Source organism: Larsenimonas suaedae, from assembly GCF_023712105.1.
Classification (GTDB): domain Bacteria; phylum Pseudomonadota; class Gammaproteobacteria; order Pseudomonadales; family Halomonadaceae; genus Larsenimonas; species Larsenimonas suaedae.
Window position 1 is genome coordinate 742,278 of sequence record NZ_JAMLJI010000001.1, and the last position, 461,373, is coordinate 1,203,650.

Annotated in this window: 392 protein-coding genes, 16 tRNA genes and 3 pseudogenes (2 of these 411 running past the window's edge); 155 read left to right on the forward strand and 256 right to left on the reverse strand. The window is 58.6% G+C overall.

Annotation, left to right across the window (positions count from 1 at the left end; all coding sequences use genetic code 11):
• The 3 genes from NAT49_RS03565 to NAT49_RS03575 all read right to left on the reverse strand — a co-directional run.
• Positions 1-33, reverse strand: the start of a protein-coding gene (locus NAT49_RS03565) for an arabinose ABC transporter substrate-binding protein (protein WP_251591931.1). 900 nt of this gene lie to the left of the window's left edge; only the first 33 of its 933 coding nucleotides appear in the window; its start codon is at positions 31-33; the stop codon falls past the left edge of the window.
• Positions 34-409: 376 nt separating this feature from the next.
• Positions 410-1,111, reverse strand: coding sequence for a DnaA regulatory inactivator Hda (gene hda / locus NAT49_RS03570; RefSeq protein WP_251591933.1), 702 nt, complete (start codon positions 1,109-1,111; stop codon positions 410-412).
• 1 nt (position 1,112) lies between these two features.
• Positions 1,113-2,186, reverse strand: coding sequence for an AI-2E family transporter (locus NAT49_RS03575; RefSeq protein WP_251590355.1), 1,074 nt, complete (start codon positions 2,184-2,186; stop codon positions 1,113-1,115).
• Positions 2,187-2,351: 165 nt separating this feature from the next.
• Here NAT49_RS03575 and purM point away from each other — a divergent pair, with 165 nt between their 5' ends.
• Together purM and purN are read left to right on the forward strand one after the other, a co-directional pair.
• Positions 2,352-3,413: a phosphoribosylformylglycinamidine cyclo-ligase gene (gene purM / locus NAT49_RS03580; protein WP_251590356.1), complete on the forward strand. Its 1,062-nt coding sequence runs from the start codon at positions 2,352-2,354 to the stop codon at positions 3,411-3,413.
• On the forward strand, positions 3,410-4,120 hold the full coding sequence (purN, locus tag NAT49_RS03585; RefSeq protein ID WP_251590357.1) for a phosphoribosylglycinamide formyltransferase: 711 nt from the start codon (positions 3,410-3,412) through the stop codon (positions 4,118-4,120). The genes purM and purN overlap by 4 nt, the downstream gene beginning before the upstream one ends.
• 129 nt (positions 4,121-4,249) lie before the next feature.
• Here the strand turns inward: purN and NAT49_RS03590 are convergent, their stop codons facing one another.
• Together NAT49_RS03590 and NAT49_RS03595 are read right to left on the reverse strand one after the other, a co-directional pair.
• Positions 4,250-7,429, reverse strand: coding sequence for an efflux RND transporter permease subunit (locus NAT49_RS03590; RefSeq protein ID WP_251590358.1), 3,180 nt, complete (start codon positions 7,427-7,429; stop codon positions 4,250-4,252).
• A gap of 12 nt (positions 7,430-7,441) precedes the next feature.
• A complete protein-coding gene (locus tag NAT49_RS03595; RefSeq protein ID WP_251590359.1) occupies positions 7,442-8,725 on the reverse strand; it encodes an efflux RND transporter periplasmic adaptor subunit in 1,284 nt (427 codons plus the stop codon).
• A gap of 121 nt (positions 8,726-8,846) precedes the next feature.
• Here NAT49_RS03595 and NAT49_RS03600 point away from each other — a divergent pair, with 121 nt between their 5' ends.
• On the forward strand, positions 8,847-9,458 hold the full coding sequence (locus NAT49_RS03600) for a TetR family transcriptional regulator (RefSeq protein ID WP_251590360.1): 612 nt from the start codon (positions 8,847-8,849) through the stop codon (positions 9,456-9,458).
• A gap of 70 nt (positions 9,459-9,528) precedes the next feature.
• Here NAT49_RS03600 and NAT49_RS03605 read toward each other — a convergent pair whose 3' ends face one another.
• Together NAT49_RS03605 and NAT49_RS03610 are read right to left on the reverse strand one after the other, a co-directional pair.
• Positions 9,529-10,359: a helix-turn-helix domain-containing protein gene (locus NAT49_RS03605; protein WP_251590362.1), complete on the reverse strand. Its 831-nt coding sequence runs from the start codon at positions 10,357-10,359 to the stop codon at positions 9,529-9,531.
• 548 nt (positions 10,360-10,907) lie between these two features.
• On the reverse strand, positions 10,908-11,624 hold the full coding sequence (locus NAT49_RS03610) for an RNA polymerase sigma factor FliA (RefSeq protein WP_251590363.1): 717 nt from the start codon (positions 11,622-11,624) through the stop codon (positions 10,908-10,910).
• 307 nt (positions 11,625-11,931) lie between these two features.
• On the opposite strand from NAT49_RS03610, the gene NAT49_RS03615 reads away from it, so the two are divergent.
• The 5 genes from NAT49_RS03615 to NAT49_RS03635 all read left to right on the forward strand — a co-directional run bounded on the left by NAT49_RS03615 (position 11,932) and on the right by NAT49_RS03635 (position 18,222).
• Entirely contained in the window at positions 11,932-12,798 is an 867-nt protein-coding gene (locus tag NAT49_RS03615; RefSeq protein WP_251590364.1) for a flagellin N-terminal helical domain-containing protein, read from the forward strand.
• Positions 12,799-13,023: 225 nt separating this feature from the next.
• Positions 13,024-13,890: a flagellin N-terminal helical domain-containing protein gene (locus NAT49_RS03620; RefSeq protein WP_251590365.1), complete on the forward strand. Its 867-nt coding sequence runs from the start codon at positions 13,024-13,026 to the stop codon at positions 13,888-13,890.
• A 236-nt stretch (positions 13,891-14,126) separates the two neighbouring features.
• On the forward strand, positions 14,127-14,993 hold the full coding sequence (locus NAT49_RS03625) for a flagellin N-terminal helical domain-containing protein (protein ID WP_251590364.1): 867 nt from the start codon (positions 14,127-14,129) through the stop codon (positions 14,991-14,993).
• 163 nt (positions 14,994-15,156) lie between these two features.
• Positions 15,157-17,715: an O-linked N-acetylglucosamine transferase, SPINDLY family protein gene (locus tag NAT49_RS03630; RefSeq protein ID WP_251590366.1), complete on the forward strand. Its 2,559-nt coding sequence runs from the start codon at positions 15,157-15,159 to the stop codon at positions 17,713-17,715.
• Between the two features lie 147 nt (positions 17,716-17,862).
• Positions 17,863-18,222: a flagellar protein FlaG gene (locus NAT49_RS03635; RefSeq protein ID WP_251590367.1), complete on the forward strand. Its 360-nt coding sequence runs from the start codon at positions 17,863-17,865 to the stop codon at positions 18,220-18,222.
• Positions 18,223-18,271: 49 nt separating this feature from the next.
• Here NAT49_RS03635 and fliE read toward each other — a convergent pair whose 3' ends face one another.
• Positions 18,272-18,610 carry a flagellar hook-basal body complex protein FliE gene (gene fliE, locus NAT49_RS03640; protein WP_251590372.1) on the reverse strand — a complete coding sequence of 113 codons (339 nt, stop codon included), beginning with the start codon at positions 18,608-18,610 and terminating at the stop codon, positions 18,272-18,274.
• 262 nt (positions 18,611-18,872) lie between these two features.
• Here fliE and fliF point away from each other — a divergent pair, with 262 nt between their 5' ends.
• The 13 genes from fliF to fliR all read left to right on the forward strand — a co-directional run bounded on the left by fliF (position 18,873) and on the right by fliR (position 30,127).
• Positions 18,873-20,555 carry a flagellar basal-body MS-ring/collar protein FliF gene (fliF, locus tag NAT49_RS03645; RefSeq protein ID WP_251590373.1) on the forward strand — a complete coding sequence of 561 codons (1,683 nt, stop codon included), beginning with the start codon at positions 18,873-18,875 and terminating at the stop codon, positions 20,553-20,555.
• Positions 20,545-21,552, forward strand: coding sequence for a flagellar motor switch protein FliG (fliG, locus tag NAT49_RS03650; RefSeq protein ID WP_251590374.1), 1,008 nt, complete (start codon positions 20,545-20,547; stop codon positions 21,550-21,552). The genes fliF and fliG overlap by 11 nt, the downstream gene beginning before the upstream one ends.
• Positions 21,545-22,237 (forward strand): flagellar assembly protein FliH, encoded by a 693-nt coding sequence (locus tag NAT49_RS03655; protein WP_251590375.1) that lies wholly within the window; start codon positions 21,545-21,547, stop codon positions 22,235-22,237. The genes fliG and NAT49_RS03655 overlap by 8 nt, the downstream gene beginning before the upstream one ends.
• Positions 22,237-23,598 carry a flagellar protein export ATPase FliI gene (fliI, locus tag NAT49_RS03660; RefSeq protein WP_251590379.1) on the forward strand — a complete coding sequence of 454 codons (1,362 nt, stop codon included), beginning with the start codon at positions 22,237-22,239 and terminating at the stop codon, positions 23,596-23,598. Before NAT49_RS03655 ends, fliI begins: the two co-directional genes overlap by 1 nt.
• A gap of 21 nt (positions 23,599-23,619) precedes the next feature.
• Positions 23,620-24,063 carry a flagellar export protein FliJ gene (gene fliJ / locus NAT49_RS03665; protein WP_251590380.1) on the forward strand — a complete coding sequence of 148 codons (444 nt, stop codon included), beginning with the start codon at positions 23,620-23,622 and terminating at the stop codon, positions 24,061-24,063.
• Positions 24,064-24,080: 17 nt separating this feature from the next.
• Positions 24,081-25,535 carry a flagellar hook-length control protein FliK gene (locus NAT49_RS03670; protein ID WP_251590381.1) on the forward strand — a complete coding sequence of 485 codons (1,455 nt, stop codon included), beginning with the start codon at positions 24,081-24,083 and terminating at the stop codon, positions 25,533-25,535.
• Positions 25,536-25,749: 214 nt separating this feature from the next.
• Entirely contained in the window at positions 25,750-26,250 is a 501-nt protein-coding gene (gene fliL, locus NAT49_RS03675) for a flagellar basal body-associated protein FliL (protein ID WP_251590383.1), read from the forward strand.
• Positions 26,251-26,268: 18 nt separating this feature from the next.
• Positions 26,269-27,279 carry a flagellar motor switch protein FliM gene (fliM, locus tag NAT49_RS03680; protein ID WP_251590386.1) on the forward strand — a complete coding sequence of 337 codons (1,011 nt, stop codon included), beginning with the start codon at positions 26,269-26,271 and terminating at the stop codon, positions 27,277-27,279.
• Positions 27,272-27,838 carry a flagellar motor switch protein FliN gene (gene fliN, locus NAT49_RS03685; protein ID WP_251590387.1) on the forward strand — a complete coding sequence of 189 codons (567 nt, stop codon included), beginning with the start codon at positions 27,272-27,274 and terminating at the stop codon, positions 27,836-27,838. The genes fliM and fliN overlap by 8 nt, the downstream gene beginning before the upstream one ends.
• Entirely contained in the window at positions 27,838-28,314 is a 477-nt protein-coding gene (gene fliO / locus NAT49_RS03690; protein ID WP_251590388.1) for a flagellar biosynthetic protein FliO, read from the forward strand. Before fliN ends, fliO begins: the two co-directional genes overlap by 1 nt.
• On the forward strand, positions 28,311-29,051 hold the full coding sequence (gene fliP / locus NAT49_RS03695; protein ID WP_251590393.1) for a flagellar type III secretion system pore protein FliP: 741 nt from the start codon (positions 28,311-28,313) through the stop codon (positions 29,049-29,051). The genes fliO and fliP overlap by 4 nt, the downstream gene beginning before the upstream one ends.
• Before the next feature lie 10 nt (positions 29,052-29,061).
• Positions 29,062-29,334 (forward strand): flagellar biosynthesis protein FliQ, encoded by a 273-nt coding sequence (gene fliQ, locus NAT49_RS03700; protein ID WP_251590395.1) that lies wholly within the window; start codon positions 29,062-29,064, stop codon positions 29,332-29,334.
• A gap of 4 nt (positions 29,335-29,338) precedes the next feature.
• A complete protein-coding gene (gene fliR / locus NAT49_RS03705) occupies positions 29,339-30,127 on the forward strand; it encodes a flagellar biosynthetic protein FliR (protein WP_251590396.1) in 789 nt (262 codons plus the stop codon).
• Between the two features lie 133 nt (positions 30,128-30,260).
• On the opposite strand, the gene flgL is transcribed toward fliR, so the two are convergent.
• From flgL to flgB, 11 genes are all read right to left on the reverse strand, one after another.
• Positions 30,261-31,478, reverse strand: coding sequence for a flagellar hook-associated protein FlgL (flgL, locus tag NAT49_RS03710; protein ID WP_251590397.1), 1,218 nt, complete (start codon positions 31,476-31,478; stop codon positions 30,261-30,263).
• Positions 31,479-31,483: 5 nt separating this feature from the next.
• Positions 31,484-33,142, reverse strand: coding sequence for a flagellar hook-associated protein FlgK (flgK, locus tag NAT49_RS03715; protein WP_251590398.1), 1,659 nt, complete (start codon positions 33,140-33,142; stop codon positions 31,484-31,486).
• A gap of 95 nt (positions 33,143-33,237) precedes the next feature.
• Positions 33,238-34,311 carry a flagellar assembly peptidoglycan hydrolase FlgJ gene (flgJ, locus tag NAT49_RS03720; protein WP_251590404.1) on the reverse strand — a complete coding sequence of 358 codons (1,074 nt, stop codon included), beginning with the start codon at positions 34,309-34,311 and terminating at the stop codon, positions 33,238-33,240.
• Positions 34,312-34,319: 8 nt separating this feature from the next.
• Entirely contained in the window at positions 34,320-35,435 is a 1,116-nt protein-coding gene (locus NAT49_RS03725) for a flagellar basal body P-ring protein FlgI (RefSeq protein ID WP_374708780.1), read from the reverse strand.
• A gap of 15 nt (positions 35,436-35,450) precedes the next feature.
• On the reverse strand, positions 35,451-36,146 hold the full coding sequence (locus NAT49_RS03730; RefSeq protein WP_251590407.1) for a flagellar basal body L-ring protein FlgH: 696 nt from the start codon (positions 36,144-36,146) through the stop codon (positions 35,451-35,453).
• An 18-nt stretch (positions 36,147-36,164) separates the two neighbouring features.
• The gene (gene flgG, locus NAT49_RS03735; RefSeq protein WP_251590409.1) at positions 36,165-36,947 is read right to left on the reverse strand and encodes a flagellar basal-body rod protein FlgG; all 783 of its coding nucleotides are present in this window, start codon (positions 36,945-36,947) and stop codon (positions 36,165-36,167) included.
• Positions 36,948-36,960: 13 nt separating this feature from the next.
• Positions 36,961-37,749, reverse strand: coding sequence for a flagellar basal body rod protein FlgF (locus tag NAT49_RS03740; RefSeq protein ID WP_251590411.1), 789 nt, complete (start codon positions 37,747-37,749; stop codon positions 36,961-36,963).
• 22 nt (positions 37,750-37,771) lie between these two features.
• Positions 37,772-39,019, reverse strand: a complete 1,248-nt coding sequence (flgE, locus tag NAT49_RS03745; protein ID WP_251590418.1) for a flagellar hook protein FlgE — start codon at positions 39,017-39,019, stop codon at positions 37,772-37,774.
• A 74-nt stretch (positions 39,020-39,093) separates the two neighbouring features.
• The gene (locus tag NAT49_RS03750) at positions 39,094-39,780 is read right to left on the reverse strand and encodes a flagellar hook assembly protein FlgD (protein ID WP_251590420.1); all 687 of its coding nucleotides are present in this window, start codon (positions 39,778-39,780) and stop codon (positions 39,094-39,096) included.
• 12 nt (positions 39,781-39,792) lie between these two features.
• A complete protein-coding gene (gene flgC / locus NAT49_RS03755; RefSeq protein WP_251590422.1) occupies positions 39,793-40,197 on the reverse strand; it encodes a flagellar basal body rod protein FlgC in 405 nt (134 codons plus the stop codon).
• 3 nt (positions 40,198-40,200) lie between these two features.
• A complete protein-coding gene (gene flgB / locus NAT49_RS03760) occupies positions 40,201-40,623 on the reverse strand; it encodes a flagellar basal body rod protein FlgB (RefSeq protein ID WP_251590429.1) in 423 nt (140 codons plus the stop codon).
• 169 nt (positions 40,624-40,792) lie between these two features.
• Between flgB and flgA the strand changes: the two genes are divergently transcribed.
• From flgA to NAT49_RS03775, 3 genes are all read left to right on the forward strand, one after another.
• Positions 40,793-41,554, forward strand: coding sequence for a flagellar basal body P-ring formation chaperone FlgA (gene flgA, locus NAT49_RS03765; protein WP_251590438.1), 762 nt, complete (start codon positions 40,793-40,795; stop codon positions 41,552-41,554).
• Between the two features lie 156 nt (positions 41,555-41,710).
• Positions 41,711-41,986: a flagellar biosynthesis anti-sigma factor FlgM gene (gene flgM / locus NAT49_RS03770; RefSeq protein ID WP_251590447.1), complete on the forward strand. Its 276-nt coding sequence runs from the start codon at positions 41,711-41,713 to the stop codon at positions 41,984-41,986.
• A gap of 3 nt (positions 41,987-41,989) precedes the next feature.
• A complete protein-coding gene (locus NAT49_RS03775) occupies positions 41,990-42,484 on the forward strand; it encodes a flagella synthesis protein FlgN (protein ID WP_251590449.1) in 495 nt (164 codons plus the stop codon).
• 18 nt (positions 42,485-42,502) lie between these two features.
• Here NAT49_RS03775 and NAT49_RS03780 read toward each other — a convergent pair whose 3' ends face one another.
• The 15 genes from NAT49_RS03780 to motA form a co-directional block, all read right to left on the reverse strand.
• Positions 42,503-42,958 (reverse strand): flagellar protein FlhE, encoded by a 456-nt coding sequence (locus NAT49_RS03780; RefSeq protein WP_251590451.1) that lies wholly within the window; start codon positions 42,956-42,958, stop codon positions 42,503-42,505.
• Between the two features lie 4 nt (positions 42,959-42,962).
• Entirely contained in the window at positions 42,963-45,185 is a 2,223-nt protein-coding gene (gene flhF, locus NAT49_RS03785) for a flagellar biosynthesis GTPase FlhF (protein ID WP_251590459.1), read from the reverse strand.
• A complete protein-coding gene (gene flhA, locus NAT49_RS03790) occupies positions 45,182-47,287 on the reverse strand; it encodes a flagellar biosynthesis protein FlhA (protein WP_251590461.1) in 2,106 nt (701 codons plus the stop codon). Before flhA ends, flhF begins: the two co-directional genes overlap by 4 nt.
• Positions 47,284-48,435, reverse strand: a complete 1,152-nt coding sequence (gene flhB, locus NAT49_RS03795) for a flagellar biosynthesis protein FlhB (protein ID WP_251590463.1) — start codon at positions 48,433-48,435, stop codon at positions 47,284-47,286. The genes flhA and flhB overlap by 4 nt, the downstream gene beginning before the upstream one ends.
• Positions 48,436-48,582: 147 nt before the next feature.
• Complete coding sequence (cheZ, locus tag NAT49_RS03800) at positions 48,583-49,239, reverse strand: protein phosphatase CheZ (RefSeq protein WP_251590465.1); 657 nt, start codon at positions 49,237-49,239, stop codon at positions 48,583-48,585.
• 28 nt (positions 49,240-49,267) lie between these two features.
• Positions 49,268-49,657, reverse strand: coding sequence for a chemotaxis response regulator CheY (gene cheY / locus NAT49_RS03805; protein ID WP_251590467.1), 390 nt, complete (start codon positions 49,655-49,657; stop codon positions 49,268-49,270).
• Positions 49,658-49,699: 42 nt separating this feature from the next.
• Positions 49,700-50,716: a protein-glutamate methylesterase/protein-glutamine glutaminase gene (locus NAT49_RS03810; protein WP_379860107.1), complete on the reverse strand. Its 1,017-nt coding sequence runs from the start codon at positions 50,714-50,716 to the stop codon at positions 49,700-49,702.
• A gap of 50 nt (positions 50,717-50,766) precedes the next feature.
• Positions 50,767-51,453, reverse strand: coding sequence for a chemoreceptor glutamine deamidase CheD (gene cheD, locus NAT49_RS03815; RefSeq protein WP_251590471.1), 687 nt, complete (start codon positions 51,451-51,453; stop codon positions 50,767-50,769).
• 5 nt (positions 51,454-51,458) lie between these two features.
• Positions 51,459-52,271: a CheR family methyltransferase gene (locus NAT49_RS03820; RefSeq protein WP_251591935.1), complete on the reverse strand. Its 813-nt coding sequence runs from the start codon at positions 52,269-52,271 to the stop codon at positions 51,459-51,461.
• A gap of 66 nt (positions 52,272-52,337) precedes the next feature.
• A complete protein-coding gene (locus NAT49_RS03825) occupies positions 52,338-54,137 on the reverse strand; it encodes a methyl-accepting chemotaxis protein (protein ID WP_251590472.1) in 1,800 nt (599 codons plus the stop codon).
• Between the two features lie 139 nt (positions 54,138-54,276).
• Positions 54,277-54,753, reverse strand: a complete 477-nt coding sequence (locus NAT49_RS03830; RefSeq protein WP_251590474.1) for a chemotaxis protein CheW — start codon at positions 54,751-54,753, stop codon at positions 54,277-54,279.
• Positions 54,754-54,781: 28 nt separating this feature from the next.
• Complete coding sequence (cheA, locus tag NAT49_RS03835) at positions 54,782-56,812, reverse strand: chemotaxis protein CheA (protein WP_251591937.1); 2,031 nt, start codon at positions 56,810-56,812, stop codon at positions 54,782-54,784.
• Between the two features lie 50 nt (positions 56,813-56,862).
• Positions 56,863-57,228 (reverse strand): response regulator, encoded by a 366-nt coding sequence (locus NAT49_RS03840; protein ID WP_251590476.1) that lies wholly within the window; start codon positions 57,226-57,228, stop codon positions 56,863-56,865.
• Between the two features lie 70 nt (positions 57,229-57,298).
• On the reverse strand, positions 57,299-58,198 hold the full coding sequence (gene motB / locus NAT49_RS03845; protein WP_251590478.1) for a flagellar motor protein MotB: 900 nt from the start codon (positions 58,196-58,198) through the stop codon (positions 57,299-57,301).
• 9 nt (positions 58,199-58,207) lie between these two features.
• A complete protein-coding gene (motA, locus tag NAT49_RS03850) occupies positions 58,208-59,077 on the reverse strand; it encodes a flagellar motor stator protein MotA (RefSeq protein WP_251590480.1) in 870 nt (289 codons plus the stop codon).
• Positions 59,078-59,479: 402 nt separating this feature from the next.
• On the opposite strand from motA, the gene NAT49_RS03855 reads away from it, so the two are divergent.
• Positions 59,480-59,803, forward strand: coding sequence for a hypothetical protein (locus tag NAT49_RS03855; protein WP_251590482.1), 324 nt, complete (start codon positions 59,480-59,482; stop codon positions 59,801-59,803).
• On the opposite strand, the gene NAT49_RS03860 is transcribed toward NAT49_RS03855, so the two are convergent.
• The gene (locus NAT49_RS03860; protein ID WP_251590484.1) at positions 59,794-60,309 is read right to left on the reverse strand and encodes a hypothetical protein; all 516 of its coding nucleotides are present in this window, start codon (positions 60,307-60,309) and stop codon (positions 59,794-59,796) included. The two genes, NAT49_RS03855 and NAT49_RS03860, sit on opposite strands and share 10 nt — an antisense overlap.
• Positions 60,310-60,811: 502 nt before the next feature.
• Here NAT49_RS03860 and NAT49_RS03865 point away from each other — a divergent pair.
• Positions 60,812-61,306: a hypothetical protein gene (locus tag NAT49_RS03865; protein ID WP_251590486.1), complete on the forward strand. Its 495-nt coding sequence runs from the start codon at positions 60,812-60,814 to the stop codon at positions 61,304-61,306.
• A gap of 119 nt (positions 61,307-61,425) precedes the next feature.
• The gene (locus tag NAT49_RS03870; RefSeq protein WP_251590496.1) at positions 61,426-62,040 is read left to right on the forward strand and encodes a CBS domain-containing protein; all 615 of its coding nucleotides are present in this window, start codon (positions 61,426-61,428) and stop codon (positions 62,038-62,040) included.
• Positions 62,041-62,125: 85 nt separating this feature from the next.
• Here NAT49_RS03870 and NAT49_RS03875 read toward each other — a convergent pair whose 3' ends face one another.
• From NAT49_RS03875 to NAT49_RS03885, 3 genes are read right to left on the reverse strand one after another with little or no spacing between them, the layout of a single operon-like run.
• Positions 62,126-63,085, reverse strand: a complete 960-nt coding sequence (locus NAT49_RS03875; protein ID WP_251590498.1) for a 5-oxoprolinase subunit C family protein — start codon at positions 63,083-63,085, stop codon at positions 62,126-62,128.
• Entirely contained in the window at positions 63,078-63,794 is a 717-nt protein-coding gene (gene pxpB, locus NAT49_RS03880; RefSeq protein ID WP_251590506.1) for a 5-oxoprolinase subunit PxpB, read from the reverse strand. The genes NAT49_RS03875 and pxpB overlap by 8 nt, the downstream gene beginning before the upstream one ends.
• Complete coding sequence (locus tag NAT49_RS03885) at positions 63,791-64,546, reverse strand: 5-oxoprolinase subunit PxpA (RefSeq protein ID WP_251590508.1); 756 nt, start codon at positions 64,544-64,546, stop codon at positions 63,791-63,793. The genes pxpB and NAT49_RS03885 overlap by 4 nt, the downstream gene beginning before the upstream one ends.
• Positions 64,547-64,713: 167 nt before the next feature.
• Here NAT49_RS03885 and NAT49_RS03890 point away from each other — a divergent pair, with 167 nt between their 5' ends.
• The 9 genes from NAT49_RS03890 to NAT49_RS03930 all read left to right on the forward strand — a co-directional run bounded on the left by NAT49_RS03890 (position 64,714) and on the right by NAT49_RS03930 (position 72,212).
• The gene (locus NAT49_RS03890; protein WP_251590510.1) at positions 64,714-65,745 is read left to right on the forward strand and encodes a TRAP transporter substrate-binding protein; all 1,032 of its coding nucleotides are present in this window, start codon (positions 64,714-64,716) and stop codon (positions 65,743-65,745) included.
• Positions 65,746-65,756: 11 nt separating this feature from the next.
• Entirely contained in the window at positions 65,757-66,320 is a 564-nt protein-coding gene (locus tag NAT49_RS03895) for a TRAP transporter small permease (RefSeq protein WP_251590512.1), read from the forward strand.
• Positions 66,321-66,405: 85 nt separating this feature from the next.
• Positions 66,406-67,704 (forward strand): TRAP transporter large permease, encoded by a 1,299-nt coding sequence (locus NAT49_RS03900; RefSeq protein WP_251590514.1) that lies wholly within the window; start codon positions 66,406-66,408, stop codon positions 67,702-67,704.
• A 17-nt stretch (positions 67,705-67,721) separates the two neighbouring features.
• A complete protein-coding gene (locus NAT49_RS03905) occupies positions 67,722-68,231 on the forward strand; it encodes a winged helix DNA-binding protein (protein ID WP_251590516.1) in 510 nt (169 codons plus the stop codon).
• A 122-nt stretch (positions 68,232-68,353) separates the two neighbouring features.
• Positions 68,354-69,031 carry a 7-cyano-7-deazaguanine synthase QueC gene (queC, locus tag NAT49_RS03910; RefSeq protein WP_251590524.1) on the forward strand — a complete coding sequence of 226 codons (678 nt, stop codon included), beginning with the start codon at positions 68,354-68,356 and terminating at the stop codon, positions 69,029-69,031.
• Complete coding sequence (gene queE, locus NAT49_RS03915; RefSeq protein ID WP_251590526.1) at positions 69,024-69,662, forward strand: 7-carboxy-7-deazaguanine synthase; 639 nt, start codon at positions 69,024-69,026, stop codon at positions 69,660-69,662. Before queC ends, queE begins: the two co-directional genes overlap by 8 nt.
• Entirely contained in the window at positions 69,662-70,507 is an 846-nt protein-coding gene (locus tag NAT49_RS03920) for a 6-pyruvoyl trahydropterin synthase family protein (protein ID WP_251590528.1), read from the forward strand. The genes queE and NAT49_RS03920 overlap by 1 nt, the downstream gene beginning before the upstream one ends.
• Positions 70,508-70,582: 75 nt before the next feature.
• Positions 70,583-71,935 (forward strand): mechanosensitive ion channel family protein, encoded by a 1,353-nt coding sequence (locus NAT49_RS03925; protein WP_251590535.1) that lies wholly within the window; start codon positions 70,583-70,585, stop codon positions 71,933-71,935.
• A gap of 13 nt (positions 71,936-71,948) precedes the next feature.
• Complete coding sequence (locus NAT49_RS03930; protein ID WP_251590537.1) at positions 71,949-72,212, forward strand: YkgJ family cysteine cluster protein; 264 nt, start codon at positions 71,949-71,951, stop codon at positions 72,210-72,212.
• 29 nt (positions 72,213-72,241) lie between these two features.
• Here NAT49_RS03930 and NAT49_RS03935 read toward each other — a convergent pair whose 3' ends face one another.
• From NAT49_RS03935 to NAT49_RS03980, 10 genes are all read right to left on the reverse strand, one after another.
• The gene (locus NAT49_RS03935) at positions 72,242-73,246 is read right to left on the reverse strand and encodes an NADP-dependent oxidoreductase (protein WP_251590538.1); all 1,005 of its coding nucleotides are present in this window, start codon (positions 73,244-73,246) and stop codon (positions 72,242-72,244) included.
• Between the two features lie 88 nt (positions 73,247-73,334).
• Complete coding sequence (locus NAT49_RS03940) at positions 73,335-75,167, reverse strand: SurA N-terminal domain-containing protein (protein ID WP_251590540.1); 1,833 nt, start codon at positions 75,165-75,167, stop codon at positions 73,335-73,337.
• 151 nt (positions 75,168-75,318) lie between these two features.
• Positions 75,319-75,591, reverse strand: coding sequence for a nucleoid-associated protein HU-beta (gene hupB, locus NAT49_RS03945; RefSeq protein ID WP_251590542.1), 273 nt, complete (start codon positions 75,589-75,591; stop codon positions 75,319-75,321).
• 169 nt (positions 75,592-75,760) lie between these two features.
• Positions 75,761-78,175 carry an endopeptidase La gene (gene lon / locus NAT49_RS03950; protein WP_251590550.1) on the reverse strand — a complete coding sequence of 805 codons (2,415 nt, stop codon included), beginning with the start codon at positions 78,173-78,175 and terminating at the stop codon, positions 75,761-75,763.
• Between the two features lie 145 nt (positions 78,176-78,320).
• Positions 78,321-79,601, reverse strand: coding sequence for an ATP-dependent Clp protease ATP-binding subunit ClpX (gene clpX, locus NAT49_RS03955; protein ID WP_251590552.1), 1,281 nt, complete (start codon positions 79,599-79,601; stop codon positions 78,321-78,323).
• 75 nt (positions 79,602-79,676) lie between these two features.
• A complete protein-coding gene (gene clpP / locus NAT49_RS03960; RefSeq protein ID WP_251590553.1) occupies positions 79,677-80,297 on the reverse strand; it encodes an ATP-dependent Clp endopeptidase proteolytic subunit ClpP in 621 nt (206 codons plus the stop codon).
• Between the two features lie 84 nt (positions 80,298-80,381).
• Positions 80,382-81,737 (reverse strand): trigger factor, encoded by a 1,356-nt coding sequence (gene tig / locus NAT49_RS03965; RefSeq protein WP_251590561.1) that lies wholly within the window; start codon positions 81,735-81,737, stop codon positions 80,382-80,384.
• 223 nt (positions 81,738-81,960) lie between these two features.
• Positions 81,961-82,035 (reverse strand) — tRNA-His (locus NAT49_RS03970).
• A 36-nt stretch (positions 82,036-82,071) separates the two neighbouring features.
• Positions 82,072-82,148: transfer RNA gene (locus NAT49_RS03975), tRNA-Arg, on the reverse strand.
• Between the two features lie 64 nt (positions 82,149-82,212).
• A tRNA-Pro gene (locus NAT49_RS03980) sits at positions 82,213-82,289 on the reverse strand.
• Between the two features lie 170 nt (positions 82,290-82,459).
• On the opposite strand from NAT49_RS03980, the gene folD reads away from it, so the two are divergent.
• The gene (gene folD, locus NAT49_RS03985) at positions 82,460-83,317 is read left to right on the forward strand and encodes a bifunctional methylenetetrahydrofolate dehydrogenase/methenyltetrahydrofolate cyclohydrolase FolD (RefSeq protein ID WP_251590563.1); all 858 of its coding nucleotides are present in this window, start codon (positions 82,460-82,462) and stop codon (positions 83,315-83,317) included.
• Positions 83,318-83,424: 107 nt separating this feature from the next.
• On the opposite strand, the gene cysS is transcribed toward folD, so the two are convergent.
• Both cysS and NAT49_RS03995 read right to left on the reverse strand, forming a co-directional pair.
• Positions 83,425-84,807, reverse strand: a complete 1,383-nt coding sequence (gene cysS, locus NAT49_RS03990; protein WP_251590565.1) for a cysteine--tRNA ligase — start codon at positions 84,805-84,807, stop codon at positions 83,425-83,427.
• 9 nt (positions 84,808-84,816) lie between these two features.
• Positions 84,817-86,493 carry a glutamine--tRNA ligase/YqeY domain fusion protein gene (locus tag NAT49_RS03995; protein WP_251590567.1) on the reverse strand — a complete coding sequence of 559 codons (1,677 nt, stop codon included), beginning with the start codon at positions 86,491-86,493 and terminating at the stop codon, positions 84,817-84,819.
• Positions 86,494-86,625: 132 nt separating this feature from the next.
• Between NAT49_RS03995 and NAT49_RS04000 the strand changes: the two genes are divergently transcribed.
• A complete protein-coding gene (locus NAT49_RS04000) occupies positions 86,626-87,120 on the forward strand; it encodes a peptidylprolyl isomerase (protein ID WP_251590569.1) in 495 nt (164 codons plus the stop codon).
• 80 nt (positions 87,121-87,200) lie between these two features.
• Complete coding sequence (locus NAT49_RS04005; protein WP_251590571.1) at positions 87,201-87,947, forward strand: UDP-2,3-diacylglucosamine diphosphatase; 747 nt, start codon at positions 87,201-87,203, stop codon at positions 87,945-87,947.
• A gap of 47 nt (positions 87,948-87,994) precedes the next feature.
• Here NAT49_RS04005 and NAT49_RS04010 read toward each other — a convergent pair whose 3' ends face one another.
• Positions 87,995-91,888, reverse strand: coding sequence for an ATP-binding protein (locus tag NAT49_RS04010; protein ID WP_251590573.1), 3,894 nt, complete (start codon positions 91,886-91,888; stop codon positions 87,995-87,997).
• Between the two features lie 35 nt (positions 91,889-91,923).
• Positions 91,924-92,541 (reverse strand): MiaE family protein, encoded by a 618-nt coding sequence (locus NAT49_RS04015; protein WP_251590575.1) that lies wholly within the window; start codon positions 92,539-92,541, stop codon positions 91,924-91,926.
• A gap of 284 nt (positions 92,542-92,825) precedes the next feature.
• Between NAT49_RS04015 and acnB the strand changes: the two genes are divergently transcribed.
• On the forward strand, positions 92,826-95,429 hold the full coding sequence (acnB, locus tag NAT49_RS04020; protein ID WP_251590582.1) for a bifunctional aconitate hydratase 2/2-methylisocitrate dehydratase: 2,604 nt from the start codon (positions 92,826-92,828) through the stop codon (positions 95,427-95,429).
• Between the two features lie 211 nt (positions 95,430-95,640).
• On the forward strand, positions 95,641-96,249 hold the full coding sequence (locus tag NAT49_RS04025) for an outer membrane beta-barrel protein (RefSeq protein WP_251590584.1): 609 nt from the start codon (positions 95,641-95,643) through the stop codon (positions 96,247-96,249).
• A 43-nt stretch (positions 96,250-96,292) separates the two neighbouring features.
• Here NAT49_RS04025 and NAT49_RS04030 read toward each other — a convergent pair whose 3' ends face one another.
• Positions 96,293-97,675 (reverse strand): hypothetical protein, encoded by a 1,383-nt coding sequence (locus NAT49_RS04030; RefSeq protein ID WP_251590592.1) that lies wholly within the window; start codon positions 97,673-97,675, stop codon positions 96,293-96,295.
• An 87-nt stretch (positions 97,676-97,762) separates the two neighbouring features.
• On the opposite strand from NAT49_RS04030, the gene NAT49_RS04035 reads away from it, so the two are divergent.
• Positions 97,763-98,128 carry a nucleoside-diphosphate sugar epimerase/dehydratase gene (locus NAT49_RS04035; protein ID WP_251590594.1) on the forward strand — a complete coding sequence of 122 codons (366 nt, stop codon included), beginning with the start codon at positions 97,763-97,765 and terminating at the stop codon, positions 98,126-98,128.
• A gap of 55 nt (positions 98,129-98,183) precedes the next feature.
• Here NAT49_RS04035 and sucD read toward each other — a convergent pair whose 3' ends face one another.
• From sucD to sdhC, 9 genes are all read right to left on the reverse strand, one after another.
• Entirely contained in the window at positions 98,184-99,056 is an 873-nt protein-coding gene (gene sucD / locus NAT49_RS04040) for a succinate--CoA ligase subunit alpha (RefSeq protein ID WP_251590595.1), read from the reverse strand.
• Positions 99,056-100,222 (reverse strand): ADP-forming succinate--CoA ligase subunit beta, encoded by a 1,167-nt coding sequence (gene sucC / locus NAT49_RS04045; RefSeq protein WP_251590598.1) that lies wholly within the window; start codon positions 100,220-100,222, stop codon positions 99,056-99,058. Before sucC ends, sucD begins: the two co-directional genes overlap by 1 nt.
• Before the next feature lie 116 nt (positions 100,223-100,338).
• The gene (gene lpdA, locus NAT49_RS04050; RefSeq protein ID WP_251590600.1) at positions 100,339-101,778 is read right to left on the reverse strand and encodes a dihydrolipoyl dehydrogenase; all 1,440 of its coding nucleotides are present in this window, start codon (positions 101,776-101,778) and stop codon (positions 100,339-100,341) included.
• Positions 101,779-101,846: 68 nt separating this feature from the next.
• Positions 101,847-103,451, reverse strand: a complete 1,605-nt coding sequence (odhB, locus tag NAT49_RS04055) for a 2-oxoglutarate dehydrogenase complex dihydrolipoyllysine-residue succinyltransferase (RefSeq protein WP_251590602.1) — start codon at positions 103,449-103,451, stop codon at positions 101,847-101,849.
• 43 nt (positions 103,452-103,494) lie between these two features.
• Positions 103,495-106,332 (reverse strand): 2-oxoglutarate dehydrogenase E1 component, encoded by a 2,838-nt coding sequence (locus NAT49_RS04060; protein ID WP_251590604.1) that lies wholly within the window; start codon positions 106,330-106,332, stop codon positions 103,495-103,497.
• 213 nt (positions 106,333-106,545) lie between these two features.
• Positions 106,546-107,256 carry a succinate dehydrogenase iron-sulfur subunit gene (locus NAT49_RS04065; protein WP_251590605.1) on the reverse strand — a complete coding sequence of 237 codons (711 nt, stop codon included), beginning with the start codon at positions 107,254-107,256 and terminating at the stop codon, positions 106,546-106,548.
• Positions 107,257-107,270: 14 nt separating this feature from the next.
• Positions 107,271-109,049, reverse strand: coding sequence for a succinate dehydrogenase flavoprotein subunit (gene sdhA, locus NAT49_RS04070; protein ID WP_251590615.1), 1,779 nt, complete (start codon positions 109,047-109,049; stop codon positions 107,271-107,273).
• A gap of 3 nt (positions 109,050-109,052) precedes the next feature.
• Positions 109,053-109,400, reverse strand: coding sequence for a succinate dehydrogenase, hydrophobic membrane anchor protein (gene sdhD, locus NAT49_RS04075; protein WP_251590623.1), 348 nt, complete (start codon positions 109,398-109,400; stop codon positions 109,053-109,055).
• A complete protein-coding gene (gene sdhC / locus NAT49_RS04080) occupies positions 109,394-109,825 on the reverse strand; it encodes a succinate dehydrogenase, cytochrome b556 subunit (protein WP_374708781.1) in 432 nt (143 codons plus the stop codon). The genes sdhD and sdhC overlap by 7 nt, the downstream gene beginning before the upstream one ends.
• A 371-nt stretch (positions 109,826-110,196) precedes the next feature.
• Between sdhC and gltA the strand changes: the two genes are divergently transcribed.
• A complete protein-coding gene (gene gltA / locus NAT49_RS04085; RefSeq protein WP_251590627.1) occupies positions 110,197-111,480 on the forward strand; it encodes a citrate synthase in 1,284 nt (427 codons plus the stop codon).
• Positions 111,481-111,811: 331 nt separating this feature from the next.
• Here the strand turns inward: gltA and NAT49_RS04090 are convergent.
• From NAT49_RS04090 to gltX, 3 genes are all read right to left on the reverse strand, one after another.
• Positions 111,812-111,887: transfer RNA gene (locus NAT49_RS04090), tRNA-Glu, on the reverse strand.
• Between the two features lie 6 nt (positions 111,888-111,893).
• A tRNA-Ala gene (locus NAT49_RS04095) sits at positions 111,894-111,969 on the reverse strand.
• Positions 111,970-112,069: 100 nt separating this feature from the next.
• Complete coding sequence (gltX, locus tag NAT49_RS04100; RefSeq protein WP_251590629.1) at positions 112,070-113,557, reverse strand: glutamate--tRNA ligase; 1,488 nt, start codon at positions 113,555-113,557, stop codon at positions 112,070-112,072.
• Positions 113,558-113,697: 140 nt separating this feature from the next.
• Here gltX and cydD point away from each other — a divergent pair, with 140 nt between their 5' ends.
• The 3 genes from cydD (at position 113,698) to NAT49_RS04115 (ending at position 118,047) form a co-directional block, all read left to right on the forward strand.
• The gene (gene cydD / locus NAT49_RS04105; RefSeq protein ID WP_251590637.1) at positions 113,698-115,476 is read left to right on the forward strand and encodes a thiol reductant ABC exporter subunit CydD; all 1,779 of its coding nucleotides are present in this window, start codon (positions 113,698-113,700) and stop codon (positions 115,474-115,476) included.
• Positions 115,473-117,227 (forward strand): thiol reductant ABC exporter subunit CydC, encoded by a 1,755-nt coding sequence (cydC, locus tag NAT49_RS04110; protein ID WP_251590646.1) that lies wholly within the window; start codon positions 115,473-115,475, stop codon positions 117,225-117,227. Before cydD ends, cydC begins: the two co-directional genes overlap by 4 nt.
• A gap of 88 nt (positions 117,228-117,315) precedes the next feature.
• Complete coding sequence (locus tag NAT49_RS04115; protein ID WP_251590653.1) at positions 117,316-118,047, forward strand: SDR family NAD(P)-dependent oxidoreductase; 732 nt, start codon at positions 117,316-117,318, stop codon at positions 118,045-118,047.
• A gap of 14 nt (positions 118,048-118,061) precedes the next feature.
• On the opposite strand, the gene NAT49_RS04120 is transcribed toward NAT49_RS04115, so the two are convergent.
• Entirely contained in the window at positions 118,062-119,039 is a 978-nt protein-coding gene (locus NAT49_RS04120) for a quinone oxidoreductase family protein (protein ID WP_251590655.1), read from the reverse strand.
• Positions 119,040-119,351: 312 nt separating this feature from the next.
• On the opposite strand from NAT49_RS04120, the gene NAT49_RS04125 reads away from it, so the two are divergent.
• Positions 119,352-119,972 carry a helix-turn-helix domain-containing protein gene (locus NAT49_RS04125; protein WP_251590657.1) on the forward strand — a complete coding sequence of 207 codons (621 nt, stop codon included), beginning with the start codon at positions 119,352-119,354 and terminating at the stop codon, positions 119,970-119,972.
• A 79-nt stretch (positions 119,973-120,051) separates the two neighbouring features.
• On the opposite strand, the gene NAT49_RS04130 is transcribed toward NAT49_RS04125, so the two are convergent.
• The 3 genes from NAT49_RS04130 to NAT49_RS04140 form a co-directional block, all read right to left on the reverse strand.
• A complete protein-coding gene (locus NAT49_RS04130) occupies positions 120,052-121,353 on the reverse strand; it encodes a carbohydrate porin (protein ID WP_251590665.1) in 1,302 nt (433 codons plus the stop codon).
• A 113-nt stretch (positions 121,354-121,466) separates the two neighbouring features.
• A complete protein-coding gene (dusA, locus tag NAT49_RS04135) occupies positions 121,467-122,570 on the reverse strand; it encodes a tRNA dihydrouridine(20/20a) synthase DusA (RefSeq protein ID WP_374708782.1) in 1,104 nt (367 codons plus the stop codon).
• A 197-nt stretch (positions 122,571-122,767) separates the two neighbouring features.
• Positions 122,768-123,517, reverse strand: a complete 750-nt coding sequence (locus NAT49_RS04140; RefSeq protein ID WP_251590675.1) for a CDP-alcohol phosphatidyltransferase family protein — start codon at positions 123,515-123,517, stop codon at positions 122,768-122,770.
• A 269-nt stretch (positions 123,518-123,786) separates the two neighbouring features.
• Between NAT49_RS04140 and NAT49_RS04145 the strand changes: the two genes are divergently transcribed.
• The 5 genes from NAT49_RS04145 to NAT49_RS04165 are packed head-to-tail and all read left to right on the forward strand — an operon-like array spanning position 123,787 to position 128,084.
• Positions 123,787-124,803, forward strand: a complete 1,017-nt coding sequence (locus NAT49_RS04145; RefSeq protein WP_251590677.1) for a zinc-dependent alcohol dehydrogenase — start codon at positions 123,787-123,789, stop codon at positions 124,801-124,803.
• On the forward strand, positions 124,791-125,204 hold the full coding sequence (locus NAT49_RS04150) for a 6-pyruvoyl trahydropterin synthase family protein (RefSeq protein WP_251590679.1): 414 nt from the start codon (positions 124,791-124,793) through the stop codon (positions 125,202-125,204). The genes NAT49_RS04145 and NAT49_RS04150 overlap by 13 nt, the downstream gene beginning before the upstream one ends.
• Positions 125,204-126,253 (forward strand): glycosyltransferase family 4 protein, encoded by a 1,050-nt coding sequence (locus NAT49_RS04155; RefSeq protein ID WP_251590681.1) that lies wholly within the window; start codon positions 125,204-125,206, stop codon positions 126,251-126,253. Before NAT49_RS04150 ends, NAT49_RS04155 begins: the two co-directional genes overlap by 1 nt.
• Positions 126,250-127,137: a class I SAM-dependent methyltransferase gene (locus tag NAT49_RS04160; RefSeq protein ID WP_251590683.1), complete on the forward strand. Its 888-nt coding sequence runs from the start codon at positions 126,250-126,252 to the stop codon at positions 127,135-127,137. The genes NAT49_RS04155 and NAT49_RS04160 overlap by 4 nt, the downstream gene beginning before the upstream one ends.
• Positions 127,137-128,084, forward strand: coding sequence for a lysylphosphatidylglycerol synthase transmembrane domain-containing protein (locus tag NAT49_RS04165; protein ID WP_285835993.1), 948 nt, complete (start codon positions 127,137-127,139; stop codon positions 128,082-128,084). Before NAT49_RS04160 ends, NAT49_RS04165 begins: the two co-directional genes overlap by 1 nt.
• Here NAT49_RS04165 and NAT49_RS04170 read toward each other — a convergent pair.
• Positions 128,018-128,860 carry a RibD family protein gene (locus NAT49_RS04170; protein WP_251590687.1) on the reverse strand — a complete coding sequence of 281 codons (843 nt, stop codon included), beginning with the start codon at positions 128,858-128,860 and terminating at the stop codon, positions 128,018-128,020. The genes NAT49_RS04165 and NAT49_RS04170 overlap by 67 nt on opposite strands.
• Positions 128,861-129,024: 164 nt before the next feature.
• Between NAT49_RS04170 and NAT49_RS04175 the strand changes: the two genes are divergently transcribed.
• Both NAT49_RS04175 and NAT49_RS04180 read left to right on the forward strand, forming a co-directional pair.
• Positions 129,025-129,321, forward strand: a complete 297-nt coding sequence (locus tag NAT49_RS04175) for a hypothetical protein (protein ID WP_251590689.1) — start codon at positions 129,025-129,027, stop codon at positions 129,319-129,321.
• Positions 129,318-129,899, forward strand: a complete 582-nt coding sequence (locus NAT49_RS04180; protein WP_251590690.1) for a 3TM-type holin — start codon at positions 129,318-129,320, stop codon at positions 129,897-129,899. Before NAT49_RS04175 ends, NAT49_RS04180 begins: the two co-directional genes overlap by 4 nt.
• Positions 129,900-129,938: 39 nt before the next feature.
• On the opposite strand, the gene recD is transcribed toward NAT49_RS04180, so the two are convergent.
• Complete coding sequence (gene recD / locus NAT49_RS04185; protein WP_251590692.1) at positions 129,939-131,906, reverse strand: exodeoxyribonuclease V subunit alpha; 1,968 nt, start codon at positions 131,904-131,906, stop codon at positions 129,939-129,941.
• Positions 131,890-135,591 (reverse strand): exodeoxyribonuclease V subunit beta, encoded by a 3,702-nt coding sequence (gene recB, locus NAT49_RS04190; protein WP_251590706.1) that lies wholly within the window; start codon positions 135,589-135,591, stop codon positions 131,890-131,892. Before recB ends, recD begins: the two co-directional genes overlap by 17 nt.
• A gap of 109 nt (positions 135,592-135,700) precedes the next feature.
• On the opposite strand from recB, the gene NAT49_RS04195 reads away from it, so the two are divergent.
• Positions 135,701-136,765: a C45 family autoproteolytic acyltransferase/hydrolase gene (locus NAT49_RS04195; RefSeq protein ID WP_251590708.1), complete on the forward strand. Its 1,065-nt coding sequence runs from the start codon at positions 135,701-135,703 to the stop codon at positions 136,763-136,765.
• Here the strand turns inward: NAT49_RS04195 and NAT49_RS04200 are convergent.
• From NAT49_RS04200 to recC, 4 genes are all read right to left on the reverse strand, one after another.
• Positions 136,759-137,358 carry a nucleotidyltransferase family protein gene (locus NAT49_RS04200; RefSeq protein WP_251590710.1) on the reverse strand — a complete coding sequence of 200 codons (600 nt, stop codon included), beginning with the start codon at positions 137,356-137,358 and terminating at the stop codon, positions 136,759-136,761. The two genes, NAT49_RS04195 and NAT49_RS04200, sit on opposite strands and share 7 nt — an antisense overlap.
• Positions 137,355-138,356 carry an XdhC family protein gene (locus NAT49_RS04205; protein WP_251590712.1) on the reverse strand — a complete coding sequence of 334 codons (1,002 nt, stop codon included), beginning with the start codon at positions 138,354-138,356 and terminating at the stop codon, positions 137,355-137,357. Before NAT49_RS04205 ends, NAT49_RS04200 begins: the two co-directional genes overlap by 4 nt.
• A gap of 154 nt (positions 138,357-138,510) precedes the next feature.
• Complete coding sequence (locus NAT49_RS04210; protein ID WP_251590714.1) at positions 138,511-139,080, reverse strand: UbiX family flavin prenyltransferase; 570 nt, start codon at positions 139,078-139,080, stop codon at positions 138,511-138,513.
• Between the two features lie 28 nt (positions 139,081-139,108).
• Complete coding sequence (gene recC, locus NAT49_RS04215; RefSeq protein WP_251590722.1) at positions 139,109-142,570, reverse strand: exodeoxyribonuclease V subunit gamma; 3,462 nt, start codon at positions 142,568-142,570, stop codon at positions 139,109-139,111.
• A 286-nt stretch (positions 142,571-142,856) separates the two neighbouring features.
• Here recC and fucP point away from each other — a divergent pair, with 286 nt between their 5' ends.
• Positions 142,857-144,158 carry an L-fucose:H+ symporter permease gene (gene fucP / locus NAT49_RS04220; RefSeq protein ID WP_251590728.1) on the forward strand — a complete coding sequence of 434 codons (1,302 nt, stop codon included), beginning with the start codon at positions 142,857-142,859 and terminating at the stop codon, positions 144,156-144,158.
• A 61-nt stretch (positions 144,159-144,219) separates the two neighbouring features.
• Here fucP and NAT49_RS04225 read toward each other — a convergent pair whose 3' ends face one another.
• On the reverse strand, positions 144,220-145,536 hold the full coding sequence (locus NAT49_RS04225) for an MFS transporter (RefSeq protein WP_251590730.1): 1,317 nt from the start codon (positions 145,534-145,536) through the stop codon (positions 144,220-144,222).
• A gap of 215 nt (positions 145,537-145,751) precedes the next feature.
• On the opposite strand from NAT49_RS04225, the gene NAT49_RS04230 reads away from it, so the two are divergent.
• A complete protein-coding gene (locus tag NAT49_RS04230) occupies positions 145,752-146,621 on the forward strand; it encodes an aldo/keto reductase (RefSeq protein ID WP_251590731.1) in 870 nt (289 codons plus the stop codon).
• A 176-nt stretch (positions 146,622-146,797) separates the two neighbouring features.
• Positions 146,798-147,013, forward strand: coding sequence for a hypothetical protein (locus NAT49_RS04235; protein WP_251590734.1), 216 nt, complete (start codon positions 146,798-146,800; stop codon positions 147,011-147,013).
• Between the two features lie 6 nt (positions 147,014-147,019).
• Here NAT49_RS04235 and NAT49_RS04240 read toward each other — a convergent pair whose 3' ends face one another.
• The 3 genes from NAT49_RS04240 to NAT49_RS04250 all read right to left on the reverse strand — a co-directional run bounded on the left by NAT49_RS04240 (position 147,020) and on the right by NAT49_RS04250 (position 149,941).
• Positions 147,020-147,577, reverse strand: coding sequence for a DUF1415 domain-containing protein (locus NAT49_RS04240; RefSeq protein ID WP_251590736.1), 558 nt, complete (start codon positions 147,575-147,577; stop codon positions 147,020-147,022).
• Positions 147,578-147,608: 31 nt separating this feature from the next.
• Entirely contained in the window at positions 147,609-148,178 is a 570-nt protein-coding gene (locus NAT49_RS04245; RefSeq protein WP_251590737.1) for a histidine phosphatase family protein, read from the reverse strand.
• Between the two features lie 134 nt (positions 148,179-148,312).
• Positions 148,313-149,941 carry an OpgD/OpgG family glucan biosynthesis protein gene (locus NAT49_RS04250; protein WP_251590739.1) on the reverse strand — a complete coding sequence of 543 codons (1,629 nt, stop codon included), beginning with the start codon at positions 149,939-149,941 and terminating at the stop codon, positions 148,313-148,315.
• Positions 149,942-150,276: 335 nt separating this feature from the next.
• Here NAT49_RS04250 and NAT49_RS04255 point away from each other — a divergent pair, with 335 nt between their 5' ends.
• The 5 genes from NAT49_RS04255 to NAT49_RS04275 all read left to right on the forward strand — a co-directional run bounded on the left by NAT49_RS04255 (position 150,277) and on the right by NAT49_RS04275 (position 157,869).
• Positions 150,277-151,248: a phosphate acetyltransferase gene (locus tag NAT49_RS04255; protein ID WP_251590741.1), complete on the forward strand. Its 972-nt coding sequence runs from the start codon at positions 150,277-150,279 to the stop codon at positions 151,246-151,248.
• Positions 151,245-152,450 carry an acetate/propionate family kinase gene (locus NAT49_RS04260; protein ID WP_251590743.1) on the forward strand — a complete coding sequence of 402 codons (1,206 nt, stop codon included), beginning with the start codon at positions 151,245-151,247 and terminating at the stop codon, positions 152,448-152,450. The genes NAT49_RS04255 and NAT49_RS04260 overlap by 4 nt, the downstream gene beginning before the upstream one ends.
• Before the next feature lie 46 nt (positions 152,451-152,496).
• Complete coding sequence (gene fabI, locus NAT49_RS04265; RefSeq protein ID WP_251590745.1) at positions 152,497-153,300, forward strand: enoyl-ACP reductase FabI; 804 nt, start codon at positions 152,497-152,499, stop codon at positions 153,298-153,300.
• 85 nt (positions 153,301-153,385) lie between these two features.
• On the forward strand, positions 153,386-154,600 hold the full coding sequence (locus NAT49_RS04270) for an exonuclease SbcCD subunit D C-terminal domain-containing protein (protein ID WP_251590747.1): 1,215 nt from the start codon (positions 153,386-153,388) through the stop codon (positions 154,598-154,600).
• Positions 154,597-157,869: an AAA family ATPase gene (locus tag NAT49_RS04275; RefSeq protein WP_251590749.1), complete on the forward strand. Its 3,273-nt coding sequence runs from the start codon at positions 154,597-154,599 to the stop codon at positions 157,867-157,869. Before NAT49_RS04270 ends, NAT49_RS04275 begins: the two co-directional genes overlap by 4 nt.
• Positions 157,870-157,930: 61 nt before the next feature.
• On the opposite strand, the gene NAT49_RS04280 is transcribed toward NAT49_RS04275, so the two are convergent.
• The 5 genes from NAT49_RS04280 to NAT49_RS04300 all read right to left on the reverse strand — a co-directional run bounded on the left by NAT49_RS04280 (position 157,931) and on the right by NAT49_RS04300 (position 162,793).
• On the reverse strand, positions 157,931-158,482 hold the full coding sequence (locus NAT49_RS04280) for a hypothetical protein (protein WP_251590751.1): 552 nt from the start codon (positions 158,480-158,482) through the stop codon (positions 157,931-157,933).
• 33 nt (positions 158,483-158,515) lie between these two features.
• Positions 158,516-158,929, reverse strand: a complete 414-nt coding sequence (locus NAT49_RS04285) for a PaaI family thioesterase (protein WP_251590753.1) — start codon at positions 158,927-158,929, stop codon at positions 158,516-158,518.
• The gene (locus tag NAT49_RS04290) at positions 158,926-159,990 is read right to left on the reverse strand and encodes a lactonase family protein (RefSeq protein WP_251590756.1); all 1,065 of its coding nucleotides are present in this window, start codon (positions 159,988-159,990) and stop codon (positions 158,926-158,928) included. Before NAT49_RS04290 ends, NAT49_RS04285 begins: the two co-directional genes overlap by 4 nt.
• A gap of 36 nt (positions 159,991-160,026) precedes the next feature.
• Positions 160,027-160,755: a deoxyribonuclease V gene (nfi, locus tag NAT49_RS04295; protein ID WP_251590758.1), complete on the reverse strand. Its 729-nt coding sequence runs from the start codon at positions 160,753-160,755 to the stop codon at positions 160,027-160,029.
• 319 nt (positions 160,756-161,074) lie between these two features.
• A complete protein-coding gene (locus NAT49_RS04300; RefSeq protein ID WP_251590764.1) occupies positions 161,075-162,793 on the reverse strand; it encodes a DEAD/DEAH box helicase in 1,719 nt (572 codons plus the stop codon).
• 367 nt (positions 162,794-163,160) lie between these two features.
• On the opposite strand from NAT49_RS04300, the gene NAT49_RS04305 reads away from it, so the two are divergent.
• The gene (locus NAT49_RS04305) at positions 163,161-163,622 is read left to right on the forward strand and encodes a YaiI/YqxD family protein (RefSeq protein WP_251590766.1); all 462 of its coding nucleotides are present in this window, start codon (positions 163,161-163,163) and stop codon (positions 163,620-163,622) included.
• Here NAT49_RS04305 and NAT49_RS04310 read toward each other — a convergent pair.
• A complete protein-coding gene (locus tag NAT49_RS04310) occupies positions 163,612-164,610 on the reverse strand; it encodes a glutathione S-transferase family protein (protein ID WP_251590768.1) in 999 nt (332 codons plus the stop codon). The genes NAT49_RS04305 and NAT49_RS04310 overlap by 11 nt on opposite strands.
• A 14-nt stretch (positions 164,611-164,624) precedes the next feature.
• Entirely contained in the window at positions 164,625-165,533 is a 909-nt protein-coding gene (locus NAT49_RS04315) for a LysR family transcriptional regulator (RefSeq protein ID WP_251590769.1), read from the reverse strand.
• Positions 165,534-165,932: 399 nt separating this feature from the next.
• Between NAT49_RS04315 and NAT49_RS04320 the strand changes: the two genes are divergently transcribed.
• Positions 165,933-167,414: a peptidoglycan DD-metalloendopeptidase family protein gene (locus NAT49_RS04320; RefSeq protein ID WP_251590771.1), complete on the forward strand. Its 1,482-nt coding sequence runs from the start codon at positions 165,933-165,935 to the stop codon at positions 167,412-167,414.
• Between the two features lie 69 nt (positions 167,415-167,483).
• On the opposite strand, the gene NAT49_RS04325 is transcribed toward NAT49_RS04320, so the two are convergent.
• From NAT49_RS04325 to NAT49_RS04335, 3 genes are all read right to left on the reverse strand, one after another.
• Entirely contained in the window at positions 167,484-168,953 is a 1,470-nt protein-coding gene (locus NAT49_RS04325; protein ID WP_251590773.1) for an efflux transporter outer membrane subunit, read from the reverse strand.
• A gap of 240 nt (positions 168,954-169,193) precedes the next feature.
• Entirely contained in the window at positions 169,194-169,415 is a 222-nt protein-coding gene (locus NAT49_RS04330) for a hypothetical protein (protein ID WP_251590780.1), read from the reverse strand.
• A gap of 94 nt (positions 169,416-169,509) precedes the next feature.
• Positions 169,510-169,956, reverse strand: coding sequence for a copper resistance protein NlpE N-terminal domain-containing protein (locus tag NAT49_RS04335; protein ID WP_251590782.1), 447 nt, complete (start codon positions 169,954-169,956; stop codon positions 169,510-169,512).
• Positions 169,957-170,075: 119 nt separating this feature from the next.
• Between NAT49_RS04335 and NAT49_RS04340 the strand changes: the two genes are divergently transcribed.
• Complete coding sequence (locus tag NAT49_RS04340; protein ID WP_251590783.1) at positions 170,076-170,519, forward strand: hypothetical protein; 444 nt, start codon at positions 170,076-170,078, stop codon at positions 170,517-170,519.
• Between the two features lie 32 nt (positions 170,520-170,551).
• Here the strand turns inward: NAT49_RS04340 and NAT49_RS04345 are convergent, their stop codons facing one another.
• The 5 genes from NAT49_RS04345 to NAT49_RS04365 form a co-directional block, all read right to left on the reverse strand.
• Entirely contained in the window at positions 170,552-171,121 is a 570-nt protein-coding gene (locus tag NAT49_RS04345; RefSeq protein ID WP_251590785.1) for a TetR/AcrR family transcriptional regulator, read from the reverse strand.
• A gap of 658 nt (positions 171,122-171,779) precedes the next feature.
• A complete protein-coding gene (locus tag NAT49_RS04350; protein ID WP_251590787.1) occupies positions 171,780-173,900 on the reverse strand; it encodes a DUF748 domain-containing protein in 2,121 nt (706 codons plus the stop codon).
• A complete protein-coding gene (locus tag NAT49_RS04355) occupies positions 173,897-174,226 on the reverse strand; it encodes a hypothetical protein (protein ID WP_251590789.1) in 330 nt (109 codons plus the stop codon). The genes NAT49_RS04350 and NAT49_RS04355 overlap by 4 nt, the downstream gene beginning before the upstream one ends.
• Before the next feature lie 61 nt (positions 174,227-174,287).
• Complete coding sequence (locus NAT49_RS04360; RefSeq protein ID WP_251590791.1) at positions 174,288-174,908, reverse strand: TetR/AcrR family transcriptional regulator; 621 nt, start codon at positions 174,906-174,908, stop codon at positions 174,288-174,290.
• An 86-nt stretch (positions 174,909-174,994) separates the two neighbouring features.
• Positions 174,995-176,734: a SulP family inorganic anion transporter gene (locus NAT49_RS04365; protein WP_251590793.1), complete on the reverse strand. Its 1,740-nt coding sequence runs from the start codon at positions 176,732-176,734 to the stop codon at positions 174,995-174,997.
• 169 nt (positions 176,735-176,903) lie between these two features.
• Here NAT49_RS04365 and NAT49_RS04370 point away from each other — a divergent pair, with 169 nt between their 5' ends.
• Positions 176,904-177,332: a LexA family protein gene (locus tag NAT49_RS04370; RefSeq protein ID WP_251590796.1), complete on the forward strand. Its 429-nt coding sequence runs from the start codon at positions 176,904-176,906 to the stop codon at positions 177,330-177,332.
• Entirely contained in the window at positions 177,329-178,597 is a 1,269-nt protein-coding gene (locus NAT49_RS04375) for a Y-family DNA polymerase (protein ID WP_251590805.1), read from the forward strand. Before NAT49_RS04370 ends, NAT49_RS04375 begins: the two co-directional genes overlap by 4 nt.
• Here the strand turns inward: NAT49_RS04375 and NAT49_RS04380 are convergent.
• Positions 178,594-178,761, reverse strand: coding sequence for a hypothetical protein (locus tag NAT49_RS04380; RefSeq protein ID WP_251590807.1), 168 nt, complete (start codon positions 178,759-178,761; stop codon positions 178,594-178,596). The genes NAT49_RS04375 and NAT49_RS04380 overlap by 4 nt on opposite strands.
• Positions 178,762-178,976: 215 nt before the next feature.
• Positions 178,977-179,657, reverse strand: a complete 681-nt coding sequence (locus NAT49_RS04385; RefSeq protein WP_251590809.1) for a hypothetical protein — start codon at positions 179,655-179,657, stop codon at positions 178,977-178,979.
• Positions 179,658-179,802: 145 nt separating this feature from the next.
• Between NAT49_RS04385 and NAT49_RS04390 the strand changes: the two genes are divergently transcribed.
• On the forward strand, positions 179,803-181,065 hold the full coding sequence (locus tag NAT49_RS04390) for a DUF445 domain-containing protein (protein ID WP_251590811.1): 1,263 nt from the start codon (positions 179,803-179,805) through the stop codon (positions 181,063-181,065).
• 20 nt (positions 181,066-181,085) lie between these two features.
• On the opposite strand, the gene NAT49_RS04395 is transcribed toward NAT49_RS04390, so the two are convergent.
• The 3 genes from NAT49_RS04395 to NAT49_RS04405 all read right to left on the reverse strand — a co-directional run bounded on the left by NAT49_RS04395 (position 181,086) and on the right by NAT49_RS04405 (position 185,861).
• Positions 181,086-181,979: an alpha/beta fold hydrolase gene (locus NAT49_RS04395; RefSeq protein WP_251590813.1), complete on the reverse strand. Its 894-nt coding sequence runs from the start codon at positions 181,977-181,979 to the stop codon at positions 181,086-181,088.
• Positions 181,980-182,138: 159 nt separating this feature from the next.
• Positions 182,139-184,373, reverse strand: coding sequence for an NADP-dependent isocitrate dehydrogenase (locus NAT49_RS04400; protein ID WP_251590814.1), 2,235 nt, complete (start codon positions 184,371-184,373; stop codon positions 182,139-182,141).
• Positions 184,374-184,826: 453 nt separating this feature from the next.
• Complete coding sequence (locus NAT49_RS04405) at positions 184,827-185,861, reverse strand: glycosyltransferase family 2 protein (RefSeq protein ID WP_251590816.1); 1,035 nt, start codon at positions 185,859-185,861, stop codon at positions 184,827-184,829.
• 415 nt (positions 185,862-186,276) lie between these two features.
• Here NAT49_RS04405 and NAT49_RS04410 point away from each other — a divergent pair, with 415 nt between their 5' ends.
• The 3 genes from NAT49_RS04410 (at position 186,277) to NAT49_RS04420 (ending at position 187,936) form a co-directional block, all read left to right on the forward strand.
• Positions 186,277-187,104 carry a GNAT family N-acetyltransferase gene (locus NAT49_RS04410; protein WP_251590823.1) on the forward strand — a complete coding sequence of 276 codons (828 nt, stop codon included), beginning with the start codon at positions 186,277-186,279 and terminating at the stop codon, positions 187,102-187,104.
• Positions 187,105-187,454: 350 nt separating this feature from the next.
• Complete coding sequence (locus tag NAT49_RS04415; protein ID WP_251590825.1) at positions 187,455-187,706, forward strand: hypothetical protein; 252 nt, start codon at positions 187,455-187,457, stop codon at positions 187,704-187,706.
• Positions 187,703-187,936, forward strand: coding sequence for a hypothetical protein (locus tag NAT49_RS04420; protein ID WP_251590827.1), 234 nt, complete (start codon positions 187,703-187,705; stop codon positions 187,934-187,936). The genes NAT49_RS04415 and NAT49_RS04420 overlap by 4 nt, the downstream gene beginning before the upstream one ends.
• Positions 187,937-188,038: 102 nt before the next feature.
• On the opposite strand, the gene glgX is transcribed toward NAT49_RS04420, so the two are convergent.
• From glgX to NAT49_RS04465, 9 genes are all read right to left on the reverse strand, one after another.
• Positions 188,039-190,228 carry a glycogen debranching protein GlgX gene (gene glgX / locus NAT49_RS04425; RefSeq protein WP_251590834.1) on the reverse strand — a complete coding sequence of 730 codons (2,190 nt, stop codon included), beginning with the start codon at positions 190,226-190,228 and terminating at the stop codon, positions 188,039-188,041.
• Complete coding sequence (locus tag NAT49_RS04430; protein WP_251590836.1) at positions 190,225-190,611, reverse strand: DUF2934 domain-containing protein; 387 nt, start codon at positions 190,609-190,611, stop codon at positions 190,225-190,227. The genes glgX and NAT49_RS04430 overlap by 4 nt, the downstream gene beginning before the upstream one ends.
• Before the next feature lie 56 nt (positions 190,612-190,667).
• Complete coding sequence (gene treY / locus NAT49_RS04435) at positions 190,668-193,403, reverse strand: malto-oligosyltrehalose synthase (RefSeq protein ID WP_251590846.1); 2,736 nt, start codon at positions 193,401-193,403, stop codon at positions 190,668-190,670.
• Positions 193,396-195,369, reverse strand: coding sequence for a 4-alpha-glucanotransferase (gene malQ / locus NAT49_RS04440; protein ID WP_251590847.1), 1,974 nt, complete (start codon positions 195,367-195,369; stop codon positions 193,396-193,398). Before malQ ends, treY begins: the two co-directional genes overlap by 8 nt.
• Positions 195,366-197,126 carry a malto-oligosyltrehalose trehalohydrolase gene (gene treZ, locus NAT49_RS04445; RefSeq protein WP_251590856.1) on the reverse strand — a complete coding sequence of 587 codons (1,761 nt, stop codon included), beginning with the start codon at positions 197,124-197,126 and terminating at the stop codon, positions 195,366-195,368. Before treZ ends, malQ begins: the two co-directional genes overlap by 4 nt.
• Positions 197,123-199,336 (reverse strand): 1,4-alpha-glucan branching protein GlgB, encoded by a 2,214-nt coding sequence (gene glgB / locus NAT49_RS04450; protein WP_251590864.1) that lies wholly within the window; start codon positions 199,334-199,336, stop codon positions 197,123-197,125. Before glgB ends, treZ begins: the two co-directional genes overlap by 4 nt.
• The gene (gene glgA, locus NAT49_RS04455; RefSeq protein ID WP_251590866.1) at positions 199,333-200,904 is read right to left on the reverse strand and encodes a glycogen synthase GlgA; all 1,572 of its coding nucleotides are present in this window, start codon (positions 200,902-200,904) and stop codon (positions 199,333-199,335) included. Before glgA ends, glgB begins: the two co-directional genes overlap by 4 nt.
• A 386-nt stretch (positions 200,905-201,290) precedes the next feature.
• Entirely contained in the window at positions 201,291-201,506 is a 216-nt protein-coding gene (locus NAT49_RS04460) for a hypervirulence associated TUDOR domain-containing protein (RefSeq protein WP_251590868.1), read from the reverse strand.
• 65 nt (positions 201,507-201,571) lie between these two features.
• A complete protein-coding gene (locus NAT49_RS04465) occupies positions 201,572-202,162 on the reverse strand; it encodes a LysE family translocator (protein ID WP_251590870.1) in 591 nt (196 codons plus the stop codon).
• A 135-nt stretch (positions 202,163-202,297) separates the two neighbouring features.
• On the opposite strand from NAT49_RS04465, the gene NAT49_RS04470 reads away from it, so the two are divergent.
• The 4 genes from NAT49_RS04470 (at position 202,298) to NAT49_RS04485 (ending at position 204,856) form a co-directional block, all read left to right on the forward strand.
• Positions 202,298-202,501 (forward strand): YjfB family protein, encoded by a 204-nt coding sequence (locus tag NAT49_RS04470; RefSeq protein ID WP_251590872.1) that lies wholly within the window; start codon positions 202,298-202,300, stop codon positions 202,499-202,501.
• 273 nt (positions 202,502-202,774) lie between these two features.
• Positions 202,775-203,305, forward strand: coding sequence for a TspO/MBR family protein (locus NAT49_RS04475; RefSeq protein WP_251590874.1), 531 nt, complete (start codon positions 202,775-202,777; stop codon positions 203,303-203,305).
• Positions 203,306-203,546: 241 nt separating this feature from the next.
• On the forward strand, positions 203,547-203,885 hold the full coding sequence (locus tag NAT49_RS04480; RefSeq protein WP_251590875.1) for a helix-turn-helix domain-containing protein: 339 nt from the start codon (positions 203,547-203,549) through the stop codon (positions 203,883-203,885).
• A 167-nt stretch (positions 203,886-204,052) separates the two neighbouring features.
• Positions 204,053-204,856: a 5'-nucleotidase, lipoprotein e(P4) family gene (locus tag NAT49_RS04485; protein ID WP_251590878.1), complete on the forward strand. Its 804-nt coding sequence runs from the start codon at positions 204,053-204,055 to the stop codon at positions 204,854-204,856.
• Positions 204,857-204,932: 76 nt separating this feature from the next.
• Here the strand turns inward: NAT49_RS04485 and NAT49_RS04490 are convergent, their stop codons facing one another.
• On the reverse strand, positions 204,933-205,292 hold the full coding sequence (locus NAT49_RS04490) for a hypothetical protein (protein WP_251590880.1): 360 nt from the start codon (positions 205,290-205,292) through the stop codon (positions 204,933-204,935).
• Positions 205,293-205,583: 291 nt separating this feature from the next.
• Here NAT49_RS04490 and NAT49_RS14980 point away from each other — a divergent pair, with 291 nt between their 5' ends.
• The gene (locus tag NAT49_RS14980; RefSeq protein ID WP_285835996.1) at positions 205,584-205,712 is read left to right on the forward strand and encodes a hypothetical protein; all 129 of its coding nucleotides are present in this window, start codon (positions 205,584-205,586) and stop codon (positions 205,710-205,712) included.
• Positions 205,713-205,770: 58 nt separating this feature from the next.
• On the opposite strand, the gene iolB is transcribed toward NAT49_RS14980, so the two are convergent.
• The 3 genes from iolB to NAT49_RS04505 form a co-directional block, all read right to left on the reverse strand.
• A complete protein-coding gene (iolB, locus tag NAT49_RS04495) occupies positions 205,771-206,574 on the reverse strand; it encodes a 5-deoxy-glucuronate isomerase (protein ID WP_251590894.1) in 804 nt (267 codons plus the stop codon).
• A 39-nt stretch (positions 206,575-206,613) separates the two neighbouring features.
• Positions 206,614-207,609, reverse strand: coding sequence for an inositol 2-dehydrogenase (iolG, locus tag NAT49_RS04500; protein ID WP_251590896.1), 996 nt, complete (start codon positions 207,607-207,609; stop codon positions 206,614-206,616).
• A 67-nt stretch (positions 207,610-207,676) separates the two neighbouring features.
• Positions 207,677-208,540, reverse strand: a complete 864-nt coding sequence (locus NAT49_RS04505; RefSeq protein WP_251590898.1) for a MurR/RpiR family transcriptional regulator — start codon at positions 208,538-208,540, stop codon at positions 207,677-207,679.
• A gap of 128 nt (positions 208,541-208,668) precedes the next feature.
• Here NAT49_RS04505 and NAT49_RS04510 point away from each other — a divergent pair, with 128 nt between their 5' ends.
• From NAT49_RS04510 to NAT49_RS04550, 9 genes are all read left to right on the forward strand, one after another.
• Positions 208,669-209,424 (forward strand): sugar ABC transporter substrate-binding protein, encoded by a 756-nt coding sequence (locus NAT49_RS04510; protein WP_309619129.1) that lies wholly within the window; start codon positions 208,669-208,671, stop codon positions 209,422-209,424.
• A 54-nt stretch (positions 209,425-209,478) separates the two neighbouring features.
• Entirely contained in the window at positions 209,479-210,609 is a 1,131-nt protein-coding gene (locus tag NAT49_RS04515) for an ABC transporter permease (protein WP_251590901.1), read from the forward strand.
• A gap of 1 nt (position 210,610) precedes the next feature.
• Positions 210,611-211,465, forward strand: coding sequence for an ATP-binding cassette domain-containing protein (locus tag NAT49_RS04520; protein ID WP_251590909.1), 855 nt, complete (start codon positions 210,611-210,613; stop codon positions 211,463-211,465).
• Positions 211,462-212,244 carry a TIM barrel protein gene (locus NAT49_RS04525; RefSeq protein WP_251590911.1) on the forward strand — a complete coding sequence of 261 codons (783 nt, stop codon included), beginning with the start codon at positions 211,462-211,464 and terminating at the stop codon, positions 212,242-212,244. The genes NAT49_RS04520 and NAT49_RS04525 overlap by 4 nt, the downstream gene beginning before the upstream one ends.
• A gap of 110 nt (positions 212,245-212,354) precedes the next feature.
• Complete coding sequence (locus NAT49_RS04530) at positions 212,355-214,310, forward strand: bifunctional 5-dehydro-2-deoxygluconokinase/5-dehydro-2-deoxyphosphogluconate aldolase (protein WP_251590913.1); 1,956 nt, start codon at positions 212,355-212,357, stop codon at positions 214,308-214,310.
• Positions 214,307-216,154, forward strand: a complete 1,848-nt coding sequence (gene iolD / locus NAT49_RS04535) for a 3D-(3,5/4)-trihydroxycyclohexane-1,2-dione acylhydrolase (decyclizing) (protein ID WP_251590921.1) — start codon at positions 214,307-214,309, stop codon at positions 216,152-216,154. The genes NAT49_RS04530 and iolD overlap by 4 nt, the downstream gene beginning before the upstream one ends.
• Before the next feature lie 91 nt (positions 216,155-216,245).
• Positions 216,246-217,148 carry a myo-inosose-2 dehydratase gene (iolE, locus tag NAT49_RS04540; RefSeq protein ID WP_251590923.1) on the forward strand — a complete coding sequence of 301 codons (903 nt, stop codon included), beginning with the start codon at positions 216,246-216,248 and terminating at the stop codon, positions 217,146-217,148.
• 23 nt (positions 217,149-217,171) lie between these two features.
• A complete protein-coding gene (locus NAT49_RS04545) occupies positions 217,172-218,674 on the forward strand; it encodes a CoA-acylating methylmalonate-semialdehyde dehydrogenase (RefSeq protein ID WP_251590924.1) in 1,503 nt (500 codons plus the stop codon).
• An 83-nt stretch (positions 218,675-218,757) separates the two neighbouring features.
• On the forward strand, positions 218,758-219,882 hold the full coding sequence (locus NAT49_RS04550) for a Gfo/Idh/MocA family protein (RefSeq protein ID WP_251590926.1): 1,125 nt from the start codon (positions 218,758-218,760) through the stop codon (positions 219,880-219,882).
• A 209-nt stretch (positions 219,883-220,091) separates the two neighbouring features.
• Here NAT49_RS04550 and NAT49_RS04555 read toward each other — a convergent pair whose 3' ends face one another.
• The 4 genes from NAT49_RS04555 to NAT49_RS04570 all read right to left on the reverse strand — a co-directional run bounded on the left by NAT49_RS04555 (position 220,092) and on the right by NAT49_RS04570 (position 224,345).
• The gene (locus tag NAT49_RS04555; RefSeq protein WP_251590928.1) at positions 220,092-221,540 is read right to left on the reverse strand and encodes a KAP family P-loop NTPase fold protein; all 1,449 of its coding nucleotides are present in this window, start codon (positions 221,538-221,540) and stop codon (positions 220,092-220,094) included.
• A 240-nt stretch (positions 221,541-221,780) separates the two neighbouring features.
• Positions 221,781-223,067, reverse strand: coding sequence for an McrC family protein (locus NAT49_RS04560; protein WP_251590930.1), 1,287 nt, complete (start codon positions 223,065-223,067; stop codon positions 221,781-221,783).
• Entirely contained in the window at positions 223,064-223,792 is a 729-nt protein-coding gene (locus NAT49_RS04565; protein ID WP_309619130.1) for an McrB family protein, read from the reverse strand. Before NAT49_RS04565 ends, NAT49_RS04560 begins: the two co-directional genes overlap by 4 nt.
• On the reverse strand, positions 223,752-224,345 hold the full coding sequence (locus tag NAT49_RS04570) for a hypothetical protein (RefSeq protein ID WP_251590932.1): 594 nt from the start codon (positions 224,343-224,345) through the stop codon (positions 223,752-223,754). The genes NAT49_RS04565 and NAT49_RS04570 overlap by 41 nt, the downstream gene beginning before the upstream one ends.
• A gap of 383 nt (positions 224,346-224,728) precedes the next feature.
• Here NAT49_RS04570 and NAT49_RS04575 point away from each other — a divergent pair, with 383 nt between their 5' ends.
• The 3 genes from NAT49_RS04575 to NAT49_RS04585 all read left to right on the forward strand — a co-directional run bounded on the left by NAT49_RS04575 (position 224,729) and on the right by NAT49_RS04585 (position 226,684).
• Complete coding sequence (locus tag NAT49_RS04575; protein ID WP_251590938.1) at positions 224,729-225,334, forward strand: sigma-70 family RNA polymerase sigma factor; 606 nt, start codon at positions 224,729-224,731, stop codon at positions 225,332-225,334.
• Complete coding sequence (locus NAT49_RS04580; protein WP_251590946.1) at positions 225,331-226,131, forward strand: anti-sigma factor; 801 nt, start codon at positions 225,331-225,333, stop codon at positions 226,129-226,131. Before NAT49_RS04575 ends, NAT49_RS04580 begins: the two co-directional genes overlap by 4 nt.
• Positions 226,132-226,252: 121 nt before the next feature.
• Positions 226,253-226,684, forward strand: a complete 432-nt coding sequence (locus NAT49_RS04585) for a DUF7282 domain-containing protein (RefSeq protein WP_251590948.1) — start codon at positions 226,253-226,255, stop codon at positions 226,682-226,684.
• Between the two features lie 373 nt (positions 226,685-227,057).
• Here NAT49_RS04585 and NAT49_RS04590 read toward each other — a convergent pair whose 3' ends face one another.
• The 4 genes and pseudogenes from NAT49_RS04590 to NAT49_RS04605 all read right to left on the reverse strand — a co-directional run.
• Positions 227,058-227,585 (reverse strand): hypothetical protein, encoded by a 528-nt coding sequence (locus tag NAT49_RS04590; RefSeq protein WP_251590950.1) that lies wholly within the window; start codon positions 227,583-227,585, stop codon positions 227,058-227,060.
• 741 nt (positions 227,586-228,326) lie between these two features.
• The gene (locus tag NAT49_RS04595; protein WP_309619131.1) at positions 228,327-228,791 is read right to left on the reverse strand and encodes an MOFRL family protein; all 465 of its coding nucleotides are present in this window, start codon (positions 228,789-228,791) and stop codon (positions 228,327-228,329) included.
• A gap of 171 nt (positions 228,792-228,962) precedes the next feature.
• Positions 228,963-229,454, reverse strand: a pseudogene (locus tag NAT49_RS04600) (DUF4147 domain-containing protein); the annotation flags it as partial.
• A 258-nt stretch (positions 229,455-229,712) separates the two neighbouring features.
• Positions 229,713-230,096: pseudogene (locus tag NAT49_RS04605) on the reverse strand (SLC13 family permease); the annotation flags it as partial.
• A gap of 123 nt (positions 230,097-230,219) precedes the next feature.
• Here NAT49_RS04605 and NAT49_RS15110 point away from each other — a divergent pair.
• Positions 230,220-230,369: a hypothetical protein gene (locus NAT49_RS15110; protein WP_490710556.1), complete on the forward strand. Its 150-nt coding sequence runs from the start codon at positions 230,220-230,222 to the stop codon at positions 230,367-230,369.
• A 257-nt stretch (positions 230,370-230,626) separates the two neighbouring features.
• On the opposite strand, the gene NAT49_RS04615 is transcribed toward NAT49_RS15110, so the two are convergent.
• From NAT49_RS04615 to NAT49_RS04680, 15 genes and pseudogenes are all read right to left on the reverse strand, one after another.
• Positions 230,627-232,246 (reverse strand): hypothetical protein, encoded by a 1,620-nt coding sequence (locus NAT49_RS04615; protein ID WP_490710557.1) that lies wholly within the window; start codon positions 232,244-232,246, stop codon positions 230,627-230,629.
• A gap of 351 nt (positions 232,247-232,597) precedes the next feature.
• Entirely contained in the window at positions 232,598-233,047 is a 450-nt protein-coding gene (locus NAT49_RS04620) for a hypothetical protein (protein ID WP_251590959.1), read from the reverse strand.
• Positions 233,048-233,190: 143 nt separating this feature from the next.
• Positions 233,191-234,711 carry a DUF262 domain-containing protein gene (locus tag NAT49_RS04625; protein WP_251590961.1) on the reverse strand — a complete coding sequence of 507 codons (1,521 nt, stop codon included), beginning with the start codon at positions 234,709-234,711 and terminating at the stop codon, positions 233,191-233,193.
• Positions 234,712-234,898: 187 nt separating this feature from the next.
• Positions 234,899-235,060, reverse strand: a pseudogene (locus tag NAT49_RS15065) (DUF262 domain-containing protein); the annotation flags it as partial.
• 448 nt (positions 235,061-235,508) lie between these two features.
• Entirely contained in the window at positions 235,509-241,865 is a 6,357-nt protein-coding gene (locus tag NAT49_RS04630; protein WP_251590971.1) for a DEAD/DEAH box helicase, read from the reverse strand.
• On the reverse strand, positions 241,858-245,202 hold the full coding sequence (locus NAT49_RS04635; protein ID WP_251590973.1) for an STY4851/ECs_5259 family protein: 3,345 nt from the start codon (positions 245,200-245,202) through the stop codon (positions 241,858-241,860). The genes NAT49_RS04630 and NAT49_RS04635 overlap by 8 nt, the downstream gene beginning before the upstream one ends.
• An 888-nt stretch (positions 245,203-246,090) precedes the next feature.
• On the reverse strand, positions 246,091-248,100 hold the full coding sequence (locus NAT49_RS04640; protein ID WP_251591943.1) for a type I restriction endonuclease subunit R: 2,010 nt from the start codon (positions 248,098-248,100) through the stop codon (positions 246,091-246,093).
• 497 nt (positions 248,101-248,597) lie between these two features.
• A complete protein-coding gene (locus NAT49_RS04645; protein ID WP_251590975.1) occupies positions 248,598-249,362 on the reverse strand; it encodes a M48 family metallopeptidase in 765 nt (254 codons plus the stop codon).
• The gene (locus tag NAT49_RS04650) at positions 249,362-252,640 is read right to left on the reverse strand and encodes a type I restriction endonuclease subunit R (protein WP_251590976.1); all 3,279 of its coding nucleotides are present in this window, start codon (positions 252,638-252,640) and stop codon (positions 249,362-249,364) included. Before NAT49_RS04650 ends, NAT49_RS04645 begins: the two co-directional genes overlap by 1 nt.
• Positions 252,637-254,493: a DUF262 domain-containing protein gene (locus NAT49_RS04655; RefSeq protein WP_251590978.1), complete on the reverse strand. Its 1,857-nt coding sequence runs from the start codon at positions 254,491-254,493 to the stop codon at positions 252,637-252,639. Before NAT49_RS04655 ends, NAT49_RS04650 begins: the two co-directional genes overlap by 4 nt.
• Positions 254,490-255,719: a restriction endonuclease subunit S gene (locus NAT49_RS04660; protein ID WP_251590993.1), complete on the reverse strand. Its 1,230-nt coding sequence runs from the start codon at positions 255,717-255,719 to the stop codon at positions 254,490-254,492. The genes NAT49_RS04655 and NAT49_RS04660 overlap by 4 nt, the downstream gene beginning before the upstream one ends.
• Positions 255,709-257,226, reverse strand: coding sequence for a type I restriction-modification system subunit M (locus NAT49_RS04665; protein WP_251590995.1), 1,518 nt, complete (start codon positions 257,224-257,226; stop codon positions 255,709-255,711). The genes NAT49_RS04660 and NAT49_RS04665 overlap by 11 nt, the downstream gene beginning before the upstream one ends.
• A 1-nt stretch (position 257,227) precedes the next feature.
• Positions 257,228-257,851, reverse strand: coding sequence for a restriction endonuclease subunit S domain-containing protein (locus tag NAT49_RS04670; RefSeq protein WP_251591004.1), 624 nt, complete (start codon positions 257,849-257,851; stop codon positions 257,228-257,230).
• A 473-nt stretch (positions 257,852-258,324) separates the two neighbouring features.
• Entirely contained in the window at positions 258,325-258,852 is a 528-nt protein-coding gene (locus tag NAT49_RS04675; protein WP_251591006.1) for a hypothetical protein, read from the reverse strand.
• 543 nt (positions 258,853-259,395) lie between these two features.
• Positions 259,396-259,472, reverse strand: a tRNA-Ile gene (locus NAT49_RS04680).
• Positions 259,473-259,547: 75 nt separating this feature from the next.
• Here NAT49_RS04680 and NAT49_RS04685 point away from each other — a divergent pair.
• Positions 259,548-260,117 (forward strand): hypothetical protein, encoded by a 570-nt coding sequence (locus NAT49_RS04685; RefSeq protein WP_251591008.1) that lies wholly within the window; start codon positions 259,548-259,550, stop codon positions 260,115-260,117.
• 70 nt (positions 260,118-260,187) lie between these two features.
• On the opposite strand, the gene dkgB is transcribed toward NAT49_RS04685, so the two are convergent.
• Positions 260,188-260,982 carry a 2,5-didehydrogluconate reductase DkgB gene (gene dkgB, locus NAT49_RS04690; RefSeq protein ID WP_251591010.1) on the reverse strand — a complete coding sequence of 265 codons (795 nt, stop codon included), beginning with the start codon at positions 260,980-260,982 and terminating at the stop codon, positions 260,188-260,190.
• 138 nt (positions 260,983-261,120) lie between these two features.
• Here dkgB and lpxO point away from each other — a divergent pair, with 138 nt between their 5' ends.
• The 4 genes from lpxO (at position 261,121) to NAT49_RS04710 (ending at position 266,281) form a co-directional block, all read left to right on the forward strand.
• Positions 261,121-262,014: a lipid A hydroxylase LpxO gene (gene lpxO, locus NAT49_RS04695; protein ID WP_251591018.1), complete on the forward strand. Its 894-nt coding sequence runs from the start codon at positions 261,121-261,123 to the stop codon at positions 262,012-262,014.
• Positions 262,015-262,737 carry a 4'-phosphopantetheinyl transferase family protein gene (locus NAT49_RS04700; protein WP_251591028.1) on the forward strand — a complete coding sequence of 241 codons (723 nt, stop codon included), beginning with the start codon at positions 262,015-262,017 and terminating at the stop codon, positions 262,735-262,737.
• Positions 262,738-263,034: 297 nt separating this feature from the next.
• Positions 263,035-265,320, forward strand: coding sequence for a putative bifunctional diguanylate cyclase/phosphodiesterase (locus NAT49_RS04705; protein ID WP_251591030.1), 2,286 nt, complete (start codon positions 263,035-263,037; stop codon positions 265,318-265,320).
• Positions 265,321-265,396: 76 nt separating this feature from the next.
• A complete protein-coding gene (locus tag NAT49_RS04710) occupies positions 265,397-266,281 on the forward strand; it encodes an AEC family transporter (RefSeq protein WP_251591032.1) in 885 nt (294 codons plus the stop codon).
• A gap of 79 nt (positions 266,282-266,360) precedes the next feature.
• Here the strand turns inward: NAT49_RS04710 and NAT49_RS04715 are convergent, their stop codons facing one another.
• Complete coding sequence (locus tag NAT49_RS04715) at positions 266,361-266,747, reverse strand: DUF4168 domain-containing protein (RefSeq protein ID WP_251591033.1); 387 nt, start codon at positions 266,745-266,747, stop codon at positions 266,361-266,363.
• Positions 266,748-266,953: 206 nt separating this feature from the next.
• Between NAT49_RS04715 and NAT49_RS04720 the strand changes: the two genes are divergently transcribed.
• Positions 266,954-267,559: a transglutaminase-like cysteine peptidase gene (locus tag NAT49_RS04720; RefSeq protein ID WP_251591035.1), complete on the forward strand. Its 606-nt coding sequence runs from the start codon at positions 266,954-266,956 to the stop codon at positions 267,557-267,559.
• A gap of 14 nt (positions 267,560-267,573) precedes the next feature.
• Here the strand turns inward: NAT49_RS04720 and NAT49_RS04725 are convergent, their stop codons facing one another.
• The 4 genes from NAT49_RS04725 to NAT49_RS04740 form a co-directional block, all read right to left on the reverse strand.
• On the reverse strand, positions 267,574-268,173 hold the full coding sequence (locus NAT49_RS04725) for an HNH endonuclease (RefSeq protein ID WP_251591038.1): 600 nt from the start codon (positions 268,171-268,173) through the stop codon (positions 267,574-267,576).
• A gap of 104 nt (positions 268,174-268,277) precedes the next feature.
• A complete protein-coding gene (gene mtgA, locus NAT49_RS04730; RefSeq protein WP_251591040.1) occupies positions 268,278-268,994 on the reverse strand; it encodes a monofunctional biosynthetic peptidoglycan transglycosylase in 717 nt (238 codons plus the stop codon).
• 86 nt (positions 268,995-269,080) lie between these two features.
• Positions 269,081-269,929, reverse strand: a complete 849-nt coding sequence (fghA, locus tag NAT49_RS04735; protein ID WP_251591042.1) for an S-formylglutathione hydrolase — start codon at positions 269,927-269,929, stop codon at positions 269,081-269,083.
• Between the two features lie 63 nt (positions 269,930-269,992).
• Complete coding sequence (locus NAT49_RS04740; RefSeq protein ID WP_251591044.1) at positions 269,993-271,102, reverse strand: S-(hydroxymethyl)glutathione dehydrogenase/class III alcohol dehydrogenase; 1,110 nt, start codon at positions 271,100-271,102, stop codon at positions 269,993-269,995.
• A gap of 167 nt (positions 271,103-271,269) precedes the next feature.
• Here NAT49_RS04740 and NAT49_RS04745 point away from each other — a divergent pair, with 167 nt between their 5' ends.
• Positions 271,270-272,172: a LysR family transcriptional regulator gene (locus tag NAT49_RS04745; protein ID WP_251591047.1), complete on the forward strand. Its 903-nt coding sequence runs from the start codon at positions 271,270-271,272 to the stop codon at positions 272,170-272,172.
• Here NAT49_RS04745 and NAT49_RS04750 read toward each other — a convergent pair.
• From NAT49_RS04750 to rpsU, 4 genes are all read right to left on the reverse strand, one after another.
• Positions 272,160-272,897 carry a Crp/Fnr family transcriptional regulator gene (locus NAT49_RS04750; RefSeq protein WP_251591049.1) on the reverse strand — a complete coding sequence of 246 codons (738 nt, stop codon included), beginning with the start codon at positions 272,895-272,897 and terminating at the stop codon, positions 272,160-272,162. The two genes, NAT49_RS04745 and NAT49_RS04750, sit on opposite strands and share 13 nt — an antisense overlap.
• 299 nt (positions 272,898-273,196) lie before the next feature.
• Positions 273,197-275,065, reverse strand: coding sequence for an RNA polymerase sigma factor RpoD (rpoD, locus tag NAT49_RS04755; protein ID WP_251591051.1), 1,869 nt, complete (start codon positions 275,063-275,065; stop codon positions 273,197-273,199).
• A gap of 190 nt (positions 275,066-275,255) precedes the next feature.
• Positions 275,256-277,097 carry a DNA primase gene (gene dnaG, locus NAT49_RS04760; RefSeq protein ID WP_251591052.1) on the reverse strand — a complete coding sequence of 614 codons (1,842 nt, stop codon included), beginning with the start codon at positions 277,095-277,097 and terminating at the stop codon, positions 275,256-275,258.
• A 151-nt stretch (positions 277,098-277,248) separates the two neighbouring features.
• Positions 277,249-277,464 carry a 30S ribosomal protein S21 gene (gene rpsU, locus NAT49_RS04765; RefSeq protein ID WP_227389497.1) on the reverse strand — a complete coding sequence of 72 codons (216 nt, stop codon included), beginning with the start codon at positions 277,462-277,464 and terminating at the stop codon, positions 277,249-277,251.
• A 211-nt stretch (positions 277,465-277,675) separates the two neighbouring features.
• On the opposite strand from rpsU, the gene tsaD reads away from it, so the two are divergent.
• The 3 genes from tsaD to folK are packed head-to-tail and all read left to right on the forward strand — an operon-like array spanning position 277,676 to position 279,613.
• Positions 277,676-278,716, forward strand: a complete 1,041-nt coding sequence (gene tsaD / locus NAT49_RS04770; RefSeq protein WP_251591060.1) for a tRNA (adenosine(37)-N6)-threonylcarbamoyltransferase complex transferase subunit TsaD — start codon at positions 277,676-277,678, stop codon at positions 278,714-278,716.
• Positions 278,717-278,721: 5 nt separating this feature from the next.
• Positions 278,722-279,072: a dihydroneopterin aldolase gene (gene folB / locus NAT49_RS04775; RefSeq protein WP_251591068.1), complete on the forward strand. Its 351-nt coding sequence runs from the start codon at positions 278,722-278,724 to the stop codon at positions 279,070-279,072.
• Between the two features lie 7 nt (positions 279,073-279,079).
• Positions 279,080-279,613: a 2-amino-4-hydroxy-6-hydroxymethyldihydropteridine diphosphokinase gene (gene folK / locus NAT49_RS04780; RefSeq protein ID WP_251591069.1), complete on the forward strand. Its 534-nt coding sequence runs from the start codon at positions 279,080-279,082 to the stop codon at positions 279,611-279,613.
• Here folK and NAT49_RS04785 read toward each other — a convergent pair.
• From NAT49_RS04785 to NAT49_RS04820, 8 genes are read right to left on the reverse strand one after another with little or no spacing between them, the layout of a single operon-like run.
• Positions 279,608-280,750: a tRNA nucleotidyltransferase/poly(A) polymerase-related protein gene (locus tag NAT49_RS04785; RefSeq protein WP_251591071.1), complete on the reverse strand. Its 1,143-nt coding sequence runs from the start codon at positions 280,748-280,750 to the stop codon at positions 279,608-279,610. The two genes, folK and NAT49_RS04785, sit on opposite strands and share 6 nt — an antisense overlap.
• On the reverse strand, positions 280,747-281,073 hold the full coding sequence (gene glpE, locus NAT49_RS04790) for a thiosulfate sulfurtransferase GlpE (protein ID WP_251591078.1): 327 nt from the start codon (positions 281,071-281,073) through the stop codon (positions 280,747-280,749). Before glpE ends, NAT49_RS04785 begins: the two co-directional genes overlap by 4 nt.
• Before the next feature lie 22 nt (positions 281,074-281,095).
• Entirely contained in the window at positions 281,096-281,911 is an 816-nt protein-coding gene (locus NAT49_RS04795; protein WP_251591080.1) for a symmetrical bis(5'-nucleosyl)-tetraphosphatase, read from the reverse strand.
• A gap of 15 nt (positions 281,912-281,926) precedes the next feature.
• A complete protein-coding gene (gene apaG, locus NAT49_RS04800; protein WP_251591082.1) occupies positions 281,927-282,313 on the reverse strand; it encodes a Co2+/Mg2+ efflux protein ApaG in 387 nt (128 codons plus the stop codon).
• Positions 282,297-283,115 carry a 16S rRNA (adenine(1518)-N(6)/adenine(1519)-N(6))-dimethyltransferase RsmA gene (gene rsmA / locus NAT49_RS04805; RefSeq protein WP_251591084.1) on the reverse strand — a complete coding sequence of 273 codons (819 nt, stop codon included), beginning with the start codon at positions 283,113-283,115 and terminating at the stop codon, positions 282,297-282,299. The genes apaG and rsmA overlap by 17 nt, the downstream gene beginning before the upstream one ends.
• Positions 283,112-284,137 carry a 4-hydroxythreonine-4-phosphate dehydrogenase PdxA gene (gene pdxA, locus NAT49_RS04810; RefSeq protein WP_251591945.1) on the reverse strand — a complete coding sequence of 342 codons (1,026 nt, stop codon included), beginning with the start codon at positions 284,135-284,137 and terminating at the stop codon, positions 283,112-283,114. The genes rsmA and pdxA overlap by 4 nt, the downstream gene beginning before the upstream one ends.
• Positions 284,138-284,148: 11 nt before the next feature.
• Complete coding sequence (locus NAT49_RS04815; protein ID WP_251591086.1) at positions 284,149-285,450, reverse strand: peptidylprolyl isomerase; 1,302 nt, start codon at positions 285,448-285,450, stop codon at positions 284,149-284,151.
• Positions 285,451-285,503: 53 nt separating this feature from the next.
• Positions 285,504-287,924, reverse strand: a complete 2,421-nt coding sequence (locus NAT49_RS04820; protein ID WP_251591088.1) for an LPS-assembly protein LptD — start codon at positions 287,922-287,924, stop codon at positions 285,504-285,506.
• A 121-nt stretch (positions 287,925-288,045) separates the two neighbouring features.
• On the opposite strand from NAT49_RS04820, the gene NAT49_RS04825 reads away from it, so the two are divergent.
• From NAT49_RS04825 to speD, 4 genes are all read left to right on the forward strand, one after another.
• Positions 288,046-289,050 carry an aminoglycoside phosphotransferase family protein gene (locus NAT49_RS04825; RefSeq protein ID WP_251591090.1) on the forward strand — a complete coding sequence of 335 codons (1,005 nt, stop codon included), beginning with the start codon at positions 288,046-288,048 and terminating at the stop codon, positions 289,048-289,050.
• A complete protein-coding gene (gene murU, locus NAT49_RS04830) occupies positions 289,047-289,718 on the forward strand; it encodes an N-acetylmuramate alpha-1-phosphate uridylyltransferase MurU (RefSeq protein ID WP_251591093.1) in 672 nt (223 codons plus the stop codon). The genes NAT49_RS04825 and murU overlap by 4 nt, the downstream gene beginning before the upstream one ends.
• 36 nt (positions 289,719-289,754) lie before the next feature.
• Positions 289,755-290,177, forward strand: a complete 423-nt coding sequence (locus NAT49_RS04835; protein WP_251591101.1) for an OsmC family protein — start codon at positions 289,755-289,757, stop codon at positions 290,175-290,177.
• A 142-nt stretch (positions 290,178-290,319) separates the two neighbouring features.
• Positions 290,320-291,117 carry an adenosylmethionine decarboxylase gene (gene speD / locus NAT49_RS04840; RefSeq protein WP_251591102.1) on the forward strand — a complete coding sequence of 266 codons (798 nt, stop codon included), beginning with the start codon at positions 290,320-290,322 and terminating at the stop codon, positions 291,115-291,117.
• 88 nt (positions 291,118-291,205) lie between these two features.
• Here speD and NAT49_RS04845 read toward each other — a convergent pair whose 3' ends face one another.
• From NAT49_RS04845 to purD, 4 genes are all read right to left on the reverse strand, one after another.
• A complete protein-coding gene (locus tag NAT49_RS04845; RefSeq protein ID WP_251591105.1) occupies positions 291,206-291,844 on the reverse strand; it encodes a 3-demethoxyubiquinol 3-hydroxylase in 639 nt (212 codons plus the stop codon).
• Between the two features lie 113 nt (positions 291,845-291,957).
• Entirely contained in the window at positions 291,958-292,299 is a 342-nt protein-coding gene (locus tag NAT49_RS04850; RefSeq protein WP_251591107.1) for a histidine triad nucleotide-binding protein, read from the reverse strand.
• 24 nt (positions 292,300-292,323) lie between these two features.
• Entirely contained in the window at positions 292,324-293,196 is an 873-nt protein-coding gene (locus NAT49_RS04855) for a phosphoribulokinase (protein WP_251591109.1), read from the reverse strand.
• A gap of 52 nt (positions 293,197-293,248) precedes the next feature.
• Positions 293,249-294,538, reverse strand: a complete 1,290-nt coding sequence (gene purD, locus NAT49_RS04860; protein ID WP_251591116.1) for a phosphoribosylamine--glycine ligase — start codon at positions 294,536-294,538, stop codon at positions 293,249-293,251.
• Between the two features lie 124 nt (positions 294,539-294,662).
• Between purD and NAT49_RS04865 the strand changes: the two genes are divergently transcribed.
• The gene (locus NAT49_RS04865) at positions 294,663-295,382 is read left to right on the forward strand and encodes a 16S rRNA (uracil(1498)-N(3))-methyltransferase (RefSeq protein ID WP_251591118.1); all 720 of its coding nucleotides are present in this window, start codon (positions 294,663-294,665) and stop codon (positions 295,380-295,382) included.
• A gap of 72 nt (positions 295,383-295,454) precedes the next feature.
• On the opposite strand, the gene NAT49_RS04870 is transcribed toward NAT49_RS04865, so the two are convergent.
• Positions 295,455-295,919 carry an OsmC family protein gene (locus tag NAT49_RS04870; RefSeq protein ID WP_251591120.1) on the reverse strand — a complete coding sequence of 155 codons (465 nt, stop codon included), beginning with the start codon at positions 295,917-295,919 and terminating at the stop codon, positions 295,455-295,457.
• Between the two features lie 251 nt (positions 295,920-296,170).
• On the opposite strand from NAT49_RS04870, the gene NAT49_RS04875 reads away from it, so the two are divergent.
• From NAT49_RS04875 to NAT49_RS04905, 7 genes are all read left to right on the forward strand, one after another.
• The gene (locus NAT49_RS04875; protein ID WP_251591122.1) at positions 296,171-296,335 is read left to right on the forward strand and encodes a hypothetical protein; all 165 of its coding nucleotides are present in this window, start codon (positions 296,171-296,173) and stop codon (positions 296,333-296,335) included.
• 97 nt (positions 296,336-296,432) lie between these two features.
• Positions 296,433-299,225: a monovalent cation/H+ antiporter subunit A gene (locus NAT49_RS04880; protein WP_251591128.1), complete on the forward strand. Its 2,793-nt coding sequence runs from the start codon at positions 296,433-296,435 to the stop codon at positions 299,223-299,225.
• Positions 299,225-299,572 carry a Na+/H+ antiporter subunit C gene (locus NAT49_RS04885; RefSeq protein WP_251591130.1) on the forward strand — a complete coding sequence of 116 codons (348 nt, stop codon included), beginning with the start codon at positions 299,225-299,227 and terminating at the stop codon, positions 299,570-299,572. The genes NAT49_RS04880 and NAT49_RS04885 overlap by 1 nt, the downstream gene beginning before the upstream one ends.
• Positions 299,569-301,113, forward strand: a complete 1,545-nt coding sequence (locus NAT49_RS04890; RefSeq protein ID WP_251591132.1) for a monovalent cation/H+ antiporter subunit D — start codon at positions 299,569-299,571, stop codon at positions 301,111-301,113. The genes NAT49_RS04885 and NAT49_RS04890 overlap by 4 nt, the downstream gene beginning before the upstream one ends.
• Positions 301,110-301,607, forward strand: a complete 498-nt coding sequence (locus NAT49_RS04895) for a Na+/H+ antiporter subunit E (RefSeq protein ID WP_251591134.1) — start codon at positions 301,110-301,112, stop codon at positions 301,605-301,607. Before NAT49_RS04890 ends, NAT49_RS04895 begins: the two co-directional genes overlap by 4 nt.
• Complete coding sequence (locus tag NAT49_RS04900) at positions 301,601-301,870, forward strand: K+/H+ antiporter subunit F (protein WP_251591142.1); 270 nt, start codon at positions 301,601-301,603, stop codon at positions 301,868-301,870. Before NAT49_RS04895 ends, NAT49_RS04900 begins: the two co-directional genes overlap by 7 nt.
• Positions 301,871-301,880: 10 nt before the next feature.
• Complete coding sequence (locus NAT49_RS04905; RefSeq protein WP_251591144.1) at positions 301,881-302,264, forward strand: Na+/H+ antiporter subunit G; 384 nt, start codon at positions 301,881-301,883, stop codon at positions 302,262-302,264.
• On the opposite strand, the gene hemH is transcribed toward NAT49_RS04905, so the two are convergent.
• The 12 genes from hemH to rnr all read right to left on the reverse strand — a co-directional run bounded on the left by hemH (position 302,265) and on the right by rnr (position 316,257).
• Positions 302,265-303,254, reverse strand: coding sequence for a ferrochelatase (gene hemH / locus NAT49_RS04910; protein ID WP_251591153.1), 990 nt, complete (start codon positions 303,252-303,254; stop codon positions 302,265-302,267).
• 190 nt (positions 303,255-303,444) lie between these two features.
• Positions 303,445-303,750 (reverse strand): DUF6482 family protein, encoded by a 306-nt coding sequence (locus tag NAT49_RS04915; protein WP_251591155.1) that lies wholly within the window; start codon positions 303,748-303,750, stop codon positions 303,445-303,447.
• 86 nt (positions 303,751-303,836) lie between these two features.
• A complete protein-coding gene (locus NAT49_RS04920; protein ID WP_251591156.1) occupies positions 303,837-304,829 on the reverse strand; it encodes a hypothetical protein in 993 nt (330 codons plus the stop codon).
• On the reverse strand, positions 304,807-308,721 hold the full coding sequence (locus tag NAT49_RS04925; RefSeq protein ID WP_251591165.1) for an amino acid adenylation domain-containing protein: 3,915 nt from the start codon (positions 308,719-308,721) through the stop codon (positions 304,807-304,809). Before NAT49_RS04925 ends, NAT49_RS04920 begins: the two co-directional genes overlap by 23 nt.
• Positions 308,722-308,878: 157 nt before the next feature.
• Positions 308,879-309,172, reverse strand: coding sequence for a hypothetical protein (locus tag NAT49_RS04930; RefSeq protein WP_251591167.1), 294 nt, complete (start codon positions 309,170-309,172; stop codon positions 308,879-308,881).
• Positions 309,173-309,247: 75 nt separating this feature from the next.
• The gene (gene dnaB / locus NAT49_RS04935) at positions 309,248-310,633 is read right to left on the reverse strand and encodes a replicative DNA helicase (protein WP_251591175.1); all 1,386 of its coding nucleotides are present in this window, start codon (positions 310,631-310,633) and stop codon (positions 309,248-309,250) included.
• A 151-nt stretch (positions 310,634-310,784) separates the two neighbouring features.
• Positions 310,785-311,231, reverse strand: coding sequence for a 50S ribosomal protein L9 (gene rplI / locus NAT49_RS04940; protein WP_251591177.1), 447 nt, complete (start codon positions 311,229-311,231; stop codon positions 310,785-310,787).
• A gap of 21 nt (positions 311,232-311,252) precedes the next feature.
• The gene (locus tag NAT49_RS04945) at positions 311,253-312,098 is read right to left on the reverse strand and encodes a hypothetical protein (protein WP_251591185.1); all 846 of its coding nucleotides are present in this window, start codon (positions 312,096-312,098) and stop codon (positions 311,253-311,255) included.
• A gap of 10 nt (positions 312,099-312,108) precedes the next feature.
• Positions 312,109-312,336 carry a 30S ribosomal protein S18 gene (rpsR, locus tag NAT49_RS04950; protein WP_251591192.1) on the reverse strand — a complete coding sequence of 76 codons (228 nt, stop codon included), beginning with the start codon at positions 312,334-312,336 and terminating at the stop codon, positions 312,109-312,111.
• Between the two features lie 29 nt (positions 312,337-312,365).
• On the reverse strand, positions 312,366-312,779 hold the full coding sequence (rpsF, locus tag NAT49_RS04955; protein ID WP_251591193.1) for a 30S ribosomal protein S6: 414 nt from the start codon (positions 312,777-312,779) through the stop codon (positions 312,366-312,368).
• A 164-nt stretch (positions 312,780-312,943) separates the two neighbouring features.
• Positions 312,944-313,741 (reverse strand): 23S rRNA (guanosine(2251)-2'-O)-methyltransferase RlmB, encoded by a 798-nt coding sequence (gene rlmB / locus NAT49_RS04960; RefSeq protein ID WP_251591200.1) that lies wholly within the window; start codon positions 313,739-313,741, stop codon positions 312,944-312,946.
• Positions 313,738-316,257 (reverse strand): ribonuclease R, encoded by a 2,520-nt coding sequence (gene rnr / locus NAT49_RS04965; RefSeq protein ID WP_251591209.1) that lies wholly within the window; start codon positions 316,255-316,257, stop codon positions 313,738-313,740. The genes rlmB and rnr overlap by 4 nt, the downstream gene beginning before the upstream one ends.
• A gap of 175 nt (positions 316,258-316,432) precedes the next feature.
• On the opposite strand from rnr, the gene NAT49_RS04970 reads away from it, so the two are divergent.
• Positions 316,433-316,519: transfer RNA gene (locus tag NAT49_RS04970), tRNA-Leu, on the forward strand.
• An 83-nt stretch (positions 316,520-316,602) separates the two neighbouring features.
• Positions 316,603-316,689, forward strand: a tRNA-Leu gene (locus tag NAT49_RS04975).
• Between the two features lie 259 nt (positions 316,690-316,948).
• On the opposite strand, the gene NAT49_RS04980 is transcribed toward NAT49_RS04975, so the two are convergent.
• From NAT49_RS04980 to NAT49_RS04995, 4 genes are all read right to left on the reverse strand, one after another.
• On the reverse strand, positions 316,949-317,797 hold the full coding sequence (locus NAT49_RS04980) for a DNA/RNA non-specific endonuclease (protein WP_309619124.1): 849 nt from the start codon (positions 317,795-317,797) through the stop codon (positions 316,949-316,951).
• Between the two features lie 152 nt (positions 317,798-317,949).
• Entirely contained in the window at positions 317,950-319,506 is a 1,557-nt protein-coding gene (locus tag NAT49_RS04985; RefSeq protein WP_251591211.1) for a SpoVR family protein, read from the reverse strand.
• Positions 319,507-319,514: 8 nt separating this feature from the next.
• Positions 319,515-320,798 (reverse strand): YeaH/YhbH family protein, encoded by a 1,284-nt coding sequence (locus tag NAT49_RS04990; protein ID WP_251591213.1) that lies wholly within the window; start codon positions 320,796-320,798, stop codon positions 319,515-319,517.
• A 90-nt stretch (positions 320,799-320,888) separates the two neighbouring features.
• The gene (locus NAT49_RS04995; protein WP_251591215.1) at positions 320,889-322,808 is read right to left on the reverse strand and encodes a PrkA family serine protein kinase; all 1,920 of its coding nucleotides are present in this window, start codon (positions 322,806-322,808) and stop codon (positions 320,889-320,891) included.
• 386 nt (positions 322,809-323,194) lie between these two features.
• On the opposite strand from NAT49_RS04995, the gene NAT49_RS05000 reads away from it, so the two are divergent.
• Positions 323,195-324,031 (forward strand): hypothetical protein, encoded by an 837-nt coding sequence (locus NAT49_RS05000; protein ID WP_251591217.1) that lies wholly within the window; start codon positions 323,195-323,197, stop codon positions 324,029-324,031.
• Positions 324,032-324,369: 338 nt separating this feature from the next.
• Here the strand turns inward: NAT49_RS05000 and NAT49_RS05005 are convergent.
• From NAT49_RS05005 to ttcA, 6 genes are all read right to left on the reverse strand, one after another.
• Positions 324,370-324,446 (reverse strand) — tRNA-Asp (locus NAT49_RS05005).
• Positions 324,447-324,473: 27 nt separating this feature from the next.
• Positions 324,474-324,549 (reverse strand) — tRNA-Val (locus tag NAT49_RS05010).
• A 21-nt stretch (positions 324,550-324,570) separates the two neighbouring features.
• Positions 324,571-324,647, reverse strand: a tRNA-Asp gene (locus NAT49_RS05015).
• A gap of 24 nt (positions 324,648-324,671) precedes the next feature.
• A tRNA-Asp gene (locus NAT49_RS05020) sits at positions 324,672-324,748 on the reverse strand.
• Positions 324,749-324,771: 23 nt separating this feature from the next.
• Positions 324,772-324,847, reverse strand: a tRNA-Val gene (locus tag NAT49_RS05025).
• Positions 324,848-324,969: 122 nt separating this feature from the next.
• Positions 324,970-325,908, reverse strand: coding sequence for a tRNA 2-thiocytidine(32) synthetase TtcA (gene ttcA / locus NAT49_RS05030; protein WP_251591226.1), 939 nt, complete (start codon positions 325,906-325,908; stop codon positions 324,970-324,972).
• Positions 325,909-326,111: 203 nt separating this feature from the next.
• On the opposite strand from ttcA, the gene NAT49_RS05035 reads away from it, so the two are divergent.
• A complete protein-coding gene (locus tag NAT49_RS05035) occupies positions 326,112-330,050 on the forward strand; it encodes a hybrid sensor histidine kinase/response regulator (protein ID WP_251591234.1) in 3,939 nt (1,312 codons plus the stop codon).
• An 84-nt stretch (positions 330,051-330,134) separates the two neighbouring features.
• On the opposite strand, the gene NAT49_RS05040 is transcribed toward NAT49_RS05035, so the two are convergent.
• The 3 genes from NAT49_RS05040 to NAT49_RS05050 all read right to left on the reverse strand — a co-directional run bounded on the left by NAT49_RS05040 (position 330,135) and on the right by NAT49_RS05050 (position 333,688).
• On the reverse strand, positions 330,135-330,800 hold the full coding sequence (locus NAT49_RS05040) for a response regulator (RefSeq protein WP_251591236.1): 666 nt from the start codon (positions 330,798-330,800) through the stop codon (positions 330,135-330,137).
• A gap of 269 nt (positions 330,801-331,069) precedes the next feature.
• A complete protein-coding gene (acs, locus tag NAT49_RS05045; RefSeq protein ID WP_251591238.1) occupies positions 331,070-333,013 on the reverse strand; it encodes an acetate--CoA ligase in 1,944 nt (647 codons plus the stop codon).
• A gap of 105 nt (positions 333,014-333,118) precedes the next feature.
• A complete protein-coding gene (locus tag NAT49_RS05050) occupies positions 333,119-333,688 on the reverse strand; it encodes a SprT family zinc-dependent metalloprotease (protein ID WP_251591240.1) in 570 nt (189 codons plus the stop codon).
• 81 nt (positions 333,689-333,769) lie between these two features.
• On the opposite strand from NAT49_RS05050, the gene NAT49_RS05055 reads away from it, so the two are divergent.
• Positions 333,770-334,423, forward strand: a complete 654-nt coding sequence (locus NAT49_RS05055; RefSeq protein WP_251591242.1) for a YecA/YgfB family protein — start codon at positions 333,770-333,772, stop codon at positions 334,421-334,423.
• Positions 334,424-334,432: 9 nt separating this feature from the next.
• On the opposite strand, the gene NAT49_RS05060 is transcribed toward NAT49_RS05055, so the two are convergent.
• Positions 334,433-335,560 carry a phospholipase D-like domain-containing protein gene (locus NAT49_RS05060; protein WP_251591244.1) on the reverse strand — a complete coding sequence of 376 codons (1,128 nt, stop codon included), beginning with the start codon at positions 335,558-335,560 and terminating at the stop codon, positions 334,433-334,435.
• A 97-nt stretch (positions 335,561-335,657) separates the two neighbouring features.
• Here NAT49_RS05060 and plsB point away from each other — a divergent pair, with 97 nt between their 5' ends.
• Positions 335,658-338,096, forward strand: a complete 2,439-nt coding sequence (gene plsB, locus NAT49_RS05065; protein ID WP_251591246.1) for a glycerol-3-phosphate 1-O-acyltransferase PlsB — start codon at positions 335,658-335,660, stop codon at positions 338,094-338,096.
• Between the two features lie 6 nt (positions 338,097-338,102).
• Here the strand turns inward: plsB and NAT49_RS05070 are convergent, their stop codons facing one another.
• The 7 genes from NAT49_RS05070 to ampD all read right to left on the reverse strand — a co-directional run bounded on the left by NAT49_RS05070 (position 338,103) and on the right by ampD (position 347,255).
• Complete coding sequence (locus NAT49_RS05070) at positions 338,103-338,870, reverse strand: class I SAM-dependent methyltransferase (protein WP_251591247.1); 768 nt, start codon at positions 338,868-338,870, stop codon at positions 338,103-338,105.
• Positions 338,870-339,667 (reverse strand): undecaprenyl-diphosphate phosphatase, encoded by a 798-nt coding sequence (locus NAT49_RS05075; RefSeq protein WP_251591250.1) that lies wholly within the window; start codon positions 339,665-339,667, stop codon positions 338,870-338,872. Before NAT49_RS05075 ends, NAT49_RS05070 begins: the two co-directional genes overlap by 1 nt.
• Before the next feature lie 19 nt (positions 339,668-339,686).
• Complete coding sequence (gene tsaB, locus NAT49_RS05080) at positions 339,687-340,376, reverse strand: tRNA (adenosine(37)-N6)-threonylcarbamoyltransferase complex dimerization subunit type 1 TsaB (RefSeq protein WP_251591257.1); 690 nt, start codon at positions 340,374-340,376, stop codon at positions 339,687-339,689.
• Positions 340,377-340,562: 186 nt separating this feature from the next.
• On the reverse strand, positions 340,563-341,216 hold the full coding sequence (gene adk / locus NAT49_RS05085; RefSeq protein ID WP_251591258.1) for an adenylate kinase: 654 nt from the start codon (positions 341,214-341,216) through the stop codon (positions 340,563-340,565).
• A gap of 237 nt (positions 341,217-341,453) precedes the next feature.
• On the reverse strand, positions 341,454-343,571 hold the full coding sequence (gene aceF, locus NAT49_RS05090; protein WP_251591259.1) for a pyruvate dehydrogenase complex dihydrolipoyllysine-residue acetyltransferase: 2,118 nt from the start codon (positions 343,569-343,571) through the stop codon (positions 341,454-341,456).
• Between the two features lie 65 nt (positions 343,572-343,636).
• Positions 343,637-346,315, reverse strand: a complete 2,679-nt coding sequence (gene aceE, locus NAT49_RS05095) for a pyruvate dehydrogenase (acetyl-transferring), homodimeric type (RefSeq protein ID WP_251591264.1) — start codon at positions 346,313-346,315, stop codon at positions 343,637-343,639.
• Positions 346,316-346,712: 397 nt separating this feature from the next.
• On the reverse strand, positions 346,713-347,255 hold the full coding sequence (gene ampD, locus NAT49_RS05100) for a 1,6-anhydro-N-acetylmuramyl-L-alanine amidase AmpD (RefSeq protein WP_251591266.1): 543 nt from the start codon (positions 347,253-347,255) through the stop codon (positions 346,713-346,715).
• 141 nt (positions 347,256-347,396) lie between these two features.
• On the opposite strand from ampD, the gene nadC reads away from it, so the two are divergent.
• Entirely contained in the window at positions 347,397-348,251 is an 855-nt protein-coding gene (gene nadC, locus NAT49_RS05105) for a carboxylating nicotinate-nucleotide diphosphorylase (protein ID WP_251591268.1), read from the forward strand.
• 6 nt (positions 348,252-348,257) lie between these two features.
• On the opposite strand, the gene rhtB is transcribed toward nadC, so the two are convergent.
• The 6 genes from rhtB to NAT49_RS05135 form a co-directional block, all read right to left on the reverse strand.
• Positions 348,258-348,878, reverse strand: coding sequence for a homoserine/homoserine lactone efflux protein (rhtB, locus tag NAT49_RS05110; RefSeq protein WP_251591271.1), 621 nt, complete (start codon positions 348,876-348,878; stop codon positions 348,258-348,260).
• 92 nt (positions 348,879-348,970) lie between these two features.
• The gene (locus tag NAT49_RS05115; RefSeq protein WP_251591273.1) at positions 348,971-349,468 is read right to left on the reverse strand and encodes a hypothetical protein; all 498 of its coding nucleotides are present in this window, start codon (positions 349,466-349,468) and stop codon (positions 348,971-348,973) included.
• 8 nt (positions 349,469-349,476) lie between these two features.
• Positions 349,477-349,977, reverse strand: coding sequence for a GNAT family N-acetyltransferase (locus NAT49_RS05120; RefSeq protein WP_251591275.1), 501 nt, complete (start codon positions 349,975-349,977; stop codon positions 349,477-349,479).
• On the reverse strand, positions 349,964-350,650 hold the full coding sequence (gene mtnC / locus NAT49_RS05125; RefSeq protein ID WP_251591276.1) for an acireductone synthase: 687 nt from the start codon (positions 350,648-350,650) through the stop codon (positions 349,964-349,966). The genes NAT49_RS05120 and mtnC overlap by 14 nt, the downstream gene beginning before the upstream one ends.
• Positions 350,647-351,201 carry a 1,2-dihydroxy-3-keto-5-methylthiopentene dioxygenase gene (locus NAT49_RS05130; protein WP_251591278.1) on the reverse strand — a complete coding sequence of 185 codons (555 nt, stop codon included), beginning with the start codon at positions 351,199-351,201 and terminating at the stop codon, positions 350,647-350,649. Before NAT49_RS05130 ends, mtnC begins: the two co-directional genes overlap by 4 nt.
• A complete protein-coding gene (locus NAT49_RS05135) occupies positions 351,198-351,815 on the reverse strand; it encodes a methylthioribulose 1-phosphate dehydratase (protein ID WP_251591280.1) in 618 nt (205 codons plus the stop codon). Before NAT49_RS05135 ends, NAT49_RS05130 begins: the two co-directional genes overlap by 4 nt.
• Before the next feature lie 149 nt (positions 351,816-351,964).
• On the opposite strand from NAT49_RS05135, the gene tsaA reads away from it, so the two are divergent.
• Complete coding sequence (gene tsaA / locus NAT49_RS05140; protein ID WP_251591288.1) at positions 351,965-352,690, forward strand: tRNA (N6-threonylcarbamoyladenosine(37)-N6)-methyltransferase TrmO; 726 nt, start codon at positions 351,965-351,967, stop codon at positions 352,688-352,690.
• 81 nt (positions 352,691-352,771) lie between these two features.
• On the opposite strand, the gene purC is transcribed toward tsaA, so the two are convergent.
• From purC to dapA, 4 genes are read right to left on the reverse strand one after another with little or no spacing between them, the layout of a single operon-like run.
• Positions 352,772-353,485: a phosphoribosylaminoimidazolesuccinocarboxamide synthase gene (gene purC / locus NAT49_RS05145; RefSeq protein WP_251591290.1), complete on the reverse strand. Its 714-nt coding sequence runs from the start codon at positions 353,483-353,485 to the stop codon at positions 352,772-352,774.
• A 41-nt stretch (positions 353,486-353,526) separates the two neighbouring features.
• The gene (locus NAT49_RS05150) at positions 353,527-354,312 is read right to left on the reverse strand and encodes an MBL fold metallo-hydrolase (RefSeq protein ID WP_251591292.1); all 786 of its coding nucleotides are present in this window, start codon (positions 354,310-354,312) and stop codon (positions 353,527-353,529) included.
• Positions 354,312-355,259, reverse strand: coding sequence for an NlpB/DapX family lipoprotein (bamC, locus tag NAT49_RS05155; RefSeq protein WP_251591294.1), 948 nt, complete (start codon positions 355,257-355,259; stop codon positions 354,312-354,314). The genes NAT49_RS05150 and bamC overlap by 1 nt, the downstream gene beginning before the upstream one ends.
• Entirely contained in the window at positions 355,256-356,140 is an 885-nt protein-coding gene (gene dapA / locus NAT49_RS05160; protein ID WP_251591301.1) for a 4-hydroxy-tetrahydrodipicolinate synthase, read from the reverse strand. The genes bamC and dapA overlap by 4 nt, the downstream gene beginning before the upstream one ends.
• 210 nt (positions 356,141-356,350) lie before the next feature.
• Here dapA and NAT49_RS05165 point away from each other — a divergent pair, with 210 nt between their 5' ends.
• Positions 356,351-356,821 carry a peroxiredoxin gene (locus tag NAT49_RS05165; protein WP_251591304.1) on the forward strand — a complete coding sequence of 157 codons (471 nt, stop codon included), beginning with the start codon at positions 356,351-356,353 and terminating at the stop codon, positions 356,819-356,821.
• On the opposite strand, the gene NAT49_RS05170 is transcribed toward NAT49_RS05165, so the two are convergent.
• Both NAT49_RS05170 and NAT49_RS05175 read right to left on the reverse strand, forming a co-directional pair.
• Positions 356,818-357,918 carry an AI-2E family transporter gene (locus NAT49_RS05170; RefSeq protein ID WP_251591306.1) on the reverse strand — a complete coding sequence of 367 codons (1,101 nt, stop codon included), beginning with the start codon at positions 357,916-357,918 and terminating at the stop codon, positions 356,818-356,820. The genes NAT49_RS05165 and NAT49_RS05170 overlap by 4 nt on opposite strands.
• Positions 357,918-358,157 (reverse strand): sulfurtransferase TusA family protein, encoded by a 240-nt coding sequence (locus NAT49_RS05175; RefSeq protein WP_251591308.1) that lies wholly within the window; start codon positions 358,155-358,157, stop codon positions 357,918-357,920. The genes NAT49_RS05170 and NAT49_RS05175 overlap by 1 nt, the downstream gene beginning before the upstream one ends.
• A 100-nt stretch (positions 358,158-358,257) precedes the next feature.
• Between NAT49_RS05175 and NAT49_RS05180 the strand changes: the two genes are divergently transcribed.
• Entirely contained in the window at positions 358,258-359,712 is a 1,455-nt protein-coding gene (locus tag NAT49_RS05180) for a M48 family metalloprotease (protein WP_251591315.1), read from the forward strand.
• A 95-nt stretch (positions 359,713-359,807) separates the two neighbouring features.
• On the opposite strand, the gene nadA is transcribed toward NAT49_RS05180, so the two are convergent.
• The 10 genes from nadA to radD all read right to left on the reverse strand — a co-directional run bounded on the left by nadA (position 359,808) and on the right by radD (position 367,674).
• The gene (gene nadA, locus NAT49_RS05185) at positions 359,808-360,842 is read right to left on the reverse strand and encodes a quinolinate synthase NadA (RefSeq protein ID WP_251591317.1); all 1,035 of its coding nucleotides are present in this window, start codon (positions 360,840-360,842) and stop codon (positions 359,808-359,810) included.
• A 101-nt stretch (positions 360,843-360,943) separates the two neighbouring features.
• Positions 360,944-361,261 (reverse strand): EscU/YscU/HrcU family type III secretion system export apparatus switch protein, encoded by a 318-nt coding sequence (locus NAT49_RS05190; RefSeq protein WP_251591325.1) that lies wholly within the window; start codon positions 361,259-361,261, stop codon positions 360,944-360,946.
• Positions 361,254-362,534 carry a flagellar hook-length control protein FliK gene (fliK, locus tag NAT49_RS15055; RefSeq protein ID WP_251591327.1) on the reverse strand — a complete coding sequence of 427 codons (1,281 nt, stop codon included), beginning with the start codon at positions 362,532-362,534 and terminating at the stop codon, positions 361,254-361,256. Before fliK ends, NAT49_RS05190 begins: the two co-directional genes overlap by 8 nt.
• Positions 362,535-362,757: 223 nt before the next feature.
• A tRNA-Lys gene (locus NAT49_RS05200) sits at positions 362,758-362,833 on the reverse strand.
• 30 nt (positions 362,834-362,863) lie between these two features.
• Positions 362,864-362,939, reverse strand: a tRNA-Lys gene (locus NAT49_RS05205).
• A gap of 41 nt (positions 362,940-362,980) precedes the next feature.
• A tRNA-Lys gene (locus NAT49_RS05210) sits at positions 362,981-363,056 on the reverse strand.
• A 58-nt stretch (positions 363,057-363,114) separates the two neighbouring features.
• Entirely contained in the window at positions 363,115-364,116 is a 1,002-nt protein-coding gene (rluB, locus tag NAT49_RS05215; protein WP_251591329.1) for a 23S rRNA pseudouridine(2605) synthase RluB, read from the reverse strand.
• Positions 364,106-364,912 (reverse strand): SMC-Scp complex subunit ScpB, encoded by an 807-nt coding sequence (scpB, locus tag NAT49_RS05220; RefSeq protein ID WP_251591338.1) that lies wholly within the window; start codon positions 364,910-364,912, stop codon positions 364,106-364,108. Before scpB ends, rluB begins: the two co-directional genes overlap by 11 nt.
• A complete protein-coding gene (locus NAT49_RS05225; protein ID WP_251591340.1) occupies positions 364,902-365,843 on the reverse strand; it encodes a segregation and condensation protein A in 942 nt (313 codons plus the stop codon). Before NAT49_RS05225 ends, scpB begins: the two co-directional genes overlap by 11 nt.
• Positions 365,844-365,904: 61 nt before the next feature.
• Positions 365,905-367,674: a DNA repair helicase RadD gene (gene radD, locus NAT49_RS05230; protein ID WP_251591342.1), complete on the reverse strand. Its 1,770-nt coding sequence runs from the start codon at positions 367,672-367,674 to the stop codon at positions 365,905-365,907.
• An 83-nt stretch (positions 367,675-367,757) separates the two neighbouring features.
• Here radD and NAT49_RS05235 point away from each other — a divergent pair, with 83 nt between their 5' ends.
• The 3 genes from NAT49_RS05235 (at position 367,758) to NAT49_RS05245 (ending at position 369,506) form a co-directional block, all read left to right on the forward strand.
• Positions 367,758-368,171: a hypothetical protein gene (locus NAT49_RS05235; RefSeq protein WP_251591344.1), complete on the forward strand. Its 414-nt coding sequence runs from the start codon at positions 367,758-367,760 to the stop codon at positions 368,169-368,171.
• 46 nt (positions 368,172-368,217) lie between these two features.
• On the forward strand, positions 368,218-368,520 hold the full coding sequence (locus NAT49_RS05240; RefSeq protein WP_251591346.1) for a putative quinol monooxygenase: 303 nt from the start codon (positions 368,218-368,220) through the stop codon (positions 368,518-368,520).
• A gap of 77 nt (positions 368,521-368,597) precedes the next feature.
• Positions 368,598-369,506 carry an AraC family transcriptional regulator gene (locus NAT49_RS05245; protein WP_251591348.1) on the forward strand — a complete coding sequence of 303 codons (909 nt, stop codon included), beginning with the start codon at positions 368,598-368,600 and terminating at the stop codon, positions 369,504-369,506.
• Between the two features lie 123 nt (positions 369,507-369,629).
• On the opposite strand, the gene purL is transcribed toward NAT49_RS05245, so the two are convergent.
• The gene (purL, locus tag NAT49_RS05250; RefSeq protein ID WP_251591350.1) at positions 369,630-373,526 is read right to left on the reverse strand and encodes a phosphoribosylformylglycinamidine synthase; all 3,897 of its coding nucleotides are present in this window, start codon (positions 373,524-373,526) and stop codon (positions 369,630-369,632) included.
• Positions 373,527-373,720: 194 nt separating this feature from the next.
• Between purL and mltF the strand changes: the two genes are divergently transcribed.
• Together mltF and NAT49_RS05260 are read left to right on the forward strand one after the other, a co-directional pair.
• Positions 373,721-375,184 carry a membrane-bound lytic murein transglycosylase MltF gene (mltF, locus tag NAT49_RS05255; RefSeq protein WP_251591358.1) on the forward strand — a complete coding sequence of 488 codons (1,464 nt, stop codon included), beginning with the start codon at positions 373,721-373,723 and terminating at the stop codon, positions 375,182-375,184.
• Complete coding sequence (locus tag NAT49_RS05260) at positions 375,141-377,099, forward strand: GGDEF domain-containing protein (RefSeq protein ID WP_251591360.1); 1,959 nt, start codon at positions 375,141-375,143, stop codon at positions 377,097-377,099. The genes mltF and NAT49_RS05260 overlap by 44 nt, the downstream gene beginning before the upstream one ends.
• Before the next feature lie 6 nt (positions 377,100-377,105).
• On the opposite strand, the gene tadA is transcribed toward NAT49_RS05260, so the two are convergent.
• Positions 377,106-377,564 (reverse strand): tRNA adenosine(34) deaminase TadA, encoded by a 459-nt coding sequence (gene tadA / locus NAT49_RS05265; protein ID WP_251591362.1) that lies wholly within the window; start codon positions 377,562-377,564, stop codon positions 377,106-377,108.
• Positions 377,565-377,667: 103 nt separating this feature from the next.
• On the opposite strand from tadA, the gene NAT49_RS05270 reads away from it, so the two are divergent.
• On the forward strand, positions 377,668-378,477 hold the full coding sequence (locus NAT49_RS05270; protein ID WP_251591364.1) for an acyl-CoA thioesterase: 810 nt from the start codon (positions 377,668-377,670) through the stop codon (positions 378,475-378,477).
• A 3-nt stretch (positions 378,478-378,480) separates the two neighbouring features.
• Here NAT49_RS05270 and NAT49_RS05275 read toward each other — a convergent pair whose 3' ends face one another.
• Entirely contained in the window at positions 378,481-378,921 is a 441-nt protein-coding gene (locus NAT49_RS05275; RefSeq protein ID WP_251591365.1) for a DUF4385 domain-containing protein, read from the reverse strand.
• 218 nt (positions 378,922-379,139) lie between these two features.
• Here NAT49_RS05275 and NAT49_RS05280 point away from each other — a divergent pair, with 218 nt between their 5' ends.
• The 4 genes from NAT49_RS05280 (at position 379,140) to NAT49_RS05295 (ending at position 383,854) form a co-directional block, all read left to right on the forward strand.
• On the forward strand, positions 379,140-379,868 hold the full coding sequence (locus tag NAT49_RS05280; RefSeq protein ID WP_251591367.1) for a YebC/PmpR family DNA-binding transcriptional regulator: 729 nt from the start codon (positions 379,140-379,142) through the stop codon (positions 379,866-379,868).
• A gap of 177 nt (positions 379,869-380,045) precedes the next feature.
• Positions 380,046-381,494: a flagellin N-terminal helical domain-containing protein gene (locus NAT49_RS05285; RefSeq protein WP_251591369.1), complete on the forward strand. Its 1,449-nt coding sequence runs from the start codon at positions 380,046-380,048 to the stop codon at positions 381,492-381,494.
• A 141-nt stretch (positions 381,495-381,635) separates the two neighbouring features.
• A complete protein-coding gene (locus NAT49_RS05290; protein ID WP_251591378.1) occupies positions 381,636-382,622 on the forward strand; it encodes a nucleoid-associated protein in 987 nt (328 codons plus the stop codon).
• A gap of 47 nt (positions 382,623-382,669) precedes the next feature.
• Positions 382,670-383,854, forward strand: coding sequence for an MFS transporter (locus NAT49_RS05295; protein ID WP_251591387.1), 1,185 nt, complete (start codon positions 382,670-382,672; stop codon positions 383,852-383,854).
• A gap of 74 nt (positions 383,855-383,928) precedes the next feature.
• On the opposite strand, the gene NAT49_RS05300 is transcribed toward NAT49_RS05295, so the two are convergent.
• Both NAT49_RS05300 and NAT49_RS05305 read right to left on the reverse strand, forming a co-directional pair.
• Positions 383,929-385,401: a chemotaxis protein CheW gene (locus NAT49_RS05300; protein ID WP_251591389.1), complete on the reverse strand. Its 1,473-nt coding sequence runs from the start codon at positions 385,399-385,401 to the stop codon at positions 383,929-383,931.
• A 1-nt stretch (position 385,402) separates the two neighbouring features.
• Positions 385,403-387,514 (reverse strand): methyl-accepting chemotaxis protein, encoded by a 2,112-nt coding sequence (locus NAT49_RS05305; RefSeq protein WP_251591390.1) that lies wholly within the window; start codon positions 387,512-387,514, stop codon positions 385,403-385,405.
• Between the two features lie 340 nt (positions 387,515-387,854).
• Between NAT49_RS05305 and NAT49_RS05310 the strand changes: the two genes are divergently transcribed.
• Entirely contained in the window at positions 387,855-389,579 is a 1,725-nt protein-coding gene (locus tag NAT49_RS05310; RefSeq protein ID WP_251591392.1) for a sodium:solute symporter family protein, read from the forward strand.
• Between the two features lie 94 nt (positions 389,580-389,673).
• Here the strand turns inward: NAT49_RS05310 and NAT49_RS05315 are convergent, their stop codons facing one another.
• Complete coding sequence (locus NAT49_RS05315) at positions 389,674-391,137, reverse strand: catalase (protein WP_251591394.1); 1,464 nt, start codon at positions 391,135-391,137, stop codon at positions 389,674-389,676.
• Between the two features lie 440 nt (positions 391,138-391,577).
• Between NAT49_RS05315 and NAT49_RS05320 the strand changes: the two genes are divergently transcribed.
• The 4 genes from NAT49_RS05320 to cyoD are packed head-to-tail and all read left to right on the forward strand — an operon-like array spanning position 391,578 to position 395,717.
• Positions 391,578-392,564 carry a cytochrome ubiquinol oxidase subunit II family protein gene (locus NAT49_RS05320; protein WP_251591396.1) on the forward strand — a complete coding sequence of 329 codons (987 nt, stop codon included), beginning with the start codon at positions 391,578-391,580 and terminating at the stop codon, positions 392,562-392,564.
• Positions 392,561-394,666, forward strand: coding sequence for a cbb3-type cytochrome c oxidase subunit I (locus NAT49_RS05325; RefSeq protein ID WP_251591406.1), 2,106 nt, complete (start codon positions 392,561-392,563; stop codon positions 394,664-394,666). Before NAT49_RS05320 ends, NAT49_RS05325 begins: the two co-directional genes overlap by 4 nt.
• Positions 394,663-395,298, forward strand: coding sequence for a cytochrome c oxidase subunit 3 (locus tag NAT49_RS05330; RefSeq protein WP_251591413.1), 636 nt, complete (start codon positions 394,663-394,665; stop codon positions 395,296-395,298). The genes NAT49_RS05325 and NAT49_RS05330 overlap by 4 nt, the downstream gene beginning before the upstream one ends.
• Positions 395,298-395,717: a cytochrome o ubiquinol oxidase subunit IV gene (gene cyoD, locus NAT49_RS05335; RefSeq protein ID WP_251591415.1), complete on the forward strand. Its 420-nt coding sequence runs from the start codon at positions 395,298-395,300 to the stop codon at positions 395,715-395,717. The genes NAT49_RS05330 and cyoD overlap by 1 nt, the downstream gene beginning before the upstream one ends.
• 50 nt (positions 395,718-395,767) lie before the next feature.
• On the opposite strand, the gene NAT49_RS05340 is transcribed toward cyoD, so the two are convergent.
• The 4 genes from NAT49_RS05340 to yghU form a co-directional block, all read right to left on the reverse strand.
• Positions 395,768-396,559, reverse strand: coding sequence for a PhzF family phenazine biosynthesis protein (locus NAT49_RS05340; RefSeq protein ID WP_251591418.1), 792 nt, complete (start codon positions 396,557-396,559; stop codon positions 395,768-395,770).
• A 69-nt stretch (positions 396,560-396,628) separates the two neighbouring features.
• Positions 396,629-398,071: a protoporphyrinogen oxidase gene (gene hemG, locus NAT49_RS05345; protein ID WP_251591426.1), complete on the reverse strand. Its 1,443-nt coding sequence runs from the start codon at positions 398,069-398,071 to the stop codon at positions 396,629-396,631.
• Between the two features lie 20 nt (positions 398,072-398,091).
• Positions 398,092-399,273, reverse strand: a complete 1,182-nt coding sequence (solA, locus tag NAT49_RS05350; protein WP_251591428.1) for an N-methyl-L-tryptophan oxidase — start codon at positions 399,271-399,273, stop codon at positions 398,092-398,094.
• Between the two features lie 99 nt (positions 399,274-399,372).
• Positions 399,373-400,248: a glutathione-dependent disulfide-bond oxidoreductase gene (yghU, locus tag NAT49_RS05355; RefSeq protein ID WP_251591435.1), complete on the reverse strand. Its 876-nt coding sequence runs from the start codon at positions 400,246-400,248 to the stop codon at positions 399,373-399,375.
• A 179-nt stretch (positions 400,249-400,427) separates the two neighbouring features.
• On the opposite strand from yghU, the gene NAT49_RS05360 reads away from it, so the two are divergent.
• From NAT49_RS05360 to dbpA, 3 genes are all read left to right on the forward strand, one after another.
• Positions 400,428-400,895: a DUF3237 family protein gene (locus NAT49_RS05360; protein ID WP_251591437.1), complete on the forward strand. Its 468-nt coding sequence runs from the start codon at positions 400,428-400,430 to the stop codon at positions 400,893-400,895.
• Positions 400,896-400,917: 22 nt separating this feature from the next.
• Positions 400,918-402,771, forward strand: a complete 1,854-nt coding sequence (locus tag NAT49_RS05365; protein ID WP_251591439.1) for an ABC transporter ATP-binding protein — start codon at positions 400,918-400,920, stop codon at positions 402,769-402,771.
• 78 nt (positions 402,772-402,849) lie between these two features.
• Positions 402,850-404,250, forward strand: a complete 1,401-nt coding sequence (gene dbpA, locus NAT49_RS05370; protein WP_251591441.1) for an ATP-dependent RNA helicase DbpA — start codon at positions 402,850-402,852, stop codon at positions 404,248-404,250.
• A 146-nt stretch (positions 404,251-404,396) separates the two neighbouring features.
• Here dbpA and NAT49_RS05375 read toward each other — a convergent pair whose 3' ends face one another.
• Positions 404,397-404,684: a hypothetical protein gene (locus NAT49_RS05375; RefSeq protein ID WP_251591443.1), complete on the reverse strand. Its 288-nt coding sequence runs from the start codon at positions 404,682-404,684 to the stop codon at positions 404,397-404,399.
• A 176-nt stretch (positions 404,685-404,860) separates the two neighbouring features.
• On the opposite strand from NAT49_RS05375, the gene NAT49_RS05380 reads away from it, so the two are divergent.
• Together NAT49_RS05380 and NAT49_RS05385 are read left to right on the forward strand one after the other, a co-directional pair.
• Positions 404,861-405,871 (forward strand): CNNM domain-containing protein, encoded by a 1,011-nt coding sequence (locus NAT49_RS05380; protein WP_251591454.1) that lies wholly within the window; start codon positions 404,861-404,863, stop codon positions 405,869-405,871.
• 64 nt (positions 405,872-405,935) lie between these two features.
• Positions 405,936-406,400: a nuclear transport factor 2 family protein gene (locus NAT49_RS05385; protein WP_251591455.1), complete on the forward strand. Its 465-nt coding sequence runs from the start codon at positions 405,936-405,938 to the stop codon at positions 406,398-406,400.
• A gap of 60 nt (positions 406,401-406,460) precedes the next feature.
• Here the strand turns inward: NAT49_RS05385 and NAT49_RS05390 are convergent, their stop codons facing one another.
• From NAT49_RS05390 to NAT49_RS05400, 3 genes are all read right to left on the reverse strand, one after another.
• The gene (locus tag NAT49_RS05390) at positions 406,461-407,486 is read right to left on the reverse strand and encodes an SMP-30/gluconolactonase/LRE family protein (RefSeq protein ID WP_251591457.1); all 1,026 of its coding nucleotides are present in this window, start codon (positions 407,484-407,486) and stop codon (positions 406,461-406,463) included.
• Between the two features lie 64 nt (positions 407,487-407,550).
• Complete coding sequence (locus NAT49_RS05395; protein WP_251591459.1) at positions 407,551-408,324, reverse strand: glutaredoxin family protein; 774 nt, start codon at positions 408,322-408,324, stop codon at positions 407,551-407,553.
• An 87-nt stretch (positions 408,325-408,411) separates the two neighbouring features.
• On the reverse strand, positions 408,412-409,260 hold the full coding sequence (locus tag NAT49_RS05400) for a putative RNA methyltransferase (protein ID WP_251591461.1): 849 nt from the start codon (positions 409,258-409,260) through the stop codon (positions 408,412-408,414).
• A gap of 166 nt (positions 409,261-409,426) precedes the next feature.
• Between NAT49_RS05400 and NAT49_RS05405 the strand changes: the two genes are divergently transcribed.
• Positions 409,427-409,642 carry a TIGR02450 family Trp-rich protein gene (locus NAT49_RS05405; RefSeq protein ID WP_251591462.1) on the forward strand — a complete coding sequence of 72 codons (216 nt, stop codon included), beginning with the start codon at positions 409,427-409,429 and terminating at the stop codon, positions 409,640-409,642.
• Between the two features lie 21 nt (positions 409,643-409,663).
• Here NAT49_RS05405 and NAT49_RS05410 read toward each other — a convergent pair whose 3' ends face one another.
• On the reverse strand, positions 409,664-411,355 hold the full coding sequence (locus NAT49_RS05410; RefSeq protein WP_251591464.1) for a mechanosensitive ion channel family protein: 1,692 nt from the start codon (positions 411,353-411,355) through the stop codon (positions 409,664-409,666).
• A 292-nt stretch (positions 411,356-411,647) separates the two neighbouring features.
• Here NAT49_RS05410 and NAT49_RS05415 point away from each other — a divergent pair, with 292 nt between their 5' ends.
• Positions 411,648-413,156 carry a DUF2252 domain-containing protein gene (locus tag NAT49_RS05415; protein ID WP_251591466.1) on the forward strand — a complete coding sequence of 503 codons (1,509 nt, stop codon included), beginning with the start codon at positions 411,648-411,650 and terminating at the stop codon, positions 413,154-413,156.
• A gap of 29 nt (positions 413,157-413,185) precedes the next feature.
• Here the strand turns inward: NAT49_RS05415 and NAT49_RS05420 are convergent, their stop codons facing one another.
• Positions 413,186-413,662 (reverse strand): NYN domain-containing protein, encoded by a 477-nt coding sequence (locus tag NAT49_RS05420; protein ID WP_251591468.1) that lies wholly within the window; start codon positions 413,660-413,662, stop codon positions 413,186-413,188.
• Between the two features lie 51 nt (positions 413,663-413,713).
• On the opposite strand from NAT49_RS05420, the gene NAT49_RS15115 reads away from it, so the two are divergent.
• From NAT49_RS15115 to NAT49_RS05435, 3 genes are all read left to right on the forward strand, one after another.
• On the forward strand, positions 413,714-414,085 hold the full coding sequence (locus tag NAT49_RS15115; RefSeq protein WP_465262307.1) for a sensor histidine kinase: 372 nt from the start codon (positions 413,714-413,716) through the stop codon (positions 414,083-414,085).
• A gap of 205 nt (positions 414,086-414,290) precedes the next feature.
• Complete coding sequence (locus tag NAT49_RS05430; RefSeq protein ID WP_251591479.1) at positions 414,291-416,012, forward strand: type I secretion system permease/ATPase; 1,722 nt, start codon at positions 414,291-414,293, stop codon at positions 416,010-416,012.
• Positions 416,009-417,358 carry an HlyD family type I secretion periplasmic adaptor subunit gene (locus NAT49_RS05435; protein WP_251591481.1) on the forward strand — a complete coding sequence of 450 codons (1,350 nt, stop codon included), beginning with the start codon at positions 416,009-416,011 and terminating at the stop codon, positions 417,356-417,358. Before NAT49_RS05430 ends, NAT49_RS05435 begins: the two co-directional genes overlap by 4 nt.
• Positions 417,359-417,493: 135 nt before the next feature.
• On the opposite strand, the gene NAT49_RS05440 is transcribed toward NAT49_RS05435, so the two are convergent.
• Positions 417,494-418,585, reverse strand: a complete 1,092-nt coding sequence (locus tag NAT49_RS05440; RefSeq protein WP_251591483.1) for a hypothetical protein — start codon at positions 418,583-418,585, stop codon at positions 417,494-417,496.
• A 225-nt stretch (positions 418,586-418,810) separates the two neighbouring features.
• On the opposite strand from NAT49_RS05440, the gene NAT49_RS05445 reads away from it, so the two are divergent.
• On the forward strand, positions 418,811-419,278 hold the full coding sequence (locus tag NAT49_RS05445; RefSeq protein ID WP_251591485.1) for a DUF6998 domain-containing protein: 468 nt from the start codon (positions 418,811-418,813) through the stop codon (positions 419,276-419,278).
• A gap of 32 nt (positions 419,279-419,310) precedes the next feature.
• Here the strand turns inward: NAT49_RS05445 and NAT49_RS15070 are convergent, their stop codons facing one another.
• From NAT49_RS15070 to guaB, 4 genes are all read right to left on the reverse strand, one after another.
• Complete coding sequence (locus NAT49_RS15070; RefSeq protein ID WP_374708792.1) at positions 419,311-419,556, reverse strand: glutathione binding-like protein; 246 nt, start codon at positions 419,554-419,556, stop codon at positions 419,311-419,313.
• Between the two features lie 68 nt (positions 419,557-419,624).
• A complete protein-coding gene (locus tag NAT49_RS05450; RefSeq protein WP_251591494.1) occupies positions 419,625-423,302 on the reverse strand; it encodes a hypothetical protein in 3,678 nt (1,225 codons plus the stop codon).
• Positions 423,303-423,728: 426 nt separating this feature from the next.
• Positions 423,729-425,303: a glutamine-hydrolyzing GMP synthase gene (guaA, locus tag NAT49_RS05455; RefSeq protein ID WP_251591502.1), complete on the reverse strand. Its 1,575-nt coding sequence runs from the start codon at positions 425,301-425,303 to the stop codon at positions 423,729-423,731.
• 114 nt (positions 425,304-425,417) lie between these two features.
• Positions 425,418-426,884, reverse strand: a complete 1,467-nt coding sequence (gene guaB, locus NAT49_RS05460) for an IMP dehydrogenase (RefSeq protein ID WP_251591510.1) — start codon at positions 426,882-426,884, stop codon at positions 425,418-425,420.
• A gap of 122 nt (positions 426,885-427,006) precedes the next feature.
• Between guaB and xseA the strand changes: the two genes are divergently transcribed.
• Positions 427,007-428,344 (forward strand): exodeoxyribonuclease VII large subunit, encoded by a 1,338-nt coding sequence (xseA, locus tag NAT49_RS05465; RefSeq protein WP_251591518.1) that lies wholly within the window; start codon positions 427,007-427,009, stop codon positions 428,342-428,344.
• 11 nt (positions 428,345-428,355) lie between these two features.
• Here the strand turns inward: xseA and glrR are convergent, their stop codons facing one another.
• The 6 genes from glrR to NAT49_RS05495 form a co-directional block, all read right to left on the reverse strand.
• Positions 428,356-429,732, reverse strand: a complete 1,377-nt coding sequence (glrR, locus tag NAT49_RS05470) for a two-component system response regulator GlrR (protein ID WP_251591520.1) — start codon at positions 429,730-429,732, stop codon at positions 428,356-428,358.
• A 28-nt stretch (positions 429,733-429,760) separates the two neighbouring features.
• Complete coding sequence (locus NAT49_RS05475; protein ID WP_251591522.1) at positions 429,761-430,288, reverse strand: hypothetical protein; 528 nt, start codon at positions 430,286-430,288, stop codon at positions 429,761-429,763.
• A 22-nt stretch (positions 430,289-430,310) separates the two neighbouring features.
• Positions 430,311-431,792, reverse strand: coding sequence for an ATP-binding protein (locus tag NAT49_RS05480; RefSeq protein ID WP_251591523.1), 1,482 nt, complete (start codon positions 431,790-431,792; stop codon positions 430,311-430,313).
• A 777-nt stretch (positions 431,793-432,569) separates the two neighbouring features.
• Positions 432,570-433,883 carry an amino-acid N-acetyltransferase gene (gene argA, locus NAT49_RS05485; protein WP_251591525.1) on the reverse strand — a complete coding sequence of 438 codons (1,314 nt, stop codon included), beginning with the start codon at positions 433,881-433,883 and terminating at the stop codon, positions 432,570-432,572.
• 141 nt (positions 433,884-434,024) lie between these two features.
• Positions 434,025-435,293: an inorganic phosphate transporter gene (locus tag NAT49_RS05490; RefSeq protein ID WP_251591526.1), complete on the reverse strand. Its 1,269-nt coding sequence runs from the start codon at positions 435,291-435,293 to the stop codon at positions 434,025-434,027.
• 63 nt (positions 435,294-435,356) lie between these two features.
• Positions 435,357-436,037 (reverse strand): TIGR00153 family protein, encoded by a 681-nt coding sequence (locus NAT49_RS05495; RefSeq protein ID WP_251591528.1) that lies wholly within the window; start codon positions 436,035-436,037, stop codon positions 435,357-435,359.
• A gap of 103 nt (positions 436,038-436,140) precedes the next feature.
• Here NAT49_RS05495 and NAT49_RS05500 point away from each other — a divergent pair, with 103 nt between their 5' ends.
• Positions 436,141-437,010 carry a CYTH domain-containing protein gene (locus NAT49_RS05500; RefSeq protein ID WP_251591530.1) on the forward strand — a complete coding sequence of 290 codons (870 nt, stop codon included), beginning with the start codon at positions 436,141-436,143 and terminating at the stop codon, positions 437,008-437,010.
• Positions 437,011-437,061: 51 nt separating this feature from the next.
• Here NAT49_RS05500 and NAT49_RS05505 read toward each other — a convergent pair whose 3' ends face one another.
• A complete protein-coding gene (locus tag NAT49_RS05505; RefSeq protein ID WP_251591532.1) occupies positions 437,062-439,014 on the reverse strand; it encodes an EAL domain-containing protein in 1,953 nt (650 codons plus the stop codon).
• Between the two features lie 169 nt (positions 439,015-439,183).
• On the opposite strand from NAT49_RS05505, the gene NAT49_RS05510 reads away from it, so the two are divergent.
• Complete coding sequence (locus NAT49_RS05510; RefSeq protein ID WP_251591535.1) at positions 439,184-440,059, forward strand: ion transporter; 876 nt, start codon at positions 439,184-439,186, stop codon at positions 440,057-440,059.
• Between the two features lie 70 nt (positions 440,060-440,129).
• Here the strand turns inward: NAT49_RS05510 and NAT49_RS05515 are convergent, their stop codons facing one another.
• Positions 440,130-440,750 (reverse strand): L-threonylcarbamoyladenylate synthase, encoded by a 621-nt coding sequence (locus NAT49_RS05515; RefSeq protein WP_251591549.1) that lies wholly within the window; start codon positions 440,748-440,750, stop codon positions 440,130-440,132.
• Between the two features lie 64 nt (positions 440,751-440,814).
• The gene (locus NAT49_RS05520) at positions 440,815-441,711 is read right to left on the reverse strand and encodes a PHP domain-containing protein (protein WP_251591551.1); all 897 of its coding nucleotides are present in this window, start codon (positions 441,709-441,711) and stop codon (positions 440,815-440,817) included.
• 152 nt (positions 441,712-441,863) lie between these two features.
• On the opposite strand from NAT49_RS05520, the gene NAT49_RS05525 reads away from it, so the two are divergent.
• The 3 genes from NAT49_RS05525 to mnmC all read left to right on the forward strand — a co-directional run bounded on the left by NAT49_RS05525 (position 441,864) and on the right by mnmC (position 444,853).
• Entirely contained in the window at positions 441,864-442,430 is a 567-nt protein-coding gene (locus NAT49_RS05525; RefSeq protein ID WP_251591553.1) for a septation protein A, read from the forward strand.
• Positions 442,431-442,433: 3 nt separating this feature from the next.
• Complete coding sequence (locus NAT49_RS05530) at positions 442,434-442,733, forward strand: YciI family protein (protein ID WP_251591555.1); 300 nt, start codon at positions 442,434-442,436, stop codon at positions 442,731-442,733.
• Between the two features lie 140 nt (positions 442,734-442,873).
• On the forward strand, positions 442,874-444,853 hold the full coding sequence (gene mnmC, locus NAT49_RS05535) for a bifunctional tRNA (5-methylaminomethyl-2-thiouridine)(34)-methyltransferase MnmC2/FAD-dependent 5-carboxymethylaminomethyl-2-thiouridine(34) oxidoreductase MnmC1 (RefSeq protein ID WP_251591559.1): 1,980 nt from the start codon (positions 442,874-442,876) through the stop codon (positions 444,851-444,853).
• 101 nt (positions 444,854-444,954) lie between these two features.
• Here the strand turns inward: mnmC and NAT49_RS05540 are convergent, their stop codons facing one another.
• From NAT49_RS05540 to NAT49_RS05560, 5 genes are all read right to left on the reverse strand, one after another.
• Positions 444,955-446,343, reverse strand: coding sequence for an NAD(P)(+) transhydrogenase (Re/Si-specific) subunit beta (locus NAT49_RS05540; protein WP_251591560.1), 1,389 nt, complete (start codon positions 446,341-446,343; stop codon positions 444,955-444,957).
• Complete coding sequence (locus NAT49_RS05545) at positions 446,340-446,639, reverse strand: NAD(P) transhydrogenase subunit alpha part 2 (protein WP_251591561.1); 300 nt, start codon at positions 446,637-446,639, stop codon at positions 446,340-446,342. Before NAT49_RS05545 ends, NAT49_RS05540 begins: the two co-directional genes overlap by 4 nt.
• Complete coding sequence (locus tag NAT49_RS05550) at positions 446,636-447,811, reverse strand: NAD(P) transhydrogenase subunit alpha (RefSeq protein WP_251591562.1); 1,176 nt, start codon at positions 447,809-447,811, stop codon at positions 446,636-446,638. The genes NAT49_RS05545 and NAT49_RS05550 overlap by 4 nt, the downstream gene beginning before the upstream one ends.
• A 322-nt stretch (positions 447,812-448,133) precedes the next feature.
• The gene (locus NAT49_RS05555; protein ID WP_251591563.1) at positions 448,134-448,847 is read right to left on the reverse strand and encodes a response regulator; all 714 of its coding nucleotides are present in this window, start codon (positions 448,845-448,847) and stop codon (positions 448,134-448,136) included.
• A gap of 1 nt (position 448,848) precedes the next feature.
• Entirely contained in the window at positions 448,849-450,480 is a 1,632-nt protein-coding gene (locus NAT49_RS05560; RefSeq protein ID WP_251591567.1) for an ATP-binding protein, read from the reverse strand.
• 262 nt (positions 450,481-450,742) lie between these two features.
• Here NAT49_RS05560 and NAT49_RS05565 point away from each other — a divergent pair, with 262 nt between their 5' ends.
• Entirely contained in the window at positions 450,743-452,047 is a 1,305-nt protein-coding gene (locus NAT49_RS05565; RefSeq protein WP_251591569.1) for a 2-hydroxycarboxylate transporter family protein, read from the forward strand.
• A 63-nt stretch (positions 452,048-452,110) separates the two neighbouring features.
• Here the strand turns inward: NAT49_RS05565 and NAT49_RS05570 are convergent, their stop codons facing one another.
• The 7 genes from NAT49_RS05570 to NAT49_RS05600 all read right to left on the reverse strand — a co-directional run.
• Positions 452,111-452,398: a YheU family protein gene (locus tag NAT49_RS05570; protein ID WP_251591571.1), complete on the reverse strand. Its 288-nt coding sequence runs from the start codon at positions 452,396-452,398 to the stop codon at positions 452,111-452,113.
• Complete coding sequence (ligA, locus tag NAT49_RS05575; RefSeq protein ID WP_251591580.1) at positions 452,395-454,434, reverse strand: NAD-dependent DNA ligase LigA; 2,040 nt, start codon at positions 454,432-454,434, stop codon at positions 452,395-452,397. The genes NAT49_RS05570 and ligA overlap by 4 nt, the downstream gene beginning before the upstream one ends.
• A gap of 194 nt (positions 454,435-454,628) precedes the next feature.
• Positions 454,629-455,513: a cell division protein ZipA gene (zipA, locus tag NAT49_RS05580; RefSeq protein ID WP_251591588.1), complete on the reverse strand. Its 885-nt coding sequence runs from the start codon at positions 455,511-455,513 to the stop codon at positions 454,629-454,631.
• A gap of 194 nt (positions 455,514-455,707) precedes the next feature.
• A complete protein-coding gene (gene smc / locus NAT49_RS05585; RefSeq protein WP_251591597.1) occupies positions 455,708-459,211 on the reverse strand; it encodes a chromosome segregation protein SMC in 3,504 nt (1,167 codons plus the stop codon).
• Positions 459,212-459,264: 53 nt separating this feature from the next.
• The gene (gene ccmI, locus NAT49_RS05590; protein WP_251591605.1) at positions 459,265-460,539 is read right to left on the reverse strand and encodes a c-type cytochrome biogenesis protein CcmI; all 1,275 of its coding nucleotides are present in this window, start codon (positions 460,537-460,539) and stop codon (positions 459,265-459,267) included.
• On the reverse strand, positions 460,532-461,029 hold the full coding sequence (locus NAT49_RS05595; protein ID WP_251591607.1) for a cytochrome c-type biogenesis protein: 498 nt from the start codon (positions 461,027-461,029) through the stop codon (positions 460,532-460,534). The genes ccmI and NAT49_RS05595 overlap by 8 nt, the downstream gene beginning before the upstream one ends.
• Positions 461,014-461,373, reverse strand: the 3' portion of a protein-coding gene (locus NAT49_RS05600; RefSeq protein WP_251591609.1) for a DsbE family thiol:disulfide interchange protein. The gene runs 174 nt beyond the window's last position; the window shows 360 of its 534 coding nt (coding positions 175-534); its start codon lies off the right edge, out of view — the gene reads right to left on this strand; it ends in the stop codon at positions 461,014-461,016. The genes NAT49_RS05595 and NAT49_RS05600 overlap by 16 nt, the downstream gene beginning before the upstream one ends.

The following is a 461,373-nucleotide window of genomic DNA, read 5'->3' on the forward strand; positions in this document are numbered from 1 at the left end:
CTTGACGTCGTCCTGGGCCTGGGCACTGCCCATGCAAACTCCAAGACTCAGCCCGAGCGTCAGTAAGGAAGGTTTCACAAAGCGGATCATTGGCGTTCTCCGGCCTAAAGGCTCAATTGTTGTTGGACACTGTCTCCTGCTTTGAGCCGATAGTAGAGGCCGAACCGATTACAGAGTAATAACGGTTGGACGCCAAACCGATACCTTATCTGGTATCAATAAAGCGCAGAGCCATACAGTACGGGCGTTGTCGCCCGCCCGTGAGTAAAACGCCATGAACTAAAGTTGTCTTCGACTTTCGCGAAAGTCCGCTGTCGTCAGCGGTACACGACGCACAGGCCACCCTTAAAAGGGGCAGCGGGGAGGGAAAAATAATCAGGGGGCATGCAAGCGATCAGATAAAAACGTGTTACCACCCAAGCGCTTGCTTGACGAAGGGAATGGTCAATTTGCGCTGTGCCGACAGCGAGGCCTCATCAAGACGCGCCAATGTATCGAACAGCGTTGTCAGTTGGCGCGGGCCTCGGTGGCAGAGATAACGCCCGACTTCATCGGGAAGCATCATCCCTCGGCTCCGCGCCCTGAGCTTCAATGCCTCGAGCCGCTCGTCATCGTTGAGCGGCTTGAGATGAAACGTGGTCCCCCAACTCAGACGCGAGCCGAGATCAGCCAGCTTGACCGGCAACTGACGTGGCGGCTTTTCTGCCGCGATAATCAGTCGCCGACCCGCGTCTCTCAATCGGTTGAAGCAGTGAAACAGCCCTTCCTCCCAGCGCTTGCGCCCGATCACCGTGTCCAGATCATCGATCGCGATCAGCTCGAGATGCTCGATGTCCTCGAGCATCAAGGGGGGGAAATGACCAATGTCTGAGAGCGGGAGATACAGCGTGGAAATACCCTGCTGGCTGGCCTCATGACAGGCGGCTTGAAGCAGATGACTCTTGCCGGATTCAGGCGCACCCCACAGATACAGAAACTGCTCGCCCGTCGGCGTAGGCTGGCGCACGAGCTGATCGACCAGTGTCTGGTTGCCCCCGGCCATGAAGTTGGCGAAGGTTGCATCGTCTCGCAATCCAACTCCCAGCGGGAGCTGAGCCGGCCCGGACATCATGTCAGCGCGCATCCTGATCGATCTTGGAGGAAGAGGAGTACATGGGGCTTTCTTTATACTGAGTAAACAGGTAGCGCAATACTACCATGAGCACCGCCGCGACCGGCAACGCCAGCAGCACGCCGACAAACCCGAACAACTGCCCACCGGCCATGACCGCAAAGATCACCACCACCGGATGCAGCCCGATGCGATCACCAAGCAAAAGCGGCTGGAACACCATGCCTTCAAGCAGTTGCCCAACGACGAACACCCCCCCAACGCCGAGGAGCGGCAGCCAGTCCTGAAACTGGAAAAACGCCACCAGCTCAGCAATCGCCACCCCGACAATCACACCAAGATACGGCACAATACTCGCCATACCGGCAATGATCCCGATGAGAAAGCCGAACTTGACCCCCAAAAGCGTCAGCCCGATGGCGTAAACAATGCCGAGCCCCAGCATCACCAGCAGCTGGCCGCGCATGAACGCCCCAAGCACTTCATCGCACTCACGCGCAAGCCGGGTGACGGTAGACACCCAATCGCGGGGAATCGCATCCTTGATCTTGGCCTTCATGCGATCCCAGTCCAGCAGCAGATAGAAGGTCACGACCGGAATGATCGCAAGGTTGCCGATCAAAAACGCCAGCGCGAGCCCCGAACGCGACAGCTGAGTCAAAAACTGGGCGGCAATGGAGCCGGTTTCCTTCCAGTGCCCGGTCACGATATTTCTGAGCTGATCGAAATCGGCGGAAAAATCCGACCCGGTCCAGGACTGGATCGTGGGCATGACCACCTGCTGCACCCAGTTCAAAATAGCCGGAAGCGCTTCAACGAACTGAATCAACTGCCGCCAGAGCACCGGCAATACGATGATGGTCAACCCGATGACCGTGATCGACAAGAGAGAAAACACCACCGTCACCGCCAAACGCCGGGATAGCCCACGCGCCTCGAGCCGATCCGCCAGCGGGTCGCCCAAATACGCAAGGATCGTGCCGACAAAAAACGGCATCAAGATCGGCGTCAAATGTGAAAACAACCACAGTCCGGCAATTGCCCCGCCAATCCCCCACCAAAATCGCATCGACATGCTGTCATCCTTGTTGGTCTTGCCTACCTGATGCAGGCAGTTTAATGGCTTTATCGATTCCTGCCATCACGGCCCGAGCTTCGTGCCCGCGGGCCGAGGCGATGTTATACTCGCGCTTTATTTTTGGCCGCAGGGCCCAGGTCACCGTACAGCACAGGAACATACATGACTTCACACTCCGATGCTCCCTTAAGCTACAAAGATGCCGGCGTGGATATTGACGCCGGTAATGCACTGGTCGATCGCATCAAAGGCGTTGCCAAGCGGACCCACCGCCCCGAAGTCATGGGTGGTCTGGGCGGCTTTGGCGCCTTGTGCGAACTGCCCAAGGGATATGACGAGCCGGTTCTGGTCACCGGCACCGACGGCGTGGGCACCAAGCTGCGACTGGCCATGGATCTTGGCAAGCACGACACCATCGGTATCGATCTGGTGGCCATGTGCGTCAACGACCTGGTCGTTGCCGGCGCCGAACCGCTTCAGTTCCTTGACTACTACGCGACCGGCAAGCTCGATATCGACATCGCCTCTCAGGTCGTGACCGGCATCGGCGAAGGCTGTCTGCAGGCAGGCTGCGCCCTGGTGGGCGGTGAAACGGCAGAAATGCCGGGCATGTACGAAGGCAACGATTATGATCTGGCGGGGTTCTGCGTCGGGGTAGTCGAAAAACGCAAGATTCTTGATGGTCAAAAGGTCAAGGAAGGCGATGTGGTGCTGGGCCTTGCCTCGAGCGGCCCGCACTCCAACGGCTACTCGCTGATTCGAAAGATCATCGAGCGCAGCGGCGAGTCACTGGATCAGCTCATCGACGGCGTTCCCTTGAGCGACGCACTGATGGCGCCGACACGCATCTACGTCAAGCCGCTGCTGTCCTTGATCAATGACAGCGACGTAAGCGTCCATGCGCTGTCGCACATTACCGGCGGTGGTCTGCTCGAAAACCTGCCCCGCGTTCTGCCGGAAGACGCTACCATCCATATCGACACAACACGCTGGACGCGTCCGGCCGTGTTCGATTGGCTCCAGCGTCAGGGCAACGTCGATGACCATGAAATGTACCGCGTGCTCAACTGCGGCATCGGCATGGTCGTGGTCGTGGATCAAGCCGATGCCGAGCGCGCGGCCGATCACCTCAAGGCACAGGGTGAGACCGTCTACACCCTCGGCCACATCCAGTCGCGAAGCGCCGACGAAGAACAGGTACAGCTCGCGGGGCTTGATGCATGACGTTTGAAGCCGAAACCGCCGACGCACGCAGGATCGTCGTATTGATCTCCGGCAGCGGGAGCAACCTTCAGGCACTTCTTGATGCGATGGAGCATGACGAGCTCGGGGGCAACGTCGTCGCCGTCATCAGCAACAAGCCCGACGCCTATGGCCTTGAGCGCGCCAAGGAAGCGGATGTGCTGACCGAGGTTGTGGAGCCGAGCAAGTTTCGGCATTTTCACGACGAACGCGACCGCGAGCTTTATGACGCTGAACTGATTCGCGTGATCGACCACCATCAGCCCGACCTGGTGGTGCTGGCCGGCTTCATGCGCATTCTCACCAAGAGCTTTGTGCTTCGCTACCACGGTCGGCTGATGAACATTCATCCATCATTATTGCCAGCGTACAAGGGCCTCGATACGCATGCGCGCCTCCTGGCCGATTCAGGTACCGAGCACGGTGCCAGTGTGCACTTCGTCACCGAGGAACTCGACGGCGGGCCGATCATCGTGCAGGCCGCGGTTCATGTGTTGCCGGACGACACCAAGGACACGCTGGCCGAGCGGGTGCTCAGTCGTGAGCATCTGATCTACCCCATGGCAGTACGCTGGTTTCTTGACGGCCGGCTGCAATTGAACGATTCAGGACTGACCTTGGATGGCCATGCCCTGCCGGCGTCGGGCCTTCGACTTGCCGCCGATGACGTGACCGACGACGACCTTTAAGCCGTTCGTTTTCCGCGCAATAAAAAAGCCGCCCTCCCGGGCGGCTTTTTTATTGAACGCTTGAACTTATTGACTACTGAGACATGGATCAAAACGGGCGCCGACGAATACGCCGGCGCCTTTTCTGATTTACTTCTCGCTTGTGCGGCCCTCATGAGTGTCTGATTCGGGCTGCTTGTTGAAGCGGCGCATCAAACGCTCCTGACCGCGCATGATGAAGACATAGGCTGCCGGCACGAACACGCTTGCAAGAATCGTGATCGAAATCATGCCCCCAACCACGGGCGTGCCGATATGATGTCGGCTCGCGGCGCTTGCACCTGAGGCCAGTGCCAGCGGCAGTGTGCCGCCGATGAAGGCCAGTGACGTCATGACGATCGGACGGAAACGAAGCCGGGCCGCAGTCAGGGCTGCATCGACGATGCTCTTGCCTTCATCGCGCTGCTGCTGGGCGAACTCGACGATCAGAATCGCGTTCTTGGCGGCAAGCCCCACGACCACCAGTAAGCCGATCTGCAAGTACACACTGGTGTCGAGCCCACGCATCCAGACCGCGAGCACCGAACCGATGAACGCGAACGGCACCGCCGACACAACAGCGATCGGTAGCGTCCAACGCTCGTACTGCGCCGCCAGAATCAAAAAGACCATGATCAAGCCGAACACGATCGCAAGCGTCGATGCGTTACCGGCGTTTTCCTGCTGATAGGCTTCCCCGGTCCAGCCCATGCTGTACTGATCACCAAGCGTTTCGCGCACGACATCGTTCATCACGGCAATCGCCTGGCCGGAACTGTACCCCGGCGCGGGCTGGCCCTGGAACTGCGCCGCCGGATAAACACTGAACCGGTCGACGATCGTCGGCGCATTGGTTCGCTTAAGGGTAACAAGGGTCGACAGCGGAATTCGCTCGCCGTTTCCGCCACGCACAAAGACCTTGTTCAGATCGCTTGGCGAGCGCCTGAATTTGTCATCCGACTGCAGATACACCTGGAAGTTACGGCTATTGCGCGTGAAGTAGTTCACGAACGACTGGCCGAAGGTGCTTGAAAGAGTCGTATTGAGGTCGTTGAGATCGACCCCAAGGCTTTGAGCCTTGTTCTCATCCACTGTCGCGCTGTAGGTCGGCACCGAGACATCAAGCGTGGTGAAGACCTGCGCAAGTTCTGGCCGTTTCTGGGCCGCCTGCATGATCTTGAGTGACGCCTGATAAAGCTCCTGCGGCGAATCCCCGCCGAGCGATTCGAGATACCCGTTGAAACCACCGGTCGTTGAAAGCCCGATGATCGGCGGCAGGTTGAACGCCATCACCTTGCCACCAGGCAGCGACCCACCGATCTGCATCGTTTTCTGGATCATCTGGTCGGCGGTGATATCGCGCTCGGACCAGGACTTCATCGACACGAACACCGTGGCTTTCGCGGTATTTGCCGAGCTACTCAGAATATCGAAGCCGGTGATCGAGGTGGCGTACTCAACCGCTGGCACTTCCTCGATCTTGTCGATCAGCTCCTGAACGTACTCATCGGTGCGTGCAACCGACGACCCGGCCGGCAGCGACACCGAGGCGATCATCAGGCCCTGGTCGGTTGCGGGAATCAGACCGCCTGGCAGTTTCGAGTAGATAAAAAACGACAGCGCACAGGTGCCAAGTACCAGCGCCAGCGACACCAGCACGTGGCGAATCAGGAAGTTTACGGCGCTCATGAACCAGTCGGTCAGCTTATCGAAGCCCTTGTTGAACCACTCGAAGGGCCTGTTGACCGCGCGACTCAACTTCGACTGCTTCAGGTTTTCCTTGTGCTTGATAAAAATGGCGGACATCGCCGGCGTGAACGACAGGGCAACCAGCGCCGAGATGCTGACCGAAATGGCAATCGTGATGGCGAACTGCTGATACATCTTGCCGGTGAGTCCCGTCAGGAAACCGACAGGCACGAACACGGACGCCATGATCAGGGCCGTCGCGAGCACGGGCCCGGTCACCTCCCTCATTGCCTCGAAGGCAGCCTCCTTGGACGACACCTCCGGATTGTCCTCGAGAATACGCTCGACGTTCTCGATCACGACAATCGCATCGTCCACCACGATCCCGATGGCAAGAATCATCCCGAACAACGACAGCAGGTTGATCGAAAAGTCGAGCATGTACATGCCGGCGAACGTGCCGATGACCGATACCGGCACCACCGACATGGCAACGAGTGTCGATCGCCAGTTCTGCAGGAAGATGAAGACGATCAACGCCACCAGAATCAGAGCTTCAACAAAGGTATGCAGCACCGATTCAATCGACGCATTGATAAATAGCGTCGTGTCATAGGGCACTACGTAGTCAAGGCCTGCCGGGAAACGCTGCTTGAGATCGCGCAGTGTCTGTTTGACCTCGCCAGCCACTTGAAGGGCATTGGCCCCTGGCTGCTGATAAATGGCGATTGGCGCGATGGGGTTATTATTAACCCGGCCCTGAATGCCGTAGGAGGTCGAGCCAAGCTCGACGCGCGCAACATCGCTCAAGCGAAGCGCGCCACCATCGGCCTTGGTCTTTAATAGAATGTCCTCGAACTGCTTGACCGACTTCAAGCGCCCCTGGGTCGTGATTGTATAGGTGTTCGACGTAGCACTTCGCTGGGGCTCGGCGCCAAGCTTACCGGCCGAGACAACGGTGTTCTGGGCCTGAATGGCCTGGGACACTTCGGCCGGCGTCAGATCATACTGGGAAAGCTTGTCCGGGTTGAGCCAGATACGCATGGCGAACTGCTGATTGCCCAGAACCTCGGCCTGCCCGACCCCGTTGAGCTGCTTGATCTCATCGACAATATTGATGTTGGCGTAGTTATTGAGATAGAGCGAGTCGTATTGACCGTTGGGCGAATAGAGTGCGGCAAACATCAAAATGCTGCTTGATTGCAGCTCGACGGTCACGCCCTGATTCTGCACGGCCGACGGCAGACGCGACAGCGCCCTCTGTACGCGGTTATTGACGTTGATGGTCGCGATATCGGGATCAGTCCCGATATTGAAATAGACCTTCATGCGCATCTGGCCGCTGTCCGCGCTCGATGAGCTTAGGTAGATCATGTTCTTGACGCCATTGATCTCCTCGGCAAGCGGTGCAGCCACTGTTTCCGATACGGTTTCAGCATCGGCACCCGGGAAGGACGCCGTGACCGACACCGTGACCGGCACGACCTGCGGGTACTGCTCGATAGGAAGACTTCGCATGGCCATGAAGCCGACCAGCGTAATGATGATCGACAGAACCGTTGCGAAAATCGGCCTATTTATAAAGAAGCTTGAAATATTCACGTAGGCACCCGTCTACTGGCTGTTTTTGTGTTCGGAAGCGCCACTGGAAGTATCTTTACCACTTACGCTTGTATTGCTTTCAGGCTGGGTCGTGGTCGCGCCGTTCTTGCCGGACGGGTCGGTCGGCGTATCCGACGGGTCACCGTCGAACGCTTGCGGGTCGATCTTGTCACCGGGAGACACGCTGCCGATAGAAGAAACCACCACGCGATCACCGGCCTTGAGCCCTTTCTTGATGATCATCCGGCTGCGAGCCTGCTCCCCAAGCGTCACAAACCGACTCTGAATGACATTTTTCTCATCAAGTATATAAAGCTGCGGCCCCTTAAGCCCCTCGGTCACCGCGCTTTGGGGAACAGCCAACGCATTGAAATGCTTGACGTTCATGAGCTTAACCCGCACGAACAGCCCCGGAAGAAACATCTGATCGGGGTTATCGAACACGGCACGGGCCTGAACAGTACTTGTGCCCTCGTCCACGCGAGAACCTAGAAAATCGACCTTGCCGACCAGTGAGACATCAGTGCTGTCGCTTTCATCGGCATAGGGAAACGCGAGCTGGGCCTTGATCGGCTCGCTATTGTCACGCGCCTGCTGGCGCCGGAGAGAAAAGGCCTCATCCTGCGGAATGGAAAAACGGACTTCGAGCGGATTCAGCGGCGTCACTTCCGTGAGTGTCGTACCGCTGGTGACGTAATTACCGACGTTAACGTCATTAAGCGCCACTTTGCCGTTGGTCGTGGCCTTTACCGTGGTATAGCCCAAATCAATCTGAGCGTCATCGAGCGCTGCCTTGGCCTGTGCGAGCGAGGCCTGCGCCGTACGGTAGCTGCTGAGCGCTGCATCGCGCTGCTGCTGACTGACCGAGTTCTGTTTATAAAGGCGTTCATAACGGCGGTAATCACTGCGCTCATTTTCAAGCGTCGCCCTGGCACTCTCGACGTCGGCCTTGGCCTGATCGACTGCAGCCTGATACTGCGCCGGCTCGATCACAAACAGGGTCTGCCCCTTTTCGACGGTCTCCCCGGGCGAATAGAGCTGCTTTTCGAGCACGCCGTTGACACGAGCAACGATATCAGCCGAAAGATCGCTTCGAATCTTGGCGGGGTATTCTCGATCAAGCGTCAGATCACCTGGTTGAACGGTCTCGACCTGCGCTTTCTTGGCCGTTTTCTGCTGGGCACCCTGCTGGCCCTGCTCGTCCTTGCCGTCACTGCACCCGCCGATCAGTAAGCTGGCCGCAAGCATCAGCCATAGTGGGCCTTTGGCCAGATTTCTGACGTCATGAACGCTCATGGGGCTTACTCCGGTAAAAAAAGATGGGGACACTGGTCAGTTTAGATGCATTCATGTATGTATGTAAACTGACGTAGTTGCTTTACAATCAGCGCTCGATACTTGGCAGAGGACTCAAACGATGGCGCGACGAACAAAATCCGAGGCGGAATCCACCCGTCAGGTGCTTTTGGACTCGGCAGAAACGCTATTTTACGAAAAGGGCGTTTCGCGCACATCGCTTGAACACATTGCCAAGCACGCAGGCATGACTCGGGGCGCCGTCTACTGGCACTTCGAAAACAAGAATGCGCTATTCAATGCCTTGCTCGACCGAGTCAAGATGCCCCTTAAGCAGTTGATCGAAGACCTCGAGGAATCCGAGCATTCCGGTCACCCGCTTATCGATCTCGAGCGCGCAATCAACCTGGCCTTCGAGCGCATCACTCAGCCGCGATACATGCGCACCTATACCATTCTCCTGTTTCGGTGCGAGCACACCAAGGACATCGACCCGCTCAAAAATCACAATGCCATGGTGCACGAGAGCTATGAGCACATGGTAAAGCTTTTGACTCAAGCCCAACGTGACAATCTGATTAAGGAAAGTATAGATCCTGCGTGCGCCTCGAGGCTGATTCATGTATCGCTTCAAGGGCTCGTCAACGATTGGTTACGCGATACGGCCGTATTCGACATCAAGGTCGAGGGCCGCCATATGATCAGCCTCTTGCTCTCGATGCTGAAAGCCTGATGCGCCAGCTCAAATAGCACACATAAAAAAAGCAGCCGGTCGGCTGCTTTTTCATATATTCAAAACGTCATTATTCGAGCGGAATTGACAAGGTCATGACTGGCTCACCGTTGGCGTCGCGCTTGCCATCATTATAAAGGATGCGCGAGTGATCCACCTTGATTTGCTCACCGTGGGTCAATGCCCAACCCAGCGCCATGTGCTGAAAAACGCTTTCGAACTCGTCCCAGCAGTTCAATGTCGTCTGGATCTCGCGGCCCGGTTCAACGCAAAGCCAGCGAAGCGGCAGCGGCGGATTCCAGGTTTCGCGCTTGGCCATGCGGTAACCGATATCCTTGCGAATACGGTGCTCGGGCGTGATGCGCGGATCGTCATAGACAAAGCAGACCGGCTCAAGAATGCACTCTTTGGTGCCACGCGGGCACAGATCCAGCAGGTGGCGGCGGATGCTCTCCTCACTGCCCTGCTCTTCACCGAAGGCACGCATGACCAGAAAGTAAGACGCTTCTTCCTTCTCGACGACCTGAACCGGACGGGCGTCCTTGGCGGCAACCTTGGTGGCACCCATGGTCACACGAAGCGTATCGCGGTAAGTGCGCGGCGACATGTCGAAGTGACGACGGAAAACACGACTAAACGCGGCGTGATCCTGATACCCACATTCCAAAGCAACTTCCATGATGCTTTTGCGAGTATACACAAGCAGCAGTGCCGCACGGTCAAGCCGGATCGCTGCATGGTAATCGGTCGGGGTAATTCCAAACGACTGCTTGAACTTGCGACGCAGATGAGAGGTGGACAGACCGACCTGCTTCGCGACTGCCGTCATGGGCAGCAGTTCATTGGTGTGCTCGTGAAGGATTACTTCTGTTGCCGCTACATCGAATTCTTTGCCATTCATATCGTGTTCCATCCCTTTAACGATATTTTTTTAGAATGCTTGTCGAAGGCCTGTGGCCTTTCAGGGCAGCAGCACGAAGTTCTTCGTCTTCTTTTCACCAGCCACACGCCGCATCCCGCACGCTGTATGGCTCGTGGCTAACTGCCTCAAGCTTGGGCAAAGCCTAAAGGGGGGGCATAAGTAAAGGAAGAATGAATCTAGAGATGCTTATAAAAATGGCGCTTGGGGGCGGGAACAAAAAACCAGAAGATTAAGCCGATATTATTCTTATAACTAATACCCAAAAAACAAAGGATTAGAAAAGTAATACCTTACTTTAAAGCAAAAAAATAAATCCTTTAATAAACAGCACTTTAGATAAAAAAGTAGGGAAGGTAAGCAAACCACCACATAGTCACATAAAAATACCAAAAATCACTTCAACACACTTTTTATATCAAAATGACCAATCAAGGTATTAAAAAGCGCATTTACAAGAATTGCTTTTTTACTTCTCCTTATGAAAAAAACGTCATCAAAACCCGCGTTGTACACGGGCTTCATAAACATTACGCCGGTTCATTTACCATACTGGCGCGAAGACGCGATACCGCCTGGCTGTGAAGCTGACATACTCGTGACTCGCTGACGCCCAGGATGGAACCGATTTCCTTCAGGTTAAGCTCTTCCTGGTAATAGAGTCCAAGCAACAGCTTTTCGCGCTCGGGCAAATTATCGATGGCCGATGCCAACTGCTGGCGATCGGCAAAGGCAAAGAAGGATTCCTGTGGGGTTGCCATCGACGCCACATCAGAAGATACGTGCGACGCCTCACTTTCATCGGAACTTGTATCCTCGAACGGCAGCAAGTACCCGTTGTTGGTGTCATTGAGGACCTTACGGTACTCCTCAAGGGTGATACCAAGTTCCTCGGAAATTTCGCGCTCGGTCGCAGGCCGCGCGTTTTCCTGTTCGAGTTTATGAATGGCGCGATCGATATCACGGCTGGTACGGCGCACACTTCGTGGCAGCCAGTCACGGCTTCGAAGCTCATCGATCATTGCCCCACGAATGCGCTGGGACGCGTAGGTAGAAAAAGTAGCACCCTGGCCGGAGTCGAAACGATTGTACGCATCGAGCAGCCCGACCATGCCAGCCTGGATAAGATCATCCAGCTCGACGCTTGCAGGCAGCCTGACCTGGAGCTGCAGGGCCTGACGCCGAACGAGGGGCATATATTGATCAACCAGGTTCGACGGATTCAACTTGCCTTCGGCGGTATACATAGTCGGGGTCTCTGAAAGCCTGCTCAACCGAAATTCAAGTGCGGATGACACCATCCACGCTCACCATGCAGGCCATACTACGCGCGTAACCGCCCCGCCTAATCGCCAATAAGCCCTAATGTAAGTGGCTTGATTGTCTTTTTGGTCACGCCCCGTAACACTAGATACGTTTTTATACAATATTTTATTGTGTTCGATCTAAAGCAACCATGAGCCATGTCGATAACTTCACCAGCGGCGAGAACAGCCGCATAAAAATGGCGCCACCACCGCCATCTCCATAACACAGCGTTAAGGAATCGACATCATGGCAATGGTTATCAACACCAACACCCTGTCTCTTCAGACCCAGCAGAACCTGAACAAGTCACAGTCTCAGTTGAACAGCGCGATCGAGAAGCTCTCTTCCGGTCTTCGCATCAACAGCGCCAAGGACGACGCCGCCGGTCAGGCCATCGCCAACCGCATGTCTTCCCAGATCACTGGCTTGAACCAGGCGTCACGCAACGCCAACGACGGCATCTCGCTGGCCCAGACTGCCGAAGGCTCGCTTGATCAGGTCAACGACAACCTTCAGCGCATCCGTGAGCTGACCGTTCAGGCCCAGAACGGCACCAACTCCGCAAGCGACGTCGACTCCATCCAGAAGGAAGTCAACCAGCGCCTGGAAGAGATCAACCGCGTCACCGAACAGACCACCTTCAACGGCACCGCCCTGTTCTCTCAGACAGCCGCCACCTCCTTCAGTATCCAGGTCGGCGCCAATGATGATGAAGAAATCGACATCAGTATCGGCGCGGCCACTGGCTTCAACGTATTTTCCGCAACAGGCGGGAACGACGTTACTAGTGTCAACGGTGTCACTCGCGGTGTCACAGCCCAAGGCTTTGACGTTCTGAGCTCCACTGCGCTGGCCGACCTTGACGCCCAGCTCAAGGACGTCGACAACAACCGCAGCGACCTCGGTGCCGTTCAGAACCGCTTCGAGTCCGCAATCGACAACATTAGCACCACCTCGACCAACCTGAGCTCAGCGCGCTCACGCATCGAGGACGCCGATTACGCGACCGAAGTCTCGAACATGTCCAAGGCCCAGATCCTGCAGCAGGCCGGCACCTCGGTATTGGCCCAGGCCAACCAGACCACCCAGGGCGTGCTCTCCCTGCTGCGTTAATCACGCACTGCCATCACAAGGCCGGCTTATGCCGGCCTTTTTTATTGCTGCCGCCGGCCAAGCTATAAAAAGCATCAAAAAATCGCGCCTGATTCTGTTTTTAACCTCGGTTTGCGCTAAAGCGCCCGCGTGCAAGGCCGATATCTGAAACAGCGGCGAGAAAAGCCGCACAAGAATGGCGCCACCACCGCCATCTCCATAACACAGCGTTAAGGAATCGACATCATGGCAATGGTCATCAACACCAATACCCTGTCTCTTCAGACTCAGCAAAACCTGAACAAGTCACAGTCTCAGTTGAACAGCGCGATCGAGAAGCTCTCTTCCGGTCTTCGCATCAACAGCGCCAAGGACGACGCCGCCGGTCAGGCCATCGCCAACCGCATGTCTTCCCAGATCACTGGCTTGAACCAGGCGTCGCGCAACGCCAACGATGGTATTTCACTGGCCCAGACTGCTGAAGGCTCGCTCGACCAGGTCAACGACAACCTTCAGCGCATCCGTGAGCTGACCGTTCAGGCCCAGAACGGCACCAACTCCGCAAGCGACGTCGACTCGATCCAGAAGGAAGTCAACCAGCGCCTGGAAGAGATCAACCGCGTCACCGACCAGACCACCTTCAACGGCACCGCCCTGTTCTCTCAGACAGCCACCACCTCCTTTAACATTCAGGTCGGTGCCAACGACGGTGAAAACATCAGCATCAGCATCGGTTCCGCCTCCGGCTTCAACGTGTATACCACCACGGCCGCGAACGATGTTGCCAGCGTCAACGGTGTCACTCGCGGTGTCTCGGCCAACGGCTTCGACGTCATGAGCTCCACTGCGCTGGCCGACCTTGACGCCCAGCTCAAGGACGTCGACAACAACCGCAGTGACCTCGGTGCCGTTCAGAATCGCTTCGAATCCGCGATCGACAACATCAGCACCACCTCGACCAACCTGAGCTCAGCGCGCTCACGCATCGAGGACGCCGATTACGCGACCGAGGTTTCGAACATGTCCAAGGCCCAGATCCTGCAGCAGGCCGGCACCTCGGTACTGGCACAGGCCAACCAGACCACCCAGGGCGTGCTCTCCCTGCTGCGTTAATCATGCACTGGCATCACAAGGCCGGCTTATGCCGGCCTTTTTTATGGCTGAAAGCCACGCCTCTCTAGACAAGCTATAAAGACCGCCAAAAAATCGCGCCTGATTCCGTTTTTAACCTCGGTTTGCGCTAAAGCGCCCGCGTGCAAGGCCGATATCTGAAACAGCGGCGAGAACAGTCGCATAAAAATGGCGCCACCACCGCCATCTCCATAACACAGCGTTAAGGAATCGAAATCATGGCAATGGTCATCAACACCAATACCCTGTCTCTTCAGACTCAACAAAACCTGAACAAGTCACAGTCTCAGTTGAACAGCGCGATCGAGAAGCTTTCTTCCGGTCTTCGCATCAACAGCGCCAAGGACGACGCCGCCGGTCAGGCCATCGCCAACCGCATGTCTTCCCAGATTACTGGCTTGAACCAGGCGTCACGCAACGCCAACGACGGCATCTCTCTGGCCCAGACTGCCGAAGGCTCGCTCGACCAGGTCAACGACAACCTTCAGCGCATCCGTGAGCTGACCGTTCAGGCCCAGAACGGCACCAACTCCGCAAGCGACGTCGACTCCATCCAGAAGGAAGTCAACCAGCGCCTGGAAGAGATCAACCGCGTCACCGAACAGACCACCTTCAACGGCACCGCCCTGTTCTCTCAGACAGCCGCCACCTCCTTCAGTATCCAGGTCGGCGCCAATGATGATGAAGAAATCGACATCAGTATCGGCGCGGCCACTGGCTTCAACGTATTTTCCGCAACAGGCGGGAACGACGTTACTAGTGTCAACGGTGTCACTCGCGGTGTCACAGCCCAAGGCTTTGACGTTCTGAGCTCCACTGCGCTGGCCGACCTTGACGCCCAGCTCAAGGACGTCGACAACAACCGCAGCGACCTCGGTGCCGTTCAGAACCGCTTCGAGTCCGCAATCGACAACATCAGCACCACCTCGACCAACCTGAGCTCAGCGCGCTCACGCATCGAGGACGCCGATTACGCGACCGAAGTCTCGAACATGTCCAAGGCCCAGATACTGCAGCAGGCCGGCACCTCGGTGCTGGCACAGGCCAACCAGACCACCCAGGGTGTACTCTCCCTGCTGCGTTAATCACGCACTGGCACCACAAGGCCGGCTTATGCCGGCCTTTTTTATATCTACATTCCAGCACAAAATCCCAAATTGCACGGGTAACCAGTGCCTTTCCTCGCCCTAATTCACTAAAGCTTGTCCTTATACTTCTTATATCCCTACACTTTCAAAAGGTATGAGAATGAAGACCAAGCGCCCCTCAAAACAAAAAAAGGCACGTGACCAGTACATTCCCGCCACAAGCCAAAAAGAATTTTTAGCACTTTACGATGCATGCCGATTTCAAGATGCATGCGAGCTCGCAAAAAGCCTTACAGAGAACTATCCGAAAGATGGATTTGCCTGGAAAGTTTATAGCAGCTGCCTTTTAAAGACTGGGGATCCAGATAAAGCAAAAGTAGCTGCAGAGAGGTCCATTTCACTCGCACCTAAGGACGGACATGCTTGTCACTTTTTGGCACGCGCATATCACGAACTGGGCAACCCTCAGGAAGCGATAAAATACATTGTTAAAACAATTGAGTTGGCTCCAGAATTTTCACAGGGGTATTTCAGTGCAGCCGAAATATTCTCTGAAAGCGGTGATTTCGAAAAAGCACATAAGCATATCTTAAAAGCAGAGGAACTTGGATACAGCAACAAATCATGCCGCGTTTTAAAAGCGCATATAGCAGTTAAACTTGGAAATTACTCGGAGTCTATTGGAATTATAAATGAACTTCTCGAAACGGATCCAAACAACCCCTATCTCTTGAATGACGCAGCAAACCTTTATAAAGACCTAGGGCAGCTAGAAGCGGCCGAAGAGCTTTATTTAAAGGCACTCAATGAAAAACCAGATTATCATACAGCTTACTTTAACTACATCATAGGCAAGCATTACAATCCAAATGAAACATCTGAAAATATAACTAAAACAATTAAAAATTGGAGCCATCATTTTAGTGAAAATGCAAAGCCATTTTCACATAAAAATCGTTTTGACGATAAAGGAAAGATTCGAATCGGCCTAATATCATCGGGGTTTCGACTGCACCCTGTCGGCCAAATGATAACTTCCGCCCTTGAAAAAACAACGGATGAACTGGAGTTACATGGATATTCTACGAATAACTCCAACGACTTTCTTACAAAGAGAATTGCAAACAGATGTCGTACCTGGAATTTAATAGGCAAGCTAAAACCTGATCAGCTGGCAGATAAAATACATTCAGATAAAATCGATATACTGATCGACCTATCCGGCTATGGTGATGGCAGCAGGCTAACCTGTCTTGCCTTGAAACCAGCACCAATCATAGTTAAGTGGGTAGGTGGCCTTATTAATACAACGGGCCACCCGTCTATAGATTATTTAATTAGCGACAATTACGAAACTCCAGCGGATTCAGATGATCAATATACTGAAAAATTGATCCGCATGCCTGATGATTATATTTGCTACACACCTCCAACATATGCGCCTCCAATCACCTCGCTACCGGCTCTAACAAATCGTCACGTTACATTCGGCTGCTTCAATAACCCATCCAAGATCAATGGAGAGCTTTTGGAGCAATGGGCAACGATCATGCATAGCATGCCAAATAGCCGATTATTTCTTAAAAGCATTCAATACTCGAGCAAGGAATATACTCAGGTTATTTATAATGCGATGGCAGATCTTGGTATCACTTCGGATCGGATCGACATCGAAGGTCCTTCCAAACATAGGGAGTTGCTAAACGCCTATAATCGCGTAGATATCGCACTGGACACTTGGCCCTACTCTGGTGGATTGACCACCTGTGAAGCATTCATGATGGGCGTACCTGTAGTAACCTTACCTGGTCCTACATTTGCCGGACGTCACTCTGCAACACATCTTATCAATGCAGGTATGCCCGAACTGGTTACTTCCAGCTGGGAAGAATATCGTCAGCGCGTTATTGAATTAGCAAGCGACATCACCAACCTCAGCTTGATTCGTGCATGTTTGAGGCAATTTCTTTTACAGTCGCCAGTGTGTGATGCGGAAAATTTTGGCAATAATTTCTCTAAAGCTATGCGTGCCATTTGGAAAAGACATTGTTCCGGCCTGAAACCAGAAAAACTTTCTTTTGACAATAACGGATTACCACAATTTACAACCTGTGATGGCGACATCACAATCAGTGACGACAATAAATTTGAGCTCCCTAATTCTCCGAGGATGAGTGAACTCGAACGTCAACTTTTTGAAGAAACTCTTGCCGTTACAAATAGCTATTTCGAATATGGAACAGGAGGATCGACGGTTGTTGCAGTAAACAAAGGCTTAAAAGTCTTCGGAGTTGATAGCGACATCATCTGGATCGAAGAATTAAAACAAAAACTTGGAAATAATTGCAAAATTGGACACATCGATATAGGTCCAACCAAAGAATGGGGATATCCTCAAAACAATAATAAGCAGGAGCGCTTTAAACTCTATAGCGCAAGTATTAATGAGCATAAATTTGGCTTCGATTTTATTCTTGTAGATGGCCGATTTAGAGTTGCGTGCACTCTCCAAGCAATTATTCACAGCTACAAATATAATAATGGAAGGTCTAAAATAATGATTCATGACTTTTGGAACCGCCCACAATATCATGCAGTCCTACTTTTCCTCGAACATGAAAAGACTTCTGAAACTGCCGGGCTGTTTATACCAAGAAAAGAGTTAGATATAACTAAGGTTGAAGAATTTTATGAACAATATAAAAATATAGCTGATTAACTTATAAATCCCTAAAAATAACGAAAAGGCAGACGGTAATCGATCTGCCTTTCTTAAAGTTTCTTGAGTCTCAGCCGTTACCAAAAAGAAAAGCGACAAACCTCTTCACCCGTACGTTTTTCCTATTAACGAAACGTGGTGCCCAACATGACGTCATCTTCGATTCCGCCGGCTTCTAATGCCCTCTCGCTAACTTCACCCATCATGCCTCATGATACGTCCCAGGCATCGGCCAGATCGTGGCCATCCAGTACAAGCTCTTTTCAGGAAAACAAACAAGACACTGATCAGGTGGATATTGCCCCCGATGACGTTGAAACACTCAACGGCCTGCTTGGAGGTTATGGGGTTCAATTCACGCTGAATGATGATATCGATCGTATGGTGGTGCAGTTGGTCGATAAATCGAACGGCGAGGTTATTCGTCAAATCCCCTCTGAGGAAATGGTCAATATCATTCAGCGCATGAAGGAAGGCTCGCTTCAGCTGATTCAGACAGAAGCATGAATAAAAAAAGCCCACCAGGAGGTGGGCTTTATAGCGCAAGTGGGCGGCATCACACCTGCATGCTCATGATCTCTTTGTAGGCACTCATCAATCGGTTTCGAACCTGAACGCCCATTTCAAAGGACACACTCGATTTTTGCATATCAATCATGACATCGTTAATGCCAATGCCCGGATCGCCTCGCTCGAACGCTTCTGCCTTGGCGTTGGCGGCTTGTTTCATGCCATCGATGCGATCGATCGATGATTTCAGCATACCGGCAAAACTTACGTTGTTATCACTGCCTTGATCATTGTTGAGTCCAAACGATGTTCCCTGCGCCTGAGTTGCAGTCGATTGCAACTGCTGAACCACAGACTGTAAGCTACCTGCAGACTCGATCGCCATGAGCCCTCCCAAAGATTAAGTCGTTATGTATCGATCTGGAACAAGCTTACCAATTGGGCGCCCGCCCCGATTACAATAATTAACGATCAAAAACACACCTTTTCAGTCCATAGCCTCGCCCGCCTTTAGCAATAATACCCTCGACCCAAGCCGCAACGAGCAAAAGCGCATCGTTGATACAACGTCGGCATGTATTTAGGGCATAACAACCATTTCGGGCATAACACCGCACAGCATGATTCAGGCGTAACGAGGCGCACCTATGACCAATGAAGCGACTTCAACGACGATGGGTGGGGATAAAAAACCGTCGTTGATTGAGCAGATCAAGGCAAACCCGAAGATCCCGGCGATCATTGTGGCCGCGGCGGCACTTGCCATTGTCGTTACGCTCCTGCTCTGGGCACGAAGCCCCGACTACCGCGTTCTGTTTTCGAACCTCAGCGGCCGGGATGGCGGCGAGATCGTAACGCAGCTCGAGCAAATGCAGGTCCCTTACAAGCTTTCACCCAGCGGTGAGACGATCTCCGTACCGGTAGACCAGGTCGCCCAAACGCGTCTGAATCTGGCGGGTCAGGGGCTGCCACGCGGCGGCAATGTAGGCTTTGAGCTGATGGACAATCAGTCGTTCGGCGTCAGCCAGTTTGCTGAACACGTAAACTACCAGCGCTCACTCGAAGGCGAACTGGCCCGCTCCATCGAATCGCTTGGGAGTGTTCGCACCGCCCGAGTCCACCTCGCCATTCCAAAACCGACCGTCTTTGTTCGAGACAAGAAATCACCACGCGCCTCAATCGTGGTGTCACTTTATGCCGGCCGCGTGCTTGATGCCGGCCAGGTCAATGCGATTACCCATCTGGTCTCAAGCAGTGTGACCGACATGCCTGCAAGCCAGGTCACCGTGGTGGATGAAAGCGGCAACCTTTTATCCAACTCTGCAAGCGATGGCCTGGGTGAAATGAATGACACCCAGCTTAAATACACCACCAAAATCGAAGACAAGATCCGAAGCCGAATCGAATCGATCATTGCGCCACTGGTTGGCAAGAATAACGTCAAGGCCATGGTAACGGCCGATGTCGACTTCTCGGTGGGTGAACACACTCAGGAAAAATACGGCCCCAACCAGCCTCCGAACGAGGCAGCGGTTCGTAGCCAGCAGACCAGTGAAGCCAAGCAGGTTGGAGAAGGTACGGTCGGCGGTGTGCCGGGCGCGCTGAGCAATCAGCCACCGGGCGTTGCAGCGTCTCCGATCAATGCTCAACAAGAAGGTGAAGACGGCGAGCAACAAGTCACGGCACCCCAGTCGAGCCAGCGAAACACTACGGTCAATTACGAAGTCGATCGCACGATCCGTCATGTGAAAGAAGACACCGGCCAGGTCGAACGTTTATCCGTCGCGGTCGTTGTCAACTTCCGTCCGCAGGTCGACGAGGAAGGTAACGTTACCCAGGCGGCGCTGAGCGATGAGGAAATGCAGCGCATCAATCGCCTGGTTCGTGAAGCCATGGGCTTTAGTGATGCTCGGGGCGATTCGCTCGAAGTCGTCAACTCGCAGTTCACCGAGCCCGAACGGATGCCGACGCCGCCCTGGTGGCAGAATTCCGAGCTGATCGCGCTGGCGATGACCATTGGCAAGTACCTGCTGATCGCACTTATCGCCCTCTTCCTCTGGAAGAAACTGGTCAAGCCGTACGCCGGACGCTACATGCCGCGTCAGGAGCGCGACGAAGATGGCATCTCTGTCATGGTCGGCGACGATGACGAAGAAGACGACATCGACCAGGAAATGGAAAACAAACGCCTCAAGCAGGAAGAACAGAAACGCAACCAGAAACGCGAAGAGTACAAACGCAAGCTCGAAAACACACGCACGGTCGCCAAACAGGATCCGAAACTGGTCGCAGTCATAATCAAAGGGTGGATGCATCACGATGGCCAATAATTCCCCGTTTAACGAAGAAGGGCTCGAGCGCAGCGCCATTTTGATGATGACGCTGGATGAAGATACCGCGGCCGACGTTTTCAAATACATGTCGCCCAAGGAAATTCAGCAGCTAGGGCTCGCCATGGCCGGCCTTCGCCAGGTGCCGAAAGAGCGCATTGCTGAAGTGCTTAGACAGTTCGACAGTGAGCTGGATCAACTGAGCGCAGTCGATATCAACTCCGGCGACCATATCCGGACAGTGTTGATCAAGGCACTCGGGGAAGACCGCGCCGCAAGCATTCTCGAAGATATCTTCGAGGCCAATCATGGTTCGGGCATCGATGCACTCAACCTGATGGAGCCGACGGTCGTGGCCGAGATGATTCGGGACGAGCACCCACAGATCATCGCGACCGTTATCGTTCACCTCGAGCGCCACCAGGCCGCCGATATTCTGGCGCTCTTTGACGACGCACTTCGAAACGACATCGTGCTTCGTATCGCGACCTTCAGCGGCGTACAGCCGGCGGCCCTTCAGGAGCTCACCGAAGTACTCGGCGGACTGCTTGATGGCCAGAACCTCAAACGCAGCAAGATGGGTGGCGTAAGAACGGCGGCCGAGATTCTCAACCTGATGAATTCGACTCAGGAAGAGAGCGTCATCGATACCGTGCGCAATTACAGCGATTCGCTGGCGCAGCAGATCATCGACGAAATGTTCGTGTTCGAAAACATTGCCGATCTCGACGATCGCACCATTCAGCGCATCCTGCAGGACGTCGACACCAACTCGCTGGTGGTCGCGCTCAAGGGCTCGCCGGAAGAGCTTATCAACCGGGTGCTGTCCAACATGTCCAATCGTGCGGCAGAAATGTTGCGTGAAGACATGCAGATGCGCGGGCCGCTTCGCGTGTCCGTGGTCGAGACCGAGCAGAAAAACATACTGCAGCTGATTCGCAAACTGGCCGATTCCGGAGAGATCCAGATCTCCGGCGGAGACGAAGCGTATGTCTGATTCTTCAAATGACTGGCAGCGCTGGGAAATGGGGTCGCTCGAACGCCGACGGCAACACCCCACCCAGACGGCCAAGCCACCGAAGCCAGATGCCCAGCAGCAACAGCGTCGCCGGGAGGATGCCAAGCGCCAGGCCATCTTCGAGCAGGCGAAGAAAGAAGGCTATGAAGCGGGTCTCAAAAAAGGGTTTGAGGACGGCTTCAACAAGGGCCGCGAGGAAGGTGAGCTGAAAGCTCACGCCGAATACGAAGAAATGCTTGGCGTACGACTCGAAAATACCATTTCGCCCATCGCGGTACTGGCCGAACAGTTCTCGGAAAGCATGGCAAGCCTCAATCAGGACGTCAGCCGGCAGCTTGCCGAGCTTGCGCTCGAAGCCGGTCGGCGGCTTGCCAACCGGTCACTTGAGCTCAATCCCGAGCATATTCTCGATGACATCGAGTCTTTGCTTGCCAGTGAACCCACCCTTACCGGGCGTCCTCGCCTGTTCATCCATCCGGATGATCTGGAACTGGTGCAATCCGAACTGGGTGACGTATTGAAACAGGCCGGCTGGCAGCTACTTTCCGATCACGATATCCAGCGCGGTGACTGTCGGATCGAAACCGACACCCGGGAAATCGACGCCACCCGGGCCGGACGCTGGGAGCGACTTCTTCAGGCCGTCGGCCATGGTGAACACTGATGAGTGTAGAAACCGCCCTGTTTACAAGTCACTGGCAGCGAACGCTCGAAGACGCTCGCAAGGCCGCATCGAACATCGCACCGACCCAGCAGTTTGGGCGCCTGACGCGGGCCACCGGATTGGTGCTTGAAGCCACCGGCCTTAAATTGCCGCTCGAAAGCAGCTGCCTGATTGAGCTTGAGGACGAAGGACGCACTACGGAAGCCGAAGTCGTGGGCTTTACCGGCGACAAGCTCTACCTGATGCCCTACGTCGAAACCTCCGGACTCGTACCCGGCGCGCGCGTCTGGGCGCCCAAGGTCAGTAACCACGCCAAGGGCAAACGCTTTCCAGTGGGCAAGGCGCTACTTGGCCGCATCGTCGATGCCCGCGGGCGGCCGCTCGATGGTAAACCCGCGCCCAAGGACGCCGAATATGCAGCGCTTTCGGCCCCGATGCTCAACCCACTCGAACGTGAGCCGATAAAGGAAGTGCTGGATGTAGGTGTTCGAAGCATCAACTCGCTGCTGACCATCGGGCGCGGTCAACGCCTTGGCCTTTTTGCGGGTTCAGGCGTGGGCAAAAGTGTGTTGCTTGGCATGATGGCGCGCTATACCCGCGCCGATGTCATCGTCGTCGGGCTGATCGGAGAACGCGGCCGAGAGGTCAAGGATTTCATCGAAAATATTCTGGGCGATGAAGGCATCAAACGCTCCGTGGTCGTCGCGGCGCCTGCGGACAACTCACCGCTGCTTCGTCTGCAGGGCGCAGCCTACGCGACACGGCTGGCCGAGGATTTCCGTGAAAAAGGGCTGAACGTTCTATTGATCATGGATTCGCTGACACGCTACGCCATGGCACAACGCGAAATTGCGCTTGCCATTGGCGAGCCACCGGCCACCAAGGGCTATCCGCCCTCGGTCTTTGCAAAGCTTCCGGCACTGGTTGAACGTGCCGGCAACGATGCACCGGACAAGGGATCGATTACCGCCTTCTATACCGTACTGACTGAAGGCGACGATCAGCAGGACCCCATCGCCGATGCGGCGCGCGCCATTCTCGATGGCCATATCGTGCTGTCGCGCAAGCTTGCCGAAGCCGGCCATTATCCAGCCATTGACATCGAAGCATCGATAAGTCGCGCAATGACGGCCCTTATCGATGAAACACACTTTGAACGCATCAAGTACTTTAAACAGATGATGTCACGCTATCAGCGCAATCGGGATTTGATCAGTGTGGGCGCTTACGCGCACGGCAGCGACCCATTGCTTGATAGAGCCATACAGCTTTACCCGAAACTCGAAGAGTTTCTGCAACAGCGCATGACGGAAAGCACGACGTATGGTGAAGCGGTGATGAAGCTCAATCATCTGTTTTGATGAAGGCCAAAGGAGATTGTAATGGGTAGCCATTCCTCTGCACTGGATACGCTGATCGACCTTGCGACCAATAACCGGGACAGCGCGGCGCAGCATCTGGGCAAACTTCGCCAGACCAAACAGAGCTCTCAGGAGCAGCTCGATACGCTGCTTCAATACCGCGATGAGTATCGGCAGAAACTTGATGATGCCATGAAACGCGGAATGAGCATGAACGAACTTCAAAACTATCAGCGCTTTATCGCCTCGCTCGACCAGGCCATCGCCCAACAGGAAAACGCGCTCAAGAATTGCGACCAGCGCGTCAACCAGGGCGTCAAGCATTGGCAGCAACAACAGCAGCGCCTCAACTCGTTCGACGCACTGGCAACGCGACGAAACGAAGAACGCGAACTCGTTGCCAAAAAATACGAACAGCGTCTGTCGGATGAATTCGCCAGTCGAGCTGTTTCGAGCTTCGGCTAAGCAAAAGGACCCCATCAATGAGCACATCCGTTTCCCTGCCGGGCCTTTCAACAGCCGCGCCCTCTCCCTCGGGTCGAACAACTGCCGGATCCGAGACCGACTCGGGACAGGGGTTTGAGGGTACGCTAAAGGCCGCCGCCGGAGCTCGTACCGGGTCGAGCGAACAGACTAAAACCGGTTCGCCCTCCAGTGCTCAGGCGCGCGGCGATAGCGCACCTGCATCTCAAAATCCGGCGCAGGGTGATGCGCCTGATGCGAAACAATTCGATGCGCTTTCACACAAGGCAGATAACCTACGAGCACCGCTCGGTGAACAGGCGCCCGCCACCGAACAGCCTATTGTGGCGGCGTTTGATAAAGCACCGAAAGAGCTTTCATCGGCTGCCTCAAATCAAGAACAGTGGATGACACGCCTAACGGCAGCGCGGTCACTCACATCACGGATGGCGTCCGAGCCCTTGACTGCTTCCGAGGCAAACGCAGCGCTCAAGGAGTCACTCAGTGGCGCAACAGCCTCGACCGTTGCCCTAACCAAGACAGGCTCGGACAAGACACTGCCTTCATTGGGTGGAAAACATCCTGGCGATGAACCGGCCGGGGATACGTTTGAGGACGAACCCGCAGCCAGTGGGCTGATCGCCGCATTCAATCCAGCCCAGGCTCTACCCTCTCAGACCTCTAAACCGGGCTCTGAATCCGCTCAATTCGGTAACAACGGCAAGGGCATGAGCAAGACAGCACAACTCCAGGCGCAGCAGCAAAGCGCATTTTCCGATAAGACGCTCGATGATGTTGCAAGTCGCGTGACACAACGTGATGGTCACAAAGGTGACAACGCACCTTTCTCACTCAAGGCCATGGCCCTTGGCGGCGGTGACGCAACTACAGGCGGTGCCGGCAATACAGTGACGTCGGCCTCGATCCCCTCCGCTCAACCCGCAGTGGTGCCCGGTCAGGCGCAGCCGGGTCAGCCAGCGCCGACATCAACAGGGCTTTATACCGGTGTGATGAACGCACAGGTAGGCAGTGACAACTGGAACGGCGCGCTTGGTCAACACATGATCCGAATGAGCGCTCAGGGTCAGGGCCAGGCCGAGCTTCACCTGAACCCACGGGATATGGGCCCACTGTCCATTTCGCTGAAAATGGATGATCAAGGTGCACAGGCCCATTTTTTCTCGGCCAACGCCCACGTGCGATCTGCACTTGAGACTGCACTGCCTCACCTTAAAGAAGCCATGGCCGACAGCGGCATCCAACTTGGTCAGACAAGCGTGAGCGACCAACAACAGCCTCAGCATTTCGCGTTTGGCCAATCAAACCAGGACAGTGGCACTAAAGAGGGTCGAGGGGAGACCTCCGCCTTCGGACAGGATAGGGATGACGCGCGCTCGATCACCGGTACTGCAGACGACATTCTTGCCCGGGCGCCCACCTCGTCACGCCTTGGGGGGATAGACCTGTTCGCTTGATTGCATGCTCGCATTAGCTTGCCTCCAATGCCCCCGTTTAACGGGGGCTTTTTTATTTGGAACAAGGCCATTTTTCAGGATAAGTGATTGAAAGCTCGGCAAGGACTCTAAAACGAAAAGGTAACCTGATGTAACACGTCTTTTTGGACCTTCATTCGCCTCCGCCACCGGTACTATCGGTGCTATCGAAAAGTCCGGAGTAATGGAAAATCTCATGGCAAAAGCAAAAGTAAAAACAGCGTCATCAGACGATGCGCCCAATAAAAAATCCAAGCTCTGGTTGATCGTGTTACTCAGCGTGCTCGTAACAGCAGGTGCCGCTGCAGGAGCGTACTACTTCCTTCTGGCAGATGATGCGCCGAGTGAGGAAGTCACCGAGCAGGCGCCACCGCCCCCTCCGCCCACACCGGTCTTTGTCGAGTTGAAACCGTTCACGGTCAATCTGGGCGACAACAGCGGGCGCATGCTTTATGTCGGCATTTCCCTGCGTGTTGAAAGTGCCGAGGCACAGACACACATGCTCGAGCACATGCCAGAGGTGCGCAATCGCATCCTGCTGGTGCTGACAAGCCAGGACTCGAAGGAGCTGGCAACGCTTGAGGGGAAACGCCAGCTGGCCGACACCATAAGCCAGGCATTCGATCAGCCCTTTGAAGGCGCAGGACAGCCAATTACCGTGTCTGACGTCCTGTTCACCGACTTCATCGTTCAGTAACCGACAAGGATCAGGGCCATGGCAGACGATATGTTGTCGCAGGATGAAATCGATGCCCTCTTGAAGGGGGTAAGCGGCGATGAAGAAGAGCAGTCCAGCGCAGAGGAAAGTTCGGGCAAGAAAATTCGCCCATACGACCCGGCCACGCAACAGCGCATGATTCGACGCCGGCTGCACGGGCTAGACATCATCAACGAGCGTTTTGCCCGGCGGTTTCGAATGGCCCTGTTCAACCTGATTCGTCGCTCGGCCGACATCACGGTCGGCCAGGTCAAGTATCAGCGCTATATCGATTTCACCCGTAACCTCCCGGTTCCGGCCAATATCAACATGATCGCAATCAAGCCGCTACGGGGGAACGCCTTGATCGTGTTTCCACCGAACGTGGTCTTTCTCGTGGTCGATAACCTGTTCGGCGGCGACGGCCGGTTTCTAACCAAATCCGAAGGTCGTGAGTTCACGCATACCGAACAGCGCCTGATCCAGCGCCTTTTGAACCTGGCGCTTGAAAGCTATGGCGAAGGCTGGCAGAGCATATTCCCGGTGGACCTTGAATATCAACGCTCTGAAATGCAGGTGAAATTCACCAACATCGTCAACACACCGAACGAGCTGGTCATCAATACGACGTTTCACCTGGAAGTCGGCTCGTTCGGCAGTGACTTCCACATCTGCATGCCTTACTCGATGCTCGAGCCGATCAAGGAAGAGCTTTCGGGCACCCAGCAGAACATGGAAAAGGAAGAAGAAGCATTCAGACGTTCGAAGCTCGCCGCCGAAGTGAAGCAGTCGAGTGTCGATCTGGTTGCCACCTTCGGCGAGATTCAGACCCATCTGGCCCAGGTTTCGAAAATGAAAGTGGGGGATGTATTTCCCTTTGAACTTCCTCAAAACGTGATTGCCCGCATCGATGGGGTTCCTGTCCTCGAATGCGATTACGGCTCCTCAAACGGGCAAAAAGGGCTGCGTGTCAAACGCGTAATCGACCATGTCGTTCAAGAAACTTATCGGGACTTGAAAAATGTCTGATCCAAATACTCCTGAAGATCCAAAAGAGACTCAAACGCAGTCCGAGTCGACCGACAATGCCTCAAGCGATACTCCCAAGGACGAAGGGCCCAGTGCCGAAGACATCTGGGGCGATGCGTTTGCCGAACAGGAAGCGGCCGAGGACAGCCTGAGCGAGGCCAGCGCCGAAGACATCTGGGGCGACGCCTTTGCCGAAGAGGCGGCGACCGCACCAGAGGCGACCGAAACCACACACGCCAGTGCCAGCGAGGATATCTTCAAGCCTCTGGATACCGGCGACTCGAGCGGCGGGCTGCCGCGTGAGCTCGACGTGATCATGGAAATTCCGGTCACCATGTCTGTCGAGCTGGGGCGCACGCGCCTGACCATTCGCCAGCTTCTTGATCTGGCCAAGGGTTCGGTGGTTGAACTTGATGGCCTTGCGGGCGAACCGATGGACATTCTGGTCAATGGCTATCTGATCGCCCAGGGCGAGGTAGTGGTCGTCGATGATAAATATGGTATTCGTATTACCGACATCGTCACGCCCACCGAACGTATACAAAGGCTCAATCGTTAATGACAGCGCTCAGCGAAAGCTCGGTTCAGACCGCAATCACACTAGGAAGTCATGTTACCGCCCAGGCCGCCCCGGTATTTCAGAGCGGCTCAGGCCTTGGCGGCATGGAAAGCCTTGGCAAGATGGTGCTTGGCCTTCTGGTCGTGGTTGCTCTGATCTTTGCTTGCGCGGCGCTTGTCAAACGCATGGGACCGATGCGCCAGTTTTCCGGAGCCAATCAGCAGCTCAGGGTGCTCGGCTCGCAGGCTGTCGGGCAACGGGAGCGCGTTGTCGTCATTCAAACCGAGGATGCACGACTTGTATTGGGCGTGACGAGTCAAAGCATCACGCACCTGCATACGCTGCCTCCCCTGCCTGAAGACGAAGTAGCTACTAAAGACCATGAAACAAAGACGCTTCCGACCTTCAGGGAAGCTCTGGCCCACAATCTTAAAAAAAAGATGGCCCGCACATCCTCTCAACGGGATAACTCATGACGCGTTTCTTATTTAAACTCTTGGCGCTCGGACTGATATCACCCTCAGCCTTTGCAGCGCTGCCCGCGCTGACAAGCCAGCCAATGGCCGATGGCGGCCAGGAGTGGGGCCTGAATGTTCAGCTGCTGGTGCTGCTGACGTCGCTGGCGTTTTTGCCCGCCGTGCTTTTGATGATGACTGGATTCACTCGCATCATCATCGTTTTGAGCCTGCTTAGAACCGCACTCGGTACGCAGTCGGCGCCATCGAATCAAATTCTGGTCGGTCTGGCCTTGTTTCTGACCTTTTTCGTGATGTCACCGGTGTTCAGTCAGATCTACGACGAAGCCTATGTGCCACTATCGAACAACGAAATGACCTTTCAGCAGGCCATCGAGCAAGGCGCACAGCCCATCAGGACCTTCATGATGAATCAAACGCGCGAGGCCGATCTTGCCCTGTTTGCACGCCTGGCCGATGCCCCAGACTGGCAAGGCCCTGAAGATGTGCCCATGCGTCTATTGATGCCCGCCTTCGTGACCAGCGAGCTCAAGACCGCGTTTCAGATCGGCTTTACTGTCTTCATCCCGTTTCTGGTCATCGACCTGGTCGTGGCCAGCGTGCTGATGGCGCTTGGTATGATGATGGTGCCCCCAGCCACGATTTCGCTCCCGTTCAAACTGATGCTGTTCGTTCTGGTCGATGGCTGGCAGCTATTGATGGGCTCGCTGGCTCAAAGTTTCTATCTCGGCGGATAAGGAATACACCATGACTCCCGAAACGGTAATGAGCCTGGCCTATCAAGCCATGAAACTGATGCTGATGCTCGCAGCACCCCTTCTGAGCGTAGCCTTGATCGTAGGCCTTCTCGTCAGCCTTTTTCAGGCCGCAACCCAGATCAACGAAATGACCCTGTCCTTCATTCCAAAGATCCTTGCCGTTTTCACAACGCTTGTCGTTGCAGGCTCCTGGATGATCGCAACGCTTGTCGACTTCACTCGGACACTCTTTTATAGCCTGCCGCAGTTGCTCGGCACCTGACGCCATGCTCGAGATCACCACGGCCCAGCTCAATTACTGGCTGACGGCCTTCATGTGGCCGTTCATTCGCGTATTGGCCTTCATCGCGGCGGCACCGGTCTTTCGCCACAGCAGCATGCCCCGCATTCCCCAGATTGGCATTGCGGCGCTGTTTACCATTGCGATCGTCCCCAGCCTACCGCCTCTACCAAATGTGCCTTTCATTTCCTACGCGGGCATCTGGCTGGTCGTGCAACAGATCCTGATCGGCGTGTCACTGGGATTCGTGGTTCGACTGGTGTTCTCGGCCATACAGATGGCGGCAAGCTTCATAAGCTTTCAGATGGGTCTTTCATTCGCGACCTTTTTCTCCCCCGACTCCGGCGGATCAACCATGGTGTTGGCCCGGTTTTTCGATCTGATCGCATTGATGCTTTTTCTCGCCCTGAATGGCCATCTCTACATGCTCGAAGTCCTGGCCAATACGTTCACCCTGCTGCCAATCGGGGCAACCGCTCTGAATGCCAGCGCCTGGAACACCATTGCGATGTGGGGAAGTCTTCTGTTCAGCGCGGGTCTTTTACTGGCACTGCCACTGATTACCGCGCTTTTGATTACCAACCTGGCCATGGGCATCCTGAACCGCGCCGCCCCTCAGCTGACCATCTTTTCGATCGGCTTTCCCATGACACTATTGTTCGGTGTGGTGCTCATCACCTTTCTGCTCCCTGAAATGGGCGGCATCTTCGAGCAACTTTTCAAACAGGGGCTGGACATGATGGCGGAGCTTGCCCGAACGCTCGGCGCGCCCTGACACGCCCTCATCGAAGATGACCCTACACGTCCTCAGAACACTGCCTTGGCTCTCGGATCACGCAATGTCACCTCTAAAAAAACGCCTCGCGGTGTCGGCCGCGAGGCGTTTTCATGAGCGCAAAAGCACTTGATCAAATAAGATCGAACAGCGACATCTGCTGGGTCTGGCTAAAGGTTTTCTGAGCCGCTTCCAAAGCCACCTGCTTCAATGAAAAGTCCGAGATGGCCTTGGCATAGTCAAGATCGACCAGTGATGACAGTCTGTCCTCATAGGCCAGCGCCCGGTCATCTCCGACTGCGTTTAGAACATCGATCTCATTGAGCCGCGAACCGACCGTTGAACGTACGGTCAAAACGTTATCCAGGCCATTACTCAACTGGCGGCTTGTCGCCGACAGCGCATTTTCAAGTGATGCCTTGGCCCGACCGGTGGACTGTTCGGTATTGAGCGCATCGACCGCGTTCTTGATGGCATTGATGAAGTTGTTGTCTTCACTACGTCCCCTGGCCACGCTGAACCCATCGCCATCGGCCGGCGTGCCGTCGAGCTCAAGCTTCAAGCCGCCAAACGTCAGGCTATCGCCCTCGGTATAAGGCTGAGCGGCACTGGTTGTGCTCTGGGTTGTGTTGGTCACGGTGTAGGACAGATTGCCCGCGCCGTCGTCTGTAAAATTAATCTGAAAACTGTCACCGTATTCAGCGTTGTTGGAATCGCTGACGGTCGGACCCGCGAAGGATGCGGTGCCCGTATTGCCTGCTGTTTCCTGGGTGATGTACTTCGAACTCGCCGTAACCGACCCAAAAATCTTGTCGCCGGTATCGAAGGACTTCATCTGCCGTGATGCATCGACCTTGATTGACTGCTGGTTGCTATCACCCTGATAGCTTACTCGGCCAGTGCCATCGACCTCGAACGGCTTGGTGCCGGACTGCGCACCTGCAAAGATATAGTTGCCGTTACCGTCGGTAGAATTCGAAAGCCCTACCAGCTGCTGATAGACACTCTCAAGCTGAGTTGCGATCGAGTTGCGATCGGCATCCGACAGAGACCCGTTACCGGCCTGCACGATCAGATTCTGCGCCGATTGAATCGAGGTGGTGACGTTGTCGAGCACGGTCTCTTCAAGCGACAGGTTGCGCTCGGCGGTGGTACGCGAGGAAGCGTGCTGCTCGGTCGTGGACATCGCCTGACGCGTCGTCAACGCCTGCGACGCCGCACTCGGGTCATCTGCGGCAGTCACGACCCGTCTGCCGGTCGCCATCTGCATGCCGATGTCGCTGCGCTTGGCCTGTTGATCCAGAAGTGCCGACAGGCTGTTATTAAATATGGAGGCGGAACTTAAACGCATGGCGATTACCTCATGATCCCGATCAGCTCATTGAACATGTTCTGAGCAGTGGAAATAACTTTCGCGTTGGCCGTATACATCTGCTGGAATTTCAGAAGATTGGCTGCCTCTTCTTCCAGATTGACCCCGGACACCGACTGTTGAGCGGTCGACACCTGCTCGACCACACTGTTTTGTGCGTCGCTTTTGACCTTAAGAGTCGCGGTGCGCGTTCCGACATCACTGACCAACTGAGCATACGCACCGCTGAACGAGGTGTCCCCCCCAATGCGCTTGGCGCCTTGAAGATCGGCCATCGCCTGGGCATTGGTGTTGTCACCGATGCCGTTACCCGCCCCGGCGGCGGCAAGCTTGGCCGGATCAGAAATCATCAAATCCATTTCACGCGTGGCGGACTCGAACGGTTTGACCAGAAACGCATCGCCGTCGGCGGGCGTACCCGATACCGCGATATCCAACCCATCGACCGAGATAACGGATGCGCCGTTGCTGTCAGTCGGCAGGCCGCCTGAGGCAAAGCTTGACGTTGTTCCATCGCTTTCACGGGTCACGGTGTACGTGCCAGCCTCGAACTCAACCGTGTAATTACTTGGGCGCAGTTGGTCGACGCTATCATTGAACGTGGTTGAAACCGTTGCCGTACTGGTATTATCGGCGTGAGCAAAGCTATCCGGACTACCAAGCGCGAACACGGGCTCACCCGCATTACCGCCAAGATCCTGGCCCTGCACATGCTGCTGATTAATGCTGCCGGAAAGGCTGACCGCCAGCTGACCCAGTCGCTGTTGAGCGGATTCAAGCCCGCCGTTACGAAACGCCAATAGCCCCCCCACTTTACCGCCGGTCAGCCGGTCTTCACTGATTTCGAAGTTACCGCCGGAGCCGTTGGCGATCGCGACCGTCTTGCGAGTAGGATCGCTTGAATCATCAACAAGCGACATACGGTAATTGTCATTGCCCTGCACAAGCGACTGCCCGCCTGAAACAGAGATGTTGTACTTGCCATCCTGCTCGACCACGTTGATCGAGGTCAGCTCACTGAGCTTCGACACGAACAGGTCACGTTGATCCATGAGATCGCTCGGCTCATTGCCGGTCTTGGACTGTGTAATCGTGATCTGCTTGTTAAGATTCGCGATCTGGCTGGTGTAGCTGTTGATCTGGCCGACTGCATCATTGAGCTGGCTCTCGACGCCCTGTTCCATGTCACCAAGATAGCCGGACACGGACTTGAACTGAGCCACCATGCTGCGCGCATCGCCGAGCACCGTTTCGCGCACGGCAGGGTCGGCTGGCGTATCGGCAAGCTTCTGAATGCTTGAGAAAAACGACGACATCAGCGAATCAAGGCCGGAGTCTTCATTGGCAAGCACATTGTCGATCTGGGTCATCTCGGTCAGCTCAGACGATAACGCCGACTGCTCGCTCTTGGCCTTGTTGAGCTGATTGCTCAAAAAGCCTTCGTACTGGCGAGAAATGCCTTCGAGGTTTACCCCGTTACCAAAATAGCCCGCCGGAGTTGAGGTGCCCGGCGACTGGCCGAACTGCGCGACACGCCGATTGTAGCCTTCGGTGTCGGCATTGCTGATGTTGTTGCTGGTCGTGCTGAGCGCTGCCTGTGTCGCTTTCAGCCCCGACAGACCAATGTTGATGAGATTCGCCATGTCTTTTCCCCGAAATGCGCTGCCGCAAAGGTCTTTGTTGCCATCAGATATCGGCCGGCTAATAAAGAAATAAAGCCCCGAAGGGCTTCATTAACTCAAAAAATGCGGCTTGGAACGTCATCGATCCCGTAGGCCGACTTGACCGACTCAGCCGAAGGCCCTTGAGCGAGCTGATCACCTGCATCAAAGCGCTCTGGAAGCTGACGCATGATTGAAATCAGCTTGGTGGCGTACTGAGGATCGGTCGCGTAGCCACTGTTTTGAAGTTGCCAGGCGGCGGCTTCATCGCTTTTCGCCTCGACCACGCCGTCATAACGGCTGTTCTGCGTTAGAAGACGGGCATAGTCATTGAATGATTCTTCATAGGAGCCATACACCCGGAACCCATCTCGAAGCTTTTGTGCCTGCCCATCGATGTACTCGGTGGTCATGACATTTGACGCATCCCCTTTCCAGCCAGGGGTGGCCTTGATGTTAAAAAGGTTATGACTTTGACCGCCGTCAGCGGTCTTGATCTCGTGCTTGCCCCAGCCGGTTTCGAGTGCCGCCTGGGCGACAATCAAACGGCTCGAGATACCGACCACCTGGCTTGCCCGTTCGGCAGCGCTCCCCACCTTGTCGAGAAACCGCTGCACATGGGGCGGCAGATCGGATGCCGCAATCGCTGAGGTCTGAGAGGTTTGCTCAAGACGCTTTTCCGCCTGCTCAGTGACCAGTAGCTGCGCCTTATACCAGTCGGCATTGTCGCCTGCCGCCTTGGTAGACTCATCGACACTGCCGCGGCGAAGCCATTCGTCCTTGAGCGCCACCGGTGCCCCGGTGGGTACGCCCGCCATCATCGACCGCTTGGCGTCAGGCTCGGAAGACGCGACTGGCCCCGGGTTACCCCCGAGCTGCTTGACCAGCATGTCCGCAATACCGATGCCCTCGTTGGACATGGTCTGGGCCCACTGCTGATCCATCATCGACTGATACAGGTCGCCCTGGTGACTGCTGAGCAGGCCGCTGTCCGGCACCGTGTCTCGCATGCCCTTGACCATGATGTTCAGGAGCATGGCTTCGAACTGCTGGGCGGCCTGGGTGAGCCCTTCCTGCTGATTCTGACGCGCCGAGAACTTGAGCTTTGAAACCCCTTGAACATCAAGTGCGAACTGAGAAGAAAGATCCATGCATCACCTCAAATGACATCCAGTTCAGCGTGAAGCGCTCCGGAGGTCTTCAGCGCCTGAAGAATCGACATGAGATCGGTCGGTGTCGCCCCGAGTGCATTGAGCGCGTTCACGACTTCGGAAAGCTGGGCGCTTGCATTGATGACCTGAAGCGCGCCGTCTTCTTCCTGAAGTGTGACATCGGCGTTGGGCACGACCGCCGTATCGCCACCTGCAAACGCGTTGGGCTGGGCAACGATCGGGTTGTTGTCGATCACCACCGAGAGATTGCCGTGCGCAACCGCCGCCTGGCTAAGCGTGACCGTGCCGTTCATGACCACCGAACCGGTACGCTGATTGATGACCACCTTGGGCGACGGCGCGCCCTGAGAAACATTGATGTTTTGGACCTGAGCGATAAACGCCACCTGGGCGGATTTTTCGACCGGCGAATTGAGCTCGATGGTGCGTGAATTGAGCGCTCGGGCAACGGGGCGCCCAAAATTACGGTTGATCGCGTTCATCGCATCGAGGGCGGTACTGAAATCAGCCTGCTTGAGCTCCATGGTGATGCGACCGTTGCTGCCAAGATCGAGTGGCACGCTGCGCTCGATGGTCGCGCCATCGACCACACGCCCTGCCGCCAGCTGGTTGACCGTGACGCTTGAGCCCGCGGCGGAGGCGCCCGCGCCACCGATCAGCACATTGCCTTGCGCCAGTGCGTAAACCTGACCATCGGCGCCTTTCAGCGGCGTCATGAGCAGCGTACCGCCACGAAGGCTTTTGGCGTTACCAACCGACGACACCACGATGTCCATTTTCTGGCCCGGGCTTGCAAACGGCGGAAGCTCCGCGGTCACCATGACGGCGGCCACGTTCTTGAGCTGCATGTTGGTCCCGCTTGGTACGGTAATACCGAGCTGCGACATCATGTTACGAAGCGATTGGCCGGTAAACGGGGCCTGAGTGGTCTGGTCGCCTGAATTATCAAGCCCAACCACCAGCCCATACCCCACGACCGGGTTGTCGCGAACGCCTGCGATGGTCGCGATCTCCTTGAGCGGTGCAGCGTGAACCGTGGGTGCTACCAAGGGTATGGCAGCGACCATTAGCGATACGAAAGCGAATTTTATCTTTGATATCATGGCGCTGTACCTGGCTTAGAAAGGCGATATGTTCAGGAAGAAACGCTGCAACCAGCCCATGCGCTGCGCTTCGTCGATGTAGCCATCGCCGTAGTACTCAAGACGCGCATCGGCGACCTGGGTCGATTCCACGGTGTTGGCGGTCGAAATAAAGGCCGGGTTGACCACTCCGGAAAAGCGAATGTATTCGGCGCCCTGATTGATGCCGATCTGCTTTTCACCGGCCACCTTCAAATTGCCGTTGGGCAACACATCCATGACGGTCACGGTGATCACACCCACAAACGAGTTGGCTGCACTCGCCCCACCGGAGCCTTCGAAATCGCTGCCGCCACTCATGTCCGTGTTCTGATCGGCGGTGACAAGCCCACCGGTTATACGGGGCACTGCCGTGATGCCAAGCGTCGCTGAGCCACTTCGGCTTGCGTTGGCGGCCGAGCTCTTGGTGGCGCTGACGTCTTCGTTGAGTTCGATCGTCAGGATGTCGCCCACCCCACGCGGACGCCGATCTTCAAACAGCGGCCGCACGTAATTGGCCTGATAGATCGAGCCGTTGGCCACCGGCACCGGCGCAGGCTGCGGCGGTGAGGTCGTCGGTCCCTGAACGATGTTCTGTCTGGGCACATACGCGCAGGCAGACAGCCCGATCATCAGTGCGACGGCGCTCAGGGTCTTGACCGATGCGCCTCGAAACCGCCGTGTGGCCGTCATGTTCGACTCCCCGTCTTATTAAAGCTGAGTCAGACGCTGAAGCATCTGATCGGAGGTGGAGACGGCCTTGGAGTTGATCTCATAGGCACGCTGGGTCGCGATCATGTTGACCATTTCCTCGACCACATTGACGTTCGAGGTCTCCAGATATTTCTGGTTGATCAGACCCGCGCCGTTATTGCCGGGAATATTGTCGTTCGGTGCACCAGAGGCGGTGGTTTCAGCGTACAGGTTGTTCCCCATGCTCTGAAGGCCCGCGTTATTGACGAATGTGGACAGCTGCAGCTGGCCAACCTGGTTGCTTTGACCATCGCCTGGTTGAGTGACGGAGACAATCCCGTCCTGACTTACAGAAATCGACAGCGCGTTTGGCGGAATGACGATCGCCGGCTGGACCGGGAAGCCACTGGACGTTACCAGCTGGCCGTTCTGGTCAAGCTGGAAGGAGCCATCGCGCGTATAGGCCGTGGTGCCATCGGGCATTTGTACAGAAAAGAAGCCATCGCCATTGATGGCCATGTCCTTGGCGTTGCCGGTTTCCTCGAGATTGCCCTGAGTATGCAGGCGCTCGGTCGCCACTTCCTGAACACCGGTACCGACCTGAAGCCCGCTCGGCAGGTTGGTCTGAACCGATGACATGGCGCCAGGCTGACGCGCGTTTTGATAAAGCAGGTCCTCGAACGCCACCCGAGACGCCTTGAAGCCAGTGGTGCTGACGTTGGCCAGGTTGTTCGAGACCACATCGAGTTTGGTTTGCTGGGCGTCGAGCCCGGTCTTTGCAATCCAGAGAGAGCGAATCATGCCATTACCTCGTTCAAGTCAGCGAGAGCAGCTGATTGGCGCGCTGTTCGTTGTCATCGGCGGTTTGAATCATCTTCATGTTCATCTCGAACCGGCGCGCGTTGTCGATCATCGATACCATGGCCTCGGTGGCGCTGACGTTGCTGCCTTCGAGTGCCCCGGACACAAGCCGCACCGCGTCGTTACGCGGCAGCCGTGCCGGCGCGTCGTCTTCACCATCGTTGACGTTATTACCGTTGTTGTCGGCAACGCCTGCCTTGGCGCGATAGAGACCATCATCGCCTCTTTGCATGGAATCATTGCCCGGATTAACCAGCTTCAAACGCCCTACTTCAGCCAATGTGTTGGGCTGATCCCCAAGACCCAGTGCCGAAATGGTGCCATCCGAGGCCACCGATACCTTGGCGTTCAACGGCAAAACGATCGGTCCCCCCTCACCCAGTACCGGCTTGCCATCGGCCATCAGAAGGCCGGTCGAGTCCATGCGAAGCCGGCCGTCGCGGGTATAGGCTTCACTGCCGCCGCCATCATCAACGGCCAGCCAGCCGTCACCGTCGATCGCGACGTCAAGTGACCGACCCGTTTCATTGATCATGCCGGGGCTTGCATCGAAACCCGGCGTGGTGTCGGCCACGACCGCTCGGGTCGCTAGGCCGTCCCCCTGAATGGGGACGGCGCGGAAGGCCGAAAGCTGCGCCTTGAACCCGGTCGTCGAGACATTGGCCAGATTGTTGGTGACCACACTCTGACGCTCGAGCGATTGCTGTGCGCCAGACAGCGCGGTGTAAATCATCCGATCCATTGTCTTACTCCCGAATCAACGATTAGCGCAGAGTGACCAGGGTCTGAAGCACCTGATCCTGAGTCTTGATGGTCTGGGCATTGGCCTGATAGTTACGCTGGGCAACGATCATGTTGACCAGCTGCGAAGACAGGTCGACGTTGGAATTTTCCACCGCGCCGGCCACCAGGCCACCCAGCTGACCGGTGCCCGCCTTGCCAAGCAGCGGCTGACCGGAGTCGGAGGTCTCGACCCAGCCGTTGTCACCGACCGGCTGAAGCCCTTGGGTGTTACGGAAGTTGGCAAGCGCCACCTGACCAAGCAGCTTGGTCTGGTCGTTGGAGTAGCTGGCGATCAGCGAGCCGTCGTCATCGATGGAAATACCGGTCAGCGCGCCGGAGGTGTAGCCGTCCTGACTGATATCGTTGACTGCGAAATCATCACCGAACTGAGTGGTGCCATCAAAGCTGACATCAAAATTCATCGCGGCACCACCGCCCGCAGGCGTGAAAGCGACATTCAAGTTCTGGCCGGCGGGATTTAACTGACCGTTGGAGTCGAATTGAACGGCGTTATTAGTACCCACGACATTGTCATCATTGAAGGCTGTGACAGTCCACTCATTGGGATTGGCTGAGTTCTTGGAAAAATACAGGTTGATAGGCTGTGTGTTGCCCAAAGAATCGTAAGCCGTCATCGTCGTAGTGAAATTGTACGACGCGTCATTTCCTGGATTAATGCCATTGGCGCCAGCTACTGTGGTATCCGGTGTAGAAGCCACAGAATTTGAATCCAGGTTCATGACTACGCCACCGGCTTCGGTCGCCTTGGATGGCATGTTATCGGTCGGCACTTCAAGCGCGGCCGGCTGGCCGCCAAGCGCCTGCTTGGCAGCGGCCGCGTTCTCGGCAGTCAGTACGACGCCGTTGCCCTGAGCCTGGTAGCCGGTCAGGCGCGCCCCGGTGGCGTTGGCCAGAAAGCCATCCTTGGTCAGGGTAAGCTGGCCGTTGCGCGAATAAGTGGTCTGAGCGCCGTCGTTGAAACGGAAGAAGCCGTCGCCGTTGATCGCGAGGTCGAGGTCGCGATCAGTAGTTTCGATCGAGCCGGAGCTGAAGCTCTGGGTAATGGCGGCAACCTTCGTACCAAGCCCCTTGGCGCCGGCATAGATGTCGGCAAATTCCGCCCGGCTTGATTTGTAGCCGACGGTCGCCGAGTTGGCGATGTTGTTACCAATGACGTCCAGGTTGCTGCTGGCGGCATTGATCCCGCTTACCCCTTGAGAAAATGACATGATGCGTTCCTCAGTGTTTCGTTGACGGTGTTTCGATGACCGGGCCAGAAGGCACCGGGGTCACGTCACGCGGTTTAAAGAATCTGATAGACATCACCAAGCGCGATGGCCTTGGTGCCGATATCCAACCGGGTGTCGTCCCCGATCGTGTTGACGCCCTGCACGTAGGCGTAATTCAAGGTCTTGGCCGGAAGCTGGCCTTCGCTGTTTTCTGCAGCGATGGACACGCGGTAGTTCTCACCGGAGGCGGCCTGGGTGCCATCATCCTTTTTCCCATCCCAATAGAAGGACTGAGTACCGGCACTGATTGCGCCCATATCGTAGGTTCGAACCACATTGCCCACGTTGTCCTTGATGGTGACGGTCACATCGCTTGCGGGCTTATCTAGCGCCACACCGAACGGCGTGATCACGCCCTCCTTGCCCACCTTGATGTCATTGCCCTCGACCATCACGCCCTTGCCTGCAAGCGCTGAGGCTTGCAGCTGCTGGGTCTTGCTGATCTGACCGGTGATAGCGCTCAGGGTGGTATTGAGATCCTGGATGCCGCTGACCGTGTTGATCTGGGCGATCTGTGAGGTCATTTCCGAGTTTTCCATCGGATTGAGCGGATCCTGGTTCTGCATCTGCGTGATCAAGAGCGTTAAAAACTGATCGGTCATCTCTTGGGCACTTGAGGCCGAAGACATCGCCCCGCCTGCTGCCGGGTTGACGCTTGGCGCCCCATTGATCGAACTCATTACAGAATTGCTGATGGCCATGGCGACGCTCCGTTACTCACCCATGGTGAGCGTTTTCAACATGAGGGATTTGTTGGTGTTGAGAACTTCCACGTTGGCCTGATAGGACTTCGACGCCGAAATCATATTGACCATCTCTGCTGACGGGTCGACGTTGGGCATGCGGACATAGCCCTGGTCGTCGGCCATCGGATTCTTGGGGTCGAACATCATGCGAAACGGGGAATCATCCTCGATGACCTCCGACACACGAACGCCGCCAGTGGCTTGGCCAGGCGCTGCGTCGAGCTGAAACTTCACGTGCTTGGCTCGGTACGGCTCGCCGTCCGGGCCTGCGACGCTGTCGGCGTTGGCAAGGTTACTGGCGGTGACGTTCATTCGCTGCGACTGCGCTGTCAGTGCCGACCCCGCGATGTTAAAAACGTTAAACATGCTCATCGGTTATCGCTCCGGTTGCATGGCTGATTTCAGCCCCTTGATCTTGTTCGAAAGTATCTGAAGGTCGGATTGGTAATGAACCGAGTTTTCCGCAAAGTTCACGCGCTCCATATCCATATCAACCGTATTCCCATCCAGGCTTGGCTGTGCGGGTATCCGATACTTGAGCGAAGACGTGGCAGAGAAGGCATCCCCTTGGCCGGCGATATGCCCCTGCGCGGTGCGAGCCATCTCGAGCCCACCCGAGCCTCCAGCACCCTTATGGGACACGGCCTGATTGAGCGCGTCCTTGAAATCGAAATCGCGGGCCTTGTAACCGGGGGTGTCTGCGTTGGCAATGTTGGCCGATAGAACTTCCTGACGTTCGGCGCGCAGATTGAGCGCTTGCTGGAAGTAATTCAGCGACTGATTCAGCTTATCGATCATCGCGATTTACCCATCGAGTAATGCGAAAGTTTGGTTTTCCAGACGTAAGCTACAGGACTTCGGTTACACCAATGCTTAAAAAAGGCAATATTTAGTACGTCATTTCACGTCATGTTACACTTTGAAACCTTCCTAGAATGCCTCCATCTGCCAAGATGGGTATACCGGCATGAAGACAACTCTGATAACCAGGTTTGAATCGCTCGGCGCAAAGCGCACCGTTGTGCCTGTGCTTCTTGCACTCGTGGCCTTGCTCATGTGCATGAGCACCTACGCCAATACGGGCCGGTCAGATCAACCGCGCGAAGACACCGAAACCGACGTGCTGAAGACAACGCTTGCCCGCTTTATCGAGCAGCGCACGCCAGTGACGCCCGACCAAACTCTGCACGTGGACGTTCTAATGCCCCATGGCACACTCGGAGCGTGTCACAACCCCCAACCGTTCATGCCCAATGCGGGGGGGCGGCTTAGAAGTACGATTACGGTCGGGCTACGCTGTCCGGATAACCAGCCGGTCACCCGCTACTTTCAGGCGCGTATTCGTTTGGAAGGGAACTATTACGTTGCAAAGGCGCCGCTCGATACCGGCCATGTGATTCGAACAAGCGATTTGATCGCGCGTCGAGGCGATCTAACTGCACTGTCGAAACAGCTGGTAACTACACGCTCAGCGCTTGTCGGCCAGATTACGACGCGTCGTATCGGTTCCAGGCTTCCGATTCTCGAGAACATGGTGAAATCACCGGACCTCATCGCTCGAGGCGATGAGATCAGCGTTATCGCACAAGGCAAGGGGTTCTATCTGACCAGCTCTGGGATTGCCCTGAACTCGGCAGGCAAGGGCGATTCAGTACGTATCAAAACGGAACGTGGAACGATCATTCGAGGACAGGCGACGGCACCGCAGCGCGCGGTCGTTCGTTTCTGAGGCGGCCTCATACTTGAACTACGCAACGCCTTAAATTTGTAACACTTTGATACGAAAATACACCTCAAACCAATAAAGTGCCCCCTATTCACGTCGATAATGCCTACAGCACAGTCACAACGACTTTTAAACATTACCGAATAGAGGCTAACCAACGTGAAAATCACTACGAACTACACCGCAAACACTCAAGCTGCCGACGCGAAAGCCAACGTTCGCAAGGCCGCCGAGCCGGAAGTTGCAAAAACCGGCGCACCGGAGTCTTCTGCACGGTGGCAGCCTTCAAGTGCAGCAGACACCTCACATGACATCGATACCGCTCGAGTCGATGCCATCAAGGAAGCTATTCGTGACGGCCGCTTCGAGGTCGATGCCTCGAAAATCGCTGATGGCCTGATCTCTAGCGCCCAAGAGCTCTTATCGGAAAAATAAGCCATGACCGCGACTGTATTTGCACCTGATGCCACGCTTCGCCAAAAGGTATTGGACACCCTGGTTGGCGAATACAAGGCACTTCACGCCTTCATTGAGCTGCTTGAACGAGAGCAGGCCCTGCTCCAGAACACCGACTCGGTCGATGTAGACACGTTCAACCAGGTCGTGGAGCGCAAATCCGCCCTCTCCGAGCGCCTGGAGCGCCTTAGTGCCGCTCGTTTGGCACTGGTGGGAGAGCATGTCGGTAATACGAGCCGTCAGAGTATTGCCCGCTTCATGAGTGCGTGCGGGCTGAACCGGCAGTGGCAGGATTTTCTGAAGCAGGTCGCAAAGGCAGAACAGATCAATCGACTCAATGGCCTCAAGTTGCAGATACGCGCCGATCACAACCAGCGCGCACTGCGTGTACTGCATGAGGCGGCCGGCATGTCACTTTATGGCGCCAATGGCCAATCGCATGCTCGAGGAGGTTCAAATCTTTACAGCAAAGCCTGATTCCTGCAAACGCTCAGGTCATCGCCGCCGATAATTCACGATGACCTGAATGTCATCGATGTGTACGTCACGTCTCAAACGCCCATTGCCAGGCATCGAAAAGCGAAGTTGGAACGCCTGTGCGGCACGCTCCCCTTCGAACGCTTTGGTCTTGCCCGCCTCTTGTGTAAGCCGCTCACAACGCACCCGACTGGCACTGCACAACTCCGCCTTGAGCGCCGTCGTTGATGGGCGCGCATGAAACCGCCAGTGAACAGAAGTCACTATGGCATCACCGGGCACATGACTCGGGCCAGACGCCAACGCCTCGCTGAAAAAATGCCACTGCGACTGGGTCACGTTAAGCCCAGAGCTTTGAGCTACCCATGCGCCGGAGCCTGCACTTGCACTTGCACTTGCACTTGCACTTGCACTGCAGCAGAACATGGCCCCCGCCAGCATGCCCAATCGCCACAGGCACTGAGTACGCGCCACGGTATTATCCCGCCTCAGCCAGAGCGCACTGCCCCAGCGCATTAACCATCGCACAAAGCTTGAGGGTTGCCTTGAGCATGGCGTTGGCGCTGGGCTGGCGACCGGTTCGAGTCATTTTCAGTACTTGATCACGCATGATGCGCCCGTTATCACTGCGGTCATGCTTCAACCGCCAGGCCACCATGGAGGCTTGCGATGCTGCAAAGGCGCGCACTAACGCATCACTTGCAAAGGCCTCGCTCGCCAGTTCGTTTTCGGCACGGCGCGACAGTGGCCCATGCGCTTCAACGGTTAACGTACGCGAGATCCAAAGCGCCATGTCTTCCAGATAATTGCGTTGGTCAAGAAGCCCCTGATCAAGGCCGTAGCGACTGGTGACCCGCTCCTGGGTTACCGGGTCGACCAGCCGCGCGGCCACAAAACGTACCGACTGATCCACGCCGCCTTCCTCCACCGCGGCGTCAAGCCACCCGAGCTGAAGGCGAAGCTCCCGATCCTTGTGCAGCACCATACCGGCATCGTCGAACAGCATTTCATTGGCAAGTGCTGCCATGGTCATGCGCTCACCGCCGTGTTCGATTTTCATGTTGCCGCGCACCATGGCACGCCAGCTGACTCCGAACTGGGCCAGGGCCTCACGGGTGGTGTGATCCGGCAACTGGGTAAAGTGATGTCGAAGTGCTGCCTCGGGCACCTGTTCCGACAGCCAGACCGCTCGGCCAATCATGGACACCGGGAGCCCCTTGACGGGAAGAAAGGTCGCCACAGGCAGCGCATCGAATTCAGAGAACAACAGGGCAGGTTTTGCACTGCCATTGGCCTTTTTCTGCCAGAACACATCAAGCCGGCCAAAACCCGCCTCCGAGTGCTTGAGCGCACCGATCTGCTGTCCCGGGTCGGTCAATGCCTGTGCGCCATCCCTCGAGCCCCAAAGGCGCTCAAGAGTTCGAAACCCGCCGACCTCATCGCGCAGATAATGCACGCAGGCATTGAGTCGGCGCCCTTCTCTTAGTACCTGCCCCGCCCATTGGTCAGGCACCGACACCTCGGTTGCACCCACCTGGGCCTGAAAGAGTTCACTTGGCATGCTGAACGCGGTTTCCGGCCGCGGCGTCATCACAAGCTTTGCAAGCCCCTGAGCGCGCTGCCAGATCAAATGCTCGGTGATGTTCTGGCCATTGGTCAGACACAGCACATTCAAATGATGGCGAGCGGCGACATCGATGGCGCTGCTGATGTGGAGAGCCTCGTCAGTCTTTGAAAGTATACAGTCCGCCACGCGCCCGCCCGGCAGTTCGGTGATGGCCTTGTGATAGACCTGAGCCACGTCGTCGAGCGTGTCGCCATGGCGCGTGCTATCAAGGACCAGCACCGGCCGGAGGCGCTGATCGTTCAACGGCAGCATGGCAAGCTGTTCGCTGACACGCTCATCGCGCTGACCCACGCCCACGGTGTCGATCAGGATGAGCCGCTTGTTCGAAAGACGCCCTACCATCTCGGCGAGTTCTTCACGAGAGCGGGCGGCGTACGCCTCGACCCCGAACAGCTTGCCGTAGGTCAGAAGCTGCTCGCGACCTCCCACACGGTGCGTGTCGGTTGTGATCAACGCGATACTTTCCTTGCTGCCTCGCATCGAAAACCGTGCAGCAAGCTTGGCGACCGTCGTGGTCTTGCCAACCCCGGTCGGGCCGACCAGGGCGAAGATGCCTCCTCGCGTCAGCCATTCATCGTGCTCGCTGACCGACAGAAGCTGTGACAGCCCATCCTCGAGGCGTGCATCGACACTCTCGAAGGCTTGATTGGCGGTCTGCTGCCAAAGCGTTCGACACAGCGTTTCGCTCAAGCCGTGCTGGATACCGGCACGAACGAACGTGTCTTCTGGTGAAATGACGGCCTTGGCAGTGCGCCCTGAGCGTGCCGAAGGCTCTGCGCTGGACAACACGGCTTTCATCGACTGCATCTCACTGAGCAGCGACGCCATCATCGTCTGGGTACTGTCCGATGCGCCGGTCTCCAGTGTCGGCGCGGGCAATGATGGCGGAACGTCTGCGGCCACGGTCTTTGGCTTGGAGACCGTATCGATGTCGTCATAATCGAGCAGCGCCACCACTTCGACCCCGCCATCGATATTGCGACTGGAAAGAATCATGGCTTCATTACCAAGCTCCGCCCTCAGCCGTTTCATGGCCTCTCGATGGGTCGGTGCAAAGAACTGGCGTGTGTTCATTGAGCGCGGCCTCCAATCATGATCTCGATACGCACGGTACGGTCATCGGGAATTTCCGCCTGAGACAGCACGATGAGCTGCTTGACCTGGCGGCGCAAGAAACGTGACATGAGCGATCTCAGGTTGTGCTGAACCACCAGAACCGGGGGTAGCCCCTGCGCCTCGAAGCGGTTGACGGCGTCGGTTACCTGAGTGATCAGCGTGTCGGCAAGGCCCGGCTCGAGCCCGCCATTATTGCCAAGGGCCTGGGTCATCATTTGTTCAAGCTGACCATCAAGCCCGATGACTCGAATCGGGTTATCGCTTTCAAAGTAGTGCTGAGTGATTGCACGCCCAAGCGCGACACGGATTGCGGCCACCAGCTCGCCCGGATCCTTGGTATGCGCCGTATGCTCTGCAAGCGTGTCCATGATGGTTCGAAGATCGCGAATCGGGACGTTTTCATCCAGAAGCATTTGAAGAATGCGCTGGAAGGTGCTGACGGTGATGGACTTGGGAATCACGTCCTCGACCAGCGATGCATCTTCCTGCTTGAGCCGGTCGACCAGTTTCTGGACTTCCTGACGCCCCAGCATCTCGCTCGCATGCTCGCTCATCAGATGATTCAAATGGGTGGCGATGACGGTACTGGCATCCACCACCGTATAGCCAAGCATTTGCGCCTGATCGCGTTGCCCCTCGTTGATCCAGGTGGCCGGCAGGCCAAAGGCAGGGTCAGTGGTCTTGCGACCTTCGAGCTGGCCGGTTGCTTCGCCGGGATTGATGGCAAGCCACTGCCCCGGATAGGATTCTCCGCGACCGATCTCGACCCCCTTCATGGTGATCTGATAGGCCTGCGGCTGAAACTTGAGGTTGTCACGAATGTGCACCACCGGCGGCAGAAATCCGATTTCCTGGGCGTACTTCTTGCGCACACTCTTGATGCGTTTGAGCAGCTCACCGTCCTGCTGGGAGTCCACCAGCGAGATCAGCCGATGACCGACCTCAAGCCCGAGCGGATCAACCATTTGAACGTCATCCCAACTGGCTTCATTGGCATCGATTCCGGCCGAGGCCGCACTTTGAGCCTTGCGCTCTTTGATCGCCTCGCTGGCCTTGGCGGTTTTTTCCTGCTGCGTGAGCCACCAGCCAATCCCACCGAGCAGCGCTGTGAACAGCAGAAACACCAGATTCGGCATGCCGGGAACGAGCCCAAGTAACCCCATAACGCCTGCTGCCAGAAACATGACGCGCGGATTTGCAAACAGCTGGCCGATGAGCTGCTGGCCCACATCCTGCTCGGTATTGACCCGTGAAACCGTAACACCGGCGGCGGTTGAAATGACCAGTGCGGGGATCTGGGCCACCAGACCATCACCGATAGTCAATAGCGTATAGGTCCGTGCAGCCGTGCTCATGTCAAGCCCGTGCTGGGCAACCCCCACGACCAGTCCACCAATGATGTTGATAACCATGATCAGAATGCCGGCCACGGCGTCACCGCGAACAAACTTGCTCGCACCGTCCATGGATCCGAAGAAATCGGATTCCTGAGAAATCTCGGAGCGTCGGGCCTTGGCCGTTTCTTCATCGATCAGACCGGCATTTAGATCAGCATCGATGGCCATCTGCTTGCCCGGCATGGCATCGAGCGTGAAGCGCGCGCCGACTTCCGCGATTCGCCCCGCCCCCTTGGTGATAACCATGAAATTGATCACGACCAGAATCACGAAGACGACCAGACCGACCGCGAAGTTGCCACCGATCAGGAACTCACCGAAGGCCTGAATGACTTCACCAGCCGCGTCGCCGCCCTCGTGGCCGTTCATCAGAACCACCCGCGTCGAGGCCACGTTCAGAGACAATCGCAAGAGCGTCGAAAACAGCAGAACCGCCGGAAACGCCGCGAACTCAAGCGGTTTGGTGGTGAACATGCTGACCAGAAGTACCATGATCGCCAGCGCGATGTTGAACGTGAACAGCAGATCCAGGATGAAAGGCGGCAGGGGCAGAATCATCATCGACAAGATCATGATGATCAGAACCGGCCCAGCCAGGAACTTGAGCTGAGAGGAATTCTGCAGGCCCGTGCGGCTCAAGAACGTATTGAAGACGTTGTTCATCGGTCAGTACTCACAGTGGCCGGAGAAATATCCATCTCGGCGGGAACAGGAAGTTCGGTCGGTGTATCGGGGTGATCGCCACCCTCCTGGTGATACCGTTTCAGCTGATAGACCCACGCCAGGACCTCGGCGACCGCTGAATAAAGCGGCCCCGGGATTTCCTGATCGAGATCCACGTGCGCATGAAGCGCACGGGCAAGCGGCGGCGCCTCGAGTTGAGGCACATGATGTTCGTTACCGAGCGCCTTGATCTTCTGCGCGATGTGATCGGTGCCCTTGGCAATCACTCTGGGCGCGCCCATGTCGTCGGTGTATTTGAGCGCCACTGCAAAATGCGTCGGGTTGGTCACGATCACATCGGCCTCCGGCACTTTGCTCATCATGCGGTTTCGCGCCATCGCCTGTTGCTGTTGACGAATGCGCGCCTTGATCTGCGGGTCGCCCTCGGATTCCTTGTGTTCTTTCTTGATTTCATCAAGGCTCATGCGAAGCTTTTTATTGTGCGACCAGATCTGGTACGGCACATCGATCCCTACCACCACCACGAAACCGGCAACGATTACGGTGCAGCACAGAAGTATCAGCGTGAGTGAGTGAGAAATTCCCTGACGGGTCGACTCATTGGCAAGCCCGAGCAGTTCACCCAGAAACAGGTAAATGAACCCGGCGGCGGTCACGCCGATCAAAAGCGCCTTGGCAATACCCTTGGTGAGCTCGATCAGCGCCTGGGTCGAGAAGATGCGCTTGATCCCCTTGATAGGGTCGAGTTTTTTAAGGTCGGGTGTCAGTGATTTTGTTGCAAACAACCACCCGCCAAGCAGTGCCGGCGCGATTATCGCCATGATGGTCAGCACCACCATCAAGGGCGCCACACCAAGCACCGCAGCCTCCAGCACCATGGCGATATGAATGAATAGACGAGACGTATCGAAAGCTTCTTCACGGCCGAAATCAAAGCCGATGCTCATGACATCGGTCATATAATCCCCGAGATAGCCGGACATGATCCAGAAGCTCGCCACACCGGCCAAAAGCATCATGAAGGTCGAAAGCTCACGCGAGCGCGCGACCTGACCGTCCTCGCGCGCCTTTTCAAGGCGCCTCGGCGTGGGGTCTTCTGTCTTTTCCTGATCGCTGTCGTCTGACATTTACGCGCCTCATTCACGTACCGCTTTGGTCGTGAATGTATTGTCGCGGGTCTTTGTCAGCACGATAGATAAAATAGCGCGCGAATCGAGAGGTTATTTCTCGATTCGCGACAAGGAAGGCAACGTGTGGCGCAAGGCGCCAGAAGGTTAAAAGCCGAGGCTGTCGAGCAGGTCGTCGACCTGAGACTGGTCGGCCACCACATCGGATTTTTCCTGTGGATTGACCTGAGGACCGTTGAGCAACGAGTTCTTGGTCTTTTCCTCGTTTTCAGAGCTAAGCTTGACCCGAGTTTCTTCGGGGATGTTGTTCAAGAGCACTTGAACGAGCTGTTGTTCGATCTCGCGGATCACATCGACCATCCGCTTGATCACCTGCCCGGTCAGATCCTGGAAATCCTGAGCCATCATGATGTCCATGAGCTGGGCGTTGGTTGCCTTGGTCTGATCCGGCACCCATTTAAGATACGCTCGTGTATCCTGTACCAGCTCCTTGGCATCGTCGAGTTCAAGGGGCGATTCGAACCACTTGGCCCATCGCTCATCGAGCTCAAGTGCGACTTCCTCGACCTTGTCCTGAAGCGGCTGAGCCACATCGATGGCATTGAGTGACCGCTCAGCCGCCTGCTCGGTCATGGTCGCGATATAGTTCAGTCGATCGCGTGCATCGGGAATCGCCTGAGCCGCTTTCTCGACTTCGCGGTCAAGGCCCAGATCGCGCATACTTTCATGCAAGACGCGCGTCAGTCGCCCGATCTGCGAAATCACATCATCATCACTTGAGGCGCTACGCTGAGTGTCAGTCATCACCCCATCCCCCTTTCAGCTATGGTGGTTACTTGCCGAGCTTCTCGAAGATCTTGTTCAGTTTCTCCTCGAGCGTCGCAGCAGTGAAAGGTTTGACGACATAGCCATTAGCACCCGCCTGAGCCGCCGCAATGATGTTTTCCTTCTTCGCCTCGGCCGTAACCATCAGGACCGGCAGGTGGGACAGTGAATCATCCGCTCGAATGCTTTTGAGCATCTCGAGACCGTCGAGGTTTGGCATATTCCAGTCGGAGACCACGAACTCGAATTCGCCAGACTTCAGCTTTTCAAGCCCCTGTGCGCCATCTTCAGCTTCTTCAACGTTGGTATAGCCAAGTTCCTTCAAAAGGTTACGGACAATTCGACGCATTGTCGGGAAGTCGTCCACAACCAGGATTTTGATGTTTTTATCGCTCATTTTGGCATCCTAATTAGCTAGTGTTTCCAGATTCATCGCGCTTTAAACGCGTAACCCCTGCCGATTGCTCCCATTGAGACAGGCCATCGCCCGTTCGCTCATCGAGGTTATGGGTACAATTTCATCGGCGGCTCCAAGAGCGATCGCCTCGCGTGGCATACCAAAGACCACGCAGGTCGCTTCATCCTGGGCCAGAGTCCGCGCCCCGGCATTTTTCATGTTCAAAAGGCCGGCAGCGCCGTCTTTTCCCATCCCCGTCAGGATGATACCAACGGCATTTTTGCCCGCATTTTTAGCCGCAGAATCAAATAAAACATCGACCGAGGGGCGATGACGGTTAACCGGCTCGCTGTATTCAAGCTCGATCACGTAGTTTGCCCCGCTGCGCGCGAGTTTCAGATGCGCATCACCGCCGGGAGCGATATAAGCATGGCCAGGAAGAACACGTTCGCCGTGCTCGGCTTCCTTGACGGTGATGGCGCACAGAGAATCCATGCGCTCGGCAAACGAACGAGTGAAGCCACCGGGCATGTGCTGCGTAATCACGACAGCCGGGCTATCAGAAGGCAACGGCATCAGAAATTCGCGAATGGCCTCGGTACCGCCGGTCGACGACCCAACGATGAACAGCTTCTCACTGGACAAAAACGGCGTCTTGACCGAGGTCGGTGGCGCGGTATTTTGCTTGTGCTGTGGCGTGAGGCGCTTCAGCCTCGCCTTGGACGCCGCGCGGATCTTGTCGGAAATGAGCGTTGTGTATTCGAGCATGCCGTTTCGAATGCCAAGCTCTGGCTTGGTCACGAAATCAACGGCTCCAAGCTCCAGCGCGCGCATGGTAACTTCCGACCCTCGGGCTGTCAGCGACGATACCATCACCACTGGCATCGGCCTTAAACGCATCAGCTTTTCGAGGAAGTCGAGCCCATCCATGCGAGGCATCTCGACATCAAGTGTCAACACATCGGGGTTGTGTTTCTTGATGAGTTCACGGGCAATCAATGGATCCGGTGCGGTGGTGACCATTTCCATGTCTGGCTGACTATTTATGATTTCAGACATCAGACTGCGAATGAGTGCAGAGTCATCGACACACAAAACTTTTATCTTGTTCAAGATTGCACTCCCCCCAGTTTTTTACTTTTCACCTGGTTTATATTGTCAAACAGCTCGATCGAAGGCGCTTTCTTCTTGCCAGAGGAGGCCAATGTTTTCGCAAGCGATTTCTCGCGGCTCTCGATCTGTGCATCCCTGGATTTAAGACGCCGAACCATGGCCTGCCCGCTTCGAGGCAGATAATTGACCCGCCGCGGAAACTTGTCCTTGAGGTCTTGCGCCACCACACGAATGCGCTCGAGCTCCAGGTACCTCAAAATGAATTCCGAGTTGCGCTCACCGATTCGGGAAACACTCATGTCACTCAGAACCGTCGCGCCGCCGAACACCTTGGCCTCCAGGCGCTCGCGCTTGGCGCCGGCGCTCAGAAGCGCATTGATCAAAACCTCCATCGCGTAGGCGCCATAGCGCATCGAGGCCGACCCCGTCTGAACCGATGGACCGCTGTCATCCGGCAGCATGAAGTGATTCATGCCCCCCACCCCTAATACCGGGTCGCGGATGCAGGCTGCAATGCATGACCCCAGTACGGTGGTCAAGAGCATGTCGTCATCGCTTACGTAGTACTCGTTAGGCAGCAGCTTGACGGCCTTCACGCTGAACTCACGATCGAAGTAGTGATGCGTGGCAAGGCTTTCGATATCAGCTGCCGCCTTGTCCCTGTGATGGCTGGTTCGTGTCATCGAAATCAACCCCGCCCTTTCTGAGCCAGTTCATATACGGTATGCCCCCGCAGCCTGAACGCCTTGGTGATGTAGCTGAAGTTTTCAGAATGCCCCGCAAACAAAAGGCCATCGGGTTTCAGGTACGTCGCAAAGCGCTCAAGAATCTTGGCTTGGGTGGGCTTATCGAAATAGATCATGACGTTACGGCAAAAGATCACATCGAAGGGGCCATCAAGCTCCCAACGAGGCGCCAGCAGATTGAGCTGTTCGAACTGGATCAGGCTGCGCAGGTTGTCCTGCGCACGCACCATACCTGCGCGAGCGCCCTTGCCCTTTTGAAAGTACTTTCTCAACTGCTCCTGACTGATCTTGCTGACCTGATTATCCGAGTAAACGCCCGCACGCGCCTTGGCAAGGGCACTGGTATCAATGTCGGTAGCAATCAGGCTCGCCGAGGCATTCATGCCCAGTGCATCTCGAAGCGTAATCGCGATCGAATAGGGCTCCTCGCCGGTCGAGGCTGCACTGCACCAGACCTTGAACTGACCTTGAGACTTTTTCTTGAGCGCGTGCTCAGACAGCAGCGGAAAATGATGCATTTCGCGAAAGAAGGAAGTCAGGTTTGTGGTCAGCGAGTTAACGAACTGCTCCCACTCCGCAGAATCCTCATCACTTTCCAGATGCGACAAATAATCACTGAAGCGCTGCAGTCCAAGCCCTCTCAGCCGCTTTGCGAGACGGCTATAGACCATTTCACGCTTGTGATCGGCCAATGCGATACCGGCCCTTTCATAAATGAGCTTTCTGATGCGATCGAAATCCCCATCGGTCAGCATCAAGTCACGAGTCTCTTTAACGGCTTGCACGGTTGGATCTCCTCCACCATCGACCGGCCCCGGGGATCAGAACGCTTCCCAGCTGTGGTCTTCTTTTGGATGCATGCCCTTGGCGGGGCGCCCCGACTGTTTGGGTGACGGCGCTGAGGTCTTGGTCACCGCCTTCGCTGCACCTGCATTACTTTTGCTGCTTTGTTTTGTTATCGGCGAGGATTGCAAACCTTTGATATGAAAAATGGACATTGCGTAATTGAGTTCATCCACCTGCTCGGACATCGACGAAGACGCCGCTACCGTTTCTTCCGCCATGGCCGCATTCTGCTGAGTGGCCTGGTCGATCGAGACCACCGCCTGGCGCATCTGCTCGAGCCCGTCACTCTGTTCTCGAGAGGCTTGAGAAATATCAGTAATCAGCTGGTTGACCTGTCTAATCGACTCGGTGATCTCACCCATGGTCTTGCCGGCTTTTTCGACCATATCCGTACCCACCTTGACCCGATCAGAGGAGGTATCGATCAGCGCGCGAATGTCTTTTGACGCACTGGCACTTCGACTTGCAAGGTTTCGCACTTCATTGGCCACCACGGCAAACCCGCGGCCCTGTTCGCCGGCTCGCGCCGCTTCGACGGACGCGTTCAAGGCAAGAAGATTGGTCTGAAATGCGATCGAATCGATGATGCCGATGATGTCGGCGATCTTCTGGGAGCTTTCGTTGATGGCCTGCATGGTTCGAACGACATCGCTGACTTCCTTGCCCCCCTGATCCACCAGCTTGCTCGACGACTCTGAGAGCGTCTTGGCATGCCCTGCGTTACCACTGTTTTGCTGTACCGTCGACATCAGCTCTTCCATACCTGCCGACGTCTGCTCCAGTGAGGCGGCCTGCGCTTCCGTGCGAGAGGAGAAATGCTGACTTGCGGTCGTTATTTCCTGAGACGCCGGCGCCATTAGAGCGCTGTTGGCCTGAACATCGTTCAATATGCTGACCAACCCCTTGCGCATGCGGCTAAGCGACTGCTGAAGCTGACCGACCTCGTCACTGCTGTTAACAGTGATGTCGCTGGTCAAATTACCCAGCCCGATCTGCTCGGAAAGCGCCAGAGCCTCATGGAGCGGCTTTACGATCTTTTGATACAAACGCCAGGCAAGCCAAGCCGATAGACCTGCAGCCCCCAACGCACATAGGAGCCCCGGCCACATGCCCTGCGAGGCAAGCGCATTGATTTGGGCAGCCAGTTCAGGACTTTGGCGCAGGACATCGGACTGACCAACGAGGGCCTTCACTTGATCAAGGGCACCCAGGCTTTGGTAGGCGATTGCACCGGAGGCGATCATGCCGGCGCCGGCCGCCGTACAGACGCCACCAAGTCGCATGGCAATCGAAGGCTTTGTAAACAGAGCGATCCAGCGAGCAGGACCTCGCGTCTTGATCTGACCGTCTTTCAGATAAACGCGCTTGCCCTGTCCTGCGTTCAGTGCCGCATAGGTCTTGGTGGCAAGCTGCTTGTCCGAATCACTGATCTTGACGCGGACCGAGGCATACCCAACCACCTTGCCCTCAACCCTGATGGGCGAGACAGTGGCATCGACCCAGTAATGATCCCCATTCTTGCATCGGTTTTTGACATAGCCCCGCCAGGTTCTTCCTGCCTTGACGGTTTTCCACAAGTTACCGAACGCGACCGGGGGCATATCCGGGTGACGTACCAGATTGTGCGGTGAGCCAATCAATTCTTCTCGGCTGTACCCACTGACCTTGATAAACGCCGGATTGGCAAAGGTAATGTAGCCTTTCAAATCGGTTTTGGAGATCAGGTAATCTTCGGTATCGAGTGGGTATTCTCTGCCGGTAACGTGAGTCGACATGTCATGTGCGCCTTTCTAAATTAGATTTGAATCGTCAAAAAAATTAACGGCGCACGGTTTTTTTTCTTTATTAGCAACAAAAAAAGCCACCGCAAGCGGTGGCTCTAAATAAAGTTTGGATTAAAAGTTCAGTGCTTGGTCACGCTGCAACTTCATCAACCAGCGCCATTTCGGTACTGCTCATCATTTTTTCGATATCCATCAGGATCAGCATACGGTCTTCGATGCTGCCAAGGCCCATGATGAATTCCGAGGAAAGCGCCGTGCCGAAATCAGGAGAATCCTTGATCTGCTCGGGCGAAAGCGTCAGTACATCCGAGACACCATCGACCACAACGCCCACAACGCGATGTCCGATATTGAGCACGATCACAACGGTCTGCTGATTGTACTGAGCTTCACCGACCGCAAACTTGATGCGCAGATCAAGGATCGGAACGATGACACCGCGCAGGTTAGTGACGCCCTTGATGAACTCGGGGGCATTGGCAATGCGTGTCACGCCGTCATACCCTCGGATCTCCTGCACTTTCAGGATGTCGATGCCGTACTCTTCCTCACCGATTCGGAAGATAAGAAACTCGTTGCCTTCCACGTCGTGCTGCTGATCCGTCATGTGATTTTCCATGGTATTGCCCCAAAAATTAGTGAACGGTTGCCGAAGAGCGGGATGACTCGCCTCGACGATCTCTGCTGATGCGCTGTAGTGCTGGCACATCGAGAATCAGCGCCACACTGCCATCTCCCATGATGGTGGCCGCGGATATACCCGGCACCTTGCGATAATTGGTTTCAAGGTTCTTGACCACGACCTGGTGCTGGCCAATCAGTTGATCGACAAGCAGTGCACAGTGTCGCCCCTCACTTTGAACGATCATGACAATGCCTTGCGTCACATCCGTTTGGGCACTGGGCACGTTGAACACCTTGTGCAACTCGACCAGCGGCAGATATTCCCCTCGGACATAAATCACCTGATCCTGGCCCGCGACCTTGTTGATCTCCTCAGTCTTGACCTGGATCGACTCCATGATCGCCCCAAGCGGCAAGATGAAGACCTCATCGCCCACCTTGACCGACATGCCGTCAAGAATGGCAAGCGTCAGGGGCAGAACGATGCGGGTCGTCGACCCCTTGCCTGCCTGGGAAAGAATATCGACGTGACCGCCCATTTGTTGAATGTTTCGCTTCACGACATCCATGCCGACGCCCCGCCCGGAAACGTCCGTGATTTCATCGGCCGTTGAGAAGCCCGGCGCGAAAATGAGCTGCCAGACGTCTTCATCACTCATGGTGTCGGAAATCTGGATGCCCGAGGATTGTGCCTTGGAGAGAATCTTTTCACGGTTGAGTCCAGCGCCGTCGTCTGAAACCTCAATCAGGATATTGCCCCCCTGATGCTGGGCAGAGAGCGTTAGTTTACCAACGCGGTGCTTACCGGCCGCTTCACGCTTATCCGGCAATTCGATGCCATGATCGAGGCAGTTACGTACAAGGTGCGTCAACGGGTCGATGATGCGCTCTATAAGCCCCTTGTCGAGCTCGGTCGATTTGCCCACCGTGACCAGTTCGATCTCCTTGCCGAGCTTGCCGGCCAAATCACGAACAAGCCGCGGGAAACGATTGAACACGTAGTCCATCGGCATCATGCGCACCGACATCACCGCTTCCTGAAGATCCCGGGCGTTGCGCTGAAGCTGGGTCATCCCGTTCAGAAGCTGACCATAGGCCACCGGATCAAGCCCTTGGGTGGTCTGCTCGAGCATCGACTGAGTAATAACAAGCTCGCCCACCAGATTGATGATCTGATCGACTTTTTCGGTAGATACACGAAGCGAGGCGTCACTGCCGTTACCAGCCTTGGCAGGTTTCTTGGGCGCAGCCGGCTTGGCGGTGGCCTTCTTGTCGTCTTCGGGTTTCTTTGCAGCGGGCTGGGCAGCACTTGCAGACGGCTGCTCCGCAACAGGCGCCGGAGCCGATTGAACAGGCTCGCTCGCCTCTGCGCCACTGGTTTCCTTGATCGAAATCTGGCCGGCATCCAGCACGAAACACAGAACCGCCTCGATATCATCGACAGGCTCCTGGGTTTCGATCGATACGGTCAACGTGCCCTCGGAGAACTCTGAGTGCTTGATGGCCCCAAACAGCGCCAGCTCCTCGGTCAGAGTATCCTTTTCGTCTTCTTCGATCTTGGTAAGCGTCAGCGTCAATACCCGAGCTGCAGCGTCTGCGCCGGCTGCAGGCTGCGCGGCAGGCTTGGGCGCAGCCACCTTGGGCGCACCGCCTTCCACACGCTCTTCGGCAATGCGCTTTAGGGTGTTACAAATACGCTCGAACGCTTCTGGATCGGGCTCTTCCTGATTGCGGTAGGCATTCAACTGATCTGTAAGCATATCTTTTGTTTCCAAGAAGATATCGATGATTTCACGATCGAGCGTAAGCTCGTTATGACGAGCCCGATCCAGAAGGTTTTCGAAAATATGGGTCGTTTCCTGAAGCACGGTGAAACCGAACGTCCCCGCACCTCCCTTGATCGAGTGGGCTGCACGAAAAATGGCGTTGAGCTGTTCGCTGTCTGGCTCATCGATATCGATATCGAGCAGCAGGTGCTCCATTTCATTGAGAAGCTCTTCCGCTTCTTCAAAGAACGTTTGGTAAAACTCGGTAATATCCATGCTCATAGTGATCTCTCGATGCCGTGATAGGGATAAGGGCCAGTCGCGACCTAGCTCATCAACTGAGCAGCAAGCTCGACCAGGCTTTCAGGGTCGAACGGCTTGGACAGCCAACCATTGGCCCCTGCATCGCGCGCAACCTGCTTGAAGTGATCCTGGGACTCGGACGTCAACACCAGAATGGGGGTGGCATCGAACTCAGACATGGCTCTCAGTTCGGCGATGAGCTTGTCCCCATCCATTTTCGGCATGTGCCAATCGGTAATGACCAGATCAAAGGTCTCGCCACTTCGTGCCTTTTCGAGTGCATCTTCTCCATCGACGGCGCTTACGACATGCCAGCCTTCTGCCTCAAGGGCCGCGACCATGATCTTTCTGATAAGCGCCGAATCATCTGCCAAAAGTATTGAATACATAGTGTTTACTTTTCTTTGAACATCATGGACACGGTGCACGCCAACACAGAGCACCCCCCGCTTACCCCTATTATCGTTCGACGCCGCCCGATTCTTTAGATGGCATCAACGGGCTTTTAAACACCGGAATACCACCGGCTTCACTCATTTCATCCAGCATCCGCCGTTCGCTGTCCTGATTGAGCATCAAGATACTGATTCGCCGGTTGATCGGTGCGTCCGGCGTGTCCGGGTCAAGACTCATCGTCGCGGCAAGTCCGATCACACGGAACAGCTTCTGACTGTCCAGACCGCCCGCCACAAGCTCGCGGCGCGCCGCATTCGCTCGGTCACTCGATAACTCCCAGTTGCTGTACGCAGCGTCCCCGGCGGCATAAGGCAAGTCGTCGGTGTGGCCTGAAATCGTAATGTGATTTGGAAGCTCGTTGAGTACGGGGGCAATCGTTCGCAGAACCTTTCGCATATAAGGCACGATATCGGCGCTTCCGATCTTGAACATGGGCCGGTTGTTGCTGTCGATGATTTGTATGCGGAGCCCGTCCGGGGTCATTTCGATCTTGAGCTGCTCTTGAAGCGCCCTGAGCGCCGGGTCCTGCTGAATCAAGCTGTCGAGCCGAAACTTGAGCTGGCGTAGCTCGGCGTCATCAAGCCTGTAGGCGTGAGGCGTGATAACGACTTTCTTGACCTCACCTTCCTGGTGGGTAACGTCATCCCCGCCTCCAGGGATCGCGCTGTTGCTGGCCGAGTTCTTGTCACCCCCAAACATCGCCACCTTAAGCGGTGTATTGAAGTATTCGCTGATGGCTTCGAGCTCGGCCTCACTTGAACCGGACAGCAACCACATCACCAGGAAGAAGGCCATCATGGCCGTCATGAAATCGGCATAGGCGATCTTCCAACTGCCATGTGCGCCGTGATCAGACTTTTTCTTCCGTTTAATGACGATTGGGCGTCGTGCGTTATGGTTCATGTCCGCTCCTTAGCCGGCCGGCTTGGACTTGACACTGCGGACGTGCTCTTCGAGTTCGCTGAATGACGGTCTCTCGGAGGCGAACAGCGCTTTACGACCAAACTCGACAGCAAGTGGCGGTGCGTAACCATTCAGGTTGGCAAGCAGCGTCACCTTGATGCACTGAAGCATCTTGACCATCTCTTCAACATGATGCTTGACCTTGTTGGCAAGCGGGGTAACGAACCCATAGGCCAACAAAATACCCAGGAAGGTTCCCACCATCGCATTGGCGATCAGGGGCCCAATCTGCTCGGGCTCGAGCCCTTCGGCACCCAGGGTATGTACTACCCCCATGACGGCCGCGACAATACCGAAGGCCGGCAGGCCATCACCTACAGCGCTGATGCTGTGCGCCGGCACTTCGGCCTCGTGTTGAAACGTCTCGATCTCATGGTCCATCAGGGATTCGATCTCGAACGGATCCATGTTGCCGCTGATCATGAGTCGCAGGTAATCAGTCAGAAACTCCATCAGAAGCGGGTCGTTAACAAGGGCGGGATATTGAGAAAAGATTGGGCTGTCTTCTGGAGCGTCGATATCCTTTTCAAGCGCCATCATGCCTTCCTGACGACCCTTGGCGAGAATCAGGTACAAAAGCCCCATCAGATCGAGAAACATCTCCTTGTTGTAATGACTGCTTTTCATCAGCTTGGGCAGGATGCGAATGGTTGCCTTGATGCCATGTCCGCTATTGGATGCGATGAACGCGCCCATTCCTGCACCAAAAATGATGACGATTTCCGCAGGTTGCCAGAGCGCGCCAAGATGTCCGCCAACCATTAGGTAGCCGCCGAAAACACACGCGACAACAGCGATATAGCCAATGATGATAAGCACGTTTTTCCCCTGCCAAGTAGTTATCTACGTTCCATAAACGGCGACGGGGGTAAAACCTTGAGCTGCGACCCTGCCCCCTCAGCAACAGCTCAAAAAGTAAAAAGTGAGGAGCGACTCACGCTGTTGGCTCACGCGGTCATCAATGGATAACGATCAAGCACACCCAGGAAGTCATGATCCAGCCAAGGCGCAGAATCTGCTTTAGGTCACAGATATGAAGACGTTTGAAAGGTGGGTCACATGCGATCAAAGAAGATGTTTAAGGTTCTTTTATAAAGGGCGATATAAAGCTCGAACTCTTTTAGCCGGTTGACTATGCTAGAGTGCGCATATTGGTTGCACGACCGATGTGCGCTACCGGACAACAACAGCGCCAATCGACTGAGACGCAGGGGAATCGACATGGTCGCATCACGCTTGGGCCCGAATGCCAAAAAAGCAGGGCTTGCGGCAACGCTTGGTTGCCTGCTGATGATGTCAGGGTGTTCCACGATGAACTGGACCAAGCCAAGTGCCGACCATCAGGATCTCGTCATGGATATGGAAGAGTGCCGCGGTCGAAAGGATGCCCTTACCAATGACAATCAGCTCGATAATGATTATGGCATCGGCCTTCACTTTTCATCTCTGACCGGCTTTGCGACCTCGTTCTACACCGAGCCGGCCGAGTATCGAATCGATAATTGCCTTAGCGCTCGCGGCTGGACCCGCTCGCCTCAATCCTGAGCGCTGGACATACGCTGCCCAGTAGAATCAAGACACTGCTGAACGCGGCCGGTAAAACTCTCAAGTTGCTTTTTGACGCCCATTGCAGGCTCGCTGGCAGACGCTTCTATACGTTGATCGTAATCGCTACCAATCCGTGGGCTCGAGAAGTAATAGTAATTCCCCTCTTCCGGCAGGTGCTGAAAATCGAGCTTGACGCGAACCGGTACGTCGCTTCCGGCCAAGGTCAGCTCACCCTCGATCTGATGTTCATCCACCACCAGTTTTTCAAGCGTGCCCCTGTCGTCTGCCAACTGATGTTTCATGCAGGCAATGGCCGCATCCTCGTTTTCAAAGCGATACGGGGCGCGAAACTTGAATGCATTGACGAATACGCCCTGCCCATCGCGCCCGACAACCGTATCGGTCGTTGCGTTCAAGTCGGAACTGATAATATGGTCGCTTGCTGCACACCCACTTAAAAGAGCAAGTGCGAGCACGCTTGTGACTGTCTTGACCTGTTTCATGCGTTTCAGACCTTCTTTTATCGGTTTCACTAAGAATAACCCCATGGCTTCGTACAGGCGATGCCATAGGGGTTTTCGATCCAACTTGCACAGAACCGTGTCCCAAAATAAGGCTTAATGAGCTCGCGTTGCTGATGACCATCCCCCATTCAACAGCGTAGCACCAAGAAGCTTCAGGCTGTGCCATCCCCACGGCTTGACTTCTTGGGGCTTTTTTATGTCCGCTACATACCTACCCCGCAGCTGCTCGCCAAGCAGCAAACGTAGTGCAGATCAATTGATGCCGACGCATCGACCCAAGACACGCACAGCGCCGCCCCTCCCGGAACAACCGCATTTGTCGAAATGCAGGTACCCTACATTAAAACCATCCGTTTCAATGAGCGAAGAAAGCATCGCTCCATGATGCCACTCAAGCACTCGTTTGGCCTCGGACTGGCATTGTCGAGTAAAGATGCGCGATGATGGCGCCCGCTTAGTTTCCCTTAAAAGGATGTGTGCGATGTCTGATCTATTCAACTCCTACCAGCAGTGGAAGCGGTTCAACCGTCAGGACAAGCTGGACCGTGAACACCAGGCCGCGATGAAAAAGGTGCTGGCCTCGGGTGCCATGGCGCGTAAGATGGTCGAGGCCTTCAAGAGCATGGCTGAGAAAGGAGCCGCTCAGGGCGCGTGCTATCGAACGATTTATCAACACCAGTCACGCGAGGGAGAGGCGTTGACTCGCGAAGGCTGGCTGTTCGTACGCCGTGTGCACGCCGAAGGCGGGTCGACCCGTGTAAGAGCGACTCTTCTGGATGCCTTCACGCTTGAAGACGGCGAGATCGAGTTCAAGGCGGAGCAGGGAAAAGGCATTACCCTTGAAATCTTTGATGAAATCAGTACCCGCGGCTCGATCAGCATGAGCTGTCGAGTCGATCGTACCGACGACCCGCGCGACACTCAGTTCATTACCTTTCTCGACATGGTCAGAGGCGATCTCAAAAATTATCTGTAAGTCGGGCTTGCGAACTTTCAGGGCTTATCTCAGTCTTAATGAACATGATGCGACACTGTGACACGCGGTCCATCTTGAAACGCCGTTCGCACAATACCTGCTGATATAAGGAAAGGGCCATGACCACAGAAACGGTATACAACTCGCTCACACTTTCCGGTCTGGAAACTGTTCGCGACATTGCCAAGCCCAAGGCGCGAACTTCAGAGGCCGCGCTCGACATGGACAGCCCGGCCATCGCCCTGCTGACCGACTTCGAGGCCAGCCGTGCCCAGACCGTGCCGTCAAGCACCAGCGCGACGCAAGCCATTGCCATCATGAAAAACAATGGCGTGCACATGCTCTTGGTCATTGATAGCGACGGCCATTTCACGGGCATTGTGGGTGCGCGTCAGCTGTTTGGCGGCCGAGCCATCACGGTTGCCATGAACCAGTACAACATCGAGCGCAGCGAAGTCACCGTGGATATGGTCAAGGTCAGCCGTAACGACCTGCATGCCCTTGATTTCAACCGCCTGGAAAAGGCAACACTTGGCGATCTGGTCAAGACGCTAAAGGAATCCGGCGACCGCCACATTCTGATCAAGGACAGCTGCGATCAAAATGGCTGCCGCATCAGGGGCGTCATCTCGGCTGCGGACATTACCCACGCCCTCGGGATTGACCTCGATCACCCGCCTGAGGCGCACAGCTTTTCGGCCATCTGTTCCGTTGTGCTCGGTCACGAGCTTTAAGAGTCACGAGCTCCAAGAGTCACACCTCTGAGAGTCACGAACGCTTCGGTCAAAACGCCTGCACCTGCAGGCGTTTTCTCATACATTACATGCGCGCCGAGTCGCCATGAGATTCAACGCCGTCAAGATGTCCAAGCCACTGCGCCCAGCGCGCCCGAGCAAGGCCAATGCCAACCGGTCGCAGATGCAGCGTATCGCCAGGGCAACATTGCCCCAGCCGCGCCAGTGAATATGGCGTAACGGCGCCAAACTTGGGGTAACCGCCAATGCTTTGACAGTCCGGCCCCAAAACGATCGGTGCGCCATCCGGCGGCACCTGAATGACACCCGGTGTCAGCCCTTCGGAAATAAGCGACGCGCATCGGCTTTCAAGACGCGGCCCCTCGAGTCGAACCCCCATGCTGTCTGCACGCGTACCCACGCACCACGGTCGATTGAACGCATCAAATAGACTTCGCCCCGAAAACGTGGCGGCTTGCAGGCCCACCACCACATCAAGCACCAACGCCTCATCGAACGACCATCTGGTCGTGTCCGGCTGGGTTCGAAGAGACGGGAACCCGGGCGCATACAACAGCGCATCGCCCACCGTCAGCTCCCCCCCCTCGCCATGAAGCCCTCCAAGCGGCTCTCGGGCCAGCGCCGTCACGCTTCCAAGTTCAGGCGTCACCTTGAACCCACCAGCGACCGCCAGATAACTTCGAAGCCCTTGAACCGGAGTATCAAACATCAGGGTCTGGCCGACCTCAACCACAAAGCAGCCGCCCGGGCTTACCGGCACGTGATCAAGCCGAGCGCCTATATCCGCTCCCGTTAACGCAACGGTCGTTGACGCCGAAAACGTCAGAGCAACCTGCCCTAGCGTGATTTCAAGCGCCGGTGCCGTATGCGCATTACCGAGCAGTGCGTTGGCAACGCGCAACGAGAGATGATCAAACCCGCCCCCCTGCCCAAGGCCCAGATGGCGCACCCCGAATCGCCCCAAATCCTGCACTCGACACCCACCTTCGAGCCGCGTGATCGAACAGCTTGCCGAATCAGTCATGTCGCGCTCCTTCAAAGGGGGTGTCATCACCGCCAAGGTTCAAGAACGTGGCGTGATCGATCGGCTTGAAGCGCACGGTATCGCCGGCTCGGTACAGTGTGTAGCCTTCGCGCTTGATATCGAAAAGGCGCGTCGGGCATCGGCCGATGATGTTCCACCCCCCCGGAAGCGCAGTCGGGTAAACCGCCGTTTGGATGCCGGCAATTCCCACACTTCCCGCCGCAACCCGTTTTCGCGGGGTCGATAACCTTGGCATGGCGATGGCCTCATCCACCGCCCCCATGAACCCGAAGCCGGGCGCAAAGCCCAGCGCGAAGACCCGATACTCGCGGGAGACATGACGCTCGATAACCTCGTCGACCGACAGCTTCGCCTTGTCCGCGATGACCTCGAGTTCGGGGCCAACGCGTGGATCAAACCAGACCGGCAGTTCATGCACCTGCCCGCTGGCCTCTGCCCGCTGGCCTGCCGCCTCGAGCGCCCGTTTTATCGCCTCTCGCACATGGGGCTCATCCGCGCGCGCATCGTCAAAATGCACCAGTACCGTCGTGTAGGACGGAGTGAGATCGATCACGGCGTCTGCGAGTTCGTCTCGGAGTTGTTCGCAAAACGCCATGATGACATCGACATGGCGGGTATCGATCTGATCGAACAGACGCACCAACAGGCAATCAAGGCCGACACGCTCGATCTCAACGTTTGCCGTCATGGCGAACCTCCTTTCAACGCGGCGTGGACTGCCTGAACCGCGGCGATCGACTCTTCATTGTCGCCGTGAACGCACAGCGTATCTGCCAAAAGCGTCAGCTCGGTTTTACCGTCATGAGCAAGAATCGGCGTTCCGTTTGCAAACGCGACGGCCTGAGCGACGATGGTGTCACGATCCTGGTGGACGGCTCCGGGCGTTTGACGGGAAACGAGATGCCCCTCGGCGTCGTAGGCCCGGTCGGCAAAGACCTCGTTCCAGACCGTAATGCCGTACTGCCTAGACAGCCGCTCGGTGGCCGAGCGATCCGACACTGAAGTCACCATTAGCGGCAGCTCAGGATCAAATGCCGCTACGGCCGCCATGATGGCCTCAAGAACGTCCGGGTTACGCATCATGTCGTGATTGAGGGCGCCGTGAGGCTTTACGTAGGAAAGCCCGATCGATTCCGCACGACAGGCGGCATACACCGCCCCCATCTGATAGAGCACCATCTGCTCGACTTCATTCGGCGTACACGCAAGCGAACGCCGGCCAAAACCGACCAGATCCGGGTAGCCCGGATGCGCGCCAACCTGGACGCCGTGGCGCGCGGCCAGGGCGACGGTCTTTCTGAGCGTGACCGGGTCCGAGGCGTGAAAACCACAGGCCACGTTGGCGCAATCGATCCAGGGCATGACCTCTTCATCCCGTCCCATCGGCCAGTGCCCAAGACGTTCCCCCATATCGCAGTTAAGCAGTAGTCTCGTTGTCATCGGCGCCCTCCTTTACGTGATTGTTATACGGCGTGAATCGCGGGTCAGCTGTCTTGACAGGTATAAAATTCGCTGCGTATCTTTTTCAAAGTTTATCGATATTTTATCTATAAATTAAAACAAAGATATCGGTGACCGTGTTTGGAATGCGTTTAACGACAACGACAATGGCGGATTCGATCATGCACTACCTGCGTACCCTCAAGACCGTATTCACCGTGGCAGGCGCGTTTGGCGTACTGAGCCTTGCGCCCGTGACATCAGCCCATGGGGCCCAATGGAACTTTGCCGAACCCTACGGCGATGCCAACTTCCATACCCAAAATGCCCGGCAGTTCGCCGAGGACGTTGCCGAGGCGACCGATGGCAAGCTCGCGGTCACCGTCCACGCCAACGGCGCGCTCATCCCGCACCCTGAAATAAAGAACGCCGTACGCCGGGGCATCGTGCCGGTGGGTGAGCTCTTTCTCTCTCGGCTTGCCAATGAAAATCCGATTTTCGAAGTCGATGCACTGCCAACGCTTGCCAACGATTACGACTCCGCCAGACGATTGTGGCAGGCCTCGAAGCCAGAGATCTCGAAGCGCTTCGAACGTCAGGGCCTGAAAGTGCTTTACAGTGTGCCCTGGCCATCCCAGGGCATCTATACGCAGTTCGAACTGACCAAGGCCAATCAACTTCAGGGCATCAAGCTTCGCTCGAACAATACGGCCACCGAGCGGCTTGCCAAGCGGCTTGGCGCCATTCCGACCCAGACCGAAGCCTCCGATATACCGACCGCCTTCAGTACCGGGCGCGTCGATGCCATGGTGACCTCGGTCTCGACGGGGGTGAATACGGCCGCGTGGGACTATGTCTCGCACTTCAACGACGCCAATCTGTGGCTGCCCAAGAACATCGTGATCATCAACCAGAAAGCCTTCGATCGTCTGGACAAGACCACTCAGCGCGCCGTGATGGACGCCGCTCAGAAGGCGGAACAGCGCGGTTGGGCGATGAGCAAGGCCGAAGCCGAGTCCGACATGACCGCACTGAAAGAGCACGGCATCAAGGTCAATACCCCCACACCTGCGCTTGAAAAGGCCCTCGAGCGGGCCGGCGCCGAACTGGTCGAGCGTTGGAAGGCGCAGACGGGCTCGGAAGGCGAGGCCGTACTCGAGCGCTACCGCCAGCTCAGCGCGCGTGACGACAACGCGTAAAGGGAGGCCTCATGCGATTTTATCTGATGCCGCTTTACCGGCTGGGGGCATGGCTTGCCGGTCTAAGCATGCTGGCCATCGTTACTCTGATCACCGCGCAGGTGCTGTCTCGTGCGCTTGACCGGCTTCTGGTTGCCGTCGGTCACGCCCCGCTTGGGTGGACCATCAGCGGCGTGTCCGAAATCGCAGGCTTTTTACTGGTAGGCGCCACCTTTCTCGGCAGCGCCTACACCTTCGCAACGAGAGGCCACATTCGCGTGACCCTGGTGACCGAGCGCCTGCCCCTTCGGATTCGCGTTCTGCTCGAGGTCGTCGCGCTGACCCTGGCCCTGGTGCTTACGGGGTACCTGGGCATCGAGCTTTGGGTCCTGCTCGAAGACAGCATCGCCTACGACGAAGTGTCCTATGGCCTGGCGGCCATTCCTCTGGTCTACCCACAGGCCGTGTTAGTGAGTGGGATTGCGCTGCTGGCCCTCGCCATCACTGAGACCCTGCTCAATACCGTGGTCCTTGGGGTCATCGACCCCCACCGCCTTGATGCGCCACTGCCCGAGCAGGATAGCGTCGTCGACTGAGGCTCATCGACCGATGCTCATCCGTGGCGTCGGTCGCTTGATCACGAACAAGTGACTGAACGAGTGACTGAAAGAGAGATCCGCTATGTTTGCGCTGATTCTGACCCTGTCCATCGCATTGGTGCTTTTGCTCGGCGGCGGGCTATGGGTGGCCTTTTCCCTGCTGGCGCTTGGGTGGATTGCCATCAGCCAGTTTACGCCCATTCCGGCCGGCTCCGTGCTTGGCTCCGACTTCTGGAGTGCAAGCTATGGCTGGGAACTGACGGCGCTGCCGATGTTCATCTGGATGGGCGAAATCCTGTTTCGCTCGGGGCTTGCCGACGATCTGTTCAAGGCGCTCGCGCCCTGGCTCAACCGCCTGCCCGGTGGGCTTCTTCACACCAATATCTTTGGCAGCGGCCTGTTCGCCGCCGTGTCCGGCTCGTCTGCCGCCACCTGCGCGACCGTTGGCAAGATGACGCTACCAGAGCTTGAACGGCGTGGCTACGATGACCGGCTCGCCATTGGCACGCTGGCAAGCTCGGCAACGCTTGGGCTGCTGATCCCGCCCTCGATCATTCTAATCGTCTACGGCATCGCGACCGAGCAATCGATCTCACGGCTCTTCATGGCCGGCATTCTGCCGGGGCTGATGCTCATGGCCCTGTTCGTTGTATACCTGATGATCTGGTCCTTGCGTCACCCTGACAAGACGCCCGTCGCCGAGGCCTCGATGCCTCTCGCGCAAAAGCTCAGGGGCAGCCTGCGTATTCTGCCGCTTCTGTTGTTGATCGTTGGCGTCATCGGCTCGATCTATGCGGGATTTGCCTCACCGACGGAAGCTGCAACGATTGGTGTTGTTCTTTCGATGATCATCGCGCGACTCAATACCGGCTTCGGCGCTCAGGCATTCAAGCACTCGCTGCTGGGTGCCGTGCGCACCGCCAGCATGATCGCGTTCATTCTGGCCGGCGCGTCCTTTCTTACCACGGCGATGGGCTTTACCCAGCTTCCAGGCCAGCTTGCCGAGTGGATCGCAACACTTGAGCTTGCCCCTTTTACGTTGCTTGCGGTGCTGACGCTCTTTTTCATTGTGCTGGGCTGCTTTCTCGATGGCATCTCAGTGGTGGTGCTTACGACGTCGATCGTCATGCCGATGGTGGAAGCTGCGGGCTTTGACTTGATCTGGTTCGGCATCTATCTGGTCATCGTGGTCGAAATGTCTCAGATCACCCCGCCGGTCGGCTTCAACCTGTTCGTGATTCAGGGCATGACCGGCCGAGACATTCTGAGCATTGCTCGAGCGACACTGCCCTTTTTCCTGCTGATGCTTCTTGGTGTTATCCTGCTCGGCCTTTTTCCAGGCATCGCATTGATGCTGCCGACCATGATGGGAAACGGATAATGAGCGATGACCCACCTGTGACCCCCCCCCTAAATCCGATCGTGTCGTCGGAACACCTTTCGCACAAGGCGCGGGAGCTGTCGGAGTTCGAATTCGGCCTGATGGTTGCAAGCCACGGCTTCAATCGCTGGGTGGCCCGCTGCATGAGTGCAACCGGTTACGGCGAGCTCAGTACGCTTGAGGTCTTGATCCTCAACAGCGTCAATCACCGCAGCCGCACGCGCCGCGTGAGCGACCTGTGCCTGGTGCTCAATATCGAGGACAGTCACACCGTCAGCTACGCGCTCAAGAAACTGGTGCGCTTTGAGCTGGTCACGGTCGAAAAGCGCGGCAAGGAAAGCCTTTACAGCATCTCCGAGCGCGGCCATGAGGCCTGCAAGCGCTACGCCCAGATTCGTGAAACCTGCCTGATCGAGTCGCTCGAGCAACTCGGCATCAGCCGCGAAGAGCTTCACCGCGCCGCCGGGCTTTTGCGCAGCCTGTCCGGGCTCTACGACCAGGCCGCGCGCGCCGCCGCCACGTTATAACTGGCACATTCGCCGCGCAGTGCGTAAACTACCGCGCGGTGATTTTTTCACCGACCACACTCTGCTTGCTTCCGGACCGGATCCCGGAGCCGATCACTCATCGGACAAAGAAATTCTCCGCCATGTCTAAGAATGCCGTCGTTATCTATTCCGGTGGAATGGATTCCTATACCGTGCTCCATCGCGCCTTGAGCGAGGGGTACACCGTACACGCACTGTCGTTTCATTACGGCCAGCGCCATGCCAAGGAGCTCGATGTCGCCGCCGACGTGTGTCAGACCCTTGGCGTTACGCACAAAATCGTCGATATCCGTGCCATTCATCAATTGATCGGCCACAGCGCGCTGACCGATGACACTCAGGCGATGCCGCGCGCCGACTACGCCGAAGACAACATGCAGGCAACGGTTGTGCCCAACCGCAACATGATCCTGCTGTCACTGGCCATCGGTCACGCCGTCAATATCGGTGCAAACGTCTGCTTTTATGGGGCCCACGGCGGCGATCACGCCATCTACCCCGACTGTCGTCCGGAATTCGTCGAGCGCATGAATGCGGTGGCCGGCATTGCCAATTACGAGCCGGTCGAGATTCGTGCGCCCTACCTGCACGCGAGCAAGGGCGAGATTCTGGCCGACGGTCTGGCGCTCGGGCTTGATTACGCCAACAGCTGGACCTGCTACCTGGGTCAGTCACTGGCCTGCGGCGAGTGCGGCAGTTGCCGCGAGCGGCTTGCGGCGTTCGCCGAGCACGGGCTGACCGACCCACTGCCTTATGCCCAGGGCGGTCTCGATGTATAGCGTCAAGGAAACCTTCTACACCCTGCAGGGTGAAGGCGCACAGGCCGGACGCCCTTCGGTGTTCTGCCGGTTCACCGGCTGCAACCTCTGGTCGGGCCGCGAGCAGGACCGCGCCACGAGCATCTGTACGTTCTGCGACACCGACTTTATCGGCACCGATGGCCAGAACGGCGGCAAGTTCAAGACCGCCCGTGACCTGGCTGACCACATCGCCGCGTTCTGGCCTTCTCCGGAAGGGACGCCGTACGTAGTGTTTACCGGCGGTGAGCCGCTATTGCAGCTCGATGCGCCGCTGATTGAGGCCATGCACGCCAAGGGCTTTGAAATTGCGGTGGAAACCAACGGCACGATCAAGGCACCCAATGGCATCGACTGGCTCTGCGTCAGCCCCAAGGGGCGCGCCGAGCTGGTTCAGGAGACCGGCCACGAACTCAAGCTGGTCTATCCCCAGCCCGAGGCACTGCCGGAACGGTTCGAGCACACACATTTCGAACACTACTACCTGCAACCGATGGACCTTTCACCGCAGGGCGAGGCTCGTTCGACACTCAAGGCCGCACTCGACTACTGCATGAAACGCCCGCGCTGGAAGCTCTCGCTTCAGACCCACAAGATGATAGGAATCGACTGATGACGCTGTTCGTCAACGCACTGACCCATTTAGACGCCTCCTACTGGGACGCAAAACGCGGCCTCGTCGGCGCCAGCTGGCATGTCGATCTAACCCTTGATGGCGAGCTCGGCGAGGACGGCATGCTGTTCGATTTCGGCGAGGTCAAACCCTGGATCAAGCGGGTCATCGACCAGGGGCCGGATCACACGCTGCTGGTGCCGACCAAGGCCCCGGGCATCGATGTCCAGGAGTGCGCAGAAGGTCTTTGCATAAAGGCCTCACTGCCCTGGCCGATGGAAGTGCGCGCCCCACGCCAGGCGTTTACCTTACTGCCCTGGACGGAGATCACACCGGAGCGGCTGGGCGAGTACATCTCCGAGCAGCTCATGAAGCGTCCGCCGCCCCGCGTTACCCGCATCGGTATTTCCCTTGCCGAGGAGCGCATCGAGGGTGCTGGCTACACTTACTCTCACGGACTCAAGCAGCACGCTGGCAACTGTCAGCGCATCGCGCATGGCCACCGCTCGCGCCTGTACGTCTGGCGCGACGGTGAACTCGATGAAGCGCTCGCCGCGCAGTGGAGCCGTGGGCTTGCCGACATCTATCTGGCCGACCAGGCCGACGTTATCTTGCCGGACGACGAGTTCTGTCGGGTGGCCTACACCTCGGCCCAAGGCAGTTTTCGCATCAAGCTGCCCCGCGAGCGCGTGATGATCATGCCGACCACCAGCACGGTCGAGAACATCGCCAAGTGGCTTGCCGAGCGCATCAGCATGCTGCATGGCGGCGATATCCGCGTGCAGGCGTTCGAAGGCATCGGCAAGGGTGCCATCGCCCAGGCAAGCCAGCCACGAGACGATTGACCCACCGCGTGCCCTGACTAAGACGTTGGTCGTGTTCTTGCCTATGCTTTGAAAAACGGCAACCAGGGTATGGGTATGATCGATACGTTCATTGAAAACGTCGGGGCACTGCCACAGTGGGCCTACGCGCTCGGGATCGCGGTACTGACCGTTGCAGCCCATGCAGGGCTTGAAGCTTTGCACTGCACGATCAAGCGGGTGTTCAACGGTCGACTCCGCCTTGTCAGTGCGGTAGCGATTGCCGTACATCCGCCGCTGGTGTGGCTGGCCTGGGTCTATGGTGTGGCGTTTTCGCTCTATTTCCTGGTGCCGTCCCGGCTCGGCTGGCACGGCCCGCTCTTGATCACGGCCAACCTGATTGCCGCGCTTTTGCTGCTGTGGCTGATCGTGCGGGTTACCCGGCGCATGGTTGCGGTCATGGACCGCTGGGCCGAGGACAGAACCACGGCGTTCGAGCGATTTCTACTGCCACTTCTGACACGAACGACGGCGGCGCTTGCCCCGGTGTTACTGCTGTTTGCGCTGCTGCCGCTGTTCATTGCCTCAGAGCGCATCGACGCTGTGCTTCATAATCTGGCAAGTCTTTTGCTGATCGCAAGCGTGGCCGGCGTCATGATTCAGGGCGTGAACATGACCGAGCGGCTATTGAGCGAACGCTACCGAATGGACGTCGAGAACAACCTCGTGGCACGTCGGGTGCATACGCAGATCACGGTGCTGCGCAAGCTGATCAATTTTTTGATCATTTTGCTGGCGCTTGCCTCGATGCTGATGATCTTCGACAAGGTCCGCCAGCTCGGCACCAGCATTCTGGCGTCGGCCGGTATTCTTGGGGTCGTGCTCGGGTTTGCCGCTCAGAAAGTGTTCGGCAACCTGATCGCGGGCATTCAGATCGCACTGACCCAACCGATCCGACTCGATGACGCCGTGGTGGTCGAAGGGGAATGGGGATGGGTCGAGGAACTGACGCTGACCTATGTCGTTATTCGTCTATGGGACTGGCGCCGACTGGTGCTGCCGATCAATTACTTCATCGATCATCCGTTTCAGAACTGGACACGCACCAGCAACGATCTGATCGGCTCGGTCATCCTCTACGCCGATTACTATCTGCCGCTTGATGAGCTGCAGGCAGAAGCCGAGCGACTGGCGCAGCTGTCACCGCGCTGGAGCGGCAAGGTCTGCAAGGTGCAACTGCTTGAGATGACCGAGAGAAACATGCAGCTTCGCGTGTTGATCAGTGCCCGCGGCGGTGCGGATACGTTCGATCTTCGCTGCGAATTGCGAGAAGGCCTGATTCGCTATATCGCCGCGCACTACCCCGATGCGCTGCCCAAGGTGCGCCTGGAAACCGGGCAACGCGCTACGGCGTCATCACCAACGCTACATGACACGATCGATGACGGCTCACCGGCCACCGATCACTAGAGAGATCTCGTCTATGGGAGATACATCAATGGCGTGTCGTATCGGCTGTGGCGCCTGCTGCATCGCGCCCTCGATAACCACACCAATTCCGGGCATGAAAGATGGCAAACCGGCCGGGGTGCGCTGTGTTCAACTGGACGAGAACAATCTGTGCCGTCTTTTCGGCCACCCTGACCGACCGGCGGTGTGCCATGCGTTCGACTTCGATATCGAAGTCTGCGGCACCGAGCGCGACGAGGCACTTGCGTTGATTAGTTGGCTTGAAGATGCGACCTGAGGCGGCGCGAGCCGCCCCGGGTCAAGACGTTACGGTGCGAGTTTCACCAGACGCTTGCCGTTGTGCGCCCCACTTTCAAACAGTGACAGGAAGGCTTTCGGAGTGGCTTCAAGCCCCTCGAACACGCTTTCCTGATACTCGATCGCGCCCTTTTGAACCAGCGGGCCGACTTCCTTGATGAAGTCGCTGTAGCCTTCCCAGTGCTCGAGCACGATAAAGCCCTGCACGCGAAGCCGCTTGGTCAACATCATGGCGATGTTGGCAGGCCCCGGCTGCTCACCGTCGTTATAGCGTGAAATCATGCCGCACACCGCGATACGCCCGAAATCGTTCATGGACGCAAGCGCGGCATCAAGCATCGGCCCACCAACATTCTCGAAGTAGACATCAATACCCTGGGGCGCTGCACGCTTGATGTCGGCGGCGATGTCCTCGGCGCTTTGATGGTGGTTGACCGCGTGCACGCCAAGCGATTCCAGCCACTGACACTTTTCCTTGGAACCGGCCGTGCCCACGACGGTACAGCCTTTTTGAACCGCAAGCTGAACGGCCAGAGAGCCAACGGCACCGCTTGCGGCCGACACCAGCACGGTGTCCTCTCCAGTCAGCCCCGCAATGGTATTGAGCCCGGTCCAGGCGGTCATGCCCGGCATGCCAAGCACACCCAGATAGGCCTGAAGCGGAACATCATAGCTTGGCAGCGGCTCGACATGATTGGCATCGACCACGGCGTGATCACGCCAGCCGGCCATGTGACGCACCTTGTCTCCGGCCTTGAAACGCTCATCGCTTGATTCGACCACCTCACCGATGGCTGCACCTTCCATGGGTGCGTTCAGTTCGAACGGGTCGATGTAGGTTTTGACGCCGTCCATACGATTGCGCATGTACGGGTCGACCGACAGCCACAGGTTCTTGAGCTTCAACTGACCGCTGGCGAGTTCGGGCAGTGAATCGGTGCGAAGCTCGAACAGGGCCTCATCCGGCACCCCCTTCGGGTGGTCGGTCACAACAAAATAGCGACTCTCAGTCATAACGCGCTCCTGATAGCGAACGTGACATAGGAAACGGCGCCCGAAGGCGCCGTTAATTAGCGTGCTAACAAGCGTAGCGCGTGTAGTGTCACTTGTCGATCTTGCCTTGCTCATGCAGTCGCTCGACCAAAGCTGATACCACAATCTGCTGGTTGACGCGCGAGGCCAGCGATCGAACGAAATCGAGGTCGTCCTGATTGCTCTCTTTACTACCGACCTTTCGCAATTCAACGATTGCCTGCTTTTGACCAACCTGATGATGCGCAAAACGCGGGCCGTTGTCCGGGCGCGGCATCTGGAAGGCGGCGTCGATCAACTCGCTCGGTACACTGTCGTCGTTACGACCCACGGCGTCGGCCTCCTGCCAGTTCAATGAAACCGAAGGCATTTGGCCAGCTTTCAAGGCACTGACGGCGCTGCTAGCCTGAGTCGCCAGCTGCGTCTGCTGCTTCTTGAGAGTCAACGTGTTTTGAATACGCTCGCGGACCTGTTCCAGCGGCAGCACCTGTTCAGGCCGGTAGTCAGCGACGCGAAGCACCAGACGGTGGTCGCCATCAAGCTCGATCACATCGCTGTTATACCCCTGGCTCACATCGTTTCGGTCCAATACATCGTTACTGAAGGCCGCCTTGATTACATCGGCGTTCCCAAGAATCGGATCATCGTTGTCCTTACCGACCCAGCCGCTTTCGTGCAGCTTGAGTTTAAGGTCTTGAGCGACGTCGCTCAGGTTGGGGGCTGAGTAACTGTCGTCCTTGAGCTTTTGCGCCTTGTCATCGAACACCGAGGCCACCTGCTCGTTTTGAAGCAATTCACGCAGCTCCGGGCGCAATGCGTCAAACGAGTCGATCTGAATCCCGGTTACCTTGATGATGTGGTAGGCGTTGTCGAGCTTGAACGGCTTTGAAACCTGGCCCTGCGAAAGCGTGCCGAGCTGCTGATCGAACGTCTGGCCGAAGATACCTTCGGTCACCACGCCAAGATCGCCCCCCTTGCTGGCGCTTCCGGGATCATCGGAATAGCGCTTGGCCAGATCGGCAAACGAGGCGCCCTCTGAGAGCTTCAACTCGATGCTCTGCGCCTGCTCACGTGCGGCGGCGTCATCCTGCTGGTCATTGATGCTGATGATAATGTCGGAGACCCGCTTGGGCGCATCGGCCTTGCGCTTATCGTAGGCCGTTTTGAGAGCGTCCTCTGTCACTGAGACATCAGAGGCCATCGCCTGCTTGTCGAGCAGAATGTAGTTCAGCTTGACCTGCTCCGGACGTGTGAACTGATCCTTGTGCTGGGTGTAGTACTTTTCGACGTCCTCGTCTGACACCTGGACGCTTTTGGAGAGTGCATCCGGGCCGATCAATGCGTAGCGAAAGCTTCGTGTCTGGTTCTGAAGTGCGGCTAACCGTTCGACTTCGCCAGGTAGAACAAAGCTGCTGGCGGCCAGCCCCTGCCGAAGCTGGGTAATCACCATGTCTTCTTCAAGCTGCGTTCTGAAGGTATTCGGAGTGTAGCCGGCACTGTTGAGGGTGCGTACAAAGCGCTCTTTGGAGAAATGGTTGTTCTGATCCTGAAATTCAGGCAGCTGCACGATCAACTGATCCACCTGAGCCTTGGTAAAGACGAGGCCGTGGTCGTTGGCGTATTGACGCATCAGGGCGCGGGTAATCAGCTGATCCAGAATCTCGCTTCTGGCCTGGTTCTCGTTATCTGGCGAAACCTGGCCCGAACGCATTTGACGCTGAAGCGTAAGCTCCACGCTTTGCTTCTTGATGGACTCGCCGTTGACGGTGGCAGCATCGTCGCTGCTCTGGGTAAAGACACTGACGATCGACTCGACCCCAAAGAACGTGAACGTGATGGCAATCAACGCCACGATAACTTTGGCAATCCAGCCCTGAGCGCGATTTCGAATATGTTGCAGCATGCAGGCCTCAAACAGTTAACGTCATGAATCGGTGGCTCATTGTACCGGGCCGTCGTGATCGGGTCGAAACCGAAAGGGCCCCTACAATAAAAAACGCACCGCGAGGCGGTGCGTTATTTCGAAGTCTCATTACCGGAGTAATTACGTTCGATCAGTTGACGGCGTCTTTCAGAGCCTTGCCAGCCTTGAAGCTGGGTACTTTTGCCGCATCGATGTTGATCGGCTGACCGGTCTGAGGGTTACGGCCAGTACGCGCAGCGCGCTCTTTCACTGAAAACGTACCGAAACCAACCAGTGCGACGGAATCGCCCTGCTTCAGTGTGTCAGTGACCGAATCGATCATCGCATCCAGTGCACGTGTGGCAGCGGCCTTCGGAATGTCCGCGGATGTTGCAATCGCATCGATCAGTTCAGATTTATTCACTCTTCACCCCTTGACTTTCAACATATCAGTAATATTCAGCGCAATGAACATGGGCGGTCAACGCCATCACAATGAACCGCAGTTTATAGCAACGTGACCGATGAGCGTCAAGCGACCATTGCCCCAGAAAGCGCGCTACGACGGGGGTTTGCCCCCCCGTTTGACAGTCTTAATGCGTATTGACTTGTGGACGATCGTCACTTTCACCGGATTCGACGAAAGTCTCATCATCTACACCCGCCGCGCTTTTGGTGAGCGCGACATCAAGTACCTCATCGATCCAGCGCATCGGCCGAATATCCAGGGCGTCCTTGATCGCATCCGGCACTTCCTTGAGATCGCGCACGTTCTCTTCGGGAATGAGTACCGTCTTGATGCCACCACGACGCGCCGCCAGCAGTTTTTCCTTCAAGCCACCAATCGGCATGACCTCGCCTCTCAGGTTGACTTCACCGGTCATGGCGACATCACACCGCACGGGGAAGCCGGTGTAGGTGGAAACAATCGCAGTCACCATACCGATACCGGCACTTGGGCCGTCCTTGGGCGTTGCACCTTCAGGTACGTGGACGTGCAGGTCCTCTTTTTCGAACCGCTCGACATCGATGCCCAGCGCCTTGGCCCGCGAGCGTACAACGGTTTGGGCCGCACTCACCGACTCTTTCATTACATCACCAAGCGAGCCGGTCTTGTGAATGCGGCCCTTGCCGGGCGTCAGTACCGATTCGATATTGAGGATCTCGCCACCGACCGATGTCCAGGCAAGCCCTGTGACGCGGCCGACCTGATCCTTGCGGTTGGCAAGCCCATAGCTGTAGCGGCGAACACCTGCGAACTCTTCCACGTCTTCAGAGGTAAGCTCGGTGGTCGACTGCGCCCCGCCCTTGACCTCTTGATCGATCCGTTTTCTGAGCACCTTACGAGCCACCTTGGCGATCTGGCGCTCGAATTCACGCACACCGGCCTCACGGGTGTAATACCGGATGAGTTCCAGAAGCGCGCCGTCATCAAGCGTCAATTCCTGACTCTTGAGACCGTTGGCCTTCAACTGCTTCGGCACCAAGTAGCGCTTGGCAATCGCGAGCTTTTCATCTTCGGTGTAACCCGGGATTCGAATAATCTCCATTCGATCCATCAGCGGGCCGGGGATGTTCATGGAGTTTGCCGTGCAAATGAACATCACATCCGACAGGTCGTAATCCAGCTCCAGATAATGGTCGCTGAATTTGTCGTTCTGCTCAGGATCGAGCACTTCAAGCAGCGCAGACGACGGGTCGCCACGATGGTCCATGCCGACCTTGTCGATCTCATCAAGCAAGAACAGCGGGTTACGAACGCCAACCTTGCTCATGCGCTGGATCAATTTACCCGGCAGCGACCCGATATAGGTGCGGCGATGGCCTCGAATCTCGGATTCATCGCGAATGCCGCCCAGAGCGAGCCGAGTGTACTTGCGATTCGTTGCCCGCGCGATCGACTGGCCAAGCGAAGTTTTACCGACACCAGGCGGGCCTACCAGACAAAGCACCGGCCCCTTGAGCTTCTTGACTCGGCGCTGTACCGCGAGGTATTCGAGGATGCGCTCCTTGACCTCATCGAGCCCGTAGTGATCCTCATCCAGAACCTCTTCGGCGTGCGCGATGTCATGACGCACCCGAGTACGTTTTTTCCAGGGCACCGACAATACCCAGTCCAGATAGGAGCGTACGACGGTGGCCTCGGCTGAAGTCGGCGCCATCATCTTGAGCTTGTTGAGCTCTTGACGCGCTTTCTCCTCAGCGTCTTTCGGCATGCCAGCCTGAGCGATCTTTTCTTCGTACTGATCGGCCTCGTTCGGCATGTTATCGAGCTCGCCCATCTCTTTCTGGATGGCCTTCATCTGCTCGTTGAGATAGTACTCGCGCTGCGACTTTTCCATCTGCTCCTTGACGCGCGAACGGATACGCTTCTCGACCTGAAGCAGATCGATCTCGGACTCGATCAGCGTCATCAGATGTTCGATGCGCTCACGAATCTTGTCGATTTCGAGCAGAGACTGCTTATCGTTGATCCCGAGAGAAAGATGCGCACTGATCGTATCGACCAGACGGCTGGGCTCTTCCATGCCTTGAAGTGACGTAAGCACCTCATTGGGAACTTTCTTCGAGAGCTTGACGTATTGCTCGAACTGATTGAGCAGTACTCTTATCAGCGATTCCTGCTCACGCTCGGTCAGCTCGATGGTTTCACGTTTGGAAACGTGAGCGACACTGTATTGGGTGTCTTCATTTTCTTCGATTCGATCGATATCAACTCGGTCACTGCCTTCGATCAGCACTTTTACCGTGCCATCGGGCAGTTTCAAAAGCTGCATGATTTCAGCGACGGTTCCGACCGAAAAAAGATCGTTTGTATCCGGGTCGTCTTCACTGGCTTCTTTCTGCGCCACCAAGACTACCTTCTTGTCCGTTTCCATTGCATGCTCGAGCGCATGAATGGATTTTTCGCGTCCCACAAAAAGAGGAATCACCATCTGTGGGTACACCACTACATCACGCAGCGGCAAAAGAGGTAGTGTTAGCGTTTGCTCCGTGTTCTGCTCCATGCAGACATACCTCGATGTTGTTGGATGGGCCGCGTTAACAGCTTATTAGAGTATATTTGGGGGCACCGGCGGCAGGATTCAACACAAGGCTATCAACAAAAAAGGGGCCCGAAGGCCCCTTTTGGTGATTACCGAACGCACGCCTTCAGCCTTCCTGACCGGCCAGACGCTTTTCCTCATCATTGGAATAAATGAGGATGGGTTCGCTTTCACCAGAGATGACCGATGCATCGATCACGACCTTGGAGACATTCTCGACCGACGGGATCTCATACATTGTGTTCAACAGCACCGCCTCAAGAATCGAGCGCAGTCCGCGAGCGCCAGCGCGGCGTTCAATGGCCTTGTGAGCCACAGCCTTGAGCGCATCCTCGCGAAAGTCGAGTTCGACGCCTTCCATTTCAAAAAGCTTGACGTACTGTCGAACCAGCGAGTTCTTGGGCTCGGTCAGAATCTGAACCAGTGCAGCTTCATCCAGCTCGTTAAGCGTTGCAATGACCGGCAAACGACCGACGAACTCAGGAATCAAACCGAACTTGACCAGATCTTCCGGCTCAACAGTGGACAGCGTCTCACCAACACCCTTGTTGGTGTCCTTGCTCTTGACCTGGGCATTGAAGCCAATGCCGCCTTTCTCTGCGCGGTCCTGAATTACTTTTTCGAGCCCTGCAAACGCGCCGCCAACAATGAAGAGAATATTGCCGGTATCGACCTGCAGGAATTCTTGCTGGGGATGCTTTCGGCCACCCTGCGGCGGGACCGACGCAGTTGTACCTTCAACCAGCTTCAAAAGTGCCTGCTGCACGCCCTCACCCGATACGTCACGGGTAATCGAGGGGTTGTCCGATTTGCGAGAGATCTTGTCGATCTCATCGATGTAGACAATGCCACGCTGCGCCTTGTCGACGTCGTAATCGCATTTCTGGAGCAACTTCTGAATGATGTTTTCAACGTCTTCGCCCACGTAACCCGCTTCGGTAAGCGTAGTGGCATCGGCGATGGTGAACGGCACATTGAGCAGGCGCGCAAGCGTCTCTGCCAAAAGCGTCTTACCGCTTCCGGTCGGGCCGATCAACAGGATGTTACTCTTGCCGAGTTCGACATCCTCATTGTTCTTGGGTGATTGAAGGCGCTTGTAATGGTTATAAACCGCCACGGAAAGCACCATCTTGGCGCGATCCTGCCCAATCACATAATCATCAAGCGTGTTACGAATTTCTTTGGGTGCGGGAAGTCGGTCTTCGCTCTGCTCGCTATCTGCTTCGAGAACCTCTTCACGAATGATGTCATTGCAGAGATCCACGCATTCATCGCAGATATAGACGGAAGGACCTGCGATCAATTTACGCACTTCGTTTTGATTTTTTCCGCAAAACGAGCAGTACAGCAGCTTACCGTTCTCGTCTTTACCTTTGCCGTCGGCCATTCGCGTACCTCTTCCAGTCGGTGGCCAGAACTGCAGGCCACCGAGCATAACTATTAATGACGTACCGCTACGCTATCAGGATGTCGGGCGTTGCTCCAGCACGGCGTCAATAAGACCGTATTCGACCGCTCTCTCGCCGTTCATGAAGTTGTCACGATCCGTGTCGCGCGCGATTGTTTCGAGGTCCTGACCTGTATGATGCGCAAGAATCTTGTTCAAGCGCTCCTTGATCGTCAGGATTTCCCGAGTATGGATCTCGATGTCAGTCGCCTGACCTTGATACCCGCCAAGTGGCTGGTGAATCATCATTCGAGAGTTGGGCAGGCAGAACCGTTTTCCAGCAGCGCCCCCTGCGAGCAGCAAGGCACCCATGCTGGCAGCCTGACCGATACATACGGTTGAAACGTTTGGCTTGATAAACTGCATGGTATCGTAGATCGACATACCCGCAGTGACTGAACCACCCGGCGAGTTGATGTAGAGGTGAATGTCCTTGTCGGGGTTTTCCGATTCCAAAAACAACAGCTGCGCAACCACAAGGTTGGCCATGTAATCTTCCACCGGCCCAACGAGGAAGATGACGCGCTCTTTCAGCAGGCGAGAATAGATATCATAAGAACGCTCACCGCGTGCGCTCTGCTCGACCACCATCGGGACCAAACCACCAGCGTTACTGATGTCGAAGTCGTTTCCCATTGCGTCCTTCCTTGTCCAGTGATTATAAACCCGGCCTTGGCCGGGTTTAATAGTACATTGACAACATCGATCCAAAGAGTCGAATTAAGCCGTTTCGCTGCTTTCTTCCTCGGCTTCTTCGCTGTCTTCAGGTGCCTGTTGCTGAGCAGCCTGAAGCGCTTCCTGATAACTCATTTCGACATCGCTAACGGTTGCTTGAGCCAGCAACTGATCAACCGCTTTCTTTTCAAGAACAGCTGATTTCACCTGATTTTTCAACTGCTCGTCGTTCATGTAATGCTCGACAAGCTGTTCCGGCTCTTCGTATTGGCCGGAATATTCACGAATGTAGTCGCGAATTTCATCGTCGGTTGCATCAATTTCGTTTGCGCTTACTACTTCTGCAAGCAAGAGCCCAACCACGACGCGGTCGCGGGCCTGTTCTTCAAAAAGCTCATCAGGCAGTTGCGAAACATCAAAATCTTCACCAAGTCCGAACTGCTGAGCGGCCTGACGCTTAACAGTCTGGCATTCCTGCTGGACAAGCGTCTTCGGAACAGTCACGTCATTGGCTTTTTTGAGGGCGGCCATGACTTGCTGCTTGACGCTGTTATCGACTGCAGTGCTCAGCTCGCGTTCCATGTTGGCACGAACATCTGCCTTGAATTCTTCAAGATCGCCGCTTTCGATACCGAATTTCTTGGTGAACTCGGCATCAACGCTCGGAAGGCTCTGCTCGGATACTTCGTGAACCGCGACCTTGAAGACCGCTTCCTTACCGGCGAGATGTTCCGCCTGATAGTCTTCCGGGAAGTTCACGGTAACTTCAGTCTCGTCACCTGCCTTGGTGCCTTCAAGCTGAGCTTCGAAACCGGGGATAAAGCTTTCGGAACCGAGCACGAGCTCGTGACCTTCGGCCTTGCCGCCCTCAAACGCTTCACCGTCAATGAAGCCTTCAAAGTCGATCTTGACCTGATCACCGTTTTGCGCCGGACGATCGACGGTTGTCCATTCGGCGTTTTGCTTGCGAAGCGTCTCGATCATTTCATCGACGTCGGCGTCAGTGATGTCAGCCTTGGGGCGCTCGACTTCGGTGCCTTCGATGCTTTTGAGCTCGATTTCCGGATAGACCTCGAACGTTGCCACGAACTCAAGATCCTTGCCGGCTTCATCAACGGTCGGCTCGATGGACGGATAACCAGCCGGATTCAATTCTTTTTCACTGAGGGCGCTGACGTAATGCTGGCGAATCAGCTCACTGACGACCTCATTGCGAACGTCCTTGCCAAAGCGCTGGCGAACAACCGACATCGGCACCTTGCCCGGACGAAACCCATTGAGCTTGGTTTTTTGAGCGGTTTCCTTCAGGCGCTCATTGACCGTCTGATCAACTTGGCTGGCCGGTACTTGTACGGTGACCCGACGTTCGATCGGAGACGTTGTTTCGACAGAAACTTGCATGAAAGATCCTCTACCCACAATGAGTGGCGTTGCCCTGAAAATGTAAAGACTGGGATTTTAAAAACCCCGACATGCGCTGGCAAGCGCGGTATGTGGTCTATTTGTAGGCGCCAGTGTTTTTTTTCAACCCCGGCGACCTAGAAAATCTTGAAAACCACGTACCAACAAAAAAACCCCAGGAAAGCACTGATGCTTTCCTGGGGTCTCTGATCACCTGTAGAAATGGGGTGGATGATGGGGATCGAACCCACGACCACCGGAGCCACAATCCGGGGCTCTACCACTGAGCTACACCCACCATATCTACATTTACCGCATTTGCTGAGCTAGCGCTTGGCACGCCCAGCAGGACTCGAACCTGCAACCTACGGCTTAGAAGGCCGTTGCTCTATCCGGTTGAGCTATAGGCGCATTCTATATATCCAAGCCTTTCCGGTCAACTAATCGTTTCAAATTAAACACTTGAATCAATTAGTGGTCGGGGTAGAGGGATTTGAACCCCCGACATCCTGCTCCCAAAGCAGGCGCGCTACCAGACTGCGCTATACCCCGATTCCGGCTCACCTGCTGGCTTCGCCCTAATGCGAGGCGCATTCTACAATAACGCCTTTTGAGGTCAAGCATTAATTTACCCCTTGAACGCATAAAGCCAATTGACTGTGGCAGGGGGCGTGCGAAAATTACGGGCTTTGAATCACACAGCGCCATGAGGACGCAACTACATGACGGCCCGATTAATCGACGGAAAAGCTATTGCTGCCCAGGTTCGAGACCATGTTACCCAACAAGTCGCTCAAAGACGCGACCGAGGTCAGCGTCTCCCCGGGCTGGCCGTCGTGCTCGTAGGTGACGATCCGGCCTCACAGGTGTATGTGGGCAAGAAACATCAAGCTTGTGAAGCTGCCGGTATTCTCTCTTATCAGCATGAGCTGCCTGAAAACGTCTCCCAGAACGAACTTGAACAACTGATCGATTCGCTGAACGCTGACAAAAGCGTCGACGGCATCCTGCTCCAGCTTCCCCTGCCGGCGCACCTGGACGCCAATCCATTACTGGAGCGCATCCGCCCCGATAAGGATGTGGACGGCTTTCATCCCTATAATCTCGGTCGCCTGGCACAGCGAATGCCCGTGCTCAGACCCTGCACCCCCAAAGGCATCATGACGCTTCTCGAGAAAAGTGATCTTGATGTTCGCGGAATGAACGCAACCGTGGTCGGCGCATCGAACATCGTCGGCAGACCTTTGGCTCTCGAGTTGCTGCTTGGCGGCTGCACCACAACCGTGTGCCATCGTTTCACGCGCGATTTGGAAGATCATGTACGGCGCGCTGAGCTTCTTGTCGTGGCCGTTGGTAAGCCGGGGCTCGTAAAAGGCGAATGGGTCAAGGAAGGCGCCATCGTGATCGATGTCGGCATCAACCGCATGGATGACGGCACGCTGACGGGCGATGTCGAGTTCGAACCCGCCTCCGAACGGGCAAGTTACATCACGCCTGTACCAGGCGGCGTAGGCCCGATGACCGTTGCCACTCTGCTTGAAAACACTCTTCAGGCCGCTGACATGCATGACGCATGCTGACAGCCCCTCCTTTCAAGACACCATGACGGCACTAAAAAACCCCCGGTATTTACCGGGGTTTTCTTTGAAGCAGGTGTTGCCGAAACGGTTGAGGCCAGAAATTACATTTATCCCTGTTCAACCACCCAGCCGGTACCCTCTCGACTGTCCTTCAAGATAATGCCCTTCTCCGCCAGCGCATCGCGAATGCGGTCGGCTTCGGCAAAATCCTTGGCCTTGCGTGCGTCGTTGCGGGCCTGGATCTGGGCCTCAATCTCATCTTCGGTAATTTCGAGCGCAGACTGCGCCCCTTTCAGAAACTCGGAGGGCGAGTAGTTCAAGAGCCCGAGCAGGCTTGCAAGACGCCGCAGCTCGGATGCCAGAGCCCCTGCCTCCCCACCGCCTTTCTTGGCCCGATTGATATCACGCGCCAGCTCAAAAAGGACCGCCATTGCCTCGGGAGTATTGAAGTCATCATCCATTGCGCGATGGAAACGCTCACTGTAGCGCGACTCCACGGCCCCGGAGCTCAAGTCGACACCATCGAGTGCGTTGTAGAGGCGCTCCAGGGAGCGCCGCGCCTCATCGAGTGCGTCCGGCGCGTAATTGATGGCGCTTCTGTAATGACTGGAGACCAGTAGATAGCGCACAACTTCGGGATCATGGACCTCTAGAACGTCGCGAATGGTGAAAAAATTGCCAAGCGACTTGGACATCTTTTCATCATTAACCCGAAGCGCACCGGCATGCATCCACACATTGGCGTAGGTTTCGCCGGTCGCGGCCTCGCTTTGAGCGATTTCGTTCTCGTGATGAGGAAAGGTCAGATCGGGGCCGCCGCCGTGAATATCGAAGTTGTTGCCAAGGCAGCACGTCGACATCGCCGAGCACTCAATGTGCCATCCAGGGCGCCCAGGCCCCCATGGCGACTCCCAGGCACTTTCTCCGGGTTTGGCTGCCTTCCAGAGTACGAAATCAAGCGGGTCGGCCTTGGCAAACTCGACTTCGACGCGCGCCCCAGACAGCATGTCGTCGATGGCGCGATTATTGAGCTTGCCGTAGCCGTCGAACTTGCGAACCCGGTAATACACGTCGCCGTTGTCGGCGGCGTAGGCATACCCCTTATCGATCAGCGTCGAGACCATAGTGATGATGTCATCGATGTGCTCGGTCGCTCTAGGCTCCCTGTTTGGCGCCAGCACGAACAGCTTGCGCTCGTCTTCGTGCATTGCATCGATCATTCGCCCCGTCAGCGCATCGATCGATTCGCCGTTTTCCTGCGCACGCGCGATGATCTTGTCATCAACATCGGTAATGTTTCGAACATAGGTGACGTCAAAGCCCTTGGCCCGCAGATAACGTGTGATGACGTCAAAGGCGACCAGCACCCGGGCATGCCCCAGATGGCAATAGTCATAGACCGTCATGCCGCACACGTACATTCGAATCTTACCAGGCTCGATCGGTGTCAACGGCGCTTTTTCACGCGTGAGTGTGTTGTAAACCTGCACCTGACCTCCTCAGCCTTTCTTCTGTGCCTTGGCCCAACCGTCTTTCAAGCTGACGGTTCGGTTGAAAACCCGTTTACCTTCGTCAAGCGCGTAGCGGTCAGCGCAGAAATACCCGACACGCTCGAACTGAAACCGGTCTTCCGCCCGCGCCTCAGCAAGCGCCGGCTCGCCAATGGCCTGGCAGACTTCCAGAGAGTCCGGGTTCAGGTGCTCGAGAAAATCGATGTCCTTGTCCTTATCCGGCGATTCAACCTGAAAGAGGTTGTCGTAATTGCGCACTTCGATCGGCACACCGTGCGTTTCACTGACCCAATGGATAACCCCTTTGACCTTACGGTCTTCCGGGTTCTTGCCAAGCGTGTCGTAATCCACACTGCAATGAAGCTCGACAACGTCACCGGCATCGTTTTTGATCACCTCATCGCAACGGATGATATAGGTGTTACGAAGCCGCACTTCCTTACCCGGTGCCAGGCGGAAGAACTTCTTGGGCGGCTCTTCCATGAAGTCGTCCTGATCGATCCAGAGCGTCTTGGTCATCGGCAGCTTGCGCATGCCCATGTCATCACGCGCGGGGTGCCCAGGCACTTCGAAAACCTCTTCGCGGTCAGCGTCCCAGTTGGTCAGCACCACCTTCAGCGGTTTCATCACGCACATGGCGCGCGGGGCGTTGTCTTCAAGGTCGCTTCGAATCGCGTGGTAAAGCATATGAATATCAACCACGCTTGCCGCACGCGCCACGCCGATCATGTCGCAGAACTTACGAATGGACGCCGGGGTGTAGCCGCGTCGGCGCATGCCGGAAATGGTTGGCATCCTGGGATCATCCCAACCATCGACGATGTTTTGATCCACCAGAAGCTTGAGCTTGCGCTTGGACGTCACGGTGTAGTTCAGGTTAAGCCGCGCAAACTCGATCTGACGCGGCGTATTCGGAACCGGCAGATTGGCGAGGAACCACTCATAAAGCGGCCGATGATCCTCGAACTCAAGCGTACAGATCGAATGCGTCACGCCTTCAAGCGCATCGGACTGTCCATGCGTGAAGTCGTAGGACGGATAGATCTTCCACGCATCGCCGGTCTGGTGGTGCCGAGCATGACGGATGCGGTAAAGGACCGGATCACGCAGGTTGATGTTGGGCGCGGCCATGTCGATCTTGGCACGAAGTGATTTCTCGCCTTCGGCGAACTCACCCTTACGCATGCGATCGAGCAGGTCGAGGTTTTCCTCGACGCTTCGCTCGCGGTGCGGGCTTGGCTTGCCGGGCTCGGTTAGCGTACCGCGGTACTCACGCATCTGCTCGGCGTTGAGATCGTCAACGTAGGCCTTGCCTTCGCGCACCAGGTGTTGCGCCCACTCGTACAGCGTATCGAAATAGTCGGATGCAAACCGCACATCACCGCCCCACTCGAAGCCAAGCCACTGAATGTCTTCCTTGATGGCATCGATATAAACCTGCTCTTCCTTTTCAGGATTGGTGTCATCGAAACGCAGGTGACAGACCCCGCCAAACTGTTCGGCCAGGCCGAAATTGAGGCAGATGGATTTGGCGTGCCCGACGTGGAGAAAGCCATTGGGCTCAGGCGGAAAACGCGTGACGATCGATGCGCCCTGCCCGGACTCGAGCTCGTCACGAAGTTGATTGCGGATAAAATTCGCAGCGCTGGCGCTTTCTTGACTCATGAGACGTCGGTCAACCTCTAAGATGATTCTGGATTCGGTGCGGTTTCCCGCGTGTCGATAAAGCCGCTATTATAGCGCGACCTTCATGCGTCACATCAAACGTGGCGCTCTACGTTTTATAAGGATAACGGCATGATTGTTCTCGAAACCAACTACGGCAACATCACTCTCAAACTGTTCAAGGACGAGGCGCCTGAAACCGCAGCCAACTTCGAGCAATACGTCAAAGATGGCTTTTACGATAACACGTTATTCCACCGCGTCATCGATGGCTTCATGGTCCAAGGCGGTGGCTTTTCTCTTGATTTCGAACAGAAGCCGACCGGCGAGCCGATCAAGAACGAAGCCAACAACGGCCTTGAAAACAAGGTCGGCCGTGTCTCCATGGCCCGCACCATGGACCCGCATTCCGCAACCGCGCAGTTTTTCGTCAATGTCTCCGACAATAGCTTCCTGAACCACACCGCGCCCACGCCTCAGGGGTGGGGCTACTGTGTGTTCGGCGAAGTCGTCGAGGGCATGGACGTGGTCAACGAAATCAAGTCAGTCAAGACCACGCGCCGCGGCCCACACGCCGATGTGCCGGCCGAAGATGTCGTGCTCAAGAAAGCCTACATCGCCGAATGATCGAGAACGCATGATGCATCAGCGGCGCGAGCACGCGCCGCTTTTTCTCATCGCATACCCACTCAGGCGTTCGAGGCACCATGACCACTACCCTGTTTATTTCCGACATTCATCTGTTCGAACAGGAACCCGAAACGGCTCAAGGGTTTCTGGATTATCTCGCCTTTCGGGCACCCGGCGCCGACGATCTCTACATTCTGGGTGATCTGTTCGAAGGCTGGATCGGTGACGACGCACAAGGCCCGTTCGAGGCGCGCATCATCGAGGCACTGCGTACCCTGAGCGAACAAGGCACTCGCGTCCACGTCATGCACGGCAACCGGGACTTTTTGCTTGGCCACGCCTTTGCCGAAGAAAGTCACAGCCACTTGATCGACGACCCCTCACTCATTGCGCTGGGCGAGACACCGGTACTCCTGATGCACGGCGATAGCCTCTGCACCCAGGATCCGGAATACATGAAATTTCGAGCGATGGCCCGCGACCCCAACTGGCAAAACGCCATCCTCGCAAAGCCACTGGAAGAGCGTCTGGCGCTTGCCAGGCAGCTTCGCCAGCAGTCCGGCGAGGCCAATTCCCGCAAGGCCGATGACATCATGGACGTCGCACCTGACGCGGTGCTCGATGTTCTTCGCGAACACAATGTTCGCACGCTGATCCACGGTCACACCCACCGCCCGGACATCCACGATGTCGATCTTGGCGATGACACCGCAAAGCGCTTCGTTTTGGGCGACTGGAAGGACAACCTTGGCTGGGAGCTGCGCCACGATGGCGAAACGCTGTCACTGAACAGCTTTTCGCTGACCGACCTCCCCCACGCCTGAGCCATTCGAGCGGGCACCGCCTCGGTGCCCTTACTCTTCGTACGTCCTCACCCCTCCCCGTTCAACTGATTAAGCCGCTGCCGGAAGCGCATCATCAACGGGGCATCACTTGCCGGAATGGTAAGAAGCGTTCGCTCGAGCCGGCCGATCACCTCATCATCGTCGTTTTTGACATACGTAAGCCAGGCGTCCTGAGCGACCAGCTCAAAATGAAGGTTGCAGTTGGCTCGGGCGAGTTCAATCGCCTCGGTCAACAATGTGCGTACCTCGTCCTGACGCTCGCCAAGCTTTGCAAGACTCCGGGCATGCACAATCAAAAGCTCCGGCAGATACAAAAGATCGCTTCGCCGGTAGAACTCGATATTGCGCTCGAACACCTTGACCGCGCGCTGAAGGTAGCCAAGCGCCTGGCAGGCCTCGATGTACCACACGACCGCCATGCAATAAAGGTTGCCGAAGGCACGCTCGGAAAGCGCCTCCAACGCCTCCTCCAAACGAATCACACCCTCGGGCTTACCCATCACGGCATCGACCCAGCCTCGAAGACACTCGGCCGCCCATCGCCAAGGGTCCAGATCCGCCGTGGAAGTGATGGCCAGGGCCTTGTCGGCACGCTCGGCCACCAGCCGTACATGCCCATGGCGACGGTACAGACAGCCACTGCCCACCAGCGCCATTACCTGAGACGGAGGATGCTTCAAGTCGGTGGCCCGGCTCATCAAGGCGTCCATGCAGAACTCCGCGTGCTCGTAATCGGCCCTAAGCGAGGCGCAGCACGCCAGCAGTACGCCGCTTTGAATCTGCGGATGAAGGGCATAGGGCACCCATTCAAGCGAAAGCCCCTGCGACATTTCACCCATCGCCTCAAACGCCTGGGTCGCCTCGATGATATTCCCCCTGAAAAAGGCCGTACTGCCTCGCCCAAGCTCGGCAAGCCGGGTATAGCGCTCGTCGCTCATGCCCTTGGCGCACTCGATCAGCAGCCTGGCCCGTGCCTGCGCTTCATCGAGCATCAAACGCTCATTCATGATAATGAGCTGGCCCCAAAGCACCGTGAAATACTGATCGTCGACTTCCTCATCCCCGGACGTAACCGTCTCTTTTGCCTCCAGAAGCGCCTGGGCCTTGGAAAAACTCTGCTCGGCGATCGATGACATACTGCCCTCAAGCTCGAAGCCGGCATGGCCGCGCACAATCAGCAAACTGATGTGGCGATCGACAACATCGGCGGTCTGCTCAATGCAATCAAGGCCGTCATCGGCCATGGCAAGTGCTGTGTGACTTGCCCCGGCCTGAACCGCGTCCCGAGCGGCGAGTTCGAAGTAGCGCGCTGCTCGGGCAAAGATGCCGCAGCGACACAGATGGTGCGCAAAATAGCCCGGATAACGGCTCAGCCAGTGCGGGCGCTCGCGCTCGATCAGCTCGACCAGAAAGGCGTGGTTGCGCTTTCGAATGTCTGGATGGCAGCCACTATAGGCCGCTTCATGAAGAAGCTGATGAGAGAACTGGTAATCAAACTCGTTGCTGTTGACGCAGCGCTCGATGATCTCCATTCGCCGCATACGCTCCAGCGCCTGCTTCAAGCGCCGGTCGGTGATATCGAGGCACTTCTGCAACAGATCACTGCTGAACTGACGACCAATGACGGACGCGACATGCGCCTCACTTCGAAACTCGTCGAGCTGATCGATCCGGCTGGACAGAAGCCCGACCAGCCCGGACGGCAGCCGCTCGATTTCCACGGGACGTCCATCGCGGCGCTCCATATAAAGACGCCGACAGATTTCCTGAAGATACAGTGGCACGCCGTCGCAGCGCTCAAGCAACTGTTGACGAACCCGTGAACCCAGGTTGAGTCGATACCGTCTGGCAAGATACTCAAGAAGACGCGCCGTGTTATTGGCGTCCAGCCGGCCAAGCACCACCTGACGATCCCAGTGCAGGCAAGCCTGCAAGGGGCTATTCATCGGCAGGCTCGCAACGATCAACAGAGGATGATGCATGGCAAGACGCGCCTGGGTATTTGCAAGGATCTTGAGCGAGGCCTCATCGATCCACTGAAGATCGTCGAGCATGATCAAAAGCGGCCGATGCTGGCAGCGATTTTCGATCATGTACTGAAGCGCAATCGTTGCAATTTCAATCGCCCGGCGCTGCTGCGCGCTGTCGGGCTCGATGCCGGGCGATCCATCAACGCCCAGCAATCGATACAGTAGCCCCACACCCTCCTCACTCCAGGAGGCCGCCTCTGGGTGTACTGATCGGATGCGGTCGAGCGCTTCACGGGTCAGCGCACCGCCAAGGCGCCAGCGAAACAGAGTGCGCAATAAACCGAAGGGCTCCTGATACGACACACGCGTATTGGACACCCAGCACACATCGATATCGCTGCTTTGCTTGAGCTGGCGGAAATGAACCATGAGCGCGCTCTTGCCCATCCCGCTTTCCCCACGCACCAACACGCTCTGACGCAGACCGATCATCGCCCTTGACAATGCATCCTCGAGCTCGCGCTCGGCCACCTCCCGGCCAAACAGATGCGGCGGCAATGGCTCGGCACTGTGGTCGCTGCTGAGCACCAGCATCTTGCGTCGAACTTCACCATTTGCGGCCCAAAGCCGCATGAAAAGACGCGGCTGAAGATCGAGCGCCGGCGGCATCTGATGGCTTGCCTCCGGCGAAATGACCAACTCGCTGCCTCGCGCCGTGCTCACAAGCTCAAGCGCGGGCTGCGTCACGGCGCCGAACGGGTCCATCATGCGCCGCTCGGGAATGAAAATGGCACGCCCGCTATGAAGGCCGGCGGCCAGATCGAACTGAGGCAACTCCGAACTGCTGCCCTGCCAGCTCGCCGCCACGACATCGGCCATCGAGCGACGGCAATGCTCGTAAAGCGCCACCAGCTCAGCCAGCTGATGCGCCGGCCCATGGGTTCCGAAGCAGGCCATGCCCAGACCACCCGCGGCCCCGGGAAGCCAGAACCCGCCCAGATGACGACACTGCTGCTCGACCCAGCGAATGAGCTGTCGCTGAGCGTCCAGGCAGTGAATCATCCACTGGCGCTCGGCGTCGGCCCGAGCCGCGTGGCTGATTCGAATGACCATCACCGAGATCTGGCGATAGTCGATGTCATCCTGTTGAAGACCGGTGGCCATCGGCCCATCTGAAGGCACGGAGGCCGGCGCCCGAAACGCATGGTCAGCGGCGCCCTCGTCATCACTTGACCACGCCCGCGCGAGCTTCAAAAGCTCCGGCGAGGGTTGCTGCCCCGAAATCGCAAGCTGTTCCAGGTAGGCGTTGTAATGCTCACGAGCCGCCTCGATGTCGCCCTGCTCGATCCGATTTGAAATCGCGCGGCGCTGAAAGACGTCATAGCGCGGAAACAGATGAACGATGCGATCGACAAGATGAGCGTCGACATTGCTCGTGGCCTTGAACACACGCTCGATGTAATGAATCACACTCAATCGACACTGCTCTCGGCGCTCCAACAGCCACCGCTGGAACTCGCCGCAGTTGTTCAGTTGAAGCCCTTCGGCCAACTCGCCGCGGTACAACGTCAAAATACACTCAAGATTGTCGACATTAGGCTCGCCGTCGAGACACGCTGTCAGCGCCATCAGATCGATCGACCACTCGGACGAAGACGACGCATTCAGCGCCAGGTTCTGCCGACTGATTTCGAGTACGGTCTCTTCCTTGCCAAGCGCCTGGCGAAGACTATGTAGCGCATGACGCAGATTCGTTCGCGCTGAACTTGCCTCGGTATCCGGCCATAGCCAACTGGCAATCAAGGACCGCGATACGGCTTTTTCGCTCAGGAGAAGAAGCATGAACAAGGCTTTTACCTTGTCGTAGCTGAATTGGGTTATCGTCTTTTCCGGCGTCTCGAGCTTGAAGCCGCCCAACACCTGAAGCGCCACGCGCGCATCCTTTGCCATCGTCCCTTCCTGCCGTGAAAAGGCGGTCATCGACGCTATGTCAATACACCGCTGTGAAACCTGAAGTGGGTATCCGTGGACTCGATCAGTTCACGCTCATGTTCTCGAAACGCGGCAATCCGCTCATCTACGTTATCGTCCGAACCGGCATAATCACGAGCCAGCCCCAGATAATCCTCGAAATGGCGCGCCTCGGACTTGAGCAGGGTTCGGTAATAGCGTGCCAGTTCGTCATCAAGGTGCGGGATGAGACTTGCAAAGCGTTCACAGGAGCGCGCCTCGATAAAGGCCCCCACGATCAGGATATCGATCAGACGCCCTGGCTCGTTCTTGCGCACATGCGCGCGAAGCCCCTCTGCGTAGCGCGACGCGCTCAAATGGCTGTAGTCGATCCCGCGTGCGGCCATCAGCCCGACCACCTGCTCGAAGTGAAGCAATTCCTCGCGGGCAAGCTGAGACATCTTGCTCAAGAGTCCCGGCTTTTCGACGTAGCGAAACAAAAGGTGCATGGCCGTTGACGCCGCCTTCTTTTCGCATTGGGCGTGATCGATCAAAAGAATCTCGTTGTGCGCCGCCGCCGCCTCAATCCAGGCTGCGGGCGTACGACAGGGCAGGAAGTCGAGCAGAACCTTGGGAACCTGATCCGAAACCATCCTTTCTTTCCTTAACAAAACGGCAGAATTAACAAACGGTCGAACTAACAACGACGGTGATAACGCGCCATTGTCGCCAGTCCGGCGCGCCACGTCGACACTTACACCGGAAAGCACCGGATGAACATCGCCTATGGCCGCGTGTGATACGCAGCCGCTCCCTTAACATTGTCGACACTTTGCCGTAAACTCTCGGGCCTCGAAGCGCGGCGGGTTACTGTGTCTTGCCCGATACCTAAACCATGCCGCGCCTTCGACACAGATAACCAACGAGGACCACCACCGTGCTTGAAGCCTATCGTCAGCATGTCGAGGAACGCGCGCTCGACGGCGTACCGCCCAAGCCGCTGAATGCGGAAATGACCAGTGAACTGGTCGAGCTACTTAAAAATCCGCCGGCCGGCGAAGAAGCCTTTCTACTTGAGTTGTTGACCGACCGCATCCCCCCGGGGGTCGATGAAGCAGCCTATGTAAAGGCCGGTTTTTTGGCAGCGATTGCCAAGGGTGAGACGCAGTCACCGCTGATCGACAAGGTTCACGCCGTCAAACTGCTTGGCACCATGCAGGGTGGGTACAACATCGCAACACTGGTCGAGCTGCTCGACGATGAGACCCTGGCCGCGGAAACCGCCGAACAGCTCAAGCACACGCTGTTGATGTTCGATGCGTTCCATGACGTTGCCGACCGAGCCAAGGCGGGCAACGCCCACGCTCAGGGCGTGATCGAATCCTGGGCCGATGCCGAATGGTTCAAGGCCAAGGCGCCGGTACCTGAAAAAGTAAGCATTGCGGTCTTCAAGGTGCCCGGCGAAACCAATACCGACGACCTGTCTCCGGCGCCTGACGCCTGGTCTCGCCCGGACATACCGCTGCACGCGAACGCGATGCTCAAGAACCCGCGCGAAGGCATCGACCCCGAAGAGCCTGGCAACAAGGGCCCGCTTTCCCAGATCGACGCCGTCAAGGCCAAGGGGTTCCCGGTGGCCTACGTCGGTGACGTCGTCGGTACCGGCTCCTCGCGCAAGTCTGCCACCAACTCGGTTCTTTGGTTCTTCGGCGACGACATTCCAAACGTTCCCAACAAGCGCGCCGGCGGCTTCTGCTTTGGCGGCAAGATCGCACCGATTTTCTTCAACACCATGGAAGACGCCGGTGCCCTGCCGATCGAAATGGACGTCTCGAACATGGCCATGGGCGACGTCATTGACGTGTATCCGTTCGAGGGCAAGGTCTGCCGTCATGACACCGACGACGTACTGTCGACGTTCGAGCTGAAAACGCGCGTCCTCCTTGATGAGGTGCGCGCCGGTGGCCGTATTCCGCTGATCATCGGTCGCGGCCTGACCCAGAAAGCGCGTGACTACCTGGGCCTTGGCCCGGCCGACGACTTCCGCGTTCCGGAACAGCCTGCCGACAATGGCAAGGGCTTTACCCTTGCGCAAAAAATGGTCGGCAAGGCCTGCGGCATGGACGGCGTTCGCCCCGGCATGTACTGCGAACCGCGCATGACCACGGTCGGATCTCAGGACACCACCGGGCCGATGACGCGTGATGAGCTCAAGGATCTGGCGTGCCTTGGCTTCCAGGCCGATCTGGTCATGCAGTCCTTCTGCCATACCGCGGCCTACCCGAAACCGATTGATGTTGAAATGCAGCACACCCTGCCTGACTTCATCATGAACCGCGGCGGTGTCTCACTGCGTCCGGGCGACGGCATCATCCACTCCTGGCTCAACCGCATGCTGCTGCCGGACACGGTCGGCACCGGCGGGGACTCTCACACACGCTTCCCGATGGGCATTTCCTTCCCGGCAGGGTCAGGCCTGGTTGCCTTCGCAGCCGCTACCGGCGTCATGCCGCTGGACATGCCGGAATCGGTACTGGTGCGCTTCAAGGGCGAACGTCAGCCCGGCATCACCCTGCGTGATCTGGTGCACGCCATTCCGCTTTACGCTATCAAGCAAGGGCTGCTTACGGTCGAGAAGTCCAACAAGCAGAACGTGTTCTCCGGGCGCGTCCTTGAAATCGAAGGCCTTGAAGACCTGACCGTCGAACAGGCGTTCGAACTGTCAGACGCCTCCGCCGAGCGCAGCGCCGCCGGGTGCACGATCACGCTTTCAGACGACAGCGTCAGCGAGTACCTGAAATCGAACATCACCCTGCTCAAGTGGATGCTCGACAGTGGCTACGGCGATGCCCGCACCATCGCGCGCCGCATCGAAGGCATGGAAGAGTGGCTTGCCAACCCGAGCCTGATGCGCGCCGACAAGGACGCGGAATACGCCGCCGTGATCGAGATCGATCTGGCCGACGTCGATCAGCCGGTTCTGTGCGCGCCGAACGACCCCGATGACGCTCGCCTTCTCTCTGATGTTGCCGGCGAGCACATCGATGAGGTCTTCATCGGCTCATGCATGACCAACATCGGCCACTTCCGAGCTGCCGGCAAGCTGCTCGAGAAGCAACCGGCCGGGTCGCTCAAGACGCGACTGTGGCTGGCGCCGCCCACCAAGATGGATCAGCACCAGCTCACCGAGGAAGGCTACTACAGCATCTATGGCCGTGCTGGTGCGCGCATGGAAATGCCGGGCTGCTCGCTGTGCATGGGTAACCAGGCCCGCGTCGCGCCGAAGTCGACGGTCGTATCGACCTCGACTCGAAACTTCCCGAACCGCCTGGGTGACGGTGCCAACGTCTATCTGGCGTCTGCCGAGCTTGCGGCAGTGGCGGCGGTCTACGGCGAGCTTCCAAGCGTTGCCCAGTACAAGGAAATCATGAGCGAGTTCGACGCCATGGCCGGCGAGATCTATCGCTACATGAACTTCCATGAGATCGAAGAGTTTCAGAAGGCGGCCTCCAATGTGATCCCGGTCACCGAAGAAGCCTGAGCCCTGACTTACACCAAAGAAAACCGCCGTTGAACGGCGGTTTTTTTATGTCCAAACGAATGATGACCTTGCTAAACGGTGTAAGCGGTGCCATTATAAAACAGTGTTCGATGTTCCTGTCTTATCGAGTGCGCTCGAGACAATGACAATACAAAGCAATGACAGGTCAACAACGCAGGACGCCCTGTATTTTATTTCAAGGAGCAACATGATGAACCGTATTGCATTGATGACAGCACCTCTTCTGATCGGCAGCGCGTTCGTGACTACGACTGCCATGGCAGCAGACACGAATACCGCGACCAGCGAAGGCATTTACTCAGGCGTCGGTGTCGGCGAGACACGCGTCCATGACGGCAATCTCCACGCGTTCTCTAACGACAATGCCGGCACCGCCAGCTTAAGCGACGATGACGACACCGCTCAGAATGCGTTTGTCGGCTACAAGTACAACCCGTACTTCTCCACCGAACTGTCCTTTACAGACCTCGGTGATATCGAAGCCCAGGGCAACGGCTCTGACGCCACCCTTAGCACCAAGGCCTATGGCCTGAGTGCCATCGGTGAAGTGCCGATCTACGGCGGCCTGAGCGGTTATGGCCGTGTCGGCTATGCATATTTCAAGACCGACGGTGACGGCAACTACGCCAATGGCGACAGCGTCGACAACGAATACGGCGGCGCGCCGATGTACGGCCTGGGCGCCAAGTATCAGTTCTCTGATGTACCGGTCTTCGTTCGTGCCGAGTACACGCGCTATCAGCTCGACAGCAACTACAAGCTCGATACCGCAATGGGTTCTGTTGGCGTTCAGTTCTAAGACCAACCGCCGATAAAAAAACGCCGCTTAACGCGGCGTTTTTTTATGCCTGCCGGTAATGATTCAAGACAAGGCGGGATGGGCCGGGAGCCGCAAGCAGACGCTTGATCGCCTGAAGTGCGCCCGGTGTTGCCCTGTCGACATGAAGCGTTGCCTCATCCGCACCGCCTTCCATAACCGGAGCGCTTCCAGCCATTGGGGCCTGCCACTTTAAAAGCGTCAGCGCCCGACCCTGGCCATGAGTGTTCCAGAACGCTTGCCATGCAGACCAGTCGAGCGCTGTCGCCTCCGGAAACACGACCCAGACTCTGACATTGCGGTCACGCGATAGCGCAAGCACGCGCGCGCGCAGCTCAGCGTCCTCACCCCCATTCGCACCAAAGCAGCGCGTTACAGTCTGTTCGTCGACCACCCCATCCAGCGCAAGCCAGTCAACGGGCAGAACAAACACGTCCCTGCGCTCAGTTAGCACATCCAGCGCCGTCAATTGCTTGATGGCAGCACGCTCCTGCTCACGCGTCAGCACCGACAACGCGGCCTGCTGGGCACATCCTCGAAGATAGAAAGACTCATCGCCCTGGGGCGAATGACTTGCCAGCTCGTCGGTACCGTTGACATGAATCGGAGCGCAATGTCGCGCCAACTCGGGTAGCTCTGAGTCGGCGCTCCCGATCACCCAAAGCTGTGTCATATACGTAAGCCACTCACGACCAGACTCGCTGTCAATGCCTGGAAAGCACACTGCGCCCGGTTGCAACCCCGCATTGGGAAGCGACAGACACAAGACACGCTCGCGCTCGGCCCAGTCGGCCACCCGATGATAGTCGGAAAGCGTAAGCTCACCGATCAACGCCACATTGCATTCCTGAGGAGCCGATCGAATCTCGAGCGCCAACGGCGTTGGGCCGGATGCCTCGAAGCTTGGCAAATGAAGCCGCTCACGATCCCATTCTGTGGTAAGCACACTTTCTGGAAGATCGAAAACGCCCGCGCCCTGCCCTGCCAATACCAAGTCCGCCCCATCTGATATCTGACACAGCCAATATGGCGTTGGTTCGATCCGGCGATATACCTGCCCCGCTGTCGCGTTTAATGCGCCCCCTTCCTCAGGTGTCACGACAACGACGAGTAACTGCCCGCTATTATTCAGGCGCGCATTCGAGGGAAAGAGCGCCTCAAAGGACGCAGGCGACAGCATGAGCGCCACAGGCACGTCAGGCCGGAGTGCATGCGTGGTTCTTGCGGCCTGAAGCGCAAGCACTGCAGGCAATCGATGGGTTGGCATATCGGTTCCGACGCCCGTCAGCTCGAGAGACTCATCGAGCCAGGTCGTGGCAACCCCCTTGACGCGTAAAAGCTGCATCAAAAGCGTTTTACCATCGAGTGAATCGCGCTCTGGCTCACTGTAGGCACAGGAATCTGACATGACAGGGGGTCCTCCGGGTAGGTGGTTAGAGTAACCAATACCCATCCGTTAAACTTGACCCAACAGCGCACAGGGAGGCCGTAGCGCATGATCAAAAGGCTACTGAATCGTTTAAAAACCGGGCCTCGTCCGGCGCACTCAACGCGTCTGCGTCTGATTATCTGCGGAAGCGATGCTGCGCACTACAGCCTGCTGAGCGCCTTGAAGGGTAGATACGACGTGGTCGCTCTGATCACGACCGATCCGTGGCAGCGCGGCACGACGCTTGAGGGTGTTCCTCTTCACTACCCAAGTGAAGTACCCGCGTTGTGGCAGCGCTTCAAGGTCGACCGGCTGGTGATCTGCACACAGGGGGATCAAAGCGTGATCGAACAGGCAACCCCGGCGCGGTCGACGCCCTTTCTATGGGCGTGGGGCAGTGAGTTGGACACAGCGTCATCTGAATCACATTAAAAAAACCCCCGACGCCTGCGCGCCGAGGGTTTTCTGAGAGCAGCTGACCTTGATCTTACCAGCCAGTCGCTTCCTTCAGGGCATCGCCGATTTCAGCCAGCGAACGGACGGTCTTGACGCCCGCTGCTTCAAGCGCTGCAAACTTTTCATCTGCAGTGCCCTTGCCGCCAGCGATGATAGCGCCCGCATGGCCCATGCGCTTGCCGGGAGGCGCAGTCACACCTGCGATGTAGGCAACGACCGGCTTGGAGACGTGCTCCTTGATGTAGGCTGCTGCATCTTCTTCTGCCGTGCCGCCGATCTCACCGATCATGACGATCGCTTCGGTCTGCTCGTCCTTTTCAAACATCTCGAGGATGTCGATGAAGTGTGAGCCCGGAATCGGGTCACCGCCGATACCGACACAGGTCGACTGACCGAAGCCATGATCGGTGGTCTGCTTGACCGCTTCGTAGGTCAGCGTGCCGGAACGAGACACGATACCGACCTTGCCAGGCTTATGGATGTGGCCCGGCATGATGCCGATCTTGGTTTGCCCCGGCGTGATCACACCCGGGCAGTTCGGGCCGATCAGGCGCACGCCGAGTTGATCGCACTTAACCTTGACCTCAAGCATATCAAGCGTCGGGATGCCTTCGGTGATGCAGACGATCAGCTTGATGCCCGCATCGGCTGCTTCAAGGATCGAGTCCTTGCAGAACGCGGCCGGCACGTAGATGACGGTCGCTTCGGCGCCAGTCTGCTCGACGGCTTCGGCGACGGTATTGAATACCGGCAGACCGAGGTGGGTCTGTCCGCCCTTACCGGGCGTCACACCACCAACCATGTTGGTGCCGTACTCGAGCGCCTGCTCGGAATGGAACGTACCCTGGCCACCAGTGAACCCCTGGCAGATGACCTTGGTGTTCTTGTCGATCAAAATACTCATTACTTGCCCTCCGCTGCTTTCACGACCTGCTGCGCAGCATCAGTCAGGCTCGTGGCCGCGATGATGTTCAATCCGCTATCGGCCAGTTTCTGTGCACCCAATTCGGCGTTGTTGCCTTCCAGGCGAACCACGACCGGCACATTGACACCAACCTGCTCGACGGCACCGATGATGCCTTCAGCGATCATGTCGCAGCGCACGATACCACCGAAGATGTTGACCAGAACCGCTTTGACGGAGTCATCGGACAGGATAATCTTGAAGGCTTCGCCAACGCGCTCTTTGGTCGCGCCACCGCCGACATCGAGGAAGTTCGCCGGCTGGCCGCCGTTGAGCTTGATGATGTCCATGGTACCCATGGCAAGACCGGCGCCATTGACCATGCAGCCGATGTTGCCATCGAGTGCCACATAGTTGAGTTCCCACTGCTGGGCATGCGCTTCGCGCTCGTCTTCCTGCGACGGATCACGCATTTCCTGCAGATCCGGATGACGGTAGAGCGCATTGCTGTCCAGACCGATCTTGGCGTCCAGACAGTGCAGGTTACCTTCATCGGTAATAACCAGCGGGTTGATCTCAAGAAGTGCCAGATCCTTGTCCTGGAACAGCTTGGCAAGCCCCAGGAAGATCTTGGTGAACTGCTTGACCTGATCCTTGTTCAAACCGAGCTTGAACGCGAGATCACGGGCCTGATACGGCTGAGCACCGGTGAGCGGATCGACTTCGGCCTTGAGAATTTTCTCGGGCGTTTCCTCGGCCACCTTCTCGATTTCAACGCCACCTTCGGTTGACGCCATGAACACGATACGACGTGTGCCACGGTCGACAACAGCGCCAAGATACAGCTCGTTGGCGATGTCGGTGCAGTTTTCTACCAGAATCTTGGCAACCGGCTGACCTTTTTCATCAGTCTGAAAGGTGACCAGGTTCTTGCCAAGCCACTGCTCCGCGAATTCCTTGGCAGCGTCCGGGGACTCGACCAGCTTGACGCCGCCGGCCTTGCCGCGGCCGCCTGCGTGGACCTGAGCCTTGACGACCCATTTGTCACCACCGATTTTCTTGCATGCCTCTGCGGCTTCTTCGGGTGTGTCAACGGCAAAGCCCTTGGACACCGGCAAACCGTAATCGGCAAACAGTTGTTTTGACTGATACTCGTGAAGATTCATCGTCTCATGCCATTGGTTGCATTGGACTCCCACGGCCGGCCAGGATCGTTCTTGCCATCGGGCCGACCACGAAAAACCGGTGACCTCGGTCACCGGCCATACGCCGGATAAGGCGCTTATTTACGCTTTTTACGATTCGCCATATGAATTGCATGACCATCGACGGCAAGCGCTGCCTCGTGAACCGTTTCGGAAAGTGTCGGGTGCGCGAAGCACGTCATTGCCAGGTCCTCGGCGCTTGAGCCGAACTCCATCGCGATAACGCCCTGTGCGATCAACTCACCCGCATGCTGCCCAAGGATATGAACGCCCAGAACACGATCGGTTTCCGCATCGGCAATCACCTTGGCCATACCCTGTGTTGCATTGTTGGCCATGGCGCGACCGCTTGCCGAGAACGGGAATGTACCGATCTTGACCTCGATACCCTGCTCCTTGGCTTCCTGCTCGTTCATGCCGACCCAAGCCACTTCGGGGAAGGTATAGATAACGCTTGGAATGGCGTCATAGTTCATCTCGGCCTTGTGGCCTGCGATGATGTCAGCCGCCATGATGCCTTCCTCGGACGCCTTGTGGGCAAGCATCGGACCACGAACCACGTCGCCGATGGCGTAGACACCATCCACGTTGGTCTTGCAGGTACCATCGACCTTGATGAACCCGCGGTCGTCAAGCTCGATGCCGGCGGCTTCATCAAGAAGGCTCTCGGTATAGGGCTTGCGGCCAACGCAGACGATCAACTTATCGAACGTCTGGGTCTTCTCACCTTCTGAATCGGTGTAGGTCACAACGACTTCGTCGTCCTTGACGTCACTGCCGGTCACTTTCGCGCCCAGCTTGATATCAAGACCTTGTTTACCGAGGATTTTCTGGGTTTCCTTGGCCAGCGTCTTGTCGACCGACGGCAGGAAATCATTCATGGCCTCAAGTACCGTAACCTCGCTGCCAAGGCGGTTCCAGACACTGCCGAGCTCAAGCCCGATCACGCCTGCCCCGATGACACCAAGACGTTTCGGCGCCTCCTGAAACTCGAGGGCACCGGCAGAATCCACGATCAGCTTATGATCGATGGGGGCCGGCGGAATATCGACCGGAATCGAGCCGGAGGCGATGATAACGTTGTCCGCCTCATAGGTCTTGGCCTCGCCATCGTTGCCGGTCACTTCGACTTTCTTGCCGTCGAGCAGTTTGCCGGTCCCTTCAAGCGCAGTCACGCCATTGGCCTTGAACAGTGAGCTGATGCCGCCGGTCAGGTTCTGAACCGTCTTTTCCTTACGCGCCATCATCTTCTTGACGTCGACCTGGACATCGCTCACTTCGATGCCGAGCTCATCGTACTCTTCCTTCGCCTCGACATACTTGTGTGATGTTTCAAGCAATGCCTTGGACGGAATGCAGCCGACATTCAGGCAGGTGCCGCCATGAACGGTCTTGCCTTCCTTGTTGACCCACTTCTCGACGCATGCTGTTTTGAGACCCAGCTGCGCGGCGTGAATTGCCGCGACGTAGCCGCCGGGACCTGCACCAATCACGATTACGTCAAATTTATCGGCCATGAGTTCTTCCCGTTGATTCCAGTACAAAAGCGGTTTCGGGCGACCCTGTCGCCCGAAACCAGTTCAGCTTACACATCCAGTAGGAAGCGCGCCGGATCTTCCAGCAGCTCCTTGATCGCCACCAAGAATTGTACGGCGTCCTTGCCATCGATCATGCGGTGATCGTAGGAAAGTGCCAGATACATCATGGGGCGGATCTCGACCTTGCCGTTAACGGCCATGGGACGCTCTTGAATCTTGTGCATACCCATGATGGCGGTCTGCGGCGGATTGAGAATCGGCGTCGACATCAACGAGCCAAAGATACCGCCGTTGGTGATGGTAAACGTACCACCCTGCATGTCTTCAATGCCGAGCTTGCCTTCGCGTCCACGCTTACCGAAATCGCCGATGTTCTTCTCGACGTCGGCAAGTTTCATGCTGTCGGTATCACGCAGGACCGGCACGACCAGACCGCGCGGCGTCGATACGGCAACACCGATGTCCTGGTAGCCGTGATAGACGATGTCGGTGCCGTCAATGGAGGCGTTAACGTCCGGGAAGCGCTTGAGTGCCTCGGTCGCGGCCTTGACGAAAAAGCCCATGAAGCCGAGTTTGACGTCGTGCGTCTTCTGGAAGACGTCCTTGTACTGCGACCGAAGGTTCATGACTTCCGTCATATCGACTTCGTTGTAGGTCGTAAGCATCGCCGCGGTTTGCTGGGCCTGAACCAGTCGCTTGGCGATGGTCTGACGCAGACGGCTCATCGGCACGCGCTTCTCCGGACGATCCCCTTCCGGGACATCGACCTGAGGTGCAGACGGTGCGTCTTTCTTGGCCGGCGTCTTGTCAGAAGACGCCGATTTTTTCGCGCTGCCTTCCTTGATGGCGCGCTGAACGTCTTCCTTCAGAACACGCCCGCCCTTGCCGGTGCCTTCGATTTTAGACACGTCCAGGTCGTTTTCAGCGGCAAGCTTGCGCGCTGAAGGTGCGAGAATCTTGTCACCGACCTGCTCGTCCTGATCGCCCTTGTCGTCGGCGCCCTTGCTGTCAGAGCCTTCTTCAGAGTCGGAACCGCTGCCGTCCGCGCCGCCTTCAACAAAGGTGGCAAGCACCTGCTCGGATTCGACCGTGTCACCCTCTTCGGCCTTCAGCTCTTTCAAGCTGCCATCTGCGGGCGCAACAACTTCGAGAACAACCTTGTCGGTTTCGATGTCGACAATCAGCTCATCGCGTTTGACGGCGTCGCCCGGTTTCTTGTGCCAGGTACCGATCGTGCCTTCCTGAACGGATTCAGGGAACGCCGGCGCTTTCACGTCGTGGGACTTGCCGCCGCCTGTCGAGGCTTTTTGCGCCTTTTCTTGCTTGTCGCTGTCTTCGGCATCAGACGCGCTGTCATCGGAGGCACTTTCATCGTCGGAGGCGTCGCTGGATGAAGCGTCGCCGCCGTCGGCATTGGGCTCACCAAGTTGACCGAGCACCTGCTCGGATTCACACGTCTCGCCTTCGTCGATCAGAATTTCCTTGATCGTGCCGTCTTCAGGCGCCACGACTTCAAGAACAACCTTGTCGGTTTCGATTTCAACGATCAGTTCATCACGCGATACCGAATCGCCCGGTTTCTTGTGCCAAGTGGCAACAGTGCCCTCGGCGACGGATTCCGGAAAACTTGGCGCTTTAATATCGGTTGCCATTGGGATTCCTTAGTTCATCTTCTCTCTAGACCCGACTCGGCCTTTATTGATTAAAGGCATCATCGACCAGCCTACGCTGCTGATCGACGTGCACGGCCATATATCCTGCTGCAGGTGCCGCTGACGCTGCACGCCCGGCAAACGACAAATCGCGTCCAAGCCCTGCACTTACCGCATCGGCCGCCTTGCGCATGTGGTGCTGGCTTTGATACCAGGCGCCCTGATTTTGCGGCTCTTCTTGACACCACACGACTTTTTCCAGATTCGGATACTGCTCAAGCTGCTTTTGCAGCGACTTCTCCGGGAACGGGTAGAGCTGTTCCACCCGCAGGATAGCCGTATCCTCACGCTCATGCTCGCTGCGATAGTTCGCCAGGTCGTAGTAGACCTTGCCCGAGCAGATTACAACGCGCTTGACGGCGTCAGCCTCGAGCTTGGCCTGGTCCGGGACGATCATCTGAAACGTACCCTCGGCCAACTCTTCAAGCGAGGACGTTGCATCCTTGTGACGCAAAAGGCTCTTCGGCGACATGATGATCAGCGGTTTACGGATACGACGCACCGTTTGCCGACGCAGCAGATGGAAGATCTGCGCGGGCGTGGTGGGCATGCACACCTGCATGTTGTGCTCGGCGCACAGCTGCAGGAAACGCTCCAGACGCGCCGAGGAGTGCTCTGGGCCCTGACCTTCATAGCCATGCGGCAGCAAAAGCGTCAGACCGCACAGGCGTGCCCACTTGGTCTCACCCGAGGAAATGAACTGATCGATCACGACCTGAGCGCCATTAGCGAAATCGCCAAACTGGGCTTCCCAGATAACCAACGCGTTCGGAGTGGTGGTGGAATAGCCGTATTCGAACGCAAGCACCGCTTCCTCGGACAGGAAGGAGTCGCGCACCGTGAACATGGGCTGGCCGTCCTTGATGTGCTGAAGCGGCGTCCACGTGTCGTTGTTCTTCTGGTTGTGAATCACGGCGTGACGGTGCGAGAACGTACCTCGGCCGGAATCCTGACCTGTCAGACGGATATCGTAGCCTTCGTCGATTAGCGTCGCGTAGGCAAGGGTTTCTGCAAAGCCCCAGTTCGCGGCAAGCGAACCGGCCGCCATCTTCTTGCGGTCTTCATAGACCTTGGCCACTTGTCGCTGCACTTCATAATCGTCCGGCGCCTCGCACATCTTGGTGGCAAGTTCCTGAAGCCGTTTCATCGGGAAGGTCGTATCCGCGAAGCCGGTCCACTTGTGGCCAAGATAAGGCGTCCAGTCGACGAACAGCTCCGTATTGGGCTTCTTGACCAGGGCGTTGGCGACGTGATTGCCCTGATCGAGCAGGTCACGGTAGTTGTCGGAAATCGCTTTGGGGTCGGATTCGCCGATCACGCCATCCTTCACAAGAAGGTCTGCGTAGATTGCGCGGCTGGTCTTGTGCGACTTGATCTTGTGATACATCTGCGGCTGCGTGGCCGAGGGCTCATCGGCCTCGTTGTGGCCGCGCCGGCGGTAGCAGACCAGATCAATGACCACGTCCTTCTTGAACTGCTGACGGTAATCGATCGCGACCTGAGTGGCATGGATCACCGCTTCAGGATCATCGCCATTCACATGAAAGATCGGCGCCTGAACCATCTTGGCAATGTCGGTGCAGTACTCGGTCGAGCGCGCATCATCAGGGCGTGAGGTGGTAAAACCGACCTGGTTGTTGATGATGAGGTGAACCGTGCCACCCGTCTTGTAGCCACGGGTCTGGGACATCTGGAAGGTTTCCATGACAACGCCCTGGCCCGCGAACGCCGCATCGCCGTGCACGACCAGCGGAAGCACCTGATCGCCGTCGAAATCCTTGCGTCGATCCTGGCGGGCACGAACAGAGCCTTCGACCACCGGCGATACGATTTCAAGGTGCGAGGGGTTGAACGCCAGTGCCAGATGCACCTCGCCCCCGGTCGTCATGACGTTGGAGCTGAAACCCTGGTGGTATTTAACGTCACCGGAGCCCTGCTCAAGCATCTTCTTGCCGTCGAATTCATCGATCAGCTCGGAGGGACTCTTGCCCAGTATATTGACCAGCAGGTTGAGGCGACCGCGGTGCGCCATACCGATAACGACTTCCTTGGTGCCGTAACTGCCGGCACGCTGGATCATCTCATCCACCAGCGGAATGAAGGATTCCCCACCCTCGAGACCGAAGCGCTTGGTGCCCGGGTACTTGCTTGCAAGATAATTTTCGAGCCCTTCAGCCGCACTCAGACGCTCGAGAATGTGCTTGCGCGCGTCTGCGCTGTAATCGGGCTTCGAGCGCACCGATTCAAACCGCTGCTGAAGCCAGCGCTTTTCTTCGGTATCAACGATGTGCATGAACTCGCAGCCGATTGAACGGCAGTACGTCTTTTCGAGTGCGTCGACAATTTCCTTGAGCGGCGCGGTGTCCTTACCCAAAAAGAAGGAGCCGGTTTGGAACTCGGTGTCCATGTCTTCCTGAGCCAACTGATGGAAGGACAGGTCAAGGTCGGGTACACGCTGATTGGATCGCAGGCCGAGCGGGTCAATATTGGCCTGTTGATGCCCCCTGAAACGAAAGGCATTGATCAACTGAAGGACGCGAACCTGCTTCTTGCTTTCACCGCCTTCATTACCGCCACTGACGGCTACCGAGCGACGCTGCTGCTTGGCGATGTTATAGAATTCATCGCGAATCGGCGACAAAGGCGTGTCGTGGTTCGGCCCGCCTTCGTATTTCGGAAGCTGATCGAAATATTGCCGCCATTCATCGGGTACCGCGGTCGGTTCACTGAGGTATTGCTCGTACAGATCTTCAACGTAATGGACGTTGCCTCCGCTCATGTGCGAAGTTCGTCGCATTAACTCCATGATACCTTCTTGCATCTTTTGATCACCCTACGCTTTTGGGGTGGTGTCGGCGCCTGGCACGGCCAGACCGCGTTGGCGTCGGCGTTCGGTTACTGAATACGGCGCTTAAGGCCGCGTTACTCTATTTCAATCGACAAAGGCCGACGCACATGGGCGTCGGCCTTTGTCTTCAAGGTTTACTGCTCGTACAGCCAATACCGGTCATGATAACAAGCACAGCGGTGCATATTAAGTCGCATTGGACAATAACATCTCACGAATCTTGCCAATGGCCCGTGTGGGGTTAAGCCCCTTCGGACATACATTGACGCAGTTCATGATACCGCGGCAGCGAAACACGCTGAACGGATCATCAAGCGACGAAAGGCGCTCTTTCGTGGCCGTATCGCGAGAGTCCGCCAGGAAACGATAGGCCTGCAAGAGACCCGCCGGGCCCACGAACTTGTCCGGATTCCACCAGAACGACGGGCACGATGTTGAGCAGCACGCACACAGAATGCACTCGTAAAGGCCATCGAGCTTGTCGCGGTCTTCCGGAGACTGCAGTCGCTCGATGGCAGGCTCTGAGGCATCGTTTTGCAGATAGGGCTGAATACGCTCGTACTGCTTATAGAACATGCTCATGTCGACCACGAGATCGCGCACGACAGGCAGGCCCGGCAGAGGACGAAGCACAAGCTTGTTGCCCTTGGTCACCTCTGAGATCGGCGTAACACAGGTCAAGCCGTTCTTGCCGTTCATGTTCACGCCATCGGAGCCACACACGCCCTCTCGGCAACTGCGACGGTACGCAAGCGTACTGTCTTGTTCCTTGATCATTTGAATCACATTCAGAACCATAAGATCACGGCCCTGAGTGTCGACCTGAAACTCCTGCATGTAAGGTGCATCGTCGGTTTCAGGATTGTAGCGATAGATGGAAACTTGCAATGTAGACATTGCGCTTCACCTCATCAATAGGTCCGTTCTTTAGGCTCGAAGGTCTCAACGCTTACCGGTGAGAAATTCACGTCACGTTTACCAAGCGTTTTATTATTCGGGTAATAGATCGAGTGCTTGAGCCAGTTTTCATCATCGCGCTTGGGATAATCTTCACGCGAATGAGCACCACGGCTTTCACGACGCTCAAGCGCGGCAATTGCCGTCGCTTCGGCGACTTCGAGCAGGTTGTCCAGCTCGAGCGCTTCGACACGCGCCGTATTGAACGTATTGGATTTATCCGGCAGGTAGGCCTTGCCGATGCGCTCACGCAGATTGGCAAGTTTCTCGACGCCGTCCTGCATGTACTCTTCCTTGCGGAATACGCCAAAGTTGTTCTGCATGACTTCCTGGAGCTCCTTGCGAAGCACCGGAATCTCTTCGCCCTCGCCCTGCTTGGAATCATTCCAGCGGTTAAGTCGCGCCATCGCATTATCGATGTCGGACTGGCTCGGCGACATGTACTCGATCCCTTCATTAAGGGCGCTTTCGATGAACATGCCGGCCGCGCGGCCAAAGACCACCAGATCCAGCAGCGAGTTACCGCCAAGGCGGTTACCACCGTGAACGGAGACACACGCCACTTCACCACAGGCGTACAGACCGTTGATAATGGTGTCGTTACCGTCTTCATCGACAGACAATGCCTGACCATGAACGTTGGTCGGGATACCGCCCATCATGTAGTGGCAGGTCGGGACAACCGGAATCGGGTCCTTGACCGGATCGACGTGGGCAAATGTCTTGGAAAGATCGACGATACCTGGCAAGCGCTTCATCAGCGTTTCCTCGCCCAGGTGATCGAGCTTCAGCATGACATGATCGCCGTTTTCACCGCAGCCACGACCTTCAAGAAGCTCCTGAACCATGGCACGGGCCACGACGTCACGCGAGGCAAGGTCCTTGGCGTTCGGTGCGTAACGCTCCATGAAGCGCTCGCCATCCTTATTGATCAGATAGCCGCCTTCACCACGACACCCTTCCGTGACCAGACACCCTGCGCCGTAAATGCCGGTCGGGTGGAACTGCCACATTTCGATGTCTTGCACCGGGAAGCCTGCACGCAGCGCCATACCGATACCATCACCGGTATTGATAAGGGCATTGGTCGTGGAGGAATAGATACGCCCGGCACCGCCGGTTGCAAGCACGGTCGCTTTCGAGTTGATCTGTACGGTTTCGCCGGTTTCGATACAAATGGCGATTACACCAACCACATCGTTAGAGGCGTTACGAATCAGGTCGACCGCATACCACTCATCCAGAAAAACGGTGTTGTTTTTCAGGTTGTTCTGATAAAGCGTATGAAGCAACGCATGTCCGGTACGGTCCGCCGCGGCGCAGGTACGGGCAGCTTGCCCCCCTTTACCGAAGTCTTTGGACTGACCACCGAAGGGACGCTGGTAGATGCGCCCGTTATCGAAGCGGGAAAACGGTAGCCCCATGTGCTCGAGCTCGAATACCGCTTTAGGACCTTCCTGACACATGTACTCGATCGCGTCCTGGTCACCGATATAATCGGAGCCCTTGACGGTGTCGTACATGTGCCACCGCCAATCGTCGTTCGGATCGGCGCTTGCGATGGCGCAGGTAATCCCGCCCTGAGCGGATACAGTGTGCGAGCGTGTCGGAAATACCTTCGACAATACAGCTGTTTTCTTGCCTGACTTGGCAAGCTCGAGGCCTGCACGAAGGCCGGAACCACCACCACCGATAATGATGGCGTCAAAACTCATACTACGCATGTTCGACATTGCTTATGCTCCCCAAAGAACTTGAACGCCCCAGATAACGAACGCAAACAGCGCCAGGATCACAGCGGTTTGCACACCCAGACGAACGCACGACTTCTTGATGTAATCCGTCGAGACGATCCAAAGGCCGATCCATGCATGGGCAGCGATCGATAGCAGTGCTAGAAGCGTAAATATTTTCATCCACGTGCGATCAAAAAGGCTCGACCAGGCCACGTAATCCAGATGGGGGTGAAACAGAAAGAAAGCCACCATAAAGATGGTATAAAGCGCGAGAATGACCGCAGACGCACGCTGGATCAGCCAGTCGGAGACCCCGGAGCGTCCCAGATTCGTAATATTGGTTACCATACCCATACCCCTGACAGAATGACCAAAACTGCGCTGATGACGATCACCAGCTGTGAGCCCCGTTGACCACCTTCGAGCGACTCACCGTAGCCAATGTCCATCAGCAGGTGACGAATGCCGGCGACCAGGTGATACCCAAGCGCAGAAAGCAGACCCCAGCACACGATCTTGGCGAGCGCATTACCTGTGATGGCGTCTTTTACCGCGTCGAACCCGGCCGGGGATGACAGCGACACATCGAATGCCCAGAACAGAAAGATCAACCCGACAAACAGGATGATTCCGGAAATGCGGTGTGTGATCGAGACAAGGGAAGGAAGGGGGAATTGTAAACTAGTCAAGTCAAGGTTAACGGGTCGCTTACCTTGTGACGGATTTTTTTTGCTGTTCACGGCGCTTTCACTCTCTCTTGCTCCTCTTAGCATCGGCCGACGCTCGGGAGCTTCAATGAATGTATCACGGAAAGAAGACTAGCCACGTCAAGGCTGCCTAGGCCTCATTGCGCGATCGAAATTATAGGCTTTTGGCTAACGTATGACAAATTGACACGCGCGCTTTACAGCACCGCATCATGCGCATGCCCACTCAACCATCCATGTTATCGGCAGGTTTCATATTTTTTTTGTGCTCTGCAGCATTTCAGGTCATCCTTGTAAGGAAAGGCCCGCGTGCCCCGCCCTTCAAACAAATTGACAATCATCGGGAGAATTCTATAGTGGGCAGGTTAAAAATGACCGGGCAAGGCATACAATCAAGAACTTACGTATTACGCATCGTATAATTATAGGAGGCCATGATGGCTGACAAGAAGGCGCAGCTGAGCATCGAAGGGCTTGATCAGCCGATCGAACTGCCTGTCTACAGCGGAACAAAGGGCCCTGACGTCATTGATGTCCGCTCACTGATCGACTCAGGCTACTTTACCTTCGACCCGGGATTTGTATCTACCGCCTCCTGCGAATCCGAAATCACCTATATCGATGGCGCCAATGGCGTTCTGCTGCACCGCGGCTATCCAATTGACCAGTTGGCCGATAACTCCAACTTCATCGAACTTTGCTACCTACTACTTAATGGCGAACTCCCGACTGAAGAGCAGTACAAGGAGTTCGACAAATGTGTGCGCAATCACACGATGGTGCACGAACAGATCGCTAACTTCTTCAAGGGCTTTCGCCGTGACGCCCACCCGATGGCCGTTCTTTGTGGCGTCATCGGCGCACTCTCGGCCTTCTATCACGACAACCTGGACATCACCGACCCCTCCAATCGTGAAGTTTCGGCAATTCGCCTGATCGCCAAGATGCCGACGCTTGCGGCAATGTGCTACAAGTACAACATCGGCCAACCCTTCATGTACCCGCGTAACGATCTGTCTTACGCAGAGAATTTCCTGTACATGATGTTCGGCAACCCCTGTGAGCCGTTTGAAGTCAACCCGGTCGCAGCCAAGGCCATGGACCGCATCTTCATGCTGCATGCCGATCATGAGCAGAACGCGTCCACATCGACGGTTAGGCTGGCAGGCTCAACCGGCGCCAACCCCTTTGCATGCATCAGCGCCGGCATCGCGGCACTTTGGGGCCCCGCTCACGGCGGTGCCAACGAAGCCGTTTTGATGATGCTTGATGAAATCGGCGATGAATCCGAGGAAAACATCCAGCGCTACGTTGATCGCGCCAAGGACAAGGACGACAGCTTCCGACTCATGGGCTTTGGCCACCGTGTCTATCGTAATTTCGATCCTCGCGCCAAGGTCATGAAAGAAACCTGCGACGAAGTGCTTGAAGAACTGGGCGTTGGAAACAATCCCAAGCTCAAGATCGCCAAACGACTCGAGCAGATCGCACTGGAAGACGAGTACTTTATCGAGCGCAAGCTCTATCCAAATGTCGATTTCTATTCAGGCATCATCCTCGAAGCCTTGGGCATCCCGACCAACATGTTCACGGTTATCTTCGCCCTGTCGCGTACGACTGGCTGGATTTCTCACTGGAACGAGATGATCACCAAAGGCGTTCGAATCGGCCGCCCTCGCCAGCTTTACAAAGGCCACACAGAGCGCGATTACCCAGAATAAAGCGGGCTCGCGCCGATCCAGGAAAGACCTAAAAAAGAAGCCGCCCCATGGGGCGGCTTCTTTTTTTAGGACCCTCGCATTTGAGGCGTCGCATATTGTCCACACTTTCTGTGGATAACCCTGTAAACAACTCGAAAACGCGCCCTCAAAACCGCCATGACAGCCGGGTTACAGACAGATTGCTCACTTTTTACCCAATAATAAGCGTATGATTTTATTGAATTTTATCTAAACAACTCACAAAAAATCGCCAAACACACTGATACGAGCAAACGCCATACCGAACGGTGGACAATTTAATGGAAACAAACGATTTATAAGGGAAAATGAGTGGCGTCCCATAGGGGGTTCGAACCCCTGTTACCGCCGTGAAAGGGCGGTGTCCTAGACCACTAGACGAATGGGACGCAAAATGGTGGAGCCTATCGGGATCGAACCGATGACCTCAACGCTGCCAGCGTTGCGCTCTCCCAGCTGAGCTAAGGCCCCACTAACGCTTGAACACAAGCTTGGTGGGATGCCCTTTCGAAACCTTCTTGCTCGAAAAGACGGGACGGATAATACCCAGGCCCCGTCTTTTCGTCAACCCTTAATTCGCGCCGAGTTCCTTGTAGCGCTTCTCGAGTACCTTGGTGCGTTTTTTGGAGGGCGCGCCCAAGAGGCTGATCGCATGACGCAAGCGCGCACGCGTGACATCAGCGCCCAGAATTACCATGGCGTCCATGACCGATGTCGAGGCCGTACTGCCCGTGATCGCCACGAACACTGGCGCCAGAAACTGCTTCATCTTGAGCTCGAAGTGCTCCGAAAGCATCTTGACCTCAGCCATGACATGCGCCTTATCCCACTCTCGCAGCGCTTCCAGGCGCCACAGCAGAAGCTGAAGCAGATCGACAACCGTCTCGCGTTCCATGTTGACGTCATCGAAACTCGCCTCCTTGAGCGCCGGATACCCTGCAAAAAAGTGCCCCGCCAGCGGCATCACATCGGAAAGCGTCTGAACCCGCGGGCGAATCTGAGGCAGAATCTGATCGATATATCCCTCATTGAACGCCCACTGGATCAAATGACGCTTCAGGTCATCGTCGGACAGATCATCACGCAGATATACCCCGTTCAGCCAGGTCAGCTTCTCAAGGTCAAATACCGGGCCGCCAAGTGAGACACGATTGACATCAAACGCGCTCATCATCTCATCGAGGGTGAACTTTTCACGCTCATCCGGCATCGACCAACCCATGCGCCCGAGATAATTGATCACCGCCTGCGGCAAAAAGCCCATCTTGCGGTAGTAATTGATCGAAGTCGGGTTCTTGCGCTTGGAAAGCTTCGACTTGTCCGGATTACGAAGCAGCGGCATGTGGCACAACACCGGCATGTCCCACCCGAAATATTCGTAAAGCAGCTTGTGCTTCGGCGCCGAATTGATCCACTCCTCACCGCGCAGCACATGTGTAATACCCATCAGATGGTCATCAACAATGTTGGCCAGATGATAGGTAGGCATGCCATCGGACTTGAGCAGGATCTGGGCATCGACCTGCGCCCAGTCAAGTTCGATGTCACCGCGCAGCATGTCATTGACGATGCATACCCCCTCGCTTGGCACCTTCATGCGCACGACATACGGCCACTGCTCGGCCTCGCGCGTATCGAACTCTTCCTGTGAGAGCAGCAGATCGTCATATTTAAGTGCAGCGAACTGACCCTGCGCCTTACGCTCATCGCGAAGGGCATCAAGCTCCTCGGACGTGCGATAGCATTTGAAGGCGTGTCCGGCATTCAATAGCTGCTCGGCGTATTGTGCGTAGATCGTGCCTCGCTCACTTTGACGATAAGGGCCGTGTGGCCCGCCCACATCCGGACCTTCGTCCCACTCGAGACCGAGCCAGCGCAGACTGTCGAGAATCATTTGCTCCGAGGATGCGGTCGAGCGGCTCTGGTCGGTATCCTCAATGCGAAGAATGAATTGACCGCCGTGCTGGCGCGCGAAACACAGATTGAACAAGGCTATATACGCTGTTCCTACATGAGGATCCCCCGTTGGGGAAGGCGCGACACGCGTTCTTACCGTCATAAACTCTCAACCGTTGCCACTTTGAATGTGAAGCCGGTCATTATACGAGAAGTCCGCATCAGGTTCGATGTGCGACAACCGGCCGCTGTCGACGAAATACCCATGTATTACACTGGGTCTTTATTGTCTGCGGAGTGGTTATGCCAAGTCCCCTGACCGCACGTCAATGGCTCTCCCGCCATGCAAAGCGCGCCACCCCCTGGCCCCAGACCGCGGTCGCCGCCGCCCTGGTGTCAACTCTCTGTCTTTTCGTTCAAGCCTGGGCAATTGCCTCGATCGCTCAGGAAATGGTGCTCGGCCACGCCGACCCACTAAAGCTCTGGCTGCCCCTTGCCGTTCTGCCGCTTGCATTTTTCGCCCGCGGGGGGCTTGCCTGGCTCAAGACAGTGGCCGGTACGCGCGCAGGCATCCATGTTCGGCAATCCATTCGCGCCGACGTATTCGAGCGCATCGGCGAACGCGGCCCCCTCTGGGCACAGCGCCAGCATAGCGCCACCCTCGGCAATCGCGTATGGGACCAGGTTGATGCGTTGCACGGCTATTACGCCGATTACCGTCCGCAGGTCATTCTGAGCGCTCTGATTCCGCTCATGATTCTGGTCGTCGTGTTTCCGCTCAACTGGGCTGCCGGGGTAATTCTATTGGTGACAGGCCCGCTCATCCCGATGAACATGGCCTTGATCGGCATGGGCGCCAAATCACGCCAAAAGGCTCAGTTTCAGGAAATGGCCCGCATGAGCCGGCATTTCTCGGACACACTGCGCGGCCTGCCGACACTCAAGCTGTTTGGGCTCGGCCGCCAGCAGGCCGGCGCCATTTACAAGGTGTCCGAGGCGTTTCGCCGCCAGACCATGCGGGTGCTGCGCCTGGCGTTTCTCTCCTCGACCGCGCTCGAATTCTTCGCCTCGGTATCGATCGCCATTCTCGCCATCTACATCGGTTTCGTTTATCTCGGAAAATTCGAGTTCGGCGGCTGGGGCCATGGCCTGGATCTTTTCACGGGGCTGTTCATCCTGATTCTGGCCCCAGAGTTCTACCAGCCACTACGAGAGCTTGGGACGCACTACCACGCCAAGGCCGAGGCCGAGGCCGCTGCCGACGACCTCATGGCGCTCTTGGCATCGGAAGAATCGGCCTCTGAAAGCGCCACCTACGCCGAGTGGACGGTTCCGGCGTCACTTGGGCTAACGCTCAAGGGCGTTTGCGCTCATTACAACGGGCACTCGCCAAACGCCATCGACACCCTCGATCTCGAACTTGCACCGAACACCACCACCGCCATCGTCGGCCCCAGCGGTGCCGGTAAATCGACTCTGCTTGCCTTGATCACTCGGGCACTGGCCCCATCGGAAGGCGCTTTGTATACCCATGACGGCCAGCCCCTCAGTGACATTTCCGTCGAGCAATGGCGCAAGGCACTCGGCTGGGTCGGCCAACGAAGCGCCCTCCTGACGGGTACACTTGCCGATAATCTGAGACTCGCCAACCCGGCCCTTAAGGATGAAGCGCTTTGGGAGGCGCTTTCGGACGTGGGTCTGGCAGCCTGGGCAACCGAATTGCCCCAGGGCCTTGCCACCCGACTCGGTGAGGGTGGGCAACCCGTCTCGGGCGGGCAGGCAAGGCGCATCGCGCTTGCCCGCGCGATACTCAGGGACGCGCCGCTGATACTTCTGGATGAGCCGACGGCAAGCCTTGACCAGCAAAGCGAGCGCGACATCATCGAGGTGCTGGCGCGACTCAAGGCCACCCGCACCCTGGTGATTCTGACGCATCGACTTGACCTTCTGAGCCTGGCCGATCAGATCGTACGGCTCGAGCGCTGCCGCGGGCGAACGTACTCATCTGCCGCTCAGTTGGCCGATGTCGCGCCCAATGACGAGCCATCAAGCGCGGCGTCGTTTCAGGGAGACACCCCATGACCGATCATCACCAGGCATCACTACGCCCCTACCTCAGCCAGATGCGCCCGTTTCTACCACTGCTGGCAGCCGGGGTCGTTTTGAACCTGATCGCGGCGCTTTCCACCATCGGGCTGATTTCCCTGTCGGGCTGGTTTCTAAGCGCCTCGGCGCTGGCCGGAGTGAGCGCGGCCACTGCCCACAGCTTCAACTACTTCCTGCCGTCTGCCGGTGTGCGCTTTTTCGCAGTCACCCGCACACTCGGCCGCTATGGCGAGCGCATCACCACCCACGAAGGCACCTTCAAGCTGCTTTCGACGCTTAGGCGGCGCCTGTTTCTTGCCATCGAGCCCCTCTCGCCGTCCGAGCTCCAAATGCGCGGCAGCAGTGAGCTACTAACCCGCCTGACCCGAGACATCGACGCCCTCGATGGCCTTTACGTTCGCGTGATTACCCCTTCGATCGTCGCCGTACTTGCCATCATGACCTGCGGCGTGGTGATGGGCATTTTTGCCCCCTGGATCGGTCTGGGCGCTGCGCTTTCGCTGCTTGTCGCCGGCACTCTTGGCCCCTGGTGGGCGCTCAAGCGCGGGGCCGGCGTGTCTAGCCGATGGCACGAGTTGGATACCACCAACCGCACGCGACTTCAGGAGCGGTTGAGCGGCATGACGGAACTGATGATTTATGGCCGCTGGCGTGATGAGGTGACCGCCTTGTTGACACGCCAGCGTGATCGGGATGCCCGTGAGCTCGAGCTTGCTCGCCTCTGGGGGCGCTCTCAGCTTTTCACCCAGGGAATCTTGGGCATTACCTTGACCGCAGTCATGGCAGGGGCGGTCTATCTGGCCCATCAAAACACACTGGACCCCACCTTGATCGCGCTGCTGGGATTGACTGTTCTGGCGGGCTTTGAAGCGATTGCCTTGCTGCCTCGAGCCTTTCAGGAACTGGGCAAGATCCGGCGCGCGGCAGGGCGCATCGATGCCGTGACAGAGGGCACCAGCACGATCGTATTCCCGGCCATCGACCATTCCCCCCCCAAGGGCCACCGACTCGTGATCGAGCACGCCTGCGTGCGCTTTACTCGAGAAACACCGGCCCTTGACGATGTATCACTGACCCTTGAAGAACGCCAACATCTTGCCTTGATCGGCCCCTCCGGCAGCGGCAAGACCAGCCTGATCAACGCGTTGACGCGATTCATCGAGCTTGATTCCGGGAACATCACGCTGGGCGGCGTTTCCATCGATGCCTTGAGCGAACCGACGCTTCGACGCCAAATGGCCGTTGCCTCACAGGATACGCACCTGTTTACCACCACCTATCGTGAGAACCTGCGTCTGGGCGCACCAAACGCCTCGGATGAGACATTCATCGAGGTATTGGACGCGCTGGACCTTGGTGAATGGCTCGCGGCGCAGCCAGACGGGCTCGACAGCTGGCCAGACGAAGGCGGCAGCTCGCTTTCCGGCGGCCAGCTTCGCCGCTTTGGCGTTGCACGGGCGTTAATCTCGAGCGCGCCGATTCTGATTCTGGATGAACCTACTGAAGGGCTCGACCAGGCAAGTGAACGGCGCGTGCTGAACGCCATCCATCACTACGCCCAGGGGCGCACGCTGATTTTGATCACGCACAAGATGACCGCGCTTTCGCAGATGGATCGTATCGCGGTGCTCGAACACGGTCGCCTGATCGAGCACGGCACGCCCCAGGCGCTTTTAAACACACCCAATAGCCGATTTCGTGCGCTGAACCAACGATTGAAACTGTGACGTCGCACGGACCGCGACTGCTTTACACTTTACGGCTGGATGAGCGCTTTGCGATCACGAGCAGACATGACTCAGGAAAGGATACCGTATGTTCTCTCACCTCCCCTCCCCGTTTAACGCCCTGATCACCGGCACAGGTGGGCTCGGCGTGGCGTTTGCCAATGCCCTGCTTGAGCGCGACTCGCTGGGTTCGTTGACCCTTGCCTCGCGCTCACCGGCCGAGGGCGTTACCGCCGATGATCGAGTGACCGAGATCACGACCGACCTCTCAAGCGAGAAAGGCCAGCGTGAACTGGCCGGCCAGCTTCCCGACCACGTACACCTCTGGCTTCATACGGTGGGCGTGCTTCACAGCGACACAATTTCGCCGGAAAAACGCCTTGAGCATCTAACGACCGATCAGCTTACCGAGAGCTTTCGAATCAATACGGCCACCTTCGGCGGCCTGCTCGGCCAACTTGCGCCAAGGATCTCGAGCCAGCCTGTGCTGATCGGGGTGTTGTCGGCGCGCATCGGGTCGATCGGTGACAACCGCCTCGGAGGCTGGTACGGCTACCGGGCAAGCAAGGCCGCACTCAACATGCTGGTCAAGACCGCCTCGATCGAGTTGGAACGCCGGAACCCGGAAGCCATCATCGTAAGCCTTCACCCTGGCACCACCGACACCGGGCTCTCGAAGCCGTTTCAAGGCCACGTACCCGATAACAAGCTCTTTACCCCAAGTTACGCCGCCGACGCACTTCTCTCGGTCCTTGCCAATCGAACGCCCGACGACAGCGGCAGTTTCTGGGACTGGAATGACACCCCGATCGAGTGGTAAGCCTTAAAAAAACGCTACGGAATGAGCAGCGTTGCCCCGGTCGTGCGGCGCTGCATCAAGGCGTCCTGCGCCTTGCCCGCCTCGGAAAGTGCAAAGCGCTGGTTGATCTGAACGTCGATAGCGCCGCGCTCGATCATGTCAAAAAGCTCAGCCGCCATCGCCTTTCGCCGAGACGGCGTATCGGCGTAGCCGCCAAGACTTGGCCGCGTCACAAAAAGTGAGCCCTTCTGATTAAGGATACCTAGATTGACGCCTTCAACGGGGCCGGAGGCGTTGCCGAAACTGACGATCAGCCCACGCCGTTTTACACAGTCAAGCGATACCGGCCAGGTATCCTTGCCGACGGAATCGTACACCACGTCGCACAGCTCATTGTCGGTCAGTGCCTTGACGCGCTCGACCACATCCTCGGTGGTGTAATTGATGATGGCATCGGCGCCCAACGATCGAGCAAGCTCGGCCTTTTCATCGGTGGATACGGTACCGATCAACCGCGCCCCGAGCGCATTGGCCCATTGACAGGCCAGTGTTCCAACCCCGCCTGCAGCAGCGTGAAACAAGATTGTATCTCCGGCCTTGACCTCATGAACCTGACGCAACAGATACTGAACGGTCATGCCTTTAAGAAGGCTCGCCGCAGCCACGTCGAACGAAATCGATTCCGGAAGCGGTATCAAAAACTCGGCCGGCAGGCAGTGCAGCTGTGAATAGGCGCCGAGGGGCCCCTGGGCGTAGGCCACTCGGTCTCCCGGTGAAAACGCTTGAACATCTTCGCCGACCGCTTCGATGATGCCAGCGGCTTCGGTACCCAGGCCCGAAGGAAACGACGACACCGGATACAGCCCTTCGCGCCCATAGATATCGATGAAATTCATGCCAATGGCCTGGTTTCTGACCAGCACCTCATTAGCGCTAGGTGTCGGAGTCGGCACCTCCACATACTCAAGCACCTCACTGCCGCCATGTTGTGAAAACCGGATACCGTGCGTCATTTGAATACTCTCCTTTGGGGTCATGTCGTTGCTTGCTCAAAAGCGTAGATCACCCAAGAGGTACTCAGGTATCAAAAATGCACAGAACGTGACTCGGCTTTAAAGAGGACCGCTCAAATAACAGTGAACTGAGGGCGCGCAAAACTCGCGTAGTGATTTGCGACATTTTTTAACGTCGTCGCCCGGTATTTTCAGTTAAGGTGCAGACTGACTGGGGAAACTCATTCTAAATTGTTAGATAAAATCCATATAAGCACACTTAGGTATTAGTACTTTATAATTGCCAGACATGAATGATAACGAGAGCTATTCATGAACAAGCTAGGCGAGCGTATACGTGATCTGCGTGAACAGGCTGGTATTAGCAAGGCAGCCCTGGCAAGACGTGTTGGCGTATCCGACGTCACGATTTCTTACTGGGAAAGCGGCGCGATCCAGCGGGTCGGTCATTCACGTTTAGGGCCATTGTCGAAAGCATTGGGCTGTAGTGTCGGGTACCTTCTTGGTGATTCCCGCATGAGCGTATCTGAGACCAAGGCGGTCTACGACGCGTCTACAAACCATGTTCCGATCTATCAACTGACACAGAACCCGGAGTGCCTTGGTGGAAAAACCGCAGCACAAACCATGATTCCGACAGGGTTATTACCGGATCATTGGAAGGCAATAAAAGGGTTTTTACTATGTACCGAACCTGACCAGAGCTTTGATTTCTTTGGGCATGGTGAGTGGCTTTTTGTCGTACCCGCCCTGCGCTTTACCGAGTCGGGCTTGTACGTTGTCGAAGAGCAGCGCCAGCTCAAGATTCGGCGCCTGCTCCTCGATGATGGTCAGTGCGATGCCGAAGACAGCCAGGGTCGACGGGAATCACTCGCGGTGCATTGTCTACCCCGCGCGCGCGTCATGGGCAGCATGACACCCATGTCGCTTTAGCGAGCCCTTTAGCCCGGTCATTACACCGACGTCTTACCCGATAATATTCACCCGGCAACAATGAGTAGACCGCATGGTGTTACAAGGTGGCTTGAACTCTCAGGCCACCGACCACTGCGTCATCCACCTCACCTAACCCGCCTGGGTGCACGATGTATTGAAGGTTGGGCTGCAGCTTCAACCAACGATTCACACTAACGCCGTAATACACTTCCGTGTTGTATTCACTGCCTTGCGCCGGAAGGTAGGCCGCATCGTCGTAGGTATAGCCCTGTTCGATATTGCTTTGTCGACGCGCATCACTGACGTCGTCGTTGACGTGTACCCAACCGATACCTACACCGACCTCGTCTCTGGGCCGCGCATCGAACGGTCCGACATAGCTGAGCGCAGCCGACAAGTACCGATCGATGGTCGAGGTTCGCTGATCGTTATATGCCCCCTGAACCGTGGCAGTCAGCCCCCGATGCGGGTCATCGTTTCGGGCCGTTAGCTGCTGCTGCGCCACGAAATAGACGCCGAACCTGCGCCCGGTCGTGCCGTCACCGTCTGCTCGATCGGCATCCGCGGTGCTGTAGTACCCGCCAAGGGCGTATTTTCCGGGCAGTTCCTGTGCAAAAAACTGTGGAGTCCAGCCTATTTCAGCCGGAATGAGAGTGCCCGTCGTACCACTGTGCTTTAGATCGAGGGCATTTCGAACGTCAAGGTTGGACGGGTTTTCATTGAAAAACCCGATCTGGGCGTACCACTGCGGCGTCATGTTGAGCCGAACGCGCGCGGCCCACTGGCTGACCGGCCAGTTATACCAGATCCCCCCGGCCCAATTGCCCGGCTGGCCGCCACCGAGCGCCAGATTTTGAAACTGGCTATCGACCGCGGCGAAATCGGCACCGACCGGAATGCGGCCCAGTTTGATATCAAGCGCATCATCGAAGTAGGTCTGTCGGTACCAGAGCTGTGTGAGTCGCGTGGTTTGACCGCGCCCCCATACTTCCTGTGTCGAGGACAGTGCGCCGGAGTCAGGATTGACCAGGCGATCACGGGTGATGTCCCGACCGTTGCGATCAGTCAGGGTCATCTGGAATTCAGCGTTTGGAATATCAAAAAGCCGCTCCAGATCAAACGCCGCGCCGAGCGTCCATTGGTCGCTGTAGCGCGCGGTTCGATCATGGTTGTAGCCGCCCGCTGCGTTCCAGGCCGATTCCGATACATAGCCCAGTGTGAAATCGATGCCCTGATCGGAAAGCGACGTGCGCGCCCCGCGCCAGTCACCCAGCATCCAGGGCGAGTCCCCATCGAACGCGGAATAGGCGCTGGCGGGCGTGACCACACATACGCTTGCCAACACGCATGCTGCGTTTCTTGCCATGGTCCAGATCATGATACTGCTCCCGCTTTTTTATAAAGGTTGTAATAACACCGTCATGATAAGCGGGCCAAAGCTGTCACCAAACTTAATTTAAAACCAAAAACTACGCCTTTAGTCTAAATCTACTAGTGGCTATCGGCCACGATACGACACGCCTGGTCGTAAACCTCAAGGCCTGCATCTGCTTTATGCGCGTTTTCAGACAGAAACCGCCTGAATGTACGCCCACCTCGGCAGCCATGAAACAGCCCCAGCAGATGGCGGGTCAGATGATTGAGTTTGACGCCATCGTCCAGCCGACGCGCCACGTACGGGCGAAACTGCTCGAGCACTGCCTGGCGCGATAGCGGCTCGATTGTTTCTCCCCAAAGTGCCTGATCGAGTCCGGCGAGCAGATACGGATTCTGGTAGGCCTCACGACCGACCATGACACTGTCGACGTGGTTTAGATGACCAGTGCAGGCCTCAAGCGTCTTGATGCCGCCGTTGATGCCAATGTGAAGCTCTGGATGCCGAGCCTTCAACCGATAGACCCGGTCATAATCCAGAGGTGGTACATCCCGGTTTTCCTTGGGAGACAGCCCCTGAAGCCAGGCCTTGCGGGCATGAACGGTAAACACCTGTGCGCCGGCGTCAGCGACGATGTCGATGAAGCGAGACAGATCTCGCTCACTGTCCTGATCGTCGATACCGATACGGCATTTTACCGTGACCGGAATAGAGACAGCCGCCTGCATGGCCGAGACGCAGCGGCCCACCAGCTCGGGGTGCGCCATCAAGCAGGCGCCGATCATGTTGTTCTGCACCCGATCGCTTGGGCACCCAACGTTCAGGTTGACCTCATCGAACCCCCACGCCTCGGCAATGCCCGCGCACTCGGCCAGGGCGCCCGGGTCACTTCCCCCAAGCTGAAGAGCCAGCGGATATTCCATTTCATCGTGCCCGATAAAGCGCTCGCGCGGAGTGCCATGCAGTAATGCGCCGGTGGTTACCATCTCGGTATAAAGAAGCGCATTACGAGTCATGAGCCGGGCAAGCACCCGGTAATCGCGGGTCGTCCACTCCATCATGGGGGCTACGGAAAACCGACGTGCTTGATCCAATGGGGTATATTGCGTTTTATCAGTCACTTGCTGGTGCCACTCACTCAATGTTCTTGCGATTCGACCCGCTCGAAATCGTTGTCGAGTCTCGGCGTTGAACGATGCCAAGGATGCGAAGACGACCATGTACTGGACGCAAGATGGAACAGCAGATCAATGTCGCCTTACGCACGGGGCGTGTGTTGGCGCGCCATTGTACGGAAGAAGGGAGACCCTGCACAGCCGGCCGCAGGCGGGCGTTATTAACGCCGATCAAGGCTCGAGAAAGAGGCAGGCCCCTCTCGAAACGACATCTCCAATCACGAGCTGATCGACTTGGTTGGTTAATGGCGGGATTGACCGGGCTGTTGCAGGAGCCAATGCGTATCGACGGCAAAGGAATAAACAAGCAGCAAAAGCGCAAGCGCGGCAAGCCATGCGCTTACCGACGCGCTTACAAGGGGGACCAGGCAGACCATGAGTGCAAGCACCTGAACCACACAGATGGCCTTGCGACGCCACGAGTCATATAACGGTTTTTTCAGTGCGGGAAGCCAAAGCGATGCCAGAATAAAGAGATAGCGCATTCCTCCGATCATCAGTACCCAGACGCCGGCCTTGTCGAGCTGTATGACCGAAAAGCTCAGTAAAAGGATGAACGCCGCATCGAGCTCCATATCAAAACGCGCGCCAAGCGGCGAGCTTTCGCCCTTGCGCCGAGCGACCCACCCATCGACGCCATCAAGGCACAGCGCAATGAGCGCCAACGCGAGAAAGCTCATAAGATGAACCTCAAGCGTTTCAGGGAACATCGCCACCCCCGTCATGAAACAGACAAGCACGGCGCGTACGCCCGTGACGGCATTGGCCCAGCCAAGATGCATCTGGTCCGTGCGTCGCAGCCCGAGCCACAATAGAAAGGCCACGACCAGATACGCCCCAAACGCGACACGCCCCACCCCGACCTCATCGATGTCGAACACCCAAAGCTCGGCGTTAAGCATATAAAGCCCTGCAAGCCCAAGAAACAGCTCGAACAGCAACCATCCAGCCCTGGAGGGTTCCGCAACGTACTTACCTGCCTTGGATGTCATGACGCCCTCCCCAAAATACGTACCACCCCTTCAGGCTCGAACGGCCCACATGATCGCGTGGATTTTTATGATCGATTATTTATACAGAGATAGTACATAACACGCTTGTCCGCATTGAACAGAGACTCACCAGCCAAAAAGAGAATCCTAATTTAAACCTGTCTTCAAAAACGCAGCTAAAACATAAGGTTAATTGACATATGGCCTAAATGAACTTAACTAAAGGAAGGACGGCGCGTTGCCTTTTTATACCCTGTGCAGGAACCATTATGACCAAACACCATGCCCAGGCTTTCTGGATCCCCCATCGTCGTCATGGCGAGCTGATTGAAGCGCCCCTGCATGGCCGGCCTGACGGGACCCTGCGGGTTAAAACCCGGTACAGCGGCATCAGTAAAGGCACCGAGGGACTTGTGTTCAACGGGCGCGTTCCTAAGAGCGAGTTCGAACGCATGCAAGCTCCCTTTCAGGAAGGCACCTTCCCTTTTCCGGTCAAATACGGCTACAGCTGCGTGGGCACGGTTATCGAAGGGCCGGCCCACTGGCTCGGCAAGACGGTCTTTGCGCTGCATCCGCATCAGGATGTGTTCGACGTACCGAGCTCGAGCGTTGTGGTCGTACCGGATAAGGTTCCAGCCGAGCGCGCGATTCTTGCAGCCAATATGGAAACGGCCCTGAATGGGTGCTGGGACGCAGCGCCACTTGCCGGCGAGCGCATTACCGTGATCGGCGCGGGCGTGGTCGGGGCCCTGGTGGCCTATCTCTGTAGCAAAGTGCCCGGCACCGACGTTGAGGTCGTTGACCCAAATAAAACGCGATGCACGCTGCTTTCTCAGTTGAACCTTCATCATGTGCTGGATCAGTCCGAGGCATCAGGAGAGCGCGACCTCATTATTCACGCCAGCGGCCGGCCTGAAGGCCTGTGCACGGCGCTTGAACTTGCCGGCATGGAAGCACGTATCATCGAAATGAGCTGGTATGGCGACACTCCCGTTGAGGTGCCGCTTGGTCAGGCATTTCATGCCAAACGCTTGACCCTTCGGTCGAGCCAGGTCGGTGCGCTTGCACCCTGCCAGAAACCTCGCTGGGATTACGGCCGGCGTCTTGCAAAAGCCCTCGAACTCTTGAACGACCCGATTCTTGACCACCTTATCAGCGGCGAAAGCCTGTTTTCCTCGCTTCCAAAGCGATATGGCGTCATCCTTGATGATGATGCAACGCTTTGTCATCGCGTCCGCTACACCGCTTCACCCAACGACGAACAAGGACTGTTATGTTCAGCTTGACCGTACGTGACCATTTCATGATCGCGCACAGCTTTCATGGTGACACCTTTGGCCCCGCACAAAAGCTTCACGGGGCAACCTATGTGGTCGACGTGACCTTCAAGCGCAAGACGCTCGACAGCGACGACCTGGTCGTGGATATCGGCCTGGCGAGTCAAACGCTCTCTAACGTGCTCGAAGAGTTCAATTTCGAACACCTAAACGAACTCGAAGAATTCAAGGGTCGCAACACCACTACAGAATTCATGGCAAAAGCTGTATTCGACCGACTTGCAAGCGCCATCGACACCGGCGCTCTGGGAGACGGCGGCAAGGGGCTTGAAGCCATGACGGTGACATTGCATGAATCGCACATCGCCTGGGCAAGTTATGACGGCGAACTGACAGGGAGCACCTCATAATGAACGACTTATACTTCTTTTCAGCCGGCTCCATCCATCAGTTGACCGGCGGGTATCTTTACAACGCGCGCGTGATGGAAACTCTGTCGCGGCACGACATCAATGTGCGGGTCATCGAAGTCGATGGCACCTTTCCGGAAGGCGACGAGACCGCGCGCGCCTCGCTCGAGCATCATCTTAACGAGCTGCCGGACGGCGCTCGCGCCGTCATGGATGGCCTGTGCATTGGTAACTTTCCAGAGTTGATCGAAACCCATCAGAACCGGTTGACGATCACGGCCATCGTGCATCTGCCTCTTGCTGATGAAACCGGGCTAACCGAAGCCATGCGCGTGCATTACAAGCATCAGGAAATTCGCACACTCGCCGCTGTCGATGACGTCATCGTGACCAGCCGCTTCATGGTCGAACGCCTGGCCAATTACAACGTGTCCCCGGACGCCATCCACGTGGTTGAGCCCGGCGTCGACCGCTTCCCGCTCGGCCAACCGGACCGGCACCCGCCGAGGCTTCTGTGTGTGGCAACGGTCACACCGCGCAAGGGGCAAGCGCTGCTGGTCGATGCACTGGCCGATCTGAAGCACCTCGAGTGGGAATGTGACCTGGTCGGCGCGCTTGATCGCGCACCTGAATACGTCGAGGACGTACGGGCCCGCATTGCCGCCCATGGCCTGGAAGACCGCGTGCACCTGCTCGGCGAGCGTCAGGGCGATGCGCTGGCGCAGTATTACAAGCGGGCTTATCTCTTCGTGCTGCCGTCGTATTTTGAAAGCTACGGCATGGTCATCAATGAAGCGATCGCTTTCGGTGTGCCGGTAGTGACCATGAAAGGCGGTGCCTTGATGGATACGCTGCCCAAGGACGCCGGAATCGTGCTGCCAACCGGGGATACCGAAGCACTGAAAACCACCCTCGGGCGACTGATCGAGGTTCCTGCCGAGCGTCAGAAGCTTACGCAGGGCGCGCTGACTGCGCGCGAGCATCTTCGCCGCTGGACAGACACGGGCTACCGCTTCATGAAAGCCCTGCACCTCGCCCAGACCGCATGACAACGCCCTATCAAATGGCCAAGGGCAGCCAGTTCGAAACGGACTGGCTTGCCCTTCGAGAGCCGGCTGACCACCATGCCCGAGATAATGGCTTGAGTGACGCACTCAAGCAGGCCCTTCCCTTCTCGCCATTGACCGTGACCGACCTGGGCGCAGGGCGTGGCAGCAACCTGCGTTTTCTGGCCCCCAAACTCACAGGCGCTCAGCACTGGCATCTGGTCGATCATGACCCGGCGCTGCTCGAGGCTGCTCGGCTCCACCCCGCACCCATTGCCGAATTGACGCTCACGACGCAAACAGCGTCTATTACTGATCCTGCCGCCGTAATCGCGTCAGATACGCATCTAGTGACGGCTTCGGCGCTGCTTGATCTGGTGTCGGATGACTGGCTTTCACGGCTGGCCGATTACATGATGCGTCACGCTCAGGTGGGCTTGTTTGCACTGAGTGTGGACGGCCACTTTTCCATCGATGCCCGGCCTGATAGCGATAATGATCACGATGTGCTCGAAGCCATGGATCAGACGATGGCACAGCTCATCAACGACCATCAGCGCCAGGAGCGCGGGCTCGGTACGGCCTGTGGCCCTGACGGCTGGTCGTGCGCTTCGCAGCATTTCGAGCGCGCAGGCTATCGAGTGACCGTGCACGATACTCCGTGGCGTATACACCGCGAAGTGGGTATATCCGCTCAGCCATTGGGTGAGCGTTTGCTTCGAGAGCGCGTGGCGGCGGCCAGGGAAATTGCCCCAAAATCGCTGCACAGTCAGCTCGAGCACTGGTATAGCCGACGCCTGACACAGTTTCAGGCCGGCCACGCCACCATTGTCGTGGGCCACAAGGATCTTTTAGTGGTCCCAGCCCCGGACAAGGCGACCGCGTAATGCGCTTGAGGGTGACGCTACTGATCGGTGTGATAGCGATCATGTTCGCTACCCTCGATTTTTCACACATCTACCACACGCTGAGCTCACCCTCCGCCGGCTGGTTGGCCGCAGGGCTTGCGCTGACTGTGCCTCAATTTCTGCTGTCAGCCTGGCGCTGGCAGCTCACCGCCCACGCCTTGAAGCTTTCCCTGCCTTTTTCGGTCGCCTTGAAAGAATACTACTTGGCTACTGTCTTGAATCAGATACTTCCGGGCGGCATCGGCGGCGACATTACACGCGCCTGGCGTCACAGCAAGGACAGTGACCAGAAGGCGCGCGCCATCCACGCCGTCATCATCGAACGTCTATCCGGCCAGCTCGCGCTCTTGACGATCGGGCTGATCACGCTGATCGCTCACCCGATACTGCTGGCCCCATTTGACCGGTTACTGCACTTGCCCGGCATCATCATCGCCCCGCTCGCCGGTAGCGCCGTGATCATTGCAGCCGGCCTTGTCTGGCACTTCCGAACGGCTGCAGGCCACTTTCTGAACAATGTGCGCTTGAGCTTATTGACCCGTGAGGTGTGGCTACAGCAGCTTGCAAGCTCGCTGATCATCGTCGGCACCTACATCGGTGTGTTTGCCTGCTGCGCGCGCGCACTCGACAGCCCGCTCGACAACGCGACCCTTATGGCATTGATTCCACCGATTCTCATGGCCATGGTCGTGCCGCTGTCGATCGGCGGCTGGGGGGTGCGAGAAAGTGCTGCCGCCGTGGTGTGGGGCATTGCCGGGTTCTCATCGAGCGAAGGCGTTGCCATTTCGATCCTTTACGGCACCCTGGTACTGGTGTCGAGCCTACCGGGTGCGGTGATCTTTCTGATGCGACGGCGGAGTCAACGCACGTCATCGAACACCAGATCGAACAAGACATCCTTGCCAAGGGCAAACGTACGGGAATAAGGCCGCAAGGCATCATCGAGCGAGATGATCTCGGGCAGCGTCATCGCTGGCCGGCCGGAACCAATCAGCATGGGTGCGACCGTGACATGAAGCCGATCAAGCGTCCTTTCGGCCACGAACCGAGAGACCGTCAGCCCACCGCCCTCGATCAATACTCGCTTGAGTCCCCGGGCGTGCAGCGCATCCAGAATCGCTCGAGTGGAGATTTTCGAGCCCTGGGCGTCCGCATCAAGCAGCAGGCAATCGACATGCGGCGGCAGGGGGTGGTCACGCTCGACACAACTCAGGTACAGCGTTGGCGCCGCCTCATCGTGAAACAGACTGCTCTGCGCCGACACCCGCGCGTTCGGATCCAGCACGACGCGAGTGGGTTGATCGCCCTCGACGTGACGCACGGTCAACCGCGGATCGTCCGCCTCGACCGTTCCCGCCCCGACCAATACCGCGTCCACCAGCGCCCGCACACGGTGCAGATGAACCAGACTTTCATGGCCGGTTACATAACGCGAGGCACCGGTGACCGTCGCGATACGGCCATCCAGGCTTTGTCCCAGCTGACCGAGGGTCATCGGATATCTGAACGAGACCAGCGGCACATACACATCACATAGATAAGTAGAGACATCATCGATCGGCGTCAGTGCACGCCATGTGCCCTCAGGCGCTATTTCAATGCGGCCAGACAGACATTCAAGCTCTAGTTGCCCCGTCCATGCGTGATGCTTGAGTGCTTTTATCGCCGACCAGAAATCACCCTTTACAGTTATTTTTGTCATTGAATTCCTAGAGTTAGACGAAGTTTAACTCAGCATAGTTCGTCGCGTTTCAGGCTGCTAGTTAAAAAAAAGGCGTCTCGAGGCGTGCTTACACCGGCCTCCAATGTAACTTTACGCAACTATTTGTGACTATTGTCTCGTCCTCACCAATCAGGAGCACAGAGATGACAACTCAGACCCAGACGTTTCCTGGATCGACCCATCTCTTCTCGGCACTGACGGTACTGATAACAGGACTTATCAGTTGGGCAGGACAGACCCTCATGGCGACGCACGACATGGCACTGCGCCACGAGGTTCAGCTCTCAATTCAAGGACGGATGTCGCCCTCAACACCGGATCAGTACCCAGAGAGTTTGTGGGTCGTATTAGCTGAACAGGAAGAACGCAATTACCGCGAACTTCTGAGCCGGATCAAACAACAACGCGACAACACATCCCTTGTGGAGGTACAACGATGAACTGGACAACCATTACCAATACCGTAGCCTCTCTCGCACCGGCGCTTGGGCAAGCACTGGCAGGCCCCGCTGGACACGTGGTCGGCCAGGCCATCGCCTCGACTCTTGGGGTAAATAACTCGCCGGACGCGGTCGAGACCGCACTGAAAACCGACCCCAAGGCCGCAGTCAAGCTTGCCGAACTTGAAACCGAGCTCAAACGAGCAACGCTTGAAGCTACTACGCGCCAGGAAGAAAATCAGCTCAAGGCTCAAACCGCACAACGGCAGGCCATCAACACCACCATGCAGGCGGAGCTTCAAAACGGCAATACCTACAAAAGCGGCTGGCGCTCCGCGATCGGCTGGACCATGGCCTTCTCGTTCGGCTGGATCAGCCTGATCCTCGGCATCTCGGTCTTTCAGGACCCAAGTCAGATCGCCAATGTCGTCGATGCCATCGTCATGCTGACGGTATCGATGGGGGCCGTGCTCGGCATCAACATTCGTCACATGAGTTCTGAACGCCTTGCCTCACTCGGCTTTCGACCAACCTCGCTCATGGACTCACTAATGACGCGCTCTCGCGGCAGTCACTGACCCCCTCTCCGGCCCGCTCACTCGAGCGGGCTTTTTTTATTACCGTTGGTCAGTCAGTTCACCAAGACGCTGCGACAGGCCCGAGGAGCGCTGTACACGGCGTGTTAAGGCGTTGAAAAACACCTCGGTATCGGCAATGCACAACGTACACATCGACCGCGCTCGAGTCAGTGCCGTATAGAGAAGCTCGCGGGTCATGATGGCCGAGTCCGAGGGGGGCATGACCACCGTTACGGTCTCGAACTCAGAGCCCTGCGATTTATGCACCGTCATGGCGAACGCCGTATCGGCGTGCGTCAGCCGGGCAGGCAGCACCGAGCGAATACGCTCGCCCTGATCCACAAAGACTCGCAGTCGTCCCTCGGCGGCCGGATCCGGCAGTGCAATACCGATGTCACCATTATAGAGCCCCAACTGGCGATCGTTTCGTGTGATCAAAACCGGGCGGCCGACGTACCAGCCGCTGCTCTGATCAATCCAGCCACGAGCCTGCAAGGCCTCGGCGATGCGCTCATTGAGGGTCTCTACCCCCCAATCTCCCTGACGAAGCGCGCACAGCATTCGATATTTTTGAAAAGCGGCCAGCACTTCGGCTGGCGACGCATTTGCCTCGATGGCCTCGAGATAGGCGCGGTACCCCTCAACGGCCAGGTAGACATGCGTACGCTCGCCCGCCTCGATCTGTGTCAGCGCGATGTCACTGAACCCTTTCGACACGACGGCCCGCGCCTGGGCGATGTCCCCTTGGTTGATCGCCCGAGCCAAATGCCCAATGCCACTGTGATCCGAGAATCGGTAGCTCTTTTGAAGCACCACCACATGATCGGCAATGCCACCTTCATGGGTTGTAACGGTCAGGTCGGCGCCGGTGGTGTGTTCGAGGTAGCGACACATCGATTCGCTGAACGCCGGGGGCCAGGCCGAGGCACAGATATCACCTAGAATCGCTCCTGCCTCGACCGAGGCCAGCTGATCGCGGTCACCCAAAAGAATCAGGCGCGCCCGAGGTTTTAACGCATCCATTAACGCCGCCATCAACTCGAGATCCACCATCGACGCTTCATCGACCAGCAGCACATCGGTTTCAAGCACATGGGTTTCATTGAACCTGAACCGACGAGTATCCGGGCGCGCACCCAAAAGGCGATGAAGCGTCATGGCCTCGCGCGGCAAATGCGCTCGAACCGCCTCCGATACCGGCAGTTTCGTCAACGCCCCCGCCATCGATTCCGTCAACCGCGCAGCCGCCTTGCCAGTGGGGGCGGCCATCTGAATCGACAGCGCCTCGCCACCCTGCGCCAATGACTGCTGCTGAAGCAGCACCAGAAGCTTGGCAACCGTTGTGGTCTTGCCGGTGCCGGGGCCGCCGGAAATCACGGCGAACCGCTGTCTAAGCGCCAGCGCGCACGCCACCTGCTGCCAATCAGTCTCATCACTGGGCGAGGCACCAAACAAGTGAGCCAGAGCCTCGCTCGATGGCGCGCCCGGTGTATCGCTCCTCATACGCACGTTGATGTGGTGCGCGATTCGACGCTCGCTGGCCCAGAACCGGCGCAGATACAGCAGACCGTGCTCGAACACCAGCGGCGCACTGCCTGACTCAGGATGCACGGCATCGACCACCGACGCGCTCGCCAACGCACGCTCGAGGCAGTCAAGACCATACCCTGCAAGCGTTTTCAAAAGCGCCGGTGCCCCCTGCTGCCCCATCGGCTCGGGCGGCAGTTTGAGCGTTTCGAACGGCCGTGCCACCAGCTCGCTCAGCACCAGGCAGATATGCCCCCGACCGGCCTGATGGCTGGTCAGTGCCGCAAGCATCAGCACCTCGGCACGGCCCTCACCGAGCTCCTGCAGAAACCGGGCAAAATGCAGATCAAGCGCACGCAGCCACCCCCACTCGTGCCACTGTTCAAGCGTGGCAAGCACCTCATCAACAGACAGTTCAGGCGACGTCGTCGACTCGTTCCATAGGTCAAACTGTGCGGGTAGGTCAAACTGTGCGGGCATCGCCACTCACCTCGTCGTTGAACAGCACATCGAGCCGCGAAAGCGCCTGGGGATCAGGCCGGCGGCACCAAAAACCGTCCGCCTCGGGAAAGGCCAACGCGCGTAGAAAGACGTAGCGCACGCCGCCGAAATGGCGCTCCGGGTCGTAATTTGGAAGGCGTGCGCGCAGCAGCCGATGCAGCGCCAGGCTATAGAGCCAGTACTGCACATCATAGCGATGATGAGCGATCGCACGCGCCATCGACGCCTCGTCATAGTCCTCGACACCCTCGCCCAGATGGTTGGATTTCCAGTCGATGATGTAATAGCGCCCATCGAACTCGGCCACCAGATCGATATAGCCCTTGAGCATGCCGTGAAGTTTTCGGTCACCAAGGGCTGGGCGACGCACGGGTAACGGATCAAGCGCACAAATGATGCGGTCGAGCTCGGCAAGCTCGACCGACGGCACCGACAGCCAGAACTCGAGCTCGGTACGCCACCGATGCATATCGATCAGCCGACCCTCGGGCACGAACGCACGCTGCCCAAGCACGGCCACAGCCGTCATCAACGGCACACGCCAGCGCGTCTCGAACCCGGACTGAGCCAGCCGCGCGTCGAGCCACTCACCGAGTGCGTCATCATGCGCGGGGGTTCCAAGCCGCGCCCAATCGACCCGGTCCAGCACATGGTGCAAAAACGTGCCCGCTCTAGGCCCACGCTCGAACGCCAGAAGCGTTCGTCCGGGCGGTGGTGGTGTCGGGGTACGCTCCTTGAGCACTTCGGTATCAAGCCCTTCGCCGATCTCTGCTGCCGGTTGCTGACCGGAACCGGCAAGCGCCATGACCCCTGAATAGGAAGTCATGAAAAACCGGCGGTCGATTGCGCCGTCAAAGATCCGCGCGCCTTGCCAATCGTGGGTCTCGCGGTCAAACCGGGGCGGCGACATCACCGCCTCGGGCGGTACGGTGCACGCAATACTTTCATTGATACTGAGTGCCTCGAGCCGGGCCTTGATCTCAGCGCCGGTCTGACCGCACTCGGCGTCGCCGGCAACCAGCCAGCCAATCGCCGCGTTTGAAAGCGTGGTGGCATCGCTTGGCAGCGAGCGCGCCTTGCGCCCCTTGTACACCGGCGCAAGCCCTACCCGGCAGGCGAACTGCGCCCGCGTCAGCCCCACATAAAGAAGCCGCACATCTTCCTCGAGTCGCGCCTGCTCGGCCTCGCATCGCTGCGCCTCATCAAGATGCCAGGCAAGCATCTTCCCGCCCTCGGCATCAAGTACCGGCACGGGCCCGTTACCCGTCGCGGCGTCACGGTAGTTGCCGATGAACGGCAGGTAGACGATCGGATACTGAAGCCCCTTGGACTTGTGCAGCGTGATCACACGCACCAGTGCATCATCGCTTTCAAGCCGTTGAACGAGGGCATCGGCATCAAGGCCTTCATCGAAGCGCCCGGAAAGCCCACGATGCATCCAGCGAAGAAGTGCCTGTTCGCCATCGAGAAACTGGCTGGCCTTCTGGGCAAGCTCTCCCAAATGCAGGAAATCGGTCAGCCGCCGTTCGCCGTCAGGCTGCGCCAATAGCCGCGCGCCCACCTCGAACTCATGCATCACCGCACGCAGCATCGGCAGAACACCCTCTCTGCGCCAGCGACGGTGATACTCATCGAAGCGCTCGATCATCGATTCCCATCCAAGCTCATCGTCGATCAGCGCCACGACGTCGCCCAGCCCATTACTCAGTAGACGCGTTCCAAGTGCGCCCTTGAGGCGCCGATCGTCTCGGGGGGACGCAACAGCCTCGAGCACCTGCAGAAGCTGAAACGCGGTATCGGACTCGAACACCGAGCGCTTCTGACTGAGATAGACACTCTTGATGCCGCCCGCCTCCAGTGCTTCACGGACGCGCTCGGCCTCAAGCCCCGTGCGCACTAAAATCGCAATATCGGCTGGCCGCACCGGGACTCGCTCGCCCGAGGCCGTGTCAAAGCCGCTGGTGCCTGCCTGCCCTCCGGCGAGCAGCGACTGAACGTCTCGCGTCAGCGCAGTCGCCATCTGGCGTTGATACTCACCGGTTCCGATGCTCTCAACGGCGCTTGGCCACCAGAACGTCAGCGCCGGCGCCACCTGATCACGATGCACAAACGTGCGCTCAAGCCCCTTGGCCGAAACCGGCTGAAAGGGAATGTCCTCATGGGAAAACGGCACCGCCCGCATCGAAAACAACTGATTCACCGCATCGACCATGGCGTGGGTCGAGCGAAAGTTTCGAACGAGGGTGTGGTGCGTCCGCGCCGAACGCCGTGCGCTCAGATACGTCGCGATGTCCGCCCCTCGAAAGCCGTAGATGGCCTGCTTCGGATCCCCGATCAAAAGTAATGCATGATCCTCGGCGGCCGGGTCCGGATAGATGGTCGAAAAGATGCGGTACTGGGTCGGGTCGGTGTCCTGGAACTCATCGATCAGCGCCACCGGAAGCTCGGTGCGAATACGCTCGGCCAATCGAGGCCCGGCCGGGCCACTCAGGGCGTTGTCGAGCTCGTTGAGCAGGTCGTCAAACGTCCACTGCGCCTGACGGCGCTTCTCAAAAAGAAGCGCCTCGCTGATCTCGTCACGCGCGTGGGCAAGCAGCGCCGGAGTAGGCTCGGTGATCGAGGAAAGCGTCTCCTGATAGCGATCCAGCCCCTCGAAAAAGGCATGCCTCGGCGGCGTCTTCTGTTTGTTGGCCGCGGCGTCAAACCGGGCCTGACCGCACCAGAAATGGCCCTTGGAATCGCGAATCGCTCGAGGTGGCGTCATCTGCGTGCCATCCTCCAGCCAGTCGGCAAGCGCAGACAGCTTGGGCTCGAGGTCGTCCTGCTTGAAGCTTCGCCCATTCACGCGCTTTTCAGAGATCGCAGCCTCGATCTCGGCGGTCATCGCCTCACGGCCGCTGACCCACATGTCGCGAAGGGCGCGCTTCTGGGCAAGGCTCTCGGTCTGGGCATCGATCACCGGCTCAAGCGCCGCGGCAACGGAGGCCGGCGCCTCGACCCGCTCACCGGCCCAGCATAAAGGCGCAGGCCGCCCACCTTGAAGCAGCGGCGACACCGCCGCCGCCAGCGCATCCGGTCCGGACCACCGCTCAAGAATAAGACGCTGAAGCGCGCCCTCAAGGGGGTAGTAACGCCGGCGCCAGTAGTCATCGACCACCTGCTGATAAAGCGGGGCGATGTCCTGCACAAGCGTCGAGGCAAAGAGGCTGCCACTATCAAACGCGTGGCGCTTGAGCATGCGCTGGCAGAACCCATGAATGGTAAAGATTGCCGCGTCGTCCATCAGCCGCGCCGCCTGATCGAGCCGCGCCGCGCCGCGACTGGCCGCCTCCGATTCGATGCTACCAAGCACCGCCTCGAGCACGGCGTCCGGCATCTTGATCCCCAAAAGCACATCACGCGCCTGCATAAGGCGTGCGCGAATTCGATCTCTCAGCTCCTGGGTCGCGGCCTCGGTAAAGGTCACCACCAGAATTTCCGGCGGCATCATCGGCCGCACGAATGCGGCCTCACCGCCATGGCCCAGAATCAGACGCACATAGAGCGCGGCCAGGGTAAAGGTCTTGCCGGTACCGGCGCTGGCCTCGATCAGCCGACGCCCGGTCAGGGGAAAGGTTGGAATATCGAGCGCCTGGGCGCCCTCATTGATCGCAGGCTGGCTCATGAAGGCTCGTTTTTACCCAAGGGTTGGTAACAGGGACTCGACGTCACACACGGATAGGCCCATGCTGAACGTCTTCGCACACCCAATGTTCAATCGAGGATTGGATTCTATGGTGACACAGATCGAAGCCCGCGGCAGCCACTGGAGCCTGGGCGAAACGCATGGCCAAATGGCCGAAGAACAGATCCGGTTGAGCCTTGCCAACTACCGGCGCATGTTCGAGGAAGTGGCGGGCATCGACTGGCGCGAGGCCCGACGCACCGCCGAGACCTTCAAGCCGGCGATCGAACAGGCAAGCCCGGAACTTTTGGAAGAAATGGCCGGCATTGCCGACGGCGCACGGGTCGATCTTCTCGATATTCTGGTACTCAATGCCCGCAGCGAAATCGTTCTGACCCACGCAGGCCGTCCCGTTCAAAGCGATGGCTGTTCGGCGCTTTATCAGCGCCACCCGGACGATGACAGCCTGTGGCTTGCCCAGAACTGGGACTGGATTCCGGATCAACGTGAAGCCCTGGTGGCGCTCACACTTCACCCCGACAACAAGCCCGCGATCCACATGATTACCGAGGCCGGCATCATCGGCAAGATCGGCATGAACGCGCTCGGGGTCGGGGTCTGCCTTAATGCGTTGCGCTCGCGCATCTGCAAGCCCAAGCTGCCGGTACACGTGATGCTGCGCCGCATTCTCGAAAGCGATGGGGTCGAACACGCCCTCGACATGGTCGATGAGATCGGCACGGCCTCACCGGCGCATTTTCTGATTGCGGATGCAGACGGCAAGGCCGCCTCGGTGGAAGTCTCGCCGATGGGCGACACCGCAATGCTGCCAAGAAAAGGCGCCCTTTTTCACACCAACCATCTGGTGTCACGCCACCTTCCCCCGGATCTTGAGGACTTTCCCAACCCGGATTCCTTCGACCGGCTCGAGCGTCTGCGCGCCCTGAGCCAGGACACTGCGCCCTCCTTCGACACCCTGTTCGAACGCTTGAGCGACGAGCACGGCGCGCCCAACAGCATCTGCCGATACGTCGATCCCGAGCGGCCGGCCGCCGAACGGATGGAGACGCTGTTCACGATTGTCATGAATCTGAAGGAGCGCAGCCTGCGCTACAGCTTCGGCCGGCCCGGCCCCGAGACCCCGCAACACACGTTTCACTTCGAGGCTCAATAGCGCCTGAGTGCGTCCGGGCGGTCGACGTCGTGGCACGCTCGTGGATCGCTCATCTCAAGACGCACCAGCACCTCAGGGTGCGCGGCGATTACGCATTTTCCGGCGTTATCCCCGGTCAGGCCCTTGAGCGCCGGCCAGAACGCGCGCCCCCACGCCACCGGATGCCCCGGAAGTCCGGCGCCATTCGAGCGTAACAGCCAGGGGCGCACGATGTTCAAGGCGCCGGCACTGGCTTCAACGCGCTCAACCACCTCCGGGGTCAGCGACGGCATGTCACCAAGGGCCACCAGAACGGCGTCCTTGTCGAGCTTGGCCTCGCTGCGTGAGAGCGCCTCAGAAAGGGTTGCGCCCATGCCCTGCTCCGATCGCGTGCAGAAGACGGGTTGAACGGTTGGAAAGCGCGCGCACAGCGCGTCAAGCCACGGCGCGCCACGGTCACTTAAGCGAAGTGCCAGATGAATGGAGCGATCGGAAAACGGGGTCAGCGACGCCTCGAGCAGCGTCTCGCTCGGGCTTATCCGTGCCAGGCGCTTGTCCGCGTCGCCGAAGCGGCGGCTGCAGCCCGCCGCCAGCAGGATGACCGGCAGCGTCACGCCGGCACACGTGCGCGGCTGACAACGTCGTTGACCTCAACGCCCCGGTGCGTTCGCAGGATGTCCGCCATCACCGCCAGCGCGATTTCCGCCGGCGCCTTGCTGCCAAGGTTCAAGCCGATCGGCATGTGAATTCGCGCAATCTGGGCGTCACTGAGCCCGCCTGAGCGCGCAAGCCGCGCCGCGCGCGTCCGCGAGGTATTGACCGAGCCCATCGCCCCGATATAGAACGCCTCGGTCTTGACCGCCTCGATCATCGAGGGATCATCAAGGCGCGGATCGTGAGTAAGCGCAACGATCGCGGTCGCACCGTGGGTCGCTCCGGAGGCGATGAACAGCGCCGGCAGCACGCTTTGAACCTCAACGCCTGGCACGTCAAAGCCCGCCCGCTTGTCGGCTCTCGGGTCACAGACGATCACTTCGAATCCCATGGTGCGGGCAAAGTGGGCGCAGTATTCCGCCACCGGCGAGATGCCGGCCAGAATCAGTCTGAGTGCGGGGCCAATGCGAACGTAGATCGTCGCGTCGTCTTCGCGCACTACCGGCGCGGGCGTGGCCTGATCAAGCGACACCCGGTAGCGCCCACCATCGAGCTGAACCTGACGAATAAGCTGCTTTTGTCCCAGAAGCGTTGCGTGCAGCACCTCGAGGTGCGTCAGCCACTCGGCGTTGGCCTCACGGCGCTCGATCATGACCCGCAGCACCCCACCACAGGGAAGCTCCAACCGCTGACTCTCCTCCTGGGTGGCGCCGTAGTCGATGCATTGCACCGTGTGAGGAAAAAGCGCGCCATCGCGGATCGACTCGATGAACGCGTCCTCGACGCACCCTCCCGACAGCGAGCCAACATAGCGCCCATCATCAAGCGCGACCAGAAGCGAACCCGGGGGCCGCGGCGATGAGCCATAGGTTGACACCACCGTACATAACCAGATGGGTTGCCCCGAGCGCGCCCAGTCAAGCGCCTGCTCGAGCACCCGCACATCCATGTGATGCATACTGACCTCCTGTCCATAGTGGACTTAAGTATAAGAGGCTCACGCCTTATCGCCACCGGCGCTGCTGTCAGCCTGCTTAAATGTTACTGCCGATGGACAAGGCCATGGCTGGCTGTCAGAGGCGTTATTGTTGGAGACGTTACTGTCAAAGGCGTTACTGCCAGCGCGTGACCGTCCCCAGATCAATATCGAACAGATCAAGCACACGCCCGAGGCTATGGTCGACCATCGCCTCGAGACTTTGAGGGCGGGCGTAGAACGCCGGTACGGGCGGTGCGATGATCACACCCATCTCGGCAAGCGAGGTCATGTTTTTCAAGTGATTGCGGTGAAGCGGAGTCTCACGCACCATCAGCACCAGCTTGCGCTGCTCCTTCATGACCACGTCAGCAGCGCGGGTCAGAAGCGTGGAGGTGGACCCGGTGGCCATGTCCGACATCGAGCGCACCGAACATGGCGCCACGATCATGCCGAGGGTCTTGAAGGACCCGCTAGAGACTGCCGCACCGATGTCCTTGGCGCTATAGCACTGATCGGCCAGTGCCTTGACCTCAGAGGCCTTCCAATCGGTTTCGTGCGCCAGAGTCACCTCGGCCGACGGGGTCATCACCAGGTGGGTTTCAATCGGTGTATCGCGCAACAACATCAAAAGGCGCACACCATAGATGGCGCCGGAGGCACCGGAGATACCGATGATCAAACGATCGGGACACGCCTGCGTCATGAACTGCTCCTTAACTGTCAGCCGCTCATTATAGCCCGCCCGAGGTGGTCTGTTCGACGCGGGTGCTCAGATCAGACCAGAACGCGCCATAAAGCGCCTCGCTCACGCGCTCGAACCCTGCATCCATCAACGCCTCGATGTTCGGCCACAGCTCATTCATGGCCGGTTCCTGACGGCGAACAGGCGCCGGGCCGTTATAGATGCCCTCCTCGTAACGTTCACGAAGCCGCTCAAGGCGCGGATCGCCCGACTTATCCTCACCGTCGCCCTCGCCCTCGCCCTCGTCAGCACCGGCCAGCGACCACCAGTGAACCCCAAGGGCGGCCACACTCGGAAGTGGCGTCTGCCAGCCTTCAGCCCAGAGTTCAAGCAGTGACTCGAGCCGGGCACGCCCTTCCTCATGCGAGGGTGGCACGCAGGTCAACACGCGATCCTCGAACACCACCCCAAGCGTAAACGGTTGGCCACACGCGCTGGCACACTGCTGCGCCACCCAAGGGCCGAACAGCCGGTGCGGCTTGCCGTACTCGACAAGGCGCCCGTCCCGCGCACGCTTGAAATGGCCGTAATGCCCGGGCAACACGTGCCAGCGCCACAGCACGCCGGCCTCATCGGTGCGAAAACCGTCCAGCCGGTCGCGAAGCGACACCGCGCCATGCAGCGTTTCATGAGTAAGGGCAAGCGTCAGCGGGCGCTCGAGGGCCACATACGACGGTTCAAGGGCCTGCCAATGCGCCCACTGCGCAGTAACCGGCGTTTCTACCGTCGTCATCCAGTGCTCGCCAAAGCCGAGTGCCGGGAGCGCGCCACGGCGCTGCCAACGGGTCATGTGCTCCGCCGCGGCGGCGCCGTCGCGGGCAAGCTCTTCCAGAAACGCCTGCTTGATCTGATGCACCTCAAGGGCATTCAGCGAAAACGGTTCGCGGTCATCATCGAGCGCTTCGGGCTCCTGAAATCCGATGCCAAGTCGCGCGCCCAGACACACCTGAAACGGCCGACGCAGCAGCCGCTCAAGCTCCGAAAGGGTCAAGGGCGTCTCGGGAAGCGCAGCCTCGGGCACCGGCACCGACGGCTCGGCAACACGAGCGTAAAGGCGCGCCCAGTGCTCATCGAACGTCCATAACCGGTCGGAACGGCCGGCGTCGAAATAGCGCCGCGAGAACGGCTGTAGAGGGTACTCGGTCAGCACCTGCTCAAGCACCGGGCCGCGCTTGGCGCTGCACCAGCCGATGTCGAGCGTGTCGATCAATTCACCGACCAGCACCGACGGCACCCGCTCGGTGTTGTCGCGCTGATCGCGCCCGACCCAGGAAAGCGTCAACCGCTCACGCGCCGAGAGCAGTGCCTCGAGAAAGAGGTAGCGGTCATCGTCGCGGCGGGAGCGGTCTCCGGCGCGCGGGCGAGCCGCCATCAGATCGAAGTCCTGCGGCAGTCGCGCCCGCGGATAGTCGCCGTCGTTCATCCCCAGAAGCACAACCTCCCGAAATGGAATGGCGCGCATCGGCATCAGGGTCGCGAAGTTGACCTTGCCGGCCAGAAAGCGCTGCGCAAGGCCGCCGGCGTCCAGTCGCTCCTGAAGCGCGTCGCGCACCACCACGTGAGAGAGATCACCATCAAACGACGCACACTGACACTCCGCCACCCACTCGGTCAGACTCTGCTGCAGCCGGTCGATGATGAACCAGTCGCTGCTGCTCTCGGGCGAGAGCGTCGCCTCGATCAACGCAACGATCACCTGCTGCCACTGCTCGGGGCCGCGCGCGCACTCAAGCAGCGCGCTCTGACGCATGAGGATCTCCAGAAGCTCCGCCAGCCGGCCGGCAAGCGCAGCGTCGATGCCGCCGACTTCATCAAAGGGTTCGATGTCTGCAAACGCCGCGCTGTCGCCATTGGCGTAGCCAAGCAGCATCCGCTTCAATCCGAACATCCAGGTATTGCCCTCAAGCGGTGGCAACCCCAGCCGCTCGCGGTGGGCGCCATCCATGCCCCAGCGTACCCCGCTGTCACGGAGCCAGCGCCCGAGCAGTTCAAGCTCGGCGTCGTCAATCGAAAAGCGCTGACGAAACGCCGGGACATCGAGCCAGTCCAGCAGCGTCGAAACACCCAGGCGCTCATTGGGCAGATCGAGCAGGGAAAGCACCAGCACCAGCAGCGGGTCGGCCTGGGTCGCCTGCTGATCGGCGATGGTGTAGGGGATGTAGTCCGAGCGCGACGGACTGATCTGGCCAAACACGGCCTCGATCAATGGCGCGTAGGCGTTGACGTCCGGCACCATGACGATCACGTCGCGGGGCTTGAGGCCGGGGCGACGCTCGAAGGCATCGAGCAGTCGATCCCGCAGAATCTCAACTTCGCGAAGCGGGGAATGCGCACTGACCAGCGCGACCGAATCGTCGTCCAGAGGCACCGGGCGCTTTTGACCGTCCACCACGTGCTCACTCGGGTGGGTGAGATCGAGAATGTCCTGTTGAAGCTGGTGCAGGAGCGGTGCCTGCTCACACTCGACGCGATCACGAAAGAGGTCCTGCTCCAGCGAAAACGGATTGTGCGCCTCGAACTCATACAACGACACCAGAAAGTCGCGCCCCTGAGTCCCCCAGCTTGCAAGCATCGGGTTCGCGCTCAAATGAAGCAGCTCGGGGTCGACCACGTCGAGCCCGGGCTTGTCGGCGTGGCGGCGCTTGGCAAGCTCACGGCCAAGCACCTCGCGGTCGGCCACCACATCGCCCCAGTAATACCGGCACGGATTGGTCATCAACAGCACCACTTCGACCACATTCGACAGCGCGTGCAGCACATCGAGCACCTGCATCGGCAGCGCCGAAATCCCGAACACGAACACGCGTCCGGGAAGCCCTGCAGGCACGGTCTCAAGCGCCCGGGCTCGGGCAAGAAAGCGCTCGTGCAGCGCTGCCCGGTGCTGGTCCCGAAGCTCCGGTTGTGCGTCCTCGAGCAGTGCCCGCCAGAGCATCGGCTGCCAGCGTTCGTCGTCTCGAAGCGTGTCAGGGGCGTCCTCGCCGGCCTGCCAGGCCGCCATCCATTCAGGCCGATAGACCAGATACTGGTCGAACAGATCCGCAAGCTGCGCCGCCAGCTGATACCGCTTGCGCTCGAGCACGTCCGGGCGCGGATAGCGCTCACCTTCAAGATAGTGCGCCAGCGGCTCGAACTCTGGGCGTGTACTCAGCGCGGGAAGAAGTCGCATCAGGCGCCAGGTCAGCGCCGGCTTGTCAAACGGGGAGCGCTCGGGAATGTCGTCGCCAAGCACCGCCCGGTAGGCACGCCAGGCAAACGAGGATGGCATGGGAAAATCGAGCGCCGCCGCAATGCCGCTGTGTTCGGCAAGGGCGTGCCGAAGCCACTGGGCCATGCCGTTGGATTGCACGATGAAGGTTTCATCGTCGAGGGGGTCGAGTGGATGGCGTTCGATGACCGACAGCGCCAGCGATTTCAGATCTTCGACGTGATTGGCGTGGATCACGGTAAACATGGCAACTCCCTTGCTTGATCGACCCATCCTAGCGAGAAAGCCGGGTCGACAACAGCCGTGGCCACCACGGAAAGACGCCCGAAGACAACTTCGACGTTAGTCTAAAAGACAGATTTGGCACATCCTATGACTGACATAGCCATGGTAAGGTTGCGCCCACGCTAAATCGTGTCAGCACCGCCTGGCGGGCCGGCACCGGCTTCATGCACTGCTCCCCGTCCACAAGGGCACTTCAAGGGCAGACGACCATACACCACGAGCACCCGCTCGGCATGAGAAATCCACGATGACATCTTCAACCCCTTCGGCCCGTTCAACCGGGCACAGCGGCTCCGAACGCACGCACAACGGCCCGTTTGCCGTCGTGACCACCGTCTTTTTCATGTGGGGCTTCATTACCTGTCTCAACGACATCCTGATCCCGCACCTGAAAGCCGTCTTCTCACTGAACTATACCCAGTCGATGCTGATTCAGTTCACCTTCTTCGGCGCCTATTTCATCATGTCGATGCCGGCAGCCAAGGTGCTGACCCGCATCGGCTACAAGAACAGCATCAGCCTCGGTCTTCTGATTGCAGGCCTTGGCGCGCTGATGTTCATTCCGGCCGCGATGGTGCCGTCCTACGGTCTGTTCCTGCTGGCGCTGTTCGTGCTGGCAAGCGGCATCACCATGCTGCAGGTCTCGGCCAACCCCTATGTGGCGCTGCTTGGTCCGGAAAAGACCTCGTCGAGCCGTCTGAATCTGGCCCAGGCCTTCAACTCGCTCGGCACCACCGTTGCCCCGCTGATCGGTGGCGCCGTGATCCTCTCCGGCGCGGTACTCGGCGCCGAGCAGATCGCTCAGATGACCGACGCCCAGGCCACCGCCTACAAGATCGAACAGGCGCAAAGCGTTCAGGTTCCCTATCTGGTGCTGGCCCTGGTGCTTGCGGTGCTCTCTGCCGTGATCTTTTTCTGGAAGCTGCCGCACTTCAAGGATCAGGCCTCCGGTGAAGATGAGAAGACCAGCTACACCTTCAAGGACGCCCTCGCCCATCGCCACGTGCTGCTCGGCATGGTTGCGCTGTTTTTGTACGTGGGCGCCGAAGTCTCCATCGGCAGCTTCATGGTCAACTACCTGGCCATGCCCAACATCGGCAACATGAGTGAATCAAGCGCGGCGCACCTGGTCACGTTCTATTGGGGGGGCGCCATGATCGGCCGGTTTGTCGGCTCGTATCTGATGCGCTACGTTCGCGCTGAACTGCTTCTGGGTGTGTTCGGCCTGATCGCCGCTGCGCTGGTTGGCACCACCATCATGACCGAAGGACACCTTGCGATGTACTCGATCGTCGCGATTGGCCTGTTCAACTCGATCATGTTCCCGACCATCTTCACCCTCGGCATCGCCAAACTCGGCCCGCTGACCGGCAAGGCCTCAAGCCTTCTGATCATGTCGATCGTCGGTGGCGCACTGATTCCGGTCCTTCAGGGAAGCCTTGCCGACACCATCGGCCTGCAGGTCGCGTTCTTCCTGCCGCTTCTGTGCTACCTGTTCATTGCCTTCTACGGCTTCAAGGGCTCCAAGGTACAGACCCCGGTCGCGTAAGTGCTCCGCCTACAAAAAACCCCGCTCATGCGGGGTTTTTTTATGCCGTTCGATCAAGCCATCAGGCGTGAGCCTGCGCCCGCCGCGTGGCCCACACGCCGATCATCACGCCAAGTACCCCGATGAAGGCGATGTAATAGACCGGCGCCAGCGGATCGACCGCCATGAAAAACGACACGCCCATGGGCGTCAGCCCGCCGAAAATCGCGTAGGCCACATTGTAGGAAAACGACAGCCCGGTAAACCGGATCGCGGCCGGAAACGAGCTGACTGCAATGCCCGGCACCACGCCGACAAGCCCGACAAAAAAGCCCGACAGCGCATAAAGCGAGAAGACGTGATCGGTGGCCTTGAGCATGCTGGAATAGAAGATGCCATAGGTGATCGCAAGGCCCAGGCTAAAAAGGGCCAGCACCTTGCCTGCCCCGAACCGGTCCGCCATGAACCCTGCCACCAGACATCCAATCATCACGAACACGATCGAGATCGTATTGGCCTCCTGCATCAGCTGCGCGTCAATGCCGGTCACCTGCTTCAGAAGCGGCGGCGTCATCAGCACCGTCACCACCACCGCCGCGGTCAACAGCCACGTTACGCCCATCGACAGCACGACAGAGCTGCCATGCTGGGTCAGGATGCGCTTGACCGGTAGTTCCTCGGACAACGTCTTGCGCGCCTGCATCTCGGCAAACACCGGCGTTTCATGCAGCCAGCGGCGTAGATACATGGTCACAAACCCCAACACGCCCCCAAGAATGAACGGCAGCCGCCAGGCCCAGTCGTTGATCTCACTTGCCGAAAAGAAGGCGTTGATCAGGGTCGCGATAATCGAGCCGAGCAGAATGCCCCCGACCAGCCCACAGGAGAGCGAGCCGCAGGCAAAGTTGATGTGCCGACGAGGGACGTGCTCGGTGACGAACACCCACGCTCCCGGCGCCTCGCCGCCGATGGCCGCGCCCTGAAGCACACGCATCAACAAAAGCAGAAGCGGCGCGGCGATGCCGATGGTCTCGTACGTGGGCAACAGCCCCATCAACAGCGTCGGCACCGCCATTAGAAAGATGCTGAACATGAACATCTTCTTTCGCCCGAGCAGGTCACCGAAATGAGCCATGATGACCCCGCCGAGCGGGCGCGCGAGATACCCCGCGGCAAAAATACCGAACGTCTGCACGTTTCTCATCCAGTCGGGCATGTCGCTTGGAAAGAACAGCGTGCCGACGACGGTCGAGAAGAAGACATAGATAACGAAATCGTAGAATTCGAGCGCGCCGCCGAGCGCCGATAGCGACAATGTCTTGGCGTCCTGGCCCGAAAGCCTGCGCCCTTCATCATGGACGGGCTCTGAATGTTCCTTGTGGGGGATATGTGTGGTCATGACTCTGTCTTTTTTTAATGGTGTACGTGCCGTGTCCTGCTGCCTCAAGCGCAGCGACGGCACTTTAGCACAGCCTGTGAACCCGCCTCGACCAAGGCAGACGTTGACAAGTCGGGCTCTGCCCCCCCTCAATGAACTATCGCGCGTGTCGATACACATCCAGTCCACCGGCATGAACGCCCGGCCCACCCAACGCGGCACCTCAAGGAGCCTGCATGACCCGACCTACCGTTTATCTGCACGATGGCACGGCCCTACCCGCATTGGGGCAAGGCACCTGGCACATGGGCGAAGGCCGCTCACCGAGAAAGGATGAAATCGCCGTATTGCAGCGCGGCCTCGAGCTTGGGCTCAAGGTGATCGATACAGCTGAAATGTATGGCAACGGTGGGTCCGAAGAAGTGGTTGGCGAAGCGCTCAAGGGCCGACGCGATCAGGCATTTCTGGTGTCAAAGATGCTGCCAGGCAACGCCGGCTACCATAATGTGCGCGATGCCTGCGAGCGAAGTCTTCGGCGCCTTCAAACCGAGACCCTCGATCTGTACCTGTTGCACTGGCGTGGGGCAGCCTCACTCGAGGAGACCATTGACTCGCTCGGCCGGCTGCGCGAGGAAGGCAAGATTCAGCGCTTTGGCGTCTCGAATTTCGATGTGAGCGACATGGCCGATCTTCAAAAAACCGCGTTCGGTCCGGAATGCACCACCAATCAAGTGCTCTACCATATGGCATCCCGGGGGATCGAATATGCCCTGATGCCCGAAATGGCGCGTCTTGGCATGCCGGTCATGGCGTATAGCCCCCTGTCTCAGGGCGGCGGCCGCCATTTCCAGCGGCTATCCAACCATCCGCTTCTGTCCGAGATCGCCAAGCACCATCACGCAAGCGTGACTCAAATTCTTCTGGCCTGGGCCATTCGCGCCGTTAACGGCGAGCACCGAGTACTGGCCATTCCCAAGACGTCGAACGAGGCACACCTCGAGGCCAACGTTGCTGCCATGGACATCACTCTAAGCCCGCAGGAGCTCGAAAACATCGACGGCGCCTTTCCCCCGCCATCCGCTAAACAGCCGCTCGATATCATCTAACGTAAAACGGCGCGCCTAGCGGGTGCGCCGCATATCAATCATCGAACTCCCTGTAACATTTAGCTACAATTAGGCCCTCTGTGTTTCCAGGCGTTACCGCACAGAAATTAGCGTGAAAAGGATGCACGCTATGCCCATCAAAAAAAGTGGCATTAATAAACGACAGGGAAACGAACATGTCCATCTCAAACGACGTTTGTCGTGTGGCCGGCCGCTCACATTCGAGCGTGCCGACTGCTGCATTTTCCGATTCGATCCAAAGCCTTCACGAGCTGCGCCAGCAAAGCCGGATCGAGCAGTGGCAAAAGCGCAAGGCGTACTTCGAACAGCACGGTCATGCGCCGGGTATCACGCTTTACACCGTCAGCAAACGCAAACGAAAGACCGGCTAACCTTTCTCAGGACGTACCGTGGCTTCGCGCCAACAGTGATTGCCAGTACGCAGTGCCAAGCGCCCGGGCGTGCGCCTGGTTGCGCTCGAAGATCGCATCGGGGTCGTCAACGGAGGCAAGCGCTGCTTCGACGCTTTCCTCGCGCAGTATGTGAAGGACCGGCCACGGGGCACGGTTGGTGAAGTTCGACGCGTCCTCGAACGCTTCGCCCTCGAACTGATACTCGGGATGAAAGCTTGCCAGCTGAAACTTGCCTTCAAGCCCCATCTTGAAGACCAGCAGGTTCGAGGCTTCGAGCCAGTCGAGGTACTCGTCAAAGTCACCGCCGCCCTCACCCAGGATCACAAGCGTGGTCTCCAGAGTATCGGATTGATCGATTCGATTCAGTTCATCCATCAGATCTGACAGCACCGTGTCCAGATCGCCTGCGTCGCTGACGCACAGGCGGACGCGGTGTGCAAGCCACTCACGCTGGGCGAAGGGGCAAAGATTCTCGCCAATCACGGCGTCTTCAACCCAGCGGCTTACCGCGTCTTGAGCGGGATGGTCGATAACAAGTGCCAATAGAAACTCCGTTGTGTTGAGCGGTAACCGATTAGACGGTCGGTTCGAACGCTTCGACGTCGCTCATCGAAGTCAGAGACCAGCCTTCACTGCCCTCACCCGGGGTGCACACCACCGGGCACACGTTCTTGACCCGGGGGCCTTCGTGCGTTCCAAGCGTTGCAAACCGGATAACGCGGAAAACGCCTGAATGTGCAACGAACAAGGGATACTCATGGTGCGCGAGCACCTCATTGATCGCGCCGATCACGCGCGTCTGGAACACATCCCAGGACTCGCCGCCCGGCAGCGATGTTGAGGTATAGGGCATCGGGTGACGGTAAGGCTTGCCTTCCAGATCGCCCCAGTCACGCTCGCGAAGCCCGTCGAAGATGTGAAATCGTCCGCCTGGAATAGCCAGGCGAGCCGTCTTACGAGCTCTGAACATCGAGCTTACGGCAATGTAGGACCAGGGGCGGTCCAAAAGCTCCTGAACGTCGCGGGCCTGCTGCTCTCCTTCCGGGGTCAGAGGCACGTCAAAGCGCCCGGCGATGATACGAGCGCGATTGTAAAAGGTTTCACCATGTCGTAGAAAAACGAACGGTTTGGTCAAAAGGCTCATATCGGTACCTGGCGTTGATCGATATATCGCACCTTGGAAAGGCGAGCGAGTGTAGCGCATCGGCGCGTAAGATGCCTATCGGCCAAGCGCGCATCCGCTTAATCGGCGGATGCGCACCAAAAGGCCTATCTCACTCAGTAAAAGCGCTGATCAGGCTTGGGTGGGACCCACTGATACAGCCAGGTTTCGCTCATGGCCTTGCCGTCTTTCGCCAGGTACATGCGAAGCGTGACCGGCTCGGTGCTGTCGCTTTCAGGCGTCCAGTCGAAAATGGCGCGGTAGGCGTCGGCCTCATCAAAGCGGAATACCTGCTCGAGATCGACCTTGCCGTGAGAAGCCTCGACCACCGGCTTGAGCTCGGCGTCTTCGGGAAGTGACATTAAATCGCCCCCCTTGAAGTTCACCGCAAATCGGCGGGCATATTCCTTGGGCGAATGATCACCCGGAATCCAGCCCTCAAGCACATTGCCCATACCGGTATAGGTCTTGTCGACCCGCGCAAGTGTCGGCGCCACCGGCGGCATCGGGCTCCAGTAAAGCGTATAGGCAAACGATAGGGACTCATTCGGCTGTACCGGTTTTTCCGGCACCCAGAACGCCACGATGTTGTCGACGTCTTCTCCCACGGTCGGCAGCTCGATCAGATTGATCGCCCCTTTCCCCCAGGCACTGGTCGGCTCGATCCAGAGGCTCGGACGGCGGCTGTACCAGGCCTGATCATCCATATAGCTTTCAAAGTCGTGATCGGTCTGAAGCAGGCCGAACCCCTTGGGGTTTTCATCGGCGAAAGCGTTGTACTGAATGTTTTGCGGGTTGTAGAGCGGCCGACAGACCCACTCGCCGTTGCCCCGCCACATCGACAAACGGTCCGAGTCGTGAATCTGGGGGTGGATCGTGTCGCGACGCTGCGCCTGGCTCGGGCCCATCAGATACATGCTCGTCATGGGCGCGATGCCGAGCCGGTCGATCGATTTACGGGGGTAGATGTACTTCTGAACCCCCATGACCACCCGCTCTTCCTGACAGTCGATGTCGAAACGGTACGCCCCGGTGGCGCTGGGTGAATCCAGCAAGGCATAGGTGATGAACCGGGTCTCGCCCGGCGCCGGGTGCACGAACCAGAACTGAGTGAAGGCAGGAAACTCTTCCTCCTTGCCATTGGCCGCGGTGTTGATGGCAAGGCCACGGGCCGACAGGCCGTACTGGTTGTTCTTGTCGATGGCGCGGAAATAGCTCGCGCCCAGAAACGACACGATGTCCTGATTATCGGCCCAGCGCGGTTTCTTGGTCACACGGAACCCGGCAAAGCCCAAATCGTTGCCTTCCAGGCTTTTGGGGTCGATCCCCACCCCTTCGTAATCGAACAGTTCCGGGCTGAAGTGGATTTCGCGCGCCTTGCGGGTATCGCGGTCGATGGTGTGCATACGGACCGGCTGATTGAAATGCATGCCGATGTGGAAGAACTGCAATCGGACATCGGCATTTGGGTCTTCAGCCCAAAGCGCCTTGGACGGCCGATAGGTAATGCGCTGATAATCGAGCGGACGCAGTTTTGCCAGCTGTTCGGGCACTTTCTGCGTCGTGTCCTGATAGGGCTTTTTCGAAAGCCCGCGGGCGTGGTTTTGCAGCCAGTTGAAGTCAAACGGCTTGCCTTCGCTATCGGTGCTGGTTGCCCCGGCGTTGGTCGCGGCAAATGCCGGCCAGCCCGGAAGACCCAATGAGGCCAGCGCCATGGACGCCTTGATGAGTGTCCGTCTCTCCATTCTTGTTTCCTTATAAACCGTCTCAGTGAAGTTCTGCCACGATGAATGCTCGACTATAGTCGCGCCTATGATGTTCGATACTGACGCGCAGTGACACTGCCGGTTCCTGAAAGAACGCCGCTTTTGCGTAATTTTTTGTTGATCTGCGTTATGGATCGGCGCGCATGTGACACTGCTCGACACTGGGCACCCCACACGTTACCAATTTCAAGCTACTCTAATATTGCGGCGCACCATTCAAGGCCATCAGGTCAAGACATCGCTTCGACCCATGAGCAAGCGCGCTGGCAACAGGTCTGCCCAACCGTGTTTCCCCGTTCAAAGGAGACCCACCGATGTCCGATGGTTTACCCTTCGTCTCTCGCCGTGCCCCCCACGCTCACTATCAGCGCCTGATCGACGCTGCGCAAGCACGGGCGCCGCTTCGATGCGCGGTAGCCCATCCCTGCGATACGGCCTCGCTGTCCGGTGTGCTCGACGCTGCCCGACAGGGGCTGATCGAGCCGATTCTAATCGGACCGATGGCCAAGCTCCATGACACCGCGCGGGCACTGGATGCCTCGCTCGAGCACATTGACTGCATTGATGTGCCCCACAGTCACGCCGCGGCAGAGCGAGCCGTCGCGCTTGTCAGTGAGGGTCAGGCACAGCTTTTAATGAAAGGCAGCCTTCATACCGATGAGTTGATGCACGCGGTGCTTGCACCTACGGTGCATTTGAGAACCGAGCGCCGGCTCAGCCATGTCTTTTTGATGGACGTGCCCAGTTACCCCGAGCCTCTGTTCATCACCGATGCCGCGATCAACATTGCCCCGGACCTGCTCACCCGCGCCGACATCGTACAAAACGCCATCGATCTGCACCTGGGCCTGTCGCTTGGGACGCCGCGCGTGGCGCTGCTGTCCGCGGTCGAAACCGTCACCCCAAAGATTCCAAGTACGCTGGACGCCGCCGCACTGTGCAAGATGGCCGAGCGCCACCAGATCGAGGGTGGCCTGCTCGATGGCCCACTGGCGCTGGATAACGCGATCAACGCCGACGCCGCTCGCCTCAAGCACCTTGATTCCCCGGTCGCCGGCCGCGCGCAGATTCTGGTCGTCCCGGATCTGGAAGCCGGCAATATGCTGGCCAAGAACCTGACCTTCCTTGCCGGGGCCGACGCCGCCGGCCTCGTGCTTGGTGCGCGCGTGCCCATTATCCTCACCAGCCGCGCCGACAGCCACAAGACGCGCCTGGCCTCCTGCGCCGCGGCAAGCCTCTACGCGCATCATCTTCAAACACGCGCGTTACCGGGAGGGCTTACATGATCGCCGACTCGTTGATACTGACGCTCAACGCAGGGTCTTCGAGCCTCAAGGTGGCAGGCTTTAATGCCGAGGATCCGGAGCTTGGCCTTTGCATCAAGGGAGCATTCACCGGCATCGGCTCGGCCCACCCTCGCCTTGTGATCACGGACCGAGACGGCACGCATCTACTCGATGCCCTCCCGCCCGTCGCCCAGAGTCAAAACCCCGAGGACGCCCAGACGCTTCTGGCTCGGGAACTGACTCCGCTTATCAGCGGGCACATCCACGCTGTCGGCCATCGGGTGGTTCATGGCGGCGACGCCTTTAACCAGCCCACGGTCGTGACCGATGCGGTGATCGAGCGTCTTGCCCGACTGACGCCACTGGCGCCACTGCATCAAGGGGCCAATCTGGCCCCGATGCGCTCGATTGCGCGGCGTCGACCGGAGCTTCTGCAGGTCGCGTGTTTCGACACCGCGTTTCATCATGGCCAGAGCGCACAGGTCCGGCGCCTGCCGATTCCGGCCTGGCTCGACGACGAGGGCGTGCACCGCTATGGCTTTCACGGGCTCTCCTACGACTACATCGCCCGCACGCTCAAAATTCGCGCCCCCGCTCTTGCCAGCGGCCGGGTGGTGGTCGCGCATCTCGGCGCCGGCGCCTCACTGTGCGCGCTGCAAAATGGCCAAAGTGTCGATACCACCATGGGCTTTACCGCGCTTGATGGCCTGCCGATGGGCACGCGTCCGGGCCGGCTCGACGCCGGCATCGTGCTCTATCTGATGCGTGAAAAGCGCATGAGTCCGGAGGCGATCGAGCACCTGCTCTACCACGACTGCGGGCTCAAGGCGCTTTCCGGAGGCCACGCCGAGGTCAGCGAACTGGAATCGCTCGCAGCCACCGACGAACGCGCTGAAGCCGCGCTTGCCTACTTTGCCTGGCGCATCGCTCAGGGTGTGGTCGAAATGGCCACCACCCTCGGCGGGCTCGATGGACTCGTGTTCACCGCAGGCATTGGTGAGCACAGTGCGTATGTGCGCAAGGCGGTGGTCGCTCATCTCGAGTGGCTCGGCCTCGCGCTCGACGACACGGCCAACGCCACGCACGCCGAGTGCATTCATCAAAGAACAAGCCGCGCAGAGATCCGGGTGATGGCCACCGACGAGGCCTGGATGATCGCCCGACACACCCAAACGCTCATGACATCACCCAGCCACTCATGATCTCACCCAACCACTCATGACATCCGCCACCAAGGAGACCGCCGCCATGACCATCAACGCCCGCTCGTTCAAGGAGCTTTCCGGCGCCATGACGCTTGAGGGCAAGCGCGGATTGATCGTGGGCATTGCCAACGACCATTCCATTGCCTGGGGCTGTGCACGCGCCTGTCACGCGCTCGGCGCGCGCCTTGCCATCACCTACCTCAACGAAAAGGCCAGGCCCCATGTCGCGCCGCTTGCCGAGGAGGTCGAAGCCGAGCACCTGCTGCCGCTCGATCTGCGCATCGACGGCCAGATCGATCACGTGTTCGAAACTCTGGAAGCGAGCTGGGGACAGCTCGATTTCGTGGTGCATTCGGTCGCCTACGCGCCGCTCGATGACCTCCGCGGCCGGCTGGTCGACTGCTCGGAAGCGGGCTTTCTCGACGCCATGGCGCTGTCATGCTACTCGTTCATCGCGCTTTGCAAGCGCGCCGAACCCCTGATGCATGACGGCGGATCACTGTTTACCATGACCTACCATGGCAGCCAGCAGGTGGTCGAAGGCTATCACGTGATGGGCCCGGTCAAGGCCGCGCTCGAGGCGGCCACGCGCTCCATGGCCGCCGAACTCGGCCCCAAGGGTATTCGGGTGCACGCACTTTCACCAGGGCCAATGCCGACCCGGGCGGCCTCGGGGTTGTCGCACTTCGACAGCCTGCTTCAGGAAGCCTCGAACCGCTCGCCGAGCCGGGAGATGGCCGATGTCGATGACGTCGGCATGACCATGGCGTATCTGGCCACCGACGCCGCGCGCATGTTGACCGGCGACGCCCTCTACGTGGATGGCGGCGTGCACCTGGTGTCCTGAAAGCGCCAACGCCACTTCGTAATGATCGACAAGGCGGGTACCATGAGGGCCCGCTTTTTTTCGGGCCGAATTCAGGACGCCGTTCATGCTGACCTTCTTGCACACCGCCGACTGGCACCTCGGCCAGAACTTTCACGGCCACGACCGCCAGGCCGAACACCGTGCCTTCCTGGACTGGCTTTTGGATATCATCGACGAGGAAGAAATCGACGCGCTCTTGATTGCCGGCGACATCTTCGACGTCGTCAATCCCTCGATCGAGGCCCAGCGATTGCTGTTCGATTTCATCACGCGCGCTCACACCCAGCGTCCCTCGATGGAGGTCGTGATGATCGGCGGCAACCACGACAGTGCCGCCCGCATCGAACTGCCCGCGCCGCTGCTCGCCGGGCTCAACACGCATGCGCTTGGCCAGCTTCATTCGCTCGACCCGGAGGACGTGAACCGGCTTCTGGTGCCGCTGACCAACGCAGACGGCGAGCGTGAAGCGCTCTGCGTCGCGCTGCCGTTTTTAAGGCCCTCGGATGTGACCGGCCGCGGGCTCTCGGACTATCAGGCCGGGATGGCGCACGCGCACCAGACCGTATTCGACCACGCAGAACAGGCTGCCCAACCGGGTGAGGCCGTGATCGCCATGGGTCATGCCCATGTCCGTGGGGCAGCAGTGTCGGAACATTCCGAGCGCCCAATCGTGCTCGGCGGCGAAGAATCGATTTCCGCGGCGCTCTACCCTGAGTTTCTTGCCTACGTGGCCCTTGGGCATCTGCACAAGCCTCAACGCGTCAATGCCAACGTGGCGATGCGCTATAGCGGCTCGCCGATCGCCCTCGACATGTCCGAGCGCCACTACCCACGTCAGGTCGTGATCGGCCACATCGATCAGGGCACGCTACGCGAGACCCGGTCACGGCCGATCCCGGATCACACCAGTTTGCACCGCATCGGACCGGCCTCCCTTTCTGAGGTGCTGTCCGAGCTTGCCGCCCTGCCCGACACTGTTGACGGCCCGCCACCCTGGCTTGACGTACACGTCGAGCTAGACGCACCGCACGTGGCACTTCGCGGTGACATCGATACCCATTTAGCCGGCAAGCCCTATCGGCTGGTAGCCATTCAGACGCGCTACCGCAGTGACGCCCAAAAGAATACCGCTCCGGCTCCGAGGCTCGAGGATCTGACGCCAGAGGCCCTCTTTACCACACACTGGGAACGCGCCTACGGCGCACCACCGGAGGAGGACGTGCTGACCGATTTCCGAGCACTGGTTCAGTCCGTCCACGACGATGAGGCCGCCTTGTGAAGCTACTGACACTGACCGTTTACAACCTCGCCTCGCTCAAGGGGCCGCACCGCATCGAGCTCGACCGCGACGTGCTGGGTGACACGGGCCTTTTTGCCATTACAGGGCCGACCGGGGCCGGCAAGAGCACCCTGCTTGATGGCCTGTGCCTGGCGCTTTTCGGCACCACGCCCCGTCTCAAGCAAGCCACACAGCAAAGCGCCAGAACGCCGGACGTGGCCGATGATGCCCTTGCCTTGAACGACCCGAGAGCGCTCCTTCGGCGAGGCGCCGCCGAGGGCTTTGCCGAGGTCGACTTCGAGGGACTCGACGGTGAGCGCTACCGCGCCCGCTGGAGCGTGCGGCGTGCGCGTAACAAACCCGACGGACGCCTTCAGGCCAGCGATCAAAGCCTGATGCGCGTCACGGATGCGACGGTGCTCACCCGACACAAGCGCGAATTTCAAAACGCCATCCATACCCGGCTCGGCTTGGGTTTCGAACAGTTCACCCGAGCGGTCTTGCTGGCGCAGTCCGAGTTCAACGCGTTTCTGACCGCCGATGACAATCAGCGCAGCGAACTGCTGGAGCGCTTGACCGACACCGACATCTACAGCCGCATCGCCATCGAGGCGTTCAACCGCACGCGCACGGCGCAGCAAACGCTGACGCAGCTTGAGCAAAGCATGGCCTCCGCCCCGCCCGCCTCCGAGGCAGAGCGCGCCGAGATCGACGCGCATGAATCCGCCGCGGCCACACACTGGCAAACGCTTACCGAGCGCAAGCAAACGCTCACGCATCAGCGCGAGCGCTGGCAGGCCCTGATGCGTGAGCACACCGCCTTGACCGACAGCAAAGCGCGTTACATCACGGCCTGCGATCATGACCGTTCACTCGACGGCAGTCGTCGGCGAAAGCATCAGCTCGAAGCGGTCGAACCGCTTAGGCGGATCATTGACCAGCGCGCTTCCACCGCCAAGGCGCTCGAGCAGGCAAGAACCCGTATCAGCGACGCCTGGTCGGAGCGCCGAGCCGCCCAGAAGGCGCTCAACGACACCACCTGCGCGCACGCAAAGCGTCAGCGTGAGCTGGAGCATCATGAACAGCACCGCGCCTCACTGGCCCCTCATCTTGAACAGGCCGATCAGATCGAACGTCAGCTCGCCTACGACCGCGAGCGCATTGCATCGCTCATTCAGGCCGAGCGCGACAACACCCAAACACTGTCAGCGCTCAAGGCGGAGCGCTCGGAGAACGAACACGAGCGCGCCCCCCTTCACGCCCGGCTGAATGCGCTGCGCGCACGTCTTCAAACACGTGACATCGATGACCCGCTTGCCCACCGACAGACGCTTCACGCCCGCATGACCGAGCTCAGGGAAACCCGCGACGAACTGGCTCACATTCTCGAGCAGGTCAAACACGCCAGCGCGGCCATAGGCGCACACGCCGAGGCCGAGGCAACACTCAACGCTCGATACAGCGCTCTTGAGGCGCAGGAAACCGAAAAAAACGCGGCCGACCGGCACCAGACATTCGCCCGCCAGCAGCTTGCCGACTGTCAGACTCGTCTTCAGCGCCAGCGCGCGCTAAGAGACGATGCGGCCATCGAGGCGCTTCGGGCCACGCTTTCAGACGACGCACCTTGCCCCGTCTGCGGTGGCCAAGATCACCCCTACCGCCATGCGCCGCCTGAGCGTATCGCCTCCGCTCAGCTTCAGGCGATGGAAGCGGAGGAGCAGCGCCAGCTCGATGAGGCCACTCATGCGGCCCATGAGGCCGAAAGCGCGGCCAGCAGCGCGCTCGCTCAGGTCACACTGGCTCGACAGGTCCATGAACAGGCTCGAGCCGAACACGACCGGGCAAGCGCTGCGCGCGATCAGGCCAGGACCGATATAGCACCGTTTTTGGCGCGCTTTGAGCAGAGCACACCCGAGGCGCTTGAAGCTTGGCTGAGTGATCGGTTAGACGAGATTGAAGCACAGGCGCATCAGACCCACACCGAACTTAACGAGATCCTGACCGATGAGCAGGCCCGCGCCCCGCTCGAGCGCCGACTCGGCGAGCTCGATACGCGCGCGGCCGTTATTGACAGCCAGATCGATGGCCTCGAGACCCAGCGCTCGACCCAGGCCAGGGAACGCGCGAAGCTCGAGCGGACCTGCGATACGTCGCAAGGCATCTTGAATAACCTACTGCAAGGGCAGGACAGCGTGCGCCAGTGGCGTAAGGCGCTCGAGCAGACAACCAGCACATTAAGAACCCAGCTCGACGACGCGCTTGCAAAAGTGCATCGCGCCGAGCAACACGTCAGACACGACACTCAGGCATGCCGTCACCAGCTGGAGCAGGCGAGCGCACTGGCCACCCAGCTCGATGAGACCGAGCATCAGATGGCGAGGTGGTACCAGACCCACGCCGACATCCCGACAGAGCAGGTAAATGAGTTACTGATGGTCGATGAGGGTGAGCTCGAGGCGTTGACCGCACGCATCGAAGCGGCCACTCATGCCCGCCTTCGCGCAGAAACTGAGCTTGCGACCGTCAAGGCGCAGTTCGAGGCTCACCTTGACGACACCCTCGCGGCACTGCCCGAGGCAACGCTTTCAGCGACACTCCATGAACGGCTCGAGCGCGACGAAGCCGCGCTTACCGCCCTTGCCCCCGAGCTCGAACGCGCACTGGCCGAACGCGATGACACTCAGGCCCGGCGACGGGAGGATGACCGCAGGCGCGACATTTATCGCACCCTCGAAAAGCAGTTGGAGACCGCCCGCTCGGAGTATCGGCGCTGGGGGCGCCTGGGCAGTGCGATCGGTTCGAGCGATGGCAAAAAATTTCGGCGCATCGCCCAGGGCTACAATCTGGACCGACTGATCGAGCAGGCCAACGCGCATTTGACCCAGTTGGCCCGGCGCTACCGCTTGGTTCGTGGCGGCAGTGACCTGGGGCTACTGGTGATCGATCAGGAGATGGCCGATGAGCAGCGCTCTGTGCATTCGCTGTCGGGCGGTGAGAGCTTTTTGATATCACTGGCGCTGGCGCTTGGCCTTTCGTCGATGGCCTCAAGCGCACTGACCATCAATACACTGTTCATCGACGAGGGCTTTGGCAGTCTCGATGCGCAGTCACTTAACCTGGTGATGGATGCGCTCGACGCCCTTCAGTCTCAAGGCAGAAAAATCGGCGTGATCTCGCATGTCCGCGATATGATCGAGCGTATTCCTCACCAGATCGAGGTTCAGCCATTGGGTGGGGGCATCAGCGACGTGCGGGTCGTTCGCCGATGAACCGTGGGACATTGCCCATAAAAAAAGCGCCTGACGGCGCTTTTTTTATACCAACGCGTGCTTACAACGCCCACCAGGCGGTCAGAATCAAAAGCAGCAGCAAGGCAACATAGATACCGACACGCGGCAGCGGCTTGAATTCCAACGCCGTGATGTTGACCAGCGACAGACGTGAATGCTTGACCAGAAACCAGATCACGCCAAGCACCACCAGCATGATGGCGAACAAAGAAAAATTGACGCCCATGAACACGGACTGCCACATCGGCAGCATGGCCTGGCCCGGGCCGTAGACGGCAAAAAGCGCACCGCCGAGTGAAAAGAGGCCGACATCGAAAGTCGTGCTCAATAGCCGTGACGCCACCACCTTGAGCGACTTCGTCAGCGGGTTTTCACGCATCATGTCACGTGCCCAGAACGCCAACACGCCGAAAAAGAGTGCCACAAGCCCCATCGCGTTCCAGTAGGTTGCCAACGGCGGCAACGTCGCATCTTCTGTAGGCTCGGTGATCACCGCGGAAAAGTGCGACTGCATCAACCACTGAACCAGTGCACCGATCACGATCCAAAGCACCACCGTGAACACCACCTCACCCAAGCTTCGTTTATTCATTCTCTTGCGCCTTCATGCGTGCATTTAGCGGCCTTATCGGCGAACCGATGGCCTTCGGAAAACCCCAGTCGCGCTTGCAAGGCAAACGCCGTTTGAATCGATAATGTCGGCATGCGTGAAAAAGACACGCCGCCCGCCGCCGGTTACCCGGCCATGCGCGTAAAGCGTATCACCGCATTTGGCTGGCGCCATGTACTGAATCGACAATGACAGAGTCACCGCCGGCATCTGATGACCTTCCTCGGTAATAAGACCACTGTAACCACTGGCCGCATCCAATAGCGAGGCCAGCATGCCACCATGAGCCCGGCCCTGAAGATTGCAGTGCTGCTCGACCACTGTAATCGACAGGCTCACGCCATCTGCCTCAAAGCGCTCGATGTCGACGCCAAGAAAGCGCAGATACGGCGTTTTAAGATCATCGATCTGCCAGAGATGCTCGCTCATGACACGCGAGCCTCAAACGCCTGAAGATAGGCGATCTGATCGCTTCGTCCGATGCATACGCTATTGCCGAAACTTCCATCGTCATGCAGCTCGATTCGCGTGATTTCGCCGCTTTGCTGGTTACCCACCAACGCTGCTGATCCGTCGGGTACAAGCGTGAAATGTCTGGGCAATTGACCGCCTGAAGGCGTGGTGGCCTTCCAGCTCAGCATGCCATCGGCATCGATCTGCAGGCAGATCAATTCGTCGAACTGGCCACGGTTCGATACATACAGAAACTGCCCGTCTGGTGAAAACTGAAGCTCGGCTGCCCCATGTTCGAGCGAGTCGTCATTCGGCGCCAGCGATGCGATCTGGCACTGAATGAGCCGATCATTTTCCACGCGGTAGCCGATGACACTGCCGTCGAGCTCGCCCACCAGATACGCAAATCGCCCCCCCGGATGAAACTTGAGATGACGTGGCCCGCAACCGGGCGGCGCAATCATTTCCGTTCGATCCCCAAGCGGCTGTTCGCGTGTCTCGTCGAAGTCAAAGCGATACAACCGATCCCGGCCCAGATCACAGGCGTACAGTGCATCGCCGTCCACGTTCAACACACACGAATGCAGATGCGGCCCGGTCTGGCGCTCAGCGTTGATCCGGGCGCCGTCACCGTCGAAGACAACGTGCTGAACGCAGTCACCGAGTGCGCCTTCGCTCGTCAAGGCGTAGACCACGATCGAGCCACCCGAGTAGTTGGAAACAACCACGAAGCGCTCGTTCGGTGTCAGCATGATATGGCAGGGGTCCTCGCCCCTGGCCTCGACCTGACCGAGAAGACGGGCCTGCCCACTGTCTGCATCCAGCTCAAACGCGCTGATGCTGCCGTCTTGACCGGGGACTTCGTTGACCGCGTACATCCGGGTACGCTCGGCATTCAGCGTAAGAAATGACGGACAGTCGGCCTCAATGAGTAACGGCGCACCGAGTGCTGTGACACCCGCATCGGTCGGGTAGCAGTAGATGCCCTCGCTGTCGCCGGTCGTATACGTACCGCCTAGTAGATAATGCGACGGCATGGATCCTCCCTGTCGTTCATGAATCATGCGCCTGTTTTACAGGATGTGCGGCTCGAGCGCCACGGTTGCCCCGGGCTTTCGGGAGGCCAGCTTATCGGCCTGTCGCGTGGGCTCAGGAAGCTTGTAGCGCGTCAGACACCCCATGACCCACTTGATCGAGGTCTCGAGCGAAATACGATGGCCCGGGGAAATATAAAGCGGCTTGACGCGCTCACGCGTTCGAAGCACCGCCCCGATGCACTCACCGCGATGGTGAAGTTCAGTCCAGCCGCCCTTGTGATCCGGCACTGCCTCGTGCTGCCCACACAGCCTGGATTTGCCGACGCCGATGGTCGGCCGCTCAAGCCAGAGCCCGAGGTGCGTGGCAATGCCCATTCGGCGCGGGTGAGCGATGCCCTGCCCGTCCACCATGAACAAATCCGGCGTACGCTCGAGCATGCTGATCGCCTCGAGCACGGCCGGCAGCTCTCGAAAGGACAGTAACCCCGGCACGTATGGCATCTGCGTTGGAATGCGCGCAATCCTGTGTTCGACAATCGAAAACTCGGGGACAGACATTACAACGATCGCGGCTCGGGTGATGTCGCCGCCCTCTTCAAAGCCGACGTCAATGCCCGCCACCAGCGTGACGGTCTCCGGCAAATCGTCCGTCTGGCTGACCCGAGACGCCAGACGCTTTTGCAACGCAACAGCGTCCCGGGGGTCAAGCGCCCATTCATGCAAGGGAGTATTGGGTAACAGAAAATGAGCCATAAGTTCGAACATCCAAAAGCGCGTAATAACCTATTAAAAAGGAGGCCGAAGCCTCCCTTTCAAGAACCACTCAAAACCTTGTTTCAAGTAGCGCGTTTTCTCTGACGCAAGGCCATCCGGGCAACGCCGCCCGTACATACGCGCCAGATTTTCCCGGATTTGGAACAGCGGTCGCCCTGGGCCTTGCATGTTCCTCATATAGAAAAACGCACGCTCAAGCGTAATTCAGCCAGCGCAGCGTGCAAGCCGGCAACCGGCGATTCAAGCCTTGAAGGCCAGATACAAAAACGCCCCGGACAATGCCGGGGCGTTTCGATCATACCTTCAGCGATCAGGACGCGTACTGACGTTCCTGGTCGTTGCGACGACGCTGAGGCTTGTCGCCACTGTCTTCGCTGATTTCAAGCGTCCGACCGCCGACACGCGCCCGGCCCATCTTGGCCAGAATCGAACTCGGGAGCCCTTGGGGCAGCTCGACGGTGCTGTGCGACTGGCGAATGTCGATGCGCCCGATACGTGCGCCTTCGATACCGCCTTCATTGGCAAGTGCGCCAACGAGCTGGCCGGGCTTGATGCCGTCCTTGTGACCGACCGACACACGATAACGCGTCATACCTTCATCAGGACGACGGTTACCACCGGCGCCACCCGCTTCGCGACGACGACGCGGTTTCTCATCACGACCACCGTCACGGCCGCGGCGCTCGTTGCCACGGTCCTTGCTCTGCTTGGGCAGTGCATGAATCGGTGATTCATCGGAACGCGCGATAGACGCCATGGCGCAGGCCAGCTCGACCGGATCGACACCCTCGGCGATCAGAGACTCGACCAGCTCGCGCTGTTGCTCGAAGCCTTTATCAAGCGTCGCTTCAACACGGGTCTTGAATCGCTTGGCACGGTGAGCGCGGATCGCCGACTCATCGGGCAGTTCCATATTCGCGATGGCCTGACCGGTCGCCTGCTCGAGCACGCGAACCTTGCGGCTTTCGCGAACGCCGGCAAAGCTGATGGCGATGCCGTCACGCCCGGCACGGCCGGTACGACCTATGCGGTGAATATAGGACTCGCTATCGTGCGGAAGATCGTAGTTGAACACGTGCGTGATGCGTGGCACGTCAAGCCCGCGGGCAGCGACGTCGGTAGCGACAAGCACGTCGACCTTGCCTCGCTTGAGGCGAGTCACGGTGCGCTCACGAAGGCTCTGATCCAGGTCACCTGACAGCGCAGCGGCAGACACGCCGCGGCTCAGAAGCTGCTCGACCAGCGTCGTACACGCCGCACGAGTACGAACGAAGACGATGGCGGCGTCGACCGGCTCGACTTCAAGAATGCGCGACAGCGCTTCAAGCTTGGCCGGACCGTCGATGCGACAAACGCGCTGTTCGATGGTGGTCGTGGCTGCCTTGGATTCGATCTGAACCTTGACCGGATCAACCAGATAACGGTTGACGATCTTTTCGATTTCATGAGGAAGCGTTGCCGAGAAGAACACGCGCTGTGCGTCCTTTGGCGTGTCCTTGACGACACGCTCGACATCGTCGATGAAGCCCATGCGAAGCATTTCGTCGGCTTCATCAAGAACCAGTGCGTTGAGGCCTTCAAGGCTCAACGACTTCCGATCCAGGTGATCGATAACACGACCCGGCGTACCGACGATGACCTGGGCACCGTTTTTAAGGCCACGGAGCTGATCGCGGTAGTCCTGACCACCGCAGAGCGCCTGAACCTTCAAGCCTTTCATGTTCTGGCCGTACAATGAGAAATTGACGGCAACCTGCTGCGCAAGCTCGCGTGTCGGTGCCAGAACGAGCACCTGAGGCTCACGCCGATTGACATCGATGCGTGAAAGAATCGGCAGCGCGAACGCGGCCGTTTTGCCTGTACCGGTCTGAGCCTGTCCCAGTACGTCACGGCCTTCAAGCACAGACGGGATGGTCTGAGACTGAATCGGGGAAGGCTGTTGGTAACCGATGGAATCGAGGGCTTCGAGAACAGCAGGCAGTAACGCCATGTCGCTGAATGTCAGCGAGGCATTGGAAGTCGAGGTCATGTCACACCTTAATGAGCCGACGCATCCGGCCGGCGGAGAAATTTAGTGCAGTGCACAAGGGCAGTCGGCCCCAGACACCACGGTCGCACGATCAAGTACAGGGCTTGCCTGTGTGTACGCAACGTGTGGCGACCAGCGCAGAACATCTGCGCCTTTCCATCTGTGCAAGGCAGCGGCTTGCGCCTTAACGCTGTCGGAGAAACGTCCCCGATTGCTCAGACAGTAAAGAGGGGGCGTATCAACTAGGATGGTAGGGTCTTACTACACATGCGAGGAACAGCTACTGTATCATACCAAAGGTTAGTTGCCTACTTTATTTAACGAACGGACAGACCGCGTCCAGCCCGCCTGATTTGGAGAGCCCCCATTGCCTTACATCTGGATTGATGCCGACGCCTGCCCCAAGGCCATCCGCGACATCGTCGTACGCGGCGCCGAGCGCACCGGCTATCACGCCTACTTCGTCGCCAATCACGCCCTGCCCCTTCCCAAGCGGCACTGTTTGACAATGATCAGCGTTCCGGGAGGCGCCGATGCCGCAGACAACGTGATCATCGAGCGGGCCGAGCAACATGATCTGGTGGTAACCTCCGACCTGCCTCTTGCCGATGCCGTAATCGCCAAGGGCGCTCAGGTCATGACCTCACGTGGCGAAGCTCTGACGACCAACAACATCAAGGCGCGGCTCAACATGCGCGATTTCATGGAAACCCTCAGGGCAAGCGGCGAGCACACCGGCGGCCCGTCTGGAATGTCCGCCGCCGATGTACGCGACTTCGCCAATGCCTTCGACAAGGTCCTGACACACTGGCGCACCTCTACTGCATGATGCCCTTGCCCGGCAACCGGGCACGGTCATGCTCACGCGTGAGCTCAAGTGCAGGCCCAAGCGGCACGATGCCATTCGGATTGACGGTCGGATGACTTTGGTAATAGTGGCGCTTGATATGATCGAAATCGACGGTGTCGGCGATTCCAGGCCACTGATAAAGCTCACGCAGGTAGTTCGATAGATTCGGGTAATCCTCGATCCGGCGGATATTGCACTTGAAGTGCCCGTGATAGACCGCATCGAACCGAATCAACGTGGTAAACAGGCGAATATCGGCCTCGGTCAGATAGGCCCCGACAAGATAGCGCTGGCGATCAAGCCGGGTTTCCAGATCATCCAGGGTCTTGAATAGAGCCGAAACATGCTTTTCATACACGGACTGCTCTGTCGCGAAGCCTGCCTTGTAGACCCCGTTGTTCACGGTGTCATACACCTGTTCATTGGCGTCATCGATCTGCGCTTGAAGCCCCGGCGGATAAAGGTTAAGCGAGTTGCCGGTCAGTTGATCGAACGCGTCGTTCAGAATCCGCATCAGCTCGGCGGATTCGTTATTGACGATGTCGCCCGCCTTTTTGTCCCAAAGCACCGGCACCGTCACTCTGCCGGTGTAATTGGGGTCGGACTTGATATAAAGCTCGCGATGAAAATCGACCCCATTGATGGCATCGCCCGTACTGCCCTGGGTTTGATCATAGCTCCAACCATTCTCACCCATGTAGGGGCTGGTCACGGAAACGCCAATCAAATCTTCAAGGCCTTTCAGCCGGTGCATGATCAAAATCCGATGCGCCCATGGACATGCAAGAGACACATAAAGGTGGTATCGGTTGGCCTCCGCCGGCCGCACCTTTCGATCATTGGGAGGAATCATGCCATCGCCCACGACCCATTGCCGGCACTGAGACTGCTCACGCACAAACTCTCCGCCGGTGCTCTCTGTGTCATACCACCGGTCTTTCCATTGACCGTCGACTAAAAGTCCCATGCCAATTCACTCCTTTAATAAATGGGGCGCGCCGAATCGCACTCGGCCTTGACTGCCTCTTTAAGGCACATGGCCAACGCGCTTGTGGCCGGCCCTGCACTGTCCATGTCACGATAGTAAAGTCGTATGGGGACTTCACGAATCCGGCCGGCCTTGAGCGGCAAGGGCTTGAGCTGCGCATGGACCGGCCCTTGATTCAGTCTGGTTTCCGACACCCAGCAAAACCCCAGCCCCTTTGAAAGCATGTCGAGCGCAGTGCTTACGTGACAGACCGTCCAGCGCTGCTCGGCCTTGAGCCAGCCGGAATCAACACTGGTTGACCGCGCTGAATCTCGTACCACGATCTGTCGGTACTGATGAAGGTCACGTAGGTCGAGTTCTCGACGCACTTGATGAAGCGGATGAGACTCGTGGGCGACCGCAATGAAGCGCACCTGCGTCAACAACTCCCCCAAAAACCCCACCGGCTCCAGGCCGCTGATCAATAGATCAACCTCGCCACGCTCGAGCCGCTCGATTCCTCCTCTCAATACGGTTTCGTACAGCTGAATGCGCGTATGAGGAAACTGTTTCGAAAAGCGGTCGAGCGCATCGGAAAGCGCGTCGGTGGGATAAATCTGATCGACGGCAATGCTCACTTCAGGCTCGAGCCCCTCTGCAAGACTTCCGGCAACGTTCTCGAGCGCATCGGCCCCTTCGAGTAACTGGCGTGCCCGACGCAAGAGCAGGCTTCCCGCTTCGCTCAGGCGCACATGGCGTCCTTCGATGTTCAAAAGGGTCACTCCAAGCTGAGCTTCCAGCTTATGTACCGCATGATTGATAGTGGAAGGGCTTTTATGGATGGCTTCGGCTGCCTTGGCAAACCCACCGTGATCAACCACAGCGGCCAACATCTGCCACTGAGCAAGCGTGATTTTGGACATGACACAACCTCGAGATGCCAGAAGCGTAAATGAGCATTTACTGGCTTCGGTAGCGGAATTGATCAGTCTAGGATAGCGCCGCTGCCCTGACCGAAAGCCCATCCCACTGTTTGGACAACGCTCCAAACAGGTCAGCGACACCGTATAAATCATACATCGTTCATCGCCGAAACGGTCGAGCCCAATAGGGAATTTCAAGATCTTTACCGCAAAAATACTGTCTTTAAAGCATTTTAAGAGCCTACGCTTGTTTCTTTTTCTAACTTTTCATAAATCGAGCCATGGGATAAGGTAGGCCAGCCTGATCGTCATACGTGGTCGTATACTGTTCACCTTTATTTACACGGGCCTCACCCTATGCTGCGAATACTGCGTTCGCTACCCCGAGCACACAAATTATTGCTGTTACCGGCAGTCACCGTTGTCACCGTGCTTGGCACGCATACCCTGGTCGCCGGGCTCGAGCATTCAGATACCGAATCAACCATTGACGTACAGCCCATCGAGCTTGCTGCCACCGAACATCCAAACCAGCCCTCTTCTCCTGCACCTCAAATGGTTACGCCCCTGCCTATGAGCGTGCCACTGTTCAGCGAGCCGGTTCGTTCAGACATTTCCACCTCGGCACTCGAATTTGCACTTAGTCTGCAAACCGACGCCGCGCAAAAAATTCTTCCCTCTGATAGTAGCTTCGCCGAACCGTTTGACCTGGAAGAAGACACATCGACGCTCGAGGGCGAAATTGCCGCCACGGAACAATACGTTCCCGAATGGCAAAGCTACACCGTTCAACCCGGTGACAGCTTTACCATCATGGCAGAGCGGAACTTCGGCCTCGGGTACGGCGATGTCATCAAGATATTGAACACTCTGCCCGACAAGAAAGTACTGACGCGACTGAGAGTCGGACACGACCTTTATTACAAGCTTGACCGGGCCGGTAATCTGATCGCGTTAAAAGTGATGAAAAACGCCCGTGAAGGGTATCTGCTCGACCGAAGCGACGCAGATCAAGACTTTACGCTTTCAAACGTTACGCAGGCCACTCAGGCCACGCAACGCATGTTCGCGGGGACGGTCGAGGGCAGCTTTGGCGCATCGGCACTTGCAACCGGTCTTTCCTCCGCTGAAGTCTCGGAGCTTACGAAAGCACTCGGCAAAAAAATCAACTTCCGAAAGGATACGCGCCAGGGTGACCGGTTCCAGGTGCTGGTCGAGTCGGAAATGATTGACGGCCGCCCGCTGGCCTCACGAATTCTTGCGGCTCGTTATGAAGGAAAACGGCTCGACCTGTCGATCGTTCGTCATGACGACACCTATTACACACCGGCCGGCAAGAGCCTTGACCCGTCGTTCGAGCGCTATCCGTTCAACGGTCATCACCGCGTAAGTTCACCGTTCAACCTGCGCCGCCACCATCCAGTAACCGGTCGAATCAGCCCGCACTACGGCACTGACTTCGCCATGAAGGTCGGCACTCCGATCGAGGCAGCTGGCGCCGGACGCGTCACCAAGGTCGTCAATCACGCACTGGCCGGGCTCTATGTCGTCATCACCCACGACAATGGCTACAAGACACGTTATCTTCACCTGTCGCGCTCTCTGGTACGACCGGGCCAACGCGTAAATATGGGTCAGAAAATCGCCTACTCAGGTAACAGCGGACGAACCACCGGCCCTCACCTGCATTATGAGGTCATCGTCAACAACCACCGCGTCAACCCGATGCGGGTCAAGTTGCCGGGCGGCACCCACCTCAAGGGCAGTGAGCTGGCCAGTTTCAAGAAACGCAGCCAGACGCTTTTGACCAAGCTGGATAACGCCGACAACTCAAAAGCCGTTGCCAAGCGAACGCGTAAAGAAAGCGATAACGAAAGCTGATTCATCAGCCGTTCTGCTCGCACAAAAAAGCCCTCATTAGGAGGGCTTTTTTGTGCGAATTCACATGACTCATCGGGTTGTCGACGCATCGCCGGTCAGACGTTTCGGTACGTCGGGCGCAGAAATCAATCCCTCGTCGTGCTCCAGATGCTCGCTATCCCCCGCAAAGCCACCGCCCAATGACTGAATCAGCTTGATCGAGGCCTGCTGCTGCTGTGAGGTCACTGTAGCAAGAGTCCGCTCGGCACTAAGAAGCTGCTGCTCGGTCGAAAGCACTTGCAGATAATCGGCGATACCGGCTTGGTAGCGCTCTTTTGAAAGCGTAAAGGCCTTCTCTGCAGCGTCCTTGGCTTGACGCGCCGCTTCAAGCTGCGCTCGATAGGACGATACGGCATTGACCGCGTCGGCTACCTGATTCAAAGCCGACAGCAGGGTCTGATTATAACGACCGACCGCCATGTCATAGTCGGCCAGCGTGCTCTCGAGATTGGCTCGAAGTTTGCCACCCTCGAAAATCGGCAATGAAATCGCCGGGCTTACGCTGCCCGCCTTGGCAGACTCACTGAACATGTAATCGCCCAGATAGGACTTGAACCCCGCCATGGCACTCAAGTTGATATTGGGAAAAAACTTGGTCTTGGCGGCTTTCACGTTCTTTGATGCAGCCTCGACGCGCCAGCGCGCGGCAACAATGTCAGGCCGACGGCCCAGAAGCTCTGCCGGCAGATGACCAGGCAACACAAGCGGAAGCTCTGTAAGGGCCTTGGGTTCTGACAGCGCAAAAGCACCGTCAGGCCCTTTACCTATGAGCTGCGCCAATGAAAGCTTGGCGCTTTGAAGCTGCTGATCGGCACTGGCAAGCGATTGTCGAGCGCTTGATACGCTCGAACGTGCCTGCAGCTGCGGCGCCTCGTTTTGAAGGCCGCCCCGCGACAGTTCCTGGTTAATGTCGGCAATGCGTTGGGTGCGCTTCAGGTTCGCCCTGGCAATCTGTCTGAGCGTATAGGCATCCTGAAGCTTGATATAGGCTTGAGCCACGTTGGTCGAAAGCGATAGAAGCGTTGCCCGATAATCGATGTTCTGCGCCCTCGCCTGGCCAAGCGCGGCTTCCCAGGCAGCCTTGTTGCCCCCCCATAGATCGACATCGTAACTGAAGTTCAAAAGCATGCCGCGCGTCGTGCTGTAAAACCCGCCAACGCCTGTAGGATCATCGACCTCAGACACCCGTGTGCGCGTTACATTGGCATTGCCATCGAGCGTTGGCAGCCGCTCGGCATTTGCAATTCCAGCCTCGGCGTTGGCCTTTCGAAGGCGCGCCCGGGCAATCTCCAGGTCGGGGCTGTTATCCAATGCCTGCTTGATCAAGGCGTCCAGCATGGGGTCATCGAACGCGCGCCACCACTTCGTCTCAGGCCATGCGGCCTTGGACAACGGCACCTTTGCCAGTGTTTTTTCCGAATGAACGCGGTCGACACTTCGAATATCGCTGTGAGACTCGATACCCGCATAATTGGCGCAGCCAGCCAACAGCGCAGCCATAGAGAACGCCACGCTCGTAGCGCCCCACTTCAGGCGTTTTCCTGCACCAGGCAATGTTTGACTCACACGTGATTCCCCACCAGATTCAAGTGACGTGCATGATACGTAAGACGTTGGGTCAACGCCAATACAAAGCGTGCTAACTTTTTAACTTCAGTGTTTAGTTTCCTGATACCTCGCCTCACGGCCACCCATAAAAAAAACCACTCCGTGAGTGGTTTTTTTAGGGAATCGGTCCGGTCAACTCTTCTTGTTGGCGGCTTCTTCGATCAATGCTTCCTTGGTGCTCTTCGGCGACTCAATCAATTCACGCTTCAAATCGCTGTAAAGCCCGCGCTGGGTATTGCATGAGGAGCAGAATACCTTGTCTTCCGGATTGTGCACCTGAGAAAGCCGGACACGATGACTGCCACATTCAGGGCAGGGAGACGGCATTCGCATTTCTTCGGAAAGGTCGTTCATGGGGGCTCCTTTTAAAAATAACTCGTCGCGAACGTCGGCGTGAGTTTAGCCCGCAAGGCGATTACCGGCCAGCCTTAGCTGGCCGGTAAAGGAATCAATCGACGCGCTTCAAGGTCAGATCCATGTTGGATTGAATCTTGGTGTAATCGCGGCTCAGGATCTGGAGGTTGCCGTTACTCAGTGGCAGCAGATTGTAGACCGTCGTCCCATCCTGTCCGGTCAACTGATAGACTACCGGATACTGGTTCGGGCCGGCGTCATTAAGGACCATGACCTGCCCCTTGGTGATCATTGGCTCGTTACCTTGTGACTTACCAAGGTAGGTGCTTTTCATGGTGAACTTGCCAGAAACGTCGTTTTCATTATCGATCATCAAACGCGTTTTGATACCCGAGCAGTCAGCACAGGGTAGAACACCGGCATAATTGCCTTCTACCTGATCGTAGGGTGAGTTTTCCTCGAGGCCACCGCTTGCACACCCAGCCAAAAGTGAAACACCCATAATTCCTGCAAGACCAAACATGCTGCGCTTGTTGGACATACCCTAAATCTCCATATTCGGGAAGTGTTCCTCCAACATAGTCGTGAAACCGAAAAGTCTCAAAGAAAAGCTTTTAACGAGTTCACCTACAATAAAATCCGCCATTTAAAGAGGTTCTCATGCGTCAATTTCTTGCCACATTACTTCTTCTGACCACAAGCGTCTGCGCCAGCGCCGCCACCCCATCTGCTGCCGGCGTCCATGACGCCCTGAACAGTTTCGTCGATAAAAATGACCTTGCCACCCGCTACCAACTGGACCGTCTCGCGGACAACACCATCGAAGCCACGGTCTGGTTCGACGGGGACTATAACTTCAATGCTGAAGAGATCGAGGCCTACAGCGATGGAATCTGCTACTCACTGATGAGCCAAGCAGTTCGCACAGGCCTTGGCCAATCAGACAAGCCGTTGTCGGTCGTCTGCCATGCACGGATAACCGACCCGTCGCATCCGGAGTCGGCAGGTGCGCCCTTGGGTACCAGCGAAAACGACGCAAAAACCGGGCTCTTTAAATTTTCTCCCGCCGACAATGATCTACTGGCTCAAAAGGCCAAGAGCTGACTGGATAAAAGCGCTCACACTCCTGCACTGGCTCAAGCGTTCAAAAATGTATTGGCAAGCGTCTTTGCGCGTGCAGGAGCTCCGCTGTCGCGCTCAATGTGCGTTTGAGATATGACGCCTTCCTTTAAGAGACAAAGCGTATCACACCACTGACTTCTGTCTGATTGAGCAACGTCCATCTCGTTTAAATAGAAATCAAGAAGAGCTCGAACTCGCCGCTTGTGCTGAGCGCAGCGAACATGAGTGGGATGGTTGGGATCGCTGTATTCTGCGGCGGTATTGACGAAAAAACAGCCACGATACTCGGGAAACGTTGATTCTTTATTAGCCTGCCAATCATCCAGCGCATCGAACAGGGCGTCACTTAACTCGGTCGGAGTGTCCGCGATGGCCAACCGCTTGGCCAACCAGTCCACGAAGGTGTTATCCCAGTAATCGACCACATCGAGCACCAGGTTCTCCTTGCTGTCGAAGTGGGTATACAGGGTTTTCTTGGCAATTCCCGAGGCCGTAAGAATCTGATTGATGCCAACGGCATGGATGCCATCGCGATAGAACTCCGTAAATGCTGTCTCGATCAGCTGTTGACGCTTACTGCTCATGAGTCATTGCCCTCGCTTTCGCGTAATACGCTTTCCGTAACCCGATATGGCGCTCAGATGAATCGGAAATGCGCCGTCCATGGCTTTGAAATTAAGCATAGTGGCTTTTGAGGGGACGCGTGGCAGCATTGTCTTACATAATCGCAAGTTTACTTATATCGCCCCGCGTTTGCTTACCGTAGGCGACATATGGATTCCAATTCAAACGACTCATCACGTAATTTAAACCCACAAAAATTCACATCCTTATCAGTCAGTTAAGTAGACAACCTCGATCACTTACGCCGATAAGCTCTATTATGTGCTGTGTTTTCCGGTTTTAAAGGGCGCCGTATATCGATTAAAATACTAGTACTTGATCTAAAAAATCTAATAAAAAAGAACTAGATGATAAACCAAGTTACTAACACTTTTACCATCGAAGTCATTCGAACTGACGAGTACGGAATTCATTTATTATGTTTACATTGATCCTATCGTTCTGGCGCAGCTACAAATGTCGCAAACTTCGCGATCATACGGAGCAGTTGAATCGTCAGGCAGCGGCACGCATTGCGGCCAAGGCCGACGGCCAGACCCCATCCTCACCATGCTGCGAGCCTGTTCGCTCAGAGTCTGCTGAAACCATTGCGGACGACGAGCGCCCTGCCTCGTTCTATCAGCGAGAGATCAGCTCAAGCGTTGTAAGCTGACTCGCACCGCCATCCCGCTCTTTTATCTGGTACGACTTCACACCGGCGTCGCTCAAAAGTGCCTTAAGCGTAGCGCGCCGGTCATCAAGCAACGCGCGTACTTGTCGATCATCAAGTGATGACCGTTCACCCCGACTGACACCAGGCGTCAACCTCACTGCAAGCTTCGAGCGCTTGGCAAGCCCGCGCGCCCAATGGGTCAATCGATCGGCCTTGGCCTCATTCAATCGATACTCCTGATGCCCGAACCGAATCTTGATCGTGCGCCCGTTCTGTTCAACCGTCGAATGGCCGATGGCTTGGTACAGCGAGGTTGGGCCACGGCCGGACGCCTTGGCCGAGCTTGAGTCCGACACCAGTGCTGACAACGCATCGAAAGGTGACGTCAGCACATCGGCAAAGGCCTTTCTCAGCGCCTGCCAGACCAGCGCACTTATATCTACCGAGGCCTCATTGGCACTCAAGGTGAACGGTACGCTCAGCGTCAGCCGACCCTGGTCATCTTCAAGCAGTGCAATGGCCGTCTTGATGGGAAACGAGGGTGGTTTGCCGACCGGTTGCCCAAGCGCCAGATCATTGAAGTAAATTGTATTGGAAGACCGTATGGTCTCGCCGTCGAGCCGATAGTGCATCGTTGCACTGACTTGGCCCTGCTTTACTTCGTACCCGCCAAACTCTCGAACATAAGGCGCGAACTCGGCCACAGGCATTGACTTGATCGAAAGCTCGACCTTGCCCGAGCGCGGCGCGTCGAACAAAGCCAGCTCGCCCTTGAGCGAAAGCGGTGACGATGAACTGACCTGCCCGGTCATCTCGACAGACAACGGCTTGGCATCACGGCTGTCGATGTCATTTAGCTGACCATGCAACTGATCGAGCGTGACCTCGAACGGCTCCTTCAGATGGCGGTCTTTCAGTTCAATGGTGCCGTCTTCCCAGCGAAGCGTCTTCAATCGAATACCGCCCTCGCGGTTTTGCTTTTGCTCCTGCTCATTGCTTGCCTGCTCGTTCTTTACCTGCTCTGTGTTGACCTGTTCACCCTCTGCGGCGCCGTCGCGCTTCTGGTCGTGATCGCTTGCCGTTTTACGCGCGGAAGGCATCAACGCACTCAGATTGAACGAGGACTGGGGTGTGATCTCCGCAAGAATCCACGGCGCGTCCAGCACCAGCGAATCCGCTGACATTTTGCTGGTCGATTGATCGAATTCGAGTCCTGACAGCCGTACCGACTTGGCTTTCACGAGCGGCGCCTGTGCGTCATCGACCAGTACCGCTGAGGCCAGTGATAAGTCTCCCGCGAGCGATAACCCCTTTTCACCGTCGATCAGATGAAGTTCCCCGTTCAACGTCCCCTGGGTAACGGTGGCGCCGGTCATGTAACTCATTGCCGTCTGGTAGGCATTGGCCGGTATTTGATCGAAATCGAGCCACAGTGACGTCGACCATGGCATGAAGCCCATCTTGCCGTGCCCGGCAAGCGTGCCACTTTCAAGACGCCCCGCTCCCTGCAGGTCGAACGGTTGCTTGCGGGCACTGTTGAACCCCTTCGCCGTGATCGATACTGAATCGAGCGCCACTCGGCTCGGTCCGGCCGGCGTGGGAAAGGTCCACGCCAGCTGGCCGTTATCCACGTTCAAGACGTCCACCTGGAAGGAAGACGCCTCACCACCACGCTCACCGTGGGCGAACAGCGTACTCAGGTTGAGCGCCCCCGAGGGCTTCGTTTCAAGCTCGAGCTGCGGCGCCTCAAGATCGACCCGCTCGATGTGAAAGCCATCGTTCCAAAGGGAGGCGTAGGTGAGATTGAAGGTCGCCACCTCGGCCGCGATGACCGGGCGGCGGTCGGCATCGCTTCCGGGAATGTGTAGCGAGTTCAGCGTCAGCGTGGCTGTCAGCGGGTTGAACCACACGCGCTCAAGCGTGACCTTGCGCTCGGTCATGGTCGAAAGCCTTGCCTCGATACTTGACTGGGCGTACTGCATGGCCAGGAAGTAACCGCCAGCGACGACAACGCCGCCCAAAAGCCAGGGAGCCAGGCGTCGTCCCCACTGTTTGGCGGCGTGAGCGTTAGTATTACGGTCGGTCATCGCGGCGACCCACCGGCTACTGGCAAAACCGTATCACGTAACAAGGCGCGTTCATCGTCGAGCGACACCGACGATACCGGTCGGTCGGCCCGGCGATACCAATAGGCCGCATTTCCATGATCGCCCTCCCACCGATGTAAATGCGCGTGTACCCAACGGATCAATCGTGAATCGGCATGTTCAACGATGTCGTGCGCTCGCTGCCAATCGCCTTGTTCGACGAAAAAGAGCGCCCTGACCACCGCCGGCCAGTGCGCAGGCGGCTCAGCCTCGGTCAGTTGCCGATCAAATTCATCGCGTGCCACCCCACCGTTTGTTTCAGCCATATACTCGCTCTTCACGCCCCCGAAATAAGCCTTCAGCGTAGACGGCTACCACCGCTCCCGCTCAGACTCGAAGCCCCAACCCACCCAGAATTACCCGAGTGACCGTCTGGATCGCACGCTCGAACTCAACGTCATCAAGCGGGTGGCGGTCATTTAAAAGTTCGATTTGATAATCGAAATCGGCGTAGTGCTGAGTGGAGGCCCAAATCATATAAAGAAGATGGGGCGGGGAGACCTGCGCGATCGCGCCACGTTCCACCCACCCTGCAATCTTGGCCTCCTTGAGCTTCGCCCACTCCACCAGGCGCGTTCTTGCCTCCTCGCTCATGAGCGGTGCCCGGTGCATCACCTCATTGGCCCAGACCTTCGACCCGTACGGGCGCGTACGGGACCGGGTCATCTTGGCACGAATGTAGGTGGTCAACACCACCTGGGGGTCGTCGTAATACTCAAAGCAAAGTGCATCCTGCTCCCAAAGGGCCAGATGCGCGGTCAACACTTCCCGGTAGAGCTGCGCCTTGGTCGAAAAGTAGTAATGAAGGTTGGATTTGGGCAGCTCGGCGCGCTCGGCGATGTCGCCCATGGTGGCGCCGGCATAGCCCTTTTCGGAGAAGATGGTCTCGGCAGCGTACAGAATCGCTGCCATGTTTTTCTGACGAATGATGCCCTTTTTGGTGTCCACGCCCTGCCCTCGTTCGAGCCTTGTTGTCGTGATACCGATGATGCCATTGCAAGGGCAGTGTTGTCTTAGCTCAGACCGTCGTCCATTTACCCCTGGTGCAGCTCTTCCCAGGCACTGTACACGCTCAGATGCACGCCCCCGCCGAGGTTATCCAGAAACGTCGTCTCTTTCAGGCGGTCCATGACCGGTCCCTTGACCTCGGCCAGATGAAAGGCAATGCCCGACTCCTTGAGGCGCTGATTGATCTCCTCGAGACTGTCGAGCGCCGAGGCATCGATCATGTTGATGGCCTGACACGCAAGCACCAGATGCTTGAGGTTCTTGACCTGGGCACAGAGAGAGTCGATTTTTTCCTCAAGAAACCGTGCGTTGGCAAAATAAAGACTTTCATCGATGCGCACGATGATCACGTTCTGATCGGTTTCGACCGCCTCGAACCGGTCGATGTTTCGAAAGTGCTCGGTTCCGGGTACGCGACCAAGCACCGCGCAATGCGGCCGGCTCGTTCGATAGAGATAGAGCATCAAAGACAGCGCAGCTCCGGTCACCAGGCCCGTTTCCACCCCCTGCCAAAGCGTGACCACGAATGTGACCAGCATCGCCATTGCATCGCCACGGTAATAGCGCCACGACCGCACAAACGTATGAACATCCAGCAGGCTCAAAATGGATACGATAATGATGGCAGACAGAACGGTCGTCGGCAGATGCGCGATGACCGGAGTAAGCGTCACGATCGCGATCAGCACCCCGACGGCTGCCATCAGGCCCGAGGCTGGCGTAGCCGCACCCGCCTCATGATTGACCACTGAACGCGACAGGCTCCCTGTCACCGGAAATCCGCCACTGGCGGCTGAGCCAAGGTTGGCCACCCCCAGCCCGACCAGCTCCTGATCCGGATCGATGCGTTCCCGGCGCTTGGTCGCCAGCGCCTGCGCGACCGACATCGCCTCGACAAACCCGATAATACTGATCAACAGCGCCGAACCGCCCAGTGACTTCGCCTGATCAAAAGAAAGATCAGGCCAGGACAGCGACGGCAGACCGGAGGCCACGGTGCCCAGCACTTCAACACCGCGCGACTCGAGCCCAAAGCCCCAGGTTGCCCACGTGGCGAGCGCCACGGTCACAATGGGCGCCAGACGCGTCAGAAATCGGGCCATGCCGGCAGACAGCTTGAGCGCCGTCAGTGCGGCCTCGAGCCACCGCCTGGCCGCCAGCAACATGACAATGCAGACAAGCCCCAGGGCAAGCGTCGTGCCATTGGTCTCGGGCAATGCCTTAAACAGCGCCGCAAGCATCGCAAACAGCGTGTCTCCCGAGGAGGAAACGCCCAACAAATGCGGCAACTGGCTAACCCCAATCATCAACGCCGAGGCCGAGATGAACCCGGCAATGACAGGATGGCTTAGAAAATTGGCAAAAAACCCGAGGCGACAGAGCCCCATGACCAATAGCATGGCCCCGGAAAGCGCCGCCAGTGCCACCACCACGACCATGTACTCGCCACTGCCTTGAGCCGCCCAGCGCGACGCGATGGAGGCCGTCATCAATGACACGACCGCCATCGGCCCGACCGAGAGCGTGGTACTGGACCCAAAAAACGTATAGAGCGCCAGCGGCAGCATACTGGCGTAAAGACCAACTACGGCAGGCACTCCCGCCAACAGCGCATAGGCAAGCGCCTGGGGGATCAGCATCAGTGTGACGATCACCGCAGCCAGTGCATCGTCACTCAGGGATCGAACGTTGTAGCCCGGAAGCCACTCGGTAATGGGCAGCAGGCGTTTTAAAACGCGTCGTCGTGCTGTTGCCGTACTCGCCATTGCTCACCCCACGTGCCAAAAAATAATAACGATATAGCGTTTAAGCCTATTTGCGAATGCACGATTTGAACACCGCCACTTCATACTTCATTCACACTATGGTCGCGCTGACGGTAAGGCGGAAAGCATTTACTGTATATATATACATATACCTATAGCGAATCGTCCCATGCACTGTCGCCTTCTGCCCGCTCACTCCACACCGATTACCTGCCCGATGATCGAACACCGCGTCCGCGCGGGCGTCTCCGGTTTCCCAAGCCCTGCACAAGATTACGCCACCGATCGACTGGATTTGAACGCGCACGTGGTACGCCACCCAGCGTCGACCTTCTATCTGGCCGTCGAGGGGGATTCGATGACCGGCGCGCGCATCCAGCCCGGCGATATTCTGGTGGTCGACCGCGCCCTGACCGCACGGCACGGACACATCGTAATCGCAGTGGTCGACGGTGAAATGACCGTAAAAACGCTCCGACTGACCGACGGTGCGCCGGGGCTTTACAGCGAAAACCGCGACTATGCGCCGATTCCTCTCATCAACCGGGATATCCAGATCTGGGGGGTGGTCACCTTCGTGATTCATGAAGCCGCATGAGCGGCCCATTCGCGCTGGTCGACTGCAACAACTTCTACGTCAGCTGTGAACGGGTGTTCGCACCGCGCCTTCACGGAGTACCGGTGGGGATCCTGTCCAACAACGACGGCTGCGTTATCGCCCGCTCCGAAGAACTCAAGCGACTCGGCGTTGCGATGGGCGTGCCCGCGCATCTCATTGCTCCGGCCTTGAAGCGGAAAATCGTTCTGTGTTCGTCGAACTATGAACTGTACGGCGATATGAGCGCCCGCGTGCTCGAGGTCATGAGAGCGCATTACAAAGGGGTTGAGCCCTACTCGATCGACGAGGCCTGGATCGATCTGACCGGTCACGCGGTAACGATCGACGAACTGAACGCACTAAGGCAATCGATTCGGCGCCTGACCGGCATCCCGGTTTCGATCGGTCTCGCCCCGACGCGAACGCTTGCCAAGCTCGCCAACCGCTACGCCAAGCGCGCAAGCAGCGGCGTGTACGTCATGCCCGCACCCAGCGACCCGGCGCATCCCGCCTTACTTCGCGCCACGCCCGTCGATCAGGTATGGGGCATCGGCACCCGGCTGGCGCTCCGACTGAAGGCCCAGGGCATACTGACGGCGCACGCGCTGAGCACAGCCGACCCACATGCCCTGCGCCGGGCCTTCAGTGTTGTGCTTGCACGCACGGCAATGGAACTTGCCGGTACTGCCTGCTTCGAGATGAACGACGCCGATTCGGATAAGCATGCCCTGATGACGTCCCGGAGTCTGAGCCGAGCCACTCAATGTCCGACCGCCCTGATGCAGGCAATCCGACAACACACCAACCGAAGCGCTGAGAAGCTCAGACAGCAAGGCTCAACGGCCAGAGCGGTCATGTTGACGATGAGCACCAGTAAACACATCGGGCCGGCTCGGCACCATGGGCGCGTCGTGATCGAACTCGAGCATCCAAGTCAGGATACGTTCATGTTTCTGCGCGCGGCGCGTCAAGGCTTCGAGGCGCTCTATCGAAAAGGGGTGCGATACCAGAAATGCGGCGTAATGCTGATGGATCTGGCGCGTACCGACCAGCAGCAACTGAGCCTTTTGGGAAATGTGTCCGGCGAAGCGACGCTAAATGACGCACTGATGAGTACCCTGGACCGCGCCAACCGGCGATTCGGGCAACGCGCCCTGACCGTGGGGTTCATCGATGGTGCCGGGCCGTGGCAGCTCAAGTGCGACCACCGCTCGAGCCGCTGCACTACCCGGTGGGACGAGCTTGCCCGGGTTCGCCGAACCTAGCTGCGCTCGTCTGAATCGTCGGGGGAATTCCTGTTGCGCCAGATGTCCCAGGCAATGCCGAATGCGATACCGACAACCGCGCCGGCCACAAGCGTACCGGACGCCAGCCAGACGATGCCGCCGATGGGAATACCCAAGAATGCACCGGGAAAGTTCTTGATCATAGGAAATCCGCTGAGTCCTGTTGGTCGAAAGAGCGCCGTGAAGGCCGGCCCTTGCACTACGCCGATATGATGACGGGAGACAGGAAGCGGGTCAAAGCCCAAAGCACATCTACTTGAGCACTGTCTTTTCTACTCCAAGAAATGCGCCCTCGAGGGCGCATTTCTTACGAAAACCTGGCCCATGAAATGGGTCAAGCGACACGTTCATAAAGAGCTCAATCGATCTCTTTCAACCACCCCTTCCATACCCGACGATGCCGGCGCTTGGCCCACTGGCGCGTGCTGCTGCTTTCAGGGGTTAGACACACAAGGCGCCCGTCGTCATCGCAGTTCATGATGAAACGGCGTGACGCGCCGATGGGGTTGGGGTTCGAACCAAAAATGCCGATGACCCGAATCTCGACGGCGCTGAATTCCTTTTGCCTGTCATCGGGCAGCCCCTTATCGTCCAGCGGCAGCTCATGGTACTCACAGGTCTGGCGCACCAGACGCTCAAAACTCCCCATCACCATATAATCGGCGTTGTCGAGCGGGCCTTGTCGCGTCCAGCGACCGTTTTCCTGCTCGTTTTTTGATTGCTGATTCTGCTGCTCGGTGTCATTGAGATCATCGGTGATGTCCAGGCAAAAGCGTTCGTCCTTTGCAATCAGACACACGATCACCGTTTCGACGAACACCGCCGACTCGCTCATGTTGCTGATCAGGCACTGCGCATTGAGATCCCGACCGAGGCCGCGATTGATGATGATTTGAGGGCGGCGCTGCGAACGGAAGCTGTGTAGAAAAAGCTGAAGATACACCCCCCAGATGATCAGCATACCGACACTGGTCAGCCCACTGAACACGGTCGCGTTGGCCGTGATCCACGCCCACAGCTCCGCCATTGAATTTGACATGCTACATCCTTGTACGTGGCATCAGCTCGGCGTTCGAAATACACTTCACGGCCTAGCGAACGCCGCAGATTACAAAGCGTAGAAGCCAGGGACCCATAACGCCTGCTTTGCCTCGATATACGCCCACCGATTTTCAAGAGCCTTCATGAGAAACCATAAACGCCTGGCCAGCATCAGCCTGGTCGCCGCCCTGCTTCTTTACAGCGCAAGCATCTACTGGGGCGATCTATTCCCGTACATGGATTATCTGACCGCGTTTGCAGAAGCCGCCCTGATCGGGGGCATGGCCGACTGGTTCGCCGTCACGGCCCTGTTTCGCCACCCGCTCGGGCTCAAGATCCCCCATACGGCCATCATCGCCCGCAACAAATCGCGTATTGGCCACAGTCTGTCGACATTCATTCGAAGCAATTTCTTGTCCAAGACCTACGTGCACTCAAGCATCAAGCAGACCGACATCGCCGAGCACTGGCTGAACTGGCTCCGTAAGCCTCACAACCAGCATGTACTTGCCAGCGCCCTGACCCGAGGTGCGACGTTCGTCCTGCGCTCACTCGATGAGCGCGGCGCCCGGGCCTTTTTTGAGGCAACGCTTACCCATTACGCCAAGCGGGTGGATCTTGCCGGCCTGTTCGGCCGAGTATTGGGGGCGTTGAAGGCAGATAACCAGCATCAGGCGCTGCTGGACGACACCTTGGATCGCGCCGCCCGCTGGCTCGAAAGCCCGGTGCATCAGCGCTGGCTCAAGCGCCAGTTGACCCAGGTCATTTTCAGGCTGATCAATCCAAAACTGTTCGGCCGTGAAATCAGCCTTAATCGGTTTGCAGGCTGGCTCGCCAACGAGCGAATCATCGAGCGGCTATCAGAGCTTCTGACCGCGGTGAGCAACGACGCGAACCATCCAGTGCGTCAGCAGCTCGATCATCAGCTGAGCCAGTTCATCGAGCGAACCCGAACCGACCCCGCACTGATTGCCCGCTTTGATCGCGTCCGCGAGGAGCTGACCGACAACCCGCATATGCAGCGCTACATCCAAACGCTCTGGACGCGATTGACCCAGAGTTGGCAGGCCGATCTGGAAAAAGACGGCGACGACAGCGCGAGCTATCGCATGGCGCGGGATTTCATCGCTCATTACACCCGGGTGCTGTCGGATGCACCGGAGGCGCGCCGCTGGATCAACGACCAGGCGCTCATCCTGCTGCCGGACCTGGTCGACAAAAACTCCGACCGTATCGACGCCTACATTCGCCGCTACATCGACCAACTCAGCAGTGACGATGTGGTCGAGCAGATCGAGAAAAACGTCGGCAACGATCTGCAATACATTCGCATCAACGGCACACTGGTCGGCGGCCTGGTCGGGCTGGCCCTGCACGCCGCGACACAACTGATCTCAAGCCTTTGAGATATAAACGCGCGAACGCATCAACTCGGCAGAGGATGCGCCTTAATAAAGGCGTCGATCGCTTGATAGACCGCCTCCGGGCACTCTTCATGCACCAGCAGCCGACCGCGCGACAAGGTGACCGACTCGACCAATGGGGTGAGGCGCTGCATGTTCTCTTTCGAGCGCGTGGGCATGTGTTCCGTCGTGAGCATGAGCGTGGGGCATGTGAGACGCTCCGCCGCCTCAAAAGCCGCGTCATTGGTCAAGAACGCATCGAAGGCGCCCGTCACGAAGCGGATCGAGCCGTGGCGGGCACCGGCGCTTTTCGGCACCTGACGCTTGCCCTCCATTCGAGCTGGGGTCAAAAACGTCGGTGATTCATAGACATGCTCGTTGATCATCTTTCGAATGCACCAGCGCCGAACGTTGAGCCAATAAAGAAGCGGTCCGATCACGGGCGCATCGAACACACGCCGTACGGTCTTGAACCAGGGTTTGACCGCGCCTTTGGCCATGGTGGGCAGCGGCCCTCGCCAGGTCGGTGCAATCAAAACCAGACGTTCACAGACTGCTGGCATGTCCTTGAGCCCGAGTAATGCAAGGCCGGCGCCATGACCGGCCGCAACAATCATGGCCGGCGTCTCTTTAAACTGTGCGAGCACCTCCTTGAGGTAGCGCACCAGTAGCGCCGCATTGCCATCAATAAACGGTTTGGGCAAATCGCCAAAGCCGGGCCAGTCGATCGACACCGTGCGGTAGTGTCCTGACAATCTGGCTTGAAGCTCGGCAAACTCATGGCGGGTCGAGACCGTCGACAACGCCGGCAATAACAAAACCAGCGGCCCTTCGCCCTGCTCGGTCCATTCAAGCGTTATTGGCAGTCCCGCGCCATGCCAGACAAACCGCGTCGTACGTGCCAGATGATGTTGCACCGTTGTCACCTCGTTTAAAATGCGTCGCATTACGCTAACGTATTCGAAACCGATTTGTCTCAGACGTTTGTGTAATCGAGGCCATAGTGACACGCGCCATAAAAAAAGCCCGCTCGAAAGCGGGCTCGGTGTACATCGATAAAACCAAAGGTCGATGGCTTAGCTGTTGGCGACTTTCTTGAGCGCTTCGTTAAGCGTCGCGCTCGGACGCATCGCATCAGAGGCCAACTGCTTGTCAGGGTGATAGTAGCCCTTGATCTCGACTGCCTTGCCCTGGGCACCGTTGAGTTCATCAACGATGGTCTGCTCTTCGGCGCGAAGCGTGGAGGCGAGCTCAGAAAACAGCGACTTGAGTTCGGCGTCGTCATCCTGAGCGGCCAGCGCTTCAGCCCAGTACAGCGCCAGGTAGAAATGGCTTCCGCGGTTGTCGAGCTCACCGGTCTTGCGCTTGGGCGACTTGTCGTTGTTCAGGAATTCGCCATTGGCGGTATCGAGCGCCTTGGCAAGCACCGTGGCCCGAGCGTTGTCGAACGTTTTGCCCAGATGCTCGAGTGAGGCCGCCAGCGCCAGAAATTCACCCAGTGAATCCCAACGCAGGTGGTTTTCCTCGACCAGCTGCTGAACGTGCTTCGGTGCACTGCCGCCTGCGCCGGTTTCGAACAGGCCACCGCCGTTCATCAGCGGCACGATCGAGAGCATCTTGGCACTGGTGCCAAGCTCCATGATCGGGAATAGATCCGTCAGGTAGTCGCGCAGCACGTTGCCGGTAACCGAGATGGTGTCTTCGCCACGACGGATGCGCTCAAGCGAGAACTGCATGGCCTCGACCGGCGGCAGGATGCGAATGTCCAGCCCACTGGTGTCGTGGTCCTTGAGGTAGGTTTCGACCTTCTGGATCAGCTGGGCATCGTGGGCACGGTTGGCGTCGAGCCAGAACACCGCAGGCGTTTCACTGTCACGAGCGCGGGTGACGGCAAGCTTGACCCAATCGCGAATCGGCGCGTCTTTCACCTGACACATGCGCCAGATGTCTTCGGCTTCGACGTCGTGTTCGAAGACGACGTCACCGTTTGATTTGACGACGCGCACGGTGCCGGCAAACGGAATCTGGAAGGTCTTGTCGTGAGAGCCGTATTCTTCGGCCTTTTGCGCCATCAGGCCCACGTTGGGCACGCTGCCCATGGTGGTCGGATCGAACGCGCCGTTTTTCTTGCAGTCGTCGATGGTGGTCTGATAGATCGTCGCGTAGCAGCGATCCGGGATGACGGCCTTGGCGTCGTGACGCTGGTCGTCGGCGCCCCACATCTTGCCGGAATCACGAATCATCGCGGGCATCGAGGCGTCGATGATCACATCGCTTGGAACGTGCAGGTTGGTGATGCCCTTGTGGGAATCGACCATCGCGATGCTCGGACGCTCCTTGTACAGCGCATCGATGTCGCCCTTGATGGCGTTCTGCTTGTCCTCGGAAAGCGACTGGATCGAGGAATACAGATCGCCTACCCCATTATTGGGGTTGAAGCCGGCCTGTTCGAGATCACCCGCGTGATCTTCAAGCACTTGCTTGTAGAATTCACTGACCACGATGCCAAACATGATCGGGTCGGAGACTTTCATCATGGTCGCTTTCAGGTGAAGCGAGAACAGCACGCCCTGCTTCTTGGCATCATCGATTTCAGCGGCGACAAAGGATCGAAGGCTCGACGCACTCATGAACGCGCCATCCACCACTTCACCGGCCAGCACCTTGACACCATCTTTCAAGGTTTCTTTGGTGCCGTCCTTGCCGACCAGCTCGATAGTGAGGCTGTCGTCGGCGTCTAACGTTGCGGACTGCTCACTGCCGTAGAAGTCGCCGTCTTCCATGTGAGCCACGTGGGATTTGGAGTCCGAGGACCACTCGCCCATGCGGTGCGGGTATTTACGAACGTAGTTCTTGACCGACTGCGGTGCACGTCGGTCCGAGTTGCCCTCACGAAGCACCGGGTTCACGGCACTGCCCTTGACGCGATCAAAGCGCGCCTTGGCGTCCTTCTCGGCGTCGGTGGCCGGCTCATCGGGATAATCGGGCAATGGATAGCCCTGCCCCTGAAGTTCCTTGATGGCCGCCTTGAGCTGAGGCATCGAGGCGCTGATGTTCGGCAACTTGATGATGTTGGCCTCAGGCGTCTTGGCAAGCTCACCGAGTTCACTGAGGTGATCGCCAATGCGCTGCTCATCGCTCAAGACATCCGGAAACTGCGCAAGAATGCGTCCTGCAAGCGAGATGTCACGCGTCTCGACCACAATCCCGGCCGGATCGGTAAAGGCATCGATGATGGGCAGCAGCGAATAGGTTGCAAGCGCTGGTGCCTCATCGGTCAGCGTATAAATGATCTTCGGCGTATCGGACATATTGGCGTTGACCTCTCTTGTCACAACGATGACTAATAATCCTGGAAAACGATGGTAAAGGCCGCAACAGCGTACGTTCCATCGACAGTGTCGACCGGGCGTAGACACGCCACATTATGTCGACAATGTTGTCACGCTGAAATGCCCCGTTCGGCAACACTTCATCGTGCCCTGAAGTATACCAGCCCGGCACTGATTGTGACCAATTCGGGCTGCTTGGTAAATTCCTGGTGATGCGCAAAACGATGCATTCTCAGCACGGGCAGACTGCCCCTCTGAAACTGTGTCGACAATCCAGCTTCAGGAGCGTTTATACGTATATCCAACGTAGTTCAAGTTTGCGTCAAACACATGGCGCTACCGAGTGACTGATAGTGCAAGGCATAATTAAAGTGTGAGGCATAAAAAAAGCCGAACCTATGTTCGGCTTTTAAATCCTGGGTCATCGGAGCGTTATACGCCCGCTTTTTTCTGCTTGAGTTTCATCATCGTAAAGACAAGGGCAAATAAAAGCAGATCCTGCTGTTTTCGAACCAGACACACCAGAAACTGAATCTTGCGGTCGTTCTGATAAGGTTCGGCCTTGCTGAGATCGACATGGCGGCGCGCTTCGCAGGCGTTCGACTTGAACTCCTTGAAGGCATCTACAGGATTGGACGGGCCATTTCGCTTGGCAATGTTCTGAGCACTATTGATCAGCGCTCGACTCCAGTGCTTGGCCAGAAAATGCTCGTCATTGATGCCTCGTTCGCGCAGAAGGCGCTCGATCCGGCCCAACCCATAAACAAAATACGAAAACTGCTTGGGATTGTAGGACGTTGTCAGAGACTCGCTTTGGCCAACCACATACCGGTAGGCATGCTCACTGCAGATGATGCCATGCTGGAGGGCGATAAAGGCGTCGAGATTGAATCGAAAATCTTCGCCAAGCGCCACGCCTTCCTCGAAAGCAATCGCATGTCGCGTCAAGAACTCGGCGGAGAACATCTTGTTGAAGACCGGGTTGAAGACGCCGGCCTCATAAAGCATCAGAAAATCATGGTCAAAATCGAATTCACCCGCAGCCAGTGTCGAGCGATTGAGCTCGTGCCCGTCTCGCTCACAGATGGTCGCATAGTTGAATACGGCAATCTCGGCCCTGGCACGCTGGGCCTTGGCAAGCACGGACATTACTTCAGAGGCAAGCAGCTGGTCGTCGGCATCACAAAAGGCGATGTAGTCGCCCTGAGCGGCCTTGATGCCCGTGTTACGAGCGACAGACACACCACCATTGGCCTGATCGATCACGCACACGTTGGATCGACTCGTCTCGAAGCGCCGACACTGTTCGAGGCTATCATCCTTCGAGCCGTCGTTGACCAGCACCACCTCGACGCCGTCTTGCGGCAACTCGGCAAGATGCTTAAACAAGGTCGCCAGAGATGCCGACGCATTATAGATCGGTACGACAATGCTCAAGTCGAAAACGCGTCGAGATTCGTTTGTCATACGCCCATCATCAGTTGGTTAAAGTCATTCAGACAAGCTTAAACAAAAGCTGTATACACCGAAAGTAGTCATGGTTCGAGCAGGCCATCCGCGCATGCTTCAGCATACTGGACCTGCACCGAAGTATCGTGACGATACGCAGAATACCTTTAAATAATGAAATATTCTTTTCTAGAAGGGCGCGAATAATATTTTATTCTTCACGCTCGTTCAATAAAGGCTCTGACAGCCGAGCCGCCATGTGACTTCATTCTTCACGACGCATCCAGCCGTTTTTTGCCCGCGCAGTTGAAAGACTTGAGCCAGACCGTGTACCACGTTGAAATATGTGTCTGCCTTCAAGATAGCCGATGGCGCCAACCACATCACATCGGCTGATCGGACGTCCGACACCCACTTTCAAAGGATACGCGCGGTGACTCATACCTCTGCGATTCAGTTCACGGCGCTGGTGCCGTCTCATCTTCAACAGGCGCAGCGCCTTTCTGCCCTGGCACAATGGGAGCATCGTCTAGAAGACTGGGAAGCCATGCTTGATCTCGCTCAGGGCATTACCGCGCTCGATGATCAGAGTAACGTTATCGGAACCGCCCTCTGGTTCGAGCACGACCATGTCACGTCGATCGGCGCGGTGCTGGTCGACCAATGCTGGCAGCGCCAGGGTATCGGCCAGACGCTGATGTCGCGCGTCATGGCCGCAGCCTCCCACTCGACGTTTTCATTGGTCGCAACGCGCCAAGGTGAGCCCCTCTACCACCGGATGGGCTTCAAGCAGGCAGGAACCGTTCGCAAGTATCAGGGCCGGGTCGATGAGCGCTTACCTTCTCCTTCTGTCGTTTCAGGGCTGCGCCGCATACGTGAGTGCGATATCCACGCAGTCGCGACCCAATGCTCGGCGACTTTTTTAAGCGCGCTTGCCCGTCAGGCAACAGACGCGGTTTTGATCGAGCGACAAGGCCATATTCACGGCACTGCGCTGTGTCGCCCTTTTGGCCGTGGGCTTCAAATTGGGCCGGTCATCGCGCAGGACGCAATTGATGCCTGGGCCATGATCGAAGCGCTCCTGGACAATGCGCGAGGCCAAATTGTACGTCTGGACATCGCGGACAAACCGGACTGGGAGACACCGCTTGCCCACTGGGGCATGTCCGGAACTCCACCCTCCCAACGACTGAGCTTCGGCCCGACACCACCCAGCACCTCCTATATACGCTTCGGTTTGACGAGTCAGGCCATAGGCTGACACCTAAAAATTTATACATCGATTGTGCAAAAGCACTTTTGAACGATCAGAATCACTCCCTAAGCCTTGATTTCAAACGAGATTCAGCTCGAAAGAAAAATTTGATCTTATATTTGTACAAGAACTTCATTTGTGTCATTGTTTAGATGCTGCGCCAAAGGAGATAGGCGAGCCGGGATTTCAGGCACATGGATCATGTGTTCTTACGTGATCCCAGCCACGCACGATGCGGGGCCAAGGCTGCACCAGGGATGGTGATGAAAGACAGGCTGGCAAAGGTTGCCCAGCACTCGGTCGAAGTGACCTAATCAGTTGCCAGGAAGGCAAACCCGTAAACAAGGAGCGTTTACATGAACTACGCAATGATGTGCCACCGCTGTGGCAGCTCACATACCAAAGCGCCGCTTAGTGAATTCGATTGGGATGAGATCGAATGCGCAGACTGCGGTGAGTTTCTAGACACGGTTGGTAACTGGGAAGCGTCCCATTCACCTTCGCTGGCATTTCAAGCCTTGAGCATGTCCAGGACGCTCAGCATGCAGATGACACGTGAAGCTCAGGCTCACGCAAGCAAAGGCGCAACAGGACGCGTTGCCCAATGATGCGGGTTGCCTTGGATATGGAATGCGATGAATGCGGGCATGATCAGTTCATGCTGCCGGTTCAGAAAAAACAGGGCGATCAAGTCACATGCGTTCAGTGCGGCAAGCCGACGTGTCATACCTCCGATCTTGAATCGGCCCTTGGTGCGTTCGCCAAGCACAATACGGTTCCTGAACCAGTGCTTGAAAGCGCAACCGATACATTGGGACGCATGCGCGAGAATGCATAACGCGCTTAAGGCATTCTTGCTTTACCTCGCAATGTCCACATAAAAAAGCCTGCTTTCAAGCAGGCTTTTTTGGTACATGGTCAGGCGCCTGGCGTGTCCGCCCTACCCCCGACGAATCAACTCCATCAATACCATCGAACGCGGCTGAACTCGGTAAGTCGAACCAAATTCGAAGTTACTGCCCTGGGCATTGCGCGCATCGGCCGTATCCAATCTGAACATCCAGAATCGACCCTGAGCGGCTTCCGGGAGCGGCCATTCGATTTCACTATCATTGCCGTTGAACAGGATAAGCAGTGTACTGTCGGAGCCTACACGTCGAATACCGGTGGGCTGTGCACGCCCATCGAGAATAACGGCCACGTTCAAGCGCGACGGGTCTTCCCATGCCTCCGGAGTCATGTCCTTACCGTCTACGGTCATCCAGCTGACATCACGAACCTGAAGCTCGTCGTTCCAGTCACCGGTCATGAACCGACTGCGCCTTAAAATCGGATAATGGCGGCGAAGTCGAATCAAATACCGAGTGAAATCCAGAAGTGATCTACCTTCCTCGGACATATTCCAGTCGACCCAGCCGATCTCGCTGTCCTGACAGTAGGCGTTGTTGTTGCCTTCCTGCGTGCGGGCGAATTCATCGCCTGCGAGAATCATCGGCGTACCTTGCGCGAACAGAAGCGTGGCCATCAGATTACGCATCTGCTTCATTCGAAGTGCGCGAATGGTCTCGTCTTCAGTAAATCCTTCAACGCCGTGATTCCAGGATCGATTATCGTCGTGCCCGTCGTTGTTGTCTTCGCCGTTGGCCTCATTGTGCTTGTCGTTGTAGGTCACCAGGTCGCGCAATGTGAAGCCATCGTGCGCGGTGATGAAGTTGACCGAGGCAAACGGTTTGCGTCCGCGGTGGTTGAACAAGTCCTCCGAGCCCATGAGCCGGGTAGCGAAATCGGGCAGGGTATTTTCATCACCGCGCCAGAACGCTCGCACCGTATCCCGGAACCGATCATTCCACTCGGCCCACCCCGGCGGAAAACCGCCCACCTGATAGCCACCCGGGCCACAATCCCAAGGCTCGGCAATCAACTTGCATTGGGACAACTGCGGATCCTGACGGCAGGAGTCCAGAAACCCGCCCCCTTCATCGAACCCATGGGGTTCACGACCAAGAATGGTTGCCAGATCGAACCGGAATCCATCGACACGCATTTCCTTGGCCCAATACCGCAAGGAGTCCGTCACCATCTGCAGTACGCGCGGATGGGAGAGATTAAGCGTGTTGCCGGTGCCGGTGTCGTTGATGTAATAGCGAGGCTCAGGCATCAGGCGGTAGTAGCTTGCGTTATCGATGCCCTTCCAGGAAAGCGTCGGCCCGAGCTCATTGCCTTCGGCGGTGTGGTTGTACACCACATCCAAAATGACCTCCAGCCCGCTTGCATGCGCGCTCGCCACCATCTGCTTGAACTCGCTGATGCTGCTGGAAGCCATGTACTTAGGATGAGGTGCGAAAAACGCGAGGGTGTTGTAGCCCCAATAGTTGTGAAGGCCCTTTTCCTGCAGATGCCGGTCATCGGCGAAGGCATGAACCGGCATAAGCTCCAGCGAACTGATGCCAAGGCGTTGAAGGTGCTCAAGGATGGCGGGATCGCACAGCCCTGAGAACGTACCTCGAACCGACTCATCGACCTCGGGGTGACGCATGGTCAACCCCTTTACATGCGCCTCATAAATGACCGTATCCTGCCACGGAACATGCACGGGCTGAGAGCGGCCCCAGGTAAAGGCGGGATCGACGACTCGACACTTGGGCATGAAGGGCGCGCTGTCGCGTTCATCAAAGCTGAGATCGCCGTCTTCATGGCCAATGGTGTAGCCATAAAGCGCATCATCCCATACCAGCTCACCGGTGATCTGCCGCGTACAAGGGTCGATCAACAGCTTGTTGGGATTGAATCGATGGCCCTTTTCCGGCTCGTACGGGCCATGCACTCGATAGCCATAGAGCTGGCCGGGCCGGGCCTCGGGCAGATAGCCATGCCAGACTTCATCGGTAAATTCCGGAAGCTCAATGCGCTCGAGCTCCTCTTCTCCGTCGTCACTGAACAGGCACAGCTCCACCTTGGTCGCATGGGCCGAAAACAGGGCAAAATTGACCCCCAGCCCGTCCCAGGTTGACCCCAGCGGATAAGGAAGCCCTTCTTCGATGCGCCTTGAATTATACCGATGCGAGCCACGCTCACTGTCGGCCACACTGCCAGGCGTTGGTGCGCCTGGATGAATCGCTGTATTTCTCATGCTCGATTACTCTTTCGACGCGTACGGCTTGCGGTCGAGCTGTCATCCGAGGGCGTCGTCTCCGAGGAAGTGTCTGACGTATCGGCCTTGGCTGCTGCCTTGCGTGGTCGAGCGGTCGCTTTCGTTTTCGAAGTGCTCTTTGGCTTGTCGGCAGTCGTTGAACTCTTGCGCCGGGTCGACTTGACCGTCGGTGGCACCTCCGCACTCTGTTCAGTCTTTTCAGGCGGCTTGCGGGTCACCGGCTCCGGTGGAACATCGGTCACGCGCTCAGCAGCCACCAGCCGGCTGGCCATTTCCCAGTGGCGCTCGGCCTGCCCATCCGGGCGACCTTCCACTTCCCACAGTCGATAGGCCAACAAACGTACTCTCAACTGATCATCCATTCGGTGATACTCCATATCGAAACCGCGCCATCAGGGCGCGGCGTCCCTATCCAGGGTTAATAGTGTTCATTGGAGGCCGTTGCCTCGCAGTAATCGACGGCCTGCTCAGCGCCATTGATGCCGGCTCGGGCCACTAAAACGGCAAAGGGCATGACCGTCAGCAGTGACGAAAGCTCAATATCATCGGTCACGACCTGGCCACCGAGCAGGTCAGTGAAGGTCATGCCCCGGTCGTGCTCGGCGAGCAGCACTCGGGTCTCGCCCCAGCGGGCGCTGTCGATTTGAAGACCCGGCGCCCCCTGAAGCAGGGTCCGCGTCGTACGTGGCGCGATCACCAACAGTCGATGACCCTCGAACTGGCGTCGAAAGGCGATCACGTGATCGGCAAGCGCACCCTGCACTGTAAGCGCCTCATAATCACCGCGGGAAAACAGCTCGGGCTGCTGGTTACGAAGCGTCAATAGTTCCTGAATCATGGCCTGCTTGATGCGAGCATCACGCCAGGTGCCAAGCAGCGTCGGCAATGGCATTGCGTCCTGACGACGGCGGCGCTCAAAGTCGACCGGGCGACGATTGTCAGGGTCGACCAGGGAAAAATCCCACCGTTCACAGCCTTGATAGGTATCGGGAATGCCCGGCATCGTGAGTTTCAAAAGCACCTGAACCAGGCCATTCAACGCCCCCGGTGCAGCGACGGACTCGACAAACGCATGAAGTCGAACGCGCGCAAGCTGGCCCGCGTCACTGCACAGCAGTGCGTTGACAAAATCACGACACCGGGCCTCATACGCCTCGTCCGGATAAAGCCAGTGCGAGCGCCGTTTGCCTTCCCGAAGCGCCTTTTGATGCCAATTGACAACGCGCTCGGCAAACGCCGACAGCCCCTCGGTGTCATCGGTACCAAGTTCCAGCGGCCAGGCCCCGACCAGAATCTGAAACACGAACCAGGCATCGACAGGATGGAGCGTTTCTCCTCCATCGAGTGCCTGAGCGGCCGTCCGGTAGGCCTCGAATTCAGCCACCGCATCCTCGCCGAATTCCGACAGTGCCGCCAGCCGCGCGCGTACGTCTTCACCCCGTTTGTGATCATGGGTGGCGGTGGTCAGAAGTGTCTCCGGCCAGTGCGCCACCGTATGACGATTGAAGGCATGAAAGGCCTCGACAGAATCGACGAATCGAGCCGCGTCGAAACCAACATCATTTCGCGAGAACAGCACAGCGTGGCGATACCCGGCGGTATCTTCCACGGCCTTGGCCGCGAGCGGCGCCGTCAACTGAGCAAAACGAAGCCGCGCCTGCCCCCAAAGCTCATCCTCGGCAAAGCTCTGCCTGGATAATCCAGCCACCAGGTACTCGAGCACGCCCTGATCCGGCGGTACCAAACGCGCACGCGCCTTGTCCTGCACACGGTTCCAAAGCGCCGACTCGTCGGCATCGCCGTAGGCGCGATAGACATCAAACTCGGTGGCCAGCGCATGAAGGGCTCGACGCAGCATCATCGGCGTAATATCCCGCGACTCGACACGCGCACGCGCGCAGCGCACAAGCGCCTGCAGCACACGGTCAAATTCGGCCGCCAGGTTCGAGGCCATCAACTCCTGACGCGCCGCAAGCACCTCATCGTGAAACCCTGCGTCAGACTCGCTCAGGGTGCTCCAAAGTGCTGTCAGCGGCGCTTCGCCGGCGGGCTCATGCTGAATGACCGATAACACGTTCATGGCGTCATAACCCGTTGTCCCCGCCACGGGCCAACTGTCGGGCAGCGTTTCCTGACCTTCGAGAATCTTTTCGACCCAGATCGGGATCAGCCCGGTGGGCGCATCCAACGGACGCCCCTGGGCGGCACGGTCAAGCCCTGCCCGTAACTGCGCACAATAGCCGCCGGGGTCGGCAAGGCCATCGATATGATCGATGCGAACGCCATCGACCAACCCGCGCTCGACCAGCTCGAACAGATAGCCATGGGTCAGCTCGAATACCCACGCGTGCTGAACCTGAACCGCACCGAGCTCGGTAATGTCGAAAAACCGGCGCCAGTTCAGCCAGTCATTGGCAGTTCGCCAGTGGGCCAACCGATAATGCTGGTCCTCTAGCAATGCATGACGCCGTTGCGCGCGATCAGGGTGCGTATTGAACGCCTCTAACGCCTCATCCAGCCGCTGTTTGCCCTCATCGGTTTCAAGCAAGGCCGTCAGTCCACCATCTTCGCCGCCATCAAGGCCCAGCTCAGCCAAAACGCGCGGCTGGTCCTCTGGGCGAAGCGGGAACACGTGCTCGAAATAGATGAACTGGAATTCGCGCTCGATCTCATCGACAGAAAGCGTCAGCGCATCCTGCTCGAGCATGTCGCCATAGGGCTCACCAAGAAAGGGAACAAGAATCCTGTTGTGAAGCGTCGGGTCGCCGCATTGCCAGTCGACGTCGAACATGTCGGCCAGACGGCTTGAACGACCGTTTCGCAAAAGCTCGAGCCAATACACGTTTTCACTGCCGCCAACGGCCAGATGGTTGGGCACGACGTCAACAACCAGGCCCATCTCTCGCGCTCGAAGCGCTGACACCAGCCGCAGAAGCGCCGCCTCCCCGCCAAGCTCTGAATCGATGCGCGTGGGATCGACACCGTCATAGCCATGGGTCGACCCGGCCCGCGAGGCCCAAATGGGTGAGGCGTAGACATGGCTGATGCCAAGGCCCTGCAGATAGTCGAGCTGGTCGATTGCGTCGTCCAGCGTGAACCCGGCGTGAAATTGAAGCCGCATCGTCGCGCGAGGCGATGTACCCGGGTCAGTCATTGAGGTGCTCCTTGGTTGCGGCACGTCGCCCCTCAAGGAAGGCCTTGAGGCGACGAATAACGCCGGGGTCACGTGCCAGTGCGTCAACGGTCAACGGCAGCCGCCGGCGCCAGTTGGGGTGCGTGTCCATCGTGCCCGGAAGATTCGGTTGCTCTTCAAGCGCCAGAATGTCTTCAAGCGGCAGGATCGCGAGCGGTCCAGGGCTTTTACCGACAAACCGGGCCGTTGCATCGAGCCAATGATCGACTGATGCCGAGGCATCAATGCCAAGCGCCTCGGCAAGGCGCACTCGATCCTCGGCGCGCTCATCGCGCGCAGAGCGAGCATCTTCGGCAGTGATCGAACCGATGGATTCCCGCCATTCGATGTCGCGGGCACTGAGCCAACCGGCCACCGTCGGCAGGTCATGGGTCGAACTCATGGCAACTGATTGCGGGGCGTAGCGGGTTGACTCAAGAAACGCGTCGCCATCACGCTCGAACCACATGACCGCCATACCCAATATGTTGCGCGCACCGAGCCGGTCTCTAAAACCGTCTTCGACCGTACCGAGGTCTTCCCCGATAACCACCGCGTCATGACGCCACGCTTCCAGCGCGACCAGCCTTAGCAGAGCCTGCTCGGGGTAGCGCACGTACGCACCGTTCAGGGGTGAGCCGTTCTCGGGGATCAGCCACAGCCGAGACAGCCCCATGATGTGGTCAATACGAAGGCCACCTGCCCAGCCAAGCGTTGCCCTAAGCATGTCGATAAAGCCTGAAAACCCGGTCTCAACCAGCCCCTGCGGTGAAAATCCAGTCACGCCCCAGCTCTGGCCGTCGGCATTGAAGGCATCCGGCGGCGACCCGACGGTCAGCCGGCCCAGCACTTCGTTTGGTCGACTCCATACCTGGCTGCCATCGGCCGCCACCCCGACCGCGATGTCCGCGATCAGGCCAATACGCATTCCAGCGTCCTGGGCGGTGGTCTGCGCCGCCATCAAACCACGTCGAGCCAGCCATTGTGCGTACAGATAACGCTCGATGCGCATGCGTTCGTCGCGCTCGAACGCCCGCACCGCCTCACTGTTGACGCTCTTGTAATCGACCGGCCAATCCTCGAACGGCCCGAACATGTCGCACAGCGCTTCAAAACAGGCGTGATCCAGAAGCGGCTTGGGTGCCTCGCTGCAAAAAGCCTCAAACTCACGCCGTTCATGGGCGCTCATGTCAAGGTGCGCACGATCAAGCAGGGTTTCAGCCCGCTTGGCAACCTGCTGATAATCGATCAGCGGCTCATCCGGGGCCTGGGTCCCAAGCGGCAGGGCATACCAGCTGTTGAGCGCCAGCCGCGATGACGGCGCGTAGGGGGAATAACGCGAGGGATCCTGCTCGAATAGGGCATGTACCGGGCTGATGGCCAGCGCATCGAGGCCGGCCTCACCCATGTCTCGAGCAAGGCTCGATAACGCATCCAGATCCCCGAGAGCGGTCGGCGCGGCGCGTCGAAGGCTGTAGAGCTGAACGCCGAGTCCGGCGAGGTGGGTGCCCTCAGAAATGCTGGGGGCCGAGGTCGGTGCCACGGCAAGGCGCACCGTTTTGCCGGCAAGCGTCAATCGGTAATACCCCGGCGTGTCGATCGGGGCCAGAAAGCCGTTATCGTCGGTCTCACCGCTGAGTTCGAACGACTCTTCTTCCGCTTCGAGGCGATAGGCAGTGCCCGGGGTTACGGCACTTGGCAGTTCGACCGGAACCGACACCTCGGTGGTAATCAATGGCGGCCACTGTTCGACGCTTTTCGGCTCGACCAGGCGCAAAAGCGCCTCGTGGCTGTAGTCGCGCTCACGCTGGGAATCGGCCGGATAGCCGAGTGCGGCCAGCACACGGCAGATCGCCTTGTCGTCGAGCGTACACTGTTCACCGTCGTTGTTTTCCCAGTGGCGTTGAATGCCGGCAAGCTCGGCAAGTGTTTCCAGAGACGCCGTCATGAGGTGTGCTCCAACCAGACCGTGCAACTGTTCGGGCTCAACGCCCCGCTCTCACCGACATCGCCGGTCTGATACAAAAGCCCTGCGCGCGTCAGCGAAAACTCGACGGCATCACGACCAAGATTGACCGCAACCGTTAGCTGGCGCCCCCCGGCCAGATGCCAGTTTGCCACGACCGCACCATCGCCCAACACTCGGGCCTCCCCGAACCGACAGTCCGCCAGGTACGGCATGATGTGTTGATGGCGCAGGGACAAGAGCGTCTTATAGCGCGCCGCCCAGTTCTCATCGGGCTGGCCGTAGGGAAACGACGCCGCAAAGGTGTCCGGCTCATTGGGGTCTGGGATCGCATTGCGAGCGGTCTTTGAGTCGAACGCGGAAAACGCTGCGAATTCAGCGCGCCGCCCTTCCCTGACCGCGTCGGCAAGCTCGCCACGGTGATCGGTAAAGAACAGAAACGGCTGACGCGCGCCGCACTCTTCCCCCATGAACAGCATTGGAATCATCGGGGTCAACAGCAGCAGCACTGTCGCCGCGTGAAGCGCCTGATCATCGGTCAGTGTGATCAAACGCTCGCCGAGTGCCCGATTGCCGATCTGGTCGTGGTTCTGAAGAAAATTGATAAACGCGGTCGGGGCCAGGTGGCCACTTGATTCACCGCGTGGAGTACCGTCGTTTGTTTTATGGCCCTGAAACACGAATCCGGATGCCAGCGCCCGAGCGAGCTTTTCGGTCGGTGCGTGGGCGTATTCGCTGTAATAGCCTTCCTGCTCACCGGTCAGGAGGTGATGAAGCACGTTATGCACATCGTCATTCCACTGCGCGGTATAGGCGCTATCAAGCAATGAGGCGTTGTTGCGCTCGTTTTCAAGCATAAGATGCAGATGCCGGCGCTCACCCACGGCGGCCTGAAGCTTTTCGCTCAGCGTATTCAGGAAGCCATCGTTGTCGATGGCGTGTACCGCATCAAAACGCAGGCCATCCAGCCGGTAGTCGTTGACCCACATCAACGCGTTTTCAATAAAAAACGTGCCTACGTTGGGGTTGTCGAAATCGATGGCGTTACCCCATGGGGTGTCGCGCCCGGTAAAAAACGAGGGCGCGAAGGCCGGCCAGACGTTGCCGTCCGGGCCGAAATGGTTATACACCACGTCAAGAAACACCATCAGCCCGAGACCGTGAGCCTCATCGATCAGCGCCTTGAAGTCATCGGGCGTGCCGTAACTCGACTCGACCGCGAACGGCAGTACGCCGTCATAGCCCCAGTTGCGTGTGCCCGGCACCGCATTGACCGGCATCAGCTCGATGGCGGTGATTCCAAGCGCCGCCCACTGGGGGAGATAGCGCCGAACACCTGAAAATCCGCCAAGTACGCCGGCATGAACCTCCAGAATAACGGTCTCGGTCCAGGGGCGCCCGTGCCACTCGGTGTTTTGCCATTGATAGGTCGCGTGATCGATAACCACGCTTGCGCCAAAGACGTCGTCATCCTGGGCCCGCGACGCGGGGTCTGGAAGCTCGCGGCCATCGGGCAACTGGAAAAGATACCGGGCGCCGGGCGTGCATTCGGCATCGACCGAGAACCAGCCCTCGCCATCGTCATGCATGGCGTGTGAGGAACATGAGGCGCCTTCTGACGGCGCAAGCTTCAATGTCAGCGCCTCGACGCCCGGCGCCCAGAGTGCAAAGCGTCTTGAGTGCCCGGTGGATTCGGGGCCAAAGCGTATCGTATCGCTTCCGTGCTGCCCATGACTCATGATGGCCAATCTCCCTGGCGCAGATACAAGGTGCTCATTGGTGGCAGCGTCAGCTGCAAGGACGCCGGCTGCCCGTGACTGGGCTCGGCGCGCGCCTGAACCCAGCCGCCATTACCGATATTGCTGCCGTTGTAGAGCTCACTGTCGCTGTTGAAGACTTCAAACCAGAGACTCGCAATGGGCACGCCGATGCGATAAGCCGGCCGCTCCACCGGAGTGAAATTGCACACCACCAATAGCGGTGCCTTGCCGGGCTCAGCCTTTCGTAGAAACGCCAGCACGCTGTTTTCGGTGTCATCACCGACAAGCCACACAAACCCGCCGGGGTCGGCGTCACGCACATGAAGGGCGGGGTCGCTTACGTAAATGCGATTCAAGTCGGCAAGCGTGCGCAGTAACCCTTTGGGCCCGGGCTCATCGAGCCGATTCCACTCAAGCTCCAGGTCGTGGTTCCACTCCTTCAACTGCCCAAGCTCTGCCCCCATGAACAGGAGCTTCTTGCCGGGATGGGCCCACATGAACGCAAGATAGGCGCGAAGACCAGCCAACTTCAAAGACTCATCGCCAGGCAGCTTGTTCAGAAGTGAGCCCTTGCCATGAACCACTTCATCGTGGGACAGCGGCAGCACGAAGTTTTCCGAAAACGCGTATTGAAGGCCAAAGGTCAGCTCGTGATGATGATGACGCCGGAAGAACGGATCGCGCTCCATGTAGCTCAGCGTGTCGTGCATCCAACCCATGTTCCACTTGAAGGTAAACCCGAGCCCACCGGTGGCGGTCGGCGCGGTCACGCCCGGCCAGGCGGTAGATTCTTCCGCAATCATCATCACGCCACTGCACCGCTCGGCGACAGTGTCATTGAGCTCACGCAGAAAATCGATGACCTCGAGATTTTCACGGCCGCCATAGCGGTTCGGTACCCATTGATCATCCTCTCGACTGTAATCGCGGTACAGCATGGAGGCCACGGCGTCCACGCGAAGTCCATCGATGTGGAACCGCTCAAGCCACTCCAGTGCGCTTGCGATCAGAAAGCCGCGCACCTCATGCCGGCCAACGTTGTAGATCAGGGTGTTCCAGTCCGGGTGAAAGCCTTCGCGCGGGTCGGCGTGCTCAAAAAGCGCCGTGCCGTCGAATTGCACCAAACCGTATTCATCCGCCGGAAAGTGCGCCGGCACCCAATCCACGATGACGCCGATGCCGGAGGCGTGACAGGCATCGATGAAGCGAGAAAGGCTTTCGGGCGAGCCCATCCGGGACATCGGTGAAAAAAGGCCGATCGGCTGATAGCCCCACGAACCCACGAACGGGTGCTCGGTGATCGGCATCAACTCGATGTGGGTAAAGCCCAAATCGGCAACCCAGGGAATCAGCCGTGAGCTCAGCTCATCCCAGTCCACGAAGCGACCGTCCTCACCGCGCTGCCAGGACAGCGGGTGCAGCTCGTAAATCGACAGCGGCGATGTGCGCATGGACCGTTTGGCACGGCGCGCCATCCAGGCGTCATCGTGCCACCGAAACGGCTCGTTGGATGCAACGATCGATACGACCTCATGGGTCGCTCCGCTTTGACGCGCCAACGGATCAAGCTTGGTTCTAACCTGATAATTGGCGTCCAGCAGCTCGAACCGGTAACGCGCCCCCGGGCGCAGATGCGGCACGAAAATGGCCCACATGCCACAGGACTCATGCTTCATCATCGGATGGCGACGGCCGTCCCACTGATTGAATTCGCCCACCAGCGACACCCGATGGGCGTTGGGCGCCCAGAGCGTGAAACGCACCCCGGCTACACCATCGATCTCGGTCTCGACCGCGCCGAACACATGGGTCAACTCGCGATGACGGCCCTCTCCAAAGAGATAGATGTCCATCTCGCCGGGCCAGGGATCAAACCGATAGGCGTCTTCGGTAATCTGCTCGATATCACCTGGCCAGAGAATCTTGAGCTGATACGGCGTGTGCTTTGGAAGACACGCTCGAAAGATGCCCTCACTCGCGTACTCGGCACAGGCAAGCCGCGTGCCAGTGTGGTCGACCAGGTCGACGCCTTCGGCACCCGGCGCCATGATGCGCACCATGATGTGGTCGCTGTGCTCGTGCGGGCCCAGCCACTCAAATGGGCGACCGTGAGCGGCCTGGGCAAGTCGGTCGAGCGCATCCTGTTCGGTTGCGGTGATCGTCGGTATGGATTGAAGCGAAGCATTCATGGCGCCACCTTACCCAGACGATGGGGCGTGTCGGCCATGAGTTGATGATAGAGGCGTCGATAAGGCGTCACGGACAGTCGCCATTGATAATAGATGGCCATGGCCGCACGGCGCATGGCGTAGAAAAGCTCGGTACAGCCATACACTCGGAAAGCCCGATCAATGGCATGCTGATAGGCGCTTTGATCCAGTTCATCGAACAGGAATCCGGTCACGCCATCGTCGATGGTGTCTGCAAGCCCGCCAGTGCGATGGGCGACCGGCAGCGCGCCGAAACGCTGGGCATACATCTGGGACAGACCGCACGGCTCGAAACGCGAGGGCATCAAAAGGAAATCGCTGCCGGCAAAAATGCAGCGTGCTTCACGCTCGCTGAAACCGATGTAGACGCCAATCGCACCGGGGAAGCGAGCCTCCAGATTGCGAAGCGCCTCCTCGATCGCCGGCTCACCACAGCCAATGACCACCAGCTGGCCGCCAGCACGCACGATGCTCTCCGCCGCCGCGATAGTGAGATCAAGCCCTTTCTGATGCACCAGCCGAGAGACCACGGCAAACAGCGGGCCGTGGCTCACGGCCAGCCGGAACATGCGGCGCACATGGTCGGTATTGGCACGCTTGCCGGCCCAGTCGTTGGTGGCGAATGCGCACGCGAGATACGCATCGGTCTTTGGATCCCAGCTGTCATCAATGCCATTGGCAATGCCGCTCAATCGACCATCGCTGTGGCACTGGGCCAATAGATTCTCCAAGCCGCAGCCAAAGGCCGGCGTAGTGATTTCCTTGGCGTAGGTTTCACTGACGGTTGTGATGTGGTCGCTGTAGATGATGCCGGATTTCATGAACGACAGACGGTCATAGAAGGTAATGCCGTGGTCGTTGATGGCGTGTTCCGGCACTCCGATGTCAGGGGCAATCGCGGGATCGAAGAGCCCCTGATATGCCAGATTGTGAATGGTATAGACACACGGCGTTTCATCGCCCTGCCAGCGCAGATACGCAGGCGCAAGCCCTGCCTGCCAGTCGTGCAGGTGCAAAAGCGCTGGATGCCAGCCTTCATCCTCGAACCGCTCATCCGCGGTCATGGCCGCCATCTGCGCCGCCGCCAGCGAAAGCCGGGCGAATCGGATGTGGTTGTCCGGCCAGTCCCGGCCTTCAGGGTCCAGATAGGGGCTACCGGGACGCTCATAAAGCTCAGGGCAGACCAGAACATATACTCTGAGCCCTTCGGGCAGATCGATCCGGCCGAGCGTGCAACCTGGAATATGACCAAGGCCCGGTAGCTCCGCAATGGTCTGAATCGGCCAGAGACTTTCGACCACTTCAGTGTAGGCAGGCATCAGTACACGCATGTCGTAATGATTCAAGAGCGCGCGCGGCAGAGCCGCTGACACATCACCAAGGCCCCCGACCTTGACGAAATCGGCAAGCTCCGAGGTCACGAAAAGAATCGGCTCGCCGCGTTCAAGGGGTACGGCGTGGAGCCCAGAGGCAGTGCGGCTGTTTACGGCTTGGGTATTGGAGTGAAAAGGCGGGGTACGTGAAATCTCAAGGGCGTTGTAAGACATGCGGCAACCTCTCTTTAGGGTTGAACCGTTTCCATAGCGAGTGCGATTCATCGATCAATAAAGTAGGCGCGATGGCACCCAGATTTCGTCAATGAACGAAGCATCCCGCTCAAGGCAAGTGCGGCCTAACCAAAAAAACACATTGTTGAATACGTGGCGAAAACAGCTCGCTACGTTAAGAATTAGTGGGCGACTTGCTTACCGTCAAAATTAAGCGCCGCTAATTTCGAAACGTTTTGTAACCTTTAACCTGCATCAATCTTCCAGACACGTTTACGACCGTTTGGCGCAAAAAAAGAGACCATCAGGTCTCTTTAATATTGAACGAACACTCAATGTTACATGAAAAGACGGCATTTACGCCCAAGGACAGCCACGGGGAAACATCACGCCTTTTCGAGTTCGCTATGAAGCTTGAGCACCCGGGAACCATCCTCCTGCCTGATCAGATACGCCGGGTTATCTTCACACCCCTTTCGGGTGACCTCACTGCCCTGAAGCGTTCGAGTGACCGTTTCCTCGAACCGCTTGGTGACCTTGCCCTTGGCCCAGTTATCGCCCCACTTCCAGGCCACCCATTCGCGCTGTTTGAATACACACATGCCTTGCCTCCCTGTCTAATGGCACCGAAAGTATCGTTCACACCAACATCGCTTGCCATGACGTGCTAAAGCCATAAAAGCGCCACGGCCACGACCAGCAGCCCACCGGAAAGACGGTTTTGGTAGCGTGCGAGACGGGGCGAAGCCCTGAGCGTCGATGCACCCAGTGACCAGCAAAGATGCGAGGCCAGATTGCAGAGCGTAATGATTACTGCCAAAGCCAGGCCGGCCCCAAGCGATTGACTCTGCTCGGCGAACACCGAATACAGGGTTACAACAATAAGAATGTTTTTTGGATTGGCCGCCTGCGCGGCAACCCCCTGCCAGAACCCCGATGCCACCGCCGGAGAAGCCTCTGCCTCATTTTGAGCAGGCGTACGAGGCGCGCGCCACATCCTGAACGCAAGCCACATCATGTAAAGGCTGCCGAGCAGCTTGATCATGTCACTTAACTGCTCGAGCCGGGAAAGAACGGCACTTGCGCCCATGGCCACCAGCACCGAATACACAAGGGGCAGTACTTGAAGGCCACCGATAAACGGCAAGGTACGCCGAAATCCCTTTGATGCAGCAACGCCTACACACAACAGATTGGCCGGCCCAGGCGAAAACGCCAGCGGCAGATTCACAAGCACCGCAGACAGCACAAAACTCACACAGCACTCCTTATTTGAGTCAACGGACAAAACGTCAAACATCCTTATCTTTGCTTCGTTGATCAAGGCTTTGGATTCTTCGCCGATACCCCGAGTGCAGCACTCAATTCACACGACCTCGTTCAGGAGGATTGAATGGACTCATCGATCAACGCCATGGTCAATGCATCCGTTGCGCTTCAGCAACACAACGCGACCCAGGATGCCCAGGCCGGTCTGCTCAAGAAGAGTCTCGACTCGCAGGCCGCAAGCGTGGACCAACTGATGGAAGCGGTTGCCCCACAGCCCCAGCTTGCAACCTCGGGTGATGTGGGCACCAACATCAACACCTACGCTTAAGTGACGCACCCCATATGCCTGCCTTCGCGGGCACATGGACCTCACGACAGAAACCGCAGCCTGTAGCTGCGGTTTTTTAATGTCCTTGAACCTGAATCCTGTCGCGCTTCTAACGCAATGGCCAGCCAATGTCGCAGGCAGGCACTCCTTGTTCGGGCAAATGGGATCCACTACCGACAAAACGCGTACATGCCGAAGTGCTTGACTACGTATAGACTGACAGACACATTCAGGAGTCGGGCCACCCCTGGCCCACCATCATTGGAGTTTGTCATGCGCGATAGCGAACATCCCATGTCGATCCCGGCCCCCTCCTCGCGTACCTTGAGCCCGGCGGGCGGTCTTCTGGCCTGGCTGGGCCTCAGTGCGTTCGCACTTCTTTTAGGCGCGGTTGCCTCGGTCGACGCCCGCAGTCTCTATGAGCAGCTCGAGCAGCCCGGATGGGCACCGCCGGGCTGGGTCTTCGGCCCGGTCTGGACCACGCTTTACGTCCTCATGGGCTTCGCGGCCTGGCGGGTATGGCGCATCGGGGGCTTTTCGGCGCGCAAGGGCATTCTGACGCTTTATCTGGTTCAGCTTGGCGTCAACATGCTCTGGAGCTGGCTGTTTTTCAGCTGGACAATGGGGCTTGCCGCGCTTGCTGACGTGGTCGTGCTGTGGATGCTGATTCTGGCTACGTTGATCGGCTTCTGGCGCGCAGACTGGCTCGCCGGCGTGCTTATGCTGCCGTATCTAGCCTGGGTGACGCTGGCAACGGCGTTGACCGCCTGGGTTTGGTCACACAACCCCTACATTCTTGGATGACCTTTCTGGCTCGCGCCGACCTATCGAGTCTGGCCGTGACTTCCAAAGCGGACTGAACGCTCTGGGTGCGCATCCTCGCGCACTCACTCGTCCTTCAAAAACATACACGTTCCTCTTTTTCGTTCAAAAAAGAGGATCCAAGGCAAGCCCTTCAAGGATTAAGCCACGATGAATTATTTTGAGCCAAATACAAAATATTCCTGTTATTATAATTGAAGAATAATTGTATGAGATTGAACGGATGCCTACCGACTACGGATACCGTCTCAAGACACTGAGGGAAAAGTTACAGATCTCCCCGGACGAGTTCGCGCGCCTGGTTGGCGTGCCCTCCAATCTCATCATCGATATAGAGCAAAAGACTCGCCCGGCCCCGGTGGAGCTCAAATCCCGCATCGCGCTTACGCTACCGGAATATTCGGTCTGGCTTGTGACTGGCGTCGCCGACCCCCGTTTCGGACAGATCGACGTTGAAGCCCCTGACGCCCCTGACGCCCCTGACGCCCCTGACGCCCCTGACGCCCCTGACGCCCCTGACGCCCAATTCAGGCGCCAATATTACCAAAACACCACCGATTGATGGCTGAACCTGGCAGCGAAGCCTCTTTAAACGCCTCTGAATCAACCGCCCCAGCTCACCGAGATTCATCTAATCCGATTGATTCATTTAGATGAGTCGCTTTTTACTTATACCCCTACCTATCGTACGTTACATGGGCCACCGACAACTAAAAATCAGGCCCTTCCATGACCACATCCAAAAAACGAATCATTCATACCGCGGCAATTGTTGCCTCCTTTCTAGCCTTGCCACTTCATGCTCACGCCAACGACGCACCGACTGACACGACGGCTGATCACGCATTGAAAAACTGCCCGGTCGCCGCCTACGCCATGAGCCTTCGCTATCAGAATTCATCCGAGATCCATGCCCTCCAGCGCCAAAGCTGGGTATTGGCCAAGCTGCGCCTGGACGAGGCGCTGGCTAACAACGACGATCCATCCAGGCTGGCCGTGGTCACTGATCTGGATGAGACGGTACTTGATAATTCAAAGCTGCTGATTCGAGACATGCAGCACTGTCACGACTACACAGGCTGGGATACCTGGAGCGCATGGGAACGCGACGGTGCGCCGACCCTCACGCCCGGCGCCAAGGAATTCCTGGACTACGCCGATCAGAAAGGCGTCGCGATCTATTACATTTCAGACCGCTTCGATGACAACAAGGGCTCGACGATCGACACGCTGAACGCTCTGGAGTTGCCTCAGGTGTCCAAGGAGAGCGTCTTACTGCTTGGCCCACCCAAGGAAGAACGCCGAGCCAAGGTTCAGGAGAATCACAAGATCGTGCTGCTGCTTGGGGACAGCCTGCCGGACATGAGCCAAGCCTTTTCAACTGATGACCTCAATGGCCGAGCCAAGGCCCTCAAGGACAACGCAGACAAGATCGGCACACTCTGGATTGCATTCCCCAACGCAACCTATGGCGCCTGGAGCGACAAACCGCTTATCGGTTGGGATAAACCGATGGACACTTCAAGTCACTAGACGCGGCCTGCCACAAAACAGGGGCGCATTGAGCGCCCCTTTTATCGTTTATGGTTCGTGCTTGGCCTCCGCTGCCTTAAAACTCTTTCGGCACATTCGCAGGCACTTCCGGCGGCTCGACCGGATCGATCTCAAGCGGCTGGGTCGGCTCGATTTCCGTCGGCGCATCCGGTTCGACCTCGGTAGGCTCGACCGGATCGACCTCCGGGGGCGCCGTCGGGTCCATGTCAGGCTCGGGCGCCTGAGGGTCGACCTCGGGCGGCGGATTGGGGTCGGTGTCCGGCATGTCGTCCGGGTCGATTTCAGGCTGCGGTTCCTGCGGCTCGATCTCGGGGCCCGGTTCGGGCGGCGCTTCCGGCGGCGATGGATCGGGGTTGATCGGCGTGGACGCTGCACACGTAGGGGCGATCGACGCTGTTGGTCTATGCGGTGTCATGGCTGTTCTCCTGGGTAGTACTTACTCGTCAAGATCCGTTTGAACCACCTTGAGCACGCGGTCGCCTCCCTCGCCGGTGCCCTGGTTTACCTTTATCAATGCCCGGCGCGCCTGAATCAGAACCATGTGTACGCATGGGCACGCCCACTGACCTCTTCATCCTAGTTCAGATTCGACGCCGCATTCACTGCAGGTCCAAACAGGCGCGAATTTGAGCGCAACTGATCAAGCGACGCATTAACATCAGGGACTAGACTGACAATCTCTTACAACATGATCGAGGTTCCAGGGATGGATCTACGTCAAGCACTGGTGATGGTACTGATCGGGCTGTGCGCGCTGGCCTACAGCCAATTCAAGAGCTTCCAGGGCAAGCGCAAGCTGCGGCAGCTGCCTGAAAAAACGATGGCGGATAATTGATCAGTCCACGCCCCGCCTGAACGAGGCGCGGGCACGTTGAACCTGAGCGCTATAACCATCACTGCCTGGCAATCCAGTCGTGGTCCGGATCGTTCTGGAACTTCCATTCCCGTGTTGGCCCGGCCATGACGTTCAGGTAGTAAAGCTCATAGCCATGGGGGGCGCCGACCGGATGATACCCCCGGGGCACCATCACACAGCAGCCGTTTTCCACCGCCATGGTCTCGTCAAGCGAGCGGTCATCGGTATAGACCCGCTGAAAGGCAAACCCCTGCGACGGATTCAGGCGGTGGTAATAGGTTTCCTCGAGCAGTGACTCCTTGGGAAGGTTGTCGACGTCGTGCTTGTGAGGCGGGTAGCTCGACCAGTTGCCCGCCGGCGTATACACCTCCACCACTAAAAGCCCGTCAGCAGGCTCCGACTCCGGCAGTATGTCCTGGATATGGCGCGTATTGGTGCCCGTGCCACGGGTACTCCGGGCAATCTGTTCGGGCGTGATCAGACGCGCCTCGTGAGTGCCATGGCCCGGCGCGCTGCACACCGCAAGTTCCATGTCGCAGGTGGCCTCAACCTGGAAACTCACGCCATCCGGCAGATACACCGCATAGGGCGGAACCCTTTCAAACACGTCCATGCGCTCGCCAATGTCTTCCCAATGCTTGTCACCGCTCGACACCGTCGCACGCCCGGTAAGCAGCACCAGGCAGTGCTCACGCGTGCCGGTATGGCTTTCGAGCGTCTGGCCTTTTGACAGAGCATGTACTCGAAAGCCGACATGCGCCCAGCCGGCGGACTCGGGCGTCACCTCAAGAATCGTTCCGTCCTCGGCGGGCGATGTCGGGCGTACCAATAGCGACGTCATTGCGTCTCTCCTTTTGATGAATCGACAGGATGCATGCGCTCAACGGATGTCATCGAGCGCCACGGAGCGATCTTCGGTCAGCGAGCGGTAGGCCGCCTCGGCGAGTCTCAGCGCTTCGAAACCATCCTCGGCGCCGGCAAGCGGTGCTCGCTGGTGTTTCCACGCCTGAACGAAATCGTCGATTTCGCGGCCATAGGCCTGGGCATAGCGTTCCAGAAAGAACCACTTCGGCGTCTCTTCCACCTGGCCCTGCTCGCTGGTAAAGCGCACCCGGGTATCGGTCTCGTTTTGCGCCTGAAGCATGCCGGCACTGCCGAAGGCTTCGATGCGCTGGTCGTAGCCGTAACTTGCTCGCCGGGAATTGTTGATGTGGCAGAGTCGGCCGCTCGCCGTTACCAAGGTAACCATGGCGGTGTCCACATCGCCGGCCTCGCCGATTGCCTTGTCGATCAAACAGCTGCCCTGCGCGTGCACGCGGACGATCGGTTCATCGAGCAGCCATCGGGCCATGTCGAAATCGTGAATCATCATGTCGCGAAACAGCCCCCCGGAAGCACTGACGTACTCGGCGGGCGGCGGCGCAGGGTCACGGCTGATGATCGTCAGCGTCTCGAGGCTGCCGATCCGGCCGGTATCGATGGCGTGCTTCAAGGCTGCGAATTGAGGGTCGTGACGGCGATTGAACCCGAGCGCACAGGTCACCGGGTTGGTCGCCAGCACCTCGAGCGCCTTCGCGGTTCGCGCGAGATCGAGTGCGATGGGCTTTTCGCACAAGATCGCCTTGCCGGCTCGGGCGGCCCGCTCAAGGTAGTCGGCGTGTGTGGGCGTACTGGAGGCGATCAGCACGGCATCGATGGTGTCGTCGTCGAAGAGAGCATCGGCGTCGACCGCCGCCGCCCCGTACTGATCCGCCAGGGCCTCGGCGGCGGCCCGGTGGTAATCGGCCACGGCCACCAGTGTGACGTCCGGGTTTCGGTCGATGGTCTGGGCATGAACCTTGCCGATGCGACCAGCGCCGATCAAAGCGATTCTCATAGCACTTTCCTCTACCAGATAAATAACGTGCGTCACACGCCTCATTGACGCCCTGTTGCCTGACGAATCAGGCGTGCTCCTGATCGCCGGCCCCGCTCGAGGGCGCCAGCGTCTTGTCCTTGCGCATGCCGAGCGCGATGGCAAGCGTCTGGGTCAAACACAGTGAGGCCGTCAGCCCCCGAAAGCTCTTGACCTCGGCCTCATGCACCACCAGCGCAACATCCGCCAGCCGCGCCATCGGGCTCAGGCTCGAATCGGTAATAACCACGATCGGAATGCCGCGCTCATGGGCCTGCTCTGCGGCCTGCCGGCTCTCCTCTGCGTACGGCGAAAAGCTGACGGCGATCAGGGCATCGTCTGAGCCGATCGCGCGCATCTGCTCGCCATACATGCCGCCCAACCCATTGACCAGAAACGCCCGCTTGTCGATGTGATGCAGCGCGTAGGTCACGTAACTCGCCACCACAAAGCTACGACGCGCGCCCAGCACATGAATGGCCTCGGCGTTTTCCAAAATATCCAGCGCCTGCTCCAGGTGCTTCGGATCAATTCGGCCCGGCAGCTGCTCCAGTGCGTCCCGATTGGCCTCGGCAAACTCCCACAAGAGCTGCGTGCTGTCCGGCGCCTCGCCGGTGGCCGTCAGTACCGCCCGAATGCGCTCGGTGTAATTGGGCAGCTCGTCGACCAGCCGTGAGCGAAACAGCTCCTGCATGTCGGAAAAGCCCTTGAAGCCGCAGCTGTTGGCAAACCGGATCAGGGTCGAGGGCGTGACCTCGGCCTCCTGCGCGAGCTTGGCAACGGTTGCAAAAGCGACCTTTTGCGGGTGATCAAGCAGAAAGCGCGCCGTCTGCTGCAAGCGGCGGCTGAGCGACGGGTAATCTTCCGTGATACGAGCTTCAAGCGCTTCGAAACTCTTGGGCGTCTCATTCATTGAACGTTCCTCGCCGGTGCAGGGCCGTGAAGGCGTGCGCCTTGCTTGCCTTCGACAGCCTAGGGGTAATGGAATAAAAATTCCATGCATACCAAAGTATAGAATATTTAGTTTGTATTCTAAATCGAATATACCGCGCGCCCTCGACGTTTGACATGGCCAAGATGCAGCAGCTGGTCGAAGCCGCCGTGGCCTCCAACCCCGACGGCCTGATCGTCTCCTTCACGGACGAAGACGCCCTCGGCCGCATCGTTCAAAAAGCCACCAACAACGGCATCCCCGTCATCACCATCAACTCAGGCGGCGACGTCGCCCGCAAGTACGGGGCACGCCTGCACGTCGGCCAGAGCGAGTACGAGGCCGGCAAACAGGCCGCGGAACGCATGCAGGAAATGGGCGTTAAAAAGGCCGTGTGCGTCAACCACGAGCAGGGCAATCAGGGCCTCGATCAGCGCTGTGACGGCTTCCTGAAAGGCTTTGACGGCAATGCCGAGCAGCTCGCAACGACCTACGACCCCACCGCGATCCGTAACGCGGTCGTGGCCTACCTCAATGAACACAAGGACGTTCGCGGCATCCTGACCCTTGGCACCCTGGCGGCCGAACCGATGCTTCAGGCCATGCGTGAACAGGGCGCCACCGACATGTTCACCCTCGCCACCTTCGATCTCTCCCCCGGCATTCTTCAAGCGCTCGAAAAGGGCGACATGGACTTTGCCATCGATCAGCAGCAATACCTTCAGGGGTACCTGCCGGTCATGTTCCTTGATCAGTACGCCAAACACGGCCTGCTGCCCGCCGGCGACGTGCCAACTGGCCCAGGCTTCGTGACCCAGGAAAATGCCGCTCAGGTCATCAAGTTGAGCCAACAAGGCATTCGTTGATCCCCTCTACCACCGCAAAGGCCCGATGCATCATCGGGCCTGGGAGCGACCCTCATGCAGTCCAATACCTCCTCCAAGCCCGCCCCTCATTCGTCGGAAAAACCCGATGAGCGCATTCAACGAGTGCCCTTCTGGAAAAAGGCGCTGAGCCGCCCGGAACTCGGGGCGCTGGCGGGCACCGTGCTTGTGCTGGCGTTCTTCATCGTCGCCGCCAGCGGCACGGGCATGTTTACCCCGGCCGGCATCGTCAATTTTCTGGAAGTGGCCGCGCAGCTCGGCATCATTGCCACCGCCGCCGCCCTTTTGATGATCGGCGGTGAATTCGACCTGTCAATCGGCTCGATGATCGGCCTCGCCGGCATCCTGATCGCCATCCCCGCCGTGGAATACGGCTGGCCGCTGTGGGCTGCCATCCTGCTGGCGTTTTCCTGCGCGGGTCTTGTGGGCTGGATCAACGGCAACCTGGTCAACAAGACCGGTCTGCCCTCCTTCATCGTGACGCTTGGCTTTCTGTTCATCCTGAGAGGCCTTGCCATCGGGATCAGCCGCCTTTTGACCGGGCGCACCCAGATCGGAGGCATTCACGAGCACATGCAGGGCGACTGGTTCGCCGCGCTGTTCTCGGGCGAGGTGGCCACCGGGCTCTTTTCCTGGATGGCCGCGCAGGGGTGGATCGCCACCAACTTCGCCGGCAACCCGCTGGTCACCGGCATTCCGGTCTCTATCGTCTGGTGGCTTGGGTTGACCGCCGTCGCCACCTGGGTGCTTTTGTGCACACCTTACGGCAACTGGATCTTTGCAAGCGGCGGGGATGCCAACGCCGCCCGCAACTCCGGCGTGCCGGTCCGTCGAGTCAAGATTTCTCTGTTCATGTTCACCGCCTTCTCGGCAACCATCTTTGCCTGCCTGCAGGTCATGGACACCGGTTCGGCCGACACCATTCGCGGGCTTTTGAAGGAACTCGAGGCAATCATCGCGGTGGTCATCGGCGGCGCCCTGCTCACCGGCGGCTACGGCTCGGCCATCGGCGCCGCGCTTGGCGCGCTGATCTTCGGTCTGGTGCAGATGGGCATCTTCTACACCGGCGTCAACACCGACTGGTTCCAGGTCTTTCTCGGCGTGATGCTGCTGGTGGCGGTGCTGTTCAACAACTTTATGCGCAAGAAGGCGATGGAGGCCAAGTGACATGAGCAAACGTACGCCAATGATCGAAATGCGCCATGTGAGCAAGCACTTCGGCAGCGTCATAGCCTTGAGCGACATCTCGATGGCCGTGTGTTCCGGCGAAGTCATGTGCCTTCTGGGCGACAACGGTGCCGGCAAGTCGACTCTTATAAAGACGCTCTCCGGCGTGCACCGCCCGACCGACGGCCAGATGCTGCTCAACGGCGAGGAAGTAAGCTTCAAGTCCCCCGCCTATGCCCTCGATGCCGGCATCGCGACCGTCTTTCAGGACCTGGCGATGATCCCGTTGATGTCGATCACCCGAAATTTCTTCATGGGCCGCGAACCCACCACCGGCTGGGGGCTGTTCAAGCGCATCGACTGGAAGCGCGCTGACCGCATCGCCATGCAGGAAATGTCGAAGATCGGCATCGATGTCCGTGACCCGAGCCAGCCCGTCGGCACCCTCTCCGGCGGCGAGCGCCAGTGCGTCGCCATCGCCCGCGCGGTCTACTTCGGCGCCAAGGTGCTGATTCTGGACGAGCCGACCTCCGCACTGGGGGTCAAGCAGGCCTCTGTCGTTCTGCGCTACATCGCCAAGGCCCGCGCCGACGGTCTGGCGGTCATCTTCATCACCCATAACGTCCACCACGCCTACCCGGTCGCCGACGCCTTTACCCTGTTGAAACGCGGCGGCAGCCTCGGCTCCTTCCGCAAGGAAGACATCAGCCGTGAGGAGGTGTTGAACATGATGGCCGGCGGCGCCGAGCTTGAAAGCCTCGACGCCGAACTGGCCGAGTTTCAACACACCGACCAGGAAGACCAGCGCAGTGCCCGCCCCGAAGCAGCCCCTCAAAATCAGGCCTCGAGCGTATGACCAAGCGCACCGACACCTGCACGTTCACGCTGGCCGTCTGCGCCGAGATGGTCTTTCTGGATCGTCCGATGGCCGAGCGCGTTCGAGCGCTCGACGCACTGGGCTTTCAGGTCGAGCTCTGGGACTGGACGCGTCATGACCTCGACGCTCTCGAGCGCACCGGCGCGACGTTTTCCTCCATGACCGGCTACATCGAGGGCACGCTTTCGGACAAGGCCGGCGCCGAGCGCCTGATCGCCTCCGCCCGTGATTCGATCACGGTGGCCAAGCGCCTCGGGGTACCCCGGCTCAACCTGCACGGCACCGGGCTCGATCAGCGCGGGCTGCCGGTAGTTCCACAGACACACGTCTCCGGAGCGATGTGGATTCAGGCGCACGACACGCTGAACCGGCTGGCCGATCTGGGCGAGGCCAATGACGTGACCTTCGTGCTCGAGAACCTGAACACCCGGGTCGACCATCCCGGCGTGCCCTTTGCCCGGGCCGAGGACGTACTTGAGCTGGTTGCAAGCGTTGATCGCCCAGGCCTTCGAATGATGCTGGATCTGTATCACGCCCAGATCGGCGAAGGGAATTTGATCGAGCTGGTGCGGCGCGCCCTGCCCTACGTCGGCGAAATTCAGGTCGCCGATGTGCCGGGGCGCTGCGAGCCCGGCAGCGGCGAAATCCACTACCCCGCCATTGCCCGGGCACTGGCTGATCTGGGGTATCAGGGCACCGTCGGCCTTGAAGGCTTTGCAACGGGTGAGACCGAGCGTGCGCTCGAGCGCTTTACGTAGGCGTTCACGCCGTGATCATTGATTGAACCAGGCGTTGCCGCGCCGACGACGTATCCATCTCGCCCGGCTCGGGCGTGAACCGCGGCGCGACCGTGACGAGGAGAGACACCATGCAAGACACGCACACCCCCGACGGACCGCTGGACTTGATCTGCCTCGGCCGCGTTGCCGTCGACCTTTACGCCGAGCAGCTCGGGAGCCGTCTGGAAGACGTCTCGAGCTTCGCCAAGTACCTCGGCGGAAGCTCCGGCAACATGGCCTACGGCACCGCCCGTCTGGGGCTTAAATCCGCCATGCTCTCGCGGGTCGGCAACGAACAGATGGGCAACTTCGTGCGCGAAGAACTCACGCGCGCCGGCGTCGATGTCAGCGCCCTCCAGACCGACCCCGAGCGCCACACCGGGCTCGTGCTTTTGGCCCTCAAGGACCGGGACAGCTTTCCGCTGCTGTTCTATCGTCGTGACTGCGCCGACATGGCGATTGACGCCGAGGCCATCGACCCGGCCTTTATCGCCCGGGCCAAGGCGCTTGCCATCACCGGCACCCACCTGTCCGATGCGACAACCGCCAGAGCCTGCCGCGTGGCGCTCGATGCGGCCGCCGAGCACGGCGTCAAGCGGGTGCTCGACATCGACTACCGCCCGGTGCTGTGGGGGCTGACCTCGCCCGGCGACGGCGAGACACGGTTTATTGCCGATGACCGGGTCACCGAGGACCTCCGCGCCTGGCTTGGCGATTTCGACCTCATCGTCGGCACTGAAGAAGAGTTTCACATCGCAGGCGGCAGCACCGACACCCTCGCGTCACTCAAGGCCGTGCGGGCGGTCAGTGACGCAACGCTTGTCTGCAAGCTCGGGGCGCTGGGCTGCGTGATTCTCGACGGCCCCATTCCCGAGCGCCTCGAGGATGGCGTGCTGGTCAAGGGGGTCAAGGTCGAGGTGCTCAACGTGCTCGGTGCCGGCGACGCCTTCATGAGCGGACTTCTAAGGGGCTGGCTTCGCGGCGAGGACTGGGAAACCAGCGCGGCCTACGCCAACGCCTGCGGAGCCATGGTGGTCTCGCGCCATGGCTGCGCCCCGGCGATGCCGACCGAGGAGGAGCTGTTTGATTACCTCGAACGCCGCGACGCCGTGCCCCGCCCAGATCAGGACGCGCGACTCAATCACCTGCACCGGGTCACCACCCGTACGCCCAAGGTCTGGCCTCAGGTCTGCGGGCTGGCCTTCGATCACCGCCGCCAGCTCACCGACATGGCCCGAGACGTTCATGCCGACCCGGCCCGCATTCCGGCGCTCAAGCAGCTTCTGATTCGCGCCGCCGAGGAAGGCGCGCGTCGTACCGACATTGCCCACCCGGCCATTCTGGTCGATGACGTCTTCGGGCAGGACGCCCTTAACGACGCCACCGGCAAGGGCTGGTGGATCGGCCGTCCGGTCGAGCTTCCGGGCTCGCGGCCGCTGCGCTTCCAGCACGGCGACGACCTGGGCAGCCAGCTGCGGCACTGGCCGCGCGAGCACATCATCAAGTGCTTGGTGTTCTACCATCCAGACGACCCTCTCGCCCTGCGCCTCGATCAGGAAGCGCACCTGCGCCAGCTTTATCAGGCGGCCTGCGTACATGACCTCGAGCTTCTGATCGAAGTCATTCCGCCCAAGGCTTATCCCATCGATGACCACACCCTGGCACGGGCGGTGAAGCGGCTTTATAACCTCGGCATCCGCCCCGACTGGTGGAAGCTGCCAACGATGCCGAACGCCGCCTGGGCCGAGGTGGGCAAGGCCATCGCCGAGCAGGACCCGCACTGCCGCGGGGTAGTGCTGCTCGGGCTCGACGCGCCGATGGCCGAGATGAAACGCGGCTTCGAGGCCGCCGCCGGGGTCGATCAGTGCAAGGGCTTCACCGTGGGCCGCACCCTCTTTGCACGCCCCAGCCGCGACTGGCTGGCCGGCCACATCGACGACGACGCATTGATCGATCAGGTCGCAGGCAACTACGCGGAATTGATCGAGGCCTGGCAACAGCTTTGCAAGGCTCAGCCCATTAAAGAAGAGGACGCTCTGTCATGAAGACCCTTCGACTGACCATGGCCCAGGCGCTGGTCAAGTATCTGGCGGCGCAGCGCATCGAGCACGACGGTGCCGAGATGCCCCTGTTCGAGGGGGTGTTCGCCATCTTCGGCCACGGCAATGTGGCCGGGCTTGGCGAGGCGCTCTACCACGTGCGAGAGGAACTGCCGACGTTTCGCGGCCACAACGAGCAGACCATGGCGCACGCCGCCATTGCGTTTGCCAAGGCCCATGGCCGACGCCGGATGATGGCGGCCACCAGCTCCATCGGCCCCGGCGCCACCAACATGGTCACCGCCGCCGGGCTTGCCCACGCCAACCGGCTGCCGATTCTGCTTCTGCCTGGCGACACCTTCGCCACTCGAGCGCCGGACCCGGTACTTCAACAGGTGGAGCACTTCGGCGACCCGTCGGTCACGGTGAACGACTGCTTTCGGCCGGTCTCGCGCTACTTCGACCGCATCACCCGTCCCGAACAGCTGCTGACCAGTCTGCCGCAGGCGCTGGCAACCCTGCTCGACCCCGAGCACTGCGGCCCGGCAACGCTTGCACTGCCGCAGGACGTTCAGACCTTCGCCTACGACTACCCGGCGCACTTTTTCAAACCGCAGGTGCATCGCCTTCGCCGCCCACAACCGGAAACACGGGAGCTCGATGATGCGATCTCGGCCCTTGCCCGCTCTGAGCGCCCGCTGATCGTCGCCGGCGGCGGCGTGCACTATGCCGGCGCGTGCGAGGCGCTTGACGCGTTCGCCCGTACCCATGGCATCCCGGTTGCCGAGACCCAGGCCGGCAAGGGCGCACTTGCCGACGACCATCCCTGCGCCGTCGGCGCGATCGGGGTGACCGGCAGCGCGGCGGCCAACCACCTGGCCGAGCAGGCGGATCTGATTCTGGCGGTGGGCACTCGCCTTCAGGACTTCACCACCGGCTCGCGGGCGCTGTTCGAGCGGGACGACCGACCGCTTGTGGCGCTGAACGTGGGCCGTATCGACAGCCTGAAACATGGCGCCCTGCCCCTGACCGCCGATGCCCGCGACGGTCTGACCCAGCTCTCGAGCGGGCTTGGCGAGTGGCGCACCGGGGAAGAGTGGCGCGACCGGATTGGACGCGTGAAGCGCGACTGGGCAGAGGTGGTCGCCCGCGTGACGGCCGATAAGGGCCGTGAGCGCCCGACCGACGCTCAGGTGATCGGCGCGGTGAACCGTCAGGCCGGCGGCGACAGCACCGTAGTGTGCGCCGCCGGCGGCCTGCCCGGCGAGCTTCACAAGCTGTGGCAGTGCAGCGGGCCCGGCAGCTACCACGTCGAATACGGCTTTTCCTGCATGGGCTACGAGATCGCCGGGGGGCTCGGGGTCAAGATGGCACGCCCCGAGCGCGAGGTGATCGTGATGGTCGGCGACGGCTCGTACCTGATGCACAACTCAGAGCTTGCCACCTCCGTCATGCTCGGCCACAAGCTCACCGTGGTGGTGCTCGACAACCGAGGCTTTGGCTGCATCAACCGTCTGCAGCAGGCCACCGGCGGGGCCGGCTTCAATAACCTCCTGGAGGATTGCCACACCGCCCCCGGCGGCGCCCCGAAAACCGACTTCGCCGCCCACGCCCGAGCGCTTGGCTGTGAGGCCGAGCACGTCAGCGGCATCGATGCCCTTGAAAAGGCCTTGACCCGCGCCCGGGCAGCCACGACCACCTACGTGATCGCGCTCGATACCGACCCACTGCCAAGCACGGCCGAAGGCGGCGCCTGGTGGGATGTGGCGGTGCCGGAGGTGTCGGAGCGCGCACCGGTGCAGCAGGCGTACCAGAACTATCTCGCGGCCAAGCGCACGCAAACCCGCTGAGGGCGCGACGTACAGGCACGAATAGCCATTTCAGCATTTCGATCACGACTCAGTGCGGCGGGCCCGGCCCGCCCATCAAAGGAGCAGACCCATGTCTAGCGTACGTTTGGGCATCAACCCCCTGACCTGGACCAACGATGACCTGCCAAGCCTTGGCAGCGAAACCCCGCTCGAGACCTGCCTCTCCGAGGGCCGCGAGGCCGGCTTCAGCGGGTTCGAGCTTGGCAACAAGTTTCCGCGCACCCCCGAGGCGCTGTCGAAGGTGCTCGACGAGCATGCGCTGGCGCTGGTCTCCGGCTGGTACTCGGGCCACGTTCTAACCCGAAGCCCCGAGGAGGAAATCGAGGCCCTTCAGGATCACCTGCACCTGCTCAAGGCGTGCGGCGCTAAGGTGATGGTGTTCTGCGACGTGACCGGCTGTGTCCACGGCGATCAGGCCCGGCCGCTGTCCCAGCGCCCTCACTTGAGCGACGAGGACTGGCAGCGCCTGACCGAGGGCCTCAACGTGGTCGGCGATTATCTGAAGGATCAGGGCGTGCATCTGGTCTACCACCACCACCTTGGCACGGCGGTCGAAAGCCAGGCCGACGTGATTCGGCTGATGGACAACACCCGAGACTCCGTGGGTCTGCTGCTGGATTTCGGGCATCTGGTGGGCGCCGGCGGCGACCCGCTCGAGATCGCCAGGCGCTACAGCGCGCGCATCAAGCACGTGCACTGCAAGGACATTCGCCGCCCGGTACTGGACGACGTTCGAAACCGCGACAAGAGCTTTCTCGATGGCGTGCTCGATGGGTTATTCACCGTACCGGGCGACGGCGACGTAGACTTTCTGCCAGCCCTCGAGCAGTTGAGCGCGTCAGGCTATTCGGGGTGGCTTGTGGTCGAGGCCGAGCAGGACCCTCAGATTGCTCACCCGCTGACCTACGCCCGGCTCGGCCACCGCAACCTGCACTCACTGGCCGAGCAGGCAGGGTTTACCGTCGATCAATAATTCAACCGTCAAAGGGCACTCTCATGACTCAGATTCATCATTACATCAATGGCGCGGCCGACGCCGGGCACAGCGAGCGCACGGCGCCCGTGTTCAACCCTGCCACCGGCGAGGAACAGGCCCGCGTAACGCTTGCCTCGGCCGAGGACACCCGAGACGCGATCGCCGCGGCCGATCAGGCGTTCGCCGCGTGGTCGGCGCTCTCACCGCTCAAGCGCGCGCGCATTCTGTTCAAGTTCAAGGCGTTGATCGAGCGCGACGCCGACGACCTCGCCCGGCTGATTTCAAGCGAGCACGGCAAGGTGTTCTCGGACGCCAAGGGCGAACTGACCCGAGGACTTGAGGTCGTCGAGTTCGCCTGCGGCATTCCCCACCTGCAAAAGGGCGAGCACTCGATGAACGTCGGCACCGGCGTCGACAGCTACTCCATGATGCAGCCGGTCGGCGTGTGCGCGGGCATTTCGCCGTTCAATTTCCCGGCGATGGTTCCGATGTGGATGTTCCCCATCGCGCTGGCCTGCGGCAACACCTTCGTCATGAAGCCTTCCGAGAAGGACCCGTCCACGCCGCTGCGCCTGGCCGAGCTGCTCACCGAGGCCGGCCTGCCCGACGGCGTGTTCAACGTGGTCAACGGCGACAAGGAAGCCGTCGATGTGCTGCTGACCGATGAGCGGGTGCAGGCGGTCAGCTTCGTTGGTTCAACCCCGATTGCCGAATACATCTACGCCACCGCATCGAATCACGGCAAGCGCGTGCAGGCCCTCGGCGGGGCCAAGAACCACATGGTGATCATGCCCGATGCCGACCTCGATCAAGCGGTGGACGCCCTGATGGGCGCCGCCTACGGCTCGGCCGGCGAGCGTTGCATGGCGATCTCGGTGGCGGTGCCGGTCGGTGAGGACACCGCCCGCCGCCTGCGCGACCGACTGATCCAAAAACTCGAAACCCTGCGGGTCGGCCCCGGTCTGGTCGACGGCCCGGACAACGACATGGGGCCCTTGATCTCGCGGGCGCATCTGGACAAGGTCAAGGACTACATCACAACCGGCGTCGAGGAAGGGGCCGAACTGGTGGTCGATGGCCGCGAAGCGCAGATCGACGGTGCGGGCAACGGCTACTTCATCGGCGGTACGCTGTTTGATCGGGTGACACCGGGCATGCGGATTCATTCGGAAGAGATCTTCGGGCCGGTGCTGGCCATCGCTCGGGCGGCGAGCTTCGATGAAGCGGTCTCGATGATCAACGACCACGAGTTCGGCAACGGCACCGCCATTTTCACCCGAGACGGCGACGCCGCCCGCCAGTTCTGCGAGCGGATTCAGGTCGGCATGGTCGGGGTCAATGTGCCCATCCCGGTGCCGATGGCCTTTCACAGCTTCGGCGGCTGGAAACGCTCCCTGTTTGGCCCGCTCCACATGCACGGAAGCGACGGTGTGCGCTTTTATACGCGCATGAAAACAGTCACTCAGCGCTGGCCCAGCGGCATTCGAGAGGAAAGCAACCACTTCACGATGCCGACGCACTGAGCGATCGGGCACTTGACCTTCCCCCCACCTCGAGCCCGGTCGCTTTCGGCCGGGCTCGAGGCGCACCTTATTGAGGCCACGCTATGGATACTCTGAACATCGGACTGATCGGCACGGGGTTCATGGGCAAGGCCCACGCCATTGCCTTCAAGGCCGCACCGACCGTGTTTTCACTGCCGGTAACGCCGGTGTGCGACCTGCTCGCCGACCTCGACGACGCCCGTGCCGCCGAGAAGGCCCGCGAACTGGGCTTCGCCCGCTCGACCGGTGACTGGCGCGCGCTGGTCACCGACCCCGCCGTGGATGTGGTCGACATCTGCGCCCCCAACTACCTGCACAAGGAGATGGCGCTGGCGGCAATCGCGGCAGGCAAGCACGTCTACGCCGAGAAGCCGCTGGCGCTGAGCGCCAGGGACGCCGGAGAGATGGTGGCGGCCGCCGAGCGGGCCGGCGTCAAGACGCTGGTCGGGTTCAACTACATTCGAAATTCCGCTACCCAGCTTGCCCGCGAGATCATCGAGCGCGGCGAACTCGGCGAGCTGGTGCATTTTCGCGGCCGCCACAACGAAGACTATCTGGCCGACCCCACCACACCTCACGACTGGCACACCCGCCGCCGCACCGCCGGTGCCGGCGCCCTGGGGGATCTCGGCTCACATATTCTCAACATGGCGGAGTACCTGACGGGCAGGCACATCACCGAGGTGTTCGGTCAGGTGCAGACGGTTATCACCCAACGGCCGGTCTCGTCTGGAAGTGCCACCCTCGAGGATGTGGAAAACGACGATCAGGCTCAGGCGCTGGTGCGCTTCGAGGGCGGGCTGATCGGGAACATAGAGACTTCGCGCATCGCGCTCGGGCGCAAGATGGGCCTGGCCTACACCGTGACCGGCACCAAGGGCACGCTGATGTTCGATCAAGAGCGCATGAGCGAGCTGAAGCTCTACACCCACGATGGCCCCGCTGGCCGCCAGGGCTTTCGCACGCTGCTGGCCGGGCCGGCGCACCCGGACTACGCCGCCTTCAGCCCCGCCCCCGGTCACGGGCTTGGCTACAACGATCAGAAGATCATCGAGGTGCGCGACATGATCACCGGCATCGCCACCGGCGCCCCGCTCTACCCGATGTTTCGCGACGCCTGGCGCATCAACCGGCTCATCGACGCCATCGAAACGTCTCACGACGAAGGCGGCTGGGTCACGGTGTAAAAAAAGCCGTGGGCCAGCGTCTGGGCCGACCTCCGGCACTGGCGGGTGGCCTAGTCGGTAGTGTTCAGTGAAGAGCTGGACGGGAGTTTATGGGCAAGGGATTATGAGAAATTCACAAGGCCGCACTTATTTACACAACGAATCATAATTCACTTGTTCTATTTTTTAGTATTACACTACAGTGCACTTTATAGATCACTACCGAACCCTTACCCAATATATCTTAACTTTTCTTCCCAACTCTCTTGTCTATGCACAAGCTCACTTTTAACTTCTTCTTTATATCTACTAAAATCCTCTCCGCAAACACTTTTATACTTGTTTATCAACGCTTCCTTACATAAATCAAAAGCAGCTTTATCTACTGTATTTCCATTAAAATCTGCATATTCTAAAAGAATTAACGCATAAAGGTATTCTACCTCTGCACTTCTATCTATATCCGTTATCTTAAAATTACTTACAACCCCACTTGGATTACCACTATACTTATTAGCACCTAGGCGAGCTAGAGTCTGCCCTTTATTAACTAGAATATTCGACTCGTACTTGTATCTTGAACAGTGTTTAATTAGCGAGTAAACACTTACTACAAGTAAGTCAAGATCGTCTTGTAGCTCATCTTTATAGACCATAAAACAAGTTGCAATATAATTGACAATATTGCTCGAAGCCCGAAGATTAAAACTAGGGAATTTGGTTGACACCCTATTCACGAGACAGCCTATAAATAGAGGGATATCTTCTTTCAAATCAAATGAAAAATAAGATTTAACATCGCCTATTCTATTGATCTCTTCATGTAGCCCCTCATATATATTCAAGGAAACACTATCCAAGTCTACTTTCTCTCTAACGTTGAAACAATTGGACTGTATCTTAAATTCAAAATCAATAAATTTGTCTAGATAAAATTTAGACTTCTCACTTTTTAATCCATATGAATTCGAGACTGTATCTAATAATTGTTCTTTATCCATGCTAAGTACAAAATGGACATTTTGTATATTGAAAACATGCTTAATTTTTTCTATTACTTCAACCGCATAGGTTGGCCTACACCTATCCAGCTCATCTATAACAATCAAAACTGCCTCAAAGCTATTAAAATACTTATGAATAATGTGATGCAGACTATTTATAGAGTCATCCTTGTTCGACAAAGACTTAATTGCATTACTTATCCATTCCTCACCAGCCGTCAATGATGCATCTTTAAATTGCTTCATAAGTGGCATATCAGAAGCACCATTGGTTAACCCAGAAACAACTAAGCCCGCTCCTCCTTTTACAAAGCTCTTAATACTTCCAGCCCAAGGTTTTAGCGCCTCGGAAGTCTCATTTATAAAATTTTCAAACTTACTTCTAGGCAAACTTTTAGCGAAGCAAGTAATTAAAGAAATCAAGGGGTCGGAGTCATAATCACTCTCAAAAGAATTGAAATATATACTTTTTAAACTGGTTCCTTCTGTTTTTTTAATCAGGCTTTTGCAAAAAACAGTTTTGCCTGTCCCCCAACTTCCATCTACGCATATAACCTTACTATTTGTTAATTCCTGACCATCAACGCTAGTTCTCTTTTCGTTAGTATCAATATTACTTACCAGTTTAAATAACGAATCTAAAACATTCTCATTATAAAGCTTTTTATCCGACATACCCAATCCTTTAGCATTAGTTATATTCAATATAAATATGCAGGACTACTCTCCATCCCTACAATACCATCGACTTATTATTTTTTTTGTTACTTGGTATCCGTGTCTGTCGGCTTAAGCTCGCGTCGCGCCCTTTCTATCTCCGGGCTTATCTGCCCCGCGTCTTCGTTTACCAGCCCCGTCGTCAGCCAAAGCGTGTATTTAGGCCACCGGTGGGTAACGGCCATCAAGGCGGCTTCTTTAAGTCATCCCTCGAGTGCCCTTGCCCGAAAACGGCAGCCCCACCGCCTCGCCGCCGATCAGTGCGGTGTTGTCGAGATCGAACGGCAGAACCCACAGCCGATGCGTTGGCGAAAACTCGAACGCCTCGAGCGCGCGGTCAAACATTGCATGGGCGGGGTAGATCAGAGCCACGTCGCCTTGGCCCTTCAAATAACGGTGGCCGTAGGCGAAGAGCTGGTAGATGTCCGATTGAGAGAGGCCGTAGTTGGTCGCGTCGTGGGCCAGGCGTTTCCATTTGGTGTCCAGCACCCAGCGGCGCGCGCCCTGCTCCACCAGCAGGTCCGGGCGAAGCTGAAAGAGGTTCCGGCCCCGGTGGCGGCAGAGCCAGGCGCCGGTGGCCTGCGTGTGCACGCGGGTGCACGGCGGCGCGGCGCGCTTTAAATGGTGGGCAACGTACTGCTCGAAAAGCTGCTCCATCGGGAACAGCAGGCTCATGCCGTGATGGTGGCCGGCCACCGCGAGCGGCAGGGTTTTATCGAGAATGAGCTGGCACCACGGGCGCACGGGCTGGTAATGCGCCATCAGACGGTCGGTGCGCCAGGCGTTTGAATCCGTTTTCACATCCCGGCTTGCCGGCACATCAGAAAGCCGGTGTCGAAGCTCCTGGGCCAACCGCCAGTTGTCACTCGAGCGGGTGGCGGTGCAGACCCGCTCCAGCGCGCATTTGAGCAGGCGGTTTTCCGGCCGGTTCGGGCTGAACCGGTCGTGGCGCAGACGAAAACGATGCGCCCTGCTCGGGGGCTGGCGCATCTGGGCGGTAACATCGAGCTGGCCGCGAAGAAACGGCTGCTCATCCTCGATGCGCTCATAGTCAAAGCGCACGCCGCGCTGCACCAGCTCATCCAGCGCCACCAGAAACCGGTGCATGACCCATTCCGACAGCGGCGCCTCGAACAGTTCAAGTTCGGCGGCGCAGACCTCGCGGGTCGAAAGCTCAAGCGAGGCCTGAATCATGCGACGAAGCAGCTTTCGACTCGGGGCCGCGTCTTCTGCGTCATGCACGTGCTTTGGGAGGATTTCGAGGCAGGTGCCGCAAGGGGTTTCAAGCACGCCGACGTAATTATCGAGCCGCAGCCAGCGCCGCCCATCGACCTGCACCAGGCTCGCCCCGCCTCGCCCGAAGGTGCTGTTGAGCTGGCACAGCCAATCGAATGCCGAGGGCGAGACCTGAGCACGATCAAGCGTGGGGGTGTCGACCGGCTCCGTGGTGATCCGGGCGTATTCCCTGACCGTGATGCGTGTCACGCCGGGCCTATCTCATTGGGGTCAGAGTGATCACTCAAGGGCGGGCGCGCCTTCAAAATACCGGCGTACGCCTCGCGTCGCTCGAACGCGCCATCGTTGAGCCGCCAGATGACACGCTGACTCGGCAGGTTCGCCGCCTCGCCAAAAAGCGTGTGAAGGTCATGTTCTGCCTGGGTCACGAAGCGGTCGGAAGCCGGCTTTCGGTGGTCGTTGAGCACCCACTGAATGCGCTGCCAGTCATCGAAGAAATACTCCTGCAACAGCGGCAGGATTTGAGTGCGAACGATCAACGCCAGCCGGCCGAGTTCCGGCGCCTCGATCAGCGGCATGAAGTAGGCGTGCCCCAGGCAGTGGTCACGATCCAGCAGCACCTCGATGCGCTGATTCAGGGTGCGAAGCATGTCACCCACATTGATGCCTGCCACGGTCACGTGATCCAGAAGCTCGGGGCGCGGGGGCATCTCCCGGAATACGAAGCGGCGCCGAAGGGCGATATCCAGCCCGGAAAGCGAGCGGTCGGCGGTGTTCATGGTGCCGATGAGATAGACGTTGCCGGGGACGCTGAAGTGCTCTTTTGAGTACGGCAGAACCACGGACAGCGCCTCCTCGGCCTCGGCCCGCTTACTCTGCTCGATCAGGGAAATAAGCTCACCGAAAATGCGCGAGACGTTGCCACGATTGATCTCATCGATGATCAGAACGAATTTTTCCCGCCGGGCGAGAATAGCTCACGCTCTGGTGAAAGGTGACACACGCCACCTGACCGCGCTCTGTCAGCGTATCGAAGCGGGCCTTCAAGGCCGCGCGGTCGTTCCGGTGCGTCTCAAAATAATCGGCGTCCAGGATGTAAAGGGCGGCCTCGATAGTGGTGTGTGTCTTGCCGGTGCCGGGCGGGCCGAACAGAATTTGATTGAGCGGTACGGGTCGATCAGACATCGAAGGCTCCTTTCGGTCATACGCTTTGGGCCAGCGCCCTGCGCGGCCCACCTGCTGTTCCTCTCGAAACGCGGCGGCGAATTCCGCACGTTCAAACCGCGCGATCAGCGCCTCATCCAGCACCTGCCAGCCGTCATCCGCGCCTGCAACGCGCTTGTTCAGCTTGAGCAGGATTTGGCTATTTCGGACATCGATGTTGGCCAACACCGACGCCGTGCCCTTCTCCAGATCATTTTTTCGCCCGACCCGAACAGGGCCCTCGTGAGCCGATGTGACGGTCCACCAATCCCAGCCCATGCGGTGGGTGGCCACCAGCAGCCGATTGAACCTCTGCCGCTGCATCGCATCCTAAAGGGCCGCGCTCAAGCGCGGTACATCCTCGAAGTAGCGCCACAGTTGCTCGGCGTCGTCCGATGGGGCCATCGTGTTCTCCTGAACCTGTCGTTTGTTGGTGGCGTTTACCGCTCCCCGACCTGGCACCCTCACCTAATGCACCCTGCGTCACGCAGCACCCTCTTCTGTCTTGCGCAAAAAAACAGACGCACTCTTTAGTGTAAGGCCCCTCAAGGAAACAACGCCCATTAAATTAGATAAAAATTAAAAAACCGCCACAGGCGGCCTTACCAGCTTGACCGAGGCAAGGCCGAGGCAGCACTCTTGCCAGACGACCATCAGCGATCAGTCGTCGTGAATGGCTCGTTGCCCCCCCGACAAGAGACTCCCGTATGCCCGATGCCTCACGGCCGTCTTCGACCCCCACTGTAGCGCCTTCGACACCTGCCTCATCTGCAGGCATTGCTCATATCTGTGATCTTCTTGATCGCGTGGCAAAGAAGGATCGCCAGGCCTTTGCTTGCCTCTATGACGCCACCTCGGCGAAACTTTACGGCACGGTGCTGCGTATCTTGCAGGACAGAGGCAGCGCCGATGATGTGCTGCAGGAAGCCTACGTAAAAATCTGGCAGCAGGCTGCGGTCTTCGACACAACGCGCGCGTCGCCCATCACCTGGATGGTGGCCATTGCCCGCCACCTGGCCATCGACGAATTACGGCGCCAACCCAGGGGCGTGCGGGAATCCGAGGACATTCTGGAACACGCACCTGACGAAGGCCTTTCTGCGCAGGAAGTGCTTCATCAGGAACAAAACGCCCGACGCCTGCATCAGTGTCTCAACACGCTTGAGGAGAATCGACAGGACATGATCCGCCTCGCGTATCTGGAAGGCTGGTCCCGGGCGGATTTGGCCACCCATTTCGACCAGCCGGTAAATACCGTCAAGACATGGTTGCACCGTGCACTTAAGCAGTTAAAGGGGTGTTTGGCATCGTGACTGAAAACGACACGCTTAACATGCTGGCCGCCGAGTACGTACTGGGCACCCTGGATGCGGATGACCGGGCAGACATCGCCAGGCGGCGTCTGCAAGAACCTGATCTGGACGCGCTGATTCTTGCCTGGGAGGCGCGCCTCGCCCCCCTGAGCGAGGAGGCTCTGCCGGTTTCACCGAGGCCCGAGCTTCGAACAGGGATCGACCAGCGTATCGATGCGCTCGAAGCCGAGGCCGCACGGCAGCAGACAGAACACTCACCGATTCACTGCTCAACGCAGCCACGACAGCCAGAATTACACCCGCCGCCCGACTCCCAGATCGAGGCGCTTCGTCGCCGGCTTGTCCGCTGGCAGTGGAGTACCGGCCTGGCCTGTGCCGCTGCCCTGGTTTTGGCCTTGATCCTTGCAAGCCCACTGGGCAACGCACCCAGCGACCCCTCGTTTGTTGCGGTATTCCAGCAAGATGACCGCCAGCCTGCGTTCATGCTATCCGTCGACCTTTCCAACAGACAGCTACACGTGCGGCCGGTCTCCGCCGAGCCGGTAGCGGGAAAGTCCTACCAGCTGTGGATCAAGGATGACGCACTCGGGCCCACGCCCCGTTCGCTGGGCGTGCTCAACGACGACCTGAGTCTGGATATCCGCACGATGAGTGAGTACGACCCGGCACTGCTCAAGCGAGCAACCTTCGGGATCAGCATCGAACCCAGCGGCGGCTCCCCCACTGGCCAACCTACAGGCCCGGCCATTCACGGCGTTCTCTACCCGACCGGCCAGCCGGAAGGCCAACACCTATAATTTTTTCAATCGGCCTGAAACCCGACGCCCCCCTCTTACGTATCTATCAACATCCTCACTTGAGTCATAAGGCTTGAATGAGGAATGACACGATAAAAAATGATGGACCAAGGAGCGAAAGATGATGAACAAGCTGATGGCAAGTGCATGTGTATCCGTTTCTCTGATCGCCGCGACCAGCCTTGCACAGGCAGGCGACCATAAAGACATGCACCCCGGTGTTTGGGCCGATGATCAGTCCGTTTCAAGCGGCACCGTGACGGCAAAGAAAGTGATGGCTGATGAAAACGGCTGGCTGGTCGTGCATCGCACCAACGAAGACATGAAACCAGGCCCCGTGGTCGGCCATGCACCGCTCAAGAAGGGTAAGAACAAAGACGTTGCCGCAATTCTGACCGAAGACGTCAAACCCGGCGATCACCTAATGCTGATGGTGCATAGCGAAGAAGGCGGCATGAAAACCGGCGTCTTCGAGTACACCCTGGGCGCGAAAGAAGACGGCCCGATCAAGATGGATGGCAAATTGGTGCAGAAAGTCATTACCGCCGAGTAACGTCCAAAGCGCTCGCGCTTGATGACGGGGCCGCCAAGCGGCCCCGTATCATTCCAGCTACCCGCAAAGATACTTCACGATACCTTCCTTGAAATGCTCGAACTGGCTAACCCTCATGAATGAGAGAAAGCGACAGTCAAATCAACTGAAAATGCCAGAGCCGTGAGAGAAATAAAAGTCACTTAATTGGAAACGACATCAAACCCATTCCAAACGAACTGCACCTACTCTTGCCCCCACCAAACCCAGAATAAAACGCAGGCATTTCCGCTGCATTCGGCCAGAAAATGACACGTACAAAATCAATGTTTAACACTATGGCGGCATCAAAAAGCCCGCTCGGGGCGGGCTTGTGCCTAGGTGCTGGGTTGGATCATTTGTCGTAGTCGGAAATGTCCTTGAAGGTTCTGGCGACGGACTCGAACTTTTCACGCTCCTGATCACGGCGAGAAGAGCCGAAAAAGAACTGGATCATGGCGGCAATCAAGGTGCCGAGCATGAAGCCAAGCACCGTATCGGCGAAACGCTGGCTGCTTTCGTCGACGCCCATGAAAGAGATCATTGATACATAGAACATGGTGAACACCGACCAGACGGACGCGAACCAGTAGATAAACTGCTTACTAAGCGTATCCTCCTGCTGAAGCTCCGCCACCTGCATCGCGCGGGCATCGGCTTTATCCGCCAATGTGTGTTTTTGAAGGTCGGCTTCGAGCTCCTTGGCTCTTAGTGCCCATTCCGGATCTTGTTCGATGGCCGCTTTTACTGATTCCGGGGTCGGGTCAGCCCCCAGAAGTGACGCAAGCGCTGTACCGATCGCGCCGCCCATGGGACCGCCAAGCGCTATGCCTAACGCTGGAGCAGTTTTGCTTACGATGCTGCCTATATCGGACCAATTCATCGTGCACCCCCTGCGTGTCGTTTGCCTACGCCTAAAAGGATGCAATGAGCCCCATTAAATTAGAATAAACTCATAGTGTATTGCATTATGTTACTCTAAGCAACAAAAACACCGAACTACGAGCCCTTATTTACCGCTTTCATCGCTACAGAGTGCTATGACCTGCTCCATCGACCTCAACTTATACGCCAGAACAGACACCGCCAGGCTAAAAATTAGGGAGCGCTCTCCAATAAGTAAGCGCCATGCTCATTCAAGACACTGCTACGCCAGCATGCCTGCCCAAGCGGGAAAGAACATGACTATGGGGCGTTCCCGTTCTCGAGCGCACACCTTTATTCGTACATGTTTGATCAACGACCGGATGAAATCAGGGGGGCGTTACAAGCTTTTCCGAGATCCGTTGCGATCAAACCGCAACCAAGTCAGAAAATGAAGGTCGAAATAGGGGCAAGAACTAGATAAGTAACTGATTCGAATGGTGGGCCCAGTAGGACTTGAACCTACGACCAAGGGATTATGAGTGCAACGAAAAGCAAAATCGGACCGCGCCTGCAATGCGGTTTACTATGTTTTTCAGTTACTTGAGGAATTCCATGCTTTACATGATGAGCATTGGCTGCGATCAATCAGCAACCAAACCGCAACCAGCTTTGTATAAAGCTAAAGCCTGCCGCTTGAAACAAGATCAAACAGGAAGAGCTTTGCCAACACTCGCCCGGTTTGATGCTTATGTGAATATCAACGTGCCGGCAGTACGAGTATGGCGCGAAAATCGTTAACGTTGGTACGAGTCGGTCCGGTCAAAATTAAATCATCAAGCGCTTCGAAAAAGCTGTAAGCGTCATTGTTATCGAGCGCCACTTCGATTGAGAGGCTAATCTCGTTTGCCCGTCCCCAGCACGACGGTGAAATAATCGCGCCAGCGTTGTCCTCGGAACCGTCGATGCCATCGGTGTCGATGGCGAGTGCATGAATGCCGCTTGCGCCCTTGAGCGCCTGAAAAAGCCCCAGTAGATACTCAACGTTGCGCCCACCGCGACCTTGGCTCTTGACTGTGACACTGGTTTCGCCGCTTGAAAGCAACAAGAGCGGATGCTTGAGGCCGTTCTGTAGGTCGGGGGCCATCTTTGCATGCCCACGCCCCAGATCGCGGGCTTCGCCTTCGAGATCGTCACCCAGTACGCGCCCATCTATCCCGAGCATATGGGCGCACTGTTGTGCCGCCTCGAGCGCATCGGCCGCTTTGGCGAGCACAAATGACTCATCGCGCTCGAACTCGACACCACTCGGTTTCGGCACGCTTGTTTCGATCGTTAAATGCTGCCGAATCCCGGGCGCAATCTCTATATCGCGAGTTTCAAGGATCTCCAGCGCCTGAGCAGGAGTCGAGTTATCAGGTAACGTTGGGCCTGAGGCGACAAGACAAGGATCATCGCCTGGCACATCCGAAATCAGATAGGTGATGACCCGCGCCGGATGTGCCGCTGCAGCAAGCCTGCCACTCTTGATAGCCGAAAGATGACGCCTGACGGTGTTAATCTCGTGAATCGGCGCTCCGCTTCGCAACAGCGACTTGTTGATTTCGCGCTTCTGATCGAGCGTGAGTGTGCCGCCGGGCAGCGACATCAGTGAAGAGCCACCGCCGGAAATCAGCGTAATCACCAGATCGTTCTCACCAAGTGGTGTAACGACGTCGAGCATCCTCTGAGCGGCTCACGCTCCCTGATCGTCCGGCATTGGATGAGAGGCTTCGAGCACATCAATATACCGACACGATTCGGCATGACCGTGACGCGTTACTACCACGCCTGATAGTAAGCATTCGGGATAACGTTCAAGCCATGCATTCTCGAGTGCGCTTCCCATGGCGGTGGCGGCCTCGCCGCCGCCGATAACTACGGTTTTTCCCAGGGGGAGCCTCCGGCAGCCATTGTGCCGTCAGCCGAGCGGGATGTACTACATCCACGGCATAACGTGAAAGTTCCAAAAGCCAGTTACGTATCTCTTCAGAACTCATCAATGAAGAAAAGTCACTGATGAGTTTTCGCCATTAGAATGAGCGCCGTAGCCAGGCGCTCGGTTGGAGACAGAATCACGATTCGGCTTGCAAACCGGATCGGTTGATTACCCCTCGGGAAAGAACGGCCAGATCATCGGGAGCAGAATGACACACACCAGATAACCAACTACCACCCGCGGCAGCCCCGCCTTGACGTAGTCATTGAACCGATAGCCACCTACACCCAGCACCATGGTATTGGCGGGCATACCGAGCGGTGTGGCAAACGCACACGAGCCGCCGATACAAATCGCCATCAGCACAGCACTTGGATCGGCATCGATACCAATTGCAATCGCGCCACCGCTCGGAGCAAGAAGTGCCGTGGTTGCCGTGTTGGACATGAACTGGGAAAGCCCCGCCGAGATCACGAACAGTACGCTCAATAAAAGCCTTGGCGACGGCGCTGAGCCGAGAAAATCGACCACGCTCTCGGCCAACATACTGCTAAGCCCGGTCTTTTATATATCGCGCTCACCAATACGCCGGCGATCAACACCGCCGTGACCGACATCGCCGCTGCCAGGGCCAGGCGCGGTGCCTCTGAAGCGACACCCCCAAAGGAGACCACCGTGGATCGCGAAAAACTGATTGCCGCGCCCGGTCTGGCGAATGACGCCATCGACGAACAGATCAACCAGAAAATTGCCGCGTTGAAGGCCGGCAGCGACGACACCGAGGCGCTGCGCAAGGTGCTCGATGCCAACGCCGTCGCGGCTTAGAAGACTAGCACCAGTTTCCGAGTTACCCTTTCGCAGTTCACCATCGAGCAGGCGCTTTATACATCGGCGCTCACGGCAGGACCTGCCACATCAATATAATTGACCGAAGTATATTCAGCGCAACATGGTGGAGCGCCTATTTGACTGGCTGAGTGAAAAGCCGGCCAGCAGTTTCAGGGCCATGGTGAGACTGGTCTGTGCATCGAGCGATGCGTGAAAGCTGACTTTTCGAACAGAATCTGATCGTAGGCGAACGATCAGGCGGTTTTTTTGCCATCGTATCCGACATCGTTCGGGGACAGGCCCGACTCCGTAGCTGTCGTAACGATATCGGCTGTATTAGCAGCAACGTCAATATCTGAAGGTAAAGCAACCTGGCAGCGTTTTTTGACAACACCCAAGACAATGGGGTTAACCATTTTGTAGGCAAACACGCGCCGATTTTGAGCGGCATGCATTTCCTTAAGCCTATGGGCCAAGGGGACAACTGTTTCGGCCTGATCATCGGTATCGTTGCCCTCCTGAAGGATACGAACAACTTCATCGGCCTCCTTCTGTGTCAGCAGGTGAGCACTGGCAAGAGATGCAAATATTTCCTGCATGATCGCCAGCATCTTCTTCCCGTCGTCTTCGATAAGCAGATCCATGCCATAACTGGTGACCTTCGATGCTCCATAACCTGCCACCAGAGAACCTGCCAGCGCGGTACCCATTACAATTACCGTACCGGCACCCGGTAATACGATACCGGCTAGCGCAACGCCTCCGAGATACCCGCCTGCACCGCCAAAAACACCTGCTCCTGTTTTTGAAACATTCTTGGTGAGCTGCTGCCACGAAATCCGATTTTTGAAGACGTCAATGAAATCAGGCACTGACATCACCGTTGTGGTAACAGCGCTGGCGATAACGGAAGAACGAATAAGCTTCGACGCAGAATTTAGAGCTTTGCCACCACCGCCGGTCATGGCCTTGGCACCATTAAGCCCAATTTTTTTGACCAGCCAGTCAGAGGCCGGTTTTAACGCCTTGTCAATGCCGGTACGTCCGAGCTGGGAGGTGATAACACTGCTTGCCCAAGCAATACCTCCGACTCTGATGCCCGTTTTACAACTTTCTTGCAGTGCTTGACCGGGTGTCATGTCGTTCCAGATGCAGACTGCAAAAGTAATAATACCGCTGATTCCCATTGCAGTGCCGGCCACTCGAAGCCCATTGATCGCATCAAATTTCAGACTATCGATATTACCGAATTTGGCTACATTCTGAGCCTGTCTATAAGTAAAGCGGCTTTTGATAATCAGGTTTTCTGCTTGTGCAGGGTCGCTAACTCCTTGTACTTCACCCCGTTGTATGCGTCGCTGCATTTCACTAATGGCAGCATCATATTTATCTGAGGGCACTTCGATACGCATGGGCTTTTGATCCTGCATATATCTGAAAGTGCCGTCTTTGAAGCAGGCATCAATACAACCCTTGCCAGTCTGATAAAACTTGGTTTGAATATGCTGGCCATCAACCAGACGATCAGCACCATTTTTAGCGTTATCACCCCCTACAATACTTGCATCTTTTAACCTTATACGGTCATAAAGATGGTTGATTTTTTCTGCAGCAAAACCGTGCCCATTACGAGCATTGAAAATAAGCTGATCGCTCACAATCTGGGCATTACTATTTACGCCTCCTGCCGTTCCCACATATTCAAATGTACTGTGGCGTAATGCATCTGCTAATGCTGCACCTAAAACAATATCGGGTATTTCATTACGGCTTTCTTTTTCTTTCTCGAACAAACGCTGAGTAAAATTAGTAGCCTCGGCGATCTGCCCCTTTGTGGAATCCATAAGATCAGAAATAGATTTCTTATCAAACATATTGAACAATGACGTTTCCCTTTTTGAATTTTCTATGGAATTTTCCGCAGTCAATGCCACAGCATGGCCCAATAAAATTAATTATCGGCTTCAATATGCAAAAATTGAGCTTTTTATCAGTGTGTTATCAACAAAATTGATGGTGTTCGCCATATCCTCTAACCGGATAGGTATTTCATGAAGGTCAAATAAAAGGATAGAAGCCGAGGCAGCATGTTCATTGCTAAACATGCAGATTAGAAGACGTTAGAGAAAAACGATTTTCACATCAATGAACTATTATTGTCGCCATCTCCGATCACTGTACACATATCTCACGTTTACCAACGCTGCTGCTCAACGGTTTCTCCCTTAGTCCATATACTGCAGGTCGAGAAAACGGCGAATACGCTCATTGGTCCAGTCTAATGCGGCTTGGTAAACGCACCCCACTACATATTCCACCACGTCATCCTTCAGGACCGGATCGGGTTCTCGCTCCTTCTCGAGTTCGCAGTCCCAGTCCTCGCCCTGCTCAGTGATTAGCCAGATCGCTTCCAACTCGTGAAGCTGCAACTCGTCGACGTAGGCCACTACAAAGGCATATATCACCTGCTCATAGGCACTCCAGTAGAGGGATTGCTCGATCTGAAGCTGCACGCAGATTTCATCCCAAACGTTCGCTAAGCCCGAATCATCTCCCGAGAGAAGGCCGTTGACCGGCATTACCTGGAGCGCTCGTATAGCCTTCCTGACCAAATGCCCACGAAGATCATCAGCAAGATCTCTAATAATTTTGGATTCTGAAAGCGAGCGCGGCACGGAACACCTTTTAAACAAGTTGCAGCCCACCAATCGCAGGCTGCAGTACAAAATCCTATCGGCCGAGTTTGGCTATGCTTTAACCTGCACCAGATACACAGTACAAGCTAACTATGCGTGTTTTTTTTGATGACGTGTGAAGGTCATGACACGCCTTCCACGAGTGCCTCTGCATACTCATCGGCATCTGAATCCTCATCGACTTCGGACGCGTCCACCACCTTAGCCTCCTGAGAACTCCAGCGCTCGCCTATCCAAGTCGCTATCTCGACGCGCCGCTGAGCGAACTCGTCGTACGTCCACACGTTAAAGCGGGCTACGCGCCTCTCCTGCCGAATATCTGAGTTTGCGTAGCTCGGACTCTCACCGACCATCCCCCGCTTACGGACAAATTCAAAGTTACTGTAAGCGGAATTGTTCTGCGTTAAGACCAAATTACCAATATTATGCAGGCAGTGCTCGATCTGCCCGGGGTTCCAATCTTTGAGCCATCTTGAGCTCTCCTTCGGCTGTTGCGGCAATATGTGCTCGATGGTGGAATCAACCAGATCGGACCAAGCCAGTTTGGGCGCCCTCCCTTGCCCTTCGGTCGAAAGTAGATGAAGCTCGTACTCGTACAGCGTGTACTTGAGACAGTGGCGACTGTAATACCAATCGTCTGGCAACTGTAGCGTTGCTTGGAAAGACTTCTCGGGCGAGTAGTACCTGATCAGCGCATGGACCGCCACTGTTGCCGACTCTAACGTCTGGTTACCTTTAAAGACCTCGTTACCGAGACGATAAAACATCGACTTTCCCGCATTGCTACGCTTCTCTTCATATAGAAAAACACGGTACGCGTAGCACTCAAGTGCCTCAAGATGCGCAACATAGTCGCTTTCCGTCACTTCTCCAACATGGAAGGCTCGTCGTGCGGCAACCATCAGCGGCAGGAAGTTCGCAAGGTTTTTGGTCCGGTGCAGCTTTGTGAACCAATGCGCTGCTTGCTTGGGCAGGCGCGAGTCGGCGGAAGGCAGCATAACTGAGGCATATAAGCCGGAAACCTCCGCCAGCCCATCGACAAAGCGGATCAAAAATCCTTTTGTAGCTTCCTTGGTACGGGCTCCCGAGAAATTACGCAGCGGAAGGTATTCATCCGACTTGAACCCTTCGTACCCCTTCCAATACTTGGGCGTATGCGCGCAGTAGAGAGTCCATGCAACCCGCAGGCACTGATTCTCGTGCGCATCACCATCCCATGCAGCTAAATTGGTATATACGTTCTTCCACGCTTTATTGATCCGAGCCGTGATGTCACGCCGCTCCCACTCTGTCGCCACGTTTCGCGATACCCAGTACATCAGGTAATTCTTTAGGAGCTCGAGTGCGGACAACTCCTTGCCTCGAGAATTCATCAACTCAAACGTCATGCCGACTTCATGCGCTTCCTCGATGCGATAGAAGGTGAAATGTAGCTTCTGGGTAATGGTCCGAAAGAGCCTTTTCAGGTAGTCGGTCCCCCGTCCTTCCCGTTGCTTTGCATCGATATGAGCTTGGAAGTGGTTACAGGCACACATGAGCCGACTTTCGTGCGGCGAACGGGGCGCAGTATTGGCCCGGCCGGTTTGCAGCAGATCTAAAAAGATGTTGTTGGTGTCGTTGCCTAGAGTTAATCGGCTCGTCATGCCAGAGTACAGGTAGTCGTCGCGTGCTCGCTCGTACGCTTCTTCTCCTTGCTTCAACAGGGCCTGAATGATGACTGACAGATACAGGCAGGCTGTCGCTGCCCATCCACCACATCGAGAATATCCAGCTCGAGCGTGCCATACTCCTGCTTCGGAGCGTGCTTCTCCCCGAACACAACGATGGTACCGGTATAGAGTGACCGGAAACCTGCTCCTCCTCCTCGGCAATTGCGTCAATATCCTCAATGAAGTCATTCCACTGTTTTTCACGCCACGCATAGCCGCGTTGATAGTCGGGAATGCGGTACAAATGCTCACGAATTAGATCTTTGAATTCTTTCTTATTCACTTCTAGCCCTCTGCGTGGAGGCCATGACCACTATATAAATTAAGCACTCAAACCAGCTCAGCGCTGGCAGAGAAGGCAGCCAGACTTCTGGGACCGCTTCCCTTTCGTGCATTTTGGAGCTTCTTTAGCGGGACCCAGTCGCGCTCTTTCCAAGCCTGCGGCCGTTAGAAGTTCCACCTACAGCACGCCGGCTATCATCAATAGACAGTCGAATAGAGAGCCTTGAGTGAAAGTCTAGTGCTCATCCCCCCTCGGCCAGCACACTGCGCTCCAGCAGCTGTCGGAAGCGATCGCTCATGAGCGTATAGATCGACCGAACCTCCGCATATGTGCTAGGGAGTTTTTCAATATCAAGAAACCGTCGGGCATTTCAGGGCTACGCCCCTACGGACCACGCTCTGTAACGCGACCTCTGCTTTCTCTTATGAGATTCCTTTAATAATCCCTTCTACACTTCAATCAGCACATCTGTTGCCCATTTCTGCTCCGAATTGAAGATCTCTGCTCCCTCCACAGCTCTCCCCATCTGCAAGACTTGTTTACTTCTAGGAAGGCTGAAGTCAAACCAACTATCTCTGGCAGACTTGAAGCGTAGTCGCCAATACCCTACTCCTTGGTCAAAGCGAACTTTCAGCCGGCTACCATCCTCGAATTCGAGTTCAAGTTTTCGGTGATGAGCGATGTCTCGATTAGAGGTTTCAACGGTGAGTTCAACTTGCTTACCCACCATGGCTGATAACCATTTCTCGGCAAAGAACTGGAAGTCTTCTTGGCAGCTCCAATCATTAAAAGCCTTCGGCTTCTGGAAATGATTAGCCTTGAACAATGTTTTCACGTGAACTTCAGTGTCCGGTTGCGTATTCCGCTTCAGGCTAAGGAAAAGCGATCCTAGAATCGCTATAGCAGCTGGATTTTGGATATAACGATCTGAGTAGCCGAGTCTCTTCAGCTTCTTGGTTTCCAGTACCTTCTGAACCTGCGGGCTCTCCTTGGCAACCAGTTGCCAGAAACGTTCACCAAAACTCAAGAGGAGACCATTCAGCTCATTGTGAATCGCCAGATCTCTCGCACCCGACCCTGCAGGTGCAGGTGCAGGTGCAGGTGCAGGTGCAGGTGCAGGTGCAAGTGCAGGTGCAGCATCCTCCCATGGCACTGCAGGCTGAATCCTTGAGCGAACAACAAGCTCGTCACTTTGATGCCAATCCGGGCCTGGCACCTTCGCAGTCTGGCTACGGGTAGCCAAGGTGTGCAGCTCTAACCCGGTGGCAACCTGAGCCACGAAGTGCTCATCGATATTGGACCGATGATAACCGATACCCACACCGATGCTTGCCAGGCGCCGGAGATCTTCCAATAGCTCGGGGTCCTGAATCCCCGACGGGATGATCAGATCAACCAGTACATTGTCGGTCAGTACGTAGTTCTGAATTGCCCGCCGGAATTGTGGTGCGAGCAGATCCCATTCTGCAGTATCGGCAGAGGTAAACAGTGTTATTCTTTCTGCACCAGCATTGATCAGCCTGCGCAAAGCACTCTCTACACTGCCAGGCATATACTCGGCGTCATCCAGCGAGAGTTTATCTCCCTCGGCCAGTCCCACGTAATTATCGAATTCCGATCCCAGCCATTCCAGCGCCGCCTGCCGGTCCAACCGGTCATGATCATGGCGTGTCTCGGAATCCAGCAGGCATTCACTGCAGCCGGTGTCGCAGTGGTCGCAATAAAGCTTGGTAACCATACTGCTTAGCAAGCGCTCGATGTGTTGCGGAGCGCTGGACGAGAAGCCGGCTCCACCGCTGGCTACATCGAACAACTGGATAAAGCGGATGGACTCCCCGTTGTCCAACCGACTGGGACGAGTGGCGTAGCCGATTTCGGCTGTAGCTATACCAAGCACCTCGGCAAGCGAAGCACGCAATGCCACCGCCAGCGTCATAGCGACGGTCAGTCCCTGTTCACTATCAGCAATGTATTCCCCTCGTACAGGATGCCTCAGACTCAGCTCGAAAACGTCTGTATAAGCTATTGCTCCAAGGCTGACATTAGGAATAATGGCACCAGCCCCGGGGCACGGTAGCCTTCTGTTGTTGCGGTCCTTGTCCTCCTTAGTGGGCCGCGGTGGCTTATGTTCACCAATCGGGCTAAGGGTCTTAGGATATTCCTCCGCAGAGAGCATCGACTCAGCGCGCCCACAGCTCATGCACAAGGCGTAACCCGCTCTATGCTCACCCGAGCTATGGTGAAAAACTTTTCCCTCAGCCCCATAGGCCATCGACCCTAGTACCGGGTTAGGCAATGGCGTCTGTGAAGCGTTTACGAATACCCAGGCAGGCTCAACGGGTATGAACTTTTGATACTGAATATCATTTGAGGTGGGCTGATAAGCGTCTGTAACAAAGCCGGAAGGTTGCAGTACCTTACGGGTATTCGTCGATTTGATCGGAGTCTGACAACTACTGTTTGTGCAGGTCAGCTCATTGCCTTTGACCACTCCTTCTTCATATCCCATCTCGCCGCACATATCACAGCGCCAAGCAAGATCAATCTTCTGTGCTTCATTTATATCTGCATTAAGGTTGTGCCAATGCAGGGAAACGCCAGCCGAACGGAATACACGGCCATCAAGAACAATATCTGTCCCCGGTGCATATTCACGTATAGCTATCGATAGGTTACGGGAAGGCAGCCCCTTGTAGCGTGAGACATTATCTTCCCGGTCACGACCTTCATTGCTGTCCGAGGTCTGGATGCGCAAGTAGTCTTCAATGGTGAAGTTGTCGAAGTTGACCACATCGGTCGGGAAACCATAGCCAGGCAGAAATGTTCTGGCGGAAAGATCACGTAACAGGTACTCATTGCAGTGTCGCGCCTTTTCCAACTGAAGTCGTTTCAGATAAGGACTGGCGGGTTTAGCCTTTTGTTCTTCTGCCATCAAATAGTGGAACGTAGATAGCCAACGGCTCTGCATTGCTCGCAGCTGATCTGCAGCTTTACGCCGCAACTGATCCGCACGGACTTCGGCCAGAACCGTTCCCCGCACCAGCTGACTGATAGCCTCGTCAACCTCCATGATCTCAGCAAGCCCCAGCCGCTCCAGCAGCCTGTCACACTGAGACTGATCCGCGGTGTCATCATAGAACCACTGCGTATTGAGATTGGTCTTCTCAGTTTGAGTTGGCCCCACTACATTGCAGAGAAAGTCCGACAGCACCAGAGCATTCACATGTCGCTGTACAAGCCTTACCGAATTGAGAGCCACTATGGGCGCAGGAATTCTTGTTTCGAAAGGCCAGCTCGGGTTGCCAAAAACCTGCTGATCGTGCGGGTTGTTTCTGCACAGGGTGTAGGCAATTGCTCTGGATTCCTTGCTTCGTCCCGCGCGGCCGGCACGTTGCAGATAGTTGGCCGGATGGGGCGGCACATTATTCATCACCACCGCAGAAATACCGCCAATATCGACCCCCATTTCCATGGTAGTGGAACAATTCAGGACGTTAATTTTCCCCTGCTTGAACTGATTTTCATAAAAATCTAGGCGTTGTGCTGACTGCTGCGCGGAATGTTCTGCGGTTCGATAATAGAAACCGCCTTCCATCGCTCTGTCGTTGATATCGGTCCAGAGATTGCTGGCACGCAACCCTTTGATGATTGGATCGACCGCTACCTGCCCCCTAATGATGCTTAATCCCAGCTCATAATCATCCTGAGGGTGATCGAATTCCCATATTTTGGACAGCTCCACCTGCTCGGATGTAAAACGGGCAAGCATCTCCTCTGTCAATTTAGAGAAGTCCAGATTGGCGGGCAGATAGGGTGTGTAACCCTTGAAAGTAGTGTCGATCAGCTTATTGGTGGCTGGGCAGACATACGCGCGGTCCATCAGGGAAAAGGTCATATGCTCACGCGGCAGGTAGAACCGGTTTCCATCTGGCTTGAGAGCGGAGCCTGGGGTCGTTAGTTGCGTCCAGGCTTCTTTCAGCCAGCTGTTAGCCATATCCACATCCACCGGGTTGGCGGGATTCAGTTCGCTGCCCAGTAACAACAGCTTAATCAGCCGCTGTGAATGCCTGTCGTTGCGTATCTGTGGCCAGCGCTTGACGCGTGTTTCATCCTCCTCATTGGAGCCTGGATTGCGCAGGGTCTTTGCCGAGAACCGGCTTCCAATCCACAGTTTCCACTCGTCTGATACAGCAACAAAGCTGTTCTCCCGCACGTAAAAGTCCAAGGCCACCTTGAGAAAGTCGCGCCAATCATCCAGGGTCAGCCCCTTCTGCTCCCAGAACGCTGGCGATCTGCTTATCTTATCCAGCCCCTGATAGCCAATCTTGACTAGCCCCTGCGTCTCAAGGCTGTTTTGGCGTTTGGGTCGACGCATGAACTCGCGAAACAGCAACATCTCTGCCAGTTTGTGCGGCCCGTCCGTTTCCTTGAAGATCTCGGGCTGCTGATACTTGTTGGCCAGCATGATGGGGCCGTTCGCCTGCAGGTCTGAGCGTTGTTTAAGCTCATCCACCAGTTCAGTCCATGAAAGGCTGGCCAGCACCGGGCGAACCGTACCGCCTTCAGCAGCTATCAGCATGGACTTGAAGCGCTCGACCTTTTCCTCCTCTAGTCGGGCCTCACTACGCATGTCAAGACTACGATAGAGGTTCGCTTCCTCCTCTGCTTTGGCGATCAACTCGCAGAGCTTATTGGAAGATATATCGGCAGGCGCTGCCTGAACCGTCATTTGGCTTTTCTGCGTCCAGCGCAAAATTTCAACGACCAGGCCCCGTAGCCGATTGCGTTCGGCCTCCTGCTGCATCCGTACCGCCATGCGGGCAGTACCCTGCCGGCTATCGGTAAAGGTAATGAGTCGCCGCCCTCTACTTGGTAAGGATTGGGCGCCGATTCCTTTCTTCTCCTCGTCCTGATAGTCCTGACAGTATTCAAGAACTGTGGGTACGGCATTGGCGACATAAAACGGGCCACCCAGCATGGCTCGGCGAAACGGTAAGCCTCCCTGAACGCCCTTGTAACTACATGAGTAACGCGAGCAAACCAGTTCTGAATCTTTAAGACGTAGGCGGACGCGCTCACTGCTGGTAGCAGTAAATGCCCCTGTATACTTATCAAATTCTTCGGCTACGTAGTTCTGCCTGTCTTTTTCATGCGCTGCGAGCACCAGCGGGATACTGATCGATCGCCCCTCATCCCTCTCATCGCCCGGATTCTCTTCAAAGGAGCCCTCGGCTTGTAACGAGAACTCATCCCCTACAGAACTGTCCCATTGAATCAGCTTGCCGTTCTTGTCTTTGGCCAATAGATGGGGTTCATTACAATCCCTGCAAAAGACCAGCTCGAACACCGGACTGCCACATATACAAGTCTGACGGTGGCTCACATATACATAACCAAAGGGCCATTCTTCTCCCAAAGTCGTATCCAGTTTGGCCGTACACTGCTGATCAAAACACGCCCACAACCCATGGGTGGTGCGCTGCAGGAAGTGGGCGCGCAGTTTCAGAAACGCAGGCTCTGTAGCATTAGGCTTGGTCCCGGTACAGAGATCCAGCCATCGCAAGACTTCAGTCTGCGAAAGATGCCAGCCACCAGACTGGGCCATCTCGCTAGCCAGCTCGGTAACCTTCAAGGGCTTATGCGATTGCACCAGCAGATTCCGCAACATCCGGGCTCGTGGCGAATGAACCAGGGCCTGAAAACGGGCTGGATGGATATCAGGCTCCTGCTCGTTGACCGTCGGCATGGCTTCGAGTTCTTCCAGTGACACTGTCTGACTTCGAGCAGGTTCCAGCGTCGGTACTACCCGCTTCCCGCCCCAGACATCAATCTGGGAGACCGGCACGCCTGACAGATCAGAGAGAAACTGTTTGAGCTGCTCCTGTGCACCTTCTCCGGCTATAGTTGCGGACGTTGCCACAAAACGCACTTCCTCCGGAGTGACACCAAATGCGGTCATAACCCGCCGCAGCTGTAGCGCCAGCTCCGCCGCCTGGGAACCTACATAGGTGTGAGCCTCGTCCAGCACAATCCAGCGCAACGACTTTTGCTGTCGAGATATCTCAATGATAGGCGCGTCAACCTGGCGCACCATCATGTACTCCAGCATGGTGCCGTTGGTTACCAGAATTGGTGCCGGCTGCTCACGAAGCAGCTCACGGGACAGGATCTCGTTGGGCCGCAGCTTCTGCTCCGACCGTACTTTAGCCTGCAATTCTTCGGTGTTGCCATTATAGAGACAATAACGCACGCCAGCGCCGAATCCTTGCGTCCAAGCATTGAGCCGCTCACGTTGGGAGTTGATCAGAGCGTTAAGCGGATACAGAAACAACGCTCGCACTCCCACTAGTTGCGCATCAGTATCGTGGTACTCACGGTGGAGATCTTCCAGCACCGGCACCATAAAGCATTCGGTCTTCCCCGAGCCAGTGCCACTGGTTACCACCACAGATCGATGCTGCTCCAACAGTGACCGCCAGCTGGCCAGCTGATGAGTAAAGGGCTTCCAGTGCCTACCAAAGCGGTAACGCGCGTTGCTCTCATCATCAAGCGAGTCGACTATCTCCCTACTCAAAAGCCGGTCCTGCGTAGCCAGCTGCTCCATCGTGCTATCAGACTCTTCCCAGCCGAAGGTCTGTTCAAACAGAGGCGGCGCCAGAAACGACCCTGCGCTGCCACTTTCAGAGCGCATAAGATAGCCAAGGTGCTGACGCAACCCAGGGTCAGTTATGCTCAAAATGCTAAGCGTCGATTCGGTAGTACGGGAGAGAACCTGCTCAACAAGCGAGGAAAAGTATTTACTCATTATCTGGCATCGCCTTGTCCTTATTCATTGCATTCCTCAGCAGGCTTTGCTGGTAAATTACGTTAAACCAGCTCTTATCGAAGTCACGCACCTGTCTGAGAAAAAATACAGCCTCGCTGACATCATCAAACACATCCGAAAGCTTGGCCTGCCCATTGGCTACAGCGGCGGCAAAAACAGGGAAGTACACTACGGAGTAGCGATAGCCCATCTCTACGTCGAAGCAAATTACCGAACCATGCTGACGAGCGTGCCAGGCCTGAAGTCCCCTACCTCCGTACTCTGGCCATTGAGCTTCGCTGCGGCCGCGAATCAACTCCATATACCAACGCTGTACTGCAAAGTTGATTGCTTCCTGCGGGAGATGGACATCTGGCCCGAGTGGCCGGCCTGCAAGATAGCGCTGAACGTCTTCGCCATAGCTGGTGAAAATGTCGCTTATGCGCCCCATCATCCGACCAAGAATGCCCTGAAGAGCTTCTTCTGAAACGCCCTTGCCCAACATGAAATCACGGAAACAACTGACTGAGTTACGTACGTCTTCTATCGGCAGTAGCTCCCAAAGAACGGGAAACTCACCTTCCAGACGAACAAGGAACTCGGGATCTGCCTCGAACTTGAACAGGGCCATGACCAACGCCTTGGGGTGCGCCACCAACGACTTCCATACCTCGAAGGTGGCCAGCGGCAAGTAACCGTAACTGTCATAGAGAGAACGCAGGAATTGCCAGCCACTGTGCATGGGATTGGTGGCCATGGCATCCAGCACAGGAGTGAAAGAATTAACTGTTGATACAAGGTCGAAGGCAAGGACTGCTTTCTGCAGTGTCTGTGTAAGGCCATCATCACACGGCCGTTCCCAGCCACCTGGTATAAATAGCGGACGGAAGCTGGCTGGCGAGCCTGCCTTGGGAACTATCAGCCATGGCCCATCCTTTTCCACTCTGGTGGGCACTTCAAACTCACCAGTAGCAATCCCTTCGCTTGTACGTGGCAAAAGATCGATAGTGCTTCGCATAGGCTCATGCAGCAACATAAGTGCTGGCTCAAACTCGCATACCGCTGATCGTAAGTAAGTATGTAAACCCAACACTTGTCGACCAGCATCATAAAACAGCTCTGATGCATATTTCCGAATTCGGAAGATTGTCTCGTACCCTTGAGCAGACACACGCAGATCGACGACCTGGTCTATCCCGGCCTTAAGAGAAAGCAGGTCCAGGATCTGATCCTGTATATTGAACAGCCTTACTTCGACCGGCCTACCTGAAACCGAATAGCTCCATCGATGATGAGCATTTCGTGCTGCTCCACCCAACAGCCCGAGATTTAGATTGAAGGTAGTTGCCACTCCGGGACGTGGGTACAAATAAAGTCGAGCCCCTAATAGGTCGTCAATGCATATATCCCTAGGCAAAGGTGTGCTGTCCTTGTTTACCGCCACACAACCGGAGCCGGGGAAAGGCAGGTCTAGCTCAATAGGATCAGCACCGAGGTTAGGCGTAACAAGCAGACGGAGCCTTGTAGGTGGCAAGCCATCAGCCGACAACTGAAGCTCGATATGGTTATCTTTCTTAAACTGCCGAACCCCTAAAGCCTCCTGAGCCACCTGAAAAATACACCGATGTTTGGTGAAGATCAGAACACAGCCGTGCTTGGGGCTATCGCCACCCTTGAGTTCAACCCGGAAGTCGGCAGGCAAAACACCCACCTTTTGACGAAGTAAAATGTCACCGCTGCGATTGCGAACAGATACATATTGGGCGCCAAAACTTTCCTGCAGCACACCGGCACCCGCCGGGCAACCACCGACCAATAACTCCCCGCCCTGAGCAGTGAGCTCAGAGGCTGCGCCAGCCCACTGCACCCTAGGCAGCCCAGTAAATGTGTTGGTCGGTCTGGTTGACCAGCCTAACTCCGTCCCTGTCAGCGTTACCCCAAGCCTCGCCCCCAAGACGTGTCCCGTGCGCAACCGATAAAACGTCGATTCATCTTGAGTAGTTACACGAAACTCTCCCTTGCCCCGCACTTTCAGTACTGGCAAGGCACGGATCGTAGGCTCTCCTATCAGCTGCGCTTCGCTGCTTCCATCTATAGTTTGCAAGCCACCATCAACAGGCAGGACAACCAGCACCTCCTCGCTCGGAGTACTGAAAGAGGCCTGCCCACACAGCTTCCAGCGATCCTCGTTCCATTCAAAGCCCACAGGCACCTCGCCCAGGCCGACAGCGCTTCCCTCAATAGGCAAGCTACCCAGAATCAGACCACCCGCCATAGCAACCAGACTCAAGGGGACAGAGCAGTCACGCCGCACCGCGATAACTTCCCGCAGCCTTAACCGTATGCGTGCAACGCCCTGATCAATCTGGGCATATCCCGGCCCCAAGCCCGCAAGCACAGTATCCTCTTCAAAAATGGCCAGCTCAAAGCGGGTGGTCGAGGGCTGGGATGAAAGGTGGAATACCACTTCGGGCGGCATCGAAATATGTACTTTCAGCTCGTCAGGATTGGTGTCGTGCCAGATGTGATGACAGGACCATCCCCCGAACGACTTTCTTCTTCTCCTGGTTTCCACCGTGGCGGTTTTGAGCAACCCGTTGAGCAGCTCAGTGCCGGTTTCGTTATCAAGAGGCAGTGGAAACAGCTCCCGCCACTGGGGACTCATAGCATTAAGCCGAGCGACAGGCTCCTGCACTTGGGCCAGATCATAGTCCCGAACCAGAGATACTAGCCGATCCGCCATGTGAGCCATCAGTTCGACCGAGTTGAGTGAAAAAAACACCTTTGGAACGTTGAGCTTTTCAAGATGTGTTTTTATCAGCTGGGCCGTGCTGTAGCCGATAAGGTGGCCTTCCTCGTAATTTTTTAGTACGCGATCGAAAAGCATCTGGAAACGGCTTCCGCCTTCACGTAATGCCTGGAAAGGCAAACCGCCCTCGCTGAAGAGAGTGCCCAAAAAATCCCGCCGATCAGAATCATATAAGTGAATCGGGCGTTTCCAATAGCGCTCAAGTCCGGCAGGAATTGACTTGCTCAGGTCAGCTGGGGAAAGACGGTACCCCAACGTCTGCCAGACAGGATACCAGCTCCATCCATGATGCCGTTGGTACTCACGCCGGTACCATTCGGAACAGTAAATTACCAGGCAGGCACTGGCCCCCAGATCGCTCAAGGTTGCATCAAAGCTTCCCAATTTTTTTAACAACTGCCGAAGCTCAAGATATTCCTCGTAGCTGCAGTGATACTCATAAAGGCTACGCTGGTCCGGCGCATCAAGGCCCCTTCGCTGAAGAAACACCCGCAGCCAACCGGCGCATCCAAAACAAAACTGAGACATCAACAACTTCCCTCTATTGACCACTGCCGGCATCGACGGCTTGTTTTGTTATGCGTTCCCCTTCGTCGGCCACGTTGAGTCTGGCCGATGCTGGTCCTCGGGCTGGTGGAGTAGCCCGACAAGCTGATCAGAATAACGATACTTCGGGTAGCTCAGGCGGCCGCGCAGGCTGATGTGTCTTGTGGATCGCTAATGCCAGGCAGTATCTCGAGCTCAACGAAGTTAACCGGGCGGGCGCATTTGGGCAGGCGGCTGTCCAGACCAAGGAGCGTTAAGCGCGTTGTCACTTGATAGGCGAGAGACCGTGGCACGTGCAGTTTGCTGTTGATATGCGCTCGGTATAGGTAGAATTTTTTTTATACTCGCATCGAAACTGCCGGCTCTTCTCCTTTCGCTTGGGCGATTGCCCCTAGCTTTTCAGACCTTTCGCCTGCCCTCCTCGTCTAGATTCTAAATTATCTTTATTAGAACCTCTCATTACAACCCCACTAGAGGGAAGCAGCGGCTGGCGAACAACAGCTCATGGCCAGACAAGCCAAAAAATAAACGTTCCCCGCTATAGCCATGGCGATTTCCCAAGGAAATCGCCATGGCTTTTATGCTGTGTCAAAGGGAAGTTCAAAGCTAACCGCATTTAGCTAAAGATACTGACGAGCTTTCTAGTGACTATTCGTGCCGATGTACATAAATTAGTAATACTCCCGAATATATTCGTACGAGCGCTCGAACAACTCAATATCCTGGTGCAGCTTGTACTTGAACAACGTCTTCCTCAGAGCCAGCTTAACCTCTCTCTCCCCTGCATGAGTGGTCTGCCAACCATCGAAGCGAACAGCACGCACGATCTCATCGATGTCATCGACGATCCGCTTCACCATGACCGGAGTATCACCGCACTTGGCTTCCTCGAACAATCCGGTGAGGGCAAGCCTTCCCTCTATCCAGGTCTTCTTCTACGGGTGTCTCACGCTCGAGTCTGACGACGTCCTTGGCCAGCTCCAGGAGCTTCTTGAGGAATTCGATACTGACCAGCACACCGTTCTCATGCCGTTTCTTTAGGTCTTCGAGGCGCTCCGCCAGGGCCTTGTACTTGGGGTTGTGAGAGTGCTTGCGAAGCCGCCCGGTGAGCTTGACCGAGATCTCCTTGGCCTTCTTCTCGGGGTCTGGGCTACCCAGCACCGCTTCCAGCAGCTCGGCATCCAGTACGAGCGTATCTAGGTCGTCACGCACGGTATCGACGCGCACGTTCTCATGGATCATCTCGATGGTCTTGGCACCTAGGCTATGCCACAGCAGCTTGCCTGTACCGGTGGATGGCTTCAGCGACTCGTAGACCTGGGCCAGCCAGCGGTAGTCAGTCTCGTGGGGCTTTAGCACCGGGTCTGGTGACAACGCCTCCCAGATCCGATTGAGGATACTAAAGTCGGAGGCGAACGAATCTCGCAGGTCGTCGCTGGGCAGGCAGTCCTGCGCCGCGATGAGCCCATCGTAACCTGTGAGCGTGCGATCAACGCCAGCGAAGTATTCGAGACACTTCTGGATGGCGGTGGGTAGCATCTCGGCAAGTTCCGCGATGTTGCTCACCGCCTTCTTTACACTCTCTTCATCGAACTTCAGGGCCTGGGCGACATCATCGAAAACTCCGAGGTAGTCCACGATCAGGCCATGGGTCTTCTGCTCGCCATAGGGCCGATTGGTTCGGCAGATCGCCTGCAACAGCGTATGGTCCCTCAACGGCTTGTCGAGATACATGGTCTGTAGGATCGGTGCATCGAAGCCGGTTAGCAGCTTCGAGGTGACGATGATTATCTTGAGCGGGTCCTTGGGATCCCGGAACCGATCCAGGAGCTTCTCCTCGGCATCCCGGTCACGTCGATAGTCGGCGTACTTCTCCTCACCACTATATACCGACATGACGATATCCGAGGTCTCAGGAGGAAGGTGCTTGTCGAGCTCCTCCTTATACAGCAGGCAGCTCTCACGATCGAGGGTGACCACCTGAGCGCCAAACCCACTGGGGGCCACCTTCTCCTTGTAGTGCTTGGCAATATCACCGCAGATCGCGCTAACTCGCTTAGGCGCCTTGACTAGGATCTCCATCCTAGCGGCTGTTCGCCCTACCTTGTCCTTGTCTTCATCGGTCAACCCCTTGGTAATTTCCGCATAGGCCTCCTCGATCGCCTTCTGATCGATGTGGAGGTCTACCAAGCGAGGCTCAAAGTGCAGTTCCTTGGTCGCCCCGTCACGGATCGAGTCATTCAGGCCATAGCGGCTCATGTAACCGTTCTGGTCCGTCTCCGCACCAAAGGCATAGAAGGTGTTTCGGTCGGCGCGGTTGATGGGCGTACCGGTCAAGCCAAACAGAAAAGCATTGGGCAGGGCATCGCGCATCTTGCGGCCCAGGTCCCCCTCCTGGGTGCGATGAGCCTCATCCACCATGACGATGACGTTGTCACGGTCGTTGAGAACTCCCTCGGCTTCGCCAAACCGGTGGATTGTGGTGATTACCACCTTGCGGACATCGTTGGCCAGCAGTTCAGCAAGGTGTTTTCTCGTCTCAGCACGAACTAGGTTGGCCATGTCTGCCGCGTAGAAGGTACCCGCTATCTGGCTGTCGAGGTCGAGTCGGTCGCCCACCACCATCACGGTGGGGTTCTTCAGGGCCGGGTGGAGCCGAAGTTTGCGAGACGCGAACAGCATCAGCAGCGACTTGCCCGAACCCTGGAAGTGCCAAATCAGCCCCTTGCGCGGCTGGCCCGCCACGACCCGCTCGACGATCTTGTTCACCCCATCGACCTGCTGGTACCGGGCAATGATCTTGATCCGCTGCTTGCCCTTCTGGGTGGCGAAGGCCGTAAAGTTGGCAAGCAGGTCCAGCAACATCGCAGGCCTCAGCATCGAGGTGACGGACTTCTCCACTTCACCCAGAGACTGCGGACCATCTTCACTCGCCCGCCATGGGCCCCAGAGATACGCGCTTAGGATCAGAATATGCTCAGTCTGCACGAACAGGTGTGGAGATGTGTATTACTCAGGCGTTGCAGCCGGCCCAAGAGCAGTTGGAGGCCATGCTGGCACAGGCTAGCGATACCGATCGTCAAATGAAGCAGGATCGGCGCCAATTGACCCAAGCCCGTAGCGTCCTGACTCTGGAGTGATGTCTGCTTAAGATCGAGTTCTCGATGCCTAATATGGCCATTAGAACACCGGGTCTTCTTACAAACGCAGGGGAGCATCATTCCTCTACGCAAAATTCTTACCGGTGCATAAATGATACCTGTAAAAGCGCAGAGGTGTCGGATATGCACAACTCCTACTATTGCTACCCCACCCCTACTGCGTAGGCGACATCAATACTCAACGGCCCGAGCCTGCTTAAATCAACACGCCCAGCATCAAACCAAAAACGTCTCTGCTCTTCTATCCAGATCCTCTTTCACAAAACGCCACTCCGGCATGAACCTGTCCAAAAGTTCATAAAATTTCGAACTGTGGTTGTGTTCTACCAAATGGCAAAGCTCATGGAGCAGCACGTAATCGATGGCCCGTGTTGATGCTTTAACCAAGTGTGGATTCAACAGCACCTCCCCATCGGGCGAACAACTCCCCCATTGTGTCTGCATCTCTATCATGCGCCACGATGGAAGAGTCTTCGTCCACGGTAGTGTGTCGATTACTATTGCCAGCCGGCGCTGAAATACGTCCTGAGCTCGCTCCCTGTACCACTGGTGAACAGCTTTCTGCGTTCGCTCGGGCGTCAGCTCTCGACCTTGTACACGCAGCTGCCCACCAATGAGCTTGCAAGTGACCCTACGCTGGTCCGAATCGTTGATCACTTTCAGTACATACCGCCGACCCAGGTACAACATGCTCTCTCCGCTCACCCACTGCCGCAGACGAACATGGCTGTTTCGCTCTTCGATATCGTCCAAGTGATTTAAAACCCAGCGCGACCGCCGCTGAACTGCCAATTTGATATCGGCCAGCGGGGCAGATTCTGGCGCATCGACCTGCACCTTCCCGTTCGGGTGCACATGAACCTTGATGGTGGCTTTCTTGTGATCAGGTAGATAGCGCAGGCAATACCGGAACGTCCGCTCACCGTATCGGGCCGTATATTCCGGTGATTGGCCATCCCGCGCCGGCTCCACCTCTGTCATCACTTCGCTACTCCGTTGCGCAGAATGTGTACCACTTCATCCAATACCTCTTTGGCTTTGTCCAACCCGATCAGCGGGAATAATCGAGGCAGCAGAGTCTTGCGAACCTCCTGCTCAATTCCAACGGGGTTCAGGGAATTCTCGGCCACAGCCCGATTCACGACCCTATCGATCTCGAAGGCCTCTTCGATCAGTTGCTCGCTCTTGTCCGCCTCCAGCTTCGAGGAATCATCCTCCAGAACCATCCTGAAAGCGCCGTAGTAAGCTTGAGCATGCTTATTACCCTGGAAGGCACTTGTCGGTATACCCGGCACTTCACGCTTTTCGACCTTTGCTTCCAGCTCACTGAACAGCCTGAACCTGGCCTTGTAGTCGAACATGGATTCAGCTTTCTCAATGGCCTCCTTCAACAGGGCTGAGAACACCTTTTTCGCATAAGGATCGTCTCCAAGCTGTTCCTCGATGGTCTTTTTCGTTCTGGTCTTGATCTTGTCGGTTTCGTTTCTGGTCTTTTCATCGCTCCACTCTTTCATGTTGTCGTCCACTCGATCAATGAGTACCGGCTCGTCGCCGGGGACAACATCCACGCCAGTCACATACCGATCGATCAGATCTCGAATCTGACCCTCGTACACGGAGTAATCCACGGTTTCCTGGGCATCCATGCGAACGGTCCTGCGAAGATCCGCGAACCACTTCAAATCCGATTTATATCGCTGGATGTCGGCCTCACTGAAAGCCTTGTCTTCAAAAAAGCTTTGGGTCGAAAGCGCTGTCTTCAGACACATGCCAAATTCGGTGAGCGCTTCATAGAAATCTTCACGCAGTGCCTGCCGAGTATCGATTTCCACACTATCTTCGTCCGCTTCGTACTTCGGCATGAAGATCTGTCGATACTGCTCTTGATCAAGAGTGTTGCTGATGCCCTTGAAGAACCCCCAGAGCCGGTCATGCAGGGCTGGAAGCTTCTTGTATTCCGTATCCACGCTTGAATACAGACCCTCGATATCCTCGATGGCGAAACCACCCTGGGTCTGCTCTTCGAAGTTCTGATAATCCTTGAGCGCTGTATCCAGCTCCTTGAGGATGCCGCGATAATCGATGAGATAGCCAAAGGGCTTTTGAGGGTGCAGCCGATTCACTCGAGCAATGGCCTGAATCAGGTTGTGCCCTTTCAGCTGCTTGTCGATGTAAAGCACCGTGTTACGGGGCTCATCAAAGCCGGTCAGGAGTTTGTCGACGACAATCAGAATATCCGGCGCCCCATCAGTGCCGAAATCTTCAATGACAGCTTTCTCGTAGTCCTGTGGATCGCCGGTAACGTTTTTCTTCCACCACTCCTGCACCAGCGGCTGATTGGATTCATCAACGTCGGTGTGCCCTTCCCGGGTATCCGGTGGAGAGATCACAATGGCGCTGGTCACCAAGCCCAGACTGTCCAGAGCCTGCTTGTAGCGAATCGCGCTGAGTTTGCTGTCGGTGGCCAGTTGCCCCTTGAGCTCAAGTCCAGCTTTTTTGAAGTTTTCACTGAAGTGCACGCCGATGTCGAAGGCGTTGAGCTTGATACGGTCTTCTGCCGTATAGATCTGGCCCTGCCTTGCATACTTGCGCTTGAGATCAGCCTTCTGGTCGTCCGACAGGGACGCCGTCACCTTGTCAAACCAGGTATCTACAGCCTTCTGATTGACATCCAACAGAGGCTTGCGCTCTTCATAAAGCAACGGTGTGATGGTGCCGTCTTCCACTGCCCGCTTCATGGTATAGGCGTGGATGATGGCGCCAAACTTGTCGGCCGTTTCGCTTTTCTCTTTGTTCAATAGCGGGGTGCCGGTAAAGGCAATGAACGACGCATTGGGCAAAGCCTGGCGCATCCGCTGATAGTTCTCCCCGCCCTGGCTTCGATGGCCTTCATCGACAATTACGATGATATTGCTGGAGGGGTTGTGGCATTCCGGCTGTTTCGCCGCTGAGGCGAACTTGTTGATGATGGTGAAAATGATGCGCTCGTTGCCCTGACCGATACGTCTGGCCAGATCCTTACCGGAACGGGTCTTGGCGAGAGATTCACCACTTTTCTTGCCAGCGATATCACTGCCGAACGCGCCGCCGGTAAGGAAGGTTCTGGAGAGTTGCTTCTCCAGATCTACCCGATCGGTCACCACAATGACTCGGCAATTCTTCAGGGCATCACTGAGCAACAGCGCTCGGCACAGATAAACCATGGTGAATGACTTGCCGGATCCGGTGGTATGCCAGAGCACACCACCTTTACGCTGCCCGTTGGGCTTGAAATCGGAAATGCGTTCCAGCATGGCCTTGATACCAAAGGCCTGCGGATACCGCGCCGCGATTTTACCGACCTTGCGATCGAACAAAATGAAGCAGCGCAGGAACTCGAGAAAACGATGCCGGTCCAGCAACCCCACCAACAACCGATCCTGTTCCGTTGGCAGCATTGCTGATGACCAGAGCTGCTCGAAATAGACACGGACCTTCGCAGGTCTGTTCTGGAACAGAGTGTTTTTGTCCGACTCCGCCAGCGCACGGTTCTTGATGCCCTGAACATGTTGATCGTCGAACTCTTCATCCTGCCACTTCGACCAGAATTTGGCCGGAGTGTGGGTGGTACCGTACCGGCCATCGTGATTACTGATGGAAAACAACAACTGGGCAAAAGCGTACAGGTAAGGGATTTCGTCATTCTTCTGGTTGCGAAGGTTCTGGCTGATGCCCTCCTCGACCATACTCTTGCCGGGGCTGCTGGAGGCAGCGCGCTTGGCTTCAATCACGGCCAGAGGAATACCGTTCACGAATATCACAACATCGGGGCGGCGGGTGTGCGTGCCCTGGGTGGACAACACCTCCATCTCTTCGGTGACATGAAATTCGTTGTTGTTCAGATTTTCCCAATCGATCAGGTGAATCGTGGGCTGGGCCTTCTTGCCGCCAACGAACTCAGTAACAGTAACCCCGAGAGTCAACAGCTCATACACGGCCTGGTTGGCCTCCATCAGGCCCTGAGCCATGGAGGGCGTCGTCACCTCTCGAATCACCTGATCCACAGCCTGATCGGATAGCGGGTATGACGCCCCCTTGAACTCGAACCGGCGCTTACGCAACACCCGCTCCAGCACCGGTTTCATGACCACATCACGCTGGCTGCCCCGCAGAGTCTGACACTCTGTCGTCGGTAGGAACGTCCATCCCAGATTGATCAGGGTCGCCAGTGCGGGAATATGGCTGGAGTGCTGCTCGCTGCCTTGAGGAGTGCTATTCATGCGCCCTCCAGTTCGGTCAACCGTTCGGGCCAGATGTGCTCGCAGATCGATTGATAGAGTGACTGTCGCGCTTCGATGTCTTCCTTCATGAAATTTTCATGGGGCTGAAACGGAAGGCCGAGTTTTGAGCGAAGCTTCATGAAATTCGGATTATTGGCATACGCCAGCGGGCAGAGCGACTTCACCAGCAGGTTTTCCTTGATGTAGTGCGCCTTTTTCTGATCAAAGGGCTGGTTACCATAGGACTGATTGGTTCCCCGAGGCAGCAACACCAGATCACCCAGCCGATTTCGATAGTGCTGAAATTCGTGCTCCTGCTCGAACTCATCCTTATGGCGGGAAAAGCTGTCGGCCCAGATATGTTCTACTTCAAAGGGTTTGCCCTTGGCCGGCTCGTAATAGGTCACAAAGCTGCTGCTCATACCCGCCTGTTGCTCACACCAGGCCGTCATGCGGGCCAGCAGAAATTTTACAAAGCGTCTGTTCTGTCCATGCAGGCGAAAATCCTCCATGCCGGCAAAGGATTGACTCATTCCCTGCAACTTCTGGCTCAGCAGCGCCTGGAGGCTGGGCAAGTCCTTGCCTCTGATCTCCTTGACCAGGCTGTACATGGTGTAGCGAATCGAGCTGGCGGAAAAATTGCGGAAGTTCACTGACCGACGCACCACAAATGCCTCTATATAAGCGGCAACGGTATCGATTTTTCGAATGACGATCTCGGTGCTGTCCTGAGGATTGAGTGCCGCCAGCATCAGCGGATAACTCAGCGTCGGCGCGATGCCCCAGCGGGAGATATAGAACACATGCTCCAACCCCGGCACCAGCTCATACTCCGCATCCAGAATGCGAATATAAGCCTTGTAGTAAAAGCGAAACTCCTCCTGAACAAACTGCTCAAAAGAGTTCCCACTGTTGGCATCCAGTCCTATCTTGGAAAGGTTATCGCGCACCCAGCTGTGGAAGCGGGTACCGATCTTCTCGAAGTCCTCGTTTTTGGACCCCGCCGTGCCGGGTCGGATGCTCTCGGCATAGCGCCCGCGTAACCATGACTGGAAGAAGCGCTGGTCTTCCTCCTTGCCATAGGCCTTGAGCTCCAGCATGGCCTGCTTCCAGAACTCATTGGCCTTCCTGCGCTTCTCGGCACTGTCAAAACGCGACAGCATAAACCCCTTCAGCATCTCTGAAGGCGTCAGATTAAGGCCACGGTCGTTCATGGTTTCAAAGATGATGTAGGCGTTCTCATCGGAGTAGGCGATGATCTCTACCATGATCACGTTGTATCTGAGCCAGTCGATAAAAAACGGAAACGCCTCACCTTTCAGCTCATCCGGAAACGCCTTCTCGATATCCTGATACCGCTCGGCCATGTTGCGAGTAGACTCATCGTCGTCCTCGCTCGGCAGGTACTCCCCATGGTGGAATAGCCCGTCAAGACAGGGAATACGCTCCTCGACCGTAATATTGAATGACTTGCTGCCGCGCAGCTCCGAAAAGATCATGGGTTCAATCTTCTCGTTGAAACCCAGTTCCTTCTGAAGGTTATTCAAGTAGATTAAAAGCAGTGTCAGCGAGGTTAACCGCTGTTGGCCATCAATGATGCTGCGCTTGCCATCCTTGCTGCTGACCACGAAGGGGCCAAGGTAGTAATTGTTGTAATCTTCGCCCTGTTCACGCTTATCGCCCGAGGAGTACTCACCAAGAAAGGTGTAGGTTAAATCCGTCACCAGTACCTCGATGTGCTTTTCGCCCCAGCTGTATTCCCGCTGGAAATAGTCGACCGTATACTTCTGCTCGTTCAGGACGTCGAACAGGCTGCGGTGCCGGGCCTCAATCTTGTTCTCCAATGTACTCATGCGGCTTCTACCTGTACCCGTTTTTTGCCGGTCAGCAACTGCTGCATCAGGGCTTTCTTTTCATCTCTCAAGCACCTTAGTCGATACTTAATTGCCGAAACTTCCATATCTGAGGCTGCTAAAACCTTAGAAATAGCTGCCTGCTCGAAATTTCCTGGTAACAGCACGTCAAGTTTCACTAACTGCTTTTTTGACAAGTTGTACCTAGTAGCGCCTTGAGCGAGAGCTGCTATCCGCCTCCGCATCTCTTCTCCTCGGAAAAGATACCTAGCGTATTCTGGAACTAGTTTTTCAAAAGAATAAAGCCTGAAACCAAAACAAAATGAGTTTAGGTAGATGTCGTAGGGGATTTTTTCAAGAAGAACCGAAGTCATTCCAACCTCTTCCGGGGTCTCAGAAGAAGTTGTAAACAGAATGTCGCCATACTGAACTTTATTTTGAAACTCGCTATCACTTAACCTTACGCGATCAAACCGGTCTACTCTAAGAGCCCCATCGGAAAAAACGCTCATATATGTGACGAACGGCTCACCAGCCCCGAAGTCTTCCTTAGTTTTTCCACTCAATCCTGAGTACGTCGATCCTAAACTGCCAAGCTCAATCGTTTCCCACTCCCCCTCAAACCCCGGCAACCGCTTCTTTCCAGTCAGCAACTGCTGCATCAAGGCCCTCTTTCGCTGCTGACTGTTCTCAAGCAGACGCTCGGTGGCAGTGATGGCCTGATCCCAAGTGGAGAGAATCTGGGCGATTTTTTTTTGTTCTGGGAGAGGGGGAGCTGCCACCCGTAGGGATTTTATATCGGAGATGTTAATTCGAGATACTGTTGAACCTATAGACAACCTTTTAATCGAAAACTTGCACTTCTCTGTTGCCAATATCTGGGATAGAAAAAAAGGATCCGCAACTTTTCGCCTTGGTCGTAACAAAACCATTCTCTGCCCCATGCAAACATTAGTATTTTGGGGAACCAAACAGGTTTCGCCCGCTGGGGCTTCACGAGTAAATAACACATCGCCGTATTCAGGTACTGCACGCTCTGTCCACTCACGATACCCAGCCTCGGTTGTGAACTTCATATCGTCCATTACCAGCTGTCCGTTCCGAACGTTGCTAGTACGTACAACCAAAAATTCGGATTTTTCTACATATGGTGCTGTTTTATGCTCGCAGTCGATTATTTGGCACAAGTATCCGATTGGTTTAGCTTCAATAGAGCTATACGGCATAACCCAGCTCCTTCAGATATCCGTCCATCTGCTCGTTCAGCTTCGCAATTTCCGCTTCGACCTCTTTCCGCTCGGCTTGCACGGCCATCAGGTCAATCTCTTCCTCTTCCTCGAAGGTATCCACATAGCGCGGAATATTGAGGTTGAAGTCGTTTTCCTGAATTTCCTCGAAGCTGGCCAGGTAGGCGTACTTGTCCGAGCTTTCGCGCTGTTTGTAGCCGTCGACCACCCTGGCGATATTCTCATCTGACAGTTGGTTCTGGTTCTTGCCAGCCTTGAACTCGCGGCTGGCATCGATGAACAGCACGTTGTTGTCGGTCTTGTCCTTGCGGAACACCAGAATCGCTGCCGGGATCCCGGTGCCGTAAAACAGCTTCTCGGGCAGGCCGATGACGGCATCCAGCAGATTCTCCTCGATCAGCTTCTGGCGGATTTTGCCTTCGCTGGAGCCCCGGAACAGCACGCCATGGGGTACAACCACTGCCATGCGGCCGGTCTTCGGCTTCATGGTCTCGATCATGTGCAGGATAAAGGCGTAATCACCTTTGGTCTTGGGCGGCAAACCGCGGCGAAACCGAGCGTAGGGATCGGCTTCAGCGCCCTCAACACCCCACTTTTCCAGCGAGAACGGCGGATTGGCCACCACAACGTCGAAGTGCTTCAGGCCACCGTTGGCATCCAGCAGCCGCGGGTTGCGAATGGTGTCGCCCCATTCCAGCTTGTGGTTATCGATGCCGTGCAGAAACATGTTCATCTTCGCCAGCGCCCAGGTACTGCCGATGGCTTCCTGGCCGAACAGCGCGAAATTCTTCGAGCCCGACTGACCTTTTCGAATCTGGTTGGCACACTTCAAAAGCAGTGACGCGGAACCACAGGTCGGGTCGCAGATTTCATCGCCTGCCCTGGGCTCGACAATCTCGGCCATCAATTCGGAGACTTCCGGTGGGGTATAGAACTCGCCAGCTTTCTTGCCGGAGGTGGCCGCAAAGTTCTTGATCAGGTACTCATAGGCGTTGCCGATGACATCCAGCTTACCGATTCGGCTCGGGCGCAGGTTCAACTCAGGCTTGGCAAAGTCTTCCAGCAGGTAACGCAGGATGTCGTTCTTGTGCTTTTCATCACCCAGTTTGCTGGAATTGAAACTGATGTCTTGGAACACATCCGCCAGCTTGACGATGTTGGCCTCTTCAATGGCGTGCAGCGCCTTGTCGATGCGCTCACCGTTGCCCGGCTCATGTCGATGCTCGTAGAGTGCGTAGAAGCCGGCATCACTCGGTAGCACGAAACGCTCATTTTTCATGAGCTCCTCGATCAGCTGCGGAGCATCGCCGTACTCGGCCTTGTAGTTGTCGTAATGGTCCTGCCAGACGTCTGAGAGATACTTCACAAACAGCATGGTCAGAACGTAGTCCTTGTAGATGCTCGGATCCACGGTACCTCTAAAGGTGTCGCAGGCGTTCCAGACCGCCTTGTTGATCTGTTCCTGCTTGATGGCGTCGTTACTCATCTTATTTTCCTGTCGTTGAATTGGAATTCAGTAGCTCATGGCCAACCACATCAATCATGCGCTGGCGGTTTTCAATTAAACGGTGCAAAAGCCGCTGTTCCTGGGTCGCGGCATTGGCGAGTCTGACCATCTGTTCCTGCTTTTCGATCGGCGGGATCACAATAGGCAGGCCGCCCAGCTGTGCCTTGGTGATGCTTGGCGCGGAGGTACCCTGGGAACACCTGGCGAAATAGCGCTGGGCATTTACATGGTTGAGCTGCCAGACCAGAAATTCTGGGGTCAGCCCGTGCGCCCGGGGGGCAAGCCGGAGATGGTAGAAGTTAGGAGTACAGACAGTGTTGCTGGGTACCTCCCCGACCAGAGTCGCGTAGTTACGCGGCCCCTTGGCCATAAAGAGGATATCCCCCGAGCGAAGATATTCAGGATGCTTTAGTCCCGGCAGAACAACGCGATCCAGTGCGCTACCCGATTTATCGTTCAGGCATTCGCCCAGCGTCATATGGCGATACTGCACCACGAAGGCATCACCGCGGTCATCCAGTGGCAGCTTGCCACGGAAGGGATAACCGGGCTGGATGCTGGCCAAGTGTTGGAGAGTAGAGCGCTCAACTTTTATCGGCTTCATGCAGTATGCTCTTTGATGCAATTAAGTAGAGGTAAGCTACCCTACTTTGCATCATCGAGCAAGATGCATTTTATGCGGATGCTGTTTCATCTGACAAAAACGGGGCTAACGAACAAATTTCACAAGCTATAGCAGCCACCCTTGGCGGTGAGTTGAACTAACCAGCCAGTTGCAAAATATTGTTGTACCTCACCCTGAAAAACACTTTTCAAACGTTGCCCATGCTCATAAGAGCACTATCGCTTATTAAAACTCCCGGCTATAAGTCTCTTTCTCATCGTTACAAATACTGCTGCCCTAAAGCTCACCTTGGGCAGCAGGAATGAATATTCGGGCAGATTAATTTTCAGACAAAAACATTTAAAGCGGCCAAAGCCTAGAGGCTAGGCTGAGGGATAAATTAAAGACATATAATATATCTTTAATAAAAAGAGGATCAGTCAATCAGAACGCAAATAGCTTCCATTTTAAATCTATTGACCTGCCTTTCTTAGCTCGTCAATGAGCTCGTGCACTGGTTTCTTTTCATCTTCTCTACCCTCTTCATCAAGACCGTAAGCCTGTCGTTCACCTCTGATCGTTTTCAAAAGCGCATCTACACCACTGTTTAACGAGCGAGCCACTTTGTCATGATTGGTCTCGGTAATTTCCATTGCATTCAATGTGTCAGCCAGTCGCTCAGAAATAGCTCGCCAACGTGCCAGAGAGCGGCGATGCTCACTGATTATGAGCTCCGCCTCATCCGCAGCCGACTGCACAATCTCAGCATCTCTGGTATGCGATTCAGAATGCGCGGATTTGCTGCGCGAGGAAGCGCGCGAAACCCTGTTTTTGGTAGCAGCTTTAACCTCTTCGGCAAGATCTCGCTGCCACCCCTCCTGTTTAGCTCGACTGCGTATGGTGCTTTCAGGAACGTTGTACCGAGCAGCAATGGCACGAATACTTACCAGCCCTGCCCTGTAATCGTCTTTGATACTGTTCCAATCAGATCGTGCTGTCATGGCTTATGCGGCCCTCACGGGCGGCCTCCACTAATCGCGTCATCAAAATAAAAAGAGTCAGTACATATATGACAGTAACCAAGAATCAGACTGCAAGCCGAACGGCCAACTTCCTCGCTTGAGCTGAGCATCAGTAGTTAGTGGCAAGCAGGCTGACACAGACCGCTAAAACGAACGGACTTCGTTAGCACGACTTATAGTTAAACGGAATCAAGTATCGCGGTTGTGCTAATGGCTGTTATCAAAGAAGGGGCAGTGTGACGAGTAAGTGCAAAAAGCTTTGGCACAGACACTGTTCAGAAGCAGAGAACATCAGTTCTCCCAATTATTCACTCGAAATGATCTGAAGAAATAAAATGGCATACCATGACTCTTAAGACGGATCTAGATCCGACGGCTTGAAAGCCATGCTAAAAGGAGAGAACGAAACGGCGGGAAAGGGATCAAAGTAAAAAACGTTTTCGCCGTGCTTCCTATGTGCTTCCAAAACTTAGAAAGCGCATTTCTGTATCAGAATAATTGGCTGTAACGTACTGATTTTAATGGTGGGCCCAGTAGGACTTGAACCTACGACCAAGGGATTATGAGTCCCCTGCTCTAACCAACTGAGCTATAGGCCCTTACAGAAAGGATGCGTATGATACCCAATGAGGGTCGAGGACGCCAACCCGTTATAGCAGCAAACAGGAGTTTTTATGCGCATCAAATCAATGGGATGGGGCTTGTGTCTGATGCTTGCCGCGACTGGTGCCCAGGCGGCGTGGCAGATTGAGCCCGGCACGAGTCATGCCCAGGCGGAAGTGACGCATGACAGCCGTACAGATATGGTGACGCTCGACCGGCTCGGCGGCACCATTACCGATGAAGGTCAGCTGACGGTGCCGCTTCAGTACAATCAGCTCGATATCGTTCGAAACGCCAATATCCCGACGTGGCTCAAGGACAAGACCAACCAGCGCATGGCAACACTTGAGACCACCATCGACCCTGATTGGCTGAATGACTTGAATATCGGTGAGACAGCGCACCACCGCATCGCGCTCGAGACCAAGGATCAACGCTATACGACGCGTGATCATGTGCCGATCACGATCACTCGAAACGACCGCACGCATTACCGAGTCACAACCAGCGAGCCAGTCGAGATCAAGGCACAATCGTTGATGGAAGAGCCCAACGCACAATTGATCATGAGCCTGCTCGGATACCGGAGTCTTGGCGATGTTATCCCCTTGAGCCTGGATGCGACGCTTTCTCAGCAGTAAGCCATAAAGGCTTAGCGATCGAAAAAGCCCCGCTAACTGGCGGGGCTTTTTGTTGCGCGAGAGCCGCGATTTATGTGTCCCAGTCTGGGGCCATCGAGGGATTGGCGATGCGTTCGCCCCGATTCAGCTCATCGATACGGGTCATGTCCTCGGCACTGAGTGAGATGCGAATGGCATCGAAATTGCTCTGTTGGTGCTTGGGCTTGCTGGACGATGGAATGATCGCGATGTCGCGCTGAGAAAGCCACGCAAGGGCCACATCAGCGGCGGTCGCGTCATGCTTGTTGCCAATGTCCTGCAGCACGTCATCGTCCATGACCTTACCGCTGGCAAGCGGCATGAACGCCGTGACCTTGATGCCTTTCTGTTCGCAGAAATTTACCAGCGCACGGTTGGCGAGGTAGGGATGCACCTCGACCTGATTGGTCACGATATGCTTGCCGGCCGGCAGGGTCAGCGCTTTTTCAAGATGGGCGATGGTGAAGTTCGAAACGCCGATCTCTCGCGTCAGCCCCCGCTCGCGCGCTTGGTTGAGTCCTTCGAGGTAGGCCTCCATCGGCACATCATCGTTGGGTGACGGCCAGTGGATCAGGGCCAGATCGACGTGATCAAGCCCAAGGCGCTCCAGGCTCTCCTCGAGCGAGGCCTCAACATCCTCAAGGCGGTCATACCAGATCTTGGTGGTGACGTAGATATCCTCACGCGCGAGGCCACTGTCCTTGATGGCACGCCCGACGTCACGCTCGTTTTCGTAAAACGCAGCGGTATCGATGTGCCGATATCCGATCTCGAGCGCTTGCTGTACAGCCTTGTAGGCCTGTTCGCCGGTTAATCTGTAGGTACCAAATCCGATGGCGGGAACCATGTCATCACTCCATGAACTGTGTGGTATCGATTGAGCTTAGGGCGCCGATAAAACTTTTCAAGTGGTTAGCCACCTAATAAAGTACGCAGTCAGCGCCAAACGGCATCAAGACTTACAGAAACACCAGGAAAGCGTTCGATGATCAAATGGACACTCGTGGCACTGATCGTTGCCAGCATCTTGTACGTGCATTTTAGAGGGCGCGTCCGTCATAAACCCTTACGCCAACTCTCCGATCACTCCTCGTTCATGGCGCCGATCAATGCGTTCATGTATCTGTTTTCGAGCGTACCGGATCGCCCCTACCACCAGCCGGAGACGTTTCCGGAACTTCACGAACTGACTCGGCAATGGGAAGTCATTCGCGATGAAGCCGAGCAGCTCGAGCACCATATCAAGGGGTCGTCGCAAAAGGACGATGCCGGCTTCAACTCCTTTTTCCGACGCGGCTGGAAGCGGTTCTACCTCAAATGGTATGGCGACAGTCACGCCTCCGCGCGTGAGCTTTGCCCCAAAACCACTGAAATTCTCTCGAACATCCCGAGCGTGAAAGCCGCGATGTTTGCCGAGCTGCCAGCCGGCAGCAAGCTGATGAAACACCGCGACCCCTACGCCGGCTCGCTGCGCTATCATCTGGGCCTTCGTACACCCAACGATCAACGCTGCCTGATCGATGTCGATGGCATCCCCTACAGCTGGCGCGACGGCGAGGCGGTCATGTTCGATGAGACCTTCATTCATTACGCCAAAAATGAGACCGAGCAGGACCGCCTGATTCTGTTCTGTGACATCGAGCGCCCCATGAAGTATCGATGGGCCGGCGCATTGAATCGTTGGTTCAGTCGCAACGTCATGGCCGCCGCTGCCGCGCCCAACGACGACTCCGACACCACCGGCGGTATCAATCGAGCGTTCAAGTACATCTATAAGGTGCGAGAGCAGGGCAAACGGCTCAAGAAGAAAAACAGGACGCTCTACTACATCATCAAATGGGCGCTGTTCATCGGTGTCATCGCCTGGATCCTGTTCTAGATGAAGACCGGTTCATTCGCGCCTACTCTGACACACGCCCGGCTGCCCCCTGCCCTAAGCGGCACCGGGTTACTGGTCACAACGTGGTTCGAACGCGACGAATTCAGCGTCGAGGCGTTCGACCGGCACGGCGTTCACGTGCCGCAGGCGCTTCAGCGCGCAGCAGTCAAGCGTCAGGCCGAGTATCTTGCTGGAAGGCTTTGTGTGCGTCAGGCGCTTGTCGATCTTGGCTGCACGCCCGCCTTCCCTTTCATGCTCGAAAGCGACGGACGCCGGCCCTGTTGGCCGGCGGGATTTACCGGCGCACTGACGCACAGCCCGATGCTTGCCGGGGCATGGATGGCGCACTCTAACCAGGTACTCGCCCTCGGGCTCGATGCCGAGCCCATCATGCCTACAGCCCGCGCAGACCGACTGGCCCCGGCCATCGTATCCGAGACGGAACGTGTATGGCTGGCTCGTCACTCAGGCCTTGACCAGGCAACGGCATTGACGCTCGTTTTTTCGGCCAAGGAAAGCCTTTTCAAGGCGCTGAACCCAATCACCGGCGTCGCATTTTACTTCCACGACGCTGAGCTTACCTGTCTCTGCCTGGACACTCAGGAGATCAGATTGAAGCTCTTGACATCGCTTTCGTCCGAGTGGCCTGCAGGGCGAGAGGTCACGCTCTACTGGCAGTATCAGCGCGATCATCTACTGACCTTTCTCGCCTTGCCCGCCTGACCCTCCATTCCGGGTTAACAACACGCTCACCAACACGCCCAGCGCACCTCTAAAGACGCCAAGCACTGTCTTGGCGCGGCTCGAGACAATAAAGAAAACCCCGGTTTCGCCGATGGAGACTCAGTCCGAATGAGTATTTATTCCAGACCGAACCGAGGCAGTCATGCCAGCCATCTTGATGAACGTGCGATGTTGTCCAGCGCAATACCCATCAGGGGGGATACCGGTCTCACAAAGCGCCTGCCCATGGGCTCGAGCGAACGCCGCTCGCTTATTATTTGAAACGGTGAGGCGCCCATGACAGTTACTACACGGCTTGTGATCGGTATGCTCCTGCTGCTGCTGGCATCTCAGGCCGCAATTTCCGTGTCGGCACTCTCACATTATCGCAGCCAATTGATTGAAGAGGCGCAGACACGCCTCCAAAAGGCCGCTCAACTGGTAGGCCGAGAGATCGACCACGAGGAGCGTCAGCTTCGAGCCCAGGCACAGCAAGGCGATCCTTTAGAGGAATTCCCCGGCAACGATATCGTCCTGACACTCGACCCGCAGGGCACTATCAGCACCAGCACGCTTGCCGCGCTTGCGCCCGGCACAACGTTTCCCTATACCGCGCTCTGGCAGCGGGCGACGGCGGAAGGCAGCGCGAGCGCCATCGTTCAGACCCCCGGTGACCACCTCTATCTTCTGCGCTTGACCCCGGAATCTGGCGGCCCTCACTGGCGCGTGCTTGGAAGCCCCATCGAGCAGGCATTCATCGATCGCCTCAGCACGCTCAATGATATGGACATCACCTTGTTGACCCTTGATGACGCAGGCGTAAAGCACGTGCTGTTTTCAACGCTTTCCGATGAATCAAGCGCCCTCGATGAGCCGCTTAACATTACTCAGGTGCTGCCGATCGGGTACTCGACAAATGCGCAGGTTCAGGCGGCTCTCAGCGTATCCCGGGAAGATGTCCTGGCGCCCTTTCGCTTTATGAAGTACCGGCTCGCAGCAATGTTTGCCGTCGCCTTGAGCCTGGCCATGATGATCAGCTGGGCCACCGTGCGAACACTTGGCTACCCTATCCAACGCTTGAACGATGTCGCTCGTCAGATCAGCGAAGGTCAGTACCGCCCGACCGAACGCCCTCTACCCAAGGGGGGAGATCTGGGCGCACTGACTCAAACCCTTTACATGATGCAGGAAAAGCTTGATCAGCGCGCCTCGCAGCTTTTGCATCGCTCCCGTCAGGACCACCTGACCGGGCTGCCCAATCGACAGTCAGCCGAGGCCAAGGTCGAGCAGCTGATCGAAGAAAATATCCCCTTTACGCTTAACCGGTTTTGCATCAACGACTTCAAACGCATCAACGACACGTTCGGCTACCTCAATGGCGATAAGGTCTTGATCGAAATCGGCAACCGGCTACGCGATTTGGCCGCCGAACGCGGCTATACCTATCGCATCGGCGCCGACGAGTACCTGTGGCTTTACCCATGCAGCTCGATGGACAAGCCCTGCCTGCGCTCACTGGGTAATGCGCTAACCAAGAGCCCGGTTCTCAGCGACATTTCTCCGACCTTCGTTACTGTCTCCGTCGGCCAGTCCTGCTACCCCCGGCATGGTGCAGCGCCGGATGCGCTGCTTCGCCGGGCCGATATCGCCCTGAATCAGGCCAAGCATCTGTCGAGCCACTTTCAGGTCTATCAGTCCGGCATGGATGAAAAACACCTCCGCCAGCTGCGCATCCTCAAGGACATGAGCGCCGCGCTTGAAAACGATGAGCTCTACATGGTGTACCAGCCCAAGATCAATATGCGCACCGGCCGTCTGGCAGGTGTGGAAGCGCTGGTACGCTGGGAACATACCTCGCTTGGCTTCATTGCGCCGGATGAATTTATCGAGCTTGCCGAACGCGCCGGCACCATCGGCGCCTTGACCCAATGGGTGATCGGACGTGTCAGCCGTCAGATCGCCGACTGGCGCAAACAGGGGTTTCAGACCAATGTGGCCATCAATCTCTCCGCCATGGACCTGCTCGACAAGAACCTGCCCAATAAATTTTTGCAGGCGTTCGAGGACAACTGTCTGATTCCAGGCACAGTGTCGGTGGAGATTACCGAAAGTGCATTGATGCAGGACCCGCTCGAGGCAAAGCTGATTCTTGAGCGGCTTCGCCAGTTCGGCCTTGAGATTGCCATCGATGACTTCGGCACCGGCTATTCGTCTCTGTCGCAGTTGCGCCATATGCCGATTGATCAGCTCAAGATCGACAAATCGTTCATTCTCAACCTGAACACGCAGTTCGAGGACGTAATGATCGTACGTTCGATCATCGATCTGGGCCACAACCTCGGCCTGTCAGTCACGGCGGAGGGTGTTGAGAACGAGGCAAGCCTCTCCATGCTGAGCGCCATGGAATGCGAGATCGCCCAGGGCTACTTCTTTGCAAGACCTCTGAAATGCAACGACCTGATCGAGTGGGTCGAGCGCTTTGAACGTACTCCCCTGGTCATTCCCAAATCTACCCTGGCAGGCTGTTCGGGCTGCCCTGACCGCCCAGGCGCTCCCTCCATGTACTCCCGGAGATCGACTTAAGCATGAGCGCGGTAGCTGCGGTACACTGACGCCTTGATTACAACGCCGACAAGGTAACCGCAGCACAGGATCCTCGATGTTTGCACAGCTACTCGCCGTCATGGCACCCGTCTTTGCAGGCGCCGGTGTCGGGTTTTTCTGGGTTAGACTCGGCCAGCCCTACCCCACCGGATTCATCACCAAGCTTGTTCTCAATGTCGGCACCCCGTGCTTGATCATAAGCTCACTGTCCTCAACACCGGTGGACGTGAACGCTTTCACCCAGATGGCGGGCGCAACGCTATTGATGCTTGCAGCCCTTGGCGTCATCGCCTTGATTCTGAGCAAGGCGCTCAAGCTTGAATGGCAGGTCATCCTGCCTCCGACCCTTTTTTCAAATACCGGCAATATGGGCCTGCCGGTCATGATGTATGCCTTCAAGGATACCGGTGGCTTCCCGCTGGCCATTGCCATTTTCGTGGTGGTGTCGCTTGCGCAGTTCATTGTCGGCGGATTTACCTCGAGCACCCATCCGATACGCAGCCTGCTCAAAATGCCCACCATCTATGCGATCCTGATCGCCATTGGTTTGATGGCATTCGACATCACCCTACCGCTTTGGCTTAAAAACAGCATCGATCTGCTTTCTGGCTTTACCATCCCGATGATGCTGATCACGCTCGGCGTCTCGCTTGCAAGCATTCGAGCGCGCAACTTGAAGGCCGGATTCGCGTTTGCAGCGGCGCGTGTAGTGGTGGCCGGAAGCCTTGCCTTTGGAATCGGGCATCTGCTCGGCCTGCCGGAGCTCGCTCGCCAGATTCTGATCGCGATGATGTGCATGCCAGTCGCTGTTTATAACTACCTCTTTGCGCAAAAGGCTGGCCGGTCGCCTGAATTCGTTGCAAGTTTGGTGCTGTGCTCAACGATCCTGTCGTTTATCTATCTGCCTCTGCTTTTGAGCCTGTTCATGCATGCCGGTTGAAGCGCGGCCTTCTGGAAAGAACATATTTTGGACATAAAAAAAGCCGCCCGAAGGCGGCTTTTTTAGGCGTCGATGGCGCTTACTGCTGCTTCGCCATGGACTGAACCTTCTGCATCAGCTGCGGGTCGTTCTGAACCGCCTGACCGATCTGATTGAACTGTTTCACGTCCAGATCATTGTCTTTAACGGCTTGGACCATTTCCTTGTTGGCTTTCTGACGCACTTGCTGCTGCGCGTCCTGATCGTCAGCGCCTTGAAGCTGCTGGGTGTATTTCTGGGAAATACCCGCGATTTCCTTGGACGCAGAGGCGAAGTTCTCGAGCTGCGAGTCGGAGAAGTTAGGGTGCTGGGTCGCGGAAGATGCGGCTGCACTTGAGCTGCTGTTGGTATCGGCAGCGAATGCCGGCGCAGCGACCGTACCTGTGGCCAGAAGAGTGGCTGTCAGAAAAGCAGTAGTACGTTTCATGGATTCTCCAATCGCTTTTTCATTAAATGTCGGTTGTAAGACGCCAGCTTAGACGATGAGTTCACATTTCATGTGTTACCGCATGCAAGCGTGCGTAACGTTTCAACTAATGTGTTGAGGCGTACCGCAGTACTTTCAATAGCACATGCTTAAATTTGGCCGGCACCAACCGATAGATGAGGCAACAACGATACGGAGAATGGCCCATGCGACCGGCAACTCTGGGGCTTTTGATCATTCTGACCGCCCTGGCGCAGAACGCCGGGGCCACGGTGACATTCACCTACTGGAACAACGTCGATCACCACGCAGTGACAACCACAGAGAGCGCCTTGATCGCTCGCGCCCGGGCACTGCCAGTCATCGAGCGACTGACTCTGATCAATCGCGTCGTCAATAATGCCGCCAATCAGACACCGACTCGCCCCAACGAATGGCGCGGATTTGCAAGCCTGATCCGCCATGGGGAAGGCGACTGCGAAGATTTCGCGTTGGCCAAGTACCAGCTTTTGAGAAAGACCGGAATTGCCGATGAACGGCTGCGCCTTTACGCCATGAAGGATCAGTTCAGCCCTGCCCTGCATATGGTGCTTGGGTACCAAGACAGGAACCAAACGCTGATTCTGGATAATCTAACGCTGCGGGTATTGAGCCTAAAGCAGCGCGATGACCTCACACCGCTTTATAGCTTCAATCAACAAAGCGCCGAACGCTGGAATCAGCATGCGTCAACGCCGATCCCCTTGACCAGCCGATTGACGCTTGACGGTCAGCCGCTCAGTGAGCGCGCCGCCCGACTGATGGATTATTGATCCAGGCGCGTTCCTCAGGCGGCAAGTGCATCGGTAAGGTAATCACGCAGGCCCGCATTCTTGAACTGATGCTTCAAATACCACAATTGAAGCGGTGATATCGTACGGGGGCGCATCATGTAAAGCACCTCGGCCATGGTGGGCACGAATGGCTTGAGCAGCAGGGCCATCCCCGCCTCCTCAGGCGTTCGGTTGCTTTTGAGGGCGTTGCAGTCACGGCAGGCCGCCACGGCGTTCAACATGGAAAGCTCACCGCCGCGTGAACGCGGCAACACGTGATCGATCGTGAGCGCCTGGCGGCTCAACTCACAGCCACAGTAGGCGCAGCGAAGTCCTTCACGGTGCTTGCAGAGCACTCGGTTGAATCCGGTATGCTCGAAGGCCAGAAAGGCCCCTGAGGGCGGGGACACACCGATGACCTCAGGTATGTCGACGAATGACCGGCGCCCGGTCAGTGAGTTGGTACCACCATGCAAGCGGTAACGGGCATCGCCATCGGTCCAGACCACGGCCCCCTCTTCCCGACGCGTCATCAGCATCGTCGCCTCTTCAAGGGTGAGCCAATCGATCGGAATGCCCGATGCATGCAAGCGAAGAATCATGGGACGACGCATAACCACCCTCCTTCATGACAACTACGGCTTGTATCTTTTTATCACGTTACGGTGACACGCGCATGACGCAGGGATCAAAAGATGCGCACAGCATCGGTGGCGTCTTAGTGCTTGAGCGTCTCCAGATAGCGCGTACCGCCAAGCTGTCGCATCTGCCCCTGAATCCACACTGCGCGTCGTGATACCCGCGCTGACGGGGCAACCGGGCTCCACGCATCCGGCGCAGGCAGCACAGCCGCCAGCCGAGCTGCCTGGGACGGGGTCAACCGGCTGGATGATCGGTTGAAGTAGTGTTGGGAGGCGGCTTCAAGTCCAAACACACCCGCGTCCCACTCGGCGATATTGAGATACACCTCGAGAATGCGCTGCTTTGGCCACAAAAGCTCGATCAAGCCGGTAAACCAGACCTCGAGCCCTTTTCGCAACCAGCTGCGCCCGGTCCAGAGAAAGAGGTTTCGGGCGGTTTGTTGGCTGATGGTGCTGGCACCACGCAACGACCCACCATCGACCCAGCGATCAATAGAGGCGCGTATTTGCTTGAAATCGATTCCGTAATGGAAGGGAAAACGCTGATCTTCCGAAGCAATGACCGCAAGCTTGGCCTGATCTGAAAGCGCGTCATAAGCACGCCACTGATAGTTCAGCGTGAACGGGCGGCTCTCAAGGCTTGCTGAAATCTGACGCTCGAGCATGACCATCGATCGAGGTGGCGGCACGACACGAAAGATCAGCACAAGAGCGATCGAAAGCACCACGAACGTCAGCAGCGCTCGAATCAACCAGCGTTTAAGAAGGGTAGCGACCGTTTTTATGCCTGACATGGGGTCTCGTTATCGCGGTGTACGGTCAGACAGTATACCGAACCGGCCCGTGTCTTCGTACTGCGACACGGGCCGGCCGTTCGATCTCAGGCGCCGCTCAGGTGACGGGCGTGATAATCGAGGTGCTCATCGATGAAACTGGCGATGAAAAAGTAGCTGTGATCATAGCCCGGGCGCATGTTGAGCGTGAGCGGATGATCAAGCTCCTGACAGACGGCTTCGAGCCGGTCCGGCTTCAACTGCTCATCGAGGAAGTTATCGGCCTCGCCCTGCTCGACCAGAAGTGGCTGGCGTGCGGTGTTCTTTCGAACCAGTTCACACGCATCGTATTCACTCCAGCTGGCGCGGTCCTCACCCAGATACGTCTGGAAGGCGTCAACGCCCCACTGGCACTCGGTCGGATTCACGATCGGTGAGAACGCAGAGACAGAGGCATACTTGCCCGGGTTCTTGAGCGCGCATACAAGCGCACCATGACCGCCCATTGAATGGCCGCTGATGGACTGAGCCTGCGCCACATTAAAATGTTCACGGATTACAGAGGGAAGCTCCCGCGTCACATAGTCGTACATGCGGTAGTGCTCGGACCACGGGTCCTGGGTTGCATCCACATAGAACCCTGCGCCGGAGCCAAGGTCGTAGCGGTCGTCTTCGCCGGGCACGCCTGCATCTCTCGGGCTGGTATCCGGGCAGACAATGATCAAGCCAAGTTCTGCGGCCTTGCGCTGGGCACCGGCCTTCTGCACGAAATTCTGATCCGTACAGGTCAGCCCCGAAAGCCACCAGAGAACCGGCATCGCGGTGTCTTCGTTGCCAGGCGGCAGGAATATGGAAAAGGTCATGTCGCCATCGACACTCTCGGAGCGATGCCGATAACGCAGTTGTCGTCCACCGAAGCAGCGGTGTTCGTCCAGGCACTCGAGCTGAGTGGTCATGGTAGCCTCCTATGCGACAACGGGGCCGAAAGGCCCCGTTTTGAAAATGCTCGACGAACCTTATTAGTACGTCAGAACCGTACGAATGGCTTCACCGTCGTGCAGCAGACGGAATGCCTCGTTGATCTCTTCATGCTTCATGGTGTGCGTGACGAAATCATCGATGTTGATATTGCCGTTCATGTAATCGTCAACGTAACCCGGAAGCTCGGTACGGCCCTTGACCCCACCGAAGGCAGAGCCTTTCCAGACGCGACCGGTCACCAGCTGGAACGGACGGGTCGAGATTTCTTCACCGGCACCGGCTACACCGATAATGATCGATTCACCCCAGCCCTTGTGGCAGCACTCGAGCGCGGTACGCATGACATTGACACTACCGATGCACTCGAACGAATAATCGACGCCGCCGTCAGTCATGTCGACCAGGACTTCCTGGAAGGGGCGATCGTAGTCGTTGGGGTTGATGCAGTCGGTTGCACCCAGCTGACGAGCGAATTCGAACTTGTCCGGGTTGATGTCGATGGCGATGATGCGGCTCGCCTTGGCAAGATGCGCGCCCTGAACGACCGACAGGCCGATCGCGCCCATACCGAAGACCGCAACAGTGGCACCCGGCTCAACCTTGGCGGTGTTACGAACAGCACCGATACCGGTCGTGATACCGCACCCCAGCAGGCAGACCTTATCAAGCGGCGCTTCCTTGCTGATCTTGGCAAGCGATACTTCCGGTACGACGGTGTACTCGGAGAAGGTGGACGTGCCCATGTAGTGATGAAGCTTCTTGCCATTCAATGAAAAGCGCGACGTGCCATCCGGCATGACGCCCTTGCCCTGCGTTGCACGAACCGAGCTGCACAGGTTGGTCTTGCCGGATAGACAGAATTTGCACTTGCCGCATTCTGCGGTGTAGAGCGGGATGACATGGTCGCCCGGGGAAAGCGAGGTTACGCCAGGGCCGACTTCTTCGACCACACCGCCACCTTCATGACCCAGGATGGAGGGGAACAACCCTTCCGGGTCCTTACCGGACAACGTGAACGCGTCAGTATGGCACACACCGGTGGCAACGATACGCACCAGCACTTCGCCTTCCTTCGGACCTTCAACGTCGATCTCGGCGATTTCGAGCGGCTTGCCCGCTTCCCAGGCGATGGCTGCACGGGATTTCATAGTGTTCGACTCCACATTACCAATAAATAGCGTATAAAGTACCGGGCCTCGCAGCCGGGCGATGGTACAGATTCCTCAGTGTAGGCAAAGATGCCTCACTAAAGAAGACGTTGACTGTCATAATAGTATTGCCGCTCAACAACAATACGCAGGACTTTTCTGTAGCTATGCAACACTGGGATCGAATCGAGGCGTTCGTCATCGTGGTTCGCGAAGGGAGCTTTTCCCGTGCGGCCAGCGAGCTGGGTGTGTCCGTGTCACACGTCAGCCGCTCCATTTCACGGCTGGAGCAGTCACTGGATGTGCCACTTTTGTACCGCACGACTCGAACACTGTCACTGACGGATGCCGGTCGCATCTACTTCGAGCACTGTCACGCCCTGTTCGACGGGTTTAAAAGTGCGACCCAAGCGGTGCAGTCGCTCGGCTCGGCCCCCCAGGGCACATTGAGAGTCAGTGCAGCAACAACCTACGGGGAACGATTCATAGCACCGCTGATCAACGAATTCAAACATGCCCACCCACAGCTTACGGTGGAACTTCATCTCTCGAACCGCCGAGTGCATTTGATCGAAGAGAATTTCGACATCGCCATTCGTCTTGGAGCACTTGAAGACTCAAGCCTTGTGGCGCGCCAGCTTGCTCGGCGCAACGAATTCGTGGTTGCACACCCAGGCTACATCGCCCGTTACGGATACCCAACAACACCGGGTGATCTTCGCCATCATAATTGCCTTATCGGCTCGACCCGAAAATGGGTGTTTTTCGAGCAGGGTAAACGCCGGGACGTAACCATTGATGGCGACTACCGGGTCAACTCGGGGGCTGCCCTTCTGGACGCTGTACTTGAGGGGTTCGGAATTGCGCAACTGCCGGACTATTACGTCGCGCCGTACCTGAAGACCGGAGAACTCAGAGCAGTACTGGATGAATTTCGTCATCCGCACACTGGCGTTTGGGCTGTCTTTCAGGGGCGTCAGCCCCTGTCACCCAAGGTCCGTCTGTTTCTGGATCATGCACTCGAGCGCCTGCCGGAGCTAAGCGGGGACATCACGGATTATGAAACGTAACTCAGGTAATCCTGTTCCTGCAGATACGCCTTTGAAAACCCGATAACCGATTCAAGCCGCTCGATATCCAAAAGCGTAACGTGATTACGTTCCCGACAGATCATGTTTTCTTCGCGAAGCTCACTGAACGTGCGGCTAACGTGCACGGCACTAAGCCCGAGCGCATCGGCAATGATCTGCTGCGAGAGCGGCAGCTCAAAACTATTGCCAAGCTCAGGATTCGTTCGCTTCAAGCGCATATAAAGCTCATACACCAGATGCGCGGTTTTCTCGAACGCATTACGCCGCCCAAGATTGACCAGACGTTCAGTCAGAAGCGTCTGCTGGCGCGCCGAGATCGAAAAGAAAATGGTCGTAAGCTTGGTCGAATCGCGAAAGATATCGATCAGGTGGTTATGGGGAAACCGGCAAATGACACTGTCTGTCAGCAGTTTGATGCCGCTCATTCGCTCCTTGAAGGCGAATTCACGCAGGCCTACGATGTCGCCCGGTAAAAAAACGTCCAGCACTTGGCGTGTGCCATCATCGATGTTGCGGTATGAATACGCCCAGCCGGATTTAATCGTGCATATTTCACCCGCCTTATCGCCCTCTTCCCAAAGCGTTTGCCCTGAAGTCCCGGAAATGGGCTCCTTCTCGAGCGCTTGCAGAAGCTTGGTATCGCTCTCGCTCAGTGGGCCGTAGTGCTTAAAATGACGGACTATACAGCTTTCATTTCCGCTCATTTCACCTTTCCTCGCCAAGATGATCTTATGATTTAAAACTAGTGGTCTGCACAGATCCTTGAAAACGTCAAAAAAGCGCCTTACACCTGGCTAAGTGACTGATCTGTCCACTCTCTATTGTCAACGCTGCCCTCCTTGTCCACAGATAACATGGGTTATGTGATTTAAAAAAACGTGTATTAAGCGTTACACATAGCCCAACGATGTTCGACGTCCATTTACCGAAACCTCGATAAATAATTTATAGCCAATAAAAAAGCGCCTTGAAAAGGCGCTTTCTAATCGAGCGAGTCGCGTCGTTATTCGTCCACGAACGACCGAAGAGACTCGCTGCGCGAGGGATGGCGAAGCTTACGCAGCGCCTTGGCCTCGATCTGACGAATACGCTCTCGCGTTACATCGAACTGTTTACCGACCTCTTCAAGTGTATGGTCGGTATTCATGTCAATGCCGAAGCGCATTCTAAGTACCTTGGCTTCACGTGCTGTAAGCCCGCCAAGGACGTTGCGTGTCGCTTCGATCAGACCTTCACCGGTTGCCGAGTCGATCGGAAGGATCATGGTGCTGTCTTCGATGAAATCACCCAGATGCGAATCGTCGTCGTCACCGATCGGGGTTTCCATCGAAATCGGCTCTTTGGCGATCTTGAGTACCTTGCGCACCTTGTCTTCGGGCATCTCAAGCCGCTCGCCCAGCTCTTCCGGCGTCGGCTCGCGCCCCATCTCCTGGAGCATCTGGCGCGATACGCGGTTGAGCTTGTTGATCGTCTCGATCATATGCACCGGAATACGGATCGTACGCGCCTGATCCGCGATAGAGCGGGTAATCGCCTGACGGATCCACCAGGTCGCGTAGGTCGAGAACTTGTAGCCACGACGATACTCGAACTTGTCGACCGCCTTCATCAGACCGATGTTGCCTTCCTGGATAAGGTCGAGGAACTGCAGTCCACGGTTGGTGTACTTCTTGGCGATGGAAATGACGAGACGCAGGTTGGCCTCGACCATTTCTTTCTTGGCACGTCGCGCCTTGGCTTCACCGATCGACAGCTTGCGGTTGACTTCCTTGAGGCCAGAGACGTCGAGATTGACCAACTCTTCCTCGAACGCGATCTTGCGCTGCGCCCGCGTGATGTCGCTGCGATACTTCTCAAGCGCCGCGGAAAATTTGGGGTGCTTTTCGATGAAGATATCAAGCCAGGCCAGATCCGCTTCATTGCTCGGGAACGAGGCAATGAATGTCTTTCTCGGCACCTTCGCACGCTTGACGAAAATACGCATGATTTCGCGTTCTTGCGTACGCACCTGATCGATACTGAGACGCACCTGACCGACAAGGCGTTCGAAGTGCTTGGGCACCAGCTTGATCGGCGCGAACAGCTCGGCAAGGCGCTCCTGCTCTGCGATGACATCCTTGGCGCCAAGCCCCTTCTTCTCGATCAGATCCTTGGTACGCTCATTCTGTTCACGAATCTGCTCGAAGCGAACCCGGGCAAGCTCAGGATCGGGGCCACCATCACCGGCGCTTTCTTCCTCATCCTCGGCGTCTTCGGATTCTTCATCATCGTCAAGCTCTTCGCCGTCCTTCGGAGCAACCTCGGGCTTGGGCGGCGCATACTCTTCTTCGACTTCGGCCACCCCCGGGATGCCCTCGTCGGGGTCGATGAAGCCACTGAAAATATCGGAAAGCCGCCCGGGCTGCTCTTCATCCTGAGTCGCGTCGTAGGCGTCAAGAATCGAATCGACAGCGCCCGGTAGAAACGCAAGAGAGGCCATGACCTCACGTGTGCCTTCTTCAATGCGCTTGGCGATTTCGATCTCGCCCTCACGGGTAAGCAGCTCGACAGACCCCATCTCGCGCATGTACATACGCACGGGGTCAGTGGTTCGCCCGACGTCGCCTTCGACGGCCGCAAGGGCGGCGACAGCTTCTTCGGCCGCCGATTCGTCGGTAGAGCTGTCCGACATCATCAAGGTATCGGCATCGGGCGCCTCTTCGACGACCTTGATGCCCATATCGTTGATCATGCTAATGATGTCTTCTACCTGCTCGGGATCTGCGATATCCTCCGGCAGGTGGTCGTTGACCTCTGCATAAGTAAGGTAGCCTTGCTCCTTACCCTGTGCGATCAACTCCTTCAGACGCGACTGCTGTGTATTTCCAGCCATAGAAACCTATCTCGACGAAGAAGAATGTGATGTACCTGAACCCGTAGGGTATTCGATAGCGAATCGTCCATTATAGCTGAGACGGTCGTCATCGCCAGTGCTGCATTGACTCGGCTTTCAGGTATGCTATTTTGGTTCGTTTAGCCGTTTCGGCTTAGTACCCCATTACATGAGGGTGTTTGAGCGGGTTTCAACCCTGCCCTGATGACAGTTCCTGTGCCAGTTGCCACATCCGTACGGCGTCGTCCCTGTTGAGTCGTTCTCCACGCTGTTCCTTCTCGCGTAAAGCGTCGTATTCCTGCTGCGGCGACAACTGCGTTTGCTGTCGCTTGAAATGCTCCACCAGATTCTTGAGCTCCTGCGCGCGATACTGCGCCGGCAATAAAAGATCCTGACGCTTGACCAGTCGCTGAAGGTGCGCACCCTGCTCGGTGCCGTGAAAGTGCATCAAGATGACCTGCGCACTGCGGTACTGCCCTGCACGAATCAATTCGACCACTTTGGCCAGCAATGTTCCCGAATCGGTATCAGGGCACCACTGCGTCCCCTCCGGCACGCTCTCGATGCTTTCCGGCGAATGAAGCAGCAGCAAAAGCGCACGCTCGCTCGCGTTCAACGTCTGGTCGCCAAACCGCGTCCGTGCTGGCTGAGCGCGCGATGACGGCTCGGCGTCATAAGAACGCTCAAAGTGACTATCGGCCGGGGCCGAATCGGCTTTCTCACCTAAAAGTGTGTTTATGCGCCCCCGCTCGACGCCACTTCGCTCGGAAAGCGCATCGATCATCACCGTTTTCAAAACACCTTCCGGCAACAGTCGAATGAAGCCCAACGCTCGGCTCACGAAACGCTCACGCCCTTCTACCTGCTTTAGATCGACGTCATTGCTTGACTGCTCGAACAGAAACTCGGAAAGCGAGCTGGCACATAGAACACGTTCATTGAACGCGTCAGCGCCTTCACGACGCACAAGACTGTCCGGATCATCCCCTTCCGGCAGAAACAGGAATCGGGCCTGACGCCCATCGATCATCTGAGGCAGCACAGTCGAAAGCGCCTTGACCGCCGCCTGACGCCCGGCGCTGTCGCCGTCGAAACAGAACACCACCTCGCTTACGAGTCGAAACAGCCGCGTCAGATGCGTCTCCGTGGTGGCCGTACCGAGTGTGGCTACCGCAGTGTCGATCCCGAACTGGGCCAGCGCCACCACGTCCATGTACCCCTCGACGATCAGTAGCCGCTCGGCTCTTGGCGCGGCCTGACGTGATTCGTACAGACCATAGAGCTCGCGCCCCTTGTGAAAGACCGGTGTTTCCGGCGAATTCAGATACTTGGGCTTGGAGTCGTCGAGTACGCGTCCGCCAAATCCGAGCACCCGGCCTTTCCAGTCCCGAATCGGAAACATGACGCGATTGCGAAATCGGTCATAGGTTCGATTGGAGCCTTCCTTTTCGATCAAGAGCCCGAACTCGACCTGCTCCTGCTCGCTAACCTGACGCTGATTGAGCGCATGCTTGAGGCTGTCCCAGCTGTCAGGCGCAAACCCGATGCTAAAGCGCTTGGCAAGCTCTGAGGACACCCCACGCGAGCGCAGATACTGGCGCGCCTGCTCAGCATCATGCTGACCGAGCTGATGGCGATAGAACCGAGCCGCCGTCTCGAGCACGTGCTCACTCGCTTCCTGTTGACGTTTACGCTCACGGGCACGCGCCTGGGCCTTGGGGTCGTCGTCGGTATCCCGCGGCACCTCCATCGCATAGCGAGAGGCCAGCTGCTCGACCGCCTCCGGAAAACGAAGACCATCGTATTCCATCAAAAACCGGAGTGCGTTGCCGTTCGCGCCACAGCCAAAGCAGTGATAGAACTGCTTGTCGGGGCTGACGGTAAAGGAGGGAGATTTTTCATCATGAAACGGACACAACCCCTGAAAGTTGCGCCCTGCTTTCTTGAGCGTGACTCGCTCACCGATCAACTCCGCAATATCCGCACGCGCCAGCAAGTCGTCGATGAAACGCTGGGGAATCTGTCCTGCCATGAGGTTAAGACCGCCGCCTGGAGTACGAAAAGTAAGCGAATGACATCGAAGGAGAGAGAATCATCGGCACAAAAAGCAAGCGGCCGCCATAGGCAGCCGCTCCTTATCCTTCTTAAGCGTACCAGGACATCCCATTACGCTTAGGTACGGATCAATACAGCCGTTCGAAACGCTTACGCTCGCGCTGAACCTTCTTGGCGTGACGCTTGACTGCCGCAGCCGCCTTGCGCTTACGCTCGGCAGTGGGCTTTTCATAGTGTTCACGACGACGAACTTCGGAAAGAACACCCGCTTTTTCGCAAGAACGCTTGAAGCGACGAAGTGCAACGTCAAACGGCTCGTTATCACGTACTTTTACAGAAGGCATTAAGCGATCACCACCTTGTTGAGTAGATCGGTTATGAACGTGCTCAATGCCCCGAACCTGTTCCACACGAAGGCAGAAGGCACGGACAAATTAAGCACAGCTTACTTGAGGGTGCGGATTATACTCATCGGACATGCGAAGTGCAATGTGCCTGACAGCCCATGAACAACCGATTACACTAGGCGGCCTTATTCGTTAATCAGGGTGTTCCATGCGTGTATTGGGCATCGAAACGTCGTGCGATGAAACCGGCGTTGCGCTCTATGATACCGACCGCGGGCTTCTCTCCGATGCCCTGTACAGCCAGGTTGCCATGCACGCCGATTTCGGCGGCGTGGTGCCTGAACTCGCATCGCGCGATCACGTCCGAAAGCTGCTGCCGCTGATCGATACCGTTTTATGCGAGGCCGGCCTCACTCGATCTGAACTCGACGGCATCGCCTATACCGCAGGCCCCGGCCTGGTGGGGGCGCTCATGGTCGGCGCCTCGACCGCCCACGGCATGGCTCGGGCACTTGGCATACCGGTACTCGGCGTCCATCACATGGAAGGCCACCTGCTTGCCCCGATGCTTGAAGAGACCCCGCCCGAGTTTCCGTTCGTGGCGCTTCTGGTCTCAGGCGGCCATACCCAGCTGATCAAGGTCGAGGGCATTGGCCAATACACCCTCTTGGGCGAATCGGTCGACGACGCTGCCGGCGAGGCCTTTGACAAGGTCGCCAAGATGCTGTCACTGCCCTACCCGGGCGGCCCATCAGTGTCAAAGCTTGCCGAATCCGGCACCGAAGGCCGCTTTCGCTTTCCAAGACCAATGACTGACCGGCCCGGGCTCGATTTCAGCTTTTCAGGGCTCAAGACCCACACCCTGACCACCCTGAAGACGCTTGAGTCCAACGGCACGCTCGATGAGCAGGCCAGGGCCGATGTCGCCTGGGCGTTCGAGGACGCCGTGGTCGACACGCTTGCGATCAAGTGTCGGCGTGCATTGAAGGAAACAGGCTACACACGCCTGGTGGTTGCCGGCGGCGTCAGCGCCAATCGACGCCTTCGCCGCTACTTGAGCGACGTCATGACCAAACAGAGCGCGCACGTATTCTATCCGGATCTGCGATTTTGCACCGACAACGGCGCCATGATTGCACTGGCCGGTGCGCTTCGCATGAAGGCGGGTGAGCACGACCACGCCACCATGTTCACCACGCCGCGCTGGCCGCTGGCCGAGCTTCACCCTCCCGGCTTTCAAAAGGCCTGACCGCCATGGACATCATTCGCATCGACCGTCTTGCCCTTGACACCGTAATCGGGGTCTATGACTGGGAAAAACGCATTCACCAGCGCCTGCTGCTGGATCTCGAACTCGGCTGGGACATTCGTCCGGCGGCCGAGACCGACGATCTTTCAAAAACACTCAACTACGCCGCCGTCAGTGAACGACTGCTCGAGTTCGCAGACCGCGAGACGTTCGAGCTGATCGAAACCTTTGCCGAACGCGCTGCGGCGTTGATTCTCGCCGAGTTTCAGATTCCCTGGCTGCGCCTGAGCGTTCACAAGCCCGGCGCCGTTCCACAGGCCCAGTCGGTCGGGGTCACCATCGAGCGACACGCGTAGGCGCATCATGCAGGAAGCGTTTTTAGGCCTTGGCAGCAACATCGATCCAGCCCATTCGATCTCGCTCGGGCTGGATGCGCTTGCCCAGACGTTCGGCGACATCACGCCCTCCCGGGTGTTCGAAAGCGCACCGGTTGGCATTCAAAGCGACGGCGTGTTTTACAACATGGTGATCGCTGTCCGGACCGAGCTTGACCCCGGCCCCCTGAATCAGCGACTGAAAACCATCGAGCATGCCCTCGGGCGCGACCCGAATGCCCCGCGCCACGCCCCACGAACGCTTGATATCGACCTCCTCACCCTCGGCACGCTCACTCGGGCCTTGGCACCGACGCTGCCGCGCCGCGATATTCTGGACTACGCGTTCGTACTGCGTCCGCTGGCCGAACTGCGACCGAACGAGCACCACCCGGCACTGGGGCAGAGCTATGGCGAGCTATGGCGCGGTTTCGCCGATAAGGCCGCCCAAACACTGACGCCGGTCGCCTTCACATGGCAGGACCAGCTCATCTCCTGGCCGGACCGCATACCCGCGCTATAGCGCGCCGTCACACTCATCAAGCGCCTGGGCGATTGCGCGATGGCGAGCCGTCGCAAGCGCCTCCTTCATGGCCGCACCGCGATACCCCTCGGCGCTCAGCGCTTTTGGCGAAACCGCCTCCGCTGCCTGGCGCGCCTTGCCAAGACGCTTGACCAGCACGGACTCAGTGTCGGTGTCAGCCTCAAGCGCAAGCATCGAAAGTACGGCATCGGCCCGCTCGGGCTTTCGCCAGACATCGATGTCACTCAGCCAGCCAAGCACCGACGACGCCGTCAGTGATGCCTCGCTTGAAAACGCACGCGTGCGCTGAAACGCCGCTGCCAGTTGCGCGAACCGCTTTGGCACTTTCATGTGCGCCATCACGGCCGTCAGCGCAGGCAACGCGTGGTACTGCAAAAGCGCTGCCCAGCGGGCCTCGACAGAGAGGTGACGCGCCTGCCGCGCCATGCCCCGGCGAAGCGCCAACACGTCCACCGAGGGCCCCATCAACTGAGGCAGCGCACCCAGTCGTGAGAGCAGATCGAAAAACGCCGGGCACGCCGACTCGCCAAGCGCCTTTTCAGTTTCCTGCCACACCCGCTCACGTGCCAGCGCTTCAAGCTCCCCCGCGCCCACCATCGTTACCAACAGCGCCCAGGTCGGCTCGGCCACCTGGAAACCAAGCGCATCGTAGCGGGCCTGAAACCGCGCCAGGCGCACGACGCGAAGCGGGTCTTCAATGAACGCCTGACTGACATGACGAAACAGCCGCTTACGGCAATCTTCCACGCCGCCGTAGGGGTCGATCAGCGTGCCATCGAGGGCTTGCGCCATGGCATTGATGGTTAAATCACGCCGGGAGAGATCTTCTTCAAGCGTGACGGCGGTAGACGCATCGACCGTAAAGCCGCCATACCCGCGGCCGGACTTGCGCTCCGTTCGCGCCAGCGCATATTCCTCGTGCGTCGTCGGGTGCAAAAAGACCGGAAAATCCTTGCCGACCGGCACGAAACCACGCGCCTGCATGGTCTCGGGGGTTGCGCCCACCACGACCCAGTCGCGGTCATACACCGGCCAGCCGAGCTGTGCATCGCGCACCGCGCCTCCGACCAGATACACATCGAGGCCGTCGATGGCCGGGTCAAAAGGACGTGTCATGACGTGGTATCGACGTAGTCCAGGTGCTCATGACGCCACTGCTCGAAGCCACCATCCAGGCTGTAGACGTCCGAGAAGCCCTGACCGGCAAGCCAGGACGCTGCCTGCTGACTCGAATGGCCGTGATAGCACACCACCACGACTGGCGTTTCCGGCGGCGCTTGATCGATGAAGGCACCGACCGTTGCATTATCAAGGTGCTGACTGTGTGTGATGTGACCGCCAGCAAAGCTCAAAGGGTCACGAATGTCGACGACGGTCAGAGGCCGGTCGCTTTCGAGCCACTGCCTGAGCGTCGCAGGCGATAGATGTGCGAAAGACATGCACCCTCCTCGGGGTGTGAAATTATTGGCGGCTGGGCACCGAGGTCAGCGTCGCATCAGGCAGCGTCAGTGCCGTCAGCGTTCCACGCCAGACACAGCCGGTGTCCAGCGCCCAGCAACGAATGGCGGATTCCGGCGTTCGACCTTCAAGCGCCGCCCAATGCCCGAAGGCGATCGGCAGATCGTCGACCGTACGCGGAAACTGGAACCAGGGCTTGAAGCCATCAGGCGCGCTCGAAAGGCCCTCTTTTGCAGCGAAATCGAGTGTGCCGTCCTCATCGATAAAGCGCATGCGGGTCATGACGTTGACGATGGCGCGGATTCGATCCATGCCGGTCAGCGTGTCCGTAAAGCGCGACGGCGTATTGCCATACATCTGGCTCAGAAACGCATCGACTTGATCGCCACCAAGCACCTCCTCCACTTCACGTGCCAACCCTTCGGCCTTGGTCACCGACCAGCTCGACAGAAGGCCTGCGTGCACCATGGCCACGTCGTGCGCTCGATCGACGCGCATCAACGGCTGTCGCCTGAGCCACTCGATCAGCTCGGCGCAATCCGGCGCGTCCAGAATCGGGGCCAGCGTGTCGTTTTTCTTGAGCCGGCCATGGCCATGGGCCACGGCCAGCAAATGCAGGTCGTGATTGCCGAGGATGATCTTGATGCGATCGCGTCGCTGATAGACTGAGCGAAGGCATTCGAGCGAACCCGGCCCCCGGTTGACGATGTCGCCCGCCACCCAGAGTTCATCGTCGCTGTCGTCAAAGGCAAGCACCTCGAGCAGATCCTGAAACTCCTGATAACACCCCTGCAGGTCACCTACGATATGCAGTGTCATGAGTCTCTCCTGCCGTCAATGGACGCGGTTCGGCGGCGCAAGCCGAAAGGGTGGGATCGGCACCAGAAACTCCCCCGACTCCGGGTCGGCGAAGGTATAATGCCCCTCCATCACACCAATATCGGTATCGATGACGGCGCGGCTTTGATAGCTGAAGTAGCCTCTGGCCGCGATGATCGGCATTTCACCGACCACCCCTTCCCCTTCGATTTCCTGCACTTCACCGCTGCCCTGCGTGATTTTCCAATACCTGCGCAAGAGCTGAACGTCGCGCTCACCGGTGTTGCGAATCTCGACGTCGTAACTAAATACAAACTGCTGGGCGTTGGCATCGGATTCAGAAGCCACGAATTCGGAAGTCACCGAGACCTGTATGTCCGGCGTTTCAGGCGTGTCCGTCATGAGCGGGCTCCTCTGGCAGCGCATTGGTCAACCGAATGTATTCATCAAGCGTCAAGGCCTCTGGCCGCTTGCCCGGGTCGATTTCAAGTGCCTCGATGGCCTCACCCGCCATCAGCGGCTTCAAGTTGTTTCGAAGGGTCTTGCGACGCTGGGAAAACGCCTGCTTGACCAGACGAGCCAGCCGCTCGGGGTCGGTCGCCTCGAACGGCGACGTTTTATAGGGGCGCAGCCGAACGATGGCGGAATCCACCTTCGGACGCGGCACAAAGGCCTCTGGCGGCACATCGAACAAGTGATCCACCTGACAGTGATACTGGGCGAGAATCGAAAGCCTTCCCCACTGGCCGCCACCGGGACGCGCCGCCAACCGCTCGACCACTTCCTTTTGCAGCATGAAGTGCATGTCCTCAACCACCTCATGGACCTCGAGCAGCTTGAAGATCAGGGGCGTGGAAATGTTGTACGGCAGATTACCCACCACGCGCAGGCGCTCACCGGCCGCCAGCGCTCTGAAATCGAACGCCAGCGCATCGCCCTGATGAACGCGAAACTCGGGGTAGTTGAAAAACTGGGTCTTAAGCCCCGGGATCAGATCACGGTCGAGTTCAATCACATCCAGCGCGTTGGCGCCGTTCAACAACCCTTCGGTCAACGCCCCCTGGCCTGGGCCGATTTCCACCAGCCGATCTCCGGCGACCGGATGAATTGAACGAACCAGCCGGTCGATGATGCCCGGGTCGCGCAGAAAGTTTTGCCCGAAGCGCTTGCGCGCCCGGTGCGGCGTGGGTGCTTGATGCGTCATAAGGATTGCGTACTTGATGTCGTGGCCGACCGCGCCATGGTGAGGGCCTGCTCGATGGCAACGTCCAGGCTGCCGCGCTCGGCAGCCCCGGTTCCAGCCAGATCGAGGGCAGTGCCATGGTCGACCGAGGTTCGAATGATGGGAAGACCCAATGTGATGTTGGCAGCGCGCCCGAAACCGGCGTATTTGAGCACCGGCAGCCCCTGATCGTGGTACATGGCGACCATGGCGTCATGCACATCGAGATAGCGCGGCGTGAAGGCCGTATCCGCCGGCAAGGGGCCCGTGAGCTTCATGCCTCGGGCGCGCAGACGCTCGAGTGCCGGGGCGATAATGGTGCCGTCCTCATGCCCGAGATGGCCACCCTCACCGGCGTGAGGATTAAGCCCACACACCCCGATGCGCGGCGACTCGATGCCGAAATACCGCGACAAGTCGGCGGCCACGATCTCAAGCGTCGCCGTGACTGACTCGTCGGTGATCGCGTCGCTGACCGCTCGAAGTGGCAGATGCGTAGTCACTAGCGCCACTCTGAGCGCCTCGGTGGCAAGCATCATTACCACATCCGACACCCCACAGGCGTCGCGCAAATACTCGGTGTGACCGGTAAAGCCGGTTTCACCTGAGTCGATGATCACGCCCTTGTGAAGCGGCGCGGTCACCATGGCGCACGCACGCCCTTCCCGGCAGGCCTTGATGGCGACATCGAGCGTCTCCAGCACGAAACGGGCATTGTCGGTGTGCACACGCCCTGGCGTAACCGGACGCTTAAGCATGACCGGCCAGACGAACAGGACACCCGGAATCGGCGCCGGCACGGTATCCGACGTTACCAGCTCCACTTCAAGGGTTCGCCCGAGCGCGACAGCACGCGCTTCAAAAAGCCTTGGATCGCCCACCGCCACCCACCGCGCGCCGCTGGCAGCCACAGCAGGGTCACAGGCCAGATCAACAATGAGATCCGGGCCGATCCCGGCCGGCTCACCCGGAGTAATCACCAGCGGCGCAAGCTCGGCCTTCATGGCGTCGCTGTTCAAGAGCCACCGTCATTGAGACGATTGTCGACGTACGCCGAAGCCCGGATTTCCTGCTGCCAGCTCTCGAGCTCCTCGTTGACCTTGCGCGTAAAGAGTTTCTGGCGAATCTGTTCGCGCTGAGCCTGCTCGGTGACGTCGCGCTGACGACGCCCTTCAACTTCGATCACGTGATAGCCGAACCGGGATTTGACCGGCTCTGAAATCTGGCCCTGTGGCAGGGATTCAAGAGCCTTGGCAAACGCCGGCACCATTTCGGAGGGTTCGCTCCAGCCGAGCTCGCCGCCGTTGAGCGCAGTGCCCTTGTCATCGCTGTACTGCTTGGCAAGCGCGTCGAAATCAGCGCCCTGATTGAGCTCGTTATAGATGCGTTCGGCAAGCGCCCGAGCCTTGGCGTCGCTGCGGTTCGGGTTGGGGCTGATCAGGATATGGCGCGCCTTCACCTGCGAGATGAGCTTTTGCTGCCCGCCCTTCTTGTCGACCAGCTCAACCAGATGGAAGCCGCTGGCGCTTCGAATCGGCTCGCTGATTTCACCCTTGCTCATGGCAGGCACAACGTCTGCAAAGATCGTCGGGAGTTCATTGCGTGGACGCCACCCGAGATCCCCGCCGGAAAGCGAAGGATTTTGCTGGGCAAGCTGGCCGGCCATTTCCTCGAACGATTTACCGCTGGCCTTGATTCGCGCTCGAAGTTTCTCGGCCTGGGCTCGCGCCTTGGCAACCTGGGCTTCAGAGGCATTATCAGGCAGTGACACCAGAATGTGGGCCAGATGGTACTGGGCCTTGTCGGCCGCGCCCAGGTGGTCCAGGTACTGTTCGACTTCGCGATCCGACACCGACACACGCCCGGCAACCTTCTGTCGCTGAACCTGCGAGATAATCATCTCGCGGCGCACCTGCTCACGGACGGAATCAAACGATACGCCCTGTTTGCCGAGCGCGGCCTGAAAGGCCTGCACCGACTCGAACCCATTGCTCTTCGCGACCTGTCGGAGCGACTGGCTGAGCTGGTCGTCATCAACGCTTACATTGGCTCGCTTGGCCATCTGCAGCTGAATGTCTTCAAGGATCATGCGATCGAGCACTTCGCGCTTGAGTGTTTCCATCGGCGGCGGCGTGACGCCGCGCGAATCAAGCTGCTCGCGCACCTCCTGGAGACGACGGTTCAGGTCGCTTTGCATGATGGCGTCCTGATTGACCACCGCAACGATCCTATCGAGCGGCTGAGCGGCTGCGTGAGCCAGGGGGGACAGACCGATGACGGCCGCCAATCCCAGCGGGGCCAGTAGCGTTTTGCGCATGATAAAGCTCTCTATATCCTGACATTCATCGGCGTAAGACACGCCTTGATGCATTAAAACGTGGTCGGCGTATAGCCCGGCACGGCGTCTGAAAAATACGGTTCCGGATCCTGACCTAGACCACCCAGGCCCTTGAGTACGAACCGAAGAAAGATACCGCGCTTGGTTTCGTCATCCAAAATGGTATTGGCGGTATCGTCGTCGTCGACCCACTCACGCCAGGCCACTTCAACGCCATAGCAGCAATCGTTGAACTGGATACCGGCCAGTTTCTCGAGCGAGCGGCTGTTGGTTTCATCGTAAAGGTACCGGCCGATCAACGAGACGCTGCTCGAGGCCTTCCAGGCGAACGATACGTCATACTCGTTGCGGTTGTAGCCGAGACGGTCTTCGCGGTCGCCTGCGGGATCAAACCCTTGCACTTCCCAGCGATAGCCCAAGTTCAGCACACTGCCGTCAGGGTGACGATAGTTCAGGTACGTTGCGTTGCGTTCGGTGCGGTCGCGCTCGGTGTCATACATCAACGTATAGCGCGCGCTGAAGCGGTCGTTGATCCGCCAGTCGATCTGGCCGATAGCCGGCGAATAGTCCCGGTGGTTGTTGTAGTAGTACTCGCTGTTCGGGTCGTCGTAATTCTTGCTCGGGTCGTTGTCGGTCACGTCACGGTCTTCGAAATACCGGCTTTGGCCCAGCGAGAGCTTGAGACGCTCGCGGCCGGTCTCGCCCTCGAGGAACCGTGAACTCACCCCATAGGAAAGCTTGTTGACGTCCCCGATGCGATCACTGCCGGTAAAGCGGTACGGTGACCAGAGACGGTTGATGGAGTACGCCTGGGGGTTGGTATCGAACACCGGCGCATCGTCCTGATCACGCTCGGGCACGTAGGCATAGAACAGCCGTGGCTCCAGAGTCTGACGCCAGTCACTGTCAAAGGCCGAAAAGTCGCGTTCGAAGATCAGGCCGGAATCGATCGAATAGACCGGCGCCGCCACGGACGGCGAGTCACCGCGCCCGTTTAGGTCTGCGTCGTTTCGGTTGCCGTAGTCCAGCTCGTATTGGGAATACCAGAGCGCGGCGCGCGGCTCGAAAAAGCCCCAGCTGGCATCGGCGCGATAACCAAGCGCCGGCTCGGCGTGCAACCGCGAGCCGTTGGCAGACTCATTCAGCGGCACGTCGTTGTGATCGATATCGCGCCAGAAATAGGTCGCGGAGCTGTTCCACTCCTGATAAAGACCGTTGTCCTGACGCCAACGCGCATCCGCGATCAGCGCTGGCAGCTCGTAGAACGGCTTGTCGTCATCGCGAAGCGGGTCGTCCATTTTCTGGAAGCCCCGCGCCCGGCCCTGCAGATGCCAGACCTCACCGCGATAATCCAGCCGCGCCAGCCGTTCCAGATGATCGGTGTCGATTTCCTCGAAGCTCTGGCCGAGATCATCGAAATAGTCGCCGTCGCTGGCCGCGCCGTAGCGAAGGTCATAGCGGGTGCGCGGGGACAGGCGCCCGGTCTGGGTGTAGTTGATGTACCAGCGGTCTTCACCGGCGTGATCGTCGTCGCTGTCCTCACCGCCATCATCGCTTGAAAGGTAGGCACCTTCCAGCTGGCCGGCGGCGCTGTCACCCAACAGGTAGCGGAACTGACCGCCGAGCATCGAGCCCCGGTTTTGAATGTAGCGCGGGGTGATGGTGGCGTCGTAGTTGGGCGCCAGGTTCAAATAGATTGGCTGACTGTAGTCGAGCCCGTCGGAGCCGGAATAGCCGATCAACGGCCAGAGCGCACCGGTATGTCGACGGTCATCGATTGGAAAGCGCACCCAGGGCCAATAGAAGACCGGAATGTCCTCGATCTCAAGGCGTGCGTGCTTGGCCGTGCCGTAGCCGTTTTCACGGTCAAGCACGACGTCGTTACCAACCAGCCGCCAGAGGCTGCTTTGAGGGTCACAGGTGGTAAAGCTTGCCTCTCGAAGCCGATAGCGGCCGTCTTTCATGCGGGCAAGCGAGCGCGCGTCGCCCCGAGCATGCTGATCATGAAAGACGTAGTGGGCAGCGTCGACCTTGGCGGCCTTGCTGTCGAGCGCGATGTCGGCGCTATCGCCGCGCACCAGCGCGCCACTGGCGCGCCACGCCAGTGGGCCTGTCACGTGGGCGCGCGTGCGCGCTTCATTGACAGCCACTTCAGGCGCTTCGACCTGCTGATTGCCACGCCGAAGTACAACGTCGCCATTCAGGATCGTTTCGCCGCCGTCCCCGTAGCCGGCTTGATCCGACGTGCTTCGCACCTGAGCGTCGGTCTCGCCCGGCTCGATACGGTAAGAAGGCATGACGTACCGGCCGCGGCACAGCGCATCGGCCGGACGGTCCTGCCCCCAGGGTTGCCAATCAAGCTCACTGGCCGGCGGTGTGGCCGGTGGCTCCGCATGCGCGGCGCCGGCCAGGACCCCAGTCAACGCGGCGGTCCAGAAGGTACGCTGCCCCATATTGTTCGTCATCCTTGCTTTTATAAAGACCCGGGAATGATCCCATGTACATGATTGAAAAAATCGGTAAGGTACATCGTCGATACCCACTCGCCCCGGCACGACCGACTACAGGAACACTATGTCTGACCGTTTCACGCACATGGTGCGATGGCTGGCTGCGTGTCATGACTGCGCCGCCCATGACCTCTTGCTCGACACCGTCGCCGACGATGCCAGTTTCCGGCGGTATTTTCGTCTGACGCTGCCCGATGGGCAAACGCGCATCGTCATGGATGCGCCGCCTGCGCTCGAAGACAGCACCTCGTTTGTCGACATCGCGGCACGCTGGGCAAGCGCGGGCATTCCCGTACCAGCCCTCTTCGAATACACGCTCGAAGAGGGGTTTATTGTACTCGAAGACCTCGGCGACATCATGCTACGACAAGCGCTCGACGATGAACACCGTGTCGACACGCTGATCGATCACGCGCTGAGTCTTTCAACCCGCATCGCAGCCCAGCCCACCGAGGGTCTGCCCGTCTATACCGCCGAGCGGCTTCGCGACGAAATGAACCTGGTGCTCGAATGGACGCTGCCGTGGCTCGAACTGACGCCGCCGGCTGACTGGCCACAGGCGATTGAGCGCATCGTGGATGCGATCACCGACCAGCCCTACGTCACCACCCACCGTGACTACACGGCGCAGAATGTGATGGTGCAGGGCGAGCGACTACGCGTCATTGACTTTCAGGGCGCGTTCAGGGGGCCCTTGAGCTTCGACCTGACCTGCCTGCTGCGTGACCGCCACGCCCCCTGGCCGGCGGCGAAGCTCGATCACTGGGTCGCGGCCTTTCACGGCAAGGCACAGGGTATAGGACTGATCACGGAGCGCTCACCCGAGCGCGTTCGCGCCGACTTCGAGGCCACCAGTGCCCAGCGCAGCATCAAGGTACTGGGCGGCTTCTGCAGAACCGCCTTCCGCGACGGCAAGCCGCGCTACCTTGGGCACATGCCTCACTTCCTCGATCACGCCTGCGCCGCGCTCGCCGCACTTGATGAACGCGCCCTGCTCGACTGGTTCGAGCGCGAGTTCCGCCCCGCACTTGCAACAGCCCTTTCACACCCGGAGGCGCTCCCGTCATGAAAGCAATGATTCTGGCCGCCGGGTTCGGCACCCGCATGCGCCCCCTGACCGACACCTGCCCAAAGCCGTTGCTGCTTGCCGGCGGCAAGCCCCTGATCGTGCATCACCTCGACCGACTGAAGGCTTACGGCATCGATGAGGTCGTTATCAACGTAAGCTACCGGGGTGAGCAGATCATGGAAGCGCTCGGTACTGGCGAGGCGTTTGGAATGACGCTTCACTGGAGCGTTGAGCCTACACCGCTTGAAACCGCCGGTGGCATCATCAAGGCCCTGCCCATGCTTGGCGAGGCGCCGTTCTGGCTGGTCAACGGGGATGTGTACTGCACGTACCCCATCGACCCATGCGCCACCCTCGATAGCGCTCTTGCACATCTGGTGATGGTTGATAACCCCGACCATCACCCAGACGGCGACTTTCATCTCACCGAGACCGGTGACGTTTTAAAGCACGGCCAGCCAATGCTTACGTATTCAGGCATCGCGCTTATGAGCCCGGCCCTGTTCGAAGGCGGTCCGTGCGAGCAGCCAAGCCGGCTCGCGCCCTACCTGGTAAATGCCATGGCGGGCGGCCGGGTTCGTGGTGAACGCTTTGACGGAGATTGGCTCGATGTGGGGACGCCTGAGCGTCTTGCCGAACTGGATGCACGATTGAGCGGGATCCAGTAACATTCGCCTCATTTTCCAACGACCCGAGACAGACCGATGAAAGCAACCGTCAAATGGACCGATGGGCGCCAGTTCGTGACCGAATCCGGCAGCGGCCACAGCGTGGTCATCGATGGCAACCCGGACAACGGAGGGCGCAATACCGGCCCGAGACCCATGGAATTGATGCTGATGGGCCTGGGCGGCTGCACGTCCTATGACGTCATCAACATCCTCGAAAAATCGCGCCAGGCCGTCACTGATTGCGTCGCGACCATCGAGGCCGAGCGCGCCGACACCACGCCCGCGGTCTTTACCAAGATTCATATTCATTTCGTCGTGACCGGACGTGCGCTGAAAGAGAGTCAGGTCAAGCGCGCCACCGAACTCTCGGCCACCAAGTACTGCAGCGCGTCACTAATGCTTGAAGCCGGCGGCGTTGAAATCACGCACTCGTTTGAAATGAAGGAAAGCGCATAACCCTTTGAGGATGAAACGCTGACAATGTCGTTGAAAAAGGAAGGTGCGCCAAGGCAGGCGGCTGTGCATAATGCGCCTTTCTCCGGGCCTTGGCCGATGCGCCGGGCATTTACTACCGCTGATACGTTTGGGAGGCTCGGAATTGTCCGATAAGCTCCGACTTCATGGGTTCAATAACCTGACCAGCTCGCTTAGTTTCAATATCTACGATATCTGCTATGCGAAAACGGAAGAGCAGCGCGGAGCCTACATCGACTACATCGATGAGCTCTACAACGCTGAACGCCTGACTCAGATCCTGAAGGATGTCACCAACATCATCGGCGCGCACGTGCTCAACATCTCGCGCCAGGACTATGAGCCCCACGGGGCAAGTGTCACGATCCTGATCGCAGAGCATGAGCTGGAAGAGCCGCTGAGCCGCGAAAATGCAGAACCAGGCCCCGGCCCACTGCCTGAAACCGTGGTTGCGCACCTGGACAAGAGCCACGTAACGGTACACACCTACCCCGAGTCGCACCCTGACAACGGAATAAGTACCTTTCGGCTCGACATCGATGTCTCGACCTGTGGCATGATTTCACCGCTCAAGGCGCTGAATTATCTGATCCACAGCTTCGATTCCGACATCGTCACCGCCGACTACCGAGTACGCGGGTTTACGCGTGATGTGGACGGCAGGAAGCTGTTCATCGACCACGACATCACCTCGATCCAGGACTACATCTCAGAAGATACCAAGCGCGCCTATCAGACGATCGACGTCAACGTCTATCAGGAGAACATGTTCCATACGAAGATGCTCCTGAAGGATTTTGATCTCGACAACTACCTGTTTGGCACCTCGCGTCGGGAGCTGTCCTTTGAAGAAGCCGACGACATCGAGCGGCGCCTGCGTCGGGAAATGCTGGAGATTTTCTACTCCCGCAATATGGACTGAGCGGATCTTACGCTCTCGTGCAGCAAAAAACGGCGCCCACACTCATATGGACGCCGTTTTTTATACCCTAGACCTACTTCACGTGCGCTCAGCCATGGCGACCGATCAGAGACACGCCCCGCGCGGCCATGGTCAATGCCCAGCGGCACGGCATCGGCCAGCTCTTGCCCCCGGCTTCGAGCATCTGGCGGGCATGGTGAGCGTTATCCCCTTGCATGGCTTGAAAAACAGCCTTTGACCGTCGATCGTCTTCCGGCAAGTGACGTATCGAGCGCTCCAGGTGTTTATGGGAGGCCTGCGTCACGGTATGAACGAAACTCAACCCGGCCGATTCGTTGATACGGGCCAACACAGCAGAGCTTGCCATCGCGCCGACGTACAGGGGCGGATCAAAGACACTGGCCGAACGCCCACCGCATTCGCGGATGCGTTGCTGGCACCACCCAAGCTGATCCCACTGCTCACCAGCCACCTGAAGGCTGCGCGCCTGCGCCTTGGGCGAGCGCGAAGCCAGCATCTGCCCTTGATAGATTGCCTGCACGCAGAGGGCATGGGTGTACTGCCCCTTGACCGAGCGCGCCGAGCGCTTTCGTACTTCAGCCGACAAGGCGCCGTCACTGGTGGTGTGCGCCGGCGACGCTCTCTGTGGCTCGTTGGCACTGGGCACCAGTACGCGCAACAGGGTATCGAACTGGCTGATCATTCGGTCGGTTCGATTCAACGCCATCTGTCTCTCTCCTTGTAGGCCCTCATGCTACAACCATAGGCAGAGGCCACCGAAAGCACCACCTGCATCAAAAAAAGCCTCATTCGAGGCTTTTTTTGATGCAGGCATTCGGCTCAGCCAGCCGGCCAGCTCATCTGGCGTCCGCCCATCAAATGAAGATGGATGTGATAGACCGATTGGCCACCATACTCATTGCAGTTCATCACCACACGGTAGCCCTGATCGGCAAACCCGCGTTCGCGCGCGATCCTGGACGCAGTGATATGAAGGCGCCCGACCAGCTCGGCATCGCCCTCGGTCAAGTCGTTGAGCGTGTGAATTTCGCGCTTGGGAATGATAAGCACATGGTGCGGCGCCTGAGGTTCGATGTCGTTGAACGCCAGAACGTGCTCATCTTCATACACGATGTCGGCAGGAATCTCGCGATTGATGATCTTGGTAAAAATAGTGCTCATAACCTTTCCTTTCGAGGGTTAGCCTCATCGAAAACGACGTTTGGACAACAATGACTCAACGCGCGGCGTAATCACAAGCTCGATGGCCAGGGGCATTTTTGAACCCGGCACCACAAGCGTATGCGGCCGCGCCATGAATGAGTCCTTGATCATGGACAACAGATAGGGAAAGTCCGCACCGTGACGGTCGCGAAAGCGAATCACGACAAAGGATTCATCGTCACTTGGAATATCCTGAATCTCGAACGGGTTCGACGTATCGACCGTCGGCACACGCTGAAAGTTGACGTGGGTACGCGAAAACTGGGGCAGGATGTAGTGCACATAATCTTCCATACGCCCAAGAATGGTATCGACCACGGCCTCGTGGGAGTACCCCCGCATATTGGTATCGCGGTTGATCTTTTGAATCCACTCGAGGTTCATGGTTGGCGCCACGCCCACCAGCAGATCGACATGGCGAGCCACATCGTACTCGGACGTCACCAGCCCACCGTGAAGCCCCTCGTAGAACAAAAGATCCGTGCCCTCAGGCAGCGGCTGCCATTCGGTGAAGGTGCCGACCTGATAGCCGGCCTCCAGCATCTGCTTGTCTTCGGCATGAATGTAGTGACGGTAGGTACCGCCACCACGTTCGCCATACTCCCTGAACAGTCCCTCGAGCCGGTCGAGCAGGTTGGCCTCGACCGCAAAGTGTGAAAGCTCTGCCTTGCGCTCGGGCTCTTCTCTGAAGATGCGCCGCAGATCTTCGCGGGTATACCGGTGAAAGGCATCACCATCAACGACGGCGGCGTGGATCGATTCCCGGGCGAACATGCGCTCGAACGCTCGACGAACGGTGGTCGTTCCCGCCCCGGACGAGCCGGTCACGGCCACGATCGGATACTCTCGAGACATGCTCTCCTCCCAGATGATGATCGACGCCGTTTAAAGGCAGCGGATTACGCGATTACGACCCCAGACGCCCGATCGCTCGGTGCGCGATGTCACGGCGAACGGTCGCGCCCTCGAACCGGACAGTATCCACCCCGAGGTAGGCGCTCTCGCAGGCGGAGCGAACGTCCTCACCGAGTGCGGTTACACAAAGCACACGCCCACCGCTGGTCACCACGCGCCCACGCTCGTTTTCGCGAGTGCCTGCATGAAACACCTTGCAGCCATGACGTTCGGCGTCATCGAGGTGCGTGATCTCATGGCCTTTCTCATACGCCTCGGGGTAACCGGCCGCCGCCATCACCACACCGACGGCAACGCGCGAATCCCAGTGACACGACTGCTCATCAAGGCGCGCGTCACAGGCGGCTTTGCACAGCGCAACCAGATCGCTCTCAAGACGCATCATGATCGGTTGGGTTTCCGGGTCACCGAAGCGGCAGTTGTATTCGATGACCTTGGGCGCGCCGGCCTCATCGATCATCAACCCGGCATACAGAAACCCGGTATACGGATGGCCTTCCTCACGCATGCCCTTGACCGTTGGCCAGATGACCTCATCCATGATGCGTGCATAAACGTCGTCCGTTACGACCGGCGCGGGCGAATAGGCCCCCATGCCGCCGGTATTGGGGCCGGTATCGCCCTCACCTGCACGCTTGTGATCCTGACTGGTGGCCATCGGCAGGACATGCTCACCATCGACCATCACGATAAAGCTGGCTTCCTCGCCTTCGAGAAACTCCTCGATCACCACCCGCGCCCCGGCATCGCCAAACGCATTGCCTGACAGCATGTCTCGCACGGCGGCCTCGGCCTCATCATCACTCATGGCAACAACGACCCCCTTGCCGGCCGCCAGACCGTCTGCCTTGATCACGATGGGCGCCGGGTGCGTTTTAAGATACGCCAGCGCCTCGTTCACATCGGCGAAATTACCGTAGGCGGCGGTCGGAATCGCATGACGCTCGAGAAAGGCCTTGGTAAAGGCCTTCGACCCTTCGAGCTGAGCGGCCGCCTGGGTCGGCCCGAAAATCGCGAGCCCCTCGGCCTGAAACCGGTCGACTACACCCTCCACCAGCGGTGCTTCCGGCCCGACAATCGTCAGATCGATGCCGTTGTCCTTGGCAAACGCCAGCAGCGCTTCATAGTCGGTAGCCTCAATGGCTACATTGGTCATGCCCTCGTCCCGGGCGGTGCCGGCGTTGCCGGGGGCGACAAAAACCATTTCGGCCAGATCAGACTGCGCCGCTTTCCAAGCCAGGGCGTGTTCGCGACCGCCGCCACCAATAATCAAAACCTTCATTCGGGATCCGTATCCGTTTTCGATGAAAAAGCGTTGCGAAATTATCGCAGAAAAAAAGCGGGCTGTACGCATTCGACCATCGCCGCGAATGGTCTATGATGGGCGCGCCAGTCGAGGACCCCTTATGAATCTAGTATTACTGCCCGCCTCAAGCCAGATCGGCGCCCAGCTTACCGTGACCGATCCCAGGCGATTGAAACACCTGAAAGAAGTACACAAGGCAGCCCCCGGTCACTCTCTTTCGGTGGGGCTTGAAAACGGGCCGATGGGGCGCGCTCGCCTTGACGCGCTCGACGATGAATCGGCGATCTTTACCATCGAGCACCTCGACACGCCGATTCCCGCGCCTCTGCCCGTGCACGTCGTTCTGGCTCTGCCGCGCCCGCGCATGCTCGCCCGAAGCCTTGAAAACATGGCCGCCCTCGGGGTCAAGCAAATTACGCTACTACACACACGTCGGGTCGAGAAGAGTTACTGGCAAAGCCCGGAACTTGCCCCCGACAAGCTCACCCACCATCTGATTCTGGGCCTTGAGCAGTGCAAGGACACTCGCCTGCCAACGGTCACTCTTGAAAAGCGCTTCAAGCCCTTTGTGGAAGATCGCCTTCCCGGCCTGCTCGAAAGCGCTCAGGGGCTGTTCGCCCACCCTGGCGAAACGTACGCCTGCCCCCACGGGCGCGCACTCGATGCACCGCCGGTCGTACTGGCCATCGGCCCCGAGGGCGGCTTCATCGACTATGAAGTGGAGGCATTCAGAGCCGCTGACATGCAGGGCATCCACCTTGGGTCGCGCATCCTTCGGGTCGAAACCGCTGTGGTCAGCCTTCTGTCCCGCCTGTTCTGAACGTGCCCGCGCTCTTTTCAGTAGGATAGAACTGCCAGCCCATGGACCAGGGCCCTTCTGCCGAATCGATGTTCAAGCTTCTGACTTGACGATGTCGGGAGCCAGCTCGATGGTGCAGCGCACCGAGCGCGCAATGAAGCAGTAGCCATGTGCGCGCTCATGCAACTCAAACGCACGGGAGGCGTCCGAATCCGCCCGGATCTCGACACGCGGGGCCAGCCGCACCGCCGTAAACTCACCGGCCCCACTGGGCTCCAGCACCAGTGTGCCCGTCGGATGGTCATCGTAGGACAGCACAACCACACCACTGTCGGCACAGAGATGGAGATACCAGAGCATGTGGCAGCTGCTCAACGAGGCCAAAAAGAAGTCTTCAGGATTATGGCGCTCTGCGCTTCCTAGAAAGGCCGGATCGGCGCTGACGTCGAGTACGGGCTTTTGAGCGCAGCGAAGCTCGTGATCACGCGAGTAGGCGCGGTAATCGGTCGTGCCGCTGGCGCTGTGCCAGGCGATATGCGACGTATAGGTGTGTTGCATTGTAAGCGGTTCCTGAGCGAGATTGAGTGGTGCAGCCAGAGCCAGCCAGACTCATCGATGCATGAACTGTACTTAAGCGAGGCTGGCCGATCAGGGCGGCTTATGACTGGCGAGTGTGGCAGGGCCATGATACATTCCATGACGATCAAAAATACTATGGCTTTTTTTATAACACTTTCAACAAGCTATAGAAGGGTCGACGCGCTGACCGGGAAGACCGCCCGAAAGCGCCGGGATGAAGGAGAGACGCCATGACCGTTTCAGGCCAGACAATAAAGACAAGGCCCGCGCCCTTGATGTGTCGGGCAGAAAACGGCCACGCCGTTACCGAGGTTGCACCGTCGCAGCTGGCGCCCGCCTGGCTTGATGCACCCCGCACTCACCGACTGCCGTTTCTGACCGACCCGCCCGCCTGATTTCTGCCATGCTAGTACCACTGTGACGAGCAGCACACGCTACGTTTTCCGGACGCATCACCTGCGGCTTTACACTGAATAAAAAGAGCACGTCTTCATGACCCTGCTACTGATCGTATTGTTGCCGCTCATCGGCAGCCTGGTACCGCTTGCGAGCGCCCGCTTCAAACGCACGACCATTGCCTGGCTGGTGGCCATTCTCCCGGCCATCGCCCTCGGCGTTGCCGCCTACCACACCACAAGCGTCTTTGCCGGCAACATCCCAACGGTGTCCTTGCCCTGGGTGCCGTCCCTGAGCCTGGACCTTGCGTTCAGACTCGATGGTCTGTCGCTACTCTTTGTGTATCTGGTGCTTGGCATCGGGCTATTGATCATTCTCTACGCCCGCTACTACCTGTCGGAAAACGATTCGATCGTGCGCTTTTATGGCTTTTTGATGCTGTTCATGACCGCGATGCTTGGGATCGTTACTTCCGATAACCTGCTCCTTCTGTGGTTTTTCTGGGAATTGACCAGCCTCTCGTCGTTTCTTTTGATTGGCTACTGGTCCGGGCTCAGCAGTGCGCGCAAGGGCGCGCGGATGGCCCTGACGGTCACCGGCGCAGGCGGGCTCTGCCTGCTGGCGGGCATTCTCTTGATCGGTAACGTCGTCGGCTCGTTCGACCTGACCACAGTGCTCGAAAGCCGCGATCTCATTCAATCAAGCCCTTATTACATGGCGATCTTGCTGCTGGTGCTCTTGGGCGCCTTCACCAAATCGGCCCAGTTCCCGTTTCAATTCTGGCTGCCTCACGCCATGGCGGCTCCGACGCCGGTGTCGGCGTACCTTCACTCCGCCACCATGGTCAAGGCCGGCGTCTTTTTGCTGGCGCGCTTCTACCCTGTCCTTTCAGGCACCGACGAGTGGTTCTATATCGTCACGCTGGTAGGCCTGACCACGCTGCTGTACGGGGCATTTTTCGCCCTGATCAAGCAGGACCTGAAAGGGGTTCTGGCCTTTTCGACCATCAGCCACCTGGGCCTCATTACACTTCTGTTCGGGTTCAATACCGAGCTTGCAGCCGTTGCGGCCGTGTTTCACATCATCAACCACGCAACGTTCAAGGCGTCGCTCTTCATGGCGGCCGGCATCGTCGACCATGAGTGCGGCACGCGCGACATTCGAAAGCTCAACGGCCTGTGGCGTTACATGCCCTACACCACCGTGCTCGCCGCCGTGGCCTCGGCATCGATGGCAGGCGTTCCCTTGCTCAACGGTTTTCTTTCCAAGGAAATGTTTCTGGCTCAAAGCCTCGATGCCCAGATGCTGGGCGGACTTTCCTGGATCATTCCGGCACTGGCCACCCTTGGCAGTATTTTGTCGGTGGCGTACTCACTTCGCTTCATTCATGACGTTTTCTTCAACGGCGAGCCCAAGGATCTGCCCAAGACGCCTCATGAGCCGCCCCGATATATGCGCCTGCCCATCGAAGTGCTGATTCTGATCTGCGTCCTGGTAGGGATCCTGCCGGCGATTCTGATCGAGCCGATTCTGACAGCCGCGACTGCGGCAGTCGTGCCGGGCGAGCCGCCCCAGATTCACCTGTCGCTCTGGCATGGCTTCAACCTGCCGCTGATGATGAGCGGCATTGCGCTCATGGGCGGTCTGATGGTGTATATCGCACGCGATCATATCTACCGCTTTCACCGCCAGTTCAAGACCCTGAACGCCCGCGACTCGTTTGAAAACATGGTGCAGAAACTGGTCAAGGTGTGTCAGTGGAGCATTGATCGGTTCGAGAATGGCTCTCTGCAGCGCTACATGTTCTGGCTCTTGTTGACGGCGGTCGGCTTCGCGGCCTCGGGGCTTTTTCAGGTGCCAAGGCTTGCCGGCGACAAGGTCGTTCAACCCGTCGACAGCGTACTGATCATCGGCGGCGTCATCCTGTGCCTGGCCGCAATCGGCACCATCATGACCCACCGAAAGCGTCTGATTTCGCTCTTGTTCCTGTCCGTCGTCGGCATGCTGGTGTCACTGACCTTCGCGCGCTTTTCAGCGCCGGATCTGGCACTGACGCAGCTGGCGGTCGAGGTCGTGACCATCATTTTGTTGATGCTTGCGCTGTTCTTCCTGCCGCAGAAGACGCCCAAGGAGTCCACCGGTGGGCGCGTGCTTCGCGACCTGTTACTGGCCGGGACCTTTGGCGGTGTTATCGCGAGCCTCAACTACGCGGTCATCACGCGCCCGGTCGACAGCATTTCACGCTTTTTCATCGAGAACAGCGTTCCAGGCGGCGGTGGCCATAACATCGTCAACGTGATCCTGGTCGATTTCCGTGGCTTCGATACGCTCGGTGAGATCACCGTACTCGGCATCGCCGGGGTCGCTATCTATAAACTGCTCAATCGGCTGCGACTGTTCATGCCCTCAAGCGACCTCGAGGGACGGCCATGGTCGCCCGAGCGCTTCCCGGTCATTCTGTACTCGGTTTCTCAAACGCTGCTGCCCCTGGCGCTTTTAGTGTCCGCGTTCATCTTCCTGCGCGGTCACAACCTGCCGGGCGGCGGCTTCATCGCCGGTCTCGTGGCCGCCGTCGCCATTATCCTGATCTATATGGCGCGCGGCGTTGAATGGTCTCAACGGCGGCTGTCCTTCAACTATCAGCCCATTGCGGTTACAGGTGTTGCCATCGCAGCACTTACGGGGCTTGGCAGCTGGATTTTCAATGCGCCCTTTTTGACCTCGAGCTTCGGGCACTTCGAGATCCCGGTGATCGGTGATATCGAGCTTGCCACCGCCCTGCTGTTCGATCTCGGCGTCTATCTGACCGTCATCGGGGCAACGCTCATGATTCTTGCCAACCTCGGCAAGGTCACCACCTCGCACCGGCCGACCAAGGAGAAACAGTAATGGAAGCGCTTTACGCAACCGTCACCGGCGTTTTGACCGCGTGCGGCATCTATTTGACGCTTCGCGGTCGCACCTTTCCGGTGGTGGTCGGGCTGACGCTCTTGTCCTACGCCGTCAACCTGTTCCTGTTTTCGATGGGCGGCCTTGCCTCCAAGAGCACCACCATCGTCGATAGCAGTTTTCCCTACGCAGACCCCCTGCCCCAAGCGCTGGTGCTGACGGCGATCGTGATCGGGTTCGCCATGACGGCCTTCGTGGTCATCCTTGCCATGCGCACCCGAGGCGATCTCGGCAGCGACAGTGTCGACGGCCAGCGAACCGATGAGCCGCGCGAGGAGCGTAAGTGATGGATCATTTGTTGGTCATGCCCATTATCCTGCCGCTGTTTGCAGGCCTTGCCATACTCTGGAAGCGCGACGCCAGCGCCCGATTCAAACGCCTGGTCAGTCTCAGCGCCATGGCCCTGTTGGTGGCGGTCGGTGTGGCGTTGATAACCATGGCAAGCGACGACACTATCCGCTATTACGCCCTCGGCGACTGGCAGCCGCCCTTTGGCATCGTGATGGTACTGGATCGCCTTTCCGCGCTGATGGTGCTTCTGACCTCAGTGCTTGCCCTGTTCGCGGGCCTTTACGCCTGCGCAGGCCAGGATGAGGAAGGCTCCAACTTTCACGGCCTTTTCCAGCTGCAACTGATGGGCATCAATGGCGCCTTCATGACCGGCGACCTGTTCAATCTGTTTGTATTCTTCGAGGTGCTCCTGATCGCCTCCTACGCTCTTTTGATGCATGGCGGCGGCAAGGCACGCACCCAGTCAGGCCTTCACTACGTCGCACTGAACCTGGCCGGCTCCTCACTGTTTCTCATCGCGCTCGGCGTGCTCTATGGCACGCTTGGCACATTGAACATGGCGGACATGGCGCAAAAGGTCGCGACCCTCGACACCAGCAGCGCGGGCCTTACCATGGCCGCCGGCCTGCTGCTTCTGACCGTGTTCGCGCTGAAATCGGCCATGCTGCCGCTCTATTTCTGGTTGCCGCGCGCCTACGCCGCCGCCCCGGCTGCGGTGGCGGCGCTGTTTGCCATCATGACCAAGGTCGGCATCTACGCCATTTTGCGTGTGTTCTCGTTGATCTTCGGTAATCAGGCGGGCGCGCTTGCCGATATGGCAAGCCCTTGGATCTGGTGGGGCGGCCTTGCAACGCTTGCGCTTGCAGCTGTTGGCTGCCTGTCGGCGCGGGACATGCGCACGCTTGTAAGCTATCTGGTTCTGGTGTCGGTCGGAACGCTTCTGGCGGCGGCCAGCCTTCCCGGCCAGCAAAGCCTCTCGGCGCTTCTCTATTACATGCCCCAGACCACACTGGTCACGGGGGGGCTTTTTCTGCTCGCGGACCTTATCGATGATCAGCGTGGCAAGGCCGGCGCGCGCATCGTCAAAAGCCGCCCCTTACGCCAACCGGCCCTCCTTGGAACGCTGTTTTTCATCGGCATGGCCGGTATCGCGGGACTGCCTCCCTTTTCCGGTGCGATCGGCAAGGCCATGATTTTACAGGCCACGCCGGAAGGCGCGCGCGTATGGCTTTGGTCGATCCTGCTCGTTGCTGGACTCTGCGCCATCGTCGCGGCCTCACGCGCCGGATCGACCTTTTTCTGGCGCTCAAGCGAGGGGGAGGCAAGTGGCCCATTGGCCGGGCCTGCCCGGGGCATCGCGACTGCGGCTCTGATCGGCGCGGCGCCGCTTCTTGCGCTACTGGCAGGCCCGATCACTCAATTTACCGATGCAACCGCCGAACAGCTCGATCACCCAGCGCGCTACATCGATGCCATCCTGAACCCAGACCCTGAAAATCAGGCGATGCCGATGAGTAACAGCGAGGAGACGCCATGATTCCAGCAACGCGCCTGATTCCGACGCCTTTTCTGACGCTGCTGCTGGTCGCGGTCTGGCTGATGCTTCAAAATTCGCTCAGCCCCGGCAATATCATCATGGCGGTTATCCTCGGAATCGCCCTGCCACGATTGACCTACCGTTTCTGGGACCGGCAGCCGGACGTCCAGCGGCCCTGGCTTTTAATTCGATACATTCTGAGGCTGATCGGCGACATCATCGTCGCCAACTACGAGGTCTCGAAACTGGTGCTCTCTCCGTGGCACAAGCCCAAGCCTTACTTTGTGGTGTATCCGCTGTCGATGACCGATCACTTCGCGATTACGGTCCTCACCAGTACGATCTCGCTGACCCCCGGCACCATATCAGCGCATTTTCGACTTCATGAAGGCACGGTGCTGATTCATGCGCTCGACCTCGAGGACGAAGAGGCGCTGATCAATGAGATCTATGAGCGTTACGAGAAGCCACTCAAGGAGATTTTCGGATGCTAGAGCGCGCCGTCGAGATAAGCGCCGTATTGTTCATGATTGCGATCGCACTGAACTTCTATCGGCTGATTCTGGGCCCGAGCCTGCCGGATCGCATCGCGGCAGTGGACACCATGTACGTCAACGCCATCGGAGCCATCGTGCTCTATGGCATGTGGCTCAAGACCACGCTGTATTTCGAAGCCGCGCTCTTGATCGCGATGCTTGGGTTCATTAGTACTGTCGCGGTCTGTAAATACCTGCTGCGCGGCGACATCATCGAATAAGGAGACCACGATGGATTGGCGGTTTGCGCTGGAGCTTTTGGTATCGGCCTTTTTGATTTTCGGTGGGGTATTCGCAGTGGTCGGCGCGATGGGTATGGTTCGCTTCAAGGATTTCTACATGCGCCTGCACGGGCCGACCAAGAGCACAACGCTCGGCGTTGGCTGCATCCTGCTCGCGTCCATGAGCTACTACTGGCTTCGAACCGACACGCTCAGCATGCAGGAAATGCTGATTACCCTGTTTCTGTTCATCACGACCCCGGTCAGCGCCCATCTTCTGACCATGAGCGGCCTTCATCACAAGCTGCCCTGCGATGACGCCACCCGCGGGCGCCCCTACGAACTCAAGGAATCCGGGGGCGCCACCAAGGAGTCGACCGCGTCCAAGCGGTAATCACCAGCCCTGCGTATGCTGCTCGACCAGAGACGCCAACATCGCAACATGGTCGTCTCGGTCGTTCAGCGCCGGAATATAGTGATACTCGCCACCGCCGGCGTCCTGGAAAAACTCCTTGTTCTGCATCGCGATTTCCTCGAGCGTTTCCAGGCAGTCGGCCGAAAATGCCGGACACATGACATCGACGTGCTCCCGGCCCTCCTTGCCCCAGGCCGTCAATACCTCGTCGGTGTAGGGCTTGAGCCATTCTTCACGGCCAAAGCGTGACTGATAGGTCATGGTCCATTCATCCGGCCCAAGGCCCAGCTCTTCAGCCACCAGCGCACTGGTCCGCTCGCAGTGCCTCGGGTACGGGTCTCCCTCCTCGGCGTAGCGCTTGGGCACGCCGTGGTAGGACATCAAAAGATGTCCCTGCTTGCCAAGCTGCTGCCAATGCTCTCGCACCGAGTTGGCCAACGCCTTGATGTAGCCCGGATGGTCGTGAAAATCGCGAATCATGCGAAGCTCGGGCAAGTGGGGGCAAGGCTTCAACGCCTTGGCCAGCCGATCAAACACAGCGGCGGTCGTCGAACGCGAAAACTGGGGATACATCGGCAATACGACAATGCGCTCGACGCCTGCACGACGAAGCTCGAGGCCAGCTTCTTCCATCGAGGGTTTGCCATACGTCATGGCAAGCGCCACCGGTACATCCACGCCGAAGCGGGCCTTGAGTTCGGCCTTGAGCGCGCGCTGCTGCTTGAGACTGACCGACATCAACGGAGACCCATCCTCGGTCCAGATGGACGCGTAGGCCTCGGCCACTTTTTTCGGCCGTGTGCGCAACACGAAGCCGTTCAGGATGGCCCACCATACGGGTCTGGAAATGTCGATGACACGTGGGTCCCACAGGAATTCACCAAGATAGGTGCGAACGGCTTCCGGGGTCGGGGCCTCGGGCGTGCCAAGGTTCGCCATCAATACCCCAAATCGGGCCTGGTCACTCATCTAATCACTCCTTGAATTTCAATAAACCCATACTATCAGTGCTGAGGGCAGAGCACCCATCGAAAAGGGCTATCCTTGGCTCAGACAGCACTAATGGGCAGGTATCTATTGAAACCGAAGGGGCGCTGGTCGGGAAAGACGGTGGCGGGAAATACCCCGGGGCCGGATGTCGCATCCGGGCCTCGGGTCATCAGAAAACGAGGGGAATGTGTGAGGTCATCGGGGATTTGTAGGAGGCACCACGGGCAACGTCATCGCTGTCGTGGGGCGTGGTCTTGACCAGATAGGCCCGGTGGACACCTGCATGGCGAAGCGTGCTGTAGACGGCGTCAAGCGAGCGAAACAGCTGAGGCTTGCCCCGGCGCTTGAGCAGGCTGCTTTCACCTTCTTCAGGGCGAAGCTCGACCTGATAAAGGTCGCTGCCCATGTGGCTGACGACGCGGACTTCACCTGAGTTCAGATGACGGATGGCGTGTAGAAACTGCTGAAATTCCATGTCTTGCTCCTGCGTTTATCGGATCTTTCTCAACTATAGACGCTAAGCTAAGACATTTTCATGACACCTAAAGCCTTGAATAACGATCAATTAAGCTCGCTTTCAAGAAATGACCGCACAGCCACCTCCACACCGAGCTCGTTCAGAACATGTTCCGGAAAAAGCTGCCAAAGCTGACGCTGACGTTCAACGCTTCGGGTTTCGATGCGCGCCCGAGTGCGCGCAAGCCAACCAGCATCGCTCAGTCGCCCTTCTGGCAGACATACCTTGCGCGTGAAGGCACCGGCGTGCCAGAGCATGTCGCAATAGTTGCGCGTGTGGCCCACGCTCTGCCCCTTGCGAGCAAACCGGTCAAACGGCCAACGCCCGGCTGCCGGCGCATCATCCAATACGATCACCGAGCCCACAGGCCACGTTGTCATAGTGTCGGCCGCCACGTGCGTATGCCCATCGATGACCGGCCAGAGCGTGGTGAGCTGGCTTGCCAACAGCGTGCCCATCGACGGCGCGCACGCCCCCGGAAGCGTCGATTTGATCAGGTGCATCGCCCCGAAAATCAAGAGCGCCTTGTCATCGCGTGCCAGCACATGGCGGGTCACACAGTCAGCGTAGCGCGCATCGCGTTCGTCCATGGCCGCCTGCCAGCGCGTCTCAGTGGCGGTTTGCCAGTCGAAGGCAGCTTCTGCCAGTAGAACCCGCCACCGCTTCGAGGGCGGAAGCGTCTGATTGACGCGCCGCACGTGCTCGAAAAACTGCTGATAGACCCACGGCGACCAAAGCACGCCATGCAGCGTGTCCTCACAGATCAGGCTAAGCGCGGTGTCGGAAAGGGCTTCCCCCGCCAGATATCGGTCAAGCACGTCCTGATGGCGTTCACTGCCGAACTCGACCACCACGGTCTGGGTGTGTGCCTGCACCGCTGGCGCCTCGATCAGCGCAAACATCTGCTCAAGGACCTCAGGGCACCAGTGCATCTCACCAACGCCGACCAATGGCGTGCGCTGAAAGCCTTTATCGACCGCCTCGATCAGAGAACAGACGGCGGCCGCATCGATGTCAGAGGCAGGGCGTTCGCTCATGGCTCAAAACCTCCTCGAGACGAGCCGCGATGTGACGCGCGGCCTCGGGTTGAATCATGCCCGGATGATCACAGGGCAGGTCGTGATTGATCAAGTCGCCCCGCACATAAGGACCCCAGCCCAATCGATTGAGCCAGTTCTCGTCTCGGGGGGCGGCAGCGGTAAAGAACTCGACATCGCCCTCATAGACCTGATGGTGAGACTCGCGCACCAGCCGACTGTTATTGGCAACCACATCGACCATGGCATCCAGTACCCGGCCTGGCAGGCTTGCGAGCGCATGCCCTTCCTGACCCAAGAGCTCGATCACATCCTGGCGAGTTGCGCCCGCCTCCGGAAGTCTGAGACCTGCAATGCGCAATAGTGCCGTCAACGCGTCCTGCTCATCCGGCGGGGCCAGGTGGCGCCACTGATCGCTTGGGTAGGCATCCAGCATCGCAAGCAAGCGCACCTCATCGCCTTGGGCCTGTAATTTAGCGGCCAGCGTATGAGCGATCATGCCCCCGATCGACCAGCCTGCAAGCCAGTAAGGCCCTTCAGGCTGAACCGTCTTCAGCTGATGAAGATAATCCTCGGCCATCGCATCGAGCGTCGGCGGCAATGGCTCATCCACCGCCAACCCGCGCGCCTGAAGCCCAAAGATAGGTCCAAAGGAAGGCAGTGCGCGCACCAGTGCGTTATAGCACCACCCCAGCCCACCCGCAGGATGACACAGTACCAGCGGGGCATCGCCTGTCTGCGCCTTGAGGGTCAGCAGAACCGACAGCCCATCCTGACCGGAGGCCTTTTCATAATGCGAAGCCAATGCACGGACGCTTGGCGCCTCGAACAGTGTGGCCAGGGTGATCTCCCAGCCAAGCGTTTCACGCACGCGCACCGACAGCGCAACCGCCGTCAGCGAGTGCCCACCCAGATCGAAAAAGTTGTCATCGACGCCGACCCGCTCCAAATCGAGCGCCTCGGCGAACAGCGCACAAAGCGCGCGCTCTTCATCACTGTCGGGCGCACGATAATGTTCGTGGTCGCTCAATTCCGGCATCGGCAGCGCCTTTCGATCGAGCTTGCCATTATCGGTCAGCGGAAGCGCCGATAGTGCGCAGAGGTGCTGGGGGACCATGTAGCTCGGCAACTGCGAGGCCGCCCATGCCCTGATTGCATTGGCGTCGAGCGACTGCCCGGTGTGCATGACTACGTAGGCCACAAGTCTCGGGTCATTCTCTCGTGGCGAAATAACGCTGACGGCGGCCTGAGCGACGCCCGGTGCCCGAGTGATGACGTCGTTGATTTCATCGAGCTCGATGCGCTGGCCACGAAGCTTCACCTGGCCATCGAGGCGCCCCATATACTCGAGCGCGCCTTCATGATTCCAGCGCGCGAGATCGCCGGTGGCATAAAGTCGGCCAAGCTCGGGATGCTGGATAAATCGTTCGCGCGTCAGATCCTCACGCCCGATATAGCCCCGGGCCAGATTCATGCCACCAATGTAGAGCTCACCAGCCGCCCCAACCGGCATTGGCTGGCCGTGGTTATCGAGCACGTGAAGCTGCGTGTTCCAGATCGGCCGGCCGATCGGCAGGCTCGCCCGCGTATCTCGTGCCTTGCAGGGCCAATAGGATACGTCGATGGCCGCCTCGGTCGGGCCGTAGAGGTTATGCAACAACACCTCGGGCAAGGCGTCATGCAGCCGAGTCTGGAGCAATTTCGGCAAGGCCTCACCGCTGCAGAACACCTGCCGGAGCGAAGTGCACTCAGACACCGGTGCGCTGTCCAAAAAGGCCTGCAGCATGGAGGGAACAAAGTGGAGCGTGGTAATCCGGTGCGTCTTGATGGCCTCGAGCAGATACCATGGGTCCTTGTGCCCGCCGGGGCGCGCCATCACCAGCGTGGCCCCACTCAGTACCGGCCAGAAGAACTCCCAGATCGAGACGTCGAACCCGGACGGCGTCTTTTGCAGCACCCGATCCCCTTCGTCGAGCTGATACATCGCCTGCATCCACTCGAGCCGATTGACGATGGCCTGCTGCTCGATCATCACGCCCTTGGGCTTGCCGGTCGAGCCCGACGTGAACAGCACATAGGACAGCGCCGACGGCGAGCGCGCGTCGCGACGGGGGTTATCACTGGGCTGAGCTGCGAGCGCGCCTTGACTGTCTGGCGCATCGATGACCAGTTGCTCGACCGTTATGCCCTCGGGCAGCAGTGATCGAGTGTCTTCCGCACTGACAATCAAACGTGGCCCGGCCTGCTCGATCATGTAGCCAAGGCGCGCCTTCGGATAATCACTCGACAGCGGCATGAAGGCCGCACCCATCTTTTGCGTCGCAATCAGCGCCACTTCCAGCAAGGCGCCCCGCTCGAGCGCCACACCCACGATGTCGCCCGGCCCGACGCCGTACGCGCTCAACAGGTGCGCCAGGCGGTTCGCGTCCTGATTGAGCGTTAAATAATCGAGCGTGCCGGAGACGCTGATCAACGCTGGCGCCTCGGGCGTGCGCAGCACTTGACGCTCGAACAGGCTTGCCAGATCCGTGGACTCTACTGGCACCGCCGTGGCGTTCCAGTCGTCGAGGCTGGTTTGCTCGCGGGCCAGTCGCCAGGGCAATGCGTGAACCGGGCGCTCTGCATGGGTCGAAAAGGTCTGCGCCCAGCGCATCAAGCGATCGAGGTGGTCGGTCATGGCCGCGCGATCATAGCGATGAGGATTGGCCTCGACAGCCAGCTTGGCCCGCCGCCCAACCCCATCCCAATGCAGATAGAACGAAATATCATGCTCGGGCCCGGCCACCAGATGATCGAGCGCCGACGTCAGGGCGTGCCAGTCGGTCGGTTGCGCAAAGGGCATGATGTTGACCTGCGGCCCGAACAACGCCCGTTCGCCCGGGCGTCGCATGACGTCGCGCTGAAGCGCTTCGTAGCGGTAGCGCTGATGGCGCCGAAGCCCGCCCATGGCCTCGCGCGAGTGGGCGGCCCACATGGCCGGCGTGTCGGAACGGGCCTGTGTCAGGCGAAGCGGCAACACGTTGACCTGGGTGATCGGCGTTTTCATGTCGGCGCCTGTGTAGCGCCCCATCATCGGCAGCCCCAGTGTCACGTCATCGCGCTGGTTCCAGCGGCACACATACGCCCCCACCGCAGCCACGAACATCTCGGCCGGGTGCAGCGCCTGAGCGTCGGCGCCGTCGATCAAGGCCTCGATGACGTCCTGGGCAAGCCAGGCCTCGATGCGGTCCGCCCGCTCGGCGGCAAGGTGCGTACGTTCGGTCAGCGTGATTGGATCGGGATCATCCGCGAACTGGCGCGCCCAGTACGCCCGGTCAGCCTCGCAGGCCTCGCTTGACTGATACGTTCGATCGCGCTCGATCATGGCGGTGACCTCACCGAACCAGGGTGGTGGCGCGTCGGTGGCCTGACACAGCGCGTTGTAGTGCTCACAGGCGCGCCTTTGAAGCAGGCTGTAGGCAAAGGCATCGGCGGCCAGGTGATGGATCACCATCAGCCACCATACTTCCGACTCCGACAGGCGAAGAACGGTAAAGCGGTAGAGTCTCGGCGTGTCGAGTTCGATGCCATGATCAAGCTGTGCGTCGATCCAGCGCTGAGCGTACTGCCTGGGCTGCTCGACGGCGCGGAAGTCCTGCACCTCAACCTGCGGCGCGATGTGTTCAGAAAAGGTCTGGACCGGCCCGTCAGCCCCCATTTGAGCCCGAGCGGTAAGCGTTGGCGCCTCCATGACCGTTCGCTCGATGGCCTCGACCAAGGCCTCGACATCAGGCGCTCCCGTCAAGCGCAGGCACTGTGAGGTGGTGTACGTCGCGGCCGTGCCACTCATTTGCTGCGCGAACCAGATACCTGCTTGCGCACTACTGAGCGAATACGTGGGGGACGTGGGCATCAAGGCACTCCTTGGAGAATCGGATCATGACACAAATGATAATAGTTATCATAATCAATTCAAGAGCGTATGACACCCCTTCTCATGGTCCAGGCATAAAAAAACGCGGCCCGTTGGCCGCGTTCTCATCGCTGCACGCAAGGCGTGCGTTACTGCATCAATCGCGGTTAAACGTCGAGGGGTCGATAGCGACCCCGAGCGAGCGGCGATCGACCCAGCGACCGGATTTGGTTTCCTTGTAGCGAAACACCACATAATCGCCTTCACTGACCGGAAGCTCTGCGTCCTCGATCTGATGCGTGTAGGTTTCACCGTTGACCGTCAGGGTATACCGGTAAAGGTCGGGCATGCCGAGCCACTCCTTGAACGGGCCCTCGCGCTCGACGCTTTCCAGAGTACCTCGCGCCTCTAACTTGGGTTGACGTGCGCCACGTCCACGATAACCAGCCATGCTCTCTTCTCCCGTTTGGCAAGCCGGGCATTATACCGGCCTATGCATGCGACTCAACCGGCGAACAGCCAGGCATCACTCTTCGAAATCGCCATAGCTTCCAGGCGCCAGATCCTCGAAGCGGGTGTATTTCCCGATGAACGCCATGTGTACGGTCCCGATCGGGCCATTACGCTGCTTACCGATGATCAGCTCGGCAAGCCCCTTGTTATCGGGATTGTCCTTGTTATAGACCTCATCACGATAGACGAAGGCAATCACATCGGCGTCCTGCTCGATCGCGCCGGACTCACGAAGATCCGACATGACCGGGCGCTTGTTGGGGCGCTGCTCGAGCGAGCGATTCAACTGCGACAGCGCCACCACCGGGCAGTTGAACTCCTTGGCAAGCCCCTTCAACGAGCGCGAGATTTCCGAGATTTCGGCCGTTCGGTTCTCGGAAAGCCCCGGCACCTGCATCAACTGAAGGTAGTCGATCATGACCAGGCCGATATCACCGGCCTCACGCGCCAATCGACGTACGCGAGCGCGCATCTCATTGGGCGACAGTGCCGGTGTGTCATCGACAAATAACTGTTTGTCCTTCAACAGATTGACCGCCGAGGTGAGCCGTGGCCAGTCTTCATCTTCGAGCTGACCGGTTCGGACACGGGTCTGGTCGATGCGCCCGAGCGAGGACACCATACGCAGCATCAACTGCTCGGCAGGCATTTCCATCGAAAAGACCACGACGGCCTTGTCGCCGCTGACCACCGCGTGCTCGACCAGGTTCATCGCAAAGGTCGTCTTACCCATCGAGGGCCGCCCGGCCACGATAACGAGATCCGAAGGCTGAAGACCGGAGGTCATGTCGTCCAGATCCCGAAAACCGGTCGAAATGCCGGTCATGCTGCCTTTCAGGCTGAACAACTGATCGATGCGGTCGACCGCCTTGGTCAAAAGCTGACTCATGCCCTGAGGCCCGCCGAACTTGGGGCGGTCCTCGGCGATCTGAAAGACCAGCCGCTCGGCTTCATTGACCAGGTCGTCGGAGGTCTTGCCTTGCGGATAGAAGGCCCCTTCCGCAATCTGATTGGCCGCCTGAATCAACTTTCTAAGCGTTGCCCGCTCGCGCACGATGTCGGCGTACGCCCGAATATTGCTTGCCGACGGCGTGTTGCGCGCAAGCTCTGCCAGATAGGAAAGCCCACCGACTTTCGACAGCTGATCTCTGGATTCAAGCACCTCGGACAGCGTCACGGCATCCAGCGGGCGGCCTTCATCGGACAGACGCGCTATGGCGTTGAAGATATAGCGATGTTCAAAGCGGTAGAAATCATCGGCAACCAGCCGCTCGGACACCGTATCCCAGCTGCTGTTATCGAGCATCAGGCCACCAAGCACCGATTGCTCGGCTTCCAGGGAATTGGGCGGCACCTTGATGGTCGATGTTTCCTGATCAGAGACTGCGATTTCATTCATGGGGACACATACGCTTGAGTGAGGCCGAAGCGGCTAGCTTATCAAACCGGCCTCGTCTTCGGACAACCTGCAACGAAGTACAGGCATCAAAAAAGGGCATGACGCTTGGCGTCATGCCCTTTTTCACCAGCGCCGTGCAGTACGGATGTACTTACTCGGCGACTACCACGACACGAATGCTGGCGGTGACGTCGGCGTGCAGCTGCAGCGCGATGTCGTATTCGCCAGTCTGACGCAGCGGACCTTCCGGCATGCGAACTTCGCTCTTGGCGACGTCGATACCGGATTGAACCAGTGCTTCGGCCAGATCGCGCGGACCGATGGAACCGAACAGCTTCCCTTCTTCGCCAGCTTTGGCGACGAGGGAAAGTTCGATTTCGGACAGCTGCTCGGCGCGCGCTTCAGCGCTTGCCTTGCGATCTTCCGCTTCACGCTCGAGCTCGGCCCGGCGTGCTTCGAACATGTTGACGTTGTCCTGAGTTGCCGGAACGGCGAGACCGTAAGGCACCAGGTAGTTGCGGCCATAGCCGGCTTTGACGGTGACCTTGTCACCGAGACCGCCGAGCTTGCCCAGCTTGTCGAGCAGAATAACTTCCATCTCTCGTAGACCTCTTCTATGTTAACTGCCTGCCAGCCGCGCGCGAACGTTTAACGCGCTGTCGACCAGAGCAAGCAGCAGAACAATCACAATCGCGGGCCAGGCCATCAACAGCAGAATGTAGAATCCGCCAAGCCAAAGCCCACTCATCCCTTTAATCCCAATGACTGCGTGCACGAGCGCGATGCCGGCAATCAATACCGGTATCCAAGACACCAGTATCAGCGATGGCACGCCAAGCACGAATCCGACGATGCTTAAAAGCAGTAACGCACCGATCTCCTTGGGCGCGAGACGAAAGGCATGAAACTCCTCCCGAAACCCACCCGGATTGAACAGTGCGGCTTGCCAGCTGCGCCCGAGTGCAAGGCATGCAACCGAGGCCAGCATGACCACGATGCCGACCAGCGCGCCCATGACCAGCGTGGTCAACTGATCGACCGAAATACCTTGCGCGGCGTAGTTCGAAAGCATCGTATCGAGCTCGGTCGAGCTCGAACGAAGTTCGGCCACAATCGCGCCGGCGTTCGGCGGAATCAGTACGCCCAGCTTGATCAAAAGCGCTGAAACGAGCGCGCCTGCGATCAAGGTCTCGCCCCAACGCGCCCTGGCACGGAGGATCACTGCCAAGAGCGTGGTCAAAAGCAGCGTGGCAAGTGGCACTGCATCACCCTGCGTCCACCACCACCCAAGCGGCAAGGCGGCGCCGATCAATACCGGCAGCGCCAGCGCCAGACCACGCCGGAGCGTGACCAGTGCAGCGATCGCGGTGCCCAGCCAGAAAAGCCACGGTATGAGGCTTGATACAAAGGCCAGAAGCGTCGCGTTAACGGGTGAGCGCAAGGCCCATCGTGCAAGCGCAATCATTCAAGAAAACTTACAGGTGGCGATCGGTATAAGGCAGCAGTGCCAGATAACGAGCGCGCTTGATCGCAGTGGACAGCTGACGCTGATAGCGTGCGCGGGTGCCGGTAATGCGACTCGGTACGATCTTGCCTGTTTCAGTGATGTAGGACTTCAGCGTATCGAGGTCTTTGTAATCAATGTACTTTACGCCTTCGGCGGTAAAGCGGCAGAACTTACGGCGACGGAAAAAACGTGCCATGTCATGAATCTCCAGAAGTGATGAATCGATCAGTTAGCTGTTTCTTCAGTCTGCTCTGATTCTTCGGAATCAGAGGACTGGTCGGCGCTGTCGCGACGATCTTCGCGACGACGGCCCTTGTCTTCAGCGGACTTCATCATCGGGGACGGCTCGGTCACCGCTTCCTTGCAACGAACAACCATATTGCGAATGATGGCATCGTTGAAACGGAAGATGTTCTCGATTTCGTCGAGCGTTTCGCTTTCGCACTCGATGTTCATCAGAACGTAGTGTGCCTTGTGGATCTTGTTGATCGGATAGGCAAGATGGCGGCGACCCCAGTCTTCGAGACGATGCACAGTGCCGCTGTTTTCAGTCACGAGGCTTGTGTAGCGCTCGATCATGGCAGGCACCTGCTCGCTCTGATCCGGGTGGACCATGAACACGATTTCGTAATGACGCATGATGTCTCCTTTCGGGTTGACAGCTTTCGCACGCCAGCGCCGGTTCAGGCAATTGGTCGTGAAAAGCAAGGAGTTAACGGAAGGTTTACTTACTGACAGAATATGCCGGTGAGCAAAGCCGGATAATTGTAAAGACCCAATCCCGGCCTTGCAAGCCAAAGCACTTAATGAGGGCGCTGCTGCCTGACGGCCTCGAACAGACAGATCCCGGTTGCGACCGACACATTGAGACTCGATACGCTGCCCTGCATCGGAAGCTTCACCAGGTGGTCACAGGCTTCGCGCGTCAATCGGCGCATGCCCTTGCCCTCGGCCCCCATCACCAGCGCGACGTGGGCATTGAAGTCGGCGCCGAACACGCTCTGCTCGGCCTCGCCTGCCGTACCGATGATCCAGACACCCAGCTCTTTGAGCTTTGAAAGCGTTCGAGCGAGATTGACCACCTGATACACCGGCATGGCTTCGGCTGCCCCACAGGCAACCTTGCGTACGATGCCATTCAATGGCGCTGATTTGTCTTTGGGAACGATCACACCCTTGACGCCCGCAGCATCGGCGCTTCGAAGGCACGCCCCGAAATTATGGGGGTCGGTCACGCCATCGAGCACCAGCCACAGCGCGGGCTCTTCCACCCGCTCAGCTTCCCAGTAAAGGCGCTGTTCGCCTTCAAACGACAGCGGCTGACAAAACGCCACAATGCCCTGATGCGCCACCGGACCCATTGCCTGCTCAAGCGCTTGGCGCGTTTTGAACTCGACCGAGACGCCCTTGGCACGAAGCGCCTCGATGACTTCGATCAGGCGGCGCTCCGAGGCGCCTTCCTGAACCCAGGCATAGTCCGGGGTTTGATGGTCAAGAAGTGCACGCACCGCATGCACGCCTGAAACCGCTTCAAGCCCGTTCGGGGCGGCGCTGGGCTTGGGCTTGCCAGCCCCTTGTTTTTTACGGCGCGACGAATTCATGACTGCTCGCCGCCTTTACTGTCGCTTTTTTTACTGCCGTCTTTTTTGGACGACTTTTTCTTCTTCGGACGGTCGGACTTGGAGTGCGCCTCGCCCTTGTCACCGCCTTTACTATCGCCGGTCTTGTCCGCACTTTTCTTTCGACGCGCGCGCTCTTTCTTGCCGGGCCGGGACTTGCGCTTCTTCTTGGGCGTTTCAGCGTTGTCGCTTGCCGGCGCATCGCTTGCCTCCGGTGCCGAACGCGTCTTGCGCGCGCGACGCCGCGATGTGGGCTCAGCCACTGCAAGCTCGAAATCAAGCTTGCGATCGTCGAGATCGACACGCGCCACGCGCACAACCACGCCATCGCCCAACCGGTAGATCATGCCGCCGCGCTCGCCCTTGAGCTGAAAACGGGTTTCCTCGTAGCGGTAATAGTCCGACGGCAGCGAGGAAATGTGCACCAGACCTTCAACGAAGTGCGCATCCAGGCGTACAAACAGACCGAATTGCGTAACCGAGGCGATCGTTCCATCAAAGGTTTCACCGACCTTATCGGACATGAACTCGCACTTGAGCCAATCTTCAACGTCACGCGTGGCATCATCGGCGCGACGCTCGGTCATCGAGCAGTGCTCGCCAAGCTCGACCATCTGCTCAAACGTATAGGGACACCACTTCGACAGTGGCTCGCTCGGCGCGCCCTCGACACGCAGCACGCTAGTGCTTGCCTGCTCGCTTCGAATTACCCCGCGAATGGCGCGATGCACCAAAAGATCCGGATAACGGCGAATGGGCGACGTGAAGTGCGCGTACGCCGAATAGGCAAGACCGAAATGCCCTTCATTGTGCGGCGTGTAAATCGCCTGATTCATGGTGCGCAGCATGATCGTTTGGATGATGTCGGCATCAGGGCGATCCTGAATCAACTGACGCAGCTGCTGGAAATCGCGCGGCGTCGGCTTCTCACCACCCTCAAGCGTAAGCCCAAGCTCGCCCAGAAACGTCTTGAAGGTTGTCAGACGTTCGCTTTTCGGGCTGTCATGGACGCGATAGAGCGCTGGAAGCTTGTGCTTCTCGAGAAAACGCGCGGTGGCCACATTGGCCGCCAGCATGCATTCCTCAATCAGCTTGTGCGCGTCGTTGCGCTCACGCGGAACGATTCGTTCGATCTTGCGGTCGTCGTTGAACACGATCTGGGTTTCGGTCGTTTCGAAATCGATCGCACCCCGAATCTGCCGCGCCGAACGGAGCGTGTGGTAAAGCTCATAGAGCTGCTCGAGCGGTTTGACCACGTTGTGGTAGTGCTTTCGAAGCGCCTGGCCCTGTTCGCTGTCGGCGTCCTGAAGCATGGTACCGACATCGGTGTACGTTAGACGCGCGTGGGAGCGCATGACGCCTTCGTAGAAGCGGTAACGGCTGATCTCGCCCTTCTGTGAAATATTCATCTCACAGACCATGCAAAGACGGTCGACGTCCGGGTTCAGAGAGCACAGGCCATTGGACAAGATTTCCGGCAGCATCGGAACAACCTGCCCAGGGAAGTACACCGAGTTGCCGCGCTCGATGGCTTCGCGATCAAGCGGCGAATCGACCGGTACATAATGGGATACGTCCGCGATCGCGACGATAAGCTTGGTGCTGCCGGACTTGGTTTTCCAGGAATAGACCGCGTCGTCGAAATCCTTGGCATCTTCCCCGTCGATGGTCACGAGCGGCAGATCCCGGAGATCGACCCGGTGATGCTTGTCTTCCTCTCGCACCTGATCGGAGAGCGACTCGATCTGCTCGAGCACGTCAGACGGAAACGTGGCTGGAATATCGTGCTCGCGAATGGCAATGTCGATTTCAAGCCCCGGATCCATGCGCTCGCCCATCACCTCGATGACCTCGCCCTCGGGCTTGGTTCGAACAGCGGGCTGCTGCGTCAGGCGCACTTCGACGATCTGGCCGTCTTTCGCACCGTTTTCAGAGCCCGCCGGGATAATGATGTCCTGGCTGATACGGGAGTTTTCAGGGACAAGAACACCAAGGTCGGCGCCGCGAACGCGGTAAACCCCGACCACGGTTTCGGTATTGTGCGCAAGCACCTGCATGATCCGCACTTCCGCACGGCCACGCCGGTCGCGACCGCTGATGCGACCTCGGACTCGGTCACCGTGAAAGACGCGCTGCATCTGACGCGAGGGAATGACGAGATCCGGCTTTTCACCGTCATCGCGTACTAGAAAGCCGATGCCATCACGGTGACCGATCACACGCCCTTCAATGATTTCTTCGGGAGGAATCACCGTAAAGGAGTTGTCACGCTGCTTCTTGAGCTGACCGTCACGATCCATGGCGATCAAGCGGCGACGAACCCCTTCGCGCTGATCTTCATCGGTCAGACCGAGCGCATCGTTCAGGCTGTCGGCGGAAATGGGTTTGCCATGAGCTTCGACGCGAGAAAAAAGAAATTCCCGGCTGGGTACCGGATTTTCATAATTTTGCGCTTCGCGCTCTGCTTGCGGATCGTCGGATAACGTCCAGTGTTTCATTCAATATTTCCTTGTTGGAAGTCGAGATGCAGGGCAGAGAGCACGGCGAGACGCTTTATCTTTAACATGTCGGCCAGTATAGCGACACTAAAGGCCCGACCCAAGCGACATTTACCTACAAAACCGATTCAAAGGGTTGCATCGGCCCGAAAAATGCGTATTATACGCCGCAGTTGCCCGGATGGCGGAATTGGTAGACGCGCTAGCTTCAGGTGCTAGTGACCGTATGGTCGTGGAGGTTCAAGTCCTCTTCCGGGCACCAGACATCGTTTTCGATGTGATCGCCTTGAGCAGATCGAACATAAGAACGCAGTAATTTTTGAAATCGCCCTGATTTCACGCAAGGCCCGGATGGCGGAATTGGTAGACGCGCTAGCTTCAGGTGCTAGTGACCGCATGGTCGTGGAGGTTCAAGTCCTCTTCCGGGCACCATCTAGACACCCTGTTTAGATCGAATTCTCTTTTAAGCACCTTTTATCCTCCCCTCATATTCTTTATACGCGCTTGATCTTCAAAAGATCGATCTACACGCTGTCAGACCCCTTTGGCTTTATCCCGACCGTTACACCTCTCTTGAACGATTGCGCCTCACTTAAAGACGTACATTACTCACTCGAACGCGCGAACACCTTGAAAGAGAGCTCCTCATGGATTGATCGCGCGTAAGGCAGGCCACCCAAAGCGCCTTTTCCTAATAACGAGATGGCAACCGGGACACCCGCCCCAGACGCCAGGCCTTACTGTCAACCGTGCTTTCCAAACGCGTTTCGAGGTTGTCCGGCAGGTCGCTGAAAAAGTCCAGCCCCGTTCGCTGCTCGATCGTATCAATCGATACCACGAAGTCACTCAGCGGCTCATTGCCTTTTACGGTTTGAGGCATGATAAACGCGAGGGCCTTGGGCGGCTTACCCACCGACCCGGGCACGACGAGAATCTTGTAGAACGCATCGGGAATCTCGATCAAGGAGTCCATCCGTCGAATATCCTTGTCAAAAATCGGCCCGGTCGTGACCCAAACCGTCCCGAAGCGTGGTACGAAATGATCGATCACGACCTCTTCCAATCGCTGCCAGACCTTGCGGTTCAAGTCGGGCTTTTGCGGTGAAATGTTGGTCATCAGGAAGGTATCGAGCTGAGATGCTCGCCCGTGAACGACAGACATTGCGTAGTTGGGCGCCATATGGCCGCGATCAAACCCGGAATGACTGTAATCGCGACTGGTAATGGGCCAGAGCGAACGCCAGTCTTCCCTGAACCCGCGCGGGCGCGGATCGCTGTGCGGGTCTTTCACCCGGGTCAGCCGGTAGGTTACCCACAGCGGGTTACCACGCACATCCGACCATCCAACCAGAAACCCGTGATTGATCAGTGGCCGATTGAAACTGCGCCAGTCGTACCAGGTTTCAGCGACCGGCATGCCTTCATAGCTCAGCGCGGCCCATTTATCACGAGCCTGGAAAAACCACAGCCCACCAAGAATGGCTGCAAACACCAGCCCGATACCGCCCATACGGGCCAGGCGCATTATTAAACCGATCACTCGCCGCTCCCACCCGAATACGAACTCGACACCAAGCGGCGGATTCTAGTCGGCCCGCCCTTAAAAGCCAAACATGAAAAAGCGGCGCTGAACGCCGCATTTTCAAGCTCCTATCCTTTCAACCTTCGCGCATGAGACCTCTCAACCTACGCTCACGAGGCATCGGGCAGCGGCCATTGATAGCGGTGAACCACGTCGTCGCCATCAAGGGAGTCAAGTTTGACCGGAAACCCCCACAGCTGATGAAGATAGCGAAGCACTGGATACACCGACTGATCGAGCGGCCGACGCTTGTGTACCAGGTGCCTGAGTGTCAATGAGCGATCGCCCCGCACATCCGCCGACCAGACCTGAATATTGGGCTCGCGCTGACCGAGCGCGTATTGCGCCGATAACGCCTCGCGCACACGGCGGTACCCCTGCTCGTTATGAATGGCCCCCACTTCGATCATGTCGTCCTGATCATCATCGATAATGGCGAACATCTTGAAGTCTCGCATGACCTTGGGCGAGAGAAACTGCTGTACGAACGATTCGTCCTTGAAATTTGCCATGGCGAAGTGAAACGTATCCAGCCAGTTGCTGCCGGCAATATCCGGAAACCACTCGCGGTCCTCGTCGGTCGGGTGCTCACAGATGCGCTTGATGTCACTGAACATCGCAAACCCGAGCGCGTAGGGGTTGATGCCGTTGTAATAGGGGCTATCGAAGGTGGGCTGTGCAACGACCGAGGTATGTGACTGGAGAAACTCGAGAATAACGCCTTCATCGATCAACCCTTCATCAAAGAGCTGATTCATGATGGTGTAATGCCAGAACGTCGCCCAGCCCTCGTTCATGACCTGTGTTTGACGCTGCGGGTAGAAATACTGCGCCATCTTTCGAACGATGCGCACGACTTCGCGCTGCCATGGCGCCAGTAGCGGCGCGTTCTTTTCAATGAAGTACAACAGGTTTTCTTGGGGCTCTGGCGGGTAATGAAACGGCGCCCTGAGCGCCAGCGGGTCTTCGCTGTCCGTCACGGCCCGATCCGATAGGTGCTCGGCGTCATGAGTGGGGATAGTGGTCCAGAGCGCATTGACCTGAGCCTGGAGATAAGCCTCGCGCTCTTCCTGACGCTTCGATTCGGCCTCGGGCGACATGGGTGATGGCCGCTTGTAGCGGTCTACGCCGTAATTTTGAAGCGCGTGACAGGCATCCAGCAGCTGCTCGACCGTCTCGACCCCGTGCTTTTCCTCGCACTCGCTGATGTAGCGCCGCGCGAATACCAGATAATCCACAATGGCCGAGGCATCGGTCCAGGCACGGAACAGATAATTGCCCTTGAAAAACGAATTGTGGCCGTAGCAGGCGTGCGCCATCACCAGAATCTGCATCATCAGCGTATTTTCTTCCATCAGATACGCGATGCAGGGGTCGGAATTGATGACCAGCTCGTAGGCAAGCCCCATCTTGCCACGACGATAGGACTGCTCTACCGACAGGAACTGCTTACCGAACGACCAATGGTGATAGCCCACCGGCATCCCGACACTTGCGTAGGCATCCATCATTTGCTCGGACGTGATGATCTCGATCTGATTGGGGTAGATGTCGAGCCGGTACTCCCTGGCAATACGCGCAATGGCCTGCTCATAGTATTCAAGCGTTTCGAACGTCCAATCGGCGCTTTTGCGTTCGCCCCCTGAGACACTGGCGGTATCGGTCATGACTCCTCCTAGGCCGCCTCTCGGCGACGAAACAGCTCACGAAACACGGAATAGATGTCGCCGGCCTCAACGATCTGCTGCATGGCGAATCGATCGGGGAAATCGGCGGCGACGCGCTCGTACTCATCCCAGAGCGCCTGATGGGCGTGCGGCGTGATTTCAACGTAGGCGTAGTACTGAAGCCGATGCATGATCTTGTCACTCAGGATCTGACGGCAGGTGGTCGAATCGTCGTCCCAGTTGTCGCCATCGCTTGCCTGCGCCACGTAAAGGTTCCACTGCCCCGGCGGGTAGCGCGTCTCGATCACCTCATCGAGTAGATTCAACGCGCTCGACACGATGGTGCCCCCGGTTTCCCGGGAGTAGAAGAACTCTTCTTCATCCACTTCCTTGGCCGCGGTGTGGTGACGAATGAACACCAGCTCGATCTTTTCGTAGTTGCGCTCGAGAAACAGATAGAGCAACAGGAAAAACCGCTTGGCGATGTCCTTATGGGCCTGGGTCATGGAGCCGGAAACGTCCATTACACAGAACATGACGGCCTTGTTGGAAGGCACCGGCTGATTGGTCATGTTGTTGTAGCGCAGATCGAACGTGTCGATGTAAGGCACCGCCTCCAGGCGCCGCTTGAGCTGGTCGATCTCGGCCCGAAGTTCCTCGAGCCGCAGCTTGTTTCTGAGCGCAGGCTCCTTGCCCTCTTCTTCTGCCAGCGCCTCTTCGGCTTCCTTCAATGCCCGCCGGATCGGTGCTCGCATGGCGATTCGACGCGCATAGGCCTCTCGCATCGAGCGCACCACATTCATTCGCGCCGGAATACCATCCCGCGAGATCCCCGAGCGCACCGGTTTAACCTCTTCGATGTCCAGTAGCTGCTTGCGCTCCAGGTTCGGAAGCTCCAGCCCATCGAATACGAATTCGAGAAATTCTTCGCGGGTCAGGGAAAACGCGAACTCATCCACGCCCTCGCCCTGATTGGACGCAGAACCTTCGCCAGACCCGTCGCCTCCGCCCTTGCCACTCGGTCGATTGAACCGGTCGCCCTCGTTGAACTCCTTGTTGCCGGGGCTAACGATGGTGTTATCTCCCCCGCGACCGTGGCGAAATACCGGCTCGGAAATATCACGGTCTGGAATGGAAATTTTCTCGCCGCGCTTCATGTCGGTAATGGAGCGGCGATTGACCGAATCCTCAACCGCCCGCTTGATGTGCTTTCGATAGCGCTGCAAAAAACGCTGTCGATTGACGGCGCTCTTGTGCTTTGCATTCTCTCGTCGATCAATGAAATAGCTCATGACGTACCCCCGACGACCCGACCGGGCCGCATTGGGGCCGCCACCACAGTGAATGGCGGCGGCGTTCGACAAACCTGATGTCAGGCGGCGTTACTGCGACTTGCGAACCCGCAGATACCACTCCGACAGAAGACGCACCTGCTTTTCGGTGTAGCCGCGTTCCTGCATCCGATTGACGAAATCCTCGTGCTTTTTCGCATCGGCAGATGACGCCTTGGCGTTGAACGAGATGACCGGCAACAGCTCTTCGGTGTTGGCGAACATCTTGTGCTCGATCACGCCCTTGAGCTTCTCATAGGACTGCCAGCTCGGGTTGTTGCCGTTGTTCTGAGCGCGAGCCCTCAACACGAAGTTGACTACCTCATGGCGAAAATCCTTCGGATTGGAAATGCCCGCCGGCTTTTCAATCTTCTCAAGCTCATCGTTGAGCGATTGACGATCAAACAGCTCACCGGTTTCGGGATCTCGGTACTCCTGATCCTGAATCCAGAAATCGGCATAGGTGACGTAGCGGTCGAAGATGTTCTGGCCATATTCGCTGTAGGACTCCAGATACGCTGTCTGGATTTCCTTGCCGATGAACTCGACATAACGCGGCGCCAGAAACTCCTTGATAAAGCGCAGGTAGCGGTCATGCACCTCTTTCGGCAGCTGCTCGCGTTCGATGCTCTGCTCAAGCACGTACAGCAAATGAACTGGATTGGCGGCCACCTCGGTACTGTCAAAGTTGAAAACCTTCGAGAGAATCTTGAACGCAAAGCGGGTCGACAACCCGTTCATGCCTTCGTCAACGCCTGCGTTGTCTCGATACTCCTGAATCGACTTGGCGCGCGGGTCGGTGTCCTTGATGTTCTCGCCATCATAAATCCGCATTTTCGAATAGATGCTCGAGTTTTCAGGCTCCTTGAGTCGCGAAAGTACCGAGAACTGGGCAAGCATGCGAAGCGTATCGGGGGCGCATGGGGCGTAATCGAGCGACGAATGTTCAAGCAGCTTCTGATAGATCTTCATCTCCTCAGAAACACGCAGCGAGTACGGCACCTTCACGATGTAGACCCGGTCCAGAAACGCTTCGTTATTGCGGTTATTTCGGAACTGCTGCCACTCCGATTCGTTGGAGTGGGCAAGCAGCACGCCATCGAACGGAATCGCCCCCATGCCTTCGGTGGGGTTGTAATTCCCTTCCTGAGTCGCGGTCAGCAGCGGATGAAGCACCTTGAGAGGCGCCTTGAACATTTCGACAAATTCCATCAGCCCCTGGTTGGCTTTGCAGAGCCCGCCGGAGAAACTGTAGGCATCCGGATCATCCTGAGAGAACAGCTCGAGCTTTCGAATATCGACCTTGCCGACCAGCGCCGAGATATCCTGATTGTTGTCATCGCCCGGTTCGGTTTTCGACACTGCGACCTGATTGAGCCTTGAGGGGTAGAGCTTGACCACACGGAACTGGGAAATATCGCCGCCATACTCCTTGAGCCGCTTCGCCGCCCAGGGCGACATCACCGAGCGCAGATACCGCTTGGGAATGCCGTATTCCTTCTCGAGCAGGTCGCCATCCTCCTGCGCAAAGAGCCCAAGAGGTGATTCATAGACAGGCGAGCCCTTGATGGCGTAGAACGGCACGGCCTCCATCAGCGCTTTCAAGCGTTCAGCGAGCGATGACTTGCCGCCCCCCACCGGGCCAAGCAGATAAAGAATCTGCTTGCGCTCCTCAAGACCCTGCGCGGCGTGACGGAAGTAGGAGACGATCTGCTCGATCGCATCCTCCATGCCATAGAACTCCTCAAACGCCGGGTAGCGCCGAATCACCTTGTTCGAGAAAATGCGCGACAGCGCCGGATCCTTGGACGTATCGATCACCCGAGGCTCACCGATGGCCTCCAGCATGCGTTCAGACGCAGACGCATAGGCCCGAGGGTCGTCCTTGCACAACTGAAGGTATTCCTGAAGACTCATCTCTTCCTGTTGCGTTCGTTGATAGCGGTTTTGCACATGATCGAAGATGCTCATGGAAGCCTCCTTGGGCGTACCGTACCGAATCACCAGAATATGAGGGCAACGCCTGGCGCGTTGTTTTTTGGAGAACGTATTTCCTGGAAATCTGCTTTTTGGACGTCTTTTTATGATCCTAGACCGAACATACCGCGTAAGGTGCTTTCAACAAGATGAAAAAGATTCAGCTTAAGTACGCTTAAGCTTGCCGGACTCCGGCTGAGCGGCGCGCATCAAGCGCACGTCAGCGCCACTCGGTCCGCTCATTAACGCTAGCCAGTAATTCCGCGCCGCCATATCACGAAAAGCCCACGGGAATAGCGCTTTTTCTCGATGCAACGCATCTACCGCAACGCATCGGCACACACGCATCGCGCACGCCCATACACCGATCAAGAGCCCACATGTCCCAGCGCACGCCAGAGCCAGTCCCGAGCACACCAGCCACGACAACGCACTCGCTGACAACACCTTCGACGACACTCACGCTGACCCGCCGCCTCCCTGCACAAGACGCAGCACCTCAAGGGGCGCTGCTTATCTGGCCAGACACCCGACTTACGTCGGCCCAAACGTGCCTGACTTCGAACGGACTGGCCTGCTGGCTTGCTCGATACGGGTTCGACGTGGGGGTAATCGACGCATCGCCTCACCATCCGGGGCTTATAGACGAAGTGATTCCAAGCGTTTTAAAGCACTGGGCCACTATCAGCGGCCACGGCAAGTTCAACGTCGTGGCCCAGGGCTGGGCAGGCGTTGCACTGGCCTCATCCATGGCCCGCGCACCAGAACTTCGGCGCATGAACCGAGGACAGATTCTTCTGGGCAGCCGTCGCCATCACTCCAGGGGAACAGCCGAGGCAACGCCCTTGCGCGAGCTTTGGAAAACGATTCGATCAAAAGTGCGTGGCTGTGAGCACTCAAAACCGACTCACCCGATGGAGAGGTATTGGCTGAAAGGCAACCCATGGCAGGACTGCGACGGCTTTGATTACGGAAAATCACTGATCAGAGGCGGTATGCCACCCACCCTGTTCGTTGCAAGCGAAGACGCGCCTCACTGCACGCCCGGCGACGTGGCACGTTTTCGAGACGAATGCGGCCCGCATCAGGGCGACTTCCTGCTACTTGGTACGGCATGCGGATTTTCAAGAGACTACAGCGTAAGTGACATGCTTACGGACCCCAACGCCACCAAAGAGGTGTATCCGCGACTACTGGACTGGCTGATGGAGTACTGAATGCGCCCATAGAACTTGTTCCCAGTACACGCATAAGAAGTACACACCTCAAACAGCACCTACTGTTGGAGTAATACTTACAGAGAGACAGCCCCTCAACAACGAGCGCCCCTCGGCAACGAACGCACAGCGGCTATCGCGCGTGCAGCGGCTATCGCGCGTGCAGCGCACATATAGCCCACCAAGAGACATAAGCAATGGAAATGGTAACGCGGTGACATGCATCAAACGCACAGATGACTCGTACGGCAGAAGTCTTTAATAGAAAACGTGCGTCAAACAGAATTACTTCAAGAGAGGAGACAATCAGGAAATACATCGGGGAGGAAGAGAGTAAATGGCGGACCGGACGGGACTCGAACCCGCGACCTCCGGCGTGACAGGCCGGCATTCTAACCAGCTGAACTACCGGTCCGCATCATAGACTCTTTCGTGCTTGATGTGGTGGGTGGTACTGGGCTCGAACCAGTGACCCCCAGCTTGTAAGGCTGGTGCTCTTCCAACTGAGCTAACCACCCACAATCAAACGTGCATTAAATTGGCGGACCGGACGGGACTCGAACCCGCGACCTCCGGCGTGACAGGCCGGCATTCTAACCAGCTGAACTACCGGTCCGCATTTAATGCGTTGACTTTTGAATGGCGGACCGGACGGGACTCGAACCCGCGACCTCCGGCGTGACAGGCCGGCATTCTAACCAGCTGAACTACCGGTCCGCATCAAAAATCTCATGACTCGATGGTGGGTGGTACTGGGCTCGAACCAGTGACCCCCAGCTTGTAAGGCTGGTGCTCTTCCAACTGAGCTAACCACCCGTCTCGGGTCATGTGGCGCTGCATTCTACAGGCTCTCGCTTCCAAGTCAACAAATCCGACTCACTTTTTTTCAATCAATTCAGAAACGTGCCTGAAACGCCCACCGGCCGGGCCCTGGCCGATTACGACGACGTATCGAGAGTGACCGAATCGATGCGGTCCGCGTGCATGCTGGCCTGTTTCTGCTCGAGCCCTTCGAAGTCGAACAGGGCCCGATCCGCCAACTGACTCGGTGCGACATTGGTCATTGCCTTGAACATCGACTCGATACGCCCCGGGTGCTTGTGCTTCCACTCCTGAAGCATGCCCTTCACGGCCTGACGCTGCAGGTTTTCCTGGGAGCCACACAGATTGCAGGGGATGATCGGGAACTGCATTTGATCCGAATAGCTTTGAATATCCGCCTCGCTGCAGTACGCAAGCGGCCGGATGATGATGTTGCGGCCATCATCGGAGAGGAGCTTCGGCGGCATGGCCTTGAGCGTGCCGCCGTGGAACATGTTGAGAAAAAGCGTTTCAAGCAGATCATCGCGATGATGCCCGAGCGCCACCTTGGTGGCTCCAATCTCCTCGGCAAACCCATAGAGTGTTCCCCGTCGAAGACGCGAGCACAGCGCGCAGGTGGTCTTGCCCTCCGGCACCTTCTCCTTGACGATCGAATAGGTATCACGCTCGACCACGTAATACTCGATGCCAAGCGTGTCCAGGTACTCAGGCAGCACATGCTCTGGAAAACCGGGCTGTTTCTGGTCCATGTTGACCGCGACCAGCTCGAAGTTGACCGGCGCATTGCGCTGTAGGTTCATGAGGATAGACAACATGGTGTAGGAGTCCTTCCCACCGGAAAGGCACACCATGATGCGGTCACCCTCCTGAATCATGTTGTAATCGATAATGGCATTACCGGTCAGGCGACGCAGGCGCTTCTGGAGTTTATTGAACTCGCGCTTGGCCTTGGCTTCGGCGCTTGACTCTTTCGCGCTTGAGTCGGTGTCTGACACCGAGGGCGCAGCCGCGTCGACATAGGACGCACGGTCGGAGGCGTTATGAACGTCTTGCATAGGAATTCGGAATCGTCGATGAGATAAGAAGTGTCGCGTGCGCATACGCGCAGGAAAGGCGTTTTATCCTACCAGCCCCGTTAGTGCGTGGCGAGACTATCGCGCAGCATGCGCCGCTCTCACGCAGCAGCAATGCGGATCGAGACCAGTGACTTTGCGTTTGATACCACTAGAATGAGCGCAGATCTGCAAGGGAGAGGGACATGTTTCAAGGCTGGCTACTGATTGCCGCATCACTGACTTACATCGCGTTGCTGTTCGGAATCGCCTGGCTCGGCGATCGCCGCGCGGTGCAACAGGGCGCGGCCAAACGCCGCCCGATCGTCTACAGTCTTGCCCTTGCGGTGTACTGCACGTCCTGGACGTTCTATGGCAGCGTCGGCCAGGCCGCGACCCAAGGGTGGTCCTACGCCAGCATTTTCATTGGCCCGATCCTGACGTTCGTGCTGTTCTGGCCGGTGCTTGCCAAGATGATCCGCGTTGCCAAGCGCCAGAACGTGACGTCGATCGCCGACTTTATCGCCTCACGTTACGGCAAGTCTCAGGAGCTTGCCGCGTTTACAAGCGTTGTGGTTCTGATCGGCACCCTGCCCTACATCGCGCTTCAGCTAAAGGCAATGTCCTCAAGCCTCACCCTTCTGACCGACAATGCCGACATCCTGCACTCGCCGCTGTTCGGCGATACCGCGTTCTACATCGCCATGTTGATGGCGATTTTCGCCATTTTGTTCGGTACCCGACATACCGATGCGACCGAGCACCATGAAGGCTTGATTCAGGCCATTGCGTTCGAGTCGGTGATCAAGCTGGCGGCCTTTTTGTTGCTCGGCGCTGTGATCACCTGGGGCACCTTCGACGGGCTTGGCGATTTATCGCGGCGAGCAAACGAGTTTTTGCAGATCAAAAGCCTTGGCAATCAGGAGTCCTCCCACGGCTTCTGGACGCAGACCCTTCTGGCCATGCTCGCGATGTTCTGCGTGCCTCGCCAGTTTCACGTCACGGTGGTCGAAAACACCCACCCGGACGACAGCCGGCATGCCCGCTGGCTGTTCCCGCTGTACCTTGCGCTGGCGGGCTTTTTCGTCCTCCCCCTCGCCACTGCCGGCTTGAGCCTGCTTCCGGCCGGCAGCACCCCTGACGGCTTTGTCCTGCTGCTGCCGATGGCGCTCGACAATGACCTGCTGACGCTTCTGACGTTCATCGGAGGGTTCGCCGCCGCCAGCGGCATGGTCATCATGGCCAGCGTAACGCTTGCCATCATGATCTCCAACGAGGTGTTGATCCCGCTTCTGTTGAAACTGCACTGGTTCGATACCCACCACGGCGATTACGCCAAATGGGTGCTTAGAACGCGCCGCGTCGTCATCGTGCTGGTGCTGGCGCTCGCCTACGGCTTCTATCGACTGGTTGCCGAATTCAGTACCCTTTCAAGCATCGGCATGCTGTCACTGGCCGCGCTTGCCCAACTGGCCCCGGCACTGCTTGGCGGGCTTTACTGGAAGAAAGGCAATCGTTTCGGCGCCTCGGTCGGGCTTGGTGCCGGCATCGCAATCTGGGCCTACACGCTACTGCTGCCCGCGCTTGACCGTGCGAATCTGGTCCCGACCGGCATCATGGAACACGGCCCGTTCGGCGTCGCGTTCCTCGCACCGGGCCACCTGTTTGGCTTCTCGGTCGGTGACCCATTGGCTCAGGGCGTGATGCTCTCGCTTGGCGTCAACCTGTTCTGCTACATCTTTTTTTCCCAGTCCACCAGCGAGCGCGTGGTGGATCGGATTCAGGCCTCGCAGTTCGTCGACAGCTCAGGCCACCCCTATGCGTCGGTCAATCGTCCCTGGCAGGGCCAGACCACGATCGGGGACTTGAAAACCCTGTGCAAACGCTTTTTGAGCGACGAACAGGTCGAGCGCGCGTTTCGCGACTATCACAAGAACCGCCCCCCGATCAGCCCCAACGACCGCGCGTCGATCGACATGATTCAATTCAGCGAGCGTCTGCTTTCCTCCGCCATCGGCGCGTCGTCGGCACGCATCGTTATCAACTCAGGGCTCTCGGGCCGGGAAATCGCCATTTCGGATGTGGTCTCCATCGTCGATGAAGCCTCTCAGGTCCTCGAGTTCAATCGCGCGTTGCTGCAGGCGGCGATCGAGAACTTCCATCAGGGTGTGATGGTGGTGGATCACCGGCTGCGCCTGGTGGTCTGGAATCAATATTACCTGGGACTGTTCGGCTTCCCCGACAACATGATTCGCGTCGGCGCACCGATCGATCAGGTCTTTCGCTACAACGCCGAACATAACGAATACGGCCCCGGTGACCCGGAAGAGCACGTCAATTTGCTGATCGATAACATCAAATCGGGCCAGCCACACCACTATCAGCGCTATCGCCCAAACGGCACGGTACTGGACGTTCACGGCAACCCGATGGCGGGCGGCGGGTTCGTGTACACCTATCAGGACATCACCCAGCAAAAGCGCACGGAAGAGGCGCTGATCCGCTCGGAAAACAATATTCGTATCTACACCGACAACGTCCCGGCACTGATCGCCTACTTCGACCGGGAGTGTCGTTTTCTATTTGCCAACCACGCCTATGAAGAGGCCATGAACGTCGACCGTGCCTCTGTGATCGGCAAGCGTGCCGAGGACGTGATGACACGCAGCGACTGGCGCGAACGCGCGCCCTGGATGCTGCGGGCCCTTGCCGGTGAGCGCGTTTCCTACGAGCTTTCGATGACTGATGATGAAGGCGGTACGCGCTATATGCTTGCCACCTATACGCCCCACCACGGCGATCAACAGCGCGTACTGGGTTTGTTCGCCCTGTATCAGGACATTACCGAGCGCCGCCTCGCCGAAATCGCCCTCAAGGAAACCAACGAAAACCTGGAAGAACGCGTCAAGGAACGCACCCAGGCGCTTTCTCAGGTCAACGAAGCGCTTCGCCAGGAAAACAAGGTGCGTGCCGAAGCCGAGCGCGCGCTTCGCCACGCCAAGCAGATCGCGGAGGACGCCAACGCGTCGAAAACCCGCTTTCTGGCCGCGGCAAGTCACGACCTTCTGCAACCGCTCAACGCAGCCCGCCTCTTCACCTCCGCACTGACACAGCAGATGGACGATCAGGGTGGCCAGAAACAGACTCTGACCCACATCGACAACTCATTGCAGGCCGCCGAGGAGCTGCTCAGTACCCTGCTCGATATCTCCAAGCTCGACGCAGGCGCCCTGACCCCCAAACGCTCGGTGTTCCGACTCAAGGACATCTTTGCGCCGCTGCAGGCCGAATTCGAAGTCATGGCCTCCGAGCGCGGCCTCGATCTGAGCGTGGTCACGCCGCACCACTTCGTGGACAGTGATCCGCAGATGCTGCGCCGTATCGTCCAGAATTTCCTGTCCAACGCGCTGCGCTACACCCAGGAAGGCCGGGTGCTGTTGGGGTGCCGTCGCCGGGGCGAACACCTGGTCATTGAGGTGTGGGATACCGGCCCTGGCATCCCTGAATCCAAGCAAAGCGAAATCTTTCAGGAGTTTCAGCGACTCGATCAGAAATCACGTCACCGCGAAAGCGAAAAAGGCCTCGGCCTGGGGCTCTCGATTGCCGACCGCATGGCGCGGGTACTCGATCACTCGATTCGCATTCGTTCATGGGTCGACCGGGGCAGCGTATTCTCGGTCGAGGTACCGATCGGTCAGGGAAAAACAGGGGATACTCGAGCCGAAGCCTCACTGGCGCGCGCCAAGCCCGCCAACAAGTTAAGCGGCGCTCGTGTGCTTTGCATCGACAACGAAACGCTGACGCTTGAAGGCATGAAGGCGATCCTTACCGGCTGGAACATCGAGGTCTATACGGCCACCAGCATCGGCGGCGCCAAGTCGGTCCTTAGAAATCTCAGCTCGCCTCCCGATGCGATTCTTGCCGATTACCACCTCGATAACGAAGTGACTGGCCTGATGGCGCTCGATGTACTGCTCGAGGGCATCGAACAGGAGGTGCCCGGCATCGTCATTACCGCCGACCGTACCGAAGAGGTGGCCGACGAGGTCAAAAAGGCCGGGTTCCATATGCTCAACAAACCGGTTAAACCCGCCGCTCTTCGAGCACTTCTGACCCGAGCGCTCCAGGCCAGCCGGTCACGCTAGACGGGCCGGCATGAGCCCGAACTCAAAAAGGCCAGTGGCGTACGCCACTGGCCTTTTTGAAAGAAGCACTCACGTCGTTTAACGTCAGTTGGAATCCACCTTGGGCGGATCGACTTCGAGTTTTTGAGCCGCGATGACCGCCTGAGTGCGCGAATGCACACCGAGCTTTCGAAGAATTGCAGTCACATGCGCCTTGATGGTCGCTTCAGAGACGTTCAGGTCATAGGCGATCTGCTTGTTGAGCATGCCTTCGGTCAACATGTTGAGCACGCGAAACTGCTGAGGTGTTAATGAGGCAATGGCTTCGGCAAACTTGGTTTCTTCCTCATTGGATTCTCCAAGTGCAGCAGCCATTTCAGGCGGAAGCCATATCTCGCCGTCGATAATTTCACTGATGGCGCCGGCAATAACATCCAGGGAAGCGGACTTGGGAATGAAACCGGAAGCACCATAATCGATCGAGCGGCGCACCACGCTGACTTCCTCGCTGCCGGAAACGACCGCCACCGGAATATCAGGCATCTGACCGCGCAGTTGGATCAATCCGGAAAAGCCATGCGCGCCCGGCATATGAAGATCAAGCAGGATCAAGTCGACGTCAGGGTGACGCGTGACGGCATCGACGGTCGCTTCCATGGTGTCGGCTTCCACAATGTCGACCTGGGAGGCGACTTGGCGAAGCGCCTGGGTCAACGCCGCCCGAAACAACGGATGATCGTCGGCAACAATAAATTTCTGGGCTAAAGCCATTTCGTCCGTTCTCCTCAAAACCCTGTGCACTAAAAAAGTACAGGCGCCTGGTGCATCTTCACCTTGGCTGCCGGTGTTACCTGCGGCACACGCGCTACCGTTATTTAGGTCATCTATCTTATCGGGCAGTTTCTGCCCTTGTATGCGTACTACCTATGGCTACATCTTTGCCCATACGCACAGGGTGTGTCCACACATCGGTCGACTTTATGCGCACATCAAACATGGAAAAGGCGCCCGCAGGCGCCCTTTTAAACAGGACTTAACCCTCAGCCTGCCCGGTGATCGATCAGATCGTCGACCACACTTGGATCGGCCAGCGTACTGGTATCACCCAGGCCGTCGAGTTCATTGGCGGCAATCTTTCTCAGGATGCGTCGCATGATCTTGCCAGAACGCGTCTTGGGAAGGCCCGGCGCCCACTGAATAACGTCCGGTGTCGCAATCGGCCCGATGTCCTTTCGCACCCATTTCACAAGCTCGCTTCGAAGCTCGTCTGACGGCGTGACGCCTTCATTCAACGTCACATAGATATAAATGCCCTGACCCTTGACGTCATGAGGGAAGCCAACGACGGCCGCTTCGGCCACGGCCTCATGCGCCACCAGCGACGACTCGATCTCGGCAGTGCCCATGCGGTGGCCGGAGACATTCAACACGTCATCGATTCGGCCGGTGATCCAGTAGTAGCCTTCTTCATCGCGTCGGCAGCCATCGCCTGTGAAATAGACGTCATCGAACGTCGAGAAGTAGGTCTGCACAAACCGCTCGTGGTTGTTCCAGATGGTGCGCGCCTGACCGGGCCAGCTGGCCTTGATGATGAGATTGCCTTCAGTCGCTCCCTCGAGCTCATTGCCCTCATTGTCATAGAGTGCGGGCTGAATACCGAAGAACGGATGCGTCGCCGACCCTGGCTTGAGCTCGGTCGCCCCGGGCAGCGGCGTGATCATGACCCCGCCGGTTTCGGTTTGCCACCAGGTATCCATGATCGGGCATTGGCTGTTACCGATCACACGATAGAACCATTGCCACGCCTCGGGGTTGATCGGCTCGCCCACCGAGCCCAGTACTCTCAGCGACTGCCGTGAGCTTGAATCCATGATGTGATCGCCCTGCGCCATCAGTGAGCGCACCATGGTGGGGGACGTATACAGAATGGTCACGCCATAGCGGTCGATGATCTCACCGATGCGGCCGTGATCGGGGTAGCTCGGCACGCCCTCGAACAGCACCGATGTAGTGCCGTTGGCCATTGGGCCGTAAACGATATAGGAGTGACCGGTAATCCAGCCGACATCCGCGGCGCACCAATACACGTCGTCATCGTGCACGTCGAAGATATCGTGATGCGTCATCGACGCGTACAGAAGATAGCCGCCCGTGGTATGCAAGAGCCCTTTCGGGGCGCCGGTCGAGCCGGAGGTATAAAGAATGAACAGCGGGTCTTCCGCCTTCATGGGCTCGGCCGGGCACTCGGCGCTCTGATCCGCCACCACATCGTCATACCAGCGGTCGCGCTCGGTGGTCTCGATATCAGCACCGGTACGCTTGACCACGACCACGTGCTCGACCACCTCCGTGCCCGGGCGGTCGAGCGCCTCGTCGACGTTTTCCTTCAGCGGAATCTGCTTGCCACCGCGAACCGATTCATCGGAGGTGATGACCACACGGGAACCTGAATCGACGATGCGGTTGGCCAGCGCGTCCGGTGAAAACCCACCGAATACCACCGAGTGAATTGCCCCGATGCGCGCGCAGGCAAGCATGGCCACAACGGCTTCCGGGATCATTGGCATGTAGAGCGTGACGGTGTCGCCTTTTTTGACGCCAAGGTCCTTCAAGCCATTGGCAAACCGGCAGACGCGCTCGTGCAGCGCCTTGAATGTGATCGAATCGGTCTTGGCCTGGTCGTCGCCTTCCCAATGGAACGCGACCTGATCGCCTTTTGTATCGAGGTGCCGATCAAGGCAGTTGTAGCAGGCGTTCAGCGTGCCGTCCTCGAACCACTTGATCGAGACGCTATCGGGCGAAAAGGAGACATTGCCCGCCGTTTGCGGCTTGGAAAACCAGTCAAGCCGTTTGGCCTCTTCGAGCCAGAACGCATTGGTGGATTCAACGGACGTCTGGTAGCGAGTACGGTATGCCGCTTCATCGACCCAAGCGCGCTCGCGGATGGTTTCAGGCACCGGATAGCGTTTGGCTTGCTCAGTCATGGACCCACTCCCTAACGTATTATGTGTGCAGTACAAATCACGTGCGCGGTGCAAATAGGCACGCTGGTGCAACAAGAATAGACAGAACATGGTCCCGAGACTGTATTAGACCTTGGTGGCAGCACCTGACTCACTCACCCCTTGATAGTTCAGGGGTTGACCACAGATGCGACATCGATAACGCGTTCCCTTGAGCGTATTGAGGTAGCGTCGATGTGAGAGCGCGTGCGTCGAGCACGCACAGCGAAACCGATACGGCCTGGGGCTTGCCCGCGTCACATCGAAGGAATGAGTGACCGTGGGCGTGCGCATGAAGACATCGCGCATCATGGCCTGCCAATCCACGCCATGGGGCGGCCGACGCCGTCCATCGCTCTCAAGCGCATGAAACACGAACCAGTGCGCCATTTCATGCGGCACCACCTCGTGCAAAAAGCGCCATGGATTCTCGCGCAACAGCGTCGCATTGAACCGCAGCCCCCCGCGCTTGAAATGCGCCTGGCCGGCGCTCTTGCCCTTGAGATCCAACCAGTGCGGCGGGCATGGCACATCGGGGTAATAGCGACAGCCCTGGTGCCAGCTGGCCGTAACGCACTCATCCAGAAGTACAACCAGCGCCGAGCCCGACACACCGCTCAATTCAGACGCATCAGGCAGCTTCAAATATTCGATCATGAAACGTCCGCCATGGGCTCATCCACAGTTCATGTCAACGATGATAAAATGACCTTTTAAGTCGACAAGGTTCTGGCCCGCATGACCGACCATCCCGAACAGCACCCGCTCATCGATGATGAGGAACTTGAAACGCTCGACGCCTTTCTCGACTCCGATACCGTCGACGAGGAAACTCTCAGCATCTACGGCACGCATGGGTTCATGGTGGCTCAGGCCATCGCCTTGAACCGGATGGATGCTGCCGTCTGGGTGCCGACCATTTTCAATGGTGAGCCGCCGTTTGAAAACGATGAAGAACAGTCATCCATCCTGGCGCTGTGTCAGGCACTTCGCGACAACGCCATCGAGCTGTTCGAACAGGGCGAGTACGTCGAATTGCCGTTCGATGACGAGTTTGAACTCGACACCCGCAATCACCCGGTCGCGGACTGGTGCAGCGGATTCATGGAAAGCGTATTCATGGATGAGACCGCCTGGTTCGGTGATCTCGAAGAGGAAGCGGCCAAGTTGTTGCTTCCCTTCATGGCCCTGTCCGGGCTTTTCGACGATGAAGACGCAGACCTTGCCGCCATGGGCGCCACTCCGAAAGACGCGCAGAAACTGATGGCGCAACTGCCGGAACTGGCCCTCGATCTGTACCTGCTTTATCGCACGCCCAAGGAAACCAAAAAGCCGGCGCCCTCCGCAAAGAGTGGTCAGACCGGCAAGAAAAAGGGCGCCCGAAAGCGCTGATGCCCGTGATCAGCGAAGGCGAGTCATCATGCCATTGATGTGGCCATAGACGTACTCGCGCCCGCGCTGCCACCAGGAGCGCTTGAACCACTGTTCAGCGATCACTTCCTCGCTCTGAGCAAAGTTGCGCTCGAACAGCTCAGTCAGCTCCTTGGCAAACTCGGGGTGATGAATTTCCTGGTTCGCCTCGAGGTTCCACTGCAGACTCCAATGGTCGAAGTTACACGACCCGACGGTGCACCAGTCATCACAGAGACTGAACTTGGCGTGCGTAAAGCGCGGCTGGAACTCCATGATGCGCACGCCTGCCTTTAAAAGACGCGTGTAGTAGCGCTGGCCGGCATAATAGACGCCCGGGTGGTCGTGATCCTTGCCCGGCAACAATAGGCGCACATCCACGCCACGACGGGCCGCAGCAATCATCTTGCGACGAAGGCTTCGCGTCGGCACAAAATACGGTGTACAGATCCAGACCTGGTTCTTGGCCCTGTCGATCTGATCCTGCAGCGACTTTCGAATCTGCTGAAAACGATACCCCTGCCCCCAGATCGCCCGGCCATCCATCTCGCCGGCGGGCTCGTCGGCCTTTTCAGCACTGGCCCCCAGCACACTTCGATCAATGCTGGGCTGGCCGGGGCCTCGCGACAGTCGCGACTGCCAGACGCGTCGATAAAGCGAGATCCAGTCGTTGACGCACGGCCCTTCGATGCGCACCGCCACCTCGAACCAGGAGTCCAAAAAGAAGTCGGAAGCGCCAAAACCACCGGTGAAGGCCACCTTGCCATCGACGATCATCAGCTTGCGGTGATCCCGTGAGATGAATTTGCCCAGGTGACGCAGCGTCAGCGGATTGAACTCGCGAAACTCGACGCCGGCGTCGATCAAGCGCTTTCGACTCTTGCGGGACAGATTCCAGGAGCCGCAGGCATCGATCATCAGCCAGACCTTTACGCCACGCTGGCAGGCATTTTCCATCGCCTTGATGAATCGCTCGCCAAGTTCGCTGTCCTCGAACATGTAAAGCTCGAGCAGCAGCGATGTTTCAGCGTTGTCCATCTCCTTGAACAGCGCCGGCAGAAACTGATCCGAATCCGGCAGCAGCGTGAAACTGTTACCCTCGCGCCATTGTGCGCGCATAGTTGAACTCCCTTTCAAACCCCGGCCATGAACTTAGCACCGACGACCGCCAACCGCTATACTGGCCGATTGTCCCGCGCTCAGGAGCTTCATTGACGTGTCTTTTTTCTGGCAAAGCAGTTTGCAGCCCCTGTTGAAGCGCTGGCTGCGCTTTCGCTCCATTGCCCCGGAAACCACGGCGCTCAACGTAGCAGCGAACGACCGGCTGGTATATGTACTTGACCATGATGCCTTAAGTGATCAGCTGGCGCTCGATAGTTTGCGCGCCCAGACAACGCTACCCGGCATCCTCACAGACACGGCCAACGAGCCCGGGGAGACTCTTCCGGCGCACGTGGCGCTCAATCAGCTCAAACGCCACGCCCTGCGCGGGCCGCAGAAGCGCCCCTCGCCCAAGTTCGACGCGCTTCTGGAGCGACTTCAAGCCGATGATCAACCCGATGTGGTGTTTCTGCCGGTGTCGTTTTTCTGGGGCCGACGCCCCGGACGAGAAACCCGCGGTATATGGCGGCTCATGACCGCCGATCGCTGGCCGCTGTCCGGGCGGTTTCGACGACTCCTGTCGCTTGCGTTCAACGGGCGCCACATCGATGTACGCTACGGCACGCCGTACCGGGCAAGTGACCTGCTCACCTCGTCAGCCCCCAGCCAGGCGCACGCACGAAGGCGTTCGATACGCTTTCTGAACCGTCAATTTCGTCAGCGTCGGCAGGAAGTACTTGGACCGGATCTCTCGCACCGACGCACACTGGTGCGCACCGTGATCCAGGCGCCCGAGGTTCGACAGCAGATCCGTCAAACGCATCAGGCGCACGACATCACGCTTGAGCGTGCAACAAAACGGGCCCGCCGCTACGCGCGCGAAATCGCCTCGCACACCTCGCCCCGAGCGCTTTGGTTGATGTACAAACTGCTGGGCCAGCTCTGGAACCGGCTCTATAACGGCGTCAACGTCACAGGTCTCGATCGCGTCCGCGCACTCGCCGGCACTCATGAGCTCATTTACGTGCCGTGCCATAGAAGCCATATCGATTACCTGCTCCTGTCCTACGTGATCTATCACCACGGCCTGACCACACCGCAAATCGCGGCAGGCAAGAACCTGGACATGCCGGGCATCGGTGCCGTACTGCGACGAGGCGGGGCCTTTTTCATTCGCCGAAGCTTCAAGGGCAATGCGCTGTACGGCGCGGTCTTCAACGAGTATTTGCACCAACTGATCACCCGGGGCTATCCGGTCGAGTACTTCATCGAAGGGGGCCGTTCGCGCACCGGGCGCATGCTGCCCCCGAAGCTTGGCATGCTGGCCATGACGCTTCGCTCCTACGTGCGTGAGCCAAACACGCGCCCGATGGCCTTCATTCCGGTCTACATCGGCTATGAGAAAGTGCTCGAATCCGGCGCCTATCAAAAAGAGCTCACTACCGGCAGGAAAAAGGCCGAATCGCCCTTCGACCTGGTGCGGGTGATCAAACGCCTGCGCCAGCCGTTCGGACAGGTGCACGTCAACATCGGCGAGCCGCTGGCGCTCGATCACTGGCTTGACGCGCAGCAGCCTGACTGGCGCACCGAACCCACTCAGGACTGGCAGCCCGCGGCCGTGCGCGCGCTTGGCAAGGACGTGGTTCAACGCATCAACGAAGCAGCCACACTCAACGGCGTCAATCTGGTCGCGCTGGCGCTTTTGTCCACCTCACATCAGGCCATGGAAGAGTCACTGCTCGAAGCGCAGATCGAAACGCTCAACGCGCTTCAGCGCATCGCCCCCGCAACCCGCCATGTGATGCCCGCAGACGGCACACCCGCGCAGTGGATCGAACACGCAATCCATCTGGGCATGGTCAAGCGCGTCCCTCAGGCACTCGGGCCGATCATCGTCGTGCAGGACAACCAGACCGCCCTTCTGACCTGGTATCGCAACAACGTACTGCATCTTTTTGCCCGCTTCGCGTTGGTCGCTTTCGCGTTCAGACACCACACGCGGCTGACCCTCGAGGAACTGGAACACCTGGTTGGGCCGATGTGGCCGGCGCTTGATAACGAGTTCTTTCTGCCGGGCGTGACCGACCGGGCCCACGCGTTCGACACTCTTCTTCACGCCCTGAAGGGGCAGGGTCTTCTCGAATATAACGGAGAATACTGGACACGCCCGACCCGCAAACTGATTCGAAACGAGCAGCTGATGACACTCGGCTCGATCATCGTGCCCACGCTTGAGCGCGGGTATTTACTGGTCTCCCTGCTCCTGAGAGCGCCTTCCGGCAGCTACACCCAGGAAAGCCTCGAAGGTCAGAGCCAGGCGCTTGCCGAGCGGCTGACGCTGTTGCAGGGCGTGAATGCGCCGGAATATTTCGATAAACGCCTGTTTCAGGGGCTCTTACAAACGCTTACCGATGAGGGGTGGTGCTGGGAGGATGATGCCGGCGTCCTTCACATTCATGAAGAGCTCAAGGACGCACTCAACGCGCGGCGACGGCTGTTCGACCCTGCGCTTAGACAGCGCCTGATTCACCTTTTGGCAACGAAAGCGGTCTAGCCTCGATCAGGGCAGTTTCTTGTGCACGTACACGTCATAGCGGCTGGTCTTGCCGATAACCTGATGCGACGGCTTGGGGCCATCAAGCGTTGGCGCCTTGCGGGGGCGTTTGACCACCACACGATAGAGCGCCGTATCCAGCGCTGCAGTAAGCAGAGTCGAGGCGTCGGGGTCGTCTCCGGCAAGCGCTCGAAAAAGACGCATGTCCTTTTTGACCAGCGCGGACTTGTCCCGATGTGGAAACATGGGGTCGAGGTGAACGACCTCGGGGGCAAACGCGGCATCACTGACAAGCGATTGGAGTGCCGTGACACTGTCACCGTGGCGAAACATCATTCGGGCCGCGACCTCGGCCGTGTCTTCATGGGTGCGGGCGCGCTCGAGCCCGTTCTCAAGCAGCGCCGCGATGGCGGCCACCCGCTCGATCATGAGCACCCGACACCCAAGCGCTGCCAGAACGAACGCATCGCGGCCAAGGCCTGCGGTCGCATCGACGATGTCCGGCGTCGCGCCTTTTGAAAGCCCGCAGGCCTTGGCGATCAACTGCCCTCGCCCGCCGCCGAAACGACGGCGGTGAGCGTTCTTGCCTTCGGTAAAATCGACCCGGAGCGGATGACCGAATTCAGCCGGGTCCCCGCCGAGTTCGACGCCCTGATCACGTATGAACAGGGCGACGCCTTCTTCCACTGCACCCGCCCGGTCAATCAGCGCAAGCCCATAGCGTGAGGCGAGGCCTTGCGCGGCCTCGCTCCCATCGTCGATCACTGCGGTCATTACAGAAACGCCACCAGCAGTACCGCGCCCAGCACCAGGCGGTAGATCACGAACGGCAGCATGCCGATCCGATCCAGTGCTGCCAGGAACAGCTTGATGCACACCAGCGCCGACACAAAGGAGATCACGACGCCTCCCAGGATATCGAACAGATACGCGTCGGTGCCGGTCTGAGCAAGCTCAATGCCCTTGAGGGTGCCAGCGGCGAGGATCAGAGGAATCGACAGCAGGAACGAAAACTTGGCCGCGGCCTGCCGAGTAAAGCCCATCATCAGTGCGGCCGTGATGGTAATTCCTGACCGAGACGTACCTGGAATCAGGGCCAGCGCCTGCGCGACGCCGATCAAAAATGCATCGCGAAAGGTCAGAGTCGGCATGTCGCGCTCTCGGCGACCCCGTTTGTCGGCCCACCAAAGCAACAGACCGAAAATGATAGTCGTGGCCGCGATGACCAGCGCCGAGCGCGCATAGCTTTCGATCACGCTTTCAAACATGTAGCCAAAAAACAGCGCCGGCAGCGTTCCAAGCAGCACGCACCAGCCCATTCGGGCTTCCTCAGACGGCGTGCGCTTGAAGACATGGGCAAACCAGCCGGCAAGAATCTGCTTGATCTCGGTCCAAAACGCCATGATGACCGCCAGCAGCGTACCGACGTGCACGGCGACGTCGAAGGCAAGCCCCTGGTCGGGCCAGCCAAACAGTTGCGATGGCAGGATAAGGTGGGCCGATGATGAAATCGGTAGAAACTCAGACAGACCTTGAATCAAGGCCAATGCAACAACGTGCATCCACTCCATTGGACTTCCTTAACGTGAATCAGTGACGGCGCGATGCAACCTGGTCGCGCAGATAGATGGGTGTGGCCTCATGAGGCGCAACTGCGTTCCCTGCATCCAGCCCCTTTTGCGCCAGACAGACCATATCGCGGGCGTCAGGCTCAAGGGTGTTGTTATCATCGATCACGCACTGTGCCACCTCGAGTGAAAGGCGCTCACGGAGCGTCCAACCGCTGCCTGCGCCGAACCATCGCGTCCCCTCGAACATGGCAGCCTCAAGGGCCTGCGGGGCACAAACGCGCTCTTCAAGGCAGCAGCGTAGCTGATACGTCTTAACGTTTACTTCAAACGCAGCCACATAAAGTTCATTCATTCGCGCATCGAACGCCGGAACGACGTGGGTAACACCGTGCTGCCTTGCCGCCCCGAGCGCCAGGGTTTCAAGGGTCGAGACCGGAACGATCGGCCGATCAAGCCCATAGGCAAGTCCCTGTACGGTGCCGGCCGCGATGCGAATACCGGTAAACGAGCCCGGCCCTCGCCCGTACGCCAGGGCATCGAGTTGAGACAGCGACAGCCCTGCCTCGCTCATCAGGCGATCCACCATCGGCATCAGACGCTGCGTGTGCTCGCGAGGCGCTATGACGTGCTCGCCGAGAATGGTGCCACGATGCCAGAGCGCGACCGAGCAGGCGGAAGAAGACGCATCGAGCGCAAGCAATGTAGACATAGATGATTTCAATTAAATGGCAAATGAACGATCGACATTATAAAGAGCCGGACCCTACACCAAAAGGACTATTGCCAAAACAGAGGGCGAAGTCAGGAGGAAGGCAGATCAGGCACAGTATCAGAGGCTGCGCATCAAAAAAGCCGGCATTGCCGGCTTTTTCAAGGGACATGATGGCCGCGTCGCTCAGGAGAGCGCGTCAAGCACCTTGGCCTTGATGGCATCGACGCTGCCGATGCCTTCCACGCGGTGGTACGCAGGCGCCTTTTCAGGCTCTTCCTGAACCAGTTTCTGATAGTACGCCACCAGCGGCTCGGTCTGTTCGTGATAGACCGACAGACGAGACCGAACGGTATCTTCGTGATCGTCGTCGCGCTGGATCAGGGGCTCACCGGTAACATCATCGGTGTCGGCCACTTTCGAAGGATTGTACTCGATGTGATAGACCCGACCGGAATCCGGATGCACACGACGACCGGACAGGCGTGTCACGATCTCTTCGTCATTGACTGCAATCTCGAGCACGTGATCAAGCGTGACACCACTTTCCTTAAGAGCGTCGGCCTGAACGATCGTACGCGGAAAGCCATCGAACAAGAAGCCATTGGCGCAATCGGGCTTGCTGATGCGGTCCTTGACGAGTTCGATGATCAGATCATCGGACACCAGCTGACCGGCATCCATGGTGGCCTTGACCTTCTGACCAAGCTCGGATCCTTCGCGAATGGCCGCCCGCAACATATCCCCGGTAGAAATCTGGGGAATGGCAAAATGTTCGCAAATGAACTGTGCCTGCGTTCCCTTACCCGCCCCCGGTGGGCCCAACAGGATCAAACGCATCGATACCGCTCCTCAAGTGTTTAACGCAGTGCGTCGGGCCGGTGCCCTTCAATAATAGGTGTGTTGCCTGCGTGAGCGCAGGCAATCGCCAAAGCAAACACGCACCATAGCGGGCAGGCCCTGCGACCACAAGTCCCGCGCCTGGCTTATCCGGCATTCATTAGTTGCAGACGTAAAGAAGCGGCCCGAAGGCCGCTTCTCGTTTCACTTGGCACGACTGTGACCGAGTGTCGCAGCTCAGAGCACCAACCGTCGAATGTCGGTCAGGACACTTGCCAGATAGGCCGTGAAGCGCGCGGCGTCGGCACCGTTGACCGCACGGTGATCGTAGGACAATGACAGCGGCATCATCAGACGCGGCTGGAACGCGCTGCCATCCCACACCGGCTTCATCTGGGATTTCGACACCCCAAGGATCGCCACTTCCGGCGTATTGACGATGGGCGTGAACGCCGTACCGCCAATGGAGCCAAGACTTGAGATGGTAAAGCAGCCGCCTTTCATCTCATCGCCCTTGAGCTTGCCCTGCTGGGCCCGCTTGGCAAGATCGACCGACTCTTTAGCAAGCTCGATGACCGACTTCTGATCGGCATTGCGGATCACAGGCACCAGCAGCCCATTGGGCGTGTCCACGGCGATGCCGATGTTCACGTATTTCTTCCAGACCACGGTTTCGCCGTCGGACTTGAGTGATACGTTGAACTGCGGGTACGCCTTGAGCGCGTGAGCAGCCGCCTTGATCATGAACGGCAGCGGCGTCAGCTTGGCGCCCTGCTGCTCCGCCTCGGCCTTCATCGACTTGCGGAACGCCTCGAGCTCGGTGATGTCGGCTTCGTCGAACTGCGTCACGTGCGGCACGTTCAACCAGCTGCGATGCAGGTTAGTCGCACCCGCCTTCATCAGACGGCCCAACTTCTGCTCTTCGACCTCGCCGAACTGGCTGAAGTCGATGTCCGGCACCTGCGGAATACCCGAGCCACCGGACGGCGCTGCAGACGGTGCCGCCTGCTTGCCGGCCTTGCCGCGCTCGGTCATGGCCTGCTTGACGAAGGCGTGAACGTCTTCTTTCAGAACCCGGCCCTTCGGACCGCTGCCGGTAACCTCGGACAGATCGACACCCAGCTCACGCGCCAGCATGCGAACGGCCGGACCTGCATGCGCGCTTGGCGCCTTCTGGCCCGCTTGACCACCGGCCATCTGCGCCTCGGGGGACGCTGAAGACGAGACCTGCTCCTGCTTGGCGGCGCCCTCTTGCTTCTTGGCGTCGTTCTTCTTGCCGCCGTCGCCCTTGGACGATGCCGCCTTGTCGCTCTTGCTCTCGGACGTCGATGCGCCTTTATCCGATGCAGGCTTTTTCTTCTTGCCACCGCCGCCGGCGGTTTCAATGTAGCCGATCAGGTCGCCCTCGGAGACCGTATCGCCTTCCTTGACGGAAAGCTCGACGATCTTGCCCTTGTAGGGGCTTGGGATATCCATCGATGCCTTGTCGGATTCAAGCGTGATCAGGCCGTCTTCCTTCTCGACCTCATCGCCTTCGGACACCGAGACCTCGATGATTTCGACGCCTTCGCTGCCACCGATATCCGGCACACGAATTTCCTGGCGACCGCCCTCTTCTTCGGCGCTATCGTCGTCATCGCCTTGATCGTCAGCACTGTCGTCAGAGGCTTTGCTGTCATTGTCAGCGTCAGAAGCCGCGTCATCGTCGCCCGAGGCGTCTTCGTCATCACCGCCTTCGCCAGCGATTTCCATCTGACCGATCACGTCGCCTTCAGACACGGTGTCTCCTTCCTTGACGGAAAGGCTGACAATCTTGCCCTCGTGCGGGCTTGGAATGTCCATCGAGGCCTTGTCGGACTCAAGCGTGATCAGCGCGTCTTCCTTGGCCACCTGGTCGCCTTCGGAAACGGCCACTTCGATGATCTCGACGCCTTCGCTGCCACCAATGTCCGGCACCTTGATGTCAACGACCTGAGAACCGCCCTTGGCGCCGCCTTTCTTGGGCGCGTCTTCGGACGTGTCCTTTTTGGACGTATCGGTGTTTTCTTCGACCTCGGATTCAGATTCGGACTCGCTGGATGATTCTTCGGCGTCGTCCTGATCATCGCTATCGCCGTCGTCTTCGGTCTCAAGCTCGAGGATCTGATCGCCTTCGCTGACCTTGTCGCCTTCGCTGACCAGCACCTTGACCACCTTGCCGGCCTTCGGCGAGGGGATATCCATCGAGGCCTTGTCGGACTCGAGCGTGATCAGCGAGTCCTCGGCGGACACCTCATCGCCTTCCGAGACCAACACCTCGATGATTTCAACGCCTTCGCTGTCCCCGATATCGGGCACTTTAATTATTTCGCTCAAGAGATGCGCTCCTTCAATACTGACCGCTTACGCCACGGGGGCGGCAAGGCCGCCCCAGCTCCTCATCAACTGGTGACAGGATAGGCCTTGTTCGGATCGATGCCGTACTTCTCCATCGCCTGCTTGACGACCTTGCGATCGATCTCGCCGCGATCCGCCAGCGCCTTCAGCGCCATGACCGTCACGAAATAGCGATCCACCTCGAAGAAGTAGCGCAGCTTTTCGCGCGTGTCGGAACGGCCGTAACCATCGGTACCGAGCACGTAGTAGTCGGTCGGAACCCAGGCACGCACCTGATCGGAGAACAGCTTCATGTAATCGGTCGAAGCAATCGCCGGCCCGTCTCGGCCTTCGAGACACTGGGTCACCCAGGGCTTGCCGGGTTCGGCATCGGGATTGATGAAGGCGTTACGGTCGATCTCGAGCGCTTCGCGACGAAGCTCATTGAAGCTGGTCACGCTCCAGATGTCGGCACTGACGCCGAAGTCGTCGGCCAGAAGTTCAGCGGCGCGCTCGACTTCGATCAGGATCGTGCCGGAGCCCATCAGCTGAACGTGGCCGTTCTTGCCCTTCTCGCCTTCACGCAGCAAGTACATGCCCTTGATGATGCCTTCTTCTGCCCCTTCCGGCATTTCCGGATGGTGGTAGTTTTCGTTCATCAACGTCAGGTAGTAGAAGCAGTTTTCCTTGTCCTGATACATGCGCTTCAAGCCGTCGTGCATGATTACGGCGACTTCGTGCGCGTACGTCGGGTCATAGCTTCGGCAGTTCGGAACAGTGGAGGCCAGAATGTGGCTGTGGCCGTCCTGGTGCTGAAGCCCTTCGCCGTTGAGCGTGGTGCGCCCTGCCGTACCGCCGAGCAAGAAGCCTCGCGCCTGCATGTCGCCAGCAGCCCAGACCAGGTCACCGACACGCTGGAAGCCGAACATCGAGTAATAGACGTAAAACGGCAGCAGCGGCACGTGGTGGTTGGCGTACGAGGTGGCGGCCGCAATCCAGCTGGACATGGCGCCGGCTTCGTTGATGCCTTCCTCGAGAATCTGACCGGCCTTGTCTTCGCGGTAGAACATGATCTGGCCGGCATCCATCGGCTCGTACTTCTGGCCTTCGGCCGTGTAGATGCCGAGCTGACGGAACATGCCTTCCATGCCGAACGTACGCGCTTCGTCAGGCACGATCGGAACGACCTGCTTGCCGAACTGCTTGTTCTTGACCAGGCCATTGAGCACGCGCACGAAGCTCATGGTCGTGGATACTTCGCGGTCTCCCGAGCCCTTGAGCTGGCTTGAGAACATCTTGTCGTCGAGTCCCGGGAACTCGATTGACTCGAAGTCATGCTTACGCGCCGGCAGGTACCCACCCAGACGTTCCCGCATGAGATGCATGTACTTCATCTCGGGGCTGTCTTTTTCGGGCTTGTAGTACGGCATTTCCTTATCGATTTCCTCATCGGAAACCGGGATACCGAAGCGGTCACGGAAGGTCTTGATCGCGCCCACTTCCATCGACTTGATCTGGTGCGCTTCGTTGTCCGCCTCACCGCTATCGCCGCCCATACCGTAACCCTTGACGGTGTGCGCAAGAATAACGGTCGGCTTGCCATTGTTGTTGTGGAACGCCTCGTGATAGGCCGCATAGACCTTATAGGGGTCATGGCCGCCACGGTTCAGGCGCCAGATGTCCTCATCGGTGAGGTCCTTGACCATGTCCTTGGTTTCATCGTATTTGCCAAAGAAATGCTCACGGGTGTAGGCGCCGCCCTGGGCCTTGTAATTCTGGTACTCGCCGTCGACCACCTCATCCATGCGTTTTTGCAGGATGCCCTTGGTGTCCTTCTCGAACAGCGGATCCCAGAAACGACCCCAGACCACCTTGATGACGTTCCAGCCAGCACCGCGGAAGATACCTTCGAGTTCATCGATGATACGCGCATTACCGCGCACAGGGCCGTCCAGACGCTGGAGGTTGCAGTTGATGACGAACACGAGGTTGTCGAGCTTTTCACGCCCGGCCAGTGAAATCGCGCCAAGTGACTCGGGCTCGTCGCACTCGCCGTCACCGAGGAATGCCCAGACCTTGCGGTCCTGCATCGGCTGCAGACCACGTGCGTCGAGATACTTCATGACGTGGGCCTGGTAGATTGCCATGATCGGGCCCAGACCCATCGAGACGGTCGGGAACTGCCAGTAGTCCGGCATCAGCCAGGGGTGCGGGTAAGACGACAGGCCATCGCCATCGACTTCCTGACGGAACTTGTCCATCTGTTCTTCGGAGAGACGTCCTTCCAGGTAGGAGCGCGCGTAGATGCCCGGCGCACTGTGGCCCTGGATGTAGACCAGATCACCCTTGAAATCACCTTCCGGCGCACGGAAGAAATGGTTGAAGCCCACGTCATAAAGCGTTGCGCTGGACATGAAGCTGGCCAGGTGACCGCCCAGTCCCTTGTGCTTCTTGTTGGTACGGATGACCTGCGCTGCCATGTTCCAGCGAATCAGGGAACGAATGCGACGCTCCATGAACAGATCACCCGGCATACGCGCCTCGCGATGCACCGGGATGGTGTTGCGATGAGGCGTGTTCACAGAGAAGGGGGGCTGCATCCCATCACGGCGAAGCCGATCCGCCAGGCGGCTCAGCAAATATTGGGCTCGATCTTCGCCCTCGCGATCCAGTACCGATTCTAAGGACTCTAACCATTCCGTCGTTTCGGTAGGATCGAGGTCTTCTCGTGCCTCCAGACTCATAGACGTCTCTCCGATGAAGAAATAATATCAGTCGCCTTCCGATCAGGAAGTGCGTCACAGTGCTCTTTGTCAGTTAAAACGGGCGCAGGTTTTTGTAGGGTCGCGCTGCTCGCCGCATGTCGTAATTCTGCAACGGGTGGCTGTGATACCAGCCTTGACGGGGGACGAAGATACCGCAAACACAAGCGGCTGCCAATTGATAGGCAAAAGGCGCATCTCCCCGAAAGCCTGAGGCATATACCGTGCCACGGCGCGGGTCGGATGCATTGGTCGCTTGAAAAAACGCAGCCTGTCATAGCCACCGTGTGTCGCCGTTTTGGTGAGGGTCACGTTTCAAAGACCCCACAAATGTAGTTTTCTTACGCCGAATTACCAGTAGACCGCTCGGACTCGAGCTTTAGCCTCGCAGCCCCTGAAAGAAGTATTGCCAATCGAACGAGGGGCCTGGATCGACCTTTCTGAGCGGTGCCACGTGCTGATGCCCGGTAATACGCTCAGGCGTGAGCGCTGAGTATTTGCCCATGAGCGCACGCGTGAGCTCAACAAGACGTGCGTATTGCGCACGTGTAAATGGCCGATGATCGCCTTCAAGCTCCACGCCAATGGTGAAATCATTCAACCGCGACCGGCCCTGCCAGCTGGATTTTCCGGCATGCCAGGCCCGTTGATCGAATCCGACGTATTGGATCACCTGCCCACTGCGTCGAATCAGACAGTGGGCCGACACGCGAAGCCCCTCGATCTTCTTGAAATAGGGATGCGCCTCGGGGTCGAGTCGGCCAAGAAATAGATCCGTGATCGCCTCCCCGCCGAACTCACCGGGCGGCAGACTGATCGAGTGCAGCACAAGCCCTGAAATTTCACCCTGAGGCCGAGTATCGCAGTGCGCCGAGGGCGCGTGTTCAGCCTCGCTCAGCCAGTGCAGATCGTTGACATGCATACCGGACGTCGCTTCCTTATTGGTCGATTGTTCAAGTCACTCTATCCTATACTTTATTACCCGGTGTCGACGCACAGGCGCCGGCCACTCAAAGCCCGCGATAAGGCCTTCATCAGGTCCACGCCCAGGAGAGAGTTCTCAATGACGTTTCAAGAAGCCCTCGCTGAAGACATTCGAACCACCGCCAGTCGAATGATCAACGAGGACATTGGCGGCGGCGACATCACCGCTCAGTTGATTGCCTCGAAACAGTGGGCGCGTGCCGAAGTCATCAGCCGGCAGCCCGCTATCCTCTGTGGCGTTGCCTGGGTCGAGGAGCTTTACCGACGCATCGACCCGACGGTGAAACTCACCTGGAGCCACGAAGACGGCAACGCACTGATACCGGATACGCCCTTTCTGACGCTTGAAGGGCCGGCTCGCTCATTGATGACCGGCGAGCGCGCCGCGCTCAACCTGCTGCAGACGCTTTCCGGCACGGCAACAACCACCCGTCATTACGTGGACCTGGTCGCGGACTATCCGGTCTCGGTGCTCGATACGCGCAAGACGCTGCCGGGCCTTCGTCTGGCTCAGAAGTATGCGGTCAACTGCGGCGGTGGCAATAACCACCGACTGGGACTTTATGACGCCTTCCTGATCAAGGAAAACCACATTACCGCATGCGGCGGCATCGAACGCGCCGTCAAGGAAGCGCGTGACATTGCGCGCGAGCTGCCGGTCGAGGTCGAAGTCGAAACCTTCGAAGAGCTCAATCAGGCACTCGAGGCCGGGGCCGACATCATCATGCTGGATAACTTCTCGCTTGATGACATGCGACAGGCCGTTGAACTGACCGCCGGCCGCGCGCAGCTCGAGGCATCCGGCAACGTCGATGAGGACACCATGGTCGATATCGCAAGGACCGGCATCGACCGCATCTCGATTGGCGCGCTCACCAAGCACGTGACCGCCATCGATCTTTCGATGCGGGTGCACGAGGTGGAAACGCGCTAGTCAGCATCAGTGCCGATAGGCCGCCAACAAACCGGCGGCGCCGATGAACAGCCCGCCGAAGGCTCTATTGATGGCCCGCTGCTGCGCTGGCGTTTTCAGGAATCGGGCAATGGCGGTCGAAAGCGTGGCATAACCGAACATGACCGCGATATCGACCGCCACCATGGTCGCACCCATGATGGCGAACTGCGGCGCATGGGGTGCATCGGCCACCAGAAACTGAGGCAACAGCGCCATTAGAAACACCGTAGCCTTGGGGTTGGTCGCATTGACCAGCGCCCCCTTCCAGAGCCGCGTCCAGCCAGACAGCGTCGCATCCTGATTTTCGGTGCTGAAAGCGTGGGCGGTTTCTCGCCACTTGGTAATTCCGAGATACACCAGATAAACCACACCCAGCCACTTGATGATCGTAAACGCCAACGCAGAGCTTGAAAGTAGAGAGCCCAGGCCGATACCGACCACCACCATTTGAAAGGCAAGGCCAATCTGCAGCCCGAGAATGGAAGGAAGCGTGCGCCTGACACCGTAGACCATGCCGTTGGCCATGGTGTTGATGGCCCCGGCCCCCGGGGTCACGCTGATCAAGACACACGCCACAAAAAAGGCGCTGAATAGGGTCCAGCTCATTCCCGCTCTACTCCCGTAAACCACGCAATAATGTAAAAGGTGAGCACATACCACTCAGCACGCGTTATCCATGCCGAACGGTTTTGCGACCACTAGGGTGATGACGCAATTCGCGCCTTGAGTGCTGCATTGAATCGCTTGCGGTCCTTGAGGGGCAATAGCCCTGAAGGAATGGTGCGACGCGTCGGCTTACCGACCGCACCCCGAGCGCTGTCGTTCAATACGATACGCACACCGACCGAGCTCTCACGCTCGATGCGACTGATGTTGGAAAACGCAATCTCTTCAAGCCGCGGCGCATAAAGCGGACCGCCGATGAAATAGACCGAGCGCTCATCGAGGCGAAGAATCGGCGACAGCCGACGCCGTCCCATGAGATTGCCCCCGATCATCATGCCCCACAGAAAGATCAATAGCGCGACCGGCGCCATTGGCCACCACTGCTTCTGCTGATAGCAATACACTAAAAGCGTAATGCCACCTGCAACCGAAAAGGCAAACGCGACGCCCAGCATGCGCGTATTGCTGCGTTTCTCGGTAAAAAGCATCGGGTCGGTGCCGTCACTGGCGTGGGATTGGGGCTGAGTCATGGTCGATATCATAAAACCGTGTCATTGAGTTGGCGTTTGCATCGAACGCGCGGCAGGCGCTCGCCTTCTCGTTCGACCGCACTCTCGCCAAGTGATTCCCAGCCGCTTGCCAAAAGACGCGGGGCAAGCATCAGACTTGCCTCGATATAAAGGGTGTGGTGGCCCTGCTCACGGGCGTGATCGCAGGCAAGCTCGATCAGGCGGGACGCAATGCCATTGCCTTGAAGCGCAGGCCAGACGTACAGGCATTCGATGTGAGACGCGTTGAGGTCGAGCTCACAGAACCCGACGCAGCGCCGGTCGAGGTCGGCCACGAACGTCGTTAGACGGCGCTGGCGCAGCTGCCAGGTCGCGGCCTCGCGCGGCAGGGCATTCGCCCAGGCCTGTCGCTGCCCGAGGCTATAGAACGACGAGGCGCCGTCCATGATGGCGTGGAAAAACACCTCGGCCTGATCGGCGCCGTCGGCGTCACGTGCAAGGCGAAACCGCAGACGATCAAGCCAGTTCATCGAGATCGATCTCATCGAATCGGTGAACGCAGTGGTGGTGACCGGTCTCCATGTCCGGATCACGCACCAGCTGGCAGGTACGAATGCCGACGTCTTCGGCCGCATCCAGCTCTGCCGGCACATCGGACAGAAACAGCACCTCTTCCGGGGGCACAGCCAATACATCGAGCATGCGCCGATAGCTGTCACTGTCGCGCTTGGCGCCGAGTGTGGTGTCGAAATAATGGGTGATCAAGGGCGTGATGTCGCCAAGCTCGGTGTGGGCAAACATCAGCTTCTGGGCGTGCACCGAGCCGGAGGAATAAATACTGAGTTCGAGGCCTTGATCGTGCCACGCCTTGAGACACTCGGCGGCGTCTGGATAGATGTGGCTTTTGAAGTCGCCCTCGCGGTAGCCCTCCTCCCAGATCATGCCTTGAAGGGTCTTGAGCGGCGTGGCCTTGCGGTCCTCATCGATCCACTGAACGAGAACGTCCGCAAGCCGCTCGACGCTTGCGTCTTCTTCAGAGGTCATCGCGCGTACGGCGTCAAGCTGCTCCGCCACCGCCGGCTGGCCAGCACGGGCTTCGAGCCATTGCGGCAGGCGCTCACGCGCGTAGGGGAAAAGCACCTCGTGCACGAACGCGATCGAGCTGGTAGTGCCTTCGATATCGGTCACGATGGCCTTGATCATGACGCCTCCAGACCTTCGAATCTTGGAAAACGCTCGGCGATGGGGCTGCCGGTCATGTGCGCAATCCAGCCCTCCGTCCGCGTGAACAGACGAATGCAGGAAAAGGCCGGCGACGGGCCCATGTCGAACCAGTGTGGCGTACCGGTCGGTACCGACATCAGATCGCCCTGAGCGCAGCCGATCGCATAGACGCGGTTATCAAGGTGCAGGTAGAACACCCCTTCCCCACGCACGAAAAAGCGCACCTCGTCTTCATCGTGGCGATGCTCGTCCAGAAACTTGGTGCGAAGCGCGTCCTTGTCCGGATGATCTGGCGTCATGTGGATGACATCGGCGCTTTGAAAGCCTTCCTCGCGCCTGAGCCGCTCGACCTCCTCGCTGTACGCCGCGAGAATTTCGGCCTGATCGGCAGACTCAGACAGCGCTTTCAGCGGCCAGCGCTCAAAGCGAATACCATGGGCGCCAAGCTCTCGGGCGATGACATCGCCTTCGGTGGCTGAAAACACGGGCTGAGTCGCATCTGCGTCGTTAAACACTTTCAAAAAGCTCATCGGCATCGCCTCACGGTAAGTTCGCAATCAAAAAGCGCGCTCAGCGCTTCGACCTGATACAGGCAGCGAGTCATATCTCGCGCCCAGGTGTAAAGCCCATGCCCTCGAATCAGATAGACATGGCAATCGTCTTGCGGCAGACGAGGCTCGACCTCGCGCGCAAGTGCTGGAATGTCCTGCGAGTTATCGACCACCGGAATTCTGAGCCGAGCCTCGTGGGTTGTAATGCCCTCAAATACCTTCAGGAGCTCAAGGCCCTCGAGTACCAGCTCATCACCCTCGACCAGACACGACAGCGCCGTCGCGGCCCGACAGTGTGTGTGCAATACCGCCCCGACATCAGGACGCAGACGATAGAGCTGCCCGTGCAGAAGTGCTTCATCAGAGGGTTTCAGCGTACTGCCCAGTGGCACGCACTCGAAGTCCGTGACCATGATGTCTGAGCCGCTCAACTGGCCCTTGTGGCGGCCGGATACGGTGACCGCCATGAAGTGCTCATCAAGGCGCATGGAAAAATTGCCGCCGGTGGCCGGCACCATATTGGCCCGATCCAACACCCGGCCGGCATCGATCAGGCTCGCCTGAGCCCGCGCAAGCCCTGGAAGGTCGATCATCGACGGTCTCCGTTATCGATATATGTAGTGCATGCGTTGTGTGTGACTACGGGTTGCGCCAGACTACCCAACTCGCCGGTCAGCCGCCAGCATCTTGATGCGCGCACGCCCCCGGCGGCACGCCATGGCCCACCTTCGACGATATTTTCATGCACGCAACGCATTCAACGACCCTCGAGCCGATCGGCCATATCGAAAGCTGTTACCCGGACAAGTTCGGCATTCCAAGACAGCCAGGCCTTGCCCCCAGTGCCAAAGCGCAGCTTGTACTGCACGCGCCCTACAACGACCCCTTGGCCGTTCGAGGGCTCGACGCCTTCAGCCATATCTGGGTGACGTTTCTCTTTCACAAGAGCCCACCCAGCTGGACGCCCTTGGTCAGACCGCCGCGTCTTGGTGGCAACGCCAAGGTCGGCGTGTTCGCAACACGGGCAACCCATCGACCAAACCGCCTTGGCCTGTCCCTGGTCGAGCTGGTCTCGATCGACACCGAGGGCGGCGTCGCACTGACGCTTTCAGGCCACGATCTGGTCGACGGCACGCCGGTATTCGATATCAAGCCCTACCTGCCCTGGGCCGATGGCGTCGAGGGCGCCCGAAGCGGTTTCGCCCCTGCCCCACCGGTGATTCGCCCGGTGTGCTTTTCGCAGACGGCCCGCACTCAGCTCAATGCACTGAGCGATGGCGCCGCCATCAAGGCGCTGATTGTTGAGGTACTGGCGCAAGACCCGAGACCTGCGTATCAGCACGGTTCAACCGGGCGCGTGCACGGGGTTCGCCTGAGCGACAAGGACGTTCGCTTTAGGGCGTTTGTCGATGACACCGACCGCATTGCGCTTGAGGTCATAGAAATCACCTCCGGCGACCCAACGTAAAATGCCGCCCCGGCCAGGGCGGCATTTTATCAGGGGGCTCGAAAGGCCCTTCCGGGCAGTGCTCGAGCCGGTCACCGGCGCTCAGTCGAAAGAGATGCCGATGCGGCGACCCACTTCCTCATAAGCCTCGATCACCCCGCCAAGGCCCTGACGGAAACGGTCCTTATCGAGTTTCTCGCGCGTATTGCTGTCCCAGAGACGGCAGCCATCCGGTGAGAACTCATCGCCAAGCGTCAGCTCACCCTTGAACACGCCGAATTCCAGCTTGTAATCCACCAGCAGAATATCGCCATCGAGGAACAGCTGCTTGAGCACCTCGTTGACCTTGTAGGTCAGCGTCTTGGCCTCGGCCAATTGCTCAGGGGTCGCCCAGCCGAAGCTCTCGGCCAGCGACTCATTGATCATGGGATCGTGCTGAGCGTCGTTTTTAAGGAACAGCTCGAACGTCGGCGGCGTCAGCGCAAGGCCTTCCTCGACGCCTAGGCGTCGACACAGGCTGCCAGCACTGTAGTTACGAACCACACATTCGACCGGCAACATATCGAGCTTCTTGACCACCGATTCCGTATCGGAATGCAGGTGTTCGAAGTGGGTCGGAATGCCCGCCGCCTTCAGCTTATCCATGATGAAGGCGTTGAACTTGTTGTTCACCATGCCCTTGCGCGCCAGCTGCTCAACCTTCTCGCCATCGAAGGCGCTGGTGTCGTCGCGGAATTCGAGAATCAGACGATCGGGGTCGTCAGTGGTGTACACGGATTTGGCCTTGCCGGCGTACAAGGCATCACGCTTTTCCATCGAAGCTCTCCAGAGATAGAAGTCATAGGTGTTCGGGTATTCTAGGCGCAGGCGAGGCGACGGCGCACTACCTGCCAGGGAAGCCCTTCATGTTGCTGTGCGATCAACAGACGCTGCTCATCGAAACCAAGTACCGGCATCAAGGCATCATACGCACGCTCGGCGCAATTGTTCTGCTCCGACAGGTGCGAGGCAACAACGCATTGAAGGCTGTCAGCATCGATGGCCTGCATGAATTCAAGCGCCTGCTGATTGGAAAGATGGCCCCAGTGACCACCGACCCGCCGCTTGAGGCTTGGAGGGTATGGCCCGCGCGCCAGCATATCGGGGTCATGGTTGCATTCAAGCACCAGAGCGTCGCAGCGTCGATAGCGCTTGAGCACATGGCCGCTTACGTGGCCGATGTCGGTCAAAAGCCCAAGACACGCCCCGCCCGAGCGCACGATGAACTGCACGGGCTGTCGCGCGTCATGGGGCACGGTGACCACATCGATCTCCAGATCCCCAATGACAAAGCACTGTTCAGGGTGGATAAACGTCACGTTTTCCACGCCCTTCAGCTTGCTCTTGAGCCAGGTTCCAGGGGTCATGTAGACCGACAGGCCGTAGCGACGCACCAGCGCGGCCGCACCGCGCACGTGATCGATGTGTTCATGAGTGATCAAGAGCGCATCGAGCGTGGACGCGTGGCAGTCAAGGCGCGCAAGCCGCGCCTCGATCTCCTTCAGAGTAAAACCACAGTCGATGAGAATGCGGGACTCACCGCTCTCGATCACAGTCGCGTTACCCTTGCTCCCACTACCAAGCGATGCGAACTTGAACGCCATCAGCGAAGCAGTGACGCAACACGGTCCAGCAGCTCGCGGGCGGCCGAGGTCTCGATCGATGAGCCATCGTCGCGGCGTGCATGAATGATGGACTGGCCGTTATCAGTGTCGATCTGAAGCTGGTAGCGCTTGGGCTCGGGGTCGCTGCCGAAGATCCACCAGCCACTGCCGCTGGCTTCGGACGGCAGATAGTCCACCGTGAAGCGCCGCTGGCTGCGGTCCTGATCGACCAGTCGCGCGTCGTCGGTGTCGAATTCACGCTTGAGCTGGTAATCGAGCTCCGACCAGATGCTGGCAAAATCCTGCTGCACCACAACCTGCCACTGCCCTTGACGATTGCGCAGGATCACGTTGCTGTCGTTTGAGAGGTTCTGCCCGACGAGCGAGACGCCCTCTCCGGTATTGCCCGCATTCTGGGTCAGATACGTTGAAAGACGCGACAGGCAGTCGCTGTTTGCTGCGCCATTTTGATCGCAACGCACTTCGGAAGAGCCTCCGCGCACGCCTTGCCTGACCGACAGCGTACCGTCGGTGGTCTTGATCAGCCCCTGCGAGGCATCGAGTTCGCTGACGCGATAGCCGGTGGCGGCCACAAAGCGTTGAAGCTTCGGCCAGACCGCATTGGGCGCGGCATTGACCAGAAGCCACTGTTGACCACGCTCACCGCGCATCTGAACGAACGACTGAGCAGCCTGCTCGCTCATCTTGGGCTGGGGTCGCGGCACATCGAACCCATCCTGAGGACGAACGTAGTCGCTGTTGGCCTTGGGCACCGGCATGGCGTCCTGAACCGCACCCTGGCGGGCCGAATCCGGCAGCTCCAGCGGTGCGACCATCTCGGCATTCTTGTACTCGTAGCTGCGATCGTAGTAATACCCGTCGTTACCACAGCCGGAGAGCGCCACCAGCAACGAGGCCGCAGCGATCCAGGGAGTCTTCGACATCATTGTTCAAGCACTCCCGCGAGGTGAAGCGCCTCGGCAACCGTTGCATGGTACTTCTCGGACAGCCACGTCAGCGGCAGACGAATGCCCTGCTCGGCAAGGCCCATCTGACACAGCGCCCACTTGACCGGAATCGGATTGGCCTCGATGCCAAGCGAGGCATTGAGCGGCATCAGGCGCGTATTGATCTGGTGCGCGAGATCGTGATCGCCGGCAATGGCGGCCATCGACATGTCATGCATGCCTTTCGGCGCCACGTTGGCGGATACGGAGATCACGCCATGGCCACCGGCAAGCATCAGCTCGCAGGCGGTCGGGTCGTCGCCCGAATAGATTGCGAAGTCCTGGCCCTTCAAGTGCTCGATCAGCTCGGCGGCGCGCTCGAGGTTGCCCGTGGCATCCTTGAGGCCGACGATGTTGTCGATCTTGGCCAGACGGAAGGTGGTGTCGTTGTAGAGATCGACGCCGGTTCGGCTCGGTACGTTGTACAAAATGATCGGAAGATCCGAGGCTTCCGCGACGGCCTTGAAGTGCTGATACAGCCCTTCCTGGGTCGGGCGATTGTAGTAGGGCGTGACCGACAGGCACGCATCGGCGCCAACATCCTTGGCGTACTTGACCAGCTCGACCGCCTCGGCGGTGGCGTTGGCACCGGTCCCTGCAATGACCGGAATCCGGCCATCGACCACATTCACTACTTCACGGATGACGTCAAAATGCTCGGCGAACGACATCGTGGTGGGCTCACCGGTGGTGCCCGCCGCCACGATGCCATCGGTCTTGTGTTCGAGATGGAAGTTCACCAGTCGACGAAGCGCGTCCCAATCAATATCGCCATTGCCTTTCATTGGCGTCGCCAAAGCGACCAGGCTGCCTTTGAACATCTCGAATCCTCTTATGTCGCACACCGGAAAAACGCGTTTATGTCGGCCTCGGGCTATCTCGGGATCAGCGCATGAATTTGCCTGATCAAACCGCCCCGGGCGGGGATAGATGGTACTCAGGCAGACTCCACCTGTACAGTTCAGACAGACGAATCGCGCACAAAAGCGCTAGACTGTTGCCGGGTTTTCCTACGCTTTAAAGGAGTCACCATGACCATCGACGTCGGCCAATCGCTGCCCGAATTCAGTGTTCCCGCCACCTCGGAACTGACCGTCACGCCCGAGACCCTCAAGGGCCATTACACCGTGCTGTATTTCTACCCCAAGGACAGCACGCCCGGCTGCACCACCGAAGGCCAGCAGTTTCGTGACCTCTTCGAGGACTTCAAGGCCTTGAACGCCGTGATTTATGGCGTCTCCCGCGATGGCCTCAAGGCGCATGAAAACTTTCGAGCCAAGCAGTCCTTCCCGTTCGAATTGATCAGCGACAAGGAAGAAACGCTTTGCCGCGCGCTCGACGTCATCAAGCTCAAGAAAATGTATGGGAAGGAGCACGAAGGCATCGAACGCAGTACCTTCGTGCTTGATGAGCAGGGCGTGCTCATCAAGGAGTGGCGCAAGGTCAAGGCCGATGGCCACGCCCAGGAAGTCCTTGAGTTTTTAAAGCAGCACACCGCTTAAGGGCTGGGTTCGCCGAGCGCCTCCTTGCGCGCTCGGCGGGTCGCAACGCTTCGAGGCCAGGCGTGAAGCAGCGCTTTCAGTAGCGTCGTGAGCGGAATCGCGAAGAACACGCCCCAAAAGCCCCAGATCCCCCCAAAGAATAAAACCCCTAAAATGATGGCCACCGGATGCAGGTTGACCGCCTCCGAAAACAGGATCGGGACCAGCACATTGCCATCGAGCGCCTGAATCACGGCGTAGGCCACCATCACGTAAAGAAACTGATCGCCCAGCCCGAAATGAAAGCCCGCCACCGCTGCGATCGGAAGCGTGGCAGCTGCCGCGCCGATGTAGGGCACCAGCACCGAAAAGCCCACCATCAAGCCAAGAAGCGCCGAATACGGCAGACCGAAACAGACAAAGGTCACGTAGGACACCGACCCCACTATGATGATCTCGATCACCTTGCCCCGAACGAAATTGGCGATCTGACCGTCCATCTCCTTCCAGACCTGGGTCATGAGGGTGCGCTGTCTGGGCAGAAGCGACAGAAAATAGCCGATCAGACGCTCCTGATCCTTCAACATGAAAAACACCAGAATCGGCACCAACACCAGATAGATGATGATTCCAAGCACGTTGCCGAGCGAATTGAACGAGAATCTGAGCGCCCGCTGACTGAACTGCGTCGCTTCATGCGCGGCGCTATTGACCCAGCTTTGAATCTGCTCGGGCGTAATGACGGTCGGGTACTGGGTTCGAAGCGTATCGAGCATTTGTTGACCGCGGGCAAACATCCGTGGCACCTCCCCGACAAGCGAGGTCAACTGATCCCATACAAGCGGCAACACCACCAGTGCCGCCATCATCAAAAGCGCGATGAACACCAAAAAGATCAACAAAACGGCGATCAACCGGGGCAATCCCCAGCGCTCAAGGCGCGTCACCCCCCCCTGAAGCAGAAAGGCGATGACCAGCGCCGTCAGAAACGGGGCCAGCATCTGGCCGAAAAAGACCACGATGGCCAGCCCCACCAACAGGACCAGCCCCAGAATCACCGCTTCTTCATCGGAGAAATACCGATCCACCCAATGCTTGAGCAGGTTCTTGATGGCCATCAGCGCCCGGCTCCCTTGGCAATGCTGTAATAGAAGACGCCATCACGCTCTTCCTGGCGCAAAAGTGCGTGACCGGCCTGAGCGACAAAACTCTCGAAATCGCGCCATGAGCCCGGATCGGTCGCCTCGATGTGCAGCACGTCGTCGGCGCACATATCGGAAAGCGATTGCCGGACCTTGAGCAACGGCAACGGGCAGGTCAATCCCTTGGCATCGAGCGTACGTTCGTATTGCGCCACGAAAAACTCCGCTACAGTGAGTTGAAATTGGCTTGATTTAAGGGCACTTTGCCAGACAAATCAATCAACAGGATGTATCGCACAGGTCGGGGTCAACGGCATGAAGAAAACGCATCTGGCATGGATTGCAAGTCTTTCACTGCTGGCAAGTCCTCTGCCGGCGCAGCACGCCCTGGCGGCCAACGAGTATGGACTGCCCGCCCTGGGTGGCGCGAGCAGCGCGGTGTCCCCCGCCGATGAATTTCGACTCGGCCGGGCCTGGCTGCGTCAGTTTCGCGCCCAGACCACGCCCTGGCGCGACCCCATTACGCGTCATTATGTTGAGCGTATCCTTCACAAACTGCTGCCCTACAGCGGCCTTGAACGCGAACAACTGATCGTGACCCTCGTTGCAAGCCGCACTCTGAACGCGTTTGCCGTTCCTGGCGGCGTTGTCGGCATCCATACGGGGCTTTTTGCCTACGCACCGACCGAGGCCACCTTCGCCTCGGTGCTTGCCCATGAACTGGGCCATCTTTCCCAGCATCATTTTGCACGCCAGGTCGAGGCGCGCAATGAAAGTCAGATTCCCATGCTGACCGCCCTGCTGACCGGCGTGGTGTTGGCCGCCAGCGGTGGCGGAGGCGGACTCGGTGCGGCTACGGTCATGGGCACACAGGCCGCCTACGCTCAACGTATGCTGACCTATTCAAGACAGTACGAGCGCGAGGCCGATGACGTCGGCCTCGATACGCTGGCGCAAGCAGGCTACGACCCCCACGCCATGCCACAGATGTTTCGAATCCTTCAAAATCTCGCAAGTCTTCAGGGCTTTACACCACCGGAATTTCTGCTGACGCACCCTCTGACCGAAGCCCGCATCAGCGCCACCGAAGCCCGAGCCGATCAGCTCGGTCAGGGTCGAGGCGCCGCCGACGACACCACCTATGACATGATCCGGGCCCGCGTACTTCTGGCGATGAACATGAGCGACCCGACGGCGGCGCGCAACCGCCTCAAGGAAAACAATCCGTCTCCCGAAGCGCTTCGCTACCTCGACGCCATGACCCACGCCGTCAATCATGAAACGGACCAGGCGCTTTCAAGCCTTGATCGCATGATCCGAGATCACCCTGACGATTCGATGCTTCAAAACAGCGCTGCCGACGTGGCCCTCGACGCCAACCGCTTTCAGGACGCCCTTGACCGCGCCCGCACTCTACTAACCGTGGCGCCGGACAACTACCCGGCCCGCATGATCGAAGGGCGTGCGCTTTTGAACCTGTCGCCCGCCAAGGCCTATCCCGTCCTCAAACGCCTGTCCGAAGCTCAAGGCGAGGATCCGGAAGTCTGGTCGCTGCTGTCCGAGGCCGCCGGTCGCAGCGGGCGCGAGGCCGAAGGCCACCTCGCCCTCGCCGAGCAGCTGCAGTTGACCGGACGGATCGACAAGGGGCTTGCACAACTGGACATCGCAGAGCGACAGGCGCGCGCCGAACAGAACTTCGTACTGGCAAGCAAGATCCGTGACCGACGCGACGCGTTCAAACGCTACCGGCACGCACTCGACGATTTCTGAGCACACAAGAACATCGAAACGCCAAACGTTTCAGAAAAGTGCCCTATCGAAAAAGGCCTCCCGAGGGAGGCCTTTTCAAGGACAAACGACGCAAGTCAGCGCCCGCTTTTGAAGGCAAGCATCCGATCAAGCCCAACCAGCGCCTTAACCCGAACGGCCTCATCAACGGTGACTTCGCCAAGACCTTCCTTGAGGCACTGTTCGAGGTTGTCGAGCGCGTTCATCGCCATCCAGGGGCAGTGCGCGCAGCTTCGACACGTCGCCCCATTGCCGCCCGTCGGCGCCTCAACCAGCAGCTTTTCCGGTACCGCCTGCTGCATCTTGTAGAAAATACCGCGATCGGTTGCAACGATCAGCGTATCGTGCGGCAGCGCCTTGGCGGCGTTGATCAGTTGAGAGGTGGACCCGGTTGCATCGGCAAGGTCCACCACCGACTGAGGTGACTCCGGATGCACCAGCACCGCCGCATCCGGGTAGACACGCTTGATGTCGAGAATGCCCTTGGCCTTGAACTCCTCATGCACGATACAGGCGCCGTCCCACATCAGCATGTCAGCGCCGGTCTGCTCAGCCACATAGCGCCCCAGATGCTTGTCGGGCGCCCACAGCACTTTCTCGCCCTTTTCATGCAGGTGCGCGACCACATCGAGCGCAATCGCCGAGGTGACGACCCAGTCGGCCCGCGCCTTGACCTCGGCCGAGGTATTGGCATAGACAACCACGGTTCGATCCGGATGAGCGTCGCAAAAGGCCGAGAATTCCGCCGCGGGGCAGCCGATATCCAGCGAGCAGGTCGCCTCGAGCGTCGGCATCAATATTCGTTTTTCAGGCGAGAGCATTTTCGCGGTCTCGCCCATGAAGCGCACGCCGGCAACGACCAGCGTGCTAGAGGGGCTTTTAGAGCCGAATCGGGCCATTTCAAGCGAGTCAGCCACGCAGCCGCCGGTGGCCTCGGCAAGCGATTGCAGCACGTCGTCGGTGTAGTAATGCGCGACCAGGGTCGCATCGCGTTCGATCAGCAGTTGTTTGATGCGCTCGATCTGGCGCTTTTGATCGGATGAGCTCGATTGAGGGGTATAGGGACGCACCAGATGCTCACGCACCTGATCGCGATCAAGCAGTTCGGTCATGTGTCTATCACTCCGATATGCGGGGGCTCCCCCCACAGGTCATGAAGGCTTGCCCGCTATCCGCGACAAGCTACCCGAGGCTCATGGTACGCCCGGGATCGTCAAACCGCATCATCGTTTGGTCGAAGCTCCTCGGTCTCAGGCGCGCTGGATAGCTGCTGCTCAAGCGCATAGACCCAGGCAAGCACTTCAGCAATCGCCCGATAAAGCTCCGGCGGAATGCGCTCATCCAGATCCACGCGCATCAGGAGATCGACCAGCTCCTCCGAACGATGCACATAAAGTCCATGCTCCTCGGCCCGCTCTAAAATGGCCTGCGCCGTGGTGCCATACCCCTTGGCCACCACGCGCGGGGCAGCGTCGCTTGCGTTATAGCTGATCGCGGCGGCGCGCTGTTCACGGGGAGACGACTCACTCATTGGCTGCCTCCTCATGCGCATCATCGGGCGCCTTGATATCGATACGGCGTGGATTGAGACCCGCCGCCGCCATAAGGTCCATCAACTGCTGACGCGCAGCGGTAAGCTGGTCGATGGCGCGCGTCTGAGACGCCTGACCGCGAATGGCAAGCCCATCGCCGGTCATTTGAAGCTCGAAGTGAAGCGCTCCAAGCGTCGGGAGCTCGAGCGACAGCGTCGAGCGCCACGCACTCGCCTCGCCGTCCTCCCCAGAACGCGAATTCTCATCGTCGTCTCTATAGAGCGAATCATGCTCGGATAGCGGCCGCTGCTCGGCGATGTCGATCAATACCGGAATCTGTGGCGTCAATAACGTTTCGATACGAACGGTCTGGGTAGTCAGACTTTCAAGCTGATGACTGATCACCCGATGCGTCGCCTCATGAGCAATCGTTCGCACATCCATCCTGGGCGCAGCCGCCGTATCAGTTGCGTTCTGTGCCTGCCCAGCAGCACCGCCCTGGGCAGCTGAGCCCGCAGGCGCAGCCCCCTGACTCGCGGCGGCCATCGGCGCGGCTGTTGCCTGGGCGCCCCCGGCAACGGGTGCCGCGGGCGCACCGGGAAGCGCCGAGCCCGCGGCCTGGCCCGGTGAGGCAGGCGTCGACGATGTGACGGGCGTAGAAGTTGATAACGGCGAACCCGCCTGACCGCCTGGCGCCGCACGCGCATTCGTCCAGGGCGGCAACTGACCCTGAGGCTCACGTTTTAACTGCGCGGTCGGCCATTCCCCTTTGAACCACTTGGCAAGATGAGCCTCGTAGAACACGCCGCTTTGAGAGACCTGCTGCCTAAGTGCCTGCGCCATGGTCTCGGGGGCCGGCGTCTTGCCACCGCCAATCAGGGCGCTGGACGCCACGTTGACAGAAGTCTTGACGTCGCCGTAACGAGCCAAAAGCGTCGACAGCGTCTGTCCTTCCTGGGAAAACCGAAAACTCACTGACCGAGGCGAGTTCTGGTTCACGCTCGCCTGATCCTTGGGCTGGAGTCGCTCATAGAGCCCGGCCTCCGGCGCGCCACGCTGGGTGCTGGCCGAGCGGTTCGAGGTTAAATCGGTTTGAATCTGCGGGGGCCGATTCAAGTGCTCCTGACCGGGCTTCAGGCCCTGATCGCCTCGAATGGCGTTGACCGAGAGCACCTTGTTCTGCGCGCCCTCAGCGCTGAAGCGCTCCATCTGAGCCCGGCGCCCCAGCACCTGGTGCATCAACGTATCGATTAACGGTGTGATCACACTCACGGCAGTGCCCCGATTAAAATATGGAGGGGCCGAGAAAAACATCTCGGCTGTTCGATCAAGTATCGACCAACACAGCACCGGACTGAAGTGGCAAAAGGCGATTGACGGACGGGAAAACACGCTACAGCAGAAAAGACAACCACCCGGCGCCATGGCGTCCCGCGCGATCAAGACAGCCAAACGCAGAAAGCCCCGACCTCTTTCGAGATCGGGGCTTTGAGTCTGGTGGGTCGTGTAGGATTCGAACCTACGACCAATTGGTTAAAAGCCAACTGCTCTACCAACTGAGCTAACGACCCATACAAGGCACATGCGCGCCTACGGTCGGATGGTGGGTCGTGTAGGATTCGAACCTACGACCAATTGGTTAAAAGCCAACTGCTCTACCAACTGAGCTAACGACCCCGACCGAAACGTTGAGAGCGCCACCACTGACATTGATCAAGTGGTGGGTCGTGTAGGATTCGAACCTACGACCAATTGGTTAAAAGCCAACTGCTCTACCAACTGAGCTAACGACCCGCTCAACGCGGCGCAAATATTACTGTTATTCGCCTATCGATGCAAGCACTTATCGAAATTAACGTTTGCGACTCGGCGGGGCGTTTCGGGCGGAACTCTTCGACGAAGGTCGTCCATTGCCGCGCGAGTCACCGCTTTTCGACGACCCACCGCGCGATTCCCCTCGCTTCGATGAGCCGCCGCGCGACTCACTGCCTTTCGATGGACCACCGCGCGATTCCCCTCTTTTCGATGGGCCGACACCCCGAACCGGGCGACGCTTGTCCTTGTCGCGGCTCCAGCGGTTTTTCTCGTCAGGCGTAAGCTCCGGCACGCGCTTGGCCTCGATACCGGCAAGGTTTGAAAGCTCGTCGACCTCTTCCTGTGTCAGTTCGGTCCACTCGCCGGCCTTGGCCCGCTTATCCAGGAAGATATTGCCGTAACGCACGCGCTTGAGCCGGCTGACCGTCAGCCCCTGGGATTCCCAGAGCCTTCGCACTTCACGATTGCGCCCTTCAAGGATCACGACATGAAACCAGGTGTTGATCCCTTCACCGCCGAATTCCTGCACGTCGGTAAAGTTCGCCGGGCCATCCTCGAGCATGACGCCCTCGACCATGGCCTGTACCTGCGCCTGGGTCGCATTGCCCATGACGCGAACCGCGTACTCCCGCTCGACCTGCATCGAGGGGTGCATCAGTTTATTGGCGAGCTCACCATCGGTGGTAAACAGCAGCAAGCCACTGGTGTTGATATCAAGCCGGCCAACCGCGATCCAGCGCTCACCCTTGAGACGCGGGAGCCGGTCAAACACCGTGCGGCGCCCTTCAGGGTCGCGCCGCGTGCAGAGCTCACCTTCGGGCTTGTTGTACATGATGACGCGCCGCGGCGTTTCATCCATTGTCTTGAGCGTGACCGGTCGGCTATCGAGGCTGACCTGATCGCTCGGCCCGATGCGGTCACCCAGCTGGGCCGTCTTGCCGTTGACGCTAACGCGCCCCTGTGAAATCGCACCTTCCATTTCCCGGCGCGAGCCGAACCCGGAGCGGGCCAATACTTTCTGCAGTTTTTCAGTCGTCATCGCTACTCTTCTCATCATCGTCCGTCTCGTCGTCGCCGTGGTCTTCACGGGCCTGACGACGCTCGTTCAAACGCTGCCCCAAGGCGGCAAAATCCAGCGATGATCGCGTGGACGCCTTCTCGGCGTGATCCTCCCTCTCGGCGACGTTCACCGATGAGGCAGTGGGGGGCGTTTCGGGCAACGCGTCTGCGTCACCCTCGTCAGGCAGGCGCTCGGAAGCGTCATTTTCGCGACCGTCATCGCCTGCCTGCTCTGTCGCTTCGAGTTCGTGCATCGGCGGAAGTTCATCCAGCGTACTCAACCCGAAGTCGTCCAAAAATGTTCGTGTGGTGGCGTACACGGCCGGCCGGCCCGGCACATCCCGATGACCGATCACCCGCACCCAGTTGCGCTCGGTGAGCGTTCGCATGATCGAGGCACTGACCGACACGCCACGTACGTCCTCGATGTCGGCCCGGGTGACCGGCTGACGATACGCGATAAGCGCAAGCGTCTCCAAAAGGGCCCGCGAATACCGCTGCGGTCGCTCCTCCCAGAGCCTTGAAATCCAGGGCGAGAGCCGCTGGTGAACATTTAACCGGTAGCCTGACGCCGTGTGTGACAACGATAGCGCGCTGCCCTCAAGCGTACTGGCCAGCCGGTCCAGCGCCGCCTTGAGCTCGAGCCGGGTCGGCCGCTCATGGTCATCGAACACCGCCTCCAGCCGCTCGAGCATCAGCGGCTCGCCCGCCGCCAGCAATACGCCCTCGAGAATCTGCTCGAGGGTAATGTCCTCACGACTCACATTACTCCCCATCTCGTGACACTTCGTTGTCGATGGCCGGCACTTCGAAGGCCGGTTCATCGTCGGGGCTGCTGTCCCCCTCATCCGTTTCACCGCCGTCGCTCGCTATCCGCGCCCGCACATGGATCGGCGAGGTCGGCGTGTTCTGTACGATCTCGAGCAACCGCTCCTTGGCAAGTTCCAGAATCGCCATGAACGTGACCACCACGCCAGCCCGCCCTTCCTCGAGCGTGAACAGCGCCTCGAACGCAACGAATCCCTGCCCGTCGAGCCGAGTCATGACCGCCATCATTCGTTCACGTGTCGACAGCGTTTCGCGGGAAATCTGGTGCGACTGAGTCAGCGATGCCTGGTGCATCACGTGCTTCAGGGCACCAAGCAACGCATCGAGCTCGACATCGGGGTAGATGACCCGAGGCTCGATGTCAGGAAGGCCAACCTGCGGCCCAAACCAGTCGCGCCCCTGTCGAGGCAGCGTATCGAGGGTCTCTGCGGCCTGCTTGATCTGTTCGTATTCCTGAAGCCGTCGCACCAGCGTCGCGGTAGGGTCCTCTTCATCCTCGTCTTCCCCTTTCGGCGGGCGCGGCAGCAGTGTGCGCGATTTTATCTCGGCAAGCATCGCTGCCATCAAGAGATACTCCGCCGCGAGGTCAATGCCTGAGACCTCCATCAGCTCCACATACTCGATGTACTGATGGGTAACCGCCGCCACGTTGATCGCAAGGATGTCCAGATTCTGACGCCGAATCAGATACAAAAGCAGATCAAGCGGCCCCTCGAAGGAATCCAGAAAGACCCTGAGCGCCTCAGGAGGAATGTAGAGATCTTCAGGCAGTTCGGTGACCGGCTCATCGTTGACTCGGGCAAGCCAGGCACGCGGCGCTTCATCTACGGCACGGGCGTTGACCGGGTCACTGTTTTGAGCCGAGGGCGTGTCACTCATGACGGGGTATCAGGTCCAAACGGCAGGAAAAACGCATTGTACCAGTGTATCGACTCATGCGTCAGGAAGCGCTGTCCGCGGTTCGAAATCGCCCTTCATAATCAAAGAGTTTTTCTCGAATGTTCCAGTACCGACCGACTTTCCTCGCAATGACGAAATCCGGCGCGCGCACCTGATCGCGCCGGGCCACCATGTCCTCGCACGAACCCGGCACCCATGTCTCGCCCGGAACGCGGCGGTGCGCCCGCAAAAACGCCCGCTCGAACGCGTGGCGCTGTGGGCCGGTATCGAGGGCAAACCACTCCTCAAGGGTCGCGCCGTCCTCGTCGTGATAGACAACCTTCAGCCGCGTCATCCCGCGACCGTTGGGGGTCGCCACAAGCTCCATCCCCGACACGCGCAGTACCTTGGCGTCCTTGAGCTTCAGGGCGTCACGAAGTTTGGTGTCGGCATCGACCAACAGCGTCTGGCAGGCATGGCACTGCCTGGCGGCAATGTCGGTTTCCGCCCCGCACTGCGGGCAGGTCTTGAACCGGAAACGGTAATCGCATTGAATCCGCTTACCCGTCTCGGTCTCGACCAGGCCCTGACAGCGCCGGCCGTAGTGCTCAAGCAGCACGTCACCGTCCATCTTGCCCCAGAACATATTGGCGAATGTGCACTGAGGGCACGTTACCTGAACAAGCTCGGTGTCGCCGGCGGGCTTGGGCGCGGCAAGCTCCGGCTCGTACAATCCCCAGGGGTTGCCGGCGTAATCGAGCACCAGGCAATCCTTCTTGTCCGGCGCCAGCCGAAGCCCACGCCCCACAATCTGCTGATAAAGCCCGACCGACTGGGTCGGACGCAAGATCGCGATCACGTCCACATGCGGGGCGTCGAAACCCGTCGTCAATACCGACACATTGACCAGGTACTTGAGCTGGCGCGCTTTGAACGCCTCGATCAGGCGCTCACGCGCGTCCCCAGGCGTTGCCCCGGTAATCAGGGCCGACTCATCAAGGGGCAGATAGCCAAGCACTTCTTCGGCGTGGGCAACGGTCGCTGCAAAGATCATCACCCCGGAGCGGTCCCGGGCACGCTCGAGCACATCCTCGATGATCCGCGGCGTCGCCCGATTGCCCTGCACCACCCGATTCAGTTCGGCCTCGCTCGGCGCCGAGCGGTTGCCATACACAAGGTGGGAAAAATCGTAGTTGGCGATCGGTGCATCGATCAGCACCGGCTCGCTGAGATAGCCCTGGCGCACCATCACTCGAAGGGGCTGCTCGAACACACAGTCACGAAAGAAGGCGTCCTCGGGCCCGCGCACCATGCCATGATAATGGCGGTGATAGATCGCGCCATGGCCGAGCCGAAACGGCGTCGCCGTAAGCCCCAGCACCTTGAGATCGGGCCGGGCCGCCCTCAAATGCTCAATCACGCGCTGGTACTGTGACGCACGCTCTGTATCTTCCGTGATCGCCACGCGGTGGCACTCATCGATCACTAAAAGCGTGAAATCACCGCCCTCGAATGCCTCGAGACCGTTGGCAACCGACTGGACGGAACCAAACACCACCTGCCGGGCGCTGTCCTTGCGAGAAAGGCCGGCGCTGAAAATGTCGGCCGATAGCCCATAGGCCTCGTATTTGGCGTGGTTTTGCTCGACCAGCTCGCGAACGTGGGCGAGCACCAGCACGCGCCCACGCGCCAGCCGGGCAAGCTCGGCGATCACCAGACTCTTGCCACTGCCGGTTGGCAAAACGACGACAGCCGGGTCGCTCGACGTCTTGAAGTGGCGCACGACCCGACGCACGGCTTCCGTTTGGTAAGGGCGAAGCGCTAAAGACATAATGAACCTGGACACCACAACAGACCGGGGCCCATGATGAAGCCGGCCGAGCCATGAAACAAGCGGCACCACCAGGAGAACGCATGGAGCCAAACCCCAATCTGGCGCGCTACCTAGCGCCTCTGGACGCACACGGCATCGAAAGCGAGGTGGTCGACCCCCACGCTGCCCGGCTGATCAGCGACGACATCGAGTTCATGCTGGTCGTTGCCGACGATGAGCCGGCGTTCTTCCAGCTGATATTGCCAAACGCCTGGCAGACCTCGGCCGACGACGACAGCGCCATTCTGCTCGAGGCGGCCAACGATGTAATGAACGCCATCAAGGCCGCCAAGATCGTCCTGCACAGCGAGGGCCTGCACCTGAGCGTCGAGCAGTTCGTCAGCGGCCCCGATCAGGGCGCCGCCCTGCTGCCTGGGCTGGTCGAGCTTTTGAAAAGCGCCACCGGCGAGCTTCATGAGCGCCTCGGCATGGGCCATGCCCCGCGCATTCACTGAGCATATTTTCACCCACTTATTCTCCACTATCAGAAGGGAACCCCTCGTGAGCACTTCAGCCGTCATCATGACCCAACGCTACACCGTCGCCTCCGACGCCCTGGATGACTTCCTGGCGATGGCCCGCCACGACGCCGATGAATCACTCGCGTTCGAGATCGGCTGCGAACAGTTCGAGCTCGATACCGCAGGCGACGGCGACACTGTCGTGACCTTAACGGCCCGCTTCACCGACCGCGCCGCCTTCGAACACCACACGCACATGCCCCACTATTTGCCCTACCGTGACGGCGTTAACGCGATGCTGACCGCCCCGCTCGAACACCACGTCGAGCCTGCCAGCGCGTGAGCCCACCCGCGCCCGAAAGATCGGGCGCGCCTCCGGCAAGGCCAAGCCCGTCTCAAATGCTTGAGGACACTTCCAGCATGCGTGCCACCAAGGACAGCCCGTCGTTGAACGGCCAGCGGCTCGAGCGCCTGATCGAGCGCATCGATACCCACGCCAGGCAGGAAGGGATTCAGCCGACCTCGATGGCCGCGCTTCAAACCATGCGCCTGCACACAAGCCAATCGCGCCAGCCCCAACTCTATGAACCGGGTCTTGTGATCATCGCGCAGGGGCGAAAGTACGCCCACTTGAGCGACCGCACGCTGTACTACGGCGCCGGGCATTACCTGATTCAGGCCATGCCACTGCCGTTCGAGTGCGAAACGCTTGCCAGCGCGGATGCCCCGCTACTGGGGCTCTTGATCCGCATTACTCCCGAGCGGCTGACCACACTGGTTCGGCACCTGCCACCGCCAGCGCCCGAGCCGCCCTACCCGATGGAAGCCATCGCACTCGACGATACGCTGATCGAGAGCCTGCTTCGCCTGCTCGACTGCCTCGATGACCCGGTCATGGCGGCGGCGCTCGGTGAGGACCGCCTGCGGGAAGCCATCTTTCACGCGCTACGCGGCCCCCAGGGCGACGCGCTCAAGCACCTGCTCTATCAGCAGGGACAGCACGCCTACGCGCGGATCGGACGCGTGCTCGAGCACATTCAAACCCGGTTCGATGAGGCGTTTTCGGTCGAGGCGCTGGCGCGTACCGTCCACATGAGCACGTCCGCGTTCTATTCCCATTTCAAGCAGATCACCGGTCTGTCCCCGCTCCAGTATCAAAAGCAGGTGCGACTCCTGAACGCCCGCCGCCTGCTGGCCCAGGCCGAACAGAACGTGAGTTCGGTTGCGCGCACGGTGGGGTATCTGAGCCCGTCCCAGTTCAGCCGGGAGTACAAGCGCTACTTCGGCGTGTCCCCTCAAAAGGATGCTCGCCCCGCGCCGGCGGCCTGACGACTGCGCTCCTCGATTGACCAGATCACCTCGCACCCGAAACAAGCGCGCCCGAAGCAAATGAGCCCCAAACGAAAAGGGCCGCACTGGTGTGCGGCCCTTTCAACGCTGATGCGCGGCGTATTAATTAAGCCAGGTCCGTGCGTTACGGAACAGACGCATCCAGCCCCCGTCCTGAGTCCAATCATCCGGACGCCAGGAGTTGGTGACCGCCCGGGCAACCCGCTCCGGATGGGGCATCATGATGGTGACTCGTCCATCCGTGGTCGTAAGGCCGGTGACCCCCGACGGCGACCCGTTGGGGTTGGCCGGATAACGCGTGGTGATCTGGCCGTGGTTGTCGATGTAGCGCATCGCCACCAGGCCGCTGTCCTGAAGCGTTCGAAGCTGGTCACTCGAGGCCTCGACCCGACCTTCGCCATGAGCGACAGCTACCGGCAGGCGTGAGCCTTCCATACCGTTCAAAAACAGCGACGGCGAGGACTCGACCTGAATCATCGAAACGCGCGCCTCGAACTGCTCGGACTCGTTGCGAACGAATCGCGGCCAGTGCTCGGCGCCCGGAATCAGCGATTTAAGCTGCGACAACATCTGACAGCCGTTGCACACGCCAAGCGCCAGGCTGTCGTCTCGGTTGAAGAACGCCTCGAACTCATCGCGTGCCCGGTCGTTGAACAGGATCGACTTGGCCCAGCCGCCGCCGGCACCGAGGACGTCACCGAACGAGAACCCGCCACAGGCCACCAGCCCCTGCATCTCGGCAAGCGAAACGCGACCGGCAAGCACATCGCTCATGTGCACATCGATGGCCTCGAAACCAGCGCGGTCGAACGCCGCCGCCATTTCCATGTGACCGTTGACGCCCTGCTCACGAAGCACCGCCATTTTCGGACGAGCGCCGCTATTGATGAACGGGGCGGCCACATCCTCATCGACGTCAAACGACAGCTCCGCGAACAGACCCGGGTCGCGCGCGTCCAGCAGGCTGTCGTACTCGGACTTGGCGCACGCCGGGTTGTCGCGGCGCGCCTGCAGCTTATAGCTGGTCTCAGCCCAGATGCGCTGAGCTTCCACGCGTGTGGATTCGATTAAAGGCTCCCCGAAGAGCGCCACACGAATCACGTCGTCCTCACGCGGGTGCGCCACCACCCCACAGGCGCCGTCAAACCCTGCCGCATTGAGCTGGGCCAGCACCGCCTCGGTGTCCTTGCGGCGGACCTGAACCACGGCACCGAGCTCTTCACTAAAGAGCGCGTTGGTGGCCTCGGCCGGCGCCTCGGCGAGCCAGTCGAGGTTGATGTCGAGGCCGACATGGCCTGCAAACGCCATTTCGACCAGCGTGGTCAACATGCCGCCGTCGGAGCGGTCGTGATAGGCCAAAAGCGCGCCGTCGGCGTTCAGGCCCTGCATGACCGAGAAAAAGGCCATCAGGTCTTCAGGGTCATCAACGTCCGGCGTCTCGGCGCCGAGCTGACCGTAGACCTGAGCCAGCGCCGAGCCGCCGAGGCGATTCTTGCCGCGGCCGAGATCGATCAGAATCAGATCGGTCTCGCCTTCACCGCGCTTGAGCTCCGGCGTCAGCGTCTTCATGGTATCGGTGACTGGCGTAAAACCGGACACGATCAGCGACAGCGGTGAGGTCACCGCCTTTTCACGGTCGTCATCGTTCCAGGCGGTACGCATCGACATCGAGTCCTTGCCGACCGGAATCGCAAGCCCAAGCGCCGGGCACAACTCCATGCCCACGGCGTGAACCGCCTCATAAAGCGCCTGGTTTTCGCCCGGATGGTCCGCAGCGCTCATCCAGTTGGCCGAGAGCTTAATGTCGGAAAGCCGTTCGACCGGCGTGCCGGCGAGGTTGGTGATGACCTCGGCCACCGCCATTCGAGCCGACGCCGGCGCCGAAATCAGCGCGGCCGGTGTTCGCTCACCCATCGCCATCGCCTCACCCGCATGGGTGTCGTAGCCTGCTGTGGTCACGGCGCAGTCCGCCACCGGCACCTGCCAGGGGCCGACCATCTGATCACGCACCACCTGCCCTGTGATCGAGCGGTCACCGATGGTGATCAAGAAGCTCTTGGACCCGACCGCCGGCAGATGCAGCACGCGGGTCATCGCCTCGTGAAGGTCGAGATTATCGAGCATGACACCGGCAAGCTCATGCGACTGCCGAGTGAACTCACGGTGCATCTTGGGCGTCTTGCCAAAGAGCAGGCTCATCGGCAGGTCAATGGGCGAGGTATTGAAGTGCCCATCCCTTACTTCCAGATGATGCTCTTCCAGCGCCTCGCCGACGACGGCGTAGAGGCAGCGCTCACGCGCGCACAGCGCGTCGAAGGCCTCGAGCTGCTCGGGCGCCACCGCCAGCACGTAGCGCTCCTGCGCTTCGTTGCACCAAAGCTCCAGCGGGCTCATCCCGGATTCGGCGCTTGGAATGTCTCTGAGCTGGAACAGCCCACCCCGGTCGCCGTCCTTCACAAGCTCCGGCAAGGCGTTTGAAAGGCCCCCGGCGCCGACGTCGTGAATGAACCGAATGGGGTTGTCGTCACCCATGCCCCAGCAGCGGTCGATGACTTCCTGAACACGCCGCTCCATCTCGGGGTTTTCACGCTGAACGGAGGCGAAATCAAGGTCTTCGCTGGACTGGCCCGAGGCCGTGCTCGAGGCCGCGCCGCCGCCAAGGCCGATCAGCATGGACGGCCCGCCCATGACGATCAGCTTGGCCCCAACCGGAATCTCGCGCTTGTCCACGTGGCCGTCACGGATGTTGCCGTAGCCGCCGGCCAGCATGATCGGCTTGTGATAACCCCGACGTTCGACGCCGTTGCCGCTGATCACGTCGTGCTCGTAGGTTCGGAAGTAGCCGTTGAGGTTGGGCCGGCCGAACTCGTTGTTGAACGCGGCGGAGCCGATCGGCGCCTCGATCATGATGTCCATGGCGCTCTTGATGCGCCCGGGCTTGCCGTAGTCGAAGGCCTCCCACGGCTGGACGAAATCGGGAATGCGCAGGTTCGAGACCGTAAAGCCGGTCAAACCCGCCTTGGGCTTGCCGCCAATGCCGGTGGCGCCCTCGTCTCGAATCTCACCGCCGGCACCGGTCGCGGCACCAGGGTACGGCGCAATCGCGGTCGGGTGGTTGTGGGTTTCCACCTTCATCAGGATGTGAATCGGTTCCTGATGATAGCCATACGTGTGCGTATTCGGCGCCGGGAAGAATCGGCCGGCCGTCACGCCCTTGATGATCGCGGCGTTGTCACTGTAGGCAGATAACACGTTCTCGCCGTTTTGCTGATGGGTGTTGCGAATCATCTTGAACAGCGAGTGCGACTGAGCTTCGCCGTCGATCGACCAGGAGGCGTTGAAGATCTTGTGCCGGCAGTGCTCGGAGTTGGCCTGGGCAAACATCATCAGTTCGACGTCGCTCGGGTTACGTCCAAGCTGGCCAAAGGCCTCGATCAGGTAATCGATTTCGTCGTCGGCAAGCGCAAGCCCCAGGGTTCGGTTGGCCAACTCCAGTTCACCGCGCCCACCGCCGATAACATCGACAAAGGCAAGCTCGCGCGGCGGCTGTTCCTCGAACAGACGCTCGGCCTCGCTGGCCTCGGCCAGCACGCTTTCCGTCATACGGTCGTGCAGGTGACCGAGCACGGCATGCACGGTCTGGTCATTCGGTTCGGTTTTGAACGTGATATCGTAGGCGATGCCCCGCTCGATGCGGACCACACCGTCCAGGTTGCAGTTACGCGCGATCTCGGTGGCTTTCGATGACCACGGAGATAACGTGCCCAGCCGGGGCACGACCAGTACGTGATGACCAGAAGCCTCAGGCACATCGACGCGGGCATCCAAAAGCGAGGTCAAGCGCGCCAGGGCCGCCTCGTCGAGGTCGCGCCGAGTGGCAATGAAGTACGCGTATGTCGCGTCAAGATGGTCGATCTCGGCACCCGTTTCGCGTAACACGCTCAACAATTTGGCATGACGAAAGGAAGAAAGGGCACTCGCGCCTCGCAGTTCGAGCATGACGAAGGAAGCCTCTGCAGCAGCATGAATGAAAAGTCATTGTCCCGAAGGTCTCGGGTCGCGGGGGGCATGATACTCGAAAGCCGCCGTCGAGGCGAAACGAGATGTCGTGCTGGCGCGACAATGCATCCCTTTCACGCAGGAGCCCAAGCCCCCGTGACGCCTCACGCATTCAATGCCTTCGGTACCCCATCATGATCGGCGCCCTTCAACGCTGGCTTTTGAAAGGCTCGCCGGGCCTGATGCCGTTTCTGGCCATGGCGGGGCTCATGGCGATCCCGGAACACGCGTTCGTGAAGCGCGACGCCAGTCTCGAGCCGATCAAGAAACGCGAGTTTCTGCAGGTCTACAGTCGCAACACGCCAACCTCGTTCTATGAGGGGCGCCAGGGCTCGACCGGCTTTGAATACGAACTTTTTCGCCGCTTCGGTGACCGGCTTGGCGTTCGCCTGGCGGTCGACCGCGAACACAATATCGCGGGCGTGCTGAGCGCCGTACGTCACCACGACGCGGATCTGGGGGCGGCGGGCCTGCCGCTCGCGCCGGGCACGCCCGGCGTCCATTACAGCAAGCCCCTGATGAACGCACAGCCGCTGGTGATCTATCACCGCGGCGACCGACGCCCGACAACGCTTGAGGATCTGGCTGATCTCGACGTGGTCGTCCTGGCGAACTCAGGGCCAGACAAGGCGCTTCGAAAGGCTCAAGACCAGCTGCCGACACTGAGCTGGAAAGAAACCTCGACGCTTGAGGTCACCGACCTCATGCAACTGATCAACGACGGCCGACTGGACGCCGCCGTGATCTTCGACCATCAGTTCCGGCTAAACAGACTGTTTTACCCTCAGGTCGAAAACGGCTTCCCGCTTGGTCCGCCTCAATCGCTGGTGTGGGCCTTTCCGGCGAAGGGAAGCCTCGGCCTGGTCGAGGCGGCCAACCGATTCATCGACCAACAGCGAAGCTCAGGCCGCCTTCTTGCGTTGATTCATCAATACTTCGGCGAGGACAATTACCTCGAATACGTCGGTGCCCGCCGGTTCAATCACCAGATCAAGACCACCCTGCCCCGCTACGAGGCCCTGTTCAAAGAGGCCAGTGACGACACCGGGCTCGACTGGAAGCTTTTGGCGGCGCTTGGGTATCAGGAATCGCACTGGAATCCGAACGCCGTCTCGCCGACCGGCGTTCGCGGGCTTATGATGCTGACCCGACCAACGGCTCGCCGAATGGGTATTGCAAACCGGCGAGACGCCGCTCAAAGTATCGACGGCGGCGCGCGCTACCTGAAAAGCATCAAGGCGCGGCTGCCGGATGGCCTTGAAGAGCCTGACCGTACCTGGGCGGCACTTGCCTCCTACAACATCGGGCTTGGCCACATCCTCGACGCACGAAAACTGGTTCGGCTTCAAGGAAAGAACCCGGACACCTGGGAGAACATCAAGGCCGCACTGCCGCTTCTTCAGAAACGCCATTGGTACCAACAGGTATCCCACGGCTACGCACCTGGACATATCGCGGTGTATTACGTTCGAAATATCCAGCGCTATTACGCCATGCTCGATTACGTGACCCGTAATCAGCGACGGTTTTCACCACCCAATCGCATCAAGGACGATGACAAGCTCCCTGATTTCAATACTGTCCCGCCGATGGACTGAGTTCTCGCAGCTTGTTGCTGCGTTGCTCATTGTCGGCGCATTCGGACTGGAACCGACTCTGTCCAATGGGCTGCTCTGTTTCGGCGGTCTGCTGTATCCAGCACTTGGACGGCCCTTGTTCCGCGCACGCCCCCGGCTTTCGCGCGCGCTCAACGTCGGTTATCTGGCGTTGATCGTTCCGATACTTGCCTGCTACGTGATGCCAACCAGCTGGGTCAATCAAGAGCAGTGGCACACCCTTTTCGACCGCGTAAGCCTAGGCCACCTGACGTATTACGACCAACCGGCCCTGATCGGGCTGCTGGCGATCATTTTGTTGGCGTTTTACCGGAACGGCGGACGTTTTGCGCGGCTCTGCGCGCCGATGATCATCGTCATGGCGATCACGCTGCTCACGCTTCAGTTCTATCTGCAGGCAAACGACACGCTGCACGAGGTTCGGCCATTGCCGCTGCCGCTGCTGGCCGGCCTTCTTTTGATCGCGCTGTCGAAAATCGACCCACGCCTTCTGAGACGGCGCTATCACCCCTACCGCCCGACGTTTACTGCGCTGATTCTTGGGGCGTTTGTCATGAGCACCTCGCTTGTGTACTGGCATTATCAGAACGTTCAAATGCAGTACCGCTTGAACAGTGACTCTCGAACCATCAGTAACGATGTCCTCGAGCAGCTCGATCAGGCGCTGGAAAGCCACGATCAGTCGATGGAGCACCTCAACCGCATCTGGAACATGCTGGATCAGGCGCCGACGCAGGCTCAATGGCAGGCGATCGTATCGATCTACTTCGATACGTTCACGTTTGAAAAGGCGCTGGCCTTCGTTTCGCCTTCCGGCGTGATCGAGCGCTACCAGAGCCGCGGAGCGGCACGCGATGACGTCATCGGTAAACCGCTCAGCGCGGTGGCCCCGCCCCTTGATGCCCATGAGCCGGACTTTTCACCCACCGCCTCAAGCGATACCCAGATCGTGCTGCTGGATGGTCAGGTGCCAAGCCTCATGTATTACTTTTCAAGCCATTCCCAAAACGGCCATGTGATCGGTGCCACCGTCAGCATTCTAAGCATCCCGGCGCTGCTGGATTCATTGAACGGTTATCTTGCCGAACACCGGGTCGCACTGAGCGTCATCCTCAAGGGCGACACGCTCTATAGCCGAGCCCCGAGCGAAAAGGTCAGCGATCTTCGCTACTGCAACATGCTTGCCATCGGCGACGCCGGACTGACGCTTTGCACCGCACCGACCCAGAGATGGCTTGCAGACGAGCATGGCAACCTGGCCGATATCGTACTGGTCACCGGTCTGGTCTTCGCACTGATGACCTTCGCGCTTGTGCGCCTCAACCGGCAGATCAACGATCAGCGTCACAAGGCGCAAAAGGCCAAGGCCCGGCTCGAGCAGGAAATCGAGCAGAGAAAAACCCTTCAGTATCAGGTGGAGTGGTTGGCCCATCACGACGAACTGACCGGCCTTGCCAACCGGCGTCACTTCATCCATCAGGTTCAAAATCACCCGTCACGCGCCATCGCGGTCGTCATGATCGACATCGATCACTTCAAGGCCATCAACGACCGCCTCGGCCACCATCAGGGCGACCGTTTCCTGAAAGGAATCGCCTCGGCGCTTTCAAGCTCGGTGTCACGCTACCAGGGCTCGCTTGCCCGCTACGGCGGGGAAGAGTTCATCGCGCTGTTCGCCCAGCACGAGCTCTGCCCAGGCGCACTCGAAAAGACCGTTCGCGCGGCCGTGGACGCCACAGGGCTGATTCATCCGCTGACACAACGCCCGGTGACGGTCAGTCTCGGCGTGGCCCTGGGATTTCAGGAAGACATCGAGCAGTTGATCATTCGTGCCGATGAAGCGCTTTACCTTGCCAAGCAACAGGGACGAGATCGGTTGGTTATTGCCGAGGCCTGACCCGGTTCACTCTCCGCGACGCGTCTTGAAGAACTCGGTCAGAAGTCGCTTGCAGGGCGTGGCCAACACCCCGCCCTGATGGTTGACCCGATGGTTGAACCAGGGTTGATCGGCGAGATTCGCCACCGAGGCCAGCATGCCGGTACGCGGTTCGCGGGCGCCATAGACCACGCGCTCAATGCGGGCATGGATCATCGCCCCCAGGCACATCATGCACGGCTCGAGCGTGACATAGACCGTGCATCCCTGAAGCCGGTAGTTACCGCATTCGGCCGATGCCGCTCTCAGCGCCTGGATTTCGGCATGGGCGGTCGGGTCGTGATCACGGCGCGGCGCGTTGTACCCCGCCCCGATGATCACGCCTTCGGCGTTGACGATCACCGCCCCGATCGGCACTTCTCCTTCGGCCAGAGCCAGACGCGCCTGATCCAGCGCACGGTGCATAAAGAATTCATCACGAGCCATCTACGCTACACTTTCGCTAATTCATGAGCCCCCAGTGTACTCGACCCGGTGGGGCGTCATCATGACCGTTCCTGTTCTTACATCGATGTTTTCGGAGTTGATCATGTCAGACCCGCTCGACACCCTGACCCGGCTCATGAGCCCGGCGCCGCTTTCTTCCGACCGCTTTCAAGGCCAAAGCCAGGATCTGGGGCTGCCTCAACTGTTTGGCGGTCAGGTACTGGGGCAAGCCCTCTACGCCGCCCAGGACAGCGTCAACGACGACCGGATCGCCCACTCGCTTCACAGCTACTTTATCTCAGCCGGTGATCCGCACCTGCCGGTCGATTACGCCGTCGAATCCCTGCGCGATGGCGGCAGCTTTTCGACACGCCGCGTCGTCGCCACCCAGAGCGATACCACACTCTTTATCTGTAGCGCATCGTTTCAGCGCACAGAATCCGGCCTTAGCCATCAGAATGATCACGAGGCACTGACCATGCCGGAGGATCTGATCGATGCAGGCGCAGAAGTGACCCGCTATCCGGGCCAGCACCCCATCGAGTTTCTAAACGTTCCCACGACCGAGCCCACGCGCCATCAGCACTGGTTTCGACTCAACGGGCACACCCGGCTGACGCCGGTACTCTCTCAGGTGCTTCTGGCCTACTGCTCGGATTTCTACCTGCTCGCCACCAGCCTGAAGCCCCACGACCGCGATTTTCGCGACCGCGACCTTCAGATCGCAAGCCTTGACCACGCCCTCTGGTTCCACGAGCACGCCGACCCGACCGACTGGCTCCTGTTCGATATGACAACGTCCTGGACTGGTGGCGGGCGTGGCCTGTGCCAGGGCGTAATCTATAACCGCGACGGTTCGCGCGTGGCCACCGTCATGCAGGAAGGCCTTATCCGGGTGAAAAGCGCGTCCTGAGACTTACTTTGACTGGCGCTTCTTGTGCGCCTCCTTGAGCGCCTGATAGTGCGGGTCATCCTTGGCCTTTTTCAGATAACTCATGAATATTTCGGCAGAACGGGCTTTTTCGGGATCGTGATAAGGCGTGTCATCTATAAGCTCATTTGTTTTCGCGTTCTTGCGTCCGCCCTTGTTGCGGGCGTAGCGCTGTGAGCGGGTATAGCCCATCTGAAGGTACTTGCGGGCCATGTCCATACCGACGAACTCATCGCGCTCACCGTAGTCCAGAAACTTTCCGTAGATCGTCTTCGCGGACTGCTCGGCAACATCCGGGGTCTTGAACTGCCAGTGCGGCAACAGCTCCCCCTTGTAGGGTTGAACCTTGAAGACGCCCTGCTCTCCGCGGCCAATGCGGTACTCTTGCGGATGGGCGCGATAATCGATCGGGTCCTCGACACTCATGGGCACTCCCTTGCCATGATGAACGTTTTAAGGCCCCAGGCCGCGAAGGCTTTTGGGCACAGGCAGTACAGGCACTAACGCCTTTCGGTTAAAGGTAGACCCACTCGCCCGGAACGCACGACCTCGTTGCCTCACCAAGGCTTTTGCGTGCACAGGGCTGCCAAGCCTGGGTAACTTAAGTAGAATCCCTTTTTTCACTCACGTGATGGACACACGACATGGGCAGAGCCTTTCAAAACCGCAAAGAGTCCATGGCCAAGACGGCTGCGGCCAAGACCAAGGTTTACAGCAAGTATGGCCGGGAAATTTACGTTTGTGCCAAATCCGGCGGCGTCGACCCAAGCAGCAACCTCTCGCTTCGCAACATGATCGATCGCGCCAAGAAGGATCAGGTGCCCACGCATGTCATCGACAAGGCGATCGACAAGGCCAAGGGCGGCGGCGGCGAAGACTATTCGCCAGCGCGCTACGAAGGCTTCGGTCCGGGCAATTGCATGGTGATCGTCGAATGTCTGACCGATAATCCCAACCGCAGTTACGGCGATGTTCGGGGCGTGTTCACCAAGAACAAGAGCAAGATCGGTACTCAGGGTACTGTCAGCCACATGTTCGATCACTGCGCGATCTTCTCGTTCGCAGGCGAGGATGAAGAAGCGGTGCTCGAGGCACTGATGGACGCCGACGTCGACGTCACCGACATCGAATCCGAAGACGGACATATCACGGTTTTCGCCCCGCATACCGATTACGCAAAAACCCGACAGGCGCTGCAGGACACGTTCGAGGGCGTCGATTTCGACACCGATGAAATCCAGTTTTTGCCGCAGACCACAACCGCCATCGCAGGCGATGACGTCGCGCAGTTCGAGAAGTTCATCGACATGCTCAATGACCTCGAAGACGTGCAAAACGTCTACCACAACGCCGAGTTGCCCGAGGAACACTGAGCCGCTCGGGGCCCGTGCACGGCGCGGGCTCCTCGCTTGCCAAAGATTGACGCACGCCGTTTTCGGCCGTGGCCCTTGTTTGATACGGACAGCACCTGCCGCCACGCAGCTCGCTCAAGTTTCGCCTGAAGTTGCCGCTAGTTGGGGAAGACACCCATTAGCGTGATAATAACTACTATGGCGACGATCTCAACGAATCTGCTTTCGCTGTCCACCCAACAGCATCAGATGCGTGCACAGAACCAGTTGTCGAAGGCCATCGAACGACTGTCCACCGGGCAACGCATCAACGCCGCATCCGACGACGCGGCCGGTCAGGCCAAGGCGAATCGCATGACGGCCAACATCAACGCCGACCGTCAGATCGGCCGCGGCATCAACGATGGCATCAGCCTTGCACAGACCGCCGAAGGCGGGCTCGACGGCATCAACGGGCTTTTGCAGCGCGCCCGTGAACTGGCCGTGCAATCGGCCAACGGCACGCTGTCGGACGATGACCGCGCCGCCATCAACCGGGAGTTTTTCACCCTGCGCGATGAGATCGACCGCATCGCCGCAGGCACCGAGATATTCGGCAAGACCCCGCTTGCCGGCGAGCCGGAGCTGACCGGCACGCCGCTTGGCAATACGCCTCATGTGGTCGATGTCTTCGACGACGGCAGCCAAAGCTATTCATCAGGCGTCAAGGCCATCGCCTACGTGCCGGCCGGGACAACCAATTTCCAGCTGACCATCAACTCCTACAATCAGGATGATGACCTGCAGGTGTTCACCGCCGACGGCAAGCACCTGGTGGGTACACCCCTTGAGGGCGCAACGGCTGACTATACCTGGTCTCACAACGGCGTCACCGATCGCGCGACCGCCACCAGCCAACTGCTGACCGAGGCCGATGGTTTCGACAGTGGCGCCACCTACGACGACAGTAATTTCGTCGACGCCACCGGCAGCTACAACAGCGGCGGCGCGGTGACCAACACCTACAACGGCATGACCATCACCTACACCGGCGATGGCGATCGAACCGCGGCGACCACGGATGGCGAATTCAATAACGGCCGCCTCAACGGCTCCGAGGCCTCTCAAACCGTCGAACGGATCAGGGTGGATACCGTCAGCGAAAACCTTCTGCTGTTCGTGTCCGGCGAAGGGTCTTTCACCGCCAATGCCACCTGGGACACGCTCCCGGAAACCCAGTACGCCAACGGTGAAACACCGTTCAACACCGATACCGAGATCGTCATGAACGCCGATTACGGTCAGGCGCTCGACACGCTGACCATCGAATCGACCCCGGCCGACAGCGAGGCCCTCGGCATCGCCGGCACCGCCCTCGACCCGATCGAGAAAGCCCGCGAGGCCCTTGCCGAGCTGGATTCCGCCATGCTTACCGTCGATGGCTACCGAAGCCAGTACGGCGCGATTCAGAACCGGCTTGAGGGCGCGATGGATGCGGCCGCGAACCGGGCAACGATTACCGAAGCGGCGCGCTCACGCATCATGGACGCGGACTATGCGGTCGAGACCTCGAACATGACCCGGGCACAGATCGTGAGCCAGGCGAGTAACGCCATGCTCGCCCAGGCCAATCAGACGCCGGAAGCCATGTTGAGCCTGCTCCGGTAGCACACGCCCGTCCCGGCCTCCCCGGCCGGGCGGCTTTTTGGCTTTCAAAGCCCGGGGACATGATCGGACACCGCTGTACACCGGCCTCGACGTGACTGCTATCATCGCGCCCCGACCATACGCCATACGGACGCTGCCACCATGCCGATTCTCAACAGTTCGATGCATCGCCTTGTCGATGCCGACGATACCCTTACTCTGGAACCGGCCTCCGACGAGCAGCCGCTGGATAGCCGACTCGACACCCTGCTCAATACGGTTCTGCACGCCTTCAATGGCAAAAGCCGCGGCTTTGGCCACGCCGATACGCCGCCGGCCGACGGTACGCTTTTGGGCCAGCTTTCACACTACCGCGCCGAGCGCATCGACTTCATGACGCTTTCCACTGAGGTGGGCCGTTCGCTGGTCGCCGCACTCGGCGAACAGCTTCGAGGCGACGGTTATCTCTGGGTCGTACACTACCGCCATGGCGACACCGAGTACGTGGCCATCATGCAACTGCTTCGTCGTGAGGGGCTTTCGCTTGATGACTCGGGCAACCTCACGACGCAAAGCTTGATCAACACCAGCCAGTTGCCGCTTGCCGTACGTGTGGATCTGACCCAATGGGCCCGCGAGGGCAGCCGCAATTACGTGGCGTATCTGAAGGCCAGCAAGAAACTCGTCGAGGCTCTGACGCCCTGGATCGGGTGTGAGGAAGGCGCCGATGCCGGTAATGAGACGCGCACGCTGCTCAAGGCGTTCAGTGATTTTGTCGAGCAGGAATCGTTCGATGACACCCAAAGCCGCGAATCCACCGACGCGGTGGTCAACTACGCAAGCGATCAGGCCGCTGCGGGCGAGCCGATGGCTCTTGACGATGTTTCCCGGCTGGTCGATGAAACGCGCCCCGAGGCCTTTTTCGACTACATTCGAAACAGCGATTACGGCCTGTCTCCCGATGTGCCCGCCGACAAGAAGACCATCAATCAGTTCAAGCGCTTTACCGGGCGCGCCTCCGGCGTCTCGATCAGTTTCGACTCGCACCTGCTCGGCGACAGCATCGAGTTCAACGAGGCCCAGGATCGGCTCATCATCAAGAAAATTCCGGAATCACTAAAAACCCAGTTACTGGACCGCAAACGCTAAGCGCCCGCTACGCTGTGTGAATGACCTTTTCACACAGGGAGTACGCCATGCACCGCTCGAACGCCATTGCCCTCGGTGGGGCACTGGCCACCGCGATTTCATTTGGCCCGGCGCGCATGGGGTTCGGTCTGTTTCTGCCGCAGTTTCGCGAAGAATTCACGATCTCGACCCAGCAGGCGAGCTTTATTGCCAGCGCCGGCTTCGCCGGTTTTTTTGTGGCGCTGCTTCTCGCCTCACTTCTGGTCGCGCGCTGGGGCCCGAAGTGCGCGGTAGTGGCCGGCGCCGCGTCGGCTACCCTTGGCATGGCAATGATCAGCGTGTCGCAGAGCCCGCTGTTTTTAGCCGCAGGCGTGGTCGTCGCCTCGGCAAGTGCCGGCTTTTGCTGGTCACCGTTTAACAACGTCGCCCGCCGGGGCGTCGCATCAACCTACCGGAACCGAGCGCTTGCAATCATCAGCACAGGCACCACCGGCGGGATCGCGCTGGCGGGCCTGACTGCGCTCTGGGTTGCCAGTGCCGATCAGGGCTGGCGCACGGCCTGGGTCTTGTTCTCGCTGGCCGCGCTGGTGGCTGCCCTTGCCAACCTTCGCATCCTGAAGCACCTGCCCGACCCGCCCGTGGATGACCCACGCGATGAAGACACCTCGCTCAAGCAGCTGCTCCATAAACGCGGCATGCCGCTCTACATCATCGCGCTGTCGTTCGGCATGACCAATGGCATTTATCTTTCATTCGCGGTGACCGAGGTCGGTGAGGCTGGCGGCCTACCGGGGCTCAAGGAGGCGCTGTCAGGGCCGGTGCTCTACATGAGTTTCGGTGTGGCCGGGCTCCTTGGGCTATTTACGGCCGAGCTCAATCAGCGCCTAGGGATTGCCGCTCTGGTCGCGGGCATCTTTCTTGCCTCTACTGTCTCGCTGGCGCTTATTGGCGTCGCGCCGGCCACGTGGGCGGGGCTTATCGTCTCGGCAGCACTTCAGGGCATGTGCGTGATGATGTTGAGTGCGATCTATTCCTTCTGGAGCACCAATCTGTTTCCCGCACTGGCAACGCTTGGTTTCACCGCCGTTCTGACCGTGTTCGCGTTCGGAAACATTGTGGGGCCAATGCTTGCCGGGGCGCTTGAACCGCTGACCGGCATGAGTGGCGTATTTCTGTTGTCGGCGGCCGTCTCGCTGGCTACGGCGCTCGCATTCGTGCTCCGCCACATTCGCTCGGGCAACGCCGCTGCATAAGGCGCACGTCCCTTAAACGCCCTGAATCGCAAGAGGATTGGGCTGAGTCAACGCATGATCGTGAGCGCACTCGGTTATGAAAGCTCGTCACTCACTAGAGTGCAGTTGACGTCTTCAGCCTCATCAGCCATCAGCTTGGCCAGTGCCTGAAGGCACAGTACCGACAGTACTTTCTGATGACTTCCACGCCCGATCGAGACCAGTCGCTTGCAGCGCTCGATCGGCGGCGCGCCGGTCTTGTTATCACCCCGCCATTGAATGATGAGGCTGTCCGAGGGCGCGTCGATGTATTCGATGCGCCGCGTCGTATCGATCATGAACCCGATCAAGAAACGCTCGCAGCGAACCACCAGCACGTGTGAGGCGGGTTCAGGGGTCACGATGCCCAGCAGCCGACGCAGGTCCACCAAATTGACCGACTGCCCTCGCAGCGACATGCTGCCGACCCAGCCACGCTCGACATCAGCCGCCGGCAGATACGTCTCCGGCATGGCAATGACCTCCTCGAGCTGATAAAGCGGGGTCACGAACTGCCCCTGCGCCTTGAAATGCATGAACGGAAACCGCCGCCAGGGCGTATGGCCTATTCCGGAGGGCTGTTCGACACGGGCATACATGCCAGCGATGCCAGTGAGATCGTTTATCTGGGCAAGCCCCGTTTCCGAAACCAGCAGGGACTCCCCAAGCGACGCGTGAGGCAGCAGTCCCGTAAATAGATCTTGGTCCTGTGAGGAATCGGCCAGAGGCAGAACGGCCGCCTCCTCGAACTCCACCATACGAATCACCCGGTCGACAAAAATCGCGAAGCGATAGCCATTGACCGCCAATACCACCATCGACTTCCCCTGCTGGCCAGCAGGCGCCCGATACCCCAGAAGACGAAGCGGGCTGAACAGCGCAAGCGACGTTCCGCGAAGCTCGACCGTTCCCACAAAGCCCGGAACGTCGATTACCGGCGGATGCACTGTGGGCCGCGCTTGAATTTCACGCACCATGTGCGATGGCAGGGCAAGCTGCATATCGTGACAGCCGACCAAAAGCGCCTGTGACCGTGTGCTCGCGCCAACATGGGCGGACACATCGACGGTGTCCTGCTCGATGGAGGTGACCTGAATGCCCTCGAGCGCCAGCAGCGCATCGACGTCCAGTAGATATACGGGTTCGCCGCTGTCGGGGTCAGTCAGTGCGGCCGGGGTCAGCGCTGCCGCGGCGGTATCGTCCTGCCCAAGTGGCTCCGGCACCGCATCGACCACGTCCATCACTCGATCGACCCGAAGGGCCACCAGCTGACGTTGGTGCTGGAGCACGATCAGCACGGCAGGCCCAGTGGTTGCCGGCAGCGCCAACAGCGCACACAGATCGATCACCGGCAGTCGAAGTTCACGCAGGCGCACCATGCCAAGCACAAATGGCTGTGCCCGCGGCGCCCGTGTCAATTGGTCGGGCAAGGGCACGATCTCCTGCACGGACGCGATCCTGAGCGCCAGGCGACTGCCGCCAACCTCGAACAGACAGAACCGGTCAGGTACCGCCTCTGCACGGCGCATGTTATTGACGCTCCGTCACAGTGCGTTCGCTTGCCTCGGCAGTGGCTTCGGTCAACTGATGAATCGAGCGCTCGACCAGTGCGGCGTTTTCGAGCTGCGCCTGGGTGGCCTGGGTAATTTCATCGATGGAATGGCTGGTGGATTCGATGCCCTTGACGATGCGCTCGAACGAGGAAAGCGCCTCGCGAGTAACCCGGTGCCCTTCTTCGACGCGGCGATTGGATTCGCTCAGAAGACGATCAATGCTGCGGGTGGCCTCCGAGGATTTCTCGGCAAGTTTTCGCACCTCATCGGCAACGACCGAGAAGCCCAGCCCATGCTCGCCGGCACGGGCCGCCTCAATTGCCGCGTTGAACGCCAGCAGATTGGTCTGGTTGGCAATGTCACCGATCACCTGCACGATCGCGTCAACGTCTTCAGAGGACTTGCGGATCGCCTCCATGACCTCGGCCGAGCGCTCGAGCGTCTTGGCCCCCTGGTGGGCCTCATCCTGATTGGTCGAGGCAAGCTTCTGGGTAAGACCTGCGTTTTCGGCGATTCCGTTGATCGACGTATTCAGGCTAACCACACTTTCATTCATCGACAGCGCCTGATCACGAATTCGCTCCTCGAGGCGCACCTGTTTCGAGATGTCGGTCGCGAACTTGATGATCTTGTAGGGCTTGCCGTTGGCGTCAAGAATCGGGTTATAGGTGCCCTGAATCCAGACAGTGCGCCCGAACTTGCCAAGACGCTGAAAGCGGCCGCTGAAAAATTCGCCCTTGCCCAGTTTTTTCCAGAAATCCCGGTAACTTTCGCTTTGAACGTACTCGTTCGAACAGAAGATACGGTGGTTCTGGCCTCGCACCTCCTCGAGGCTATACCCCATGGTGTGCAGGAAATTTTCATTGGCCGTGAGAATATTGCCGGAAAGATCGAATTCGATTACCGCTTGCGCCCGATCAATGGCGCTTAAACGCCCCTCAAGCTCCGCGTTCTGATGCTTTCGCTCGGTCACGTCGGTGGCGAACTTTATGACCTTGAACGGCCGGCCGGACATATCGAAAATCGGGTTATACGTTGCCTGAAGCCACAGCTCGCTCCCATCGCGCTTGCACCGCCTGAACTCGCCACTTTTAAACACGCCCCGGCCCAGTTCATCCCAGAAGCGGGCGTATTCACTGCTTTCGGCGTAGCGCGTGTCGCAGAACATACTGTGGTGCTGGCCCCGGATCTCATCGAGCCGATAGCCGGTGGCCCCTAGAAAGAGGTCGTTGGCGTCCAGAATATAGCCGGCCATGTCGAACTCGATTACGGCCTGAGAGCGCTTGATGGCATTGACCTTACCTTCGAATTCGGCGTTTTGAAGCTTGCGCTGGGTAATGTCCTGGGCAAACTTGACCACCTTGTAGGGGTGGCCGCTGGCGTTCAGGATCGGGCTGTAGTTGGCGTGTAGCCACACCTCCTCGCCGTTTTTACGAAGCCGTTTGTAAACGCCCTGTACGTGTTCGCCCCGGCCGAGCCGGGTCCAGAAATCGCCGTAGTCGGCACTTTGCCAGAACGATTCCTCACAGAACATGCGGTGATGCTCGCCGAGCACCTCATTGGCCCGATAGCCCATGGTTTTCAGAAAATTATCGTTGGCAGCAAGCACAATGCCGTCGAGGTCGAACTCGATCATGGCCTGAGCACGGCTAATGGCCGCGACCTTACCCTCGAACTCGACATCGTGGTTTTTCTGCGCGGTGGTGTCCGAGGCGAACTTGACCACACGAATCGCGTTGCCCTGTTCATCGAGCACCGGGTTGTAGGTCGCCTGCAGCCAGATCTCCCGACCGCCCTTGCCAATGCGGCGATATTCGCCGGAATCGAACTCGCCCCGTCCGAGCTTTTGCCAAAATGCCCGGTACTCAGGCCGACCGATCTCATCGGAATCGCAGAACATTCGATGGTGCTTGCCCTTGATCTCAGCAAGCTCATAGCCGACGCAATCGAGGAAATTCTGATTGGCATCGACAATGATGCCCTCCGGCGTGAACTCGACGACCGCCTGTGACCGATCGATCGCCGCTCGAAGGTAGTCCTGTTCCCGACACGGATTTGGGTGTTGCTCGCAGTTGGAGGCGCTTGTCATGGCTATTGCTGTCCTTTTCTGATGACACGATGACGTCAGCCGTCTGCTGCCGAGCGACTCAACGGGTGCGCGGCGCCACTTGGACGGTTGCGAATTGACAGCTATATCGACGCAATGAACCAGGCCTTTACCGATTAAAGCAGTACTTATGTCGCATCAGCGCACACTCGAGTACGCCATGGGGGAGTTTCATATTTGCTTTATCAGAAAAGATTTGATTTTACCCAGGGGACGTCGTTCATACTGCGCCCGACGCCGCACTGAGAATGCCTGGAGCGGTCAGGCTTTCTATCATCGACGGTCGCATCAAGACTCGCACTAACAACAAACGAGCATTTTCATGATCTACACGGTTTCCATCCTGCTTAGCCTGGTGGGCTATTTCATCATCGGCAATCTGGCCGGCCGGCGCGTTCAACATCTGGACGACTACCTCGTGGCCGGTCGCAACGCGCCGACCTTTCTTATTCTTGGCACGCTGGTTGCAAGTTATTTGAGCACCAGTGCGTTTCTGGGCGAAACCGGCTTTGCCTATCAGGGCTACCCGTTCGTCATGCTGATCTTTGCCGCATTGAGCACCTCGGGCTGCCTGCTCGGCGCGCTGGTATTCGGCCGCTACCTTCGCCGCAGCAAGGCGTTGACGGTGCCTGAGTATTTCGGCAAGCGCTTCAATTCCCGCCAGGTGCAGCGCATCGCCGGCCTGACCACTGTCATCGGGCTTGGCGCCTACCTGCTTGGCGTCATGCAGGGCGCGGGCATCATGTTCCAGGAACTGACGGGCCTGCCCTATTGGGTCGGGCTGGTGCTTGTGTGGCTGACCTACACCGGCTTCATTTTGTACTCGGGCTCCCCGGGCGTGATGCTCACTGACACGATCATGTTCGTGATCTTCTCGCTCGCCGCGCTTGGCGGGTCGCTCTACATCATTCATGACCTGGGCGGCTGGCCCGGCGCCGTCAGCGGCCTGCTCGATCAGACCGACAAGCCCGGCATCGCGCTCTGGCACGGCGTGCTCGAGGGCGAAGGCAGCACCTTTTCCTCCCCCGGCGAGGCGCTGATTTGGGGCGTGACACTCGGCCTTGTGTGGGCGGCAGTGCTGGCCGCGAGCCCGTGGCAATCAAGCCGCTACCTGATGGCGCGCAACGAGCACGTTGTCATGCGCTCGGCGATGCTGACCGCGGTGGCGCTTGCGGTGTTCTACGCGCTGATGATGATGACCGGCGCGGCGCTCAACCTCTATAACCCGGATCTCGAGGGGGAACGCGCGATGATCTGGGCGGCGATGAACGTTTTGCCGCCGTGGCTTGGCATCGTGATCATTACCGGCGTATTCGCCGCCGGGCTGTCGTCCTGCTCGACCTTCCTGTCGATCATCGGTTTCAGCATTTCAAACGACATCCTGCCGGCTTCGAGCAGCGACGCCGCCGCCATGCGGGCAAGCCGTCTCGCGATTCTGGGCGCGGGTCTGATCGCGCTGATTCTGGCGCTGTTTCAGCCGCCGGCGGTGATGGCGGTGGTCTGGTTCGCGGCAACGCTTTTTGCCTCGTCCTGGGGGCCGGTGGCGCTGATGAGTGTGTGGAGCAAAACGATTACCGCCGCCGCCGCCGGCTGGGGATTGATCGTCGGCTTTGTCGGCAACCTGATTCTCTCGCTGATGATTCAGGCCGAATGGCTCGAGCTTCCGGTCTATCTGCACCCGGTGCTTATAAGCACGATCGCGGCGCTCATTGCCATCGTGATCGTGTCCCGCCTGACCAGGGTAAGCGAGGAGGAGCGGCGCTACCGCGAGTTCCTGCACCACGACGATACCCACGGCCTTCCAAGCTGGGCCAACGGCTCACGGCTGGTGGCGCTGTGTACCATGCTGTCGGGCATTGGCGTGGGCGTGTTCCTGTGGCGTCAATACGCCGACACACTTGCATCGCTTGCCTCGCGTTACGACATCGCCTCTGTCGATGTGACCGGGGCCTACGTGCTCGCGGTCGGCTGTGGCGGCATGCTCTTCATGGCCGGTGCCGTCGGCTTCTGGGTCGTTCGTCGGCATAAATCCGATCAGCCGGGCTAAAGCCTCGGCATTCAACGCGCCTTGTCATGCATAAAAAAACCCGCGCTTTCGCGCGGGTTTTCTTTTTTCGATCACTTACCGGTACATGCCGGGATCAGCCGTTGCGGTTGGCCGTTACGCCGTCACGCACACGCTTGCCGATGGTGGCATCGACGTTGTCCCAGTATTCGAACACGCGTGAAAGCACCGGCTCTTCGACATCGGCGCTGACGTGGCCGACGATGTTGCTGACCAGACGGTCACGAGCGGCATCATCCATGACCTTGTTGACCAGATCGTTGGCCTGACTGAAGTCGTCGTCGTCCTGGCGCTTGGTGTAGGCCGCCCGCACGAACTCGCCATCGGCTTCCCAGGTGGCGTCTTCCGGATAGCGTTCCGGTTGCGCCGCCGCGCCGCCCTTGCTGTTCGGGGCGTAGACGGGGTCGCTTGCCAAACGAATGCGCATTGCACCGCCCTTGGCGTAGCTATTGACCTCGTTGATCGGCGTATTGACCGGAATGTGCTTGTAGTTGACCCCAAGACGCGCCCGGTGGGCGTCGGCGTAGGAAATGACACGCGCCAACAGCATCTTGTCGGGTGAGAAGCCCGTGCCCGGGACCGAGTTGTTCGGCTCGAACGCGGCCTGTTCGATCTGGCTGTGGAAATCGGTCGGGTTGCGATCAAGCGTCAGCTTACCGACCTTGATCAGCGGATAATCCTCGTGCGGCCAGATCTTGGTCAAATCGAACGGGTTGATGCGATAGGTCTTGGCATCTTCGAACGGCATGATCTGCATGTGCAGCGTCCAGGACGGGCAGTCGCCATTTTTGATCGAGTTGAAGAGATCACGGCGGTGATAGTCCGGATCGGTGCCGTCCATCTTGACCGCTTCTTCCTGGGTCATGCACTCGATGCCCTGGTCGGTCTTGAAGTGGTACTTGACCCAAAACCGCTCACCGCCTTCGTTGACCCACATGTAGGTGTGGCTCGAATAGCCGTTCATGTGGCGCCAGGTGCGCGGAATACCGCGATCGCCCATCAGCCAGGTCACTTGATGCGCCGATTCCGGCGAGAGCGACCAGAAGTCCCACTGCATGTCGTGGTCACGAAGACCATTGTCGGCGCGGCGCTTCTGAGAGTGGATGAAGTGCTGGAACTTCAGCGGGTCACGCACGAAAAAGACCGGCGTGTTGTTGCCGACCATGTCGAAGTTGCCCTCTTCGGTGTAGAACTTCAGTGCGAAGCCGCGTGGGTCACGCCAGGTATCCGGGCTGCCACTTTCGCCGGCAACGGTCGAAAACCGGGCGACCACCTCGGTCTTGGCCCCTTTTTGCAGGAACTTGGCCTTGGTGTATTTACTGACGTCTTCGGTTACCTCGAAATGGCCGAATGCGCCGCTGCCCTTGGCATGCGGCTGGCGGTCGGGAATCATTTCACGGTTGAACGCCGCCATTTGCTCCATGAGATAATGGTCATGAAGGACAATGGGGCCATCAGGGCCGACCGAGAGGGAATATTCGTCACTGGATACCGGAATACCGGCATCTGTAGTCGTAGGCTTTCGATCATCGTTAGACACGGTCAACTCTCCATAAAGCTAATCAAGGCATCCTGCCTTTGGGTCGACAGACATTCGTGTTATCCAATGCCTGCTCAGGGCACCCTTGTTGCATTCTGATCCGCTGGCATCAGCGTAGTCGCTTTAACGCCTCGATGCCTTGTCGGCCATAGCACCGAACGCCGGATAACCACACAGCCGCCCTCGTGCGGGCCTTATGGGGTCAAACCCCACGTGCTCGCCCCACCTCTGTCCGCGAGCCCCCGTCACGCCTTGCTTTTCACCAAAAATAAAATTGAAAAAATATTTTTGATAGCCCAAGGCTATCAAAGCCATCTGAAAGCCTCATGTTCGCAATCGGCTTTGAAAGATGACGCAACCTCTTCAATACTAAGGCTCACCTAAGGGAGTGGCAGGATCCTCCACCCCCGACGAATCAAACATGGATGTCGGAGCCGTCAGTGAATTCCCCACCCTCCTTATACCGGCGAGCGGCCTTTCGCTGGCTGCTTTCGCTCGTCGCTGTATCTGCTTTCACGCTTTTAAGCGGCTGTGATCGTCTTCCCGGTTTTCTGAATCCGGGCGGTCCGATCGCACACGCTCAACGCGAGCACCTGGGCTTCGTGATATTGATGGTCATGATCGTGGTGCTTCCGGTGCTTGTGCTGACGCCCTGGCTGGTCTGGCGCTACCGCTACTCGGGCCAGGCGAGTTATCGCCCGCGCTGGAGCTTTTCCAAGCTGATCGACGTGTTGATCTGGGGCGTACCAGTGATCGTTGTCGGCGTACTGTCGGTGGTGCTGTGGCAAAAGACGATCGCCCTCGATCCTTATAAACCCATCGAAAGTGACAAGACGCCGCTCGAGGTGCAGGTAATCGGCTTTGATTGGAAGTGGCTGTTCATCTACCCGGACCAGGGCGTTGCCACGCTTGGCCGGCTTATTCTTCCGACCGACCGGCCGGTGTCGTTCACGCTGACCTCGGCCACCGTGATGCAGACGTTTTTCATTCCGGCGCTGGGCAGCCAGATCGACGTCATGAATCGGATGGTGACGCGCCTTCACCTCATCGCCGAGCGCGAGGGCGATTTCATGGGCCGCAACATTCAGTACAACGGCGAGGGCTTTTACAAGCAGCAATTCACGACCCAGACCGTCAGCCAGAACCGGTTTGATACCTACATCGACCAGATCCGCACCCAGGGTCACACGCTTGACCAGGGCGCCTACGCGCTTTTGAAAGCGCAAAACACCTGGAAGGACGTTGCCAACGCACTGAGCGATGACCCGCCCCCGCCGGCGCCGATGGTGGCCTTCAGCCAGGTTCCGGACGGCCTGTTTCACGCCATCGCCCGGCACCAGCCGGTCGATTGGGCAGGCCTTGCCGAGTCAAGCGACGCCGCATCGAATACGTCAGAGCGCGCCATTCAAGAGAGGAACACCCAGTGACCGACGAGTCTTCATTTCTGCTCGGCCGACTCGGCTGGGACGCCCTGCCGTTTTGGGACATGATCCAAAACCCCACTCGGGAATCCATCATCAACGGCATTATTGCCTCGGGCGCCGCCGGCATGGTGGTGCTCGGCGCGCTTGCCGCCGCGGCGCTGATCACCTGGTATGGCAAGTGGAAGGTGCTCTGGTGCGACTGGCTCACAAGCGTCGATCACAAGAAGATCGGCATCATGTTCATCGTGATCGCGCTACTCATGCTCTTGCGCGCCGTGATCGAGGCCGCGTTCATGCGTGCCCAGCAAGCCTTCGGCCTCGGTGGCGGATTTCTATCGCCCGAACACTACGGACAGCTTTTCACCACCCACGGCACCATCATGATCTTTTTCATGGCAATGCCGTTTCTGACCGGGCTGATCAACTTCGTGATGCCGCTTCAGATCGGCGCCCGGGATTTGTCGTTTCCGGTGCTCAATTCGGTAAGTTTCGGCCTGACCGCCGCCGGCGCCGCGCTGATGATGATCTCACTGGTTCTGGCGCCGTTTTCAACCGGCGGCTGGACCGGCTATCCGCCCTTCACCGAGCTTCAGGCCAACCCGGGGCCGGGGGTGGATTACTGGATCTGGGGGGTGACGCTCTCGACGCTCTCCTCGACCTTTTCAGGCATCAACTTCGCCGTGACCATTTATAAAAAGCGCGCCCCGGGCATGACCCTGATGCGCATGCCGCTGTTTTGCTGGACCGCGCTTTGCACCTCGATTCTGATGATCTTCGGTATGCCGCCACTGACGGTGGCCACAGGCCTTCTGGCGCTGGATCGCTACCTGGACTTCCACATGTTTACCGCCGACCTCGGCGGCAACATGATGAACTACATCAACCTGTTCTGGGCCTTCGGCCATCCGGAAGTCTACATCCTGATCCTGCCGGCGTTCGGGGTGTTCTCGGAAGTGTTCTCGACCTTCTCGGGCAAGCGCCTTTACGGCTACACGGCGCTGGTGATCGCGACCATGGCGATTGCGGTGCTGTCGTTTACCGTTTGGCTCCACCACTTCTTTACCATGGGGCAAAGCGCCCACATCAACGCCGTGTTCGGCATCGCGACCATGCTGATCGGCATTCCGACCGGGGTGAAGATCTTCGACTGGATGCTGACCATGTATCGGGGGCGCGTGCGTTTGACGGTGCCGATGGTCTACGCCGTGGGCTTTCTGATTCTGTTCTCCATCGGCGGGCTCTCCGGCATCATTCTTGCAACGCCCAGCATCGACTACCAGATTCACAACTCGCTGTTTCTGGTCGCCCACTTTCACAACATGCTCATTCCGGGCCTGCTGTTCGGGATGCTGGCCGGCTACACCTACTGGTTCTCCAAGGCGTTCGGCTTCCAGCTCGATGCCCGCTGGGGCTATCGCGCAGCCTGGAGCTGGATTGTCGGTTTCATGCTGGCGTTCTTTCCGCTGTACGCCCTTGGCCTTCTTGGCATGCCGCGGCGAACCGTGGCGTTTTTCGACCCCGTCTATCTGCCCTGGACCATCGCTGCGGGCCTTGGCGCACTGATCATCCTGTACGCGATCGTTTGTCTTATGGCGCAGCTCTGGGTCAGCATCAAGCGCCGCGACGCCCTCGCCACCCCCGGCGGCGACCCCTGGGACGGGCGAAGCCTTGAATGGGATACGCCCTCCCCGGTGCCTGAATACAATTTTCCGGTGCTGCCGCAGGTCAACAGCCACGACGCCTTCTACCGGCAAAAATGCGACGGTGCCCCGCATGAGTCCCCTGCACGCTACGAGCCGATCACTATCCCTAAGAACACCGCCATGGGCGTGATCATTGGCGTAAGCGGCACCGCCGTCGGCTTTGGCTTGACCTGGCACATGTGGTGGCTGGCCCTGGCGTTCAGCGCAGTGGCGCTTGTTGCCATGATCGCGCGTGGTTTCGCGCGCAACACCACCTGGACCCTTGACGCCGAGGCGATCGAGCGCCAGCAACGCGCGTGGGCACATCAGCTCGAGCAGTTCGAACCGATCACACGTCAATGGGAACAGAGCGAGGCCAACCGCGGCGTACCCGTTCCGCCCAACGAAGGAGCGATTCAATGACCACGCACACCGCAGGCGCCTCGACGCGCCACCCGGGGCTCAATCTGGGCGAGCCGCACGAGGAGGCTCACAGCGCCAACGAAGAGCTGGTGTTCGGGTTCTGGGTCTTCATGATGAGCGACTTCATCATCTTCGGGCTGCTGTTTGCCACCTACGTCACCATGCTCGGCGGCACTGCCGGTGGCCCGGGCCCGAGTGACCTGCTGGAAATGAAGGGTGCCTTCATCGAAACGATGCTGCTGCTCGCCAGCAGTTTTACCTTCGGGATGGCGTCGCTGTCGCTTAAATACCATCAAGGCACGGCGAAACTGATCGGCTGGCTGGTGGTGACGCTTCTACTCGGACTCGGCTTCCTCGCCCACGAGCTCAAGGACTTTCACACCATGATCAGCGAAGGCGGCTACCCCAGCCGCAGCGGCTATCTTTCAGCGTTTTTCTCGCTGGTGCCACTTCACGGCCTGCACGTGGCCGGGGCGTGTCTCTGGATGCTGGCGATCTTCGGGCAGATGGCGGTTCATCGCATCGATACTCAGGTCAAGACCGGCCTCACCCGGCTTGCAATTCTTTGGCACTTTCTCGACATCGTCTGGATCGTGATCTTTTCGCTGGTGTATCTGGGAGGACTGACCTGATGCGCGCGCACGAGTCAAACGCTCAAGACACCCAGACCCTTGATCAGAATACCGACCAAAACACGCAGGCGCAGCAACGTGGCCACGATGACGAGGACCTGGCCCGAGAGCGCCAGCGCGATTTTCGAAGCTACGGCTGGGGGCTTTTTCTATCGCTTGTGCTGACGCTGATTCCCTTCGGCGTGGCCGCGTTCGTGCCGCTGCCATCGATTGCCCACTGGATCATCATCGGCGAATGCGCAGTGGTTCAGATCATCGTGCACTTTCGATTTTTCCTGCACATCTCGTTTTCACGCAACACCCGCGAAGACCTGCAGCTGATCCTGTTCACCGTGCTGATCATCACCATTCTCGCAGGCGGTACGCTCTGGATTCTGTTCGATCTCTACTACCGGATGATGCCCGGTATGGCGCCCTAGGCTTCACAAAAAAGCGCCCATAGGGGCGCTTTCTACGTCAATGAAACGCTTTAGCGCGCGTCAGGAAGCGTGACCACGGCTTCAAAATAATCCACCGCCTGGCCGACCAGTCCGACGCGCTCGCCCTCGACCACGCACGTAAGCTCACCCAGGCGCTCTGAAACCTGGTGGGCCGTAAGCGTGGTCTTGCCAAGCCGCTCGGCCCAGTAAGGCGCCAGCTCGCAGTGCGCCGAACCGGTGACCGGGTCTTCCGGCACATCGAGTTCGGGGAAGAACGCCCGGCTGACAAAATCCACATGATCACCCGGGGCGGTGACCACCACGCCCCGCTTGCCAAGCCCATGCCAATGGGAAAGCTCGGGCGCGAGCGTGCGCACCTGCTGCTCGTTTTCAAGCACCACCACGATATCGAACGCCGCATGAACCTCGGTTGGCGTCACGCCAAGCCCTTCGAGCAACGCCGATGACGCCTCGAACGGCTCGGGCATCGCGGCCGGGAAATTCATGCGGTAGCCCGAATCGAGCTTCGAGACAAAAAGCGGGCCGCTTCGGGTGTCAAAGCGAAGCGTGTGCTCGGTCGCGCCCAGATGGGTAAAGATCACGTGGGCGGTGGCAAGTGTCGCGTGCCCGCACAGATCGACTTCATCCCTGGGCGTGAACCAGCGAAGCCGATAGCCCTCGCCCTCCGGCACGAAAAACGCGGTCTCGGACAGATTATTTTCAGAAGCGATCGCCTGAAGCGTTGCCTCTGGCAACCACTCGGTCAGCGGGCACACCGCCGCCGGATTGCCCTTGAACAGCTCGCTCGTGAACGCGTCGACCTGGTACATCGAAATGCGCATCTCATCTCCCTGACGTGTGTCAGCACCCGCTGGTGCTGTGTGATTGTTTCTGGCCTGGTCGTTTACGTTTTAGCGCGCAGGCGCTAGCCGCTCACCCAACCGCCGCCCGTTTTCAAGACAATCGCCGACCGCGATGCCGTCGCGCCAGTTGCCAACAAGCGAAAGCCCTTCATGGTATGCCAGTGCGGCGTCCAGCGCTTCGATCCGCTCGAGGTGGCCGAACTCGTACTGCGGGATCGCCTTCGGCCAGCGCTGCACCCGGCTCCAGACCGGCTCGCCGCGAATGCCCAGCAGGTCGCGCAGGTCATAGAGCACCTGCGCCACCTGCGCGTTGTCGTCCCACTCGGCCACGCCCGGACGACGGCGCCCGCCCATGAACCCGGTCAGCAGCACATGGCCGTCGGGGGCGCGGTTCGGGAAAAGCGTCGAGGAAAAGAGCACCCCGAGCGTGGTGCGCTGCTCGCGGTTCGGGATCAAAAGGCCGAAGCCATCGAGCGGGTGCATGATGTCTTCCGCCCGAAAGCCAAGCGCAACGGCGTTGACCGAGGGGTAGACGATTTCCTCGAGCGGGCGGGCAAGCGCGGGGTCGATGGGCTCGAGCAGGCGCGCACTGACGTGCGCCGGCACCGCCAGCACCAGCTCGCTGGTCGTGAAGCGTTGATCATTCGTCTCGACGCACCACCCCCCACTTGTACGCTGTATGGAGGCCACCTCACAGCCAAGATGAATGCTCGCCGCCGGCTGGGCCTCGATGCGCTCGGCAAGCCGGTCCGTCAGGCGGCGAAGCCCGTCTGGAAAGCTGACCAGCTGGCCGCGCCACTCGGGAGGCAAGGGAGACGGCGTGCGGCGTGCCTTGATGAGCCCGGTGAGCCCGCCGCGAATCAGCGAGCCGTATTTCTGCTCAAGGGCCACCAGCCGTTTCATGGCCGCCGGCGCCGATAGCCTGGAGGGGTCGCCGGCGTACACCCCGGACACGAACGGGTCGACCATGTAATCGAGCACGCGCCGGCCAAGTCGGCGCTCGACGAAGGCGGCCAGGCTCTCTTCCCGCTCCGGGGCGCTGCGCGCGAACGGCTCGCGAAGTACCTGGGACCAGCCTTTAGCACCCAGAAGCGGGTTGGTCACGGCATTCAATGGGTGGGTCGGAAGCGCGACCGGCGCCCCCTGATAGGCAACAAACCGCTTGCGGGCGGCGGTGTTGGCGGGCTGCGCCTCATCGAGCAATTCAAGCTCTTCAAGAAGCGCATAAAGCGGCGGCTTCATCATCAGCGTGTTGGGGCCGATTTCGGTCTGCCAGCCGCTGTCGCGCCGAGTGCCGATGTTGCCGCCGACCGTATCGCCTCGCTCTAGAAGCGCCACCCGAAGCCCGCGTCGCGCGGCCGAATGCGCCGCAGCAAGCCCGGTGGCGCCGGCACCGACGATGACCACGTCCCAAGCGTTTTCGGTCGTGTCCTGTTTTTTGCCCTGCTCTCTAGTCATGCCCTGTTCTTCCATTGTCCGTTCGGTCTGCATCCAGCCGCGTGCTCCAGGCGTTAGAGGGTAAAGCGCGATAGCCGAAACGCCGACAGCGACGCCGCCGGCTGCGCGGTTAAAAGCCAGTGGGCGAGCGCCTCACCGAGGGCGCTGGCGAACTTGAATCCATGGCCTGAAAAACCACCGGCCACCATTAGACCGGGCCGGGGCTCGTCGATAACGAAGTGCTCATCCGGGCTTCGAACGTAGTGACACACCACGCCGTGACGCACTTCCCCAACGCCCGGCAGGTAGCGCTCGATGACTCGGCGAAGCTCCGCCTCGTCATCACCGTGGGCCCCGAACGGCATTAACGGGTCGTCGGGAGCGACCGGCTGGCCGCCGTCGTGACGGCCAATCTTGAACCCCGCGCCCTCAAGGTCGGGAAAGCCGTAGAACACGCCCTGCTCGGGGTCGGTCAGGCTAAACCCCGAAAAGCGCTCGGGAAGGTAGCGGTCATCGGCCTCGAACCAGGCAAATGTCTTTCGAATTCGAGTCAGCGGCAGCGTCACGTCAAGCGTGTCGGCAAGCGGCGCCGTATGCGCCCCGGCCGCCAGCAGCACCCGTTCGGCCGAGAATGTACGGCCATCGGCGCAGTGGGCGACAAAGCCGCCCTCATCTCGCGCGCTCAGTCGCACAACGCGCGCGCCGGTCACCAGCTCGGCATGCCGTGAGCGCTCGACGCGCCGGCGCCAGGCGGCGAGTATGCGCTCGATCCACAGCACGCCGGCCTCGGCCTCGAAGCAGCCCCGCATGGGCTCACTCAGCGCCCAGCCGGGAAAGCGCTCGGTTACTGCGGCCGCGTCCAGTGTGTCAAGCGAGAGCCCGTGCGTCGCCGCACTGTGCTGTACCTGACGCACGAATGGCGCCGAATCAGGACCAACGTTGATCACGCCCGTGGGCAAAAAAAGTGATTCGCCGGTCTCGCGTTCGAGCTCTCGCCAAAGCGCAAGAGCGCGCCGTGCAAGGGTGACGTAGCCGGCGCCTTCGCCGTAGGCCAGACGAATCAGGCGGGTCTGCCCGTGGTGCGCTCCGTGCGCGTGCGGTGGGCTGTGAGCGTCGAGGACACGCACTCGAGTCGCATCGTTGGTGTGCGATGCGGTATCAGAAAGCTCGGTGGCGGCAAGGGCATCGGCGGTGGCCAGCCCCATGCTGCCCCCGCCGATGATCAGATAGGGAGTGTGCGTAGATTGGATCGCCATCGACGGCTCCGTGCCCGGTGTAAGGAGGGCGTTATTGTTGCCCGACGAGCGCGAAGGTCAAGCACCGCGCTCATCGGTCACACCGAAGGCCGGCGCTGGCTAGTCGTTGCCGCCGATCTTGTCTTGGGTCTTGGTGTCAAAATCACGGGCGTCGTGGCGTTCATGCAGCTGGGTTTCCGGCTCGCCGAAGGTGCGATTGACCATGCGGCCGCGCTGCACCGCCGGACGAGCATCGATGGCGTTCGCCCAGCGCAGTACGTGGGTGTACTCCTGCACCTGCAGGAATTCAGCGGCGTCGTACAGACGCCCGAGCACCAGCTGGCCGTACCAGGCCCAGGTCGCGATGTCGGCAATCGAGTAGGTGTCACCGGCCAGGTAGTCGTGGTCGGCCAGATGGCGGTCGAGCACATCGAGCTGGCGCTTGGTTTCCATGGTGAAGCGGTCAATGGCGTATTCGATCTTGACCGGCGCGTAGTTATAGAAGTGCCCGAAGCCACCGCCCAGATACGGCGCGCTGCCGATCTGCCAGAACAGCCAGTTCAGCGCCTCGGTGCGGCTTACGTGCTCGGTCGGCAGGAACTCACCGAATTTCTCCGCCAGATACAAAAGCATCGACCCGGATTCGAACACCCGCACCGGCTCGCTGCCGCTGTGATCGACCATCGCCGGGATCTTCGAATTGGGGTTGATGTCGACAAACCCACTGCCGAACTGATCGCCATCGCCGATGTTAATCAGCCAGGCATCGTACTCCGCGCCCTGATACCCAAGCGCCAGCAGCTCTTCGAACATGATGCTGGCCTTGACCCCGTTGGGCGTGGCCAGCGAATAGAGCTGAAACGGATGCTCGCCCACCGGCAGTGCTTTTTCGTGGGTAGCGCCTGCGACCGGCCGGTTGGTGCCTGCGAACTTGCCGCCGCTCTCTTTCTGCCACTGCCATACGCGGGGCGGTGTGTAGTCGGACTGCGTTGTCATGTCGGTCTCCCTCGATCCTTGAAGGCGCGAACGCGCTTGCTGAATATGAATCCGCCTGAAAAGATAGCGTGTTAACGACCTCGACGCGACCCATGTCGGGTGCGACGTTGACGCGAGGTCTATAGTGCGAGGTCTATAGTAATGCTCATGACCGTTTTCTTGTTTAGACCGGAGAGTTCATGTCCCCGACGCTCGAGTTTTCCTTTCGTATCGCCATCACGGTCGACGCCCCCACCATTGTCAGCAGCGACCCCGCACGCGGCAAACGTCAGCTGATCCCGATTCTTGGCGGTGAGGTCAGCGGCGCGCTCGAAGGTCACGTGCTGCCCGGCGGCGTCGATAGCCAGTTCATCCAGCCTGACGGCCTGTGCCGACTGTCGGCGCGCTACGCCCTGGCAACCAAGGACGGCACCGTCTACATCGAAAACAACGGCATCCGCCGTCTGCCAAGTGCCTTCACGGCGAATCTCTTCGGTGATGACATGGGCTTTTTCAAACACGTGCCGGTCGAGGACATCTACTTCAAGGCCACCCCCACCTTCGAGGTCGACGACCCCCGACTGCACTGGCTGACCGAGTCCGTGTTCATCTGTGACGCCAAACGCACGCCGGACACGGTCAACCTCGATATGTACCGCGTCCTCTGATCACCTCCTGGGAAAATACTTCATGTTTCGCTGGTTCGAACGCCGCCTTGACCCCTTTCCCCCGGAAGAGCCTGAACGCCCGCCCGAGCGCTTGCTGGCGTTCTGCCTGCACTACACCAAGGGCGCCTGGCCGTATCTGGCGGTCGCCACGGTCCTGATGGTTCTGATTGCCTCGATCGAGGTGTGGATGTTCAGCTTTCTCGGCAACATCGTCGATTGGCTCAGCACCCAGAACCGCGCAACGTTTCTGGCCGATCAGGGGTGGGCCCTGGCCGGCATGGCCGGGCTGATCCTGATTCTTCTACCAACGCTTGTGACCTTTCATTCGCTTCTTAACCATCAAACCCTGATGGGCAATTTCCCGATGCGCATCCGCTGGCTGGCCCACCGCTACCTGCTCAAGCAGTCGATGCCGTTCTATCAGGACGAATTCGCCGGCCGCATCGCCACCAAGGTAATGCAGACGGCGCTTGCGGTGCGCGAATGCGTGATCAAGCTGTTCGACGTGCTCAACTACGTAAGCGTCTATTTTCTCGGCACCCTGATTCTGGTGGCCAGCGCCGACTGGCGTCTGGCGGTGCCGCTCGCGCTGTGGCTTCTGGGGTATCTCGGGCTTCTTCGCGTGTTCGTGCCGATCATGAGCCGCGTGTCGGAAGCCCAGGCCGATGCCCGCTCGCAGATGACCGGACGCATTGTCGACAGCTACAGCAATATTCAGACCCTGAAGCTCTTTTCACACGCCCGGCGGGAAGCCGAATTTGCACGCGAAGGCATGAGCGGATTCATGGACACCGTTCACCGGCAGATGCGGCTGGTCACCGGGCTTTACGGCCTTTTGTATCTGTTGAACGCGGTGCTGTTGTTTTCAATCGGGGCGCTCGCCATTCGGCTATGGCTCGAAAGCGCTATCACGGTTGGCGCCATCGCGGTGGCGATCGGGCTCGTCATGCGGCTTTGGGGCATGTCGCAGTGGATCATGTGGGAAGTGTCGAGCCTGTTTGAGAACATCGGCACCGTACAGGATGGCATGGCCACGCTTTCAAAGCCGCGTCAGGTCGAGGACAAAACGGATGCCCCGGCGCTTTCATTGACCGAAGGCGCGCTTCGCTTCGACCATGTGAATTTCCACTACGGCAAGGGCAGCGGCGTGATCGATGCGCTGACGCTCGACATCGCCCCCGGCGAGAAAATCGGCCTGATCGGCCCCTCCGGCGCCGGCAAGTCGACACTTGTGAACCTGCTGCTGCGGTTCTATGACGTCGAGGGCGGCGTGATCACCATCGACGGTCAGGACATCGCCACGGTGACGCAGGAAAGCCTTCGCGCCCAGATCGGCATGGTGACGCAGGACACCGCCCTTCTGCACCGCTCGATCCGCGACAATCTCGCCTACGGCCGGCCAGAGGCAACAGAGGCCGAACTGTGGCAGGCCGCGGCCGAGGCCCACGTGGCCGACTTCATCGGCGAGCTCAGAGACAGTGCCGGCCGACACGGCATGGATGCCCACGTCGGCGAGCGTGGAGTGAAGCTCTCAGGCGGCCAGCGCCAGCGCATCGCCATCGCGCGCGTCATGCTGAAGGACGCCCCGATCCTGATTCTGGACGAGGCGACCTCCGCGCTTGATTCCGACGTCGAAGCCGCCATCCAGGACAACCTCGACCGATTGATGGAAGGCAAGACCGTCATTGCGATTGCGCATCGGCTCTCGACCATCGCCGCGATGGACCGGCTGATCGTGATGGATCAGGGCTGCATCGTCGAACAGGGCAGCCACCGGGAGCTGCTCGAGCGCGGCGGCCTCTATGCCCGGCTCTGGCGAAGACAATCCGGCGGCATGCTCGATCATGATATTGAAGCCAGCGCGGACGCCCCTTAAGCGGGGGGCGGTCAACGTGTCGGCGGCAATCTTCTGGTATGCTGCCCGCCATCGCTTCGCTTATAAACAGGATGCCCCGTGACCCACGCGACCGACTCCACCGACTTTGCCACTCTCGCCCTGCCCGAGGCGCTGGCACGCAACCTTGACTCGCTTGGCTATCACACCATGACCCCCGTCCAGGCCGCGAGCCTGCCGCCGGCGCTTTCGGGCCGCGATGTGCGCGGTCAGGGCAAGACCGGCTCGGGCAAGACCGCGGCCTTTGGTCTTGCCCTGCTGGCTCGGCTCGACGTTGCCCGCTTTCGCGTCCAGACCCTGGTGCTCTGCCCCACGCGCGAGCTTGCCGATCAGGTCGCCGAAGAGATCCGGCGCCTGGCGCGGCAGATGCATAACGTCAAGGTGCTGACGCTGTGCGGCGGCGCGCCGATCGGCCCGCAGCTTCACTCGCTCGAGCACGGCGCGCACATCGTCGTCGGCACGCCGGGCCGGGTGGAGCAGCACCTGCGCAAGGGCTCGCTGTCGCTCGAGCATCTTACGATGTTCGTGCTGGATGAGGCCGACCGGATGCTCGACATGGGCTTTGAAGACGCCCTCGACGCCATCATCGATGACATGCCGCGAACGCGTCAGACACTGCTGTTCAGTGCAACGTTTGACGCCGCGATCACGCCGCTTGCCGACCGTCTATTGACGAACCCGGCCATTATCGAGGTCGAGAGCACGCACAGCCGTGAGAGCATCGAGCAGCACATCTACGCCCTCGATGGACTTTCCCGGTTCGAGGCACTGGTGCAGGTACTGCTGCACTACCGACCCTCGAACTGCGTGGTGTTTTGCAATACCCGCGCAGAAACACAAAAGCTTGCCGAGGATCTGGCGCACGATGGCTTCAGTGCCAAGGCCCTGCACGGCGATCTCGATCAGCGCGAGCGCGACCAGACGCTGATTCAGTTTGCCAACGACAGCGTCTCGATTCTGGTGGCAACCGATGTTGCCGCCCGCGGGCTCGACATCGACGCGCTCGAGGCGGTGATCAACTACCAGCTGGCAAGTGATCTCGACGTGCATACGCACCGCATCGGCCGTACTGGCCGCGCCGGCGGCAAGGGCGTGGCCTGCACGTTGATCAGCGACCGGGAGCGCATGCGCCTGCTGGAACTGAGTGAGCGCCTGGGCCAGGAACTCGAACCCGAGCCGTTACCGCAGCCTGACGCCTTGAGCACGCCGTTTCCAGCGCCGATGGCCACGCTCGAGCTCGATGCCGGCAAAAAACAGAAGATTCGACCGGGGGATCTGGTCGGTGCGTTGACCAACGCCGAGTACGGCCATGCGCTGGACGCCGACCAGCTTGGCAAGATCAAGGTGACCGCACGGGCAAGTTTCATCGCGGTTCAGCGGCGGGCGCTGAAGCAGGCGCTCAAGCAACTGCAAAGTGCGCCGCTCAAGGGCCGCCGGGTACGTGCTCGCACCCTGTCCTGACCGAGGCGTTCGATAGTGACGTGCTCTGACATGAACTAGAAACGCGTGCTGACACGAAAAAGCCGACCCGAGGGTCGGCTTTTGAAATACATGGGTCAGGCTCGGATGAGAAAGCGCCTCTGCTTCAGACGCAAGCCGCCCCGGCCTCAGGCGTATTGAAAGCGCTCGAAACGCTCGATTCGATCTCGGATCGCCGCTTCCGGGCCAATCAGGTCACGCAGCCGCTGTTCGGAGAGCCCAAGGCCGCTGTGGGTCTCGGCAATGGTTGAATAACTTTCCCCGTCTCGCACGGCCATCTCGACCAGCATCGACAGTTCCTTGCGCTCCTCGAGTGAGGCTCGATCGAATTTACGCGTTGAGCGTTCGATTTCCTGTTGCTGCTCTTTCTCGCAGCGCTTGAGCAATGCTTCAGAGATAAATGGCTTGCGTTGCATGATTGGGCCCCCCTTGTGTATGGCACCTTTTGAACGTAGACACTGGTACGCACCTCCGGCCATTGCGCTTTTGGCGTAGACGCTCGTTTAACCCATACTGAACACCGCCGTATCACTCGTTGACCTGATCCCAAAAGCGCTCTTAGATGCGTATTCGACGTCCCTTGTGAGGCTTTATGTTCCTGCTTGTGCTCTACGCCGTGCTTTCCATCGGCGTTTCATTTCTGTGTTCTATTCTTGAAGCGGCCCTTCTGTCGCTGACCCCAAGCTACATTGCACACCTGAAAGATGAGCGCCCTCGCCTGCACGATAAGCTCTACCGACTCAAGAACAACATCGACCAGCCGCTGTCGGCCATTCTCACCCTCAACACCATTGCCCACACTGCCGGTGCAACCGGTGTCGGTGCCCAGGTGGCGGTAGTGTTTGGCGAAACCTATCTGGGCGTGGCCTCGGCGCTGATGACGCTGATGATCCTGATCGTTTCCGAAATCATCCCGAAAACGCTCGGCGCCACCTACTGGCGTCAGCTGTCACGCGTGCTGCCGGCGATTCTCAATACGCTGGTCCTGCTCCTGAAACCGTTCGTGTGGCTTTCAGAGCTTATTACCACCCGCATCAGCAAGGACGGCGATGAAACCGACCTGCGAAGCGAAATCAAGGCGCTCACGCGCATCGCCCACGAGGAACAGGCGCTGGATGCCGGCGAGGCGCGCTCGATCACCAACATCCTGAACCTGCACACCATCCGGGTCCGCGACGTCATGACGCCGCGCACCGTCGCCGTCACCGTGCAGCCGGACACCACGGTCGAGGCCTTTGATGAAGCGCTCGGCAAGGCGCCCTTCACGCGGTTTCCGGTGATCGATGGCGGCGAAAACGCCATGGGGTATGTCCATAAATCGGACATCTATCAGGCCGACCGGCAGTCCAGGCTCAAGGATGTGATGCGCCCGGTTAATACCCTGACCGACACCGAAAACGTCGAGCATGCCTATGCGCTGATGCTTAAAGAGCGCCACCACATGTGCGCCGTCTATGACGACCTTGGCATCTGGGTCGGCGTCATCACGTTCGAGGACATCATCGAGGCCATTGTCGGGCACGACATCATGGATGAGACCGACAACGTCATGAACATGCGCAAATACGCACGCCAGCGCTGGACGCGCCGCCAGGGGGTGTAGTTCACCCAGTGCTTGCCGATGTTAGTGGCTCACCTCAGTTCATTCACCGCCAAGGAATGCGTTCATGAGCAAACCGCCGTTACCGCCCTTCGATCAGAAAAGCGCCGAACAGAAAGTCCGGCTGGCCGAGGACACCTGGAACACCCGCACTCCGGAGACGGTGGCGCAGGCCTATACCGAATCCAGCCTTTGGCGCAATCGGGATTTGTTCATTCATGGTCGGGCCGAAATCAAGGCGTTTCTGGAGCGCAAGTGGCGCCGTGAGCTTGACTACCGCTTGATCAAGGAGCTCTGGATCTTCGGCGGCCATCGTCTGGCGGTTCGCTTTGCCTATGAGTACCACGACGAAATCGGGCAGTGGTATCGCGCCTATGGCAATGAGAACTGGGAATTCAATGACGAGGGATTGATGCAGCGGCGCATCGCATCGATCAACGACATACCGATCGATGAACACGAACGGCTGTTTCACTGGCCGCTCGGCCGCCGCCCGGACAGCCACCCGGGGCTCAGTGAGCTGGGGCTTTAACGCAACCAATCGAGCGAGGGCAGACACGTCCCTCGCTTGGCTTGGCTTGGCTTGGCTGGATCACGCCACGCCTCGGGCGCCTGTGTAGATCGAATACAGAGAGCGGCTTGCCGTCATGATGAGCTGGTTGCGATCCTCACCGCCAAAGCACAGATTGCCGCACACCTCCGGCAACAGAATGCGCCCTAAAAGGGTGCCGTCCGGTGCGAACGCCGAAGCGCCATCCACCTTCCTACCGCCACTGGTCGCGGCCCAGACGTTGCCGTCCTGATCGGCGCTCAGCCCGTCGTAGAGTTCGCTGTTGCTTTGTGCGAGCGCATCGCCCCCCTCGAGCGCGTGCCCACCCGCCTTGATCGTCCAGCGGGTGATGGTGGCGGGCTTGTTCGAATGTGACGGCGCGGTATCGCTGATAAAGAGCGTCGTCCTGTCCTTCAAAAGCGCCACGCCATTGGGCTTGGTCAGCGCCTCGGTCAGCATCACCGGCTCATCCATTGCATCGTCGATGTAATAAACCGCCGGCGGCAATTCGAGCGGGCGCTTTCGCCCTTCGTAATCGGCGTGAGCGCCATAGCCCGGGTCGGTAAAGATCACGCCGCCCCCCGGCAGCGTCACCAGATCGTTCGGCCCATTGAGCGGCTTGCCCTGATAGCGCTCGGCCAGCACCGTGGTCGTGCCATCCCACTCATAACGCACCACACGTGCCGGGTAATGCTCGCAGGCAAGCAACCGGCCGCGGTCATCAAAGGCGTGTCCGTTGGAGTGGCCGACCTTTTCTCGAAGCACCGACACATTGCCGCTCGCCTCGTCCCAGCGCATTTGCTTCGCCCGCGGAATGTCACTGAACACCGCATAACGCCCGACCGCGTTCCAGGCCGGCCCTTCAAGCCATAGCCCCTTGCTCCAGTGGCGCTGAAGCGGCGCGTTGAACAGGTAGTAGTCCTTGAAACGACCGTCGATGGACTGCCAGGCACTGTCGGGGTAGCGGCTCGGCAGCGGCGTCTTTGTCTCGGCAAAGGCGGAAGGCGCCGATGCCGATGCCGCCGCCGTGAACGCCGCCGTTGCGGCCAGAAATCCTCGTCGATCCATGGGCGGGCGCCCTCCTGTCGTTTGAATGCCGGCCGCCAGAAGCGGCCAGCAAGTGCGGCAAACATTAGCCAAACCAGATCCGAAGCGGCATCCAGAGCCCCATCGCCACCATCATGATGTTTTCAGTCAGCGACAGAAACCCGAGCGGCACATTGCTGCCGCCCCCGACACAGGCGCACTTCAGCTCGCGCTTGTCGATGTAGACCGCCTTGAACACTGAGGCCGCCCCGATCGCACCGATAAACAGCGCCACCGGCGCCGCCAGCCAGATCAGCGAACCCGCGATCATCAATACGCCCGCAAGCGTCTCGGCAAACGGATAGACGTAGGCGTAGCGCACCTCGCGCTGGGCCAGCAGGTCGTAGTTCAGGAACATGGTGGAAAACTGCTCGACGTCCTGCAGCTTTTGAACGCCAAGCAGCGTCATGGAAATCGCGATGAACCACTCGAGCATGCGCCCGGTAAACACGGTATCGAACACCGCCCAGCTGACGGCCAGCGCCATCACGAAGGCGGTTGCAAAAATCGCGATGATCGGTTGATAGCTGGTTTCATCGCTGTCCTTGACCCGCTTGCCCAGGTGCCGACGAAGCTCGGTGTAGCCGCCGATGCGCCGGCCCTCGATGAAGACCTGCGGGGTGGTCCTGACGTCGTGCTCCTGCTTGAACGCATCCACTTCATCCCGGCTTGTCAGCCAGTGGTCCTCGACCTCATAGCCATTGCGCTCCAGAAGCGCCTTGGTCTTGAGTCCGAAGGGGCATAGGTGCTTTTCCATCACCATTCGATAAAGTTGCGCGTGCTGCGTCGAAGACGTTCGTTCGGTCGCTTCGTTGCTCATGATCCCATCCATGTCGATCACTGTGTGAGATGACAAGTCTGGTTCAGGCTGGTCATCCCTTCCAGCACACACCCGACACCGCCTTGATTACGGCTTGATAAGCACCGTCACGCGAACATCAAGGGTCACCTCGAGCGAGGTCAGCGCGGCCGCGCGCGCCCGACCCTCGGCGGTGGCGCGGTAAAGGTGGGGCGTCATCGTCAGCAGGTCACTGATGGCCTCGCTGGTATCGAGCGTGCATGTATGGCGCACCCGCTCGCTGTCGCCGCGCTCGAAACCGTCCGGGACCCTGTCGTGCTCGGGTTTATCGGGGTTCAGGCTCGGATAGATGACTTCCCGAAGCTCTCGGAGATGGTCACTTCCCGCCTCGACCATGACCAGCCGGCCGCCGGGCTTCAGTACCCGGGCGAATTCATCGAACACCGGAAATCCGAACATGCACAGCACCGCATCGAGCGAGGTCGAGACCACCGGTAAATGTGCGTTGCTGCCGACAATCCAGCTCGCCGCCCTTGTAATGTCCTGGCGGGCGCCGGCCTGCACTGCCCATTTGGAGATATCCACGCCGACAAGCGACAGCGCCTGCCCGTCACCGGCCACGCGCTCAAGCGCACGCAGGTAATAGCCCTCACCACAGCCGGCATCGAGACATGAAAGCGGCGACGCTTCAGGCGAGCCCGACAGCACATGCCGACTGATGACCTCGGCGATCGGTGCGTAGTGCCCGGCGTCCAGAAACCGCCGCCGCGCCGCCACCATCGCCTTGCTGTCGCCGGGGTCGCTCGAGCGCTTGTGCTGCACCGGCAGAAGGTTCACATACCCATGGCGCGCCACATCGAAGGTATGGCCCTGGTCGCACTGAAGACTCTGGGCCGAGAACGTCAGCGGATGCCCCTCGAGCGGGCAGATAAAGGATTGAAACGGCGTACTGGTCATCGGAGTCTCGTCGGCAGGCAGGGAGTATCGGAATCGACGCTGGCCGTGTTGGAGCACGACCAGGGTCGGCGCCATCGTGCCTTAGCGGCAACGAAATGCAAGTGCCCGGGCAAGGCGTTCGCTTCACCGCTAAAGTGACGGTTTTGTCATACGCTCGAGACCCGCCATGAACCGCATCAACCCCGACAAGCTTAAGCACAGCAAATGGACCGCGGCCACGCCGCAGAACAAGGAAAAGCATTTCATGGTCACGGCGTTGATTCGCGATGACGACGATCACGTGATCGACGTCATCCTCGAGGCGGTAATGACCCACCGAGAAACCACGCTGCCCTGGCAGGCGCTCAAGGACGACACCACCTGGCTCATGGGCTGGCGTTAGACGGCAGCCTAGAATGTCGGGTTAGCGTGGCGCCTCACTGTCCGTCTGATCCGGTCGGGTGATGTCCTGCTGGCTTACCACCATCACCTGACGCGGCCACCAGTCGGGATGCTCGTCTCGAATAAAGGCAAGCAGGCGTTCACGAATGCTTGCCTCGGCCGCCCAGCCCGAGACCGGGTCAGTGGTCATCAGAAAGCAGGTGACGGTCTGGGTTGCGCCGAGTTGCGCGGTCACGCTGCACATCAGCTTGTGGTGCTCGATGACGTTCTCTTCCTCCTTGGCGAACGCGAAAAACCGCTCCCGAAGGGGTGCGATGTCGGCGCTCAGATGCAGCGTCAGCTCGAGGCTTCGGTACTCCTTGGTGCTCTTGGCCGAGAGGTTTTCAAACGATTTCGAGGCGAAGTACGTCACCGGCACGATCAGCCGACGCTCGTTCCAGACCCGAAGGCGAATGTAGGTATAGAAGATGCCCTCGACGTAGCACCACTGCCCTTCGAACATCACCAGATCCCCGATGCGAAGCGGCTTGGCAAGCGAGAGCTGAAACGAGGACAGGATATTGCCAAGCACGGCCTGCCCCGCCACGCCCACCAGCACCGCCAGAACGCTTGCAGACGCCAGAATCGACATGCCGAGCGTCTCGAAGAGCTGCACCTGACTGAGCACATAGATGGTGAACGCCACCACCATGATCAGAATGATCACGCGGCGAAGGGCGTAGAGCGTGGTCAGAAGCTTGCGCTCATCCTTGGGCTTGGCGTCGTCGATCTGGCCGACCATGTGTCGGGTCATGTGAAGCATCAGGGTATCGATCAAGCGAAGCGCGATCGCCCCCACGCCCCAGGCCATCACCGCGATCAGCATCACGCGAAGCGTGGTGGCCACCACCGCCGAAAACGACACCACATACTCGATCATCATCTGCGTGATCAACGCGATCACGATCAGGGCCACCGGATTTTGAATCTGGGTGACGAAGATGCTGGGTGAACCGGAAGGCAGCTTACGCGCCAGCGCCCCGATCAAAAGATGCACGAGCTTACCGACCAGCCAGAGCCCCACCACCCCGACTGGAATCGCGATCCACTCCCACACTCTTAAAAGCCCGAACGAGCCCTTGAGCCGATCAGGAATGTAGCCCTCGAATCGGGAGGGGCCGAAACGTGCGTACAGCGGCTTGATGGCGCTGACACTCTCAGGCGTGATCATCCAGACCGGCTCGAGTTCACCAATGCGGTAGCGGGCGAGTCGAATGTCGTAGGCGTCGCTACCGACATCCAGCGAGGCAAGCTCAATGTCCCGGCGCGCCTCGCCTGCGCGGGCGTCCTTGCCGGAGGCGTCCTCGATCACCGCGTCACGCCGGCCGGACAGGCTCGAAATGTTCAGCCACTTGCCACGGCGGAAGACCTCGGCCAGTTCGCGAGCCAGTTTCGGCCCCTGCACGCTCTGCTCGCCCGGGCTCAGATCGGAAAGGTTGAGCATGTGCGCGGCGTCCTCGTAGTCGCCGGCGTTGGTCAGTTCGGTGAAGCTTCGCATCGCCTCCCGCGGTGTTCGAAGCCGGGCCACGTCCATCTTGCCGGAAAGCCCGGTATTCATCGTATCGACGCTGTACCAGAGCCCCTCTTCGCTTTCAGGCTCCGCGGCGAGGCCAAGCCCCGAGCACAGTACCAGCACGGCCGTCAGCATCCATTGCCACCACCAGTCCTTTTTCATCCTGCCTGCCCTTTTCGCTTGCTGACCGCGCTCGCCAAGCGTGTATCTGCGGTCATAGTGACTGTGTTCGAGCCAAGCTTACCCTGCAAGGCGTCGACGCGCCTTAATCGTCTCGCGCCCGCTAACCCCTGAATCCACTCTTCGCCTCTTGAAGCCCCCAAGTCCTTCACACCCGCACTTCCAAAAGCACCATTGGCACGAGAAAAGCCATGCAGGGTCGACCATGCTCGGCCATGCTGGTTCAAGGTGCACGCGTGCGCACTCAAGCCCCTCGTCGATCACAGGAGCGTTCATGACTCACCCAAGCGAACAGACACGACAAGCCCTTTACGAACAGGCCAGGCGTCAGGACATCAAGGGCCGCTCGAGCATGAGCAAGGCCGAACTCGCAGACGCGCTTGCCGCAGGCACTGGTGACAGCGCCGCCCCTATCGTTGCCACCCGTCTCGAAACCTTTCGGCGCCTTGCCGAGTCAGTGGCCGCCGGCGAATTCGTGCTGCGCCCCCGCGTGCTGCAGGGCCACGACCGCCGCCTGCATGTGCGCCAGACGCTTCGCGAGGACCACGCCACCCGCATCGCCTCCGGCTCCGAGGAGGCCGCCGCCAAGTTCGACAAGCTCGCCAAGTCGCGCTTTTCATTCTTTCGCGGCACCGCCCTGCTGTTCTACCGGGACATGGCCGGCGACGACGGTTGGATGCCCACCGTGCTGGCGCTTGGTGACGTGCACCCGGAAAACTTCGGCGTGATGCCCAACGCCAACAACGTGCCGATCTTCTCGGTCAACGATTTCGACGAGGCCTATTACGCCCCCTTCACCTGGGATTTGAAGCGTGGCGCGACCGGCTTCATGATCGCCGCTGAAACCGAGGGCGAACTCGAGCACAAGCATCGGGTCAAGGTGGTGCGCCAGTTCATCAAGGGCTACATCGAGGCCATGACCCGGCTGGCTCGGGAAAGCACCGAGCAGGACGAGGAAATGCGGTTCGATAACGCGCCGAAGCTTATTCGAAGCCTGTTCGAAAGCGCTCATGAAGCGCGGGCGGAATGGCTCGAGGACGACTACCTGGATGCGTCCCGGCGCGGCTTTCGCGCCACCGAGGAACTGGTGCCGATCTCCTCGCGCCGCGATGAGTTCCAAGCGATCACCGATCAATTGGTGAAAGACAACCAGATCGAGGTCCCGGCGCGCGCCAAGGGCCCCGAGGCGAGCGGCATGCACGTGAAGGACGTGGCGATTCGCCGGGGCCAGGGCACCGCCTCACTGGGGCTTGATCGCTATTACGCGTTGATCGAAGGGCCTGCGGGCGATGGCACCGACGATCTGATCATAGAATACAAGCAGGCGCGCCATTCAGCCCTTGCCGGGCTGGTGCCGCCGTCGGTTTATGAAATGGATTCCCGCGCCGAGCGGATCAGCCACGCCCAGGCCGTGCATCTGGTGCGCGGTGACGTGTTCTACGGCCACATCGAATTCGACGGACAAAGCTTCATGTCGCGCGAGCGCGCGCCGTTTCGTGATGACATCGACCTCGACGATCTATCAAAAAGCGAGTGGAAGAAATACGCCCGCATCTGTGGTCGGGTGCTTGCCCACGTACACGCCCTGTCGGACGAGTCCGGCAAGATCGACTACGACGTCGAACCTGCCATCGTCGAGGCCATCGGCCCGCCGGCGCTCTTCACCGCAGACATGGTGGAGTACGCCTTAGAGGCCGCCGAGCGCGTGCGAAGGGATCATGAGCTGTTCAAGGACGATCACGCACGAGGGGCGTTTACTCAACTCGATGTCATTCACCGATAGGGCGCTTAAGGGCAAATGAGGGCGCCCCGCTATTTGATCAGCAAGCCGTGATCGATCGGGAAGAACCGGGTGGCGGCGTTCATCAAGGACGCCGCCGTGAGCTTGGGCACGCCATACACCTCGACGCACGCGCCGTGAACCTCGCGGATGCGCTGCGCGAGAAGGTCGAAATCGCCATCGCCTGAGACCAGCACGATGACGTCGGCCCGGGCCGCGTACTCGATGGCATCAAGCGTAATGCCGACGTCCCAGTCGCCCTTGGCCGAGCCATCGGCGCGCTGGATAAACGACTTGAGCTGCACATCAAACCCGATCGAGCGCAAAATCGCCTGAAACTCGCGCTGACGCGGGTCGCCCTTATCAATGGCGTAACATCGCGCCGTGAGCACCTCACGGCCAAACGTTGTCTGCGCGAAGAGCTTTCGGTAATCGACGTGCCGGCCGTAGGCCTCACGGGCGGTGTAATAGACGTTCTGGGTATCGACGAACACGGCAACGCGGGTCATGGCATCTCAACGTTTCAGCGGCCGGAAACACACCTGATCATCAGGTGCGGCGTGCGCCTCATACTACCCCGATGCCCGAGCGGGCCAAAGCCTCTTACCCGGTCTTTCCCACTCTTTACCGCCCTTTCCCGGCTCTACGAAAAACGCCACGCAAAAAGGCCACCCTGCGGTGGGCTTACGCACACCGGGCACTGGGTGAACGTCACGATCACGGACACCGGCCCCGGCATCGACAAGCACACGCTCGACCACCTCGCCACGCCCTTTGTTCAGGGCGAGACGGCCACAAGTGCCGGCGCGCTCGGCTATGGGCTGGGACTTAGCATCGCGCGCAGCATCGTGATGGCGCATCGGGGGCGGCTGTCGCTTGAAAATCGGCCCGGGGGTGGGCTTCAAGTGGTCATGGTGTTGCCGGCCTGCTGACCTGGCTCTATCTGACATCGTCAGCAACGGGAACGGCTCGGCACGCAGGCCGGGCTCTGGCCGCGGCCGTGCTTTATAAGTCATACTTCATTTAACTTAGGACGCGAGACGCCGACCCCAGGTCATCCCAGCGCCTCGCTCAACCTTTTCTCTCGTTACGGCTGAACGCACCGTTCAGTGGCCTCTGACACACGGAGCAGCGTTCATGGCGGAAACACGCGCGCCCACCGAACTCACACGGGCCTTGCGCTCCTGTCGAGGCAGTTTCCTCGCCGTTGGGTTGTTCAGCCTGTTCATCAATGTGCTGATGCTGGTGCCTGCGTTTTACATGCTGCAGGTCTATGACCGGGTCATTACCACACGAAGCCTCGACACGCTCTCGATGTTGACGCTGATCGTGGTGTTTTTCTTTCTGGTGATGGGTGGGCTCGAGCTTGTGCGCTCACGCATGATGGTGCGGGTGGGCAACCGGCTCGAGGCCCTGATCGGCGAGCGTCTGTTTGACGCCATGTTCCAGAAAAGCCTGTCGGCGCCCGGTGCCCAAAGCGCTCAGCCTCTGAGCGACATCACCACGCTTCGTCAGTTTCTGACCGGTAACGCCCTCTTCGCCTTTTTCGACGCCCCCTGGATTCCGATCTACATCGCGGTGCTGTTTCTGTTCGATGTCTGGTTCGGCGTATTCGCCATTATCGCGGTGCTTGTGCTTCTGGGGCTGGCCCTTGCCAACGAGTATTCCACCCGAACGCTTTTGAACAAGGCCGGAAGCGACCACATCGCGGCGCAGCAGCTCGCCAACGCCAACCTCGCCAACGCAGACGTCGTGCACGCCATGGGGATTCTGCCCGGGCTTCGAGCGCGCTGGGGTGAGCGTCACCGGGCGTATCTGATCAAGCAGTCCCGCGCCAGCGACCGCGCCGGTTTTTTGATCAACGCGTCCAAGGTCCTGCGGCTGATGTTCCAGTCGATGATTCTGGGGCTCGGTGCGCTTTTGGTGCTCGAGGGGGAACTGAGCCCGGGCATGATGATCGCCGGCTCGATTCTGATGGGCCGGGCGCTGGCCCCGATCGATCAGATGCTTGGGGCATGGAAAGGCTTCATCGCTGCCCGCTCGTCTCATGAGCGACTGCAAACGTTGCTCGAGACCTCGCCAAACCCGCGCGAGCGCATGGCACTGCCGGCGCCAAAGGGCGCGCTGCGCCTCGAGGCGATTACGGCGGTGCCACCGGGCGCGGCCAAGGCAGCCCTTCGCGGTGTGACGTTTGCGCTCGAGCCGGGGGAGCATCTGGGTGTGCTCGGCCCCAGCGCCTCGGGCAAATCGACCCTTGCCCGCGTCGCGCTCGGTCTCTGGCCGAGCCAGGCCGGCAAGGTGCGCCTCGACGGTGCCGACATCACCCAGTGGGACCGCGACGCCCTCGGCCCACACATCGGCTATCTGCCGCAGGACATCGAACTCTTCGACGGCACCATCAGCGACAACATCGCCCGCTTCGGCGACATCGACCCGGCGGGTGTGGTGGAAGCCGCCAAGCGCGCCGGGGTACACGAGATGATTCTCGAACAACCGGAGGGGTATGACACCTGGATTTCCTCGAGCCGCGGGGCGCTGTCCGGTGGCCAGCGTCAGCGCCTCGGCCTTGCTCGCGCGCTTTATGGGCGGCCTGCACTGGTGGTGCTCGATGAACCCAACGCCAACCTCGATGAACGCGGCGAACAGGCGCTTGTCGAGGCGATTGGCTGGCTCAAGCGCGAGGGCGTCACGCTGTTAGTGATCTCCCACCGCCACAGCCTGGTTGCCCACGTCGATAAACTGCTGATGCTGAAAGACGGTCAGGTGGGGTTGTTCGGCCCCCGCGATGACGTTGTCAGACACATCAAACAAAAGCGTCAGGCGGCGTCCACACCGGCCCAGCCCGGAGACCGCGCATGAGCCTCGACCGCGAAGACCACACCATACCTACGTCATCATCCTCCGCCGAGACGCTGCCCACCGACGGCCGGCGCGCACGCCTTGTGGGGTTTCTGATTCTGGCGCTTGCCTTTGGCGGCTTCGGCGCGTGGGCCGGGCTTGCCAACCTGTCGGTGGCGGTGGTCGCAAGCGGCACCGTGTCGGTGGACTCGTTCAAGAAAACGATCCAGCACCTCGAAGGCGGCATCGTCTCCCGGATTCTGGTTGACGACGGCGACCGCGTTGATGAAGGCGACCCTCTGATCGTGCTCGACGACACCCAGCCCCGAAGCCAATTCGACATAGAGCAAACACGCTTTTTCATCGCACGCGCGCAGGAAGCGCGGCTTCTGGCCGAGCAGCAGCAGGCCGAGCGGGTCGATTTTCCGCCCCCCCTTACTCGCCTTGCGGGCGAACGCCCTCACTTCGCTCAGATCCTCGAGGCTCAGCGGCACCTGTTCACATCACGGCGGCATTCGCTTGCCAGTGAACTTGGCGCGCTCGAGGAGCAAAGCCAGCAGTACCGAGAGCAGATCGCGGGGCTCGAGCAAGGTGTCGCCATCACATCACGGCGCAGCCGCTCGTTAAGCGCCGAAGCCGACGACTACCGGGCGCTGTTCAAGGAAGGACTTGGCAACAATCAGCGCGTGCGCGAGCTTGACCGAGAGATCCTCGCGCTTCAGGCCGAGCGCGCCAACGCCCGTGCCGAAATTGCCCGGCTTGGCTCGCGCATCAGTGAAAACCGCGCACGCATCGAAACCCGCCGACAGGACTATCAAAGTGAACTCGGCGAGCAGCTTCGTGGCGCTCAGGCCGACAGCGCCGATGCCCGTCAGCGCATGCTGGCACTCAAGGATCAGCTCGAGCGCACCGAGGTTCGCTCGCCGGTGGCGGGCACAGTGGTGGGCCTTGCGCTTCGAACCCGGGGCGCGGTGATCACACCCGGCCAGACGCTCATGAGCATCGTGCCGGACACCGATGGCTTTTTCATCGAGGCCCGCATTCCTGCCGGTGACATCGACAACATCTACCCGGGCCAGCCCGCCGACATTCGCTTCAGTGCCTTCAATCAGCATCGGGCGCCGGTCATCGATGGCCGGGTGGCCCACGTCTCGGCGGACAGCTTCGAGGACGAAGCCACAGGCGCGCGCTACTACACCGCCCGAATCCAGGTATCACGCGAGGGCAAAACCCAGATGACCGAGTCGATGACGCTGCTTTCGGGCATGCCCGCAGAGGTCATGATCAAGACCGGCGAAAAGACGCTGTTTGAGTATTTGAGTCAGCCTGTCGTCGATATGCTGAGCCGCGCCGTGCGTCAGGACTGACGCGCTCGAAGGGCTCAGAAAGTGCTGTCATGTCAGAAAGTGCTGCCCTATCAGATAGTTCCGCCATAAAAAAAGGCCCATCGCAGGATGGGCCTTATCAACTGCATATCGGTTAACAACCGACCGGGCAATGGATCACGCGAACAGGAACTCTTCCGGGCCCATGGCGTAGCCGAAATCGCCGATTGCGAGGCCATCGTCGTACTTCGGCACGCCAACCAGCTCGACGAACTGAATCCCCTGATCGGTGTTGAGCATGATTTCGCCGGGCTGGGCGCTGATGTCGTCGTAATCGAGCGGCTGGCCGTCCGAGCCGTTGATTCCAGTCACGTCGATGCGATCAACGCCAAGCTCAAAGTTGGTGATGGTGCCGCCCTGCCACGCACCGTCGCTTTCAAACACGAAGCTGTCGGCGGAGTCATCGGTACCGCTGACGCGCCCATCGACGACCACCTCGTCATACGGGCCGGTCGGGGCTGGCGGACGCTCGGAGATGTAATACTGACGGTCAGACAAGGAATTTACACCGCCGGACACATCCTCGAGCAGCAGAGTAAAGTCATTTTCATCAAGGCCAGCCGGGCCGGTGTCTCGGTAGAGATAGATATCATCACCCTGCATGACCGGCATCAGCGCATCGCCGCTGTCCTGTTCGCCGGCAAGCATCAGCGCCTCTTCAGCGCTCTGGCCTTCCTCGGCGACGACCGCGTAATCGAAATCAAGGTTATCGAACGACTGCACGATCTCATCATCAACGAACAGCGTGTCTTTTGCGGCATCGAAACCGGAAATCGTGTCGATGGCATCGCCGCCATTGCCATAGCGCGAGGCATCGCCTGCGACGCGGATCACATCGACGCCGTTGTCATCACCGCCGAGCATCACGGTTTCCTGCACATCGTTTGATGCGGTGTACTCGAGCCCACCGGAAAGGCCAGTGGCATCGACGTGCGTCACGGCGGCGGTGTCGTCGGCGCTGTTATCCCAGTCAATGCGACCGTTGCCGGTAAGCTCGAGTGACTCGAGCGCTTCGCCATTCACGTTCGCATCGAGAGTCTCACCGGATTTGGCCCGGTCATCGGCGAACTGCGCCGCAAGCGCAAGCGAGGTTACGTCATCGGGCAACGTGAACGTGACGTCTCCGCCTTCAGTGAACGTATAGGATTGGGTTTTACTGGTGTACGGCATGGTGTCAGTCCCTTGAGTGGTCTTGTCCAACTGCAGCAAACGCTCGCCTTCTCCCGCCTCGCACTTGCCGCGTGCCCTGAGTGGGCGGGCTATAATCTACATTATCTTAACTATAATTAATATAGTTAAATCTGGTTAAGGATAGACGCATCCAAACTGCCTGACGCAGGGCTTTTCTCGAACGAACGCGCCCTTTCCCGGTATTTTCAGGCACGTGACCTCGCCTCGAGCGAACATCACCTCAAACAACAGCGGAAAACACTCATGGACGACATTGACTGGGCGCAGGTGGGCGCGCTCATTGACCAGCTCTACAGCGCATCGGATGAACTGGAAGCACTGTTTCCCGGGCGTAAATTCACCCTCGATGGCCACCTGGTCGGAAGCGTCGGTGAGGTGGTCGCGGCGTACATGTTTGCGTTGACGCTGAACCCCGCTTCTACCCTTGGCCATGACGCCATCGCCCCGGACGGGCGCCAGGTCGAGATCAAACTGACGCAGGGCAAGACGGTCGCGCTTCGTCACCCGCCCGAGCACCTGCTGGTGCTCGCCCGCCCCAAGGGCGGCGCGCTCTCCGTGATCTACAATGGCCCCGGCGAGATTGCCTGGGACGCGGCAGGAAAAAGACAAGCCAACGGCCAGCGCCCGATCGGGCTTGGGAAGTTGAAGGCGCTGGCGGCGGGATTAAAGGACGAGGAAAAGTTGGTGCTGGTGAGGGAGGCACCGGTTTGAATTCATCCCCAATGTATATGGATACGGCCTGCCTAATTTGTACCCTGCTCCGCACTCAATGCGGCCTGCACTGAAGGTCGCTCCGTGACGCTTACCATGTATGCCGATAACGCCGGCCATCCATCAAGCTGTATATCGAAGAACCGACACCAGCCAAGCACGGTAAAGAGATAAGCATCTGCGATACTGAAATACTCACCCATCAAATACTGGTTTTGAGTGCGTAGCTCACGCTCCAACACATCAAAACGCGTACTTGCCTTGTTGATAAAAAGCACCCGAGCTTGATCAGAAAGTGCCGTATTGAATAGCGTCGCCAACCCATTGCGATTATTTGTATTTAGAATTAGGAACGCCAGCGTTCACCTACAGCGGCATGCTCATCCTCTCGACGAGCTTCCCGTTCATACTCCTTCGCAATGGATATAAGGCTTTGCGACAAGCGGGGATAGGAGCTGCCGTATCTAGCAGCCAATTCTCGATAATGCTCTGCAAGTCTGCGCTCTTGCTCTCCGCCATCGTAGGGGCTGCGCGTGGTTACACCTCGTGCATTTCGGACCCCCATACAGAACCGCTCCCTTAGTCCAGCGCATTCAGAGCGATCTAGATAATCCAAGATGACGTCAGGCAACCAGTCATCCCATGGCCGTCTCCTCGCCATTCGTGCCAGCAAAGCCCCAAAATGGATTTCAGCTACTTCCTTGCGGTCAGCATCCGCCGCAAGTCGAAGGGCGCTCTCTGCCCATGCGGTGAATTCATCTGGAGACACTACGCCATCTTCATCGTAGCCGGGAACTCTTTTCCAACCTTCCAGAGAGTGATAAGCCAGCTCTGCAAAAAACTTGCGCCTCTCCGCCGATAGCTTTTCTCGCTCGGGTTCATCCGCTCCATCGCGCCGGTGATATTGCCAGCAGAGCAACTCAACAAAGAGATTTGGATCACGCGCAAGCTGTCGGTGCAAAGCCAGCGTTCGCTTGTGATCTCGATGACCGTATGAGCACAAGAGCGTGACGAAGGGCAGTTCTAGGTTGGCGATTTGGTCATCGGAGATCGCTTCGTCTTCATCGAGGAGCTGAAACACCTCATCTAGGTTGTACGAACGTGGAAAAGGCCCATCCACTTCCTCGCCGCGAGCAATAGCTTGTAGCATATCCAGCCAACAGTTGGCTCGCAGCTTGTTCCTCCACAGAGAAACGGCTGAGAACGCTGATCTCGGTCGCTGATATTCAAGAAGCTTTGTAACGGCGTACTCCACTTCGTCGGATGGCGTGTCATCCCAAATATGAATTGATGCCGAATTCCAAAACGCAGAAGCCACGTTTTCGCCCAAACTTTCTGCCACCTGCCAGCCAATTGAACGACCAGGAAGATGTTCGGCAAATCTCAGGCGCTCCACTTCACTGTTCAGAACTCCTTGGGCCTCCAGGCCAGCCACAACTGAGGCAAGGTCGATCCATCCTGCACTCCATAGAAGTTGCCGCAGAAAAGCATCGGATTGATCATTTGCATCGGTGCGCAGCGCAGCCGAGACCCAGTGGATCGCAGTTTCCACTGGCGCATCTTGCGGGACCAAGACTTGAGCCACCAGTTCGGGTTGCTTCACGCTAAGCGCAAACGGAAGAACCGCTTGATCTCCCAATTGCTCCCCGATTTCATCGATTGCGTTGCGGCGGCGCTCTTCGACGAGTGCGCTTCGCTCCTGCCATGATAAGCGCCCATTTCCTTCGTCTTCCACCAGCGCACGCCACTCGACGTGGGAATTTTCAAACAGCCAACGGTGGCGAGCAGTCGGAGACTGAGGGGACAAAGCCTCTTCCATACGCCGAAGCGCGTCTGCCAACTGTTCGTCCTCTTCACCTTCCTGATAAGCACGAAGAACATCGCGCCGACGCAGGTTGTGCCGAAGATCAGCTTTGTCCTCATCGGTTGCTGTCGCTGACCAGCTCTCGACTTCCATGACCAAGCGAGACAGGTCATCAGGATGAATACGTGTCGCAACTTCTAACAGGTGTTCAAGCTCCAACTTTTCAAATGGAGCCAAGTCGAGCAGTAGGCGGCTGGCTTCGACCGCGGCTGCGCGGACATCCGCATCTGTCGGTGACGGCACTTCTGCATTCAGTGCTCGCCATTGCGGCCTCGCGGTGCGTGAAGCGAAATTTGGGCCACCTCCTGGAAGAAGAGAGATGCAGACGTCCATCACAGCATGCCGAAACTGCGCGGACAAGCGCCGTAAGACAGTCATCCTTTCCGCAGCACTGAGAGCGGTGGCAGGCAGCCAAGCCCTGAACAGAGAACGGGCGGTAGATTTCGGCGAGTTTGACCAATTGTCTTCCACCTCCAGACGGCGAAGGCCAAAAACAATCTCTGCGACACGAGAAAAGTGGACCGGGTGCCAAGCCAAAAGCTCAAGCGCCCAAAGCAAATTGGTCCGCAAGCACTCGCCACTCACCAAGCCTTCAGTGGTTCCCATGATGGCGCGTATGGCAGGTTCTGGCTCTCTAAGTTCAGCTTCAAGGCAGTCAAGGAACGCAGATGGAGATGCCTCCGCCAATGTTCGTAGGTGCCCCCGAATAGAAAGCCAACGTTCTTGGTCAGCACCTTGCATCAGGGACCGAACGACTTGCGCGGCACGGTATGAAAGGTCAACTCCCAACCTATCACCGCAGATTTCTGCACCATGAACGGATAGAATGCACAATGCATCGCCGAGACCGGAAAGCAGGGCGCCCGAAAAACTTCGCGCATGACCCAAAACATTGGCCATGTACCACTGATCTTGAGGTAGGTCTAAGGCGGGGTCTCTATCGCCCAGCAACTCCGGCAAGAGTTGAAAGAAACGGTCCAGATCGTCTCGATCTATGTAAGGACCTACAGCAAAAAGCGCGTCGATTTGTGATACAACGACATTCACATGCCCATAGCGCGCAATTGGTGCGTCGTTCAGAGCGAGCAGTTCGTCTCGAACTGGTTCTACTTCACCATCGCGAAAATCACCTAATAGCTGGAGAATTGTGCTGTCATCCAGGTTCTCGCGCTCGACCCAAGAGCCTGCCAATGCAAACGGGAGAACACTTTTTGCTGCTGCACGATCTCTGACCCAACTTGGCCGCCGAACTTCAGGATCGCCTGAGAGCTGGCGCCGCAATACGGGAACAGAATGGCCGACCTTGATAGCGAGGTTATCCGCGTCATCGCGCGACAGCCCCATGCTCTCAAGTTCAGCGCGAAAGGTTTCTGAGGGCACGTGGGAAAGCAGCAGCGCCTCCCGGACGTCTAGACGACCCTTGGGATAGGCACGGACAATAGTCAAATTCCGCCGATCACCAAAGTCCAACTCCTCCCCATCTTCGACATCCGCAACGACAATAAGGTGGTTTGGGCTCGTAGGAATTCTGACATCGCGAGATGTGGCAATAACTGTCGTATCAAGAAGATCGAGGGCATCGGCCTCGATCATTGTCGCAACGACAAATGCGACGGCCTCCCCTCTATCGTCAGCTTGAACCGGGACTATTTGCTCTCGGTCGCGCAGTTTCTGCAACAACACGCCCTGCTCGTTATGCCGCCGGGAAGAAACAAGCTTGATAGATAATGGCGGCACCGAAGCTGTCGCCCAGCTATTCCACCATTCGAGAGGTGTTTTCAGACCAGGCGATGCAACACCTAGCTTTTCACTCAACCAGCGTGACGTAGCAGGTGCTTCTTCCAGCCAAGTTTCAAGATCTATAGCATCGTATGCTTTAACGGTCGCCCAATCGTTTTCACCACGTCGTTCTTCAAGCCAAGCTTCTTTCCCGCTCCATCTCCTCGGCGTCACGAAAACGAATGCGCTATTCTCGCGCTGCTCTCGCGGCGTTTCTTCAGTTCTCTTTCGATAGTCGCCGTCGGCTTTACTCCGAGGATCTACGTTGCAACCCATTTCCCATACACTTCGGCCTTCCGGTACCCAGGCAGTTCCGGCTTTACATTCCGTTTGCCCGTCAAGCCCAGGTAAATCGACCGCTTCGTTTCCGGGAAAGCGCATTGAGTTAAGGGATTCCGTGGTCTCCCTGATCAGTCGACGAACAAGTATTGGTAGGTTACTACGACATTCGTGGCGGTCTGCCCAATGGCGTATAACAGTTTCGTCAATCGACATACTGACCTCTTAAACTCGAAGTTATCTTTCAATCCAGCATCAATATTTTATTAACCAAACGCAAATTTCACAGAAAGGCTAAATTTTCTTAATAGCCATTATTGAAAATATTATCTATCATTTTTTGAATTTCTCGCTAAAAAAAACTACACAGGCATCATGTCGCATTACCTCCCCTTAACCAAATAAACATCAGCTTAGTTGTCACTCCTTAGCAATTATTTTTAAATAATTTCTAAGTATTTTTAAAATTATAAAAAACCCGCCTTTCGGCGGGTTTTTTATCGAATCTATAAGCAGAAACCTGTCCCATCACTCCCACTCAATCGTCGCGGGCGGCTTGCTGCTGACGTCATAGGTCACCCGCGAGACCCCGCTGATCTCGTTGATGATGCGGTTGGAGACCTTCTCCAGAAGCTCATACGGCAGGTGCGCCCAGCGGGCGGTCATGAAGTCGATGGTTTCGACCGCGCGAATGGCGATGACCCACTCGTAGCGGCGGCCGTCACCGACCACGCCGACAGATTTCACCGGCAGGAACACCGCGAACGCCTGGCTGGTCTTGTGGTACCAGTCGAAGTTATGCAGTTCCTGAATGAAGATGGCGTCGGCTTCGCGGAGGATGTCGGCGTATTCCTTTTTGACTTCACCGAGGATGCGCACGCCAAGGCCCGGCCCGGGGAACGGGTGGCGATAGACCATGTCGTACGGCAGGCCGAGCTCGAGGCCGAGCTTGCGCACTTCGTCCTTGAAGAGTTCCCTGAGCGGCTCGACCAGTTTGAGCTTCATGGTCTCCGGCAGGCCGCCGACGTTGTGGTGCGACTTGATCACGTGCGCCTTGCCGGTTTTCGAGGCGGCGGACTCGATCACGTCGGGGTAGATGGTGCCCTGGGCGAGGAACTCGACGCCGTCGATCTTGGCGGCTTCACGGTCGAACACGTCAATAAAGGTGTTGCCGATGATCTTGCGCTTGGCTTCGGGGTCGTTGACGCCTTCAAGCTTGGTCAGGAACTCGTCTTCGGCATCGACACGAATCACCCGCACGCCCATGTGGGAGGCGAAGGTGTCCATCACCTGGTTGCCTTCGTCCTTTCTGAGAAGACCATTATCGACGAACACGCAGGTGAGCTGATCGCCAATGGCCTTGTGCAAAAGCGCCGCGACCACCGAGGAATCTACCCCGCCGGAGAGGCCGAGCAGAACATGACGGTCACCGACCTGTTCGCGCACGCGCTCGGAGAGGTCTTCGATGATCTGCGCGGGCGTCCAGAGCTGCTCGGCCTGACAGATTTCGAGCACGAAGCGCTCGAGGATGCGCTGGCCTTGCAGGGTGTGGGTCACTTCGGGGTGGAACTGCACGCCGTAGAAGCGTTTTTCCGCCCACGTCATCGCCGCGATGGGGCAGGTCGGGGTGGAGGCCGTGACCGTGAAGGTCTCGGGGGCGCGGGCGACCTTGTCGCCGTGGCTCATCCACACATCCAGCATGGCGTTGCCGTCGTCGGCGATGTGGTCCTTGATGCCGTCGAGCAGTTCGTCACCGGCGATGACCTCGACCTGGGCGTAGCCGAATTCACGCTTTTCGGAGCCTTCGGTGGCGCCGCCGAGCTGCTCGGCCATGGTCTGCATGCCGTAGCAGATGCCGAACACCGGAAGGCCAAGTTCGAACACGCACTCGGGGGCGCGGGGGGAATCAAGCTCGGAGACCGATTCCGGGCCGCCGGAGAGGATGATGCCGTTGGGGTTGTACTCGCGAATCTCGTCTTCGGTGATGTCGAAGGCGCGCACTTCGGAGTACACACCGAGTTCGCGCACGCGACGGGCGATCAGCTGGGTGTACTGGGAGCCGAAATCGAGGATCAGGATCTTGTGGGAGTGAATGTCTGTCATCAGTGAACCACTGTTTCAGGGGCTCGGCCGGAGCCCTGCTTTAAAAACAAAGAGGGAAGCGTGCGCTGGAATGAGTCCCCCGCAGCTTCCCTCTCCGGCTCGAAACGCTCGAACTTAACCGCGGTAGTTCGGCGCTTCCTTGGTGATCTGCACGTCGTGCACGTGGGATTCGGCAAAGCCTGCGCCGGTGATCTTCACGAACTGGGGCACGGTGCGCATGGTTTCGATGTCTTCGCTTCCGGTGTAGCCCATCGAGGCGCGAAGCCCGCCCATCAGCTGATGGACGATGGCGCTCATCACGCCCTTGTACGGTACGCGACCTTCGATGCCTTCCGGCACGAGTTTCTCGACGCCCTCTTCCTTGCTCTGGAAGTAGCGATCCGACGAGCCCTGGGTCTGAGACATCGCACCCATGGAGCCCATGCCGCGATACGCCTTGTAGGTACGGCCCTGATAGAGCTCGACCTCGCCCGGCGCTTCTTCGGTACCGGCAAGCAGGCCACCGATCATCACGCAGTTGGCGCCGGCGGCAATCGCCTTGGCGATGTCGCCCGAGAAGCGGATGCCACCATCGGCGATCAGCGGAATGCCGTACGCCTTCAGCGCATCGGCCACGTCAGACACGGCGCTGATCTGCGGCACGCCAACACCGGCGACGATGCGGGTGGTGCAGATCGAGCCGGGGCCGATGCCGACCTTGACGGCGTCCGCGCCGGCTTCCGCCAGATCCTTCGCGGCGGCGGCGGTGGCGATGTTGCCGCCAATCACCTGCACCGCTGGGTAGTGTTCCTTGACCCATTTAACGCGGTCGAGCACGCCCTGGGAGTGGCCGTGGGCGGTGTCGACGACGATGACGTCAACGCCTGCCTCGGCAAGGGCGGTCACGCGGTCCGGAGTTTCCGGGCCGGTGCCGACGGCGGCGCCGACCAGCAGGCGGCCGTCGCTGTCCTTGGCGGCATTCGGGTAGGTGCGGGCCTTTTCGATGTCACGCACGGTCACGAGACCGCGCAGCTCGAAGTCCTCGCTCACCACCAGAATCTTTTCGATGCGGTGCTGCTGAAGCTGCGCCTTGATGTCATCAAGCGGCGTGCCCTCGAGCACCGTGACCAGCTTCTCGCGCGGGGTCATGATGTCGGCGACCTGGTTGCCCACGTCCGGCTGGAAACGCATGTCGCGGCCGGTGACGATGCCGACGAGCTTTTCACCCTCGACGACCGGGAAGCCGGAGTAGCCGTGTTCGTCGGCCATGGCCAGAAGATCCTGCAGCCGCGCCTTGGGGCTGACGGTCACCGGGTCCTTGACGATCACGCTCTCGTGTTTCTTGACCTTCTTGACCGCAGCGGCCTGCTGGGCAATGGTCATGCTCTTGTGAATGATGCCGATGCCGCCTTCCTGGGCCATGGCGATGGCCAGGCGGGCTTCGGTCACGGTATCCATTGCAGAGGACACCAGCGGAATGTTGAGTTCGATATTACGGGTCAGGCGGGATTTGAGGCTAACGTTCTTGGGAAGCACGTTAGAGTAGCCGGGAACGAGTAATACGTCGTCAAACGTAAGAGCTTCTTGCGCTATACGTAACATGTCGGACACGCCCAATGGTCAGGTTGTAGATGCGGCGGGAAAAGGTAATCGCGCATTGTAAACCCTTGCCCGCCCGCGCACAATCCGAACCACAAACCTTCTTTTATTTCAAACGGATAGACATGGCCGACTTACCTGAATCGCCCAACGCGCTGTCGGTGCACGAGCTCAACCGCAGTGCGCGCCTGCTGCTGGACCGCCATTTTGACCTGGTGTGGGTCGAGGGAGAGGTCTCGACGGTCTCACGCCCGGCCTCGGGCCATGTCTACTTCACCTTGAAGGACGAGCGCGCTCAGGTGCGCTGCGCGCTCTTTCGAACGAAAGCGATGTTCGTGCGCACCCCGCTCAATCAGGGTGATCAGGTCGCGGTGCAGGCGCGGGTGTCGCTGTTCGAGCCGCGGGGCGACTATCAGCTGATCGTCGAGGCCGCCAAGCCCGCAGGCGAAGGCGCGCTTTTGGCTGCGTTCGAGGCGCTCAAGGCGCGTCTTTTAGAGGAAGGCGTGTTCGCCAATCAGCGGCCCCTGCCCTACCCGCCCCGGCATCTGGGCATCGTGACCTCGGCCACCGGCGCCGCGCTTCAGGATGTGCTGGCCGTACTTCGAACACGCTGGCCGTTCATGACGGTAAGCGTGTTTCCGGTGCCGGTACAGGGCGGCGCGTCGGCACCGGCCATCGTTCAGGCGCTCGAGCGCGCCGCACGCGAGGATAGCGTCGATGCGCTGTTGGTCACCCGCGGCGGCGGCAGCCTCGAGGATTTATGGGCGTTCAACGATGAAAGGCTTGCTCGGGCGATCTTTCAAAGCCCGATTCCAGTGATGAGCGCCGTCGGCCATGAGGTCGACACCACCCTTGCCGATTTTGCCGCCGATGCCCGAGCGCCAACGCCGTCTGCCGCCGCCGAGCAACTGGTGCCGGATGCCCACGTCATCAAACAGCAGTTGGCCGCGTTGGCGCGGCGGCTGATGCGGGCCATGGATCACACCCTGATTCAGGCCAGTCAGCGGCTCGACCGCGCCCGGCTCTCGCTCAAGCACCCGGGCGAAAAGCTTGCCCAGCACCGCACCACGCTCGAGCAGCTCGAGCGGCGGTTGAACTACGCGATCATGCAGATGCTGCGCCAGAAACGGCGTGATGTGGCGCTTCTGGAGGCGCGCCTTGAACGGCAGCCGCCCAGAAAGAGCGTCGAGCAGGCAGCGGCCCGGCTTGAATCTCTGGACGCGCGCCTGAGCGAGGCAATGGCGAGACAGCAGGAGAGGCACGTTCGCACGCTCGAGGGTCTGGCGCATCGGCTTCATATCGTAAGCCCGCTGACGACGCTGTCGCGGGGCTACGCCATTGCCGAAAACGCCGATAAAGAAGTGATCCGGCGCGCGAAGGACACGGCGCCGGGGGAAAAAATCACGATTCGATTGGCGGAGGGCCGCGTCAGCGCCGAGATCAAACGGCGCTTTTCACGTTAGCAAGCCGTGCTTTACGCGTTAGATTGCCGGGGCGGCTCGGCGTCGCTTGCGACCTTGAAGCGCGCGGCCTCGAGGTCGTGCTTGGCAAGCAGCTTGTAGAAATCGGTGCGGTTGCGACCGGCGATGCGCGCGGCCTGAGTCACGTTGCCGTCGGTCATCTTGAGCACCTTGATCAGATAGCTGCGCTCGAACCCCGCCCGCGCCTCATTGAATGACGGCAACACCGACTCATCGGAAGCCAGCGCCTGGGAGACCAACCCCTGACTGATGATCGGCGAGGTCGAAAGCGCCACACACTGCTCGACCACATTGACGAGCTGGCGCACATTGCCGGGCCACTCGTAGCCTGTCAGAAGCGACAGCGCCTCCGGTGAAAAACCGTTGACGCTTGACTGGTGGCGCGTCGCGATCTGCTTGACCAGATGCTTGGCCAGAAGCGGGATGTCCTCGGCGCGTTCGGCAAGCGACGGCAGGCGCAGATTGACCACGTTCAAGCGGTAATACAGGTCTTCGCGGAAATCGCCGTTTTGCATGCCCTGGGCCAGATCGCGGTGCGTGGCCGAAATGATCCGGACATCGATCGGTACCGAGCGAGTGCTGCCCAGCGGGCGCACCTGGCGCTCCTGCAGTACGCGCAGCAGTTTGACCTGAAGCGCCAGCGGCATATCGCCGATTTCATCGAGAAAGAGCGTGCCTCCGTTGGCGGCCTGAAAGAGGCCATCGTGGGCATGAGAGGCGCCGGTGAACGCGCCCTTGGCGTGGCCGAACAGCTCGCTTTCAAGCAGCTGTTCCGGCAGCGCGCCGCAGTTGATCGCAATGAAGGGCTGATGCGCTCGGCCACTCGCCCGGTGAATCGCGTTGGCCATCAGTTCCTTGCCGCTGCCGGAAGGGCCGGTGATCAATACGCTGACGTCACTGCCGGCAACCATCTTGGCCTGATCCAGAAGCTGCTCCATCTGGGCGCTTCGGGTCACGATCGCTTCCCGCCAGGTCAGGTCGTCCTGACCGACGTTGGGGGTCTGTTTGAGGGCCTCGGATACCGCCGTGAACAGCTCGTCCTTGTCGATCGGCTTGGTCAAAAAGCTGAATACGCCTTTCTGGGTCGCGCTGACGGCGTCCGGAATCGAGCCGTGCGCGGTCAGAATGATCACGGGGAGTCCCGGGTGACGGCGCTGAACCTCGTGAAACAGCGCCATGCCGTCCATCTCGTCCATGCGCAGGTCCGAAAGCACCAGGTCCGGCCGTTCGGTCTGAATGGCACTTAGTGCATCACGACCACTACCGGCCGTGGTAACCCTGTACCCACGGCTTTCCAGTCGCATGCTCAAAAGGCGTAACAGGCTCGCATCATCATCGACGAGTAACAGATGGGCCGTAGCTGCAGTCACCAGGGATCGCTCCTCTATCGGGCGTCGCTCAAGGCGTGCGGCGCCGCGCGTTCATACTCTCTTCTATGGCCGTCAGGGCATCGAGCTTCTTGGTAAGCTCGGCGTTTTCACGCCGCAAACGCTGAACCTGCTGGTCGTTGCTTGACACGTTGGTTACGAGACTGCGGCGGGCTTCGAGGTCATTGAGCCAGTAGCGCAACAGGGGCTGAAGCGCACTCGGCGCACCGGATATATCGCGCTTGTAGAGCTCGGCGGCCTGTTTCCATTGATCCTTTCCACTCCAGGACAATACCACAGCGCGGGCCAGACGATCCTGTGCAGTATCGTCAGCGGTTTGTTTCAGCATGTCACGGCGCCAATCGCTGTCCTCGCGCTGCGCCTTGAGGCCAAAGGACACCCAATTGGGCAGCAGGCACTCGCCTTCCACCAGCACCGGTGGCCCGTAATAGAAGCAGTTCGCATTGCCGCTTGAAACCGGCGCGTCGGTGCTCATCATCTGGCACCCGGAAAGCAGCGCGGCCAGCGCCATTCCTGCCAGTAGTTTCGTATGTTTCATGACCCTTCACTTCCTGGTTTTATCAGGCGTTCTGTACAGCCTGTTCATCGTTATCGTTTTCTTCGAGCCGCTCACCGAGCCAGGGCAGGATCAGACGGAAGCAGACCGCGGCCTCACCATCATCATCCTCGACAAGCTCGAGCGTGCCATCCTGGGCAGCAGCGCTGTCGGAAGCCACCGACAGGCCAATCCCGGACCCTTTCAGTGGGCCCTTGCGCTTGGACGCCCCCTGATAAAACGGCTCGAACAGGTGATCCCGATCCTTGTCGGCAATCGGCTCACCGGTATTGGCCACTTCGATGTAGAGCATATCGTCGTGCACGAACGTGCGTACCCAAAGCTTGCCGTTGTCCTCACCGTAGGCGACCGCGTTGGACACCAGGTTATCGACGATACGCAGGGTGCGGGTACGGTCGGCCTGCCACGGCAGGCGGTAGCGGGACCAGCTGACGTCCATCGCCTTGCTCTCGAGCGCCAGGTGATGCTTGTTGAGCACTTCCTGCACCATGTGCGAGACATCGAAGCGTTTGACCTGAAGCTTACGGTTGTGCTGAAGCAGATTGTAATCCAGCAGCTGCTCGATCAGGGTCTGAAGCTCCTGGCTGCTTTCATCAAGCAGCAGAACGATCTCGCGCTGACGCGGCGCCAGCTCGCCGACAATGCCATCGGCAAGAAGGCCGGTGCCCTCTCGAATGCTTGCAAGTGGCGTTTTGAGCTCATGGGACATATGGCGGAGAAACTGCTGCTTCTGCGCCTCGAGTTCTTCCAGCCGGGTGGAAAGCCACGTCAGCCGCTCACCGAGATTAACCAGTTCCGACGGCCCCTGAAGCCGGACGGGTTCTGCCTGACGGTCGCCGCTGCCGATGCCGAGAATGCGGCTTTCGAGCTGCTTGATCGGCCGGATGATCAACCAGGTGAAAAACAGAATCAGCGCGAGACTGACCGGAATCAAAATCGCCGATTGCAACCAGAGCTGACGCTTGACCTCGCGGGCCCGCGCTCGAATGGTATCGATGCGGGCATCGACGATGTCGCGGGTCTTGTTAAGCAGCTCATCGGTATGCTGCGAAAAGCTCTGGAAATCGGAGAGCCCCTCCTGAATATCCTGGAGCGAGGCCGTGCTCAGCGCCTGAAGCCCGGTCAGCTCCTTCTCGAGCACGTCGATGATGGGGTCGTTGCCCAGAAGCGTCGCCTGCTGGTCCAGCAGCTCACGATAGCGCTCGGCCCGCTCGTTGTAGATGCTTAAAAGACCGGGGTCTTCCAGCACCGCGTATTGACGAGCGCTTCGCTCCATTTCGACCGACAGGTTCGTGAGTGTTCTGGCCCGGCGCGTCTGGTCGACGGCCTGACGAGCACTGACATCGGCAAGCTCGGAAAGCTCGGACAGGGTCTGGCCGGCCTGAAAGATAAGGACTGCCATCGGCAGCATCACCATCACGAATGCCAGAAGTACCAGTTGAGGCAGGGAGCGAGGACGCCAGCGGCGGGAGACGTTGTTGGCCATGGTCGTTAGGCTCACGCAGATAATCGGAAGTTCCTTTACATATCCTAACACGATACGTGCGCCCACCATCCACTCAAACACGGTGCGACGCGAGTGACATGAATAAAAAAAGCCGACAAAAGTCGGCTTAAGGTACGCAGGGAACTGAAGGGTAATGCAGACGCAGCCGGGCACTGCCTGACCAGTTTATCCCGTTTGCGCCGTGAGACCTTGTGGTCTCGTGAAGCCGACGAACCTCCTTGAGATTGTCAGGAGAGGCTCTGTGCCAGGCACCGGCTTCAATTCGGTAGCACCAAGCCAGGAGGCTAGGCACTGAAATTGGTCTCTCCCATCCATGGGAGAGGTGACGTCCATGCCGTGAGCGAAAGCTCGCTCGAATGCACCCATTCCGTAGGTGCTCTTTTTTTCATCGCACTTTTTGCACTTTTTGCACTTTCAAGAAACAAAACGAACAAGGGGGAGACGTTGGCCTCGATCACGCCCTGTGCATGTCTTCGTTTCACGCAATCATTATTGCCAAAAACGTGCCACTTATTAAAAAAAACTTTAAAATCAATAAACTAAAAAAATACCATCGTGTAATCCTGCCCTTTGACTCAAAAAATCATCGCCCAGGCAGGCGCGCGCACCAAAATATGTTGCCATTTAGAGACATTAAAAAAGGGCTTTGAAAAAAGCCCTTTAAAATCAAATGTATGCGACGTCTCCATTTGAATACAGTGTTTTCTTTGACTGTCGCCAAAGCCCAACACGGCAAGCACCTGAGCTGTCGGTCAATTACAGGGTCTTGATCAAGACCTTCGAATTTCGGGTCGGGCTGTAGTTCTGCTGGCGCGAAGGCGGAAGGCGCTCGAGCGAGCCGGTCTCAAAGCCGTGCTCGAAAAACCAGTGAGCCGTGTGGGTCGTTAACGCAAACAGGGTGGTGACGCCGCGCTCTTGGGCACGTCGTTCAATGGCGCCAAGTAGAACGTCGCCTCGCTCACCGCCGCGGTAACTGTCGTGGACCACGACACAGGCAAGCTCGGCAAAGGTGCGCTCGGGCATCAGATGCAGCGCCGCGCAGCCGATGATCATGCCGTCACGCTCGATCACCAGATAGTCATGGATGTCATGTTCGAGGCGCTCGCGCGAGCGCGCAACCAGAATGCCCTTCTCCTCCAACGGTTGCAGCAACGCCAACAGTCCACCGATATCGTGCAATTCGGCGTCACGAAGCTGTTCGTAGCGGTCTCGCGTAATCATGGTGCCGACGCCATCGCGGGTAAACAGCTCACCCAAAAGCGCGTCGCGATCGCGCCAGGAAAGCAGGTGTGTGCGTGAGACGCCCTGGCGGGCGGCGTGGCAGGCCACCTCCATATGCCGGCGAAGCTCCTCGCCAAGCGAGGCGCTCTCTCCCAGAAAACGTCCGGCGTCCGCTGGACTCAGCTGACGCTGAAGCCCGAGCCGCGGGTCGCTGAACCCGGCCTGTTCTCCCATCAGAATTAGCTTGTCGGCCTTGAGCGCGGTGGCCGTGTGCAGCGCGACATCCACCGCACTGATGTCGAACACCTCGCCGGTACTCGAGTACCCGATCGGCGGCAGGATCACCAGATGGCGCTGATCGAGCATCGAATCGATGGCCTCCGAGCGCACACGCCGAACCTCTCCCTCATGCATGTAATCGACGCCGCCTCGAATACCGAACGGCTTGGCCATGACCAGATTGCCACTGACGGCGGTAATGTCGGCGCCGTACATCGGCGTATTCGGCAGCCCCAGCGAGAACTGGGCCTCCAGCGCCAGACGAAGGCGCATCGCTTCATGCTCGATCAGTGCCATCGCAGCGGAGTCGACCACTCGCGGGGTGCGACCCCGCTTGACAGGAAGACCGGCGTCAGTAAGTGCCGCCTCGACCTGAGGGCGAATCCCGAACACCAGCACCACCCGCACGCCAAGAATGTGCAATAGCGCAATGTCGTGCACGAGCGAATCCCGCCGGCCTTCCTGCAGGGCCTCCCCCTCGATCAGCAGAACGAACGTACGCCCGCGGTGGGCGTTGATGTAGGGCGAACTGCTTCGAAACCAGTCGGCAAAGGGGAAGGATGTGTTCAACGAAAGCTCCTGAAAAACGGTGTAATGCATCGCGCACTATAGCAAGGGGACCCCAGGCGTTCATCCAAGCGCTGGACATAAGTGCCGCGCATAAAAAAAGCGCGACCCAAGAGTCGCGCTTTTTTGAGACGGTCGACCGGCTCAGCCAAACATGCCCTTGAACATGAAAAAGAAGATGATCGAGAGCAGTGCGCCGGCGGGCAGCGTGACCAGCCACGACACCACGATGGTGCCGAGTACGCGCAGGTTAAGGGCGTGCATGCCGCGGGCAAGACCCACACCGAGGACCGCGCCGACCAGCGTATGCGTGGTCGAGATCGGAAGGCCGATGCCGGAGGCAAGCACGACAGTGGTGGCCGCCGCAAGCGTCGCGGCAAAGCCGCGGCTCGGCGTAAGTTCCGTGATGCCGGTACCGACCGTTGCAATGACCTTATGGCCGAACGTTACCAGGCCCACGACAATGCCGGCGCCACCAAGCAGTAGAATCCAGCCGGGCATGCTCGAGGCGGCTCCCAGGTCGCCATGGGTATTGACGATGCTGACCACCGCCGCCAGCGGCCCGACCGCGTTGGCCACGTCGTTGGAGCCATGGGCAAAGGCCATCGCACACGCCGTAAACATCATCAAAAGGCCGAAGACACGCTCGACGCTTGCGAAACTGAAGCTGTCGTTTTCCTTGGTCGGCTCACGCCCGATGCGGCGCTCGAGCAGGATGCCGATCAGCATGATGATCGCCCCCACCCCTGCCGACAAGAGCGCGCTGTCGACAAACGACAGATGCAGGCCGATGTGCTTGAGCCCCTTGAGCAGCGTCACCATCGACACGATGAAGCCGACCAGGAACATATAGCCCGGAACGTAGCGCTTGGCCGCGGCGAACGGGTCGCTGTTTTCGAAAATGAGACGCTGAACCGAGCGAAACAGCAGATAGGCAATCAGCCCAGCAAGAAGCGGCGAGGTCAGCCAGCTGGACACGATCTGGCCGAGCGTGCTCCATTCGATGCTTTCAGGCCCGAGCCCTGCCAGGCCGAAACCGACAATGGCGCCGACGATCGAGTGGGTGGTCGAGACCGGCCAGCCCTTGTTGGAGGCGATCATCAACCAGATGCCGGCCGACAACAGCGAGGCCAACATGCCGTAGGCAAGGTATTGAGGATCCTGGGCGAGCAGCTCCGGGTCAATGATGCCCTTGCGAATGGTCGAGGTGACCTCACCGCCGGCGAGCCAGGCCCCGAGAAACTCGAACACGATGGCGATCAGGATCGCCTGCTTGATGGTGATGGCCTTGGACCCGACGGAGGTGCCCATGGCATTGGCGACATCGTTGGCGCCGACCCCCCAAGCCATAAAAAAACCGAACACACAGGCGAGAATGATGAATAGGTCGCCGTACTGGGCAATGATGGTCATAAGCGTTCAGATATCTTCACTTCAAAGCGTACATAAAGGCCCGGAGGCGGCGGGGTCGCCACCTTAACGGGCCAGCAAAATCTGCAGGCGGGCACCGACACGTTCGGCGCAATCAGACACTTCGCCGACCCAGTCGATGATCTGGTACAGGAACACCACCTCGACCGGTGGCAGGTTCTGTTCGAGTTCGAACAACTGACGGCGGATCGCGACCTGCTGATCATCGGCCTGATGCTCGAGCTCATGCAATTCCTTGATGAAGCCCTGGAGCACCCCGTAGACGTTGCTGCCGAAGCCGGACTCGATCAGGTCATCGAGCTCGTGCAGCGCCTTGCGGGCCTGATACACGGTATCGACCGCGATTTTCAGATACAACCGCATCGGCTCTTCCAGGCTTTCAGGCACATGCATCTTGCGCCCAAGCATGATGCCGGCGATGTCCTTGATCTTGTTGGCTATCTTGTCCTGAACGCTGATCAGTTCCAGCAGGTCCGAACGGGAGACCGGCAGAAACAGCGTATTGGGCAGGTTTAGGCGAAGCTTGGTCTTGAGTTCGTCCGCCTCGTGCTCGCACTGACTGATCTGGTTGCGAAGCTCTCTCGCCTTGTCCCAGTCATCGCGCAGGGTGGCATCATAGAAAGCCAGAAGAAGGTCGGCGCTTTCCGTGGTTTTAACTATGTGTTCAAGCAGCGGCTGAAACGGAGAACGCCCGAAAAGCGCTGAAAATGGATTATGACTTACCATGAGAATTCAACGTACGTTGGGAATGGCGCCGCCAGTATATAAACTGCGCACTCCATCGTCATGAAAAATTAACATTCACCTTTAAAAAGAACGGATCGACACAGTGGCCATCGAGACCGAACTCAAGTTGCAAACGACGCCGGACGCACGTGACGCCCTGATGGCGCACCCACTGTTGAGCGGCCTGAACGCCAAGCACCAGTGGCTTCAAAACACCTACTACGATACGCCCGAGGCCCGGCTCAACGCCCTTAAAATGGCACTGCGGCTTCGCGTCACCGAGCATGAAATCGTACAGACTTTAAAGACCGCCGGGCGTGAAACGGGCGGCATCAGTCAGCGGGGCGAGTGGGAATGGGTCCGCCCTGCCCCGGAGCTCGACACGAAGGTACTGAATGATCTCGAGGCGGTCGAGCTTGACCAAGCGATACTTGATGCGCTCGAGCCGGTGTTCACGACCGACTTCACGCGCACCAGCTGGGCGCTCGAGTACGAGGGGGTACCGATCGAGGTTGCCTTTGACCAAGGCCACATCGAGGCTCACGGGCGCCGCTGCAGCATTTGCGAGGTCGAGCTCGAGCTGAAACGCGAAACAACAGATGCCATCGGCGTCTTGGCGCGCTTGGCCACCGCGCTTTCAGAGGCCACACCGCTGCGCCCGGCCAACGCCAGCAAAGCCGCACGCGCAGGCCGACTTGCCGCCAATCACTGGCCGCTGCCGCCACTCACCCCTACCGATGACTGCGGGCAGTTCGACACGCTGACCGCGGCGCTTGACGCCTTCAGTGACAGTGATGATCCCACGCATTTGAGCCGAGCGGTTAAAAGCGCCGACGTTCTGGCCACAAGCGACGAGCCGTCGGTGGCAGACGCTGGCAGGACGCTGTCTCGAGCGCTTCGGGATGGCTCACCGCTGACGCATGAGGCAAGCCTTGCAGGCCTTGCCCTGCTCACGCACTGCTACAGCACTTAAGTCGCACGGCCAAAGATGCGCACCCCCGAAAGTCGCGCACGACCACGAACACTAGGCGCTTGAGGGGGTATAACGAGCTGGCACCGGAAAACGCCCCACCTGCGCTAACAGGTCCTCGGCCGTTCGGGGTTCGCAATAGACGAACCCCTGAATCGTGTCGACACCGAGCCCGCGAACGATGGCCAGTGTCTCCAGATCCTCGACCCCCTCTACCACCACGTCATAGCCCAGTCGAAAGCACAGCTCGCTGACTGACGCCAGGACGTGGCGTTTTCGGGGCAGCGACTTGATATCCTGAATCAGACACTTGTCGAACTTGATGGTGTCCAGCGGCAATTCACTCAACTGCGACAGCGACGAATACCCACTGCCGAAGTCGTCGAGCGCCACCCGAATGCCCATATCCCGCAGGGCATTCAGCGTTGCCTGGGCGTGCGCAAGGCTTGCCAGAACAGTCGACTCAGTCACTTCGACCTGAAACCGTGAAGGTGCCACGCCGTAACGGTCCAGCCGGTCGCTCAGCCACGTCACCAGCGTATCGTCCTGCAACTGCTGGCGAGAGAGGTTCACGTTAAGGGTGAACTCGGTGCCGTAACGCGCCTCGAAAGCCTTTTCGGTCATTATCGAAAGTGCCCGGTCGATCATGCGCCGGCTCAGCTCATGAATCAGCGCACTCTGTTCGGCTACATCCATGAAGCAGGCGGGCGGCACCAGTCCGTCGGCCGTCTGTAGGCGCATCAACCCCTCAAAGGCCGTAATGCGCCCTTCTTCTCGCAGACTCACGATCGGCTGGAACAGGCAGCGCACACCATCATCGTCAAGCGCCTGACGAATCAATTGCTCGCCGGTACTGGCCTGACGCTCGGAAAGCTCGAGCGCGTCCGAATACTGGCAGCGAAAACCAACCCCCCGTCGCGCCGCGTATTGGGTCGCCAGGCGCGCCCGCGCACGAATGGACGAGCTCAAAAGCCCCTGTGTGGGCGAAAAGGCGGCCGTCCCCATCGCGTAGGAAAGCCAGACACGCTTGTTCTTGAACGGTTTAGGCCGGGAAAGTACGCCTTCGATCTCAACAAGGCGTGCCTCGAGCCCGGCCGGGTCGGTGGCCTCAAGCACGACGGCAAAGGTGTGCTCGGGCAGAAGTATCAGCGGGGTATTGTCAGGCAACACCTCCGTCAGCTCGTCGCCCAGGTGCTTTAAAAGCCCGTTGACGTAGTGAGGCAGACTCGATTCCATCACCGAGCACACGTTCGAAAGCCCGATCGAGACCAGACAGAAACGAGCGTTATCCGACGCGCGGCAGGCATCATCCAGCAGCTGATCGAGCAGTTCGCCGTTCCCGAGGCCAGTGGCCGGGTCGGTGTAGTGCCGGTGCGTAACGTCGGTGTGGGTGCCGATCAGCCAGGTCGGCGCCTCTCCAGTCATTGCGTCCTTGATGCCGCGGCAATGCATGATCCGCCAGTGGCCGGCGCCATCGAGGATTCGATACTCGAGATCAAGCGTTGGGGTGCGGTCGGCCAGGTGGTCATCGATCGCGCGGCGAAAGGGCCCACGGTCGTCGGCATGAATACGCGACAGCCACATCGTCGGCGGCTGAGGCTCGGTAAGCGGGGCAAGGCCTAACGTATTGAACCAGCGGGGCGACAGGTGGATTAGGTCCTGGTCAAGCGCCCATTCGAACACGCCGTCGCGGCTGCCACTCAGGATCAGGTGAAGTTTTCGGGCGTAACTGTCACGGGCTTCGATGGCGCGCCGCAACAACCCGTCGAGCCCTGTATGTTCCGATGAGCTGCAGGCGCCTGCGCCCTCGATTCGGTCGAGCAGGACCGCACAAAGCGCCGACAACCGTTCGACACGCGGCATATCGATTCGGTCGAGTAATTCGCCGTGGTCGGTCTCGCACAGAGCGGTTTCCAGCCGGTCGCTCAGTGTATCCAGCGACTGCTCAACCTCGCGACGCCCCTTATCACTGCGTATGGGTGCCCGGTCGGCACGTGTTTCGCCCATCGTGTTTCTTCCTTCACCAGCTGCGATCGAATCGATTGTTGCTTATACTTGAACGCTTGCCCCGTGCTCCACCGCGGCAGAACCGAATGCCATCCTTTAGATAACGGCGCCGGATCGAGGCACTGAATACCCTGCCTGAAGCCCATTTCGCCCTACGCCGGAGACACACGTGACGCACTCATCCCCGTTCACGCCTGCTGAAAAGAGCTTCAAGGCGCGTGTTTTTCAGATCATCTTCGAATCCGATACCCGCGCCGGGAAAACCTTCGATATCGTCCTGATCACGATGATCCTTCTGAGCGTGACCTGCGTCCTGCTCGACAGCGTCCCGCATCTGAATCAGCGCTTCGGCACCTATTTCGGCTGGGTCGAATGGGGGTTTACGGGCCTGTTCACGCTCGAGTACCTGGCGCGTATCTGGTGCCTTGCACAACCCAGACGCTATATCTTCAGCTTCTACGGTGTCATCGACTTCATCAGCATCCTGCCCAGCTGGCTGAGCCTTCTGCTGCCGGGCGCCCAGACCTTGATGGTCATTCGCATCATGCGTGTACTGCGACTCTTTCGAATTCTGCGTCTGATGGAATTCGTCGGCGAAGGTCGGCTCTTGATGCAGGCGCTTAACCGAAGCCGACGCAAGATTTTGCTGTTCTTGATCGCAGTGCTGTCGATCATTACCGTGTTCGGCTCATTGATCTATCTGATCGAGCCGCCCGAGGCGGGCTTTACCAGCATTCCAAGAGCCCTTTACTGGGCGATCGTGACCCTGACCACCGTCGGCTATGGCGACATCGCGCCGATCACACCACTGGGCCAGTTCATCTCGGCCATCATGATGATCCTCGGCTATTCGATTCTTGCCGTACCGACCGGAGTGTTCTCCGCCGAGGTCATTCGCACCATTCGGCTCGATCAGGAATCCGAGGAAGCCTGCCCCGGCTGCGGTCGCGAAGGCCATGACAAGGACGCCAAATACTGCAAGTCCTGCGGCACCTGGCTTGATGAGGAAACCGAGGACCCTCGCGAGAAGGCCTCGGACGACTAAAACCGAACAAGTCTAAATTAGAGTATTAAGCATATTTAAACTTGTTCGATTCGCGCATGGGGGTGGGGCGTTACTCGAACGCGGCGCTGTCGCCACGGCCGTGACGTAAAATCACGGGGGGAAGGTCACGAAGATCCACCACGGTGGTGGGCTCGAGATGGCAGGCACCGCCGTCGATCACAGCGTCCAGATGCGCGCCGAAGCGCTCTTGAATCTCCTCCGGATCAGTCATCGGCAGCGTCTCACCGACCGGAATCAGCGTCACGCTCATCATGGCACTGCCAAGGGCGTCCAAGAGCGCGTGCGTAATGACGTGATCGGGCACTCGGACACCAATGGAGCGGCGTTTGGGGTGCAAAAGCAGCCGCGGCACATCGTTGGTGGCGTCCAGAATGAAGGTATAGGCACCGGGCGTGTGCGCCTTCAACAGTCGAAACACGCTGTTGTCGACCTTGGCGTAGGTGCCGATGTCGGAAAGATCGGAACACATCAGGGTGAAGTTGTGCCGATCATCGAGCTGGCGCAACCATTTGATCTTCTCGACCGCTTTCTTCTCACCCAGAAGACACCCCAGCGCGTAGCCGGAATCGGTCGGGTAGGCAATAACGCCCCCCTTGCGAACGATGTCGATCGCCTGCTGGATCAACCGAGGCTGTGGGTTGTCCGGATGCATACTTAGAAACTGGCTCATGGCGACGTCCTTAAAACAAAGTGATCGTGTAATCGTTGGGCGATCATCAGTATAGACGACCGCTCTACCCGGCTGCGGCCGCGCACCACTCGGCAAGGCGGGGATGAGCCCAGACCGGCGCGATCGCGGTACGTGGAATGGGGCTGAACCGCCCCGGCGTAACCGGCCCGCCGGGTGCGTGAAAGTCGCTTCCAAGCGAGCCATACATTTCGCGGCGCGTCAGAATCTGGGCCAGGTCGCGGCCACGGTCGGGGTTCTGGAAGCCGCTGACCAGTTCGGCGCCGATGCAGCCGGCCGCCTGGGCATCATCAAGCAGCGTGACCATCTTCTTGCGGGTAAGCTTATAGCGAAGCGGGTGCGCGATGAGGGCGACCCCGCCGCTTGCATCAATCCATGAGGCCGCATCACCAAGGCTTGGCCAGTGCTGTTTGACGTCGCCGGTCTTGCCCGCGCCGAGATACTTCTTGAACGCGGACTGCACATCATCCACCAACCCCGCCGCGACCAGCGCTCGAGCGAAATCCGGTCGTCCAAGCGCCTCGCGCTCGCCGGCCTGAGCCTGCGCCCTGGCGTAGGCATCCGTCAGCCCGATGCGTTCAAGCCGCCGCGCGATCTCGACGTTACGTTCGGCGCGAAACCGCGCCTGGTCCGCAAGCCCGGCCGTCAGGGCCACCCCGGGCACCTCAGGAAGCAGCGCCACCATATGAATGGTCACGCCGCGCCACTGACACGAGATTTCCGCGCCCGGCAGCACCGCAACGCCTAAACGCTTGCCCGCCGCGACCGCCTCATCGACGCCCTCGATGGTGTCGTGGTCGGTCAGGGCCATCGCCTGCACGTCGCGGGCAGCGGCCAGCTCGACCAGCTCGGTCGGCGACAGCGCGCCGTCGGAAGCCGTCGAGTGCATATGAAAATCGAGGCCATAAGCGGCGTCGAGTCGCTCGGGAAGCGCCAGGGGCATGTTCGAAACTCTCGCGTCATTGGATGCCGGCGCATCATATCAGCTCGCCGGCCGGGCTGCTCAACCGGGCCAGAGCCGTGCTAAGCTCCTCCCCCACACGCCGGCCCCGGCCGACCCACGAGCCCACGCCCTCATGGAGATCGCGCTCGCTCATGAAAATGCTGATCGACTTTTTACCCATTGCGGTGTTTTTCATCGTCTACCAAATGACCAAGGACATCGTTCTTGCCACCGCTGTACTGATTCCGGCCACCATCGCACAGGTTTTGTTTACCTGGTGGCGCTATCGCAAGATCGAAAAGATGCATCTGGTCACGCTTGCCCTGGTCGTCGTGCTCGGGGGGGCAACGGTTCTTTTCCACAACGGCGACTTCATCAAATGGAAGCCGACCATCGTCAACTGGCTGTTCGGCGTCGCGTTTCTGCTGTCGCCGCTCTTTGGTGGCAAAACGCTCATTCAACGCATGATGGAAAAGAACCTGACCCTGCCCAAGCAGGTCTGGACTCGGCTCAATCTGGCCTGGGTCGCCTTCTTTCTCGTGCTCGGCGCCGTCAACATCTTCGTGTTCAAAAGCTTCAGTGAAGAGACCTGGGTCGATTTCAAACTCTTCGGCATGATGGGGCTGACCCTGCTGTTCATCCTGATGCAAGGGGTCTATCTGGCCCGCCACATGAAGAACAACCCCGATTCCATCAACGCCCCCAATCGCAAGGAGTAACACATGCTCTACGCCATCATGACCCAGGATGTGGATGACAGCCTGTCGCTTCGACAAGGCGTTCGCACCGAACATCTGGCACGGTTGAACGCACTCAAGGATGAAGGCCGCCTGGTGATGGCCGGCCCCTTTCCGGCCATCGACGCCAATGATCCGGGCGACGCCGGTTTCACGGGCAGCCTGATCGTTGCCGAGTTCGATTCGCTCGAGACCGCCAAGCGCTGGGCCGATGACGACCCCTACGTCAGCGCCGGTGTCACGGCGTCGGTGAGCGTCAAACCGTTCAAGAACGTACTGCCATGAGCGGCCATGAGGTTATCCACGCCTTCTGTGGATAACCATGTGAAGAGCCCGCGGATGACTCGACACATCGGTGTCATCATGCCGCGGGCGCGCTATTGTCCAATTTTTGATCACTCACTTCTGCGACCGCTCAATCCCTCGTGACTGCCAAACCGACCTCTGATCTCTCGCTCACGCCTGCTCGACTCGACTGGCGCGAGACCGGCCCGACCGCCACCGACTACGACGACGTGTACTACTCCCGCGAGGATGGGCGCCTTGAGACCGAGCACGTCTTCATTCGCCACAATGACTTGCCGGAGCGCTTTCGACACTGGTCTACCGACCGCCCCTTCGTCATCGGCGAAACCGGCTTCGGCAGCGGCCTCAATATGCTCTGCGCCTGCGCCTGTTTCGAGGAACACGCCCCGGCAACCGCGCGGCTGCATCTGGTCTCAACGGAAAAACACCCGTTCTGCGCTGACGACCTGGCGCGCGCGCACGCGCTCTGGCCAGAGTTCGCCGCCTATAGTGACGCGCTTCGAAGCCAATGGCCCGAGCCGGTTGCGGGGATACATCGTCTATGGCTTGGGGAGCGCATCACGCTCGACCTTCATTTCGGCGACGCCTGTGACATGCTGTCCGAGCTTGATGGTGGCGTCGATGCCTGGTTTCTGGATGGCTTTGCCCCCTCGAAAAATCCCGACATGTGGCAGCCGGCCCTATTCGAGGCGATGGCGCGGGTGAGCCATCCAGGAGCAACGCTTGCTACCTTCACCTGCGCAGGCATCGTCAAGCGCGGACTGAAAGCGGCAGGCTTCGAGCTCGACAAGGTGGCGGGCTTCGGGCGCAAACGGGAAATGCTGGTCGGTCGGCTCGATACGCCGCCGACAGATTCCCGGCGCAGCGCCACCCCCTGGTTTCACCGCCCCGCGATCACACCTCATGCGTCTGCGGTAGTGATCGGCGCGGGGCTTGCCGGCGCCACCACTGCCCATGCCCTCGCCCGGCGTGGCGTGAAGGTGCATGTGGTCGATGAAGCCGTCGCAGGCGGTGGCTCCGGTAATGACCAGGGCGCGCTCTACATCAAGCTTGCCGCCACGCCAAACGATCAGAGCCTCGTGTATCTGAGCGGGCTCGAGCACACCCGTCGCCTGCTCGACATCCTCGACCCGGCGCGCACGCTGTGGGACGACTGCGGCGTGCTGACGCTTGCATTGACCGACAAGGACGCCGCGCGCCAGGCGAAGGTGCTTGCCGCCTACGGCCTGCCGACCTCCATACTCCACCCGCTCGACCGCGAGACGGCCTCGGCCCACGCCGGCCAGCCGACCGCGACCGGGGGCCTCTTTTTCCCGCGCGCCGGCTGGGCGGCCCCGAACGCCCTGTGTGCGCGCCTGCTCAAGCACACAAACATCACGTACCACCAGACACGTGTGAGCGCGCTCACCCGCGACACTGAGGGCTGGTGCGTCGCGCTTTCGCGCGGTGAGCCGCTGCGGGCCGGCCACGTCGTCGTTGCCACGGCGTATCAAAGCCGTCAGTTTGCCGAGCTCGCTTCCCTGTCCTTTCAGCCGGTTCGCGGCCAGGTCAGCCAGATGCGCGTGCCTGAAGACACTCCGGTGCTTGAAACGGTGGTTTGCGGCAACGGCTACGCGCCGCCGCCGATCAACGGCGTGCAAAGCTTCGGCGCCTCGTTCTACCCCAACGACACCGGCACCGAGCTGCGCGATGGAGATCACGCAACCAATGTGCAGGTGCTGAGCCAGGCCCTGCCCGAGCTGGGCGCACGCGCCGAAAGCGCCAGACTCGATGGCCGTGCAGCGCTTCGAAGCGCCACGCCGGACAAGTCGCCCTACGTCGGGTCGGTGCCTGTCTTCGCCCAGTGGGCAAGGGACTATGCAGGCCTTGGCAAGGACGCCAAGCGCTTTCAAAGCGTACAGCCCGGGGCGTATCACCCGGGCCTCTGGATCAGCGCCGGCCACGGCTCACGTGGGCTTTCAAGCACGGTACTCTCGGCGGAGCTTTTGGCCTCGATGATTACAGGCGAACCCTGCCCGCTTCCACGAAAGCTTGTGGATCATCTGAACCCGGGACGCCGACTGATCAGTGACCTCATTCGAGGCACGGCGTCGGTCTGATCGGTATCGACCTGATCCAGGCCCGAACAGCGCTCAGCGCCGCCAACATCCAGCCAAAAAAAAGCGCGCCCGAAGGCGCGCTTTTTTTCGATCGAAACCGCTTACAGCGTCTTGATCGAGGCGATCATCTCGCCGACCACTTTCTGACCGTCGCCGTACACCATGCGGGTGTGGTCGAGGTAGAACAGGTGGTTTTCCACGCCCGAGAAGCCCGAGCCCTGACCACGCTTGATGACCAATACGTTCTTGGACTGATCGGCGTTCAGGATCGGCATGCCGTAGAGCGGGCTGTCCGGGTCGGACTTGGCGACCGGGTTGACCACGTCGTTGGCGCCGATAACGAGCGTCACGTCGGCCATTTCGAACTCGTTGTTGATCTCTTCGAGGTCGTAGATCATGTCGTACGGCACGCCGGCTTCGGCAAGCAGTACGTTCATGTGGCCCGGCATACGGCCGGCGACCGGGTGGATCGCAAACTTGACGTCGACGCCGCGCTCGGTCAGAAGCTCGACCATTTCCCAGATCTTGTGCTGCGCCTGGGCAACCGCCATGCCGTAGCCCGGCACGATAATGACCTTGTCGGCGTACGCCATCTGGATACCACCGTCGGACGGGTCGGTTGGCCTCATCGAGCCTTCGACCTCGGTCTTCTCACCGCTGGGCGCACCGCCGAACTGCTTGAACAACACGCTGCTGAGCTTACGGTTCATGGCCTTGGCCATCAGCTGAGTCAGAAGCGTACCGGCGGAACCGACCACGGTACCGGCGATGATCATGGCTGCGTTATCAAGCACGAAGCCTTCCATCGCAACGGCAAGGCCTGTGAAGGCGTTGAACAGCGAGATGATGACCGGCATGTCCGCGCCGCCGATCGGCAGTGCCATCATGGCCCCAAACGCAAGCGCCAGTGCGAAGAAGACGATCAGCGTGAACGGACCGGGCGTGGTGGTCGCGATGATGATGCCGAAAAGCACAGCCACTGCAATGATCGCGAGGTTGACCCACTGCTGGTTCTTGAAGTTGAAGGACTTCTGCATGCGCCCATCGAGCTTGGCCCAGGCAACCACCGACCCACTGAAGGCCACACAGCCGATCAACGCGCCAAGGACACCAAGCCACAGCGCCATCGCGCCATGGGTTTCGGCAAGCATCGGGTTTTCAGCCACACGAATCAGCTCGACCGCCGCAATCGCTGCCGCCGCACCGCCGCCCATGCCGTTATAGATGGCGATCATCTGCGGCATGTCGGTCATCTCGACCTTGCGCGCGCCAAGATAGGCCACGCCGCCACCAATGGCGACTGCCAGCAGCATCAGGATGTAGCGTCCCTGAATTTCAGGGTGAAACAGGGTAGCAACGGTTGCGACCGCCATCGCGATCCCGGCCCAGTGGATACCACTGCGCGCAGTGGTCGGATGCGACATCCGCTTGAGCCCGAGGATGAAGGTGACCGCCGTGGCAAAGTACACCAGTTCGACAATACCGCTCATTTACCCTGCTCCTTCTTGTCGCTGGATTTGAACATTTCGAGCATGCGCTCGGTGACGACGTAGCCACCCACGGCGTTGCCGGCCGCCAGCAGCACGGCGATGAAGCCGATCGTCATTTCAAGACCGGTCTCGGCTTGGCCAAGCGCGATCATGGCGCCGACCAGCACGATGCCGTGAATGAAGTTGGAGCCGGACATCAGCGGGGTATGCAGGATGACCGGAACGCGGGAAATCACCTCGAAGCCGACGAACGCCGCCAGCATCAGGATGTACAGGGCTGCAACACCTTCGATCATGCCGATTCCTCCAGAGCTTTACGAACGCCGTCGTGCACGACATCGCCATTGCGGGTAATGCACATCGGACCGATGACCGCGTCCTCGAAGTCGAGCTTAAGCTCGCCGTCTTCGATGAACGGGCTCAACAGGTTGAACAGGTTCTTGGCGTACATTTCACTGGCATTGACCGGAAGCTCGGAGGCAATGTCGGTCGGGCCGATGATCTTGACGCCACCGGACATCACGGTCTCACCCGCCTTAGTCAGCGCGCAGTTACCACCGCCTTCCGCGGCCAGATCGACAATGACGCTGCCTGGCTGCATCCGCTTGACCATGTCTTCGGAGATGATCTGCGGTGAACGACGCCCCGGGATGGCAGCGGTCGTGATGACGGCGTGCGCCGTCGACAGGTGCTTGGCCAGCGCCTCGGCCTGCTTGGCCTTTTCGTCCTCGGTCAGCTCACGGGCATAGCCGCCTTCGCCGGAGGCGTCGACGCCGGTGTCGATCATTTTCGCGCCAAGGGATTCGACCTGCTCGCGCGCGGCCGCGCGGATGTCGTAGGCCCAGACCTGAGCACCGAGACGACGCGCGGTGGCAATGGCCTGAAGACCGGCAACACCTGCACCGACCACGATCACGCGGGCCGGGCGAATGGTGCCGGCGGCGGTGGTCAGCATCGGGAAGAAGACGCTTGCTTCGTGGGCGGCGGTGAGCGCGCAGTGATAGCCCGCAGCGGCGGCCTGGGATGACAGGGCGTCCATACTCTGGGCGCGGGAAATACGCGGCACCAGCTCCATGGAAAGCGCGGTGATCTTGCGTGCCTTGCAGCGCTCGATCAATGCCTTGCTCTGGAACGGGGCCAGCAACCCGACCAGCACGCTGCCTTCGGCCAGTTGGTCGATGGCTTCAGGCTCGGGCGGGCGTACGCACAGCACCAGCTCTGCATCGCCTCGGCCGCTGTCATCGTCGGCAACGGTCACACCGCGGGTATCGGCGTAGGCTTCATCGTTGAAGAAGGCGTGCGTGCCTGCTCCGGATTCGATAGTGACGACCGGGCTCTCGGCGTCCTTGGACACGGCCATGGCCAGCTTGCCGGCCGTGGCCGGATCAAGCGCGACACGGCGCTCGCCGGACGTCAGGGCATCGGCCGAGGGCGCGCGGGATTCGCGCAAAACTCGGATACTCAGCATTCATTGGGCTCCTAAAGGACGAAGCAGCGCCATCATCGGAACCCGGGTGGGACGGATGCGCTGCAACGGCAACTACAAGACGGACTGGCTTGGATCTACGGGGAGAGTATTCTTAAAAACGGAGGGCAAGACAAGAGACTTTCGGAAAAAATCCTTTAAAAACATATAGATAAACATCGTTTATGATTGCCATAACATGACCCTTATGGCTCATTTTGGACGGTAACGCCTTGATATGGTGGAGCAATCATTGCAATAACCAGCCTCCATCCAGCGTTATGAACGCCATAATGTTTCGCTTATACCCCTCCGAAGGGCGAACTCACTGAGGCGTGCGCAGCTGCTCGAGCTGACCGTGATCGAGGCAGGTGTAGGTAAACGATGGGCGCCCGATCTGGCCATAGATAAACGCCTCATCGAGCACCTTGCGGCTTGATAGATACTTTAAGTACTTGCGCACCGACACGCGGGACATGCTGGTCGATTGCGCCACGTCCTCGGTCGAGAACGTCTCATCGCTCAGGGCGACAATCGCATCGATGACCTGAACGAGGCTGTGATGGGTCAGGCCCTTGGGCAGCCCTGACGGGCGCCGTGGTTCCTGACGCGGGGCGCGAAAAAGCGTATCAAGCCGGTGTTGATCGAGCGGGTCACTGGCCTGACTCAGCGTGTCGCGCTGGCATCGCGTGCTCAAGAGTGCCTCACGAAAGCGCTTGAACTCGAACGGCTTGACCAGATAGTCACTGACGCCGAGCCGCCGCGCTTCACGCACCGTGTCGAGCTCGGAGGCCGCGGTGATCAGGATAACCTCGGGCGGGTTGGCCCGGGTTTTAAGCTCACGCAGAAGCTCCAGTCCGTTGCGCGAGCCCAGATAGACATCGAGCAGCACGATATCGATCGCCTCGCGCTCCAGCACCACCCGAGCGGTGGTCAGATCGCAGCAGCGGGCGGCCAGGGTCATGTGCTCGACGCGCGCGAGGTATTCCATGTTGAGTTTCATGACCATGGGGTCGTCTTCCACGATCATTACGCGCATGTCACTGCTCATCGACATCGTCGTCGCTCCAATAGGGGTACATCATTTCGATCAAGGTGCCCTCGCCCGGTGTGGAATAGACCGCGATGTCACCACCGGCAGTGTCCAGCCGCTCCTTGACCAGCGACAATCCGAGCCCTCGATGCGCCCCCTTGCCGGAGACGCCCCGCTCGAACAGTCTATCGGCAATCGCGGGGTCAATGCCCGGTCCATTGTCCTGAACCTGGATCGAAAGACTCTCACCTTCGCGGTCCATTAGTAGACACACCTGAGGCGCCTCGGTCTCTGCCAGCGCCTCGAAGGCGTTGTCGAGGACGTTCCCGAGGATGCTGACCAGGTCGTGCACCGTGCGGGAGTGACTCTGGGCGTCGATTCGCGCTGACACCTGCAGATCAAGGGTAATCGCGCGCTCACGCGCCTCGCTTTGCTTGCCAAGCAGGAACCCGGCCAGCGCCGGCTCCTGCACCTGCCCACCCAGCGCGTTCGACGGGGTCACGCGGTGCTCCATGATCTCCTTGACGTAGCGCTCAAGCGCGGGCAAGTCCTTCAGATGCACCAACCCCTGAATGACATGGATCTTGTTTTTGAACTCATGCGTTGAGGCTCTGAGCGCCTCGGCGTAGCGTCGAACGCCGGTCAACTCCTCGGCCAGCACATGCACATCGTTCTTGTCGCGAAACGTGATCAGGCCGCCCTGACGTTCCTGCTTCCATAAAATCGGGCTGAACGTCGCCAGAAGCGTCATGTCGTCGAGCTGAACGGTCTGATGGGCACCCTCAAGGTGGTTATCGGCCAGCATCGAAAGCTCTGGAAACCGCGAGGCCAAAAGGTCACCGGCGGCGAGCGGGGCCCGCTCGAGGCGCTCGAGCAGCCGTCGTCCCGCCGGATTGATCCGACGCACGCGCCCGGTCGAATCCATCGCCAGTACCCCATCCTGCATGGCATCGAGCATCGCCTCGCGCTCCTGCACCAGATGCGCGATGTCCCGAGGCTCCATGTTCAGGAGCTGGCGCTTGACGGTGCGGGAAAACCAGACCGCGATCACGACGCCAAGCGCACCGATCGCGCCAAGCGTTGCCAGAAGCTCCCACCGGTTGCGGTCAAGAAGGGGCGACAGCTTGCTCATGGTCACGCCAACCGATACAGCGCCGATCACGTTGCCCTGTGCGTCCATCACCGGCGAAAAGCCACGCAAACTGATGCCAAGCGTGCCCTTGGCGTAGGACACGTACGACTCGCCCCGAGTCAGCGCGCGCACTTCGTCCCCACCAATGAAATGATGGCCGATGCGCGCTCGGTTCGGGTGGGTCAAGCGAAGCGAGGCCGGCGTCATGACGACAATAAAATCCACATCGAGTGTCGCTCTCAGGCGATCAATGGTGCGCTGAAGCTCGGAGGGCGGCCGACCGGTGGCAACAGGGACAGGCGCAGGCCCCTTAAGCGCCAGCCCCACGTCCTTGCGCAGAGCGACCGCCTGAGCCAGATTTACGACCCGGGCGCCATTGGCCCGCTCAAGGCTTGCCATCAGTTGCGTATTGAAGACCCAGAACGCAAGCGCCAGCGTCGTTACGATCAAGGCGGTGGTCACTAAAGCGATCAGCGCACTGAGGCGCCAACGTCGGGGAGGTGTCATCGGAGACGTTCGTACTCGAACCATATGAATTTATCGACCTTGGTGGCATTTTGTCGCTTTGGCAAATATGCCGCAAAGCATCATTGCACTTTGTTTAGTTACGAAAGGATTTTTTAATTACGCAAAGATTGGCGTTGGCGCTCAAACACGTATTCTCGCAGCCACCTCGGACCGCCTCCTCCCCCGCGCGGCCATGAGCGACTGGAACGGCCATCCCCGCCGGCCACCCTAGAGCCGATGGGGCCCACGTCTGGAGAACGCCATGAACAACAGTATAAATAGCGCTGCCGATGCAGCGACTTTCAGCTCGACCACCCCGAAAATCTTCGGCATCCCGATCCTATTTTTCGCCGTCATCGCACTCGTCATGGTCACCGCCATGTATACCGGCACCCTGCCCACCGGCATGATCGGTGCGCTGCTGGTCATGATGGTACTGGGTGAGCTGCTCGGATTTCTGGGCGACCGGCTGCCCATCATCAAAAGCTACCTCGGCGGCGGCGCGATTCTCTCGATCTTCGGTGCAGCAGCCCTGGTCTACGCCGGTGCCCTGCCCCAGGGAATCATCGACAACGTCACCAGCTTCATGAAAGGCGGCGGCTTCCTGAACTTCTACATCGCGGCGCTGATTACCGGCAGCATCCTCGGCATGGACTCGAAGATCCTCGTCAAGGTCGGCACCCGCTTCGCGCTGCCGCTTCTGGCTGCGGTTGCGTTTGCCTGCCTGTTCGCCGTCATCGTCGGCTGGATCATGGGCTTTTCGCCGCAGGACGCCGTCGTCGTCATTACCCTTCCCATCATGGGTGGCGGCATGGGCGCAGGTGCAGTCCCGATGAGCCAGATCTACGAGCAGCTTCTGGGGCAACCGGCAAGCTACTACATCTCGATTCTGGTGCCGGCACTGGCGCTCGGTAACGTGTTCGCCATCATCATCGCAGGGCTGCTCAACGGTCTGTCGAATCGTATGCCGTCGCTGTCCGGCAATGGTCAGATGATGCCGGGCGTCGAGATCGACGAAAAATCGACGCCGGTGGACATCTCCAAGCTCGGTATTGGCCTGGTACTGGCGCTGACGTTCTTCACCGCCGGTCAGATTCTTGGAAGCGTCATCCCGCTGCACCCGTACGCACTGATGATCATTCTGGTGGCCGTGGTCAAGATCGCCAACCTGATGCCGGAGTTCGCCAACGACGCCGCCGCACACTGGTTCAAGTTCGTCGCCAAGAACTGGACCTTTGCCCTGCTGTTCGGCATCGGCATCGCCTACACCGACCTCGGCCAGGTCATTGACGCCATCTCCATCACCTACGTCATGATCGTGTTCGCCGTCGTCGCCGGCGCCGCCTTCGGCGCGGGCCTTCTCGGCAAGCTGGTCGGGTTCTATCCGATCGAAGCCGCCATCACTGCAGGCCTTTGCATGGCCAACATGGGCGGCACCGGTGACGTGGCTGTCCTGTCGGCGGCCAAGCGTATGCAGCTGATGCCGTTTGCCCAGATCTCCTCACGCCTTGGCGGCGCGTTGATCCTCTTGATCTCGAGTCTGGTGGTGCCGCTGCTGTTCGCGTAGTCACAGCTCGCCCGTAAAAAAAGCGCCCTTCGGGGCGCTTTTTTCATGCCTGAAAAACGCGTCTCAACCTTCCTCGTCATCGAAAGCTTGACGGCCGAAGGCCTCCCACTGCTCACGACTCATGACCTCGGTGCTTTCGGTTTCAAGGTCATGCACGATCATCAGTTCACCGCGCTCGAGCCGCGCCTTGAGTGCGGCGGCCCAGCCGTTCGTGCCGTCATCGCTCGTATCGGTGGTGTCGTAGCCTTCACGGGTCACGAAGTCGCCTAAAAGCGCCATCAGCGTTTCTGCCGGCACCATTTTGGAAGGCACTTCGATAAACCGCTCACCATCGAGGGTACGTGCACTCATGAGCGTGCTCCATGTTGATCAAGTAATTGAACGAGCTCGTCTTCGCTCCAGATCGGAATCTCGAGCGTACGCGCCTTGTCGAGCTTGCTGCCCGCCGCCGCACCGGCAACGAGGGCGTGGGTCTTTTTCGATACGCTTCCGCTGACCTTCGCCCCGAGCGCAGTGAGCGCGGCCTTGGCGTCATCGCGAGCCAGGGTCTCGAGCGTGCCGGTCAGCACCCAGGTCTGCCCCTTGAGCGGTGCGTCAACCGCATCGATTTCAACAACCGGCCACGTCACCCCCTGCTCGATCAGGTCCTCGATCGTTTCGCGGTTGTGGGGTTGGTCGAAAAAGGCCCGCACGTGGGCGGCAACGATCGGCCCGATGTCGTTGATCTCGACCAGCGCGGCTTCGGAGGCCGCCATCAGCGCCTCGAGCGTACCGAAGTGGTTGGCAAGCAGTGCGGCGGTGGTCTCGCCGACCTCGCGCACGCCAAGGGCGTAGATGAAGCGGGCAAGCGTGGTCGAGCGGGCCTTGTCGAACGACTCGATCAGGTTCTGGGCCGATTTCTGCCCCATCCGCGGCAGCTCGGCGAGCGTTTCACACTCGAGCTTGAATAGATCGGCCGGCGTCTTGACCAGCTCGCGCTCGACCAGCTGATCGATCAGCTTCACCCCGAGTCCGTCGATGTCCATCGCCCGGCGGCTGGCGAAATGCTTGAGCGCCTCGCGGCGCTGAGCACCGCAGTAGAGCCCACCGGAGCAGCGCGCGTCGGCTTCGCCCTCGATCTGCTCGATGCCGGAGCCACACACGGGGCAGGCCTCGGGCAGTGTGATGGCCTGGGCATCGTTCGGGCGCTTGTCGGTTTGCACACCGACCACCTTGGGAATCACGTCCCCGGCCCGATAGACCGTGACCGTATCGCCGATGCGTAAATCAAGCCGTCGAATCTCATCCATGTTGTGAAGCGTGGCATTCGACACCGTCACTCCGGCCACCTGCACCGGCGCAAGCTTGGCCACCGGCGTGAGCTTACCGGTGCGCCCGACCTGAAACTCGACGTCACGCACGCGGGTGATCTGCTCCTGCGCGGGGTACTTGAACGCAATCGCCCAGCGCGGGGCGCGGGAGACGAACCCGAGCGTCCGTTGATGGCTCAGGGCGTTCACCTTGAGGACGGCGCCGTCGATGTCGTAATCGAGCCCGTCGCGCTTCTCGCCAAGCTGCGCGCAGAACGCAATGACCGCCTCGATCCCGGTCACGACGGAAAGCTCGGGGTTGGTCTTGAACCCCCAGTCCCGCAGCAGCGCCATGTTGGCCGAATGGGTCGGCTGCTCGCGCGCCTCATCGATGCGGGCCACCTGGTAGGCGCAAAATTCCAGCGGGCGCGTCGCGGTGATGCTCGGGTCGAGCTGTCTGAGGCTTCCGGCGGCGGCGTTACGGGGGTTGGCAAAGACCTTGTCGCCGGCCTCGCGGGCACGCTCGTTGAGCGCCTCGAAGCCGGAGTGGCGCATATAGACCTCGCCCCGCACCTCCAGAAGCTCGGGCCAGTCCGAGCCGCGAAGGCGCAGCGGCACCGAGCGCAGCGTGCGCAGGTTCGAGGTAATGTCCTCACCGGTGCGGCCATCCCCGCGCGTCGCCCCGTGCACCAGCTGGCCACGCTCATAAACCAGTGAGACGGCAGCGCCATCGAGTTTGGGCTCGCAGCAGAACTCAAGCGCACAGGCCTCGATCTTGAGCGGTTTGGCGATGCGGGTGCCGAACGCTCTGAGCTCCGTCTCGTCAAAGGCGTTATCGAGCGAGAGCATCGGCACCGCGTGCTCGACCTCGGGAAAGCCGGCGTCGGGCTTGGCGCCGACGCGCTGCGTCGGTGAGTCCGGCGTCACAAGCGCGGGGTAGTCCTGCTCGAGGGCGTGCAGCTCACGCATCAGGCGGTCGTACTCCGCATCCGTAAGCGCCGGGGCGTCTTCGACGTAGTACTGATGGTTGGCGTCGTCGATCTGGCGACGCAGGTCGTCGGCCTGTTCTTGGATCGGGGCGGGGATGGTCGCACTCATGGGCAATGACGGCCTTCGGTAAATAAGCTCTTCATGACAGGTAGCCAGGGTTCATGACGGATAATCGAAGTACATGACAAATAATCAAAGTTCATGACAGTTCATCAGAGGTCGTGACGAGGCATCAAAAAAGGAGCCGAGCGGCTCCTTTGGGTGTGGCGCACACGGCACGCCACAGTATATCTCACGACCGCCTAGCCCTGCTGACGGTGTAGCCGCCAGCGGCGCTCGAATTCGTGCACCCGCTGGCGCGCGAACTCGATGGTCTGGGCGGTCATGACGCTCTGATTTTCGTCTTTCAGCTCACCGCCGAGGTTGCGAACGATCACCATCGCGGTCTCGAGCATGGCCTCGAACGCCGATTTGCTGTCCTCGGCGCCAGGCAGCGGCATCAAGAAGGTCACGCCGGGGGTCGAGAAGTCATCCATGCCTTCGATGTCGAAGGTGCCGGGCTTGACGGCGTTGACCATCGAGAACTGAAGCGCGCTGTAGTCGTCTTCGGTCTCGAAGCGGTGGAATACGTTCATGTCGGGGCTGTAACGAAGACCGCAGGCAAGCATCAGGTTCAAAAGCGAGGTGCCGTCGAAGACGCCTTCACGGGCGAACACGCTGATCACGATCAGCTCATCGGCGCGGCCAAGCGTATCACGGGCCATGGCATCGGCCGGTACGGCGTTTCGAAGCGCTCGCTCGACCACCGGATGATGGTGGACGTTGTCACTGATGGGCTCAGGCGCCGGCTCCCGGTCATCGACCATGGGCTCGAGGTCATCATGCTCGGCCTCGGCGCGGCGCGGCGGTTCGTCGACATCGCGCGCGCGCGCATTGAGCGCCTCATCGTCGTCGTGCTCATCGTCGAATGCACGTTCGCCGCCGGCCGCGCGCGCGCCACCGTTGGGCAATTCCCAGTTCACCTGGGACTGGCGCTTGTGATCGTCGAGTTCGTCGGTAACGTCCAGATCCTTGGACAGATCAAGCCGTGGGATACCCCGTTGGTGCTTCAGTCGTCGGACACCGTCGATCACGATGATGGCCACCAGCAACAAGCCGAGAATTATCAACCACTCTCTCAATTCCATGGGTATCTTGCCTGTAGTTGTAGCCTTGCGCTTACCCCTGGCGCTCGGCAATCATTCGATTCGAAAGGCTCTTTTTAATGGCCCGCTCATGTCGCCTTCAGTGAGGGCTGACGCATCTTGTCACCCAAGACAGACTAGTTTGTGCGATAAACGCTCATTTTAATAGCATAAAACTGTCACGGAATGCATTCCCATCATGCCTCGGCAAGCGCCGCCGCCTCATCAACCCCGACCGACACCAGCCGTGAGACGCCGGGCTCCTGCATGGTTACGCCCATCAGCTGCTGGGACGCCTCCATCGCGATCTTGTTGTGCGTAATGTAGATAAACTGCACGGTCTCGGACATGTCCTTGACCAGATTGGCGTAGCGCCCGACGTTGGCATCGTCCAGCGGCGCATCGACCTCATCGAGCATACAGAACGGCGCTGGATTGAGCTTGAAGATCGCAAAGACCAGTGACAGCGCCGTCAGCGCCTTTTCCCCACCGGACAGCAGATGAATCGTGCTGTTTTTCTTGCCCGGCGGGCGCGCCATGATGGCCACACCGGTCTCGAGCAGGTCATCGCCGGTCAGCGTCAGCCACGCCGTGCCGCCGCCGAAGACCTTCGGAAAGAGCTCCTCGAAGCCTGCGTTGATCTGATCGAAGGTGGTCTTGAAGCGCACCCGCGTTTCCTGATCGATCTTGCGAATGGCATTTTCAAGCGTAGTCAGGGCCTCGGTCAGCTCCCCGTGCTGGGCTTCGAGATAGTCGCGCCGCTCGGCCTGCTGGTCGTACTCCTCGATCGCGGCCAGGTTGATCGCACCAAGGCGCTTGATCTTCTCGCGCGTGCGCTCGAGCGTGTCCTGCCACGTGTCGACCTCGGCCTCCTCCGGCAGATGCTCGGCAAGTGCGGCCGGGTCGTGCTCCAGGTCGCGCAGGTGCTCATCCTGGGTGTCGGCCTTCATGGACAGCGCCTGAACCTCGAGCCGCGCCCGCTCAAGCGATTCCCGAAGCGTTACAAGCGTGCGTTCATGCTCCTGTCGGGCCTGCTCACGGGTGCGCATGCGCTCGGCCAGCTCGTGGGCCCGGTCGCGGTGCGCGTTCAGGGCCTGTTCTTCCCGCCCACGGCGGTCAAGCAGTTCCTCGAGCGTCTCGCGGTGCTCTTCCTGCGGCGCACGCACTTCTTCAAGTTGCTCGGTAAGGAGCTCGATTTTCTCGTTCAACCGCTCGCGCTGATCGCCGCTGCGCTCGAACTGGGTATCAAGCCCCTGACGCTCGGTCGAGAGCCGCTGATGCTCCATCGTCAACTGATTGAGCTGCTCACGAAGCGGGCCATCCTGCGCTCTAAGCCCGGCAAGAGCCTGTTGGGCGTCGTGCCGGGCGCGCTCGAGCTGCTCACGCTGGGCGGCGTTGTCCTCGACCGTCGCCAAGGCCTGATCCCACTGCTCGCGCGCGGACTCGATCTCAAGCGCCAGCTCCTCTCGCTGCATCGACACATCGGAAAGCTCGTCATCAAGCTCGGCGCGCCGCCCTTCGACGTGTTCGAGCCGCGTCGCCAGATTGCTTTCCTTGAGCGCGGCCTGCTGGCGCGCCTCGGTCTGACGCTTTTCCTCGAGCCGGAGCGCCTCGATGGCGTCGTCCCGGGCCGCTTGCGCCTGCTTGTCCTCGTCAAGGCGTGTCTCGAGCGTCTCGAGTTCCTCACCGAGCGCGTCCAGCCGTGCCTGCACCTCGTCAAAGCGTGCCCGGTGCGAAAGCACACTGTCCTCCGCGTGCGCCTCTCCCAGCCGGCGCACCCAGTTCGTGCCGGCCCAGACGCCGTCGAGCGAGAGCACGCTCTGATGCGGGGCAAGCGCCGCCCGCCGGGAAAGCGCTTCGCGCGCGCTGTCGACGCAGACAATGGTATTGAGCCAGGGCAGCAGCGCGTCGGCGTTTTTGACGTGCGCACCGAGCGTACCTGGCTCGGCTGCCGCTGATCCCGCCCCGCCCTGCGCCATGAGCGCGAGTTCGCCGCGGGCGAGCGTCTGGTCGGCAACGGCGTCAGGCAGCGCCTCGCCAAGGCGCGCGGTCAGCCACGGCGACAGCACCCATTCGGCGACGCTTGCCCATGCAGGCGTTGCCTCGAGACGTTCGGCCAGGCGCGGCGTCTGCGCCCACTCAAGCGTCTCGAGGTAGTGTTCGAGCTCATCATCGCCGGTAGCAAGCGCTGCATCGATCAGCGCCTTGAGCGAGGCACGCTCGCCCTGAAGGCTGTGCTGCTCGGCCTGACGCTCGGCAAGGGTACGCCCATGCGTCTCGAGGGCCTCTGCGGTCTCGCGGCGGGCGTCCTGCAGGTCTTGCCGCTGGCCGTCGAGCTCAACGAGCTGCTCATCCAGCGCTTCAAGTTCCAGACGCACCGCCTCGTGCTCGGCGCTGAGCGCGGAATGATCCGGCAACTCATCACGCTGGCTCTGGCGCTTTTGTTTCTGGGTTTCGAGCGCGCTCAGGCGCTGCTCCTGCGCCTTGAGCGCCTGCTGAAGCCGGTCGGCCTGATGCCGCGCACTCTGGTCGTTTTCACTGAAGCGGTCCCAGTCGCCTTGCGCCTGCTCGAGCGCCTCCTCGGCTTCCTCGATCCGCGCGGCAAGCATCGCCTGTTGCTCCTCGATCGCGCCCTGCTCGGGTTCGATCTCCTCAAGGCGGGTATCGATGTCCTGTCGGCGCTGCTGATCCTGGTCCTTGAGGCCGTCCAGCTCAGTGAGGTCTCGGCGGGCGCTGTCCAGGTCGGCGCTCAACTGCGACTCCCGCGCCCGGGCGTGCTCGAGCGATTGCTCGATGCGCGCGATGGCAGCGCCGGTGTCGTAGAAGGCCGCCTGATGCTGTTCGAGGGTCTGGGCCAGCTCGTCGTGAGCGATGCGCGCCTCTTCGAGCTCCCGCTCGCTTTCGCGTACGCCATACACGTGTTTTTCAACGTTGGTTTCGATCGCTCGAACCTCGTGTTCCTGGCGCTGCTGCTGGGCGCGCAGCTCACGCCCACGCATGAGCGCAAGCTCACCGGCGAGGCGGTGCTCACGGTCTTTAAGCTCCTGATAAAGCCGGGCAGCATCGGCCTGGCGCTTCAGCCGCTCGAGCTGCTTGTCGAGCTCCTCACGCAAATCGTCCAGCCTCTCGAGGTTTTCCTGGGTGCGCCGCATGCGGTTTTCAGTCTCGCGGCGGCGCTCCTTGTACTTGGAGATGCCGGCCGCTTCCTCGATGGTGGCGCGCAGGTCGTCCGGGCGGGCTTCGATCAGCCGGGAGATCATGCCCTGACCGATGATGGCGTAGGAGCGCGGGCCAAGGCCGGTGCCGAGAAACAGATCGGCGATGTCTCGTCGCCGGCATTTCTGGCCGTTGAAGTAATAAAGCGACTGGCCATCGCGGGTGACCAGCCGTTTGACCGAGATTTCGGCGTACTGGGCGTAAACACCGCCGACCTTGCCTTCGCGATTATCGAACATCAGCTCGATGGACGCCTGTCCGACCGGTTTACGCCCGGTGGAGCCATTGAAGATGACGTCGGCCATCGATTCGCCGCGCAGCATCTTGGCCGACGATTCGCCCATGACCCAGCGCACGGCGTCGATCACATTCGACTTGCCGCAGCCATTGGGCCCGACGATCGCGGTCATGTTGCTTTCGAACGGAACCGTGACGGGATCGACAAAGGACTTGAAGCCCGCCAGTTTGATCGACTTGAGTCGCATGGGCGCTGCCGTTGGTTAAAAAGCGGTGATGCTAGCGGTTTCGATGGGCAAAGTCAGTCCCTGCCCCCGTCGGAATCAAGGCGATGATCGATCGTGAGTCGAACCGCCGGCGCGTCGGACACCGCCACGCGCTGGGTATCGCTGACCCAGTCGCCCGGCTGGGGCGCGGCATTTCCCGACCGCGACAACCGGGCCTGCACCTCGACGGTCGAGGCGCTCGACAGCACCAGAGCCGGCGCCATCGCGTCACGGTCGGTCAGCGTCACCTCGGCCGGCAACTGCGCGTAGGTCAAGCGCTTGACCGCAAGCGGCGGCCCATCGGGCGTGGTCGGGTCGCGGGCGATTATGAACACGGTGGTGGCGTCTGGTACATCACCGTCGATCCGGCTCGCAATCGCCACATCAACCTGTGAGGCAGCCTGAGCCTTGGGCGCGCGTTGGGTCTTGGCGTCGTGTTGAGCCTCAGCCGTCAGCCCTGCGCGCTCGCGGGCGATTCGAATGCCTTCCTGCATGGCCCGCACGCTGCCCGGCTCCTGATAACGCGCCGCTGCGGTCTGCCAGCGGTCGATCGCCTGGGCGTAGTCGGCGCCATGAAACGCGACCAGCCCGGCAAGGCTGTTGGCGGTCGGGTTATCGGGGGCGCGCGCAAGCGCGTCATCCAGGAGGGTGCGGCCGGTGTCATCAAGCTGCATGCCGTGATCGAAATAGCGCATCTGCGCCCGCAGTGCGACCAGCTCCGGCGTGCGCTCACCGAGTGCGATGATGCGCTCGAGGGCGTGTTCGGCGTCACCGAAGCGGCTCGCCTGTCGGTAGAGCGGGAACAGCGTCTCCCAGACGCGGGGGTTATCGGCCTGGGTCTCGGTGTAGGGTTCGAGCGCCTCGATGTAGTCCGAAAGCGTGGCCTCGGGCGTGGCCTTGAGAGTCTGGGCGGTGTCATAGAGCGCCAGATTATCGGCACTGCCGACGCTCAGGTACGTCACACCGCTTCCAGCCACCAGCAAAAGCGCGGCCAAAGCGACCAGCCACCGGCCCCGGGCAGGCGCACCAAGCGCAGCCCTCTGGGTGGTTTCGGTCTCTTCAAGCAGGCGTGTATCGAGTTCCAGACGCCTTTGATGCGCCTCGTCTTCGGTCAGCTCGCCCTGCTCACGCTCAAACTCGATGGCCTGTCGCTCACGGCGATAAAGCCTTACGTTTTCACCGCTCTGGCCGTCCTCGGCCTCGAGTGCGGTCTGGGCGCGGTGAAGCCTTGCCGCCCGAAAAAGCGGCAGCGCCACGAAGGCGAGCGCCAAAAGCGTCAGTAGCGCAAGGCCACTCCAGAGATCAGTCATTTGGATGCTCCCGCGACCTGGACGGCTCGTCGTGCGCGGCCAGAAGCGCCTCGAGCCGCGCGCGCTCGGGCGCGCTGAGCTGGCCGGGCGCGCTCTGGCGGCGGGCCCGCACGACTCGCCAGATAATCACGCCGCCAAGCAACAGCCCAAGCAGCGGCCCACCCCACAAAAGCCAGGTTCGCGCCTCAAGTCGCGGGTCGTACAGCACGTAGTCGCCAAAGCGCTTGACCATGTACGCCTTGACCGCGTCATCGCTCCTGCCCTGCGCCAAAAGTGTGGCGACCTGAGCGCGCATGTCCTTCGAGATCATCGAGTTCGATGCGCTGATGGATTCGTTCTGGCACTTTGGGCAGCGAAGCTCATCGATCAGCCGGGTATAGCGGGCCTCGAGCGCCGGATCATCAAAGGTGTGCACCTCGATGGCCGCCCGGGCGCTGAGTGTTGCCAGCGCAAGTGTCAGTATCAGCCCGAGTCTCAGGAAGAGGACCACGATTGTATCTCCGGCAGGATGGTGTCCTTGACGTCGTCGGGCTTGATGTAGCCCGTGTGGTGATAGCGCACGATGCCCTGGGCATCGATAATGAACGATTCCGGCGCACCGTAGACGCCAAGGTCGAGCCCGAGGGTTCCATCAGGGTCGAACGCGCTGAGTTCGAACGGGTTGCCGAAGCGGTTCAGGAAGTCGCGGGCATCGACGCGGGTGTCCTTGTAGTCGACGCCGAGAATGCGCACCCCGGCCTTTCGAAGCGCCAGCAGCTGGGGCATTTCGTCCTTGCAGGTTGGGCACCACGAACCCCAGACGTTGACCAGCGTGACATGACCAAGCAGATCCGA

Bases quoted from the DNA above. Each gene is read 5' to 3' on its own strand.
- hda (WP_251591933.1), bottom strand. From the start codon at position 1,111: ATGATGTCCGGGCCGGCTCAGCTCCCGCTGGGAGTTGGATTGCGAGAC.
- NAT49_RS03575 (WP_251590355.1), bottom strand. From the start codon at position 2,186: ATGTCGATGCGATTTTGGTGGGGGATTGGCGGGGCAATTGCCGGACTG.
- purM (WP_251590356.1), top strand. From the start codon at position 2,352: ATGACTTCACACTCCGATGCTCCCTTAAGCTACAAAGATGCCGGCGTG.
- purN (WP_251590357.1), top strand. From the start codon at position 3,410: ATGACGTTTGAAGCCGAAACCGCCGACGCACGCAGGATCGTCGTATTG.
- NAT49_RS03595 (WP_251590359.1), bottom strand. From the start codon at position 8,725: ATGAGCGTTCATGACGTCAGAAATCTGGCCAAAGGCCCACTATGGCTG.
- NAT49_RS03600 (WP_251590360.1), top strand. From the start codon at position 8,847: ATGGCGCGACGAACAAAATCCGAGGCGGAATCCACCCGTCAGGTGCTT.
- NAT49_RS03605 (WP_251590362.1), bottom strand. From the start codon at position 10,359: ATGAATGGCAAAGAATTCGATGTAGCGGCAACAGAAGTAATCCTTCAC.
- NAT49_RS03610 (WP_251590363.1), bottom strand. From the start codon at position 11,624: ATGTATACCGCCGAAGGCAAGTTGAATCCGTCGAACCTGGTTGATCAA.
- NAT49_RS03615 (WP_251590364.1), top strand. From the start codon at position 11,932: ATGGCAATGGTTATCAACACCAACACCCTGTCTCTTCAGACCCAGCAG.
- NAT49_RS03620 (WP_251590365.1), top strand. From the start codon at position 13,024: ATGGCAATGGTCATCAACACCAATACCCTGTCTCTTCAGACTCAGCAA.
- NAT49_RS03625 (WP_251590364.1), top strand. From the start codon at position 14,127: ATGGCAATGGTCATCAACACCAATACCCTGTCTCTTCAGACTCAACAA.
- NAT49_RS03630 (WP_251590366.1), top strand. From the start codon at position 15,157: ATGAAGACCAAGCGCCCCTCAAAACAAAAAAAGGCACGTGACCAGTAC.
- NAT49_RS03635 (WP_251590367.1), top strand. From the start codon at position 17,863: ATGACGTCATCTTCGATTCCGCCGGCTTCTAATGCCCTCTCGCTAACT.
- fliE (WP_251590372.1), bottom strand. From the start codon at position 18,610: ATGGCGATCGAGTCTGCAGGTAGCTTACAGTCTGTGGTTCAGCAGTTG.
- fliF (WP_251590373.1), top strand. From the start codon at position 18,873: ATGACCAATGAAGCGACTTCAACGACGATGGGTGGGGATAAAAAACCG.
- fliG (WP_251590374.1), top strand. From the start codon at position 20,545: ATGGCCAATAATTCCCCGTTTAACGAAGAAGGGCTCGAGCGCAGCGCC.
- NAT49_RS03655 (WP_251590375.1), top strand. From the start codon at position 21,545: ATGTCTGATTCTTCAAATGACTGGCAGCGCTGGGAAATGGGGTCGCTC.
- fliI (WP_251590379.1), top strand. From the start codon at position 22,237: ATGAGTGTAGAAACCGCCCTGTTTACAAGTCACTGGCAGCGAACGCTC.
- fliJ (WP_251590380.1), top strand. From the start codon at position 23,620: ATGGGTAGCCATTCCTCTGCACTGGATACGCTGATCGACCTTGCGACC.
- NAT49_RS03670 (WP_251590381.1), top strand. From the start codon at position 24,081: ATGAGCACATCCGTTTCCCTGCCGGGCCTTTCAACAGCCGCGCCCTCT.
- fliL (WP_251590383.1), top strand. From the start codon at position 25,750: ATGGCAAAAGCAAAAGTAAAAACAGCGTCATCAGACGATGCGCCCAAT.
- fliM (WP_251590386.1), top strand. From the start codon at position 26,269: ATGGCAGACGATATGTTGTCGCAGGATGAAATCGATGCCCTCTTGAAG.
- fliN (WP_251590387.1), top strand. From the start codon at position 27,272: ATGTCTGATCCAAATACTCCTGAAGATCCAAAAGAGACTCAAACGCAG.
- fliO (WP_251590388.1), top strand. From the start codon at position 27,838: ATGACAGCGCTCAGCGAAAGCTCGGTTCAGACCGCAATCACACTAGGA.
- fliP (WP_251590393.1), top strand. From the start codon at position 28,311: ATGACGCGTTTCTTATTTAAACTCTTGGCGCTCGGACTGATATCACCC.
- fliQ (WP_251590395.1), top strand. From the start codon at position 29,062: ATGACTCCCGAAACGGTAATGAGCCTGGCCTATCAAGCCATGAAACTG.
- fliR (WP_251590396.1), top strand. From the start codon at position 29,339: ATGCTCGAGATCACCACGGCCCAGCTCAATTACTGGCTGACGGCCTTC.
- flgL (WP_251590397.1), bottom strand. From the start codon at position 31,478: ATGCGTTTAAGTTCCGCCTCCATATTTAATAACAGCCTGTCGGCACTT.
- flgK (WP_251590398.1), bottom strand. From the start codon at position 33,142: ATGGCGAATCTCATCAACATTGGTCTGTCGGGGCTGAAAGCGACACAG.
- flgJ (WP_251590404.1), bottom strand. From the start codon at position 34,311: ATGGATCTTTCTTCTCAGTTCGCACTTGATGTTCAAGGGGTTTCAAAG.
- NAT49_RS03725 (WP_374708780.1), bottom strand. From the start codon at position 35,435: ATGATATCAAAGATAAAATTCGCTTTCGTATCGCTAATGGTCGCTGCC.
- NAT49_RS03730 (WP_251590407.1), bottom strand. From the start codon at position 36,146: ATGACGGCCACACGGCGGTTTCGAGGCGCATCGGTCAAGACCCTGAGC.
- flgG (WP_251590409.1), bottom strand. From the start codon at position 36,947: ATGATTCGCTCTCTCTGGATTGCAAAGACCGGGCTCGACGCCCAGCAA.
- NAT49_RS03740 (WP_251590411.1), bottom strand. From the start codon at position 37,749: ATGGATCGGATGATTTACACCGCGCTGTCTGGCGCACAGCAATCGCTC.
- flgE (WP_251590418.1), bottom strand. From the start codon at position 39,019: ATGTCATTTTCTCAAGGGGTAAGCGGGATCAATGCCGCCAGCAGCAAC.
- NAT49_RS03750 (WP_251590420.1), bottom strand. From the start codon at position 39,780: ATGGCCATCAGCAATTCTGTAATGAGTTCGATCAATGGGGCGCCAAGC.
- flgC (WP_251590422.1), bottom strand. From the start codon at position 40,197: ATGAGCATGTTTAACGTTTTTAACATCGCGGGGTCGGCACTGACAGCG.
- flgB (WP_251590429.1), bottom strand. From the start codon at position 40,623: ATGATCGATAAGCTGAATCAGTCGCTGAATTACTTCCAGCAAGCGCTC.
- flgA (WP_251590438.1), top strand. From the start codon at position 40,793: ATGAAGACAACTCTGATAACCAGGTTTGAATCGCTCGGCGCAAAGCGC.
- NAT49_RS03775 (WP_251590449.1), top strand. From the start codon at position 41,990: ATGACCGCGACTGTATTTGCACCTGATGCCACGCTTCGCCAAAAGGTA.
- flhF (WP_251590459.1), bottom strand. From the start codon at position 45,185: ATGAACACACGCCAGTTCTTTGCACCGACCCATCGAGAGGCCATGAAA.
- flhA (WP_251590461.1), bottom strand. From the start codon at position 47,287: ATGAACAACGTCTTCAATACGTTCTTGAGCCGCACGGGCCTGCAGAAT.
- flhB (WP_251590463.1), bottom strand. From the start codon at position 48,435: ATGTCAGACGACAGCGATCAGGAAAAGACAGAAGACCCCACGCCGAGG.
- cheZ (WP_251590465.1), bottom strand. From the start codon at position 49,239: ATGACTGACACTCAGCGTAGCGCCTCAAGTGATGATGATGTGATTTCG.
- cheY (WP_251590467.1), bottom strand. From the start codon at position 49,657: ATGAGCGATAAAAACATCAAAATCCTGGTTGTGGACGACTTCCCGACA.
- NAT49_RS03810 (WP_379860107.1), bottom strand. From the start codon at position 50,716: ATGTCTGAAATCATAAATAGTCAGCCAGACATGGAAATGGTCACCACC.
- cheD (WP_251590471.1), bottom strand. From the start codon at position 51,453: ATGACACGAACCAGCCATCACAGGGACAAGGCGGCAGCTGATATCGAA.
- NAT49_RS03820 (WP_251591935.1), bottom strand. From the start codon at position 52,271: ATGCTGACCGATGGGGATTTCGATCGCATCAGAAAGCTCATTTATGAA.
- NAT49_RS03825 (WP_251590472.1), bottom strand. From the start codon at position 54,137: ATGTCGACTCACGTTACCGGCAGAGAATACCCACTCGATACCGAAGAT.
- NAT49_RS03830 (WP_251590474.1), bottom strand. From the start codon at position 54,753: ATGACGGATCAGCAGCACGACGTGGAAGGCAACGAGTTTCTTATCTTC.
- cheA (WP_251591937.1), bottom strand. From the start codon at position 56,812: ATGGATATTACCGAGTTTTACCAAACGTTCTTTGAAGAAGCGGAAGAG.
- NAT49_RS03840 (WP_251590476.1), bottom strand. From the start codon at position 57,228: ATGTATTCAATACTTTTGGCAGATGATTCGGCGCTTATCAGAAAGATC.
- motB (WP_251590478.1), bottom strand. From the start codon at position 58,198: ATGAACCATAACGCACGACGCCCAATCGTCATTAAACGGAAGAAAAAG.
- NAT49_RS03855 (WP_251590482.1), top strand. From the start codon at position 59,480: ATGGTCGCATCACGCTTGGGCCCGAATGCCAAAAAAGCAGGGCTTGCG.
- NAT49_RS03860 (WP_251590484.1), bottom strand. From the start codon at position 60,309: ATGAAACAGGTCAAGACAGTCACAAGCGTGCTCGCACTTGCTCTTTTA.
- NAT49_RS03865 (WP_251590486.1), top strand. From the start codon at position 60,812: ATGTCTGATCTATTCAACTCCTACCAGCAGTGGAAGCGGTTCAACCGT.
- NAT49_RS03870 (WP_251590496.1), top strand. From the start codon at position 61,426: ATGACCACAGAAACGGTATACAACTCGCTCACACTTTCCGGTCTGGAA.
- NAT49_RS03875 (WP_251590498.1), bottom strand. From the start codon at position 63,085: ATGACTGATTCGGCAAGCTGTTCGATCACGCGGCTCGAAGGTGGGTGT.
- pxpB (WP_251590506.1), bottom strand. From the start codon at position 63,794: ATGACGGCAAACGTTGAGATCGAGCGTGTCGGCCTTGATTGCCTGTTG.
- NAT49_RS03885 (WP_251590508.1), bottom strand. From the start codon at position 64,546: ATGACAACGAGACTACTGCTTAACTGCGATATGGGGGAACGTCTTGGG.
- NAT49_RS03890 (WP_251590510.1), top strand. From the start codon at position 64,714: ATGGCGGATTCGATCATGCACTACCTGCGTACCCTCAAGACCGTATTC.
- NAT49_RS03895 (WP_251590512.1), top strand. From the start codon at position 65,757: ATGCGATTTTATCTGATGCCGCTTTACCGGCTGGGGGCATGGCTTGCC.
- NAT49_RS03900 (WP_251590514.1), top strand. From the start codon at position 66,406: ATGTTTGCGCTGATTCTGACCCTGTCCATCGCATTGGTGCTTTTGCTC.
- queC (WP_251590524.1), top strand. From the start codon at position 68,354: ATGTCTAAGAATGCCGTCGTTATCTATTCCGGTGGAATGGATTCCTAT.
- queE (WP_251590526.1), top strand. From the start codon at position 69,024: ATGTATAGCGTCAAGGAAACCTTCTACACCCTGCAGGGTGAAGGCGCA.
- NAT49_RS03920 (WP_251590528.1), top strand. From the start codon at position 69,662: ATGACGCTGTTCGTCAACGCACTGACCCATTTAGACGCCTCCTACTGG.
- NAT49_RS03925 (WP_251590535.1), top strand. From the start codon at position 70,583: ATGATCGATACGTTCATTGAAAACGTCGGGGCACTGCCACAGTGGGCC.
- NAT49_RS03930 (WP_251590537.1), top strand. From the start codon at position 71,949: ATGGGAGATACATCAATGGCGTGTCGTATCGGCTGTGGCGCCTGCTGC.
- NAT49_RS03935 (WP_251590538.1), bottom strand. From the start codon at position 73,246: ATGACTGAGAGTCGCTATTTTGTTGTGACCGACCACCCGAAGGGGGTG.
- NAT49_RS03940 (WP_251590540.1), bottom strand. From the start codon at position 75,167: ATGCTGCAACATATTCGAAATCGCGCTCAGGGCTGGATTGCCAAAGTT.
- lon (WP_251590550.1), bottom strand. From the start codon at position 78,175: ATGGAGCAGAACACGGAGCAAACGCTAACACTACCTCTTTTGCCGCTG.
- clpX (WP_251590552.1), bottom strand. From the start codon at position 79,601: ATGGCCGACGGCAAAGGTAAAGACGAGAACGGTAAGCTGCTGTACTGC.
- clpP (WP_251590553.1), bottom strand. From the start codon at position 80,297: ATGGGAAACGACTTCGACATCAGTAACGCTGGTGGTTTGGTCCCGATG.
- tig (WP_251590561.1), bottom strand. From the start codon at position 81,737: ATGCAAGTTTCTGTCGAAACAACGTCTCCGATCGAACGTCGGGTCACC.
- folD (WP_251590563.1), top strand. From the start codon at position 82,460: ATGACGGCCCGATTAATCGACGGAAAAGCTATTGCTGCCCAGGTTCGA.
- NAT49_RS03995 (WP_251590567.1), bottom strand. From the start codon at position 86,493: ATGAGTCAAGAAAGCGCCAGCGCTGCGAATTTTATCCGCAATCAACTT.
- NAT49_RS04000 (WP_251590569.1), top strand. From the start codon at position 86,626: ATGATTGTTCTCGAAACCAACTACGGCAACATCACTCTCAAACTGTTC.
- NAT49_RS04005 (WP_251590571.1), top strand. From the start codon at position 87,201: ATGACCACTACCCTGTTTATTTCCGACATTCATCTGTTCGAACAGGAA.
- NAT49_RS04010 (WP_251590573.1), bottom strand. From the start codon at position 91,888: ATGGCAAAGGATGCGCGCGTGGCGCTTCAGGTGTTGGGCGGCTTCAAG.
- NAT49_RS04015 (WP_251590575.1), bottom strand. From the start codon at position 92,541: ATGGTTTCGGATCAGGTTCCCAAGGTTCTGCTCGACTTCCTGCCCTGT.
- NAT49_RS04025 (WP_251590584.1), top strand. From the start codon at position 95,641: ATGAACCGTATTGCATTGATGACAGCACCTCTTCTGATCGGCAGCGCG.
- NAT49_RS04030 (WP_251590592.1), bottom strand. From the start codon at position 97,675: ATGTCAGATTCCTGTGCCTACAGTGAGCCAGAGCGCGATTCACTCGAT.
- NAT49_RS04035 (WP_251590594.1), top strand. From the start codon at position 97,763: ATGATCAAAAGGCTACTGAATCGTTTAAAAACCGGGCCTCGTCCGGCG.
- sucD (WP_251590595.1), bottom strand. From the start codon at position 99,056: ATGAGTATTTTGATCGACAAGAACACCAAGGTCATCTGCCAGGGGTTC.
- sucC (WP_251590598.1), bottom strand. From the start codon at position 100,222: ATGAATCTTCACGAGTATCAGTCAAAACAACTGTTTGCCGATTACGGT.
- lpdA (WP_251590600.1), bottom strand. From the start codon at position 101,778: ATGGCCGATAAATTTGACGTAATCGTGATTGGTGCAGGTCCCGGCGGC.
- odhB (WP_251590602.1), bottom strand. From the start codon at position 103,451: ATGGCAACCGATATTAAAGCGCCAAGTTTTCCGGAATCCGTCGCCGAG.
- NAT49_RS04060 (WP_251590604.1), bottom strand. From the start codon at position 106,332: ATGCAAGAAGGTATCATGGAGTTAATGCGACGAACTTCGCACATGAGC.
- NAT49_RS04065 (WP_251590605.1), bottom strand. From the start codon at position 107,256: ATGTCTACATTGCAAGTTTCCATCTATCGCTACAATCCTGAAACCGAC.
- sdhA (WP_251590615.1), bottom strand. From the start codon at position 109,049: ATGTCGAACATGCGTAGTATGAGTTTTGACGCCATCATTATCGGTGGT.
- sdhD (WP_251590623.1), bottom strand. From the start codon at position 109,400: ATGGTAACCAATATTACGAATCTGGGACGCTCCGGGGTCTCCGACTGG.
- sdhC (WP_374708781.1), bottom strand. From the start codon at position 109,825: ATGCTAAGAGGAGCAAGAGAGAGTGAAAGCGCCGTGAACAGCAAAAAA.
- gltA (WP_251590627.1), top strand. From the start codon at position 110,197: ATGGCTGACAAGAAGGCGCAGCTGAGCATCGAAGGGCTTGATCAGCCG.
- gltX (WP_251590629.1), bottom strand. From the start codon at position 113,557: ATGACGGTAAGAACGCGTGTCGCGCCTTCCCCAACGGGGGATCCTCAT.
- cydD (WP_251590637.1), top strand. From the start codon at position 113,698: ATGCCAAGTCCCCTGACCGCACGTCAATGGCTCTCCCGCCATGCAAAG.
- cydC (WP_251590646.1), top strand. From the start codon at position 115,473: ATGACCGATCATCACCAGGCATCACTACGCCCCTACCTCAGCCAGATG.
- NAT49_RS04115 (WP_251590653.1), top strand. From the start codon at position 117,316: ATGTTCTCTCACCTCCCCTCCCCGTTTAACGCCCTGATCACCGGCACA.
- NAT49_RS04120 (WP_251590655.1), bottom strand. From the start codon at position 119,039: ATGACGCACGGTATCCGGTTTTCACAACATGGCGGCAGTGAGGTGCTT.
- NAT49_RS04125 (WP_251590657.1), top strand. From the start codon at position 119,352: ATGAACAAGCTAGGCGAGCGTATACGTGATCTGCGTGAACAGGCTGGT.
- NAT49_RS04130 (WP_251590665.1), bottom strand. From the start codon at position 121,353: ATGATCTGGACCATGGCAAGAAACGCAGCATGCGTGTTGGCAAGCGTA.
- dusA (WP_374708782.1), bottom strand. From the start codon at position 122,570: ATGGTCGTCTTCGCATCCTTGGCATCGTTCAACGCCGAGACTCGACAA.
- NAT49_RS04140 (WP_251590675.1), bottom strand. From the start codon at position 123,517: ATGACATCCAAGGCAGGTAAGTACGTTGCGGAACCCTCCAGGGCTGGA.
- NAT49_RS04145 (WP_251590677.1), top strand. From the start codon at position 123,787: ATGACCAAACACCATGCCCAGGCTTTCTGGATCCCCCATCGTCGTCAT.
- NAT49_RS04150 (WP_251590679.1), top strand. From the start codon at position 124,791: ATGTTCAGCTTGACCGTACGTGACCATTTCATGATCGCGCACAGCTTT.
- NAT49_RS04155 (WP_251590681.1), top strand. From the start codon at position 125,204: ATGAACGACTTATACTTCTTTTCAGCCGGCTCCATCCATCAGTTGACC.
- NAT49_RS04160 (WP_251590683.1), top strand. From the start codon at position 126,250: ATGACAACGCCCTATCAAATGGCCAAGGGCAGCCAGTTCGAAACGGAC.
- NAT49_RS04165 (WP_285835993.1), top strand. From the start codon at position 127,137: ATGCGCTTGAGGGTGACGCTACTGATCGGTGTGATAGCGATCATGTTC.
- NAT49_RS04170 (WP_251590687.1), bottom strand. From the start codon at position 128,860: ATGACAAAAATAACTGTAAAGGGTGATTTCTGGTCGGCGATAAAAGCA.
- NAT49_RS04175 (WP_251590689.1), top strand. From the start codon at position 129,025: ATGACAACTCAGACCCAGACGTTTCCTGGATCGACCCATCTCTTCTCG.
- NAT49_RS04180 (WP_251590690.1), top strand. From the start codon at position 129,318: ATGAACTGGACAACCATTACCAATACCGTAGCCTCTCTCGCACCGGCG.
- recD (WP_251590692.1), bottom strand. From the start codon at position 131,906: ATGCCCGCACAGTTTGACCTACCCGCACAGTTTGACCTATGGAACGAG.
- recB (WP_251590706.1), bottom strand. From the start codon at position 135,591: ATGAGCCAGCCTGCGATCAATGAGGGCGCCCAGGCGCTCGATATTCCA.
- NAT49_RS04195 (WP_251590708.1), top strand. From the start codon at position 135,701: ATGGTGACACAGATCGAAGCCCGCGGCAGCCACTGGAGCCTGGGCGAA.
- NAT49_RS04205 (WP_251590712.1), bottom strand. From the start codon at position 138,356: ATGCATCACATGGATGTGCGGGTGCTCGAGCAGGCGCTTGACTGGGCG.
- NAT49_RS04210 (WP_251590714.1), bottom strand. From the start codon at position 139,080: ATGACGCAGGCGTGTCCCGATCGTTTGATCATCGGTATCTCCGGTGCC.
- recC (WP_251590722.1), bottom strand. From the start codon at position 142,570: ATGTTTACCGTGATCCACGCCAATCACGTCGAAGATCTGAAATCGCTG.
- fucP (WP_251590728.1), top strand. From the start codon at position 142,857: ATGACATCTTCAACCCCTTCGGCCCGTTCAACCGGGCACAGCGGCTCC.
- NAT49_RS04225 (WP_251590730.1), bottom strand. From the start codon at position 145,536: ATGACCACACATATCCCCCACAAGGAACATTCAGAGCCCGTCCATGAT.
- NAT49_RS04230 (WP_251590731.1), top strand. From the start codon at position 145,752: ATGACCCGACCTACCGTTTATCTGCACGATGGCACGGCCCTACCCGCA.
- NAT49_RS04235 (WP_251590734.1), top strand. From the start codon at position 146,798: ATGTCCATCTCAAACGACGTTTGTCGTGTGGCCGGCCGCTCACATTCG.
- NAT49_RS04245 (WP_251590737.1), bottom strand. From the start codon at position 148,178: ATGAGCCTTTTGACCAAACCGTTCGTTTTTCTACGACATGGTGAAACC.
- NAT49_RS04250 (WP_251590739.1), bottom strand. From the start codon at position 149,941: ATGGAGAGACGGACACTCATCAAGGCGTCCATGGCGCTGGCCTCATTG.
- NAT49_RS04255 (WP_251590741.1), top strand. From the start codon at position 150,277: ATGTCCGATGGTTTACCCTTCGTCTCTCGCCGTGCCCCCCACGCTCAC.
- NAT49_RS04260 (WP_251590743.1), top strand. From the start codon at position 151,245: ATGATCGCCGACTCGTTGATACTGACGCTCAACGCAGGGTCTTCGAGC.
- fabI (WP_251590745.1), top strand. From the start codon at position 152,497: ATGACCATCAACGCCCGCTCGTTCAAGGAGCTTTCCGGCGCCATGACG.
- NAT49_RS04270 (WP_251590747.1), top strand. From the start codon at position 153,386: ATGCTGACCTTCTTGCACACCGCCGACTGGCACCTCGGCCAGAACTTT.
- NAT49_RS04280 (WP_251590751.1), bottom strand. From the start codon at position 158,482: ATGAATAAACGAAGCTTGGGTGAGGTGGTGTTCACGGTGGTGCTTTGG.
- NAT49_RS04285 (WP_251590753.1), bottom strand. From the start codon at position 158,929: ATGAGCGAGCATCTCTGGCAGATCGATGATCTTAAAACGCCGTATCTG.
- NAT49_RS04290 (WP_251590756.1), bottom strand. From the start codon at position 159,990: ATGCCGTCGCATTATCTACTAGGCGGTACGTATACGACCGGCGACAGC.
- nfi (WP_251590758.1), bottom strand. From the start codon at position 160,755: ATGTTCGAACTTATGGCTCATTTTCTGTTACCCAATACTCCCTTGCAT.
- NAT49_RS04300 (WP_251590764.1), bottom strand. From the start codon at position 162,793: ATGACCTCGACTTCCAATGCCTCGCTGACATTCAGCGACATGGCGTTA.
- NAT49_RS04310 (WP_251590768.1), bottom strand. From the start codon at position 164,610: ATGGGACTTTTAGTCGACGGTCAATGGAAAGACCGGTGGTATGACACA.
- NAT49_RS04315 (WP_251590769.1), bottom strand. From the start codon at position 165,533: ATGTCCAAAATCACGCTTGCTCAGTGGCAGATGTTGGCCGCTGTGGTT.
- NAT49_RS04325 (WP_251590773.1), bottom strand. From the start codon at position 168,953: ATGGCTGCGCTGTTGGCTGGCTGCGCCAATTATGCGGGTATCGAGTCT.
- NAT49_RS04330 (WP_251590780.1), bottom strand. From the start codon at position 169,415: ATGAACGACCTTTCCGAAGAAATGCGAATGCCGTCTCCCTGCCCTGAA.
- NAT49_RS04335 (WP_251590782.1), bottom strand. From the start codon at position 169,956: ATGTCCAACAAGCGCAGCATGTTTGGTCTTGCAGGAATTATGGGTGTT.
- NAT49_RS04340 (WP_251590783.1), top strand. From the start codon at position 170,076: ATGCGTCAATTTCTTGCCACATTACTTCTTCTGACCACAAGCGTCTGC.
- NAT49_RS04345 (WP_251590785.1), bottom strand. From the start codon at position 171,121: ATGAGCAGTAAGCGTCAACAGCTGATCGAGACAGCATTTACGGAGTTC.
- NAT49_RS04350 (WP_251590787.1), bottom strand. From the start codon at position 173,900: ATGACCGACCGTAATACTAACGCTCACGCCGCCAAACAGTGGGGACGA.
- NAT49_RS04355 (WP_251590789.1), bottom strand. From the start codon at position 174,226: ATGGCTGAAACAAACGGTGGGGTGGCACGCGATGAATTTGATCGGCAA.
- NAT49_RS04365 (WP_251590793.1), bottom strand. From the start codon at position 176,734: ATGGCGAGTACGGCAACAGCACGACGACGCGTTTTAAAACGCCTGCTG.
- NAT49_RS04370 (WP_251590796.1), top strand. From the start codon at position 176,904: ATGCACTGTCGCCTTCTGCCCGCTCACTCCACACCGATTACCTGCCCG.
- NAT49_RS04375 (WP_251590805.1), top strand. From the start codon at position 177,329: ATGAGCGGCCCATTCGCGCTGGTCGACTGCAACAACTTCTACGTCAGC.
- NAT49_RS04380 (WP_251590807.1), bottom strand. From the start codon at position 178,761: ATGATCAAGAACTTTCCCGGTGCATTCTTGGGTATTCCCATCGGCGGC.
- NAT49_RS04385 (WP_251590809.1), bottom strand. From the start codon at position 179,657: ATGTCAAATTCAATGGCGGAGCTGTGGGCGTGGATCACGGCCAACGCG.
- NAT49_RS04390 (WP_251590811.1), top strand. From the start codon at position 179,803: ATGAGAAACCATAAACGCCTGGCCAGCATCAGCCTGGTCGCCGCCCTG.
- NAT49_RS04400 (WP_251590814.1), bottom strand. From the start codon at position 184,373: ATGTCCGATACGCCGAAGATCATTTATACGCTGACCGATGAGGCACCA.
- NAT49_RS04405 (WP_251590816.1), bottom strand. From the start codon at position 185,861: ATGACAAACGAATCTCGACGCGTTTTCGACTTGAGCATTGTCGTACCG.
- NAT49_RS04415 (WP_251590825.1), top strand. From the start codon at position 187,455: ATGAACTACGCAATGATGTGCCACCGCTGTGGCAGCTCACATACCAAA.
- NAT49_RS04420 (WP_251590827.1), top strand. From the start codon at position 187,703: ATGATGCGGGTTGCCTTGGATATGGAATGCGATGAATGCGGGCATGAT.
- glgX (WP_251590834.1), bottom strand. From the start codon at position 190,228: ATGAGAAATACAGCGATTCATCCAGGCGCACCAACGCCTGGCAGTGTG.
- NAT49_RS04430 (WP_251590836.1), bottom strand. From the start codon at position 190,611: ATGGATGATCAGTTGAGAGTACGTTTGTTGGCCTATCGACTGTGGGAA.
- treY (WP_251590846.1), bottom strand. From the start codon at position 193,403: ATGACTGACCCGGGTACATCGCCTCGCGCGACGATGCGGCTTCAATTT.
- malQ (WP_251590847.1), bottom strand. From the start codon at position 195,369: ATGACGGCGTCTCTGGAAACACTTGCCGAGCTTGCCGGCATTCAACGC.
- treZ (WP_251590856.1), bottom strand. From the start codon at position 197,126: ATGAGTCATGGGCAGCACGGAAGCGATACGATACGCTTTGGCCCCGAA.
- glgB (WP_251590864.1), bottom strand. From the start codon at position 199,336: ATGAATGCTTCGCTTCAATCCATACCGACGATCACCGCAACCGAACAG.
- glgA (WP_251590866.1), bottom strand. From the start codon at position 200,904: ATGTCTTACAACGCCCTTGAGATTTCACGTACCCCGCCTTTTCACTCC.
- NAT49_RS04460 (WP_251590868.1), bottom strand. From the start codon at position 201,506: ATGTGTGTATTCAAACAGCGCGAATGGGTGGCCTGGAAGTGGGGCGAT.
- NAT49_RS04470 (WP_251590872.1), top strand. From the start codon at position 202,298: ATGGACTCATCGATCAACGCCATGGTCAATGCATCCGTTGCGCTTCAG.
- NAT49_RS04475 (WP_251590874.1), top strand. From the start codon at position 202,775: ATGCGCGATAGCGAACATCCCATGTCGATCCCGGCCCCCTCCTCGCGT.
- NAT49_RS04480 (WP_251590875.1), top strand. From the start codon at position 203,547: ATGCCTACCGACTACGGATACCGTCTCAAGACACTGAGGGAAAAGTTA.
- NAT49_RS04485 (WP_251590878.1), top strand. From the start codon at position 204,053: ATGACCACATCCAAAAAACGAATCATTCATACCGCGGCAATTGTTGCC.
- NAT49_RS04490 (WP_251590880.1), bottom strand. From the start codon at position 205,292: ATGACACCGCATAGACCAACAGCGTCGATCGCCCCTACGTGTGCAGCG.
- NAT49_RS14980 (WP_285835996.1), top strand. From the start codon at position 205,584: ATGGATCTACGTCAAGCACTGGTGATGGTACTGATCGGGCTGTGCGCG.
- iolB (WP_251590894.1), bottom strand. From the start codon at position 206,574: ATGACGTCGCTATTGGTACGCCCGACATCGCCCGCCGAGGACGGAACG.
- iolG (WP_251590896.1), bottom strand. From the start codon at position 207,609: ATGAGAATCGCTTTGATCGGCGCTGGTCGCATCGGCAAGGTTCATGCC.
- NAT49_RS04505 (WP_251590898.1), bottom strand. From the start codon at position 208,540: ATGAATGAGACGCCCAAGAGTTTCGAAGCGCTTGAAGCTCGTATCACG.
- NAT49_RS04515 (WP_251590901.1), top strand. From the start codon at position 209,479: ATGCAGTCCAATACCTCCTCCAAGCCCGCCCCTCATTCGTCGGAAAAA.
- NAT49_RS04520 (WP_251590909.1), top strand. From the start codon at position 210,611: ATGAGCAAACGTACGCCAATGATCGAAATGCGCCATGTGAGCAAGCAC.
- NAT49_RS04525 (WP_251590911.1), top strand. From the start codon at position 211,462: ATGACCAAGCGCACCGACACCTGCACGTTCACGCTGGCCGTCTGCGCC.
- NAT49_RS04530 (WP_251590913.1), top strand. From the start codon at position 212,355: ATGCAAGACACGCACACCCCCGACGGACCGCTGGACTTGATCTGCCTC.
- iolD (WP_251590921.1), top strand. From the start codon at position 214,307: ATGAAGACCCTTCGACTGACCATGGCCCAGGCGCTGGTCAAGTATCTG.
- iolE (WP_251590923.1), top strand. From the start codon at position 216,246: ATGTCTAGCGTACGTTTGGGCATCAACCCCCTGACCTGGACCAACGAT.
- NAT49_RS04545 (WP_251590924.1), top strand. From the start codon at position 217,172: ATGACTCAGATTCATCATTACATCAATGGCGCGGCCGACGCCGGGCAC.
- NAT49_RS04550 (WP_251590926.1), top strand. From the start codon at position 218,758: ATGGATACTCTGAACATCGGACTGATCGGCACGGGGTTCATGGGCAAG.
- NAT49_RS04555 (WP_251590928.1), bottom strand. From the start codon at position 221,540: ATGTCGGATAAAAAGCTTTATAATGAGAATGTTTTAGATTCGTTATTT.
- NAT49_RS04570 (WP_251590932.1), bottom strand. From the start codon at position 224,345: ATGCAGCGGCAGAGGTTCAATCGGCTGCTGGTGGCCACCCACCGCATG.
- NAT49_RS04575 (WP_251590938.1), top strand. From the start codon at position 224,729: ATGCCCGATGCCTCACGGCCGTCTTCGACCCCCACTGTAGCGCCTTCG.
- NAT49_RS04585 (WP_251590948.1), top strand. From the start codon at position 226,253: ATGATGAACAAGCTGATGGCAAGTGCATGTGTATCCGTTTCTCTGATC.
- NAT49_RS04590 (WP_251590950.1), bottom strand. From the start codon at position 227,585: ATGAATTGGTCCGATATAGGCAGCATCGTAAGCAAAACTGCTCCAGCG.
- NAT49_RS04595 (WP_309619131.1), bottom strand. From the start codon at position 228,791: ATGCTCGGGATAGATGGGCGCGTACTGGGTGACGATCTCGAAGGCGAA.
- NAT49_RS04615 (WP_490710557.1), bottom strand. From the start codon at position 232,246: ATGTTTGATAAGAAATCTATTTCTGATCTTATGGATTCCACAAAGGGG.
- NAT49_RS04625 (WP_251590961.1), bottom strand. From the start codon at position 234,711: ATGACGAGCCGATTAACTCTAGGCAACGACACCAACAACATCTTTTTA.
- NAT49_RS04630 (WP_251590971.1), bottom strand. From the start codon at position 241,865: ATGAGTAAATACTTTTCCTCGCTTGTTGAGCAGGTTCTCTCCCGTACT.
- NAT49_RS04635 (WP_251590973.1), bottom strand. From the start codon at position 245,202: ATGTCTCAGTTTTGTTTTGGATGCGCCGGTTGGCTGCGGGTGTTTCTT.
- NAT49_RS04640 (WP_251591943.1), bottom strand. From the start codon at position 248,100: ATGCTGAGGCCTGCGATGTTGCTGGACCTGCTTGCCAACTTTACGGCC.
- NAT49_RS04645 (WP_251590975.1), bottom strand. From the start codon at position 249,362: ATGACAGAGGTGGAGCCGGCGCGGGATGGCCAATCACCGGAATATACG.
- NAT49_RS04650 (WP_251590976.1), bottom strand. From the start codon at position 252,640: ATGAATAGCACTCCTCAAGGCAGCGAGCAGCACTCCAGCCATATTCCC.
- NAT49_RS04655 (WP_251590978.1), bottom strand. From the start codon at position 254,493: ATGAGTACATTGGAGAACAAGATTGAGGCCCGGCACCGCAGCCTGTTC.
- NAT49_RS04660 (WP_251590993.1), bottom strand. From the start codon at position 255,719: ATGCCGTATAGCTCTATTGAAGCTAAACCAATCGGATACTTGTGCCAA.
- NAT49_RS04665 (WP_251590995.1), bottom strand. From the start codon at position 257,226: ATGAGTAACGACGCCATCAAGCAGGAACAGATCAACAAGGCGGTCTGG.
- NAT49_RS04670 (WP_251591004.1), bottom strand. From the start codon at position 257,851: ATGAAGCCGATAAAAGTTGAGCGCTCTACTCTCCAACACTTGGCCAGC.
- NAT49_RS04675 (WP_251591006.1), bottom strand. From the start codon at position 258,852: ATGACAGCACGATCTGATTGGAACAGTATCAAAGACGATTACAGGGCA.
- NAT49_RS04685 (WP_251591008.1), top strand. From the start codon at position 259,548: ATGCGCATCAAATCAATGGGATGGGGCTTGTGTCTGATGCTTGCCGCG.
- dkgB (WP_251591010.1), bottom strand. From the start codon at position 260,982: ATGGTTCCCGCCATCGGATTTGGTACCTACAGATTAACCGGCGAACAG.
- lpxO (WP_251591018.1), top strand. From the start codon at position 261,121: ATGATCAAATGGACACTCGTGGCACTGATCGTTGCCAGCATCTTGTAC.
- NAT49_RS04700 (WP_251591028.1), top strand. From the start codon at position 262,015: ATGAAGACCGGTTCATTCGCGCCTACTCTGACACACGCCCGGCTGCCC.
- NAT49_RS04705 (WP_251591030.1), top strand. From the start codon at position 263,035: ATGACAGTTACTACACGGCTTGTGATCGGTATGCTCCTGCTGCTGCTG.
- NAT49_RS04710 (WP_251591032.1), top strand. From the start codon at position 265,397: ATGTTTGCACAGCTACTCGCCGTCATGGCACCCGTCTTTGCAGGCGCC.
- NAT49_RS04715 (WP_251591033.1), bottom strand. From the start codon at position 266,747: ATGAAACGTACTACTGCTTTTCTGACAGCCACTCTTCTGGCCACAGGT.
- NAT49_RS04720 (WP_251591035.1), top strand. From the start codon at position 266,954: ATGCGACCGGCAACTCTGGGGCTTTTGATCATTCTGACCGCCCTGGCG.
- NAT49_RS04725 (WP_251591038.1), bottom strand. From the start codon at position 268,173: ATGCGTCGTCCCATGATTCTTCGCTTGCATGCATCGGGCATTCCGATC.
- mtgA (WP_251591040.1), bottom strand. From the start codon at position 268,994: ATGTCAGGCATAAAAACGGTCGCTACCCTTCTTAAACGCTGGTTGATT.
- fghA (WP_251591042.1), bottom strand. From the start codon at position 269,929: ATGACCACTCAGCTCGAGTGCCTGGACGAACACCGCTGCTTCGGTGGA.
- NAT49_RS04740 (WP_251591044.1), bottom strand. From the start codon at position 271,102: ATGAAATCCCGTGCAGCCATCGCCTGGGAAGCGGGCAAGCCGCTCGAA.
- NAT49_RS04745 (WP_251591047.1), top strand. From the start codon at position 271,270: ATGCAACACTGGGATCGAATCGAGGCGTTCGTCATCGTGGTTCGCGAA.
- NAT49_RS04750 (WP_251591049.1), bottom strand. From the start codon at position 272,897: ATGAGCGGAAATGAAAGCTGTATAGTCCGTCATTTTAAGCACTACGGC.
- rpoD (WP_251591051.1), bottom strand. From the start codon at position 275,065: ATGGCTGGAAATACACAGCAGTCGCGTCTGAAGGAGTTGATCGCACAG.
- dnaG (WP_251591052.1), bottom strand. From the start codon at position 277,097: ATGGCAGGACAGATTCCCCAGCGTTTCATCGACGACTTGCTGGCGCGT.
- rpsU (WP_227389497.1), bottom strand. From the start codon at position 277,464: ATGCCTTCTGTAAAAGTACGTGATAACGAGCCGTTTGACGTTGCACTT.
- tsaD (WP_251591060.1), top strand. From the start codon at position 277,676: ATGCGTGTATTGGGCATCGAAACGTCGTGCGATGAAACCGGCGTTGCG.
- folB (WP_251591068.1), top strand. From the start codon at position 278,722: ATGGACATCATTCGCATCGACCGTCTTGCCCTTGACACCGTAATCGGG.
- folK (WP_251591069.1), top strand. From the start codon at position 279,080: ATGCAGGAAGCGTTTTTAGGCCTTGGCAGCAACATCGATCCAGCCCAT.
- NAT49_RS04785 (WP_251591071.1), bottom strand. From the start codon at position 280,750: ATGACACGTCCTTTTGACCCGGCCATCGACGGCCTCGATGTGTATCTG.
- glpE (WP_251591078.1), bottom strand. From the start codon at position 281,073: ATGTCTTTCGCACATCTATCGCCTGCGACGCTCAGGCAGTGGCTCGAA.
- NAT49_RS04795 (WP_251591080.1), bottom strand. From the start codon at position 281,911: ATGACACTGCATATCGTAGGTGACCTGCAGGGGTGTTATCAGGAGTTT.
- apaG (WP_251591082.1), bottom strand. From the start codon at position 282,313: ATGACGGACACGCCTGAAACGCCGGACATACAGGTCTCGGTGACTTCC.
- rsmA (WP_251591084.1), bottom strand. From the start codon at position 283,115: ATGACGCATCAAGCACCCACGCCGCACCGGGCGCGCAAGCGCTTCGGG.
- pdxA (WP_251591945.1), bottom strand. From the start codon at position 284,137: ATGAAGGCCGAGCTTGCGCCGCTGGTGATTACTCCGGGTGAGCCGGCC.
- NAT49_RS04815 (WP_251591086.1), bottom strand. From the start codon at position 285,450: ATGCGCAAAACGCTACTGGCCCCGCTGGGATTGGCGGCCGTCATCGGT.
- NAT49_RS04820 (WP_251591088.1), bottom strand. From the start codon at position 287,924: ATGGGGCAGCGTACCTTCTGGACCGCCGCGTTGACTGGGGTCCTGGCC.
- NAT49_RS04825 (WP_251591090.1), top strand. From the start codon at position 288,046: ATGTCTGACCGTTTCACGCACATGGTGCGATGGCTGGCTGCGTGTCAT.
- murU (WP_251591093.1), top strand. From the start codon at position 289,047: ATGAAAGCAATGATTCTGGCCGCCGGGTTCGGCACCCGCATGCGCCCC.
- NAT49_RS04835 (WP_251591101.1), top strand. From the start codon at position 289,755: ATGAAAGCAACCGTCAAATGGACCGATGGGCGCCAGTTCGTGACCGAA.
- NAT49_RS04845 (WP_251591105.1), bottom strand. From the start codon at position 291,844: ATGGCGTTGAATCGAACCGACCGAATGATCAGCCAGTTCGATACCCTG.
- NAT49_RS04850 (WP_251591107.1), bottom strand. From the start codon at position 292,299: ATGAGCACTATTTTTACCAAGATCATCAATCGCGAGATTCCTGCCGAC.
- NAT49_RS04855 (WP_251591109.1), bottom strand. From the start codon at position 293,196: ATGTCTCGAGAGTATCCGATCGTGGCCGTGACCGGCTCGTCCGGGGCG.
- purD (WP_251591116.1), bottom strand. From the start codon at position 294,538: ATGAAGGTTTTGATTATTGGTGGCGGCGGTCGCGAACACGCCCTGGCT.
- NAT49_RS04865 (WP_251591118.1), top strand. From the start codon at position 294,663: ATGAATCTAGTATTACTGCCCGCCTCAAGCCAGATCGGCGCCCAGCTT.
- NAT49_RS04870 (WP_251591120.1), bottom strand. From the start codon at position 295,919: ATGCAACACACCTATACGTCGCATATCGCCTGGCACAGCGCCAGCGGC.
- NAT49_RS04875 (WP_251591122.1), top strand. From the start codon at position 296,171: ATGACCGTTTCAGGCCAGACAATAAAGACAAGGCCCGCGCCCTTGATG.
- NAT49_RS04880 (WP_251591128.1), top strand. From the start codon at position 296,433: ATGACCCTGCTACTGATCGTATTGTTGCCGCTCATCGGCAGCCTGGTA.
- NAT49_RS04885 (WP_251591130.1), top strand. From the start codon at position 299,225: ATGGAAGCGCTTTACGCAACCGTCACCGGCGTTTTGACCGCGTGCGGC.
- NAT49_RS04895 (WP_251591134.1), top strand. From the start codon at position 301,110: ATGATTCCAGCAACGCGCCTGATTCCGACGCCTTTTCTGACGCTGCTG.
- NAT49_RS04900 (WP_251591142.1), top strand. From the start codon at position 301,601: ATGCTAGAGCGCGCCGTCGAGATAAGCGCCGTATTGTTCATGATTGCG.
- NAT49_RS04905 (WP_251591144.1), top strand. From the start codon at position 301,881: ATGGATTGGCGGTTTGCGCTGGAGCTTTTGGTATCGGCCTTTTTGATT.
- hemH (WP_251591153.1), bottom strand. From the start codon at position 303,254: ATGAGTGACCAGGCCCGATTTGGGGTATTGATGGCGAACCTTGGCACG.
- NAT49_RS04915 (WP_251591155.1), bottom strand. From the start codon at position 303,750: ATGGAATTTCAGCAGTTTCTACACGCCATCCGTCATCTGAACTCAGGT.
- NAT49_RS04920 (WP_251591156.1), bottom strand. From the start codon at position 304,829: ATGAGCGAACGCCCTGCCTCTGACATCGATGCGGCCGCCGTCTGTTCT.
- NAT49_RS04925 (WP_251591165.1), bottom strand. From the start codon at position 308,721: ATGCCCACGTCCCCCACGTATTCGCTCAGTAGTGCGCAAGCAGGTATC.
- NAT49_RS04930 (WP_251591167.1), bottom strand. From the start codon at position 309,172: ATGGCTGGTTATCGTGGACGTGGCGCACGTCAACCCAAGTTAGAGGCG.
- dnaB (WP_251591175.1), bottom strand. From the start codon at position 310,633: ATGAATGAAATCGCAGTCTCTGATCAGGAAACATCGACCATCAAGGTG.
- rplI (WP_251591177.1), bottom strand. From the start codon at position 311,231: ATGGAAGTTATTCTGCTCGACAAGCTGGGCAAGCTCGGCGGTCTCGGT.
- NAT49_RS04945 (WP_251591185.1), bottom strand. From the start codon at position 312,098: ATGATTGCGCTTGCACGATGGGCCTTGCGCTCACCCGTTAACGCGACG.
- rpsR (WP_251591192.1), bottom strand. From the start codon at position 312,336: ATGGCACGTTTTTTCCGTCGCCGTAAGTTCTGCCGCTTTACCGCCGAA.
- rpsF (WP_251591193.1), bottom strand. From the start codon at position 312,779: ATGCGTCATTACGAAATCGTGTTCATGGTCCACCCGGATCAGAGCGAG.
- rlmB (WP_251591200.1), bottom strand. From the start codon at position 313,741: ATGAATTCGTCGCGCCGTAAAAAACAAGGGGCTGGCAAGCCCAAGCCC.
- rnr (WP_251591209.1), bottom strand. From the start codon at position 316,257: ATGAAACACTGGACGTTATCCGACGATCCGCAAGCAGAGCGCGAAGCG.
- NAT49_RS04985 (WP_251591211.1), bottom strand. From the start codon at position 319,506: ATGACCGATACCGCCAGTGTCTCAGGGGGCGAACGCAAAAGCGCCGAT.
- NAT49_RS04990 (WP_251591213.1), bottom strand. From the start codon at position 320,798: ATGAGCTATTTCATTGATCGACGAGAGAATGCAAAGCACAAGAGCGCC.
- NAT49_RS04995 (WP_251591215.1), bottom strand. From the start codon at position 322,808: ATGAGCATCTTCGATCATGTGCAAAACCGCTATCAACGAACGCAACAG.
- NAT49_RS05000 (WP_251591217.1), top strand. From the start codon at position 323,195: ATGTCCCAGCGCACGCCAGAGCCAGTCCCGAGCACACCAGCCACGACA.
- ttcA (WP_251591226.1), bottom strand. From the start codon at position 325,908: ATGCAAGACGTTCATAACGCCTCCGACCGTGCGTCCTATGTCGACGCG.
- NAT49_RS05035 (WP_251591234.1), top strand. From the start codon at position 326,112: ATGTTTCAAGGCTGGCTACTGATTGCCGCATCACTGACTTACATCGCG.
- NAT49_RS05040 (WP_251591236.1), bottom strand. From the start codon at position 330,800: ATGGCTTTAGCCCAGAAATTTATTGTTGCCGACGATCATCCGTTGTTT.
- acs (WP_251591238.1), bottom strand. From the start codon at position 333,013: ATGACTGAGCAAGCCAAACGCTATCCGGTGCCTGAAACCATCCGCGAG.
- NAT49_RS05050 (WP_251591240.1), bottom strand. From the start codon at position 333,688: ATGATCGAATATTTGAAGCTGCCTGATGCGTCTGAATTGAGCGGTGTG.
- NAT49_RS05055 (WP_251591242.1), top strand. From the start codon at position 333,770: ATGACCGACCATCCCGAACAGCACCCGCTCATCGATGATGAGGAACTT.
- NAT49_RS05060 (WP_251591244.1), bottom strand. From the start codon at position 335,560: ATGCGCGCACAATGGCGCGAGGGTAACAGTTTCACGCTGCTGCCGGAT.
- NAT49_RS05070 (WP_251591247.1), bottom strand. From the start codon at position 338,870: ATGACCGCAGTGATCGACGATGGGAGCGAGGCCGCGCAAGGCCTCGCC.
- NAT49_RS05075 (WP_251591250.1), bottom strand. From the start codon at position 339,667: ATGGAGTGGATGCACGTTGTTGCATTGGCCTTGATTCAAGGTCTGTCT.
- tsaB (WP_251591257.1), bottom strand. From the start codon at position 340,376: ATGTCTACATTGCTTGCGCTCGATGCGTCTTCTTCCGCCTGCTCGGTC.
- adk (WP_251591258.1), bottom strand. From the start codon at position 341,216: ATGCGTTTGATCCTGTTGGGCCCACCGGGGGCGGGTAAGGGAACGCAG.
- aceE (WP_251591264.1), bottom strand. From the start codon at position 346,315: ATGAGTCTGGAGGCACGAGAAGACCTCGATCCTACCGAAACGACGGAA.
- ampD (WP_251591266.1), bottom strand. From the start codon at position 347,255: ATGCATGTCAACGATCTGCACTGGCTGAGCGAGGCTGAACACGCGCCC.
- nadC (WP_251591268.1), top strand. From the start codon at position 347,397: ATGACGTTTCAAGAAGCCCTCGCTGAAGACATTCGAACCACCGCCAGT.
- rhtB (WP_251591271.1), bottom strand. From the start codon at position 348,878: ATGAGCTGGACCCTATTCAGCGCCTTTTTTGTGGCGTGTGTCTTGATC.
- NAT49_RS05115 (WP_251591273.1), bottom strand. From the start codon at position 349,468: ATGACTCAGCCCCAATCCCACGCCAGTGACGGCACCGACCCGATGCTT.
- NAT49_RS05120 (WP_251591275.1), bottom strand. From the start codon at position 349,977: ATGAACTGGCTTGATCGTCTGCGGTTTCGCCTTGCACGTGACGCCGAC.
- mtnC (WP_251591276.1), bottom strand. From the start codon at position 350,650: ATGATCAAGGCCATCGTGACCGATATCGAAGGCACTACCAGCTCGATC.
- NAT49_RS05130 (WP_251591278.1), bottom strand. From the start codon at position 351,201: ATGAGCTTTTTGAAAGTGTTTAACGACGCAGATGCGACTCAGCCCGTG.
- NAT49_RS05135 (WP_251591280.1), bottom strand. From the start codon at position 351,815: ATGATCGACCTTCCAGGGCTTGCGCGGGCTCAGGCGAGCCTGATCGAT.
- tsaA (WP_251591288.1), top strand. From the start codon at position 351,965: ATGCACGCAACGCATTCAACGACCCTCGAGCCGATCGGCCATATCGAA.
- purC (WP_251591290.1), bottom strand. From the start codon at position 353,485: ATGGAAAAGCGTGATGCCTTGTACGCCGGCAAGGCCAAATCCGTGTAC.
- NAT49_RS05150 (WP_251591292.1), bottom strand. From the start codon at position 354,312: ATGGCGTTCAAGTTCGCATCGCTTGGTAGTGGGAGCAAGGGTAACGCG.
- bamC (WP_251591294.1), bottom strand. From the start codon at position 355,259: ATGATGTCGAAGACTCCCTGGATCGCTGCGGCCTCGTTGCTGGTGGCG.
- dapA (WP_251591301.1), bottom strand. From the start codon at position 356,140: ATGTTCAAAGGCAGCCTGGTCGCTTTGGCGACGCCAATGAAAGGCAAT.
- NAT49_RS05165 (WP_251591304.1), top strand. From the start codon at position 356,351: ATGACCATCGACGTCGGCCAATCGCTGCCCGAATTCAGTGTTCCCGCC.
- NAT49_RS05170 (WP_251591306.1), bottom strand. From the start codon at position 357,918: ATGGCCATCAAGAACCTGCTCAAGCATTGGGTGGATCGGTATTTCTCC.
- NAT49_RS05180 (WP_251591315.1), top strand. From the start codon at position 358,258: ATGAAGAAAACGCATCTGGCATGGATTGCAAGTCTTTCACTGCTGGCA.
- nadA (WP_251591317.1), bottom strand. From the start codon at position 360,842: ATGACCGAACTGCTTGATCGCGATCAGGTGCGTGAGCATCTGGTGCGT.
- NAT49_RS05190 (WP_251591325.1), bottom strand. From the start codon at position 361,261: ATGAGTGAGTCGTCTCCCCGTGAACAGCGCGCCGCCGCGATCAGCTAT.
- rluB (WP_251591329.1), bottom strand. From the start codon at position 364,116: ATGACGACTGAAAAACTGCAGAAAGTATTGGCCCGCTCCGGGTTCGGC.
- scpB (WP_251591338.1), bottom strand. From the start codon at position 364,912: ATGGGGAGTAATGTGAGTCGTGAGGACATTACCCTCGAGCAGATTCTC.
- NAT49_RS05225 (WP_251591340.1), bottom strand. From the start codon at position 365,843: ATGAGTGACACGCCCTCGGCTCAAAACAGTGACCCGGTCAACGCCCGT.
- radD (WP_251591342.1), bottom strand. From the start codon at position 367,674: ATGTCTTTAGCGCTTCGCCCTTACCAAACGGAAGCCGTGCGTCGGGTC.
- NAT49_RS05235 (WP_251591344.1), top strand. From the start codon at position 367,758: ATGGAGCCAAACCCCAATCTGGCGCGCTACCTAGCGCCTCTGGACGCA.
- NAT49_RS05245 (WP_251591348.1), top strand. From the start codon at position 368,598: ATGCGTGCCACCAAGGACAGCCCGTCGTTGAACGGCCAGCGGCTCGAG.
- purL (WP_251591350.1), bottom strand. From the start codon at position 373,526: ATGCTCGAACTGCGAGGCGCGAGTGCCCTTTCTTCCTTTCGTCATGCC.
- mltF (WP_251591358.1), top strand. From the start codon at position 373,721: ATGATCGGCGCCCTTCAACGCTGGCTTTTGAAAGGCTCGCCGGGCCTG.
- NAT49_RS05260 (WP_251591360.1), top strand. From the start codon at position 375,141: ATGACAAGCTCCCTGATTTCAATACTGTCCCGCCGATGGACTGAGTTC.
- tadA (WP_251591362.1), bottom strand. From the start codon at position 377,564: ATGGCTCGTGATGAATTCTTTATGCACCGTGCGCTGGATCAGGCGCGT.
- NAT49_RS05270 (WP_251591364.1), top strand. From the start codon at position 377,668: ATGTCAGACCCGCTCGACACCCTGACCCGGCTCATGAGCCCGGCGCCG.
- NAT49_RS05275 (WP_251591365.1), bottom strand. From the start codon at position 378,921: ATGAGTGTCGAGGACCCGATCGATTATCGCGCCCATCCGCAAGAGTAC.
- NAT49_RS05280 (WP_251591367.1), top strand. From the start codon at position 379,140: ATGGGCAGAGCCTTTCAAAACCGCAAAGAGTCCATGGCCAAGACGGCT.
- NAT49_RS05285 (WP_251591369.1), top strand. From the start codon at position 380,046: ATGGCGACGATCTCAACGAATCTGCTTTCGCTGTCCACCCAACAGCAT.
- NAT49_RS05290 (WP_251591378.1), top strand. From the start codon at position 381,636: ATGCCGATTCTCAACAGTTCGATGCATCGCCTTGTCGATGCCGACGAT.
- NAT49_RS05295 (WP_251591387.1), top strand. From the start codon at position 382,670: ATGCACCGCTCGAACGCCATTGCCCTCGGTGGGGCACTGGCCACCGCG.
- NAT49_RS05300 (WP_251591389.1), bottom strand. From the start codon at position 385,401: ATGCGCCGTGCAGAGGCGGTACCTGACCGGTTCTGTCTGTTCGAGGTT.
- NAT49_RS05305 (WP_251591390.1), bottom strand. From the start codon at position 387,514: ATGACAAGCGCCTCCAACTGCGAGCAACACCCAAATCCGTGTCGGGAA.
- NAT49_RS05310 (WP_251591392.1), top strand. From the start codon at position 387,855: ATGATCTACACGGTTTCCATCCTGCTTAGCCTGGTGGGCTATTTCATC.
- NAT49_RS05330 (WP_251591413.1), top strand. From the start codon at position 394,663: ATGACCACGCACACCGCAGGCGCCTCGACGCGCCACCCGGGGCTCAAT.
- cyoD (WP_251591415.1), top strand. From the start codon at position 395,298: ATGCGCGCGCACGAGTCAAACGCTCAAGACACCCAGACCCTTGATCAG.
- NAT49_RS05340 (WP_251591418.1), bottom strand. From the start codon at position 396,559: ATGCGCATTTCGATGTACCAGGTCGACGCGTTCACGAGCGAGCTGTTC.
- hemG (WP_251591426.1), bottom strand. From the start codon at position 398,071: ATGCAGACCGAACGGACAATGGAAGAACAGGGCATGACTAGAGAGCAG.
- solA (WP_251591428.1), bottom strand. From the start codon at position 399,273: ATGGCGATCCAATCTACGCACACTCCCTATCTGATCATCGGCGGGGGC.
- yghU (WP_251591435.1), bottom strand. From the start codon at position 400,248: ATGACAACGCAGTCCGACTACACACCGCCCCGCGTATGGCAGTGGCAG.
- NAT49_RS05360 (WP_251591437.1), top strand. From the start codon at position 400,428: ATGTCCCCGACGCTCGAGTTTTCCTTTCGTATCGCCATCACGGTCGAC.
- NAT49_RS05365 (WP_251591439.1), top strand. From the start codon at position 400,918: ATGTTTCGCTGGTTCGAACGCCGCCTTGACCCCTTTCCCCCGGAAGAG.
- NAT49_RS05375 (WP_251591443.1), bottom strand. From the start codon at position 404,684: ATGCAACGCAAGCCATTTATCTCTGAAGCATTGCTCAAGCGCTGCGAG.
- NAT49_RS05380 (WP_251591454.1), top strand. From the start codon at position 404,861: ATGTTCCTGCTTGTGCTCTACGCCGTGCTTTCCATCGGCGTTTCATTT.
- NAT49_RS05385 (WP_251591455.1), top strand. From the start codon at position 405,936: ATGAGCAAACCGCCGTTACCGCCCTTCGATCAGAAAAGCGCCGAACAG.
- NAT49_RS05390 (WP_251591457.1), bottom strand. From the start codon at position 407,486: ATGGATCGACGAGGATTTCTGGCCGCAACGGCGGCGTTCACGGCGGCG.
- NAT49_RS05395 (WP_251591459.1), bottom strand. From the start codon at position 408,324: ATGAGCAACGAAGCGACCGAACGAACGTCTTCGACGCAGCACGCGCAA.
- NAT49_RS05400 (WP_251591461.1), bottom strand. From the start codon at position 409,260: ATGACCAGTACGCCGTTTCAATCCTTTATCTGCCCGCTCGAGGGGCAT.
- NAT49_RS05405 (WP_251591462.1), top strand. From the start codon at position 409,427: ATGAACCGCATCAACCCCGACAAGCTTAAGCACAGCAAATGGACCGCG.
- NAT49_RS05410 (WP_251591464.1), bottom strand. From the start codon at position 411,355: ATGAAAAAGGACTGGTGGTGGCAATGGATGCTGACGGCCGTGCTGGTA.
- NAT49_RS05415 (WP_251591466.1), top strand. From the start codon at position 411,648: ATGACTCACCCAAGCGAACAGACACGACAAGCCCTTTACGAACAGGCC.
- NAT49_RS05420 (WP_251591468.1), bottom strand. From the start codon at position 413,662: ATGACCCGCGTTGCCGTGTTCGTCGATACCCAGAACGTCTATTACACC.
- NAT49_RS05430 (WP_251591479.1), top strand. From the start codon at position 414,291: ATGGCGGAAACACGCGCGCCCACCGAACTCACACGGGCCTTGCGCTCC.
- NAT49_RS05435 (WP_251591481.1), top strand. From the start codon at position 416,009: ATGAGCCTCGACCGCGAAGACCACACCATACCTACGTCATCATCCTCC.
- NAT49_RS05445 (WP_251591485.1), top strand. From the start codon at position 418,811: ATGGACGACATTGACTGGGCGCAGGTGGGCGCGCTCATTGACCAGCTC.
- NAT49_RS05450 (WP_251591494.1), bottom strand. From the start codon at position 423,302: ATGCGCTTTCCCGGAAACGAAGCGGTCGATTTACCTGGGCTTGACGGG.
- guaA (WP_251591502.1), bottom strand. From the start codon at position 425,303: ATGACAGACATTCACTCCCACAAGATCCTGATCCTCGATTTCGGCTCC.
- guaB (WP_251591510.1), bottom strand. From the start codon at position 426,884: ATGTTACGTATAGCGCAAGAAGCTCTTACGTTTGACGACGTATTACTC.
- xseA (WP_251591518.1), top strand. From the start codon at position 427,007: ATGGCCGACTTACCTGAATCGCCCAACGCGCTGTCGGTGCACGAGCTC.
- NAT49_RS05475 (WP_251591522.1), bottom strand. From the start codon at position 430,288: ATGAAACATACGAAACTACTGGCAGGAATGGCGCTGGCCGCGCTGCTT.
- NAT49_RS05480 (WP_251591523.1), bottom strand. From the start codon at position 431,792: ATGGCCAACAACGTCTCCCGCCGCTGGCGTCCTCGCTCCCTGCCTCAA.
- NAT49_RS05490 (WP_251591526.1), bottom strand. From the start codon at position 435,293: ATGACCATCATTGCCCAGTACGGCGACCTATTCATCATTCTCGCCTGT.
- NAT49_RS05495 (WP_251591528.1), bottom strand. From the start codon at position 436,037: ATGGTAAGTCATAATCCATTTTCAGCGCTTTTCGGGCGTTCTCCGTTT.
- NAT49_RS05505 (WP_251591532.1), bottom strand. From the start codon at position 439,014: ATGGGCGAAACACGTGCCGACCGGGCACCCATACGCAGTGATAAGGGG.
- NAT49_RS05515 (WP_251591549.1), bottom strand. From the start codon at position 440,750: ATGAGCCAGTTTCTAAGTATGCATCCGGACAACCCACAGCCTCGGTTG.
- NAT49_RS05520 (WP_251591551.1), bottom strand. From the start codon at position 441,711: ATGCCCCTGGCGCTTCCCGAGCGACTCGACGCCGCTTATGGCCTCGAT.
- NAT49_RS05525 (WP_251591553.1), top strand. From the start codon at position 441,864: ATGAAAATGCTGATCGACTTTTTACCCATTGCGGTGTTTTTCATCGTC.
- NAT49_RS05530 (WP_251591555.1), top strand. From the start codon at position 442,434: ATGCTCTACGCCATCATGACCCAGGATGTGGATGACAGCCTGTCGCTT.
- NAT49_RS05540 (WP_251591560.1), bottom strand. From the start codon at position 446,343: ATGAGCGGTATTGTCGAACTGGTGTACTTTGCCACGGCGGTCACCTTC.
- NAT49_RS05545 (WP_251591561.1), bottom strand. From the start codon at position 446,639: ATGATCGAAGGTGTTGCAGCCCTGTACATCCTGATGCTGGCGGCGTTC.
- NAT49_RS05550 (WP_251591562.1), bottom strand. From the start codon at position 447,811: ATGCTGAGTATCCGAGTTTTGCGCGAATCCCGCGCGCCCTCGGCCGAT.
- NAT49_RS05555 (WP_251591563.1), bottom strand. From the start codon at position 448,847: ATGCGCGTAATGATCGTGGAAGACGACCCCATGGTCATGAAACTCAAC.
- NAT49_RS05560 (WP_251591567.1), bottom strand. From the start codon at position 450,480: ATGACACCTCCCCGACGTTGGCGCCTCAGTGCGCTGATCGCTTTAGTG.
- NAT49_RS05565 (WP_251591569.1), top strand. From the start codon at position 450,743: ATGAACAACAGTATAAATAGCGCTGCCGATGCAGCGACTTTCAGCTCG.
- NAT49_RS05570 (WP_251591571.1), bottom strand. From the start codon at position 452,398: ATGAGTGCACGTACCCTCGATGGTGAGCGGTTTATCGAAGTGCCTTCC.
- ligA (WP_251591580.1), bottom strand. From the start codon at position 454,434: ATGAGTGCGACCATCCCCGCCCCGATCCAAGAACAGGCCGACGACCTG.
- zipA (WP_251591588.1), bottom strand. From the start codon at position 455,513: ATGGAATTGAGAGAGTGGTTGATAATTCTCGGCTTGTTGCTGGTGGCC.
- smc (WP_251591597.1), bottom strand. From the start codon at position 459,211: ATGCGACTCAAGTCGATCAAACTGGCGGGCTTCAAGTCCTTTGTCGAT.
- ccmI (WP_251591605.1), bottom strand. From the start codon at position 460,539: ATGACTGATCTCTGGAGTGGCCTTGCGCTACTGACGCTTTTGGCGCTC.